Source organism: Serratia sp. KG1D (assembly GCF_037150675.1).
GTDB classification, from domain to species: domain Bacteria; phylum Pseudomonadota; class Gammaproteobacteria; order Enterobacterales; family Enterobacteriaceae; genus Serratia; species Serratia nematodiphila.
Window position 1 is genome coordinate 109695 of sequence record NZ_JBAGIH010000001.1, and the last position, 459655, is coordinate 569349.

The following is a 459655-nucleotide window of genomic DNA, read 5'->3' on the forward strand; positions in this document are numbered from 1 at the left end:
ACGCCAGCTACAAACTGACCGACAGCCTGACGCTGCGCGGCTCGGTGGAGAACCTGACCAACCGCGCCTACGTCGTCAGCTACGGCGAGACGCTGGCCAATACCCTGGGGCGCGGCCGCAGCGTGCAGGGCGGGGTGGAGTACCGTTTTTAAGCAGTAAAAGGGCGTTGCTCATCGTTGAGCACAGAGGTCGCCTCGCAAGGGGCGCCGTTCATCAATGGAGATAGAGAAATGGCATTTTCAGTCAACTATGACAGCAGTTTCGGCAGCTACAGCATCCATAACTATCTGAACGAGTGGGCGTCGTCGTTTGGCGATATCAACCACACCAACGGTAATGTCACCGACTCCAACAGCGGCGGTTTCTACGGCGGCAGCCTGTCCGGCAGCCAATATGCCGTGACCAGCACCGCCAACAACATCACCTCGTTCGTGGCGGGCGGCAACCTGACCTACACCCTGTTTAACGCACCGGCGCACACCCTGTACGGTCAACTGGATTCCCTGTCGTTCGGCGACGGCCTGAACGGCGGCGGCTCTACGCCGTACAACATCCAGGTGCCTGACGTCAGCTTCGGCGGCCTGAATCTCAGCAGCCTGCAGGCGCAGGGCCACGATGGCGTGGTGCACCAGGTGGTGTACGGCCTGATGTCCGGCGATACCGGCGCGCTGGAAACCGCGCTGAACGGCATCCTCGACGACTACGGTCTGAGCGTCAACTCCACCTTCGATCAGGTGGCGGCGGCGACGGCGGTGGGCGTGCAACACGCCGACAGCCCGGAATTGCTGGCGGCCTGATCGCGGCCGTTTGCCCGCCGGCGCCGTGTGCCCCGGCGGGCGTTTTCTCGTTTTTAGCCGATGGAAAACGCCATGAAAAACGCCGTCAGGCGCGGAGAAGTGATGAGCGTGCTGGCAGCATACCGGCGCGGATTTTGGGGCATTGCACTGTTTACCGCAGTGATCAACCTGCTGATGCTGGCCCCGGCGCTGTACATGCTGCAGGTCTACGATCGCGTGTTGCCGTCGGGCAACCGCATGACGCTGGCGATGCTGACCCTGATGGTGGTCGGCCTTTATCTGTTTATGGGCCTGCTGGAGTGGGTGCGCAGCCAGGTGGTGATCCGCCTTGGCGCCCAGATGGATATGCGCCTCAATCAGCGAGTCTACGACGCCGCCTTCGAAACCAATTTGAAAACCGGCAACCCGCTGGCGGGGCAGGCATTGAACGATCTGACCAACCTGCGCCAGTTCGCCACCGGCAATGCGCTGTTCGCCTTTTTCGATGCGCCCTGGTTCCCGGTTTATCTGCTGGTGGTTTTTCTGCTCCACCCCTGGCTTGGCGCGTTGGCCAGCGCTGGGGTGATCGTGCTGGTGCTGCTGGCCTGGCTCAACCAGCGGGTGTCGCAGGCGCCGCTGGCGGAGGCCGGCCGCGTCGCGCTGAGCGCCACGCAGCAGGCCAACGGCAACCTGCGCAATGCCGAAGCCATCGCCGCCATGGGCATGTTGACCGACTTGCGCCTGCGCTGGCTGCGGCAGCATCAGCAGTTCCTGCTGCTGCAGAACCGCGCCAGCGAGAAAATCGCCGCGGTCACCGCCTGGTCGAAAACCGTGCGGCTGGCGCTGCAGTCGCTGATGTTGGGCTGCGGCGCGCTGCTGGCGGTCAACGGCGACATTACGCCGGGCATGATGATCGCCGGATCGATCCTGATCGGCAGGGTGCTGGGGCCGATCGATCAGCTGATCGGCGCCTGGAAGCAGTGGTCATCGGCGCGCCAGTCCCTGCAGCGGCTGGAGGTGATGCTGGCCGCTAACCCGCCACGAATACCGAGTCTGCCGCTGCCGGCGCCCGGCGGTAAATTGGCCGTGAATCAGTTGACCGCCAGTGCGCCAGGCGGCACGGCGCCTGTGTTGCACGGCGTCAGTTTTCGCCTGGAGGCCGGCGAGGTGCTGGGCGTGATTGGCGCGTCCGGCTCCGGCAAAACCCTGCTGATGCGCCAACTGGTTGGCGCGCTGACGCCGCTCAGCGGCGACGTGCGGCTGGACGGTGCAGACATTCAGCAGTGGGACAAGCAACAACTCGGGCCGCATATCGGCTACTTGCCGCAGGATATCCAGCTGTTCGCCGGCACCCTGACGGATAACATCGCCCGCTTTGGGCAGGTCGACGCCGAGAAGGTGGTGGTGGCGGCGGCGCTGGCCGGCGTGCATCAGCTGATCCTGCATTTACCGAAAGGCTATGAGACCGAGCTGGGTGAAGGCGGCAGCGGCCTGTCCGGCGGCCAACGTCAGCGGGTGGCGCTGGCGCGCGCGCTGTATGGATCTCCGGCGCTGGTGGTGCTGGACGAACCGAACGCCAACCTCGATCGCGAAGGGGAAGGGGCGCTGCAGCGGGCGATCGAAGCGCTGAAGGCGCGCGGCACCACCATCGTGTTGGTGACCCATAAACCGGCGATCCTGGCGACCACCGACAAATTGCTGGTGCTGAGCGCCGGCCAGATACAGCACTTCGGCCCCAGCGACGCCATCCTGAAAAAACTGCCTGGTTTTGCGCCCGCCGCCGCACCGGCCAATGCCGGGCGCAGCAACGGCGGCTTCAATGTCAATTACGCCAACTTCGCCAAAACGGCCAGCGGTGAACGAAAAGTATGAGCAATCAGAGTGTGATCCCCGGCGATATCGACGCCCTTTCCCGGCAGTTCGACGAAGGCCGTTATCTGCGGCTGGGAGGCTGGCTGGTGCTGTTGGGGTTTGGCGGTTTCCTGCTGTGGGGGCTGTTGGCGCCGCTGGACAAAGGCGTGCCGGTTTCCGGCAGCGTGGTGGTGGCCGGCAACCGCAAGGCGGTGCAGCACCCGAGCGGCGGCGTGGTGTCGCAGATTCAGGTGCATGAGGGCGACCGGGTCCGCGCCGGGCAGGTGCTGTTGTTGATGGATACCGTCGACAGCCGCACCCAGCGCGATGCGCTGCGCAGCCAGCAGTTGAGCAACGCCGCGCAGCAGGCGCGGCTGCAAGCCGAGCGCGACGGTCTGCAAGCGATCGCTTTCCCGCCATCGCTGCAAGCGCGGCGAGAAGAGCCGGAGGTGATGTCACTGATGCTGCTGCAGCAACAGCTGTTCACCAGCCGCCGTGCGGCGCTGCAGAGCGAGCTGGCGGCGATCGCGGAAAGCATCGCCGGATCGCAGGCGATGTTGGAAGGGGTTCGGCAGTCTTACGCCAGCAAACAGCGGCAAAAGGCCATGCTGCAGGAGCAGCTGGGCGGCATGCGCAAGCTGGCGGCGCAAGGGTATGTGGCGCGCAATCGGCTGCTGGATCTGGAGGGGCAGCATGCGCAGATCGACGGCCAGGCATCCGAGGACAGCGGCAATATCGGCCGTCTGGGGCGCCAGATCCTGGAGCTGAAACTGCGGGCGATCCAGCGGCGGGAGGAGTATCAGAAAGAGGTCAGCAGCCAGCTGGCCGAGGTGCGGATGAAGCTGGACGAGCTGGATAACCGCCTGGCCAAGGCGGAGGCCGATCTGGGGCATACGCAGGTGAAAGCGCCGGTGGCGGGCACCGTGGTGGGGTTGAGCGTGTTCACCGAAGGCGGCGTGATCGGCGCCGGTCAGCAACTGATGGAGATCGTGCCCAGCGATCGCGGGCTGCAGGTGGAGGCGCGTATTCCGGTCGAACTGATCGACAAGGTGCAGGTGGGACTGCCGGTCGAACTGTTGTTCTCGGCGTTCAACCAAAGCACCACGCCGCGCGTCGAGGGTGAAGTGACGCTGGTCGGAGCCGATCGCCTGACCGACGAGAAAAGCGGCGCGCCTTATTACAGCGTGCGCGCCAAGGTCAGCGAAGAAGGATTGCAACGCTTGAGCGGGTTGGAGATCCGCCCGGGGATGCCGGTCGAAGGCTTCATCCGCACCGGTGAGCGTTCGATGATGAACTATCTGTTCAAACCGCTGACCGATCGCCTCCATTTGGCGCTGACGGAAGAGTGAGCATGTCGGTTTCGCCGCTGCCTTTCGCCGCGCCCGGCACCGCCATGCCCTGGCGCCGTTGTCTGGTGTTGGTGCTGGCGCTGCATCTGCTGGTTGCCGCGCTGCTTTGGCCCTGGAGAGACAAGGCCGAGCCGCCGTGGGTGCCGCCGCCGGCGGTGATGGTGCTGATGGCCGCCGCGCCGCAGGCCCCGGCCGAGGCGAAACACCCGCCGGGACAAAGGACGCCGCCGCCTCAGGTTGAACCGCCGGCGCCGCCGGAGCCGTTGCCGCTAGTGAAAGCGCCTGACGCCGCGCAGCCGAACATCGCCGTGCCGCTGAAACAGAAAAAACCACCTAAGCCGGTGAAGAAAAACAACCTGCCCCGCACGCCGCCGCACGAGAGAATCATCGCGCCGCCGAAGGTTCAGGAACAAAGCGTCGGCGCGCCGCCGCCGGGCCGCGCGGATAAAACGGCCGCGCCGCAAACCCGCCTGACGCCCTATGCTCAGGCGGGGGAGGACAACTGGCGCAGCCGCATCAGCGGCCGCCTGAATCGCTTTAAGCGTTACCCCAAAGACGCACTGCGGCTGAAGCGCCAGGGCGTCGGGCAGGTGCGTTTCACGTTGGACAGACAGGGCCACGTGCTGGCGGTGACGCTGGTCAGCAGCGCCGGGCTACCGTCGCTGGATCGTGAAATCCAGGCGCTGGTCAAACGCGCTTCGCCGCTGCCCACGCCGCCGTCGGACGCCTACGTCAACGGCACGGTGGAATTGACGCTGCCGATCGATTTCAGTTTGCGCGGCGCGGGTTTTTGAGTCGCGACGAGATATCCCCCGAACAAAACCATTTTTCAGCAGCTTGTCCTGCTATTCATTATTTTCAAAGCGTATCGTTATTTTAATCAACGTGACGAAGTTGGCGTTCTGCGCGATATTTTAATTTAAAAAGCACGAATGCCTTTTATTTTTCTGCTGATAAAAAATAAACAGCTTGACGCTGTGGAGTTCGGGTTTTAGTTTTTAATTATAAAACAGGAACTGAGTTCCATATAGTGGAACAAGGCGGATCATGACAACGCTGGAAAATGCCGCTGCGGTATTAAAACTCTTTTCTCAACAACGCGTGATGCATGGCCAGCCGGGTATAGCATTCAGCGACGTGGTGGATCAATTGGCGCTGCCGAAAAGCACGGTGTCGCGCCTGCTGCAGACCATGGAAAATCAGGGCATGCTGGAGCGCGATCCCGATAGCCGGCGTTACCGCATCGGCGCGCTGTTGCTGGCGGTATCCAGCCACTATCTGTCGATGCCGCTGGTGGACAGCCTGGCGGCCAGTATGGCGCAGCTGTGCCGCCAGACGGCGTGTACCGGCTACCTTTCGGTATTGGAGGGGCAGGAGATCATGGTGATGCGCATGTTTCCCGGCCGCCACTTTTTGCAGGTGGTCACTCCGGCGGGTTACCGTTCACCGGCGGCGGAAACCTCGGTCGGCCGGGCGATACTGGCGCGTGAAAGCGACGAGCAGGTTCGAGCGCGTTATGCCGGCGGTTACCGGGCGGCTTCGCCCAATGCGCCGCAAACGCTGGATGCGCTGTTGCAGAAGTTGCAGCAGGTGAGGCACCAGGGATGGTCGTTGGCACGCAATGAAACTTTGAACAGCATCAGTTCGCTGGCGACCGCGCTGGTGAACAAGCACGGCAGCGAGACGGTGGGGCTGTGTCTGTCCTTCCCTTCGCAGGGTGAGGAACAGCCGTTCGTACCGGAAGTTCTGGCCGAATTAACCGCAGTCACCTGCCAACTGGCGGAAAAATATGGCGATGATTATTGGCAGCAGATCAAATAACGCGTCAGAGCTGTAGCATTCCATCATAATTAACGAGTGCCGACACCAGGGAACTCATTAGTTATATTCCACCGTATTTTATTGGTGGGAATAGATAGGCTGAGTAAGAGAATAATAACGTTATGACGCCAGCAGTTCCAAATAATGGAACTGCTGCGGCGAGCTATCGCCTGGCGTTATTTCCGTCATGCGGCAGGGAATATTCAGGGAAACCAAGCATGAAATCAAATAATCCGCTAAAAGCGGCCGGCACGCTGTTGGTCATGGCGCTACTTTCGGTGATGGGGGCGATCATCGGCGTTCAACTGATCACCACGCTGGGCGTGACGCCCAACACTTCGATCATCGGCGCGCTGATCGCCATGCTGTTGGCGCGCATCCCGCTACAGATGTTCCAACGCTATCGTTCGGTGCATACCCAGAACCTGGCGCAAACGGTGATCTCCTCCGCCACTTTCGGTGCAGCCAACTGTCTGCTGATGCCGATTGCGGTGCCTTACGTGATGGGGCAACCGCAGCTTATTTTACCGATGTTCTGCGGCGTGGCGGCGGCGATGCTGCTCGACGCCTATCTGCTTTATCGTCTGTTCGATACCAAAGTGTTCCCCGCCGCCAATGCCTGGCCGCCGGGCGTCGCCGCCGCAGAGGCGATTAAAGCCGGCGATCGCGGCGGCAAGCAGGCCTGGCTCCTGGTGGTGGGCGTAGTGGTGGGCATCGCTGGATCAATGCTCAAGATCCCCATGGCGGCTTTCGGCACCGCCTTTATCGGCAATATTTGGGCGCTGAGCATGTTCGGCGTCGGACTATTGCTGCGGGCCTACGCCGAGCCGGTGGCCGGATTCGATATTAACGCCCATTTTATTCCGCACGGCGTGATGGTCGGCGCTGGCCTGGTGGCGCTGATCCAGGTCGCGCAGGTGATCCGCAGCCGCCGCGCCGATAGCGCCGGTTATACCCAACCCGACAGCGCCGTAAGCAAAGCGCTCGGTCTGGGCGCGGTCGGCTATATCGTCATCGCCGCTTTTTTGGCCCTGGTCGGCGGGCTGTTTAGCGAGATGTCGCTGCCGATGTTGGCGCTGTTCGTGATTTACGCGGCGTTTGCCGCTTTCGTTCATGAGTTGATCGTCGGTATCGCTGCCATGCACTCCGGCTGGTTTCCCGCGTTCGCGGTGGCGTTGATCACCCTGATAGTCGGTATCCTGATCGGTTTCCCACCGCTGGCGCTATGCATCCTGACCGGTTTTACCGCCGCCACCGGGCCGGCCTTCGCCGACATGGGCTTTGATTTGAAAGCCGGCTTCATCCTGCGCGGCTACGGTGAGGATCTGCAGCAAGAGCTGCTGGGGCGTCGCATTCAGCTGTTTGCGGCGTTGATCGCTTTCATCATCGCCATTCCGGTGGTTTACCTCTCTTACCACAGCTATTTCCTGCAGGATCTGATCCCGCCGGTCGCGCGCGTTTACGCCAAAACCATCGAGGCCGGCGCGCAGCCGGGCATCGCCTGGAGTCTGTTGATCTGGGCGATCCCCGGCGCCTTGGTGCAGCTGGTCGGCGGCCCTAAACGCCAGCTCGGCGTGCTGCTGGCAACCGGCCTGCTGATCAACAACGCCTTGGCCGGGTGGGCGGTGCTGGTCGGCATCGCGCTGCGCGTGGCGATCCTGCGACGTTGGGGGGATCGTGGCCGCACGCCGATGGAGATTATGGCGGCCGGATTTATCGCCGGCGATGCGCTCTACAACTTCTTCAGCTCGATTTTTTCCAGCAAGGGCAAATAGCTCCTGCCGATGACATTGGTGAGGTAAAACGACCATGAGTTTGCAACAAACGCTGCAGGTTTTTGAATTGATTGATAGCGCATTCGTCAGCGGCCAAGACGTCGTCGACCTGTTTGCGTCTTACCCGGCGATCCGGGCCAGCACCTTGCGCGCCGAGGGGCCGAAGGGCGGCACCGATTTCGTGCGTATCGAGATCCCCGGCAGTGCAGGAAAATTCGGCGGTGGTGCGGCGCCGACGCTGGGCATTATCGGCCGCCTGGGCGGCATTGGCGCGCGGCCGACGCGAATCGGGCTGGTGTCCGACGGCGACGGCGCGATCGCCGCCATTGCCGCCGCGCTGAAGTTGGCGGAGATGCAGCGCAAGGGCGACATGCTGCCGGGCGATGTGATCGTCACCACCCATATTTGCCCGAACGCGCCGACCCGGCCGCACGATCCGGTTGATTTTATGGATTCACCGATCGATGACGTGACGATGAACGATAACGAAGTGGTGCCGGAGGCTGACGCCATCCTGTCGATCGACACCACCAAAGGCAACCGCATCATCAATCATAAAGGCTATGCGCTGTCGCCGACGGTGAAAGAGGGGTACATCCTGCGGGTGGCGGAAGATCTGCTGCGCATCATGGAGATGACCAGCGGCCGGCCGGCGGTGACTTTCCCGATCACCACGCAGGACATCACCCCTTACGGCAACGGTGTACATCACCTCAACAGCATCTTGCAGCCCTCGACCGCTACTGCAGCGCCGGTGGTCGGCGTGGCGATCTGCAGCGAATCAGTGGTGCCGGGCTGCGGTACCGGAGCCAGCCACGAAACGGACATCGCGTTGGCGGTCAAATTCGCGGTGGAAGTCGCCAAAGAATTCGGCCGCGGTACCTGCCGGTTCTATGATGCCGCCGAATACGGCCAACTGCTGGCGCTGTACGGCAGTCTAAGCCACCTGCAAAAAAGGAGATAGACCCATGACGGCTTCATTCGCCACGCTGACCATCGGTCAGGCGCCGCGCAGCGATATCATGCCGCTGCTGTCTGCTTATCTGCCGGCGGAGCGAGTGAGGCACGTCGGTTTGCTGGACGGCCTGGATATCGGGCAGATCGCCGAGCGTTATGCGCCGCAACAGGGCGACAAGCTGCTGGTGTCGCGTCTTTTGGACGGTACGCAGGTGACGCTCGGCGCCGCTCGCGTCGAAAGCGGGTTGCAGGAGAAGATCCGCGAACTGGAAGCGACGGGATGCGAGGTGATTCTGTTGCTATGCACCGGCGAATTCGGTCGATTGCAGGCGGAACGGGTGCTGTTGCTGGAACCGGATCGCATTATCCCGCCGTTGATCTCCGCGATCGTCGGCACACACCGTGTCGGCATCGTGGTGCCGGTGGCTGAACAGGTTGGGCAGCAGGCGCGCAAATGGCGGCAGCTGGCGGCGCCGCCGAGCTATGCCGTCGCCAGCCCCTATCTGGCAGATGACGCTGCGCTGGAGCAGGCGGCTTGCACCCTGCTGCGGCAGGGGGCGGAGGTGGTGGTGCTCGATTGTATCGGTTATCACCAGCGTCACCGCGCTTTTCTGCAGGCGCGTCTGTCGGTACCGGTGCTGCTGTCGAACGTACTGGTCGCCAAGTTGGCCGCAGAGTTAATCGACTGATTCAAATAGCCATAAATCTGCGCTCGACGCGACTACGGGCGTTTTGCGCCCGTGAGGCGCCCCGGGCTTCAGCAGCCCTGACTGTCGGCGAGAGGGCCTGTAGCGTTTTACTCTGCGCCGCGATCGCATTTCGCGCGAAAAACCAGTGACAGATCAACCGCAATCCCCCAATATGGATTTTCCATCAAGATGATTACGCGGGTGCCAGTCTATGCTGAAAGTGAATGAGTATTTTGCCGGAAAAGTGAAGTCTATCGGTTTTGACAGTAGCAGCATCGGTCTTACCAGCGTGGGTGTGATGGAAGAGGGCGAATACACCTTCTCCACCGCGCAGCCGGAAGAAATGACGGTGATCACCGGGGCGCTGAAAGTGCTGCTGCCGGGAGCGCCGGACTGGCAGGTGTTTACGCCGGGCGAGAAGTTTTTCGTGCCGGGGCACAGCGAGTTCAACCTGCAGGTGGCCGACGCCACCGCCTATCTGTGCCGCTACCTGAGCAAATAAATTTTGTTCGCTAGGGGAACGCAGGGCTCAGCGAAGGCTGGGCCCTGGTCGTTTCTGCGGCGAGATTAACGCTGGGCTTCGCCGCCGAGCGCTTCGATGGTGTTTTTGATCAACGCCGCCAGCTCGCTGGTCATCAGGATAAAGTCGGCGTCAAAACGCTGGGCGAAGTCATCGCGATCGATATCGTCGTTCTGCTCGCGCAGCGTGTCGGCGAACTTCAGGCGCTTGAGCGAACCGTCGTCCGACAGCATCAGCTGGATGCGCTCTTGCCAGTCCACCGCCAGCTTGGTCACCAGCTTACCGGCTTCGATGTGCACCGCGATTTCGTCGCTGATCAGATTCTGCTTCTTGCAGCGGATCACGCCGCCTTCTTCCAGAATCGCTTTCAATTCCGCTTCATCCTGAATGGCGAAGCCGGCCGGCATCTCACCGGAACGCACCCATTCGGTCAGCGTCAGTTCGATCGGGCTTTCCATGGTCAGCGGCACCACCGGCAGCGAGCCGAGGCTTTTACGCAGCAGCGCCAGCGTGTCTTCGGCGCGTTTAGCGCTGGCGGCGTCGACCATGATCAGATCGTTGACGGTGTCGATCCACATGAAGGTCTGGTTGAAGCGGCTGAACGCGCGCGGCAGCAGGCTGTGCAGCACTTCATCCTTCAGCGCGTCTTTCTCGGTTTTCTTCAGTTTGCGGTGTTGCTCCGCCTCCAGGCGCTCAATCTTGGCCTGCAGCTCTTGCTTGATCACCGGCGACGGCAGGATTTTCTCTTCCTTGCGCGCGCAGATGACGATCTGGCCGTTGACCGCGTGCGTCAGCGCATCGCTGTGCGAGCCCATCGGGGAGACCCAGCCGGTCTTCGCCATGTCCTGGCTGCCGCACGGCGTGAAGGCGAACGCGCTGAGTTGTTTTTCCATTTCATCCGCGTTTAACGCCACTTCGCGGCTCAAACGGTAAACCATCAAATTCTTAAACCACAGCATAATGTTATCCCTGGCTGGGCGTGCGTTCGGCACGCTGATTCGTCAAAAGCAGGGCGGCATGATAACGAATTGACGCTGAAAAATCGCCCCATTCTCTCCGAATTGCGTCGCTTTGCGCATCGGGAAAGGACGGGACGGAGAATGGGAAACAGGTGATTCATTCGCGCGCTTACATTAGGCTGTGACAACGCTGCGCGGCATCGAGGAGAAAAAATACGTGCGCATTGGCATCGACTTGGGTGGAACGAAAATTGAAGTGATCGCGTTGGCGAATGACGGGCGGGAGCTGTTTCGCCATCGCATCGCCACGCCGCGCCATGACTACCGGCAAACCCTGGCGGCGATCGCCGGGCTGGTGAAACTGGCGGAGGATCATACCGGCGAACGAGGATCGGTCGGGATCGGCATTCCCGGCACGCTGTCGCCGTTTACCGGGCGAGTAAAGAACGCCAACTCGGTGTGGCTCAACGGCCAGCCGCTGGATAAGGATCTGTCGGCGCTGCTGGCGCGCGAGGTGCGCATCGCCAACGACGCCAACTGCCTGGCGGTGTCGGAAGCCACCGATGGCGCCGGCGCCGGCGCGAAAACCGTGTTTGCGGTCATCATCGGCACCGGCTGCGGCGCCGGCGTGGCGCTGAACGGCCAGGCGCATGCCGGCGGCAACGGCATCGCCGGCGAATGGGGCCACAATCCGCTGCCGTGGCAGGATGACGATGAGCTGCGCTACGCCCGCGACGTGCCGTGCTACTGCGGCAAGCCGGGTTGCATCGAAACCTTTATTTCCGGCACCGGTTTCGCCACCGACTATGCGCGCCTGAGCGGCAACGCGCTGCAAGGGCATGAGATCATTGCGCTGAGCGAGCGGGGCGATGCGCTGGCGGCACAAGCGATTGAACGTTACGAAATGCGATTGGCGAAATCGCTGGCGCACGTGATCAACATGCTGGATCCGGACGTGGTAGTGCTCGGCGGCGGCATGAGCAACGTGGATCGTCTGTACCGCACGGTGCCGCAGTTGGTGAAAGACTGGGTGTTCGGCGGCGAGTGTGAAACGCCGATCCGCAAGGCGGTTCACGGCGATTCCAGCGGCGTGCGCGGTGCGGCCTGGCTGTGGCCGCAACAGCAGCGCTAAGCGTTGCAACAAAGCGCGAGGCTGCTCGCGCTTTAAACCCTTCACTGTACAAAAACTGGACGGCGCTTTATGCTTTAGCTAACTTAGCTAAGGAGAACGCGTATGCCGATTCAGGCCAATATGCACGAAGCCAAATCCAATCTGAGCCAACTGGCGGACAGAGCCGCGGAGGGAGAAACCGTGATTATTGCAAAAGCAGGGAAGCCGTACGTACAGCTGGTCGCCATCAAGGGGGAAGCGCGCCGCCCTGGCGCCGCCAAGGGCAGGTTCACCGTGCCGGCGGATTTCAACGCCGGGGATGCGGCCATTGCGGCGCTGTTTGAGGGCGATGAATGAAGCGCCTGCTGCTGGATACCCACGCGTTGCTGTGGTGGCTGATCGATGACGCCTGCCTGGGCGCGAACGCCAAAAGGCAGATCGCCGATCCGGGCAATGCGGTGTACGTCAGCGCGGCCAGCATTTGGGAGATCTCGATTAAGCAGGCGCTGGGCAAGCTGGCGCTGCCGGAAGACATCTTTGCGATCATCGAGGCCGAAGATTTTCTGTCGCTGCCGATGGACGCCTTTCATTGCCAACAGGCCGGGCAGCTGCCGCCACACCATCAGGATCCTTTCGATCGCATGCTGATCGCCCAGGCGCAGGCCGAGGGGCTGACGCTGATTTCCGCCGACGCGGTGTTTCCGCAGTACGGCGTGCGGGTGGCGGACGCCCGCCGTTAAACCGGCTTTTCCTCGCTTTCGCTGCGCACCCGTTCGATATGAATGGTCAGGAACATCATCTCTTCCGTGGTGAGCTGGTGCTGATAGTGCTTTTCGATGTGGCGGTTGATCTTGCCGGCGCAGGCGAATGACTCGCGGTACTTCTCTTTCACCACCTGATACAGCGAGTCGTCGTCGCTGTCGACGTAGTTTTTCCCCAGCAGGCGCTGGGCGAAAAATTTCAAGTGGGTGACGAACCGGTGGTAGCTCAGGGATTCCTCGTTGTAATCAAAGCGGAAATGGTATTTGACCAGGTTGAGGATCTCTTGCATCACGCGGGTAATGTGCAGCGTGTTGTGCATCTCGTCGTTAAGCTGGGCGTTGACCAGGTGCAGGGCGATAAATCCGGCTTCGTCCTCCGGCAGCGCGGTATCCAGCCGCTGGGCGATCAGAGCCAGCGCCTCCAGCCCGACGGCGAATTCGGTCGGGTAGAGCTTTTTAATCTCCCACAGCAGCGCATTTTTGATATCCAGCCCTTGCGCATGGCGCTGCAGGGCGAAATGGATGTGATCGGTGAGCGTGATGTAGACGATGTTATGCAACTTGCCCGGCAGGCGTTCGCGGGCGAGGGTGATGATCCTGTCGGCGGTGGTGACGCAGGCCAATGGGATCTCGGCGAGCAGCTCTTTATAGCGCTCGGCGATTTCACCGCCGTTATGGGTGAACACCTTTTCGATCAGGCTTTCGTCCAGCGTATCGCCGGGCTTCTTTTTAAAGCCGATTCCTTTTCCCATCACCACCGTCTCTTCCTGACGGTCGTCCAGCGTAATCACCACGTTATTATTGAGTATTTTAGCGATTTTCATGGTTTTTCCCGGTGTTTCAGCATCCTGAAAACGAAAAAACCTGACGCCCGGAAGCGATCCCGGGCGTCAGGTTTTGCCTGTATTTTATGTTTCTGTCCTGCGGCCTGAGCGGCGAAGGGGATACAGTAACAATCCTGTTATGCCTGCATAATAACCCGTGCCCGCCGCAGCTCAACGCTTTTCACTGCGGAGTGCCGCCGCGGTCACACTTCTGCGCCGCGCGCGGCGGGATCATTCCAGCCTGAAGTGCGCTTCCAACCGGCTGACGCCGAGCCCGTTGACCTTTTTCACTTTGATCTGCACCGGAATACGCTCTTTCATCGCCTCGACGTGACTGATCACGCCAATGGTTTTGCCGGAGGCGTTCAGACTGTCCAGCGCGTCCAGCGCGGTATCGAGGGTTTCGGCGTCCAGCGTGCCGAAACCTTCGTCGAGGAACAGCGAGTCGATGCTGGTTTTGTGGCTGACCAGATCGGACAACGCCAGCGCCAGCGCCAGGCTGACCAGGAAACTCTCGCCGCCGGACAGGGTGCGGGTATCGCGCAGCGCGTCCGCCTGCCAGATGTCCACCACCTGCAGCTCCAGCGCGTCGCTGGTCTTGCGCTGCAGCAGGTAGCGCCCGTGCAGCCGGCCGAGCTGAAGGTTAGCCAGATACACCAGATGATCGAGCGTCAGCCCCTGAGCGAAGCGGCGGAACTTGTCGCCTTCTTTTGAGCCGATCAGCTGGTTGAGGTAGCTCCAGTCGTCGTAGTCTTGCTGGCTGCGGGCGATCTGCTCGAACAGCGCCTGCTGATTGAGACGGCGTTCGGCGTCGCTTGCCAGCTGGTTGCGCAGTTCGCCCTGGCGCAGCTGCAGCGCCTTCAACTGCTGCGCCAGTTCGGCCAGCGATTGGGTGAGCGCGTCGAGATCCGCGTTGGCTTCATCCAGCCCTTCAGGGCGGTTCTGCCGGTGCTGCTCCAGCGTTTGCGTCGCCTGTGTCAGCAGGGCGGCGGCCTCCACCTGCCGCTGTTGCAGCTGTTCTTTGCGCTGCTGCAATTCGCGGCGCAGGGCGTCGTCCAGCAGCGCGGCGGCGAAGGCGGTTTCATCGGCGAATTCGCTGTCGGCCAGCGCCTGCTGCCACTGCTGCTGCGCCTGCTGCAGCCGCTCCTGCATCTGGGTGTGTTGCTGTTGCAGCCCGGCCTGCTGGCCGGCCAGGCGCTCGCGCAGTTCCTGCGCCTTTTGCCACTGCTCGGCGGCCTGCAAACTGGCCTGTTCACAGGCGGTTTGTTTGGCGCGCAGCTGTTCGCGCACCTCGGCGACCTGCTGTTCGCCGAACAGCGCCAGCCGCTGCGCGCGTCGTTCGGCAAGGGTTTTCTCGCCTTCTTGCCAGCGTTGTTGCAGCTCTTGCTGCTGTTGCAGGCTGTCGGCGTGGGCTTTCTGCAGCAGCGTAAAGCGTTCTTCGAGCAACGCCAGCTGTTGCTGCGTCTGCTGCTGCTGCGTTTGCAGAGCGATGAGCGCATCCTTCGCCTGCTGTACCGCCTGCGCCGCCTGTTCATGCTGCTGCAGCGCCTGTTGCCCGCGCCGTTCTTCGTCGTCGCAGCCGTTCAGCCAGGCGCTGAGTTGCTCGCCATCCGCCAGCGTAAAATCGAACGCCAGCGGCGCGCTGAGCTGCCGCCACTGCTGCTGTTGGCCGGCCAGCTGTTGTTCATCCTGCGCGATGGTTTGCTGCTGACGCTGCAATTGCTGTTGCAGGTTGTCGTAACGGGCTCGCAGCTCGACGCCTTGTTTTTGCAATGCTTCGGTCTGGACTTTCATTTGCTCCAGACGTTGCGCGGTTTCTGACAGTTTTACCTCTTGGTATTGTTCTACCGCCGGGTGCTCGCATGAGCCGCACAGCGGGCAGGGGGCGCCGGGTTGCAAACGGGCGCGCTCGGCCTCCAGACCCACGATCCGTTGTTCCAGCGCATAGGTTTTTTCAACATCGGCCTGGTGGGCTTTCTGCTGCTTAAATCGCTGACGGATGAGTTCTAGCTGCGGTTCCAACTGGGTAAGTTCATGTTGACCGCTGTTTAGCTCTTGCCGCTGTTGTTCCAGCCGTTTAACGATTTGCTGCGATAAAGAGGATAGAGTAAACAGCTGCTGGCGCGTCGGGCGCAGATCCGCCAGGACGCTCAGGCGCTGGCGCAGCGGGGCCAGCGGCGTTTGCGCCTCCAGCGCTTGCTGCTGCTGTTGTTGAGCGGCCAGCGCTTCGGTCAGCGCGTTCAACTGCTGCTGAAACTGTGCGGTCTGCGTCGTCAGTTGATTGCGCTGGACGGTGAGCTGCTCCAGCGCAGTCTGCTGCTGGGCGCACTGCTGCGCGGCGGCATCGCCGGCCTGTCTACGTTCGGCCTGTGTCGACTGCAGTTGGGCTATTTGATGGTCGAGCGGGGCGACCTGCTCGTCGATCAACTGTTGCTGTTGCCGCATGTGTTCGGCATGCGCTTGCTGCGCCAGACGGGCTTTTTCCACCGTCTGCTGCAGCGGCGCCAGCTGCGCCGACTGCTGTTCCTGCTGTTGCGTCAGCTGGGCTGCCTGCTGTTGTATCGTCTGCAGCTCGGCGCGGCAGCGATCGCGTTCACCGCGCAGCGGCCGCAATTTCTCGGCCGGCTCGCTGAGCGCCAGCCGCTGCAGCTGCGGGGCGGCCTCCGCCTGCTCGCGCTGGGCGGTGTCCAGCCGCAATTGCCCCTCGCTTTGCTGTTGCCGGAGGCGTTGCCATTGCTGCAGCCAGCTCAGCGCCTGTTGCTGTCGCTGGGTTTGTTCGCCGAGAGCGATTTCCTGCGCGCTCAGCGCCGCCAGCTGTTCGGTCAGAGACTGGCGCTGCTCGTCGTTCAGCAGTTCGATGCCGCTGGCGCGTTGGTGCAACGCATCCAGGTCGGTTTTGGCCTGCTTGTGCGACTCGAACACCTGTTCGGACAACCGCCCGTAGATTTCGGTGCCGGTCAGCTCTTCCAGCAGCTCGGCGCGATCGTTGGCGTCGGCGTTGAGGAAGGCGGCGAACTGACCCTGAGACAGCATCATCGATTTGGTGAAGCGGCCAAAGTCCAGCCCGGTGATGGCGGCGGTAAGCTCCAGCTTGTCGCGCACCTTGTCCGCCAGGATCTTGCCGTCCTCGCGGCGCGCCAGTTCGACCTTCGGCGCCTGCAGATTGCCGTCCGGCGCGTTTTTGGCGCGGCGCTGGCTCCAGAAGGCGCGATAGCCGATGCCCTTGACCTCGAACTCGACCTCCGCCAGCGATTCGGCGGTGTGGCGGGTCATCAGTTCATTCTGGCTTGGCGTGACGTTGAGACGCGGCGTCTGGTGGTACAGCGCCAGGCAAATGGCGTCCAGCAGGGTGGTTTTGCCCGCGCCGGTCGGGCCGGTAATGGCGAACAGACCGTTGCTGGCGAACGGCTCGGCGGTGAAGTCAATTTTCCATTCGCCCTGCAGCGAGTTGAGGTTTTTTAACCGCAGGCTGAGGATTTTCATGGGTTGCTCTCTTCAGGGGTGTGCTGCACCGCCTCGACCACCTGGCGGAACAGTTGGTGCATCCGCCGTTGGCGCGCTTCGGGCATGTCGGCCTCCTGCGCCAGGCGCCGTTCGAACACCTCGTTGACGCTCAGCTCGTTCAGCGTTTCCTTATCCTGCTGCGCGATCGCCTGGCGGCGCTGCTCTTTACTGCGCCGCAGCAGCACCACTTCCACCGGCAGCGCATCCGCCAGCAGCTGGATGCGGCGCTGGATATCGCTGAGGTAGTCCTGCGTCGCCACTTCGATATCCAGCCACACCGGCAGCTCGCCGGCATAATCGGCAAATTGCCGCAGCTGCCGTTCGATCTCGGCCAGATCGCCTTTGATCAGTTGCATGGGCTGAAACTGCGGGATCGTTAACGCGTCTACCCGTTGCAAAGCGCCGTCGGCGAAATCCACCAGGAAGACGCTTTTGGCTTTGCCCAGCTCATCGAAGCTGAGCGGGATCGGTGAGCCGCTATAGCGAATATGCTCCGATTTGGCGACGTTCTGCGCGCGGTGAATGTGCCCCAACGCGATATAGTCGGCGGGCGGGAAGGCCTGCGCCGGGAAGGCGTCGAGGGTGCCGATATAGATGTCGCGCACCGAGTCGGAGGTGGTGACGCCGACGGTGGTCAGGTGGCCGGTGGCGACGATCGGCAGCGGCAGGCCCAACTGGTCGCGGCGCTCGCAGGCCGCCTGATACAGCGCTTGATAATGTTCGGCGATGGCTTCCTGCAGCGCCTGCTGTTTCTGTGCGCCGGATTCGCCGGCGCGGCTGGTGAGCAGATCGCGCGGCCGCAGGAACGGGATGGCGCACAGCACCGCGCCCGGCTGGCCGTCGCGTTGGTTAAGCACCACGATCTGCTGTTCCGGGGCGCCCTGCGCGCTGGCGATCACCGTGGTGTTCAGGCAGGAAAGCAGTTCACGCGATTCGTTCAGCGTCGCGACCGAATCGTGGTTGCCGCCCAGCACCACCAGCTGGCAGCCGGTGCGCTGCAGTTCCACCACGAAGCGGTTGTACAGCTCGCGGGCATAGCTGGGCGGCGAGCCGGTATCGAACAGATCTCCGGCGACGATCAGCGCATCCACCTGCTGCTGATCTACCTGTTCGATCAGCCAGTTCAGAAAAGCCTGGTGCTCGGCGGCGCGGCTTTTGGTGAAAAAGTACTGGCCAAGGTGCCAGTCAGAGGTGTGGATCAGGCGCATGACACTCCCGGATGTAAAGATAATGGCGATGATTATAAAGGCGGCGGCGGCGGCTGTCCCGGCGCAATGATGATGACAACCGGATGATTTTTCGTTACTGCGGGAAATAATCGCTATGCTTACTGCCTATAACAGCCGGTTTTTTTCATAAAAGTGTCACAAAACTGACGCATAATGGCGCCCGAAAAGTCGCTAACACATTGGCAGGATTGACGATGGCAAGACGCATACTGGTGGTGGAAGACGAAGCGCCGATCCGTGAGATGGTGTGCTTTGTGTTGGAACAGAATGGTTACCAACCGTTGGAAGCCGAGGATTATGACAGCGCCGTGACGCGTCTGTCTGAGCCGTTCCCTGATTTGGTGTTGCTTGACTGGATGTTGCCCGGCGGTTCCGGCATTCAGTTTATCAAACATATGAAGCGCGAAGCGCTGACCCGCGATATCCCGGTGATGATGTTGACCGCGCGCGGCGAAGAAGAAGACCGGGTGCGCGGCCTGGAAGTGGGGGCGGATGATTACATCACCAAGCCGTTCTCGCCCAAGGAGCTGGTGGCGCGCATCAAAGCGGTCATGCGCCGCATTTCGCCGATGGCGGTGGAAGAAGTGATTGAAATGCAAGGGTTGAGCCTGGATCCGTCCTCCCACCGCGTAATGGCGAACGATCAGGCGCTGGACATGGGGCCGACCGAGTTCAAGCTGCTGCACTTCTTTATGACCCACCCGGAGCGGGTTTATAGCCGCGAGCAGTTGCTTAATCACGTCTGGGGCACTAACGTTTATGTGGAAGACCGTACCGTTGACGTGCATATCCGTCGGCTCCGCAAGGCGTTAGAAACCAGTGGGCATGATAAAATGGTTCAAACCGTTCGGGGCACCGGCTACCGGTTCTCAACGCGCTACTGATCGCGCCGCGCTGGAGAATATGCCGTGTTAGAACGTCTGTCGTGGAAGAGGCTGGCTCTGGAGCTGGCTCTTTTCTGTCTGCCCGCCTTACTGCTGGGGCTGATTTTCGGTTATCTGCCCTGGTTCCTGTTGGCCTCTGCGCTGGCTGCGCTGGTGTGGAATTTCTACAACCAGCTCAAACTCTCCCATTGGCTGTGGATCGACCGCAGCATGACGCCGCCGCCAGGCCGCTGGAGCTGGGAGCCGCTGTTCTATGGCCTGTATCAGATGCAGCAGCGCAACCGCCGCCGCCGGCGCGAGCTGGCGCTGCTGATCAAGCGCTTTCGCAGCGGGGCCGAATCGCTGCCTGACGCGGTGGTGATGACCACCGTCGAGGGCAACATCTTCTGGTGCAACGGGCTGGCGCAGCATCTGCTCGGCTTCCGCTGGCCGGAAGACAACGGCCAGCACATCCTTAACCTGCTGCGTTATCCGGAATTCAGCCACTATCTGCAACAGCAGGAGTTTTCGCGCCCGCTGACGCTGCAGCTGAACAACGAACACTACGTCGAATTCCGCGTGATGCCGTATTCCGAAGGGCAATTGCTGATGGTGGCGCGCGACGTCACCCAGATGCGGCAGTTGGAGGGCGCGCGGCGCAACTTCTTCGCCAACGTCAGCCATGAGCTGCGCACGCCGCTGACGGTGCTGCAGGGCTACCTGGAGATGATGGGCGACGAAGAGCAGGACGGTTCGCTGCGCAGCAAAGCGCTCAGCACCATGCAAGAGCAGACCCGCCGGATGGACGGGCTGGTCAAGCAGCTGCTGACGCTGTCGCGCATCGAGGCGGCGCCCAATGTCGACATGAACGAGCGGGTGGATATCCCCTTGATGCTGCGGGTGTTGCAGCGTGAGGCGCAATCGCTGAGCGGCGGCAATCACGAGATCACCTTCCGGGTGAACGAACAGCTCAACGTGTTCGGCAATGAAGACCAGTTGCGCAGCGCGGTGTCTAACCTGGTGTACAATGCGGTCAACCACACGCCGAAGGGCACCCATATCGAAGTCAGCTGGCAGCAGACGGCGCATGGCGCGCAGTTTCAGGTCAGCGACAACGGGCCTGGCATTGCCGCCGAGCACCTGCCGCGCCTGACCGAGCGTTTTTACCGCGTCGACAAGGCCCGCTCGCGCCAGACCGGCGGCAGCGGGCTGGGGCTGGCGATCGTCAAGCACGCGCTCAGCCATCACGATGCGCGGCTGGAGATCCTCAGCGAACCGGGGATCGGCACCCGCTTTATCTTTACCTTGCCCAATCGGTTGATTGTTCCCGCCGCTTTATCAGAGAATGCGGTGAAAAATTAACGCGAGACACCGGTATGACCCGAATCACCCGAGGGCTGTTGCTTTGCCTGGCGCTGCTGGCCGGACGCGGCGCGCTGGCGCAGCCTGACGGCATGTTGGCGGGCAACCTGTCCAGCGTCGGCTCCGACACGCTGGCGAATCTGATGGCGCTGTGGGCGCAGGATTTCAGCGAGCATTATCCCAACGTCAACCTGCAGATCCAGGCCGCCGGTTCGTCGACCGCGCCGACCGCGTTGGCGGCGGGCGCCGCGCAGCTCGGCCCGATGAGCCGGCCGATGAAGGCGGCCGAGGTTTCGGCGTTCGAACACCGTTACGGCTATGCGCCGCTGGCGGTGCCGGTAGCGGTGGATGCGCTGGTGGTGTTGGTGCATCAGGACAATCCGCTGCGCGGCCTCAACCTGCAGCAGCTCGACCGCATTTTCTCCGCCACCCGGCGCTGCGGCGAAAGCCAGCCGCTGACGCGCTGGGGCGAGCTGGGGCTGCGCGGCGACTGGGCGACGCGCTCGCTGCAACGCTTCGGCCGCAACTCGGCGTCCGGCACCTACGGCTATTTCAAACTGCGCGCGCTGTGCGGCGGCGATTTCATGCCGCGCGTCAATGAGCTGCCCGGTTCGGCCTCGGTAGTGCAGGCGGTGGCCGGTTCGCTCAACGGCATCGGCTACGCCAGCATTGGCTTTCGCGCCAGCGGCGTGCGGCTGCTGCCATTGGCGGAGTCGGGAGAGGACTATGTCGCGCCTACCGCCGCCAACGTGCGCAACGATCGCTACCCGCTGTCGCGCTATCTGTATATCTACATCAACAAAGCCCCCCATCAACCGCTGGAGCCGCTGACCGCCGCGTTTCTCGATCGCGTGCTGTCGACACCAGGGCAAAGCCTGGTCAATCACGACGGCTATCTGCCACTGCCGCCGGCCGCCCTGCAGAAGACCCGCCAGGCGCTCGGGTTGCCACCGCTCGCGCCGGCTACGGTGCAATAAGCGACAAAAAGCGGCGTAATTTTCGCCTTTTCTCACGGCAAAACGGAGCTTATACCACGCGAAAACCGGGCATTTATTGGCGTTTTCGCGCGGTAAAGTGATATATGCTTCACGTTTCGTGAATTCATTGTTCAAAAATGATACAAATCATGTAGTGTATATTTATTGATAGCCAATATGATCGACTGGTGGCTAAAGTTTATATGGTCGATAGCTCTGCTTTTCGCCGTGCGTCTTGCCTTGAAGCGCTATAAACGTTTACCTTAGCCTTCGTTGTCGGATTAAACCTCCATTTTTATAACTCCTAAAATTTTGCCCATCTTCATGAGCGGCCACTTTCGAATAGGGACATAAACGCCGGATCGACTGCGTTTAGGGTGCTTATTTGGCGCTGCGACGATCGGGCATGCCGGCAACCGGGTGGGGCGTTTCGCCACCACGCTATCGGACAATTTTTTTCATTTGAACAGGCAACACGACATCGTATGAGTCATCGTTTAACGTCAAAAGATATCCTGGCACTGGGCTTCATGACCTTTGCCTTATTCGTTGGGGCCGGGAACATCATCTTCCCGCCGATGGTCGGCTTGCAGTCCGGTGAACACGTTTGGATCGCTGCGCTGGGCTTCCTGCTCACCGCCGTGGGCCTGCCGGTCATCACCGTCATCGCGCTGGCGCGCGTCGGCGGCGGCATCGACGCCCTCAGTTCGCCGATCGGCCGCGGCGCCGGCCTGCTGCTGGCGACCGTCTGCTACCTGGCCGTCGGCCCGCTGTTCGCCACGCCGCGCACCGCCACCGTGTCCTTTGAGGTGGGCATCGCCCCGCTGACCGGCGACGGCGCCATGCCGCTGTTCATCTACAGTCTGGTGTACTTTGCGCTGGTGATCGGCATCTCCCTGTATCCGGGCCGCCTGCTCGATACCGTCGGCCATGTGCTGGCGCCGCTGAAGATCGTCGCGCTGGCCGTACTGGGCATCGCCGCGCTGCTGTGGCCTGCCGGCGCGCCGATTCCAGCGACGGCGGCTTATCAGAGCGTGCCTTTCTCCTCCGGTTTCGTTAACGGCTATCTGACCATGGATACGCTGGGCGCGCTGGTATTCGGCATCGTTATCGTCAACGCGGCGCGTTCGCGCGGCGTGAAAGACGCCGGTCTGTTGACCCGTTACACCATTCTGGCCGGTTTGATCGCCGGCGTGGGCCTGACGCTGGTTTATCTGAGCCTGTTCAAGCTGGGTTCCGGCAGCGGCGCGCTGGTGCCTGACGCCACCAACGGCGCGGTGATCCTGCACGCTTACGTTCAGAACACCTTCGGCGGCCTCGGCAGCTTCTTCCTGGCGGCGCTGATCTTCATCGCCTGTATGGTGACCGCGGTGGGCCTGACCTGCGCCTGCGCCGAGTTCTTCGCGCAATACCTGCCGTTCTCTTACAAGACGCTGGTGTTTATCCTGGGCCTGTTCTCGATGGTGGTGTCCAACCTCGGCCTGAGCCACCTGATCCAGATCTCCATTCCGGTGCTGACCGCGATTTACCCGCCGTGCATCGTGCTGGTGGTGCTGAGCTTCACCCTGCGTTGGTGGCACAGCGCGCCGCGTATCATCGCGCCGGTGATGCTTGTCAGCCTGTTGTTTGGTATTCTTGACGCGGTGAAAGCGTCCAGTTTCCAGCAGCTGCTGCCGGCCTGGACCACTCATCTGCCGCTGGCGGAGCAGGGGTTGGCATGGTTGCCGCCTTCGCTGCTGATGCTGGCGCTGGTCGCGATTTATGATCGGGTGTGCACGCGTTCCCAAGTGACCGCGCACTGATAATCCCCCGGCTTAATCCAGGGCCACGGACATGTCCGTGGCTTTTTTACGTTTAAAACTATGGGTCATCTTCATGCAACAACAGTCACCCACCACCGCCTCCGACAATAAGCTGAAACGCGGCCTCAGTACGCGCCATATTCGCTTTATGGCGCTGGGATCGGCCATCGGCACCGGGTTGTTCTACGGCTCGGCGGACGCCATCAAAATGGCCGGCCCGAGCGTGCTGCTGGCTTACCTGATCGGCGGCATCGTGGCCTTCATCATCATGCGCGCACTGGGGGAGATGTCGGTCAATAACCCGCAGGCCAGCTCATTTTCCCGCTACGCGCAGGACTACCTCGGCCCGATGGCGGGTTACATCACCGGCTGGACTTACTGCTTTGAGATTCTGATCGTCGCCATCGCCGACGTGACCGCCTTCGGCATCTATATGGGCGTCTGGTTCCCGGAAGTGCCGCACTGGATCTGGGTGCTGAGCGTGGTGCTGATCATCGGCGCCATCAACCTGATGAGCGTCAAGGTATTCGGCGAGCTGGAGTTCTGGTTCTCGTTCTTCAAGGTCGCCACCATCATCATCATGATCGCGGCCGGCATCGGCATCATCATCTGGGGTATCGGCAACGGCGGGCAACCGACCGGCATTCATAACCTGTGGTCGAACGGCGGCTTCTTCAGCAATGGCGTTATCGGCATGATCCTGTCGCTGCAGCTGGTGATGTTCGCTTACGGCGGCATTGAAATCATCGGCATCACCGCCGGCGAAGCCAAGGATCCGAAAAAATCGATTCCCAAAGCCATCAACTCGGTGCCGTGGCGCATTCTGGTGTTCTACGTCGGTACGCTGTTTGTCATCATGTCGATCTACCCGTGGAACCAGGTGGGCACCAACGGCAGCCCGTTCGTGCTGACCTTCCAGCATATGGGCATCACCGTGGCGGCAGGCATCCTCAACTTCGTGGTGATCACCGCTTCGCTGTCGGCGATCAACAGCGACGTGTTCGGCGTTGGCCGCATGCTGCATGGCATGGCCGAGCAGGGCCATGCGCCGAAGATGTTCAGCAAGGTGTCGAAACGCGGCATTCCCTGGGTGACGGTGGTGGTGATGATGCTGGCGCTGCTGCTGGCGGTGTACCTCAACTACATCATGCCGGAGAGCGTATTCCTGGTGATCGCCTCCCTGGCGACCTTCGCCACCGTGTGGGTGTGGATCATGATCCTGTTCTCCCAAATCGCCTTCCGCCGCAGCCTGAGCAAAGAGCAGGTGAAGCAGCTGGCGTTCCCGCTGCGCGGCGGGGTGTTCACCTCGGTGGTGGCGATCGTGTTCCTGGTATTCATCATCGGCCTGATCGGCTATTTCCCGACCACGCGCGTCTCGCTGTACGCCGGCCTGGTCTGGGTGGTGTTGCTGCTGGCGGGGTACTGGTTCAAGGTCAACCGCCAGAAAAAACGCGCGCTGTTGGCGACGCAGCAAGACTAAATGGAAAAACACCGGCTGAGGCCGGTGTTTTTTTAGGGTTTATCTTCCACTTCCTCATCCCCGGCGGCGCGCGCTTCGATGCGCATGCCGCCGTCGTTCAGGCGTTCCTCCTCTTCCTCGCCGGCGCAGCGTGCCAGCACTTCGCGAATGTCCTGCAGGTTGCTGCTAAGGGCGCTCAGCGAAGGTTGCAGATTGCGGGGCATGCGGCTTTCATCCAGCGATGCGCTGTGCAGGCAGCCGATAAACAGCAGCGTGGCCATCAGGGTGAACAGCCGATGACGTAACCGTTTCAGCAAGGGCTTTCCCTCTCGGTGGTGAAGGTGATGGCGCATTAACGCCGTTTTCGCCGGGGAAAAGAAGGGGATGGAGATATCTGCTGGCAATTGAAAGCGAATAATTACCAGCAGACACAGTTACGTCAGCTGACGTCAGGAAGCGTTCGCGCTTTGTCGCAGCATGCCGCGCAGGTCGTTGCCGGTCGGCGTCTGATGCACGCGCAGGCCGAACTCGTCGATCACCGCCAGGATATGGTCGAAAATATCCGCCTGAATGCTTTCATACTCCGCCCAAACCGTGGTGTTGGTGAAGGCGTAGATTTCCAGCGGCAGGCCCTCCGGCGTCGGCGCCAGCTGGCGTACCATCAGCGTCATGTTCTGGTGAATACGCGGATGAGCGCGCAGGTAGGCTTCCAGATAGGCGCGCAGCGTGCCGAGGTTGGTGAGACGGCGGCCGTTGAGCGGCGAGGCCAGATCGACGGCGATCTCCTGGTTGTGCTGGCTCAGTTCCTGGGTCTTAACGTTCAGGTAGCTGTGCAGCAGCGGGTTGCGCTGCAGGCGGCGCTGTTCCTCTTCCGACAGGAAGTGCACGCTGCCGGTGTCGATATTCAAGCTGCGCTTGATGCGGCGCCCGCCGGATTCCGACATCGAACGCCAGTTTTTGAACGAGTCGGAGATCAGCGCGTAGGTCGGTATGGTGGTGACGGTGTTGTCCCAGTTACGCACTTTGACCGTGGTCAGGCCGATGTCGGTGACCGCGCCGTCGGCGCCGTATTTCGGCATTTCCAGCCAGTCGCCGATCTTCAGCATATCGTTGGCGGAGAGCTGAATGCCGGCCACCAGCCCGAGGATCGGATCCTTGAACACCAACATCAAGACCGCGGTCATGGCGCCCAGGCCGCTGAGCAGCAGCAGCGGCGATTTGCCCATCAGCAATGAGACGATCATGATGCCGATCAGGATCGCCGCCACCAGTTTCAGGCCCTGGAAAATGCCGCGCAGCGGCAGCTGATTGGAAATCGGGCTTTGGCGCAGCAGCGCCAGCAGCGTATCCAGCAGCGAGAACAGCGACAGCAGGGTGAAGGCGAGGATCCACACCTGTGCGGCGGTGACGATCACCGCCTGGGTCTGGCTGCCGCTCTGCAGCCACAGCGTCGCCTGGATACTGATGATCACCCCTTGCAGCAGCAGCGCCACGCGCTGGAACAGTTTGTATTGGGTGATGGCCTGTTGCCAGACGCGCTGCGATTGCTGGCCACGGCGCTGAAGAGCAGCCAACACCACCCGGTGCAGCACCAGGTGGATCGCCACCGAGATCAGAACAATCAACCCCAATACCATCAACAGCGACATCACTCCGCCGAATTCCAAACCAAACTGTTCCAGCCAGCGCGTTATCTGTTGTTGCATTACCGCTCCTTAAAAAATGCGCAAAAAATATCCTGTAAACTTAAAACGCGTTAGCCTAAGGGGTAACGTGCAGGATTTGTACCTGTTTACCTTTTTTTACATCAAGTTAGCGCTATTTTTCGGTCTCCGCCCCCCGGCTCATCCCCGGGTTTTGCGGCCAGAGAGGAGGGGGAGTTGCACTTAACGTGGCATTGTTCGTTTCTTGAAGAACGCCGTCGATTTCGTTTGGTACAGCAGGAGAACAGTATGCTTAACGCCTGGCATCAACCGGTCCCGCCTTTTGTGGTGAAGCAAGGGCAACGTTTGGATATCACGCTGTGGTTACAAGGGGATGAACTGCCGGAACGGGTGTTTTTGCGCGCCGAACCGGACAATGAAGAGTGGCTGCTGGTGATGAAAGCGCAGCGCCACGAGGGGATGCGGCGCTACCAGGCCAGCCTGACGCTGAATGAGGGCGAGCCGACGCGGCGTTACTGCTTCAAGCTGCTGTGGGCCGATCGCCAACAGTGGTTCGGCCCGCAGGGCTGGTCGCCAACGCCGCCGGGCCAGCTGGCGCAGTTCGCCGTCGACGATCCTGACAATGGCCCCGAGTGGGTGGCGGATCAGCTGTTCTACCAGATTTTTCCCGATCGCTTCGCCAGCAGCGGCGGCGAGCACGGCATCCAGAGCGGCAGCTATCGCCATCATGCGGCCGGCGCCGAGGTGATTCGGCGCGACTGGCAGCACCCGTTGGAGGATCGCCACGCCGCCTCGACCTTTTACGGCGGCGATCTGGACGGCATCAGCGGCAAACTGCCGTACCTGCAGCAGCTGGGCGTGACGGCGCTGTACCTGAACCCGATTTTTACCGCGCCGAGCGTGCATAAGTACGATACCGAGGACTATTACCAGGTCGATCCGCACTTCGGCGGCAACGCGGCGCTGCAGCGTTTGCGAGTAAGCACTCACAAGGTGGGCATGAAACTGGTGTTGGACGGGGTCTTCAACCACACCGGCGATTCGCACCCGTGGTTTGACCGCCATCGTCAGGGCGAAAACGGCGCCTGTCACCACCCCGATTCGCCGTATCGCGGCTGGTTCAACTTCTACCCGGACGGCCGCGCGCTCGACTGGAAGGGCAACGCCAGCCTGCCGAAGCTCAACTTCGCCGAGCCGCAGGTGGCGGAAGCGATTTATCAGGGCGAAGGCAGCGTGGTGCGTCACTGGCTGCGCCCGCCGTACAGCATCGACGGCTGGCGGCTGGACGTGGTGCATATGCTGGGGGAGAACGGCGGCGCCACCGGCAATCTGCGCCACCTGGCGGGCATCTATCAGGCGGTGAAGCAGGAGAATCCGCAGGCCTATGTCTTGGGCGAGCACTTCGGCGACGCGCGCCGCTGGCTGCACGCCGGCGTGGAGGATGCGGCGATGAACTACATGGGCTTCGCGCTGCCGGTGCGGGCGTTTTTGGCGGGGCTGGACGTGGCCTACCACCCGGTGCGGCTGGACGCCGCCGGGTGCGCGCAGTGGATGGACGGTTACCGCGCCGGGCTGCCGCACAGCCGCCAGCTGATCCAGTTCAATCAGCTGGACAGCCACGATACCGCGCGTTTCCTCACGCTGTTGCAGGGGAACGCGGCGCGCATGCAGATGGCGGCGGTGTGGCTGCTGAGCTGGATCGGTGTGCCTTGCCTCTATTATGGCGATGAGATTGGGTTGGACGGCGGCAACGATCCGTTCTGCCGCAAGCCGTTCCCGTGGGACGTCGGCGACTGGGACCGGCCGCTGCTGGCGCTGTTCCAGCGCATGGCGGCGCTGCGTAAACAGAGCCTGGCCTTGCGCCGTGGCGGCTGCCAGGTGTTGTACGCCAGCGGAGAAACGCTGGTGTTCGTGCGCCTGTATCAGCAGGAGCAGGTGTTGGTGGCGCTGCAGCGCGACGGCAGCGGCCAGGCGCAGCTGCCGCATAACCCGCTGTTGGCGCGCGGCCCGTGGCGGCGTGTGGAAGGGCGGGGAGAGTTGAGCGAAACGGCGGGCGGGTTGCGGCTGCAGTTGGCGGAAGAGTCGGCCACCGTATGGCGCTGCGAGGGCTAAAGGGAGTGCGGGGGCAGAAACGCCCCCGCGATTAAGGTGAGTGGGTATTTACATCAGTAACCGACCGCGGAGCCTGCCGGACGGCGCACGTCGTTGGCGCCGTACAGGTAGCCTTCACGCACTTTACCGGAAACCGCCGAATCGTTGCCGGAGTTGGCCGGGCTGACGCCCGCCGCGCCCGGCAAACCGACCAGAATCAGTTCGGCGGCGCCCCACGGCGTTTGCTCGACCATCTTGTAGCCCATACCGCTCAGCAGCTTCAGCGTATCGGCGGAAACGCCGCGCTGTTCGTAGTACACCTCATCCGGCAACCATTGGTGATGGATGCGCGGTGCGTCCACCGCTTCCTGCGGCGCCATGCCGTGGTCGATCACGTTCAACGCGGTCTGCAGGGTGATGGTGATAATGCGCGAACCGCCCGGCGAGCCCAGCACCATAAAGATCTTGTTGTCCTTGGTCACCAGTGTCGGGCTCATCGACGATAGTGGGCGCTTACCGGGGGCAATACTGTTGGCGGTGCCCTGCACCAGCCCGTACAGGTTTTTCTCGCCCACTTTCACCGTAAAGTCGTCCATCTCGTCATTGAGGAAGAAGCCGGTGCCCGGTGCGATGACGACAGCGCCGAAGCGGCCGTTGACGGTATAGGTGGTGGAGACCGCGTTGCCGTCGTGATCGACAATCGAATAGTGGGTGGTTTCCGGCTTCTCATGCGGCTCCATGCCGGGCTGCACGTTTTCCGACGGCGTGGCCTTGTCCGCGACGATTTTCTTGCGGATCTGTTCGGCGTAGCTCTTGCTCACCAGCCGGTCGATCGGGTTCTTGATGAATTCCGGGTCGCCCAGGTAGGTGTTGCGATCCATGTAGGCATGACGCATCGCTTCGGTCATGGTGTGAATGGCCGCCGCCGAGTTGAAGCCCATGCTTTTCAGATCATAGCCTTCCACCACGTTGAGGATTTCGCACAGCGTCACGCCGCCGGAGCTGGGAGGCGGCGCCGACACGAACTTGTAGCCGCGATAGCTGCAGGTGATCGGCGGCGTTTCGGTGACCTTGTAGTTGGCGAAGTCGGCCGCCGTCAAAATGCCGCCGCCCTGTTTGGCCGCCGCCTCCACCGCCTGCGGGATCTTGCCTTTATAGAAGGCGTCGGTTCCGCCTTTGGCGATGGCCTCCAGCGTGTTGGCCAGATCGGTTTGCACCAGTTTATCCCCCGGCTGCAGCGGGCTGCCGTCCGGGCGCAGGAAGATTTTGGCCGATTCGGGATCCTGCTTGAAGCGTGCGATGGTGGTGTCGAGGATATCGGTGTCGGCGCGGGTCAGCACAAAACCTTCGCGCGCCAGCTTGATCGCCGGCGCCAGCACCTGTTCGCGGCTCAGCTTTCCGTACTTCTCACGCGCGGTTTCCATCCCCAGCACGGTGCCCGGCACGCCCGCCGCCAGATAGCCGTACAGGCTGGCGTCTTTTTTCACCTTGCCGTCGGCGTCCAGATACATGTTGGCGCTGGCCGCCGCCGGCGCGGTTTCGCGGAAGTTGATGAAGGTATCGGTGCCGTCCGCCAGGTGGACGGTCATAAAGCCGCCGCCGCCGATGTTGCCGCAGCAGGGGTTAACCACCGCTTGCGCATAGCCGACCGCCACGGCGGCGTCGATGGCGTTGCCGCCCATTTTCAGGATATCCACCCCGACCTGCGAGGCCAGATGCTGCGAGGTGACCACCATGCCGTTTTGGGCCTCCACCGCTGGGTTGGATGCCGCGTACAGGCTGCCGCTGACCAGCAGCGCCGCCATGGTCAGGGGTTTGCTCCATTTCTGTAAAAACATAGTTATTCCTACCCTGTCAGTTTTTTATTGTGTTGTGTTTGCTTGCCGTTACTCACTTGCAAAGCGCGAGCCAGCGTTATTGATAGTAGCCGCAGATGGGCGTACGCGCGGTGAACAGGGTGGGAAATGTGAGCGGAAACAGGGAAATAAAGCACTGAAGGCGGGCGGGCTGCCCCAAAATGGAGCATAAAAAAACCGGCCGCGGGGGCCGGTTGATTCACTATCAGGCTGAAATTACAGCTTGGCAGCGTTTTCAGACAGGTATTTTGCCACGCCGTCTGGGGAAGCGCCCATACCTGCTTTGCCTTTTTCCCACTGAGCCGGGCACACTTCACCGTGCTCTTCGTGGAATTGCAGCGCGTCAACGGTACGGATCATTTCGTCGATGTTACGGCCGATTGGCAGGTCGTTAACCACCTGAGCACGTACGATGCCGTCTTTGTCGATCAGGAAGGAGCCGCGCAGCGCAACGCCGGCTTCCGGGTGTTCGATGCCGTAAGCTTTCTGGATTTCACGCTTAACGTCAGCAACCATTGCGTATTTCACTTCACCGATGCCGCCTTTGTCGACAGGGGTTTTACGCCATGCGTTGTGAACGAATTCTGAGTCGAAGGAAACGCCAACCACTTCAACGCCACGCTTCTGGAACTCTTCATAGCGGTGATCGAAAGCGATCAGCTCGGAAGGGCATACGAAGGTGAAGTCCATTGGCCAGAAGAACAGCACGGCTGGTTTGCCGTTCAGGTGCTTCTTCAGGTTGAAGTTTTCAACGATTTCGCCGCTACCCAGTACGGCAGCTGCAGTGAAGTCAGGGGCTTGACGAGTTACCAGGACCATAATTACTCCTGTAATAGGTGTTAAAGGGTGGATGTAAAAGCAAGGGCCAGTATAGGGGCCGTGACTTGGTGAATAAAGGGTAAAAGACCAATCGATGAGATAGCTTTCACCTATCAAAGTCGTTGATATATTTTATCGAGCTTTAAAAATAACCTTTTCCCACAAAAGGGCAAGCGGCAAAACGTAAATTCTTGCAAGGCGCAGCAATTTCAAACGCTTGGGCTTGACCTCAGAGCGTTTTTTCCTTCGCCTGCCGCATCATTTGCGGATAAAACTGCCAGAATTGTGTTTCAAGCTGATGATAATGTTGTTCGACATCGGCGAACGAGCCGGCCAGCGCTTCGAGGCGCGGGCGGCGGCTGGCCATGCCCTGCAACACTCGGGCGATGAACGGCAATTCGGCGTAGCGTTCCAGCCAGCGCTCCGGCCACAGATAGCCGTTCAGGTTCTGAAAACGCGGCGGCGTGAGCGGCAGGTAAGGTTCGATCTGGCTGCGGGCTTCCTGGGTAAACTGGTGCAGATCGCGCGAGGGCTCCAGCTGCTGCCAGTGGCGCGCCAAAAAATGGTCCCACACCACGTCGAGGGTGATCGGCGCCACGCGGCGGTAGGGGGCGCTGAAATAGTCGCGGCTGGTTTTGACCTGCGGCAGGCTGTCGGTCAACACGTCGACGCGGCGGTGCATCATGATGCCGGCCACCACGTCGGGCTGGTAGTCGGCGGCGGGATTGCCGCGCACGAAGTCGGCCAGCAGGTTGCCCAGCAGCGAGCTGTCCGCCAGCATGGCCAGGTGAAGATGAGCGAGAAAATTCATCCCTCAACTATACCTGAAGTCAGGCAAATCCTCCTTATTTCTTGCCGCTGACCGCCCCCGGCTTTAGACTAGGCCGCCTGTTTTTTACCAACCAGCCCTAAATTGAAGAAGTGAATACCCATGCGCGTCGCTGATTTTTCGTTTGAACTTCCCGAATCCCTGATTGCCCATTATCCCCAGGCCGAGCGCAGCGCATGCCGCCTGCTGCAGCTGGACGGGCCGAGCGGGGCGCTGACGCATGGTATATTCACCGATCTGCTGGACAAGCTGGAGGCCGGCGATCTGCTGGTGTTCAACAATACCCGCGTGATCCCGGCGCGGATGTTCGGCCGCAAGGTCAGCGGCGGCAAGATTGAAGTGCTGGTGGAGCGCGTGTTGGACGACCATCGCGTGCTGGCGCACGTGCGCGCGTCGAAAGCGCCGAAGCCGGGCGCCGAGCTGCTGCTGGGGGATGACGAGAGCATCGCCGCCACCATGGTGGCGCGCCATGAGACGCTGTTCGAGCTGCGTTTCAACGACGAGCGCGACGTATTCACCATTCTCAACGCGGCCGGCCATATGCCGCTGCCGCCGTATATCGCTCGCCCGGATGAAGACGCCGACCGCGAGCTGTATCAGACGGTCTACAGCGAGAAGCCGGGCGCGGTCGCCGCGCCGACCGCCGGCCTGCATTTCGACGAACCGCTGCTGGCGGCGCTGCGCGCCAAGGGCGTGGAAATGGCGTTCGTGACGCTGCACGTCGGCGCCGGCACCTTCCAGCCGGTGCGCGTGGAAACCATCGAAGATCACGTGATGCACGCCGAATACGCCGAAGTGCCGCAGGAGGTGGTCGATGCGGTGCTGGCCTGCAAAGCGCGCGGCAAGCGCGTGGTGGCGGTGGGCACCACCTCGGTGCGTTCGCTGGAAAGCGCCGCGGCGGCCAGCAAAGAGGCGCTGATTGCGCCGTTCTTCGGCGACACCAGCATCTTTATCTATCCGGGCTATCACTACCAGGTGATCGACGCGCTGGTGACCAACTTCCACCTGCCTGAATCCACCCTGATCATGCTGGTGTCGGCCTTCGCCGGCTATAAAAATACCATGAACGCCTATCAGCAGGCGGTGGCCGAGCAGTATCGCTTTTTCAGCTACGGCGATGCGATGTTCATCAGCCGTAACCCGCGGGCGGAAAACGAATCCGTCGGCGGCTAAATTCCCGGGCTGCGCGCACGGCGCGGCCCCGTTTCAACGACATCAGACTGTTTCTCTGATGCTGGAGGCTTTGTGAAGTACGAACTACAAACTACCGATGGCCGCGCTCGCCGCGGCCGCCTGATTTTCGACCGCGGCGTGGTGGAAACCCCGGCCTTTATGCCGGTCGGTACCTACGGTACGGTCAAGGGCATGACGCCGGAAGAAGTGAAAGAGACCGGCGCGCAGATCCTGCTGGGCAACACCTTCCACCTGTGGCTGCGCCCGGGCCAGGAGATCATGAAACTGCACGGCGATCTGCACGACTTCATGCAGTGGCCAGGTCCGATCCTCACCGACTCCGGCGGTTTCCAGGTGTTCAGCCTGGGGGCGATGCGCAAGATCAAAGAGGAAGGCGTGTACTTCCGCAACCCGATCAACGGCGACAAGGTGTTCCTGAGCCCGGAAAAATCGATGGAGATCCAGTATGACCTGGGCTCCGACATCGTGATGATCTTCGACGAATGCACGCCATACCCGGCCGACTGGGACTACGCCAAGCGTTCGATGGAAATGTCGCTGCGTTGGGCACAGCGCAGCCGCAAGCGTTTCGACGAACTGGAAAATAAAAATGCGCTGTTCGGCATCATTCAGGGCGGCGTTTACGAAGATTTACGTGATGTTTCCGTCAAAGGGCTGGTGGATATCGGCTTTGACGGGTACGCTGTGGGCGGCTTGGCTGTAGGCGAGCCGAAAGAGGATATGCATCGCATTCTTGAACACGTTTGCCCGCAAATTCCGGAAGATAAGCCACGCTATTTGATGGGCGTCGGCAAGCCGGAAGATTTGGTGGAAGGCGTGCGCCGCGGCATCGACATGTTCGATTGCGTCATGCCGACCCGCAACGCCCGCAACGGCCATTTGTTCGTGACTGACGGTGTGGTAAAAATCCGTAATGCCAAGCACAAGGATGATACTTCTCCGCTGGATAAGGACTGTGATTGCTACACTTGTCGCCATTACAGCCGCGCCTACTTGCACCATCTCGACCGTTGCAACGAAATATTGGGTGCTCGACTGAACACGATTCATAACCTGCGTCACTACCAGCGCCTGATGGCGGGTTTACGCCAGGCTATCGAAGAGGGTAAATTAGAGCAGTTTGTTGCGGATTTCTATGGTCGGATCGGCAAGCCGATTCCGCCTTTAAACGCTTGATCTAATAATTGATAACTTAATGAGGGAATTTCAATGAGCTTTTTCATTTCTGACGCCGTCGCATCCGCAGGGGCTCCGGCTCAGGGAAGCCCGTACTCTCTGATCATTATGCTGGTGGTGTTCGGCCTGATCTTCTACTTCATGATCCTGCGCCCACAGCAGAAACGCGCGAAAGATCACAAGAAGCTGATGGACTCCATCGGTAAAGGCGACGAAGTGCTGACCACCGGCGGCCTGATCGGTCGCGTGACCAAAGTGGCCGACACCGGCATCATCGCCATCGCGCTGAACGACACCACGGAAGTGATGATCAAGCGTGACTTCGTGGCGGCCGTTCTGCCGAAAGGTACCATGAAGGCCCTGTAATCTTTTTTCCCGAAGGGAATTGCCGTGCTAAACCGTTATCCTTTGTGGAAGTATCTGATGTTGATCGTCGTGATCCTCGTCGGTCTGCTTTATGCGCTTCCCAACATCTACGGTGAGGATCCGGCCGTACAAATCACTGGCGCGCGCGGCGTCGCCGCCAGTGAAACTACGCTGGACCAGGTCCGTACCGTATTAGAAAAAGACAACATCGCGAGCAAGTCGATTGCGCTGGAAAATGGCGCCATCCTGGCTCGCTTTAAAGATCCTGACGTTCAGCTGCGCGCCCGCGAAGCGCTGGTGACCGAGCTGGGTGACAAATTCGTCGTGGCGCTGAACCTGGCGCCGGCCACGCCGACCTGGCTGGCCATGCTGGGCGCAGAGCCGATGAAACTCGGCCTGGACCTGCGCGGCGGCGTGCACTTCCTGATGGAAGTGGACATGGACACCGCGTTGAGCAAGCTGCAGGAACAGACCATGGATACCCTGCGCAGCGAGCTGCGTGAGAAGGGCATTCCTTACGCGTCTATCCGCAAGCTGGACAACAACGGCGTGGAAGTTCGCTTCCGCGACGATGCGGCCCGTGACCAGGCCATCAGCTACATCGGCCCGCGTCAGCGCGATCTGGTGCTGTCCGCCAATGGCGCCAACACCATGAAAGCCAACCTGACGGACGCCCGTCTGAGCGAAGCGCGCGAATACGCCGTACAGCAGAACATCACTATCCTGCGTAACCGCGTCAACCAGCTCGGCGTCGCCGAACCGCTGGTGCAGCGCCAGGGCGCCGACCGCATCGTGGTTGAGCTGCCGGGCATTCAGGACACCGCGCGCGCCAAAGAAATTCTGGGCGCCACCGCGACCCTGGAGTTCCGTCTGGTGAACACCAATGCGGATGCCACTGCGGCGGCCAACGGCCGCGTGCCGGGCGACTCCGAGGTGAAATACACCCGTGACGGCCAGCCGATCGTGCTGTACAAGCGCGTGATCCTGACCGGTGACCACATCACCGACTCCACTTCGAGCACCGACGAATACAACCAGCCGCAGGTTAACATCTCGCTGGACAGCGCCGGCGGCACGTCGATGTCCAACTTCACCAAGGACAACATCGGCAAGCCGATGGCGACTCTGTTCGTGGAGTATAAGGACAGCGGCAAGAAAGACGCCAACGGCCGTGCGGTGCTGGTGAAACAGGAAGAAGTGATCAACGTGGCGAACATTCAGTCGCGTCTGGGCAACAGCTTCCGCATCACCGGCATCGGCAACCCGAACGAAGCGCGCCAGCTTTCGCTGCTGCTGCGTGCGGGTGCGCTGATCGCGCCGATTCAGATCGTCGAAGAGCGCACCATCGGTCCAACCCTGGGTCAGCAGAACATCACCCAAGGTCTGGAAGCCTGTCTGTGGGGCCTGGTGGCGTCCATCGTCTTCATGGTGGTCTGGTACCGTAAGTTCGGCGTGATCGCCACCACGGCGCTGGTCGCCAACCTGGTGCTGATCGTCGGCGTGATGTCTCTGTTGCCGGGGGCGACGCTGACCATGCCGGGCATTGCCGGGATCGTGTTGACGCTGGCGGTGGCGGTTGACGCCAACGTACTGATTAACGAACGTATCAAGGAGGAGCTGAAGAACGGCAGGTCCGTTCAGCAGGCGATCCATGAGGGCTATAAAGGCGCGTTCTCCAGTATCGTCGACGCCAACATCACCACCCTGATCACCGCGGTCATCCTGTACGCAGTGGGCACCGGTTCGATCAAGGGCTTTGCGATCACCACCGCTATCGGTGTGGCGACGTCCATGTTCACCGCGATTGTCGGTACCCGAGCCATCGTCAACCTGCTTTACGGCGGCAAACGCATTAACAAGCTGTCTATCTGAGGAGTGCGTTGTGGCACAGGATTATACTGTTGAGCAACTCAACTACGGCCGTAAAGTCTACGACTTTATGCGCTGGGACTATTTGGCCTTCGGCATCTCGTTGCTGCTGTTGGTCGCGTCGATTGTCACCATGTCGGTGCGCGGGTTTAACTGGGGTCTGGATTTCACCGGCGGTACGGTGATTGAAATCAACCTGGAGAAGCCGGCTAACCTCGACCTGATGCGCGATACGCTGGAGAAGGCCGGGTTCCAGGATCCGATCATCCAGAACTTCGGCAGCAGCCGCGACGTGATGGTACGCATGCCACCGGCGACCGGCACCGCAGGCCAGGAACTGGGCAACAAGGTGATCGGCGTGATCAACGACTCGGTGGATAAAAACGCCACCGTGAAGCGCATCGAGTTCGTCGGCCCGAGCGTGGGCAGCGAACTGGCGCAAACCGGCGGCATGGCGCTGCTGGTGGCGTTGATCTGTATCCTGATCTACGTCGGTTTCCGCTTCGAATGGCGCCTGGCGCTGGGGGCGGTTATCGCGCTGGCGCACGACGTGATCATCACGCTGGGCGTGCTGTCGCTGTTCCATATCGAGATTGACCTGACCATCGTCGCGTCCCTGATGTCGGTTATCGGTTACTCGCTGAACGACAGCATCGTGGTATCCGACCGTATTCGTGAGAACTTCCGCAAGATCCGCCGCGGCACGCCTTACGAGATCATGAACGTGTCGTTGACCCAGACGCTGAGCCGTACGCTGATGACTTCCGGTACTACCCTGATGGTGGTGCTGATGCTGTACATCTTCGGTGGCGCGATGCTGCAAGGCTTCTCGCTGGCGATGCTGATCGGCGTGTCGATCGGTACCGTTTCCTCCATCTACGTCGCGTCCGCGCTGGCGTTGAAGCTGGGGATGAAACGCGAGCACATGCTGCAGCAAAAAGTGGAAAAAGAGGGCGCGGATCAGCCTTCGATTCTGCCTTAACCGCCGCAGTATTCAGCGAAATGAGAAGGAGCGCCATCGGCGCTCCTTTTTTTTGCCTCGAGTTTTCAGTGTTGCTGCACCACCGCCGGTTGGGCGGTCGAAACCAGACTGTGCAGACGGATATAGCCGAGCTGTTCCGGCGTCAGGCCGCTGAAGCGCAGCTCGAAATCCTGACCGGGTTTCGGCAGCAGCGAGTCGGCGCTGACGATCGGTTGCGACAGCGCCTCGGCGGTCAACGGCCGGCCGGTGGCCTCATCCAGTTGGCCCCATTCCACGACCGCGTTGAACGGCGGCAGCGTGGCCTGTGAGAGGATGCGCACATGCAGCTGCGCCTGCGTGCCGTTGGCTTCGCTCTTGATGTGGCTCAGCGAAACGCTCAGCTCGCCGATGCCGCTCTGCAAACGGGCGGCGCTTCGGGCCGCCGGCAGCAGGTAGACGCCGTTGTCGGAGTGCTGATTGAGCATATTCTGCCGCTCCAACGCGGTGGTTTGATCGGTCAGCACGCTCACTTTCTGGTTCAGCGCGGCGACCTGATGGCGCAGTTGAGGGACGGCGGGATTGTGCGCGCAGCCTGCCAGCAACACGGCGGCGGCGAGCAGGGCGATTTTGGGGTAACAGGTTGTCATGACGGCGATTTCCTATGCTGAATCTCCTGTTATCAGCTTAGTCCGCCCGGAGGGGAAAGTCATATCGGCGCCGCTTCCCGGCTGCGTGTCGCAACAAATGGCCGCCGCCCTTTGTTGTGGCTGCACTTCGGGGTAAACTGCATTTATCTATAAAAACGTTTATCAGGACGTGTTATGCATTGCCCTTTCTGCGCCGCCGTTGATACCAAAGTCATTGATTCCCGCCTGGTGGGGGACGGTTCGCAAGTGCGCCGCCGCCGCCAATGTCTGGTGTGCAATGAACGCTTCACCACCTTCGAGGTGGCCGAGCTGGTGATGCCGCGAGTGATTAAAAGCGATGAGGTGCGCGAGCCGTTCAACGAAGACAAACTGCGCCGCGGCATGCTGAAAGCGCTGGAAAAGCGCCCGGTAAGCTCGGACGACGTGGAAAACGCCCTTAACCATATCAAATCCCAACTGCGCGCCACCGGCGAACGCGAAGTGCCGACCAAACTGGTGGGCAACCTGGTGATGGACGCGTTGAAAAAGCTGGATAAGGTGGCCTACATTCGCTTTGCGTCGGTGTACCGCAGCTTCGAGGACGTGCGCGAGTTCGGCGAAGAGATTGCCCGCCTGCAAGACTAAAGGATCTTTCATGCATCACGACGAATTTTACATGGCGCGTGCCTTCGAACTGGCGCGCCTGGGGCGTTTCACCACCGCGCCCAATCCGAACGTCGGCTGCGTTATCGTGCGCGACGGCGAAATTGTCGGTGAAGGCTATCACTTGCGCGCCGGCGAGCCGCACGCGGAAGTGCACGCGCTGCGTATGGCGGGCGACAAGGCGCGCGGCGCCACCGCCTATGTCACGCTCGAACCGTGCAGCCATCACGGCCGCACGCCGCCCTGCGCCGATGCGCTGGTGGCCGCCGGCGTAACGCGAGTGGTCGCGGCGATGCAAGATCCCAATCCGCAGGTGGCGGGGCGCGGGCTGTACAAGCTGCAGCAGGCCGGCGTCGAGGTGCGTCATGGCCTGATGCTGGCCGAAGCCGAAGCGGTCAACCTGGGCTTCCTCAAACGCATGCGCACCGGTTTCCCCTATGTACAGCTGAAGTTGGGCGCGTCGCTGGACGGGCGCACGGCGATGGCCTCCGGCGAGAGCCAGTGGATCACCTCACCCGAAGCGCGTCAGGACGTGCAGCGCCTGCGCGCGCAGAGCGCCGCGATCCTCAGCACCAGCGCCACCGTGCTGGCGGACGATCCGTCGCTGACGGTGCGTTGGGATGAGTTGGATGCCGAGACCCAGCGCCTCTATCCGCGCGAAAATCTGCGTCAGCCGCTGCGCATCCTGCTCGACAGCCAAAACCGTATCACCCCGCAGCACCGCGTGGTGCAGCAGCCGGGCGCCACCTGGCTGGCGCGCCTGCAGGCGGATGAACAGGCCTGGCCGCAAGACGTTGAGCAGTTTATCTGTCCGGCGCACGGCGGCGGCGTCGATCTGGTGGTGATGATGATGCTGTTGGCCAAGCGCCAGGTGAATTCAATCTGGGTGGAGGCGGGCGCATCGCTGGCCGGCGCGCTGCTGCAGGCCGGCCTGGTGGATGAGCTCATTTTGTACATCGCGCCGAAACTGTTGGGCGATAATGGCCGTGGCCTGTGCCACCTGCCGGGCCTGGAGCGGTTGGCCGACGCGCCGGAATTCGTCTTTAGCGACGTGCGCCAGGTTGGCCCCGATCTGCGTTTGCGCCTGCGGGCGAAACACTGAATCTCGCGCCCGCGCGCCGGTTTTACAAAAGCGCCGCGCAGGCGATGAAAGAATATGATAGAATCCGCCCCCCTGCGGGGTATTGAACCCATTTTTAAGGAAAGCCCATGAAAGTTATCGAAGGTGTTGTTGCTACTCCAAATGCCCGTGTGGCGATCGCAATTGCACGTTTTAACAATTTCATCAACGACAGCCTGCTGGAAGGCGCCATCGACGCGCTGAAACGCATTGGTCAGGTTGCAGACGACAACATCACCGTTGTCTGGGTCCCGGGCGCTTACGAGCTGCCGCTGACGGCGAGCGTATTGGCCAAAACCGGCAAATACGACGCGGTTATCGCGCTGGGCACCGTTATCCGTGGGGGCACCGCGCACTTCGAATATGTGGCGGGCGAAGCCAGCTCCGGCATCGGCAACGTTGCGATGAATGCCGAAATCCCGGTTGCCTTTGGCGTGCTGACCACCGAAAGCATCGAACAGGCGATCGAACGCGCCGGCACCAAAGCGGGCAACAAGGGCGCTGAAGCCGCGTTGACCGCACTTGAAATGATTAATGTTATCAAAGCTATTAAAGCCTGAATTTAGTTAAGGGGAATTCCGTGAAACCTGCTGCTCGTCGCCGCGCTCGTGAGTGCGCTGTTCAAGCGCTTTACTCTTGGCAGTTGTCTAAAAACGACCTTGCCGATGTTGAACACCAGTTCCTGACGGAGCAGGATGTCAAAGATGTTGACGTCGCCTATTTTCGCGAGTTGCTGTCCGGCGCGGCAGTGAATGCAGGTATGCTGGACGAACTGATGGCGCCATACCTGTCGCGTCAGCTCGAAGAGCTGGGCCAGGTGGAGCGCGCAGTGCTGCGCGTCGCGCTGTTTGAACTGAAAATGCGCGAGGATGTCCCTTACAAGGTGGCGATCAACGAAGCGATCGAGCTGGCGAAAACCTTCGGCGCGGAAGACAGCCACAAGTTTGTGAACGGGGTGCTGGATAAAGTGGCGCCAACCCTTCGCAAGAAAAAGTAAAACATTAAGGCCGGTATCCCCGGCCTTAATTTCTTCTCGTGGAATATCGATATGGCATGCGGCGAATTTGACCTCATTGCCCGCTATTTTGACCGGTTTAAGCGCGTGCGCCGGGATGTACAGTTGGGCATTGGAGATGACTGCGCACTGCTGGCAGTGCCGGAAAAACAGCTGGTGGCCGTCAGTACCGATACGTTGGTGGCGGGCGTGCACTTCTTGCCGGATATCGATCCGGCCGATCTCGGTTATAAAGCGCTGGCGGTCAATCTCAGCGATCTGGCGGCGATGGGCGCCGATCCGGCGTGGCTCTCGCTGGCCCTGACCCTGCCGGAGGTGAACGAGCCCTGGCTGAAGGCCTTCAGCGACAGCCTGTTTGATCAGCTCAACTATTACGGCATGCAACTGATCGGCGGCGATACCACGCGCGGCCCGCTGAGCATGACCTTGACCATTCAGGGCTTGATCCCGGCCGGCCGGGCGTTGACCCGCAGCGGCGCGCGCATCGGCGACTGGATCTATGTGACCGGCACGCTGGGCGACAGCGCCGCCGGTTTGGCGATCCTGCAGGATCGTCTGGCGGTGACGGATACGGCGGCGCGCGATTACCTGATCGCTCGCCATCTGCGCCCGCAGCCGCGGGTGTTGCAGGGGCAGGCGCTGCGCGATCTGGCCAGCTCGGCGATCGACATCTCCGACGGCCTGATCTCCGATCTGAAACACATCCTGAAGGCCAGCGACTGTGGCGCACGCATCGTGCTGGACGAGCTGCCGATGTCGCAGGCGCTGAGCAGCCACGCGGATGCCGAGCAGGCGCTGCGTTGGGCGCTGGCGGGCGGCGAAGATTACGAGCTGTGTTTCACCGTGCCGGAAATCAACCGCGGCGCGTTGGAAGTGGCGCTGAGCCACCTCGGGGCCGACTACACCTGTATCGGTCAGATTGGTCCGCTGTCTGAAGGCATCCGCTATTATCGCAACGACGAGGCGGTGGAGCTGGACTGGGTCGGGTTCGACCATTTCAATGCGGAGCCGGGCAACCATGGATGAAGCCAAGCGCCGGCTGCGGATGAGCAATCCGTGGCACCTGCTGGCCACCGGTTTTGGCAGCGGTTTGTCGCCGGTGATGCCGGGTACCATGGGATCGCTGGCGGCGATCCCGTTCTGGCTGCTGCTGATCCAACTGCCGTGGCAGCTCTACTCGCTGACGGTGATGTTCAGCATTTGCATCGGCGTCTATATTTGCCACCGCACGGCAAAAGACATGAAGGTGCACGATCACGGCAGCATCGTCTGGGATGAGTTCGTCGGCATGTGGATCACGCTGATGGCGCTGCCGGTCAACGACTGGCGCTGGGTCGCCGCCGGTTTCGTCATCTTCCGCATTCTGGATATGTGGAAGCCGTGGCCGATCCGTTGGTTCGACCGCAATGTGCATGGCGGCATGGGCATCATGGTCGACGATATCATCGCCGGCGTGCTGTCCGCCGGTATCATCTACCTGATTGGCCACCACTGGCCGATCGGGCTGTTCTGACCGCCGGGCGCGGCGTTTCGCGCCCGCTTCTCTTATTCAAACCCCGTCACCCGATGCGGCACGTAAGCCGTCTCCAGTTCCGCCACCTCTTGCGGCGACAGACTCAAATCGACCGCGGCGATGGCGTCATCCAACTGCTCGCTGCGTGACGCGCCGACGATCGGCGCGCTGACCGCCGGTTTGTTCAGCAACCAGGCCAGCGCGATCTGCGCGCGTGAAACGCCGCGTTCTTCGGCGAGGCTGGCGACGCGTTCGGCGATGATGGCGTCGATGCCTTCAGTTTCCTCGTACAGGCTTTTGCCGAACTGGTCGGAGACCAGCCGCGCGGTAGTTTCGCCCCAGGGGCGGGTCAGGCGGCCGCGTGCCAGCGGGCTCCACGGCAGCACGGCGATGCCTTCGGCGGCGCACAGCGGGTGCATCTCGCGCTCTTCTTCGCGCTGGATCAGGTTGTATTGATCCTGCATGCTGACGAAGCGCGTCCAGCCGTGCAGATCGGCGGTATACAGCGCCTTGGCGAACTGCCAGGCGTACATCGAGGAGGCGCCGATGTAACGAGCCTTACCGGCTTTTACCACGTCGTGCAGCGCTTCCAGCGTCTCTTCCAGCGGCGTTTCGTAATCCCAGCGGTGGATTTGCAGCAAATCGACATAGTCGGTGCCGAGACGGCGCAGGCTGTCGTCGATGGACTGCATGATGTTGGCGCGCGACAAACCGCGCTTCAGATTGCTCAGCGGGAAATAGACCTTGGTGGCGATAACGACGTCCTCGCGGCGTGCATAGTCGCGCAGCGCCCGGCCGAGGATCTCCTCGCTGCTGCCGTCGGAATAGCTGTTGGCGGTGTCGAAAAAGTTGATGCCGGCTTCCAGCGCCTGTTTCAGCAGCGGGCGGCTGCTCTCTTCCGGCAGCGTCCAGGCGTGATTGCCGCGGTTCGGTTCGCCATAGGTCATGCAACCCAGGCAGATGCGCGAGACGTTCAGATCGGTGTTGCCCAGTTTCAGGTACTTCATGCTTGCCTCCCATTCACAGCTCAGACAGTAACTGTAGCGCGGATCCCGGAGGGCGGAAACGAAAACGCCCCCGAAGGCGGAGGCGTTTTATCAGGCGCGGGCGGCGATTACTGCGCCAGCCAGGTTTCGATTTGGCGCTGAATGCCGGCGGCGTCCAGCCCCAGATCGGCGCGCAGTTCTTCCTGGGTGCCCTGTGAGACGAAGCTGTCCGGCAGGCCGAGGTTCAGCACCGGCACCGGACGGCGTTTGGCCATCAGCAGTTCGTTGACGCCGCTGCCGGCGCCGCCCATGATGGCGTTCTCTTCCAGCGTGACCAGCGTTTCATGGCTGGCGGCCAGTTCGAGCACCAGCTGCTCGTCCAGCGGCTTGACGAAGCGCATGTCGACCAGCGTGGCGTTGAGCGCTTCCGCCGCTTGCGCGGCCTCCGGCAGGAGGGTGCCGAAGTTGAGAATGGCGATCTTTTCCCCCTGGCGGCGCACCACGCCTTTGCCGATCGGCAGCATGTTGAGCGGCTCCAGCGCCGCGCCGGTGCCGGTGCCGCGCGGATAGCGCACGGCGCTCGGGCCGTCGTTATAGTGATAGCCGGTATACAGCATCTGGCGGCATTCGTTTTCGTCGCTCGGCGTCATGATCACCATGGTCGGGATGCAGCGCATGAACGACAGATCGAACGCCCCCTGGTGGGTCTGGCCGTCGGCGCCGACGATGCCGCCGCGATCGATGGCGAACATCACCGGCAGGTTTTGGATCGCCACGTCATGGATCAACTGATCGTAGGCGCGTTGCAGGAAGGTGGAATAGATCGCCACCACCGGCTTGTAGCCGCCGATCGCCAGCCCGGCGGCGAAGGTGACCGCGTGCTGTTCGGCGATCGCCACATCGAAATATTGCTGCGGATAGTCGCGAGAGAACTGCACCATGCCGGAGCCTTCGCGCATCGCCGGCGTGATCGCCATCAGTGAGCTGTCTTTGGCGGCGGTTTCACACAGCCAGTCGCCGAAGATTTTCGAATAGGTCGGCAGACCGCCGGCGCTTTTCGGCAGCGTGCCGCTGGCGGGATCGAACTTCGGCACCGCGTGGAAGCTAATTGGGTCCTTCTCCGCCGGCGCGTAACCGCGGCCTTTCTTGGTCATGATGTGCAACAGCTGCGGGCCTTTCAGATCGCGCATGTTTTTCAACGTGGCGACCAGCCCCTGCACGTCGTGGCCGTCTACCGGGCCGATGTAGTTGAAGCCCAGCTCTTCGAACAGCGTGCCTGGCACCACCATGCCTTTCAGGTGCTCTTCGGTGCGTTTCACCAGCTCCTTGATCGGCGGCACGCCGGCCAGCACTTTCTTGCCGCCTTCGCGCAGGGTGGAGTAAAGCTTGCCGGACAGTAGCTGCGCCAGATGGTTGTTCAGCGCGCCGACGTTTTCCGAGATCGACATCTCGTTGTCGTTCAGCACCACCAGCATGTCCGGATTGATATCGCCGGCGTGGTTCATCGCTTCGAACGCCATGCCGGCGGTGATGGCGCCGTCGCCGATCACGCACACCGTGCGGCGGCCCTTGCCTTCACGCTCTGCCGCCACCGCCATGCCGAGGCCGGCGCTGATCGAGGTCGACGAATGGCCGACTGACAGCACGTCGTATTCGCTTTCGGCGCGCCACGGGAAGGGGTGCAAGCCGTTCTTTTGCCGGATAGTGGCGATCCGGTCGCGGCGGCCGGTCAGAATTTTGTGCGGGTAGGCCTGGTGGCCGACGTCCCACACCAGATGATCGAACGGCGTGTTGTAGACGAAATGCAACGCCACCGTCAGTTCGACGGTACCCAGCCCGGAGGCAAAGTGGCCGCTGGAACGACTGACGCTGTTCAGCAGGTATTGCCGCAGCTCATCGCACAGCTTCGGCAAGCTCTCTTTGGGCAGTGAGCGGAGTTCCTCGGGGTTTTCCGCTAGCGCCAGGGTTGGGTATTTGGCTATATCAAGACTCATTCGATACTCATATCAGAGGAGTTAACGTCACACGTTAATTGTCGCGTTCAATAATGAAGCTGGCTAACGCTCGCAATGGCGCTGTGTTATAAGATTGCGCTGCCAAAGTGTCTAATGCAGCTAATGCTTCCTGATAGAGATCCCACGCTTTTGCTTTCGCGCTGTCAAGCCCGAGCAACGCCGGGTAGGTACTCTTTCCGTGTTGTTGGTCCGCGCCCTGGCGCTTGCCGATCTTTTCAGTCTCGCCGACAACGTCCAAAATGTCATCCTGCACCTGGAACGCCAGGCCAACCGCGGCGGCGTAACGATCCAGCTGCGGCAGCGCCGCTCGCCCGGCTTCGCCGGCGCTCAGCGCGCCCAGGCGCACCGCCGCGCGGATCAGCGCGCCGGTTTTGTGGCGGTGGATCTGTTCCAGCGCCTGCAGATCAACGCGCTTGCCTTCAGCTTCCAGATCCAGCGATTGGCCGCCGCACATGCCGGCGACGCCGCTGGCGGTCGCCAGTTCGGAGACCATCGCCAGCCGATCGCGCAGCGCCACGTCGGGCATCTCGGCATCGGCCAGGATCGAAAACGCCAGCGTTTGCAGCGCATCGCCGGCCAGGATCGCGTTGGCTTCGCCGAACTTAATATGACAGGTCGGCTGGCCACGGCGCAGATCGTCGTCGTCCATCGCCGGCAGATCGTCATGGATCAGCGAGTAGGCGTGGATGCATTCCACCGCCGCCGCCGGCGCGTCCAGGTTGCTCAGCGATACGCCGAACATCTGGCCGGTGGTGTACACCAGGAACGGACGCAGGCGCTTGCCGCCCAGCAAGGCGCCGTGACGCATCGCCGCCACCATGTTGCCGTCGTTGAACGGCAGCGGGGCGATGAAGTCCAGCAGCGCGCGATCGGCCCGCTGGCGGAAAATCTGCAGTTGATCGGCAAAAGCGGCCGATGGGGCGATCTCAGACATGTCGGTTACTCGGCATCCGGTGTGAAAGGCGCCAGCGCCGCATCGTCGGCGCTGTCGTTAAGAAGTATCTGCACACGCTGTTCCGCCTGTTGCAGTTTCTGCTGGCCTTGGCGCGCCAGCTGCACGCCGCGTTCGAATTCGTTCAGCGCGTCTTCCAGCGGCAGTTCGCCCGACTCCAGACGCGTCACGATGCTTTCCAGCTCGCCGAGGGCGCTTTCAAAGCTGGCTGTTTGCTCTGTACTGGCTGATTGTGCTGGTTTTTTCGGCATAATTTTCTTTTTACGTCATCATGTGAACCGTGGCGCCAGAGCCTATCCTAGCGGATCTTGATTAGCAAATCATGGCGCTCATGTGTGGTTTTGTGCGCAGAGCGCGGCGATATGGTGATATACTCCGCGCCGTAATTCTTATCTGACAACAAAGACCGCCATGAAGTTTATCATTAAATTGTTCCCGGAAATCACCATCAAGAGCCAATCTGTGCGCTTGCGCTTTATCAAGATTCTCTCGACCAATATTCGCAACGTCCTGAAGCAGTATGATGAAACGCTGGCGGTCGTCCGTCACTGGGATCATATCGAAGTTCGCGCCAAAGATGAAAACCAGCGGCCGATCATCGCCGACGCGCTGACGCGCATTCCCGGCATCCACCATATTCTGGAAGTGGAAGATCGCGCTTATACCGACATCCACCACATCTTCGAGCAGACGCTGGAAGCCTACCGCGCCCAGCTGGAAGGCAAAACCTTCTGCGTGCGCGTCAAGCGTCGCGGCAAGCAGGCGTTCAATTCGCAGGACGTGGAGCGTTACGTCGGCGGCGGCCTGAACCAGCATATCGAGAGCGCGCGCGTTAACCTGACCCGCCCGCAGATCACGGTAAACCTCGAGATTGAAGACGACAAGCTGATGCTGGTCAAACGCCGCCTCGAAGGCATCGGCGGTTACCCGGTCGGCACCCAGGAAGACGTGATGTCGCTGATTTCCGGCGGTTTCGACTCGGGCGTGTCCAGCTATATGCTGATGCGCCGCGGCTGCCGCGTGCACTTCTGCTTCTTCAACCTGGGCGGCGCCGCGCATGAGATTGGCGTGAAGCAGGTGGCGCACTACCTGTGGAACCGTTTCGCCAGCTCGCACAAGGTGCGCTTCGTCGCCATCGACTTCGAGCCGGTGGTGGGCGAGATCCTGGAGAAGGTCGACGACGGCCAGATGGGCGTGGTGCTCAAGCGCATGATGGTGCGTGCCGCTTCGCAAGTGGCCGAACGCTACGGCGTGCAGGCGCTGGTAACCGGTGAGGCGCTGGGGCAGGTGTCCAGCCAGACGCTGACCAACCTGCGCTTGATCGACAATGCGTCCGATACGCTGATCCTGCGTCCGCTGATTTCGCACGATAAAGAGCACATCATCAAGCTGGCGCGCGAAATCGGCACCGAAGACTTCGCCAAAACCATGCCGGAATATTGCGGCGTGATTTCGAAGAGCCCGACGGTGAAAGCCGTCAAGGCCAAGATCGAAGAGGAAGAGAGCCACTTCGATTTCAGCATTCTCGATCGGGTGGTGAGCGAAGCGAAGAACGTCGATATTCGCTCCATCGCCGAGCAGGCGCAGGAGCAGGTGACCGAAGTGGAAACCGTTGCGGCCTTCGGCGCCGACGAGGTGATCCTGGATATCCGCTCCAACGACGAGCAGGAAGAGAAGCCGCTGCAGCTGGAACAGGTTGAAGTGAAAGCGCTGCCGTTCTACAAGCTGAGCACCCAGTTCGGCGATCTGGATCAGAGCAAAACCTATCTGTTGTACTGCGAGCGCGGCGTGATGAGCCGCCTGCAGGCGCTGTACCTGCTGGAGCAGGGCTTCAGCAACGTGAAGGTTTATCGCCCGTAACGCGGGCAGCGGCGTAAACGAGAGGGGCTGAACTGGTGTTCAGCCCTTTTTTTATCGGCAAGCCGCTCAGTCGCGGAAATCGTACATCCCAGGGATCAGCACCAGCTGCGCGGCGATCTCCGCCGCTTTGGCCTTGCCGAGCAGCAGATCGATCAGCTTCAGCGCGAACTCCATCGCGGTGCCCGGCCCCTGGCTGGTGAGCAGGTTGACGCGCGCGTCATACACCACGCGGCGTTCCATCCATTTATCCGCCGGTATCTGGTCTTTCAGGCCCGGGAAACCGGTCATGTTGCCGACCGGGAACAGATCGTGGTGCTGCAGCACCAACGCCGGCGCCGCACAGATGGCGGCGACGATATTCCCCTGCAGGTGCATCTGCCGCACTTTTTCCACCAGCAACGGGCTGTCGCGGAAGCATTCCGCCCCCTTCAGGCCGCCGGGCAGCACGATGGCGTCGAAAGGCTCATCGACGATCGCCACCAGCGGCGCGTCGGCCAGCAGCTTGACGCCGCGCGAACAAACGATAGTCAGCTCGCCGTCGCCGGCGACGCTGGCGGTAGTGACTTTAACGCCCGCCCGCACCAGCAGATCGATGGTGGTGACGGCTTCGGTTTCTTCGCTACCAGGTGCCAGGCAAACCAGCGCCGATACGCTCATATTCATTTTCCTTTCGTTTAATCAATTCAAACAGCCGCGCATTCTCCGGCAGCGTGAGGCCGTGACTGCGCGCACGGCGCAGCAGGTAGCCGGTGATGTAGTCGATCTCGGTATGCCGCTGGCTGCGGATATCCTGCAGCATCGACGAAACGTTGTCGGCGGTGCTGTGGATCACGTCCATCACATATTGCATCAGGCCTTCGCAGGAGGTGTGGTAGCCCTCCATCGCCATCACGCTAGCGACTTCACGACACAGCGTTTCGATCTGCTCCGGGTAGCGCTGCAGATCGCCGTTGCGGCAGCCGTACAGCGCCGTCAGCGGGTTGATCACGCAGTTGACCGCCAGCTTGCGCCAGTTGGCCGAGGCGATGTTGTTGTGCCAGGCGACGTCGGGCAGCGCCTGATGCAGCACTTCCGCCAGGTGGCTGAAGTGCTGGGCGGCCGGTGAGGTGGGGCCGATGTGGGTGATGCCGGTGGCGACGTGGATAATGGTGCTGCCTTCGTGGCGCGCGGCGTGGGTGGTGGTGCCCTGCAAGATGGGCTGGCCGTTCGGCGGCAGCTCCTCCTGAGTGCCCATGCCGTTGTGCAGCAGCAAGATGGCGCAGCGGGGGTTCAGCTTCGGCAACAGCGCGCCGACCGCGCTGGATACCTGCCAGGCTTTCAGCGTCACCAGCAGCAGCTCGCTCTGCGCGAGGTGCTCCGGATCGTTGGTGGGCAAATTGCGATTAAACGAGACGCCTTCCGGCTCTATCACGTTCACGGCGCAAAAAGGCTGCGGCACTCTCAGCCATCCCTGTACATCGTGGCCCTGCTGATACAGCCGGGAGAGCCACAGTTGTCCGAGCGCGCCGCAACCAAGAATGGTTATTTTCATTCAGTCTCCTTGGAAACACGGGAATACCGCTCAATTACCGTGATCTAACTATAGGCTTTATGGCAGCCTGAAGCTCTATCCCTGCGTGCGTTCAGCAGATTTTGTCTGAGGCGGCAAAGCGGTTATCATGCTCGGCATCAAAATCGCCTAAGCTATTAGGCACTCATTCAGGAGGAAGAAGTATGCCATCTTTCGACATCGTTTCCGAAATTGATATGCAGGAAGTGCGTAACGCCGTTGAGAACGCCACCCGCGATCTCGGCACCCGCTGGGATTTTCGCAACGTGCCGGCCAGCTTTGAGCTAAACGAGAAAAACCAAAGCATCAAGGTTGCCACCGAGTCTGATTTCCAGGTGCAGCAGTTGCTCGACATTCTGCGCGAAAAGCTGAGCAAGCGCAGCATCGACGGCGCCGCGCTGGAGATCCCGGAAGAGTTTACCCACAGCGGTAAAACCTACAGCGTGGAAGCCAAGCTGAAGCAGGGGATTGAAACCTCTGTAGCGAAGAAAATCGTCAAGCTGATCAAAGACAGCAAGCTGAAGGTGCAGGCGCAGATCCAGGGCGAAGAAGTGCGGGTGACCGGCAAGTCACGCGACGATTTGCAGAGCGTGATGGCGTTGGTGCGCGGCGGCGATCTGGGGCAGCCGTTCCAGTTCAAGAACTTCCGCGATTAATCTCGACGGGGCCGGCATTGCCGGCCCCGTTTCTTTACAGCGAATTGACCAGCGCTTCCAACTGACCGCGATTGGTCTGCTTGGTGTCCACCTTGACGTAGGCGCTGCGCTCTTCCGGCACCACGATCGCCTCGGCCACGCCGGGCTGCGCCCTCAGGCGGCTTTCCAGCGCCGAATCCTTCACCGCCAGTTCAGACAGCGTAATGCGCAGGCTGCTGACATACGGCGGCTCTTTCATGGTGCTGCTGACCAGGAACCAAACGGCGGCCAATACCGCGCCGGCGATAAACACCAAGCCTGCCCCCTGCAAACCGTACAGCCAGCCGCCGAGGCTGCCGCCGATCGCCACGCCGATAAACTGGCTGGTGGAGTAGACCCCCATCGCGGTGCCCTTATAGCCGGCCGGTGATTCTTTGCTGATCAGCGAAGGCAGAATGGCTTCCATCACGTTGAAGGCCATGAAGAACAGCTGCACGCCGGCGATGATGCCCCACAGGTGCGCGCCGGAGAGCCACAGCAGCACTTCGGCGCAAAACAGCACCGCCACGCAGCCCATAAACACCTGCTTCATGCGGCGATATTTTTCGGCATAGATGATGAAAGGCACCACGGCAGCGAACGACACCAGCATGGTCACCAGGTAGACGATCCAGTGTTCGCTGGCCGCCAGCCCGGCTTTCTCCATCGCCAGCGGCAGCGCCACGAAGCTCGACATCAGCAGGATATGCAGACACATGATGCCGAAGTTGAGTTTCAACAGGCGCGAGTTGCTCAGCACTTTGCGGAAACTGCCGCGCACAATGCTGGATTCGCGGTTCAACAGGTGAGTATCGGCGGAAGGTACCACCGCCAATGTGATGGCGATCCCGGCCAGCGCCAGCACGGCGATCATCCAGAACAGCGCATGCAGGCCGAAGGCGTGGGTAATTATAGGGCCCAACACCATGGCGATGGCGAAGGTGATGCCGAAGCTGACACCGATGAACGCCATCGCTTTGGTGCGGTTCTGCTCGCGGGTCAGATCGGAGAGCAGCGCCATTACCGCGGCGGCGATCGCGCCGGAGCCTTGCAACGCGCGGCCGAGGATCACACCCCAGATAGAGTCGGTCGCGGCGGCGATCACGCTGCCGAGGGCAAAGATCAGCAGGCCGCCGACGATCAGCGGCTTACGGCCGATGCGATCGGACACCAGACCGAACGGGATCTGAAACACCGCCTGCGCCAGGCCGTAGATGCCGATGGCGATGCCGATCAGCGCTTCGCTGGCGCCGTTGAGCGCCATGCCGTAGGTGGTCAACACCGGCAATACCATAAACATGCCGAGCATGCGTAGGGAGAATACGGTGCCCAATCCCCAGGTGGCGCGGCGCTCCTGCGGGGTCATTGAATTATCGTTCACATCAAACCTCGGTAAAAACCATGCCATCAGACGTTGCGACAGCGCCTGATGGCATGATTTCTGTAAAGCTGCGTCATTTTAGTGTGCAGGGCAGGGGGGGTAAATCGAATGTTGTTTAACAGATATTACAGTTTGGCCGCTTTTCGGCGTGACAAATAAAATGGGCCGCATACGCGGCCCATTGACAGATGATTTGGCTTACCAAACGTAGGTCACCAGCGCTTCAGGCGCCGCCGTGGCGCTGAAGTCGATCGACATCATCACGCTCAGCGAGGTGATGGCGACGATGGAGAACACGAACAGTTTACGCGCCCAGACGCTGTCGTTTTCGGTTTTATAACCGCGCAGCGCCATGCCCAGCCACCATACGCTCACCGCCGCAGCGACGATCAGGTATTTGTAGCCGGCGTAGCCCACCAGGGTCAGCATCAGCGTGGCGATCATAAATGCCAGGATGTAGACCGTGATGTGGTTCTTGGCGACGGAAATGCCTTTCACCACCGGTAGCACCGGAATGTTGGCCGCCTGGTAATCTTTAAAGCGGAAGATAGCGATCGCATAAGAATGCGGCATCTGCCACAGGCTAAAGATAGCCAGCAGGATCAACGCGCCGGCGTCGAACTCGTTGGTGACCGCGCAGTAGCCGATAACCGGCGGCGCGGCGCCCGACAAGCTGCCGATCAGCGTGCCGTAGACCGAATGGCGTTTCATGTACAGGCTGTAAACGCCGACATAAACCACGAAGCCCATCACCGCCAGCCACATGGCCAGCGGGTTGGCCGCGATATACAGCAACGCGAAGCCCGCAATACCCAACACGGTCGCATAAACCAGGGTGACACTCGGCGCGATCAGGCCTTTTACCAGCACCCGATTCTTCGTTCTCTCCATTTTCTTGTCGATATCGCGGTCGATGTAGTTGTTAAACACACAGCCCGACGCGACCACCAACGAGACACCCACCAGGGTGGCGAGAAACAGGGGATAGTCGATGCTCCCTTTGGAAGCGAGCAGGAATCCCCCAACGACAGAAATTAAATTGCCGAAAATAATTCCTGGTTTAGTGACTTGCAGGTATTGCTTAATCATCACGTGCAGCTCAGCTCTTAATCGACCATCATATTGATGTTGAGGTTGTACATAATCCAGAGTGAACCTACAACAACGATACCGATGATCATAGCGGTGAACAGCAATGCCACCAGGTTCCAGCGCTCTTCCGATGAGGTGTTCATGTGCAGGAAGTAAACCAGGTGAACAATCACCTGGATAACCGCCATACCGACAACAACCGCCAGGATGGTTGAATGAGAGGCAGTGCCGTTCATTACCATCGCAAATGGAATTACCGTCAGGATGATCGACAGGATAAAGCCGATCAGGTATGACTTCACGCTGCCGTGGCTTGCGCCGCCGTGAGAGGTTTCATGGGATGAATGGCTCATTACATAACCCCCAGCAGGTAGACAACGGTAAATACGCAGATCCAGACCACGTCCAGGAAGTGCCAGAACAGGCTCAGGCACATCAGACGGGTTTTGTTGGTCGCGGTCAGGCCGAACTTGCTCACCTGAATCATCAGCACGATGATCCAAATCAGGCCGGAAGTCACGTGCAGACCGTGGGTGCCGACCAGCGCGAAGAAGCTGGACAGGAACGCGCTGCGATCCGGCCCGAAGCCTTCGGCGATCAGGTGATGGAATTCATAGATTTCCATCGCCACGAAGCCCAGACCAAACAGGAAGGTCAGGAACAACCAGGTGTTTACACCGCCAACTTTACCCTTGTTCATGGCGATCATCGCCATGCCGTAGGTGATGGAGCTGAACAACAGCAGGAAAGTTTCGACCAGGACAAACTTCAGGTCGAAGATGTCTTTGCCTGAGGGACCGCCAGCGGTCCCGTTCACCAGGACTGCATAAGTCGCGAACAAGCTCGCAAACAAAATACAGTCGCTCATCAGGTAGATCCAGAATCCGAAGACTTTGGTCTCTCCCGCGTCGTGGTGCCCATGCTCTGCATGGGCTGCGTTATGATTGGTCAGAGTTTCAGTTGACATGGTTCACGCCTGCTTTACGGATTTGTTCGTAGTGTTGGTTCTCAATGCGCTCGATTTCATCAACCTGCACATAGTAGTCAACATCGTGATCGAAGCTCTTGCCGATCCAGACAACGATCATACCGATGAAGCCGGCCAGAGCCATCCACCAGATTTCCCAAATCATTGCGAAACCGAATACCAGGCTGAAGAAGGCGATGATAACGCCGGCGCCGGTGTTCTTAGGCATATGAATCGGTTCGTATTTAGCCGGTTTCTTATAAGCTTCGCCTTTTTCTTTCATGTCCCAGAATTCATCGCGGTCATGAATCTGCGGCACTACGGCAAAGTTATAGAACGGCGGTGGAGACGAGGTTGACCACTCCAGAGTACGAGCACCCCATGGGTCACCGGTCAGATCGCGGTTTTGTTCGCGGTCACGGATACTGACGAAGATCTGGGTCAGCTGGCACAGGATGCCGCAGGCGATCAACGCCGCACCGCCGGCTGCAACCAGCAGCAGAGGGTGGAACTCAGGGTTGATGTTCTGGCTGATACGACGGGTCATGCCCATAAAGCCCAATGCGTACAGCGGCATGAAGGCGGTGAAGAAGCCGATGATCCAGAACCAGAACGCGCGGATGCCCCATTTTTCGTTCAGCGTGAAGCCGAAGGATTTCGGGAACCAGTAGGTCAGGCCCGCGAAGCAACCGAACACCACGCCGCCGATGATGACGTTGTGGAAGTGTGCGATCAGGAACAGGCTGTTGTGCAGCACGAAGTTCGCGCCCGGCACCGCCAGCAGAACGCCGGTCATACCACCCACGGAGAAGGTGATGATGAAGCCAACGGTCCACAGCATTGCGGAGTTGAGCTTGATGCGGCCCTGATACATGGTGAACAGCCAGTTGAAGATTTTCACCCCGGTCGGGATGGAAATGATCATGGTGGCGATACCGAAGAAGGCGTTAACGTTCGCGCCGGACCCCATGGTGAAGAAGTGGTGCAGCCAGACGATGAACGACAGAACGGTGATCGCGATGGTTGCCCATACCAGTGAGGTATAGCCGAACAGGCGTTTTCTGGAGAAGGTCGCGGTGACTTCGGAGAATACGCCGAACACCGGCAGAACCAGAATGTACACCTCTGGGTGACCCCAGGCCCAAATCAGGTTGATGTACATCATCATGTTGCCGCCCATATCATTGGTGAAGAAATGGGTGCCCAGATAGCGATCCAGGGTCAGCAGCGCGATGGTGACGGTCAGAATTGGGAAAGAAACGATGATCAGGACGTTGGTGCACAGCGCCGCCCAGGTGAACACCGGCATCTTCATCATAGGCATGCCAGGGGCACGCATCTTCAGAATGGTGGCGAAGAAGTTCACGCCGGTCAGCAGGGTACCCAGACCGGAAATCTGCAGACTCCAGATCCAGTAATCGACCCCGACGCCAGGACTGTACTCTTTACCCGACAGCGGCGGATACGCCAGCCAACCGGTCTGAGCGAACTCACCGACCCCCAGGGAGATGTTGATCAGCACCACGCCCACCACGAAGAACCAGAAGCTCAGGGAGTTCAGGAACGGGAAGGCGACGTCGCGCGCACCGATTTGCAGCGGCACCACGACGTTCATCAGGCCAACCACGAAAGGCATCGCCATGAAGAAGATCATGATGACGCCGTGCGCGGTGAAGATCTGGTCGTAGTGGTGCGGCGGCAGGAACCCGGCTTCGCCGGCGGACGCCAACGCCTGCTGGCTACGCATCATGATGGCGTCGGCAAAGCCGCGCAGCAGCATGACCATCGCCACGATGATGTACATGATACCAATTTTTTTATGGTCGACCGAAGTCAGCCATTCGCTCCACAGCCACTTCCATTTACCGAAATACGTCAGCAGCGCCAGCACTGCCAGGCCCCCGACAATAATTGCGGCTACGGTGACCATGATGATCGGTTCGTGGTACGGAACCGCATCAAGTGTTAATTTTCCCAACATCAGTTATTCCTCGGCTCCGGCGTGAGCAGCATGTTCACCCATGTCCATACCTTGGCTCATGTCCATGCCTTCGTGCGCGCCAGCGCCCTTGTGCATATCCATGTCGCCCATGAATTTGGCAATTGTTTCTTTGAACAAATTCGGTTTGACAGCGGCAAAGTACTCAACCGGGTTGTTTTCACTCGGCTCTGCCAGTTTGTTAAAGTCGTCGGTGGTGTTCAGGTTTTTAGACGATGCCTTCACCTTGGCCACCCACTGATCGAAGTCGCCTTCGGTCGGGGTAACGATCGCGGTGAATTTCATACCGGAGAAGCCTGCGCCGCTGTAGCTGCTGGAGATGCCTTTGTAGGCACCGGCTTCGTTGCCGATCAGGTGCAGTTTGGTCTGCATGCCGGCCATCGCATAAATCTGTCCACCCAACTGCGGGATAAAGAACGAGTTCATTACCGAGTTAGAGGTGATCTTGAATTCGACTGGAACATCTTTCGGGAAAGCCAGCTCATTAACGGTCGCAATGCCTTGTTCCGGGTAGATGAACAGCCATTTCCAGTCGAGCGACACCACTTCGATCGTCATCGGCTTCTTGTCGGTGACAATCGGCTTGAACGGATCGAGTTCGTGGGTGGTCTTCCAGGTAATGGTGCCAAGGATGGCGATGATAATGATAGGAATGGTCCAGACGACCGCTTCGATCTTGTTGGAGTGGGCCCAGTTCGGACTGTACTTGGCGTCTTTGTTGGAAGCGCGATACTTCCAGGCAAAGGCGAACGCCATGAAGATAACTGGCACCACTACGATCAACATCAATGCGATTGCAGTGATAATCAGTGTCCGTTGCTCAACACCAATTGCTCCTTTGGGATTCATCAAAACCATATCGCAGCCACTGAGCAATACAGTGCCTGCGATTAATGACAGCATCCCAATACTTTTATTGTATTTCTTAAGTCTCATCTAACGACCTCAATAACAAAGGCTCAATTGTCGTTTCATGTGTGCGGGCATTTTACGGGAAGGTTGCAGTACTGTAAACATGCTTAAGGGAGTGTCAGCGGCTTGTTGACACTTTCTGTTAAGGGGGTCACAGATGTAACCCTGCGTGACAATTTACCAATGACAACAACGCGTTGGCACGCTGAATCGTGACGAGCAGCTCGTATGTTAAGGAAAACTAAAGGTATGATGAATTTGGCGAAGAAATGCGCGGCGGGGAAATACGCAGAAAAGGTTTATTTAATGTAAAATAATTGTGTCTTAAAGGTGAATTTAATTTTATTTCCGAGTGCGGCAGTCGGATAAAAAAATAATTTCCGCGCCGATTATCTTTTTTTACCGAAATAAATATATCCCCGGATCGCTTTTTTTTCGGCCGGTGAAATCACCGGCCGGTCAGATTATGCCAAACGGGTGCGGCGCAGGGCGAGGTAATCCAACGTACTGCCCATGGCGACGCCGAGCAGGCTCAGCGCGGCGCCGACCTGCAGCAGCCGATCGGCCAACTGCGGGGCCTGAGTCCAATCCAGCGCGTTGGCGATAAGCAACAGCAACCACAGGCCCAACAGCGAACAGCCTAGCGTCAGCAAGCGCAGCGCCCAACGGTAATATTCTGAAAACTCGGTGCGCGGCATAAAATTGCCATGCTGCTGGGTGTGCTCCAGCGTCTGACGACAGATACCGAGCAGCAGCAAGCCGGGCAGGGCAGCGGCGATAGAGAACAGGTAGAACAACGGCCAACCGTGGGCTTCAACGAACCAGCCGGCGATCGGGCCGACATAGACGCGCCCTACGGCGGACAGCGCCGACAGCAGCGCGAACTGGGTGGCGGAGAACGACCGGTTGCACAGCGTCATCAGCAGCGCCACGAAGGCCGCGGTGCCCATGCCGCCACACAGATTTTCGAGGAAGATGGCGCTGCCCATGGTGAGCAGGCTCTTGTCGGTCACCGCCAGGATCCAATACCCGAGATTGGAGACCGCCTGCAGGACGCCGAACAGCATCAGCGCGCGGAACAGGCTGAGACGCTGCATCAGCACGCCGCCGAACAGGGCGCCGACGATGGTCGCGAACAGGCCGAGGGTTTTGTTCACCAGCCCGACTTCACCGGCGTCGAACCCCACGCCGCGGATCAGGAAGGTGGTACTCAGGCTGCCGGCGAAGGCGTCGCCCATTTTGTACATCACGATCAGCAGCAGGATCAGCCAGGCGTTGTTGCGGCCGAAGAAATCGCGCAGCGGCGCGACGACCGCCTGTTCCATGGTGCGCGGCGCCGGGATGCTTTCATCCGGCTCCGGCGCCAGCAGCGTGGCGGCCACGCCGATCAGCATCAACCCGGCCATTAGCCAGTAGGTGGCTTGCCAGCCGAAATAGCGATCCGCCAGCCACAGCGCCAGGCCGCCGGAAACCAGCATCGCCAGCCGATAACCCAGCACCGAGATCGCCGCGCCCGTGCCGCGTTCTTCGGCTCTCAGCAGATCGGTTTTATAGGCGTCGAACACGATATCTTGCGAGGCGGAGCAGAACGCCACCAGCACCGCCAACGCCGCCAGCCACCATAGGTGCTGCGCGGGTTGCATAAAGCCCATCGCCACAATCGCCGCCACCAGCAACAGCTGGCTGATCAGCAACCAACCGCGCCGCCGCCCGAGAAACGGCGGGGTATAGCGGTCCATGAACGGCGACCAGAGGAATTTGAAGACGTAGGCCTGGCCCACCAGCGAGAAGATGCCGATGGTTTTCAGATCGATATTTTCGACGGTCATCCAGGCTTGCAGCGTGCCGGAGGTCAATGCCAGCGGCAGACCCGACGCGAAGCCCAGCAGCAGCAGAATGGCGGAGTTACGCTGGGTGAAGATGTTCAGATAGTGTTTCGACATGAGTTCCCTGTCTGCGCCGCCCGATCCGCCGGGCGGCACAAGGCGCGGCGATTAACGCGCGTTTTGCTTGATGAAATCGTTGACGCTGGTGTCCTGAGCCATGTCGGCGATCACGTCGCCCAGCACGGAGTTGACGGCGTCGGTGATCTTCTCGTTGGTCGCCGTGAAGGCGCCCTGCACGTTATAGGTCGAGCGGTAATTCTTCACCTGCTTGTTGCCGTTCTTCGCTTGGGCGATGATCGAAATGTCGGCTTTGGTGGTGATGTTGTAGCGCAGGTTACCTTCGGATACGTCCGCGTACAGATTATTGACGACGATTTGCAGCGCCACCGGGCCGTCGGCACCGATCATGTAGCCGCGTGCGCCCATCTGTTTCTCCAGCACTTCCTGCAGCAGGAAACGCAGATCGCGCGATGGCGTCAGCGTGACCAACTGGCCGTCGCGGTTCACCTTGGCCAGCGCCTGGTCGGTGCGCTGATCCGCGCCGTTGATGCTGACAGTGATGCCCTGCAGGGTAGGATCCTGCTGCGGCAGAACGATTTTCGGCGTGACGTTCAGGGTGTTGCTGCTGGTCGCGCAGCCGGCCAGCAGCAGGGCGGCCAGCAAAGGAAGACAAAGTTTCTTTAACATGTTTTCTGTCTCATTCTCGATGGATTTAGCAATAATCAGAGCGGGATAGCCGACAACAAATTGCCGACATCATAGCATCGCCGCCGTGCGGTGGAAGCGCGGAAGGCGCCTGAGTGACAAATTTTTACCTGCCGTTGATAAAAACACGCTTTTTTGGCCCGCTCAATCGGATAATCCCCCAAGCGGCGGGGATGGCGCTCATCATTTGACCGCAGAAAAGAGAAATTTGTCCCGGCGATGGTCTAAACGGGGGAAAACCGGCTAATATTGAACTAGATGGGCACGGTCCTCTGCCGGTGTTGTAAGGAGATCCTATGATTCGCGAGCAAATAGAAGCAAAGTTAAGGGCGGCGTTTGAGCCCGCGTATCTGGAAGTCGTTGATGAAAGCTATCGTCATAACGTTCCGGCGGGTTCAGAAAGCCATTTCAAAGTGGTATTGGTCAGCGATCGCTTCGTCGGCGAACGTTTTTTGACGCGCCACCGCTCCATCTACGGCGTATTGTCGGAGGAGCTGGCGGACGGCGTACACGCGCTGGCGCTGCACACCTATACGCTCAAAGAGTGGGAAGGTCTGCAGGATACCGTGCCGGCCTCGCCGCCGTGCCGCGGCGCCGGCACGCTGGCCTGAGGGGGAAATTTTCAGGTATCAGTGGAACTTTGCCCTTGAATTAGGGTATTACTACTGACGAATTTTGAAACGGCCTGCGGGCCGTTTCTGTTTTTGACGACGACACGGCCGACGCGCAATGTGGCCAACGTTCGGTCTGTTTTGGCGGCCTTTGGGCGATCGAATCGGCAAAAGTGTGAGTTTTAGCGCGCCTGCGCCGCCTAGCTTTCCTCGACTCGCCACGCATGCGCCGCTATAATGTCGCGTCTTATTTTTCCGGAATGGTTTCGGGACGCTTCTGTCATCAGGGAACTCGGTTCTTATCTGTAGCCGTCCTGGTTCTTGGAACGGAGTTGACCGAGCACTGTGATTTTTTTGAGGTAACAAGATGCAAGTTTCAGTAGAAACCACTCAAGGCCTTGGGCGCCGTCTCTCTATTACTGTACCGGCTGATACTATCAAGCAGGCGGTGAAGAAAGAGCTGATCAACGCAGCGAAAAGCGTGCGTATCGACGGCTTCCGCAAAGGCAAAGTGCCGATGAACATCGTGGAACAGCGTTACGGCGCCTCTGTTCGTCAGGACGTGCTGGGCGAAGCGATGCAGCGCAGCTTCGTTGACGCGATCATCAAAGAAAAGATTAATCCGGCTGGCGCACCAAACTACGTGCCGGGCGAGTACAAAGAAGGTGAAGACTTCACTTTCGCCGTTGAATTCGAAGTGTATCCAGAAGTTGAGCTGAAAGGCCTGGAAAACATCGAAGTCGAAAAACCCGTAGTTGAAGTGAACGACGAAGACGTCGACGCGATGCTGGATACCCTGCGCAAGCAGCAGGCCACCTGGAAAGAAACCGATCGCGCGGCGGAAGCTGAAGATCGCGTGACCGTTGACTTCACTGGTTCTATCGACGGTGAAGAGTTCGAAGGCGGCAAAGCGTCCGACTTCGTGCTGGCAATGGGCCAGGGCCGCATGATCCCAGGCTTCGAAGAAGGTCTGGTCGGTCACAAAGCGGGCGAAGAGTTCTCCATCGACGTGAACTTCCCGGAAGACTACCACGCGGAAAACCTGAAGGGCAAAGCGGCCAAATTCGCTATCGTGCTGAAGAAAGTTGAAGAGCGCGAGCTGCCGGAACTGACCGAAGAGTTCATCAAGCGTTTCGGCGTGGCGGACGGTTCCGTTGCCGGCCTGCGCACTGAAGTTCGCAAGAACATGGAGCGCGAGCTGAAAGGCGCCGTGCGTAACCGCATCAAGTCTCAGGCGATCGAAGGCCTGGTGAGCGCGAACGAAATCGACGTGCCTGCTGCCCTGATCGACGGCGAAATCGACGTGCTGCGTCGTCAGGCTGCACAGCGTTTCGGCGGCAACGAGAAGCAAGCGCTGGAACTGCCACGTGAACTGTTCGAAGAGCAAGCGAAACGCCGCGTAGTGGTTGGCCTGCTGCTGGGTGAAGTGATCAGCACCAACGATCTGAAAGCTGACGAAGACCGCGTGAAGACGCTGATCGAAGAAATGGCCTCCGCCTACGAAGATCCGAGCGAAGTCATCGAGTTCTACAGCAAAAACAAAGAGCTGATGAACAACATGCGCAACGTGGCTCTGGAAGAGCAAGCGGTTGAAGCCCTGCTGGCGAAAGCGAAAGTGACTGAAAAAGCCACTACCTTCAGCGAGCTGATGAACCAGACTCAACAGGCGTAATGCCGGCGTGCCGGGCGCGATGAACGGCGCCCCCGGTTTCGCCTGGCGAACCGGCGCACGATGAAAAAGCCCGCAACCTCAGGTTGCGGGCTTTTCTTTTTGCCACGTTGCTGATTAATCTCAGGTTAAGCGGGATAATATGCACTATATTTACCCTGTTGCCTGGGGAACTGGCTGGCATGATAACGGTCAGAATAACGGCATCGTTTCCGGCGCGCGGAGAAAATCGGCCTCTGGGCTTGAAATCGCGCCGGGCTCCCCCAATCTGTAAAGAATAATTCTGGGGCTGTTTGCCAAAGTGCGCGGGATAAAACAACCGTCGGGTACGTGCGGCGCGGGTCGAATGCTTGAGCATAGTCATCATGGCCGTTCTCAAGTAGAATCGGCGTATTAGGGTGACACCCTGGCCGCCAAGGCAATTTCTATTAGGAGACGGTAATGTCATACAGTGGCGAACGAGATCAATTTGCACCGAACATGGCGCTGGTGCCGATGGTGGTAGAGCAGACTTCACGCGGGGAGCGTTCTTACGACATTTATTCCCGCCTGCTGAAAGAGCGCATCATTTTCCTGACCGGCCAGGTGGAAGATCACATGGCCAACCTGATCGTGGCGCAAATGTTGTTCCTCGAAGCGGAAAGCCCGGAAAAAGACATTTACCTCTACATCAACTCGCCGGGTGGGGTAATTACCGCGGGCATGTCGATTTACGACACCATGAAGTTCATCAAGCCGGACGTCAGCACCATCTGTATGGGCCAGGCGTGCTCGATGGGCTCCTTCCTGCTGACCGCGGGCGCCAAAGGCAAACGTTTCTGCTTGCCGAACTCGCGCGTGATGATTCACCAGCCGCTGGGCGGCTACCAGGGCCAGGCGACGGACATCGAAATCCACGCGCGTGAAATCCTGAAGGTGAAAGCGCGCATGAACGAACTGATGGCCGAGCATACCGGCCAGCCGCTGGAGCAGATCGAGCGCGATACCGAGCGCGATCGCTTTATGACCGCGGACGAAGCCGTGGAATACGGCCTGGTTGACGGCATTCTGACACACCGCAGCTAGAACCACGCGGCGCCGATGGACTATAGTAATCAGAGTGGGCAGGGGCTCGTTCTGTTGCGGTCCCTCGGCGTTCCCGATATGAGTTTGGGCGCACTGCCGCCGTGATTTTCCTGCGGGACAAGACTAAAGAAGAGGTTTGACTGATGACAGATAAGCGCAAAGACGGTTCAGGAAAGCTGCTGTACTGCTCTTTTTGCGGCAAAAGCCAGCATGAAGTGCGTAAGCTGATTGCCGGGCCGTCAGTGTATATCTGCGATGAATGTGTCGATCTGTGTAACGACATTATTCGCGAAGAGATTAAAGAAGTTGCCCCGCATCGTGAGCGCAGTGCGCTGCCGACGCCACACGAAATTCGCCACCACCTGGATGACTACGTCATCGGCCAGGAGCAGGCGAAGAAAGTGCTGGCGGTTGCGGTGTACAACCACTACAAACGCCTGCGCAACGGCGATACCAGCAACGGTATCGAGTTGGGCAAGAGCAACATCTTGCTGATCGGCCCGACCGGCAGCGGCAAGACTCTGCTGGCGGAAACGCTGGCGCGCTTCCTGGACGTGCCGTTCACCATGGCCGACGCCACCACCCTGACCGAAGCCGGTTACGTGGGCGAGGACGTGGAAAATATTATCCAGAAGCTGTTGCAAAAATGTGACTATGACGTGCAGAAAGCGCAGCGCGGCATCGTTTATATCGATGAAATCGATAAGATTTCCCGTAAGTCCGACAACCCGTCGATCACGCGTGACGTCTCGGGTGAAGGCGTGCAGCAGGCGCTGCTGAAGCTGATTGAAGGCACCATCGCCGCGGTTCCGCCGCAGGGCGGGCGCAAGCATCCGCAACAGGAATTCCTGCAGGTCGATACTTCCAAGATCCTGTTTATCTGCGGCGGCGCATTTGCCGGCCTGGATAAGGTGATCGGTCAACGCGTCAACACCGGCTCCGGCATCGGCTTCGGCGCGACCGTCAAGGGCGAGTCAGAGAAGGCTACCGAAGGCGAACTGCTGCTGCAGGCCGAACCGGAAGATTTGATCAAGTTTGGTCTGATCCCTGAGTTCATCGGCCGTCTGCCGGTGGTGGCGACCCTGAGCGAGCTGAGCGAGGACGCGCTGATTCAGATCCTGAAAGAGCCGAAGAACGCCCTGACCAAGCAGTATCAGGCGCTGTTCAATCTGGAAGGCGTGGAGCTGGAGTTCCGCGACGAAGCGCTGAACGCCATCGCCAAGAAAGCCATGGCGCGCAAAACCGGTGCCCGCGGCCTGCGTTCCATCGTGGAAGGCGCGCTGCTCGACACCATGTACGATCTGCCGTCGATGGACAGCGTAGACAAAGTGGTGATCGACGAGTCGGTGATCGCCGGCCAATCCAAACCGCTGCTGATTTACGGCAAGCCTGAAGCCCAGGCGTCTGGCGAATAATTAGCCAGTTAAACCAGCGCGTTATCAGTAAAATGGGGGATTTCATCCCCCATTTCTTTTTCCTGCATTCTTGCCGTTGAATGTAAGAGATTCATCCCCATATACTCATTAACCAGATTTTATGAAACGTTAGATGCTTGCGTCTCATGAGATTCCCCCTCAACCTGGCGGAAATTAAACTAAGAGAGAGCTCTATGAACCCTGAGCGTTCCGAACGCATTGAAATCCCCGTTTTGCCATTGCGCGACGTGGTGGTTTATCCGCACATGGTGATCCCGTTATTTGTTGGCCGGGAAAAATCGATTCGGTGCCTCGAAGCCGCAATGGATCACGATAAGAAGATCATGCTGGTGGCACAGAAAGAGGCCTCAACGGATGAACCTGGCATTAACGACTTGTTCTCGGTCGGCACCGTAGCGTCGATCCTGCAGATGCTGAAGCTGCCGGACGGCACGGTAAAAGTGCTGGTCGAGGGGCTGCAGCGCGCACGCATCACTACGCTGTCCGACAGCGGTGAGCATTTCGCCGCGCAGGCGGAATACCTTGAGTCGCCGGCTATCGACGAGCGCGAGCAGGAAGTGCTGGTGCGCACCGCGATCAATCAGTTTGAAGGCTATATCAAACTGAACAAAAAAATCCCGCCGGAGGTGCTGACTTCACTCAACAGCATCGACGACGCCGCGCGCCTGGCGGACACCATCGCCGCCCACATGCCGCTGAAACTCAGCGACAAGCAGTCGGTGCTCGAGATGTCCGACATCACCGAGCGTCTGGAATACCTGATGGCGATGATGGAGTCGGAGATCGACCTGCTGCAGGTTGAGAAACGCATCCGTAACCGCGTCAAGAAGCAGATGGAGAAGAGTCAGCGCGAGTACTATCTGAATGAGCAGATGAAGGCGATTCAGAAAGAACTGGGCGAGATGGACGACGCGCCGGACGAGCACGAAGCGCTGAAGCGCAAGATCGATGCGGCGAAAATGCCGAAAGAGGCGCGCGAAAAAACCGAAGCGGAACTGCAAAAGCTGAAGATGATGTCGCCGATGTCGGCGGAAGCGACCGTGGTGCGCGGCTACATCGACTGGATGCTGCAGGTGCCGTGGAATGCGCGCAGCAAGGTGAAAAAAGACCTGAACAAGGCGCAGGAAGTGCTCGATACCGATCACTACGGCCTGGAGCGCGTCAAAGATCGCATCCTCGAGTACCTCGCGGTACAGAGCCGCGTCAGCAAAATCAAGGGGCCGATCCTGTGTCTGGTGGGGCCGCCGGGCGTGGGTAAAACCTCGCTGGGGCAGTCGATCGCCAAGGCGACCGGTCGCCAGTACGTGCGCATGGCGCTGGGCGGCGTGCGTGACGAAGCGGAAATCCGCGGTCACCGTCGTACCTACATCGGTTCGATGCCGGGCAAGCTGATCCAGAAGATGGCCAAGGTGGGGGTGAAGAACCCGCTGTTCCTGCTGGATGAGATCGACAAGATGTCTTCCGACATGCGCGGCGATCCGGCCTCCGCTCTGCTGGAGGTGCTGGATCCGGAACAGAACGTGGCGTTCAACGACCACTACCTGGAAGTGGATTACGATCTGTCCGACGTGATGTTTGTCGCCACCTCGAACTCGATGAACATTCCTGCGCCGCTGCTGGATCGTATGGAAGTGATCCGCCTGTCGGGTTATACCGAGGACGAGAAGCTCAACATCGCCAAACAGCACCTGCTGCCGAAGCAGCTCGAGCGCAATGCGCTGAAAAAAGGCGAGTTGACGGTCGACGACAGCGCCATCATCGGCATTATTCGCTTCTATACCCGCGAAGCCGGGGTGCGCAGCCTGGAGCGTGAAATCTCCAAACTGTGCCGTAAAGCGGTGAAAACGCTGCTGATGGACAAGAAGCGCAAGCACATCGAGATCAACGGCGACAACCTGAAGGATTACCTGGGCGTGCAGCGCGTCGATTACGGCCGTGCGGATACCGAAAACCGCGTGGGCGAAGTCACCGGGCTGGCGTGGACGGAAGTGGGCGGCGATTTGCTGACCATCGAAACCGCCTGCGTGCCGGGCAAAGGCAAGCTGACCTACACCGGTTCTCTGGGTGAAGTGATGCAGGAATCGATTCAGGCGGCGCTGACCGTGGTGCGCGCGCGCGCGGAGAAATTGGGCATCAACGCCGATTTCTACGAGAAACGCGACATCCACGTGCACGTGCCGGAAGGGGCGACGCCGAAAGATGGCCCGAGCGCCGGTATCGCGATGTGCACCGCGCTGGTCTCCTGCCTGACCGGCAACCCGGTACGCGCCGATGTGGCGATGACCGGCGAGATCACGCTGCGCGGCCAGGTGTTGCCGATCGGCGGCCTGAAAGAGAAACTGCTGGCGGCGCATCGCGGCGGCATCAAAACCGTGCTGATCCCTTACGAGAACAAGCGCGATCTGGAAGAGATTCCGGACAATGTTATCGCCGATCTGGAGATTCATCCGGTGCAGCGAATCGATGAAGTTTTGAACATTGCGTTGCAAAACCCGGCCTTCGGCGCACTGCCGGTAGCGGCAAAATAGTGACGAATCGCAAAAACCATTGATAAAACTTATACTGGCAAGCCATTTCGGACTTGCCAGTATTTTTTTGTACCGCTAAGTTAGATCTCTGTCGGCCCGCGTTTTGTCACCCAGTCGGTGGCTTGCCAAGGTTCGATGGGATTGATATAACAGCTGCGCTGTCGCAACCGTAGGGATTTTTCGGTGCGACGATAGAATTCTAGAGGGGATGATAGAGTGAATAAGTCACAACTGATCGACAAGATTGCCGCAGGTGCTGATATTTCCAAAGCGGCAGCGGGACGTGCTTTAGACGCAGTAATCGCTTCCGTTACCGACTCCCTGAAAGCAGGGGATGACGTGGCTCTGGTAGGTTTCGGTTCCTTTACCGTGCGTGAACGTTCGGCCCGTACCGGCCGCAACCCGCAAACCGGTAAAGAGATCAAGATCGCGGCAGCCAAAGTACCTGCCTTCCGTGCAGGGAAAGCGCTGAAAGACGCTGTAAACTGATTTAGCGTCTAACCGTTTAGCGTAACAGGGTTTTGTAATAAACAATCACCTGACGCAGCGGTGCTGGTAAGGTAAGATACAAGGCGCATCGGACTGATGCGCTTTTTTTATTTTTGTCGCAGGGAACGCGCCTGCGCAAGGGTTGTTAATCCACATCACAGCGGAGTGTTGTCACACTATGATGGACAATTTACGCGCGGCTGCCAATCACGTCGTGCTCAAAATCATCCTGGCCCTGATCATCCTGTCATTCGTTCTGACCGGGGTGGGTAACTACCTGATCGGCGGCTCCGGCGATTATGCTGCGAAAGTAAATGGTCAGACGATCGAACGCGCTCAGCTGGAACAGGCTTTCCAAAGCGAGCGCAGCCGCATGCAGCAGCAGCTGGGTGACCAGTTCTCTGCGCTGGCCGGCAACGAAGGCTACATGCAGCAGATGCGCCGTCAGGTGTTGTCCCAGTTGATCGACAACATGCTGCTCGACCAGTATGCCAAGAAGCTGGGCCTAGCGGTCAGCGACGATCAGATCAAGGACGCCATCCGCAAGGCGCCTTACTTCCAGACCAACGGCCAGTTCGATAACGCCAAATATCTCGATCTGATTGGCCGCATGGGCTACACCGCCGACAACTTCGCGCAGTCGATGCGTCAGCAGTTGGTCAATCAGCAGGTGATCCAGGCCTTCGGCGAGTCCGGTTTCGTGCTGCCGTCTGAATCGCAAGCCATGGCGGCGCTGGTGCTGCAGGAGCGCGACGTGCGCCTGGCGACCATCGATTTGAAAGCGCTGCAGGCGAAACAAAGCGCCGGCGACGACGAACTGAAGGCGTATTACGATCAGAACAAGAACAGCTTCATCGCCCCGGAGCAGGTGAAGGTGAGCTATATCCCGCTGGACGCCGCGTCCATGCAGGACAAGGTGAAAGTGAGCGAAGAGGACATCAACGCTTACTACGACCAGCACAAGAGCAGCTACGGCCAGCCGGAGCGTAAAAACTACAGCGTGATCCAGCTGAAAACCGAGGCGGAAGCCAACGCGGCGCTGGACGAGCTGAAGAAGGGCGCCGATTTCGCCACCCTGGCGAAAGAAAAATCCACCGACATCATCTCACGCCGCACCGGCGGCGAGCTGGGTTGGCTGGAGCCGGAAACCACCGCCGACGAACTGAAGCAGGCTAACCTGACCGAGAAAGGGCAGCTGTCCGGCGTAGTGAAATCCTCCGTCGGCTACCTGATCGTGCGTTTGAACGACATCGAACCTGAGAAACTGAAACCGCTGAGCGAAGTGCATGACGCCATCGCCAAGCAGGTGCAGCAGGAGAAAGCGGTAGACGCCTATTACGCGCTGCAGCAGAAGGTGAGCGAAGCGGCGACCAGCGACAACGAATCTTTGGCCTCGGCTGAGGAAGCGGCCGGCGTGAAAGCGGCGCAAAGCGACTGGTTCACCCGCGACAACATCCCTGCCGCGCTGAACTTCAAACCGGTGGTGCAGGCGATCTTCGACGGCTCGCTGATCGGCGAGAACGGCGCGCCGGGCAGCAACTCCGACGTGATCACCGTAGACGGCGACCGCGCTTTCGTGGTGCGCGTGAGCGGCCACAAGCCGGAAGGCATCGAACCGTTCGACCAGGTAAAAGACCGCGTGGCGGAACTGGTGAAACGCAACAAGGCGCTGCAGGCAGCGAAGCTGCAGGGCGAGAAGCTGCTGGTTGAGCTGAAGCAGGGCAAGGGCGACGAAGCGATGAAAGCCGCCGGCCTGAGCTTTGGCGCCGTGCAGAAGATGGCGCGCGCGCCGGAAGACAGCCAGCTGGTGGAGAGCGTGTTCGCGCTGCCGCACCCGCAGGACGGCAAGCCGGTGTACGGCATGTCGCAGGATCGTCAGGACAACGTGGTGCTGATTGCGCTTGATGCGGTGAAGCCAGGCACGCTGCCGGAAGACGAAATGAAAACCTTCGTCGGCAAGATGGAAGAGGGCGCGACCGGCGTTTCCTTCGATTCGCTGCTGGCGAGCCTGCGTAAAGAAGCCAAGATCAAAATGGGCGCCGCTGAGCAACAGCCTCAGTAATCGCCGCATTTTTCTGCAACGCAGTGCAACAAACAAAGGCCGCTTTCGCGGCCTTTTCCATATCTGACATCCGTCGATTGCTGAATATTCGCCGCCGCGGCAAGGTAGCCGTGCTGTCACACACAAGGAGGATACAGCATGCAATATTCAGAGAAAAAAGCGTTTTTCGGTTACCGTCGTCACGTTAACGCCGCGCTGACCGCGCTGTTGTTATGCCTGGCCGGGCCGGCCGCCGCGGTGGAAAAAAACGAGGAGCCGATGCTCTCAACACCGGCGAGCCATGGCGGACAATCGGTGATGACCAAGGCAACCGAAGAGGCGGCGGTCAGCATCAATCAGGCCACTGCCGAACAACTGGCCGCCGCCTTGAGCGGCGTCGGCCTGAAGAAGGCGGAAGGCATCGTGCGCTATCGCGAACAGAACGGGCCGTTCACCCAGGTTGAGCAGTTGCAGGAGGTGCCGGGCATCGGGCCGGCGCTGTTTGAGAAGAACCGCACCCGGCTGAAAATGTGATCCCGGTCGCGGCTGCGTGGCAAAATGCCGCTGAGGCCGTGACTCCTCTGCTACATTTTACAGGTCTTACCAGTTTGGCGCGTTGACCAAACGGGCGAGGGAGCCCACGCGGCTCCCTCTTTCTGTAATCACCAGGCAGGAGCGATCGTTCCCTATGCAAACCTTTATCAAAGTTCGCGGTTATCACCTTGATGTCTACCAGCACGTTAACAATGCCCGCTATCTGGAGTTTCTGGAGGAGGCGCGCTGGGAGTGGCTGGAAAACGAGCCAGGGTTCCGCTGGATGACGGAAAACAACATCGCTTTCATCGTGGTGAACATCAATATCAATTACCGCAGCCCGGCGGTATTGGGGGATAAGCTGCGTATCGACAGCCAGATGGTGCAGCTCAACGGCAAGAGCGGGGTACTGAGCCAAAAGGTGACGCAGGATCCGGCGGGGACGCCGGTGGCAGACGCGCTGCTGACTTTCGTGTGCGTCGATCTGAAAACGCAGCGTGCGCTGCCGATCGAAGGAGAATTGCGCGAGCACCTGGAGGCGCTCACGCTGAAGGAGAATCCGCAGTAAGCTCACGGGCGGCATAGGCTGCCGCCGTCACTGCCCTCAGGCCAGGCCGGCTTTCTGTTTCAACGCCGCCATCACTTCCGCCTGGTTGGCCCGGTACTGCGTCAGGCCATTGGCGCGCAGGTTGCAGGCGGCGCACTCGCCGCAGCCGTCACCCTTGATGCCGTTGTAGCAGGTCAGCGTATCCTGGCGTACGCGATCCAGCTGGTGGTAATAATCCGCCAGCGCCCAGGTCTCGGCCTTGTTCAGCCACATCAGCGGCGTTTCGAAGCGGATATCGCGGGCGATGCCCAGCGTCACCGCCTTGTTCAGCGCCTTAACGAACTCGTCGCGGCAATCCGGGTAGCCGGAGAAATCGGTTTCACACACGCCGGTGATCACCGCTTCCGCTTCGACCTGGTAGGCGTAGATCGCCGCCAGCGTCAGGAACAGGATGTTGCGGCCCGGCACGAAGGTGCTCGGCAGCGCATTTTTCTGGTTGGGATCGTAGGCGGGAACCGGAATATTGTCGCGCGTCAGGCTGCTGACGGCCAGCTCATTGAGCAGCGTTACGTCCAGCACCTTGTGCGCCTTGGCGCCGAGGGCTACCGACAGCTCTTGAGCCACTTCAATCTCGGCGCGATGGCGCTGGCCGTAATCGAACGTGACGCAGTGAACTTCGTCATACTGTTGCAATGCCTGTATTAAGCAGGTCGTGGAGTCTTGTCCACCGCTGAAAACGACAACCGCGCGCTTCATAAAATCACCTTTTTGGGCTTTGGCCTCTCCCGATACACATTCGGGCGGCAGGATAAAAATTGCGTTGCGGCGACAATAGTAGCAGAAAGGGCCGCCAGGCGCAGGGCGGTTCGGCTCAGGCCGGTGCGTTGTCCACCGGCGGCGGCAGCCATGCCTGGCAAAAATCGAACCAGCCGTGGGCGGTCAGCGTGACGCCATGCATGCGCGGCGGCGCGCTGATCTGATACTGGTAGTGGAACAGCGGCGTGATGATGGCGGCGGCCATCAGCCGTTGATAATAGGCCTGCAGCCGTGCGAAACGCGGTTGCTGCGCCTGCAGCTGCTGGATCTGCCGCAGCGTATCCTGTTGCTGCTGCCAGCGGCTTTCCGTCAGGATGCCGCGCCACAGCGTATCCTGCCGCAGCCAGCTCTCCAGCGTCGCCTCCGGCGCTTCGCCGATCAGGTTGTCCGCCAGCAGCAGATCGGCCTGGGCGATCTGTTCCTCGCTTTGCCAGCGCTTGCCGGCATAGTAACGCACTTCCAGCTCGCAGCCGTGCTGCGCGAGCAAACGCTGTAGCGCGGCCGTCACCGTTTCCAGCTCGACCGGCGGCCGATACAGCAGCGTCAGCCGGGCGGGCAGGGCGACATCCTCTTCGACCTGTTGGTGGGGGATGCGCCAGCCGGGCAGCATTTCATGGCTGGGGGTGATCACGCTGTTGGGGATCGGCAGATGGCTCAGCAGGCCGGACTGCTGGATCAGCATCAGCAGCTTTTGCCCCTGGGCTTCGTTCAGCACGCCGTGGCGCAGGTTCAGCGCCAGATAACACCAGCCCAGGCTCATGCTGCGCTGCACCGGCCGGGCCTGCGCCAAATCGTCTTGCTGGCCTATGGTGATGCGCACCGGATGCTGGCAACTGGTGTAGGTGCCGGCGGTAGGCAAATCGGGGGTGATCCAGTATTCGATGGTATCCAGATACGGATGCTGCAGATGATAACCGGCGTGCTGTTCCAGCCGCACCAGCTGCGGCTCATTCAGTGTCAGCTTGAACGGGCCGGCGCCGATGGCCGGCAGCTCCGGGTGAGTCATCAGGCAAGGCAGCTCCGCCAGACGGTGGGCCAGCCAGTAGTCCGGCAGGTGCAGATCGAACTGAATGCACAACGGATGCGGCAGGCTGATGCGCGCGACGTTGGCCAGGCTGGGTTGGCTGCGCGGATGGCGCTGCAGTTTTTCCAGCGTTTGCAGCAGTTGGTGGCCGGTCAACGGTTCGCCGTTGTGCCAGCGCAGCTGGCTGCGCAGAAAGAAGCGCCAGCGCAGGCCGCGATCGCTAATCTGCCAATGGTGCGCCAGATCGGGCTGCGGTTCCGGGTTACCGGTCATCAGGCGCGTCAGTCCGGCGTGCAGGGTCGACACCAGATGTTGTTCGGCGCGGCCCGTCAACGTGAGCGGGTCGAGCGCTTCCAGCGTGCGGTAATAGGGAATGCGCAGCGTCGGGCTGCCGGCCTGCCATTGCCCGCCGAGGTGCGGGCTGAGCAGATCCTGCAGGTGCTGCGGATCGAGCTGCGCCATCTCCAGCGCCCCCTGATGATTGCCCTGTTGCAGCAGCTGTTGAAGTAGCTGCGCGCGCAGTTCATCCGGGGTTTTCAGGCAGTGCAGGCGAGCGCGCTTACCGCGGCCGGGCTGCGAATGCCAGCTCAGCCAGCCCTGATCCTGCAGCTGTTGCACCAGCGTGCGGGCATGGCGTTCGCTGCAGTAGAACATCGCCGCCAGCTCGCCGATGGTCACGGCGACCGGCGCGCTGCCGAGCTGTTGATACAGGCGTTGATATTGGCTGAGGCGGTGAACCAGGCGCATGGGCAGAAATCCGGAACAGTTTTCTCAAATTGTTCACTATTACTTCCGCAAATGCCATCCCATACTGCAGTGATTGTAATCGTGTTCACATTCATGAGGTCTTTATGTATCGCCTGGCAGCTTTCGATATGGACGGCACGCTGTTGATGCCGGATCACCGGGTTGGCCCGGAAACGCTGGCGGTGCTGAACCAGCTGGTGGAGCGGGAGATGGTGGTGACGTTCGCCACCGGGCGCCACTACCTCGATGCGCAACCGATCATGGCGCAACTGGGGCTGCAGGGGTACCTGATCACCGGCAACGGCACGCGGGTATATGACAACCGCGGCCAACAGCTGCACGCCACCGACCTGCCGGCGGCGGTGGCCGAAGAGGTGCTGCATCATCATTGGCGCACTCGCGCCAGCATGCATGTATTCCGCGACGAAGGTTGGCTGACCGAGTTTCCCGTGCCGGAAGAGATGCTGCGGGCGCATCACCTGAGCGGTTTTCGTTTTCAACTGGCCGATGTGCGCCGTCTGCCGGCGTTCGGCAACAGCAAGGTGTGCTTTGTCGCGCCACATGAGGAGTTGCTGGCGTTGCAGGTGCAGCTGCGGGCGCAATTGGGCGACGAGGCAGACCTGTGCTTTTCCGCCTACGACTGTCTGGAGGTGCTGCCGCTCGGTTGCAACAAAGGCACGGCGCTGGAGCGGCTGAGCTGTCATCTGGGGCTGACGATGGCCGACTGCATGGCGTTCGGCGACGCGATGAACGACAAAGAGATGCTGGGAGCGGTGGGGCACGGCGTGGTGATGGGCAACGCCCTGCCGCAGCTGAAATCCCTGCTGCCGCAGCTACCGGTTATCGGCCATTGCCAACAACAGGCGGTGGCTCACTATTTACAACATTGGCTGCGTTCACCTTGCCTCACCTATTCCCCCGAAGAATGAGGTTCTCCTTACAGCCGGCCGGGTATGACTACCCGGCTTTTTTTTACCCGAAGCCTGGCGTTACAAATCCGCCAGCTGCGCGAGATACGGCTGCAGATCGCCGATGTTGTTGCTGACCCAATCCGGGTTGTAATAGGTATCCAGATAACGCTCGCCGCTGTCGCACAGCAGGGTGACGATCGCCCCTTGCTCGCCGTTTTCCCGCATCTGCTTCGCCAACTGCAGCGCACCCCAAACGTTGGTGCCGGTAGAGGCGCCAACCTTGCGGCCCAGCACGCCTTCCAGCCAGTGAATGGTGGCGACGCTGGCGGCATCCGGCACGCGCAGCATGTTGTCGACCACCGACGGGATGAACGACGGCTCGGCGCGCGGGCGGCCGATGCCTTCGATACGGCTGCCGCAGCTGCCGATCAGGGTGCGATCGCCGTGGTGGAAGCAGTCATAGAACACCGAGTTTTCCGGATCGACCACCGTCAATTGGGTGTCGTGCCCCTGATAGCGGATGTAGCGCCCCAGCGTGGCAGAGGTGCCGCCGGTGCCGGCGCTCATCACGATGTGTTTCGGCACCGGGAAAGGTTCGCGCGCCATCTGGCGGAAGATGCTGTCGGCGATATTGTTGTTGCCGCGCCAGTCGGTGGCGCGCTCGGCGTAGGTGAACTGATCCATATAGTGGCCGTTCAGCTCTTTCGCCAGCTGTTCGGAGGCAGCGTAGATCTGGGCGGCGTGATCGACGAAGTGACAGCGGCCGCCGTAAAAGGCGATCTGCTCCACCTTGCGGCGCGCGGTGCAGGACGGCATCACCGCGATGAACGGCAGGCCGATCAGACGGGCGAAGTAGGCTTCGGACACCGCGGTGCTGCCGGACGAGGCCTCGATGATGGTGGTGTTCTCGGTGATCCAGCCGTTGCACAGGCCATAAAGGAACAGCGAGCGCGCCAGGCGGTGTTTCAGGCTACCGGTCGGGTGAGTGCTTTCATCTTTCAGGTACAGGCAGATGCCGGGAAACGCCGGCAGGTTCAGGCGAATCAGGTGCGTATCGGCGGAGCGCTGAAAATCCGCTTCTATTTCACCGATAGCATATTTTACCCAAGAGTTTGTCATGATATGGCCTCAGAATAGGGGGCTGGTTTATGGCGTAGCATAGCCTGTCGGCGGGAAAAAAGGATTGCCATTTTCCCTGTTTAATCGCCTAATGGGAGAAAATTTTTCTCCGGGTGGTTGCTATGTTAGATAAAACAGACCGTAAGCTGCTGTGCATGCTGCAGCAAGATTGCACCCAGTCGCTGCAGGCACTGGCCGATGCGGTCAATTTGACTTCGACGCCGTGCTGGAAACGGCTGAAGCGTCTGGAAGACGAAGGCTATATCCGCGGCCGAGTGGCCTTGCTGGATAACGAAAAGCTCGGCCTGGGGCTGACGGCGTTCGTGCTGATCAAGACCCAGCAGCACAGCAGCGAGTGGTATCAGGCGTTTGTGCAGCTGACCAGCCAGATGCCCGAGGTGCTGGCGTTCTACCGGATGGCGGGGGAGTACGACTACCTGATGCAGGTCGAAGTGGCGGACATGAAAAGCTACGACGGCTTTTATAAGCGCCTGGTGAACGGCGTACCGGGCCTTATTGACGTCACCTCGAGCTTTGCCATGGAAAAAATCAAATACACCACTGCGCTGCCGGTGCCGGAGTGAAAAGTTAACCGGACGGGCGGCTCAACGGTGGTATCCTGCTCTGCTGAAGCAGAAAAAGAGACAAATCCCATAAAATCCTGGAATCAAACTGCGTGAGATTATTTGCACAAATCGGCTGGTACTTCCGCCGGGAGTGGCGCCGTTACCTCGGGGCGGTGGTGCTGCTGATCGTCATCGCCATCCTGCAACTGTTGCCGCCTAAGCTGGTCGGCATCATCGTGGACGGCGTCACCGAAAAACAGATGTCCACCGGCGTGCTGTTGGCCTGGCTCGGGCTGATGATCGGCACCGCGATAGTCGTTTACCTGCTGCGCTATGTGTGGCGGGTGCTGCTGTTCGGCGCTTCCTACCAGCTGGCGGTCGAACTGCGCGAAAACTTTTACCGCCAGCTCAGCCGACAAAACCCGGCGTTCTACCTGCGCCATCGCACCGGCGACCTGATGGCGCGCGCCACCAACGATGTGGATCGCGTGGTGTTCGCCGCCGGTGAAGGCGTGCTGACGTTGGTGGATTCGCTGGTGATGGGGGTGGTGGTGCTGGTGGTGATGAGCACCCAAATCAGCTGGCAGCTGACGGTGTTGGCGTTAATCCCGATGCCGCTGATGGCGATCGCCATCAAATATTACGGCGACCAGCTGCACCAGCGCTTTAAATCGGCGCAGGCGGCGTTTTCCAGCCTGAACGATCAGGCGCAGGAAAGCATGACCAGCATCCGCATGATCAAGGCCTTCGGGCTGGAAGATCACCAATCCAACCGTTTCGCCGACGTCGCGGCGCAGACCGGGGCCAAGAACATGCACGTGGCGCGGGTGGATGCGCGCTTCGATCCGACCATTTATATCGCCATCGGCGCGTCTAACCTGTTGGCTATCGGCGGCGGCAGCTGGATGGTAGTGAACGGTTCGCTGACGCTCGGGCAACTGACCAGCTTTGTGATGTACCTCGGCCTGATGATCTGGCCAATGCTGGCGCTGGCCTGGATGTTCAATATCGTCGAGCGCGGCAGCGCGGCCTACAGCCGCATCCGCAGCCTGCTCGACGAGGCGCCGGCGGTGCAGGATGGCCCGCAGGCGTTGCCGGCCGGGCGCGGCGTGCTGGAGGTGGATATCCGCGCGTTCCACTACCCGGAAAACCCGCATCCGGCGCTGCACGATGTGGCGCTGACGCTGAAACCAGGGCAAATGCTGGGGCTGTGCGGGCCGACCGGGGCCGGCAAATCGACGCTGCTGTCGCTGATCCAGCGCCAGTTCGACGTCGATCAAGGGCAGATCCGCTATCACGGCCTGCCGTTGCCGCAGATCAAACTCGACGACTGGCGTTCGCGGCTGTCGGTGGTGAGCCAAACGCCGTTCCTGTTCTCCGATACCGTGGCGAACAACATCGCACTGGGCCATCCGGGGGCGACGCAGGCGCAGATCGAACAGGCGGCGCGGTTGGCCAGCGTCCATGAGGACATTCTGCGGCTGCCGCAGGGCTATGACACCGAGGTGGGCGAACGCGGCGTGATGCTGTCGGGCGGGCAGAAACAGCGCATCTCCATCGCGCGCGCGCTGCTGCTGGATGCGGAGATCCTGATCCTCGACGATGCGCTATCGGCGGTGGATGGCCGTACCGAACACCAGATCCTGCACAACCTGCGCAGCTGGGGGCAAGATCGCACGGTGATCATCAGCGCACACCGGCTGTCGGCATTAACCGAGTCCAGCGAAATCCTGGTGATGCAGCACGGCGGCGTGGCGCAGCGCGGCGATCCGGTGGCGCTGGCGGCACAGCCGGGCTGGTATCGCGATATGTACCGCTATCAGCAGCTGGAAGCGGCGCTGGACGAAGCGCCGGAAAACGGCGAGGAGGCGTTGGCCGATGAATAAAGTGCAAAAGCTGTGGCCGACGCTGAAGCGCCTGCTGGCCTACGGTTCGCCGTACCGCAAACCGTTGGGGGTGGCGGTGCTGATGCTGTGGGTGGCGGCGGCGGCGGAAGTCGCCGGGCCGATCCTGGTGAGCTATTTTATCGATAATTACGTCGCCAAAGGGCAACTGCCGCTGATGATCGTCGGCGGGCTGGCGGCGGCCTACATTCTGCTGGAGCTGCTGGCGGCGGCGCTGCATTACTTCCAGGCGCTGCTGTTCAATCAGGCGGCGGTAGGCGTGGTGCAGCGGCTGCGCACCGACGTGATGGACGCCGCGCTGCGCCAGCCGCTCAGCGCCTTCGACACGCAACCGGTCGGGCAATTGATCTCGCGCGTCACCAACGACACCGAAGTGATCAAGGACCTGTACGTGATGGTGGTCTCCACGGTGCTGAAAAGCGCCGCGCTGATCGGCGCCATGCTGGTGGCGATGTTCAGCCTCGACTGGCGCATGGCGTTAGTGGCTATCTGCATCTTCCCGGCGGTGTTCGTGGTGATGGGCATCTATCAATATTACAGCACGCCGATTGTGCGCCGGGTGCGCAGTTATCTGGCGGACATCAACGACGGCTTCAACGAAGTGATCAACGGCATGGGCGTGATCCAGCAATTCCGCCAGCAGGTGCGCTTCGGCGAGCGCATGAGCGCCGCCAGCCAGTCGCACTATCTCGCGCGCATGCAGACGCTGCGGCTCGACGGTTTCCTGCTGCGGCCGCTGCTCAGCCTGTTTTCGGCGCTGGTGCTGTGCGGTTTGCTGATGTTGTTCGGCTTCAGCGGTGAAGGCGTGATTGGCGTCGGCGTACTCTATGCCTTCATCAACTACCTGGGGCGTTTGAACGAACCGTTGATCGAGCTGACGTCACAACAGTCGATCCTGCAGCAGGCGGTGGTGGCCGGCGAACGCATTTTCGAACTGATGGATCGCAGCCAGCAGAGTTACGGTACCGACGATAGTCCGTTGGCCGGCGGCCGCATCGACATCACCGATCTGAGCTTCGCTTACCGCGCGGACAAAAAGGTGCTGCAGCATATTTCGCTGTCGGTGCCGTCGCGCGGCTTCGTGGCGCTGGTCGGGCACACCGGCAGCGGCAAGAGCACCTTGGCCAACCTGCTGATGGGTTATTACCCGGTCAGCGAGGGAGAAGTGCGTCTCGATGGCCGCCCGATCTCCAGCTTGTCGCACCGCACGCTGCGCCAGGGCGTGGCGATGGTGCAGCAGGATCCGGTGGTGATCGCCGATTCGGTGCTGGCCAACGTCACGTTGGGGCGCAATATCGAGGAAGACGCCGTTTGGCGGGCGCTGGAAACGGTGCAGCTGGCGGATCTGGTGCGTGGCTTCCCGCAGGGTATTCACACCCGACTGGGGGAGCAGGGCAATAACCTGTCGGTTGGGCAGAAACAGCTGCTGGCGATGGCGCGGGTCTTGGTGCAGGCGCCGCAGATCCTGATCCTCGACGAGGCGACCGCCAATATCGACTCGGGCACCGAACAGGCTATCCAGCGCGCGCTGCGTGCGATCCGCGAGCACACCACGCTGGTGGTGATCGCTCACCGCCTCTCGACGATCGTCGATGCCGATTCTATTCTGGTGCTGCATCGCGGCCAGGCGGTGGAGCAGGGCAACCATCAACAGCTGCTGGCGCAGCAGGGGCGCTACTACCAGATGTATCAGCTGCAGCTGGCGGGCGAGCAGTTGGCGGAAGCGGTGCGCGACGAGAGCCAACCCGCCTGATCCCACGGGCCGCGATCGCGGCCCTTATTTTTCACAACGCACCACAAGCAGGCAACTCCGCCAGGCTACGCCCCCTTTCTGCACTTTTTCGACGCGACGCGCACCAAATCAGTGCGCATTATTTAACCCATTCAAGGTATCGGTACTGCACCGCGCCGCGGCGCCGCCCGCGTGCTCGCTAATCCGCTGAATCGCCATGCAAAATAAAATTTGGCACAGCCCTTGCTACATATGAGGCGTACCGGGGTGAGTTTGGGCTTAATTCGTGGAGAGACAATATGAAGCTGGTGACCGTGGTAATCAAACCGTTCAAGCTGGAGGACGTGCGCGAGGCCTTGTCCTCCGTGGGCATTCAGGGGTTGACCGTAACCGAAGTGAAGGGCTTTGGCCGCCAGAAAGGGCACGCCGAGCTGTATCGCGGCGCCGAATATAACGTCAACTTCCTGCCCAAGGTCAAAATCGATATCGCCATCGCCGACGATCAGTTGGATGAAGTGGTTGATGTCATTAGCAAAGCCGCCTACACCGGCAAAATCGGCGACGGCAAAATTTTCGTTGCCGAATTGCAACGCGTGATCCGTATTCGCACCGGCGAAACCGACGAATCGGCACTGTAACCGCGAACTCAGTTAAGTGATGGGGATGATTGATAATGAAAAGACTGTTATCCATGTTGGGCCTGAGTTCGGTAACCCTGGTTCCTTCTTTGGCCCTGGCCGCCCCGGCGGTCGCCGATAAGGCCGACAACGCCTTTATGATGATCTGCACCGCGTTGGTGCTGTTCATGACGCTGCCCGGCATCGCGCTGTTTTACGGCGGCCTGCTGCGCGGCAAAAACGTGCTGTCGATGCTGACGCAGGTCACCGTCACCTTCGCGCTGGTCTGCGTGCTGTGGGTGTTGTATGGCTATAGCCTGGCGTTCAGCGAGGGCAATGCGGTGTTCGGCGGATTCCAGACGGCGATGCTGAAAGGCATCGGCATCGACAGCGTCACCGGCAGCATCAGCCAGATGATCCATGTCGCCTTCCAGGCCTCCTTCGCCTGTATCACCGTGGCGCTGGTGGTGGGTGGCTTCGCCGAACGCATTCGCTTCTCGGCGGTGCTGATCTTCGCGATCCTGTGGTTCACGCTGTCTTATCTGCCGATCGCGCACATGGTGTGGGGCGGCGGTTACCTGGCCGCCGACGGCGCATTGGATTTCGCCGGCGGCACCGTGGTGCACATCAACGCCGCCAGCGCCGGGTTGATCGGCGCCTACCTGATTGGCAAGCGCGCCGGCTTCGGTAAAGAGGCCTTCAAACCGCACAACCTGCCGATGGTGTTTACCGGGGCGTCTATCCTGTATATCGGCTGGTTCGGCTTCAATGCCGGTTCCGCCAGCGCGGCCAACGGCATTGCGGCTCTGGCATTCCTCAACACCGTGGTTGCCACTGCGGGCGCCATTCTCTCCTGGACCTTCGCCGAGTGGGTGCTGCGCGGCAAGCCTTCATTGCTGGGCGCCTGCTCCGGCATGATCGCCGGGCTGGTAGCAGTGACGCCGGCGGCGGGCACCGTGGGCGTGGGCGGGGCGTTGATCATCGGCCTGGTGGGCGGCGTCGCCGGCCTGTGGGGCGTCGTGACGCTGAAAAAATGGCTGAAAGTGGACGACACCTGCGATGTGTTCGGTGTGCACGGGGTGTGCGGCATCGTCGGCTGCCTGTTGACCGGGGTGTTCACCGCCTCTTCACTGGGCGGCACCGGTTACGCCGAAGGGGTGACGATGGGCCATCAGGTCTGGATCCAGCTGGTGAGCGTGCTGATCACGCTGGTGTGGTCGAGCGTCGCCGCCTTTATCGCCTTCAAGATCGCGGGCGCCATGGTTGGATTGAGAGTGCCGGAGGAGCAGGAACGCGAGGGGTTGGACGTCAACAGCCACGGCGAGAGCGCCTACAACCAGTAAGGCTCAAAGCAGGGCAGTGCGCTAAAGACTAAAATAATGATGAAGCCAAAAGGGGCGATGGAAACATCGCCCCTTTCTTTATGCTGCGGATCAGGCGTCGCGTTGGCGAATCACCCCTTCCTGCACGGTGGTGGCGACCAGTACGCCGTCGCGGGTATAAATCTGGCCGCGCACAAAGCCCCGTGCGCCGGAGGCAGAGGAGCTCTCCACCGCGTACAGCAGCCAGTCATCCATGCGGAACGGACGGTGGAACCACATTGAGTGGTCAATGGTGGCCACCTGCATGCCCGGCTCGAGGAAACCGACGCCGTGCGGCTGCAGCGCCGTCGGCAGGAAGTTAAAGTCCGACGCGTAGCCCAGCAGATATTGGTGGATGCGCTGATCGTCCGGCATGCTGCCGTTGGCGCGGAACCACACGTAGCGATGCGGTTCTTCCACGCTGCCTTTCAGCGGGTTATGGAATTTCACCGGGCGCATTTCGATCGGCTTCTGGCCGATAAATTTTTCGCGCACTTTTTCCGGCAGCATATGCGCCAGCTTCTGGGCGATCTCTGATTCAGACAGCAGCCCCTCTGGCGGCGGCACGTCCGGCATCAGATTCTGATGCTCGAAACCCGCTTCCGGACTCTGGAAGGAGGCGGTCATATAGAAGATAGGTTTGCCGTGCTGGATGGCGCTGACGCGGCGCGCGCTGAAGCTGTTGCCGTCGCGCAGGGTTTCCACGTCGTAAACGATAGGCTTGCTGCTGTCACCCGGGCGCAGGAAGTAGCTGTGGAACGAATGCACGCTGCGTTCGTCCGGCACCGTCTGTTTGGCGGCGTACAACGCCTGGCCGACCACCTGCCCGCCGAACACCTGGCGCAGTCCCAGATCTTCACTCTGACCGCGGAACAACCCTTCTTCGATTTTCTCCAGATCCAGCAGATCGAGGAGGTTTTGCAATGCCTGGCTCATAAAGTTGTTACCTTTCTAATAATCATTTTGCGCAGTGTGCGGAATATCACGGCGCGGCGTCAACATTTTGCGTTAAGGGGCCGATGAGAATGCTCTTAATCATGGACGCCTTGGGCTGTTTAAGTGATTAATAGGCGGGGTAAAGTGGATTTATCAGTGTTTTGTGCTAGGTTTAATAGGTGAGGTGGTGAAAGCCACCAACATGTTGATAATAAAAAAGGAGACCGATCCATGAAACTCTGGCAAATCGTAGGCGGTGCCGCGGCACTGACGATCACGCTGGCAGGATGCGCGCAAAAGAGTGCCGATGTGCCTACACAGACGGCCGGTAACCCGGCGGCTGCGCAAACGCAGATTCAGGGCCCGGCGGTGACAGGTTCGGTTAATATACGTCAGCGCATTGCGCTGCCGCCGGACGCCGTACTGACGGTCACCCTCTCTGACGCTTCGCTGGCAGATGCGCCGTCCAAAGTGATTGCACAGCGCGCGGTGCGTACTGAAGGACAGCAGGCGCCATTCAGCTTTACGCTGCCGTACAACCCGTCCGACATCCAACCGAATGCGCGCATCATTCTGAGCGCAGCGGTGACGGTCAACGGGCGCCTGATGTTCATTACCGACACCATCCAGGAAGTGGTTAACCGCAACGGCACCCGCGCCGATCTGCTGCTGGTTCCGGTGCAGGGCGTGCCGATGCAGGCTGCGCCAACCGCCATGCAGTAAACTTACTGCGGTACAGCAAGATGAAATCAACAGCCTTTGCGCTTCGGCCAAAGGCTGTTTTGTTTTACCAGCGCCAGCCGTAGCGTTCGAAATCGACCGTGCTGTGCGGGCCGAAAATTATCCCCTCCGCTAGCAGTGCCTGCCGTTGCCGTTGAAAATCCTCCCCCTGCTGCGAGATCTGTCCGTGGCGGTTGATCACCCGGTGCCAGGGCAGCGTGCTGCCTTCCGGCAAACGCCGCAGCACGCCGCCAACCTGACGCGCGGCGCGCGGCGAGCCGGCCAGCCGGGCGACTTCACCGTAAGTGGTGACTTTGCCGTAAGGAATGGCGGCCACGATATGGAAAACCCGCTGGCTGAAAGAGGCGTCTTCTGGTTGCATATTGCTGTTCCTGCGCGAGTCAAAACCCAGGCGAAGAGTGTGCCACAATGCAGGTGGGCAAGAAAACAGCGGTTGGCCCCGGTTGGCTTGCTATTTGGTGGGGCATCGCCGATAATGCCCACCGCTTCGGAGTACAGAAGCCGTCAATGGGGGCCCTGTTGGTTCTCCCGCAACACTAACTTGTGAACTCGGTCAGGTCCGGAAGGAAGCAGCCGCAGCAGGTGACGTGTGTGCCGGGATGTAGCTGGCAGGGTCCCCACCCATTTGGGCTTCGCCAATCCGCGCTTTTGCCACCTCTCCTCCACGTATCTATTATCCATTTCTGTCATCAGGCAGAGCGACACGCATTTCTTTTCTTCCCGCCTTCAATTCTTTTGGATAATGAATTAGCGGTTCTGGGGAGCGGGCACAGTGAGGCGGGCGATGAGATAACCTGTCTCGATTAAAAAAGAAAATTGTTTCCGCGCAATATTATTATCGGAAGAGGGAACGCAAGTGAAGTTTTACTGTCAATAGGAAAAGTACGTATTCAACTTGAACATTGAAGCCGATAAAAGCATCGGCTCAACGCGTTGGGGGCTGATTATCTGACATATTTCCAAACGGAGGTGGGGATTTTGTCATACAGTTTGTTCATGGTGAGCTCTGCCAGACGATGATCTGCCGCTGAGTAAAACAGCTCCAGTTCATCATCGGAAAGCTCGTACTTATTTTTCTCAATAACACGTTCGAGAGTATCAATCGTGGTGCATTTACGTAAACGCATCAGATAGTCGGTTTTAGTCATGGTGGCCTTTAGTTTAATAACCGTAAAATAGCTTGGGAATAATTATCCCCTAAGTTTTCATTGTCGTACAGATGTCCTCTCCTGAGAACATTCTGAATAATCTCGCCTTGGTTTTTTGCCAGCGGCGCAGGTCGGAATCATTGATACCATAGCTGCTGAACAGCGTATAGGTATCGTCGAGATATTCTTCGACTAACTCCGACAGGTCAGATTCGTCCATGTATTTAATTTTATAACTCATCACAAACGAAGCGATATGTTCGATCAACTCATTAAGCTGCAGGTTGACGGAGGACGTCGGATCGTTGACCCACCCATGATGACTGTCTCCCAGGGTAGCGATACCTTCATCATACAAATTTTCGCACAAGAATTTGAGCTGAGCAATGTCGTGTCGCTTAGGCGAATACTCATCCATATCATCCCCTCCGTAAGTCTTAATTGCGGTGTGATAACACTATGTGAGTAAGCTGATTTACATCATGAACGGAGGCAGCTTAACGGTGGTTAAATAAACTTCCCGTAAAATGAATATAAATCATTTTTTCGCGTTTGGCCTGTAGTTATTACTTAAACTTACAATTCATCCGCAGTTGATGGGCGTGAGTTATCAATGATGTCGAAGATTAAACCCCGCGCCGTCACTCGAAACCGGACGCTGTCGTTGATGATATCTTCGCTGTTGATATCCAGGCAGGCATTAAAAATGCCCCACTTATAACGATAACTCATTGAATAATCGCTGTCACCTTGCTGCACTATATCAAGTGTTTCTAATGAATCTTCGGCATAGCGTGCGCTTTCAGAATAAAAGCTGAGTCCGCTGGTCAGCGCCGGCACTAACTCCGCAATATTGTCATGAACCACTTTCTTTAATTTTTTAACAGAAAGTGCGTTGACGTCCAGGTTACAGGCAAGGGTAACAAGCATTAATCTCGGCCAACAACAATGTTATCTGCTTATCTTACTCCTTTTCCGCCCTCGTCGGTAAATTTTTCGATTTACCGCTGTTCTTTACCTTACGCCAACATTCCAACCGAATGGAAATATCCCTGGGTTTTGTAAGGAGGACGGGGGGAGATCCGCTGTGCTAGGGATTGTTACGTTCCGTTGCATTATTGTCGCGCCCTAGCTTGAGCTACGGCAGTTGTTGTGATGTTATATTGTAACTATTAACCCGTCATTTTGGTCATCACATTGATTCCCACTTCACGACATGGCGCCGCGCCGTCACTGAATTCGTTGTTTACCACCTCCGCTGCCGCGCGTTGTGCGGGGGCCATTGTGCTGCTGGCTCTGCTGTGGCTCGGCATCTTTTGGGCGGTATCGCTGCCATGATCATGCTGCGTCAGCTGGTGCTAGGCTATGGCGCCACGCCGCTTTTCCCGCCGCTGAGCGGGCAGTTTACCGCCGGTTCGTTAACCGCGGTGGTGGGCGTCAATGGGGCCGGAAAATCGACATTGCTGAAAGCGCTCGCCGGTTTGTTACCGCCGATGGGCGGCAGCCTGAATTTCAGCGGCGGAAAGCCGCCGCGCAGAGCTTACTTACCGCAGCAGGCGGAGCTGGATCGGCAGTTCCCGATCGCGGTAAGCGATCTGGTGGCGATGGGCTGTTGGCCGCAAAGCGGCATGCTCGGCGGTATGAACAAGCATGCGGCGAGCCAGGTTAATGAGGCGCTGGCGAGCGTCGGCATGAGTGCGCTGGCGCACAGCCCGGTGGGCGAGCTCTCCGGCGGCCAGCTGCAGCGGGTGTTGTTTGCACGCCTGCTGGTCCAACAGGCGCCGCTGATTTTGCTGGATGAACCTTTCACCGGTATCGACAGCGCCACCACGCAGATCCTGCTGCAGGCGATCGCGCAACTGCACCGGCAGGGGAAAACGGTGATCGCCGTGCTGCACGATATGTCGATGGTCGCCGAGCATTTTCCGCAGGCGCTGTTGCTGACGCCGCAGGCTTGCCACTGGGGCGCGGCCGAGCAAGTGCTGGAACAGGTGCCGAGGTATCACGCCGCCGACCGGCTGCCGGATCTGCGGGCGGTGACGCCATGATGCTATTGCATGGGCTTATCGATCCTTTTCTCTCTTTCGGTTTTATGCGCCGCGCGCTGATGGCCTGCCTGGCGTTGTCGCTCAGCGCAGCCCCGCTGGGCGTGTTTCTGTTGCTGCGCCGCATGAGCTTGGTTGGGGATGCGTTGTCCCACGCGGTGTTGCCCGGCGCGGCGATCGGTTATCTGATTTCCGGCATGTCGCTGGTGGCGATGGGCGTAGGCGGCTTTATCGCCGGGCTGGCGGTGGCGATGCTGTCCGGCCTGGTGAGCCGCCGCACGCCGCTGAAAGAGGACGCCAGCTTCGCCGGATTCTATCTGGGCTCACTGGCGCTGGGGGTCACGCTGGTCTCGTTGCGCGGTTCCAGCGTGGATCTGCTGCACGTGTTGTTCGGTTCGATCCTGGCGGTGGATGCGCAGGCGATGCTGATGGTCGGTGCGATCGCCTCGGTTTCGCTGCTGGCGCTGGCGGCGCTGTACCGCGCGCTGGTTATCGAATCCTTCGACGTCACTTTCCTGCGCGTTAACGCGCCGCGCCGGTTGGCGCTGATCCACGGCCTGTTTTTGTCGCTGGTGGTGGTCAATCTGGTGGCGGGATTCCAGATCCTCGGCACCCTGATGTCGGTTGGGTTAATGATGTTGCCCGCCGCCAGCGCGCGCTTCTGGGCGCGCAATCTGCCGCAGACGCTGGCGACGGCGATGGGCATCGGCGCGCTTTCCAGTCTGATTGGGCTGGTGTGGTCCTATCACGCTTCGCTGCCTGCCGGCCCGGCGATCGTGCTCAGCGCCAGCATCCTCTTTTTTGTCTCGATCCTGTTTGGAACGCGCGGAGGCATTTACGCCTTTGCGCGCCGTTGAGAGTGCCATTTGCAAGGAGAAAATATGAAACGTTTACCTATATCGCTGGCGGTAGCTGCTCTGCTGGCCAGCCCATTGGCGATGGCGAAGACTGTCGACGCCGTCGCCAGCTTTTCCATTCTCGGAGATATCGTCAAGCAGGTGGGCGGCGATCACGTCAAGGTCAGCACGCTGGTGGGGCCGGATGGCGATCCGCACAGTTTCGAGCCTTCACCGCAGGACGGCAAGAAGCTGGCTCAGGCTGATGTGGTATTCGTCAGCGGCCTGGGGCTGGAAGGGTGGATCGATCGCCTGGTCAATGCTTCGGGTTATAAAGGGCAGGTGATCACCGCTTCACAGGGCATCAACACCCGCCAGATGGAAGAGGATGGCAAACCGATTACCGATCCTCACGCCTGGAACAGCATGAAAAACGGCGTGCAGTACGCCACCAACGTGATGAACGCCCTGATCGCCGCCGATCCTGAGGATGCCAACTATTTTCGCCAGCGCGGCGCCGACTACATTCAGCAGCTGCAAAAGCTGGATCTGTGGGCCAAAACCCAGTTCGCCGCAGTGCCGCCGCAGAAACGTAAGGTGCTGACCAGCCATGATGCTTTTGGCTACTTTGGACAAGAGTATGGCGTCACCTTCCTTGCCCCGGTCGGATTTTCCACCGAAGCGGAAGCCAGCGCCAGCGACGTGGCGAGCCTGATTAAGCAGATTAAACAGGAGAAGGTTAACGCTTACTTTATCGAAAACCAGACCGATCCGCGGCTGGTGAAGCAGATTGCCGCCGCCACCGGCGCCAAGGCGGGCGGCGAGCTGTACCCTGAAGCGCTCTCCCGCGCTGGCGGCCCGGCGGCCACCTATGAGCAGGCGTTCAAACACAATGTCGACACGTTGCTGAGCAGCATGAAGTAATCTCTGCCCCCCGCCCGCGGGTGGGGGGCAGCTTGCAGGCACTTTCTCGCCATAAAAAAAGCCCCGTTGAGCAGCAACGGGGCTTTGCGACAGATGACACTTGGGAGTTAACGCTTTTTCTTACGTCCCTGTACCGCTTTGAATCGCGGATTGCTTTTACAGATCACATAGATGCGGCCACGACGACGCACGACTTTGCAATCCGGATGGCGATTTTTCGCCGAACGCAATGAACTCAATACCTGCATGGGGTTTCCTTGTTACTTATTGCCGATAAAGCGGCCAAAGCGCTGCTGGAAGCGCGCCGTGCTGCCTTCTTTGGAATAGTCTTTCTGCTTACCGGTGTAATACGGATGCGAAGCGGAAGAGACGTCGAGGGTGACATACGGCCAGCTTTCGCCGTCCAGTTCGATAGTGCGATCGGTTTTGATGGTCGATCCCACTTTGAAGTAGGCATTGGCGCTGACGTCGTGGAACACCACGGTGCGATAATCGGGATGGATGCCGGGTTTCATAATGGCCTTCTCATGTAATGTTATACTATAACAATAATTATGCGCCGACCTGGCATCATGATCAAGCGTAAATTGCACTCACGAGCGAATTAATGAGAACGGTTTGCATTAACCTGCTGAAGCAAAAGAAAAAGGCCGCATGCGCGGCCTTTCGATTATCGGGTGGAGCTCACATCACTGAGCGATCAGTGGTGCTCTACCGGATGGCTGTGTTCCAGGTCTTCGTTCTTCTTGCTGAAGCGGCGGCGAACCACCACGAAGAACACCGGTACGAAGAAGATCGCCAAGACGGTAGCGGTGATCATCCCGCCCATAACGCCGGTACCAACCGCGTTCTGTGCGCCGGAGCCCGCACCGCTGCTGATAACCAGCGGCAGAACCCCGAGGATGAAGGCCAGGGACGTCATCAGGATTGGACGCAGACGCATACGCACTGCTTCCAATGTCGCCTCGATCAGGCCTTTGCCTTCTTTTTCCATCAGGTCTTTGGCGAATTCCACGATCAGGATGGCGTTCTTCGCCGATAGACCAATGGTGGTCAGCAGCCCTACCTGGAAGTACACGTCGTTGTTCATGCCGCGCATTGTCGCGGCCAACAACGCACCGATAACCCCCAGCGGCAATACCAGCATGACCGAGAACGGCACGGACCAGCTTTCATACAGCGCTGCCAGACACAGGAACACCACCAGAATCGAGATAGCGTACAGCGCCGGCGCCTGGTTGCCCGACAGACGTTCCTGATAGGACATGCCGGTCCAGTCGTAACCGATGCCGCTTGGCAGTTTGGACGCCAGCTGTTCCATCAGGTTCATCGCTTCACCGGTACTCTTGCCCGGTGCGGCCTGGCCCAGAATTTCCATCGACGGCAAGCCGTTATAGCGTTCCAGACGCGGTGAGCCGTATTCCCATTTCGCCGAGGAGAAGGCGGAGAATGGCACCATCTGGCCGCTGGTACCGCGCACGTACCACTTGTTGATGTCTTCCGGCAGCATGCGGAACGGCGCTTCGGCCTGTACGTACACCTTCTTCACACGACCGCGGTCGATGAAGTCGTTGACGTACGAGCCACCCAGCGCGGTGCTCAGCGTGCTGTTAATGGTGGTGATGCTGACACCCAACGCCTTGGCTTTCTCCTGATCGACGATCAGTTTGAACTGCGGGGTATCTTCCAGGCCGTTCGGGCGCACGCCCACCAGCACATCCGGATGCTGAGCAACCATGCCCAACAGCTGGTTACGCGCTTCGGTCAGTTTTTCGTGCCCCAGGCCGCCCTGGTCAATCAGCTCGAAGTCGAAGCCGGTTGCGGTACCGAGTTCGATAATCGCCGGCAGGTTGAACGGGAACACCAGGCCTTCTTTAATCTGTGAGAAGGCGCCCATGGCGCGACCGGCGATCGCTTCGACCTTGTTCCCGGCCCCCGGACGCTCGCCCCAGTCTTTCAGGCTGACGAATGCCAAGCCGTTGTTCTGGCCGTTACCGTTGAAGCCGAAGCCCGCGACGGTAAACACCGAAACCACGTTGTCCTTTTCCTTGTTCAGGAAGTAGTCAGAGACTTCTTCCAGCACTTTGTTGGTGCGGGACTCGGTGGCGCCGGCAGGCAACTGCACCATGGTCAACAGGATGCCCTGATCTTCGTCCGGCAGGAACGAGGAAGGCAGGCGCAGGAACAGCAGGCCCATGCCAACCACGATCAGCAGGTAGATGATCAGATAGCGGCCGGTGCTGCGCAGGATGTTGCCCACGCTGTCGGTATAGTGATGCGTGCTCTTCTCGAACATGCGGTTAAACCAGCCGAAGAAGCCTGTTTTAACCCCGTGATCGCCTTTCGGGATCGGTTTGAGCAGGGTGGCGCACAGCGCCGGCGTCAGGATCAAGGCCACCAGCACCGACAGCGCCATCGCGGACACGATGGTGATCGAGAACTGGCGATAGATGGCGCCGGTTGAGCCGCCAAAGAACGCCATCGGCACGAATACCGCTGACAGCACCATGGCGATGCCCACCAGCGCGCCCTGGATCTGGCCCATCGATTTACGGGTGGCTTCTTTCGGCGGCAGCCCCTCTTCGGACATGACGCGCTCGACGTTTTCCACCACCACGATGGCGTCATCCACCAGCAGGCCGATCGCCAACACCATGCCGAACATCGTCAGGGTGTTTATCGAGAAGCCGAACGCCGCGAGTATCGCAAAGGTCCCCAACAGTACTACCGGCACCGCGATGGTTGGGATCAGCGTCGCGCGGAAGTTCTGCAGGAACAGATACATCACCAGGAACACCAGGATGATGGCTTCGATCAGCGTTTTCACCACTTCGTTGATGGAGATTTTAACGAACGGGGTGGTGTCGTACGGATAAACCACTTTCATCCCTTGCGGGAAGAATGGCTCCATCTTGGCCAGCTCGTCTTTCACACCTTTGGCGGTGTTCAAGGCGTTGGCGCCGGTTGCCAGTTTGATACCCAGGCCGGCGGCAGGCTTGCCGTTATAACGCGCGGTAACGGCATAGCTTTCCGCGCCGCGCTCGATGTGAGCGACGTCGCGCAGGCGCACCTGGGAACCGTCGGTATTCACCTTCAGCAGGATCTTGCCGAACTCTTCCGGCGAAGTCAGACGGGTCTGCGCGATGATCGAGGCGTTCAACTGCTGCCCCGGCACCGGCGGCAGGCCGCCCAGCTGGCCAGCGGCGATCTGGTTGTTCTGCTCGGTGATGGCGGAGGTCACGTCCGTGGTCGTCAGCTGGTAGTTGTTCAGCTTGTTCGGATCCAGCCAGATACGCATCGCGTACTGGGCACCGAACAGCTGCACCTCACCCACGCCGGACGAACGGCTGATCGGATCCTTGATGTTGGACGCCACGTAGTCCGCAATATCGTCCTGCGTCATGTTCGGATCGTCGGAAACGAAGCCGGCCACCATCAGGAAGCTGCTGCTGGATTTTTCTACTTTCAGGCCCTGTTGCTGAACTTCTTGCGGCAGCAACGGGGTGGCCAACGACAGTTTGTTCTGAACCTGAACCTGCGCGATGTCAGGATCGGTACCGGATTCAAACGTCAGAGTAATGGTGACGCTACCAGAGGAATCACTGGTGGAGGACATGTACATCAGGTTATCGATACCGTTCATGTTCTGTTCGATAATCTGCGTGACGGTATCCTGCACCGTTTTGGCATCTGCGCCCGGGTAGGTGGCGGAAATACTCACCGCCGGCGGTGCAATAGTGGGATACTGCGCGATCGGCAGTTTCATTATTGCAAGCACCCCCGCCAACATGACGATGATGGCGATTACCCAGGCGAAAATTGGGCGGTCTATAAAGAACTTAGCCATGTATTACAGGCTCCTTTTTATGACTTCTGCGCTTCAGACTGCGGCTGTTTTTGCGCCTGAGTGTCAACTTCCTGCACCTTTACCTGCGCGCCCGGATGCACTTTCATCAGGCCGGAGACGATCACGCGATCGCCGGCTTTCAGGCCATCGGTAACCAGCCATTTGTCGCCAATCGCCTGATCCGCCTTCAGCGTGCGCAGCTCAACTTTATCGTCTGCACCGACCACTAACGCCGTCGCTTCACCACGCGGATTGCGGGTGACGCCTTGCTGCGGCACCAGCAGCGCATCGCTGCGCACGCCTTCATCCAGACGGGCGCGCACGAACATGCCAGGCAACAGCGTATCGTTCGGGTTAGGGAACAGGGCGCGAATGGTAATGGAGCCGGTGGTCTCATCGACGGTGACGTCAGAGAATTCCAGCGTGCCTTCCTGCGCATATTCGGTGCCGTTTTCCAGCATCAGTTTCACCTTGGCCTTGCCGTTTTCCTGCTTCAGCGCGCCGCTGGCCAGTTCTTGCTTCAGGCGCAGGAAGTCGGTGCTCGACTGGGTGACGTCGACATACATCGGATCCAACTGCTGCACGGTGGACAGGGCGGTCGCCTGGCCGTTGCTGACCAGCGCGCCTTCGGTCACGGCGGATTTGCCGATGCGGCCGGAGATCGGGGAGGTCACTTTGGTGTACGCCAGATTAATGCGCGCGGTTTCGACGGCGGCCTTGGCGGCCACCACGGCGGCATCCGCTTGCTGCAGCGTGGAGACGGCGTTGTCGTAGTCCTGCTTACTGATATAGCTGGTACCCAGCAATGGCTTGTAGCGGTTTACCGTCACGCGTGCGATGGAAGCGCTGGCCTGTGCTTTGGCCAAATCGCCTTTCGCGCTGTCGTAGCTGGCTTGATAGGTTGCGGGATCGATTTGGTACAGAGACGTCCCGGCCTTGATATCGCTGCCTTCGACGAAGTTGCGCTTCAGGATGATGCCACTGACCTGAGGACGAACTTCGGCGATACGATACGCAGCGGTGCGGCCAGGAAGATCGGTAGTGATGTTGAGAGGCTCGGCCTTCAAGGTGACTACGCCCACTTCAGGTGCCTGTTGTTGGGCACCTTGCTGTTGGGTTTCTTTATCGTTACATCCTGTTAGCACTAAGCTGCCTGAAAGCATCAGAACGGCCGCCAGAGGCGTTAACCCTCTGTTTTTGTTCATAGAAAAACCTCAAGTGTCCGATTTCAAAATGATCAATGGATCACAAGCTTTAAAACCCATTGCTGCGTTAATTATATGTGCGTGCTATGGTACATACATTCGCGAATGTATGTAAATCACACTCCCCCTAAATAACAATGCCATGGCACGAAAAACCAAACAGCAGGCGCAAGAAACCCGACAGCAAATCCTCGATGCTGCGGTGAGAGAGTTCTCTGAACGTGGCGTTGCTGCAACGTCACTGACAGATATTGCCACCGCTGCTGGGGTTACGCGTGGAGCCATTTACTGGCACTTCAAGAATAAGGTAGACCTGTTTAATGAAGTTTGGGAATCTACCGAGCCGAAAATTGACCAGCTCGAAACAGAGTATCAGGCAAAGTTTCCCGATAATCCACTGCGGGTTATCCGGGAAATTCTGATTTACATTCTGACGTCTACGGTTGAAGACGGCCGCAGGCGGGCGTTGATGGAAATTATATTCCACAAATGCGAGTTTGTCGGTGAAATGATGCCGCTGCTGGATTCGCGCAAGGTGCTGTACCTCGCCGGTTACGAACGCATCGAAGCGGTGCTGTACAACTGCATTCACCACGGGCAATTGCCGGCCGATCTGCACACTCGTCGCGCGGCGATCATCCTGCGCGGTTATATCACCGGCCTGCTGGAAAACTGGCTGTTTATGCCGGAAAGTTTCGATCTGCGGGCTGAAGCCGAAGCGCTGGTGGATGCGTTTTTGGAGATGCTGCAGTTTTGCCCCACCTTGCGCCTCAGATCCGATATGCCGACGGCAGCACCGTCCAACGCCGGCTCCCTGCCTTTATAAGGAGAGATTTCATGTCATCAGTCGTTCTCATCGCCAACGGCGCCGCCTATGGCCACGAATCCTTGTTCAATGCGCTGCGGTTGGCCATCGCCATGAAAGAGCAGCAGAGCAGTCTCGATCTGCGGCTGTTTCTGATGTCCGATGCGGTGGTGGCCGGGCTGGCCGGGCAGCAGCCGCACGAGGGGTACCACCTGCAGCAGATGCTGGAAATCCTCACCGCGCAGCAGGTGCCGGTCAAGCTGTGCAAGACCTGCGCCGACGCGCGCGGCGTCAGCCGTTTGCCGCTGGCGGACGGCGTGGCGATCGGCACCTTGGTCGAGCTGGCGCAGTGGACGCTGGCTGCGGAGAAAGTGCTGACTTTCTGATTTCGCGACAATGGGACATCACCGGCAACGCTTTTGTTGTTCGTTGCCTGCCGGCTGTCGTGATAATCTTCAGGCTTCTTAACCGATCCGAAGCTAAATCATGCATCGCTGGTTGACTCTGCCTTCTCTGGCGCCGCTCTCGTTTGTCGGCGCATGTCGGCGGCGCATCGCCGCCGCGACACGCCTTTTTTTCCTTATTTGCGCGTTCATCTTTCCGGCGCAGGCGGCGCTGAACGGCGATCTGCCGCAGCGCAGCGACGTGCAAAGCCAGCTGGAAACGCTGAACAAGCAAAAAGCCCTGACGCCGGTCGAAAAGCTGTCCCAACAGGATTTGACCCGCACGCTGGAGCTGCTGGACGCCCTCGAGCGCAACCGGCAAGACGTCGCGCAGCTTAAACAGCAGGTGCAGCAGGCGCCGGCGAAGCTCAATCAGGTCACTGCCGAACTGGATGCGCTGAAGCAGCCGGTGGACAATGCGGCGGCGCGCGCTGCGCTGTTGCCGCTGTCGCTGCGCCAACTGGAAAGCCGGCTGTATCAAACGCTCGACGAGCTGCAAAGCGCGCAGGAGAGCCTCTCCACCTACAACAGCCAACTGGTGTCGCTGCAAACCCAGCCCGAGCGGGTACAAAGCACCATGTACGCCGCCTCGCAGCGCCTGCAGGAGATCCGCAGTCAGCTCAGCGGCCAGACGCCGGGGCAAGATTCGCTGCGCAACAGCCAGCAGGTGATGCTGACCACCGAGCAGGCGTTGCTCAACGCACAGCTTGAGCTGCAGCGCAAAAGTCTGGAAGCCAATACCACGCTGCAGGATCTGCTGCAAAAGCAGCGCGACTACACCACGGCGCATATCGACGCGCTGGATAAGTCAGTGCAGCTGCTGCAGGAGATCGTCAACAGCAAGCGGTTGACGCTGTCTGAAAAGACCGCCAAAGAGGCGCAGAACCCGGAAGACGCCACCGATATCCAGCACGATCAGCTGGTCAGCAAGCAGCTGGACGTCAACCGCCAGCTGAGCCAGCGGCTGATTGCCGCCACCGAAGAGAGCAACACCCTGTTCCAGCAGAATATTCGGGTCAAAAACTGGCTCGATCGCGGGCTGCAGGCGGAGCGTAACCTGAAAGAGCAGATCCAGGTGCTGAAGGGCAGCCTGGTGCTGTCGCGCATCCTGTATCAGCAGCAGCAGAGCCTGCCGCAGGGCACGCTGTTGGCGGATATGGACACGCGCATCGCCGATTTGCGGCTGGAGCAGTTCGATATCAATCAGCAACGCGACGATCTGTTCAAGGGGGAGGATTACATCAACCAGCTGGTGGCCGAAAGCAAGGAAAAGGCCGGCCCGGAAGTGATCGACGCGTTGAACGAGATCGTCGACATGCGCCGCGAGCTGTTGGATCAGCTGAACAAACAGCTCAGCAACCAGCTGTCGCTGTCGATCAACCTGCAGATCAATCAGCAGCAGCTGACCAGCGTCTACGGTTCGTTGCAGGATACGCTGACCCAGCAGATCTTCTGGGTCAACAGCAACAAGCCGGTCGATCTGGCGTGGCTGAAGGCGATGCCAGAGGCGGTGCGCGATCAGCTCGCCGGGCTCGATATCAAATTCGACGGCGGCAAGCTATTGCAGGGCGGGTTGAATGCGCTGGTGTTCCTGATCCCGATGCTGTTGGCGATCGGGGTATTGCGCTGGCGCTACCGGCTAATCGACGGCCATTTACAAAAGCTGGCCAACGATGTGGGGCAACTGAAGCGCGACGGCCAATTGCATACGCCGAAGGCCATCGCGCTGACCTTGCTGAAGGTATTGCCCGGCGCCGCGCTGCTGCTTGGCGTCGGTTTCTGGATGTATCGCGCCGATTTCGGCATCAGCGACTTTATCTGGGCATTGTCGCAGCAGCTGGCGCTGTCGTGGCTGGTGTTCGGCTTCAGCTATCGGATGCTGAAACCGGGCGGCATTGCCGAGCGGCATTTCAACTTCGGCGCCAATCTGTGCGCGCATTACCGCCGGCAGACGCTGCGGCTGGGATTGGCGCTGCAGCCGCTGATCTTCTGGTCGGTATTGGGCGAAAAAGCGCCGCTGCGCCTGGTGGAAGACGTTATCGGCCAGATCGTGGTGATGCTGACGCTGGCGCTGCTCGCGGTGCTGGTGTTCCCGCTGTGTCGCGACAGCTGGCGCGAAAAGGGCTCGCACGCCGTGCGGCTGATGGTAGTTACAGCCATAGCCGCCACGCCGCTGATCCTGCTGGGGCTGATGTTCGCCGGTTACTTCTATACCACGCTGCGACTGGCCAGCCGCTGGATAGACAGCCTGTATCTGTTTTTCCTGTGGAATATCGTGTACCTGACCGCGCTGCGTGGTCTGAGTGTGGCGGCGCGGCGTCTGGCCTACCGGCGCGCGTTGGCGCGGCGGCAAAACGTGGCGAAAGAGGGGGCCGAAGGCGGTGAACCGGTGGTGGAAGAGCCGCCGCTGGCGCTCGATCAGATCAACCAGCAGTCGCTGCGCCTGACCACCCTGGTGCTGTTCGCCATCTTCGCCAGCGCCTTCTATGCCATTTGGTCGGATCTGGTGACGGTCATCGCTTATCTGGACAGCATCACGCTGTGGCATTACACCAGCACCGTGGCGGGCAGCAGCGTGGCGCAGGCGGTGACGCTGGGCAACATGATGGTGGCGATCGCCGCAGTGATCGTCGCCTACGTGCTCACCCGCAACTTGCCTGGTCTGCTGGAGGTGGTGGTGCTGTCGCGGCTGCAGCTGCGGCAGGGGGCGTCCTATGCCATCACCACCGTGCTCACTTACCTGATTACCGCCGTGGGCGCCGTGGTTGCGCTGGGATCGCTCGGCGTCTCCTGGGACAAACTGCAATGGCTGGCCGCCGGTCTGACGGTCGGGCTGGGCTTCGGGTTGCAGGAGATCTTCGCCAACTTCGTCTCCGGCCTGATCATTCTGTTCGAACGCCCGATCCGCATCGGCGATACCATCACCATCGGCACCTTCTCCGGTTCGGTCAGCAAGATCCGCATTCGCGCCACCACCATTACCGACTTCGATCGCAAAGAGGTGATCATTCCGAACAAGGCGTTCGTCACCGAGCGGCTGATCAACTGGTCGCTGTCCGACACCATCACTCGCGTGCTGATCAAGGTCGGCGTGGCCTACGGCTCCGATCTCGACAAGGTGAAAAAGGTGTTGCTGCAGGCGGCGCACGACAACCCGCGGGTGATGACCGATCCCGAACCGCAGGTGTTCTTCCTCAACTTCGGCGCCAGCACGCTGGATCACGAACTGCGGCTCTATGTGCGCGAACTGCGCGATCGCAGCTACACGGTGGATGAACTGAACCGCTCAATCGACCGCCTGTGCCGGGAAAACGACATCGACATCGCTTTCAACCAGCTGGAGGTTTATCTGCATAACCAGCAGGGCAACGAAGTGCAGGAAGTGAAAAGAACGCTGTCGCCGGATGATGGCGGCCAGACGGCGGTGGATAAGCAATGAGAGGCGAAAGGGACAGCGGCGCTGTCCCTGGTTACTGTCCGGCGGGCAGATAGGGCGAGGTGACGCCGGCGCGCTGCAGCTTTTCCTGATAATCCCGTTTGACGATATCCAGCGCCGCCAGTGCGGTGACCGGATCGATCTCGTTGCACTCCAGCAGGTAAATCAAGTCTACCGCCAGCTGCAGTTCGGGTGAGGCGTTTTCCAGAGACATAGCACCTGCGCTTATTAATTAATGGGATGATAACTCGCATACCGGCAGAGTATAGTGAACCCGGCGCGCAACCGGGAATAATCATTAAAATATTGTGATAAATCTTCAAAAACCGTTTTCTTTGCGCTCGATATTGCGCTCGATGCGCGCCAACGCCTGACGACAGCGCATCAGCCGCCCCTCCAGCGCCGCCAGCTCGTGCTGCAGTTTTTGCTGCGCCGCCAGCGTGGTTTGGCGGCCGAGCAGGCTTTCCCGATCCTGAATCATGGCGATCAGCCGGCGTTCGTAGTCCTGATGTTCGGCCAGCTTGTGGTACAGATCGGCCTCGGGGGCTTCTTTCGGCTGGTTCTTGCGCCGCAGCGCCTGGGTCGCCAGCTCGCGCTGCAGGGCGGCGATCTGAGCCACCAGTTTTTCGGCCAGAAAGGCCACCTGGCTGGTGCGGTTGTCGTTGGCGGCGCTTTGCAGCTGGGCGAAATTCTTCTCCACCTCGGCCAGGTAGTCGCGCAGCCGCGTGCCGCGATTGGCGAACAGGGCGGCGTCGAAGCGCGCCTGCGGGATCGGAACGTCGCCGCGCGGGGTCACTTCGGCCGCCAGCGCCGCGATCTGCTGTGCCAACACCTGTAATAGACGCTGAGTGCTCACATAAGCTCCCTCTTGATTTCAACAGGCGTAAGCTTGCCCGCGATGCTGTTGTGAAACAAGCGCCGCATGCATATTCCGCCGGCGCGGCGCCGATGCTACAGTAGGCCGCAACCGATTGAGGAGCGAAGAGCCGCATGACGCGTGGGTTATTGATCATTTTGGGCTGGTTGGCGGTGGTGCTGGCGACGTTGGGCGTGGTGCTGCCGCTGCTGCCGACCACGCCGTTCCTGCTATTGGCCGCCTGGTGCTTCGCCCGCTCTTCGCCGCGCTTTCATCACTGGCTGCTGCACCGTTCCTGGTTCGGCCCTTACCTGCGCCACTGGCAGCAGCATCGCGCGCTGCCGCCGGGGGCGAAGTGGAAGGCGGTGCTGGTGATCGTGCTGACCTTCGCCTGTTCGCTGTGGCTGGTGAAAATCTGGTGGGTGCGCGGGTTGTTGCTGCTGATGCTGGCCATTTTGCTGACCTTTATGCTGCGTCTGCCGGTTATTGACCTGCCGCAACAAAAACAGCGCTGATTGTGCGCCGCTGGTTGCATTTGTCCGCCAGTTTGCATAGATTTGGGCGTTTTCGTGCGCGGATCGCCTGCCATTTCTTCTCCGGTGTGTTTCTCCCGGGGGCGGCGGGTGAGCGGCGCGCCGGTTTTCAGGCAGTTTTATCAGGCAACAATTATGACCGCTACTGCGCAGCAGCTTCAGTTTATTAAAGACAGTATCAAAACCATCCCGGATTATCCGAAGCCGGGCATCCTGTTCCGCGACGTGACCAGCCTGCTGGAAAATCCGTTGGCCTATGCCGCCAGCATCGAGCTGCTGGTTGAGCGCTATCGCGAAGCGGGCGTGACCAAGGTGGTGGGTACCGAAGCGCGTGGTTTCCTGTTCGGCGCGCCCGTCGCGCTGGCATTGGGCGTCGGTTTCGTGCCGGTGCGCAAACCGGGCAAACTGCCGCGCGCCACGCTCAGCGAAAGCTATGAGCTGGAGTACGGCACCGACAAGCTGGAGATCCACACCGATGCCATCACCGCGGGTGACAAAGTGCTGGTGGTGGACGATCTGCTGGCGACCGGCGGCACCATCGAAGCGACCACCAAACTGATCCGCCGCCTGGGCGGTGAAGTGAACGATGCCGCGTTCATCATCAACCTGCCGGATCTGGGCGGGGAAGCGCGTCTGAACAAGCTGGGCATCGATTGCTACTGCCTGGTGGATTTCGCCGGTCATTGATGCGGCATCGCCCCTCGGGCACAACGGCCTCGCGGATCGCCGCGGGGCTGTGTTAGCATGACCCTCCAGATTCCTCGACTTCTCCGGTATTAATGAGCTATCAGGTTCTCGCCCGTAAGTGGCGCCCTCAAACGTTCGCAGACGTGGTCGGCCAGGAACATGTCCTGACCGCGCTGGCCAACGGCCTCTCACTGGGGCGGATCCATCACGCCTATCTGTTCTCGGGCACGCGCGGCGTGGGAAAAACCACCATCGCCCGCTTGCTGGCCAAAGGCCTGAACTGTGAAACCGGCATCACCGCCACGCCATGTGGCCAATGCGACAACTGCCGCGAGATCGAGCAGGGGCGCTTTGTCGATCTGATCGAGATCGACGCCGCTTCCCGAACCAAGGTGGAAGATACCCGCGATCTGCTGGACAACGTCCAGTACGCGCCGGCGCGCGGCCGCTTCAAGGTCTACCTGATCGACGAAGTGCACATGCTCTCGCGCCACAGCTTCAACGCGTTGCTGAAGACGCTGGAAGAGCCGCCGCCGCACGTCAAATTCCTGTTAGCCACCACCGATCCGCAAAAGCTGCCGGTGACCATTCTCTCGCGCTGTCTGCAGTTCCACCTCAAAGCGCTGGACGTCGATCAGATCCGTCAGCAGCTGGAAACGGTGCTGACGGCGGAGCAGATCACCAGCGACGCCCGCGCGCTGCAGCTGCTGGCGCGCGCCGCCGATGGCAGCATGCGCGACGCGCTGAGCCTGACCGATCAGGCGATCGCCATGGGGCAGGGGCAGGTGACCGCCGCCACTGTCAGCCAGATGCTCGGCACGCTCGATGACGAGCAGCCGCTGGCGATCCTCGAAGCGCTGGTCAGCGCCGACGGTGAAAAGGTGATGGCGCAGGTCGCGCAGGCCGCTTCGCGCGGCGTGGACTGGGAAAACTTGCTGGTGGAGACGCTGGCGCTGCTGCATCGCATTGCGATGGTGCAGCTGTTGCCTTCGATGCTCGACAACCACTACGCCGCCGTGGAGCAACGGCTGCGCGAGTTGGCGCGCACCCTGCCGCCGGCCGATGTGCAACTTTACTACCAGACGCTGTTGGTGGGCCGAAAAGAGCTGGCCTATGCGCCGGATCGCCGCATGGGGGTTGAGATGACCCTACTGCGCGCGCTGGCGTTTCACCCGAAAGCGGTGATCCCGGAGCCGGTGGCGTTGGTGCAGACCGCGCCGGCGCCGATGGCGCAGCCGCAGCAGGCCGCATCGCCACAGCCGCCGCAGTTTCAGGACGCGCCGCCGCCGCTAGGGCAGCCGGCCGCGCCGCAGCGACAATCATCGACTCCTTTACCGGATGCCACCGCCCAGCTGTTGAAAGCGCGGTCCCAGCTGCAACGACAGCAGGGAGCATCCACACCAAAAAAGAATGAGCCGGCGGCGCCAGGAATAGCGCGGCCGGCAAACTCGGCGCTGGGGCGTTTGGCTTCGGTGACCGAGCGCAGCCAGCAGCGCCTGGCGGAGAAGAAGGTGCCGGAAAAACCGGCGAAACCGGAAGCCTATCGCTGGCGCGCGCAAACCGAGCCGGAAGCGGCGCCGGAACCGCTGGCGACGCCGAAAGCGCTGCGCACGGCGTTGGAACATGAGAAAACGCCGGAGCTGGCCGCCAAGCTGGTGGTGGAGTCGCTGGAGCGTGACGCCTGGGCGGCAGAAATCGATAAGCTGAAGATCCCGAAATTGGTGCAGCAGCTGGCGTTGAACGCCTTCAAGCAGCAGCCGGAGCCGGGCAAAATTAACCTCCATCTGCGGTCTTCGCAGCGCCATCTGAATTCGCCTTCGGCGCAGAAGACGCTGGCCGACGCGCTCGGTGAGCTGTACGGCGGCCCGATCGCGCTGACCGTGGTGGAGGACGATAATCCGGCGGAGCGTACCCCGCTGGAATGGCGACAAGCCATCTATGAGGAAAAGCTGGCGCAGGCGCGCCAGTCCATCGAAGCGGATACCAACATTCAGACGCTGCGCCGATTCTTCGACGCGGATCTGGATGAAGAGAGTATTCGCCCCCTTTAAACGCTGCGCGATGTGCGCGGCCCTAGCGACGAGAGACGACTATGTTTGGTAAAGGCGGTCTGGGCAACCTGATGAAGCAAGCCCAGCAAATGCAAGAAAAAATGCAGCAGATGCAGGAAGAAGTCGCCAAATTGGAAGTGACCGGCGAATCCGGCGCGGGCCTGGTGAAAGTCACCATCAATGGCGCGCACAACTGCCGCCGCGTGGAGATCGATCCTAGCCTGATGGAAGACGACAAAGAGATGCTGGAAGATCTGATCGCCGCGGCGTTTAACGACGCCGCGCGCCGCATCGAAGAGACCCAGAAAGAGAAAATGGCTTCCGTCTCCAGCGGCATGCAGTTGCCGCCTGGCTTCAAGATGCCGTTCTGATGCAAACCAGCCCGCTCCTTGAATCCCTGATGGAGGCGCTGCGCTGTTTGCCGGGCGTCGGCCCGAAATCGGCGCAGCGCATGGCGTTTCAACTGCTGCAGCGCGATCGCAGCGGCGGCATGCGCCTGGCGCAGGCGTTGACGCGCGCGATGTCGGAGATTGGCCACTGCGCCGACTGCCGCACCTTCACCGAACAGGACGTCTGCACCATCTGCGCCAATCCGCGCCGCCAGCAAAACGGCCAGATTTGCGTGGTGGAAAGCCCGGCGGATATCCACGCCATCGAGCAGACCGGCCAGTTCGCCGGGCGCTACTTTGTGCTGATGGGGCATCTGTCGCCGCTGGACGGCATCGGGCCGGGCGATATCGGTCTGGATCGCCTGGAGCAACGGCTGGAAAAGGAAAGCATCACCGAAGTGATCCTCGCCACCAACCCGACGGTGGAAGGGGAGGCGACCGCCAACTACATCGCCGAGATGTGCGGCCAGTATGGCGTGCTCGCCAGCCGCATCGCCCACGGCGTGCCGGTGGGCGGCGAGCTGGAGATGGTCGATGGCACCACGCTGTCGCATTCGCTGGCCGGGCGCCACGCCATCAAGTTCTGATGTTTTCCCGGATGGGGCCGCCCGGCCCCATTGTTTTTTGCCAAAAAAATCCCGCCGTCCGCTTGAAAAACAACACCCTGACCCTCATCTGATCCTCATTGTTCGATTTTGGTAGCCATTGTCTTTTGAGGTAATCAATGAGTATGAAAGGTCAAGAAACCCGCGGGTTCCAGTCTGAAGTAAAACAGCTGCTTCATTTGATGATCCATTCGCTGTACTCCAACAAAGAAATTTTCCTGCGCGAGCTGATTTCCAACGCCTCTGACGCCGCCGACAAGCTGCGCTTCCGCGCCCTGTCCGCGCCAGAGCTGTACGCCGGCGACGGCGAGCTGCGCGTACGTTTGTCCTTCGATAAAGAGCAGCGCACCCTGACCATCGCCGACAACGGCATCGGCATGCGCCGCGAAGAAGTGATTGAAAACCTTGGCACCATCGCCAAGTCAGGCACTAAAGCATTCCTGGAATCCATCGGTTCCGATCAGGCGAAAGACAGCCAACTGATCGGCCAGTTCGGCGTCGGTTTCTACTCGGCGTTCATCGTGGCGGACAAAGTGACCGTGCGCACCCGCGCCGCCGATGACGAAGGCGTGTTCTGGGAGTCCGCCGGCGAAGGCGACTACACCATCGCCGACATCACCAAAGAGACCCGCGGCACCGAAATCACCCTGCATCTGCGCGAAGGCGAAGATGAGTACCTCGACGCCTGGCGCCTGCGTTCGGTGATCGGCAAATATTCCGATCACATCGCCTTGCCGGTGGAGATCGAAAGCAAAAACGAAGAAGACGACACCGTCACCTGGGAGAAGATCAACAAGGCGCAGGCCCTGTGGACCCGCAGCAAGGCTGACGTGACCGACGAAGAGTACAAAGAGTTCTACAAACACATCGCCCACGACTTCACCGATCCGCTGAGCTGGAGCCACAACCGGGTTGAGGGCAAGCAGGAATACACCAGCCTGCTGTACATCCCGGCGCAGGCGCCGTGGGACATGTGGAACCGCGATCACAAGCACGGCCTGAAGCTGTACGTGCAGCGCGTGTTCATCATGGACGACGCCGAGCAGTTCATGCCGAACTATCTGCGCTTCGTGCGCGGCCTGATCGATTCCAACGATCTGCCGCTGAACGTATCGCGCGAGATCCTGCAAGACAGTCGTGTGACGCAAAACCTGCGCGGCGCGCTGACCAAGCGCGTGTTGCAGATGCTGGATAAGCTGGCCAAAGACGACGCCGAAGGCTACCAGAAATTCTGGCAGCAGTTCGGTCTGGTGCTGAAAGAGGGCCCGGCGGAAGACAACGGTAACCAGGAAGCGATCGCCAAACTGCTGCGCTTCGCCTCTACCCACGGTGACAGCTCGGCGCAGACCGTATCGCTGGAAGAGTACGTCGGCCGCATGGCGGAAGGGCAGGAGAAGATTTACTACATCACCGCCGACAGCTACGCCGCGGCCAAGAGCAGCCCGCACCTGGAGCTGTTCCGCAAGAAAGGCATCGAAGTGCTGCTGCTGTCCGATCGCATCGACGAGTGGATGATGAGCTACCTGACCGAGTTCGACGGCAAGCCGTTCCAATCGGTCAGCAAGGCGGATGAAGCGCTGGATAAACTGGCGGATGAAACCGAAGAGCAGAAGGCCGCCGAGAAGCAACTGGAACCGTTCATCGAACGCGTGAAAACCCTGCTGGGCGATCGCGTGAAGGATGTGCGCCTGACGCACCGCCTGACCGATACGCCGGCGATCGTGGTAACCGACGCCGACGAAATGAGCACCCAGATGGCCAAGCTGTTCGCCGCCGCCGGTCAGCAGGCGCCGGAAGTGAAGTACATTTTCGAGCTTAATCCGGAACATGCTCTGGTCAAACGCGCATCCGACGTGGGCGATAACGAACATTTCGCCGAATGGATCGACCTGTTATTGGATCAGGCGCTGCTGGCTGAACGCGGCACGCTGGAGGATCCGAACCTGTTCATCCGCCGCATGAACAAGTTGCTGTCCGCCTAAAGTTGAAGATATGCGCCCTTAACGGCACCGTTAGGGGCGCATTTTCGGTTTTTCCCCGCCTTTTCTCGCCTTTTGTTCGTCGGTTTTTTTGCACATTCCGCAATCGATTTCCTTCGCGCGCCTTGAGCCTGCCCCCCCTGAAATGGTATCGTTGAGCGTTTTCGCAATTTTATAAAAACTACATAGCAAGGGGATTTACGCAATGCGTATCATTCTGCTGGGCGCTCCGGGCGCTGGTAAAGGTACTCAGGCTCAATTCATCATGGAGAAATACGGCATTCCGCAAATCTCCACCGGTGATATGTTGCGCGCAGCCGTGAAGGCCGGCAGTGAACTGGGCAAGCAGGCGAAAGAGATCATGGACGCCGGCAAGCTGGTGACCGATGAGCTGGTGATCGCGCTGGTCAAAGAGCGCATCGCTCAGGAAGATTGCCGCAAGGGCTTCCTGCTGGACGGTTTCCCACGCACCATTCCGCAGGCTGACGCGATGAAAGAAGCCGGCATCAACGTGGACTTCGTGCTGGAGTTCGACGTGCCGGATGAGCTGATCGTTGACCGCATCGTTGGCCGCCGCGTGCACGCGCCGTCCGGCCGCGTATACCACGTGAAATTCAATCCGCCGCAGGTGGAAGGCAAAGACGACGTGACCGGCGAAGAGCTGACCACGCGCAAGGACGATCAGGAAGAGACCGTGCGCAAGCGTCTGGTGGAATACCATCAGATGACCGCGCCGCTGATCTCTTACTACAGCAAAGAAGCGGCAGCGGGCAACACCCAATACCGCAAAATCGACGGCACCCGCAAGGTGGCCGAAGTGAGCGCAGAGCTGGCGACCATCCTCGGTTGATCGCAAGCGCATCGTGCATGACGCCGGGCCCGTGGCCCGGCGTTTTTTTTGCCGTTTTGCCGTCAAATTGTGATCGCGGCGGCTTGTTGCAACCGTGCCCGTTAATCGCCCGCGCCAAATGGCGTATAACAAGCCTGCGTTTTCACCCTCAGCAGGGAGCCGGGCATGCTCAGACAAACCATTCTTCTGGCGGAAGCCACCGCGCGCCAGATCGTCCAGCGGGCGATGGGCATCATCAGCCATTCCGTCAACGTGATGGACAGCAACGGCGTGATCATCGCCTCCGGCAATCCGCAGCGTCTGTTTCAGCGCCATGAGGGCGCGGTGCTGGCGTTGGCGGAGAATCGGGTGGTAGAGATCGATCGCGCCACCGCCGAGCATCTGAAAGGGGTGCGGCCCGGCATCAACCTGCCGTTCAGCTTTCGTAACCAGCGAGTGGGGGTGATCGGCATTTCCGGCGAGCCGGCCGAGGTGCGCGCCTACGCCGAGCTGGTCAAGATGGCGGCGGAGATGATGGTGGAGCAGGCGGCGCTGCTGGATCAGCATCAGTGGGAAAAGCGCTACCGGGAAGAGCTGGCGAACCAGCTGCTGCAGCCGCAGCCGAACACGGCATCGCTGGAAGCGATGGCGGCGTATCTGGGATTGGACCTGCGCCAGGCGCGCATCGTGTGGATCGTCGAACTGCAAGAGGCGCAGCCGCACCTGCTGCGCGAGCTGTTGGCGGAGCTGGAGGCCACCCAGCGCGATGCGTTGATCGCCATTACCGGCTTCAATGAAATGACCCTGCTGCGCCCGGCCTGCATGGCGCAAGGTGAGTGGAGCCTGAAGCTGGAGCGCCAACAGGCGCAGCGTCTGCAAAACCAGCTTAAACACCGTTTTCGGGTGCGGCTGATCGTCGGCGGTTTCTACGACGATCCGCAAAGCGCCTACCGCTCCAGCCTGACGGCGCGCGCCACCCAGGCAATGGCGCAGCGCCTGAAACTGCGTCACGCCACGCTGTTCTACCACGACTATCCGTTGCCGTCGCTGCTGTGCGATCTGGGAGAGGACTGGCGCGCGCAAGAGCTGGGGCGCCCCTGGCGGAAGCTGGGCGAACAGGATGAAAAAGGCGTGCTGCGCGCCACGCTGCGCCACTATTTTTCGCAGAATTGTGATCAGACGCAGGCCGCCGCGCAGCTGCATATTCACGTCAATACCCTGCGCTATCGCCTGCAGCGCATCGAAGCCATAACCGGCATGAAAATCAATCAATTAACCGACTCTCTGCGGTTGTATATCGGCATGCTGATGCACGACTGAGTTGTGCCAACCCACAAATTCCGCGCCGTTCCCCCGGCGATTTTTTGTTGTTTTCCCTCAGGTCAACGCCGGGCGCGCGGGATATGTTGGCCTGCACATCAACCACGGAGAAAACAACAATGACAACCGTATCCACTCTGGGGGCGCTGGTGGCGTTAGCCGTCGCCATCGTCCTGATTCTACGCAAGGTGCCGCCGGCTTACGGCATGATCGCCGGCGCACTGGCGGGCGGGCTGTGCGGCGGCGCCGATCTGGTGCAGACCGTGACGCTGATGATCGGTGGGGCGCAGGGCATCACCAACGCCGTGATGCGCATTCTGGCGGCGGGGGTGCTGGCCGGGGTGCTGATCGAATCCGGCGCGGCGCACACCATCGCCGAAACTATCGTGCGCAAGGTGGGCGAAACCCGCGCGCTGCTGGCGCTGGCGGTAGCTACACTGATCCTGACGGCGGTGGGGGTGTTTATCGACGTGGCGGTGATCACCGTCGCGCCGATCGCCCTGTCGATCGCCCAGAAGGCCGGCATTTCACGCGCGGCGATCCTGCTGGCGATGATCGGCGGCGGCAAGGCCGGCAACGTGATGTCGCCCAACCCGAACACCATCGCGGCGGCGGACAATTTCCACGTGCCGCTCACCTCGGTGATGATGGCCGGCATCGTGCCGGGGCTGTGCGGCCTGGTGGTGGCCTATCTGCTGGCGCGCCGCCTGAGCGATAAAGGCAGCAAGGTGATGGCCGAAGAGCTGACTCAGCATGCCGAAGGGGCGCGGCCGGGCTTCGCGGCGGCGATCAGCGCGCCGCTGGTGGCGATCCTGCTGCTGTCGCTGCGGCCGATCGCCGGGATCGCCGTCGATCCGCTGATCGCGTTGCCGGCCGGCGGTTTGGCGGGCGCGCTGTTGATGGGGCGCATTCGCCAGTGCAATCAGTTCATGGTCTCCGGCCTGTCGCGCATGGCGCCGGTGGCGATCATGCTGCTCGGCACCGGCACATTGGCGGGCATTATCGCCAACTCGGCGCTGAAGGATGTCCTGATTAACGGTTTGACGCATACCGGGCTGCCGGCCTGGCTGCTGGCGCCGCTGTCCGGCGCGCTGATGTCGATGGCGACCGCGTCGACCACCGCCGGCACCGCCGTCGCCTCCGGGGTGTTCAGCTCCACGCTGCTGGAACTGGGGGTGAGCGGGCTGGCCGGCGCGGCGATGATCCACGCGGGCGCCACGGTGCTGGATCACCTGCCGCACGGCAGTTTCTTCCACGCCACCGGCGGCAGCGTCAATATGGCGGTGCACGAGCGGCTCAAGCTGTTGCCGTATGAAACGCTGGTGGGGTTCACCATTGCGGCAATCTCGGCGCTGATGTTTGGCGTATTTAACCTGGCGGGATAAGGAACAGTGATGAAAACGCTGAAAAAAGTGGTTATTGCTCCGGATTCTTTCAAAGAGAGCCTGAGCGCGCTCGGCGTCGCCGACGCCATCGAGCGGGGATTCCGTCAGATTTATCCGCAGGCGCACTACGTGAAGCTGCCGATGGCGGACGGCGGCGAAGGCACGGTGGAGTCGATGGTGGCGGCCACCGGCGGCGAAATCGTCCAGGTGACGGTCACCGGGCCGCTGGGGGAGCCGGTGCAGGGGTTCTATGGCCTGCTGGGCGATGGCGAAACCGCGGTGATTGAAATGGCCGCCGCTTCCGGGCTGCATCTGGCGCCGCCCGATCGGCGCGATCCGCGCATCACCACCAGTTACGGCACCGGCGAACTGATGTTGGCGGCGTTGGATCGCGGCGTGAAGGCGATCATTCTCGGCATCGGCGGCAGCGCCACCAACGACGGCGGCGCCGGGATGATGCAGGCGCTGGGCGTTAAACTGCTGGATAAGGATCGTCGCCCGCTGCCGGTGGGCGGCGCGGCGCTGGCGCAGCTGGCGCACCTCGATCTCGCCGGGCTGGATATGCGCTGGCAACGGGTGAGCGTGACCGCCGCCTGCGACGTCGATAACCCGCTGTGCGGCGAAAAGGGCGCGTCGGCGGTATTCGGGCCGCAGAAGGGGGCGACGCCGGAGATGGTGGCGCAGCTCGATGCGGCGCTGCATCACTACGGCGAGCTGCTGGAACGGGAAACCGGCCGTGCCGTGCTGGCCCAGCCAGGGGCGGGCGCGGCGGGCGGCATGGGGGCGGCGCTGCTCGGCATGCTCGACGCGCGCTTGCGGCCGGGCATCGAGATCGTTACTGAAACCCTGCGCCTGGATGAGGCGGTGCGCGATGCCGATTTGGTGATCACCGGAGAAGGGCGGCTGGACAGCCAGTCGATCCACGGCAAAACGCCGATCGGCGTGGCGCGGGTGGCCAAGCGCCACGGCGTGCCGGTGATCGCCATCGCCGGCAGCCTGACGCCGGATTACCAGGTGGTGCATCAACACGGCATCGATGCGGCGTTTTCGGTGCTCGACCGCATCGTGACGCTGGAAGAAGCGCTGGCGGACGCCGATCGCAATCTGCAGGTGACGGCGCGCAACGTGGCGGCGGTATGGCAGCTGGCGCAGGGAAGAAGCCCACAGGCATAGCCTGTTGCTGTTATCGGTTTCGATGCAGGACTTTTCCGTTACAATAGCCGGCATTAATGGCTGCTGACATCCCGACCCAGAACGGAATGCCGGCCGGAAAGGAAATGAGGGGAACTGAGATGAAGCAAGAGAAACACGGCGTATTGCTGGTGAACCTGGGCACGCCAGATGCGCCGACCTCGTCGGCGGTCAAACGCTATCTGAAGGAATTCCTCAGTGACGATCGCGTGGTCGACACGGCGCCGCTGATCTGGTGGCCGATCCTCAACGGCGCGATCCTGCCGATCCGCTCGCCACGCGTGGCGAAACTCTATCAGTCGGTGTGGATGGAAGAGGGCTCGCCACTGTTGGTGTACAGCCGCCGCCAACAGCGGGCGCTGGCGGCGCGCATGCCGAATACGCCGGTGGAGCTGGGCATGAGCTACGGTTCGCCAAGCCTGGCGGAAGCCATCGACAAGCTGCTGGCGCAGGGCGTGACCAACCTGGTGGTGCTGCCGCTCTATCCGCAATATTCCTGTTCCACCAGCGCGGCGGTATGGGATGGCGTGGCGCGGGTGCTGAAAGGCTATCGCCGCTTGCCTGCTGTGGCCTTCATTCGCGATTACGCCGAACACCCGGCCTATATCGCCGCGCTGCAGCAAAGCGTGGAGCGCTCGTTCGCCGAGCACGGCCAGCCGGACCGGCTGGTATTGTCGTTCCACGGCATCCCCAAGCGCTATGCGCGTCTGGGCGACGATTACCCGCAGCGCTGCGAGGATACGCTGCGTGCGCTGAGCGCCACGCTGCCGCTGGCGCCGGAGCGGGTGATGATGACGTACCAATCGCGCTTCGGCCGCGAGCCGTGGCTGACGCCGTACACCGATGAAACCCTGAAGGGATTGCCGGCGCAGGGCGTGAAGCACATTCAACTGATTTGCCCCGGCTTCTCGGCAGACTGCCTGGAAACGCTGGAAGAGATCAAAGAGCAGAACCGCGAGATCTTCCTCAAGGCCGGCGGCGAGAAGTTTGAATATATCTCGGCGCTGAACGACGAGCCGGCGCATATCGACATGATGCAGCAGCTGGTGGCGCAGCGTCTGTAATCATCCATAATCTGTCTATTTAGGTGCATCGTGATCGGGCGGGGATGTGTTAACATTCTCCGCTTGTTAAACCGTCACCACCGCCAATCACATGAAATTTCCTGGTAAACGCAAGTCCAAACACTATTTTCCGGTGAGCGCCCGCGATCCGCTTCTGCAGCAGGCCCAGCCCGAAAGTGAAATCAGCACCTCGTATATTGTCGGCATCGACCAGACGCTGGTGGATATCGAGGCAAAAGTGGACGATGCTTTTGTCCAGCGTTACGGCCTGAGCCTGGGCCACTCTTTGGTGATCGAAGACGACGTCGCCGAGGCGCTGTATCAGGAACTGAATGAAAACAACCTGGTCACCCATCAGTTCGCCGGCGGCACCATCGGCAATACCATGCACAACTATTCGGTGCTGGCGGACGATCGTTCGGTACTGCTCGGCGTGATGTGCAGCAACGTGAAAATCGGCAGCTACGCCTACCGTTATCTGTGCAATACCTCCAGCCGCACCGATCTTAACTATTTGCAGGGCGTTGATGGCGCCATCGGCCGCTGTTTCACGCTGATCGGCGAAAGCGGCGAGCGCACCTTCGCCATCAACCCCGGCCAGATGAACCAGCTGCGCCCGGAAAGCATTCCTGAAGAGGTGATCGCCGGCGCGTCGGCGCTGGTGCTGAGTTCTTACCTGGTGCGCTGCAAGGAAGGGGAGCCGATAAAGGACGCTACACTGCAGGCGATCGAGTACGCCAAAAAACACGATGTGCCGGTGGTGCTGACCCTGGGTACCAAGTACGTCATTGCCGACAACCCGCAGTGGTGGCGCGACTTCCTGAAGGAAAATGTGACGATTCTGGCGATGAACGAAGACGAAGCGCTGGAGCTGACCGGGCTGAGCGATCCGCTGACCGCCTCGGACATGGCGCTGGAGTGGGTGGATCTGGTGCTGTGCACCGCCGGGCCGAATGGCCTGTATATGGCGGGCTACACCGAAGAAGCCAATAAGCGCCAGACCCAGCACCCGCTGCTGCCGGGGCATATCGCCGAGTTCAACCGCTACGAGTTCAGTCGCGCCATGCGCCGCGAGCACTGTGAAAATCCGCTGCGCGTTTATTCGCATATCGCGCCGTATATGGGCGGGCCGGAGAAGATCATGAACACCAACGGCGCCGGCGACGGCGCGCTGTCGGCGTTGCTGCACGATATCGCCGCCAACGGCTATCACCGCCACAACGTGCCGAACTCCAGCAAGCATGTGCGCAGTTACCTGACCTACTCCTCCCTGGCGCAGGTGTGCAAATACGCCAACCGCGTCAGCTACCAGGTGTTGAACCAGCATTCGCCACGCCTCACGCGCGGCCTGCCGGAGCGGGAAGACAGCCTGGAAGAGTCCTACTGGGAGCGTTAACCCGCTGAAAAAGAAAAGGTCCGGCATGCCGGACCTTTTTTTATGCGCGGTGCCTCAGATCGGGCAGCCGCCCATTTTTTCTTCTTCGCTCAGGGTGTCCAGCTGCAGGATGTTCAGCATGCTGTTGGCGATCTCGCGTTCGCCCATGACCACCTGATTGGCGCCGCGATCGGTGATGTAGGCCACTTCATCGTCGTAGTGGGCGCGGGCGATGATCTCGATGTTCGGCCGCTTGGCGCGCGCCGAGGCGACGATCTCACCGGCCTCGTAGCCATTCGGGATGGTCAGCAGCAGCCAGCGCGCGCAGTCGAGCCTAGCCAGATCCATCACTTCCGGATTGGCGGCGTTGCCCAGCACCGTCTTGATACCCTGTTCGCGCAACGCTTCCACCCGCGGGCGGGAATTCTCGATCACCACCAGCGGAATGCCCGCCTCGGCCAGTTTGCCGCCCAGCAGGCTGCCGACGCGGCCGTAGCCGACCACCAGCGCGTGATTGCACATATCCACCGGGATCTGTTTCTCTTCTTCCACCGCCTCTTCGAGGATTTGCTCTTCGATGGTTTCGGTTTTGGCCAGATAGCGTTCCAGCAGAGTGAACAACAGCGGGTTGAGCATGATGGACAGAATGGCGCCGGCCAGCACCAGATTGCGGCCGTGCTCCGACATCATGCCGAGCGCGATGCCGAGGCCCGCCAAAATAAAGGCGAACTCGCCGATCTGCGCCAGGCTGGCGGAAATGGTCAGCGCGGTGCGCTTGGAGTGACCGAACATTTTCACCAGCAGGAACGCGGCGGCGGATTTGCCGAACACGATGATCGCCAGCGTCGCCAGCACCGCCAGCGGTTCGTTAATCACGATCATCGGATCGAACAGCATGCCAACCGAGACGAAGAACAGCACCGCGAACGCGTCGCGCAGCGGCAGAGTGTCGTGCGCCGCGCGGTGGCTCAGCTCGGACTCGTTCAGCACCATGCCGGCGAAGAAGGCGCCCAGCGCAAAGGAGACGTCGAACAGCTTCACCGCGCCGTAGGCGATGCCGAGCGCCAGCGCCAATACCGCCAGGGTGAACAGCTCGCGCGAGCCGGTGCTGGCGGTTTTCGACAGGATCCACGGCACCAGGCGGCGGCCGACCACGATCATCAGCGCGATGAAGGCGATGACTTTACCGATGGTCAGCGCCAGCTCCATCAGCAACTGGCTGCTGCTGGCATTGTCATTGCCCAGCATATTGCCGAAGGCCGGCAGCAATACCAGCGTCAGCACCATCGCCAAATCTTCGACGATCAGCCAGCCGATGGCGATTTGCCCGCGCTGGCTGTCGATCAGTTGCCGTTCCTCCAGGGCGCGCAGCAGCACCACGGTGCTGGCGGTGGAGAGGCAGAGGCCGAACACCAGACCGGAGATCAGATCCCAGCCGAGCAGCTTGGACAGCCCCATGCCGAGCAGGGTAGCGACGGCTATCTGCGCCACGGCGCCGGGAATGGCGATAGATTTTACTGCGAGGAGGTCTTTCAAAGAGAAGTGCAGGCCAACACCGAACATCAACAGGATAACGCCGATTTCCGCCAGTTCCGGCGCCAGTGAGGTGTCGGCGACGAAACCGGGGGTGAACGGGCCGGCGAGCACCCCTGCGGCCAGATACCCCACCAGAGGGGAGATGCGCAGGCGGTTCGCCAGCATGCCGAGGAGGAAGGCGAGTACTAACCCTCCGACGATGGTGGTGATGAGCGGTGTTGAATTATGCATCCATACTCCTTCTGGCTATGCATCGCGGCACGGGAGAAACGCAACAAAGTTACGAAAAGATACATTTAGTTTATTGCATTTGTTCGCGGCTTGCTTGGCTAATTTGGCCTTTTTTGTAAAAAAGCAGAGGATTTCACTTAAGGCATGGCAATGAGGGGGTTTTGGGGAAGATAAACCAAATAACATTGATTTATCCGTAGGATAACCCGGATGAATAAATAATTTCATCCGGGCAGACAGCGGGGTTATTGCGCTTTATGCTCCATATTGGGCAGTAGCGCGGTAATAATGCCGATCAGTGGCAGGAAAGCACAGATTTGGTAGACCAGTTCGATACTGGTCAAATCGGCGACATAACCAAGAACTGCCGCACCTAACCCGCCCATACCGAAAGCAAAACCGAAGAATAAGCCGGAAACCATGCCGACTTTACCGGGGATCAGCTCCTGAGCGTAGACCAGAATGGCGGAGAACGCCGAGGCGAGAATAACCCCGATGATCACCGTTAAAATGCCGGTCCAATAGAGGGATGCATAGGGTAAAACAAGGGTAAACGGCGCAGCGCCGAGAATAGAGCCCCAAATTACGTATTTACGCCCTATCTTGTCGCCAAGAGGCCCGCCGATAATGGTGCCTGCTGCTACCGCAAACAGAAAGGCGAACAGGTGAATTTGGGCATTCTGCACCGAAACGCCGAACTTATGTATCAGATAAAAGGTGTAATAGCTGCTGATGCTGGCCAGATAGAAGTATTTGGAGAAAATCAGCACCAGCAGGATGCCCAGCGAGTAGGCAACGGTACGTTTTGGCAGCGGTTTCAGCAGCGACGGGCTTTTCGGCTGCCCTTTAGTTGCCCGATGCTGATGTTGATACCACTTGCTGACCTGCAGCAACACCACGATCGCCAGCAGCGCCGCCAGCGAGAACCAGGCGACGTTGCCCTTGCCGTAAGGCGCGATGATCAGCGCCGCCAGCAGCGGGCCGAGCGAGCTGCCGAAGTTGCCGCCGACCTGGAAGAGCGACTGCGCCAGGCCGTGCCGCCCGCCGGAGGCCATGCGCGCCACGCGCGAGGATTCCGGGTGGAAGACCGATGAGCCGGTGCCCACCAGCGCCGCCGCCAGCAGCACCAGCGGGAAGGTGCTCGCCACCGACAGCAGCAGCAGGCCGGACAGGGTAAAGCCCATGCCGATCGGCAGCGAGTAAGGCTGCGGGTGTTTATCGGTGTAATAGCCGATCAGCGGTTGCAGCAGCGAAGCCGTTAGCTGATAGGTCAGGGTAATCATGCCGATCTGCACGAAGCTGAGATGGAAATCGGCTTGCAGGATCGGGTAAATCGCCAGGATCAGCGACTGGATCATATCGTTGAGCAGGTGAGACACGCTGATGGCGCCGAGGATGGAGAAAGCGGTCCTCTTTACCGTACTGCCCTTGGCGGGCGGCATCGCGCTTTGGCTACTGTCGGTCATATTATTATTAGCCTGATAAGTTGTTGAGCACAGAGATGACATCTTAGGCAGGGCGTTCAATTTTTACCATATCTGAAATAATCAGACTCACATCGCAAAAAATTGAAATCAGCTGTCATTAATTCGCGCTACAATTTCGCCCTCATCATAAAAGCCATTTAATACACGGAGATCCGCCATGCGTTTTTCGCTGAAAACCACCGCATGCGCGTTGGCCGTATCCCTGACGCTGCTGTCGGGGGCCGCCAGCGCCTGGGAAAAGGATAAGACCTACGCCATCACCATTCTGCATACCAACGATCATCATGGTCACTTCTGGCAGAACGATCACGGCGAATATGGCCTGGGCGCGCAGAAAACGCTGGTGGACGGCATTCGTCAGGAAGTGGCGGCGCAGGGCGGCAGCCTGCTGTTGTTGTCCGGCGGCGATATCAATACCGGCGTGCCGGAATCGGATCTGCAGGACGCCGAGCCGGACTTCCGCGGCATGAACCTGGTGGGTTACGACGCGATGGCGATCGGTAACCACGAATTCGACAACCCGCTGAGCGTGCTGCGCCAGCAGGAGAAGTGGGCGACCTTCCCGCTGCTGTCCGCCAACATTTATCAGAAAAGCACCGGCCAGCGCCTGTTCAAGCCTTATGCCCTGTTCGACAAACAGGGTATCAAGATTGCCGTGATCGGCCTGACGACCGACGACACCGCCAAAATAGGCAACCCGGAGTACTTCACCGACATGGAGTTCCGCGTGCCGGCGCAGGAGGCGAAGCAGGTGGTGGAGCAACTGCGTAAGGACGAGAAGCCGGACGTGATTATCGCCGCCACCCACATGGGGCACTATGACAACGGCGAACACGGCTCTAACGCGCCGGGCGACGTAGAAATGGCGCGCAGCCTGCCGGCCGGATATCTCGACATGATCGTCGGCGGCCACTCGCAGGATCCGGTGTGCATGGCCGGCGACAACCGCAAACAGGCGGATTATGTGCCGGGCACGCCGTGCTCGCCGGATCGCCAGAACGGCACCTGGATCGTGCAGGCGCACGAGTGGGGCAAATACGTGGGGCGCGCCGACTTCGAATTCCGCAACGGCGAGCTGAAGCTGGTGCATTATCAGCTGATCCCGGTGAACCTGAAGAAGAAAGTGGAGAAAGCGGACGGCACCAGCGAGCGGGTGTACTACACCCGGCAGATTGCGGAAGATCCGGCCATGATGAAGCTGCTTACGCCGTTCCAGGATAAGGGCAAGGCGCAGTTGGACGTGAAGATCGGCAGCGTCAACGGCAAGCTTGAAGGCGACCGCAGCAAGGTGCGCTTCGTGCAGACCAACCTGGCGCGGGTGATGCTGGCCGCGCAGAGGGAGCGCGCCGACGCCGACTTCGCCGTGATGAGCGGCGGCGGGGTGCGCGATTCGATTGAAAGCGGCGATATCACCTACAAGAATGTGCTCAAGGTGCAGCCGTTCGGCAACACCCTGGTGCATGTCGATATGAAAGGCAGCGAGGTTGAGCAGTACCTGGCGGTGGTGGCCAACATGAAGCCGGATTCCGGCGCCTACGCCCAGTTCGCCAACGTCAGCCTGGTGGCGGACGGCAAGGGCGTCAGCGAGGTGAAGATCAACGGCCAGCCGCTGCAGGCGGATAAAACTTACCGCATGGCGACGCTGAACTTCAACGCGCTGGGCGGCGACGGCTATCCGAAGCTGGACGGGCTGCCGAGCTACGTCAACACCGGCTTTATCGACGCCGAGGTGCTGAAGCAATACATCGAGAAACACTCGCCGCTGGATGCGGCGGCTTACGAACCGAAGGGCGAAATCGTGTATCGCTAGAAGCGTCGCGGAACGGCGCTCTCGCTTGTCGCGGGGCGCCGTTCCCGCCGTCGCTTTTCTCCTCTGAATCAACGCCTTTTGTCAGCGTTGCCGTTTTAAACGGCGTCTTACTTTCTTCTCTCCATATACGCCCTCGGCGGGCAGCCCGCCATATTCTTGAAAAAAGTGGCGAAGGCGCTGTCGCTGGAAAACGCCAGCCGACCGGCGACGTCGGATTGGCTCAGCCCTGCGGCCAGCATCTCTATCGCTTTGATCAGGCGCCATTGCTGACGCCATTGTTGATAACCGAGCCCGGTTTCACGGCGGAAAATCCGGCTGATGGTTTTCTCGGAAGCGCCGCTATAGCGCGATAGCTCGTGCAGCGGCGGAAGCATGTCCAGATTGGCCAGATGGCGCAGGCGGCGGTCGCTGGGCAGCGGCAGCAGCGTCAGTTCGCGCGGCGCGGCGGCGATCTCGTCCAGGCAGACCGCCAGAATATTGGCGTAAGGCCCATGCTGCCAGTCGGTGTCGAAGGCGGCGAACGCGATGCGTTCCAACACCTCGCGCAGCAGCGGCGAGGCTGTCAGTACGGCAAGCTGCGCAGGCAGACAGGCATAGCGATCGGCGTCGAGATAAAGCGAACGGTAGCCGACGACGCCGTTGACCTGAACGCGGTGAGCCACCTGCGGCGGGATCCAGGCGACTCTGCCCGGCGGCAGCATACAGATGCTTTGGTTGAGCGTGATGCGCATGCTGCCTTGCTGACAGAACAGCAACTGCCCCCTGTCATGCCAATGCGTGCCCGAGTCGTGCTGCGCCAGTTCGGCGGCGATCCCGAGCACCCCGTTGTCGAGCGTATCCGGATTAAAACTGTCCTGCGCCTGAAGCCACGCCATAGTCTGTCCGATTTTGTAAATTTATTGTCTTTTATATTGTAATCGGCGATGGGACCAGATGCTACCTTGTGCAGCCTATTCTTGGCTACAGGATCTGTTATGCAACGTAAACTGACGCTGACGTTGGCGACGTCGATGATGATGTTTCCCCAGGTGGTGGAGACCATCTACAGCCCGGCATTGACGCATATTGCGCACGGTTTCCGGGTCAGTGCGGAGATGGCGGCGCAAACGCTCTCTTGCTACTTTTTCGCCTTTGCGCTGGGCGTGGTGGTATGGGGGCGGATGTGCGACGTCATCGGACGCCGTCCCACCATTTTGGCCGGGCTGACGCTCTATCTGCTGGCTTCTCTCGTTGCGCTGTTCAGCGGCAGCTTCAGCGTGCTGCTGGCCGCGCGGGTGCTGGCCGCCTTTGGCGCGGCGGTCGGTTCGGTCGGGACGCAAACGGCGATTCGCGATCGCTTCGACGGTTATGAATTGGCGCGGGTGTTCTCGGTGATGGGGATCGCCATGGCGATCAGCCCGGCGGTTGGCGTGTTGAGCGGCGCAGTGCTGACTCACTATTGGGGCTATCAGGGGGTGTTCGGCGGTTTGGCGCTGTTGGCGGCGCTGTTGCTGGGCTATGCCGGTTGGCAACTGCCGGAGACGCGTCCGCAACAGGTGGTGAAGAATTCATTTTTCGGCACGCTGGGACGGATGGTCAAGGACGGGGATATTTGGCTCAGCGCGCTGTTGGTGGCGTTGTTCAATATTTGCATGTTCAGCTATTACCAGCTGGCGCCATTCCACTTCTCGGCGTTGGCGCTGCCGGCGCAGTGGTTCGGTTATACCGGTTTGGTGTTGGCGGCCGGGGTGGGCATCGGCGCGGCGATCAACAAGTTTTTGATCGGTAAGCACTGGTTGTTCCCTGCACTGTTGATGCTGGCCTGCGGATTATCGCTGATCGGCGGCCTGCTGGTACTGCTGCTGGAAGGGAGCTTGTGGTTCGTTCTGCCGATGATGCTGGTGGTGATGGCGTACGGCATCGCCATTCCCAATATTCTGGCGCGCGCGCTGCGCCATTATAAAGACTGCATGGGCACCGCCGGCGCCATCCTTGGCCTGATGTATTACCTGATGCTCGGCGGTGGCTTGGTGTTGGCGGGGCTTTCGCAGCACCTGGGTGCCGTGCTGTCGCTCTGCAGCCTCTGCGTGCTGCTGTTGGCGTGGCGGGTGGTGCACAACGAGCGTCGTCTGGCGATGCCTGAGAGTGAAAACGCCTGACGGCTATATGCTGGCTGGTTCACTCAGGTGGCCTGCCAGCAACTGGTGAATGCCGGCTATCACGGCGTCGCGCTGCGTGGTGATATACATATGTCCGCCGGCAAAAGTGCGCTGCTGAAAATCGCCTTGCGCGATCCGGCGCCAGTCGAGCAAATCCTGCCGATCGATCAGCTCGTCGTTTTCACCATAAAACATCGCCAGCGGGGCGGGGTAACCCGGCTGCTCAGGAAAAAGCAATTGGCTGGACAGCATCAGATCGGCACGGATCAGCGGCAGATAGTAATCGAGCAGCGCGCTGTCGCCGATGAGCGACGCATCCAGACCCTCGCCGGCACATAGCGCGTTCAACAAAGCGGCACGCGGCATTCTCAGCAACGCACTGTGGCGCGCCAGGAAGGGCGATGAACTGGCGGAAATGATCAACTGCAGCGGCGGCTGAGGCAGCGCCGTCGCTAACGCCAGCGCAACCCGTCCGCCAAGACTGTGGCCGAAAAAGATCAGCGGTTTGTCCTGCAGTGGCTGCAGTGCCGGCATCAGTTGATTGATGAGTGATTGGGGGTGACAGAGCGGCGCTTCGTTTGCCCGCTCCTCTCGACCGGGGTATTGCACGGCATAGAGTTCGATGTCCTGATGCAACGAGGGGCTCCACCCCTGAAAGGCAGTGGCGCCGGCGCCGGCATGAGGAAAAGCGATCAGCCGCAGGCTGCCCTGGCGCCCTGGCGTCAGCGGTTTCAAGCTGCGTGGGGCGTTGGGGAAGTGGGTGCAATGCATGGCGAAATCCGTATTTTCAGGAGGCCAAGGAAGCCTGAGCTTCCTTGGCGTTAAGGAACGCATTCAGTTGATGGCGTTCCACAATTCATCGAAGATCGGCGTGAACAGCGTAGATTTCAGATAGTCCGAACCCGATGAACCGCCGGTACCTTTCCGCTGCCCGATAGTACGTTCCACCAGTTTCACATGGCGGTAACGCCACTCCTGCAACAGTGAATCCAAATCCAGCAGTTGATTGAGCAGCAGCGACTCGCAGCTCGAACGCGTCAGCGATTGCCTGATGATGTCGTCGAAGCCCCGCGCCGCCTGATTGGGCTGGTCATTGAGACGCATCAGATGGCCGCGTATTGCCTGCCATAGTGAAACCGGTTGGATGATAGCCGCCAATCGGCGCTGTGCCTCTTCATCACCCTGATACTGCTGTAGTTTTTTCGGATTTTCCTTGCCGAGCAGCGCTTCTATGCCGGCGAACTGGTAGGATTGAAAACCGCTGGCGGTGCCGAGATAGCTGCGAAAACGCTGGAATTCGTGAAACTTCAGCGTGCAAATCACGGCGATCTGATTCACCACGGTTTGGGTAATGGCATTGACGCGCGTCATCGTTTCGATCGCCGCCGGTATATCTCCTTCTTCGATCTGCGCGATCGCCAGATGAAGCTCATCGATCAGCTGCTTGAACCAGAGCTCGTAGGTTTGATGAGTGATGATAAACAAGTTTTCATTGCGGTGTTCCGCAGACGGCGAGGCTGGCTGTTGCAGCGACAGCAGCTGGTTTAGCTGCAGATAGCTGGCGTAATTCATGATGTCACTTTCCCTGTAGAAAACGAAAATAAGATGGGCCGGCTGGGAAGGGCATCCCCGCTCAGATCCGGCAGTTGAATGGTCAGAAAATAGTGTCCCGCCGTGGCCTGCGCGGGAACCTGAATCAGCTCGGTCACGGAGGCGTATTTGCGCCCTTCTTGCGGCCTGTCGGGGGCCTCAAGCCCCCAAAAACGGCGATGGTTGTCCATGCGTCCGCCGTCGTATAGTCGGTCGATCGACGGAATGTCCACCAACAGATGCTGGACGCCGAGTTCGACGATGCGCGCCAAGGCTTGATGGCTGAAGTAGGGCGCGCAGGACGCGGCGGGGAATTCGCTCGGCGCCTCGATCGCAATCACCAAAGCCTGCAGGTAGTCGCCCGACAACGGCGCCAATGCGTCATCGAGCGCCGCCCGGGTAATCAGCCAGTCTTCGCAGACAGCGCTGGCGTTATAGCTTTCCGCGGTCGCGTCCGCTCGCTGCGGCCTGACGCGAATCAGGGTGGCGGCGATGAACGGTTCAAGCGGCAAATCAGCCACGTTGTGCGTTTCAGGAAGAATATGGCCGATGCATTCGGTGTGCGTACCATGGCAGTGCGGCACCAGGCTGATGCGCTCGGCGTTGCAGACCCCGCCATGACGCACGCTGGCGACGGTATCACCGTAACTCAGCGGCGCCGAGTCGGCGGGGGCCACACCATAAAGGTTGGTTGAGTTATCGGCGAAGTCCAGCCTGGCCGAGAGCCGCAGCGGCTCTCGGTGGTCAAGGTGATGACAACGCCCTTGGTGGTACACCTCAATGCGTTTCATCGGCGACCTCGGCAGTTTTGCTCAAGGCCAGAGCGGTAAGTTCGCGGATCTGGCTGTGCATGATGAATTCGCGGATAGTCAGCGAGACGCCCATCTGTTGACGAATGGCGTGCAGCAGCTGCGGGATCTGCAGTGAATTTCCACCCAGGCTGAAGAAGCTGTCGCAGACGCTGATCTGCGTCTGCGACAATACTTGTTGCCAGATATGCTGCATGGCGCTTTCCGCCTCGTTGGCCGCAGGCGTGTAGTCCGCTTCGGAAGCCGAGTAGCGGGTTTCCGGCGCTGGCAGCCGACGAATGTCGATTTTGTTGTTGTTGGTGAGCGGGAAGGCCGACAGCACCACAAAACCGGACGGGATCATGATATTCGGCAAACGGGCTTTCAGCGCCGTGCGTACCGCTTTTTCATTCAGCTCTTCGCCCGGCGTTAACTGCAGGTAGCTGACGATGCGGGCCTGCTGGCCTTCACCGACAATTAAACTGAGTGACCGCTCGATATTGTCGAGGGACGATAGACTGAGATCGATTTCGCTCAACTCAATACGGTGGCCGCGAATTTTGACCTGGTGATCGTTCCGGCCGAGATACTCCAGCTGCCCCTGTCGATTAAAACGCACAATGTCGCCGGTGCGGTACATATAGCGCTCGGCGCCGAACGCCTGACGCCGTAGAAAGACCTTATCGCTCAGCGTCGGGTTGCGCCAATACCCCGGCGATACCCCTGCGCCGCCCAGCCACAGCTCACCAAATGCGCCGCTTGGCAGCGGGTTGCCGGCCTGATCCATGACCAGAACCTCAGTCTTCTGGATCGGCGTGCCGATACAGTCGCTTGCGCCTTCGTGAGTCAGATCGGCGCAGGTCGACCAGATGGTGGTTTCCGTCGGGCCATACACCTGCAGCACCCGTGTCGCGATGCGTCGCAATTGCGTCAATAGGGCCGCCGGCATCTTCTCGCCGCCGCATAGCACGGTCAGGGGGCGTTGGCTCGCCGCCGGCAGATGGTGGGCGATGGTACTCCAGACGGTAGGTGTCGCTTGAATCACGCTGGGCTGCTGTCGCTCGATAAAGTGATACAGCTTGACCGGATCCATGGCGGTTTCTCGTGGACACAGCGTGACGTGCGCGCCGCCGGCGAGCGAGCAGAAAAGTTCCAACCCAAAAATATCGAAACTGATGCTGGTCAGGCTGAGCACCTTATCGCGCGCGCTCAGCGCCAGCCGCCCGACGAAGTCGTTGGTGAAATTGTTCAGGTTGCCGTGCGTGATCATCACCCCTTTGGGGTTACCGGTTGAGCCTGAGGTGTACATGATGTAGGCCAGCGTATCGTCGGCTGGGATCGGCAACGCGTCGGCCGCTGCAGGATGAGAAACCAGCGAGTCGAAACCGACGGCGGGACTGGCCCAACCTTGCTCTGGCTCACCATCGGTCACCAGCAACCGGGCTTGCGCGTTCTCGATCATGTAGCTCACGCGGTCGGCCGGGTAGTGTACGTCAATCGGCACGTAGTGTTTGCCGGCTCTCAGCACGCCGAGCAGGAGCACGGCGACGTGGCAACTTTTCTCCATCATGACGCCGACCGAGAAAGGCCGGCTGTCGATGCGCAGCAATGCATGCGCGACGCGCTCAGACTGCGCCCACAGCTGACGGTAGCTGTACTGTTGCCGTTCGCAGCTGACGGCGAGGCTGTCAGGCTGAGTATGTGCCAACCGGCCAATGTGCATCAGCAACGAGTCACGTGAACCTGCGTCGGCGTTGACGGCCAACTGTTGCAGCCAATGTTGTTCCCGTTCGCATAGCGGGTTGAGGGCAAGCTGCGCCGTATTGGCCGGCAGGGTGAGCAGTTGCCGCAGCGTTTGCTGATAGTTGTCCAACAGCATTTGCATGCTGGCGGGATAAAACAGTTCGCTGGCGTAATCGAGCTCGATGGCGACGGCGTCCTGTTCCACACTGAAGTTCCAGGTCATATCGAACATCGAGAAGCCGGACGAAAGCGGCAAGCGATGCAGCGTGCAATCGCGCAGGTTTTGTTGGCATACGTCACCGGCGTTCTGCAGGATAGCCATGATCTGGAATAACGGATTTTTGTTCGACATCCGTTCGTATTCGATCTGGTGCAAGATCCGGTCGAAGGAGAGCTGCTGATGCTGGTAGGCGCCGATGCAGGTTTCCATCATGTTACCGATCAGTCCGGCCAGAGTGTCCTGTTCGCTCAGTCGGATACGCAGCGGTACGGTATTGACGTGGAAGCCGCTGACCTGCGCCTGATCCAGGTTATCCCGCGCTGCGATGGCGGTGCCGATGACAATATCCTGCTGCTGGGTATAACGGCTGAGCAGCAAACTTAATGCCGCGCAGAGCAAGGCGAAAGGCGTGGCGCCCAGCGCTTTGCCTCGTGACGCCAGCAGACCGGCCACGTCAGGCTGCAGCTGATAATGGATGCGCTCTCCGGCGTGCGTCGGCATCAGCGGGCGCGGTTTATCCAGCGGGAAGTCCAGTTCGCGGCAGTCTTGCAGTTGCTGTTGCCAATAAGCGACATCCGCCGGCGCAGGTGACGCGATGCCGCTATTGACGATGTCGATAGTTTGAATCTGCGGTTGCGGTGCGTCCAAGCCGTGGTGATCGTCAAGCTCGTTATAGCGCTGCCACAGATCGTTAAGGATCAGTTGTTCGCTCCAGGCGTCGGTAATAATGTTGTGTTTTACCCAAATCAAAACATGGTGCTGCTGATGATACTGGACCAGCCGAAGCACCAGCGGCGGGCGAGCGGTGATGTCGAAAGGCGTGGCACACAGTTGGCGCACCCACTTTTCTGCCGACAGCGTTTGGCCGTCCACCCAGTGATCGGCAAGGCGAATCGGGGTATGCGGTTCTGCCAACTGATAGGCGACACCGTCGGTTTCGCTGAAACGAGTGCGCAGGCTTTCATGTTTTTCATAAATAAAATTGATCGCCTGCTCAAAGCGCCCCAGATCAAGCGGGCCCTGAATGTCTATCGCCAGCGGCAGGTTGTAACTGCAATCGTCAGGATTCAATGCGCTCAGGTACCAAAGCAGGTTCTGCTGTGGGCTGAGCGGCGCGCGGCGTTCGTCGCAGATCGCGATGGCGCGCTCTGCGGCAACGGCCTTATTCTCGATATATTCGGCCAGTTTGCGCACCGTATTGTGGCGGAACAGATCGGCGATGCTCAGGTGGCAGCAAAGATCGCGTGCGACGAGCGCGACGATTTTGCTCATTGTCAGCGAGTGCGCGCCCAGGTTGATGAACTCCTGGGTGACGTCGGCTTGCGGACAGCCGATCGCGTTGGCCACGATGCGCTCGAGAATGGCCTCCGTTTCGGTTTCCGGCGGCGTCAGGCGCTCATTCCGCTCATCCAGTGGCCAGTTTTCCAACTGTTGGCGGGCGATCTTGCCATTGATGGTCAGCGGCAGCGCCGGCAAGAAAATAAAGACGCTGGGGATCGCGGCGGGGTGGAGCAGTGTGACCAACGCGTGACGCAGCGCGTCGATCGTCAGCTCAGGCGAAGCGGGTTGCACGAAGGCGGCGAGAATTTTGCCCGAGGGCTGGCTGCGAGCGACCACGCAGGCGCTTTCAACCAGTGGATGACTGCGGACGGCGCTTTCCACTTCTCCCATCTCGATGCGCACTCCGCGTATCTTCACCTGGTGATCACGGCGGCCGACGAAAATAATGTTGCCCTGTTCGTCCCATTTGGCGATGTCGCCGGTTCGATAAAGACGCTCTTCGGCCGCCATATACGGCAGCCGACAGATAATGAACTTCTCTGCGCTCAGCGCCTCTTGATGCAGGTAACCGTGCGCCAGGCCGCTGCCGGCGATGCACAGTTCGCCCTCAAAACCGACCGGCAGTGGATTATGGTGGAGATCAAGGATGTGGCAACGGTAGTTTTTCAGCGGTTTGCCAATGCAGTTCCAGGGAACGCCGGGACGATACTCGCACAGCGAAGTGGCAATGGAAGCCTCGGTCGGCCCGTAACCGTTGCACAATCGGGTGCGCTCGGCCCACCAGGCGACGACGTCCGCAGGCGGGGCGTCTCCCATGACGATCATCGTCCGCAGTCCCGGCCACATTTCGCGGGGCAACAATTCCAGAATTGCCGGCGTAATAGTGATATGGCCGATATCGTGTTGAGTCAGATAGTCGTGCAGCGCGCCGACATCGGTATGCAGCTCCGAGGGCGCAAGATAAAGCGTCGCGCCGCTGACTAACGCGCCATAGACGTCCCAGCCGAAGGCGTCGAAACCCAGCGAGGCGATGGCCAGCACGCGGCTGCCTTGCGCCAGTCCAATGAAATCGCGGTGGTTTTGCGCCACGTTGCTCAGGCCTTCACGCCCGATCATGACGCCTTTGGGCTTGCCTGTCGTCCCGGAGGTATAGCAGACGTAAGCCAGAGCGTCTCGCGATTGAGGGAGTTGCTCCGCATGGATGTTCAGCGAACGGTAATCAATGCTTGATGGCGCAATGCACGGCGCGTCGCCGGAGTGCAATGGCGAGTCGGCCAAAATCAGCGCGGGCTGTACGTCGTCAAGAATGCTTTGATTGCGTGCCGCTGGCGCCTGCGGGTCGAGCAGTACATAGGTTTTATTGCTTTTCAGTATCCCCAACAGCACGATCAGCAGCGTCGCTGACTTGTCCATCGAGACGGCGACGACCGAACTGGCGGCGCCGCTGTGTTCAAGCAGCCAACAGGCAAACTGATCCGAGGCGCGATCGATTTCTCCATAGCTGTATGTCTGGCCATCGGCATGCAGCGCGGCCTGTTGCGGATGAGCGGCGGCGGCGTGGCGGAACAAAGCGATGACGTCGTGCGCCAGGAGCTCGGCATCGTCGGTTGCGTTGAATTGGCTCAGGCGATGTAACGTGTGAGGTTGAGTAACAATGGGCGCGGCGACGGGATCGGCCGGATCTGCCAATAGCGCGTCAAGATAGTCGGTGAACGCGTTGAAACGCATGTCGTCGCCATACAGGGTAAGCTGAGTTCCGTCACCGCAAGCCGCTACGTCGACCATCACTCGTGGCTGGGCGTAGCGTCCCTGTTTGAGCGCGCCGGTTTCATTAAAGAAGAAATGTTGCAGCTGTGCGGGGGACGTGATGTCCGCTACCGGCACCGTATGGAAGTCGGCGCCGGGTTGCCAGGTGAGATGGCAGAGATCGCTGCCGCAACGTCCCTGCATCTGATCGCCAAGACGTTCCATCAGCAATGCGGTCAATTCGCGCATGCGCGTCGGTGATTCGGCATAGTATTTACGCGCCAAGCGGTAGGGAAGTTCTTGTACCGGCGGTATACCGCCACGCGACAGCTCGACCACAATGTCGACAAGCCTTTCCTGCAGCAGGGGAAGTTGGGCGTCAGCGGCCATATCCGACAGCGCATCGCACAGATAAGCGGCCTGGCCGGCGGAGCTAAAGTACAGAGAAAAGTGTTCTTGGTTTTGCAGGGTGTCAATGTCGTTAATATTTTTTTTATTGGTTGCGAGCGTCAGCAGATTTTTTCCCTGCTGTTGCAGTCGTCGTATTGTTTCAGCGTTATTTTCAGTGGTGATAATAAGGTCGAGCTTTTCGGTTGGACGGTGTTCGAGACTGATAAAGCTAACCTGATGGCCGTATTCCCGGATTTCGTCGGTTAATAATTTACCGCAGGCACTGTCGCCGAAATAGCCAATATGAAGTAATTCCATTTTTGCTTCCTGAGAATAATGGTTTCCCTTGCGGAATATCAAAGGTGCTGGATTTTTATACCGGTTAATTAGATTGTTGCATGCAGCGCATCGGCGATAGGCAAATCAGCCAGAATGCCCGATTTATTCAGCGCCACCAACATTTGCTCCGTGACGATATTATTGTTTTCCCACGGTTTAACATGCGTTGCTGGATAAGTGTCTGCGATGATGTCGATAATTTCCGCTTCTGTCAGTCCTAGTTGGCGCAACATGCAGGCGCTGAAATCTTTGGCGATAGCGTCGGTTGCGTAGCCTTCCAGGAAAGCCAAAATCGGTTGTTGCAACGCTTGCTTGGTCGCCGCGTCGCTGTGGCGCCAGATATGGCTCAGCACCTGCTGTGAGAAGCGGGCATGGCGGCCTTCATCCGCAACGTGATCTTTCATCACCAGATAGAAGGTCGGGAAAATATCTTCGTTGTTGATCACATCGATCAGATCGGTCGTCAGCGCCTGCTCCGACAGGGACACGCAAACCAGTCGCAGCAGTTCGCGCAGACGTTCGTCCCCCATTGCCAACGATTGAGCCAGGGCATAGGAGGCCTCGGTATCTTTTGGCATCGGCAGCGGCGCAATGGACGTCATCTGCTCTACCTGATTGATCAGATCCAGCGCCACCAGGGCGTGATAGGACTCATCCACGACCACAGTCAGCGCGTCTAAGCGCATTTCAAGCGGAAAGTCTACGCCGACCGCGTTTTTGTAGAGCTTGTAACTGGAATCATTGATGATATCCAACTCGATGTTGGCGATGCCATTCAGGTAATGGTAGAGGGTTTGTACCTGAATATAGCGCAAGGCTTGTTCACCGAGCGCGGCAACGCGCGGATGGAGGCACAGCGGCAGACGTTCGAGGGGGAAGAAAAGGGTTGATTGGCTGTCCTGTTCGTTGAGAAGGCGACGCGGGCGGGAGCGAACAATCGCGGCGCGATCCCATTTTTTCAACGTGGTTTCAATGAGGCTCATCGGTTAATCCTTATTAATAGAGTTCTATTTCAATATCCGATTGTGAATAGGCGCAGCAGGCCAGAATAATATTCTCTTCTAACTCCTCTTCGCATAAGGCACTCTGTTTTTCATGGCGTATATTTCCGCTGATTAGAAGTAATTTGCAACAGCCGCACCTCCCCTTTCGGCATAGGTTGGGAATGTCGATATTTAATCTTTCAAAGTTTTCAAGCAGCGACGTTTCAGGACAAAAGTCACCGATGCCCGCGCCATCAAAAATAACTTGATGACCATCGGGCCCTGTATTTTCAGACATGGCGTGTTATTCCCTATGGAAGTCAGTGAGTGAGATCACATTTTAAAATTCATATAAGTAAATTGTTATTAATAATAGGTTGTGAGTTTTAATGGGGAGTAACGATAGCTTTGGCTTTGTTTATTGTCAACAAGACACATTAAAAACATTAACATTATATTAAAGGTTATTTCACATAATATAGTTCATATTCAAACTTTATTGCCTTGATTGTTTAGCAATTCTTATTATTGCTTGTTTTATAATATCAATAAGCAAAAATCGTTGTTTAGTGAATGGAAAACAGGACGCCGCCGCCTTCCAATGATAGCCTGAGCGACAATTTGGTTTTGATAACGCAAACAGGAAGATGACATGTTGAAAACCGCAGGCTGGCTGCTGCCCGCCATCGTGGCGCTGGCGGGGTGTTCGTCATCCGGCCAACGTCACGAACAAACCCTCAGCCAGGCGCTGGCGGCCCTCGGCCAGGACAAGGCGCTGGTTGGGGCGTCGAGCGGCGTGATGGTGCGCGATGCCGAGAGCGGCGCCGTGCTGTATCAGGCGCACGCGGATCAGCGTTTGGCGCCGGCTTCCAACATGAAGATGTTCACCTCTCTGGCGGCGTTCGGCGTGCTGGGGGCCGATTACCGCTTTGAAACCCGGCTGTTGACCGCCGGTAAACAGCGCGGCGACACCCTGCAAGGGGATCTCTATCTGCAGGGCAGCGGTGACCCGACGCTGCATCCGGACGATCTCGACACCTTCGCCGCAGCGCTGGCGCAGCGCGGCATCCGTCATATACAGGGGCGGTTGTTGCTGGATGCCGGCGCCTTCGATCAGACGCCATTCGGCGCCGGTTGGAGCTGGGACGATGAACCTTTCGCCTTCGCTGCGCCGATCTCGGCGCTGAACTACGCCTTTACTCCCGGCGGCGATATCAACGTGGTGCAGGTGGCGGTGCGGCCGGGCGCCCGCGCCGGCGCGCCGGGACGGGTGAGCTTCTATCCCGCCAATGACGCGGTGACGCTGGTCAACCGCACCACCACCGGTAGTGACACCGCGCTGACGTACGAGCGCCGGCCGGGCAGCAACCGGATCGTGGTCAGCGGCACCATCGCCGCGCAGGCGGAGGCCAGCTCGCGATTGATTACCGTCGATCAACCGTCCCTCGTCGTCGGCGCCTTATTGCAACATGCTCTGCGCGCGCACGGCATCACTCTGCGCGGCAAGGTTGAAGAGGGCGTGACGCCGGCCGGCGCACAGCTGCTGGCGGAAAAAACCTCTCCGCCGCTCTCCCGCCTGGCCGTCACCTTCCTGAAAGTCTCCAATAACGGCTACGGCGAGATATTGACCAAGGCGATGGGCCGCAAGACGCAGGGTAAAGGGGATTGGGCCGCCGGCCTTCGGGCGATAAACGGATTTGTGCAAAGCCAGGGCGTCGCGGCCGACGCGTATCGCCAGGTGGACGGCTCAGGGCTGTCGCGCATGAACCAGATCACGCCGCAACAGCTGACGACGCTGCTGCTGGCGGCCAGAAAACAGCCGTGGTTCGCCGACTGGTATCACGCCTTGCCCGTCGCGGGCGAGCCGGGGTTGCTGGTGGGCGGCACGCTGCAAAGCCGCATGGTGAACAGCGCGGCGGCGGGGCGCGCCCACGCCAAGAGCGGTTCCATGACCGGCGTATCGTCGCTCAGCGGCTATGTCGATTCGGCGACCGGGCGGCCGCTGGCATTCGCCATCATCAGCAATAACTATCTGGTGCCGGGCGCGCAGGTGAAGGCGCTGGAGGACCGCCTGGTGGAAACGCTGGCGGCCTGTGACGCCACGGTGGCGTGCCGCTGAGCGCGCGGCGTCAGTCGCGTTTGGCGATGTCGGCGAAGCTGCCGGCCAGCAGGCGGCACAGATCGGCGGCGGCCAGTTCGATGTCCAGCCCGCGTTTGCCGCCGGAAACGTAGATGGTGGTGAACGCTTGCGCCGGGCTGTCGATCACCGTCGGCAGCCGTTTTTTCTGCCCCAGCGGGCTGATGCCGCCCACCAGATAACCGGTGACGCGCTGCGCCAACTGCGGATCGGCCATCTCGGCCTTTTTGGCGCCGAGCGCGCGGGCGACCTTCTTCAGATCCAACTGGGTCGCGACCGGCGTGACCGCCACCGCCAGGTGTTTGGCGTCGCCGTTCAGCGCCACCAGCAAGGTTTTGTAAACCCGATCGGCATCCAGCCCCAGCTTTCTCACCGCCTCGTCGCCGAAGTTGGTTTCGTCGCTGTCGTGGTGATAAGGATGGAGGGTGAAGGCGACCTTTTGTTTCTCAAGCAGAACGACTGCGGGCGTCATGATGTGTTGTCCAAAATGTCCCCGGCGGGGAAAGGGTGATAACCAGCCTTAAAAATACAAAAATCCAACCTGCCCGGCAACCTGAGCGGCTGTTACATAAAGCGGGTTGCCAAGATATTCACCGGGTTGCTACCCTGTTTACTGTAACCGTTAACACGGTTGCTATGCGTATAACTAGAATACAAGAAATTCCTCTTTGACTGGCCAATAGCGATATTGGCCTCTTTTTTACCCCTGTGGCTGCAGCATCGCCGGCAGGTTATCCTCGCCGTACAGGTGCAATGCGCCAACCGCCACCACATAGTCACCGGCAGGCAGCGCCTCCAGCTGATGCCGCCAGTCGCGATTGCGCTGATGCATCAGCACGTCATACAGCCCAGCGCTGAAGGTGGCGGGCAGCGTGTCCAGCGTACCGCGCGGTTTGGCGTCCAGCCACCAGCTCACCATGGTTTGCAGCAGCCGCGCGTTGGTATGCCAGTGTTCCAGCGTATCGCGCAGCAGCGCAATGCCGCCTTCCGGCAATTGTTCCAGCATCGCCAGCTGCTGCCGCGCGCCTTCCAGTTCGATCACCGGTTTGTCCTGCGCCCGGGCGGCCTGCAGCAGCTGATAGTCCACGCCATATTCCGCGCGCAGCCCCAAACGCTGAGCCTGGCGCGCCTGCATCATCAGCGCCACCTGCCAGCCGGGCAGGGTAGCGAAGGCGTGCGGGTCGGCGCCCAGCTCATGGCACAGCGCCAGCAACCGTTGATATTCTTCGGCGGACAGGCGCTGTTCCAGCTCCGGCTGCAGCTCGGCGTGGTCGAAAGGGGAGGCGGAGTCGGTGATATCGGCTTCGACGATCAGCGCGTCGGCCTGTTGCAGCCGGGCGGCCAGCCGGGGCGGCAACGGCGACATATCGACGGTGCCCATATGGATGCTGCCCACCAGATGCAGCCGACGATCGCCAGGCAGGGTGATGTCCAACGCCGGATAAGCGTAACGCTTGGGCGAGATCAGGCCGAGAAAGGCGGCGAGGCGGCGTAACAGTTGACCCATACGGCGTGGCTCCTGAATAACGGGTGCGCGTTTCAGCATGAAAGGCGAGGGGAAATCGTTATTCATGCTAAACGCTATCCGCCGCGCAGGAAAGCCCGGAAAACAGCGGGGCGCCATGACGGCGCCCCGGCGATCACTTCTGCGGTTTAAAACGCAGCAGCCGGTTGGCGTTGCTGACCACGGTAATGGACGACAGCGCCATCGCCGCGCCCGCCACCACCGGGCTGAGCAGCGTGCCGGTCAGCGGGTAGAGCACGCCGGCGGCGATCGGAATGCCCAGCGTATTGTAGATAAAGGCGCCGAACAGGTTCTGCTTCATGTTGCGCAGCGTGGCCTTCGACAGCGCTACCGCATCCGCCACGCCGTGCAGGCTGTGGCGCATCAGGGTGATGGCGGCGGTCTCGATGGCGATGTCGCTGCCGCCGCCCATCGCGATGCCCACGTCGGCCTGCGCCAGCGCCGGGGCGTCGTTGATGCCGTCGCCGACCATCGCCACGCGCTGGCCCTGCGCCTGCAACTGTTTGATCGCCGCCGCTTTGCCGTCCGGCAGCACGCCGGCAATCACCCGATCGATACCGGCCTCTTTGGCGATGGCGTTGGCGGTTACCGGGTTGTCGCCGGTCAGCATCACCAGCTGATACCCCTGTTGGTGCAGGCGCTGCAGCGCCGCGACGCTGTCCTCGCGCAGCGGATCGCGAATGGCGAACAGCGCGGCCGGTTTACCGTCCACGGCCAGCAGCACCGGCGTCACGCCGCGTTCGGCCTGGGCGCGCATCGGCGCTTCCAGTTCGGCGGTCGCGACCTGATGCTGTTCCAGCAGCGCGGCGTTGCCCAGCAGCACCTGCACGCCGTCGATCTCCCCGCTGACGCCGGCGCCGCGCAGGGTGCGGAACTGCGCGACCTGCGGCAGCGTTTGCCCAGCGGCGCGTTCCATGATGGCGCGCGCCAGCGGGTGGTTGGAGCCTTGTTCCAGCGCGGCGGCCCAGCCGATCGCCTGCTGTTCGCTGACCTGATTGAAGGTCAGGATCTCCACCACCTGCGGTTTCCCTTCGGTCAGGGTGCCGGTTTTGTCGAACACCAGGGTGTCCAACTGGCTGGCCTGCTGCAGGGCGTCGGCGTCGCGCACCAGCACGCCGAACTCCGCCGCGCGGCCGACGCCTGAAATGATCGACATCGGCGTCGCCAGGCCCAATGCGCACGGGCAGGCGATGATCAGCACCGTGGTGGCGATCACCAGCGTATAGACCAGCTGCGGCTGCGGGCCAAAGAAGTACCATATCGCCGCGCTGAACAGGGCGATCGCCACTACCGCCGGCACGAACACCGCCGAGACGCGGTCAGCCAGTTGGCCAATCGCCGGTTTACTGCTCTGCGCCTGACGCACCAGTTTGATGATGCGCGCCAGCGTGGTTTGGCTGCCGATGGCGGCGGCGCGGAACAGCACGCTGCCGTCGTCGACCACCGTCCCGGCATGCACCGTGTCGCCGGCGCCTTTCTGCTGCGGCACCGCTTCGCCGGTCAGCATCGCTTCATCGAGCCAGACTTCGCCCTGTACGATTTCACCGTCGACCGGCACGCGATCGCCGGTGGTCAGCCGCAGCGTCATGCCGAGCTGCACCTCCGCCAGCGGGATATCGCGCTCGCCGTCGTCGGTCACCAGGCGCGCGGTGGGTGGCGTCAGATCCAGCAGCCGCTCCAGCGCCTGTGAAGAACGCTGACGGGCGCGCTGCTCCAGCGCATGGCCGAGGTTGATCAAACCGATGATCATCGCGCTGGCCTCGTAATAGAGGTGGCGCGCTTCCATCGGGAAGAAATCGGGCCAAACGTTGACGGCGATCGAGTAAAGCCAGGCGGCGCCGGTGCCGAGCGCCACCAGGGTGTCCATGGTGGCGCTGCCGTTCATCAGCGCGCGCCAGGCGTTGCGGTAGAAGTGCCCGCCGGCGAACACCATCACCGCCAGGGTGATGACGCCGACCAGCAGCCAGGGGCGCTGGGTTTCCGGCGTCAGCGTCATGCTGCCGCCGAACAGCCCCCAGGCCATCAGCGGGATACCCAACGCCAGACCGAGCGCCGCCTGCCAGCTAAAGCGCATCATGTTGGCGCGTGCGGTCTGCTGCTGGCGTTCGCGGCGTTCGGTTTCGTCCTGAATCATCTCGGCACCGTAGCCGGCTTTTTCCACCGCCGCCACCAGCGCTTGCGCATCGGCGGCGCCGGTCACCAGCGCGCTGCGTTCCGCCAGGTTGACGCGCGCGTGTTCTACGCCGGGTACGCTTTGCAGCGCCTGCTGCACTTTATTGACGCAGCTGGCGCAGGTCATGCCGCTGAGCAGCAGCTGTACGCTGTCGTCCGCGCTGTCGGTTGCCGGAAGGGAAGGTTGCGCCGCTGGCTGAACGTCCGGCAACGAAGGTGTTGCGTCAGCCAACGGCTCAGTTTTTGGGACGACGGCGCCCGCCACGCTGGCGTGATAACCGGCATCTTCCACCGCAGCGATCAGCGCCTGCGGATCGGCATCGCCGTACACTTTCGCGCTGTCGATCTCGACGTCGGCGGCGAACACGCCCGGCACCGCTTCCAGCGCCTTGCGAGTGGTGCCGACGCAGTGCATGCAGCTCAGGCCGCTCAGCTGCAGTTCGGTATCGGCGTGCGGCGCGACTTCGGCCTGATAACCGGCGGCGATCACGCTGTCGATCAATGCGCTGTCCGGCGCTTCGCCGGTCACTTTGGCGTAATGCACGTTAACGTCCGCCTGTTCGACATCGCTGCGGCTTTCCAGGGCTTTTTTCACCCGCTGCGCGCAGTTCATGCAGGACAGCCCCTGCAATGCCAGCATAGTGGTGTGTGACATGATTGGACTCCTTGCTTAGAAGGCGGTGTTTAAAGGTTGACCGCCTGACCTGTTTTCACTAAGAAGGGAGCTTAAACCTTCCCGCAAGGGTAAGGTCAAGGCGGTTTTTACTTGCGCGGGCGTGACGGTCGTTTTGTGTTGTATAACAAGGTGTTTTATCGGCGGCAACGCGGTCAGCTTGCCCGGACCGCGCTGCCGCATTGGGGTTACAGCACGAAAGGAATGAAACACTTAACCTGACGTTTATAGTTGCGCCAGACCTCGCCGTAGCGCTTCTCGGCCATTTTCTCGCTTTTGGGAATGGCGTCGGCGAAATACTGCACCAGGTTAGTCAGCGGTGCGATCAGGCCAAACAGGTTGCCGGCAAGCAGCCCGAAGCTGACGAAAATAAGAAAGTCGCCGAAATAATTCGGATGGCGCGCCAACCCCCAAAAGCCGTTGTTCAGCAGCCGGCCTTTATTGTTCGGATCCTGTTTGAAGCGCCGTTTTTGATAATCGCTGCCGAAGTGGAACAGCGTGCCTATCAGGTAGACCCCAATGGCCAGCCATTGCAGCGCGCCCCACGGCCCCTGCAGTTGGCTGGCCCAATAGAAGGGCAGGCAGTACAGGCCGCCGAAGATCATGACCATCATCACCGCCAGCCATGGCACCTGCTGCGTGGGCATCACGTCCTTGAGTTTGGCCGCGGCGGTATTGCCGTACCAACGTGTCAGCACGATGTTCATGCGCAGCAGGTACAGGCCGACCATGACAAGGATCAGGGCTTTGTGGCTCAGATCGCCCTCGCCGAAATAGCAATAGACCAGAGTAACCGGCCCCATGGCGTTGAATCCCCACAGAAACATCGGGCGAGTGTCTTGAGCGCCGCGGCTGGTAATAAACGCCAGCAGGGCAAGGATCAACAAAACAGCGGCCAAAGCAATCCATACGTTCATTGTGTTCTCCTCAGCGGATTAGGGGGAATCGTTCCCCGGGGGCGCGCATTCGCCGGATGGCGGCGCGGTCAAAATGCTTTGCCAGCTGCGTCTGGGCGCTGCGCTGCCCCATTGTTGCAGGTGGCCGAAGCGGGCAAAAAACACCGGGGGAGCGCTGAGCGCCAGGGTTGCTGCGAGCTCGCGACGCGCCTCGGCGTGTTGCACCAGAACGCTGATCGGATGCAATCCCCAACCCCAGTGTTGCAGCGTGAGCCACAGACGTCCAAGCCGCATGCCGGTGGCGAACAGGTGCTCGGCACTTTCGTCGTTCAGACACAGCGCCAGGTATTGCGGGCCTTCCGCGACGCGTTGCGCCAGCCCTTGCGCCATATAAGCCGGCAAGCGCAACCCGGCCGCCAGCCGGCTTAAGCGAGGATGAAACGCCACTTGGAAGAAGCGCTTGAATGCTGGGGATACCGGGCCAAACAGGTGGTGCAGGTGAAAACCGTCGTCGGTAGGCTGCCGTTCGTTGAAGCGGATGTATTGATAGGTTTCGCGCCAGGCTTGGCGATCCGAGAAATCGAGCGCGGCGTGACGAGCGGTGAGCTGCGCGACCCGGCGGCGAGCGCGTTCGTCACCTGCGATACTGAGCGAACTCGCCGTTCCGTCGAACAAGGTTTGCAGCTGCATCCGCTGCGCTTCATTGATTGGCGTAGGCTGATAGGCCGCCCGTGCGGTATGCCGCTCGCCGATCAGCTGCGCCAATTGGCGATGGGCGGCGCGATCGGGCGCGGCAGGCGCGGCGGGGGCAAAGCTCAGTAAATGCGTGGGGCCATGCTCCCAACGCCAGGCGAGAGGCGTGCCTGCACAGTTGAGCAGCGCGCTGAGGTACTCGAAGAAAATCCCGCAGCTCATCAGCATCTCGCGTTCCAGCGAAGGCAGACTCTGCAAGGCGCGACGGCGGTCGATAGCCAACCGGCCACATCGGGCGTCGGCGTCATAGTGGAGAGACCAGGGTTGGCAGTTGTGTGAAGAGGGCGCCTGCCGCGCGATGTCCACGGCCTGTTGCAGCGCCGCGGCGAAAAGGTCTTGGGTCATGATAAGGCTCCGAAAGCGGAAGGGGCGGGCAGGGAAAATACGGTAACGTTCGCTCTGAACGACATGCTTTCCTCCGCCGGAAAGCAGAGTGCGCATGCCCAGTCCAGGCTGCGCCACAGCCAGAAGCGTCTGCTCGCCAAACTGCCGTCTGCGCTTGAGACCAACCCCGTGTGCCAGTCGATGCCGAGCGTCCTCAATTCGTAGGGCAGGCCGCGGCCGTGGCTTTTTAAAAATGCTTCGCGAATGGCCCAGACGGCGCAGGCCTGTATGCGTCCCAATCGCTGCTCCGCCTCGCCAAAGGCCCAGCGCAGCGCCGCGCCGGAGAAGGGGCGATAATGCTGCAGATCGATGCCGAGCGGGATATCGCCGGTGGCGCTGGCGTACCAGGCATGCGAATGGCTGAGAGAAACGTGGCGGCGTCCCAGCAGGAGGTGTTCGCCGAACGGTTGTCCACTCGCCTCATGGCGCAGCGTAAAGCCGGTCGCGTCCCCCCGGCACCATGTCCGGTTCAGCAGCGCGATGGCCTGTGCCCGCGCGTGGTTTTTCACCGCCGACAGATGCCGCAATCCCCGAACGGCGGCGCAGCGGTGGGGGCCGCCCAGCGCGATGACGATACGCGGCGCCACGCTAAGCTCGATAACCATCGGCGATGCGTTCTCCGCTGATTTCGTCAACGACTTCCGCCAACTGATTAAAGCGTTCAACCAGGCTTTGAAACAGCGGGGTTTGCATCTCGCGCTCGAACATTTTCAGCGAGTTCAGCTGAATGATTTCGATAAAGTGAAACGGCGCCTCCGCCGAAGGGCTGACTTCGATGACATCGAAGGCGCGTACCGCATCGAGGTGGCGGCAAGCCTGGTAATCGGTCGTCTCCACCCAGTCGCGAAACGCGGCGCGGTGGGCGATGTCTTTTAGCCGAATCTTATGGACGATAATGTGCATCTGGGCGGCCTTTTTAAATGGGTTGATGGATAAGCAAATGGTAATTGATGCCACCGGTGCCAAAGCCGTTGATCGCCGCCCGACGCCCGTCTTCACCCTGTGGCCAGTCGAGCGCGATTTGCGGGATTTCGGCCGGGATCGCCGCCAGCGGCAGTTCGGCATTCAATGTCGCCACCGGCGTGGGCGGGATTTGACCGTGTTCGAAAGCGCTCAGCACTTTGCACAGGCTGAGCGCGCCGGCGCCGGCGAAACAGTGGCCGAAGTTGTACTTCACTGAACCGATGTACAAAGGGGCGCGCGCGGCGCGGCGATACCCCTGATGCAATGACGCGACTTCTGCCCGATCGCCCAGTTCGGTGCCGGTGCCGTGCGCTTCGAGATACTGTATCTGGCGCGCTTCGACGGCGCTCAGGCTCTGGGTTTTTTCGATTGCCAACGCCTGGCCCTCGGGATCGGGCGCGGTCATGGAATAGCTGTCGCAAGATCCCGATATCGCTTCGATGGTGGCGATGGCCCGCGATGTCGCCTGGCCGGTCAGAATGAAGAAGCCGCCACCGTCGCCGGGAGTAAAACCGTCGGCTTGTCGGGCGAAAGGTCGCATACGCGAAGCGGAAAGCATCATTTGCGCGCTGCACAGCACCATATCGCGTTCGAGCGTCGCCGTTTCTATGCCGCCGACGAGCACCGCATCGTAGCGGCCGGCCTGTAACGCCCTGACCGCATTGTGCAAGGCGGCCAGCGAACTGGCGCAGGCTGCCTCGACCGCGTAGCAGTCCGCCTCGACGCCGAGCTGTTGCGCCAACAGCTGCGCGGTGCCGAGGCCGCAGGCGCCATGCCAGCTCCAGCGGTTGATCGCGGGTTGGGGCGGTGGCGAAAGGGGGACGCCGGCGGAAGGCAATGCCGGCCACAGCGCGCTCATGGCCTGTTGTCGATCGGCGCTCAAAGACAGGTTGCTGGCGACGATAATGGCGATGCGTTCAAAGCGTCGCAGGCTGTCGGGCCACGCCGCGCAGCCGTTGAGGGCGTGCAGTTGTGTGACGTCGAGGCGCTGCTTTTTGGCCGGCATCATAGGCCGCGTCAGCTCAAGCCGCACCGGATCGTGCGTTGGGAAGCACATGGCATGAGCGGTGTAGGCGCTGAGCTTTTGCGGCGTGGGGCGCACGAAGGCGCCGGGGTGCAACTGCTCGGGGCTGTGATCGCGCAGGGCGTCCTCACCGTTGCGCAAGGCCTGCCAGAAACGCGCTTTATCCAGCCCCTGCGCGGTGATGGGCTGATAGTCGATGATGCTGATGCGTGGCGAAGCCGTCGGTTTTAATGAGGGGGGAGACGCCGCGTCAATCCGCCAGCGATAGCCGGTGAACGAGTGGCCGGCGCACGTCTGTTGCCGTTGCAACAGCATGTCGAGGAGATGGCAGAAAACCTGATTGGCGCCGGCAAAATAGCCGGCGCTCGGCGCGGCATCCTGTCGTTCGGCGATCAGGGTCGACAATTGCGCGATCGCTGGCCATCCCTGTTCCTGAGCGACGTCCAGCGGGCAAACAACCAGGCTGATCGCCCCCTCCAGCCAACAGGCCGAAGAGGAAACGCCCTGCGCCAACAGCATGTCCGCCTGGGGTTGATGGTGGAAGCATTGTACGGCGGTCAGCACCGCCATGCGGCTGTCGGCATGGCGAAAACAGTCTTGCGCCAACTGCAGCAAGCGCAGGCCGCCCAGATCGGCGCCGTCGAGGGTTTGGCATTTACCGCGCGTGCGGGCGAAATGGGCGATGCGCGCGGGAATGCTGGAGGCCATTTCCCCTACGCGATCGTGGGATGAACTGCCGAACGCCTGGGCCAGCGGCTGTTTGTAATCGTCAATCCGGCGCATGACCGCCGCCGGTGAGAGCCCCTGAGCGTCAAGCCGTTCGGCCAGCCTGCGCAGCGCGCCGATTTTGGTGGCGTTGCGATAGGCCGCATCACTGCCCAAATGGGTGGCGCAAAATTGATCGCAGCGGTCGCGCAACGCGTCGGATAACGTCAGATGCTGCATGGCGGCGGAGGCGGCCTGCAGCGCCAGGCGGGTCTCGCGGCTGACCGCCAGTCGAAACAGCGGCGGGATGGCGAATTTTTTGAAATCAAACGCGGCGTCGTCGATCTGGCGACCGCGGATCGGCGCGGCCGCATCGCTCCACGGCATCGGCGGCGGGGCGTCGAACAGCGCCGACCAGGCGGCGCCGTTGGACAGATCGATACGATCGATGCCGGGCAGTGCGCAGCCGATGCCGACCAGCGCCAGCGGCGCGGCATGAATTTCCTGGTTCATCGCGCGTTCACCTCGGACAAACGTCCTCTGTCCACCTTGCCGTTGGCGTTGGTGGGCAGGCTGTCGGCGACCACCAGTTGGCTGGGGAGCATATAGGCGGGCAGCCTGGGCTGCAGGAACTGCTTGAGCTCCAGCAGGTTGGGGCGGAGCGCGCCGGGATGGAGGGTGATCACGGCGATCAGTTTTTGCTTCAGCTCGCCGAGCTCGACATACAGTGCGGCCTGGCTGACCGAGGGATGGTGATGAAGGATCGATTCAATCTCACCCAATTCCACCCGGTAGCCGTTGATTTTCACCATGTCGTCCAGCCGGCCTCGGTAGACCAGCCCATTCGCCGTCGTCTCCACCCAGTCGCCGGTCGCGTGGCATTGGCGCGGATGCCATTGCGCTTGCCGCGATGAGGCGACGTTGCTGTAGCCGGGGGTAACGCACGGCCCGCCGATCAGCAATTCTCCGCGTCGGCCCGGCGTACCGTCAATCGGCTGCAGGCGCCCCTGTTCATCGACCAACTGCGCCGTCAAGCCGGGCAGCGGATGGCCGATGGGGATCTGCTCCAGCGTCGCCAACTGCGTTCGATCCAGCGCGTAGGCGGTGCAGACATTGGTTTCCGTCGGGCCATACCAGTTGCTGACGCGGCACCGGGCCGGCAGATGCGCAACCAGACGCCTCAGCGCGGCGGCCGGATAAGGCTCACCGGCGAACGTGACCTGGCGCAGCGTTTTCACCGTCGATGGCGCCAGCAACGCGCTCTTTTCCAGCATGGCTAAAATCGAAGGTACGCTGTACCACAGAGTGACGCCGTGCGTTTGCAATCCGCGAACGAGAGCCTGGCAATCTTTCTGTTCATCTTCGCGCACGATCCAGGTCGCGGCGCCGGCGCAAACGCCGGCGAACAGATCGAAGGTGCTCAGATCAAAGGCGAAACTGGCATGATTGGCCAGCACGTCGCGTGCCGTCAGTTGCGTATCGCTGACGGCCCAGCCGATGAAAAACGTCAGCATGTCATGGGTGATTTGCACCCCTTTCGGGGTGCCTGTGGAGCCTGAAGTATAGAGAATGGCGGCGAGGGGGGAGCCGAGCGCGGCGATCGCTTCCGGCCAGGCGCCATCGAGATCGGTGCGGCCATCGAGCGCGCTCAACCAGCCCTCATCGACGATCAGCGCGGGTGAGGCGGTGGCGATAATGCGTTCGATGCGCGCCGTCGGTTGGCTGAAATCGATAGGGACATAGTGGTTGCCGCTCAGCCAACATGCGTACATGGCGGCGACGGCGTCGGGCCCTTTCTGCAGGTTGAGCAGCACGGCCTGCTGCTTCAACCCGGCATGTCGCAGCGCCGCCGCCATCATGCAGGCGCGATCGGCCAAGCGACGATAGCTCCAGCGCCGATCGCCGCACAGCAGAGCGGTGCTTTCCGGCGCTTGGCGGGCGTGCTGGAACAGGGCCTCCAGTATCGGTGAAATGAAGGTTGCCATGATGTCAGACCTCGGCGGCGCGTGCGCGCTCTTCCCGTCGGACATCGCCGTTGACCGGCACGCCGGTCTCCAGCGCCGCCGCCACCAAAATGGCGTAGGCTTCATCCAGATCTTCACGCGTGTGTTCACTGGTCACGCTGATGCGTAAGCGGGCGTCACCCACGCTGACGCCCGGGAAGACCACGGTCTGGCAGAATAGCCCGCGCGCCCGGACGGCGCGGCCGAACAGCAGCGTTTTGGCGTCGTCACCCACCACCACCGGAATGATGGCCGAGTCGGAATGCTCAAGGTCAAAGCCGGCGTTAAGCAGCAGCGTGCGGAAGTAGTAGATGTTGTCCCACAGCTTGGCCAGTCGCTCGGGTTCACGCAGCATCACGTCGATGGAGGCGATCACGCCGGCGGCGACTGCGGCGGGGATGGTGGCGGCGAAAACATAGGAGTTGGAGTAGAAACGCAGGTATTCGACCACTTCGCCATCGGCGCAAACGAAGCCGCCTAATCCCGACAGCGCCTTGCTCATGGTGCCCAGCTCGAGATCCACCCGGCCTTTCATATTGAAGTGTTCCGCCGTGCCCGAGCCGGTTTTGCCCAAGACGCCGGTCGCGTGCGCGTCGTCGACCAATACGCGTGCGCCGTAGCGTTCGGCCAGCTTCATCAGGCGCGGCAGATCGACGATATCGCCGTGCATGCTGAAAACGCCATCGGTGACGATCAGCTTGCCGCCGGGGTGATCGGCGTATTTGGCCAGCGATTTCTCAAGGCTGGTCAAAGAGTGATCATAAATTTTCCGCTGCGCGCCCGCCAACTTGCAGCCGTCCTGGATGCTCATGTGGTTGATGGCGTCGGTGAACACCAGGTCGTGTCGGCTGGTCAGAGCCGAGATGCATCCCAGGTTGGCCGAGTAGCCGGACGGATAGACGATGCAGTCTTCGCGCCCTTTGAGCTTGGCCAGTTTGCGCTCCAATTCCAGATGCAGCACGTTGCTGCCGGCGATGATGCGGCACCCGGTATTGGTGGCGCCGTACAGGCCGGCGGCGTCCTGGATGGCGTGGATCACTTCCGGATGGTTCGACAATCCCAGATAGCTGTTGGAGCCGAACATCAGAAATTCGCGGCTTTTGCCGGTGACCTCGTCGAACATGACCGCGCGGTTTTTGCACGGCGTTTCAAGCGGCATGCCGTACCAGTAAAGCTGACGCTGTTTTTTATCGCGATAAAAAGCGCCGAACTCACGCGTTTTATGGAACAAATCCGGGTGCTCGATGCCGACGAAGTCCCGCATGGTGCGCGGATCGCCGAGCTCATCGCGCGCGTCCGGCGACGCGGGCGCCTTGGTGGGCTGCGGCGCAGCGGATGCGGCGGTGTGCTGGCCAAAGCGGCTGAACCACGCTTCGCCCTGTTCCTGAACCAGCCGCGCCGTCAGGTTGTGCTCCAGCTCAGCCAACGTGCGGCACTCCGCCAGCGCTGCGTTATCGTCCAGGCCCAGCGTTTTGAGCAGCTCGTTGCGCGCCATCACCACCGCGACGGAGTCGATGCCCAGGTCGCCTTCGATGGCGGCGTCGGGGGGCAGATCACGCACTTCATATCCGCTGTGGGTGGCGAACACCTGGCGCACGAGAACGCTCAACCAGGCCTGAGGCGTCTCGGGGGCAGGTTGCGCGGCGGCGTTCGGCGTCGGCAGCGTGAAACCGCGCTGCAAAATACCGTCGAGCGCATCCTGAATGGTTTTGATCTCCTGGATCTCCAGCGGCGTATTTAATTGAAACTGACGGTTCAGCACCATGGCAATTTCCGCCAGCGCGATGGAGTCGACGCCCAAATCGTTTTCCAGATGGCTGCTCAGGGCCAGTTCCGACGGTTCATACTCGGTCAGCCGGGCGAAGGTGTGCAGCACCGACTGCCGGACGGCTTCATGCGCGTTTGCGGCGCTATCGACGGCGTGAACGCTCATGCGACACCCCCTGCGGCGACTTGCGCTTGCAACCGTTGCACCAGCGCGACCATCGCCTGCACCGAGGCGAAGTTCGCCGGATGGATCTCATGCATGCCGATGGCGACATGAGACTCCTGACGCAGAAAATCCACCAGATCGAAAATGGAGGCGGAATCGACGACGTTCAGTTCAAACAGCGGGGTTTGAGCGTTCAGGCCGTCGTGATCGCCATCCAGATACTGGGTGGCGATATGCTGGATCAATTTGCTTTCTAACATTGCGAGCTCCCGTTGCTAACTGGTTATTTTTCGCCGACGATCAGGGTGCGTGGGCCGGCAATTTTCATGATGCGCGCGTTGCTGAACCCCGCCAGACGGAATCTGTCCAGGTATTCCTGCGCGCTGCTCTCTATGCCACCGTCGGTGGAGACCAGCATGTTCAGCGACAGCAGGGCGGTAAATTCCGGCCCTGATTTGTCTTCGTTCAGCGGCGTTTCGGAAGCGATGAAGCGGCCGCCGGCCGGCATCGCCCGATAGATGTTGCGCAGGATGGTCAGTTGGGTTTCCGGGGCGTAGTCGTGCAGCATCCATCCCAGGTGGATCAGGTCATAGCCGCCGATCGGCAGATCGCCGCTGATGACATCGCCCTCCACGACGTCAATGCGTTCGCCATAGCCTTGCAGCGTCAGCTTGTCGCGCAAAAACGCCGAGGCCTGCGGCAGTTCGCAGATCGCCAGTGCGATCCCCGGATAAGCGTCGGCGATCGCCATCGGCAGGCTGCCGATCCCGCTGCCGATATCCAAAAACGCACGGTGTTGCGAGAAGTCGTAATCGCGAACAAAGCCGGCGATAAAGGGCGCGGCGAATTTACCGAGAAACTCCTGGAAGTCCGCCACGTCGTCCGGATTTTGGTACAGGATGTCGAACCAACTGCGGTCATCGCCGAATACCGTGCGGCGCTGGTGGGCATCGTTTCGCACCGCCGTTTTCAGCTCGCCCCACAGCGGATACAGGAAGGTATCGATGTGGCGGCCCAGCCATCCCAGCCACTGCGGTTCGTCGCTCAACAGAAAAGCCCGGTGGGCGGCGGGCAGATGATAAAGGCCGTCTCGTTGGTCGAGATACCCCATGGCCCGCAGCGCGATGAGCAACTGTTCGGTCGAACGCGCCGGGCAGTCAAGCCGCGCGGCGATGTGCGCCGCGTCGGCGTCCCGATCGCGCAACTGATCGAACAGCTTCAGCGCCAGCGCGGCGGTCAGCGCCTTGGCCTGGAAAAAGCCCATCATCTGATTGACGGCATCTTGCTTGGTTAAAGGCATTGCTGGCTCCCTAGTCTAAAAAGGTGGAGAGTTCCTCGCACACCGTGGCAAAGGCGCCGACGAAACGGTCGATCTCGGCTTTGCTGATGATGAGCGGGGGTTGAATACGGATCACCGTCGAGCTGTTGGCGGTAATGAAGGTCAGGATCTTGTGGTCCTGGCACAGCTTGGTGACGAATTTCATGCAGAACATTTCGCCGAGCGCCTGTTCCATGCGATCCATCGCCGCCCGCAGATGGGCTTGCACCGGATCGGGCAAGAATTTCCAGGTGGTGTGCCAATCGCCGGGCAGCCGGGTGGCGAATTCGCGGGCGGAGGCGTTGACCGCGCCGGTGAACGCCTGGTCGAACTGGATCCCCAGCATCAGGCCGCGGCCGCGCACCTCGCTGACGAACGGATAGCGGGCGGCGATCTCGCTCAGTGCCTGCTTAAAGTAGGCGCCCATCCGTTCGGCATGGCCGACCAAATCCTGCGCCAGGATCTCGCGCAGCGCGCTGAGGGCGACGACCGAGGCGAGGTTGCCGCCGCCGTAGGTGGAACTGTGCACCAGGAAGCGATCCGCCGTGCCATAGGCTTTTTGCCAAAGATCGGCTCGGCACAGCGTGGCGCCGATGGGGATCAGGCCGCCGGACAGGGATTTCGACAGCATCAGCACGTCCGGCTCGATACCGTCCCATTCGCAGGCGAAAAGTTTGCCGGTGCGCCCAAGCCCGGTTTGCACTTCGTCCACCATCAGCAGCACGCCGGTCTCGCGGCAGAGCTGCTGCACCGCCTGCAGGTAACCGGCGGGCGGGATATGCACGCCGCCTTCGCCCTGGATCGGTTCGACCATCAGCGCGCCGACGTCTTCACGGTTCAGCGCTTCCCGCAGCGCGGCGAGATCGCCGAACGGCACCTCCACCATCGCGTCCAGCAGCGGTGTGAAATAGCGGCGGTGTTTGTCTCGCCCGGTGATGGACAACGCGCCCAGCGTTTTACCGTGGTAACTGTTGCGCAGATAGGCGATGCCCGGCTTGCCCGTCGAGGCCTTGGCGATCTTCATCGCGGCTTCGACGGCTTCGGTGCCGGAGTTGCTGAAGAACACCCGGCCCATGTTGCCCGGCGCCAGACGACAGAGCACTTCGGCCAGCTTGGCGGTCTGTTCGGGAATGGAAATGTATTGAATGAAGTTGGGGCCTTGAGCGTCGAGGTAGTTTTTCAGCGCGTTGACCACTGGCTGCGGGTTGTGGCCCAGGTTTAGGCACCCGTAGCCCGCCACCATGTCCAGGAAAGCCTCGCCCGCATCGTCATACAACTGGGTGCCGGCGGCGCTGCGGAAAACGTTGTCGCAGCGCTGCAACTTGAGGAAGTCCACCATCATGGGGTTGATGTATTGATGATAGCGGTCGAGGGTGTCTTCCCTGGCCGGCGTTTGGGCGATGACCGCGTCGATAAACGCCAGGCGCGATGCGGGCAACGCCGCATCAGCAGGTTCCCCGGCATAGATGTCATGGTGGTAGTAGCGCTTGAGATTGATCACGCTCTGCCGATCGATGCGCTCGCCGTACGAGGCCAGCGGATAGGCGAAGAACCCGTGGCGCTCGGCGATTTCACCGATCTCCAGCACTTTTTCCGGCGCCAGATAGCGGCCCAGCGAAAAGTTTTCCCGCCGGTTTTCCAGCGCCAGCACAATGGTTTCCGCCATGCAGCCGTTCAATTGTTGCTTGATGGTGACGTTGAGCGATTCTCCACCCAACTTGACCGCATCGGTGGCGGTGACGCAGCCGCCGTCGATGATCAGAATGTCATCCCGCGCCGGGCGCGTTTCCGAAGCGATATCGCGCGGCAGCGCCACGTCGATGAAGATCGAGCCGGGTTGCAGTCTGGCGGGGTCGATCACGCCGCCGGCGGAGGTCGCGGCGGCAAACAGTTTGCAGCGCGGGTAGAGATCTTCGGGATCGCTGGTCAGGGTGACGCGCGAGTGATACTCCTCGGGCAAATGGCTGAGCAGTTCGCTGCGATCATGGTTGCCGGCGCGGTGCAGCAAATGGAGAGAGAAACCGTGCGCCAGCAGCAGACGGCTTAGCGCCAGGCAGATCGACCCCGGATAGCCGACGATGGCGACGGGTTCCTCCTCCGGGCGGATTTCCAGCCAGGACTGGATCTGCATCAAGGCCTTGTAGCCGGCGTAGGTGGTCAGCGAGTTGCCGGAGGTGACCGGCACCGGCGACTTTTCCGCAGTGGCTTCGCCGCGTCGCCCAACGATAGAGGTAAAACCGCCGAGACCGACCAGTTCGGCGCCATCGCCGGCCAGCTCTTCGATGCCTTGGACCACCCTGGCGGCGATACCGCGTGCGTCGGCCAGCATCTCATCCGCCACCAGCGGCATGTATTTGATCACCCCTTCGCAAGTGGCGCCGGTCGCCGAGGTGATCCTGGCGAAGTTCATAAAGGGAACCAGGTTTTGTCGTTCCCACAGTTCACGCGTATAGCCGCTGTGCTGCTCGGTCGAGTTGCGTTGCAGCAGATCGAGCATTTTGACGTAACGTTTCAACCCCAGTGAGGTGGGATGAGCGATGAATCCGAATTTCATGAGGTGGCTTCCTGTGTAGGATCTTGGTCGAAGGCGGTGCTGGTCGATTCGGGCTGTTGGGCCGCCCAGGCTTTGCGCTCCTGCAGGGCGTCGTGGTCGCTCGGATCGCGCTGCCAGCCTTTGGCGGTGGCCAGCGAGATACCGTCGCCTTCATTGTTGTGCCCCAGCACCACGGAGAACAGATTGAGTCGGTGCGGCGTGGTCAGCGCCTGGCGAATGACGTCTTCGTCGAAATGCGTAAGCGTTTTGCTCTGGATATGGAAGTTATTGACCGTTTGTTCGACGTCCGGCTGTTCGACGTTCACCAACCGCATTTGCCGTGAGGTGCGGTTGAACAGAATGCGTTCCTGATAGGTATTGATGACGGACAGCCCGCCGTTGCATAAATAGAAGACGGTGATGCTTTTATTCAGCAACTGTGGATGGGTAAGAATGTTGTCGATAAAAGCCGGCAGGATGTCCGGTACGATCCCTTTAGCGCCGTCGCCGATAAACGCCATCACGTGGCTTGGGCTGGTGTAAGCCAGGTAGCCGGTGGCCAGCAGAGCGTCGCCCATCAGGGCGCGGCCATACCAGCCGGAAAAGCCGCGGCGCGTTTTGGCGACGTTGCGCGCGGCGGAGATGCCGCACCGGCCGACGTCATATACGCCGGTAAAATCGAACCCCTCCGTTTCGATCAGCTCTTCAATCACTCGGTTCAACTGGCAGAAGAAGTAGTTGGCCGACATGGGCAGACTGGGAAGCTGGCTGACCACGTCGGAAGGCGAATCGAGATAGGCGGCGATCAGCGCGCGGCGTCTTTCCCGCAATGCCGGATCGACGTCGAGATGCGCTTTCACCGTGCGCAGGAACGCCAGACAGTTCATGTGCAGGTGCAGATCGGCATAGGGCGACAGATGGCGCTCATCGTGCGTAAGCTGCACCAGGTGAACCTTGCGCTCCAGCCTGCCGTCGGAGAAGGGGGTGGTGATCTGAGCGACGCGGCTTTTGATCATAAACAGGCTCTGCTCGCTCATGGCGTTGAGCTTGTCGTTGGTGTGCAGGAAGTTGTAGACGCGCGGGCTGTAGCCGTAAATCGCCAGGGTGCCCAGGTAGTGGGGATTGCGCCGGCCCTGATAATATTTCGGCGCCGAGCCTGGATGGGCCAACGAGTCCACCAGGGCGATGCCGGCGGCGTCGGCGATGTCATGGATCAGGGCGTATTCGTCGTCGCTGACCGGGCCCAACTGCCACACCAGCCGTTCCGGCCCGCGGTTGATCAGCGCTATCGCCTGGGCCAGGCTTTCGCTCATCGGCAGCGGATCGTCCGCCGACAGAACCGGGATCGGCGAGGGATCGCAGACGGCGCCCTCCAGCGACAGGGTCGACTCCAGCACGTTTTGCGTCGCCAGAATCACCACCGGCCCCTGGCCTTGATGATAAAGGCGGAAGGCTTCCGTCAAACCGGTGCCGATCGTTTCGACGTCATCGATATAAACGAACGGGATGCGGCGGGCGACGAGCACTTCACGCATGTCTTCCGTCGGCGTCAGCGTTCCCTGGAAGCTGTACCATTGATTGCCGCGGTTTTCCGCCGCGACGATGATGCCCTGGGCGGCGGTTTCCTTGAGGTTGGCCAGCGTCCCCTTGAATTCATCCATCATTCCGGAGGTCACTACGCCGAGGAACGGCATGCGATACAGCTGCCAGTTGGCCATGGCGCCGCAGGCGATGGCGTGTTCGTTAGGGCCGCGCAGGATCAGCGCGCCGCGCGCCTCCGCATGCCGATCCAGATAGCCGATCAGATTGGAGATGATCGACCCGGTGTAATAGGACACCAGCCAGCGTTCGGCGGCGGTACGCTCGAAAAATTGAATCAGCTGCTCACCCAGCGTGTTGTGCAGCGCCAGCGCGCCGATCGGCTTGACCCGGCGGTTGGTGTAGTTCATCTCGAAGAAGTCCATCCACAGGCACAACAGCTCGGTTTGGAAAATCGCCGGATCTTCGCTGCGCACGATTTCGCGGTATTGCTGCGGCAGGTAGCGGAAGGGCGATCGCAGCCGGCGAATGAACGCAACGGTGGAGAAGGTGGTGTAAAACGCGGGAATGCCGCTGCGCTGCAAGGCGCTGTAAAAGGCGTCCAGATCGCGATCGATCTGTTCGATGCTGTCATCGACGCCGGCCGGCGTGGTCTGATCGTAGAACAGCATGCCCAAATGAAATTCGGGACGCTGTTCCAGCGCATGGGTATAGATGATCTTGCCGGTGGCCTCGGCCAGGCTGGCGCATTGGATGATGCGAACGTTGATAGCCTTGTTTTGGCCTTTGAGAAAGTGCAGCGCCTTTTCGCGCGCGGCCTGATAAAGCGAGTCCGCCGCCAGATCCAACAGTTTCAGCGGCATCTCGGACTGGATATGCACGCGGTTGAAAACATAATCGCGGATATCGTTCAGTACGCTGAGCCCGGTTTGGAAAAACGCCGGGTTGCGCGTCACCACCACCACGCCGACCGTCAGAGTGTCGGGATCTGCGTCGGTGCGGCAGGCCTGGCGCTCCGCTTGCCACACTTGCTCGTAGGCGGCGGAGTTGGTGAGTCTTGCTTGTCCTGTCAGGGTCGTCATGATGAGTTCCTTGTGCAGCCAAAATGGAGTGACGGCTTCAGCCAGGCGGGCAAATTCGGCACGACAAAGCCCGCGACGGTCTCTGCAGGCGGCGGTTGCCGCGCGCATCACCTTCGTTGAATTGTGCTGTTTTCAGGCGGATGGTTTACCTTCGCCGGATGTGGTGCTGACTAGCCATCGGCACGTTCTCCGCGTTGAATAATGACCGTCCCGCTGTCGCCGTCGAGAATCAAGGTGTCGCCGCTGTTGATCAGCTGGGTGGCGTTCTTGAGATTGACCGCCGCGGGGATGCCGAATTCGCGTGCGACGATGCAGCTGTGGGACAGCGCGGAGCCGATATCGGTGACGATGCCCGCCGCCAGCGCGAAGAGCGGGGTCCAGCTGGCGTCGGTAAAGCGCGCCACCAGGATTTCGTTGGGCTGCAGCTCGCCGGCCTGCGCCAGCAGATCGGTGATGACGCGCGCCTTCGCCACCACTTTGCCGGGGCTGGCCGCCAGGCCGGACAGCATGCCGGCGGCGTTTTCCGCCGTGGGGGCTTTCATCCTGGGCTGATACCCCCCGACGATCGCCATCGGCGGCTCTTCCGCATGCAGGTTCAGCAGATGCTGGTGGCGATTGCGCTCGATCAGATCGGCGGCGAACGCCTCCTGCGCCGACTGTTCCCCCGCCATAAACGCGCGGAAGCGCTCGAAGTCCACATAGGGCAGATCGGCCTGTTTGACCAGGCCTTGCGCCTCCAGGCGCCGCAGCACTTCCAACATGATGCGGCGGTAGAACCAGGTTTCGGTGACGAAGGTTGGCCGGGTCGCTTCGCGGCGTTCGGCCATCACGCCATACAGTTTGGTGATGAACTTCAGCTTCATCCGGCCAAACCAGGGCATCGCTTTAAGCAGCGTCTCGCTGTCTTCATGGCGCAGCCGCTCTGTTTCCCGCAGTTTCGTGTGCAGATCCACCGGATGTTGCAGATACATTTTCATCACTTGCAGCAGGTAGCTGGGATCGTCGTTCCAGCGCGGAAGACTCAATTCGAACTCCTGGCGGCCACGGGCGCCGAACTCGAACAGGAAGGCGCTGAAGTCGCTTTGCCAGAAGGCGCGCGATTCGGGATCGATGGGCAGGACGGTGACCAGTTCCTGTGCGCTGTGTCGCTCGAACACGGCTTTTAACGCCGGTTGACGATTGACCGTCTCCACCAGGCTGAGAATGCCCAGCGTGACTTCGATGGTGCGCAGGTTGTTCATCGACGCCTTGATGCGATTTTGCAATCCGTTGCCGCGGCCTTTGAGGTAACGTTCGCAGGTCAGCGCCAGCGCATCGTAGAGCGCGAACGACTGAAGGAAGAAGGGCATATAGGCGGCGCAGCTGTCGAGGAAGTAACCGTCGATGCGGCTGAGTTCCCGCTCCAGCTCCTGATGCGTCATGGTGGTCAGATCCAGCGCCAGAAAGCGGCGCGTCTCGCGCTGGCGCAGGGCGATCATGGCATCGACGGTCGCGCCGGCGCTGCGCAGGTTATGCCTCTGCTGTTTCAGCCAATGCCAGGCGCTCTTGAGATAAGCCCATCCCTGTACGCCGGGGCCATAGGGGTTTTTGTACCCGCTGAAATCGATATCGGCGGTGGCGTAGCGGGTCGTGAACTTCATTTCGTCGCGGGTGGGCGGGCATTGGCGGAGCATGTAGGCCGATCCGGAGATATTCAGATAGACGTAGCCTTGCAAATACCCCATATAAATCTGCCAATCGCCGATATCCGCCAGCCCCATGGTTTTGATCGCCGGGCCATGAATATGCTTTTGGTAGAACTGGCAAAACGACAGCCCCAGCGGCGTCATCAAGCCGGTGACGATCTCGCCGGTGTCCATTCGGGAGAAAAAGGCCCGTTCCTTGATCGTCGGATCGCTTTCCCACGGGTTGGCGTAAAGCATCTGAACCGGTTTGGCCTGCGTGGTGATCGGCCGCGCCTGCAGGAGCCACACGCGATCGTCTTTCACCGCCCATTCGATATCCAGTTCCGCGCCGTAAATCATCCGCGTTTGCCTGGCCAGCCTGGCAAGCTGTTGCAGCTGTTCCGGGGTTAGGCTGGGAGCGTCTCGCCTGGCTTCTGGCGTTTGCAGCAGCGTGACCTGTCCCTGCGGATCGCGTTGGCAATAGTGCGGTTTGTGACGAATTTGCCGCTCGCGGATCTCGCCGCTCGCCTTATCCAAAATGAAGCTGTCGGTGGTGACCTGTCCGGAGACCACGCCTTCCCCCAGTCCCCAGCAGCTGTCGATGACGATGTGGTTGGCATCGCCTGTCAGCGGATCTTGGGTAAACATGACGCCGGCGGCGTCCGCATCCACCATGATTTGCAAGACGACGGCGATATCGCTCTGCGCCGCCGATGTCCGGCTATACTGGGCGGCGCGTTCCGCCCAGAGCGACGCCCAGCAGGATTGCACCTTGCGCACCACCTCGTCATCCCCGCGCACGTGCAGGTAAGTGTCGTATTGCCCGGCGAAAGAGTGGGTCAGGCCGTCTTCTTCCAGCGCCGAAGAGCGCACGGCGAGCGAGGCGCCGTCGCCCAACTGTTTGCAGGCGTGACGGATCGCCAGATCGAGCGGGGCGGGGATGGCGGCGCTCAAAATCATATCGCGCACGTTGCCCGGCGCGCCCGTGTCGAGCAGCGCTCCCGGCACGGCGAATTCGATAAACTGCCGGTAAGCCTGCGCGGTGATGCAAAACGCCGGCGGCACCGGCAAGCCCGCCTGAATCAAATGATTCAACGAATGGGCTTTGCCGCCCAGGCGATGGGGTTCCAGCGTTTTATCGCCGGAAAGTTCAACCACCAGGGTAGGATTCATGACATCACCTCCGCAGGCGTAACGGGCATTGCGAGGCGTTCTCTCACCGCTTTGGCGGCGTTCAACCCGGCTAACACCGCGCTTTCGATATTACCGATGCCCACGCTGTCCTGATTGGCGAAGTGAATATTCTCAAACGGCATGCTGGCCTGGTGAAACACGCCCTGAGCCTGTTGTCCGGCGACCGAGGTCACCAGACCCGCGGGCCAGAACCAGATTTGAATGTCTTCAATGATGTCGGCGTCAATGCCCATGTTGCCCAGCACTTTGGCGATTTCGATATAGGTCTGTTGCTGCAGCGCCGGGAACTCGTTCTGCGCGGTGCGACCTTGCCGCTCTGGGCGAGTGGTCGGTTTGAGCAGGGTTAATACCCCGGTTTCCGCGCTGAGGCGATTGTCCATCCAATTGGCGATCAGGCAGGTGCCGGCTTTGCTCCAATAGTAAGGTGTGCGGGTGTTTTCCGGCTCGATCAGATAGCCGCCGAACGAGTGTTCGAGGATCGGTTTTTTCAACAGCACGTTCGCCAGGTAGTAATCTTCATGGCGGATCTGACGGATCGCCGCCAATTGCTCTTTGGGCAGGGTGGGCAACCAGGTGGGCAAATGCGTTTTGGGGGCGGCCCAGATCACTTGTTTGGCTCTGATTTCGCTGGCCGCGCCATTGACGCTGAACCGGATCACCGTTTCGTCGCCGCCGGGCGTGATGCTTTGAAGCTGTACGCGGCTTTGCAGCCTGACGTTGTTTTGCTCCTCAAGATAGTCGAGCAGCCCGGCGCTGATGCTGCCGTTACCGCCCGGCAGCGTGACCAGATTGCCGCGTAAATACCCCACCAGGAAGTGCAATCCGACATAGGCGGAGACTTCGCGAATATCGAGACATTCCACGCGCAGCGTGGTGCTGACGGCATTCTCTACCAGCTTGCCGAATTTTCTCGGTGGCCGCAGATCCGCCGGGATCTGATCCAGTTTGTGCGGTTCGAACAGATAAGTGTACAGCGGGATAGTGTCGAGCAGCGCCATATTCGCTTTGCTCCAGGTGCTCTGCGGCGTCCAGGGCAGGCTGGGGTACCGCTCGCCGCGCGGCGAGAAGGTATCGAGGAAGGCGTACAGATCGGCAAAGATCGGATCGCCCAGCTGTTTTGCCGCGATAACATAAGGTTTACCGATCAAGGCATGCAGGAATAGTTGTCCCGTCAGGCGCCAGACGGCGGGTTTCAGCAGGTAGACCGGCTGTTTGAGAAAACCAACGACGACTTCACCCAGGCATCGGAGCAGCAAGAAGGTGTCGAAAAACACCAGCGTGTCCTTTTCATTGGACTTGTAGGCGCCGCTCAGACCGATTTTCTTCAGCAGTTGCAACATGAACGAACCCGGCAATGGCTCCTGGAAGCAGACGCCGGCGATGGGAAACTTCAGGCGATTCACCGCGCGGTAGCGCGCGTTGCCGCCAAAGGAAGCGCTTTTTTCCAGCACCAGAACCCGGTGTTCGGTCAGTTCGCTGGCCGCGGCCAAACCGGAGACGCCGCCGCCGATGATCACCACGTCATACTCGCCGTCCAGCGTGGGGGTTACCGAGCCGCCTGACGCCGGCGTGGGCGTGGAAAAGTCGCGCGTGGGGAACGTGCGCGGCTTGGGTTTGCGGTGGTGTTGCTGCCGCAGCATGTACAGCGCCGCCAGCGCGAAAATCGCATCGAGCAATATGACCTGCGGCTGGGCGCGGTGCAGGATCGTGACAAATCCCGCCATCATCAGCAGCTGGCAGTAGATGATCAATGTCGTCCAACGCGGGTTGAACATCAAGACCGCACCGGAGGCAAACAGCGCCACGCCGATCAGCGCGTTAACCGCTGTACCCTGCGCCGCCAGCCAAGCCGTCGCTCCGGCGTACCAGGTGCCCTGGTTCGCCACGGCCGCCTGCTGCAGAATATCGGCGACGTTTTCCAACTGAGGGAAGGCTTTCGCCAGGCCGGCCAACATATAGAGCACGGCAAAAACGCGTTGAACGATCATCATGCGCCTCCCCGCAGACCCAGCTTGCGGGCGACAATTTCTTTTTGTATCTCGTTGGTGCCGGAGAAGATCCGGCTGGGGATCACGTTCAGCAAGTGGCGCACCAGACCGAGTTCTTGATCCATGCCGGCTCCGCCGAAGATTTGAATCGCGTCCAGCGCGGACTGCACGGCATATTCGGAAATCAACAGTTTGCTCATGGCGATGTCGATCTCGGCGTCCTGGCCCCGATCGTGTTTCCAACAGGCGCGGTAGAGCATTAGCCGACACTGTTCCAGACGCAGTTTCATCTCGATGATGCGGTTGGAGACGGACTGAAATTGGCCGATCGCTTTGCCGAATTGTCGGCGTTGTTTGGCATAGTCCAGCGCGCTGTCGAACACGCGCTCCATTGCGCCGATAAACAGAGCCGACAGGCAGCCCTTTTCCCAGATCATTGAATCGTGGAAGATGGCGCCGCCGGCGCCCGGCATGCCGAGCCGTTGGGACTCTGGAATGAAGACGTCGTTGAAGGTCAGTTCGCTCCACGGGCAGTTGGAGAGGCAATCTTTCGGGCTGACGGCGCCTACGTTTAAGCCTGGCATCCCTTTCTCGAGCACAAATGCGGACACGCCCATAAAGCCATGTTCGGGATGGGTTTTCGCATAGACGATGAAGATGTCGGCAATCGGCGCGTTGGTGATGAAAATTTTGTTTCCGTTGAGGCGGTAGCCGCCTTCACAGGGTTGAGCGGTTGATTTCATGGCATAAATATCGGAACCGGCGTCCGGCTCCGTCGCCGCATTCGCCGCGATCAGTTTTCCGGCCGCCAACGCTTCGAGATAGCGCGCTTTTAATGCCTCGGAACCGAAGCGGGAAAGCGGGATCACGCAGGCGCACAGATGGGCGCAGAGCGAAAAGGACATGCCGATGTCGCGGCTGCCTTTACCCAGCGCCTCAATCATCAGCGCAGTATCGAGCGCGCTCATGCCCAATCCGCCGAACGCGGTCGCCACGGGGGCTCGGGTAAAACCATAGGCGGCGGCTTGTCGCCACAAATCTAGGCTTAATACCTGCCGTGAAAGCCGATCATGCGCATCCTGATCCAGCACCTCGCGGGCAAAACGCTGAGCGGATTCGCTTAGAGCCTGCTGCTCGCTTGATAAGTTAAAATCCATGACGAACTCCGCCATCGGGTTGAGAGATTAAATTAGCTAATATTTCTAGTTTGGAGGTGGCCAAAACTCAAACAGGCGCAGTAATGGCAAATGTAAATAAATGTTTATTTGTGTGGTCTATTATTACAATTTTGTTAATTTGTGTTTTTATTTTGTTGTTTTAATTGTGTTTTATTTTGTGTTATTTATACACAAAAATTTACATATAATAAAAATCTTAATTTGATCAAATTTTAATAGGTTAGATTGTCTATTGTTTTTTGATGAATACTTTGCAAGTGAAGTATCTATCTTTTGGCTGTGGCTATCGGTTTCTCATCGCTATCGACGGTAGGGCGTTGAGGCTTGGTGAGTGGCGGAAAGCGGCTTAAGATAGGAGGTGAGCAGGAGCATTCCGGAGGAAAAAATGAATATTAGCGACGTCGCGAAAAAGACCGGGTTAACCAGCAAGACGATTCGTTTTTACGAGGAGAAAGCGCTGATTACCGCCCCGATCCGCAGCGATAACGGTTATCGCCATTATTCCGCCAGGCACGTTGAAGAGCTGACGCTGCTGCGCCAGGCGCGGCAGGTGGGCTTCAACCTGGACGAGTGCCGCGAGCTGGTGGCGTTGTTCAACGATCCGGCCCGTCACAGCGCCGACGTGAAGGCGCGCACGCTGCAGAAGGTGGCGGAGATCGAAAGGCACATCAGCGAACTGGGAGAAATGCGCCAACGCCTGTTGACGCTGGCGGAACAATGTCCGGGCGACGAGGGGGCGGAGTGCCCCATCATCAATAATCTGGCGGGATGCTGTCGTTCGAATTAACGGCTGATGGCGCGGATCACCAGTGTGACCCCTTCCACCGCCACCACTTCCACTTCGGTGCCGGCGGGCAGATCTTCCGCCGCCTGCGCGCGCCAGCTGCTGTCGCCGATATTGATGCGCCCCATGCCGTTGTGCATCGGCTCCGTCAGCGTGGCGCGGGTGCCGATCAGCTGACGGTTGCGCTGGTTGAGCACCGGTGAACCGCCGGACACGGCCGCCGGGCGGCGACGCAGCCAGTACCACCATAGATAGGCGACGACGACGGTCAGGACGGCGAAGATCACGCCTTGCCATTCCCAGGTGAGCGTCGGCAGCAGCCAGATCAAGGCGCCGACCAACAGCGCCGCCACGCCGCTCCACAGCAGGTAGCCGCCGGCGCCGAGCATTTCCGCCGCCAGCAACACGCCCCCGAGGGAGAGCCAGAACCACAGCGGATTCGCCGCGATCAGTTCGAGCATGATTATTTGCCTTTGCTTTCTTTCAGCAGTTCGGTAATGCCGCCGATCGAGCCGAGCAGGCTGCTGGCGTCCAGCGGCATCATCACCACTTTGCTGTTGTTGGAGGAACCGATCTTCTGCAGCGCGTCGGTGTATTTCTGCGCCACGAAGTAGTTCACCGCCTGAATGTTGCCGCTGGCGATGGCGTCGGACACCAGCTGGGTGGCGCGCGCCTCGGCCTCGGCGGCGCGCTCACGCGCTTCCGCCTGCAGGAACGCCGACTGGCGTTCGCCCTCGGCCTTCAGGATCTGCGATTGTTTCTCACCCTCGGCGCGCAGAATGGCCGCCTGGCGCACCCCTTCCGCCTCCAGGATGTCGGCGCGCTTGGTTCGCTCGGCCTTCATCTGGGCGTTCATCGAGGCGATCAGTTCCGCCGGTGGGCGCACGTCGCGGATCTCGATACGGGTGATCTTCACCCCCCAAGGATTGGTCGCTTCATCGACGATGTGCAGCAGGCGGCTGTTGATGCTGTCGCGCTGCGACAGCATTTCGTCCAGCTCCATCGAGCCGAGCACGGTGCGGAAGTTGGTCATGGTGAGGTTGACGATCGCCTGTTCGAGGTTGCTGACCTCGTAGGCGGCGCGCGCCGGGTCGACGACCTGGATAAAGCACACCGCATCGATGGCGACGTTGGCGTTATCGCGGGAAATCACTTCCTGCGAAGGGATGTCCAGCACCTGCTCCATCATATTGATTTTACGGCCGATGCGGTCCATGAACGGCACCACCAGGTTCAGGCCCGGCATCAGCGTTTTGGTGTAGCGGCCGAAGCGTTCTACCGTCCATTGGAACCCCTGCGGCACAATTTTGACGCCGGCGAACACCACAATCAGCGCGACGACGATCACGATGGGAATAAAAGTAAGCATGCAAACCTCCTGTCAGACATATGTAAACAGATATTACGCCAGCGCCGGAAAAATGCCTACCGATACCGCGACTTAATCCAGGGCGTTGGTGATTCCGCCATAAGCGGAACCGCTGTTCCGAACAGGGAGAAAAACGTTATTGAAATAAGTCTGGCACAGTTGGCAGATAAGTATGCCTAAATGGCATGATTTCAATAATTTTTATTCATTTCATGATGTTGCTCGCCTTGGCTAGAGTAAAAACACCCCCGTGTTTACCGTCAAAAATTTGTCATTTTTATTTGCGACTATGCTTTTTGAAATGACATTTCGGCCAAGGATTGTTATGGATTCGCTCAGTGTTGATGAACTCGCCCAGAAGAAAGACCGCTGGTATCGCATTGTAGAGGAGATGCTGGCCGAAGCCGGCGTCGCCATCAACGGCCCGCGCGCCTGGGATATCCGGGTGCATAACCCGGCGCTGTTCAAACGCATTTTGCAGGAAGGCTCGCTCGGCTTCGGCGAGAGCTATATGGACGGCTGGTGGGAATGCGAACGGCTGGACATGCTGTTTACCCGCATTCTGCAGGCCGGCGTCGATGAGCGGCTGCCGAAAAGCCTGAGCGACATCGCGCGCATCGCCTATGCCCGGCTGTTCAACCGCCAATCGCGCAAGCGCGCCTGGCAGGTGGGCAAAGAGCATTACGACATCGGCAACGACCTGTTCCGGGCGATGCTCGATCCTTACATGCAATACTCCTGCGGCTACTGGAAAGAAGCGCAGACGCTGGAGCAGGCGCAGCAGGCCAAGCTCAGGATGATCTGCGAAAAACTGCAGCTGAAACCGGGCATGACGCTGCTGGATATCGGCTGCGGCTGGGGCGGGTTGGCGCAGTTTGCGGCGCAAAACTACGGCGTCTCGGTGCACGGCGTGACCATTTCAGCCGAGCAGCAGAAGCTGGCGCAGGCACGCTGCGCCGGGCTGGACGTCGAGATCTTGCTGCAGGATTACCGCGATCTGGATCGTCAGTTTGATCGCATCGTGTCGGTCGGCATGTTCGAGCACGTCGGGCCGAAAAACTACGAGACCTATTTCAGCGTAGCGGCGCGCAACCTGAAGCCCGATGGCCTGTTTTTGCTGCACACCATCGGTTCCAATCAAACCGACCTTAACGTCGACGCCTGGATAGACAAATACATCTTCCCCAACGGCTGCCTGCCTTCGGTGCGGCATATCGCCGAGGCCAGCGAAGGGCGTTTCGTGATGGAGGATTGGCACAACTTCGGCGCCGATTACGATCGCACGCTGATGGCCTGGCTGGAGAATTTCAAACGGGCGTGGCCGGAATTGGCGGGCGGTTATTCCGAGCGCTTCGAGCGCATGTTCACTTATTACCTGAACGCCTGCGCCGGCGCGTTCCGTTCGCGCAACATTCAGCTGTGGCAGGTGTTGTTCAGCCCGGCGGGCGTGGAGGGCGGGGTGCGGGTCTATCGCTAATCCCCGTCATCTTTCAAGCTGCTTCTGTGTTGGCTGCGTTTGCGCGTCCCGGTCACTGACTTGAGTAGGTTCCCGGGGACTTGCAAACACAGCCAACAACGATGCGGCTGGAAAGAAGCAGGGTATATCAGTACAGCAGGGAGTACAGCTGGCGGCGATATTTAGCGGCCAGCGCGTCGCCGGTGCCGAGTGCGGCCAGAATGTCCATCAGGGTCTTGCGCGCGTTGCCGTTGGCGGCGGCCAGATCTTTCTTCAGATGCCCCATCAGCAGTTCCAGCGCTTCTTCGTTACGCCCGACCTGATGCAGTTGCAGCGCCAGCTGCACCGCCAGCTCGACGTTGTCCGGCTCTTGCTGCACCTGCTGTTGCAGCTGTTGGATTTCCGGCGTGTCCGCTGCCTGCTTCAACAGTTCAATCTGCGCCACCAGGCCCTGATAGCGGGTATCGCGATCCTGCAGCGGGATAGTCGCCAGCACCGCTTCGGCATCTTCGCTGCGGCTGAGCGCGATCTGGGTTTCGGCCAGCGTCAGACCGATGTCGCTGCGCTGCTGGCTGCTCTGCCAGGCGTCTTTCAGCAGCGGCAGCGCTTCGGCGGCGTTGCCGGCGGCCAGCAATTCCTGCGCCTGCGCCAGTTTCAGATCTTCTTCCTTCGGCAGGAAACGCTGCAGCAGGTCGCGGATCGCTTCTTCCGGCTGCGGGCCCTGGAAGCCGTCGACCGGCTGGCCATCTTTAAACAGGTAGACCGTCGGAATGGAACGCAGCCCGAACTGGGAGGCGATCATCTGCTCGGCGTCACAGTCCACCTTGGCCAGAATGAACTGACCGGCGTATTCCGCCGCCAGCTTGTCCAGCACCGGCGTGAGCTGCAGGCAGTGTTGGCTGCGCTCGGACCAGAAGTAGAACAGCACCGGTGTGGACATCGATTGTTCCAGCGTCTGGTGCAGGTTAGTTTCGTTAATATCAACAACAGCTTGAGCTAGCATCTTTTTTCTCTCTGATCGTGCGGAGCCATGGGGTGTAAATGGGGGCGCGCCGCCATTCTTCAACCCCGTCGGGCGAATTAAGCGTTGCTGCGCAGCAGCCAATCCAGACAGCGGCCCGGCAAAATGCGGCGCAGCACGCTCATCGCGTGCGCCAGCAGGGTGACCGGATAGCGCAGTTTGGCGCGCGGGCTTTCCAGCGCGTGGCGCAGTTTGGGCAGAATGGCCTCCGGCGGCAGCGTCAGGCGCTTGGCGATGCCGGGGTTGTGCACCGGCTTGTCGCTCTGCGCCTGGTTGACGTTCTGGCTAAAGTGGGTGGAGATCGGCCCCGGTTCGATCAGGCTGACCTGAATGCCGCTGCCGTGCAGCTCCATGCGCAGCGCGTCCGACCAGGCTTCCAGCGCGAACTTGCTGGCGGCGTAGGCGCCGCGCCCGGCGCTGGAGACCAGACCCATCACCGAGCTGGTCTGAATGATGCGCCCTTCGCCGTGCGGCAACATTGCCGGCAACAGCAGCTGGGTTAGCTGGTGGGTGCCGAACAGGTTGGTGGCGAACTGTCGCTCCAGCTGGCTGCGCGAAATGCGGCTGAGCGGGCCGTAAACGCCGAACCCCCCGTTATTGAACAGGCCGTACAGGCGGCCGTCGGTCAGCGCGATCACCTCGGCGGCGGCGCGCTCGACGCTGGCGCTGTCGTCCAGATCCAGCTCGATGCCTTCCAGCCCGAGCTGGCGCATGTTTTCCACGTCCTGCGGCTTACGGCAGGCGGCCAGCACCCGGTAGCCGCGGTTGCGCAGATCCTGCGCCGCAATCAAGCCAATCCCGCTGGAACAGCCGGTTATCAATACCGCTTTTTGCATAACTTTACCTAGTGTACGACCCTAATTTAGTGAGACTCATGCTTTACTAGCGGTTCCAGGCGCTCCGCCATCCAGGTGGCGATAAACGGCTGAGCGTCCCCATTGGGGTGCAATCCGTCATCCTGCATCCATTCCGGCTTTACCACCACCTGTTCCATATAGAACGGCAGCAGCGGAATGTTGAACTGCTTGGCCAGCGCCGGGTAGACGGCGCTGAACGCCTCGGTATAGCGGCGGCCGTAGTTAGGCGGGATGCGGATCTGCATCAGCAGCGGCTGCGCGCCGGCCTGCTGCACCCGTGTGATGATTTGGCCGAGATCGCGCTGTACGTCCTGCGCCGGGAAGCCGCGCAGGCCGTCGTTGGCGCCCAGCTCGATCAGCACCCAGCGCGGCTGATGCTGTTTCAGCAGCGCGGGCAGACGCGCCAGCCCCTGTGCGGCGGTGTCGCCGCTGATGCTGGCGTTGACCAGCTGCGGCGCGCCCGGTTTTTTCTGCCACTGTTCGGCCAACAGCGTCGGCCAGGCCCGCTCGATCGGCAGGCGATAGCCGGCGCTTAAACTGTCGCCCAAAATCAATAAGGTATCGGCGGCGGCAGCGCGTAAACTGAATAATCCCAACAGCAAAAGGAAGGGAAGATGCCAGCGGAAAACGTTCTTGAAGTTCATCATCTTAGTAAACACGTTGGTCAGGGTGAGCATCAGCTCACCATCCTTACCGGAGTCGAGCTGCTTGTCAAACCCGCGCAGACGATCGCCCTGATCGGCGAATCCGGATCGGGGAAATCGACCTTGCTGGGCATTTTGGCCGGGCTGGACGACGGCAGCGAGGGCGAGGTGCGTTTGCTCGGCGAGTCGCTGACCGCGTTGGACGAAGAGGGGCGCGCCGCGCTGCGCGCCAGGAACGTCGGCTTTGTGTTTCAGTCGTTCATGTTGGTGCCGACGCTGAACGCGCTGGAGAACGTGCAGCTGCCGGCGCTGTTGCGCGGTGAGAGCGACAGGCAGAGTCGCGAGCAGGCGGTGCAGTTACTGGAACAGCTGGGGCTGGGCAAACGTCTCGATCACCTGCCGGCGCAGCTGTCCGGCGGCGAGCAGCAGCGCGTGGCGCTGGCGCGCGCCTTCAGCGGCCGGCCGCGGGTGCTGTTCGCCGATGAACCGACCGGCAACCTCGATCGTCAGACCGGCGATCGCATCGCCGACCTGCTGTTCTCTCTCAACCGCGATTTTGACACCACCCTGATCCTGGTGACCCATGACGAAACCCTGGCGGCGCGCTGCCAGCGGCGGTTGCGGCTGCGTGAAGGCAAGCTGTGGGAGGAAGCATGATCTGGCGCTGGTTCTGGCGCGAATGGCGCTCGCCGTCGCTGCTGATCGTGTGGCTGGCGCTGACGCTCTCCGTCGCCTGCGTGCTGGCGCTGGGCAGCATCAGCGATCGCATGGACAAAGGGCTCAGCCAGCAGAGCCGCGATTTTATCGCCGGCGATCGGGTGCTGCGCAGCGCGCATCCGGTGCCGGAAGGCTGGCTATTGGACGCGCAGCAGCAGGGGCTGAAGGTGAGCCGTCAGCTGTCGTTCACCACCATGACCTATGCCGGCGATCGGCCGCAGCTGGCGGACGTGAAAGCCACCGATCTGACCTATCCGCTGTACGGCAAGCTGGAAACGCGCCCGGCCAACATCAAACCCGAACCGGGCAGCGTGCTGGTGGCGCCGCGCTTGCTGGCGCTGCTGAACGTGAAAGTGGGGGATTCGCTGGAGGTGGGCGACGCCACGCTGCGCATCGCCGGTGAAATCATTCAGGAGCCGGATGCCGGCTTCAATCCGTTCCAGACCGCGCCGCGCATCATGATCAACCTGGCGGACGTCGATAAGACCGGCGCGGTGCAGCCGGGCAGCCGCCTGACCTACCGCTACATGTTCGCCGGCGCCGAGCCGGATATTCAGCGTTACGAGGAACGGCTGGCACCGCAGTTGACGCCGGATCAGCGCTGGTTCGGGCTGCAGGAATCCGGCAGCGCGCTCGGCAAGTCGCTGCAGCGATCCCAACAGTTCCTGCTGCTGTCGGCCCTGCTGACGCTGCTGTTGTCGATCGCCGCCGTGGCGGTGGCGATGAGCCACTATTGCCGCAGCCGTTACGATCTGATCGCGGTGCTGAAAACCCTCGGTGCCGGGCGCGGCGCGCTGCGTAAATTGATCGTCGGCCAGTGGCTGGCGGTGATGGCGCTGGCGGCGGCGTGCGGCGGGGCGATCGGGCTGGCGTTTGAAGCGTTGCTGATCCGCCTGCTGAAGCCGGTATTACCGGCTGCATTGCCTGCCGCCGGCGCCTGGCCGTGGCTGTGGGCGCTCGGCGCGCTGGTGCTGATCTCGCTGCTGGTCGGGCTGCGGCCGTATCGCCAGCTGCTGGCCACCCAGCCGCTGCGGGTGCTGCGCCGAGACGTGACGGCCAACGTCTGGCCGCTGCGCTACTTCTTGCCGGTGACGGCGGCGATCGTGGTGGCGCTGTTGGTGGCGCTGATGGGGGCCAGCACGCTGCTGTGGGCGATCCTGGCTGGCATGGCGGTGCTGGCGCTGCTGCTGGGCGGCATCGGCTGGGGCAGCCTGCTGTTGTTGCGCCGCATCACGCTCAAGAGCCTGGCGCTGCGGCTGGCGGTCAACCGCCTGCTGCACCAGCCGTGGGTGACCATCAGCCAGCTGGCGGCGTTTTCGCTGTCGTTCATGCTGTTGGCGCTGCTGTTGGTGCTGCGCGGCGATCTGCTCGAACGCTGGCAGCAACAGCTGCCGCCGGACAGCCCGAACTATTTCCTGCTCAATATGACCGAGGCGCAGGTGCCGCAGGTGAAAGCCTTCCTGCAGCAGCACCAGATCAAGCCGGAAACCTATTATCCGATCGTCCGGGTGCGCCTGACCGAGATAAACCAGCAGCTGGCGACCGAGCGGGTGCATGAAGACGATCCGGGCGGCGAGGCGGTGAACCGCGAGCTTAACCTGACCTGGTTGGCCGATCTGCCGGATCACAATCCGCTGGTGGCGGGCAATTGGCCGCCGAAAACCGGTGAGGTTTCAATGGATGAAGGCATCGCCGGGCGGCTGAAGATCAAGCTGGGCGATACGCTGACCTTCAGCGGCGATACCCAGGCGTTCAGTGCCAAAGTTACCAGCCTGCGCCAGGTGGATTGGGAAAGCCTGAAGCCGAACTTTTACTTTATCTTCCCGCCGGGCGCATTGGACGGCCAGCCGCAGACCTGGCTCACCAGCTTCCGCTACGACGGTGACGGCCAGATGCTGACCCAGCTCAATCGCCAGTTCCCGACGCTCAGCCTGCTGGACATCGGCGCGATCCTGAAACAGGTCGGCGGCGTGCTGAAACAGGTCAGTCGCGCGCTGGAGGTGATGGTGGTGCTGGTAGTGCTGTGCGGCGGCCTGCTGCTGCTGGCGCAGGTGCAGGTCGGCATGCGTCAGCGGCGGCAGGAGTTGGTGGTGTACCGCACGCTGGGCGCCGGCAAGCGGCTGCTGCGCCGCACGCTGTGGTGCGAGTTTGCCCTGCTGGGGTTGGTAGCGGGCATCGCGGCGGCGGTGGGCGCCGAGGCGGCACTGTGGCTACTGCAGAGCCGGGTGTTTGACTTCCCGTGGACGCCGACGCCGGTGCTGTGGTGGGTGCTGCCGCTGGCCAGCGCGCTGCTGCTGTCGCTGTGCGGCGGCTGGCTGGGCGTGCGCCTGCTGCGCGGCAAGGCGCTGTTCCGCAGTTATGAGGGGTGATGTTGGCTTAGCTCGATGAAAAAAGGGGTTAGCTTAAGGCTAACCCCTTTTACTTTCGGCGGCGTGCGCTTTAGGCCAGCTTCTGCTGTGCCCAGGCCAGCCCGCTTTGGTATTCGCCCGGCAGCAGCGGTGCCAGCGCTTGCAGCGCCTGGCGCAGATCGGCGGTGTTCGGGTCGTTCAGATTGAGGTGGCCGACCTTGCGGCCAGGGCGCACCTCTTTCTCATACCAGTGCAGGTGCACCAGCGGCAGCGACAGCCACTGTTCGTTGACGGCGGTGCCGATCAGGTTGACCATCACCGATGGCGTGCTCACCACTGGCTGCGGCAGCGGCAGGCCGAGGATGGCGCGCAGGTGCAGCTCGAACTGACTGATGGACGCGCCGTTTTGCGTCCAGTGGCCGCTGTTGTGCACGCGCGGCGCCAGTTCGTTGATCAGCAGCCGATTGCCGACGATAAAGCACTCCATCGCCATCACGCCGACGTAGTTCAGCTCGTTCAGGATCGCCGCCAGCATCTGCTCGGCCTGTTGCTGCAGCGCCGGGTTGGGCTGCGGCAGCGCCACGCTGGCGCGCAGGATGCCGTCTTCATGCAGGTTATGGGTCAGCGGGTAGAAGACCGAACGGCCGTCGTGGCCGCGCGCGCCCACCAGCGATACTTCGCCGGAGAAATTGATGCCTTGCTCGACGATGCACTCGCCATAGGCGTCGGCCGGCAGTTCGGCTTCCTGGCCCGGGCGCAAGCGCCACTGGCCGCGGCCGTCATAACCGCCGACCCGGCGTTTGACGATCGCCAGCTCGCCCAGCGAAGCGAACACCTGCGGCCATTCGGCGGCGCCCGCCAGCAATTGCCACGGCGCGGTCGCCAGGCCGAGCTGGTCGAGCAGCTGTTTTTGCGTCAGGCGATCGGCCAGACGCGGGAAGATGTCGCGGTTGACGAAGGCGTTGTGGGTCGCCAGTTCGCGCGTCAGCGCGGTTTCCGGCCAGCGTTCGATCTCGGCGGTAATGACGCTGTTCTGATACGGCACCGCCTCGGGTTCGGCATCGATGCCGACAGGGTAGACGGCGATGCCCAGCGGTTCGCCGGCCTGGCGCAGCATGCGCCCCAGCTGGCCGTTGCCCAGTACGCAAACCGGCTTCATGCGTCCTCCCGCGGATCGGGGTGGTTCAAAACGTCTTCAGTCTGCGCCTGACGCCAGTCTGCCAAACGCTGCGCCAGCGCGGCGTCGTGCAGCGCCAGGATCTGCATCGCCAGCAGCCCTGCGTTGGCGGCGCCGGCTTTGCCGATCGCCAGCGTCCCCACCGGGATGCCGCGTGGCATCTGTACGATGGAGTAGAGGCTGTCTACGCCGCTCAGCGCGGCGCTTTGCACCGGCACGCCCAGCACCGGCACCAGGGTTTTCGCCGCCAGCATGCCCGGCAGATGAGCCGCACCGCCGGCGCCGGCGATGATCACGTCAAAGCCGTTGGCGGCAGCCTGCTCGGCGAAGCTGAACAGCTTGTCCGGCGTGCGGTGAGCGGAAACGACTTCGACATGGAAGGGGACATCGAGTTGGGTCAGGACTTCGGCGGCGAACTGCATGGTGGCCCAGTCACTTTTCGATCCCATTACAATTGCGATTTTAGCCCCGGCATTGGCGGCTGAAGCGGCGTTGGCTCCCATGGGTGTAAGGCTCCTGTGATTTGTCTGGCGTCGGCTGAGGGCCGAATGAGGGCGTAGAGCATACCATGAGCGCACGGCGAGGAAAACGGTTGCGTCGCCGGTTTTCACCGGCGAAAGCGCGAATTTTCACTCGCGCGCCTGCGCGGAACTCAGAATGGGAATTGGATCAGCTCGACGGCGTCGGCGCTGACTTTGATCATCGATCCTTCGACGTGCCAGGCGCCCAGCACCGCGCGATGGGCTTCGCCGTTGCTCAACGCCAGCCGGTGCACCGCCGGACGATGGGTATGGCCGTGGATCATCCAGTGCACGTCGTGGCGCAGCATCGTTTGCTCGACCGCCTGCGGGTTGACGTCCATGATGGCTTCCGACTTGTACTGGTTGGATTGCTGGCTGCGGGCGCGCATGTTGGCGGCGATCTTCAGTCGCCAGCGCAGCGGCAGCGCGAGGAACAATTTTTGAATCAGCGGGTTGTGCACTTTACGGCGGAATTGCTGATAGGCTTGATCGTCGGTGCACAGGGTGTCGCCGTGCAGGATCAGGATCCTGCGGCCGTACAGCTCCAGCACTTTTTCTTCCGGCAGCAGCTGCATGCCGCTGGCGCGGGCGAAGCGCTTGCCGAGCAGAAAATCGCGGTTGCCGTGGATGAAATAGCAGGGCACGCCGGCCTGTTGCAGCGCTTTGAGCGCCGCGGCGATCTCCGCGTGCAGCGGCTCGGGATCGTCGTCGCCGATCCAGGCCTCAAACAGGTCGCCGAGGATGTACAGCGCGTCGGCGTGCACCGCTTCGCGCCGTAAAAAACGCAGAAAACCGGCAGTGATTGCCGGTTCCTGTGCGCACAAGTGCAGATCTGCGATGAACAGCGTACTCATGCAGCCGCGATTACTCGCTGACGGTCACGCTGTTGATGACGACGTCTTCTACCGGTACGTCCTGGTGCATGCCGCTGCGGCCGGTTTTCACGCCTTTGATCTTGTTGACCACGTCCATGCCTTCAACTACTTCAGCGAACACGCAGTAGCCCCAGCCCTGCACGTTTTCGCCGCGGAAGTTCAGGAAGTCGTTGTCGGCCACGTTGATGAAGAACTGTGCGGTGGCGGAGTGCGGATCGTTGGTGCGCGCCATTGCCAGGGTGCCGATGGTGTTTTTCAAACCGTTGTTGGCTTCGTTCTTGATGGTCGCGTTGGTCGCTTTCTGGTTCATGCCCGGCTCGAAACCGCCGCCCTGGATCATGAAGCCGTTGATCACACGGTGGAAGATGGTGTTGTCGTAGAAACCGGCGCGGCAGTAGTTCAGGAAGTTTTCAACGGTAACCGGCGCTTTGTCAGCAAAGGTCTTGATAACGATATCGCCGTGATTGGTGTGGAAAGTAACCATAGTTTTAATCCTAACAAGGTGAAGTGAGACGTCACGTAACGCGAGTGAACATTCAGACCGCCCTTATAACATATCCGCCCCAGCGAGTCAGCAGCGGCTCAACCGCGCACTGTCTGTGGTAATTGCACTTGTGTTATATTATAACAATTGCGCCGGCCGGCGAATTTCGCGCATTTTATTCGCGTGAAGTCAGCAAAGCTTGGCCTTAACCTTGCAATAGATCAGGCTTCAGGTTTCAATACGCTACCGGGCGTAAAACCTGAAGCCCGGTTATCTTTTTTGTTATCACGCACACCACGGAATCTCCCGATGCTAAAGATTTTTAATACCCTGAGTCGTCAAAAAGAGGAATTCAAACCCATTCATGCCGGGAAAGTGGGCATGTACGTGTGCGGGGTAACCATCTATGACCTGTGTCACATCGGCCACGGTCGTACCTTTGTCGCTTTCGACGTAGTGGCGCGTTATCTGCGCTATCTCGGCTATTCGCTGAACTACGTGCGCAACGTCACCGACGTAGACGACAAAATCATTCGCCGCGCGGCGGAAAATCATGAGACCTGCGACCAGCTGACCGAACGCATGCTGGCGGAAATGCATGCCGACTTCGACGCGCTGCTGATCGATCGCCCGGACAGCGAACCGCGCGCGACCCAGCACATCGCCGAGATCATCGAGATCACGCAGCGCCTTATCGATCGTGATCACGCCTATGTGGCCAGCAACGGCGACGTGATGTTCTCCATCGACAGCGATCCGCAGTACGGCCTGCTGTCGCGCCAGGATCTGGAGCAGCTGCAGGCCGGCGCGCGCGTGGAGATCGACGACGTGAAGCGTAACCCGATGGACTTCGTGCTGTGGAAAATGTCCAAGCCGGGCGAGCCGAGCTGGCAGTCGCCGTGGGGGCCGGGCCGTCCGGGCTGGCACATCGAATGCTCCGCCATGAACTGCAAACAGCTGGGCACCCACTTCGATATCCACGGCGGCGGTTCCGATCTGATGTTCCCGCACCACGAGAACGAGATCGCGCAGTCAAGCTGCGCCCACGACGGCCCGTACGTCAATTACTGGATGCACTCCGGCATGGTGATGATCGACAAAGAGAAGATGTCCAAATCGCTGGATAACTTCTTCACCATTCGCGACGTGCTCGGCCATTACGATGCGGAGACGGTGCGTTACTTCCTGATGTCCGGGCACTATCGCAGCCAGCTGAACTACAGCGAAGAGAACCTTAAGCAGGCGCGCACCGCGCTGGAGCGCCTCTATACCGCGCTGCGCGGCACCGACGCCGATGCCGCGCCGGCCGGCGGCGAAGCGTTCGAAGCTCGCTTCCGCGAAGCGATGGACGACGACTTCAACACTCCGGAAGCCTACTCGGCGCTGTTCGATCTGGCGCGCGAAGTTAACCGCCTGAAGAGCGAAGACATGGCGGCGGCCAACGGCATGGCGGCGGAGCTGCGCAAGCTGGCGAAAGTGCTCGGCCTGCTGCAGCAAGAGCCGGAGCAGTTCCTGCAAGGGGGCGCACAGGTTGACGACGGCGAAGTGGCGGAGATCGAAGCGCTGATCAAACAGCGTAACGAAGCGCGTGCCGCCAAGGACTGGGCGCTGGCGGACGCCGCTCGCGATCGCTTGAACGAGATGAACATCGTGCTGGAAGACGGGCCGCAGGGCACCACCTGGCGCCGTAAGTAAGCCGGCCGAAGTGAAAACAAAAAAGGCGCTGAATTCAGCGCCTTTTTCTATGGCTGCAGGTTAGGGTTTAACCATGACCTTGCCGCCGTTGAACTCCACCACCTGATCGGCGACGATCTTGCAGCGCTTGCGGGTTTCGACCTTGCCGTCGACTTTCACCAGCCCTTCGGCGATGACTTCTTTGGCGGCGCCGCCGCTTTCACACCAGCCCTGGAACTTCAGCAGATCGCACAGTTCGACGTGGGGATGATTGTCCAGATTGAAAATTTCCATACTGCCTTACTTATTTAGGTTGAACGTCGTGATATTCCTCGCAGGCCTGCAAGGTATTTTGGATCAGTGTAGCCACGGTCATCGGGCCAACGCCACCCGGCACCGGGGTGATGTAGGCGGCGCGCTCGCTGGCGGCGTCGAAATCGACATCGCCCACCACTTTACCGCTTTCCAAGCGGTTGATGCCGACGTCCACTACGATGGCGCCCGGTTTGATCCAGTCGCCCGGAATGAAGCCCGGTTTGCCGACCGCCACCACCAGCAGATCGGCGTTCTCGACGTGATGACGCAGATTCTTGGTGAAGCGGTGGGTAACGGTGGTGGTGCAGCCGGCCAGCAGCAGCTCCATGCTCATCGGGCGGCCGACGATGTTGGACGCGCCGACCACCACGGCGTTCAGGCCGTAGGTATCGATGTTATAACGCTCCAGCAGGGTGACGATGCCGCGCGGCGTGCATGGGCGCAGCTTGGGTGCGCGCTGGCACAGGCGGCCGACGTTGTAGGGGTGGAAGCCGTCGACGTCTTTATCCGGATGGATGCGCTCCAGCACCTTGACGTTATCGATGCCGGCCGGCAACGGCAGCTGCACCAGAATGCCGTCGATTTCCTCATCGGCGTTCAACTGGTCGATCAACGCCAGCAGCTCGGCTTCACTGGTGGCAGCGGGCAGGTCGTAGGAGCGGGAGAGGAAGCCGACTTCATCGCAGGCGCGGCGCTTGCTGGCGACGTAAATTTGCGAGGCCGGGTTCTCGCCGACCAGCACAACCGCCAGGCCTGGGGCGCGTTTGCCGGCCGCCAGACGTTGTTTCACTTGCTCAGCCACTTCGTTTCTAACCTGCTGCGCAATCGTTTTACCATCAATAATCTTTGCTGACATCAGTGTGGAAATCCATCAATTAAGAAAAGCGGGGATGCCGCTATTCTGTCAGAAGCTGAGCGCGCTGTCAGGCGCAGAATCACCCTCGCCGCCGTTGCCGAGGCCGATTTACGCTTTTTTTATGCCGGCTTCAGGAACCTCTACGCCATTTTTACCGGCATTTGCATACGCTGGGGCCATACACAGGGCGAAAGAGGGCAGGATCATGAGAGCGATAACCCGGCTTTATCCGTTGCATCACCAGCCTGGCGAGCAACCGGCGCAGCCTAAACATGTGGGGGAGACGGTGTTCGATTCTTCGCTGCATCCGGCGGACAGTGAGCAACTCACCGCGCTGCATCAGCTCGGCAAGCATGAGGCGGCGCCGTTGTGGCGGGCACGCCTGAATGCGCTGTGGCGGAAGTTATGCGTATGAAGGGCTGCGCTTGGGCAGGCTGCACGCTGTTGCTGGTTTGGGCATCGGGGAGCCAGGCTTCTTTAAACAGCGCACGCCCTGACGCCGCATGGGTTGAAAACGTGGCGGCGACTTGCAACACACGGGTGATTGAGCATGCCGATTGGGGGGACATTGCCGCAGTGGTTATGTCTGCTCGCCTCTGCCAGCGGCGGGACAACGGGCGGCAAGGGCGTGAGCACGCGCCGATTTACGTAGGCGCCGGGCTGGCTCAGCGTAACGGCGCCCGTTGACGAGAACCCTCACCGCGCGGGCGCTGGTGGAAAAAACGCCATAAAGCACGGCCGCCGCCGTAACGTCATGAAAAGGCATTGACTCGCTAACCTCTGACCGTATAATCGCAACCCGCAGCCGCAGGTTGCCGCATCTCAATGCGCCCTTAGCTCAGTTGGATAGAGCAACGGCCTTCTAAGCCGTAGGTCATAGGTTCGAATCCTATAGGGCGTGCCATTAACACTTCTCCTGATGTCTACTACAGTCCATAAATCCTCCGTATTTCTGCAAGTTCTCGATTATTCCTATGTCTGCTCGCATTTATTGATAGCACTTCTTATTTTATTGTATTGGGATATTGTTATCAGGTATATGACGTACAGATGTCCTAAATAAGCGACGCGTAGAGAGGCCTAACTCTTATCTCAAGTATGACAAGAATAATGTCAGTATTTTATTTCGTGATTTTTCGACCTGACTCTACTTAGACACCCGATCATTTAGACGAGAGAAGGATTAACTCAGTACACGATATGAATGGGAAGAATTTTCCCATGATGATTAACTTGTTATATTATTTTTTGTCATTGTGCTTCATTTTTATTTTTCCGGGAGAGATGCCATAGCATTTTTTGAAGCTCCTAATAAAGGATTGTTGAGTCTTGAATCCTACAGCACAAGAAACAGCAAATACGGATAATTTTGTTGTAGAAAGCAAGTTATAAGATTTTTTTAATTTTCTTTCAAGAATATAGTCACCAAGGTTTTTTCCCGTATGTTTCTTGAATAACCTTTGAAAGTGCCAGTTTGAATAGCCTGATACCTTGGAAATGTCTGCAAGACTGATGCGATGTTCAAGGTTGTTTTCTATCCAACTCATGATCTCTGTGGTGATTTTTTTTTGAAAGCAAGTGTTTTCTTTCATGATATGCCTGAGTCATATTTTCAATTGATTATGCGTTTTTTTTAATTAATTTATTTTAAATCTAATTATTGCAATTGAGTTTGTTTTTTAAGGAAGTTGGATTAAAGGGCTTAGCATATGCTGCCCTTTGTGATGTTATCATGCTTAGCGCATTGTTTCTTTATATGATAAAACAAGTGCGCAGGTTGAAAAAATAAATCCAACCGCCCAAAAAAGAGGCCCTAAAATCCCTGGCCAAATAGGCGTGTAACCAGGAATTAGAATGTAAATAATAAAGCCAATATCAGTGGCGCTGACAACGGCTAAATTTATCCACCATCCTCTTATGTCATTGCGCCAATTCAAGAAAATAGACGTCAAGGCAGCGCAAAGTGCAAAGCAAAATAAATTCCATGCATCTTGTTCTACTCGCCCACTTGCCATTCCTGGTGGCATGCTATCGCCTAATTTATAAACTCCCCAGGCAGCTTGAAAATGTAGAAGAGCCCAGATGAAATAAGCAATAGCCCCCCCTTTGGCGAACCAGGAAGATAAGTCTTTTTTCTGCATTGTCATGATACCTCAAGTTTGTTAATTATCGATCATCAACTGTTGACGGCATTCCTATTTACCACTCACTGCTTTTTAAAACTCTGGCTGGGTAGTGTAATAAATATATTTTCTTTTGTTGCTAGTGTTTTAAATGTATTATATGACTCTGGAAGTATGGCTAATTATTTCTGACAAAAACAATCCGATTGAAAAACGTCCTGTGTTCGCTGGTTGTTTTTGATGATGCAATGATGTGACTGAGGATATAGTTTTTAATCAGGTTATATCCTCAATCGTTATATCGCTCTCCCTGTATCAAATTTCCACTGTCGAACCACTGGGATCGGCTTTGATATGGTAGGTTCCACTCTCGCGAAAACTTCGTACTGTGGCGAAGGTATCTTCCATGAACTGTACGAAAGTTAACTTACCGCCCTTGGCGCGAGCCAAAATCGAGAGGGGGGAGGTGACAGTCTTATCCAAAACAGTAGAGCGATAAGTAAAATAACCGAAGACGGCAGCACCGTCGGCATTCTCAAAAGTGTCCTGTAATTCGAATGCCAGTGTAGACCAGTAGGCGTTCACATCCTTGAAGGTCTGGACCAAGCCTTCGGTTCCTGCTGTCGTCCCTGCCCAAGGCATGATGGCTTTTAGTTCCGGATGTTCATAATTGAGTGAAACATAGATGAAATTGTCCGCCGTAAATTGGCGGACATGCTCGAGATCCGCGGGTTTTTTCAGAAGGTCCAGCAGGAGAGCCAAAGGGCTGCTGAACGTGGCCGGTTTCGCGAGGCTAGCAGCCTGCGCTTCTTTTATGTTAGCGATTTTCTTGTAGACGTTTGACATGGTCTCCCCTTATTCCGGGAACGGCACGCTGAAGTGTGCCGTTCCCTTCAATAATCAATCTTCTGCTAAGACAATTCTCTTGTCTTTTCCAATATGGTGCGCTGAATTGCCGAGTATGGTTGGCAGGCCGGACAGTGTTGACACGACCGCCAGAGGATTCTTCAACCAGCAATTTGCCAACCGCATTTTAGCCTTTGAAATCTTTCTCTGGATTAAAGCCGTCCCAGTTCTCGAATACGTCCATGAAACCAGGAACGGTCTCTTGGCGAGCCCAGTCTCGCTGCAGCTCGCACCAGAGCTGTGTCTTGGAAATCAGTTTGCCACCCGCTTGTTCGACGCGGCGTAGAGCCAACTCATGAGCCGCTACTGAAGTTCCGCCGATGGCGTCGGCGACGACATAGACCTCGTACCCTTCCCTGAGTGCATCCAGAGCGGGGAAGGCCAGGCAGACTTCGGTCCAGAGTGCCGTCATGATCAACTTCCGCCGTCCAGTTGCCTGCACTGCCTGCTTGAATTCGACGTCTTCCCAGGCATTAACCGTCGTACGATCAATAACGGGGTCATTAGGGAGTAGCGCCATGATCTCTTTAATTGGCGGTTTGTTTAAGCCCGTCGCAATATTTACCGCCGAATGAATAATAGGTACGTTATAATTCTTCACAGCTTTAATGCTATGGGTGATGTTGAAAACCAATTCCTTTTGGTCCATCGAACGGATCGAACTCACCTGAATGGGTTGATAGTCGATCACGATGAACACGCAGTTCTCAGGGGTCAGGAGGTGGTCAGCCTTAGGATCACGGATAGATTCACTGGTCATTAGATAACTCTCTTTCACGTTACAGATTAGGTTAGACTCATCGCAATCGCGATAGGCCAAAGAAGGGATCTCAACATCGCCTTCAATGAAAGCAATCTTAATTGGGGTCATGTAATTGTGAGATATCATGCTAAGTCGATACAGCGGACCCGACAATCCCAATTCCGGAGAACATATTGTTCTCATTTTTGGGCTGTGAGAGTAGATCGTAACTTTAGTTGGGTGGGTTTAAGTCCTCGTCATTCACCCAGTCCTAACGCTGTACTTAAATAAGAGAACACAGTGTTCTTTTATTGAGGCTTTCTAATTTTTGTAGAGGAGGTAATGTTTGTCCTTTGTGGGGAGAAAGAACCGTCAGCACAAACGAACATTGTCATCTGCAGTAACGACAGTCATTCCATTGCAAAAAGCGAGTAGATCATGACCCATATCATTGGAATTTCAGGAAGTCTTCGCAGCGCTTCCTTTAACCATTCACTTCTTCAGGCTGCTGTGCAATTGGCACCCGAGAGCGTGACTCTGGATGTTCGTCGAATCAATGGGATACCGCTTTATGATGCTGATGTTGAAGTTAAATCTGGCATTCCCGCTTCTGTTGTCGAATTGAAGGAGGCGATCGCGGTAGCCGATGGCGTGCTCCTTGCCACCCCTGAGTACAATAATGGTATTCCAGGGGTATTCAAAAACGCCATTGATTGGGTTTCGCGTCCAGACAGCGATATACGACGCGTTTTCGGCGGAAAACCTTTCGCCTTGATTGGTGCATCGCCGGGGGGATTTGGCACAATCCTATCTCAGGAAGCTTGGCTACCCGTGTTGCGAGCACTTGGAACCCGACCTTGGTTCGGCGGACGGCTTCTCGTTTCCCACGCCAACCAACAATTCGACGTCGATGGCAATCTGACCGACGAGTCGACGCGTCTTCGCTTGGAGGGATTCTTGAGTGGGTTCGTGGAGTTTATTCGTTCGAACGAGCCTTCCATCCGTTAGAGAGTATCGCGCTACCCTGGATCCAGCAGCGCCTGCGCATAATACATTTTTCGGCATCGTCTGACGTGGGGGGCGGAAAGCGTGCGTCTCGATGCCGTTCCTCGAGAGGAATAGCGGTCGCTAAGTGATGCCGTATCATTGTGATTGACATATTTGGAATTGAAAAGGTTGCGGAAGCATGGCCGATCGCTTTGAGGAACTGAAAACTTATATTGCTGTTGTTGAGGCTGGCGGTTTTGCGGCGGCTTCAAAGCGCTTGGCCTTGGCTAAATCTGCGATCAGTCGCCGCATACGAGATTTGGAAATTCGGCTTGGTGCCCCGCTGCTGAACCGGAGCACCCGACAGATCCATCTGACGGACACAGGGCTGAAGTTTTATGAGCAAGCCAAACGCATACTGACTGAGTTGAATGAGGCTGAAAATGCCGTTGGAGGGCGACATAACGATTTACAAGGGCGGTTGCGAATCGCAGCTCCCGTTTCGCTGACCGTACATTGCCTTAGCCGGGTGGTTGGTCAATTTATCGAGGCGAATCCGAATCTGGCACTGGAGTTTGATGCCGACGACAAGATGGTTGACATCATTCGTGATGGATTTGATCTCGCCATCAGGATTTCTAAATTGCGCGACTCTTCCTTGGTAGCCAGGCGGATCACAACCATTCGCCATGTCTGTTGCGCGAGCCCGTCTTTGCTAGATCGGTACGGTCGTCCAAATAGAGTGGAAGACTTGGCGGCATTGCCGGGCATTCGCTATAGCAACGTTGAAGAAAGTTATTATTGGCGCTTTGCTGGCGGTCATACGCCAATGGTGAAATCGCGGCTCTGTTTTTCCAACGGTGATGCTGTTCGTGAGGCCGCCATCGCGGGTTTGGGGATCGCTATGTTGCCCACTTTCATCGCGCATGAGGCGATCAGAAAAGGTGAGCTCGAAGTTGTATTACGTGAGCATATGCGTCCTCCCATTGGTATGTATGCGGTTTTTCCTTCATCACAAAACATGCCTGCGAAAATGCGCGCATTCATTGATTTTTTACTTGCTAATTTCAGTGATGAGCCTTTTTGGGATCGCGATATATTGACCAATGAGAGATGAATCGCTTTGAAAAGAAGGCGTTTGCTTGAAAGTCGAATTACTCTAGCCGTTATGCTGCCGTCTTTCTGAATGAGCGCGAGGCTCTCGACCCGCCGCCAATTGAACCTTCGTTTAGTTTGTCGCGCTACAATAGGCGAAAATTTCCCCATGGAGCCTATCGTGCGCAAATCCAGATTCTTTCTCGTGACCTTGCTGTGCCTGTGCGCCGCCGCCGTGCTGTACGTGATGGCATATCGGGCGCTGGGGCATTACCTCAGTGACGGCGAGAAGGCCTACCCGGATATCAGCGTTGAAATTCGCTGAGAGCCGTGCGGCCTGAAGGGGACTGCGCCGACTTTTTCGCACTGATTTACCCGCCATTTACCCGCCGTCGGCAATGATGACGCTGCGTCTCCACATTGTGTGGTTCTCTTGGGCGGAATGCGGTTATGTCACTGCAGCAGGTTTCGAATGTCTCTTTAAGCAACAACGGCTTAAAGGGCATCGATTACAAACATTATGCGTTGGTGATCGTGGCGTTTTCGGCGCTCGTACGGTCTATATCCTTAACCGACAGGTATTTTTGGTGCGATGAAGCCTCCAGCGTGCTGACCAGCCGTTACGATGTGGGCGCGTTGCTCTATCACGCTTCTTTCGATGTTCACCCGCCGCTTTATTACCTGCTGTTGCATGGCTGGATGGTGCTGTTTGGCGATGGCATTCTGGCGGCCCGCTCGTTGAGCCTGGTGTTCGGCGTGGTGACGGTGGCGCTGGCGATGCGCTTTATCCGTTGGCTGGCCAATGAACGGGCGGCGCTGATCGCGGGCTGGCTGATGGCGATCATGCCGATGGCGGTGCGCTACAGCCAGGAGGCGCGCATGTATGCGCTGATGGGGCTGCTGGCGATCGCCGCCGCCATGGCGTTGGCGAAGTGGCTGAAAACGCCGGATAACCGCCGTTATCTGGCGCTGTATGCGCTGTTGATGACGCTGAGCTTTTATACCCATTACTTCACGATTTTCACGCTGATCGCGCATTGGCTGGTGGTGTTGGCGCTGTCGTGCCGCCGCGAAGGCGAGTGTTATATCAAGCGACCGGTATGGTGGCTGGCCAATGCGGCGATCGGGGTGGCCTACATTCCCTGGCTGCTGGTGTTGTTCAATCTGCTGGCGCATATCGCCGAGCTGAGGGTCGGCGGCGACGTCGGTTGGATCCCTCAGGTTTCCTGGAGCGATCTGCCGGCGATGTTCTGGCGTTTTCTCACCGGCCATGATGGCAGCAACTATCCCACGATCATTCTCTGGCTGTTGCCGGCGATGTTTGTCGCTTTATGTTCACTGCTGCTGTGGCGGCGCCAGATGCCGAGAAAATTCTCTCTGCTGCTGCTCTGCGGCATTCTGATCCCGGTGACGCTGGTATTCGCCATTTCCTGGCGCTCGCCGCTGTTTGTCGATCGCTATCTTTATTCCGCCGCGCTCGGCATTCCGCTGGTGTTGGGCGTGCTGATCGCCGGAACGAAAAACCGGGTGCGCGGGATCTCTTTGCTACTGTTCTTCAGCCTGCTGTTCGGCTACGGCGTACGTAACGACTACCCGGTCGAAAAAGATGAGTTCAAGGTGATGGTGCACTATATCAACAGCCACTATCAGCCTAACGATGCGGTGGTGGTCAGCAACATGTTCAACTACCTGAGCTATGTGTATTACAACAAGCAGGGCTACCGCGCCTTGCTGTATACCCCGGCCAGGCCCAATGGTATCTCGGGTAAGCCCAATGCCTATGGTTTCGGTACCTTTTTCCACGATCGGGCGGCGCAGACCTACGTCGATAAGCTCAGCGTTTTATCGAAAGGCCATCGCCGGATCTGGCTGGTCAGCGGCGGGGATTTCAATCAGGACTTCGGCCGTTCGCCGCCGGGGTGGGTCAATACCGGCACCTTCAAGAGCGGCGGCTTTGAGTCGCGCCTGTTCGTGGTGCGTTGAGCAAAATGTCATATTTCCCATTCGGCGTTACATCTGGCCGAGCAAACTTACGCGGGGATGACAGTTCTATACATTGAGATTGGTACTGTAGCTCTACCCGATGATGTTGTGTGTTATCCATTCCCTGTAGTGTATTACCCCATCCCTGTTAAGTTTATCCCGCCTTGTGCGGGATTTTTTTTATCTGAGCATGCCTGGCGGGGTAACGCGATTTTTTTGAATAACACCGTCAGTTTTATTCGGTATTCAGTCGCTGTGCGCTTGATTAGATTGAACGCGAGAGGGGCGCCGTCGGCGCCTTTGTGCAATGAGTGGAGAATTTCTATGGCGAAGACAGTAGTGGTGTTTCATTCCGGCTACGGCCATACCGAGCGTTTGGCGAAAGTGGTGGCGGAAGGCGCCGGGGCGGAACTGATCGCCATCGATCAGAACGGCGATATCAGCGACGAAGCCTGGCAGACGCTGGATGAGGCGGACGCCATCATCTTTGGTTCGCCGACCTATATGGGCGGCCCATCCTGGCAGTTCAAGAAATTCGCCGACGCCAGCTCCAAAGCCTGGTTCGGCCGCAAGTGGCAGGATAAAGTGTTCGGCGGTTTTACCAACAGCGCCAGCCTGAACGGCGACAAGCAGGTGACGCTGATCGCGCTGCAGACGCTGGCTTCGCAACATGGCGGCCTGTGGGTCAGTCTGGGGCTGCTGCCGGCCAACACCAAATCGGCGCAGCGCACCGACGTCAATAACCTGGGCGGTTCGGTGGGGCTGCTGGTGCAGACCCCGGCGGATGCCGGCGTGGATGAGATGTTGTCGGGCGATCTGGCGACCGCCAAGCTCTATGGCCAGCGCGTAGCGGGCTTTGCCGCCAAACTGGCGTAAGACCTATCGTGTAGATGGGACGGTGGTGCGGTTGAACGGATGCCGCGTTCATTTTCTCTGCACAATTGGCGTGTAATTTACGAAATGTTATTAGCCTGCTTGGGCTAACGCTGCATTTCGTACAAATATTCCCGGTTCCTAGGCCGGGTTTTTTGTTGCTAAGGTCTGCTTAAGCTTTCACCGCTATACTGCGCGTCAGCACGGTCATGCAATGCATGGCCGTGTCGTAACTGTCGATTTGCTGTTGTTCAAGCAAGCCCGCTTCATGCGGGCTTTTTTTGGGTTGTTATTGCACAGGCGGCCCAGTTGCAGGAAAATAATCGCGTAGTCATTCAAATATCATTCAACGAGCAATAACCACAATCTTATTAATGTAATTAACGTCGGTCGGCGGCCTATTACGCTATGCGCTATGCTGACAGCAGAGCTGAGCATTATTTTCCGACGGTATGCGGGGGAGTCCACCGCCGCCACATTAGGTTAAGAAAAGTCTGTTAATTAATTGTTAATGCTTTTTATTATTGATTTGTCTGGCTTTTTTGGTTGAAATCCGGGTTGATTATCCCTCACTGGCCGGGCGAGAGAGTATGCACATTATTATTCTGGTTATTAGCAAAATATGGGCGAGGCGATGAACGCCAGAATAAACGCCAGGCATGGCCTGCCGCTTACGGTTCAGCTCATCAATCTTTTCATGCTGGCCTTTTTACTTTCCCTGGTGGGCATTCTTAGCCGGCCGATTGGCTCGCTTTCTTTATTTTGGCCGGTGAATGCGATTTTGCTCGGCCTGCTGCTGCGCAAACCCGCTTACGCCACGCCGCTCGGCTGGCTCACGACCTACCTGGGCATGGTTGCCGCCGATCTCAGCACCGGCGAGGGCTGGTCTTTGGCGCTGTGGCTGAACGCCTGCAACATGTCGCTGATCGTCGTCGGTTACGGCATCATGCTGATGTTGCCGCAATCTCAACGGCGCATGGGCAAACCCCAGGCGATACTCTATATGTTCAGCGCCAGCCTGGCCGGTGCGGCGGTGGCGTCGACGCTGTCGGTGCTGCGTAACGACAGCCTGTACAACAATACGGTGGTGGTCGCCTGGTTGGCCTGGTTCAGTGAGCAGTTCTCGACGACCTTGTTGCTGTTGCCGGTGCTGATGGCGGCGCCGCGGTTGAAACAGCTGTTTCGCATGCAGGTGCGTTGGCGCCTGAAAGGCTGCCTGCCGCTATTGGCGCTACTGCTGTCGCTGGCGTTCAGCGTCTATATCGGCGGGCCGGGCGCCATCGCCTTCCCGATCCCGGCGCTGCTGTGGTGCGCAGTGCGCTACCAGTTGTTCCCCGTGACGCTGTTGACGCTGTTGACCGGCATGACCGAGATCAGCAACATTTCAGCCAACCTGGTGCTGTATGAAACGCCGAACAATCACAACGCCTTCCTCGACACCCTGATGTCCGCCCGCTTGGGCATCGCCATGCTGGTGATGGGGCCGCTGATCCTCGCCAGCTCTATCGCCGCCAATCGCAAGCTGATGCGGCGTCTGGAGCACAGCGCCAACCACGATTTCCTGACCGGGGTGCTGGCGCGCAGCGCGATGACGCGCAAAGCGGGCGAGCTGCTGGAGCACAAGCACCGCTCGAAAGAGGCGGTGTCGCTACTGCTGATCGACATCGATCATTTCAAGCAGATCAACGATACGCACGGCCACAGCGCCGGCGATCAGGTGTTGGCGTCGTTCGCGCACATCGTGCGGCGCGAGCTGCGGCACGATCAGCTGTTCGGCCGCTTGGGCGGGGAAGAGTTCGCCATCATGCTGCCGCGCGCGCTGGCGGCGCAGGGCGTGGCGCTGGGGGAGCATCTGCGCCGGTTGGTGGAGCAGGCGGAACTGCAGGCGGAAGGCAAACAGACGCTGAAAATCACCATCAGCGTCGGCGTCGCCAGCCTGGCGATGAACGAAGTGAAATCGCTGGAGCAACTGATGAATATGGCGGATATCGCGCTGTATCGCGCCAAATCGCAGGGGCGTAATCGGGTGGAGTCGTTCAACGTGGTGAACGGCAACAGCGTCGAGCATATTCTGTTCCGCTAACCGTTTTCAGCCTTGCCTGGGCTCGAAGCGGGTTTCGCAATTAGGGCAAATCAGTATCACGTCTTGCAGCATTGCCGCGCATTTTTGCCGGGTAACATAGCCGCATTTAGGGCAGACGATTTGGGTGGAGCGGTTGATAAAACCTTTGACGCTGCTGGAATCGGACATATCAATAGCCTGTGTCAGGTGAAAACTCACGCTAACACAGGCGACGACAAATTTCGTTGGTTATTTTCTGTACGCAGAGGCTTACAGGCTTTTCAACGCCTTGATGGTTTCATCCATGTCGATTTCGTGCTCGGAGAAGGTATGGGTGGTGTTCTGGAAGGTGGTGATGGTCAGCATGCGCAGCGTTTGCATGGCCTGCGCCTGGTCTTCGGACTGCGGGCGAATGCGGTTCATCAGCAGGCCGACCGACAGCACGGTGTTCTCTTTATCCACATCGGCTTTGACCGGCACTTCCTTGGTGAAGGTATTGAAAGACTTGATGCTGGCGATCTTGATTCTTTCATTGGCGATGATGATGTATTTGCTGGGCGCCAACACTTTGACCGCATAAGCCGACGGGCCTTTGGTGTTGTTGGTCGGTTCGAAGGTCACCGCCGCGTTTTTCTTAATCAGCTCCGGATTCTGCACTTTAATCACGTGAAAATAACGATTTTCTCCGTTCTCGTCGGTAATAAAGCCGAAGCCTTTGTCTTCAAAAAAAGTCGTTATCTTGCCGTTCATCGTTATTCTCACAAAAGGGATCAATACAGCGCTTATGATAGCGCGGAATGCCTTGCAGCGACAGATTGCGCGGGCGGCATTTAGTCATGCGATAACGGCATTTAGCGGCTTTCCCCCCACATGCTATGTTCATGCTGACTTCATTCAATGCGAAAAAGGAATATCGATGGGCATCAAACGTCTCAATCACGCCGTGCTGTATGTCAGCGACGTGCGGCAGAGCGCCGACTTTTATCATCAGGTATTGGGCTTCAAGCTGAAGCCGTCCGACAGCCCCGATCGGGCGGTATTTACCCAGGCCGCCGATTCGGACAACGATCACGATTTGGCGCTGTTCAGCAAGAATCTGGGCCAGCAGCGCGCCGGGGTGTTTCGCGCCAACAACGAGCCGCCGGCAGAGCATGAGCCACCGGCCGGGCTGTACCATCTGGCCTGGGAAGTGGACAGCCTGGAAGAGCTGGAGCGCATTCGTCACCAGCTGGCCGAACGCGGCATTCTCGGGCTGGAAGAGGATCACGGCGTGCACAAAAGCATTTATGGCCACGATCCGGACGGGCTGCTGTTTGAGGTGACCTGGTTTATTCCGCCGGCGCTGCTGACCGAAGAGGATAAAAACCAGCAGGGGATCCGTCCGCTGGATTTCGCCGCCGAGAAGCGGCGTTTCGCCGGCCTGTAAGCTGATCAGGTGTGGGGCGCCGCGGCGCCCCGACGATCACAGCACTTTGTTGAGGAAGTTAACGGTGCGAGGGTGCTGCGGCTGAGCCAGCACCTGCCTGGCGTCGCCCTGTTCGACGATCTGCCCGTCGACCATAAACACCACCTGATCCGCCGCTTCGCGCGCAAAGCCGATTTCATGCGTGACGACCACCAGCGTGACGCCCAGATCCGCCAATCCCTTAATCACGTCCAGCACTTCGCCGACCAGCTCGGGATCGAGCGCGGAGGTCGGCTCATCGAACAGGATCACCTTCGGGTTCAGCGCCAGCGCGCGCGCGATGGCGATGCGCTGCTGTTGGCCACCGGAGAGGTGGCGCGGGTAGGCATCCGCCTTGTGGCGCAGCCCGACGGTATCCAGCAGCTCATAGGCCACCGCCTTCGCCCGTTCGCGGGAGTGAATTTTGTGCACCACCGGCGCTTCGATGATGTTTTCCAGCACCGTCAGGTGCGGGAACAGGTTGAAGTTTTGGAACACGTAGCCGACGTTGATACGCTGCCGGAGAATGGCCTTTTCCTTCAGCTCGTACAGCCGGTTGCCCTTGCGGCGGTAACCGACGTAGTCGCCGTCGATGCGGATAAAGCCTTCGTCCACGCGCTCCAGGTGGTTGATCGCCCGCAGCAGCGTCGATTTGCCCGAGCCGGAAGGGCCGAGGATCACGGTCACGGTGCCCGGCTGCAGCGTCAGGCTGACGTCGTCCAGCGCCTTGTGTTTGCCGAAAAACTTGCTGACATTGCTGATTTCGATCAGGCCGCGCGCCGGCACCGGGGTGAGGTTGCGCGCCGGCTGCTCGGGCAAGGCGTAATAATCAATGGCTTCAGACATGCGGGTCTCCTAACGTTTTAGCCAGCCGGCCAGTTTCTGCCAGGGCGTCGGCGGCAGTTCGCGCACCGCGCCCCGGGCGAAATAGCGTTCGATGTAGTATTGGATCACCGACAGGGCGGTGGTGATGAACAGATACCAGACGGTGGCCACCATCAGCAGCGGTATCACCTGCTGGGTGCGGTTATAGATCACCTGGATGGTGTAAAACAGCTCCGGCAGCGCCAGCACATAAACGATCGAAGTGCCTTTCGCCAGACTGATGATCTCGTTGAATCCGGTCGGAATAATGGAGCGCAGCGCCTGCGGCAGAATGATGCGGAAGGTGCGTCGATAGCCCGGCAGGCCCAGCGCCGCCGCCGCTTCGTGCTGGCCGTAATCCACGCCCAGGATGCCGCCGCGGATGATCTCGGCGGTATAGGCGGACTGTACCAGCGTCAGGCCCAGCACCGCCACGGCGAACTGGCCGAGGATATCGATGGTCGGGTAGCTGGCGAACACCACCGAGGTAAAGGGAATGCCCAGCGAGATGGCGTCGTACAGATAGGAAAAGTTATACAGGATGATCAGCACCAGGATCAGCGGCAGCGAGCGAAACAGCCAGATATACCCCCAGGCTAGTGACGCCAACAGGTAAGAGCGCGACAGCCGCGCCAGCGCCAGCAGGGTGCCGAACAGGATGCTGAACAGCGTGCCGAGCAGCGTCAGCAGCAGAGTTTGCCCCAGCCCGGCCAGCACCGCCGGGGCGAAGAACCACTCGGCGAACACGCCCCATTCCCAGCGCGCGTTGCCCGCTACCGATTGCACGATGGCGGCCAGAATAAACAGCGAGAACAGGGCGCCGATCAGCCGCAGCGGATAGCGGGCGGGCACCACTTTCAAGACTTCTTGTTTGGACATGTCATGTCTCCTGACTACAGATAAAGGGGGTTTAGGCGATTTTCCTTTCCGACGCGCAACAACACGCGTCCTCTGCAATCAGGCTTTTGCGGAACGGCAGGCGGCCATCGTAGGGCGGGTGGCTGTAAACCTCGCTGTCAACGGTGGGATCGAACTGCGGCTGATAACCGTTGCTCAGGTACAGGCCCACCGCTTCGGGCTGGCGAAAGCCGGTGGTCAGGTAGAGCCGGCGATACCCCTGCGCCAGCGCCAGCGTTTCCAACTGCTGCAACACCCGCTGCGCCAGGCCCTGGCGGCGCAGATCGCCCCGGGTCCAGATGCGCTTCAGCTCGGCGGTTTGCGCGTCATAGCGTTTGAAGGCACCCATGGCGATCGGCGCACCGGCGCGCAGCAGCACGATGAAGGCCCCTTGCGGCGGTGCATACAGGTCCAGCGGTTCCGGTTCCTGGTCACCAAAATAGTCGCCGTAACGCTGGCGATACTCGCCGAACAGCCCCTCGATCACCGGGGCGATCAGCGGGTCGGTCGGCAACGTCTGAATGAAGGTGTCTTGCGTCATTGCGCGCTCCTAATCGCCCAGGCCGGGCGGGTTGATTTCCGACTGCGCAAGGCGTTCGACGCTCTCGCCCCAGCGATTGAGCACCTGATCGTACTGTCCGCCGCGGATCGCGCCGTTCAGCGCTTCGTTCACCGCCTGCACCAGTCCGTTGCCTTTACGGGTGGTGACGGCGATGTGCGCCGCCTTGGGCCAACCGCCTTCCACCGTGCCAGCGAGCCGGGTGCGGCCGTTCAGCGCCGCTTTATAGGCGCCCAGCACGTTCGGCCCGAAGTAGGCGTCGGCCCGGCCGGACTGGATCGCCAGCGTGGCGGCCGCATCGTCGGTCACGTAGATCGGCTGGAAGGGTTTGAGCCCCTGTTGCCGGTTCTGTTTGTCCCACGCCAGCAAGATGGCTTCCTGGTTGGTGCCGGAGCCGACGATGATCTTTAATCCGGCGATATCGGCAGGCTGTTTGATCGTTGCGATCTTGCCGCCGGTTTTGACGTAAAAGCCGAGCGAGTCGATGCGGTAGGTGGCGAAGTCGAAGCGGGTTTTGCGCTCTTTGGTCACGGTGACGTTGGTGATGGCCGCGTCATACTTGCCGGAAACCACCCCCAGCGGCCAGTCTTCCCACGACGTTTGCACTACGTTCAGCTCCAGGCCCAGGCTGTCGGCCACCAGCTGCGCGATATCCACTTCGCTGCCGATAAGCCGCCGGTTGTCGGCAGCGAACAGCGCCAGCGGCGGCGTGTTGAGCGCGGCGATTGCAACGGTGAATTGGCCCGGCTTCACGAAGTGGAAATCGGCCGGCAGTTTGGCGATCGCCTGCGGGTTTTTCGGCGCGTGGATCGGGGTTTCATTGGCCTGTAAATCGATGCCGGTGCCCGCCTGCGCGGCGCCGGTCAGGCTCAGCAAGGCCGCCACGAGAGCGGCGGTAACGGTTTTCTGCATAGCGGGTATCCCTGAAAACGATCTTATTATTGGGTGAATCTGTTCAACGGGCGCATGAGGCCCAGGTGTTCGCGCAGCGTATCGCCGTGGTACGCCCGGCGGAACAGGCCACGTTGTTGCAGGATGGGCACCACCCGATCGACGAAGTGCCCGAAGGCGTTGGGCGTACCGCCGCTGATGATGAAGCCGTCGGCGGCTTCGCCGTCGAACCAGCGTTGCAGGCCGTCCGCCACCGCTTCCGGCGTGCCGCTGAACACCGGGCGTGGCGAGGCGGCTTCCAGCGCCACCTGGCGCAGCGTGAGGTTCCGCTCGCGGGCGTTGCGCTTGATGGCGTCGGTGGTGCTGCGGAAGCTGTTTTGCCCCAGATCGCCGATGTCCGGGAAGGGGGCGTCCAACGGATGGCGGGAAAAGTCGTAATGTTCGAAGTAGCGGCCAAGGTAGTTGAGGGCGTTCTCGATGCTGACCAGGCGGGCGGTCTCCTGGTACTGACGCTCGACGTCCGCGTCGTCGTCGCCGACGATCACGCTGACGCCCTGGAAGATGCGCAGATCGTCCGGCTCGCGCCCCTGTTCCACCAGTTGCCGCTTCACGTCCTGGTAGAAATCCTGCGCCTGCTCCAGCGTGTCGTGATGGGTGAAGATCGCATCGGCGTGCTTGGCCGCCAGCCGTTTGCCGTCTTCGGAGGCGCCGGCCTGGAACAGGATCGGGCGGCCCTGCGGCGTGCGGCCGATGTTCAACGGCCCCTGCACCGAGAAGAACTCCCCCTGGTGATTGAGGGTGTGCAGTTTCCCGGCGCGGAAAAATTCGCCGCTGGCCTTATTGCGCACGAAGGCATCGTCTTCCCAGGAGTCCCACAGTCCTTTGGTGACGTCGAGAAACTCGCCGGCGATGCGGTAACGCAGGCTGTGCTCCGGGTGTTCGGCGCGCGAGAAGTTTTTTGCCGAACCTTCCAGCGGCGATGTCACCACGTTCCAGCCCGCGCGCCCGCCGCTCAGGTGATCGAGGCTGGCGAACTGGCGGGCGACGGTGAACGGATCGCTGTAGGAGGTGGAGAGCGTGCCCACCAGGCCAATTTTGTCGGTGGCGGCGGACAGTGCGGCCAATAAGGTCAACGGCTCGAAACGGTTAAGAAAATGCGGAATGGACTTTTCGTTGATATATAAGCCATCGGCGACGAAGACGAAATCGAATTTCCCCTGTTCGGCTTTTTTCGCCGAGGCGATATTAAATTCGAGGTTGATGCTGGCGTCGGCGGTGGCGTCCGGGTGGCGCCAGGCGGACATATTTCCCGATGCGCCGTGCAGAATGGCGCCCAGCCGTAATTGCCGTTGATTATTCGCGTTGTCGCTCATCGTGATTATCCTGTCATGCGCCGCAAAGGCGCGCGGTGTCTGATGCGTCCACTATTGATGAGCGGCAACGGGATGTAAAACAACAAAACAGCATATTCAAATGTTGAAAACTGCAAATATCACGGCGAGCGAAAATAATAATCCCCGACGCGGCATCAGCGGCGTCGGAGAAATACTATTTCACGTTATTCAGGCGTTGCTGAGGGCTTTTTTCGCTGCGGTGGTTAATTGTTGCAGCGTGCGCTCCGCCAGCAGCGAAAAATAGTGGGCGGCAGGGAAGAGGGCGCGCTCATCGGGATTGAAACGCGGATGATGCAGTCCGAATTCGCTGGCGGAGCCGATGCTGACGAACGCGCCCGGCACGTGATGCAGATACAGCGCGAAATCTTCGCCGCCCATCTGCAGCTCCGCCTCTTCGACCCGGTAGCCGGCTTCGGCGGCGACGGTTTTGCTGAACGCCGCCCAATGGGCGTCGTTGATCACCGCCGGCGGCCCCGGCTGCCAGTGGAGTTCGGCCTGCGCGCCGAGCGCGGCGGCGACGCCGTCGATCACCTGGCGAATTTTATCCGGCACCTGGCGGCGCACCGCGTCGCTGTGGGTGCGCACCGTGCCTTCCAGCTCGACGGTTTGCGGCAGCACGTTCCAGGTATTGCCGCCTTCGATGCGCGTTACGCTCACCACCAGCGATTCCAGCGAGCTGAAGCTGCGGCTGGGCAGCGTCTGCAGCGCGCCGACGATCTGGCTGGCGGTGACGATGGTATCGACGCCCTGTTCCGGTTTGGCGGCGTGGGCGCCTTTGCCGGTGATGCGGATCTGGAAGCGATCGACGTTGGCGTAGAACGGTCCGGCGCGGGTGGCGAAGGTGCCGGTGGGCAGCTCCGGCGCGTTATGCAGACCAAATACCGCCGCGACGTTATCCAGCGCGCCGGCGTCGATCAGGTGCCGGGCGCCGTTGAAGGTCTCTTCCGCCGGCTGGAAGAAGATGCGCACCGTGCCGGGCAGCTCGGCCTCACGCGCTTTGAGCAGGTGCGCGGCGCCGAGCATCACCGAGGTGTGAAAGTCGTGGCCGCAGGCGTGCATCACGCCGCTGTTTTGCGAGCTGAAGGGCACGTCGGCGATTTCGTCGATTGGCAGGGCGTCGATGTCGCCGCGCAGGGCGATGATCGGCCCCTTGCCGCTGCCGATCTCCGCCACGACGCCGGTTTTCAGCGCCAACGGCAGAATACGAATGCCCGCCTCTTGCAGCCAGCGGGTCAGGCGGGCGGTGGTGGCGAATTCGTGATTGGAAAGCTCCGGGTTTTGGTGCAGTTCACGCCGATAGGCGATGATCTTGTCTGCCAACTGGCTGGTCATAGGCTTGGCTCACAGTGGGAAATAAACCCTAACCCTAGTGCAGGGGCCGCCGAAGCAAAAAGACCATCTGGTTATATTTCATAGCGATTGTGTCTGCACGGCGCGTCAACGATCGGGGGAAGGGGCAGGTTTAGGCGTTCGCGCGTTGTTTGCCGGCGCAGGGAGAGGATTGGCCTGGAACGGTAACGTATCGCAACCGGTGCAATGCATTTACACCGGGCAACACGGATTTTTTCACTCTTTATCGGATTTCTGTGATCGCGGTGGTGGACAAAATCCTGCCTGCTTGCTGTACTGTAATCGACACAGGTTTTGTGTCTTTCATTCACGTTAAAGGTAAGTTTGATGTCTAAGATTAAAGGTAGCGTTAAGTGGTTTAATGAATCCAAGGGCTTCGGTTTCATTACTCCGGAAGATGGTAGCAAGGACGTTTTCGTTCACTTCTCTGCCATCGTTAGCAACGGTTTCAAAACGCTTGCTGAAGGCCAGCGTGTAGAATTTGAAATCACGAACGGTGCCAAAGGCCCATCTGCCGCTAACGTTACTGCTATCTAAGCTGCGTAGCTGAATTTCTTAAAACCCGCTCATTGAGCGGGTTTTTTATTGGGCGCGTTATGCTTCGCTGCGGCGGGCCAACAGGCTAAACAGCAGGATGGCGATGGCGTAACAGCCGACGATGGTCAGCGCCATCGACAGGCCTGAGGTGCCGCCCAGCCCGGTGAGCGGCACGGCGCAGGCGCCGAGCGCGAACATGCACACGCCGATCAAGGCCGACGCGCTGCCGGCTTTGTCCCCCTGGCTTTGCATCGCCAGCGACGAGGCGGTCGGGCCGACGATGCCGATCACCGCCACCGAGAAGAACAGCGGCACCAGCAACACGACCAACGGCGCATGCAGCGCGGCGGCCAACAACAGCAGCAGCGATGCGACGGCCGCCAGCGTTAACCCGCCCCTCAACACCCGGCGTTCCCCCCAACGTGAACTGAGACGGCTGGCCAGCTGCGCCGCAATGATCAGCCCGACGCCGTTAATGGCGAAGCACAGGCTGAACATCTGCGGGCTGAGGCCGTAGATCTGCTGCAAGACGAAAGGCGAAGCGCCGATATAGGCGAACATGCCGGCCATTACGAAGCCCTGCGTCAGGCACAGCCCCATAAAATAGCGCTGGGTCAGCAACCCGCCGAGCGACATCAGCATCGCCAGAATGCCGCCCTGGCTGCGGCGCTCGACCGGCAGGGATTCGCGCAGCTTCAGCGCCGACAGGCTGAACAGCAGCACCGCGATGGCCGCCAGTACGCCGAAGATGCCGCGCCAGTTCATCACCTGCAGCATCACGCCGCCCAGCACCGGCGCGACGATCGGCGCCAGGCCGTTAACCAGCATCAGCAAGGCGAAGAAACGGGTCAGCTCATGGCCGGCGTACAGATCGCGGGCAATGGCGCGGGAAATCACCGCGCCACCGGCGCCGGCGATGCCCTGGAGCAGGCGAGCGATCAGCAACTGGTCGATGGTGGGCGCCAACGCGCACCACAGCGAAGCGCCCAGCAGCAGGATCAGCGACAGCAGCAGCGGACGCATACGGCCCAGCTTGTCGCTGTAGGGGCCGAAAATCAGCTGGCCGACGCCCAGGCCGAGCAGCCCGGCGGTCAGGCTGAGCTGCGCGGCGGCGGTGGAGGTATTCAGCTCGCCCGCCATTTCCGGCAGGGCGGGCAGATAGAGATCGGTGCACAGCGGCCCCAGCGCGGCCAACAGGCCAAGCACGACGGCGTACACCAGACGTTGTCTGGCTAAGTGTTTGGTCATGGGAGATTAAGATTTCCTGAACAGGTGAGAAATGGCCTGCTGATACAGATCGCGCAGCAGGGACGCATCGGCTTTTTGCGTGGTAAGGATCCGGTAACCGGTGCCTTCGCTCATGACGGCGATAAACTCCACCCGGGCGGCGATCTCTTCCTCGCTGAAATGGGGGTACAGCCGCTGCAGATTGTGGCACACGTGGCGAAACAGCCGCGCTTCCGCATCGCTGAGCATTTTGGCCACCACCGGGTTGCGCGTGGCCTCGGCGGTCACTTCCAGCATCAGCATGTGATCGGTTTCGCTCTCGCCCGGCTGCTGAAACAGCGTGCGCGCCGCCAACGTGCCGGCGATCAGGTTGATGTGATCGCCAAGGTTTTCCAGCCGCTGCATCTTGTTGGTGATGATGCGGTTGACGATCTCTTCGATGATCGCGTCTTTATTGGCGAAATAGCGATAGATTTGCCCGACGCTAAGCTGCGAGCCCTGGGCGATCTCCGCCATGCTGGCGGCGTGGAAGCCGTGGCGGCGAAAGCTGGTTTTCGCCGCTTCGACGATCTGATCGCGGCGAGCCTGCACTTTGGCCTGTTTACTGTCGTTGGGGGGGAGCATCTGCCCGATCCTTTGCTACGCGTGAGCCGGGTTCACATTTTTGGGTGTGAACGTTCATTCTCAATTGTAGTGTAACCGACCGGAAAGACGCAAGATGAACGCGTGCTGCGATAAAAGGCGTTTAAGCGAACAGGTAGGATTTGATAAAGGCGGCGACGATCAGCACGCACAGCGCAACGGCGATCGCTTCGGCGGCGGTTTTCGGCAGGCTAAACATAGCGATTTCTCATCCAGTCAGGGGTACTGGATGAGATTATGCGCATGCAAGATTAAGGAAACATTAAGGCCTTATCGCCCGTTGACCCACATCACCAGCATAAAGGCCAGCAGCGTCATCGCCAGCGAGCCGGCCAGGTTGAGCAGCATGTTGACCAGCGCCCAGCCGAAGCGGCCATCCTGCATCAGGTATACCACCTCCAGCGAAAAGGTGGAGAAGGTGGTCAGGCCGCCGCAGAATCCGGTGGTGATCAGTAATTTCCAGGTGGGATCCAGATGCGTCATGCGGGTGAAAATCGCCATCGCCAGGCCGATGATAAAACCGCCGATCAGATTGACCATCAGCGTACCGAGCGGAATGTGGGCGTTCAGCGGATTCATTTTCATACTTACCGCCCAGCGCAAAACGCTGCCGACGCCGCCGCCGATAAATACGGCCAGTAAAGAGCTCAACATGGGGCAACTACCTTTCAATCAGAGAAATTCACGAGGCTCGGAAAGGGACAGGCGTAACGCTACGCGCCTCTCTCCGAGAGGTTACGTAGACATCATCAGCCTGTGAAGGCGGTTAGGGAGGAATGTCATCTCCAGCGTGCCGCACGGCCTTTTTCGCCGCACCCGGTGGATGTTACACCTAATGCCGCCTATTTTGTAGTATCGACACTTTGCGAGGTAAAACGGATGGAAATCAGAACGGCGCGTCTGAGCGACCGGCACGCTATCGCTGAATTAATGACGGCGCTGGGTTATCCCGGCACCGAGGCGTTTCTGACACAGCGGATGCACCAACTTCTGGCGCACCCGGACGAGGCGTTGCTGGTGGCGGAGCAGGGCGAACAAGTGCTGGGCGTGTTGTCGTTGCATTTTCTGCCACAGTTGGCGTTGGCCGGCGACATTGGCCGCATCAGCTATTTTTGCGTCGACGATCGGGCGCGCGGCGCTGGCGTAGGGCGGCGGTTGCTGGCGGCAGGCGAGGGGCTGGCGCACCGTCGCGGCTGCGATCGGCTGGAAGTCCATTGCCACAGCCGCCGCGAGCGGGCGCATGCGTTTTACCGGCGTGAAGGCTTTGTCGAAGCGCCGAAGTATTTTGCCAAGTTATTAAGTCAGTAAGTTACTCCCCTGGCGGCGCCGCCGTTTCCAGCCGGTTGCGGCCATTCTGCTTCGCCCGATAGAGCGCGCCGTCGGCCGCTTTCAGCCAGTCCAGATAACCGCCCAGCGCGGGGTGGAAGTTAGCGATGCCGGCGCTGATCTGCAGCCGCAGCTGCGGCGCCTCCTTGAAGCTGACCGCGTCCAGCCGCTGCTGGATGCGGCGCAGAACGATTTCCGCCTGTTCAGCACTGGTGTTCGGCAGCACTGCGCCAAACTCGTCGCCGCCGTAGCGCCCGACGATATCCACGTTGCGCATGCCGATCAGCAGCTCTTCCGCCAACGCCGCCAGGGCTTCATCTCCCAGCGGATGACCGAAGGTGTCGTTGATGGTTTTGAAGCGATCGATATCCATCAGGATCAGCGTGGCGTTGTCCTGGTAGCGGCGGCAGCTGTCGAACTGGCGATGCAGCAGGTGCTCCCAGTGGCGGCGGTTATATAAGCCGGTCAGCCCATCGCGGGTGCTGATGCGCTGCAGCTCCTGTTTCTTTTCCGCCAACCGTTTGGCGGTGCGGTAGGTCACCAGACCAAGCAGCGTCGGATAAAGGTAGATCATCGGCAGGCACAGATAGATTTGCAGCGCCGTGCTGTGCGGGTGAAACGGGAAGCCGAGCAGCGCGGCGGTGAGCATCGCCGTGGCCAGTTGAATGACCAATCCTTTCACAAACAGCGTTTTGCCGGCTGAAGCGATGTTATTCATGCTCATCATCGACAGGATGACGATGGCGGGCAGCGCGTTGAACGCCATCATCGCCGCCCAGAAGCCGCCGAAGGCGGAGTCGATCAAGAGGTTGCGGATCTCGGCTTTGAACGGATCTTTGGCGCGGCAGGCCAGGCGATAGGCGAGATGCGGCCAGAGAAAGCCGTGAAAGGCCAGCAATAGCCAGACCGCCGTGGGCGGAGCCAAGGGGTAGAGCGCGGCGCAAACGCAGATAAAGCCGAGCCCCAGACCGGCGACGCGGGGCAGATAGGTGCGTTTGGCGAAGCTGAGGCCGGATTTTCGGGCATCGAAAATGGGTGGAGCAATATACATCCGGCATCTCCCTGATAGGCATCACGGCAGAGTAGCATGCGGGTGATAAACTAAGAATAGTCTGGGATTCACGCCGCGGGGGCGCGTGGCATTCCTGCGACCGATCTCACTCTGTTACATGTTGCGGTTGTGCAAGCCGAAGGAAAGTCGCTAAATATTCGCAGGCAAGGTCAGTTTTTCTCGCTGTTCACGCAGCGTTTTATGATAAGAAGGTGAGTATGGAAGGTATCAGCATTACCAAACTTCTGGTGATTGCGGTGTTGGTGATTTTACTGTTCGGCACCAGCAAACTGCGCACGCTCGGCGCCGATCTTGGCGCGGCGCTGAAAGGCTTTAAAAAAGCCGTAGGCGACGACAGTACGCCGCCGGCCGCCGGCAACAATGCCGCCGAAAGCCAGTCCGCGCAGCAGAGCGTCGAGAAGAAAGACGTTTAATCTCGTCTGATGGCGCACAATAAAAAACGGATGCCTTGCGGACATCCGTTTTTTGGCGTTTTCGCCGTCTTTAGCGTAACAAACTATTACGCGTTATTTCACTTCCATCCCTTTGGCCTGCAGATCGGCGTGGTAAGACGAACGCACGAACGGGCCACAGGCGGCATGGGTGAAGCCCATCGCCATCGCTTCTTCTTTCATCTCGTCAAACTCGGCTGGGCTGACGTAGCGCTGCACCGGCAGGTGGTGACGGCTCGGCTGCAGGTATTGGCCCAGCGTCAGCATGGTCACGCCGTGGCGACGCAGATCGCGCATCACTTCAATGATTTCCGCGTTGGTTTCGCCCAGGCCAACCATCAGGCCGGATTTGGTCGGGATATCCGGGTGCGCTTCTTTAAAGCGCTCCAGCAGCTTCAACGACCACTCGTAGTTGGCGCCCGGGCGTACCTGGCGGTAGACGCGCGGCACGTTTTCCAGGTTGTGGTTGAACACGTCCGGCGGCGTGGCGGTGAGGATCTCCAGCGCGCGATCCATACGGCCGCGGAAGTCCGGCACCAGCGTTTCAATTTTGATGTTCGGGCTCTTGGCGCGGATGGCCGAGATGCAGTCGGCAAAGTGCTGAGCGCCGCCGTCGCGCAGATCGTCGCGGTCAACCGAGGTGATCACTACATAACGCAGCGCCATGTCGGCGATGGTTTGCGCCAGCTTTTCCGGCTCGTTGGCGTCCGGCGCGATCGGGCGGCCGTGGGCCACGTCGCAGAACGGGCAGCGACGGGTGCAGATGGCGCCGAGGATCATAAAGGTGGCGGTACCGTGGTTGAAACACTCGGACAGGTTAGGGCACGAGGCTTCCTCACAGACGGAGTGCAGGCCGTTTTTACGCATGGCGGCTTTGATGCCCTGAATGCGCGTAGAGTCGGCAGGCAGTTTGATCTTCATCCACTCGGGTTTACGCAACAGCTCCTGCCGTTCGGTGACCACCGTTTTGACCGGGATCAGCGCCATTTTGTCAGCATCGCGGTATTTGACGCCGCGTTCCATCTGAATTGGTTTACTCATAATCGTGCAGGTTCCAGTTACGAAGCTCGACCGTCTGGTAGCCGAGTAAATGAACAAATTCCTGTACCAGGATTGGGTGTATGTCTTCAATGCCAACGCCGGGCGCCAGCGCGCTGACCTGCGTCATCTGCATGCCGGCGTAACCGCAAGGGTTGATGCGTTGGAAGGGGCTGAGATCCATCGCCACATTCAGGGCCAGGCCGTGGAATGAGCTGCCTTTGCGGATCCGCAAACCCAACGAACAGATTTTCTGCTCCCCCACGTACACGCCGGGCGCATCCGGACGGGCGCGCGATGCGAGGCGGAAGTGGGCGAGGGTGTTGATAACCGTATCTTCTATCGCCGTGACCAATTGGCGTACGCCGACCTTATTGCGTTTCAGATCGACCATCACGTACATCACCTGCTGGCCCGGCCCGTGGTAGGTCACCTGGCCGCCGCGATCGCTCTGGACAACCGGGATATCGCCGGGCATCAGCACGTGTTCGGCTTTGCCGGCCTGACCCTGGGTGAATACCGGGTGATGCTGCACCAGCCACAGCTCGTCCGGCGTAGTCTCGGTACGACTGTCGGTGAAGTTATGCATGGCTTGGGATACAGGCGCGTAGGGCTGCAACCCCAGCTGACGCAAAATGATCTTGTCTGGTTGCAAAAGAGTCATCGTCAGGTTACAGAAGTGGTAAAGCCATTATACCGGGCGCTCCGGCTTGCGGCCAGCCTTTCGCTGACCAAAAATGCGCAACCCGGGAAGACGCTGCGCCATCCCGGGTTGATAAGCAGGGTTTTATGCTGGAATTACAGCACCATGCGAACAATTTCAATGTTGCCCAACTCCTCGTACAGGGTTTCGACCTGCTCGATATGAGTGGCGTTGATGGTGATGGAGACCGAGTGGTAGTTGCCTTTACTGCTTGGCTTAACCTGCGGGTTGTAATCGCCCGGCGCATGGCGCTGCACCACTTCAACTACCTGGTCAACCAGCTCAGGCTGCGCCAGGCCCATCACCTTGTAGGTAAACGAGCAAGGGAATTCGAGCAGTTCGTTCAGTTTAGTTTTTTGCATGTGTGTGCGCTCCAGAGTGCTAGCTAATCTATAAATTATAACTCCCGCCGGGGCGGGAGTTAATGTTATTCAGTATATGGGGGCAATTTCGCCCGTTTCAACCGTTAACCGAACCAGTGGTGGAACATCAGTTTGATGTAGTCCACGATGCGGCTGAAGAAACCACCTTCTTTCACTTCGTTCATCACCACCAGCGGACGCTGGTCGATGGTTTTGCCGTCCAGCTGGAAGTTGATGCTGCCCACCACCTGGTTTTTCGCCAGCGGCGCGTGAATTTCCGGCGTGTTCAGCACATAGCTGGCCTTCAGATCTTTCATGCGGCCGCGCGGGATGGTCAGGTAGACGTCTTTATCCACGCCCAGCTCAACGCGATCGGCATCGCCGAACCAGACCGGCTCGGAGGCGAACTCTTTACCGACTTTCAGCGGCGCCACGGTTTCGAAGAAGCGGAAGCCCCAGGTCAGCAGCTTCTTGCTCTCGGCTTCGCGGCCTTTGTAGGTGCGGCCGCCCATCACGGCGGAGATCAGACGCATCTGGCCTTCGGTCGCCGAAGCCACCAGGTTGTAACCCGCCGCGTCGGTGTGGCCGGTTTTGATGCCGTCGACGTTCAGACTGTTATCCCACAGCAGACCGTTGCGATTCATCTGGCGGATATTGTTGAAAGTGAACTCTTTTTCTTTGTAAATCGCGTACTCTTCCGGCACGTCGCGGATCAGCGCCTGGCCGATCAGCGCCATGTCGCGCGCCGAGCTGTACTGGCCCTGGGCATCCAGGCCGTGTACCGTCTGGAAGTGAGTGTTCTGCAGGCCCAGCTTGCTGACGTAGGTGTTCATCAGGTTGACGAACGCGTCCTGGCTGCCGGCGACGTAGTCGGCCATCGCCACGCAGGCGTCGTTACCGGACTGCAGGTTGATGCCGCGGGTCAGTTTGGAGACCGGCACGCGATCGCCCGGCTTCAGGAACATCAGCGAGGAACCTTTGAACACCGGGTTGCCGGTCGCCCAGGCGTCCTGGCCGACGGTCACCAGATCGTCCTGGCCGATTTTACCCGCTTTCAGCGCCTGGCCGATGACGTAGCTGGTCATCATTTTGGTCAGGCTGGCCGGATCGCGACGCGCATCGGCGTTCATCTCGGCCAGCACCTTGCCGGAGTTGTAATCAATCAGGATGTACGCTTCCGCATCGATCTGCGGGACACCTGGGATCATGGTTTTGATGTTAACGTCATCGGCATGTGCAACGGAGGCTGCGCTCATTGCGATAACGGTGCCGAGTGCGATGCTTTTGATTAAGCGAAAAGAAGTTACTTGTTTCATGATCGGGACTACAACATCCGTGAAAGTAAAGTTAAAAAACGAGCCACACTATAGCAGATGCGATCCCGGCAGGCATTATCCATTCATCTGACTAATTGCGGTTAGTGCCCTTTTAGCTGCAAGAAAATGTTTCAGCTAAATAACCGCTTAACAGCCGTGAATGCCCGCCGGGTTTAACGCTCAGGGTGCAGCAGTAACGAAAGACTGTTGTTGCGCTTCGCTGGCCAGGCGTTGTTGCAGTTGGGCCGCCTGCTGACGGCTGCTGAACGGGCCGAGCTGGACGCGGTAAACGTTGCCGCTGGCCGCCACTTTGCCCGGCACGCCAAACTGTTGGCTCAGGCTTTGCTGCCAGCTCTGGGCGCGCTCGGCGCTGCTCAACGCACCGACCTGCACCACGTAGCCGCCGGAGGAGGAAGCGGCAGCCATGCCGGCAGCGGCAGCGCCGGCCGCGACCGGTGCGGCTACTGCGGCGGCTTCAGGCTCGGCACTTTCCAGCACGCCGGCCGGTAATGCGCTTGGCGCGCCGAGGAAACCACTGCGGCCGTTGGCTGCGTTGCCGGCGTTCGCAGGCGCGTCGTCATCGGTGCGCAGGGTGCTGTTATCAATAGGGCGCACCGCCGCGCCGCTGGCGACCGGCACGTCCTGTTGGATCGGGGTGCCCATGCCGCTGGAGCCAAGATCCGGGCGCGCCGGCAATGCGTAGCTCTGTTTCGCCACGATGGTGCCGATGGTGCCAGGGCCGCTCAGCGCGCCGTCCGGCGCCACGTTGATGAAATCGACTTTGACCTTGGTGTTGTTGGACAGGTTGAGACGATCGGCGGCGGCTTTCGACAGATCGATGATACGGCCCTTGGTGTAAGGCCCGCGATCGTTGACGCGCACCACCAACTGACGGCCGTTGGCCAGGTTGGTGACGCGCACGTAGCTTGGGATCGGCAGCGTTGGGTGGGCCGCAGTCAGGCCATTAGGATCGAACTGCTCGCCCAGCGCGGTGGTGTTGCCGTTGGCCTCTTCGCCATACCAGGCCGCCAGGCCGGTCTGCGAGAAGTTCTGCGGATCTTTTACGATGCGGTAAGTATCGCCATTAACCTTATAATCCTGCATGTTATTAGGGTTATAGGGTTCATATTGAGGCTCGACGCCGCCGATTTCCACCACCGGGCCGTTGTACGGCTGCGGAGGGGCTTGCTGTTCCGTGGTCGGGGCGGTACAGGCGGAGAGCAACACCGCCGCGACGCCGATCCAAAGCCATTCCTTACGCATTACTCACCTCTTATAAACTTTTAGACAGCATTTTCCGATGCGTGTGGATCGACATGATGATGCCGAAACCGGCCATCAACACTATCAGCGCCGAACCCCCGTAACTGACCAGAGGCAAAGGTACGCCAACTACCGGCAAAATGCCACTGACCATACCGATGTTAACAAAGACATAAACGAACAAAATCAGCATCAAGCCGCCGACCATCACGCGGCCGAAGGTGGTTTGCGCCTTGGCGGCGATCATCAGCCCGCGGATGATCACCAGCAGGTAGAGCGCCAGCAGCACCAACACCCCGATCAGCCCCAGCTCTTCGGCCAACACGGCGAAGATAAAGTCGGTATGGCGCTCCGGCAGGAACTCCAGCTGCGACTGGGTGCCGTGCAGCCAGCCCTTGCCGGACAGGCCGCCGGAGCCGATGGCGATCTTGGATTGAATGATATGATAACCGGCGCCGAGCGGGTCGCTCTCCGGATCGAGCAGCATCATCACGCGGTCGCGCTGATAGCCGTGCATCAGGAAGAACCACAGCACCGGGATGAAGGCCGCCAGCGCGACGGCGGCGACGGCGATCAGCTTCCAGCTCATGCCGGACAGGAACAGTACGAACAGGCCGGAAGCGGCGATCAGGATAGAGGTGCCCAGATCCGGCTGCGCGGCCACCAGCAGCGTCGGCAGGAAGATCAGCACCAGCGCGATGGCGGTGTTTTTCAGCGAAGGCGGGCAGACATCGCGGTTCATAAAGCGCGCCACCATCAGCGGCACGGCGATCTTGGCGATTTCCGATGGCTGGAAGCGCACCACGCCGAGATCCAGCCAGCGCTGCGCGCCTTTACTGATCTGCCCGAAGGCGTCCACCAGGATCAGCAAAATCACGCAGAAAATATACAGATAGGGCGCCCAGCTTTCGTATACGCGCGGCGGGATCTGCGCCATAACGGCCATCACGATCAGCCCCATGACGATCTGCCCGATCTTGCGCTCCATCATGCCGATGTCCTGGCCGCTGGCGCTCCACATCACGAAGGCGCTGTAGACCAGCAGGGCCAGGATCAGCAGCAGGAACGTCGGATCGATGTGGATTTTGGTCCAGATCGAGCCTTTTTGTTGGCTTTCAGTCATGTTCTACCTTAGTCACCTTCTACGCCAGGCGGCAGCGGGGCCTCGCTTGGCAATTGCGTATTGTTGTCGCCCAGCAGAATATGGTCGAGGATCTGGCGGGTGATGGTGCCCACCGCCGGACCGGAGCCGCCGTTTTCCAGAATGATGGCGACCGACACCGTCGGGTTGTTGAACGGCGCAAAGGCGGTCATCAGCTTGTGATCGCGCAGGTGCTCCGCCAGTTTATGGGCGTTGTAGGTTTCGTAACCGAAGACCTGTGCGGTGCCCGATTTCGCCGCGGCTTTATAAGATGCGTCCGCAAAGTACTTGCGCGCCGTCCCGTTCGGACGGTTGGCCACACCGTACATGCCGTCTTTGGCGATTTCCCAGAAGCCGGAGTGAATATCGCCGATCTGCGTGCTTTCTTCCTGTTTGAACGGCACCAGCGCGCCGTTGACGCGGGTGCTCTGCAGCAGGTGCGGCGTTTTGACGGTACCGTCGTTGATCAGGGTGTTCAGCGCCTTGGCCATCTGGATCGGCGTGGCGGTCCAGTAACCCTGGCCGATGCCCACCGGAATGGTGTCGCCCTGATACCACGGTTTTTTATAGCGTTTCAGCTTCCATTCGCGCGTCGGCATCAGGCCGGAGCGCTCTTCGGCCAGATCGATGCCGGTGTACTGGCCGTAACCGAATTTGGTCAGCCAGCTCGACAGCCGATCGATCCCCATATCATAGGCGACCTGATAGAAGTAGGTATCCGCGGATTCTTCCAGCGCTTTGGTGACGTTCAGGCGGCCGTGCCCCCATTTTTTCCAGTCGCGAAAGCGTTTTTCCGAGCCGGGCAGTTGCCACCAGCCGGGATCGAACACTACGGTGTTCTTGGTGATCACCCCGGCGCTGAGTGCCGACACGGCGATATAAGGTTTCACCGTCGACGCGGGCGGATAAACCCCCTGCGTGGCGCGGTTGATCAGCGGGCGATTCGGATCGTTCAGCAGACCCTGATAGTCCTTGCTGGAAATGCCGTCCACGAACAGGTTCGGATCGTAGCTCGGATTGGACACCATCGCCAGGATGGCGCCGGTGCGCGGATCGCTCACCACTACCGCGGCGCGGCTGCCAACCAGCAGCTGTTCGATATAGCGCTGCAGATCAAGATCGAGCGTCAGGTAGACGTCCTGGCCGGCGGAAGGCGGCTGCTCGTGCAATTGGCGGATCACCCGGCCGCGGTTGTTGACTTCAACCTCTTCGTAACCGGTTTTACCGTGCAGCGTGTCTTCGTAATAGCGTTCGATGCCCAGCTTGCCGATATCGTGGGTGGCGGCGTAGTTGGCCAGCTTGCCGTCTTTGTCCAGACGTTCAACGTCGCGGTCGTTGATCTTCGACACATAGCCGGTGACGTGGGTGAGGGCGGATCCGTAAGGATAGTAGCGGCGCTGGTAGCCTTTCACTTCCACGCCGGGGAAGCGGAACTGATTGACCGCAAAGCGGGCGACCTGCACCTCGGTCAGCGCGGTTTTCACCGGAATGGAGACGAAACGGCGCGAGCGCTTGCGCTCTTTTTCGAAATTGGCGATGTCGTCGTCAGTCAGATCGACCACAGTGCGCAGCGCCTGCAGCGTGGCCTTGAGATCGTCGACCTTCTCCGGCATCAGCTCCAGCTGATAAATGGTGCGGTTGAGCGCCAGCGGGGTGCCGTTGCGATCGTAGATAATGCCGCGGCTGGGCGCGATGGGCACCAGTTTGATGCGGTTTTCGTTGGAGCGGGTGCGGTAATCCTCGACGCGGACCACTTGCAGATTATACAGGTTGGCGATCAGGATGCCGGACAGCACCAGGATGACCAGGAACGCCACCAGGGCGCGGCGTACAAACAGGGCGGATTCAGCCGTATAGTCGCGAAAAGGGTTACGTTCTATTTTCATCCCGCTGCTTTATTTCACTCTGTCACGGTCACCACCGGCTATTCCCGGTGGTAAGGATGATTTGTTGTAATACTCCAGGCGCGGTAGAGGCTTTCGGCCACCAGGACGCGCACCAAAGGATGCGGCAGCGTCAACGGAGAAAGCGACCAGCTCTGCTCGGCAGCGGCTTTGCAGGCGGGCGCCAGCCCTTCCGGGCCGCCGATCAGCAAGCTGACATTGCGGCCATCCTGCTTCCAGCGCTCAAGCTGCTGTGCCAGCTGCGGCGTTTCCCACGGCGTGCCTGGGATATCCAGCGTAACGATGCGGTTGCCTTTGCCCACCGCCGCCAGCATCTGTTCGCCTTCCTTGTCCAGAATGCGCTTGATGTCGGCGTTTTTGCCGCGTTTGCCGGCCGGGATCTCGGTCAACTCAAACGGCATGTCTTTGGGAAAGCGGTGCAGGTAATCCATAAAGCCGGTTTGCACCCAGTCTGGCATTTTGGTGCCGACCGCTACCAATTGCAGTTTCACCGCTTAGCTCCAGAGTTTTTCCAGCTCGTACAGGCGACGGCTTTCTTCCTGCATCACGTGCACGATCACTTCGCCCAGATCGACCACGATCCAGTCGGAGGCTTCCTGGCCTTTCATGCCGTACAGCTCCATGCCCGCGGCGCGGGATTCCTGCACCACGTGGCTGGCGATCGACATCACGTGGCGCGTTGAGGTGCCGGTGCAGATGATCATGCAATCGGTGATGCTGGATTTGCCCTGGACGTCCAGAGCGACAATGTCTTGGCCTTTCAGATCATCGATTTTATCGATGACGAAATCTTGGAGCGCTTTACCTTGCAAAGGTTCCCCCTCGGGTGTGTTCTGTTCAGTCGGCTGCGGCGGGCAAAATGCGCGCGCCGCGGCGTAACCGGATAATGGTTTCGGCAGGCTGCCGCTGAAAGCCAGCTAACTGGTGACTGCCCGGCCAGCTAAGGTTTCCGGGGTTTTCAGCGGATACCTGAAAAATAGCGGCGCAGTATATCACGCACCTTTCACTAGCGATATAAACCCTGCAACTCGATATAGCGCTGCACCGGGCGCGGCAGCAGGTCGTCGCAGTTGAGGCCCTGATGGCGGCGCTGGCGGATCTCGGTGGCGGAAATTTCCAGCTCCGGCGTATCGGCCAGATAGATATGGCCGTGCGGGCGACGGCTGAGCAGCGCCGGGTCGGCGGTGCGATGGCGTTCCAGCCACTGCTGCAGTTCCGGCGTGTCCATGCGATCGTTATAGCCCGGGCGCGCCAGCACCAGCAGGTGGCAGACGTCCAACAGCGCCTGCCAGCGGTGCCACTTATGCAGCGTCAGCAGCGAGTCCTGGCCAATAATAAACGCCAGCGGCTGGGCGGCGCCACGCTCTTTACGAATCGTTTCCAACGTCTCGATGGTGTAGGAGGGCGTGGTGCGGTGCAGTTCGCGATCGTCGACCGCAAACAGCGGGTTGCCGGCGATCGCCAGCTCGACCATCTTCAGGCGCTGCTGCGCATTGGCCTCCGGCTGCGGGCGGTGCGGCGGCACATGGTTAGGCAGCAGCGTGACGCGATTCAGGCCCACTTCGGCGGCCAGAGCCTCCACCGGCCGCAGGTGGCCATAGTGGATCGGATCAAAGGTGCCGCCGAACAGCGCGTGCAAAACGGTGGGGTGTTCCGGGTTAGTGGGCATCGCTAAAACTCGTGGCCAGGGGTTTGCCGCACAGCAGCATCGACAGGGTTTCCAGTTCCGGCCAGACCGACTGGCCATAGTCCTGCTTGAGGGTCAGCTCGATTTGCGTCAGCAGCTGTACCGCCTGCTGCAGCTGGGGGCCGGACAGGCGTTGCAACGCCTGGGTCACCAGCGGGCGGCGGTTCTGCCAGACCTTGTGCTGATCGAACAGCGAGCGCAGCGGCGCGGAAGCCATGCGGCGCTGCAGCGTCAGCAATAGCAGCAGTTCGCGCTGCAGGGTGCGCAGCAGGATCACCGGCTCCACGTCCTCTTGCTGCAGCTGCTGCAAGATATGCCAGGCGCGCTTGCTCTTGCCGGCCAGCAGGGCATCCAGCCAGTGGAACGGCGTGAAGTGGGCGGCGTCGTTCACCGCCTGCTCGACGCGCGGCAGCGTGAGCTTGCCGTCCGGGTGCAGCAGCGACAGCCGCTCCAGCGCCTGCGACAGCGCCAGCAGGTTGCCTTCGTAGCAGTAACACAGCAGCTGATTGGCCGCGTCGTCCAACTCCAGCTTCATCGCTTTGGCGCGCGCGGCGACCCAGCGCGGCAGCTGCGCCTGTTCAGGCGTCTGGCAACTGACGAGAGCGCCGTGCGGGCTGAGCGCCTTGAACCAGGCGCTGTTTTCCTGCGCTTTGGTGAGGCGCGGGCCGCGCAGGATCAGCAAAATATCCTCGTGCAGCAGCGTGGCGAGCTTGGTCAGCTGTTCGCCGATCGGCGCCGTCGGGCCGTTTTCCGGGAAGATCAGCAGCAGCGTCTGGCGGCTGGCGAACAGGCTCATCGCCTGGCAGATGCCGAAGATGGCGTCCCAGTCGGTATGGGCGTCGAGGGAAATGCTGTAGTGCTCGCTGAACTGCTGCTGTTGCGCGGCCTGCCGGAGCAAATCCTGGCTCTCCTGCAGCAGCAGCGGTTCATTGCCGCTCAATAAATAACAAGCGCGCAGCCCCTCACGGAGCTGCGCGGCAAGTTGTTCCGGATAAATGCGGATCATTGTGCGGTTTGGCTTGCCGCTCGTTCGCCGACGGCAGCGGCTTTCTGCCGGTTTTCTTCTTCCGCCGCGTGCACGGTCAGCAGTTTGCGCACCAGTTGCTGCGCCGCCTGCTCACGCATTTCCTGGCGAATGATCTCCTGCTCGGAGTCCTTGGCCAGCGCGGTCAGCGGGTTGTCGAAGAACGAACGGAACACTTTCACCGACAGCGGATACAGGTCGTGGCCCGGGATCAGCACCTGGGCCTGCACGGTCAGCACCAGCTGGTACTCGGCGGTTTTACCGTCCTGGAAGATCGAGGCGGTATCCTGGCTTTCCGTCGCGCCGACGATGCGCAGAGAAGGCACGTCTTTACGCTTCGGATCGCTGACGATGGTCACGGCGTTCAAACGCAGTTGCTCACGCACCGCGCGCGTCAATGGCCCGTAAGGATCCGAACTGTCCAGGATCAGCGTTTTCATTTCATTAGGCACCTGCGTGGTGCCACGCAGGTGAAAACCGCAGCCGGCGGTGACCAGCACCGCCAACCCCAGCAACAGCGTCAGAATACGTTGTCGCACAACTCCTCCTTGTGTTAACCCACAACCAGGTTAAGCAGTTTGCCCGGAACGTAAATCACTTTGCGAATCGTGACGCCGTCCAGATATTTAGCCACCAGATGCTCTTCGGCAGCGCGCGCGCGCACTTGCTCTTCGGTCGCATCGGCAGATACGGTGATTTTAGCGCGAACCTTGCCGTTCACCTGCACCACCACCAGCTTGGAGTCTTCGACCATCGCCTGCTCGTCGGCAACCGGCCATGGCGCGGTGTCCACGTCGCCTTCGCCGCCCAGCGCCTGCCACAGGGCGAAGCACACGTGCGGGGTGAACGGATACAGCATGCGAACGACGGCCAGCAGCGCTTCTTGCAGCAGCGCGCGATCCTGCTCGCTCTCCTGTGGCGCGCGGGCCAATTTGTTCATCAGCTCCATCACGGCGGCGATCGCGGTGTTGAAGGTCTGGCGGCGGCCGATATCGTCGGTCACCTTGGCGATGGTTTTGTGCAGATCGCGGCGCAGCGCTTTCTGATCTTCGTTCAGCGACGCCACGTTCAGCGGCTGCACCGCGCCTTTTTCCACGTGATCATAGGCCAGTTTCCACACGCGTTTCAGGAAGCGGTTAGCCCCTTCCACGCCGGATTCCTGCCACTCCAGCGTCATTTCTGCCGGTGAAGCGAACATCATGAACAGACGCACGGTGTCCGCGCCGTATTTTTCCACCATCTCCTGCGGGTCGATGCCGTTGTTCTTCGACTTCGACATTTTGCTCATGCCAGCATAGACCAGTTCACGGCCTTGCGGATCCGTAGCCTTGATGATGCGGCCCTTGTCGTCGCGCTCGACGGTGGCGTCAACCGGGGATACCCAGACGCGCTCGCCGCTGTTGCCGGTGTAGTAGAAGGCGTCGGCCAGCACCATGCCCTGACACAGCAGGCGCTTGGCCGGCTCATCGGAATCCACCAGGCCCGCATCGCGCATCAGCTTGTGGAAGAAGCGGAAGTACATCAGGTGCATGATGGCGTGCTCGATGCCGCCGATATATTGATCGACCGGCAGCCAGTAGTTGGCGGCGGCCGGATCCAGCATGCCCTGGTCATACTGCGGGCAGGTGTAGCGCGCGTAGTACCAGGAGGACTCCATAAAGGTGTCGAAGGTGTCGGTTTCGCGCAGCGCCGGCTGGCCGTCGACGGTGGTCTTCGCCCACTCAGGGTCGGCCTTGATCGGGCTGGTGATGCCGTCCATGACCACGTCTTCCGGCAGGATCACCGGCAGTTGGTCTTCCGGCGTCGGCATTACGGTGCCGTCTTCCAGGGTCACCATCGGGATTGGCGCGCCCCAGTAACGCTGACGGGAAACGCCCCAGTCGCGCAGACGGTAGTTGACCTTGCGTTGGCCGACGCCTTTGGCGACCAGTTTGTCGGCGATGGCGTTGAAGCCCGCTTCATTGTCCAGACCGTCGAACTCGCCGGAGTTGAACAGCGCGCCTTTGTCGGTCATCGCTTCGGCGCTCACGTCAGGCTGGCTGCCGTCGAGGTTCAGGATCACCGGTTTGATCGGCAAATCATATTTGGTGGCGAATTCCCAGTCGCGCTGGTCGTGCGCCGGCACCGCCATCACGGCGCCGGTGCCGTATTCCATCAGCACGAAGTTGGCGACCCATACCGGCAGCTTCTCGCCGCTCAGCGGGTGGACAACGAACAGGCCGGTCGGCATGCCTTTCTTCTCCATCGTCGCCATTTCGGCTTCGGCCACTTTGGTGTTGCGGCATTCGTCGATGAACTCGGTCAGCGCCGGATTGTTGCGCGCGCCCTGTTGCGCCAGCGGGTGGCCCGCGGCGACCGCCACGTAGGTGGCGCCCATGAAGGTGTCCGGGCGGGTGGTGTAAACCGTCAGCTTCTCTTCGCTGTCCGCCACGTCGAAGGTGATTTCCACTCCTTCGGAGCGGCCAATCCAGTTGCGCTGCATGGTTTTCACCTGCTCCGGCCAGCTTTCAAGCGTGTCCAGATCGTTCAGCAGCTGATCGGCGTAAGCGGTGATTTTGATGAACCACTGCGGGATCTCTTTACGCTCGACCTTGGTGTCGCAGCGCCAGCAGCAGCCGTCGATAACCTGTTCGTTGGCCAGCACGGTCAGATCGTGCGGACACCAGTTCACCGCCGAAGTCTTCTTGTAGACCAGGCCTTTTTCATACAGCTTGGTGAAGAACCACTGTTCCCAGCGATAGTATTCCGGCTGGCAGGTGGCGATTTCGCGATCCCAGTCGTAGCCGAAGCCCAGCAGTTTCAGCTGGTTCTTCATGTATTCGATGTTGTCGTAGGTCCACGGGGCCGGCGCGGTGTTGTTTTTCACCGCTGCGCCTTCCGCCGGCAGGCCGAACGCATCCCAGCCGATCGGCTGCAGTACGTTTTTGCCCAGCATGCGCTGATAGCGCGAGATCACGTCGCCGATAGTGTAGTTACGAACGTGGCCCATGTGCAGTCGGCCGGACGGGTAAGGCAGCATGGATAGGCAGTAGTATTTTTCCTTGCTGTCGTCTTCGGTAACTTTGAAAGTCTGCTTCTCTTGCCAGTGAAGCTGTACGTTCGATTCTATGTCTTCTGGACGGTATTGCTCTTGCATGGCGGCCGGTGGTCCTGTAGGTGTAAACCGTTGCCTCGGTCAGAGGCAACGCAATGAACATTTAGTATTCGTAGATCCGCATAGCATAGCTGATAAGACCTCCCGGCAACAACTCCAAGCGCCTGACTCGGCGCATTTAAAAAAAACGCCGTCATGACGCGGCTCACAACCTGCGGATCCCGCGTCTTGCCAAGTGACATCAGTCATTTACGGCTAAAATAAGAACAAGTAGCTTAGGGGGGATCCCTACAGCCAAGTCCGGCGCAGCGTTTATCGAGGAGAGTCTATGAACAAGGTTGCTCAGTATTACCGCGAATTGGTGGCATCGCTGAGCGAACGCCTGAAAAACGGCGAACGCGATATCGATGAACTGGTGGCCAGCGCGGAGCGGCGCTTGAACGAGGCCGAAGATTTGACCCGCGACGAAGTGCGGCAGGTGACGCAGGCGGTGCGGCGCGATCTGGAGGAGTTCGCCCGCAGCTATCAGGAGAGCCGGGACGAGTTTACCGACAGCGTGTTTATGCGCGTGATTAAAGAGAGCCTGTGGCAGGAACTGGCGGATATCACCGACAAAACCCAGCTGGAGTGGCGCGAGGTGTTCAAGGATGTCAGCCACCACGGCGTTTACCACAGCGGTGAAGTGGTGGGGCTGGGCAATCTGGTGTGCGAGCAGTGTCACTACCATCTGGCGTTTTACACGCCGGAGGTGCTGCCGCTCTGCCCGAAATGCGGTCACGACCAGTTCCAGCGCCGGCCGTTTGAACCTTGAGGACGTTCCCCGCCAGGGCGGGGAACGCTAAGGCCGGCGTTTAACGGAACAGTTTCTTCAGCAGGTTGCTCAGGAAACCGCCGCTGACGGTTGCCGGGGCAACGTCCGCCTGCGCCGGTGCGCTGGCCGGTACGGCGACGCCGGCCGGGATTTTCTGCACGACCGCGATGCGGCTGTCCTGGGCGGCTTTCTCCGCCGCTTCCGGGCCATAGGCGAAGCCTTCCGCCAGCACGAATTCAACGTCGGTGATGCCGATAAAGCCCAGGAACAACTTCACGTACGGCGTGATCAGATCCGTCGGCGTGTCGGCGTGGATGCCACCGCGGCTGGAGATGACGATCGCTTTCTTGCCCGTCACCAGCCCTTCGGCGCCGGCGGAGGTATAGCGGAACGTCTGGCCGGCGCGGGCGATAAGATCGAAGTAGATCTTCAGCTGCGTCGGGATGTTGAAGTTGTACATCGGGGCGCTGATGATCAGCGTGTCGTGCGATTTCAGCTCGGCAATCAGCTCATCGGACAGCGCCAGGGTGCTTTGCTGATGCGGCGTCAGCGGTTTGTCGCCGGCGGTAAAGCCGGCCATCACTTCACCATCCAGCTCCGGCAGCGTTGGGTTGGCCAAATCGCGCACGGTAAACGTGTCTTCAGGGTGAGTTTCACGCCATTGTTCAACAAAAAAATCGACTAATTTTCCAGACTGGGAATATTCACCCAGAATGCTTGATTTCAGGACCAGTACGCGGCTCATTGGCTTATCTCCAGGCGAAGGCTAATCGGTAACGATGTCAGTCGGTGTAAACGCATGGTAGAGGCAAGCCATGAACAGTGATAGCGCAAAAATTCGCTGAGTTAAATCAAAAAAGTTGAATGAGGGGCGCGAGCGCGCCCCGATAGGATCAATAACGCGCTACGCGCTCGGCCAGCAGATCGATAAAGCCCTCGCGGTTGATGCCGGTCAGCACTTCCACGTTGGCCGCGTTGCCGGTTTGCTGGAAATAGTCCACCACCGTCATGCCGACGGTGTATTCCCCTTTGGTCTCCACGCCGACCCAGCGTTCTACGCCGGTGAACAGCTGTGGCGCCAGCAGCCAGGCGATGGTGCAGGGATCGTGCATCGCTGCGCCGGGCAGGCCGCGCGGATGGCTGAGGTACAGCGGCAGATAAAAATCGAGCATCTCCGCGACCGCCTGCGCGACCGGATTGTCTATCTGACGAATGCGCTCGATATCCTGCGGCAACACCAGCGCCTGATGGGTGACGTTCAGCCCGGCCATGGTCAGCGGCACGCCGGATTTCAGCACCATTTCGGCGGCTTCGGGATCGACGAAGATGTTGAACTCCGCTACCGGCGTAGTATTGCCGGCGTTCATGCCGCCGCCCATGAATACGATGCGCTCGATGCGGCTTTTCAACTCGGCATGCTGGGCCAGTAGCAGGGCGATATTGGTCATCGGGCCGGTCACCACCAGGGTGATCGGCTGCGGGCTGGCGCGCAGCAGGTCGGCGATCAGCTCGACGGCGCCGCGGGGATCGGGTTTGAGGGTCGGCGTCGGCAGGTGGGTGTTGCCCATGCCGGTTTTGCCGTGGACATAGTCGGCGATCACCAGCTCGCGCATCAGCGGGCCGCCGGCGCCGGCGGCGACCGGGATGTCCTCGCGCTGCATCAGGGTCAGCAGGCCCAGCGCATTATGCAGGGTTTTCTCCGGCGTCTGGTTGCCGGCGGAGGTGGTAATGGCTTTGACGTCCAGCTCCGGCGAACGCAGCGCCATGGCCAGCGCGATGGCGTCGTCGAGGCCGGGATCGCAATCGATGATAATAGGGCGGGGCATGTTCTTTCTCCTCTGTTTGTTATCCAGCGAGCATCGGATCAAAACCGGGGAGAAACAAGCGCTTTTAGTGCCGGGAGAAAAGATGCGCCCCTGGCGGGGCGCATCGAGAGCGTTTAGTGCAGGATCTTGGCCAGGAAGTCCTTGGCGCGATCGGACTCGGGGTTGTTGAAGAAATCGTCTTTGTTGCGGTCTTCGACGATTTTGCCTTCGTCCATAAAGATCACCCGATTCGCCACCTTGCGGGCGAAGCCCATTTCGTGGGTTACCACCATCATGGTCATGCCTTCGTTCGCCAGTTCGACCATCACGTCCAGCACTTCGTTGATCATTTCCGGATCGAGCGCCGAGGTCGGTTCATCGAACAGCATGGCTATAGGATCCATGCACAGCGCGCGGGCGATGGCGACGCGCTGCTGCTGGCCGCCGGACAGCTGGCCGGGGAACTTGTTGGCATGGGCGGAGAGGCCGACGCGTTCCAGCAGCTTCAGGCCCTTCTCGCGTGAGGCGGTCTTATCGCGCTTGAGCACTTTCACCTGCGCCAGCGTCAGGTTGTCGATGATAGACAGGTGCGGGAACAGCTCAAAATGTTGGAACACCATGCCGACTTTGGCACGCAGCTGCGCCAGGTTGGTTTTCTTGTCGTTGACCGGCGTGCCGTTCACCAGGATGCTTCCCTGCTGGATCGGCTCGAGGCCGTTGACGGTTTTGATCAGGGTGGATTTGCCGGAACCTGAAGGACCGCAGACGACGACCACTTCGCCTTTTTTCACTTCGGTGGTGCAATCGGTCAACACTTGGAAGTGACCGTACCACTTGGAAACATTTTTCAGGGATATCATCAAACAGTCCTTTTCTTCAAATAGCTTACCAGCGCCGAGGCGGCGAGGCTGATAACAAAATAGACAAAACCGGCGAACAGGATCATTTCAACCTGGGTGCCGTCGCGTTCGCCGATGGTCGACGCGGTGCGGAAGAAGTCGGCCAGGCTCAGTACGTAAACCAGCGAGGTATCCTGGAACAGTACGATGCCCTGGGTCAGCAGCAGTGGCACCATGGCGCGGAACGCCTGCGGCAGGATCACCAGCCGCATGGACTGCCAGTGGGTCATGCCCAGCGCCAGCGCGGCGGAGGATTGGCCGCGCGAGATGCTGATGATACCGGCGCGGATGATTTCCGAGTAATAGGCCGCTTCAAACAGGGAAAAGGCTACCATAGCCGAGATCAGGCGAATATCGGTTTTCGGCGACAGCCCTAGAACCTGTTGTAATAAGCTTGGAACCACCAGATAGAACCACAGCAGCACCATCACCAGCGGTACCGAACGGAACAGGTTGACGTACAGGGTGGCGAACCAGCTTATCGGCTTGAACGGCGACAGACGCATCACCGCCAGCACGGTGCCCCACAGGATGCCGACCACGATGGCGGTCACGGTGATCTTCAGCGTGATCACCATGCCTTGCAGCAGATAAGGGAAGCTTGGGACGATCGACGCCCAGTCAAATTCGTACATTATTTACTCCCCAGGTTGCCAGGCAACTGCACTTTCTTTTCGACCAGACGCATAAACAGCATGATAACGGCGTTGATGCCGATATAAGCCAGCGTGATGGCGGTAAAGGATTCATAGGCGTGTGCGGAGTAATCCAACAGCTTGCCGGCCTGCGCGGCCATGTCCACCAGGCCGATGGTGGAGGCGATGGCGGAGTTTTTGACCAGGTTGAGCATCTCCGAGGTCATCGGCGGCACGATCACCCGGTAGGCGTTCGGCAACAGCACGTAGCGGTAGGTTTGCGGCAGCGTCAGGCCCATCGCCAGCCCGGCGGCTTTCTGGCCGCGCGGCAGGGACTGAATGGCGGCGCGCACCTGTTCGCAAACGCGGGCGGCGGTAAACAGCCCCAGGCAGAGCATGGAAGAAACAAAGAACTGCACGTTGGGATCCAGCTCGGTTTTGAACCAGGTGCCGATATTGGCCGGCAGCAGCTCGGGGATCACCAGATACCAGGTAAAGAATTGCACGATCAGCGGCACGTTGCGGAACAGTTCGACGTAACAGGTGCCGAGGGTGGAAAGAAAGCGGTTGGGCACGGTACGCAAGATACCGAACAGTGAACCGACGAAGAAAGCGATAATCCAGGCACAGACGGAGAGGGCCACCGTGACCTGAAAGCCGGACCAGATCCAGCCGAGGTAAGTGGTGTTCCCAAACGGGGCCTGCTGCAGGAAGATACCCCAGTTCCAATCTATTGACATAACAAACTCCGATAAACGGGCGCAGGGCGCCGAAGATTGATGACTTGATGAGCGCCGATCGCCGCGCGGCCAGTCTGGCTGGCTTGTTGTGTACGGGTGTCGGTGATGCGCCTTGGGGAAAATGAGGGAGGGGAACGGCCCCCCTCATTCCTGTCTGTCCCAGTCATCAACTGGGCCGGTTTGGCCTGGCGGCCGCGCCGGCTTTTGTTCTATTTAGTTCAACGCTTTGTCGTTTGGCTCTTTGAACAGTTGCTTCATGTCGTCCGACAGTTCGAAGTTCATGTTGAGGTTTTTCGGTGGAATAGGCTGCTTGAACCATTTCTCAAACCACTTGGCCGCTTCACCGGAGGTTTGCGCCTGGGCGATAGTGTCATCGACCAGCTTTTTAAACTCAGGATCGTCTTTGCGCAGCATGCAGCCGTAGGCCTCTTTCGACTGCGGCGTGCCGATGATTTCCCACTGATCCGGTTTCTTGGCCTTGGCGCGTTCGCCCGCCAGCAGGGCATCATCCATCATGAAGGCCACGGCGCGGCCGCTTTCCAGTGTGCGGAAGGAATCGCCGTGGTCTTTGGCGCTGATGATGCGCATGTTCATCTTGTCGCTGTCGTTCAGCTTGTTCAGCAGCACTTCGGAGGTGGTGCCGGAGGTGACCACCACCGGTTTGCCGGCCAGGTCTTTAAAGTCTTTGATGTCGGAGCCCTTTTTCACCAGCAAGCGGGTGCCGACCACGAAAATGGTGTCGGAGAAGGCGGCCTGTTTCTGGCGCTCGAGGTTATTGGTGGTGGATCCGCACTCGAAATCATAGGTTCCGTTTTGCAGCAGCGGGATGCGGTTCTGCGAGGTAATCGGCAGCATTTTCACCTGCAGATTCGGCGCATTCAGCTTTTTCTTAACGGCTTCAACGATTTGGTTGGAGTAGTCCTGAGAGTAGCCCACAACTTTTTGTTGGTTGTCGTAGTAGGAGAACGGCACTGACGATTCGCGGTGGCCGACAACGATCACGCCATTGTCTTTGATTTTCTTCAGCGTACCGGTCAGGTCTTCCGCATGCGCCACGCTACCTGCCGCACCGAGCAGCAGTAACGATAACGCCAATTTACGCATTTGCATGGTCCAACTCCTTTGCTGTTGTTGTGGCTCTGACTAAAGAGCGTCAGGTTAAATCGACTGTTTATTGCTCAAGTTATAAAGATAGTCTTATGAACTGAACGCTGTTAAAAAATAACCGATTGTGAACACCTTGAAACTAAAATGTTTCATTTTTTGAGACGCCGCGCGCACCAAATCAATGCAACAAAACGTCGGCGCACCCGCGCGGTGCGCTTAATGCACCCAAAATGTGCGCAGGTGCGACAAAACGTCAGCAAAAGTAAACCGGCGCGCGATGTCGCCATAGATAAAAGCAAGGAGTGTGCCAGCCACGTTGATTTAACGACGTTTTCTGACTGAGGCGGGGATATTGACGGGAACGCGGGGCGCGGCGGGCGCGCCCCGGCGAAGAGGATTATTTGCGGCGCAAGCCCAACATCAGCGCCCAGCCGCCCAGCAGCAGGGTAATCACCCACAGCGGTGTGGCGCCGAAGCGCGCGTAAGGCGTGACGCCGGTGGTCGGCGTGACCTTCACTTCGAGCACCTGGCGGGTAAACTGCGGGATCTCGGCGATCACCTCGCCGTTTGCATCCACCGCGGCGGTGACGCCGTTATTGGTGCTGCGCAGCAGCGGCCGGCCGAGCTCCAGCGCCCGCATGCGCGCCATCTGGAAGTGCTGCCACGGGCCGATGGAGTGGCCGAACCAGGCGTCGTTGGAGATGGTCAGCAGGAAGTTGGTGTCCGGGCGGAAGTTATCGCGCACCTGCTGGCCCAGCACGATCTCGTAACAGATGGCCGCCGTCAGGTTGTAGCCGCGTACGCTGAGCTGCGGCTGCACGTAGTCGCCGCGGCTGAAACCGGACATCGGCAGATTGAAGAATGGCGCGATAGGGCGCAACAGTTCACCCAGCGGCACGAATTCGCCGAACGGCACCAGGTGATGCTTGTTGTAGCGATCTTTGGCCGGGTAGCTGTACGGCGTCGGTTCGCCCAGCACGATGGCGCTGTTGTATTCCTGCACGCCTTGTGGGGTGGCGCGCGCATCGACGATGCCGGTGATCAGGCTGCTGTTCTTCGCCCGCATCAGGTCATCCATCATGGTCAGGAAGCCGTTCTGACGCGGCTCGAAGTCAGGGATGGCGGACTCTGGCCAGATGATGATCGGCGCCTTGCCCATGTAAGGGCGGGTTTCGTCCAGATAGGTTTGCAGCGTGCTGAGCAGAATGCTCGGATCCCACTTCATTGACTGGGGAATGTTGCCTTGCACCATGGCGACGTTCACCGCTTTCTCCGGCTGCGGGGTAAACCACTGCAGCTGGCGCAGCGGCCACGGCAACAGCAGCAGCGCGGCGGCGATCACGGCTGCCGACAGGCGCCGTTGATTGACGGCGTACACCAGCAGGCCGGCGATGGCCATCAGCGCAAAGGTGATGGCGTCAACACCCAGCAGCGGCGCGATGCCCTTCAGCGGGCCATTGATCTGGCTGTAGCCGAACTGCAGCCACGGGAAGCCGGTCAGCACCCAGCCGCGCAGGAATTCGGTCACCTGCCACAGCGCCGGCGCGGCGATGGCCAGCCGCCACCAACTGGTGGCCGGCCACAGGCGCGTCAGCAGCCCGGCGAACAGCCCGGTGTACAGCGACAGGTAAGCGGCGAGCAGTACCACCAGGAAGACGTTGACGGCGAACGGCATGCCGCCGAAGTCGGCGATGCTGACATACACCCAGTTGATGCCGCTGCCGAACAGCCCGAAGCCCCAGACAAAGCCGAGCAGGGCGGACTGTTTGGTGGTGCGATTGAGGGTAACGGCCAGCAGGCCGAACAGGGAGACGATGGCCGCGGGCCAGAAGTCGTAGGGCGAGAACGCCAGCGTCCCGCCGGCACCTGACAACAGCGCCAGCAGGGCGCGAACCCGCTGGCGTTCAAGTAATGAGGCTTTAGCCATGTTGGATTTAATCTTCCAGTTTCGGTGGTGGAGAATCGTCCGGAATTTTTACATGAACCTGGATGATACGTCGACTGTCGGCCATGGCAACTTTAAATAGGTAACCTTCGATTTCAATGGTTTCCCCGCGCGCCGGCAGATGGCCGAAGGCCTGCATCACCAGACCGCCGATGGTATCGACCTCGTCATCGCTGAAGTGGGTGCCGAAGGCTTCGTTGAAGTCTTCGATCGGGGCCAGCGCGCGCACGGTGTACATGTGGCGGCTGAGCTGGCGGATATCCAGATCGTCTTCGTCGTCATATTCGTCTTCGATCTCGCCGACGATCAGTTCCAAGATATCTTCGATGGTGACCAGGCCGGACACGCCGCCGAATTCGTCAATGACAATCGCCATGTGATAGCGCTGGGAGCGGAATTCTTTCAGCATCCGGTCGACGCGCTTGCTTTCCGGCACCACCACCGCGGTGCGCAGCACCTTGTCAATGCTGAACGGCTCGGAATCTGCGCGCATGAACGGCAGCAGATCCTTGGCCATCAGGATGCCTTCGATGTGATCTTTGTCTTCGCTGATCACCGGGAAACGCGAGTGGGCGGAGTCGATAATCACGTCCAGGCACTCTTCCAGCGTCTGGTTGCGCTTGAGCGTCACCATCTGGGAGCGGGGGATCATGATGTCGCGCACGCGCTGTTCGGCGATATCCATCACCCCTTCCAGCATGTCGCGGGTATCGGGATCGATCAGGTCGTTTTGTTCGGAATCGCGGATCAGCTCGACCAGATCGCCACGGTTTTTGGGCTCGCCGTGGAACAACTGGTTAAGGATAAGAGTAAAGAACCCCTTCTTGGGACTGGGGCTGTCATTGCTTTGTGAATGGTCGTCGCTCATGGCGTTTTCGTTACTGTCACTCATGTCAGAGTTAAGGGGCGTCAGCGACAGCCCCGCAGAGGGGCTGTAGGGTAAACGGCTGACGTCAGACGGGGTCTTTTTCCGCCAGGTACGGATCAGGATAGCCCAGTCCGTGCATGATTTCGGTTTCCAAAGACTCCATTTCTTCGGCTTCATCGTCTTCGATGTGGTCATACCCTAGCAGATGGAGGCTGCCGTGGACAACCATATGCGCCCAGTGGGCCTCCAGCGCCTTGCCTTGCTCAATCGCTTCCTGTTCAACCACCTGGCGGCAGATGATCAGATCGCCGAGCAGCGGCAGCTCGATGCCCGGCGGGGCTTCGAACGGGAAAGAGAGCACGTTGGTCGGCTTGTCTTTGCCGCGGTAGGTCAGGTTCAGCTCGTGGCTTTCCGCTTCGTCCACCAGACGCACGGTCACCTCGGCCTCTTCCTGAAATTGCGGCAGCACGCCTTCCAGCCAGCGCTGGAAGGTGGCCTCGTCCGGCAGGCCGTCGCTGCTTTCACAGGCAATCTGCAAATCCAAAATCACCTGGCTCATGGTGTCTCCTGCTCGGAGGCGGCGAGCGCCTCGCGCTTACGTTGTTCGGCAATCGCGTCTTTGCGTTTCTGTTCGGCCGCTTCCCAGGCCTCATAGGCGATGACCACGCGGGCCACCACAGGGTGGCGCACCACGTCTTCGCTGTGGAAGAAGTTGAAGCTCAGCTCTTCCACGTCCGACAGCACTTCCACCGCGTGGCGCAGGCCGGATTTCTGGTTGCGCGGCAGGTCGATCTGGGTGACGTCGCCGGTGATGACCGCCTTCGAGTTGAAACCGATGCGCGTCAGGAACATCTTCATCTGTTCGATGGTGGTGTTCTGGCTCTCATCCAGAATGATAAAGGCGTCGTTCAGCGTGCGGCCGCGCATATAGGCCAGCGGCGCGACTTCGATCACGTTGCGCTCGATGAGCTTCTCCACGCGCTCGAAGCCCAGCATTTCGAACAGGGCGTCGTACAGCGGGCGCAGATAAGGATCGACCTTCTGGCTCAGATCGCCCGGCAGGAAGCCCAGCTTTTCGCCGGCTTCGACCGCGGGACGGGTCAGCAGAATGCGGCGAATTTCCTGGCGTTCCAGCGCATCCACCGCGGCGGCGACCGCCAGGTAGGTTTTGCCGGTGCCCGCCGGGCCGATGCCGAAGGTGATGTCGTGATCGAGAATGTTGGCGATGTATTGCGCCTGGTTAGGCGTGCGCGGTTTCACCATGCCGCGCTTGGTTTTAATGGTGACCGCCTTGCCGTAATCCGGCACGCTGTCGGCGACCTGTTCCAGCACCCGGCTCTCTTTGATCGCCAGATGGATTTGCTCCGGATCGATATCCGGGATCACGCCGCGAATCGGCGCGGTATCCACGTAAAGATGGCGCAGGATATCGGCGGCGGCGACCACGCACAAGTTCTTGCCGACCAGCTTGAAACGGTTGTCGCGGCGATTGATTTCGATGCCCAATCGGCGCTCGAGTTGCTTGATGTTGTCATCAAACGGGCCGCACAGGCTGAGCAAACGCTGGTTGTCTGCGGGCTCTAACAAAATTTCTTGTGTTGCGACGTTCAAACTATTCCTCTAGGTCACATCGGGCCTGGTTGATGTCACATAGCGCGTCCGGGACGCGCGCGTTCAGGGCGAGCCTGAATACTCTCTTTCTTGAATTATTCATTGTGCGCCGCAACGGCGCAAGTTTACCGCTGATCTATCTGTGCGCCGTCGGTGGAATTCAAGGGAAGACAAGGAAAAAACGCGGCGGGGCGCAAAGCCCGCCGCGTCATCACAGGACAAGACCGCAGGGAGTCAGTTCTTTTTCACGAATTCGGATTTCAGTTTCATCGGGCCGAAACCGTCGATTTTGCAGTCGATGTTGTGATCGCCTTCCACCAGACGAATGTTTTTCACCTTGGTGCCGATTTTCAGCATCGAGGAGCTGCCTTTGACCTTCAGGTCTTTGATCACGGTGACCGCGTCGCCGTCCGCCAGCAGGTTGCCGTTGGCGTCTTTGACGATCAGCGCGTCCTGATCTTCCGCCGGGGCGCTGTCGCTCCACTCGTGGGCGCACTCAGGGCAGATGAACAGGGCATTGTCCTGGTAGGTGTATTCGGAGTTGCACTTCGGGCAGTGTGGGAGTTGCATGTTATGTCGCCTCTTCAACAATAAAAAATAAAAAAGAACATCACCGGGCGCGGGCGCCCGGCGGAGAAACGGTAAGGAGTAGCGCGAACGGGCGGCGATTAGGCGGCCGCCGCGGCGTCAGGGCTGGTAAATGCCGACGCCCAGCGCGTTTTCTTTGCGGGTACGGGCGATCACCGACTGCGGGGATTCATGTACGCGCAGATCCATCTGCTGTTCGGTGCGCACCACTGCGCCACGCAGGGTGTTGGTCAGCACCTCGGTAATTTCCACGTCGACAAACTGGCCGATCATGTCAGGCGTGCCTTCGAAGTTTACCACACGGTTGCACTCCGTGCGCCCGGCCAGTTCCATTACGCTTTTGCGCGAGGTGCCTTCCACCAGAATGCGCTGGACGGTGCCGAGCATGCGGCGGCTGAACTGCAGCGCCTGCTGGTTGATGCGATCCTGCAGAATGTATAGCCGCTGCTTTTTCTCTTCTTCGCTGACGTCGTCAACCATGTCCGCCGCCGGGGTGCCCGGGCGCGACGAATAGATGAAGCTGAAGCTGACGTCGAAGTTGACGTCGGCGATCAGGTTCATGGTCTGTTCGAAGTCGGCCTGGCTCTCGCCCGGGAAACCGACGATGAAATCGGAGCTGAGCTGAATGTTCGGGCGCGCCTTGCGCAGCTTGCGGATAATCGCCTTGTACTCCAGCGCGGTATGCGCGCGTTTCATCATGGTCAGGATGCGATCCGAACCGCTCTGCACCGGCAGATGCAGGAAGCTGACCAGCTCCGGCGTGTCTTCGTACACCGCGATGATGTCGTCGGTGAACTCGATAGGGTGGCTGGTGGTGAAGCGAATGCGATCGATGCCGTCGATGGCCACCACCAGGCGCAGCAGTTCGGCGAACGAGCAGATATCGCCGTCATGCGTGGCGCCGCGGTAAGCGTTGACGTTTTGGCCGAGCAGGTTGACCTCGCGCACGCCCTGCGCCGCCAGCTGGGCGATTTCGAACAGCACGTCGTCGCTCGGGCGGCTCACTTCTTCACCGCGGGTGTAAGGCACCACGCAGAAGGTGCAGTATTTATTGCAGCCTTCCATGATCGACACGAACGCGGTCGGGCCTTCGGCGCGCGGTTCCGGCAGACGGTCGAATTTTTCGATCTCCGGGAAGCTGATATCAACCACCGGGCTGCGGGTGCCCTGGACGTGGTTGATCATTTCCGGCAGGCGGTGCAGGGTCTGCGGGCCGAATACCACGTCGACGCAGGGCGCGCGGCTGCGGATCAGTTCACCTTCTTGCGAGGCCACGCAACCGCCGACCCCGATGATGACAGACGGGTTCTTTTCTTTCAGCAAGCGCCAGCGCCCCAGCATGGCGAAAACTTTCTCCTGCGCTTTTTCGCGGATCGAGCAGGTGTTCAGCAACAGCACGTCCGCTTCTTCGGCGTTTTCGGTCCACTCGAAGCCGTGCGTGCTGTTCAACAGGTCGGCCATTTTCGATGAATCGTACTCATTCATCTGGCAGCCCCAGGTTTTGATATGTAGTTTTTTCGTCATTGACTTGCCATTACTCAGTGCGGAGCGAAAGTTGCGTTACGCGACATGCAGGGCGCGTATTGTAATCATTTGCCGCCGTTGTGACCAGCGCGGGGGAAAATGGCACGCAACCTGAAGCCGAAGCGAAAATCCGGTACACTGCGCAAAACGCCATGCCGGGTGGGATGGCGAGCATTCACACAGAAAACATAGCCAATATGAAGACATCTCAAAATCGGTATGACGCGGTGGTGGTGGGCGGCGGCATGGTCGGCGCGGCGGCGGCCCTCGGGCTGGCTCAGGCGGGCTGGTCGGTGGCGTTGCTGGAACATCAGGCGCCGCAGGCGTTCGAGGCGCAAAGCCCGCCGGATCTGCGCATTTCCGCTATCGGCTGCACCTCGGTGGGGCTGCTGAAACAGCTTGGCGCCTGGCCCGCAGTGACGGCGATGCGCACGGCGCCGTATCGCCGGCTGGAGACCTGGGAATGGGCATCGTCGCGGGTAGCGTTCGACGCGGTGTCACTGGGGCTGCCGGAGCTGGGCTTTATGGTGGAAAACCGCATTCTGCAGCTGGCGCTGTGGCAGCAGTTCGCGCAGTGCGCCAATCTGACGTTGCTGTGCCCCGCCAGGCTGCAATCGCTGCAGCGGGCGGACAAGGCCTGGCAGTTGACGCTGGACAGCGGTGACACGCTGCAGGCGCGGCTGGTTATCGGCGCCGATGGCGCCAACTCGCAGGTGCGCAAGCTGGCGGCGATCGGCACCAACGGCTGGCAGTATCGTCAGGCGTGCATGCTGATCACCGTCGATACCGGCGCGCCGCAGCAGGATGTGACCTGGCAGCGCTTCTTCCCGTCCGGGCCGCGCGCCTTCCTGCCGCTGTACGACAGCTGGGCATCGCTGGTGTGGTATGACAGCCCGCAGCGCATTCGCCAACTGCAGGCGATGCCGCCGGCGCAGCTGGAGCGCGAGATCGCCGCCGCTTTTCCAGCGCGGCTGGGCCCGGTCAAGGTGCACGCCGCCGGATCGTTCCCGTTGACGCGGTGTCATGCGCAGCGCTACGTGCTGTCGGGGTTGGCGCTGCTGGGGGATGCGGCGCATACCATCAACCCGCTGGCCGGACAGGGCGTCAATCTGGGATATCGCGACGTGGATGCCTTGCTGAGCGTGTTGAGCGAGGCGCGGGAGCAGGGAGAGGACTGGAGCAGCGAGGCGGTGCTGCTGCGCTATCAACGCCGCCGCCGTACCGACAATCTGCTGATGCAGAGCGGGATGGATCTATTTTATACCGCCTTCAGCAATAATCTGGCTCCGCTGAACGTGGCGCGCAATCTGGCGCTGATGGCCGCGCAGCGGGCGGGCAAGTTGAAAGAACATGCGTTGAAGTACGCCTTGGGATTGTAACCGACAGGGCTCAGCTGCGGCTGGGCCTATTAAGGATGGCAGAACGCCAGACAGCAAAAAGCCCGCCGAAGCGGGCTTTTCTAAATATGGCTGGGGTGCCAGGATTCGAACCTGGGTATGCTGGTATCAGAAACCAGAGCCTTACCGCTTGGCGACACCCCAATTATGGTGGCTACGACGGGATTTGAACCTGTGACCCCATCATTATGAGTGATGTGCTCTAACCAGCTGAGCTACGTAGCCGATGTTACTTTTTACTTCTTTGATTTGCAAGCAGTTTGTTATGGCTGGGGTACCTGGATTCGAACCAGGGAATGCCGGTATCAAAAACCGGTGCCTTACCGCTTGGCGATACCCCACCTGCAAACAAATCTTATGTTGAAACCCCGTTCCCGAAAGAATATGGCTGGGGTACCTGGATTCGAACCAGGGAATGCCGGTATCAAAAACCGGTGCCTTACCGCTTGGCGATACCCCATCAACATACTGCGCCGACGATGAAGAGAAATGGTGCGGGAGGCGAGACTTGAACTCGCACACCTTGCGGCGCCAGAACCTAAATCTGGTGCGTCTACCAATTTCGCCACTCCCGCAAATGCAAAAAAGAGATGGTGGCTACGACGGGATTCGAACCTGTGACCCCATCATTATGAGTGATGTGCTCTAACCAGCTGAGCTACGTAGCCCTCTTTTTTTGCTTTGCCTTCATCGGCGTTGCGGGGCGCATTATGCGTATATGACCGATTTGCGTCAACAAGTTTTTTCCCGAAAAAGCGCCCGGAAGCGCCGTTTGTCTGGGTTGTGAACATTATGGCGATAAAATCGGCAATTCAGGCAGTTGGCGGGCGGAAAAGGCAACAAAAAGGCGGGCCAAGAGGCCCGCCCCAAGGGAAAACGCCGCGCGATTATTTATAGGCGGCCTGGTGCACGCCGACGGCGCGGCCGGAAGGATCGTCCATCTTCTTGAACGATTCGTCCCATTCGATGGCCTTGGCGGACGAGCAGGCGACGGACGGGCCGCCCGGCACGCATTCGGCGGCGCTCGGCAGCGGGAACAGCTCCTCGAAGATTTCGCGGTACAGGTAGCCTTCTTTCGAGGTCGGCGTGTTGTACGGGAAGCGGAAACGCGCGGTTTCGAGCTGTTGATCGCTGATTTGCTGCGCAGCCACCTCTTTTAGCGTGTCGATCCAGCTGTAGCCGACGCCGTCGGAGAACTGCTCTTTCTGGCGCCAGGCCACGCTGGCCGGCAAATAGGACTCGAAACATTCGCGAACGATGTGTTTTTCCATTTTGCCGTTGCCGCACATTTTATCTTTCGGGTTGATGCGCATCGCCACGTCGAGGAATTTCTTGTCCAGGAACGGCACGCGGGCTTCGACGCCCCAGGCGGACATCGCCTTGTTGGCGCGCGCGCAGTCGAACATGTGCAGCGCCAGCAGTTTGCGTACGGTCTCTTCGTGGAATTCACGGGCGTCCGGCGCCTTATGGAAGTACAGGTAGCCGCCGAACACTTCGTCCGCGCCTTCGCCGGAAAGCACCATCTTGATGCCCATCGCCTTGATTTTGCGCGACATCAGGTACATTGGCGTCGAGGCGCGAATGGTGGTGACGTCGTAGGTTTCGATGTGATAAATCACGTCGCGGATGGCGTCCAGGCCTTCCTGTACGGTGAAGTGGATTTCATGGTGCACGGTGCCCAGATGGTTGGCCACCTCCTGCGCGGCGCGCAGATCCGGCGAGCCCTCCAGGCCGACGGCGAAGGAGTGCAGCTGTGGCCACCAGGCCTCGCTGCGTTCCTGATCTTCCACGCGGCGCGCGGCGTACTTCTTGGTGATCGCCGAAATGACCGAGGAATCCAGCCCGCCCGACAGCAGCACGCCGTAAGGCACGTCGGACATCAGGTGGCTTTTCACCGACTCTTCCAGCGCGGTGCGCAGGGCGGCGGCGTCGGTCACGTTGTCCTTGACGCTGTCGTAATCGAACCAGTCGCGGCGATAATATTCACGAATCTCACCGTCCTGGCTCCACAGGTAGCTGCCGGCCGGGAATTCCTTGATGGTGCGGCACACCGGCACCAGCGCTTTCATTTCCGAGGCGACGTACAGGTTGCCGTGCTCGTCGTGGCCCATGTACAGCGGAATGATGCCCAGGTGATCGCGGCCGATCAGGTAGGCGTCTTTTTCGGTGTCATACAGGGCGAAGGCGAACATGCCTTGCAGATCGTCGAGGAAGTCCGGGCCTTTCTCTTGATACAGCGCCAGGATCACTTCACAGTCGGAACCGGTCTGGAACGCGTAGCGGTCGCTCAGCTGTTGGCGCAGCGCCTGATGGTTGTAAATTTCGCCGTTGACCGCCAGAACGTGGGTGTGCGCAGCGTTGTACAGCGGTTGAGCGCCATTGTTGACGTCGACGATCGACAGGCGTTCGTGAGCCAGAATGGCTTTGTCGCTGGCGTAAACGCCGGACCAATCCGGGCCGCGGTGGCGCATCAGACGTGACAGCTCCAGCGCTTTCTTACGCAGTTCAACGGGATCGGACTTCAGATCGAGCACACCGAAAATAGAACACATACAACTCTCCTAACGGGCTTTTATGACTGTGATGTTGTTTTTTACTGTTATGGGCAGCATTGCCGATTTATCAGCGATAACCCGGTTTTGCTGCGCTGTGGTTATGAAAATGCGCCAAAAGCTGCAGAGGATGCAAGCGTTTTAGCCATGCGCTGAGAAATAGTTGTTTGCGTAGCTGAGGTTTTTAACGGATTTTCAGTTATCGGCGTGAAAAATTATCGATTATGCAATTTTTAGCGTGATGGCGGGATTGCCGGCCAGTTTGACCGGCAATCGATTAGCGATTAGGCGATGAGCTGCCAGAGGGTGAACGCGGCATCCGGCGTCCAGCCGGCGTTGGAGGTGTGCGCCTGAATACAGGTGTATTTCTTGCCTTTATAACTCACGACGTCGCCGGCTTTGTAGCTGTGGTTGTTCTGCCACTCGGGCGCGCCCGGATCGGGCGGCGTACCGTCATTGGCGGTTTTGACCGCCAGCGCGCTGCTCGGCAGGGAGGTATTGCCTAGGGTGTCGGTCGCGGTAACGAAGTAGCTGTACTGGGTTGCCGGCGTCAGACCGCTGTCGGCCAGCGACAGACCGGCGGTTTGGCCGATCGGGTTGCCGTTGCGGTAGACGGTGTAGCTGGCGATCGGTGAGGCGCCGGTGGCGGCGGCCCAGCTCAGTTTCAGCGAGGTGGCGCCCAGCTCGGCGACTGTCAGCGCCGTCGGCGCATTAGGCTTTCCCGGCGGCGGGGTGACGCCGCCCTGAATCAGCGGCGCATAGCGGGTTTTGAACTCCCAATTGTAGGCGACGCCGGCTTTGCTCTTGCCGTTATCCCAGTTGATTGACCAGGTCATCAGGCCCTTGATCGACAGGTTTTTGGCGTCGAGACGCGAGAAAGCGTTATACACCGCCTGTTTGTTGACCACGTAGCCAGTGGCGGCGGCATCGTTGTTGCTCGGCAGGCCGATGACGAATTTTGCCGCTGGGATCTTCGCATAGCCGCGGGTGCCGGTAACCAGGCTTTCCGTCAGGTAGTAGAGGAAGTCCTCTTTCATGGCGTCGTTATTCTGCGTGATCCAGGCATTGAGTTCATCCACCCAAATACCGTCGCCGCCCTGGTTATAATATTGCGGCGCGATAAAGTCGTAATAGCCTTCGAGGGCGTTAATATAATCCAGGTAGGTGCCGTTGGTGCGTAAATACGGGAATTCCGGCGCCATGCTGATAATAAAGTTTTTTCCCTGCGCGGCGTAATGGTCTTTTACTTTTTTCAGCGCCGCAGGCAAGACGGTTTTATTATTGGCGGCGCCGATCGCCGCCTGTTCCAGATCGATATCCAGGCCGTCGAAGCCATAGACTTCCACCAGGCGAATAATCTCGTCTTTCAGCTTGTCTTCGTCGCCGGTTTTCAGCTCGATATGCGCGTCTGCGCCGCCGAGGGAGATCAGCACCGCGCGGCCCTGGCTGTTCAGCACGCCCACCTGGCGGCGGAACTCGGCATCGGACAGGTTGTAAGGCTTGAAGGTCGGGATGCCCTGGCCTTTCATAAAGGCGACGGCCACCACGTTGTACTCGGCGGGAATGTCGGTCAGGTTCATATTGGTGAACTGGCCCTGCTGATAGCCGTCACTGGCGCCGGCGGCCCAGTTGTGCCAGAAACCCATCAGGATCTTTTTATTGGCGATAGACGGCATAATGGCCGCGTCATCGGCGGCGACGGCATTAATCGTGTTATTTGTGCTCATGGTAGCCTCATTAATTAGGGGTAAGGGTTTTCCGCTCGCCGGCAATATCAGCTATTGGCGGGGCGTAACGTTATAATGAGGATTTTTAACGCAGGCAGGCTGAAACCTTTTACGGCCATGAACGAATTAAATTCAAACTGACGCTGAGGGAGAAGGAAATAATGGCGGCCGGGCGGCCGCCATGGCCGCATCAGAAGATGGTGATATCGGCGACGGAAGGGTAGACGTAGCTCGGGCGGAACGGCATGGTTTCGATGTCGCTCAGCGTGGAGACGCCGGACAGCACCAGCACGGTTTCCAGGCCGGCCTGGAAGCCCGCCAGAATGTCGGTGCGCAGGTTATCGCCGACGATCACCGTCTCTTCCGAGTGCGCCTGCATTTTGTTCAGTGCGGCGCGAATGATCCACGGGCTGGGCTTGCCGACGTAAAACGGCTTGCGGCCGGTGATCTTCTCAATGGGGGCGCACAGCGCGCCGCAGGCCGGCGAGAAGCCGTGGCCGTGACTATCCGGGTTGGTGGCGATAAAGCGCGCGCCGTTACTGACGAAGTAGGCGGCTTTGTGCATCATGTCCCAGTTGTAAGAGCGGGTTTCTCCGACGATCACGAAGTCCGGGTTGATGTCGGTGATGGTGAAACCGGCTTTGTACAGCTCATGGATCAGGGCGCCTTCGCCGACCACATAGGCTTTTTTGCCTTCCTGACGGCGCAGGAAGTCGGCGGTGGCCATCGCCGAGGTATAGAACGCGCTCTCCGGCACTTCCAGCCCGGCGGCGGCGAAGCGGTTCGCCAAATCCTGTGCGGTCTGTGACGGGTAGTTGGTCAGCACCACCAGCGGCATGCCTTGTTCCTGGATGCGCGCCAGGAACAGATCGGCGCCGGGCACCGGCGTATTGTCATGCAGCAGCACGCCGTCGATATCGCATATAACGTTTTTGATTTTCATTTGTCGCTGTTTCTCATGATTACGGCAGGCAAGAAGTGACGATAACACACCTGCCAGAAGCGGCGGATCAGCTTTCCAGCAATCGCTGCAAGAGCACGCCGTTGAGCATCGCGCGTTTGGCCAGGGCGAAAGCGCCGATCGCCGAGCGATGATTGAGTTCGGAGGTCACCACCGGCAAGTTTTTGCGGAAGTCCTTCAGCACCTGGGTATTGATGCAGCTCTGGATCGCCGGCAGCAGCACCTTGTCCGCTTCGGTGATCTCACCGGCGATCACCACCTTCTGCGGATTGAACAGGTTGATGGCGATGGCCACCGCCTTGCCCAGATAGCGGCCGACGTGCTCGATCACTTCGCTGGCCAGCAGATCGCCGCGGTTGGCGGCCTTGCAGATGGCGTTGATGCCGCAGTCTTCCAGCGTCAGTTTGCTCGGGTAGCCCTGGCTCAGCAGTTGGCGCACGCGCTGTTCGATCGCCGCGTTGGCGGCCACCGTCTCCAGGCAGCCGAAGTTGCCGCAGTGGCAGCGTTCGCCGAGCGGATCGATCTGGATATGGCCGATCTCACCGACGTTGCCGTTGTTGCCGAGAAAAATCTGCCCGTTAACGATGATGCCGGCGCCGGTGCCGCGGTGCAGGCGCACCAGAATCGAGTCTTCACAGTCGCGGGTGGCGCCGAAGTAGTGCTCCGCCAGCGCCAGGCTGCGGATGTCGTGGCCGACGAAGCTGGTGACGTTAAAGCGCTGCTGCAGGTTGTCTACCAGCGCCCAGTTGCTGACGCTGATGTGCGGCATATAGCGCACCACGCCCAGCGCCGGATCCACCAGGCCAGGCAGGATCACCGCGATGGCGATCAGTTCGCGCAGGCGGCGCTGGTTCGCTTCGATGAATTGGGCGATGGCGGCGAACAGCGCATTTTCCAGCGTTTCCTGGGTGCGTTCCGGTAGCGGATAGTGTTCTTCGCTGAGCGATTTACCGCTCATGTCATACAGCGTGATGGTGGCGTCGTGGCGGCCGAGACGCACCGCGACGGTATGGAAATGACGGGTTTCCGACACGATGGAGATCGCGCGGCGGCCGCCGGTGGAGGCTTGCTGATCGACTTCTTTGATCAGCCCGCGCTCCAGCAGCTGGCGAGTAATCTTAGTGACGCTGGCGGGGGCGAGCTGGCTGAGTTCGGCGATTTGAATGCGCGAGATCGGGCCCTGTTGGTCGATCAGGCGATAAACTGCCGCGCCGTTAAGTTGTTTGACTAAGTCAACGTTCCCTATTTGTGCTTGTCCGCCAGTGCTCATCAATAATGTTACTCGCTGTTCATTGAATTAAACCTCGTTACCGTTAACGAGCGTTTTGGTGATCTTGAAATCACGGGTGAAGACGGTCAGGTTAGCCACCTTGCCGGCTTCGATGGTGCCCAGACGGCGATCGGCCCCGATCGCGCGCGCCGGGTACAGCGTCGCCATGCGCAGCGCTTCGTCCAGCGCGATGCCGATATGCTCGACGCTGTTTTGCACCGCTTCGATCATGGTCAGCGCGGAACCGCTAAGGGTGCCGTTCTCATCCACGCACAGCCCATCCCGATAGTATATTGTTTTACCGGCGAAAATAAATTGGTCAATATCTGCACCCGCCGGTGCGGTCGCGTCGGTGACCAAGACCAATTTATCACCTTTCAGGCGTTTGGCGTTACGGATACTCGCCCAGGCCACGTGATGGCCGTCGGCGATGATGCCGGTATAGACCTCCGGCGTATCGAAGATAGCCCCCATCAGCCCCGGTTCGCGGCCGGTGATATACGGCATGGCGTTGTACAGGTGGGTGGCGAAGCTGATGCCGGCGGCGAAGCCGGTGCGCGCCTGATCGTAGGTGGCGTTCGAGTGGCCGGCGGAGACCACGATGCCGGCCTCGGTCAGCTGCTTGATAAAGTGCGGCTCAACCATTTCCGGCGCCAGCGTCACTTTGGTGATCACGTCGGCGTTGGCGCACAGGTAATCGATCATGTCCTGGGTCGGCTTGCGAATGAACGCCGGGTTGTGGGTGCCTTTTTTCACCGGGCTGAGGTACGGCCCTTCCAGGTGCAGGCCCAACGCCTGGTTTTGGTGCTTTTTCAGATAAGCGCGCATCACGTCGACGCTGTGCTTCATGAATTCGTCGCTGCTGGTGATCAGCGTCGGCAGATAGCTGGTGCAGCCGGATTTCTCGTTGGCGCGCTGCATGGTCTCCAGCGTTTCTTCCGAGATCGCTTCCAGCGAATCGTTGAACTGGACGCCGCCGCAGCCGTTCAGCTGCACGTCGATAAGCCCGGGGGCCAGGATGGCGCCACCCAGGTCGCGCGTTTCGATGCCGGCGGGCAATTCAGCCACCGGGCAGACTTTCTCGATCAGCCCATCAGCGATAATGACTGCATGGTCATCAAGTACGTCGTGGCCGGTATAGATTCGGCCGTGGGTTAAAGCGAACATCGTAGCCCCCTGCAAAGATTAAAGACTTTTCACGCTTTCCGCTTCTAACTCGCGGAAGTATTTGACGGTTTTGACTTTCAGTTCCATGGTGGCCGGTTCGTCGCACACCACCACCGCTTTGGCGTGCAGCTGCAGGCAGCTGATGGTCCACATGTGGTTGATGTTGCCTTCCACCGCGGCTTCCAGCGCCTGCGCCTTGGCGTGGCCGGTCACCAGGATCATCACTTCTTCCGCGTCCAACAGCGTACCCACGCCGACGGTCAGCGCATATTTCGGCACCAGGCTGACGTCGCCGCCGAAGAAGCGCGAGTTGGCGATGCGGGTGTCTTCGGTCAGCGTTTTGATGCGGGTGCGCGAAGCCAGGGACGAAGCCGGCTCGTTGAACGCGATATGGCCGTCGATGCCCACGCCGCCCATGAACAGGTTAATTTTGCCGTAAGACTTGATCTTCTCTTCGTACTGGCGGCACTCGGCGTCGACATCCGCGGCGTTGCCGTTCAGCAGGTTGATATTTTCACGAGGAATATCAACGTGATCAAAGAAGTTGCGGTACATGAAGGTGTGGTAGCTTTCCGGGTGTTCCTGCGGCAGGCCAACGTACTCGTCCATGTTGAAAGTCACAACATGCTTAAAGCTTACTTCACCTGCTTTGTGCATCGCAATCAGATGTTTGTAGGCTTCCAGCGGCGTGCCGCCGGTAGGCAGGCCGAGTACAAACGGGCGCTCTGCGGTTGGCTTGAATGCGTTGATGCGTTGAACGATATGACGCGCGGCCCATTTGCCGACTTGTGCGGTATCTTTCAGTGGGATAAGTCTCATCTAACACCTCTTGGGATAAGTAAACTAAAGCTATACTGTACGGGCCTGCGGGAGTCCTAAGCGTAACCCAGCTTTATGATTCTCGCGTGAATCGTCCGTCCGGTTGATTTTTTGAATGATAAAATAAGTTTTGTGTGATGGCCAGCAATCTGGGAGGTAAAGACTACTTTTTGGTGATATTTATCACAAAAAGGGAGGTTTTAATTTGCGATACAAAATAAATTTTTTACACTCGGCATGAGTGATACGTGCCATGCGTTTTTTCTAAAAAGGTAGTGAGAGCTCCAAATAAACTACTAATAGGGTCCGTCCGCGGACAACATAGGGGGAAAAGGTGAACATTCTTAGTTATTTGCAAAAGGTGGGACGGGCGCTGATGGTGCCGGTCGCCACGCTGCCCGCCGCCGCCATCTTGATGGGCGTCGGGTACTGGATTGACCCTGTTGGTTGGGGCGGCGACAACGCGCTCGCCGCTTTCTTCATTAAATCCGGCTCCGCTATCATCGACAACATGTCGGTGCTGTTTGCTATCGGCGTGGCCTACGGCATGTCCAAAGACAAGGACGGCGCCGCCGCGTTGACCGGCTTCGTCGGTTTCCTGGTGCTGACCACCCTCTGTTCGCCGGCCGCCGTGTCGATGATTCAGAAGATCCCGCTGGATCAGGTGCCTGCCGCGTTCGGCAAGATCCAGAACCAGTTCGTCGGTATTCTGGTGGGCATCATTTCCGCCGAAGTGTACAACCGCTTCAGCGGCGTCGAGCTGCCTAAGGCGCTGTCGTTCTTCAGCGGCCGCCGCCTGGTGCCGATCCTCATCTCCTTCCTGATGATCCTGGTGGCTTTCATTCTGATGTACATCTGGCCGGTGATCTTCAACGGTCTGGTGAACTTCGGTGAACACATCCAGAAAATGGGCTCGGTCGGCGCGGGCATCTATGCCTTCTTCAACCGCCTGCTGATTCCGGTTGGCCTGCACCACGCGCTGAACTCGGTGTTCTGGTTCGACGTGGCCGGCATCAACGATATTCCTAACTTCCTCGGCGGCCAGCAGTCGATCGAAGCCGGTAAAGCGGTTGTCGGCATCACCGGCCGTTATCAGGCGGGCTTCTTCCCGATTATGATGTTCGGTCTGCCGGGTGCGGCGCTGGCCATTTATCACTGCGCGCGTCCTGAGAACAAAGCCAAAGTGGCGGGCATCATGCTGGCGGCCGCTTTCGCCGCCTTCTTTACCGGTATCACCGAACCGCTGGAATTCTCCTTCATGTTCGTGGCGCCGGTGCTGTACGTGATCCACGCCGTGCTGACCGGTATCTCGGTGTTCATCGCCGCCAGCATGCACTGGATCGCCGGTTTCGGCTTCAGCGCCGGCCTGGTGGATATGGTGCTGTCTTCCCGCAACCCGCTGGCGACTCACTGGTACATGCTGATCCCGCAAGGCCTGGCGTTCTTCGTCATCTACTACGTGGTGTTCCGCTTCACTATCAACAAGTTCAACCTGATGACCCCGGGCCGCGAGCTGGCGGTTGCCGGTGACGAAACCGACGGCTACGACGTCAACGTCGACAGCAACGCGGGTAAAGACGAGAACGAAACCACCACGCTGGCCCGTCGCTACGTCGGCGCGATCGGCGGTTCCGATAACCTGACCGGCATCGATGCCTGCATCACCCGTCTGCGCCTGAACGTGAAAGACTCCGCGCTGGTGAACGACGCATTGGCGAAACGCCTCGGTGCATCGGGCGTTATCCGCCTGAACAAGCAAAGCGTGCAAGTGATCGTCGGCACTCGTGCCGAACTTATCGCCAGCGCGATGCGCAACGTGATCGCGGCCGGCCCGGTAGCGGCAGCGGCGGCTCCGGCGGCGGCCCCTGCTGCAGAAGCCAAACCGCAGGCGGTGCCGAACGCGCCGAAAGCCGCGTTTGAAACGCTGGTGGCGCCGGTAACCGGTGAAGTGGTGGCACTCGATCAGGTGCCGGACGAAGCCTTCGCCAGCAAGGCGGTAGGCGACGGCCTGGCGATTCGCCCGACCGACAACATCGTGGTGTCGCCGGCTGACGGCACCGTGGTGAAAATCTTCAATACCAACCACGCCTTCTGCCTGGAAACCGACAAGGGCGCTGAGATCGTGGTGCACATGGGGATCGACACCGTCGCGCTGGAAGGCCAGGGCTTCAAACGCCTGGTGGAAGAGGGCGCGGAAGTGAAAGCCGGTCAACCGATTCTGGAACTGGATCTGGATTACCTGAACGCCAATGCGCGTTCGATGATAAGCCCGGTGGTAGTCAGCAACTCTGACGACTATGCCGGCCTGGCGGCGCTGGCCAGCGGCTCTGTGGTCGCCGGTCAGACCAAGCTGTACGAGATCCAGAAATAAGGCTGTTTTTACCTGAGTAGTACCCGGGGCCGGTCACGCATCATGGCGGAGTTTGCCCCGACTTGGCGGGAAGAGAGCGATCTCTTCCCGCTTTTTTTATCCCATCTCGCTCCACGGCGGTGCGCTGCGCGCCGATGGTGCAATATGCCGCATTTTTCGTGAAACAAACGGTTGTTTCCAGACGTGGCTTGTTGGATCATAGGCGGTTATGTGTAGAGCTTTGCATTGAGGAACAGTGAAATGAGTGAGGCTGAAGCCCGCCCAACCAATTTTATCCGTCAGATCGTCGATGAAGATCTGGCGTCGGGGAAACACACGTCGGTACATACCCGTTTCCCGCCGGAGCCTAACGGCTATCTGCATATCGGCCACGCCAAGTCCATCTGCCTGAACTTCGGCATCGCCAAGGACTATCAGGGCCAGTGCAACCTGCGTTTCGATGACACCAACCCGGTGAAAGAAGACATCGAGTTCGTGGAGTCAATCAAGCACGACGTGGAGTGGCTGGGCTTTGAGTGGAGCGGCAACGTTCATTACTCCTCAGACTATTTCGATCAGCTGCATCAGTATGCGGTTGAGCTGATTACCAAGGGGCTGGCCTACGTCGATGAGCTGTCGCCGGAGCAGATCCGTGAATATCGCGGCACCCTGACCTCGCCGGGCAAAGACAGCCCGTACCGCGACCGCAGCGTGGAAGAGAACCTGGCGCTGTTCGAGAAGATGCGCAACGGCGAGTTCGCCGAAGGCGCCGCCTGCCTGCGCGCCAAGATCGATATGGCTTCGCCGTTTATCGTGATGCGCGACCCGGTGCTGTACCGCATCAAGTTCGCCGAACACCACCAGACCGGCGACAAATGGTGCATCTACCCGATGTACGATTTCACCCACTGCATTTCCGATGCGCTGGAAGGGATCACCCATTCGCTGTGCACCCTGGAGTTCCAGGATAACCGCCGTCTGTATGACTGGGTGCTGGATAACATCACCATTCCTTGCCACCCGCGGCAATACGAGTTTTCGCGTCTGAACCTCGAATACGCCATCATGTCGAAGCGCAAGCTGCACCAACTGGTGGCCGAGAAGATCGTCGAAGGTTGGGATGACCCGCGCATGCCGACCGTCTCCGGTCTGCGCCGCCGCGGTTATACCGCCGCCTCGATTCGCGAGTTCTGCCTGCGCATCGGCGTGACCAAGCAAGACAACAACGTCGAGATGGTGGCGCTGGAATCCTGCATTCGCGACGATCTGAACGAGAACGCCCCGCGCGCCATGGCGGTGCTGGATCCGGTGAAAATCGTCATCGAGAACATGGGCGATGCGGTGGAAATGGTCACCATGCCTAACCACCCGAACAAGCCGGAAATGGGCAGCCGCGATGTGCCGTTCAGCCGCGAGATCTATATCGATCGCACCGACTTCCGCGAAGAAGCCAACAAGCAGTACAAGCGTCTGGTGCTGGGCAAGGAAGTGCGTCTGCGCAATGCGTACGTGATCAAGGCCGAGCGCGTCGAGAAGGACGAAGCGGGCGAGATCACCACCATCTTCTGCAGCTACGATGCGGAAACGCTGAGCAAAGATCCTGCCGACGGCCGCAAGGTGAAGGGCGTGATCCACTGGGTGTCCGCGGCGCACGCGTTGCCGGCGGAAATTCGCCTGTACGATCGCCTGTTCAGCGTGCCTAACCCGGGCGCGGCGGAGGATTTCCTCTCTACCATCAACCCGGAATCGCTGGTCATCAAGCACGGTTTCGTCGAGCCGAGTCTGGCGGCCGCCCAGCCGGAGAAGGCCTACCAGTTCGAGCGTGAAGGCTACTTCTGTGCCGACAACCGTTACTCGTCGGCCGAGCATCTGGTGTTTAACCGCACCGTTGGCCTGCGTGATACCTGGGCGAAAATCGAAGGCTAATCTTATTCGCCTTGGAAATTAATGAATCAGCGCGGCTTAGGCCGCGCTTTTTTTATGTCTGCCATTGAGCAAATCATCTATTCCTGCAGCGTTATTCCGGGCTGTGCTTAATTAACCTCGGTGCGTTAATCAATAAGTTTTCTGATATTGGACTTAATAGCCTTAATTTTTACTTATATATTCGTGATGCGAATTAATTTCATTTGGAGAGCGCTCTCAATTTTTATTGTCTGAATGACGGATTTGGTCAGGCTGAAACCATTAATCGTCTCTGGTTGACCTTGTATCTCAATTTATTCTGATTTAATTGAATTTTTTATTCGACACCTTCCATGAACACTGGCGTAACAAAATCTCACTGATATGTGCTCCTTGTCATATTTTGACAAATCTCCCGCATTTTTCATTTGATAATTCGCGTCGCGAAAAATAGTCTGTCTGTAGCAATTAGTGCTGTGGGAATAACATCTCGTCGGCAATTTTTTTTACCCGTTCGGGTTTTTTATTGGCAGTCGTGCAGGGCAGTGGTGAACACAGGCGGCTGCAACTTTTAAGTTAAGTCAAAGAGGAATTTCAATATGGGTACGCACGGTGCTCAGCGTAAAACGCTGGCGCTCGCAGTCGCGGGCGCGCTGTTGGGAACAGGGTTTGCCATGGCGCCTGAGGCGAAAGCCGCAGGGTTTATCGATGATTCCACGCTGACCGGCGGCATCTATTACTGGCAACGTGAGCGCGACCGTAAAGATCTCAATCCGGACAGCAAGGATTACAACCAATACACCACCAACCTGTCGCACTCTACCGCCAACCTGAGCCTGGATTTCGCCTCGGGCTACGCCTGGGACATGTTCGGCTTGGATGTCGGTGCCTTTACCGCCATCGAGCTGGCTGAATCCAGCGCCAGCGGCCACCCGAACGAGATCGCGTTCTCCTCAAAAAACCGTACCTACGACGAAGACTATTCCGGTGACAAAGGCGGCGTCAGCCTGTACAAAGCCGCCGCCAAGTTCAAATACGGCCCGGTCTGGGCGCGCGCCGGCTATATTCAGCCGAGCGGCCAAACCCTGCTGGCGCCGCACTGGAGCTTTATGCCGGGAACCTATCAGGGCGCCGAGGCCGGCGCCAAGTTCGACTACGGCGATGCCGGCGCGTTGAGCTTCTCCTACATGTGGGCCGACAAATACAAGGCGCCGTGGCATATCGAGGTAGACGACTTCCGCCAGAACGATAAGAAAACCCGCGTCTCCTACCTGCACTCGCTGGGCGCCAAGTACGATTTCAAAAACGATCTGGTGCTGGAAGCCGCCTTCGGCCAGGCCCAGGGTTACGTGAATCAGTACTTCACCAAGGCGTCTTACAAATTCGATGTGCTGGGCAACCCGCTGACCACCAGTTACCAGTTCTACGGTGCGGAAGATCGCATCAGCGACAAGAACGATCCGAACAGCATCTACGACGGGCTGGCCTGGCTGCAGGCGCTGACCTTCGGTTACACCACCGGCCAGTTCAACTGGCGTCTGGAAGGCACCATGGTCAAGGCGGAAGGCAACCAGGGCTTCTTCCTGCAGCGCATGACCCCGACCTACGCCTCGTCCAACGGCCGCCTGGATGTGTGGTGGGATAACCGCTCCGACTTTAACGCCAACGGCGAGAAAGCGGTGTACGCCGGCGTGATGTATGACCTCAGCAACTGGAACCTGCCGGGCATGGCGGTCGGCGGCTCCTACGTTTACGCCTGGGACGCCAAGCCGAGCACCAACCCGATCTACGATCAGAGCCAGCGCCTGAAAGAGAGCGCCTGGAGCCTGGACGCGATGTACACCATCCAGGAAGGGCGCGCCAAGGGCACGCTGATCAAGCTGCACTACACCCAGTATGACAACCACACCAACATCCCGAGCTGGGGCGGCGGTTACGGCAACATCTTCCAGGACGAGAAAGACGTCAAGTTCATGGTCATCGCGCCATTCACCATCTTCTGATGCGTTCCCCGGCCTCGTCGCCGGGGGCAGTTAAGGGAATTCAACGATGAAAAAAATCATGCTGATGTTGGCGGCCGCCGCGGCCTTGAGCGCCTGCGCGCAACCCGCCGCGCCGCCGGAAGACGCCAAATTGAAGCAGGCTTACAGCGCCTGCATCAACACCGCCGAAGGTTCGCCGGAGCGTCTGCAGCCCTGCAAGGCGGTGCTGAACGTGCTGAAACAAGAGAAACAGCACCAGCAGTTTGCTGAGCAGGAAACGGTGCGGGTGATGGATTATCAGAACTGCATTATGGCGGTGCACAGCGGTAACGGTCAGGCTTACGACGCCAAGTGCGGCAAGCTGTGGCAAGAAATTCGCGATAACAATAATTAAGAAGGACGAGAAGATGAACGCATTCAAACTGAGCGCGCTTGCCGCTTTGACGGCAACGATGGGATTCCTGGGCGGCATGGGTAATGCCATGGCCGATCAACAGCTGGTGGATCAGCTGAGCCAGCTGAAGCTGAACGTGAAAATGCTGGATAACCGCGCCGGCGAAAACGGCGTGGATTGCGCGGCGCTGGGCGCCGACTGGGCCTCATGCAACCGGGTGTTGTTCACCCTCAGCAACGACGGGCAGGCGATCGACGGCAAGGACTGGGTCATCTATTTCCACAGCCCGCGCCAGACCCTGCGGGTGGATAACGATCAGTTCAAGATCGCGCATCTGACCGGCGATCTGTACAAGCTGGAGCCGACCGCCAAATTCAGCGGTTTTCCTGCCGGCAAGGCGGTGGAAATCCCGGTGGTCGCCGAATACTGGCAGCTGTTCAGAAACGACTTCCTGCCGCGCTGGTATGCCACCTCCGGCGACGCCAAGCCGAAAATGCTGGCGAATACCGACACCGAAAACCTGGACCAGTTCGTGGCGCCGTTCACCGGCGATCAGTGGAAGCGCACCAAGGACGACAAAAACATTCTGATGACGCCGGCTTCGCGCTTTGTCAGCAATGCCGATCTGCAGACGTTGCCCGCCGGCGCGCTGCGCGGCCAGATCGTGCCGACACCGATGCAGGTGAAGATCCACGCACAGGACGCCGACCTGCGCAAAGGGGTATCGCCGGATCTGAGCACGCTGGTCAAGCCGGCGGCGGACGTCGTCAACCAGCGCTTCGCGCTGCTGGGCGTGCCGGTTCAGGCCAACGGTTACCCGATCAAGACCGACATCCAGCCGGGCAAGTTTAAAGGTGCGATGGCCGTGCCGGGCGCTTATGAGCTGAAAATCGGTAAGAAAGAGGCGCGGGTGATCGGCTTCGATCAGGCCGGGGTGTTCTACGGGTTGCAGTCGATCCTGTCGTTAGTGCCGAGCGACGGCAGCGGCAAGATCGCCACGCTCGACGCCAGCGATGCGCCGCGCTTCCAGTATCGCGGCATTTTCCTCGACGTGGCGCGCAACTTCCATAAGAAGGACGCGGTGCTGCGTCTGCTGGATCAGATGGCGGCTTACAAGCTCAATAAATTCCACTTCCACCTGAGCGATGACGAAGGTTGGCGCATCGAGATCCCCGGTTTGCCGGAGCTGACGGAAGTCGGCGGCCAGCGCTGCCACGATCTGAGCGAAACCACCTGCCTGCTGCCGCAGTACGGCCAGGGGCCGGACGTCTACGGCGGCTTCTTCAGCCGTCAGGACTATATCGACATCATCAAATACGCCCAGGCGCGCCAGATTGAGGTGATCCCGGAGATCGACATGCCGGCGCACGCCCGCGCCGCGGTGGTGTCGATGGAGGCGCGCTATAAAAAGCTGCATGCCGCCGGCAAAGAGCAGGAGGCCAACGAATTCCGCCTGGTGGATCCGACCGATACCTCCAATACCACCTCGGTGCAGTTCTTTAACCGCCAGAGCTACCTGAACCCGTGCCTGGATTCCTCCCAGCGCTTTGTCGACAAGGTGATTGGCGAGATTGCCCAGATGCATAAAGAAGCCGGGCAGCCGATCAAAACCTGGCACTTCGGCGGCGATGAGGCGAAAAACATCCGCCTGGGCGCCGGCTATACCGACAAGGCGAAACCGGAGCCGGGTAAAGGCATCATCGACCAGAGCAACGAAGACAAGCCATGGGCCAAGTCGCAGGTTTGCCAGACGATGATCAAAGAAGGCAAGGTGGCCGACATGGAGCACCTGCCGAGCTACTTCGGCCAGGAGGTCAGCAAGCTGGTGAAGGTGCACGGCATCGACAGAATGCAGGCCTGGCAAGACGGCTTGAAAGACGCCGAGAACGCAAAGGCGTTCGCCACCTCGCGCGTGGGCGTCAACTTCTGGGATACGTTGTACTGGGGCGGTTTCGATAGCGTCAACGACTGGGCCAACAAAGGATATGAAGTGGTGGTCTCCAACCCGGACTACGTCTACATGGACTTCCCTTACGAGGTGAACCCGGACGAGCGCGGTTACTACTGGGGCACCCGCTTCAGCGACGAGCGCAAGGTGTTCAGCTTCGCGCCGGACAACATGCCGCAGAACGCGGAAACCTCGGTCGACCGCGACGGCAACCACTTTAACGCCAAAAGCGACAAGCCATGGCCGGGCGCCTACGGTCTGTCCGCTCAGCTGTGGAGCGAAACCCAGCGCACCGATCCGCAGATGGAATACATGATCTTCCCGCGCGCGCTGTCGGTGGCGGAACGCGCCTGGCACCGCGCCGGTTGGGAGCAGGACTATCGCGCCGGACGTGAATACAAAGGCGGGGAAACCCACTTTGTCGACACCAAGGCGCTGGAGAAAGACTGGCTGCGCTTCGCCAATATCCTGGGTCAACGAGAACTGGCCAAGCTGGACAAGGGCGGCGTCGCCTACCGTCTGCCGGTGCCGGGCGCCCGCGTGGCGGGCGGCAAGCTGGAGGCGAATATCGCGCTGCCGGGATTGGGCATCGAGTACTCCACCGACGGCGGCAAGCAGTGGCAGCGTTATGACGCCAAGGCCAAGCCGGCGGTATCGGGTGAGGTGCAGGTGCGTTCGGTCAGTCCGGACGGTAAACGCTACAGCCGCGCCGAGAAGGTCTAAGCCCGGCACATCGGCCTGTCGTCATGGCGGCGGGCCGCTTAACGAAGGGGGAATGCGTTCGCCCCCGCGCGTGCCGGCGTGGGGCGGATGTTGAAGTGAGAGCAGTACGTGGAGTCGCAGTGCCGCTGCAATTGTAGTATTTCATGACATGATCTTCCCCCGGCTGGTCCGGGGATTTTTTTGCCCGTTGTACGGCGGGCAAAAAAAAACCGCCTCAATGTGAGGCGGTTTCTCATAGCCGGTGAGGCTTATTTCTTGTCGTGCAGCGATTCGTCTTCGCGGCAGTCACCGGTTTCACAGTGGCCGTACAGGTACAGACTGTGGTTGGTAAGCTTGATGCCGTGCTGCTTGGCGATATCACGCTGGCGCACTTCGATGGATTCGTCGCTGAATTCGATCACTTTGCCGCAGTCCAGGCAAATCAGGTGATCGTGGTGATGCTGTTGGGTCAGCTCGAACACGGACTTGCCGCCTTCGAAGTTGTGACGTGTCACAATGCCCGCATCGTCAAACTGGTTCAGTACGCGATAAACCGTTGCCAGGCCGATCTCTTCGCCCATATCAATCAGTTTTTTGTACAAATCTTCCGCACTGACGTGATGGCATTCCGGATTTTGCAGTACTTCCAGGATTTTGAGTCGCGGAAGCGTGACTTTTAAGCCGGCCTTCTTCAATGCGATGTTGTTGTCGGTCATGCGAATTCAGTCCTGTTACTATGCTAATCAAGTTGAGGCGTACTCGCCTGTGGCATCGGTCGGCACAAAGAGTTAATGCGTCTCATTATAGAACCGGTTGTACTAAATGGAAACCGCCGGTTGTTAACAAAGATATAATTGCACTATTGCATGTTTTGCATGCAACGCCTTGATGGATGGGATAAACCGATATCTCAGTCTACCGTGACGGGGTGGGAAGTTACAAATCTGTAGCTTCTATCGCAGCAATCCCTGTTGCCGATGACGGCCCTGTCGGCACACTATGCACTTTACAGGGCCTTTGTTCAACCTTTCGCCAGTCCCGGCGTTTAGCCGACGATATCGGCCAGGCTCAGCTCTTCGACGATCTGTTTGACCCAGGCGTCGACGCGCTCGTTGGTCAGCTCCGGCTGACGGTCTTCGTCGATCGCCAGACCGATGAAGTGGTTGTCGTCCGCCAGGCCTTTGGAAGCTTCGAAGTGGTAGCCTTTGGTCGGCCAGTGGCCAACGATGGCCGCGCCGCGCGGTTCGATGATGTCGCGGATGGTGCCCATCGCGTCACAGAAGTATTCCGCGTAGTCTTCCTGGTCGCCGCAACCGAACAGCGCCACCAGTTTGCCGTTGAAATCGACTTCTTCCAGCGTCGGGAAGAAATCGTCCCAGTCACACTGCGCTTCACCGTAGTACCAGGTCGGGATACCCAGCAGCAGGATATCGAACCCTTCCAGGTCTTCTTTGCTGCTTTTGGCGATGTCGTGCACTTCAGAGACGTCGTCGCCAAACTGTTTCTGGAGAATTTTCTGGATCATTTTGGCAATGTTTTCGGTATTGCCAGTGTCGCTGCCAAAGAAAATGCCTACAGTAGCCATATCGCGTATAACCTTTAAATTCAATTAATTGCATTACTCGGCGCCGGCACTGCCGCCGATTAAAATGATGCCATGGCAAGAGCCTTTCGCCACGGTGGCGGGCGCCGACAGGCGCAGTCTCTTACCGGTAAATGCGTATCATGCCAGAAAGTGGCGCCGGGGTTTTATCGCATTTATGCGATGCCGAAGGATGAAGAAAAGCGTGGTCGATCCGGCGTTGTCCTTAACGCCGCGCCGCGCGTGCGGCCGAAGAGATCAATGTTCCGGCTGTTCTTCCGCCAGTTGCGCCAACAGCATCTGCTCGATGAGTTCGCTGCGGCTGATGTTGCGCTGTTCCGCCAGTTTGTTCAGGGCGTCCACCGCATCCGCGTTGATTTTCAGCTCTACGCGCCGCAATCCGCGCACTTTATCGCGCCGTAACTGATTGCGCTTATTGATTCTAAGCTGTTCATCGCGGGAAAGCGGGTTGGTTTTCGGGCGCCCCGGACGGCGTTCATCTGCGAACAGATCCAGCGTCGTGCGATCCGTTTGTTCTTTTGCCATAGGTAGCGGTACTGCAAGGGAGTTTGCATCAAAAAGCGCTCGCACGCTTCTGGAGGCATCGGTTAACACACTTCGGGCCAATAAACCCTAACCCAAATTTACCCCCGAACCGGCGTTCGCGAACGCGCTGGCGCGGCGGCAAAATTATAGCGCGCCATATTACCCCAGCAGATGGAGCGGCGACAATGCCTAACTGCGGGCTAAACGCGCTAAGCCGTTATCTTTAGCGCGTTTTTTCGCCAGGCGAGCGCGTTTTTCAGGCTTCGCCGAGGAAACGGTGGATGGCGCGCAGCACCGCCTCCGGTTTTTCGGCGTGCACCCAATGGCCGGTGCCGGCGACGACGTGCGCGCGTGCCTGCGGGAATTGGCGGGCGATGTCTGCACGGTAGCTGTCCTGCACGTACGGCGACAGGCCGCCGCGAATGAACAGGGTCGGGTGTGGCCAGGCCGGCACGTCCTGCCAGCCGGTGATGTCTTCGTAGCGTTCGATCAGCACCGGCAGGTTGAAGCGCCATTCACCGTTATGGAAGGACTTCAGCAGGAACTGGATCACGCCTTCTTCCTGCAGGTAGTCGCGCATCAACTGGGCGGCCGCCTGGCGCTGGGTGATGCCGGCGGCGCTGACGGCCTTCAGCGCGGCGAAGATCTCGTCATGGCGTCGGGTCTGGTAATCCACCGGCGCGACGTCAATGACGATCAGCTTGGCGATGCGCTCGGGCGCGATGGCGGTCAGCGCCATCGCCGCTTTGCCGCCCATCGAGTGGCCGATGACGATCGCTTTCTCCAGCTGCAGGTCGTCGAGCAGCGCCAGCAGATCCTGCGCCATGGCGGGGTAGTTCATATCGTTGGCGCGCGGGGAGAGGCCGTGGTTGCGCAGATCGACTTTGATCACAGTGTGCTGTTTATGCAGATCGCGCGCCAGCACGCCCAGGTTGTCGAGATTGCCGAACAGCCCGTGGATCAGCAGCACCGGCAGCGCGTCTGACTCGGCGGCCAGCAGTTGATAATGTAATTTCATGGCGAAGTTCATACTGAGAGAGATTCAGATTAGGGTATCATGATTGAATCGCACGATGAATCATGCGGAATTTTCGCGGCGCGGGCTTGGCAGTGCCGGCTATAGGTATTAGTCTGCATTTGCCGTCCGGAGGCACATTGTTGTGTTCGCCCCAGCGCTTTTAACCTTATAATCCCATGGCTTGAATGCAGGATCTGGCTTCAGGTTCTAAGTAGAAAAAACAGTATTGGATAAAGATGAAAACTATTGAAGTCGACGAAGAGCTTTACCGTTATATTGCCAGCCACACGCAACACATCGGTGAAAGCGCGTCCGATATTTTACGCCGCATGTTGAAATTTACCGCCGGCCAGCCGGTGCGCGCGTTGCCTGCCGCCAGTGCGTCGCCGTCCGTCGAGCTGGAAAAAACGGCGCCGGTTCAGCGTCCGCGCGATCGCGTGCGCGCCGTGCGTGAACTGCTGCTGTCGGATGAATACGCCGAGCAGAACAAAGCGGTCAACCGTTTCATGCTGGTGCTCTCCACGCTGTACACCCTTGATGCCGCCGGTTTTGCCGCCGCCACCGAGGCGTTGACCGGCCGTACCCGCACCTATTTCGCCGGCGATCAGCAGACCCTGCTGGCCAACGGCACGCATACCAAGCCGAAGCATGTGCCGGGCACCCCTTACTGGGTGATCACCAATACCAATACCGGCCGCAAACGCAGCATGATCGAACACATCATGCAGGCGATGCAGTTCCCGGCGGAACTGATCGAGAAAGTTTGCGGTACCGTCTAATTTAGCGAACAGCCCGTCATGATGGCCGTGCGCGACGTATTTGCCCGGTCACCGACAGGGATGAGGGAGATATGTCGATGGCGAATAATCCACGTGCCGGGCAGCCCGCCCGTCAAAGCGATCTGATCAACGTAGCCCAGCTGACGTCGCAGTACTATGTGCTGCAACCGGAAGCCGGCAATGCCGCACATGCGGTGAAGTTTGGCACTTCCGGCCACCGCGGCAGTGCGCAGCGCCACAGCTTCAACGAAGCGCACATCCTCGCCATCGCCCAGGCGATCGCTGAAGTTCGTCATCAGCAGGGCACCACCGGCCCGTGCTACGTGGGTAAAGACACCCATGCGTTGTCCGAGCCGGCCTTTATTTCCGTGCTGGAAGTGCTGACCGCCAACGGCGTCGATGTGATCGTGCAGGAAAACAACGGCTTCACGCCAACGCCGGCGGTATCGCACGCCATTCTGTGCCACAACCGCCGCGGCGGCGCGCAGGCCGACGGCATCGTCATTACGCCGTCCCACAACCCGCCGGAAGACGGCGGCATCAAGTACAACCCGCCGAACGGCGGCCCGGCCGACACCAACCTGACGTCGGTGATCGAAAAACGCGCCAACGATCTGCTGGCGCAACAGTTGAAAGGCGTTCAGCGTCAGTCGCTGGACAAGGCCTGGAACAGCGGCCACCTGCACGCCAAAGATCTGGTGCAGCCTTATGTCGAAGGCCTGGTTGACGTGGTCGACATGCCGGCCATTCAACGCGCCGGCCTGAAGCTGGGTGTGGATCCGCTCGGCGGTTCCGGCATCGCCTATTGGCAGCGCGTGGCGGAACACTACAAGCTGGATCTGACGCTGGTGAACGACTCCATCGATCAGACCTTCCGCTTTATGCACCTGGATCACGACGGCATCATCCGCATGGACTGCTCGTCCGAGTCGGCGATGGCCGGCCTGCTGGCGCTGCGCGACAAATTCGATCTGGCGTTCGCCAACGATCCGGATTACGACCGTCACGGCATCGTCACGCCGAAGGGCCTGATGAACCCGAACCACTATCTGGCGGTAGCCATCAACTACCTGTTCCAGCATCGCCCGCAGTGGGGCGCCGATGTGGCGGTAGGTAAAACGCTGGTGTCCAGCGCGATGATTGATCGCGTGGTGGCTGACCTGGGCCGCAAGCTGGTGGAAGTGCCGGTCGGTTTCAAATGGTTCGTGGACGGCCTGTTCGACGGCAGCCTGGGCTTTGGCGGCGAAGAGAGCGCCGGGGCCTCGTTCCTGCGTTTCAACGGCCAGCCGTGGTCGACCGACAAAGACGGCATCATCATGTGCCTGCTGGCGGCTGAAATCACCGCGGTAACCGGTGAGAACCCGCAGCATCACTATGACGATCTGGCCAAGCGCTTCGGCGCGCCAAGCTACAACCGCATCCAGGCGCCGGCAACCCATGCGCAGAAAGCGGCGCTGTCCAAGCTGTCGCCGGAGATGGTCAAGGCTAGTACGCTGGGCGGGGACCCGATCACCGCGCGTCTGACCGCAGCGCCGGGCAACGGCGCGTCGATCGGCGGCCTGAAAGTGATGACCGACAACGGTTGGTTCGCGGCCCGTCCTTCCGGTACCGAAGAGGCATACAAGATCTACTGCGAGAGCTTCCTCGGGGCGGAACACCGCGAGAAAATCGAGCACGAAGCGGTCGAAATCGTCAGCGAAGTGCTGGCTTCCGCCAAATAATCGTTGTTCTCGTCTGATAAAAAGCGCTGTTTTTACAGCGCTTTTTTTATGCCTGTAATTTAGATATATCTTTTTCACGGCACGCGCTTGCACATTTAGATATATCGATCTAGATTAGCGTTATCGACGCTGTTTAGATATATCTAAACAACCTCGTATTGATGTTCACTGTTAAAGCGAGGTATCACCCTATGTTTCATCGATTAGGTTTACACCGGCATCATCACCATCATGAATGTGAAGAGGGGCGCCGTCATCGCGGTGGACGCCATCACTTCGGCGGCGACGGCGAAGAGCATGGCCGTGGCGGGCGCGGCGGCCGCGGCGGGCGTCATCGTCTGTTCGAACACGGCGATCTGCGTCTGGTGTTGCTGGCGCTGGTGGCGCGCAAGCCCAGCCACGGGTACGAGTTGATCAAAGCAATAGAAGAAGCTTCTTCCGGCCTGTATGTGCCGAGCCCGGGGGTGATTTACCCCACGCTGACGCTGCTGGAAGAGCAGGATTTTCTCGAACCGCTCACCACCGGCAACGGCCGCAAAAGCTACCGCATCACCTCGGCGGGCGAGGGCGAGCTGCAAAAGCATCAACAGGTGGTTGAAGTCATTCTGGCGCGTCTGGCGGGCGCCGGCCGCGAGCATCATCGGCACGGCAACCTGGCGGAAGGCATTTACGACGCCATGAACCGTCTGCGCAGTCTGCTGCGCGGCAACGTGATGCGCGCCGATCTTACGCCGCAGCAGGTGGAGCGCATCAACGCCGCACTGTTGACCGCCGTGGCGGCGATCGAAAGCGAAATGCACATTCAACCCACGCAGCAGGAGGAGAACTGATGCCCGGCTACCGTTTTAACATTACCGTTGAAGCCCTGAGCGACCGCCAGGGCAACCCCGTCGAGAAGGCACCGCTGAGTTTTGAGGTGACCAACCATGACGATATTCTTGAGATCGTCGAGCGCATTCGGGCGCGTGACGATCTGAACTTCGGCCCTGAGCAGAGCGCGGCCTTCGCCGTGGGGTTGAAACTGTTCTCCGAAGTGATGATCGAAAACCGCAAACACCCGGTGTTCGCTCCGCTGCGGGAGGCGTTCAAGGAATTTATGGTCGGATTGAAGAAGGGCCCGGCGGCGTAAAGGCGCGGCAAACCGCGCCCGTCGGGGTTAAGGCATGAAACGGTAGCCGACGCCGGTTTCGGTCAGCAGGTGTTTGGGCCGGGCCGGATCGGCTTCCAGCTTCTGCCGCAGATGGCCCATGTAGATGCGCAGGTAGTGGCTGTGTTCCACGTAGTTCGGCCCCCAGACGTGGCTCAGCAGCTGGCGTTGGGTGATCACCTTGCCGGCGTTGGCCAGCAGCTCCGCCAACAGGCGAAACTCGATCGGCGTCAGGTGCAGATCTTCGTCGTTGCGCAGCACCCGGCGATTCACCAGATCGACGGTGATCGCCGAAAAGCTCACCAGCGGGCTTTCCTGCTGGCTGGCGGAGTGACGGCGCAGCGCGACTCGCACCCGCGCCAACAGTTCGCCGATGCCGAACGGTTTGCTGAGATAGTCGTCGGCGCCGGCGTCCAGCGCGGCGATCTTGTCCTCTTCGGCGTTGCGCGCCGACAGCACGATCACCGGAATGGCGCTCCACTGCCGCAGATCGCGGATGTAGCTCAGCCCGTCGCCATCCGGCAAGCCCAAATCCAGGATGATCAGATCCGGTTTGCGCGTGCCGGCCTCAATCAGCCCACGCTGCAGGGTTTCACTTTCAAACACCCGCAGGCCTTCGCTCTCCAGCGCGGTGCGCACGAAGCGGCGGATCTCTTTTTCATCTTCAACAATCAGAATGTTGGTTGGCGTTATGCTCACGTTTCCCCTGCGTTGATTACAGATCGAAGGCGTCGCCGTCGATCTCGGGCGGTTTTTCCAGCGGCAGCACGAAGCGGAAGCTGGCGCCGCCGTTGGCGCCGTTTTCCGCCCAGATGCGGCCATCATGTACTTCAATAATGGCACGGCAAATGGCTAACCCCAAGCCGACGCCGGGGATCGCCGACTCTTTATTGCCGCGTGAAAACTTGTCGAAAATCAGCTGCAGCTGATCGGCGGGGATGCCGGGGCCGTTATCCCAGACCTCGACTTCCAGCCACTCGGGCAGCGTGCGGGCGCGAATGCCGATGGTGGCCTCGGCGCCGGCGTATTTATTGGCGTTTTCCAACAGGTTGGTGAACACCCGTTCCAGCAGGCTGCCGTCGCAGTTGACCAGGATCTGTTCCGGCGGCAGCTCGACCACGATCGGATGCTGGCTGAGCAGCGGCTCCAGCATGTGCAGCGAGGCGCCGACGATCTCTTCCAGCGACTGCCACTCTTTACGCAGGCTGAAACCGCCGGACTGGATGCGCGCCATATCCAGCAGGTTGTTCACCAGCCGGGTGGTGCTCAGCACCTGCTGGCGGATCTGGCTGGCCTGGGTGGCGTGATTGGAGCCTTCGGCCGCCAGGTCCAGCGTGAGAATTTCCGCCTGGCCGAACAGCACGGTCAACGGGGTGCGCAGATCGTGCGACAGCGCCGCCAGCAGCGAGTTGCGCAGCTGCTCGCGTTCGGCGTCCAGCTTGGCTTCTTCGGCGCTGCGCGCCAGGTGCAGCCGTTCCAGCGCGCTGGCGATCAGCACTGCGAAGGTTTGCAGCAGCCGCTGTTGTTCCGGCACCATCAGCTGGCGCAGGTTGTTGGGTTCGATCGCCAACAGCCCGAAGGTCTGTTTGGGGGTATTGAGCGGCAGCAGCTGGTAAGGCACGCCGGGCAGAGTGTCGGTGCCGGCGCCGGCCGGCAAGCCTTTATCGAAACTCCAGCGCGCGATGGCTTCGTCTACCGACAGCAGCCCGCCTTCCTCGCCGATCATTTGCTGCAGCCGGCCGTCTTCCTGCGGCAGCAGCAGCACGGTTTTCGCCTGGAAGCTGCTGGAGAGGAAATGACGGCTGGTGTTGGCGATGTCGGCCACGGTCAGCGCGCGGCTCAGCCCGCGTGACATTTCGTACAGATGGCGCGCCCGCTGCTCGCGGTAGCGCGCCACCCGGGCCTGATAACGCACCCCGGCGGTCAGGTTGCCGATGATGATGCCGACGGCGAGCATCACGCCGAAGGTCAGCAGATACTGCATATCGCTGACGGCGAACGACCATTCGGGCTGGACGAAGAACAGATCGAAACTGGCGACGTTGATCACCGCCGCCAGCACCGATGGCCAGCGGCCGAAGAACAGCGCGACGATCGCCACGCCGAGCAGGTAGACCATCACCAGGTTGGCCTGATCGAAGCCCGGCAGCAGCCACTGCGAGAGCAGGGTGATCAGTGCGCACAGCGCCACCGCCACCGCACAGCCGCGCAGCTGCATGCGCCATTTCTCATTGAAGCTGCGGCCGTCGTGCTCCTTGCCCGGCGGCGGCGGTGCGGCGTCGCTGTCCAGCGCGACGATCACCAGATCGAGATCCGGGCCCAGTCTGCCGAGGCGATCGGCGAAGCTGCCGCGCAGCTTCCAGCGCTGCTCGCTGCGGCGGCCGATGATGATTTTGCCGAGGTTATGTTCGCGGGCGTAGCGCAGCACCGCGCGCTCTTCGGACGGATCGGCCAGGGTGGCGGTTTCGGCGCCCAGCTCCTGCGCCAGCCGCAGCGCACGCAGAATGGCGCGGCGTTGGTTTTCCGGCAGCCGGTGCAGCTTGGGGGTTTCCACATAGACTGCATGCCAGTGGCAGCCGAGCCGCGCCGCCAGGCGGGCGGCGATGCGCACCAGCTTTTCGTTGCCGCTGTTGTGGCCGACGCACAGCAGAATGCTGTCGCGGGTGTGCCACACTTTCTCGCGCCCCTGGGTGTCGCGAAACTCGCGCATCTGGTCATCGACCCGATCGGCGGTGCGGCGCAGCGCTAACTCGCGCAGGGCGATCAGGTTGCCTTTACGGAAAAAATGCTCGATGGCGCGCTCGGCCTGGCCGGGAATATACACTTTGCCTTCGTGCAGCCGTCGGCGCAGATCGTCCGGCGGCAGATCGACCAGCACCACTTCGCTGGCCTCGTCAAACACGTGGTCGGGCACCGTTTCGCGCACCCGCACGCCGGTCACGCCGCCCACCACGTCGTTCAGACTTTCCAAATGCTGCACGTTGACGGTAGTCAGCACGTCGATGCCGGCGTCCAGCAGCTCTTCCACATCCTGCCAGCGTTTGGGGTGGCGCGAACCGTGAGCGTTGCTGTGCGCCAGTTCATCCATCAGGATCAGCGCCGGATGGCGCGCCAGCGCGGCGTCGAGATCGAATTCATGCACCAGCCGGCCGCGATGCTGGATGCGCTTTTGCGGCAACAGCGCCAGGCCGTCGAGCAGGGCGGCGGTCTCGCTGCGGCCGTGGGTTTCCACCACGCCGACCAGCACGTCCAGCCCCTGAGCGCGCAAACGCTGGGCCTCCTGCAGCATGGCATAGGTTTTGCCCACGCCGGCGCAGGCGCCGAAGAATACCTTCAACCGGCCGCGCGGTTTTTCATTGGCCAGCGCCAGCAGGCTATCGGGATCGGGACGCTGCTGTTCTTCTTCGACCATGACAATTCCTTGTGTTACCAAGCAAAAAGGGGTTCGGCATGCCGAACCCTATCACTATGCTGAATACGGCGCGCTACTTCAACGCATCCAGCGCCAGGTTCAGCTTCAGCACGTTGACCACCGATTCCCCCATGAAGTTGGGCGTGGCCCGATCGGTGTTGTCTTCGATCAGTTTGGCGACCTGTTCCGGCGGCAGATGACGCGCCGCCGCGACCCGCGCCAGCTGATACCGCGCCGCGGCGATCGAAATCTGCGGATCCAGCCCGCTGCCGGAGGCGGTCAGCAGATCCACCGGGATCGGGCCGCTCATGGCCGGATTGGCCTGGCGCAGCTGCGCCGCGCGTTCGGCGATAGCCTTATCCAGCGCCGGGTTGGTGGCCGCCAGGTTGCTGCCGGCGGAGGCCTGTGGATTATAAGCCGAATCGCCGGTGACCGACGGGCGGCCCCAGAAATAGTCGGCGCGCGTGAAGTTCTGGCCGATCAGCGCAGAGCCGACCGCCTTGTCGCCCTGGTACAGCAGCGAACCGTTGGCCGCGCCCGAAAACAGCAGCTGCGCCAGCCCGGTGGTCAGCAGCGGATAGGCGATGCCGGTGATCAGAGTCAGCAGGATCAACATCACCAGCGCAGGTCGTAAATACGTCATGTTCATTTCCCTCAATGGTTAACCGGCGACGTGCAGCGCGACCAGGATCAGGTCGATCAGTTTGATGCCGATGAACGGCACCAGCAGACCGCCGACCCCATACAGCCACAGGTTGCGGCGCAGCAGAGCCGCGGCGCTCATCGGTTTGTAGCTCACCCCTTTCAGCGCCAGCGGGATCAGAAACACGATCACCAGGGCGTTGAAGATCACCGCCGACATGATGGCGGAGGCGGGGGAGTGCAGGTGCATCACGTTCAGCGCGTTCAGCTGCGGATAGGTGGCCGCGAACGCCGCCGGAATGATGGCGAAGTACTTGGCCACGTCGTTGGCGATGCTGAAGGTGGTCAGCGAGCCACGCGTCATCAGCATCTGTTTGCCGATATGCACCACTTCGATCAGCTTGGTCGGGTTGGAATCCAGATCGACCATGTTGCCCGCCTCTTTGGCGGCCTGGGTGCCGGAGTTCATCGCCACCGCCACATCGGCCTGCGCCAGCGCCGGGGCGTCGTTGGTGCCGTCGCCGGTCATCGCTACCAGACGGCCTTCCGCCTGATACTGGCGGATCAGCGCCAGCTTGGCTTCCGGCGTGGCTTCCGACAGGAAGTCGTCCACCCCGGCTTCGGCGGCGATCGCCGCCGCAGTCAGCGGGTTATCGCCGGTGATCATCACCGTTTTGATGCCCATCTTGCGCAGCTCATTGAAGCGTTCCTTAATGCCGCCCTTGACGATATCCTTCAGCGCTACCACGCCCAGTACCCGGGCGCCTTCCGCCACCACCAGCGGTGTACCGCCGGTGCGCGCCACGCTTTCCACCAGATCGTCCACCGCCCGCGGGAAGTGCCCCTGATTGGATTCGACGTGACGGCGAATGGCATCCACTGCGCCTTTGCGGATCATGCGCTCCTGCACGTTGACGCCGCTCATGCGGGTCTGGGCGGAGAAGGGCACGAAGGTGGCGTTCAGCGCCTGCAGATCGCGCTCGCGCAGGTTGAATCGTTGTTTGGCCAACACCACGATGCTGCGGCCTTCCGGCGTTTCGTCCGCCAGCGAGGCCAGCTGCGCGGCATCCGCCAGCTCTTGCTCTTTCACGCCCGGCGCCGGCAGGAACTCCGAAGCCTGGCGGTTGCCCAGCGTGATGGTGCCGGTTTTATCCAGCAGCAGCACGTCCACGTCGCCGGCGGCTTCCACCGCGCGGCCGCTGGTGGCGATCACGTTGGCGCCGAGCATGCGGCTCATCCCGGCCACGCCGATGGCGGACAGCAGGCCACCGATGGTGGTGGGGATCAGGCAAACCAGCAGCGCGACCAGCACGGTGATGGTGACCACGCTGCCGCTGCCGGCCGCCTCGACGCTGTATTGCGAGAACGGGAACAGGGTGGCGGTGGCCAACACGAACACGATGGTCAGCGCCACCAGCAGGATGGTCAGCGCGATCTCGTTCGGCGTTTTGCGGCGCTTGGCACCTTCCACCATGGCGATCATGCGATCGAGGAAGGTTTCCCCCGGGTTGACGCTGCACTGCACCACCAGCCAGTCGGACAGCACGCGGGTGCCGCCGGTGACCGAGGAGAAGTCGCCGCCGGACTCGCGGATCACCGGCGCGGATTCGCCGGTGATGGCGCTTTCATCCACCGAAGCGCCGCCCTCCAGCACTTCGCCGTCGCACGGGATGGTATCGCCGGCTTCCACCAGCACGATATCGCCTTTGCGCAGGCTCTCGGCGGCCACTTTCTCCGTGGCGCCGTCGCGGCGCGGGCCGGCCAGTTTTTTCGCCCAGCTGGTTTTCTTGGTGCCCTTCAGGCTTTCCGCCTGGGCCTTGCTGCGGCCTTCGGCCAGCGCCTCGGCGAAGTTGGCGAACAGCACGGTGAACCACAGCCACAGGGAGACGCTGCCGGTAAAGGCGGCGGCGCCGTCGGTTTGGCCGGTGAGCATCGCCAGCCAGATAGCGGTGGTCAGCAGGCTGCCGATATACACCACGAACATCACCGGGTTGCGCCATTGAACGCGAGGATCCAGTTTTTTCACCGCATCGATCAGCGCGGTGCGCACCAGAGCCGGTTCAAACAGCGCGCGTTGTTTGCGAGTCATCTCTTATTCTCTCTCTGTGACGTCGGTTAGTTTGCCAGCCAAAGCTGCAAATGCTCGGCCACCGGGCCCAGCGCCAGCGCCGGCACGAAGGTCAGCGCGCCCACCAGCAGCACGGTGCCGATCAGCAGGCCGATAAACAGCGGCCCATAGGTTGGCAGGGTGCCGTTGCCCGCCGGCTGGCGTTGCTTGGCGCTCAGCGAACCGGCGATCGCCAGCACCGGCAGGATCACCCCGAAGCGGCCGACGAACATGGCGAAGGCCAGCAGCAGGTTGTAGAACGGCGTATTGACGCTCAACCCGGCGAAGGCGCTGCCGTTGTTGTTGGCGGCGGAGGACAGGGCATACAGCACTTCGCTGAAGCCGTGGGCGCCCGGATTGAGGATGCCGGCGCGGCCCGCGTCGGTGCCGATGGCCAGCGCGCTGCCCAGCAACACCAGCGTCGGCGTGACCAGGATCGCCAGTGCGGTCATCTTCATGTCGTAAACGTCGATTTTCTTGCCCAGGTATTCCGGGGTGCGGCCGATCATCAGGCCGGCGATAAACACCGTCAGCAGCACGAACAGCAGCATGCCGTACAGGCCGGAGCCGACGCCGCCGAACACCACTTCACCGATCTGCATCAGCCACATCGGCACCATGCCGCCCAGCGCGGTGAAGGAGTCGTGCATGGCGTTGACCGCCCCACAGGACGCGGCGGTGGTCACCACCGAGAACAGGCTGGTGGCGAGAATGCCGAAGCGCGACTCTTTGCCTTCCATATTGATGTTGCTGTCGGCGCCCAGCGCGCTCAGGTGCGGGTTGCCCGCCAGCTCGGCAACCATCACCACCACCACCGCCACCACGAAGATCAGCGCCATCGCCCAGATCAGCGCATGGCCCTGGCGGTTTTCACCGGCCAGCTGGCCGAAGGAGAAGCACAGCGCGCAGGGGATCAGGAAGATGGCCAGCATCTGCACGAAGTTGGTCAGCACGGTCGGGTTTTCGAACGGGTGCGCCGAGTTGGCGCCGAAGAACCCCCCGCCGTTGGTGCCGAGCATCTTGATCGCTTCCTGCGAGGCGACCGGTCCCATCGGCAGCGTCTGCTGCGCGCCTTCGAGCGTGGTGACGTGCAGGTAAGGCAGGAAGTTTTGCAGCGTGCCCTGGCTGACGAAGAACAGGGCGATCGGCAGCGCGATCGGCAGCAGCACATACAGCGTGATGCGGAACAGATCGGCCCAGGCGTTGCCGACGGTCTTGCCGGCGCGGCGGGTAAAGGCGCGGATCAGCGCAAAGGCCACGGCGATGCCGGTGGCGGCGGAGACGAAGTTCTGCACCGCCAGCCCGGCCATCTGGCTGAAATAGCTGAGGGCGCTTTCGCCGCTGTAGGCCTGCCAGTTGGTGTTGGTGACGAAGCTGACGGCGGTGTTGAGCGCCAGATCCCAGGAGAGGCCCGGGAAGCCCTGCGGGTTGAGCGGCAGCGAGCCCTGCGTCATCAGCAGGGCGAACAGCAGCGCCAGGCCGAGCAGGTTGAACGCCAGGATCGCCAGCGCGTACTGCCACCAATTCATCTCGGTGGCGCGGATGCCGCAGGCGCGCCAGACGCCGGCTTCCACTGCGCGCAGCGCAGGCAGCGGCTCACCTTCGATCAGGCGCGCCATAAAACCGCCCAGCGGCCGGGCCAGCAGCAGAAGCACCAGCAGGAAGCTGGCGATCAGTAAAAAGGCTGAAGCCGCCATCAGAAATCCTCCGCGTTAAACAGGGCGTAGACCAGATAGGCCAACAGCAGCAGGACCAACAGCGCACCACCAATAACGCTGAAACTCACGGGACACCTCCAGAGGTGTTGTTTTTGATAGAGGCAGTGTAGGGAGAGGGGTAGAAAGAAGATGAAAAAATCGCGCGGGCAGGTGTAAAAAAAGTATAAAAATGGCTGAAATTTCAGCGGAAATTGGCCGTTTCAGGCAGCCTGCTTGCGGCGAGATTGCGCCTGATGTGTGAATAAGCCGGGGCTGAGGCGTGGGATGAAGAACCGAATAATAACCACAATGTAACTCATGTTTAGTTAAAAATTAACTTGATTGTAACAAAATTACGAATCACTGCGGTGATTAGCGATTTTTTGTGCGATTTAGTGGTCGGATGAGTAGTAAACTTTCATCAAGTGCGCTAAAATTTTGTCCAGTTACCAAATTACCGATTGTTCATTTGATACGCCGACGCCGTTTTCCCTGACAAATCAACGGCAGGCGTTTTTAAGGAGGTTCGCATGTCTACGACCTATCACGCTTATTCACTGCATCGGATTCTCCTGCGCCGCAGCGCAGTGGTTATCGCGGGCATTTTAGCCCTGCCGGTGATGCTGTTCCGCAGCGATCGCGGGCGTTTTTACAGTTACCTGCACCGCGTCTGGTCAAAAACCAGCGACAAGCCGGTCTGGCTGCAGCAGGCGGAACTGGCGTCCTGCGACTTCTACTGAGTCACTGCCGACTCACGAACAACCCTCGCCCTGCGGCGGGGGTTTTTTTATGCCCTGGCCGCCCCTACCCAACGTAAGGTCGTATTCGGCAAGCCGTTCTTCTACACTTTCCTCAATCGGCTAACAACGCGGGAGAGCGGTATGAGCGACAAGATCCCTATCGGCATCAGCGCCTGTTTACTGGGCGAGACGGTGCGTTTCGACGGCGGCCACAAGCGGTTGGCCTTTGCGGTGGAACAGTTGGCGCCCTATGTGCGCTTTGAGCCCGTTTGCCCGGAAATGGCGATCGGCCTGCCCACGCCGCGCCCGGCGCTGCGCCTGGTGAAACAGGCGCAGCCCTGGCCGGCGATGCGCTACAGCAACGACGCGAGCGTGGATCTGACCGAGGAGATGCGCAGTTTCTCCGCGCAGCGCGTGGCCGCGTTGCAGCACCTGTGCGGTTATATCGTCTGCGCCAAGTCGCCGAGCTGCGGTCTGGAGCGGGTGCGGGTCTACAGTGAGAACGGCAAGGACTCGCGTAAAAACGGCGTCGGGCTGTTTACCGCCGAACTGCTGCGTCAGATGCCGTGGCTGCCGGTGGAAGAAGACGGACGATTGCAGGATGCGGCATTGCGGGAAAACTTCATTGAACGGGTGTACGCGCTGTATGAGTTGAATATGCTGTGGCGCCAGGGGCTGACCCGCGGCGGGCTGATCGCGTTTCACAGCCGCTACAAGCTGTCGCTGCTGGCGCATTCGCAGCCGGCTTATCGCGAGCTGGGGCGCTTCGTCGCCGACATTCATCGCTGGGACTCGCTGGAGGCCTTCGCCGTGGAATACCGCAGCCGCCTGATGGCGCTGTTGGCGCACAAGGCGACGCGCCGCAACCATACCAACGTGCTGATGCACGTGCAGGGGTACTTCCGCCGTCAGCTCAGCGCGGCGCAGCGCCAGGAGCTGGCGCACCTGATCGATCGTTATCGGCAGGGCATGCAGCCGCTGCTGGCGCCGATCGCGCTGCTTAAGCATTACATGGCGGAATACCCTGACCGCTATCTGGCGGAACAACGCTATTTCGAACCTTACCCGGAGGCGCTGCGTTTGCGTTACGGCCATTGATTGACAAGGGAATTTTATGACCACGCATCTGGTCTGGTTGCGTAACGATCTGCGTATCACCGACAACAAAGCGCTGCACGCCGCCTGCAGCGATCCCAAAGCCCGGGTGTTGGCGGTGTTTATCGCCACCCCGCAGCAGTGGCGGCAGCATGAGATGGCGCCGCGGCAGGCGGCGCTGATCCACGCCAGCCTGCGGGCGGTACAGCAGGAGCTGGCGCAAAAGGGCATTGCGCTGCATTGCCATGCCGGCACGGACTTTGCCGCGTCGATCGACTGGTTGGCGGAGTATTGCCGGCGAGAGCAGGTGGACGCGCTGTTTTACAACCGCCAGTACGAACTGAATGAACGGCGACGCGATGTGCGGCTGGAGCAGCAGTTGAATGGACAGGTAACGTGCCACGGTTTTGATGACAGCCTGCTGTTGCCGCCGGGCAGCGTGCTAACCGGCGGCGGCGAGATGTACAAGGTTTATACGCCGTTTCGCAACGCCTTCATTCAGCGCCTGACTGAGTCCGACGTGAGCTGCCTGCCGGCGCCGAAGATCCGTGCCGATGGCGCGTTGCCTGCGTCTGAAGCGCCGGCGGCGTTCGATTATCCCGCGGCGGACATCGGGGATGACTATCCCGCCGGCGAGGAGGCCGCGCTGCAGCGGCTGCGCGCCTTTTGTCGTGAGCAAGTGCAGGATTACCTTCGCCAGCGCGATCTGCCCGCCATCGCCGGCACCAGCAGCCTGTCGCCCTATCTGGCGATTGGCGCGCTGTCGCCGCGCCAGTGCTTCAATCGCCTGCGCGCCGAATGCCCGCGGTTGCTGGAAGATCGCGAGAGCGGCGCTTTCGCCTGGCTGAACGAGCTGATTTGGCGCGAGTTCTACCGCCATCTGCTGGTGGCCTATCCCGAGCTGTGCCGCCATCGGCCGTTTATCGCCTGGACGGACAAAGTGCGCTGGTGCGATGACGCGGCGAAGCTGCAGGCCTGGCAGCGGGGCGAGACCGGCTATCCGATCGTCGATGCCGCCATGCGCCAGTTGAACGCTACCGGCTGGATGCACAACCGGCTGCGCATGATCAGCGCCAGTTTTCTGGTGAAGGATCTGCTGATTGACTGGCGGGCCGGGGAGCGCTACTTCATGTCGCAACTGCTGGACGGGGATCTGGCGGCCAATAACGGCGGCTGGCAGTGGGCGGCCTCCACCGGCACCGACGCCGCGCCGTATTTCCGCATCTTTAACCCGACCACACAGGGTGAACGTTTTGATCCACAAGGCACTTTCATCCGTAAATGGTTGCCGGAACTGGCGGATGTGCCCGACAATGACATCCATTACCCCCACCGCTGGGCGGAAAAGCAGCGCCGTACGCTGAACTACCCGCTGCCGATCGTCGATCACAAACAAGCCCGCGTGGAGACGTTGGCGGCGTTCGAGGCGGCGAAACGGGGAGAGTCTTGAGGCAACTGCAAGGAGCGACGCAATGATGAAAAAGGTGCTGGCCCTGTGCCTGAGCGGCTATTCCGCGCTGGCGATCGCCGGCTTTGACGTGGTGGCGCTGGGCGTCGACGGCGGCGTCAGCGACGGCAACCTGACTTCCTACCTGATCCGCAGCGATAATCAGCCGCAGTATGTGGCGCTGGACGCCGGCTCGCTGCTGCCGGGCATCGCCAAAGGGCTGGAGAAGGGCAGTTTCCCGCAGGTGACCCCCGAGCTGGCCGCGCCTTACACGCCGCAGGGCTACGTGTTCCGGCAGTTGATCGGCAGCTACTTTATCAGCCACGGCCATCTGGACCACGTGGCGGGGCTGATCGTCGGCTCGCCGGAAGACAATAAAAAAACCGTTTACGCCCAGGCGGACACCGTGCTGACCCTGCGCAACCATTACTTCAACTGGAAGGCCTGGCCGAACTTTACCGACGCCGGCAATGGTGCGCGGCTGGGCACCTACCGGCTGCAAACGGTGCGGCCGCAGCAGCGATTTACCCTCGGCCTGACCGGGTTGACCGGCGTGATGTATCCGCTCAGCCACGATCGCTACCCGTCGTCGATGCTGCTGATTTCCAACGGCAACGAGTTCTTCGCCTATTTCGGCGATACCGGGCCGGATAAGGTGGAGCAGTCGCGCGATCTCGATACCGTGTGGCGCGCGCTGGGGCCGCTTGTCGAGCAGAAAAAGCTCAAGGGCATGATTATCGAAACCTCTTACCCTAACGGGGTGGAGGACAAACATCTGTACGGCCATCTGACGCCGGCCTGGCTGCTGAAGGAGCTGAAGAATCTGACGCAGTACAGCGGCGGCGAAGGTTCGCTGAACGGTCTGCCGGTGGTCATCAGCCACATCAAGCCGAGCCTGAAGCAGGGCGAAGAGGCGCGCGCCGCCATTGCGCAGCAGCTGGCGCAGGGCAACGATCTGGGGGTGAAATTCATCCTGATGGCGCAGGGCGACCGGCAGACATTTTGACTATGAAGAGAGAAGAGAATGCGTAACCTCGATCTGGAACAACTGATCAACACGGAACTGAACGCCGCGGCGTTTCAGGACTACGCCCCCAACGGTTTGCAGGTAGAGGGGCGTGCGCATGTACAGCGCATCGTGACCGGCGTCACCGCCTGTCAGGCGCTGCTGGACGCCGCGGTGGCGCATCAGGCCGACGCGATCATCGTGCATCACGGCTATTTCTGGAAAAACGAGGCGCCGGCGGTGCGCGGCATGAAGCGCAACCGCCTGAAAACGCTGTTGACCCACGACATCAACCTGTACGGTTATCATTTGCCGCTGGACGCGCATCCGGTGCTGGGCAACAACGCGCAGCTGGCGCAGGCGCTGGGCATTCGGGTGATTGGTGAAATCGAGCCGCTGGTGCCGCACGGGGAATTCGAACAGCCGCTGACCGGCGAAGCGCTGCTACAGCGCATCGAAAGCCGGCTGGGGCGCGCGGTGCTGCACTGCGGCGATAACGCGCCTGAGCATATTCGCCGAGTGGCCTGGTGCACCGGCGGCGGCCAGGGCTTTATCGACAGCGCGGCGCGCTTCGGCGTCGATGCGTTCATCAGCGGTGAAGTCTCTGAGCAGACCATCCACAGCGCGCGCGAAATGGGCGTGCATTTCTTCGCCGCCGGTCACCACGCCACCGAGCGCGGCGGCGTGAAGGCGTTGGGGGACTGGCTGGCCCAGCACCACGGCTTTGATGTGACCTTTATCGATATCCCGAATCCCGCCTGATCTTTTTCTTCCCCGGATCCAGCCCGGCCTGCGCGCCGGCTGAATCCTTTTATCGCGCTATTTCCTTATTTTCCTTATGGTTGCGTTCTATTGACAGCCGGGGCCGCGTCACGCATAACTGGTGTGTTTTTCAGCGCGATAATAAGGAGAATAAGGGTGCAACAAGCACGTTATTACCTGTTGGGTGAAAGAGCGGTAGTGCTTGAACTGTCGCCGCCGGTGACGTTACCGAGCCAGCAGCGCATTTGGGCGCTGGCGGAAAAGCTGAATCACCACCCCGACGTGCGGGAAGTGGTGCCGGGGATGAATAACCTGACGCTGTTGCTGCATACGCCGCAGGCCGACGCCGAAGCGATGCTGGCATTGCTGCAGCAGGGGTGGGAGAGCAAAGAGCGCCTGACGCCGGAATCGCGTCAGGTGGATATTCCGGTTATCTACGGCGGGGAACAGGGCCCCGACCTGGATGAGGTGGCGCGTCATACCGGCATGACGCCGCAACAGGTGGTGGAATGCCACGCGGCGGCGGCCTATGTGGTCTATTTCCTCGGCTTTCAGCCGGGCTTCTCCTATTTGGGCGGCATGCCGGAACAACTGGCGACGCCGCGCCGCGCTGAACCGCGTCTGGCGGTGGCGGCCGGTTCCGTCGGTATCGGCGGCGGCCAGACCGGCATCTATCCGCTGGCGACGCCCGGCGGCTGGCAGCTGATTGGCCGCACGCCGCTGGCGCTGTTCAATCCGCATGAAATGCCGCCGACGCTGCTGCGCCCGGGCGATAACGTACGCTTCGTGCCGCAGAAGGAGGGCGTATGCTGATTATTCTGCGCGCCGGCATCTATACCACGGTGCAGGATTTGGGCCGCGAGGGATTCCGCCGTCTGGGCATCAGCACTGGCGGAGCGCTGGATCAACCGGCGCTGAAGATCGCCAACCTGCTGGTGGGCAATGCGCCGGAGGCCGCCGGGCTGGAGATCACCCTCGGCCAGTTCAGCGCCGAGTTTACCCGCGCAGGCTGGATCGCCCTGACCGGCGCCGGCTGCGACGCGCAGCTGGATGGCAAACCGCTGTGGACCGGCTGGCGCTATCCGGTGAAAAAGGGGCAGCGGCTGGCGCTGGGCACGCCGAAACGCGGCATGCGTAGCTACCTGGCGATCGCCGGCGGCATCGCCGTGCCGGAAATGCTGGGTTCGCGCAGCACCGACATGAAAGCCGCCTTTGGCGGATGCGAGGGGCGTAATCTGAAGGACGGCGACCGGTTGCCGCTCGGCAACTCCGCCGCTGAACCGCAACATTCCTGTGGCGTGAAACAGCTGCTGTTCACCAACCGCATCCGCGCGTTGCCGGGGCCGGAGTACGCTGAATTCAGCGAAGAGGCGCAAGATACGTTCTGGCGCGCCGCCTGGCAGCTCAGCCCGCAGAGCAACCGCATGGGCTACCGTCTGCACGGCGGCACGCCGCTGGCACGCACCACCGAGAGAGAGATGCTGTCGCATGGCCTGATGCCCGGCGTGGTGCAGGTGCCGCACAACGGTCAGCCGATCGTGCTGATGGCCGATGCGCAAACCACCGGCGGTTACCCGCGCATTGCCTGCGTGATCGAAGCCGATCTCTACCATTTGGCGCAGATCCGGCTCGGCGAACCGATCCACTTCGTTCTCTGCTCACTGGCCGAGGCGCAGCGCGCCAAGGCCGAGCAGGATCTTTTCCTTCGACAGATTGCCTGGGGGTTACATGATCGTTGATTTGAACGCCGATCTCGGCGAGGGCTGCGCCAACGACCAGGCGCTGCTGCAATTGGTGAGTTCGGCCAACATCGCCTGCGGCTTCCACGCCGGCGATGCGCAGACCATGCGTCAGTCGGTGCGCTGGGCATTGCAGTACGGCGTGGCGATCGGCGCCCATCCGAGTTTTCCCGATCGGGAGAATTTCGGCCGCACCCGCATGCAGCTGCCGCCGGAAACGGTCTACGCGCAGGTGGTGTATCAGCTCGGGGCGCTGGCGGCCATCGCCCGTGCCGAGGGCGGGGTGATGGTGCACGTCAAGCCGCACGGCATGCTGTACAACCAGGCGGCGGTTGAGCCAGCGCTGGCGGAAGCGATCGCCCGGGCGGTGCAGGCGGTCGATCCTGCGCTGCGGCTGGTGGGGCTAGCCGGCAGCGAGCTGATCCGCGCCGGGCAACGGCTCGGTCTGACCACCCGGCAGGAGGTGTTCGCCGATCGCGGTTATCAGGCCGACGGCACGCTGGTGCCGCGCGGTTTGCCGGGGGCATTGATCGAGGATGACGAACAGGCGCTGGCGCAAACGCTGGAGATGGTGCGCCATCACCGGGTGCGCAGCGTCGATGGCGTTTGGACCGCGGTTCAGGCGGAAACCGTCTGCCTGCATGGGGACGGCGAGCATGCGCTGGCGTATGCGCGCAAGCTGCGGGACAGTTTTGTTCAGCAGGGGATCCGCGTCAGCGCGGAGCAGTAAAGCAAGACACAACATCACAAGCAAAAAACTATTAGAAAATATCGAGGGAAGACTATGGAACAGGCCGTGAATCTCTGGCCACTGATCGGCATCGCCGCTATCGTGGTCGGGTTTGTATTGCGTTTCAACCCGGTGCTGGTGGTGATCGCCGCCGGCATCATCACCGGTCTGGCGGCGCTGATGCCGCTGGACGTCATTCTGGAAAAGCTCGGCGAGGGCTTTCTCAATACCCGAAACCTGCCGCTGATCCTGCTGCTGCCGCTGGCGGTGATCGGCCTGCTGGAGCGCCACGGGTTGAAAGAGCGGGCGCAGGCGTGGATCGCCAGGATCAAAAGCGCCACCGCCGGCCGTTTGCTGATCGTATACCTGTTCGTGCGCGAGATCACCGCGGCGATGGGGCTGACCAGCCTGGGCGGGCATCCGCAGATGGTGCGGCCGCTGCTGGCGCCGATGGCGGAAGGGGCGACGGAAAACCGTTACGGCGAGCTGCCGGAGCGTACCCGCCACCGCCTGCGCGCCATGTCGGCCGCCACCGACAACGTCGGGCTGTTCTTCGGCGAAGATATCTTCGTGGCCTTCGGCGCGATCATCTTCATGCACAACTTTATGCTGGAGTCCGGCGGCATTCAGACCGAGCCGCTGCATATCGCGCTGTGGGGCATTCCGACCGCCATTTTCGCTTTCCTGATCCACGCCTTCCGGCTGTATCGGATGGATAAACAGCTGAGCGCCGAGCTGGCGCAGCTGAATCAGGCGGCGCTGCAGGCGAAGGGGGAAGCACGATGAACTTCCAGCAACAATATCTCTACTGGCTGGCCGGCGCGGTGCTGCTGATTGTGGCGGTGATGTCCTTCCGCGATCGCGCCAACCCGCGCCGCATCACCACCGGGCTGTTTTGGGGGCTGTACGGCCTGGTGTTCCTGGTCGGCGACTGGACTTACCGCCTGCTGGGCGACGTGCTCGGCGAAGGCAGCAACGAGAAACGCATGCTGCACATCATCGTTGGCGTGGTGGTGGTAGTGATGGCCCTGATCGCCGGCTTCGGCGGCGTGCGCCTCGGCAGCTATCATCAGCGAACGCCGCAGGAGCGCGAGGCCAGCGCCAAGCGCCTGGGCAACAAGCTGTTTATCCCCGCATTGGCGATCCCGGTGGTGACGGTGATCGGCGTGCTGCTGTTCAACAACATTCCGGCGTTGCAAAGCGCGGTGTTCGGCAGCGGTAACCATGCGACGCTGATCACCCTGTTCTCGATGACCGTCGGCTGCCTGATTGGCCTGGCGATCGCGGTGAAAATGACCCATGAGAAGGCCTTGCAGCCGGTGCAGGAAGCGCGGCGCTTGCTGGATTCGATCGGCTGGGCGTTCATTCTGCCGCAGATCCTCGCCACGCTTGGCCTGCTGTTTACCGTCGCCGGCGTCGGCACCGCAATCTCGCATTTGACCCAGGAGTATTTGGCGGTGGATAACCGCTTTATCGCCGTGGCGGTCTACGCTATCGGTATGGCGGTGCTGACCATGGTGATGGGTAACGCCTTCGCCGCGTTCCCGATCGTCACCGCCGGCATCGGCATTCCGATCCTGGTGCTGCAACACGGCGGCAACCCGGCGGTGATGGCGGCGATCGGCATGTTCTCCGGCTATTGCGGCACCCTGATGACGCCGATGGCGGCGAACTTCAACATTGTGCCGGCGGCGCTGCTGGAGCTGCCGGACAAGAATGCGGTGATCAAGGCGCAGGTGCCAACCGGCGTGCTGCTGCTGTTGGTTAACGTGTTCCTGCTGTATTTCCTGATGTTCCTGTAGGAGTAAGGATGCAAAAAGTATTGATTACCGGCTTCGAGCCGTTTGGCGGTGAGCGCCTCAACCCTTCCTGGGAAGTGGTGAAGCAGCTCAATGATATGGAGCTGGTGGGTACGCGCATTGTGGCGCGCCAGCTGCCGTGCGTGTTCGGCGCGGCGCTGGAGGCGCTCAACGCGGCGATCGACGAGGTGCAGCCGCTGATGGTGCTGGCTGTCGGCCAGGCCGGCGGCCGCACCGACATCACGATTGAGCGGGTGGCGATCAACGTCGACGATGCGCGTATCCCCGATAATCAGGGGCAGCAGCCGGTGGACGAGCCGATCGTCGCCGGCGGCCCGGCGGCCTATTTCAGCACCTTGCCGATCAAGGCGATGGTCAGCTCGATGCGCGAGGCCGGCATTCCGGCCTCCGTTTCGCAGACCGCCGGCACCTACGTGTGCAACCATGTCATGTACGGCCTGCTGCACCGGTTGAGCGGCCAGCGCGAGGTGAAGGGTGGGTTTATTCATATCCCGTACCTGCCGGAACAGGCGGCGGCGCACCCCGGCGCGCCGAGCATGGCGGCCTCGACGGTGCTGTTTGCGCTGGAGCTGGCCATTTCCATCGCGTTGCAGGTGGAACACGATCTGAAAGTGGCGGGCGGCGCAACGCATTAATCAAGAGAATCCCCGGCGCATCGGGCTGCGCCGGGTCTACGCAAGGAGTGGTCTATGCCGGAAGGACCGGAGATCCGCCGGGCGGCGGACAAACTGGCGGCGGCGGTGATCGATCAGCCGCTGACCGCCGTCGATTTCGCTTTTCCCCAGTTGAAGCACTATCGCCAGCGTCTGCTCGGCGAGCGTATCGTCGCCATCGAGCCGCGCGGCAAGGCGCTGCTGACCCACTTTTCCAACGGGCTGACGATGTACAGCCATAACCAGCTGTACGGCGTGTGGAAAGTGGCGGCGGCGGGGGAGACGCCGGAGACCAAGCGCGATCTGCGGGTGCGGCTGGAAACCGCTCATAGCGCGATTTTGCTCTACAGCGCTTCCGACATTACCGTCGGGCCGCGCGAGGAAATAGAGCAACACCCGTTTTTGCAACGCATCGGCCCCGACGTGTTGGACATGTCGCTGACGGTGGATGAGGTGCAGGCGCGTTTGCTGACGCCGCGTTTTCGCCGCCGGCAACTGGGCGGCATGCTGCTCGACCAGGCGTTTCTTGCCGGATTGGGCAACTATCTGCGCGCCGAAATCCTGTGGCAGGCCGAGTTGGCGCCGCAGCACAAACCGCAGGATCTGGCGCCAGATGCGCTGCGCCACCTGGCGGAGGCATTGCTGGCGGTGCCGCGCCTTTCCTACCAGACGCGCGGGCAGGTGGATGACAACCGGCATCACGGCGCGCTGTTTCGCTTCAAGGTGTTTCATCGCAGCGGCGAGCCCTGTGAACGCTGTGGTGGGATGATCGTGCGTACCGAGCTGTCTTCGCGGCCGTTTTATTGGTGCCCAGGCTGCCAGAAATAGCCAAAAAAAACGCCGCCCGAAAGGGCGGCGCTGTGCGTTTCAGCCGGTAAAACGGCTTACTTGTTTTTCAGCTGGGATTTGAAATCACGCTCGGCATAGCCGGTGTACAGCTGACGCGGACGGGCAATTTTGATGCCTTCGTCGTGCATTTCGTTCCAGTGGGCGATCCAGCCGATGGTGCGCGCGATGGCGAAGATCACGGTGAACATGGAAGAAGGAATGCCCATCGCCTTCAGGATGATGCCAGAGTAGAAGTCGACGTTCGGGTACAGTTTCTTCTCGATGAAGTACGGGTCGTTCAGCGCGATGTGTTCCAGCTCCATCGCCACCTGCAGCAGGTTGTCGTCCTTCTTGTTCAGCTCTTTCAGCACTTCGTGACAGGTCTCGCGCATCACGGTGGCGCGCGGATCGTAGTTCTTGTACACGCGGTGGCCGAAGCCCATCAGGCGGAAGGAGTCGTTCTTGTCCTTGGCGCGCTTGATGAATTCCGGAATGTGCTCGACGGTCTTGATCTCTTCCAGCATTTTCAGCGCCGCTTCGTTGGCGCCGCCGTGCGCCGGCCCCCACAGGGAGGCGATGCCGGCCGCGATGCAGGCGAACGGGTTGGCGCCGGAAGAGCCGGCGGTGCGCACGGTTGAGGTAGAGGCGTTCTGCTCATGGTCGGCGTGCAGGATCAGGATGCGATCCATGGCGCGTTCCAGCACCGGGTTCACCACGTACTCTTCGCACGGGGTGGCGAACATCATGTGCAGGAAGTTGCCGGCATAGGACAGATCGTTGCGCGGATAAACGAACGGCTGGCCCAGGGAGTATTTGTAGCACATCGCGGCCACGGTCGGCATTTTGGACAGCAGACGGAACGCGGTGATTTCACGGTGACGCTCGTTGTTGACGTCCAGCGCATCGTGGTAGAACGCCGCCAGCGCGCCGGTCACGCCGCACAGCACCGCCATCGGGTGCGAGTCGCGACGGAAGCCACGGAACAGATGGGTGATCTGGTCGTGGATCATGGTGTGACGGGTCACGGTGGTCTTGAAGGTTTCGAATTCTTCCGGCGTTGGGGTCTCGCCGTACAGCAGGATGTAGCACACTTCCAGGTAGGAAGATTCTTTCGCCAGCTGCTCGATAGGGAAGCCGCGGTGCAGCAGCACGCCTTTGTCGCCGTCGATGAAGGTAATCTTGGATTCGCAAGAAGCGGTGGAGGTAAAGCCGGGATCAAATGTGAAATAACCTTTGGAACCCAGAGCGCGGACATCGAGGACATCGGGGCCCAGTGTCGGTGTCAATACGCCCAGTTCGATCGGAGCTTCGCTGTCGTTAATGGTTAGCGTCGCTTTCTTATCAGTCATTTACTGTCTCCTTAGCGCCTTATTTTAAAAACCACTAACAACTGAAATACCTTAAATCTCTGCAGGTTGCCCGCAAAAAATGGTGCGGACGCTAACTCTGTGAGCGACTGCGCAACTGTGCGCGGGTAGGGTACAGAGTGCTGACCAGGCGAACGAGACGGGTGACCAGTTGTTAACGATTCATAGTAATTCGTTATAGTCTGTTAATCTTACCTATGAGCTGTTCGAAGAGATGTGAACCTATCCCAATAATCTGTTTTTATGTGCTTTATTTGCTTTTGACGCCGGCAAACTCGAGCGGGAAACAACGGCTATTGGGATAGGTTCGCCAAATACACTGTTGCATAACTCGAACCCGGGAGGAAGTGTATCTGCTGACCCATAGCGCATCATAGGACCGTTTGTGCCCCTATATGTAATGGAAATGTTGATCTCTTGTCAAATCAGATAATTAATTTTGCACTAATTGTGAAATCCGTGATCTGAATCACTGTTCGGGGGAAATGTTATCAAAGCGGTTGTATGAGAATTGTAATCAGAATGTGATCCTCCTATACTGCCGCCAGGTCTCCGGATTACCCTGAAGTAGGAGCACCCAGCGTTATAAATGCGCGCCGTTTGAGCACAGAGGATGTTGATGTTTGAGCGCGTGACGTGTAAGGGTTTTAGGCTCTTAACGCTGTCTGATCCCCGCCCAGGCCCGGAGGAAGGAAAATAATAAGAGCTGTGTGGGCAAATACGTGAAAAAACAACGACCTGTCAACTTGGATCTGCAAACGATCCGGTTCCCCGTAACTGCGATAGCGTCTATCTTACACCGAGTCTCTGGCGTAATTACCTTCGTTGCCGTGGGTATCCTCCTCTGGCTGCTGGGCCTGTCACTCTCTTCCCAAGAGGGGTTCCTGCAGGCGGCCGCCATCATGAATAGCTTCATTGTCAAATTCATATTCTGGGGCATCCTCACGGCGCTGGCCTATCACATTTGCGGTGGCATCCGTCACTTGTTAATGGATTTTGGCTACATCGAAGAGAGTTTGGCCGCCGGCACCCGTTCCGCCCAGGTGGCGATCGGTCTGACCGTCGTGCTGTCAGTTCTGGCTGGAGTCCTCGTATGGTAAACAACGTTTCTGCATTAGGGCGCAACGGCGTGCACGATTGGCTGCTGCTGCGCGCTTCCGCTATCATCATTACCCTGTACGTCCTGTATATCCTGGGCTTTTTCGTCACGGCTCCGGAACTCACTTATGACATCTGGCGCGGTTTCTTCGCCACTTCCATTACGAAAGTGTTCACTCTGCTGACCCTGCTGTCGATTCTGGTGCACGCCTGGATCGGGCTGTGGCAGGTGCTGACGGACTACGTCAAGCCGCTGGCGGTTCGCCTGGTGTTGCAGCTGGCTGTCGTGGTCGCGTTGCTGGTCTATTTACTGTACGGAACAATCGTAGTGTGGGGTGCTTAAATGAAACTGCCAGTCAGAGAGTTTGATGCCGTCGTAATCGGCGCCGGCGGTGCGGGCATGCGTGCCGCGCTGCAAATTTCCCAAGCGGGCTCGACCTGTGCCCTGCTGTCCAAAGTTTTCCCGACCCGTTCCCATACCGTGTCCGCACAGGGCGGCATCACCGTCGCGCTCGGCAACAGCCACGAGGACAACTGGGAATGGCATATGTACGACACGGTGAAAGGTTCCGACTATATCGGTGACCAGGACGCCATCGAATATATGTGTAAAACCGGCCCGGAAGCGATTCTGGAACTGGAACACATGGGTCTGCCGTTCTCTCGTCTGGACGACGGCCGCATCTATCAGCGCCCGTTCGGCGGCCAGTCGCTGAACTTCGGCGGCGAGCAGGCGGCGCGTACCGCAGCCGCAGCCGACCGTACCGGCCATGCGCTGCTGCACACCCTGTATCAACAGAACCTGAAAAACCACACCACCATCTTCTCCGAGTGGTATGCGCTTGATCTGGTGAAAAACCAGGACGGCGCGGTGGTCGGCACCACGGCTATCTGCATCGAAACCGGTGAAGTGGTTTACTTCAAAGCCAAGGCCACCGTGCTGGCGACCGGCGGCGCTGGCCGCATTTACCAGTCCACCACCAACGCCCACATCAACACCGGCGACGGTGTCGGCATGGCGCTGCGCGCCGGCGTGCCGGTGCAGGACATGGAAATGTGGCAGTTCCACCCGACCGGCATCGCCGGCGCGGGCGTGCTGGTGACCGAAGGCTGCCGCGGCGAAGGCGGCTACCTGCTGAACAAGCACGGCGAGCGCTTCATGGAGCGTTATGCGCCGAACGCCAAAGATCTGGCTGGCCGCGACGTGGTTGCCCGTTCGATCATGATCGAAATCCGCGAAGGCCGCGGCTGCGACGGTCCTTGGGGCCCGCACGCCAAGCTGAAGCTGGATCACCTGGGCAAAGAGGTGCTGGAATCCCGTCTGCCGGGCATTCTGGAACTGTCCCGCACCTTCGCGCACGTCGATCCGGTGAAAGAGCCGATCCCGGTTATCCCAACCTGTCACTATATGATGGGCGGCATTCCGACCAAGGTGACCGGCCAGGCGCTGACCGTGAACGAGAAAGGCGAAGACGTGGTGATCCCGGGGCTGTTCGCCGTGGGCGAAATCGCCTGCGTATCGGTGCACGGCGCCAACCGCCTGGGCGGCAACTCGCTGCTGGATCTGGTGGTGTTCGGCCGTTCCGCCGGCATGCACCTGCAGGAATCGCTGGAAGAGCAGGGCGTGAGCCGTGACGCCAGCGACTCCGACGTGGAAGCCTCGCTGGATCGTCTGAACCGTTGGAACAACACCCGTTCCGGCGAAGACCCGGTCGAAATTCGCAAAGCGCTGCAGTCTTGCATGCAGCACAACTTCTCGGTATTCCGCGAAGGCGATGCGATGGCCAAGGGCCTGGAAGAACTGAAAGTGATCCGTGAACGTCTGAAGAACGCACGCCTGGACGATACCTCCAGCGAGTTCAACACCCAGCGCATCGAATGCCTGGAGTTGGATAACCTGATGGAGACCGCGTATTCCACCGCCGTGTCGGCCAACTTCCGTACCGAGAGCCGTGGCGCGCACAGCCGCTTCGACTATCCGGAACGCGATGACGCCAACTGGCTGTGCCATTCGCTGTATCTGCCGCAATCGGAAAGCATGACGCGCCGCGAAGTGAACATGCAACCGAAGCTGCGCCCGGCATTCCCGCCGAAAGTGCGTTCTTACTAATTGCGGAGATCGACAGATGAAACTCGAATTTTCCATTTATCGCTACAACCCGGATGTCGATGACGCGCCACACATGCAGGATTACACCCTGGAAGCGGAAGAAGGTCGCGACATGATGCTGCTGGATGCGTTGATCCAGCTGAAAGAAAAAGACCCGACCCTGTCATTCCGTCGCTCATGCCGCGAAGGCGTGTGCGGTTCCGACGGCCTGAACATGAACGGTAAAAACGGCCTGGCGTGCATCACTCCGGTTTCGTCGCTGCGCAAAGGCAACGGCAAGATCGTGATCCGTCCGCTGCCGGGCCTGCCGGTGGTGCGCGATCTGGTGGTGGATATGGGCCAGTTCTATACCCAATATGAAAAGATCAAGCCATACCTGCTGAACGACGGCAAGAACCCGCCGGCGCGCGAGCACCTGCAGTCGCCGGAGCAGCGCGCCAAGCTGGACGGTCTGTACGAGTGCATCCTGTGCGCCTGCTGTTCGACCTCTTGCCCATCGTTCTGGTGGAACCCGGACAAGTTCATCGGCCCGGCCGGTCTGTTGGCGGCGTATCGCTTCCTGATCGACAGCCGTGACACGGAAACGCAAGAACGTTTAGATGATCTGGACGACGCTTTTAGTGTTTTCCGCTGCCATAGCATTATGAATTGTGTCAGTGTATGTCCTAAAGGCTTGAACCCGACGCGTGCTATCGGGCATATCAAGTCCATGCTGCTGCAACGCGGCGCATAAACGGAATGAGATGCTGCGCCGGGCTCTTTTCCGGCGCACATCCCATAGGGGAGGGAACCTCTAAAAACTGACCCGCGGCTGCGGCGCTATGCAGCCTGGTTCTTCCGCCGGTTTTTAGAGGTTCCTTGTAAGGGACCGCAAGGTCCATAACAGAACGTATCGGGCCGACATGGCCGCAAGTACGTCGAGTGAACCGTTTTACGGCAAACCGTATTCATCACGGTAATTATGTTAACCACGGCGAAAACTAAAGCTTCAAAGCTTAAGGGATCATGATGCAGAACGGCGCAATGAAGGCCTGGCTGGATTCCTCCTATCTGGCGGGCGCGAACCAGTCTTACATAGAGCAGCTCTATGAAGACTTCTTAACCGATCCGGGTTCCGTTGAAGATAGCTGGCGTTCCATTTTTCAACAGCTACCAACCGCGGGTGTCAAACCCGATCAGCTTCACTCTCAAACGCGCGATTACTTCCGCCGCCTGGCGAAAGACTCCGCGCGCTACAACACCACCATCACCGATCCGGAAACCGACGCCAAACAGGTCAAGGTACTGCAGCTGATCAACGCCTTCCGCTTCCGCGGGCATCAGCATGCCAACCTCGATCCGCTCGGCCTGTGGCAGCGCGAGCAAGTTCCTGACCTTGATCCCGCTTACCACAACCTGACCGAAGCCGATTTCCAGGAAACCTTCAACGTGGGCTCTTTCGCCATCGGCAAAGAAACCATGAAGCTGGGCGATCTGTACGCCGCGCTGAAGCAGACCTATTGCGGGTCGATCGGCGCTGAGTACATGCACATCACCAACACCGAAGAGAAACGCTGGATCCAGCAGCGCATCGAGTCGGTGGTGGGGCGCGCCAGCTTTACCGCCGACGAAAAACGCCGTTTCCTGAACGAGCTGACCGCGGCGGAGGGCCTGGAGCGCTACCTGGGCGCCAAATTCCCGGGCGCCAAACGCTTCTCGCTGGAAGGCGGCGACGCGCTGGTGCCGATGCTCAAAGAGATGGTGCGCCACGCCGGCAAGAACGGCACGCGCGAAGTGGTGTTGGGCATGGCCCACCGCGGCCGTCTGAACGTGCTGATCAACGTGCTGGGCAAAAAGCCGGCCGATCTGTTCGATGAATTCGCCGGCAAGCATAAAGAACACCTCGGCACCGGTGACGTGAAATATCACCAGGGCTTCTCCTCCGACGTGGAAACCGAAGGCGGCATGGTTCACCTGGCGCTGGCGTTCAACCCGTCGCACCTGGAGATCGTCAGCCCGGTGGTCATGGGGTCGGTACGCGCCCGTCGCGATCGTCTGGACGAAGCGCGCAGCAACATGGTGCTGCCGATCACCATCCACGGCGACGCCGCCATCACTGGCCAGGGCGTGGTTCAGGAAACCCTGAACATGTCTCAGGCTCGCGGCTACGAAGTGGGCGGCACCGTGCGTATCGTCATCAACAACCAGGTTGGTTTCACCACCTCCAACCCGCTGGATGCGCGCTCTACCGAATACTGCACCGACATCGCCAAAATGGTTCAGGCACCGATCTTCCACGTTAACGCGGACGATCCGGAAGCCGTGGCCTTCGTCACTCGCCTGGCGTTGGATTTCCGTAACACCTTTAAGCGTGACGTGATGATCGATCTGGTCTGCTACCGTCGCCATGGGCACAACGAGGCCGACGAGCCGAGCGCCACCCAGCCGGTGATGTATCAGAAGATCAAGAAACACCCTACGCCGCGCAAAATCTACGCTGACGTTCTGACCGAACAGAAAGTGGCCAGCCTGGAAGATGCCACGGAAATGGTCAACCTGTATCGTGATGCGCTCGACCGCGGCGATTGTGTGGTTGAAGAATGGCGTCCGATGAATCTGCACTCCTTCACCTGGTCGCCGTACCTGAACCACGAGTGGGACGAAGAGTACCCGAGCAAGGTTGAGATGAAGCGTCTGCAGGAACTGGGCCGCCGCATCAGCACCGTGCCGGAAGCGATCGAAATGCAGTCGCGCGTGGCGAAAATCTACGCGGACCGCGCCGAGATGGCCGCAGGCAACAAGCCGTTCGACTGGGGCGCCGCCGAAACGCTGGCCTACGCCACCATGGCGGATGAAGGCATTCCCATCCGCATCTCCGGCGAAGACGCCGGCCGCGGCACCTTCTTCCACCGTCACGCGGTGGTGCACAACCAGAAAAACGGTTCGGTCTATGTTCCGCTGGCGAACATCCACAGCGGCCAGGGCGAATTCAAGGTCTGGGACTCCGTGCTGTCTGAAGAAGCGGTGCTGGCGTTCGAATACGGCTACGCCACGGCGGAACCGCGCACGCTGACCATCTGGGAAGCGCAGTTCGGCGACTTCGCCAACGGCGCACAGGTCGTTATCGACCAGTTCATCAGCTCCGGCGAGCAAAAATGGGGCCGTATGTGCGGCCTGGTGATGCTGCTGCCGCACGGCTATGAAGGCCAGGGCCCTGAGCACTCTTCCGCGCGTCTGGAACGCTATCTGCAGCTGTGCGCAGAGCAGAACATGCAGGTGTGCGTCCCGTCTACGCCGGCGCAGGTTTACCATATGCTGCGTCGTCAGGCGCTGCGCGGTATGCGCCGTCCGTTGGTGGTGATGTCGCCGAAGTCGCTGCTGCGTCATCCGCTGGCGATTTCTTCGCTGGACGAGCTGGCCAACGGCACCTTCCTGCCGGCGATCGGCGAGATCGACGACTTGGATCCGAAAGCGGTCAAGCGCGTCGTGCTGTGCTCCGGCAAGGTCTACTACGACCTGCTGGAACAGCGTCGCAAGAACGAGCAGAAAGACGTGGCCATCGTGCGCATCGAGCAGCTGTATCCGTTCCCGCATCAGGCCGTGCAGGCCGTGCTGGAGCAATACTCGCACGTGCATGATTTCGTCTGGTGTCAGGAAGAGCCGCTGAACCAGGGCGCCTGGTACTGCAGCCAACACAACTTCCGTGAAGTGGTGCCGTTCGGGGCTTCTTTACGTTACGCAGGACGTCCGGCCTCCGCTTCTCCGGCGGTGGGCTATATGTCCGTACACCAGAAGCAGCAGCAGGCTCTGGTGAACGACGCGCTGAATATTGACTAATGTTCGCTCGCTTGCCGGCCGAGGGGCCGGCAAGCAGATGATAAAAAACTTAAGGGAAAGCTAAATGAGTAGCGTAGATATTCTGGTTCCTGACCTTCCTGAATCGGTTGCCGATGCGACCGTAGCCACCTGGCACAAAAAACCGGGCGACAGCGTGCAGCGTGATGAAGTCCTGGTTGAAATCGAAACCGACAAAGTGGTGTTGGAAGTGCCGGCCAGTGAAGCGGGCATTCTTGATGCTATCGTGGAAGAAGAGGGCGCGACCGTGCTGTCTCGCCAGCTGCTCGGCCGCATTCGCCCAGGCGACAGCTCCGGCAAACCGACCGCCGAGAAGAGCCAGGAGAAAGAGTCCACGCCTGCACAGCGCGCGACCGCGAGCCTGGAAGAAGAAAGCAATGACGCGCTCAGCCCGGCGATTCGCCGCCTGATCGCCGAACATGACCTCGATGCCGGCGCCATCAAAGGCACCGGCGTGGGTGGCCGCATCACCCGTGAAGACGTGGAAGCGCACCTGGCCAAAGGCGGCGCTGCCGCCAAACCGGCCACCGCCGCTGAAGCCGCACCGCAGCCGGCTCTGGCCGGCCGCAGCGAAAAACGCGTGCCGATGACCCGCCTGCGCAAACGCGTCGCCGAGCGTCTGCTGGAAGCGAAGAACAGCACCGCGATGCTGACCACCTTCAACGAAATCAACATGCAGCCGATCATGGATCTGCGCAAGCAGTACGGCGAAGCCTTCGAGAAACGCCACGGCGTGCGTCTGGGCTTCATGTCCTTCTACATCAAGGCGGTGGTTGAAGCGCTGAAGCGCTTCCCGGAAGTGAACGCGTCTATCGACGGTTCCGACGTGGTTTACCACAACTACTTCGACATCAGCATCGCGGTTTCTACCCCGCGCGGCCTGGTGACGCCGGTACTGCGCGATGTAGACGCCATGAGCATGGCTGACATCGAGAAGAAAATCAAAGAGCTGGCCGTTAAGGGCCGCGACGGCAAACTGACCGTGGAAGAGCTGACCGGCGGTAACTTCACCATTACCAACGGCGGCGTATTCGGCTCGCTGATGTCCACCCCGATCATCAACCCGCCGCAGAGCGCCATCCTGGGCATGCACGCCATCAAAGATCGCCCAATGGCGGTCAATGGTCAGGTGGTGATCCAGCCGATGATGTATCTGGCGCTGTCTTATGACCACCGCCTGATCGACGGTAAAGAATCCGTCGGTTATCTGGTGACGGTCAAAGAGATGCTGGAAGATCCGGCTCGTCTGCTGCTGGACGTCTAGTAACCCTTGCCGGGCGCGGCGTGCCGCGCCCGCACTCTGTGCTATGTGGCCGGAAAACCATGCGGTTTACCGCGTAATAATGGTCCGGCTAAAAACCTTCAGAACTGAATGGATAGAACATCATGAATTTACACGAATATCAGGCAAAACAGCTGTTTGCTCGGTATGGCATGCCGGCACCGACCGGTTACGCCTGTACCACTCCGCGTGAAGCAGAAGAAGCCGCATCCAAAATCGGCTCCGGCCCGTGGGTGGTGAAATGTCAGGTTCATGCTGGCGGCCGCGGTAAAGCGGGCGGCGTTAAAGTCGTCAACAGCAAAGAAGATATCCGTGCTTTCGCGGAAGCCTGGTTGGGCAAGCGTCTGGTGACTTACCAGACTGACGCGCTGGGCCAGCCGGTTAACCAGATCCTGGTTGAAGCGGCGACCGACATCGATAAAGAACTGTACCTGGGCGCCGTCGTAGACCGCGCGACCCGTCGCATCGTATTCATGGCGTCTACCGAAGGCGGCGTGGAAATCGAGAAAGTGGCGGAAGAAACCCCAGAACTGATCCACAAAATGACCATCGATCCGCTGGCGGGTCCACAGCCTTATCAGGGTCGTGAGCTGGCCTTCAAACTGGGCCTGACCGGCAAGCAAGTCAGCCAGTTCGCCAAGATTTTCATGGGCCTGGCGACGCTGTTCCTGGAGCGCGACCTGGCGATGGTTGAGATCAACCCGCTGGTGATCACCAAGCAGGGCGATCTGGTGTGCCTGGACGGCAAACTGGGCGCCGACGGCAACGCCCTGTTCCGTCAGCCTGAACTGCGTGAAATGCGTGACCCTTCTCAGGAAGACGAGCGTGAATCCCGTGCGGCCCAGTGGGAGCTGAACTACGTTGCCCTCGACGGTAACATCGGCTGCATGGTGAACGGCGCCGGTCTGGCGATGGGCACCATGGACATCGTTAAACTGCACGGCGGCGAACCGGCCAACTTCCTGGACGTGGGCGGCGGCGCGACCAAAGAGCGCGTGACCGAAGCGTTCAAAATCATCCTGTCCGACGACAAGGTGAAAGCGGTTCTGGTTAACATCTTCGGTGGTATCGTACGTTGCGATCTGATCGCCGACGGCATCATTGGCGCAGTGGCTGAAGTGGGCGTTAACGTCCCGGTCGTGGTGCGCCTGGAAGGGAACAACGCCGAACTGGGCGCCAAGAAACTGGCGGACAGCGGCCTGAATATCATTGCTGCGACCAGCCTGACTGATGCGGCTCAGCAAGTTGTTGCAGCAGTGGAGGGTAAATAATGTCCATCTTAATCGATAAAAACACCAAAGTAATTTGCCAGGGCTTCACCGGTAGCCAGGGGACTTTCCACTCCGAACAAGCTATCGCTTACGGCACCAAAATGGTTGGCGGCGTCACCCCAGGCAAAGGCGGCACTCAGCACCTGGGTCTGCCGGTGTTCAACACCGTGCGCGAAGCGGTTGAAGCGACCGGCGCGACGGCCTCCGTCATCTACGTTCCAGCGCCGTTCTGCAAAGACTCCATTCTGGAAGCGATCGATGCCGGCATCAAACTGATCATCACCATCACCGAAGGCATCCCGACCCTGGACATGCTGACCGTAAAAGTGAAGCTGGACGAAGCCGGCGTGCGCATGATCGGGCCGAACTGCCCTGGTGTGATCACCCCTGGCGAGTGCAAAATCGGCATCATGCCTGGTCACATCCACCTGCCGGGCAAAGTGGGCATCGTTTCCCGCTCCGGCACCCTGACCTATGAAGCGGTGAAACAAACCACCGATGCCGGTCTGGGCCAGTCCACCTGTGTGGGCATCGGCGGCGACCCGATCCCGGGCTCCAACTTCATCGATATCCTGAAGATGTTCCAACAGGATCCGCAGACCGAAGCGATCGTGATGATCGGTGAGATCGGCGGCAGCGCAGAAGAAGAAGCGGCGGCTTACATCAAAGAACACGTCACCAAACCGGTTGTCGGCTACATCGCCGGCGTGACCGCGCCGAAAGGCAAGCGTATGGGCCACGCAGGCGCCATCATCGCCGGCGGCAAAGGCACGGCAGACGAGAAGTTTGCTGCGCTGGAAGCGGCGGGCGTGAAAACCGTTCGCAGCCTGGCGGACATCGGCGATGCGGTAAAAGCGGTGCTGAAGCGCTAAGAACCTAGTACGAAATAACAATATCTCGACATGTTTGGCCACCCATTGGGTGGCCTTTTTTATGGGCGAAACTCAGAAAACGTTGAGCGCCTTGATCAGCGCGATCCGATCCTGCAGGCGGCGCTGCTGCACCGGATCCGCGGCGGCTTGCCGCTGCTGCTCCAGCGAGGCGAGGGCGGCGCGGTAATCGTCGGCGTTGCGGAACAGCGCGTCTTTGACGTTGATCGACGCGACGTTGGTGTAGCGGCCATCGTCGGTGGTCGGCACCTGGATAACGCCTTCATTCAGCAGCCGTTTAACGATCGCCCGCTGCGGTTCGTATCCCTCTATGCCGATCAGTTTCCAGCGCTGCGGCGGCACGCCCTGGTATTGGCCGTGTTTCACTTCCGTCAGGTAGCGCAGGGCCAGGTGGCGAATGGTGCCTTCTTCTTCACCGTACTGCGCTTTGCTGTCGAACAGCACCGGGAAGGATTGCCCTTCCAGCGCGCCGCCCTTTTGCGTCAGGTGGCCCATGCGGTAACTGTTCATGCCCAGACGGATCGGCATATCGTCCGTGACCGGCGTGCCGTCCGCCAGGCGCAGATCGACGATGCGCGAACCGGCGGGTTGGCGCAGATCAATGGTGTAAGTGACGCCATCGAAGAAATCGTTGGTGGAATATTTGGACGAACGCCGCGCCGGGTTAAAGCTGTAGGTGACGTCGCCCGGCTGCAGCTGATTGAAGTAGCCGGCGGACCACTCCATGTAGCGTTTAAGCGCTTTACCGTTAAGCTGATAAACGGTGATCTCGCCGCCGGCGTATTGGTAGTTAAAGGCGATATCCTTGGCCTTGATGTCGCCGACGTCCAGTTTGGCGCGATCGTTGTCGATCTGCAGGGCGATCACCTGCGCCAGCGGTGCGTAGTGACGGGCGGCCTGCTGGAACAGCGCGCTGATGCCGGTATCCTGCACGTGTACCTGAGGAATGCCGCGGAACTCGTCGGCAGGCACCAGATCGCTGCCGCTCAGCTTCGCCACCACCCGGTTGGCGTTGGCGCGCAAAATGTCATGATACGGCTGGTAGAGAGCCTGCATGGCGCTGTCGGGCGTCAGCCCTTTGATCGGGTAGGTGTAGCTGTTTTTATCGATCAGCGTGAATTTGCCGTCGCGGCGTTCAAATTGCAGATCGATGCGTGACAGCGCGCGGCCGTATTTGTCCGGTTCGGTGATGATGACGCCGTTGACCACCGCCTTGTCGATCTTCACATGCATGTGGCCGGCGACGATCGCCGCCAGTTCCGGGTTGGCGTTGGCAATGTCGGCCACGCCGGTGCCCGGGCGCTGGTTCTCGTTGTCGATGCCCATATGCGCCACCAGTACGATGGCATCGACCTGGCCGTCGATTTGTTTGATGACCTGTTTCACCGCCTGCACCGGATCGGTGAAGTTCAGCCCTTTGATGCGATCGGTGCCCTTGGCGAATTCAGCGGTCATCGGCGTGTCCATGCCGATAATGCCGATCTTCACGCCCTGACGTTCGAGGATGGTGTAGGCCGGCAGATAAGGCTTGCCGTTGTCCCAGACGATGTTGCCCGCCAGCGCCGCGCCCTTGAACTGCTTGAGCGGGGTGGCCAGCACCGGCAGGCCGAAGTCGAACTCGTGATTGCCCATCACCCAGACGTCGTAATTGAGCGCATTGAGGCCCAGCATCATCGGGCTGATGGCCTCATGCTTGAAGGTTTCAACGAAGTTGCCCTGAATAGTGTCGCCGGCGTCCACCAGGATCAGGTTAGGCTGCTCGGCGCGCACCTTTTTGACCTGAGTGGCTATCTGGCTCAGGCTGCCCGCCAGGTTTTCCGTGTCGCTGGCGTAGTCCCAGGGCACGAAGGTGCCGTGCAGATCGGAGGTGCCCAGCAGGGTGATGTTTACCGTTTCGGCGGCCATGGCGTTTCCCGAGAGTCCCAAGACAGAGGCAAAGATGATTTTTTTCATAACTTATTGTCACTCAATGGAATTTTAACATAAGTGGTCATTTTGCTACAAAATCGCAACCTTTACGATCCCATCGCGAGAAATAGACTAATATTGGAGAGAGATTTGTTGTTTTGTGACTGCAATCACTGTCACGGCTTAATGGAAATAAAAGGTTAATTATGTCGCAGAATAAGCGCGTAATAATACAATGGCGGCTCTTTTAAATTACATTTATTTAACACAAAAATATCATTAAAAAACAATTAAACCATTGCGCAACATGCCCTCAAGAAAAATAGGCGAAATGTGCTGATGAATATGGAAATAATATGCGGATAGGCTTAAATTGTCTCAGATCAAATTAGCCCGAAGTACCTCTTTCGGCTAAGATTTGACCTGTAACCAAAAGTCCAACCCACGTCACGTAAAAACCTATTTATTGTGTGGGATTGGGCGAGTATCATCCATGTTGTGATTATGGATGGTTGATCTTGTTGCATTTGTTACCCGTTGTCGGTTTTCAGTGGCGTGCTTGTCGGCGGCCCGAGGGGCTATTGGCCGAGTGTGCGGTTGAAAGCGGAGAAGCTGGATCAAATTTGTTGTGTTTAAGGGCATTCACTGCGGGGCGTTACTGGCGGCTTTGAAAGAAGTATGCCGATAACCGCGTGTCGGAGTCTTCCTGCGAGGAGCAAGGAGTCAAGATGTTTGATATTGTCGAACTGTCGCGCTTACAGTTTGCTTTAACGGCGATGTACCATTTCTTATTTGTCCCATTAACGCTCGGTATGGCGTTCTTGCTGGCAATTATGGAAACGGTATATGTCCTGTCTGGCAAACAAATCTATAAAGACATGACCAAATTCTGGGGAAAGTTATTTGCGATTAACTTTGCTCTGGGTGTGGCCACCGGTTTGACCATGGAGTTCCAGTTCGGGACCAACTGGTCGTATTTCTCTCACTACGTCGGCGATATCTTCGGGGCCCCACTGGCCATCGAAGGTTTGATGGCGTTCTTCCTTGAATCGACGCTGGTCGGCCTGTTCTTCTTCGGCTGGGATCGTCTGAGCAAGGTGCAGCACATGGCGGTAACCTGGTTCGTGGCCCTCGGCTCAAACCTGTCCGCGCTGTGGATCCTGGTCGCCAACGGCTGGATGCAGAACCCGATCGCGTCGGATTTCAACTTCGAAACCATGCGCATGGAGATGGTCAGCTTCTCCGAGCTGGTGCTTAACCCGGTTGCGCAGGTGAAATTCGTTCACACCGTGGCTGCAGGCTACACCACCGGCGCCATGTTCGTGCTGGGCATCAGCGCTTACTACCTGCTGAAGGGCCGCGACATCGCTTTCGCCAAACGCTCCTTCGCCATCGCCGCCAGCTTCGGCATGGCTGCGGTGCTGTCGGTGATCGTGCTGGGTGACGAATCCGGTTACGAAATGGGCGACGTACAGAAAACCAAACTGGCCGCCATCGAAGCGGAGTGGGATACCCAGCCGGCACCGGCGTCCTTCACCCTGTTCGGCATTCCCGATCAGGACAAGATGGAAAACTCCTTCTCTATTCAGATCCCGTATGCGCTTGGCCTGATCGCCACGCGTTCTACCGACACGCAGGTCACAGGCCTGAAAGATCTGCTGGCGCAACATGAAGTGCGTATCCGCAACGGCATGAAAGCCTACCAGCTGCTGGAAGAGCTGCGCGGCGGCAATACCGATCCTGCGGTGCGTGCGGAATTCAACAAAACCAAGCAAGACCTGGGCTACGGCATGCTGCTGAAGCGTTATACCCCGAACGTCAGCGACGCGACGGAAGCGCAGATCCAGCAGGCGACCAAGGACTCCATTCCACGCGTGGCGCCGCTGTACTTCGCCTTCCGCATCATGGTGGCCTGCGGCGTGCTGATGCTGCTGATTATCGGCCTGTCCTTCCTGAGCGTGGTGCGCGGCCGCATCGGCCAGAAGAAATGGCTGTTGCGTGCGGCGCTGTATGGCCTGCCGCTGCCGTGGATCGCGGTGGAAGCCGGCTGGTTCGTGGCGGAATACGGCCGTCAACCGTGGGCGATTGGTGAGGTGCTGCCGACCGCAGTCGCCAACTCTTCGCTGACCGCGGGCGACATTCTGTTCTCGATGGGGCTGATTTGCGGCTTGTACACCCTGTTCCTGGTGGCTGAAATGTACCTGATGTTCAAGTTTGCGCGTCTGGGTCCAAGCAGCCTGAAAACCGGCCGCTACCACTTTGAACAACCGACTGCCGCCGTGCAGGAAGCGCGCTAAACAGGAGTCCACGTATGTTTGACTATGAAGTACTGCGATTTATCTGGTGGGTGCTGGTTGGCGTACTGCTGATCGGCTTCGCCGTCACCGACGGTTTCGACATGGGCGTCGGCATCCTGGTGCGCATCATCGGTAAAACCGATACCGAGCGCCGGGTGATGATCAACTCCATCGCCCCGCACTGGGACGGTAACCAGGTGTGGCTGATCACCGCCGGCGGCGCGCTGTTCGCCGCCTGGCCGATGGTCTACGCAGCGGCCTTCTCGGGCTTCTACGTCGCCATGATCCTGGTGCTGGCGGCCTTGTTCTTCCGCCCGGTCGGTTTTGACTACCGTTCCAAGCTGGAGAGCAGCCGCTGGCGCAACATGTGGGACTGGGGCATCTTCATCGGTTCCTTCGTGCCTGCGTTGGTATTCGGCGTGGCGTTCGGCAACCTGCTGCAGGGCGTGCCGTTCCATGTGGACGAATACCTGCGTCTGTTCTACACCGGCAACTTCTTCCAACTGCTGAATCCGTTCGGTCTGTTGGCAGGCGTGGTCAGTCTGACCATGCTGGTCACTCAGGGCGCGACCTACCTACAGATGCGCACCACCGGCGAGATCCACCTGCGGTCACGCGCCGCAGCGCAGATCGCGACGCTGATCATGGCGGTATGCTTCCTGCTGGCGGGTGTGTGGCTGGTGAAAGGCATCGACGGCTACGTGATCACTTCGGCGCTGGACACCATGGCGGAATCCAACCCGCTGCGTAAAGAAGTGGCGCATCAGGCCGGCGCATGGCTGATCAACTTCAACAAGTATCCGCTGCTGTGGGCCTTGCCTGCACTGGGCGTGGTGCTGCCGTTGTTCACCATCCTGTTCTCGCGTCTGGAGAAAGGCGCACTGGCGTTCGTCACTTCGTCGCTGACCATCGCCTGCGTCATCCTCACCGCCGGGGTCACCATGTTCCCGTTCGTGATGCCGTCCAGCACCGTGCCTAACGTCAGCCTGACCATGTGGGACGCGACGTCGAGCCTGTTGACGCTGAAAGTGATGACCGTCGTGGCGGCGATTTTCGTGCCTATCGTTTTGGCGTACACCAGCTGGTCGTACTACAAAATGTTCGGTCGCCTCGACAAGAACTACATCGAAAACAACAAGCATTCGCTGTACTAAGGATAAGGAGCTAAACCATGTGGTATTTTGCCTGGATTCTCGGAACGCTTCTTGCCTGCGCCTTCGGCATCATCACGGCGCTGGCGCTTGAGCAGAGCGAAGCGACCAAAGCTCAGCAAGACGGTAAGTAATGAGCTCGTCCGTGATTGACAAGCTGTACGCTGTCACCGACAAGGGCCCGGTTCGGGCCCTTTCCCTGGTGCTGGCGTTGATTTTGGCGGGGTGCGTGTTCTGGGATCCGACGCGTTTCGCCGCCAAAACCAGCTCGCTGGAGATTTGGGAAGGGCTGTTGCTGATTTGGGCAGTGTGCGCCGGAGTGATCCACGGTTTCGGATTCCGCCCGCAGCGCAGCGTCTGGCGCGCTTTTTTCGCGCCGCTTCCTGCAATTGTGATCTTGTGCGCAGGATTACTTTACGTTTCTTTATAATCTCCCTGATGTCCCCACGTTATGGGCCCTCACGGCCCATAATTATTTTCATTCCCATCTTGTAACCCATTCCCAACCCGATCCGTCTTGCGTATAGTAGCAGCGTTAAATTGCATTGCTGGGAAGTAGAGTGAGTAATACGTTGTTTCGATGGCCGGTTCGCGTTTACTACGAGGATACCGATGCCAGTGGTGTGGTCTATCACGCCCGCTACGTCGCCTTTTTTGAAAGAGCGCGCACAGAGATGCTGCGTCAGCACAACTTTCATCAACAGCAGCTGCTCAGTGAACAAGTCGCTTTTGTCGTCCGGCGCATGACGGTGGATTATCTGGCTCCGGCTCGTCTCGACGAGCAACTGGAGGTCCAGAGTGAAATCACCTCTCTGCGCGGGGCTTCTCTCACGTTTGCTCAACGCATTGTCAATTCTGACGGGGCCCTACTGAGCCAGGCAGATGTCCTGATTGCCTGTATTGATCCACACCAAATGAAGCCAAGAGCGCTTCCTAAGTCTATTGTCGCGGAGTTTAAGCAGTGACTGACATGAACATCCTAGATTTATTCTTGAAGGCGAGCCTGCTGGTTAAGCTTATCATGTTGATTTTGATATGCTTCTCGGTAGCCTCCTGGGCGATCATCATTCAGCGCACCCGCATCCTCAATGCGGCGACGCGTGACGCCGAAGCCTTTGAAGACAAATTCTGGTCCGGTATCGAGCTTTCCCGTCTGTACCAGGAAAGTCAGGCGCGTCGCGATAGCCTGACCGGTTCCGAGCAGATCTTCCATTCCGGGTTCAAAGAGTTCGCCCGCCTGCACCGCGCCAACAACCATGCGCCGGAGTCGGTGATCGAAGGGGCGTCGCGCGCGATGCGCATTTCGATGAACCGCGAGCTGGAAACGCTGGAAACCCATATTCCGTTCCTCGGCACCGTCGGTTCGATCAGCCCGTACATCGGCCTGTTCGGCACCGTGTGGGGGATCATGCATGCCTTTATCGCGCTGGGCGCGGTGAAGCAAGCCACGCTGCAGATGGTGGCGCCGGGTATCGCCGAAGCGCTGATCGCCACCGCGATCGGTCTGTTCGCCGCCATCCCGGCGGTTATGGCCTATAACCGTCTCAACCAGCGCGTCAACAAGCTTGAGCAGAATTACGACAACTTTATGGAAGAGTTCACCGCTATTCTGCATCGTCAGGCCTTCTCCAGCGACAGCAAATAAGTAGGAGGTAGCATGGCGAGAGTACGTGGACGTAGTCGGCGTGAGCTGAAGTCCGAAATTAACATCGTTCCGCTGCTCGACGTGTTGCTGGTGCTGCTGCTGATTTTTATGGCAACCGCGCCAATCATCACGCAGAGCGTGGAGGTTGACCTGCCGGACGCCACCGATTCCAAGACGGTGTCCAGCGATGACAATCCGCCGGTGATCCTCGAGGTTTCCGGCGTAGGTCAATACACCCTGGTGGTGGATCACAACCGTATGGAGCTGCTGCCGCCTGAGCAAGTCGCGGCCGAAGCCAAGTCGCGTTTGGCGGCTAACCCGAAAACGGTCTTTTTGATCGGCGGTGCGAAGGAAGTCCCTTACGATGAGATTATCAAGGCATTGAATATTCTCCATCAGGCGGGCGTGGCTTCCGTGGGGCTGATGACCCAGCCGATCTGACCGTAAGGCCAACGGCAACCCGGTTCCTGCGCTGCGGCCCAGGAACCCCGTATAAGCAACACCAGTTTTTGGGAATCTATTTTGGTAAAGGCAACTGAGCAAAACGATAAGCTGAACCGCGCCGTTATTGTTTCGGTCGTTCTGCACTTCATACTGATTGCCCTGCTGATTTGGGGATCGCTGCAGGAAAAGGTCGACATGGGCGCCGGCGGCGGCGGTGATGGCACCGTGGTGGGCGCGGTGATGGTCGATCCCGGCGCGGTGGTGGAGCAGTACAACCGCCAGCAGCAGCAGAGCAACGATGCGCAGCGTGCCGAAAAGCAGCGCCAGAAAAAAGCGGAGCAACAGGCCGAAGAGCTTCAGCAGAAGCAGGCGGAGCAGCAGCAGCGCCTGAAAGAGCTGGAGAAAGAGCGTTTGGCGGCGCAGGAGAAAGCCGCGCAGGACGCCAAGGCGCAGGCTGAGCAACAGCAGAAGGCGGCGGAGCAGCAAAAACAGGCCGCCGAGCAGCAAAAAGCGGCGGAAGCCGCCGCAGCCAAGGCCAAAGAACAACAGAAGGTCGCCGAAGCCGCTGCCGCCAAGGCGAAGGCCGAAGCGGACAAGGTCGCCAAGGCGCAGGCGGAAGCCCAGAAGAAAGCCGAAGCGGAAGCCAAGAAAGAAGCGGCCGCCGCCGCCGCCGCCAAGAAACAGGCGGAAGAGGCGAAGAAAGCCGCCGCCGCCGCGGCAGAAAAGAAAGCCGCAGAGGCCGCGGAGAAGAAAGCGGCCGCTGAAGCTGAGAAAAAAGCCGCAGCGGAAGCCGAGAAGAAGGCTGCCGCCGAGGCAGAGAAGAAAGCGGCCGCCGCTGAGAAAGCTGCGGCAGCCAAGAAAGCCGCTGCAGAGAAGAAAAAAGCCGCCGCCGAGGCTGCGAAGCAGTCGGCGGAAGTTGATGACCTGTTTGGCGGCCTGGCGGATGGCAAGAACGCGCCGAAAGGCGGCGGTGCCAAATCGAAGGGCGACGGTAAACCGGCCGGGCAGGGCAATGCCAAAACGGCTGGCGCCAGCGGGGCGGATATCAGCGGTTATATGGGGCAGATCCAAGGGGCGATTCAGAGCAAATTCTATGACGCCAGTTCGTTCGCCGGCAAAACCTGCGACCTGCGTATCAAGCTGGCGCCGGACGGCCTGCTGATAAGTGTACAAGCGGCGGGCGGCGATCCTGCTTTGTGTCAGGCCGCGGTCTCTGCCGCCAAGTTGGCGCATATACCGAAGCCGCCGAGCGATGCCGTTTATCAGCACTTTAAGAATTCTATCCTTGAATTCAAACCGCAATAACGGTTGATTGAGTGAGTAATATCACAGGGATGTACTAAGGTAACCAACAGGGATTATGTAGTTTTGCGTAAGTTGGTTTGTTAAAATTCTGCTAATTTATCGCAGGCATCCCGCCTGGATAAGGGAGATGAGATGAAGCAGGCATTTCGAGTAGCGCTAGGTTTTTTAATTCTGTGGGCGTCCGTGCTGCACGCGGAAGTTCGCATTGAAATCACCCAAGGGGTCGACTCCGCTCGCCCGATTGGCGTGGTGCCGTTTAAATGGGCGGGCCCAGGCACGCCGCCGGAAGATATCGGCAAGATTGTCGGCGCGGATCTGCGCAACAGCGGCAAATTCAACCCGATCGACGTGGCGCGCATGCCGCAGCAACCGACCTCCGCGTCTGAAGTGACGCCGGCGGCCTGGACTGCATTGGGCATCGACGCCGTGGTGGTCGGCCAGGTTCAACCTGGCGCCGACGGCAGCTACCTGATTTCCTACCAACTGGTGGACACCTCGGGTTCGCCGGGCACCGTCTTGGCGCAGAACCAGTATAAAGTGACCAAACAGTGGTTGCGTTATTCTGCCCATACAGCCAGCGACGAAGTGTTCGAGAAGCTGACCGGCATCAAGGGCGCGTTCCGCACCCGTATCGCCTACGTGGTGCAGACCAACGGCGGGAAATTCCCGTACGAGCTGCGCGTAGCGGATTACGACGGTTACAACCAGTTCACGGTGCACCGTTCGCCTGAGCCGCTGATGTCGCCGGCCTGGTCGCCGGACGGCAGCAAACTGGCTTACGTGACCTTCGAGAGCGGCCGCTCTGCGCTGGTGGTGCAGACCCTGGCTAACGGCGCTATCCGCCAGATCGCCTCGTTCCCGCGCCACAACGGTGCGCCGGCGTTCTCGCCGGACGGCAGCAAGCTGGCCTTCGCGCTGTCCAAGAGCGGCAGCCTGAACCTGTACGTGATGAACCTCGGCTCCGGCCAGATCACGCAACTGACCGATGGCCGTAACAACAACACCGAACCGACCTGGTTCCCGGATGGCCAGTCGCTGGCGTTTACCTCCGACCAGGGCGGGCGTCCGCAGATTTATAAAATCAGCGCCAGCGGCGGTGCCGCGCAGCGTCTGACGTGGGAAGGCTCTCAGAACCAGGATTCTGAAGTCAGCTCCGACGGTAAATTCCTGGTGATGGTGAGCACCAACAGTGGTGCACAACACATCGCCAAACAAGATCTTGGATCGGGCGCCGTTCAGGTTTTGACCGGCACCTTCCTGGATGAAACGCCTAGTATTGCGCCAAACGGCACCATGGTGATCTATAGCTCCACGCAAGGTATGGGCTCCGTGCTGCAGTTGGTGTCAACTGATGGGCGTTTCAAAGCGCGTCTTCCGGCAACTGATGGACAGGTCAAATTCCCTGCCTGGTCGCCGTATCTGTGATGCATGTGTAAATATGTATGGCAAACTATAAAAGGATCAAAGAAATGCAACTGAACAAAGTGCTGAAAGGGCTTCTGCTGGCACTGCCAGTTCTGGCTGTAGCAGCTTGTAGTTCTAACAAAAGCGCGAACAACGACCAATCTGGTATGGGCGCTGGCGCCGGCACTGGTATGGAAAACGGCAGCAGCAACCTGTCTTCCGAAGAACAAGCTCGTCTGCAGATGCAAGAACTGCAGAAGAACAACATCGTTTACTTCGGCCTGGACAAGTATGACGTAAGCTCCGAATTCGCTCAGATGCTGGACGCGCACGCTGCATTCCTGCGTAACAACCCGTCTTACAAAGTGACCGTTGAAGGCCACGCTGACGAACGCGGCACGCCGGAATACAACATCGCTCTGGGTGAGCGTCGTGCTAACGCCGTTAAAATGTACCTGCAAGGTAAAGGCGTTTCCGCTGACCAGATCTCTATCGTTTCTTACGGTAAAGAAAAACCAGCAGTACTGGGCCACGACGAAGCGGCTTATGCTAAAAACCGTCGTGCCGTTCTGGTTTACTAAGAGAATCGCATGAACAGTAACTTCAGACGTCACCTGTTGAGTCTGTCGTTACTGGTTGGCGTAGCGGCCCCTTGGGCCGCTACTGCCCAAGCGCCAATCAGTAATGTCGGCTCCGGCTCGGTCGAAGACCGTGTCACCTCGCTTGAGCGCATCAGCAATGCTCAAGGCCAGCTTTTAAACCAACTCCAGCAGCAACTCTCTGACAATCAACGCGACATTGATTCTCTCCGTGGGCAAATCCAGGAAAGCCAGTATCAGTTGAATCAGGTCGTTGAACGCCAGAAGCAAATCTATCAACAGATGGATAGCCTCAGCCAGGGCGGCGCTCAGAGCGCCTCTGCGGCAGCGGGCGCTGCCGGCGGGGCAGCCGCAGGCGCATCTTCCGATGCGGGCAGCAGCGCGCCTGCAGCCGCTTCTGCAACGCCGAGTGGCGGTGATGAGAACAGTGACTACAACGCCGCTGTTTCTCTGGCGCTGGAAAAAAAACAGTATGATCAGGCGATTTCCGCCTTTCAGTCCTTCGTAAAACAGTACCCGAAGTCTACTTACCAGCCCAACGCCAACTATTGGCTGGGTCAGTTGTTCTACAACAAGGGTAAAAAAGACGATGCGGCCTATTATTTTGCGGTGGTGGTGAAGAATTACGCTAAATCACCGAAGGCGCCGGACGCCATGTACAAGGTGGGTATCATCATGCAGGAAAAAGGGCAGGCTGATAAAGCCAAGGCCGTGTTCCAGCAGGTGATTAAACAATACCCAACCAGTGCGGCGGCCAAGCAGGCGAAAAGTCGCGTAGGCGGTTAACGGTTAGAAAAATGAGCCCAGAAGTTAGTCGATTTGACCGATTTCTGGGCTCGTTCGCGTGAAGAACAAGCAGTTGAACGCATCAGTAAAAAATTTAGGTTGCGCTGCCAAGATAAATTAGTAATATATGCCGCCGTTGCCAAGACATCTTGCAAGATGTTAAAGCGGCAGGGAAATTGGGTCGTTAGCTCAGTTGGTAGAGCAGTTGACTTTTAATCAATTGGTCGCAGGTTCGAATCCTGCACGACCCACCAATTTCTGAAGTAGCAGTAACCACAACAGTGGGTGATTAGCTCAGTTGGTAGAGCATCTCCTTTACACGGAGGGGGTCGGCGGTTCGAGCCCGTCATCACCCACCACTGTTATGGGTCGTTAGCTCAGTTGGTAGAGCAGTTGACTTTTAATCAATTGGTCGCAGGTTCGAATCCTGCACGACCCACCATTCTTAGAGAATGGCTGCAATAGAGAATCGTAAAGGATGAGAACCGTAAAGGTTCGAGTCTCGCGAAGCGAGACAACATCACTCCGGTGATGGCCCGCAAGGGCGAGGCCAAAGGCCGAGTTATCCTGCACGACCCACCATTCTTAGAGAATGGCAGCTTCAGAATCGGTTTGATGTGGCAAAGTAAAGGTCCGAGTCGAGTACCCGTCGAGTTGTCCTGAACATCCCCATCCTTGTTTTCCGCGAGTCGGTTTTTGTAACCTATTCGCCATCAGCAGTAAACCACATCAGTGGGTCGTTAGCTCAGTTGGTAGAGCAGTTGACTTTTAATCAATTGGTCGCAGGTTCGAATCCTGCACGACCCACCACTCTTTGATAGAGCAAGGTGTGAAAAATAGCAGTACCACAGCAGTGGGTGATTAGCTCAGTTGGTAGAGCATCTCCTTTACACGGAGGGGGTCGGCGGTTCGAGCCCGTCATCACCCACCACACTGCGGGTCGTTAGCTCAGTTGGTAGAGCAGTTGACTTTTAATCAATTGGTCGCAGGTTCGAATCCTGCACGACCCACCAATTCAGAAAAAAGCGCCTTTTGGCGCTTTTTTCGCATCTACGCCACCTGACTCTGCCTTTATCCTCTTACTGACATGGCCCACTGAGTCGTGCGGGTGAGATCCTGCGTTCAGGTTCGAGCATCGCGTAGCGATACGACAACGCGCAGCGTTGCCCGCAGGGTGAGGCCACAGGCCGAATCAATCCTGCACGACCCACCAATTCAGAAAAAAGCGCCTTTTGGCGCTTTTTTCGCCTCTGCAGCACCCCAACCTGAATCCCTGCTTTCTCGTTTCAACACTGCATCGATCGGCATCTCGCTCTTCTCTGAACGCCATACGCCCTCACCAGGACATTATCCGTCGTGATCTGCGTGGTCAATGTCTGTATTTTTAATCTATTAAACAATGAGTGCGTAAATATGAAAATATCAGCGGACTTTTCGCGAGGTTTTAGGTATTTTGTTTAGTATATAAAACGAGGGGCGTTGCGGCAGGCGATATTCACGCGGCAGGCGCCCAGCCTAGCATGAGATTGCAGCGATGAGTGAAATGTTTGATGTCAACGCGGCGGTGTATCCCTTCCCGCCGAAACCGGTACCGCTGGACGTAGCGGAAAAAGCCTTTTATCGCGAGAAGATCAAAACCCTGCTCAAGCAGCGCAACGCGGTAATGGTCGCCCATTATTATACCGACCCGGAAATCCAGGCGCTGGCGGAAGAAACCGGCGGCTGCGTGGCGGATTCGCTGGAAATGGCGCGCTTCGGCAGCTCGCATCCGGCTTCCACGCTGTTGGTGGCCGGCGTACGTTTCATGGGGGAAACCGCCAAGATCCTCAGCCCGGAAAAGCAGGTGCTGATGCCGACGCTGTTTGCCGAATGTTCGCTGGATCTGGGCTGCCCGGAAGAGGAATTTCATGCGTTTTGCGACAGCCATCCCGATCGCACCGTGGTGGTCTATGCGAATACCTCGGCGGCGGTCAAAGCGCGCGCTGACTGGGTGGTGACCTCCAGCATTGCCGTCGAACTGATCGAGCATCTGGATAGCCTGGGCGAGAAAATTATCTGGGCGCCGGATCGTCATCTCGGCAGCTACGTGCAGAAGCAGACCGGCGCCGACGTGTTGTGTTGGCAAGGCGCCTGCATTGTCCATGACGAGTTTAAGACCCAGGCGCTGCGGCGCATGAAGGCGCTCTATCCGCAGGCGGCCATCCTGGTGCATCCCGAATCGCCTCAGGCGGTGGTCGAGCTGGCGGATGCGGTGGGATCGACCAGCCAACTGATTCAGGCGGCGAAAACATTGCCGCATCAACAGCTGATTGTCGCCACCGATCGCGGTATCTTTTACAAGATGCAGCAGGCTTGTCCGGACAAGGAACTGTTCGAGGCGCCGACCGCCGGAGAAGGCGCGACTTGTCGCAGCTGCGCGCACTGCCCGTGGATGGCGATGAATGGCCTGAAGGCGATTGCCGAAGGGCTGGAGCGGGGGGGCGCGCAGCATGAGATCCACGTGGACGCCGCGCTGCGTGAAAAGGCGCTGGTGCCGCTGAACCGCATGCTGGATTTCGCCGCTCAGCTTAAGATGCAGGTTAAAGGCAACGCTTAACCGTTTAAAAGGATGACCTCATGAGCTTCTTCAGTACCAGCAATATTTTGGTGCATATTCCGCTTGGCGCGGGCGGTTACGATCTGTCGTGGATCGAAGCCATCGGCACACTGTTCGGGTTGCTGTGCATCTGGTACGCCAGCAAGGAAAAAATCATCAACTACCTGTTCGGCCTGATCAACGTCACGCTGTTCGCGGTGATTTTCTTCCAGATCCAGCTGTACGCCAGCCTGCTGCTGCAGCTGTTTTTCTTCGGCGCCAATATTTACGGTTGGTATGCCTGGAGCCGCCAAACCCAGGATAACCAGGCCGAGCTGCAGATCCGCTGGCTGCCGCTGCCGAAAGCGTTGGCCTGGGCGGCGGTTTGCGTCATCGGCATCGGCCTGATGACTTTCAACATTGACCGCGTGTTCGCCTGGCTGACGCAGATTGCGGTGGCGGTGATGCAAGGGCTGGGGCTGAACGTACAGATGCCGACGCTGCAGCCGGACGCCTTCCCGTTCTGGGATTCGGCGATGATGGTGCTCTCCATCGTGGCGATGATCCTGATGACGCGCAAGTACGTGGAAAACTGGCTGCTGTGGGTAGTTATCGATGTCATCAGCGTGGCGATCTTCGCTTACCAGGGCGTGTACGCGATGGCGCTGGAGTACGTCATTCTGACGCTGATCGCGCTGAACGGCTCCTGGCTGTGGATCAAGAGCGCCGGGCGCAACCATTCCAATCCGTTATCTTCCGCTCCGTAACAACGCAGAGGGCGCCGTGATGGCGCCCTCTTGGCTTAGTGGCGATGTCCCAGATGGGAGTGCGCTTCGGCATGTGAGTGTTCACTCGGCTCCGGCGCCCGGTTGATGCCGCAGTCCGGCGTCTCGCAGTGCCGGTACTCCATCTGAATGGTCACGTGGCCGATCTTGTAGTGTTCCAACAGATAAGCCTGGATACGTTGCAACAGCCCATCGTGGTCATGCGGCGGGATCACCTGCGCATGCAGCGTCATCAGCTTCTGTTCGCCGATCTGCCAGACGTGTACGTGGTGGATATTGCGCACTTCCGGGATGTTCAGGCACAGGTCTTTTTGCAGCTTGGCGATATCGACCTCCTGCGGCGTGCCTTCCAGCAGCTCGTGGAAGCTCTCCTTCAGCAGCCGCCAGGCGCTGCGCAGCACCAGACAGGAGACCAGCACCGACAGGATCGGGTCAATCGGCGTCCAGCCGGTGGCGAGAATAACGATGGCGGCGACGATGGCGCCCACCGAGCCGAGCAGGTCGCCCAGCACATGCAGCGCGGCCGCCCTCACGTTGATATTTTTCTCTTCGTTGCCGCGATGCAGCAGCCAGAAGGCGAACAGGTTCGCCAGCAGCCCCGCTATGGCGATGATCAGCATCGGAGTGCCCATCACCGGCTGGGGTTCGAAGAAACGCCGTATCGCCTCCCACAGGATGAATACCACGATCACCAGCAGCGCCGCGGCGTTGAGGAAGGCCGCCAGGGTGGTCAGGCGCAGATAGCCAAAGGTGTGGCGCGCGTTGGGCTTGCGCTGGGAAAAGTGCACCGCCATCAGCGCCACCAGCAGCGCGGCGGCATCGGTCAGCATGTGCCCCGCGTCGGCCAACAGCGCCAGCGAGCCGGACAACAGGCCGCCGACCACCTCGGCCACCATAAAGACGGCGGTGACTAAAAAAGCGGTCAGTAGGCGTTTACTATTACTGTCTTTCGGCAGGTGTACGTGTGGAGTGTCCGACATTATTCATCCTTATGCATAGCGAAAGTGGGGGCGGCGGCGAGCAGAGCGTCCAGCTCCGGTTCTATCTGCGCCACTAACGCCTTTAATTTAGTATAAGCGGCGGCGGCAAGCTCGCCCCGACGTGCGGTTTCCACCAGTTGCTGGCACAGCTGCGCGGCTTCCGGCAGCTGCAGCATCAGCAGGCTGCCCTTGATGCGGTGCGCCGCCTGTTCCAGGCGTGGCCAGTCGCTCGCGGCGACGGCATCCGCGAGCCGCTGCCGGTCTTGCCGCAGCGTGTCGCTGAGCGTCTGCGCCAGCCGCTGCATCATGGCGCGATCGCCGCCCGCCATTTCAGCCAGCGTTTGCCGCAGGTCAGTAAGGACTGACTTTTCTTCCTGAACCTGCGGTTGCTGGGCCAATACCTGGCCGATCGCCGCCAGTGAAATCGGCTTGGTCAGGAAGTGGTCGATCGCCACCAGCCCTGGCGGGATGCGGGTAAACTCCTGCACGTCTGCCGAGCAGAGCACGATGCGGCAAGGCGGGCGCCGTAGCCGCTGTTCGTCGCGGCGGATCAGCCTGGCCAGCGTCAGGCCGTCCGGGCGCGGCATGTTATAGTCGATAAACAGCAGATCGAAAGGCTGCCGGCGCTGAGCCTTCAGCAGCGCATAGCCTTGTTCAAAGCGGGCCGGCTGCAGCCCGAAGTGGCGCAGCTGGCGTTCCAGCAACAACAAATTGGTGGGATGGTCGTCGATCAGCGCGGTACGCAAGGTGGAAGACGGCAGAGCAAAGGTGTGCTCCTCTTGGGCGCCAGCCGTCGCGGCGCCGCTCAGCTCGACCGGTATCGCGACCTCGACGCGGGTGCCGACGCCCGGCTGCGAGTGCAACTCGATGCGGCCGCCCATCTGTTCGACGATTTCTTTGCAGATCGACAGGCCCAAACCGGTACCTTGCACCGAGATGCGTTGCGCGCCGCGCGCGCGGTAAAACGGTTGGAACAGTTTGCCTATTTCATCGGCGGCGATGCCGCAGCCGCTGTCGTTCACCGTTAATCGCAATTCCCCCTGCCGCTCATCCTGCGCGCGCCAGCCGACGTAGACCTGAATGGCGCCGCGCGGCGTGAACTTTATCGCGTTGTTTATCAGGTTGTTAGCCACCTGAAGTAAACGCTCACCATCAATAATCACCGCCTCCGGCAGAGCCGGATCCGCCACCACGCTCAAGGTCAACGGCCGTTCGCCGATAAGCGGCCGGTAAAGGGCGTCGATGCGCGCGACCCAGGGGCGCAGCGCCATCGGTTTCGGCGCCAGCGTCAACGACCCGGTTTCCAGCCGCGCGTGATCCTGCAGGTCGTTGAGCAGGTTGAGCAGCGATGAGGCCGAGCTGTAAATCACCGGTAGGCCTTCCGGCGCAGGTTGGCGTTTGAGCTCCAGTTCCAGCAGGCCGAGGATGGCGTGCATCGGCGTGCGCAGTTCATGGCTGACGGTGGCGAGGAATTTGCTCTTCATGCGGTTTTCCGCTTCGGCGCGGCGGCGCGCCTGCTCGAGCTCTTCGCGTTCGCGTTTTTCACGGCGCTGCAGCATGAAACGGCGCAGCGTCAGCGCCAGCAGCAGCACGGTGGCGGCGGCCAACAGCGCCAGCAGCCAGGTGGTCTGCGGCGGCATGCGGTTGTCGTTCACCGCGTCGATCAGGTTGCTGCGGTCGACGATCCACTCGTCGCGCAGCGATTGCAGGGTATCCGCCGGGATCTGCATCAGGTTCTTATCCAGGATCGCCAGCAGCAGCGGCCGATCGCGGCGCACGCCGAAGGCCACCGGATAGGGGATGTTGTTGGCGGCGAAGGCCAGCTTGATGGCGCCGGAATAGCGCGACAGCGCCAAAAAGTTGGCGGAGATGACGTTATCCACCAGCGCATCCAGCTGGCCGTTGGCCAGCGCGTCGTACATCGACTTGCTGTCGGCGAAGCTGACGGTCTGTTCCTGCTCCGGCACCAGCCCCTGAGCCAAATCGCCCTGCAGCACGCCGATGCGCTTGCCGGCCAGATCGCCCCAGGTCGAGACGCCGTTGGCATACTGGCCGACGTAAACGCCCCACAGCGAACGGTGGATCGGCATGCTGGCGCCGTAGCGCGCCTTGACGCCGCGCGCCAGCGGCAGGGCGGCGCGGAAGCTGGCCTGGCCGGACTGCACCAGTTGATCGGCCTGCTCGGCATTGCGCGCCCACAGCGGCGCGAAACGCAGCCCGGTGTTTTGCGCGATGATGTTGAGAATATCGATGGCGTAGCCGCGCGGCTGGCCGTCGGAACCGCGGTAGGCGAACGGGAAGTTGTTCTCGATGGCGGCGTAGTAAACCACGCGGTGGCTCGCTACCCAATTCTTCTCCATCGTCGTCAGATCGGCATTGCCGGTATCGAGGTAGCTGGGGATCTTTTTGCTCCAGCGGCTCTGCAGGGCATTCATCAGTTCCATCGGCGCGTCGGCGATGGCGGTGTTCAGCGTGTCTATCAGCCGCGGATCGGCGGCGGCGAACACGAAGGAGAGGTTGCCCAGGTTCTCGTTGCTTTCAATCTGATAGAGCTGGCCAAGCTGCAGCTGGTCGATGATAAAGCTGGCGCTGGCCTCGTCGGCGATAAAGTAGTCGCTGCTGCCGTTCAGCAGCGAATAGACCGCCTGCAGATTGTTGTCGTAGCGCTGGATCTGCGACGCCACCGCCTGCAGGGCGCCGCCGGACTGCATGTCGGTCAGCGCGCCGATCGCGACGCGGGCGTTGGCGGAATTGAGCATCACCGGCCGATCGTTGCTGCGATCGCGCAATACGCGCAGGTTGCTGACGTAGTAAGGCTGGGAGATCTCCAGCCCGTGCAGCGCTTCGCTCTGCGGGATGCCGTACAACAGATCGACCTTGCCGTCGTGCAGCGCCTGCTCCAGCTGGGTCAGGTCGGCGAAGCCGTAAATGGCGAAGCGGATGCCGGTCACCTGCTGAATATAGCCGAGGTAGTCGGCGTTCAGCCCATACAGATCGTCATCCACAATGATGTTGTACGGGCTGGTGTTCTCACTGATGATGCCGACGCGCAGCGTGCGATCGCGCCAGGGATTTTTCTCGCCGACGATCAGCATATTCTCGGGGGGATTCAGGTTGCTGACCAGCTGATAGCGCACCGGCTCCCCCGCCTGCGCCAGGCCGCACCACAGGATCAGCAGCAGCAGGGCGCGGCGCATCATGGCGCCAGCTCTTTAAACACCGCTACCAGCTCCAGCAGATTACCGGCGCCGGTTTTGCGCTGGATGTTTTTCTTGTGGGTGCTGACGGTCTTGTTGCTGATGTGCAGCCGGTCGGCGATCTGCAGGTTGGACAGCCCCTGGCTCAGCAAACCCAGCACCTCGAGCTCCTTGGGCGTGAGCAGCCCGCCGTCCGCCGTCGGCGCTTCTTCGGCCAGCGCAGCGGCGGGGAAACTGGTTTCACCGTCCAGCACCTGCTCGATCGCCTGCACCAACTCCGCCAGCGAGCTGCCTTTGTTGACGAAACCGTCGGCGCCGGCGGCATGCGCCATGCGCGCATACACATCGGCCTCTTGCGCGGTATAGATCAGGATCTTCTGTTGCGGGTAGCGGCGGCGGATTTTTTTCAACAGCTGCAGCCCGTCGACCTGCGGCAGGCCGATATCCAGGATCACCAGGCTGAAAGCGGTCTCGGCCAGCAGAGCCAGCGCCTGGACGTCGTCCTGCGCCGCCTGCAGACGGTAGGGGCGGGATGATTTCATTAGCGCCGCTTCCAGTGCGACATGAACCACCGGGTGGTCATCAACTAATAACAGAGAAGGCATGTTCAACTCGGGTCGCTTTATATTCCGATCGCTAGCATAGCGAAAAAGGAGGCTCTGCGCTCCCCTGATGAAACAGCACAATCTGCTGTTAATTTGGCGGTTCCAGCGGAGGGGGGCAAAGGTGATTTACAGCGCCATTCCCACAGGCTAGATTGTTGGGATCTACACCGTTACGCACTGCGAAATACCCCTCGATACCGAATGGAAAAGCTATGAATTACCAAAACGACGACTTACGCATTAATGATATTAAGGAACTCCTGCCGCCGGTGGCTCTGCTGGAGAAATTCCCGGCCACTGAACGCGCGGCAAAGACGGTGTCCCAGGCCCGCAGCGCAATTCACAATATCCTTCGTGGCAGCGACGATCGCCTGCTGGTGGTGATTGGTCCTTGCTCCATCCACGATACCCAAGCCGCCAAAGAGTACGCGGGGCGCCTGCTGGCGCTGCGTGAAGAACTGAGCGGCGAGCTGGAAGTGGTGATGCGCGTATACTTCGAAAAACCGCGCACCACCGTGGGCTGGAAAGGCCTGATCAACGATCCGCAGATGGACAACAGCTTCAACATCAACGACGGCCTGCGCCTGGCGCGCAAGCTGCTGGTGGAGATCAACGACAGCGGCCTGCCGGCCGCCGGCGAATTCCTCGACATGATCACGCCGCAGTACCTGGCGGATCTGATGAGCTGGGGCGCCATCGGCGCGCGCACCACGGAATCGCAGGTGCACCGCGAGCTGGCCTCCGGCCTCTCGTGCCCGGTCGGTTTCAAGAACGGTACCGACGGCACCATCAAGGTGGCGATCGACGCCATCAACGCCGCCGGCGCGCCGCACTGCTTCCTGTCGGTGACCAAGTGGGGCCACTCGGCGATCGTTAACACCAGCGGCAACGGCGACTGCCACATTATCCTGCGCGGCGGCAAAGAGCCGAACTACAGCGCGGCGCACGTGAAGGACGTCAAAGCCGGCCTGAGCAAAGCCGGGCTGCCGGCGCAGGTGATGATCGACTTCAGCCACGCCAACAGCAGCAAACAGTTCAAAAAGCAGCTGGACGTGAGTGCGGACGTGTGCGGGCAGATCAGCGGCGGTGAAAAAGCGATTATCGGCGTGATGATCGAAAGCCACCTGGTGGAAGGTAACCAGAGCCTCGAAAGCGGCGAGCCGCTGGTTTACGGCAAGAGCGTCACCGACGGCTGCATCGGCTGGCAGGACACCGAAACCGTGCTGCGCGATCTGGCGGCGGCGGTGAAAGCGCGCCGCGGTTAATCGCGTAAAGAGGGGCTCGCCAGCGGGCCCTTTTTCTATTTACCTTAAAATTTTATATCTCCTGTCAATTTAAGGCCTACAGTCAATAGGCTTACTAAATCTTTAAGCGACCCCCTTCGCATTATTCCTATTTAAGAAAAGAATAATTGTCACTGCTCGCGGCATTGTGCTTATATAAGACGCTTTTTTTATTCCATAAACCCCGCAGGCCTAATAAGCGGGGAGTGGTATGACCTTATTCCTTTCAGGATGAAAGAATTATGACAAACAATACCTCGCAGCCGCTGGGGCTGCACCGGATTAAATTCCATGGGAAAGGTGGTGAGTACTTCGCTATTTGGTTAGTCAATGCATTATTGACCGCCCTGACCCTGGGCATCTATTCCGCCTGGGCGACGGTGCGCCGTCGCCGCTATTTTTACGGCAACACGGAATTGGACGGCGATCGTTTCGACTACCATGCACAACCGCTGCAAATTCTGAAAGGGCGGCTGTTGGTGATCGGCGGTATCATCGTGTTTTATATCTTGCTGGCGATAACGCCACTGTTGGGGCTGCTGGCTTTGCTGGTGTTACTTGCCCTGCTGCCGTGGATCGTTATCCGCAGCTGGCGCTACAATGCGATTATGTCGAGCTATCGCGGCGTGCGTTTTAATTATGTCTGCCGCACCGGGCGCGCCTATTGGGCTTTACTGTTCTGCCCGTTATTGCTGATTATCGGGCTGTATGTCGGTCTGATCATCTTGCTCGGCATTGGCAGCGGTCTTGGCAGCATCAACGCCATCGCTTTTATGCTGGTGCTGACGTTGATTTTGGCCGTGCCGGCATTTGCGGCGGTAAACGGCATTATTAGCGCACTGCAGCATGATTTGTACGTTAATAACCTGTTTTTCGGAAAGACACCGTTTATTGCCGAACTGAAGAAATCGGCCTTTATCAAATTTGCCTTGATCGGCCTGCTCATATTCCTGCCATTCATGTTGGTCGCGTTGGTGTGCATCGGTTCGTTCTTCTTTACTCTCTATCAGATGGTGTTGATGGGCATGTTAACCAATGAAGCCATTGATGTGCTGGTGCTGGACAATATCAGCAGCCTTCTGCTGATGATGGTGGTGCTGTTGATCGGCGCGCTGGTGGCCAGCAGCTACCAGGTCGTTGCCCAGCGCAACTATCTGTTTAACCAGGCAAGGTTGAACGGCGACATCAAGCTGCATTCCTCAATGAAAACGCTGCCGTATATGGGATTGTTGATCACCAATACCCTGATTACCCTGTTCTCGCTCGGTTTGGCGGCGCCGGTGGCGGAAGTGCGTCATGCCCGTTATCTGGCGGCCTGCACGGCGGTTGAAGGCGATCTGGCGCTGCTGGACATTACGGCGCATCAGGAAAGCGCCAACAGCGCGGTGGCCGAAGAAGCGCTGCAGGCGCTGGATCTGGGCGGCAACTTCTGAGGCGCCGATGATCCTTGAAGGCGCTTATCAGTTGCCGGGAAGGGCCGCACGTGAGGCGGCTCGTCTGCTGGTGAACGAAAGCGGCGAAGGCGTGACGTTGCAGCGGCAGGATGAACAGCGTTACATCCCGCTGACGGACATCACCGTTTCTGCCGCGCTGGGTAATATTCCGCTGACGCTCACCTTCAAGGGCGGCGGGCGCTTTGTGCCTGACGACGACGCGGCCTTTCGCCGCTGGTTCTATCAGCGCCGTTCGCCAGGGTGGGTGCATCGCCTGGAACGCCATAAACGCGGCGTCGCCCTGGCGCTGCTGATGACGCTGCTGGCGGTAGTGGCTTACGTTTACGTGGTACTGCCGTGGGCGAGCAGCGAGATCGCCATGCGCATCCCCACCTCGGTGGAACAGACGCTGGGCAAACATACGCAGACGTTTTTGGACCAGAGCGGCTTCGCGCCCTCTGCACTGCCGGCCGAGCGGCAACGGGCGTTGCAGCAGCTATTCCGGCAGGTGATGCCGGCCGAGATGCGCCAGGAGCGCACGCCGCTCTCGCTGAAGCTGATGGCGGCGCCCGGTGCGCCGAACGCCTTTATGTTGCCCGACGGCACGCTGGTGCTCAGCGATAGCCTGGTCACCTTGTCAAAAAACGACGATGGTCTGGCGGCGGTGATGCTGCATGAGATGGGGCATCACGCTCATCGTCACCCGATGCGCATGTTGGTGCGTTCGTCACTGGTGGCGTTGACGCTGATGTGGATGACGGGTGACGTCAGCGGCATCGGCGATACGCTGCTGCAGTCTGCGTCCTTCGTGAATGAGATGCAGTTTTCTCGCGGGATGGAGCGTGAGGCGGATGCGTTTGCGATAGCGGAAATGCAGCGCCAGGGGCGTTCGCTGGCGGAAATGGCGGCGATCTACCGCGCGTTGGCGCAGGCGCCTGAACGAGAAAAGACCAATGACTGGGCGCTGCCTGCCTGGCTCAGCACCCATCCGGCGATGCAGGAACGGCTGGACGCGGTGAATGAGGCGATGGCGCAGCAGCAATAAAAAAGCCCCCGGTGAAAACCGGGGGCTTTTTCGTGAACGGGCGAAATTACTTCGCTTTACCCTGGTTCGCTACGGCCGCTGCTTTTGCTGCGATCTCGTCGGCGTTACCCAGGTAGTAACGTTTGGTCGGCTTGAAGTTCTCGTCGAACTCATACACCAACGGCACGCCGGTTGGGATGTTCAGCTCGAGGATTTCATCTTCGCTCAGGTTATCCAGGTATTTCACCAGCGCGCGCAGCGAGTTGCCGTGCGCCGCAACGATCACGCGCTCGCCGCTCTTGATGCGTGGCAGGATCTCTTCGTCCCAGTAAGGGATAACGCGATCGATGGTCAGCGCCAGGCTTTCGGTCAGCGGCAGCTCTTGCTCGGTCAGAGAAGCGTAGCGCGGATCGTGGCCAGGGTAACGTTCGTCTTCTTTGGTCAGCTCAGGTGGGGTCACCGCGAAGCCGCGACGCCATTGTTTCACCTGCTCGTCGCCGTATTTTTCTGCGGTTTCCGCTTTGTTCAGACCCTGCAGCGCGCCGTAGTGACGTTCGTTCAGCTTCCAGGATTTTTCGGTTGGCAACCAGGCCTGATCCAGCTCGTCGAGGATGTTCCACAGGGTGTGGATCGCGCGCTTCAGTACGGAGGTGTAAGCGAAGTCGAAAGTGAAACCTTCTTCTTTCAACAGCTTGCCTGCTGCTTTCGCTTCGGTGCGGCCCTTGTCGGACAGATCAACATCATACCAACCGGTGAAGCGGTTTTCTTGGTTCCACTGGCTTTCGCCGTGACGCACCAGAACCAGCTTAGTTACAGCCATAGCTTAACTCCTTAATAATCTGACATTTCAATGATAACGAAAATCATTATATTGCCGCGGGCCGGGGCTCGGCAATCGATAGTGTCTAACCATAGCCAATTTCTTGCCGCAAAGTAAGGGCTGGCGAAAGGAAAAAGCTGAATCGTTCAGGCTGAGGCGAAAGGGGGAGAAACGGCACGTCGGAATCGCTCCGGACGCGCCGTGGCGTGGGGAAAATCAGGCCGATTTTTTCAGGCAGTTGCTCATGAAGGTTTTACGCGCGTCGCCCTTCAGATCCTTGGTCTTGGCGTCGGCATTGCAGCTTTTCATTTTCTGCTGCTGCGGCGTCAGGGTTTTGCCGGACGCAGCGGTGCCTTCGGACTTCAGGCAGGTGCTCATAAAGGTGGAGCGATCGGCGCCTTTCAGCGACTTGCTGGATGCCTGCTGGTTGCAATCGGTCATGCGTTTCTGTTGGGCCGCCTGCGCCGGCGAAGGCGTTTTCGTCGCCGTCGTCGCGTCGGCCGCCATCAGATTGGTGCTCAGCATTAAGCCCGCCAGCAATGGAAGTGCAGTAATCAGACGCATAGGTGTTCCTTCAGCTATTGATTGGCCGCCATCGGCCGAAAATTGTGACGTTGCACAAGGCGTTGTGCTTATCACGGTAGCCTGAGTGTAGTGCGCGCTTTGGAATAAGGGAAGGTGGGCGCCGTTGGGGGGATGGCGCTAAAAGGTAAGCATTTATAACAAATTGCCCCCGGCCGCACGGCGAGGGGCGTAGCGGGTCAGATAGGATAAAACTGATAATGCGTGGCGCTGCGGTAGCGGCTCCCCGGTTGCAGCCAACAGTCCGGCTGCGGCCACTCGGGATGGTGCGGGCTGTCCGGCAAAAACTCGCTCTCCAACGCCACGCCGGCATGGTTGGCGTAGCTGCCGCCATCGCGCGCCGGCGTGCCGGCCAGATAATTGCCGCTGTAGAGCTGCAGCGCAGGCGCGTCGGTGAACACGCTCATTTGCACTTGCCCGTCGGCGGACCACAAATGCGCCGCCGGGCTCTCCAGCGCCCCGCAGGTACGATGCAGCAGAAAGGCGTGATCGTAGCCTTGCACCCGCTGCTGGTCGCGATCGCGCAGGAAATCCTGCAGCAGCGTTTTCGGCTGGCGGAAATCCATGCCGCTGCCGTCCACCGGCGTCAGATCGGCGCAGGGAATGCCCTCGGCGTCGACAGGCAGGTAGCGATCGGCGAACAGCTGCAACCGTTGGGCGCGGGCGTCGGTGCCGGCGCCGTCCAGATTGAAATAGGCGTGGTTGGTCAGATTGACCGGGCAGGGGCGATCGACCTGCGCCAGATAGTTGATTTCCAGGCGATTATCCGAGGTCAGGCGGTAACAAACCTGCACGTCGAGATTGCCGGGGAAACCCTGATCGCCCTCCGCCGAATGCAGCGCATAGCAGACCTGCTGCGCATCATGCTGCACCCGGCGCCAGCGGCGGGCATGAAAACCGTCGGGGCCACCGTGCAGCTGATGGGCGCCCTGATTGGCGGCCAGCGCATGGAGTTTCCCGCCGATGGGCAGACTGGCGTTGGCGATGCGGTTGGCGTAACGGCCGACGGTGGCACCCAGATAGGCGCCCTGACGTGGGTAGTCCGCCGGGCTGTGGCAGCCCAGCAACAGCTCGCGCTTTTCACCGGATTTGAGCGGCAAGACGGCGGACAGCCAGGTGGCGCCCCAGTCCATCAGCGTCACCGTCATGCCGCCGGCGTTTTGCAGCAGTGTCAGCTGGTAAGGTTGCCCATCGGGCGCCGCTGCCGCGGTTGCCGTCAGCATGTACCGGCTCCCTGCGAAGCCTGGCAGACATAGAACGTTTCCTGCAATCCGCCGGTTTGCCGCGGATACTCGTGCGCCACGGCGGCACGCACCGTCTCCACGAGATCCTGCGGCATCAGCGCGACGATGCAGCCGCCAAAGCCGCCGCCGGTCATTCGCACGCCACCGCGCGGGCCGATCGTCGCTTTGACGATCTCGACCAACCGATCGATCGGCGGTACGGTGATTTCAAAGTCATCGCGCATCGAGGCGTGGGATTCCGCCATCAGCCGGCCCATGCGCTGCAGGTCGCCGGCCGCCAGCGCGTCGGCCGCCGCCAGCGTGCGGGCGTTCTCGCTGATGACGTGCCGCGCGCGTTTGGCCACCAACGGATCCAACTGATGTTGACGCGCTGCAAACTGTTCGGGGCTGACGTCGCGCAGCGCCTTGACGCCGAAGAACCGCGCCGCTTCTTCGCACTGTGTGCGGCGGGTGTTGTACTCGCTGTCCACCAGCCCGCGTTGCACATTGGAGTTGATGATCACCACCGCGACGCTGCCCGGCATCGGCACCGCACGGGTCTCCAGCGAGCGGCAGTCGATCAGCAGAGCGCTGTCGCGCCGGCCGAGCGCGGAGATCAACTGGTCCATGATGCCGCAGTTACAGCCGACGAACTGGTTCTCCGCCTCCTGGCCGTTCAGCGCCAGCGCCACGCCGTCCAACGGCAGCTGATAGAGCGCCTGCAGCGCCTGGCCCACCGCCACCTCCAGCGCGGCGGAGGAGCTGAGCCCCGCCCCTTGCGGCACATTGCCGGCGATCACCAGATCCGCGCCGCCGAAGTCGGCGTTGCGGCGCTGAAGATGTTTCACCACGCCGCGCACATAGTCGGACCAGCGCTGATCGGGGTGGCTGACGATCGGCTCGTCGAGCGAGAATTGATCCTGCTGATTCTGATAATCGGCGGCCAGCACGCGGATCTGACGGTCGTCGCGCTTGGCGCAGGCGATGACGGTTTGGTAATCGATGGCGCAGGGCAGCACGAAGCCGTCGTTGTAATCGGTATGCTCGCCGATCAGGTTCACCCGCCCCGGCGCCTGGATGGTCAACGCCGGCGCGTAGCCGAAGTGTTCGGTAAACAGGGAATGGGTAAGCGGTTTCAGGCTCATGCTTGGGCTCCGGCTTCACAGTAATGAATATCGCTGACGGCGCGCAGACGCTCTGCGGCCTGTTCGGCGGTCAGATCGCGCTGGGTTTCCGCCAGCATCTCGTAACCGACCATAAACTTGCGCACGCTGGCTGAACGCAGCAGCGGCGGATAGAAATGGGCGTGCAGCTGCCAGTGCCGGTTGTCGGCACCGTTGAACGGCGCGCCGTGCCATCCCATCGAATAGGGGAAGGAACACTGGAACAGGTTGTCGTAGCGGCTGGTCAGCTTCTTCAGCGCCAGCGCCAGATCTTGGCTTTGCGCCGCGCTGAGATCGGTGATGCGCTGCACCGCCGCTTTCGGCAGCAGCAGCGTTTCAAACGGCCAGGCGGCCCAGTAGGGCACCACCGCCAGCCAGTGTTCGGTGTTCACCACGATGCGTTCGCCTGCGGCCAGCTCGCGCTGCGCATAATCCAGCAGCAGCGGGGAGGCGTGTTCCCGAAAATAGTCGTGCTGCAGGCGATCTTCGCGTTCGGCCTCGTTCGGCAGAAAGCTGTTGGCCCAGACTTGCCCGTGCGGGTGCGGGTTGGAGCAGCCCATCGCCGCGCCTTTGTTTTCGAACAGCTGTACCCAGGGATAGTGCTTGCCCAGCTCAGCGGTTTGCGCCTGCCAGGCGGCGACCACCTGTTCCAGCGCCGGCAGCGCCAGTTCGGGCAGGGTCTTGCTGTGATCGGGAGAGAAGCAGATCACCCGGCTGACGCCGCGCGCGCTCTGGCTGCGCATCAGCGGATCCTGGCTATCGGGCGCCGGTGGCGTATCGCTCATCAGCGCGGCGAAATCGTTGGCGAAAACATAGGTACCGCGATAATCCGGATTGCGATCGCCGGTGACGCGCGCATTGCCCGGGCACAGGAAACAGTCGGGATCGTGCGTTGGCAGCGTTTCCGTCGGGACGGCTTCTTGTTGGCCCTGCCAGGGGCGCTTGGCGCGGTGCGGTGAAACCAGCACCCACTGGCCGCTGAGCGGGTTGTAGCGGCGGTGCGGATGATCGATAGGGTTAAATTCCGTCATACGGTTCCTTTCTAGGCGCCGACGAAAGTGTAATCGCTTCCAATTACCGTCTTGAGACGCCCGTTGCTGAACAGGGAGAGGCTATTGCGCAGAAAGATAGCACGCCCGCGGCGGTAAAAAGGTGATCTAACGCGAAAAATGGAATCGTTTACACTTCATAGAAAAGCGCAGGAAGGGCGAAGAAAAGCGGGCGACAACGTGATTGAGGGCATTGCGGTGAGGTGCCGGTGATAGCGTTTTCACCCGACCAGCCGGCAGAGAGGGGGCTCTCTGCCGGCTTCAGCCGTTAAGAATGCTGGTACAGCGGATAGGTGAAGAACAGCAGATGGGTCAGATTAAGCCCGAAATGGAACAGAATCGGCACCCACAGACGGCCGCTCCACATCCACGCCAGGCCGTAGATCACCCCGGCGAGGGTCGCGAAGATCACCATCAGCGTACCGCCCGCCAGATGCGCGGCGCCGAACACCAGGGAGGCGACGATCAGCGCCGGCCAGGCGCCCAGCCACTGGCTGAGACGCTGTTGCAGGTAGCCGCGAAACAGCGCTTCCTCGGCCATGCAGACGAAGAACAGGTTTGCCATCACGAAAGGCAGGATCCAGGCGGGCGCATGCAACTCGATTTTTAAGCCGCCCAGCGCGACGGCCAGCAGCAACAGCGCCGGCACGGCCAGCAGCAGCGCAATCCAGCCCGCTTTGCCAGCGTTGCCGCCGCGTTCGGCGGAAAACAGCGTGGGCAAGCAGGCGAACAGCAGGAAGGGCACCATCGCCTTATCGAAGTTGTAATACATCGTGAACGGCGCGCTGAGCGGGCCGGCTTTTTCGCCGTCGATCATCAGCTGATTGTGGATGCCCGGCACCAGATGCAAGAACAGCGCCACGCAGCCGGCGACCACCAGCCCTTCGAGCGCAATCGCCAGATTACGCTGCTCGCGAAAATGGTGGCGCAGCCCCGCCAACGCCACGATGGCCAACAGGCAACCCAGGCTGAGCGGCGTCAGTACCCCATGATAAAGCCCCATGCCCGCCGAGGCGGCCAGGATCACCCAGGCTATCAGCCGATTAAACGGCAAGAAAAATAACGAAGCAGCCAGTACGCCCCACATAATATGTCCCTTTAAATATGTACACGGCGCTCAGCGCCTTTGCGGCGTGCGATGATGGCGAAATTGAGCGCTAGAGCGGATAGTAGCACACCAAGATGACGCTAAAGGTCGGGGCAGTGATGCATTTGTGCATGATGCTGGCCCACACGACCGGCGGCGATGAGGGTTAGCCTTTCATCCAGGCCTGCGAACGGGTGATTTCGGCCAGGTTTTGCAGGGTATCCAGGCTCTGCTGGTGGATCTCCTGCGTGGGGGCTGCGCACAGATCGTGCAGTACGGTCACCTGAAAGCCGGCGTCGTGCGCCTGCCGCGCGGTGCTCTCGATGGCGAGCGGCGTGCTGACGCCCGCCAGCAGCAGATGGTGGCACCGATGTTGCCGCAGCCAGGCTAACAAATTGTTACCGGAGAAAGCGCTGACTGCCGTTTTTTCAAACAGCAGATCGGTCTCTTCCTGATGCAGTTCGGGCATCCAGCGGCAGCCCGGGCCGTTTAACCGCAGCGCGCCGATCTGCTTGAGATGGTTGAACAGCGGCGAATGGGGCGGAATGTCATGATAATCGTCGGCGAATCCCACCCGCACCCAAATCACCGGGATTTTTCGCACCCGGGCATAGGCCGCGGCGGCATTGACGTTGGCGAGCAGGTGGGTCGCCGCCACCTGTTCGCGGCAGTGGTTGGCGCGCCCTTTGGGCCCGATCAGATCTTCGATCAGGTCGATGATAATCAACGCAGCGGACATGGCGTCTCCAAAAATGGCCTTCTTCCTTTCTATGATAAAAGGCCAAATGTGATGTGCTGCGGTGAAGTGTTGCCGGATATGTTTACGCCGCGTTTCAGGCGGAGGCCGCCTCCAGCCGTTGCTGTTGGTAACCATAGCCGCCTTCGCCGTCGGGCACGAAGCTGAGGCGGTGAGTGATGCACTGCGGCGCATCTTCGGCATGGTGCGAGACGAACAGCAGCTGGGTGGCGCCCTGGCCGATCAGCACGTCGATGAAGCGGCGCACCAGCTGGCGATTGAGCGGATCCAGCCCCTGCAGCGGCTCGTCGAGGATCAGCAGCGCCGGGTGTTTCACCAGCGCGCGGGCGATCAGCGCCAGCCGCTGTTGGCCCCAGGAAAGGCTGTGGAACGGGGCGTCACCGCGCGCGCCGTTGAGCCCGAGCAGCGCCAGCCATTGCTCTGTCAGCTGCCGCTGACGATCTGAAACCGCCTGATAAATGCCGATCGAATCGAAAAACCCTGACATCACCACGTTGCGCACGCTGGTGTTGACGCGATAATCCAGATGCAGGCTGCTGCTGACGTAGCCGATATGGCGTTTGATTTCCCAGATGGTTTCCCCGCTGCCGCGGCGGCGGCCAAATAGCGTCAGATCGTTGCTGTAGCCCTGTGGATGATCGCCGGTGATCAAGCTGAGCAATGTGGATTTGCCGGCGCCGTTCGGGCCGACGATCTGCCAGTGTTCGCCGGGATTTACCTGCCAGTCGAGGTGATTGAGGATCGGCCGATCGTCATAACTGACCACGCCGTCACGCAGGACGATCAGCGGCCGATCCGCCGGCAGGGCTACTTTTTGCGTCGGATCCTCGGTTTCCGGCAGCGTCAGCCCGCTGAGATTTTCGCTGTGCGCCAGCTGCGCCACCAGCGCGTCCGCCATCACCTGGCTGCGCGGCCCGCGGCTGGTCAGGGTGCAGTCCGCCAGCACGCCCACCCGCCGGACAAAATCCGGGATTTCGTCGAACCGGTTGAGCACCAGCACCACGGTTTGGCCCTGGGCGGAAAGCTCGCTCAGCAACGCGGCGAGCTGCGCGCGCGAGTGCACGTCCAGCCCGTCGAAGGGTTCGTCGAGGATCAGCAGGTCGGGCTCGGGCATCAGCGCCCGGCACAGCAGGGTCTTGCGCGTTTCGCCGGTGGAGAGGTATTTGAAGCGGCGCGTCAGCAGGGCGGTGATGCCGAACTGTGCGGCCAGCCGCTCACAGCGCGCGGCGTCTTTCACCTCTTCCTGAATGATTTCCGCCGCGGTGCGGCCGGTGTCGTCTTCGTCCGCGCTGAGCAGATCGGTGTTGTTGCGTTGCCACTCGTCGCTGACCATTTTTTGCAGCTGTTCAAAGGAGATGCGCACCGCGTGCTGAAAGTCGCTGCGGCGCTCGCCGCCGAGCAGAACCAGTTCGTCGGCCAGCGCCCGCGCCAGGGCGGATTTGCCGCTGCCGTTGGCGCCGACGAAGGCCCAGCTGTCGCCGGCCTGGATTTCCAGCGCGTCCAGCGTCAGGGTGCGGGTATCGCTTAAGCGGAATGAACCTTGCGAAATGTGCAACGACGACATCACCTGTTCCTTTTTTTGCAATTATTTGCCTTAGAAATAGGCGCATTGCAGGGGGATGTCAATCAACAAAAATGCAACGTTACGTTGCGCTTAACACAACGTGGCGACAATCACGTGGTCGGCGTTGAACAGGGCGTGTACGGCGGCGCCGACGCTCAGCTGCAGACGCTGCAGCTCCGCCGTCGTCAGCGTGGCGCACAGGGTTTCGCCGCCCGCCAGCGTCACCAGCACCTCACTGTGTTCGGCGCCTGGCTGAATGCCGGCCACCACGCCCGCCAGCGCGTTATCCGCGCCGGCATGTTCCGCCGTCTCGACGCTTAACCGCACCCAGGGCGCCTTGATCAGCGCCAGCACCTCTTTGCCCGGCGTCAGCTGCAGCCGGTCGGCGCTTTGCTGGGTAATGGCCGCCGTCAGACGAGTGCTGCCGTCGTTCAACAAAATCGCCAGGTGCTGCTGCACCTGCTGATGATCGCGTTCGATGACGGTACCGAAGAACTGATTGCGCGCGCTGGTTTGCAGCGAGAAGCGCGAGATGGCCGCCAGCAGGCTGTCGAGCGGCAGATCGTCCTGCTGCAACACGTCGAAGGCCTTTTGCTGCACCTGGCCCAGCAGGTCATACAGCTGGATCAGCCGCTGGCCATAGTGCGTCAGCTGTGCGCCGCCGCCGCCTTTCCCGCCGGTGGCGCGGTCCACCACCGTTTGTTCCGCCAACTGGTTCATCTCATTGATGGCATCCCAGGCGCTTTTGTAGCTGATGCCCGCCAGTTTGGCACCCTGGCTGATGGAGCCGGTGTGCTGCACCTGTTTCAGCAGCGCGATGCGGCGCGGATCGGCGAACAGCTTTTGCTGGAGTTTGAGAGTCAGAAGAATTTCGGCCTGCATAGCGCATCCTGTCGGCGGCAAAAATCTTATTGTCGCCGATTTGGCGGCAAAGCGCCAAACGCAGTGCGCTGGAGAGCGGGGTAATAAAGACTGGCATTGCCTTATTGTTATAATATAACATAACAGAAAAACGATAAGGCTTTACGCCGGCTGCGGCCGGTTTTTATTTCACCACAGGGATGCTCCACATGAGTACGACACGCCGGCGCCTTCGCGCGCCCAGGAAATCTTTATGCCTCGCCGCCGCCTGGGTCGGCGGTGCACTGGCGGCGCCGCTGGCTTTCGCCGCCGACTGCGATAAAGCCCGCAATGCCACGGGATGCGAAGAACATCTCACCGTGGAGGCGGCGGCCTCCGCCGGGCGCTACGATGCGTTGAACGCCGTGAGCCGCAGCGCGTCACAGCTCGGGCTGACCGCTCGGGAGACGCCGCGCAGCGTCGACATCATCAGCGCGCGGGCGATCCAACAGCGGGGCGATCGCTCGCTGGCCGCCGCCGTCGAGCACGCCACCGGCCTGTCCGGCGTCGCTTCGCCAACGTTGTCCAACAACTTTTCCGCGCGCGGTTTCCGGCCGATCGCCTGGCTGTATAACGGCGTAGAAATGCCCGGCAGCACGCTGCAGCTGGGCGATCCGGCGCATTACGACAGCATCGAGGTGCTGCGCGGGCCGGGATCGGCGCTGAACGGCCTGAGCGCCGCAGGCGGCAGCGTCAACCTGATCTCGCGGCGGCCGACCTTCAGCCGCCAGCCGGTTGAACTCGACTATGGCTTCGGCAGCTACCGCAGCCAGCGTTTGCATCTGGGAGCCGGCGGCGCGCTGGTGGACGATGCGGTGGCGTACCGGTTGGACGTCAGCGGCAACGACAGCGGTAGCAACGTGCAGGACGAGCGCGATCGGCAGAAGCGGGTTTCCGGCTCGCTGCTGTTTAAGCTGACCGACGATGCGCTGTTGACGCTGAGCCTGGACCGCATGCTCAACCGCACCAATAACCCTTACTACGGCACGCCGCTGCTGGATGGGCGCATTGCCGGCGAGCTGCGCGACATCAATTACAACAACCTGACCGACAGCCGCATCCAGAGCAACGCCACCGCATTTCAGGCCAGTCTGGACTGGTTTATGACGCCTGAAGTGGAGTGGCATAACCAATTCTATTACTACAGCGGCTTTCGCGAATGGCGCAACGTCGAGCGTTTCCGCGTCGCGGCGGCGGCCCGGCCCGGCGACGTCAACCGCGACTCTTTCGGCGCCCTGGCACACGACGACGATCTGATCGGCAACCGCAGTTCGCTGGTGTTCGATCGCGCCATTGCCGGTTTCGATAACCGGTTGCTGGTCGGCTTCGATCTGAGCAAGCGGCATTTTCAGTACTACTCCAACGGTTTCCCCGGTTCCGAAGACGTGCCGCTCGGCGCGCCGCCCAGAGAGCCGTTCGCGCAGGGCACCGATCGCCAACGCGCGCCGGTGCGCCACGTCACCCAGAATCAGTACGCCGCCTTTCTTGAAGATCGCTTCAGCCTGACCGAGCGTTTAGCGTTGCTGGGCCAGTTGCGCTACAACCATATGGACATGGACTGGCGCTTCCAGGGGCCGCAGGAAGAGAGCCGCGCGCGCACCTACGTTTTCAGCACCTGGAGCCTGGGCCCCAGCTATGCATTGACCGATAACCTCACGCTCTACGCCAACTACACCACCGGCCAGGAGCCGGGCAACGATCTGTTCTTCCTCAGCCCGGCGCAGACCGATCTGCCGCTGACGCGAGCGCGCCAGTGGGAGGCCGGTGCCAAAGGGCAGTTTTGGGGTAACAAGGGCGAGGCGACGCTGGCGCTGTACGAACTGCGCAAGGACAACCTGTTTGTGCCCGACGCGCAGCGGCCGGATGCGTTGAACGCGGTAGGCAGGCAGACGTCACGTGGCATCGAACTTGGCGTGGTGCTGCGTCCCGACGATCGCTGGGAGCTGGCCGGCAACACCGCCTACACGCACGCCCGCTACGACGACTATCGCGGCGGTAGCCCGCTGCGCAGCTACAACGGCAATCGCCCGGCCTATATCCCGGACTGGACCGCCAACCTCAGCGTGCACTATCAGGCGACGGAACGTTTGGGGCTGGCTTCTTCGCTGCGCTACGTCGGCAGCAGTTACAACGACGATGCCAACCGGCGCAAGATGCGCGCGTACACCACGCTTGATCTGGCGGCGGATTATCAACTGACGCCGATCGTCGATGTCGGTTTCCGCATTCGCAACGCCACCAACCAGCTGTACGCCTATCAGCGCACCTACCCGGATCAGGCGCTGATCGCGCCGCCGCGCAGCTATGAAACCTTCGTGTCGGTCAGGTTCTGACGGCGTGAAACGTTCGCTTTACCTGTTGTTGTGCGCCCTGGGATTGGGTTGGGGCGCGCCGCTGCGTGCCGATGCCGTCAGCCTGCACAATTGCGGGGTAACGCGCGATTACCCGCAGCCGCCGCAGCGGGTGCTGGTTTACGCTAACCCGGCGCTGGAAAACCTGCTGGCGCTGGGGCTGGCCGGCCGTGCGATCGGCGTGGTCGGGTATGACCGCGCGCGCGATCTCGCGCCGACGGCGCCGGCCGAGGCGCTGCGGGTGCCAGCCAGCCCGGCGCCGCCCACGGCGGAAGCGTTGCTGCTGATGCGGCCGGATTTTGTCTATTCGGCCAGCTATTACTGGCTGCACAGCCCGGAAACGCCCGATCGGGCGCGGCTGGCGGAATGGGGCATCGGCACTTATCTCTCTCCCGGCGCCTGCAGCGGCCAGCAAAGCGCGATCGCCGCCGCGCTGACGTTCGAAGACATTTTCACCGAGCTGCGGGAGCTGGCGCGTATCTTCAACGTCAGCCGCGCCGGTGAAGCGCTGATCGAACGGCTGCGCGGGCAGTTGAGGGCGCTTGAGCCGCAGCGCGCACAGCTGCCGCATTGGCGGCTGCTGTGGTGGTATGCCGGCGCGCAGACGCCCTATGTGGCCGGCTGCTGCGGCGCGCCAGGCTTGCTGAGCCGCAGCGTCGGCAGCGAGAACCTGTTCGGCGATCTGCCCGAGCTGTGGCCGACGGCGTCCTGGGAGGTTATCGCCGCCCGCGATCCGGATGCGATCGTGCTTGGCGATCTGCCGCGCGGCGGCTTCGGGGACAGCGCGGCCGACAAGATCGCCTTTCTGGAGCATCATCCGCTGACCGCGACGCTGCGCGCCGTGCGTCAGCGGCGCTACGTGATCCTCCCCGGTTACGACATGGACCCTTCCGCCCGCACCGTGGCGGCGCTGGGCCGTTTGATTCGGGGCCTGGCGACCTTGCCGCCGCAGGCTCCGACGCTTTCCAACAAGGAACCTTGATATGACTGCCGTTTCATTCTCTTCGCTGCTGGACTCCTGGGATCGCCAGCAGGCGGCCTACATCGCCGAACGCGAAGCGCGTTTTAACGCCCAGCTGGACGTGCTGGCGCTGGCCGTCGGCCAGGATTTTCACGTGCTGGATCTGGCCTGTGGCCCGGGATCGCTGAGCCTGCGTATTTTGCAGCGCTTTCCGCAGGCCAGGGTGACCGCCATCGATCTCGATCCGCTGCTGCTGGCGGTGGCGCGCGGCGCACTGGCGGAGTATGGCGATCGGATCCGTATCCTGCAGGCCGATCTGGCGGATCCGGCCTGTTTTTCCGTGCTGTCCGGCCCCGCGCCGCAGGCGGCGGTGTCCAGCACGGCGCTGCACTGGCTGATGCCGGAGCAGCAGCTGGCGCTGTTCCGCAACGTCGCCGGGCTGCTGGCCGCCGGCGGCGTATTCCTCAATGCCGATCATCAGCGCTATGACCATCGCCATCCGCGGCTGAAAGCGTTGGCGGAGCGGCATGATGAGCAGACCCAACAATGCGCCTGGGACAGCGGCGTTGAGGATTGGGATCGTTGGTTCGCCGGCGCCCTGCAATCGCCGGCCTTGGCCGCTTATCAGGCCGAGCGCGAAGCGCTGTTCGCCGGCCGCCCGGTACCGCCGCCGACGCCGGTGGGTTTCCAGCTTGCGGCCCTCAGACAGGCCGGTTTCAGCGAGGCGGGGACGGTATGGCAGCTGTTGGACGACTATGTGATTGCAGGCTGGAAATAGCATGAGCCGGCGGTTACTGCCCGGCCGTGAGACCGGCTGGTTGTTGCTGCTGGCGGCGGCGCTGCCGCTGGCCCTGCTGGGCGCCACCTTGTCGGGGCCCGCGCCGATCGCGTGGCGCGACGCCTGGCGCATTGTACTCGGCGTCAGCGGCGGCGCAGCGTCCGATGCCGAGGTGTATCAGCGCATCATCTGGTCGCTGCGGATGCCGCGCGCGCTGCTGGCGGCGCTGGCCGGCGCCGGGCTGGCGTTGGCGGGCACCGTGCTGCAGTCGCTGACCCGCAACCCGCTGGCCGATCCCTGGGTGCTGGGGATCTCCTCCGGCGCCGGCGTGGGGGCGGTGACGGTGTTGGTGTTGGGGCTGGGGGGCGGCCTGCTGTCGGTGTCCGGCGGGGCGTTTATCGGCGCGCTGGGAGCGTTTGCGTTGGTGATGCTGCTGGCCGGGCGTTCGCTGCAGGGGGAGTCCACGCTGTTTATTCTGGCCGGGGTGGCGGTGACGCAGCTGCTCTCCGCGCTGACTTCGCTGATCACCCTTTGGCAGGCGGACGCCAACGCCACGCGCGGCGTGATGTTCTGGCTGCTGGGATCGTTCAGCGACGCGCGCTGGCCGCAGGTCGGGCTGTGCGGGCTGGCGCTGGCGGCGACGCTGCTGCTTTGCTGGCTGCGGGCGGGCGAACTGGACGCGCTGGCGTTTGGCGGCGTGACCGCCGCTTCGCTGGGGGTGACGGTGGCCCCGCTGAAGCTGCTGCTGTATGTGGCGGCCACCGCGCTGACGGCGGCGATCGTCGCGTTCAGCGGCGCGGTGGGGTTTATCGGGCTGACGGTGCCGCATGTCGCCCGGCGGCTGGTGGGCTCGCGGCATCGGCTGCTGTTGCCGGCCAGCGCGCTGTGCGGCGCCCTGTTCGCCGTGGCGGCGGACACGCTGGCCAGAACGCTGTTTGCCCCGCGCGAGCTGCCGGTCGGCGTGCTGACGGCGCTGCTGGGGGTGCCGATATTCCTGCTGTTGCTGTATCGAAAGGTCAATGCATGACGATTGAAAAAGCGCGATCCGGCCTGTGCGCCGAGGCGGTGAGCTGGCGAGCGGGGGCGCGTACGGTGCTGGAAAATCTCAGTTTCTGCGCCTTGCCCGGTGAGATCACCGGCGTGCTCGGCGTCAACGGCAGCGGTAAATCGACGCTGCTTAAGCTGCTGGCCGGGCTGCAGACCGCCGCCGGGGGCCGCGTTTGGCTGGAAGGGCGCGAGCTCGCTGAGTTTTCCGCGCGGGAACGCGCCAGGCGCATCGCCTTTCTCGAGCAATCCGCCCCCGGCGCCTTCGCGCTGCCGGTGAAGGAGGCGGTATTATTGGGGCGCCTGGCCCATACCGGCCGCTGGCGCGGTTTCGGCGCCGAGGATCGCCGCCTCGCCGGGCAGGCGATGGAGCAAGTGGGCATCAGCCACTTGGCCGACCGCGATTGGCAGCGGCTGTCCGGCGGCGAACGGCAGCGGGTGCATCTGGCGCGCGCGCTGGCGCAGCAAACGCCGTGGCTGCTGCTGGACGAGCCCGCCAACCATTTGGATATCGCCCATCAACAGCAGTTTATGGCCTTGCTGCGGCGGCTGAAACTCAGCGTGGTGGTGACGCTGCACGACCTTAATCTGGCGGCCTGTTATTGCGATCGGGTCGCGCTGCTGCAGCGGGGCGGGATCTGTGCGGCAGGCGCGCCGCGGCAGGCGCTGACGCCGGAGAACATTCACGCGGTATACGGTGTGGAGGCCAGGCTGGCGGCGCCCGCCGGCTATGCGCCGCCGTTGATCTATTACCCCGCGCCGGGATGAGGGCGGCTGAAAGGGCACGTTTGGCCGATCACAATTTCGCCTCGCTGGCTAAAATAACTCCGTTTTACCGATTTTTTTGGGTTAGAATAACCGGATATGCGGTGAAAGGCATTTGCCGCTCAATGGGCAGTTAAGCGAGGCTATCATGTTGGAATTATTGAAAAGTCTGTTGTTCGCCGTGGTGATGGTGCCGGTGGTCATGGCGCTCATTCTCGGCCTGATCTACGGTTTTGGCGAAGTGTTCAACGTCTTCTCCAAAGTGGGCCGTTCGAAAGAAAACCGCGCCCAGCACTGACCGTTCCCCATCCCGATACCCGCCGGCATTCCCCGGCGGGCATTCCTCAAGTTATCTCACGCTTTGCCGATAAACCGCATGACAAGCTTTCGCGCAACGTTATATTATTTTTTATATAACGAAGAGTGATAATGCACGTTAACTTGCGGAGAAAAACAATGAAACAGCAATGGACCAAATGGGTTGGCGGGATCGTTCTGGCATCGGGCCTGGTGGCTCAGGCTTCTGCGGCGGAAAAGATCACCGTGTTCGCCGCCGCGTCGCTGACCAACGCGCTGCAGGACATCGCCACCCAGTATCAAAAAGGCAAGGACGTGCAGGTGGTTTCCTCCTTTGCGTCGTCCTCGACGCTGGCGCGCCAAATTGAGCAGGGCGCTCCGGCCGATCTGTTTATCTCCGCCGATCAGCAGTGGATGGATTACGCCATCGACAAGCAGCAGATGGTAAAAGACACCCGTTACACGCTGCTGGGCAACGAACTGGTGCTGATCGCCGCCAAGAGCGATAAGCAAGACAAGATCGCCATCGACAAGCAGACCGACTGGGCCAAGCTGCTCAACGGCGGCCGCCTGGCGGTGGGCGATCCGGATCATGTGCCGGCCGGCATCTACGCTAAGGAAGCGCTGGAACACCTGGGCGCCTGGAGCGCATTGGAGCCGAAACTGGCGCGCGCCAACAATGTGCGTAGCGCCATGGCGCTGGTGGAGCGCGGTGAAGCGCCGCTCGGCATCGTCTACGGCTCCGACGCGGTCGCCAGCGACAAGGTGAAAGTGGTGGGCGTGTTCCCGGAAGACAGCCACAAACCGGTTGAATATCCGATGGCGATGGTGAAAGATCGTCAAAATCCGACGGTCAGCGCTTTCTATACCTATCTGAAGAGCCCGGAAGCGGCCGCTATTTTCGAACATTATGGATTCACCCCGCGTAAATGATTCTGAGTGAGTACGAGTGGCAGGCGGTTGAGCTGAGCCTGAAAGTCTCCGGTTTGGCGGTGGTCTGCAGCCTGCCGTTCGGCATTCTGATGGCCTGGGTGCTGGTGCGTTGCCGCTTCCCCGGCAAGGCGCTGCTGGACGGCGTCATTCACCTGCCGCTGGTGCTGCCGCCGGTGGTGGTCGGCTATTTGCTGCTGATCGCCATGGGGCGGCACGGCGTTATCGGCGAGTGGCTGTATGACTGGTTCGGTTTCAGCTTCAGTTTCAGCTGGCGCGGCGCCGCGCTGGCATCGGCGGTGGTGGCGTTTCCGCTGATGGTGCGCGCCATTCGGCTGGCGCTGGAGGCGGTGGATACCCGGCTGGAGCAGGCGGCGCGCACGCTGGGCGCCAACCCGTGGCGGGTGTTTTTCACCATCACGCTGCCGCTGTCGCTGCCCGGCGTCATTGTCGGCGTGGTGCTGGCCTTCGCCCGTTCGCTGGGGGAGTTTGGCGCCACCATCACCTTCGTTTCCAACATTCCCGGTGAAACCCGCACCATTCCGCTGGCGATGTATACGCTGATTGAAACGCCGGGGGCGGAGGCCGCCGCCGCGCGTCTGTGTGTTATCGCCATCGTGCTGTCGCTGGCTTCGCTGATGGTGTCCGAATGGCTGGCCCGCTGGGGCCGCAAACGGATGGGGGTGTAAATGCTGGAGCTGGATTTCTCGCAGCAGCTGGGCGACCTCAATCTCAACGTCCGCGCCGATTTGCCGGCGCAGGGCATCACCGCGATTTTCGGCCTGTCCGGCGCGGGCAAAACCTCCCTGATCAACGCCATCGGCGGCCTGACCCGTTTGCAGCAGGGGCGTATCGCGCTCAATGGCCGTACGCTGGTGGATACCGCCTCCGGCCTCTGCCTGCCGCCGGAAAAGCGCCGTATCGGCTATGTGTTTCAGGATGCGCGGCTGTTCCCGCACTACCGGGTGCGCGGCAACCTGCAGTACGGCATGGCGGCCGGCATGCGCGCGCAGTTCAATACCATCGTCGAGCTGCTGGGCATCGGGCCGCTGTTGCACCGGCTGCCGCTGACGCTCTCCGGCGGTGAAAAACAGCGGGTGGCGATCGGCCGCGCGCTGCTGACCGCGCCGGAACTGCTGCTGATGGATGAACCGCTGGCCTCGCTCGATCTGCCGCGCAAACGCGAGCTGCTGCCGTATCTGGAGCGGTTGGCGCAGGACGTGAACATCCCCATCCTTTACGTCAGCCACAGCCTGGACGAGATCCTGCGCCTGGCCGAGCAGGTGATGGTGCTGGATCGCGGCGAGGTGCTTGCGTTCGGCGGGCTGGAAGAAGTCTGGGCCAGCAGCGCGCTGCGGCCGTGGCTGCAGCGTGAAGATCAGAGCAGCGTGCTGCGCGTCAGCGTGATTGAGCATCATCAACGTTATGCCATGACGGCGCTGGCGCTTGGCGATCAAAGGCTGTGGGTCAGCGGCATCGACGCTGAATTGGGCACCCAACTGCGTATTCGCATCAACGCCGCCGACGTCTCGCTGGTGCTGCAGCCGCCGGTCAACAGCAGTATTCGCAACGTCTTGCCGGCCAAGGTGAGCGAGTGTCTGGACGTGGACGGGCAGGTGGAAGTGAAACTGGCGGTCGGCGAACACGTGCTGTGGGCGCGCATTACGCCGTGGGCGCGCGATGAACTGGCGATCCGCCCTGGGCAGTGGCTGTATGCGCAGGTGAAGAGCGTGTCTATCAGCCGCGAGAGCCGCTGAGGCAGGCCCTCCCGGCGGGAGGGCGAAAAGATTACAGCACGCGGGTGCGGATCACCTCGGCGATGCCCGGCTGCAGGTTATCGGCGATCACCAGATCGGCGCGTTCCTTGATGGCGTCATCGGCATTGCCCATCGCCACCCCCAACCCGACCGCTTCCAGCATGCTGATGTCGTTGTAGTTGTCGCCGAACGCCACCACCTGATCCATGCTCAACCCCTGCGACTCTACCCATTGACGCAGGCGTTTGCCTTTGCTGTTGCCGCCTTTGGCGATATCCACCTGATCGTGCCAGGACCATTCGCACGCCAGCCCCAGCTCTTTTTCCACCGTGTCGGCAAACTCGCGCAGCGCCGGAATATCGGCGTGCGAGGTGGCGAATTTCCAGATCGCCTGCGCGTCGTCGGCCGCCTGCGTCAGGCTGCCGACCTGCAGCAGCGTCGGGCGCTGCGCCGCCGGCAGGGTTTCGGCCCAGGCCAGCGAGCGAATCACATGGCCGCTCGGCTCCTGATACAGCATGGCGTCGTCAACGTACATCAGCCCGTGAATGTCGGTCTGCTTGAGCATCTGCAGCACCTGCTTGGCCTGATCTTTCGCCAGCGGATCGGCGGCCAGCACCTTTTTCTGCTGAAAATCATACAGGTAGGTGCCGTTGCAGCAGATGGCCGGGGTATCTATCTGCAGCGCCTGGTAAAACGGATGGATGGCGACGTGGTGGCGGCCGGTGACCACCACCACCTGGACGCCGGCGGCGCGCGCCTGCGCCAGCGCTTCCAGCGACTGCGGTAAGATGCGTTTTTGGTTGTCCAACAGGGTGCCGTCAAGATCGAGGGCGATGACGCGGTAGCTCATAGGGTTCTCGTTATCGTTAGCCATAAAATTAATCCGATGGTACCTCTTCGCTCTGATGCAAACAATTCGGTCTGCCTGCTATCGCCGACCGATGACTTATTTGGACGCTGATGAGAACAGAGTTTTGAACATCGGTACCAGAAGTTTGTTGCCATATTCGCTAAGATGGTTATCGTCAAAATAGATGGGCCGCCCATTGTGAGTTCCCGCGCACTTGCCGTCTTCGCACAGGTAAGGAAGCGGATCCAAAATTTTTACGCCACATTTTTTCGCCGCTTCATCTTGAGCTTGCCAGACAAAAGCATGACGTTGTCGGTAATCTGTTTCGGAGATGGATATGTCGGGCTCTGAACCGCCAAAACTCAGCAGGCGCGACAGTGTTTTTGGCACATTGACGAGCATTTCCGGCACCGGACGCACAACATAAATTTGCCGTTCTGTAGCCATTTCACACAGAGTGTCGACGAGTGAAGTTTTGAACTCGGACAAAAATCCCGGCTCAGGGGTACGATATACCTTCGAAAAATACACCGATGGTTGGTTCTGCTTCGCGCCCGCAATTTGCTGGCCGAAGGCGTAAGCACTGGTTCGGTTAATCACGACTGCGGGGATATTGTTGTCCAGCGTGGATAGTTTTTCTTTTATCCACTGATTGAATGCGCTGCACTGAATATTATCGTCAAGCGCGCCGGGAACAACGTTGGCTCCGAAGAGCGTTGGGCAGCCTGCATAAGTGAGATTGAGAAGCCCATCAGTTTGATTTGGCAGGGCGGACTCGACTGCAGAGATCATCGCATCGCCGTGGCTATCGCCAACGATGATAACCCGAATATTTTCGCCTCCATAGATACAGGATGGCGAGCTGAAGCCGGACTTGGCGAAGCATTCATCTCTGTTGGCGAGCATGTTGGTACTTTCGTTGGCGATCAGATCGATTTGCTGCGGTAACCTGCCGGAGAAATTAACGGTAAACAGTGTGACACACAGCGCAGCAACCAGCATGGTAGCGATTCCGATTGTACACACTGATTGACGCGTTGTTTGCCTTGAAAGCCACTTGCGGACAGGGGTTTCTATAAGACGAAGCGACAACTCGCCAAGCAACACGCTGGCCAGTAATCCCGCAACTACCCATTTCATCTCGGATTGAGCATTGGTGTAGACAAGCAGCACCACAATCGGCCAATGCCAAAGGTAAATAGAGTAGGATGAAACACCCAGACGTGCAGCGACGGGGTTTGAGGTCAAGGGGGAATCCTGGCGGCCGGCGGCAAGCACCAACATGGCGCCGATAACCGGCAACAGGGCGTTGTAACCGGGCCAGGGTTTACTGGCATCACATCCCACGATGGCTATCGCGATGCATAGCATCCCAAGCCATTCCGTATAAATACGTCTTTTTCCGCTGAGCGTTCGGTTTTGCGTTAACCGCCAGACGATTCCTCCGGCAAGCATTTCCCAGGCTCGGGTTGGGATAAGAAAAAACCCGGCGGAGGGCGCGAGGGAAGACATGATGATTGATAAGCCAAAGGAGACCGCGCCGGCTAAAATGATGAAGCGCATGAAGCCGTTTTTGCCCCCCAATCGCCATATAAACATAAGGGCCAGCGGCAGGATAATATAGAACTGCCATTCTACGGATAACGACCAAGTATGCAGCAGCCATTTTTCATGGGATACGCTGTCAAAATAGCCGGCTTCTTTCCAAAACTTCACGTTAGACAGGAAGAGTATGGCGGTAAAGGCATGTTTTGCCAGTTGACTGTAATCCAGCGTTGGTAACCAGAACCATCCCAGGCACAGTAAGGTCGAACAGAGTGCAAGTAGGGCGGGAATGATGCGACGGGCTCGAGCCAGGTAAAAGCGCCAAAGTGAAAAACGATCTTGTTCCAGGCCGGTAATGATGATCTGCATCATCAGGAAACCGGATATGACGAAGAATACATCTACGCCGACAAAGCCGCCGGAAAAACCCGGGATGCCGAAATGAAAAAGTACGACAGCGATCACTGCCCAGGCTCTAAGCCCGTTGATGTCATGTCTGAAATTCTGTGAAGAAGAAAGCATATCTATTACTCAGTAAATGTATTTTGGGTTTTTTATAGTCATCCATAAGGAGTGCGGGCACGCTTTTCCATGGTGTTATTGCAATCGCGATTGAAGTTTTTATTCATTCCTCTTAATTATTTTTCATTTGTATTTATGTAATCAGTCAAATTAATTCATTAGGTGAATTATTAAAGGGGCACGCCACTGGCATAGGAGGCATGCCAAACTCGACATAACTGCTATGTCCAGCGAGTCATGGGCGTGTCTGTGTCGACCTTGGGCGGCAATATGTTATGTATAGATTAATTGATATTTTTTATATTATTAATATATCTATATCTATTATGATTTGTTTCTTGTTATTTATATTAATTATGTTTTTAGTGACGCCAGGTGGTTATGTGTATTGCTAATGTAAAGAGGATTAACCGTTCGGCGGCAAATTCTATTTTAATTTTTGAGCAGGCTTTTTAATTTATCAATAATTCGTGAGTCTGTCTTCCATTCTCTATGACTGCTCGTTTCCGATAAGAAAATCGCAGCAGACGTTAGGGTGATGGCTTTTGGCATTTTGAACGTGGATGTTGTCTGGGGGGAAAGAATGTGGCTTGGGGATTTAAGCGTAATGCGGTAGTGCCATGCGACGGATGTGCGGTAAGCTAGGGGCAAGCGAACGGCCTGAAACCGGTTCCTCTTTTACCCTTTGCAAGGAGAACACATGAAGCAAATCGTTTATGTCGCCAGCCCGGAGAGCCAGCAGATCCACGTCTGGCAGTTGGACGACGCCGGCGCGCTGGCGCTGCTGCAAACCGTTGACGTGCCGGGCCAGGTGCAGCCGATGACCCTTCATCCGGACAAGACTCACCTGTACGTCGGCGTGCGTCCGGCGTTCGGTATCGTCAGCTACCGCATCGAGGCGGATGGCACGTTGCAGCAGGCCGGCATGGCGCCGCTGCCGGGCAGCCCGACCCATATCTCGACTGATTTGCAGGGGCGTTACCTGTTCTCCGCTTCCTACAGCGGCAACTGCGCCAGCATCAGCCCGATCGGCCACGACGGCGTAGTAACGGCGCCGATCCAACAGATCGACGGCCTGAACGCGCCGCACTCGGCGAACATCGATCCGACCAACCAGCTGGTGCTGGTGCCGTGCCTGAAAGAAGACCGCATCCGTCTGTTTAACCTGAGCCTGGCGGGCCAGCTGACGCCGCACGCGCAGGACGCGGTGGATATCGCCGCCGGCGCCGGCCCGCGCCATATGGCGTTCCACCACAACGACAAGTTCGCCTACTGCGTCAATGAGCTGAACGGCACGGTAGACGTGCTGGCCATTTCGGAAAACGGCGGCAAATACAGCGTGACGCAGACGCTGGACATCATGCCGAGCGATTTCGACGGCACCCGCTGGGCGGCGGACATTCATATCACGCCGAACGGCCGCTTCCTGTATACCAGCGATCGCACCGCCAGCATTCTGACCCTCTTCAGCGTTTCCGAAGACGGCGGCACGCTGAGCGTGGTCGGCTATTATCCGACCGAAACGCAGCCGCGCGGTTTCAATATCGATCACAGCGGCCGCTTCGTGATTTCGTCCGGCCAGAAGTCCGATCACATCGCGGTGCATGAAATTGATCAGGCCAGCGGTAAGCTGACTACGCTGGCGCGTTATCCGGTGGGCAAAGGCCCGATGTGGGTAAGCGTGCTGGCGAAGTAATTAGTCAGTCAGACTCGAGTGGAAAGCGCGGTGCGGTTGACCGCGCTTTTTTATTGGCGGGGGATCAGTTGAACATCACCGTCAGCGTGGCGCTGCCGAGACTGTGGAAATGGACGTTAAAGCCCACCAGAGCGCCGCTGGACCCTTCATCCACCTCGATGCTTTCCACGTCCAGCGCGTGCACGGTGAACTGATAGCGGTGGCTTTCGCCATTCGGCGGCGCGGCGCCGCCGTAACCGGCCGAGCCGAAGTCGGTACGGGTTTGCAGCGCGGCGCTCGGCAGCGGCGCTTTGCCGGAGCCTGCGCCCTGCGGCAGCTCACGCACGTCGGCCGGGATATTGGCCACCACCCAGTGCCACCAGCCGGAGCCGGTTGGGGCATCAGGATCGTACAGGGTGACGACGAAGCTCTTGGTGCCCTCGGGCACGCCGTCCCAGGCCAGGTGGGGCGACAGGTTATCGCCGTGGTAGCCCATGCCGTTGAAAACCTGCGTCTGCGGCATTGTGCCGCCGTCCTGCAGATCGTTGCTGTACAAACGAAAAGCCATAATGACTCCCAGTTGCGATAAAAGCAGAGCCCTTAAGCTAGATCTTTTTGGTGGAACAATACAACCCCTTGCGCCAGCGGCGGGCGGTTGATCTCGACGGTAACATGCACCAGTTCGGGATGAACGGCCAACAGTCGACGTATCCTGTCGGCGGTGAGGGCGCGATCGGCGCTGCTCAGGGCGATGACGCAATGATATTTTCCTTTGCCGATGCGGCCTAAATGCAAATCTGTCAGCGTGAGCGCGTGGCCGGAGGTGGCCAGGGTCTGACGCATCTCTTGCGCCACGGGGGCGTCCATTTCGGCATCCAGCAAAATCTTCCCGCTATCGCGCATCAGGCTATAGGCCCAGGCGGCCACCATCATCGCGCCGACGATGCCCATCAACGGATCGAGCCAGGCGGCGCCCCAAAGCTTGCCGCCGAACAGCGCGACGAGGGCCAACACCGAGGTGGCGGCGTCGGCGATGACGTGGATATAGGCGGAGCGCAGGTTGAGGTCATGATGATGGTCATCGTGGTGATCCCCGTGGTGGTGATGGTGGCCGCCGCCGCGCAGCAGCCAGGCGCAAAGCAGATTGACGGCCAGCCCGCTCGTACCGATGGCGATGGCTTCGTTGTAATGAATCGGGCTGGGATTCAGCAGCCGCTGCGCTGACTGAAACAGCATCAGCGCTGCCACCAGCACCAGCAACACCGCGCTGGTGTAACCGGCCAGCACTTCTATCTTCCAGGTGCCGAGGCTGAAGCGGCGATCCTTGGCCAACCGGCGTGCGGCGCCGTAAGCCAGCAGCGACAAGCCCAGAGCCAGCGCATGCGAGCTCATGTGCCAGCCGTCGGCCAACAATGCCATCGAGTTAAACAGCCAGCCCCCGGCGATTTCGATGACCATCATACTGGCGGTGAGTATCACCGCCCATCTGGTGTTTCTTTCGGCCAATGGGTTACCATCGTCAAAAACGTGGCTGTGCTCGCGGTGCAAAGCGGGCGCGTGAGACGTCATGGTGAAGTTCCTCAGCAAAAGGTAGTGTGCTGAAGTATACTATACCCCAGTATAGTAAATAACAATCAGGCGGAAATAATGAGCCATACCCTCAGAGATCAAAAGAAGCTGTTGGCGCGGGTGCGCCGCATTAAAGGGCAGGCCGAAGCGCTGGAGCGCGCGCTGGAGAGCGGCGGCGAATGTTCTGCTGTGCTGCAGCAGATCGCGGCGGTGCGCGGCGCGGTCAACGGTTTAATGGCGCAGGTGTTGGAAGGGCATGTGCGCGAACATCTGGCTGCCGCGGACGCTACGCCGCAGCAGCGCGAGCAGGACATCGAGCAATTGATGATCGTTTTACGTTCTTATATGAAGTAATCATGATTTCACTGAAAAAACGCACGCCGTGGTTCGGCTGGCTGCGCCGTTGGGCCAAAGGCATCAAGCGCGATATCTACGCGCTGTGGCTGGCCGCCCGTGATAAGCGCACCCCATGGTACGCCAAGCTGATCGCGCTGCTGGTGGCCGGCTATGCGATCTCGCCAATCGATTTGATCCCGGATTTCATTCCGGTGCTGGGCTATCTGGACGATGTGATTATCGTGCCGTTGGGCATCATGCTGGCGGTGCGGCTGATCCCCAAACCGCTGATGGCCGAGCTGCGCGAGAAGGCGCAAAAGCGCGTCGACAACCCCACCGGCCGCATGGCGGCGGCGATGATCATTTTACTCTGGCTGCTGTGCCTGGGATTGCTGGCCCGCTATCTCGACCAGCATTGGTAAGGCATTAACGCGCGGCGGCGGCCACGGCGGCGGTCAGGCGGCTGAGCTGTGCCGCTTCGATGATGTAAGGCGGCATCAGGTAAATCAGTTTGCCGAACGGCCGGATCCACACCCCGCGCTCGACGAAGCCGCGCTGCAGCTCGGCGACATCCACCGGTTCGCGCATCTCCACCACCCCAATCGCCCCCAGCACCCGCACGTCCGCCACTTTCGGCAGCGCCGCCAACGGCAGCAGTTCCCGCTTCAGCTGGGCCTCGATGGCGCTCACCTGCGCCTGCCAGCGATTTTCCGCCAGCAGCGCCAGGCTGGCGTCCGCTACCGCACAGGCCAGCGGGTTGCCCATAAAGGTCGGCCCGTGCATAAAGCAGCCGGCCGCGCCGTTGCTGATGGTCTCCGCCACGTGGCGGGTGGTCAGGGTGGCGGAAAGGGTCATGTAACCGCCGGTCAGCGCCTTGCCCAGACAGAGAATGTCCGGCACCACCTGCGCGTGTTCGCAGGCGAACAGCTTGCCGGTGCGGCCGAAGCCGGTGGCGATCTCGTCGGCGATCAGCAGCACCTGATGGCGGTCGCACAGCTCGCGCACCCGCTTGAGGTAGGTTGGGTGGTAGATGCGCATGCCGCCGGCGCCTTGCACCACCGGTTCCAGGATCACCGCCGCCACTTCACCGGCGTGCTGCTCCAGCAGCGCGGCGAACGGCGCAATGTCTTCTTCGCGCCATTCCTCGTCGAAGCGGCACTGCGGCGCGGTGGCGAACAGGTGCGGCGCCAGATAGCCCTGATAGAGGCTGTGCATCGAGTTGTCCGGATCGCAGACCGACATCGCGCCGAAGGTATCGCCGTGATAGCCGTGGCGCAGCGTCAGGATGCGCTGCCGGCGCTCGCCGCGCGCCTGCCAGTACTGCAGCACCATCTTCAGCGACACTTCCACCGCCACCGAACCGGAATCTGCCAGGAACACGCACTGGAGCGCTTCCGGCGTCATCTCCACCAGCCGACGGCACAGCGAGATGGCGGCCGGATGGGTGATGCCGCCGAACATCACGTGCGACATCTTCTCCAATTGCTGGCTGGCGGCCTGATTCAGACTCGGATGGTTGTAACCGTGGATCGCCGCCCACCAGGAGGACATGCCGTCCACCAGGCGCCTGCCATCCGCCAGCTGCAGCTCGACGCCGCTGGCCGACTCGATCGGGTAACAGGGCAACGGGCGGCTCATGGAGGTGTAGGGGTGCCAGATATGACGTTGGTCAAACGCCAGGTCGGAAGCGGTGACAGACATACTTGTAAACCAAATTGAATTAAGATTGGTTGACAGTATATCCACAATATTTAAACTGGCGACACTTTTTCGTTTTGGAGACGCCATGATGGCCGACCGCATTCACTGGACAGTAGGGCAAGCCCAGGCCCTGTTTGATAAACCGCTGCTGGAACTGCTGTTCGAAGCGCAAACCGTACACCGTCAGCACTTCGACCCGCGTCAGGTGCAGGTCAGCACACTGCTGTCGATCAAAACCGGCGCTTGCCCGGAAGACTGTAAATACTGCCCGCAGAGCTCACGCTACAAGACCGGCCTGGAGTCGGAGCGGTTGATGCAGGTCGAGCAGGTACTGGAATCGGCGCGCAAGGCCAAGGCGAACGGCTCGACCCGTTTTTGCATGGGCGCGGCGTGGAAGAACCCGCACGAGCGCGATATGCCTTATCTGCAGCAGATGGTGCAGGGCGTGAAAGCGATGGGCATGGAAACCTGCATGACGCTGGGCACGCTTGACGGTACTCAGGCCGAGCGGCTGGCGGAAGCCGGGCTGGATTATTACAACCATAACCTCGATACCTCGCCGGAGTTCTACGGCAGCATCATCACCACCCGCAGCTACCAGGAACGCCTGGATACGCTCGACAAAGTGCGCGACGCCGGCATCAAAGTGTGCTCCGGCGGCATCGTTGGGCTGGGTGAAACGGTGCGCGACCGCGCCGGGCTGCTGGTGCAGCTAGCCAACCTGCCGAAACCGCCGGAGAGCGTGCCGATCAACATGTTGGTGAAGGTGAAAGGCACGCCGCTGGCGGATAACGATGACGTCGATCCGTTCGATTTCATCCGCACTATCGCGGTGGCGCGCATCATGATGCCGGCCTCTTATGTCCGTCTCTCCGCCGGCCGCGAACAGATGAACGAACAGACGCAGGCGATGTGCTTCATGGCCGGCGCCAACTCCATCTTCTACGGCTGCAAGCTGCTGACCACGCCGAATCCGGAAGAAGACAAAGACCTGCAGCTGTTCCGCAAGCTGGGGCTCAACCCGCAGCAGACCGCAACCGAACACGGCGACAACCAGCAACAGCAGGTGCTGGCCAAGCAACTGCTGAACGCCGATACCGCCGAGTTTTACAACGCGGCGCCGTGATGAGCTGGCCACAACGCATCGAGCAGGCTCTGGCGGAGCGGCGTTTGAACGCCGCCTACCGCCGGCGACAGACCACCGAGGGCGGCAACGGCCGCCAGATCCGGCTCGGCGATCGTCTCTACCTGAACTTCTCCGGTAACGACTACCTGGGGCTGAGCCAGGATGCGCGGGTGATCGCCGCCTGGCAGCAGGGCGCGCAGCGTTACGGCGTCGGCAGCGGCGGTTCGGGCCACGTCACCGGCTTTAGCGCGGCGCATCAGGCGCTGGAGGAGCAACTGGCGGCGTGGCTCGGCTATCCGCGCGCGCTGCTGTTCATCTCCGGCTACGCCGCCAACCAGGCGGTGCTGGCGGCGTTGATGCAAAAGGGCGATCGCATTTTGGCCGATCGCCTCAGCCATGCCTCGCTGCTGGAGGCGGCGGCTCAGTCGCCGGCCGAGCTGCGTCGCTTCCAGCACAACCAGCCGCAGGCGCTGGCGGATCTGCTGGCCAAACCCTGCGACGGGCAGCGGCTGGCGGTGACCGAAGGGGTGTTCAGCATGGACGGCGACGGCGCACCGTTGGCGGAGCTGCATCGCTTAACCCGCGCGGCGGGCGCCTGGCTGATGGTGGACGATGCCCACGGCGTCGGCGTGCGCGGCGAGCAAGGCCGCGGCAGCTGCTGGCAGCAGGGCGTGCGTCCTGAACTGCTGGTGGCGACCTTCGGCAAAGCGTTCGGCGTCAGCGGCGCGGCAGTGCTGTGCGATGAGGCGACCGCCGAGTATCTGCTGCAGTTCGCTCGCCATCTGATCTACAGCACCGCGATGCCGCCGGCGCAGGCCTGCGCGCTGCAGGCGGCGCTGGCCTGCATTCGAGAGGGTGATGAACTGCGCGTCCGGCTGCAGGACAACATCCGGCGTTTCCGCCAGGGCGCGGCGCCGCTGGCGCTGACCCTGACGGATTCCGACACCGCCATCCAGCCGCTGCTGGTGGGGGACAATCAGCGTGCGCTCGATCTGGCGACCCGTCTGCGCGATCGCGGCCTGTGGGTAAGCGCCATCCGTCCGCCGACGGTACCGCCGGGCGGCGCGCGGCTGCGCATTACCCTGACGGCGGCGCACCAGCCGCAGGATATCGATCGCCTGCTGGAGGTATTGCATGACGTCAGCCAATGACACAGTGAACAAACAGGCGGTCGCCTCGGCCTTCAGCCGCGCGGCCGGCAGCTACGACGCCGCCGCCGCGCTGCAGCGTGATGTTGGCGAGCGCTTACTGGGGATGGGGAGTTCCCACCCAGGCGAACGGCTGCTGGATGCCGGCTGCGGCACCGGCTATTTCAGCCGTCTGTGGCGCGAGCGCGGCAAGCAGGTGACGGCGCTCGATCTGGCGCCGGGGATGTTGGCATTCGCCCGCCAGCAACAGGCGGCGCACCATTATCTGCTGGGCGATATCGAGCAGGTGCCGTTGCCCGACGCGGCGATGGACATCTGTTTCAGCAGCCTGGTGGTGCAGTGGTGCAGCGATCTGCCCGCAGCGTTGGCGGAGCTGTATCGCGTCACCCGGCCCGGCGGTGTGATCCTGTTCTCCACGCTGGCGGCGGGCTCGCTGCAGGAATTGGGGGACGCCTGGCAACAGGTGGACGGCGAACGTCACGTGAACGCCTTCCTGCCGCTGGCGCAGATCCGCGCCGCCTGTGCCGACTATCGACACGAGCTGGTGACGGAGCTGCGCACCCTGAATTACCCGGACGTGATGACGCTGATGCGTTCGCTCAAGGGCATCGGGGCGACGCATCTGCACCAGGGACGCGAGGGCGGCCTGATGTCGCGCGGCCGCCTCGCCGCGCTGCAGGCGGCTTACCCGTGCCGGCAGGGGCAGTTCCCGCTCAGCTATCATCTGGCTTATGGAGTGATTTATCGTGATTAAACGTTGGTTCGTGACCGGCACCGACACCGAAGTGGGGAAAACCGTCGCCAGCAGCGCCTTGCTGCAGGCCGCCAATCTGGCGGGCTACCGCAGCGCCGGCTATAAGCCGGTGGCCTCGGGCAGCGAGATGACCGCCGAGGGGCTGCGCAACGGCGACGCGCTGGCGCTGCAGGCCAACAGCAGCGTGGCGCTGGGGTACGACGAAGTGAACCCTTACGTTTTTGCCGAACCGACTTCGCCGCATATCGTTAGCGCCGATGAAGGCCGGCCGATCGACGCAGCGCGGCTGTCCGACGGCCTGCGCCGGCTGGAACAGCGCGCCGACTGGGTATTGGTCGAGGGCGCCGGCGGGTGGTTTACTCCGTTGTCGGCGCAGTACACCTTCGCCGACTGGGTGCAGCAGGAGCAACTGCCGGTGATCCTGGTGGTGGGCATCAAACTGGGCTGTATCAACCATGCGGTGTTGACGGCGCAGGCGGTGCGACAAGCGGGGCTGACGCTGGCCGGTTGGATCGCCAACGACGTGGCGCCGCCGGGGCGGCGGCATCAGGAATACCTGGCCACGCTGCGCCGCATGCTGCCGGCGCCGCTGCTGGGTGAAATCCCGCACCTGCCGCAGGCCGAACGGGCGCCGCTGGGGCAGTATCTGGATATCAGCCTGCTGGCGCAGTGAGAGGTTCTGGCTGATGAATCACAACGCCGGGTCTTATGACCCGGCGTTGGCTTTTACATGGCGGTAATACAGGCGTTATCGAGATAAAGCACGCCATTTTTCGCCAGGGCATACAGGTTGAACGTCAGGATGACATGGGTCGCCCAGACCGGGACTTTTCGTCGATTGGCGTTGAAACGATATTCGGTGTACTCGGCGTAAGCATCGGCTTTCAAGGCGGCGTCCCAGGCTGCCGGCGCGGCTTTGGCGACGAGCGAGATGCCGTTGTCCGCATGTTCCTGGATACAGGCATATTGCAGCGTCGCGAACAGATTGCCGGTACCGCCGTTGACCGTTTTCAGGGTAAAACAGGCGCCCAACTGCTCATATTGCGCGGCGGGCACGATCACTCTCACTCCGGCGTTGGTATTGGCGTTGCCCAACTTGGTCACTTTCAGGGCATTACTGCCGTTGACGCCTGCGCCGGCTTCGATACTGATAGTCACTGCGTCTGAGGTAAAGGGCTCGCTGATCGTGCCGCCTGTCACTTCCCAGCCAAACGGCTTAGCGGAAAAGGCGAACTCACCGTCTTTTAACTTGTTATTCACGGCGCCGACCAGCGTCTGGATCCCGGCGCCACCCCCACCGCCATCCAGTCGGCTATTGACGATGACAAAGTCGCCGGTACCGCTGAAATAGCGGCCGCTGGCGGTTCTTACGCCATAGAACTTCACGCTGTCGACGATAATCCCGCTACTGCCGGCCTCGGCGTAAAACAGCGACGCTTGCGCCAGTCGGCCGCCGGCGACGATGATTTCGCCGCCGTGAATCAACAGCGATGCATTTTGATTGGCGCTGCAACGGAAGGGAATTTCCATAAGCGGACTATTACCGTTGTTGAATTCCATATGGCAGCCATGCAATTCAATGCTACCGGCCTCAACGTCGGCAATCGAGCCGGCATAGTCGATCGAAGCACCGAACAGGCGGAAGGCGCCGTTGGGGTTAGCGTTGCGAACGGCCAACCCCTGGGAATTGCCGAGGGTGCCACCGAAGAAGTTGATGCCTTCGCCGAAGTTTTGGGCGCCGCTGTTCGTTGAAGGCATATGCAGGCACTCAAAACAGCGAATGACTTCACAGGCGTAGTGGTGGGCGATATAGGCATTGGTGCCGTAGTACAGGCCGTAGTAGAAGCCGGAAATATAGACGTTATTGACGGAAAAGTTGCCCAGCGGGCCTTCAGGCGAATCGAAACGGACGCCGTCGATATAGGTGTATTCGATCGTCGTTTCATCTTTGTTGTTAATCCTGGCGCCGATGCCCTTTACGGTGAAATCTTTCATGATAGGCGCCGGGCGAATAGGAACGTTGTTATCCAGCGCGCCGCTGCTGGTATAGCAGCGCAGGAAATAGTTATGGTCGCTTTCCGTGCCGTTGGGGATCTCGGTAGTGATGTTGACGCCGTTGCCGTCGATATAGACGAATCCGACATTGATATCGGTTTTAGGCGCCGTCCAAAGGGCAAAAGGCGCGGCGAATCTGACAATCGCAGGGCGTTTTAACGTTTTGATGATAAAGTCTTGTGCGCCGACCAGTTCGTCGCGCGAGCTGACGTAAATGCCTTCAATATTAAGACGTTCCTGCAGGCTCCAGTTTTTGTTGCGCAAATCTGCGTATTGAATAAATGCCGCGTTGTTGTCTGTCATGCTTACATCCCTCGATATTATGGTGTCGGTGTGACCCCTATCGAGTATGAAAAGACGGCGGGCCCATGCCTATTGGGCGCAGACCGGCCGTGACTGATACAACAGCAATCTAATCGCTAACCCGAGCACTCACTCCGCCAGCCCGGCGCCGATCAGCGCCTCATCCAACTGCGTCAGCGCGCCGTGCGCCACGGTGCGCCCGCTATCGAGCAGACAAAAGCGGTCCGCCACCCGGCGCACGAACGGCAGCTGATGCTCTACCAGCAAAATGGTCATGCCCAACTCAAAGTTGAGCCTGCGGATCACGTTGCCGATGTCGGCGGCGATCGAAGGCGGCATGCCCGCCGTCGGTTCGTCGAGGATCAGCAGTGCCGGTTCCTGCGCCAGCGCACGGCCGATCGCCAACTGGCGTTGGGCGCCTTCGCACAGATCGCCGGCGCGGCGGGTACGCATCTGGCGCAAATTGGGAAACAGGCTGTAGATCAGCGGCGGAATGCGGCGAGGGGCGCCGCGCACGGCCATCTGCGCCACCTGCAGATTCTCTTCCACGCTCAGCTGCGAGAAGAGTTGCCGCCCTTGCGGGACGTGGCTGATGCCGAGTGCGGCGCGGCGCTCCATCGGTTGCAGCAGCAGGTTTTGCGGCGGCTGATCTGCCGGCTGCCAGGTCATGCTGCCGCTCACTACCGGCAAATGCCCCATGATGCAGTTGACCAGCGTGGTCTTGCCCACGCCGTTGCGCCCGAGCAGCACGGTGCACTGGCCGCGCGGCAGCTCCAGGTTGATGTCCCACAGGGTGTGGTTTTGACCGTAGAATTGATTGACCGATCTCAGGCTCAGCATTTGGCATTCTCCTCATAGACGCTCGTTTCACTCGTTGGCGGGGGACAGCAAAGGCCGCATGCGCGGCGAATTTCCCGAGTGTGGCAATGTCTGGAACAAGATGCCGTCCGTCCGATGAGCCAGAGCAAGGTCTGCGGTGGACGGAATGACAGTCAATATGTCGTTAAAAACGACGCTTGTGACGACTTGGTGTCGTTCTTGCGCTTTTACAGGCGATAGCACCGCGAGGCGTACACGCTGCGGCTGGCAGCGCATCACGCCGCCGCACCGCATTGATACGCAGGAAGATAAAGCAACTCCCAGGCCAATTTTGTCGCCGGGTGAAAACGGGAGGTTGTTATCGTCTTGTTAACCGCTAATCAGGCCTGACGCGCTCTGCCGCGGCGGCCTGAAAATACGCCGGGAAGTTAACCCGGACGTTTTTTGCACTCTTGTGGTGCTCTGCGGTGAGGGCATGGTGCAAGGCATTGCGCCGCCGTCAAGCGCGATCCGCGAGAAAGGGGGCAATGCGATTTTAGCAATGGGGATTTTTAGTATTAATCGGCATAAACAAAGCGATATTTTTATGAAAAAATAACTAAAAAAGCCATTTTGGCGAGTGTAAAGGGCGAAAAGCTTTCTTTCTGTAACTCCCGCCCCGGGCGGGGCGGTGAGAGTTATCCACTATTCCTGTGGATAACCTTGTGCATTAGATTTAGAAAAACGCTGTAAAGCGAGAGCCGACGCGGGTTCTGTTCGCTTTGCCCGCATTCTCGTCTTTTTATTAAATATCTTATATATCAATAGATTAATTAAAATCAAGACACAAGGGTATTGATCAGGTCTCTATGTATGATTTTTCGACGCGGTGCTATCAATAAGTTAATTCGCGGCAAGTTCTGGGGATAAATCTGTTATTGACAATAAAAATGTCACCCGGCTGTAACCTCACGGTGCAACGGCATCGCCGCCGTGCCGGGCGCAGCGACGAATCCGCTTGAAGCTGGTTTTATATCCAGTATCATGGGCACTGGCGCAAATCGCCGACACTTTCCATAATTAGGGGCCATATCCGGCGCAGAGCCGGCTGGCCGCCTGAGCGCGCGCATCTCCACAGGGTAGCCGAGCAATGAGTAAACTTTTCAAACTGCATTCCGAGTTCAAACCGGCCGGCGATCAGCCGGAAGCCATCCGCAAGCTGGAAGAGGGGCTGGAAGACGGCCTGGCGCACCAGACGCTGCTGGGGGTCACCGGTTCGGGCAAGACATTCACCATCGCCAACGTGATAGCCGATCTGAATCGGCCGACCATGGTGCTGGCGCCGAACAAGACGCTGGCGGCGCAGCTGTACGGCGAGATGAAAGCGTTTTTCCCTGAGAATGCGGTGGAATACTTCGTCTCCTACTACGACTACTACCAGCCGGAAGCCTACGTGCCCAGCTCCGACACCTTCATTGAAAAAGACGCTTCGGTGAACGAGCACATCGAACAGATGCGTCTTTCCGCCACCAAGGCGTTGCTGGAGCGGCGCGATGTGGTGGTGGTGGCGTCGGTGTCGGCGATCTACGGTCTGGGCGATCCGGATCTTTACCTGAAGATGATGCTGCACCTGACCCAGGGGATGATTATCGATCAGCGCTCCATTTTGCGCCGCCTGGCGGAGCTGCAGTATTCCCGTAACGATCAGGCTTTCCAGCGCGCCACCTTCCGCGTGCGCGGCGAGGTGATCGACATCTTCCCGGCGGAATCGGACGAGCTGGCGCTGCGCGTCGAGCTGTTCGACGAAGAAGTGGAACGGCTGTCGCTGTTCGATCCGCTGACCGGGCAGATTGAGCAGGTGGTGCCGCGTTTTACCATTTACCCGAAGTCGCACTACGTGACGCCGCGCGAGCGGATCATGCAGGCGATGGAAGAGATCAAGGTCGATCTGGCGGACCGCCGCAAGGTGCTGTTGGCCAACAACAAGCTGCTGGAAGAGCAACGCCTGACGCAGCGCACCCAGTTCGATCTGGAGATGATGAACGAGCTGGGCTACTGCTCGGGCATTGAAAACTACTCGCGCTACCTTTCCGGGCGCGCCGAGGGCGAGCCGCCGCCGACGCTGTTCGACTACCTGCCGGCGGACGGCCTGCTGGTGGTCGACGAATCCCACGTCACCATTCCGCAGATCGGCGCGATGTTCAAGGGCGACCGCGCGCGCAAGGAAACGCTGGTGGAGTACGGCTTCCGTCTGCCGTCGGCGCTGGACAACCGCCCGCTGCGCTTCGAGGAGTTCGAGGCGCTGGCGCCGCAGACCATCTATGTTTCCGCCACGCCGGGCAAATATGAGCTGGAGAAATCCGGCGGCGATCTGATCGATCAGGTGGTGCGCCCGACCGGGCTGCTGGATCCGATCGTGGAAGTGCGGCCGGTCGCCACTCAGGTGGACGATCTGCTCTCCGAGATCCGCAAGCGCGCGGCGATCAACGAGCGCGTGCTGGTGACCACCCTGACCAAACGCATGGCGGAAGACCTGACCGAATACCTGGAAGAGCATGGCGAGCGCGTGCGCTACCTGCACTCGGACATCGATACCGTGGAACGGGTCGAAATCATCCGTGACCTGCGTCTGGGCGAGTTTGACGTGCTGGTGGGCATCAACCTGCTGCGTGAGGGCCTCGACATGCCTGAGGTGTCGCTGGTGGCGATTCTGGACGCCGACAAGGAAGGCTTCCTGCGTTCCGAGCGTTCACTGATCCAGACCATCGGCCGCGCGGCGCGTAACCTGAACGGCAAGGCGATCCTGTATGGCGATCGCATCACCGATTCGATGGCCAAGGCGATCGGTGAAACCGAGCGGCGCCGCGCCAAGCAGCAGGCCTATAACGAAGCCAACGGCATCGTGCCGCAGGGGCTGAACAAGAAGATCGGCGATATTCTGCAGATCGGCCAGCCGGTCAACCGCGCCAAGGCTAAAGGCAAGGGCAAGGTGGCGGACAGCGGCGCTCAGCTGCAGAACCTTACGCCGAAAGCGCTGGATCAGAAAATCCGCGATCTGGAAGCGCAGATGTACACCCATGCGCAAAACCTGGAGTTCGAGCAGGCGGCTGCGCTGCGCGACGAAATCCACCAGCTGCGCGAGCAGTTCATCGCGATTTCCTGACCGTTGGACGGCGCCCGCGCTGTGAGCGTCAAAATTCCTTGTCGGCCGCGTCAAAGCTGTTATGGTGTGCGGCCCGATTTGACCACGAAGAGTACCGAACATGAGCCAACACCAGTCTAAAGACCCGCTGCACGGCGTGACTCTGGAGCAGCTGCTGAATAAACTGGTGGATCACTACGGTTGGTCCGAACTGGGCGCGCGCATTCGCATCAACTGCTTCCGCAGCGATCCGAGCATCAAGTCCAGCCTGAAGTTTTTGCGTCGCACGCCCTGGGCGCGCAAAGAGGTGGAAGAGCTGTATATCGATATGGTCAGCCATCCCGCCCCGGCCAGCGATAATCCCTGGCTGCGCGGGCGCGACGGCTAAATTCGGTCAGCGGCGGGCGGCCAGCTCCACCAGCGCGTGATCCAGCGCCTGGCGCAGCAGCTGGCGATCGTGGCGGTAGGGGATGTCGCTCGCTTCCAGCGGCTGTTGAATCACCACCCGATCCTGCACTTCACTGGTGTCCACCGCCGGGCCGACAATCAGCGCATCGATCATCCGGCGGCCGATCTTCTCTTCCATCAGCGTCAGCTTATCCTTTAACGACAGCGCCGCGGCGGCCACGCTCAGTTCGCGGCCGAGGTTGCCGATATAGATCATGCTGGCGCTGCTGCGGCGCAGCGCCTGGGTGAGATCGTCCAGCAGCAGCAGCGGCATCAGGCTGGTGAGGAAGCTGCCCGGCCCGATCAGGATCACGTCGGCTTGCGCGATGGCGTCCAGCGCTTCGCGCGTGGCGTTGACCGGGGGCGACAGCATCAGCTCCTGCGGCATAAGAGTCAGTTGATCGACATTCACTTCACCGTAAACGTGATTGCCTTCGTGATCGTGCGCCATCAAATCCACCGGCTGCTCCGACATCGGGATCAGCGCCGCGTCCACCTTCAGCAAGCTGCGCACCAGGTTGATCGCTTCCAGCGGGCGCACGCTCAGGTGATCCAGCGCTTTCAGCATCAGGTTGCCCAGGTTATGGCCGGCCAGCTCACCGTTGCCGCTGAAACGGTATTCGAACATCGCCGAGGCGACGCTCGGTTCGGTGATCAGCTGGTTGAGGCAGTTGCGGGTATCGCCCCAGGCAATGCCGCCTTCCGAACGGCGGATGCGGCCGGTGGAACCGCCGTTGTCGGTGGTGGTGACGATGCCGGTCAGGCGGGAGCCTAAGGACGACAGGGCCGACATCACACGGCCCAGACCGTGTCCGCCGCCCAACGCCACCACGCGGTCGAGATCGGCCAGGGTACGATTACGCATAAATTTCCTTACAAAGGGGCTGAACTGCCCGCATAAGGTAGCGGATCCGGCATAAAAACGCGATAAAGAGTGTCATTTGCGTGATTCTGGTCAATTCGTCCACGCAAGCGATGTTTATCATGGTTTACCCGAATAGACGGCGTCTAAAAACGCTGTATAGACAATTATATAGCGAATTAACGCGTTGGCTATCGTTGCCGATTAGCGCTAGAATTCTGCTGAAAACCACGGTTTCATTCCGGCTACTCAAGGTAGCGGGAAGAGAAATCAAACTCCTAGCCCCTGCGCCTACGTTGTTCATCCGGAACGATATGGCGCCTGGGCCGTGGCGAAGTCAGCCACCAGGGTGCAGAGGGGAAACGCTCGCATCTCCCGACTTTGGAAAGGTGTTATGGTACCGCAACTCATTGATGCTTATGAGCGCAAGTTCTATTACCTGCGCTTGTCGATCACCGACGTGTGCAACTTTCGTTGCACCTATTGTCTGCCCGATGGCTACAAGCCGAGCGGCAGCCCGAAAAGCTTCCTGTCGCTGGATGAAATCCGCCGCGTCAGCCGCGCGTTCGCCGAACTGGGCACCGAAAAGGTGCGCCTGACCGGCGGCGAGCCTTCGCTGCGCCGTGATTTTACCGAGATCATCGCCGCCGTGCGGGAAAACCCGGCCATCCGCACGCTGGCGGTCACCACCAACGGTTACCGTCTGGCGCGCGACGTCGCCGCCTGGCGTGACGCCGGTCTGACGGCGATCAACGTCAGCATCGACAGCCTGGATCCCCGTCAGTTTCACGCCATCACCGGCCAGGACAAGTTCCGCCAGGTGATGGACGGCATCGACGCCGCCTTTAGCGCCGGTTTCAGCAAGGTCAAGGTCAACGCCGTGCTGATGCGCGACGTCAATCACCAGCAGCTCGGCGCCTTTCTCGCCTGGATCAAGGATCGGCCGATCCAACTGCGTTTTATCGAACTGATGGAAACCGGTGAGGGCGGCGAGCTGTTTCGCAAACACCACGTTTCCGGCGAAGTGATTCGCCGGCAGTTGGAACAGCAGGGCTGGCAGCGCCAGGCGCGCGGCCGCAGCGACGGCCCGGCGCAGGTATTCAGCCACCCGGACTACCAGGGTGAGGTGGGTCTTATCATGCCGTATGAAAAAGACTTCTGCGCCAGCTGCAACCGGCTGCGCGTTTCTTCCATCGGCAATCTGCACCTATGCCTGTTCGGCGAGCAGGGGGTGCCCCTGCGCGATCTGCTGGCGGACGACGGCCAGCTCGATGCGCTGAAGGCGCGCATCCAGAGCGGGCTGCTGAGCAAGAAGCAGACCCATTTCCTGCATCAGGGCAACAGCGGGATCACCCAGAACCTGTCGTTTATCGGCGGCTGACAGCCAATAGGAGCTTATTGAACCATGAGCCATGCGAGCAGCGAGTTTATTGCGGCGCATATCGCCATCCTGACCGTGTCCGACAGCCGCGGCGCGGCGGAAGACACCTCCGGCCAATATCTGCAGGACGCGGCGCGGGAAGCCGGCCATCAGGTGGTGGATCGCGCCATCGTCAAAGATGACATTTACCAGATCCGCGCGCGGGTTTCCGCGTGGATTGCCGATGACAACGTGCAGGCGGTGCTGATCACCGGCGGCACCGGTTTTACCGCGCGCGACAACACGCCGGAAGCGCTGTTGCCGCTGTTCGACAGAGAGGTGGAGGGGTTCGGCGAACTGTTCCGCATGGTGTCGTACGAAGAGATCGGCACCGCGACGATCCAGTCGCGCGCGCTGGCTGGCCTGGCCAACCGCACGGTGATTTTCGCCATGCCGGGTTCCACCCGCGCCTGCCGCACCGCCTGGGAGCGGATTATCGAAGAGCAGTTGGACGCGCGCCATCGCCCGTGCAACTTCCAACCCCATTTGAAGAAGCCCTGAGTCATGACACAGCTAACCCATATTAACGCCGCCGGCGAAGCCCATATGGTCGACGTTTCCACCAAGGCCGAAACGGTGCGCGAGGCGCGCGCCGAAGCCTTCGTCGAGATGCTGCCCGCCACGCTGGCGATGATCGTCGACGGCAGCCATCACAAGGGCGACGTGTTCGCCACGGCGCGCATCGCCGGCATTCAGGCGGCCAAACGCACCTGGGAACTGATCCCGCTGTGCCACCCGCTGATGTTGAGCAAAGTCGAAGTGCAGCTGGAGGCGCAGACGCAGCACAGCCGGGTGCGCATCGAAACCTGCTGCCGGCTGACCGGCAAAACCGGCGTCGAGATGGAGGCGCTGACCGCCGCCTCGGTGGCGGCATTGACCATCTATGACATGTGCAAAGCGGTACAGAAAGACATGGTGATCGGCCCGGTGCGCCTGCTGGCGAAAAGCGGCGGCAAATCCGGCGATTTTAAGGTGAACGCATGATCGATATTCTTTTCTTCGCGCAGGTGCGCGAACTGGTGGGCACCGGCGCGCTGTCGATGCCGGCGGATTATCCCACCGTTGAGGCGTTGCGTCAGGCGCTGTGCGCGCGCGGCGATCGCTGGGCGCTGGCGCTGGAGTCCGGCAAGCTGCTGGCGGCGGTCAATCAGTCGCTGGTGGCGGCGGATCACCCGCTGCGCGCCGGCGATGAAGTGGCCTTCTTCCCGCCGGTCACCGGGGGGTAAGCATGGAAAACACCCGCATTCGCGTGGGCGAAGCGCCGTTCAACGTCGGCGACGAGTATCAGTGGCTGGCGCAGTGCGACGCCGACGGCGCGGTGGTGACCTTCACCGGCAAGGTGCGCAACCATAACCTCGGGGACGACGTCAGCGCGCTGACGCTGGAACACTACCCCGGCATGACCGAGAAGGCGCTGGCGGAGATCGTGGCCGAGGCGCGCAGCCGCTGGCCGCTGCAGCGCGTGACGGTGATCCACCGCGTCGGCGCGTTGTATCCCGGCGACGAGATCGTGTTCGTTGGCGTGACCGGCGCGCACCGCGGCATGGCGTTCGCCGCCAGCGAGTTCATCATGGACTACCTGAAGACCCGCGCGCCGTTCTGGAAGCGCGAAGCGACCGGCCAGGGCGATCGTTGGGTGGACGCTCGCGACAGCGATCGCGAGGCCGCGCAGCGCTGGCACGACGCGGCTAAATAACGCGTCAACAGCGGAAACAAATCAAGACCTTTGCCGCTTTCGCGCGGCCTATTCTGTGGTACGCTTATAGCAGGCGAAGCCCCGTTCGCGGGGCTTCGGAATCTTGTTTACAACGCAAAAGGTAACCGTCATGGACCGATATCCACGCTCTAATGGTTCAATCGTCGAACGTGCCAACAGCGGCATTCAGGCCTACATGGCGCAGGTTTACGGCTGGATGACCTGCGGTCTTCTGCTGACGGCGTTCGTTTCCTGGTATGCGGCCAATACGCCCGCGATCCTTAACTTCATCTTCTCCAGTCAGATCACCTTCTTCGGTCTGATCATCGCCCAGTTGGCGCTGGTGTTCGTGATTTCCGGCATGGTCAACCGCCTGAGCGGCGCGGTGGCCACCTCGCTGTTCATGCTCTACTCGGCGCTGACCGGGCTGACGCTGTCGAGCATCTTCATCGCTTATACCTACAGCTCGATCGCCAGCACCTTCGTGGTCACCGCCGGCATGTTCGGCGCCATGAGCCTGTACGGCTACACCACCAAGCGCGATCTGAGCGGCTTCGGCAGCATGCTGTTCATGGCATTGATCGGCATCGTGCTGGCTTCGCTGGTGAACATCTGGCTGAAAAGCACCGCGCTGATGTGGGCGATTACCTACATCGGGGTGGTGGTGTTCGTCGGCCTGACCGCGTACGACACGCAGAAACTCAAGGCGATGGGCGAGCAGCTGAACGCCGATGATAAAGACGGCTTCCGCAAGTACGCCATCGTCGGCGCGCTGACGCTGTATCTCGACTTCATCAACCTGTTCCTGATGTTGCTGCGCATTTTCGGCAACCGCCGCTAAATCCGTCGTCTTTCATGCCTTAGGGTATTTGGCGATCAAAAAGCTCTGCATGTGATATGCAGAGCTTTTTTTATGCGATCTTGCGGCGGAACAGCGCGTAGGCGGCGCTGCCGGTGGTGGCGGTGATCACCAGCAGCGGCCACAGGCTGCGCCAGATAATGCTGAAGCTGGCGTCCTTCAGGTAGATCTGCTTGGTGATGTCGGTGAAGTGGCGTATCGGGTTCACCCAGGTCAGATCCTGCAGCCACACCGGCATATTCTCCACCGGCGAGACATACCCCGAGAGCAGGATCGCCGGCATCATGAACACGAACACGCCGATAAACGCCTGCTGCTGAGTGGCGCACAGCGACGAGATCAGCAGGCCGAAACCGACCAGCGACAGCCCGTAGAGCAGCATGGTGGCATAGAACAGCAACAGCGATCCGGCGAACGGGATCTGGTACAGGAAGATGCCGATCAACAGCACGATGCTGGACTGGAAGCTGGCGACGATCAGCGCCGGCACCGCCTTGCCGGTAAAGATCTGCCAGGTGGTGAGCGGCGAGACCAGCAGCTGTTCCAGCGTGCCCTGTTCGCGTTCGCGCGCCACCGACAGCGAGGTGACGATCAGCACGCCGATGGTGGTGATCATGGCGATCAGCGACGGCACCACAAACCATTTGTAGTCCAGATTCGGGTTATACCAGTTGCGCACCACCAGTTCGCTGTTGTTGGGTTTGGCGCGGTTGCCGAGCAGCTCGTTCTGATATTCCTGCACGATCTGCTGCACGTAGTTGGCGGCGATCTGCGCGCTGTTGGAGTTGCGCCCGTCGAGCAGCAACTGCAGCGGCGCGGTGTTGCCGGCGGCGATATCGCGCGAGAACTGCGCCGGGAAGCGGATCAGCAGTAGCGCCCGCTGGTTGTCGATGGTGGTCTTTATTTCCTGCGGATTGCGCAGCAGCAGCACATGGGAGAAGGCTTTGGCCTTGGCGAAGCGTTGGGTCAGCTCCACCGATGCCTGGCCGCTGTCCTCGCTGTAGACCGCGATGGTGGCGTTGGTGACTTCCAGCGTCGCGGCGAACGGGAACAGCAGCACCTGCAGGATCACCGGCATGATCAGGATGGCGCGGGTTTGCGGATCGCGCAGCAGCGCCTGCATTTCCTTGATGATAAGCGTCAACAGACGGTGAAACATCGCTCTTTCTCCTTAATCCAGCCGGCGCTGGGTTTTCCAGGCCGTCAGGCCGATGAACACCACGGCGGAAGCGATCAGGAACAGCAGATTGATCGCCAGCACGGTGCCGACGTTGCCCGCCAGGAACAGCGTTTGCAGCGTGCTGACGAAGTAACGCGCCGGAATGATGTAGGTCACCGCGCGCACGATGGCCGGCATGCTGTCGATTTGGAAAATGAAGCCGGACAGCATGATCGACGGCAGAAAGGCGGCGTTCAGCGCCACCATCGCCGCGTTGAACTGGTTGCGGGTGAGGGTGGAGATCAGCAGGCCCATGCCGAGGGTGCTGGCGAGGAACAGGCTGCTGATCAGCAGCAGGATCGGCAGCGAACCGCGATAGGGCACGCCGAGCACCCAGACCGCCACCGCCATGCACAGCGCCATGGCGATCATGCCGAGGAAGTAATATGGGATCAGCTTGGAGAGCAGCAGCTCGCTGCGCGTCACCTGGGTGGACAGCAGAGCCTCCATGGTGCCGCGCTCCCATTCGCGGGCGATCACCAGCGAGGTGAGAATGGCGCCGATCACCGTCATGATGATGGTGATGGCGCCGGGAATGATGTAGTGCCGGCTGATGGCCGCCGGGTTGAACCAGTAGCGCATCTGCACGTCAATCAGCGGCTTGTCGCTGCTCCCCCGATCGGCGGCGCGTTGCTGCTGCCAAACTTGCCATACGCCCTGGGCATAGCCCTGCACGAAGTTGGCGGTGTTCGGCTCGCTGCCGTCGGTGATCACCTGGATAGGGGCGCTGTCGTGCGGGCGCGCCATGCGCTGGTCGAAATCCACCGGGATCACCACCAGGCCGCGGATCGTGCCGGCCTGCATCTGCTGGATCAGCTGCTGGCGGTTATCGCTGATGGTCGGTTCGATATAGGGTGAACCGGCGAAGGCGTGGGCCAGATCGCGCGCGTCTTCGCTCTGTTGCTCCATCAGAATGCCCAGATGCAGCTTGCTGGAGTCCAGGTTGATGCCGTAGCCGAAGATAAACAGCAGCATCAGCGGGATGACGAAGGCGATCAGGCCGCTGCTGGGATCGCGCAGTATCTGCCGCGTTTCCTTCAGGCACAGCGCCCGCAGCCGGCGCCAGGAGAAGCCGCCGTCGTCGATTGGGGGTAGGTTATCGCTCACCGCGTTTCCTCCTCGTCGTAGCCCTGCACCAGCTCGATAAACGCCTGCTCCATCGAAGGGCTGGGATTGTCGTCGCGCGCCACCTGTTGTTTGAGATCGTCCGGCGTGCCGGCGGCGATGATCTTGCCGCGATATACCAGGCCGATGCGGTCGCAGTATTCCGCCTCGTCCATAAAGTGGGTGGTCACCATCACCGTGACGCCCTTGTCGACCATGCCGTTGATGTGCAGCCAGAACTCGCGCCGCGTCAGCGGATCGACGCCGGAAGTCGGTTCGTCGAGGAACAGAATATCCGGTTCGTGCATCAGCGCGCAGGCCAGCGCCAGGCGCTGTTTGAAGCCGAGCGGCAGCGCGTCCGGCGTCTGATCGAGGATCGGCGCGAAGTTGAAGGCGCGCGACATCTCGTCGATTTTGTCGCGCTGCGCCTTGCCGCTCAGGCCGTAGACGCCGGAGAAGAACTTCAGGTTCTGCGCCACCGTCAGGTTGCCGTACAGCGAGAATTTTTGCGCCATGTAGCCGAGGCGTTGGCGCGCCTTGCCGGAGCTGGTCTTCAGATCCATCCCCAGCACCAGTGCCTTGCCGCCGGACGGCACCAGCAGGCCGCACATCATTTTGAAGGTGGTGGACTTGCCGGCGCCGTTCGGGCCGAGCAGGCCGAAGATTTCTCCGCGCCGCACCTGAAAGTCGACGTGATCGGTGGCGGCGAAGTCGCCGAATTTTTTGGTCAGCTGCACCGCTTCGATCACCGTTTCGCCGCTTTCACCGTTGACGGTCGGCATGATCTCCGCCAGCGCCGAGCGATGGTTGGGGCCGCCGCCGAGCAGATCGATAAACGCATCCTCGAAGCGCGGATCCGCTTCGTCCAGTTCGGCGTCCGGCAGATCCAGCGCCTGCAGCAGCTGCCGGTGATCTTCGCCTTCTTTCAGGATCAGGCGCAGGTATTTGCCCTGGATCACGCCGTCGGTGACCGCCGGCAGGCAGATCGCCCGCTGCAGCAACGATCGATGGCTGCCGGGCGGCGCGGCGATCAACACCGTGCGTCCGGCCATGCGCTGGGTCAGATCCTGCGGCGCGCCGCTGAACAGCAGCTCACCCTCGTTGAGCAACAGCACTTCGCGGCACTGCTCGGCCTCGTCGAGATAAGAGGTGCTCCACAGGATCAACATGCCGTCGTTGGCCAGCTCGTGCACCATGCGCCACAGCTCGCGGCGCGAGATAGGATCGACGCCGACGCCCGGCTCATCCAGCAGCAGCACCTGGGGTTCGCCCACCAGCGTGCAGGCCAGTCCCAGTTTTTGCTTCATGCCACCGGACAGCTTGCCCGCAAGGCGCTCGGTGAAGCGGATCAGATCGGTGAATTTCAATAGCCGTTCGAAGGTCTGGCGCCGCAGATCGCCGGTGACGCCGCGCAGATCGGCGTACAGCGTCAGGTTCTCCATCACCGTCAGATCCTCATACAGCCCGAACTTCTGCGGCATGTAGCCGAGGATCGCATGCAGTTGACGATCCTGCGCGATCGGATCCAGCCCGGCGACCCGCAGCTTGCCGCTGCTGGGCTGCAGCAGCCCGGCCAGCATGCGCAGCAGGGTGGTTTTGCCGGCGCCGTCCGGGCCGACCAGCCCGATCACCGCGCCGCTGCGCAGGGTGGTGGTCAGGCTGGCGACCGCCGGTTTCTCAAGCGACGGGAAGCGCTTTTCCAGCCCTTCCAACTCGATGGTGTGCGCCTGTTCCATGGCCGGCCTCAGGGTTTGGCGAAGCGCAGGGTGACCGGCATGCCCTGACGCAGCGCATCGTCGGCGTCGGTGACGATCACCCGCAGGCGGTACACCAGATCGGTGCGCAGATCCGGCGTTTCAACGCTTTTCGGCGTGAATTCCGCGGTCGGCGAGACGAAACCGATCTTGCCGTGGTAAGGCTTGCCGGGGCGGCCGTCGGTGTAAATTTCCAGCTCGGTGCCGGGCACCGCCTGGTTCAGGCTGGTCTCGTTGACGTAGGCGCGCACCCACACCGGCCGGGTCAGCGACAGGGTGAATACTGTGCCGCCGGCGCTGAGCATGGTGCCCGGCTCCACCGCGCGGGTCAGCACCGTGCCGGCGGACGGGGAGACCAGCGTGGCGTCTTGCAGATTCAATTGCGCCTGCGCCAGCGCCGCTTCGCTTTGTGCCACCTCGGCCTTGGCCTGTTCAATCTCTTGCGGGCGATTGCCGCTGCGGTATTGCGACAGCTTGTCCTTCGCCGCCTGCAGATTGGCCTGCGCCTGATTGCGGGCGGTGCGCGCATCTTCCAGCGCGTCGGCGGACGTGGCGTTTTTCGCCCACAGCCCTTGCTGGCGCTTCAGGAAGCTGTCGGCGTAGGCGAAGGCGGACTGGCGCTGCGCCATTTCTGACTGCACCTGGGCGATCTCTTCGCTGCGATAGCCGGCCTGCAGCAGCGACAGTTTGGCGCGCGCGCTGCCGACGTTGGCCTCGGCCTGCTGCAGTGCGTTGCGATAGGGGGCATCGTCCAGTTTGCCGAGCAGCTGGCCCGGCTGAACGGCATCGCCTTCATCCACCGTCAGCGACGCCAGGCGGCCGTCGACGCGGAAGCCGAGGTTGACCGTGCGGATATCGACGTTGCCGTACAGCGTCAGCGGCTTATCCTGCTGCTGTTGGTAATGCCAGACCGCGTAAGCGGCGGCCGCGATCAGCAGAATTAACAACACGATCAAGGCACTGCGTTTTTTGTTCATAACACTCCCTGCCTGAATTTACGCGCCGTGACGTTGGCGCAGCCCAATAACCAAAATCTCGATATGCTCGCTCAGCACCGCCGCGATCTGCGCAGCTTCACTTTCACCAATCTCTTGCCAGCCGGCCTGGCGGCGGATGGTCTCTCGCGCTACGCGGAACGACAGCACCTCGCCGATCAGCGCGTGGGTATGCAGCACCAGGCGAGTGGCGTGCTCGTCAATGCCGGTGGCGGCAGACAGCAGGCGGCACAGCCGCTCGTGCATCGGCGCGATCACCTGGCGGTGGATCAGCGGATAGGCCTCGGTCGGGGCGAGCTGTTCGCGCGACATGATTTTGCTCAGGTTCAGCGTGTGCGGCTGGGTCATCAGCTCACTGAAGGCCAGCAGGCCGCGCTGCAGCAAGCGCAGCGCCGCGTCGGGTGAGCGTTGTTCGGGCGCTTCTTGCCCAAAGCGATCGACCTCTTCGGCCAACGGGGCGAACGCCTGCTGGATGAAATCGGCGAGCGACTGCGCCACGGCCAGATACAGCCCCTCTTTGGAGCTGAAGTAGTAGGTGATGGCGGCGATGTTCTGGCCGGCGCGCTGGGCGATATCGCGCGTGGTGGCGCCCTGCAGGCCGAATTCGCCGAACAGTTCGGTCGCCGCGGCGAGCAGTTGCCGGCGCGTTTGCTCGCCGCGCGCCCGGCCGGCGGCCTGATGAGGTACGGAAGCTGGCATGGGTCACGCTCGAAGTTAATCAATCATATGATTAACTTTATGCCAGATTGTCTAAAACGCAACCGCTAACCACAATGAGTTATGTGATCGGCTTCAGACAATGCTGAATTTACGGCAGATTGTGCTCTGGGTGCGTAAAAGTGCTTTTTATTGCGCGACTTCTGTTACAATCGCCGCCTGGTGCACTGCAGTTTGTGCCAATCCCTCGTGGTCATGCTTAATGCCCCGTCTGATCATCCTCCCAGGAAACTGCACCGAACACCGTTAGGTTAGGGGGGATCTGGAGTTTTTCTCTTTATGTCATTTGAAACCCTCGGCTTAAGTGCTGAAATTGTGCGCGCTGTTGAAGAACAGGGCTATCGCGAACCGACGCCAATCCAGCGTCAGGCTATCCCTGTCGTGCTTGAAGGTCGTGACCTGATGGCCAGCGCCCAGACCGGCACCGGTAAAACCGCCGGTTTTACCCTGCCGCTGTTGCAGCTGCTGAGCAAGCATGACCATCCGGTCAAGGGCCGTCGCCCGGTGCGCGCGCTGATCCTGACGCCAACCCGTGAGCTGGCGGCGCAGATCGGCGAAAACGTCGATGCCTACAGCAAACACCTGCGCCTGCGTTCGCTGGTGGTGTTTGGCGGCGTGAGCATCAACCCGCAGATGATGAAGCTGCGCGGCGGCGTCGATATCCTGGTGGCGACGCCGGGCCGTCTGCTGGATCTGGAGCATCAGAACGCGGTTGACCTGTCCAAAATCGAAATTCTGGTGCTGGATGAAGCGGACCGCATGCTGGACATGGGCTTTATCCACGACATCCGCCGCGTGCTGGCCAAGCTGCCGGCCAAGCGCCAGAACCTGCTGTTCTCCGCGACCTTCTCCGACGACATCAAGGCGCTGGCCAACAAGCTGCTGCATAACCCGGCCTCGGTGGAAGTGGCGCGCCGCAACACCGCGTCCGAGCAGATTGAGCAGAGCGTGCACTTCGTCGACAAGAAGCGTAAGCGGGAACTGCTGTCGCAGATGATCGGCGAAGGCGACTGGAAACAGGTGCTGGTGTTTACCCGCACCAAGCACGGCGCCAACCATCTGGCGGAACAGCTGAACAAAGACGGCATCACCGCCGCGGCGATCCACGGCAACAAGAGCCAGGGCGCCCGTACCCGCGCGCTGGCCGATTTCAAAGACGGCCGCATCCGCGTGCTGGTGGCGACCGACATCGCGGCGCGCGGTCTGGATATCGACCAGCTGCCGCACGTGGTGAACTACGAGCTGCCTAACGTGCCGGAAGACTATGTGCACCGTATCGGCCGTACCGGCCGTGCGGAGCGCACCGGCGAAGCTATCTCGCTGGTGTGTGTGGATGAGCACAAGCTGCTGCGCGACATCGAGCGTCTGCTGAAGCGTGAAATTCCGCGCATTGCGCTGCCGGGCTACGAGCCGGATCCGACCATCAAGGCCGAGCCGATCATCAACGGTCGTCAGGGTGGCGGGCGCGGCGCGCCGCGCGGCAACGGCGGCGGCCAGCGTTCCGGTAACGGCGGCGGTCAGCGCAGCGGTAACGCGAACGGCGGCCAGCGTGAAAACCGCGGCAACGGCAACGGTAATGCCCGCCCGCAGGGTGATGGCCAGCGTCGTTCCGGTGCGCCGTCTTCGCGCCGCCCGCGCAGCCGCAAACCGGCCGAATAAGCCTGATTGCTCAAAGAGTAAGCCGCCGATACGGGCGGCTTTTTTTTTGCCTGGCGGAACGGCATTTTCGTACTAGGCTGGACGGTGGCTACCCCTAGATTCCAGGAGACGGAGATGAAATTGAAGTGCGCAATTCTCGATGATTACCAGCAGGTGGCGCTCAAGATGGCGGACTGGTCGGCGCTGGCCGATCGGGTGGAGGTGTCGGCCATCAGCGCGCACTTTACCGATGAAGCGGAGCTGGCGGTGCATCTGCAGGAATGCGACATTTTGGTCATCATGCGCGAGCGCACGCCGATGACCGCCTCGCTGCTGGCGCGGCTGCCGAAGCTGAAGCTGCTGATCACCTCCGGCATGCGCAACGCCGCTATCGATCTGGCCGCCGCCGCCGAGCGCGGCGTGGTGGTGTGCGGCACCGCCAGCGGCTCGGCCGCGCCGATGGAACTGAGCTGGGCGCTGCTGCTCGGGCTGGCGAAGCATATCGTGCCGGAAAGCGTCGGGCTGCAAAACAATGGCCCGTGGCAGCTGGGCTTGGGCGTCACGCTGCAGGGCAAGACGCTGGGGCTGCTGGGGCTGGGCAAGATCGGTGGCCAGATGGCCCGGGTGGCGCAGGCGTTCGGCATGCGGGTGCTGGCCTGGAGCCAGAACCTGACGGCGGAACGGGCGGCGCAGGAGGGCGCTGAGCTGACGCCGTCCAAGCGGGCGCTGTTTGAGCAGAGCGATTTTGTCTCCATTCACCTGGTGCTGAGCGATCGCAGCCGCGGGTTGGTGGGGCGTGATGAATTGGCGGCGATGAAGCCCACCGCGTACCTGATCAATACCTCGCGCGCAGGCATCGTCGATCGGGCGGCGTTGGTGGACGTCCTGCAACAGCGGAAGATCGCCGGCGCCGGGCTGGACGTGTTCGAGACGGAGCCGCTGCCGGCCGACGACGTGTTTCGCCAGTTGCCCAACGTGCTGGCGACGCCGCATGTGGGTTACGTGGCGGACGACAATTACCGCGCCTACTTCACCGAGGCGGTCGAGGACATTGCGGCGTTCCTTGCCGGCCAACCGATCCGCCGGCTGGGCTGACGGCATTTTTAATGCCCGCTGAGGCTTGTCTGGCGCGGGCATTCACCCGTATCATTGCGGGTCTTTTTTTAGCTGGGATTGGTCATGCGCGTATTATTGGCTCCGATGGAGGGCGTTCTCGACTCTTTGGTGCGTGAGTTACTCACCGAAGTGAACGACTACGATCTGTGCATCACCGAATTTTTGCGCGTGGTCGATCAGCTGCTGCCGGCCAAGTCGTTCTACCGGCTGTGCCCGGAACTGCGTCACGCCAGCCGCACGCCGTCGGGCACGCTGGTGCGGGTACAGCTGCTGGGGCAGTATCCGCAGTGGCTGGCGGAAAACGCCGCGCGTGCGGTGGAATTGGGCTCTTACGGCGTCGATCTCAACTGCGGCTGCCCGTCCAAACTGGTGAATGGCAGCGGCGGCGGGGCGACGCTGCTCAAAGATCCGGAATTGATCTACCAGGGCGCCAAAGCGATGCGCGCGGCGGTGCCGGCCCATCTGCCGGTCACGGTGAAGGTGCGCCTGGGCTGGGACTCCTCCAATCGCAGCTTTGAAATCGCCGATGCGGTGCAGCAGGCGGGCGCCAGTGAGCTGACGGTGCACGGCCGCACCAAAGAGGACGGCTACAAGGCGGATCGCATCAACTGGGCGGCGATCGGCGAGATCCGTCAGCGGCTCAGCATCCCGGTTGTCGCCAACGGCGAGATCTGGGATCACCAGAGCGCGCAGGATTGCCTGCAGGCGACCGGCTGCGACGCCATCATGCTGGGGCGCGGCGCGCTCAACGTGCCAAATCTGAGCCGGGTGGTGAAGTACAACGAACCGCGCATGCCCTGGCCGCAGGTGGTTGAGCTGCTGCAAAAATATGTTCATCTGGAAAAGCAGGGCGACACCGGCCTGTATCACGTGGCGCGCATCAAACAGTGGTTGGGCTATTTGCGCAAAGAATATGACGAAGCCACCGAACTGTTCAGCGAAATACGCGCGCTGACGACATCCGGGGATATTGCGCGCGTCATCTGCCGCAGCTAAAAATAAACCCGCGCGCGGCGGGTTTATTTAAATTGGTATTATCAGGCGGCTTTGTCGAGACGGTTCAATTCTATCTCGATATCCTGAATGGTTTTTTCCAGCCCTTCCAGACAGGCGCCCTGTTTATTCAACAGGTCGTTAATGGCTTCGGCGAATGCCTTATTTTTGCATTCCCCCTGATCGAAGGCCAGCCAGTGTGCGGAGAGCGTCTCGGTATTCGCCTGTGCATAGTGGCGCATTTCTTTCAGCTGGGAAGCGACGTTGCGTAAATTATCCAGCTGCGCCTGTGCGTTTGCATTGTTGCTCATGAATTTCTCCTTGAGTTGGCCGTTAAATAATTTCGACTGCGGGACTAAGCTTACCCTATCCAAATAAAAATATCACCCTCGGTGGCCTTGTTGGTTATTTTTCAATGAATGCGGCTATATTTATTATTCGGCTGAACAAGGACTTGGGTGGAATTGTAAAAATAGATAAATACGGTATTTTTGGCGATTATTTCCGGCCATCCCATACGGGATGACCGTTATTCTAACGCTTAAGAGTGATGCTTATTATGCCGCGTCCGCCAGCATAAACATGCCGTAGGGGTGAATTTCCAGATAATAGCGCTCGCCGACGTTCGGCTGCAGGCGGGTGGCGTTGACCTGCAGCAAAATCTGCTGCCCGTGCCACGCCACCGTCACCTCATACTGCGGCCCCATGTAGGCGACATGTTCGATCACGCAGCGCTGGCTTTCATCACCATGCTCGCTCAGCGTGATCGCCTCCGGGCGCACGCCCACCGTGCCGGCGCCTTGGGCGGCAAAGTGCGCGGGGCGCGGCAGACGATAGCCGCTGATATCGACATGGTCGGCGCTGAAGCTGGCCGGGAACAGGTTGGCGTCCCCCATAAAGCTCGCCATAAAGCGCGAGGCGGGCTGCCGATAGAGATCCTGTGGCGAGCCCATCTGCATGATATGCCCTTTATTCATCACCAGTACGGTGTCGGAGACCGCAAAAGCCTCGCTCTGATCGTGGGTGACGTACAGCGACGTGATATCAAACTGCTTTTGCAGCTCGCGGATCTTTTCACGCATGCTGCGGCGCAGGTTGGCGTCGAGGTTGCTCAACGGCTCGTCGAACAGCAGCACTTTCGGCTTGAGGATCAGCGCGCGCGCCAGGGCCACGCGCTGCTGTTGGCCGCCGGAGATCTGATCGACATAGCGATCGTCAAACCCCGCCAAGTCCACCATCGCCAGCGCTTCCTGCACGCGCGCTTTCACTTCGGCGCGCGGGATGCCGAGCATCTTCAGGCCATAGCCGACGTTTTCCCCCAGCGACATATGCGGGAACAGGGCATAAGACTGGAACACCATGCAGATATCACGCTGCTGGATGGAACGATGGGTAACGTCTTCACCATCAATGAATATCTGCCCGTCGCTCGGCTTTTCCAGCCCGGCGACCAGGCGCAAAATGGTGGTCTTGCCGCAGCCGGAAGGGCCGAGCAGCGTCACCATTTGCCCCCGCGGGATGGTGAGCGTGATGTTATCGATTACCGTGTTGTTGCCGAACCGTTTGGAGACGTTGCGCAGTTCAACGAAATTTTTCTGGCTCATCATGGGCTCCATTACGCCTGGTTTTTGGCTTTTGAACGGGAGATGCGTGCCTCGCCGATCAGCCAGTCAAAGAGGAAAATAATCGCCAGCATCACCACGATCAGAATTGAACCGTAGGCGATCGCCACGCCGTATTCGCCGTCTTCCACGCGGTTGAGGATGTAGGCGGTGGCCACGCGGGTATCGGGCGTCACCAGGAAGACGATGGCGCTGACGGTGGTGATGGCGCGCACGAAGCTGTAGATCAGCGCCGACAGGATCGCCGGGCGCAGCAGCGGCAGCAGGATGTGCGTGATGGTGCGCAGCGAGCCGGCGCGCAGGCTGAGCGAGGCTTCGTCCAGCGATTTGTCTATCTGGCCCAGCCCGGCGATCCCGGCGCGAATGCCCACCGGCACGTTGCGCATCACCATCGAGATAATCACGATGGCGGCCGTGCCGGTGAGGTACACCGGCGCGCCGTTAAAGGCGAGAATGTAAGAGACGCCCGCCACGGTGCCCGGCACCGCAAAGCACAGCATGGTGGTGAACTCGATGGTCTTTTTGCCCTTGAACTGCTGGCGCACCACGATCCAGGCGATCAGCAGGCCGAACGCGGCGGTGATCGGCGCGGCGATCCCGGCGTACAGCAGCGTATCGAGCAGCGAAGGCCACGCGCCGTCGCTCATGCCCTGGCCGAACAGCTTGATGAAGTTATCCAGCGTCAGCGTGTAATCCACCCCCCAGTTGACGGTGAAGCTGCCGTAGAAAATGCTGCCGTAAAGCAGGGCGTTAAAGGCTACCCACACCGCCAGCAGCGCGATCACGCTCCATACCAGCGTGACCGGCAGCGGCTGTACGTCGCCGCGATAGGATTTGCCGGACACGGTGACGTAGGAACGCTTGCCGATCCACATATACTGGATGCAGAACACCAACAGCGAGAACAGCAGCAGGAAGGCGCCGAGGGTGCTGGCGGCCTGATAATCGAGCTGTGAACCGGTAATGTAGAAATAGATTTGCGTCGCCAGCACGTCGAAGTTGCCGCCGAGCACCAGCGGGTTGCTGAAGTCGGCCAGCGATTGCACCACCACGATCAGAAACGCGTTGGCCAGCGCCGGTTTCAGCAGCGGCACGAACACGCCGTTAAAGGTTTGCCAACGGCTGGCGCGCAGGGTGTAGGAGGCCTCTTCCAGCGAAGGATGAATGGTCTTGATCGCGCCGTCGAGGATCATGAACGCCATCGGGGTGAACGCCAGCACCTGCGCCAGCCAGATGCCGGTAAAGCCGTACAGCCAGTTGGTGTTGGTCAGGCCGAACCAGGCCACCATCCACTCGGTCACGTAGCCGGAGCGCCCCATCATCAGCGTGACGCCCAGGCCGACGACGAACGGCGGCGTGACGATGGGCAGGATGGAGAAGATGCGGCCGATAATGGCGCTGCGCCTGGCGATGCGGGTGGTGTAAATCGCCAGCACCAGGCCGAAGAAGGTGCAGCCGGCGCCTACCGCGATCGACAGGGCGATGGAGTTGAGGATCACCTGGACGATGTGCGCCTGCGACAGCACGTTCATAAACGCCAGCGGCGCGAAGGCGCCCGTCTGGTCGGTGAACATCGGAATGAAAATCGCGATGCTCGGCCAGACGATGAAGACGCCGATCAGCGCCACGATGGTGACCAGCGCGCCGATAACGAAGCGGTCGCCGCCCAGCCAGTCGAGGCGGGTCAGCGCCAACGTCATGATGGCGCCCAGCGCGGTCAACTGCACCAGGGTGGCGTAGCCTAAACCGCGTCCCGCCAGCGTGGCGCTGACGACGATAAAGGCCATGCACAGCAGCGCCCAGCCGGCGTCGAACGCGTGGCGCCGCCGCCGTTCACCGCCCGCCGCAGCGTAAGGGCGCAGCAGCAGCAGGCTCGGCAGCAGGCACCAAAGCCAGCTGATATTGCGATTTGACCAGCCGTAGGCCGCGAGGATCTCTTCGCCGGTGGACTCCAGCAGGCCGTAATCCAGGCTCCAGCTCGGCAGCAGGGCGAACGCCAGCCAGCCGAGCAAAACCCAAAGGAATATCGCATCTCGTTTTTTCACGAGATGGAGTGCATGTGTATGTGACATAAGTTTCCCGGATGTTCAGGCCGGGCAAGCCGTGAGGCTTACCCGGCAACAGGCGCAGAATGTGGGCTTATTTACCCATCTTGACTTCGCTGACCCATTTGTTGATCAGCGCCTTGCGGACCTCGGTCGAGCCGTACTTGTCCATGTCGTAGTTGATCAGCTTCAGGTCGTCGAGCTTCAGCGAGTTCGGCGAGGTGTCGGCGGTGGTGTTGGTCAGGATCTGATAGGATTTGCCTTGCTTCCACGCCAGCTCCTGCGCCTCTTTCGACAGCACCCAATCCACGAACAGTTTGGCGTTGTCGAGGTTGCGCGCGCCTTTGAGGATGCTGACGCCGCCGATTTCATAGCCGGTGCCTTCGCAAGGCGAGATCAGCTCCAGCGGCGCGCCCTGTTCCTTTTCAAGCGAATAGTCATGCAGGAAACCGATGCCGATCGCCGTTTCACCGCGGGCGGCGTTGCGCGCCGGGGCAATGCCGGACTTGGTGTACTGCGAGACGTTGGCGTTCAGCTGCTTGAGGTAATCGAACGCCTGATCGTCTCCCCACAGCTGGGCAAATGTCGCCAGCGCGGTGTAGGCGGTGCCGGAGCTTTGCGGATCGGCGATTTGAATCTCGCCCTTGTATTCCGGCTTGGTCAGGTCTTTCCAGCATTTTGGCACCGGCAGGTTTTTCTCTTTCAGGCGCTGGGTGTTGACGCCAAAGCCGAGAATGCCGACGTAGACCGCCGAGGAGTAGTTGCCTTTCAGCTTGGCCGGATCGCGGAATTGCGTCATCACCTGGTCGAGGTTCGGCGATTTGTACGGCTGCAGCAGCCCCATTTCACCGGCCTGGGATTGCGGATCGAGGGTGCCGCCGTACCAGACGTCCGCCTGCGGGTTCTTCTTCTCGGCATCCACTTTCGCCAGCGTGCTGCCGGAGCCGTTGCGGATGAACGAGGTTTTCACGTCATATTTCTCGCCGAAGGCTTTGGTTTCCGCTTCGCACATTTCATTGGTGGCGCTGCAGTAGACCACCAGGCGGCCCTTGGCGTGCGCGGCGCCGCTCAGAGTCGCCAGCGCGATGCCGGACGCTATCAGGGTAGTGACCCACGTTTTTTTCATTGTTTTATCCTTCTCTCGGTAGAGGTGGTAACGCTCGCCATCAGCAGCGGCATCAGCAATAAACCCATAAGAACGGCGGCGATGGACAGCAAACTGAACATGCCCGACCAGCCGTAGCCTTCGATAACCCGCGACAGCGGCCAGCCCGCCAGCGCCGCCCCCAGGTAGGCGAACAGGCCGAGAAAGCCGGTGATGGAGCCCGCGGCGCCTTTGTGCCCGCATTCCACGGCGGCGAGGCCAATCAACATCTGTGGGCCGAAGACAAAAAAGCCCACCGTAAAGAAACAGCCCGCCAGCAGCGCGTAGTGATGCACCGGCGCCAGCCACAGCGCGGCGACGGAAACCATCAGCCCGAGCGTGAACAGCAAAATCATCGGCGCGCGCTGCCCGCCGAACAGCACATCCGATCCCCAGCCGGCGAACAGCGCGCCGAGCAGGCCGCCTATCTCGAACAGCATCACCGTCGCGTTGGCGCTGAGCAGGTTGACGCCGTGGCTTTCCGTCAGCCACAGATTGCCCCAGTCGTTCAAGGCGATGCGGATCAGGTAGACCAGCACGTAAGAGACGCCCAGCAGCCAGATCATCGGGTTCTTCAGCATCGTGGTGCGCAACATCCGCCACAGCCCCATTGGCGGGCTTTGCTGTTCCTGGCGCAGCTCCAGCGGATCGTGACGCCATCGGCCGACCGACGGCAGGCCTTCTTCCTGCGGCGTGCCTGTCAGCCGCCGCGTGAGCCAGAGGCCCAACGCCATGCTGACGGCCCCCGGGATCAACATCGCCGCCTGCCAGCCCCAGCGCTGGGCGGCGAAGGCGCTGATCAGCGGCACGATCGCGCCGCCGAGGTTGATCGACATATTCCAGCAGCCCCACCAGAAGCCGCGCTCGTTGCGCGAATACCAGTGGGTCAGCAGCCGCGCGCAGGGCGGCCAGCCCCAGCCCTGAAAGAAGCCGTTCAGCGCCCAGACCGCCAACAGCAGCGTCAGCGATTCGCCGAAGGCGAACGCCACGTTCAGCACGCCGGTGGCGAACAGGCCGATCCCCATAAACCTGCGCTGCCCGTGGCCGTCGTGCCACAATCCGGCGCTGAATTTCGACAGGCCGTAGCTCAGGTAAAACAGCGAGCCGAGCAGGCCGATGTCCCCTTTATCCAGCCCCAAATCCGTTTGCAGCGCCGGCAGCACGTAATTCACGCTTTTGCGCGTCAGGTAAAAGGCGGCGTAGCCGATGACCATGTACAGCAGCAGTCGCGGGCGCAGCGCGCGGTAACGATGATCGATTTCAGATGCCGAGTGTGTCTGCATAGCCGCCTCCCTGGTGATGACTATAAGAAGGTGAAAGGGAAAGGGGATGAGAGAAAGTCCGGACTGGCTAAGACTTTTTCCTAGTTAGTCGGCGGTTTGTTGCAAATTTGTGGGCAGGTTAACAATTACCCGCGTGCCGCGCTGTGTGTCCAGCGTCAGTTCGCCGCCGAGCGCGCTGACCCGTTCGCGCATCCCCTGAATGCCGAGGCCGGGCGCCTTGTCCGCCCGGATGCCGATGCCGTTGTCACGCACCTCGAGGTGCAAAAGTGCCCCCTGTTGATACAAAACGATGGCGACTTCGCTGGCTTCGGCGTGTTTGCACACGTTGTTGAGCAGCTCTTGCAGCAGTCGGTAGAGGGTAAAGCGCACCGTCTCGCCGGCGGGCGTGTCGATGAGTCGATAGTCGAAACGGCAACGGATGCCCCGTTCGCTGAAGGCGAATTCATTCAGCAGGTGGTGAAGCGCGTCTTTGAACGCCAGCTCGTCCAGCGCGGGCGGGCGCAGCTGGCGCAGCAGCTGGCGCGTGGAGTGATGAATGCGCCGGGCGAGATCGGCTATCTGGTTCGCGGCGGCCTGGGTTTGCGCCGGATCGCGCGCCCGTTTGACCAGCTGCGACTGAATTTGAATCGCGGTGATGTTCTGGCCGATTTCATCGTGCAGCTCGCGCGCCAGGTTCTTTCGCGTGTCTTCTTCGGTGTGGATCAGTTTTTCGGTCAACGCCCGCCGAGCCGCCAACTCTTCTTCCAGGCGTCGGCGATAGTGGTGCAGGTTTTGCGCCAGGTGCTGCTGACGGCTGATGGCGATGCCCAGACCGATGCCGAGCAGCGCCTGCGTCGCCAGAAAGATTTCCAGCTCGACCAGATTGCCGAACCCCACGCCGACCTGCCGCGCGATGGTGATCATCATGCTGCCGAGCAGGCCGGACAGCACGCCGCCCTGCCAGCCGAACTTCCACGCCATCACCACGTTCGGCAAAAACACCACGATCAGCAGCAGGCGTTCGATTTCCGGCGACAGCACCATCTGGGTGCCGATGCCGATAACGAAAAACAGGCTGCACCAGATGATTAAGGACGCGCGCAGCGGCGGGTTGCTGGTGTCCAGCCCCAGCAGATGGTAGCGGTGCTGCTGGCGCAGAAATTCAAAAATCAGGTAGACGAACGGGGTCAGCAAGACGCCGCCGGTAAATGACGCCAGGCCGAGCAGCATCGCCGGGCTGTGCGCGAAAGGCGCAAGCAGGGCGGTATTGAGCAGCGAGGCGGCGGTCACTGCGGCCAGCAGCAGCGTCAGCCGCTGCCAGTAGAGTGGAAAACGGCGCCAGAATCGCTGTGCGAGCGCGGCCGGGAGCAGGGTGATGAACGGCGCGGCCAGCAGGCTGTAGCCGCTCAGCAGGCGTTCGCCGTGCAGCCAGAACAGCAGCAGCACCGGCGGTATTATCAGGGCGGGCCAATAGCGGCGCGCCAGCAGGATCAGCAGCGCGAGATAGACGCCGTGAGGCAGAAACAGCGCCGCCTGATTGCCGTTGTGGGTCAGGTAGAAACCGAGCGTCCACAGCATCAGCCAACCGCTGCCCCAGGCCAACAGGATAAACAGCGAGATAACCCAGGGCCGGAAGCGGGGCGACATCAATGCCCCGCCAGCAGCTGATGGTCGAGGGCGAAATGCACCAGTTCAATGGTGCTGCTGCACTGCAGCTTGCCCAGGACGTTGGCGCGATGCACGTGCACCGTTTTATGGCTGAGATCGAGCTTGAAAGCGATCTCCTTTACGCTGTCGCCTTTGACCAGCAGATCGAAGATCTCGCGCTCGCGCGGGGTCAACGCCTCCAGCGCCGTGGCCGGCTGCTCGCCGCCGCGCAGCGCCCGCAGCGCGTCGGCGCACAGGTAATGGCCGCCCATATCGACGGAGCGCACCGCCTGCACCAGTTCTTCCGGCCCGCAGCGTTTGGTCAGATAGCCGCTGGCGCCGGCATCCAGCGCGCTCTGCACGAAGGTCGGGGTATCATAGATACTGAGGATGATCGCGCGAAACTGCGGCTTCTGCGCCCGCAGGCGTTTCAACAGGCTCAGGCCGTTTTCATCCGGCATGGCGATGTCCATCACCGCGACGCTGACGTCGTCGCGCAGCAATGCCGGCCAGGCCGCCGCCGCGCTGCTGTATTGCCCCACCACGTCGAGATCGTCCTCGAGGCTGAGCAATTGCGCAAAGCCGGAGCGCACCACCACATGGTCATCCACCAGTATCACACGGATCATTTTTCGCACTCTGTTGCCGAATCATGGCCCTATGATGCCTGCCGCCGCGGTGCTGGCAATCAGCCAAGCGCGGTTATGCAATCGGTGTAACAGAATCGCAATAAAAGGGCACCGCCGGCGCCGTCAACGCTCCAAATCGATGGCGAAATGCTGCCACAGTACGGCGCGCCGTTCCTCTTCCGAATGCAACGTCGTTTCGTGGCGCTGGTGATCTTCGGTCACGATCAGCTTCATGTCGCTGAGGGTCACCCGGCCGTGCTCCGTCGGCCGTGAACACACCAGGCGCTGGGTGAAGTGCGACTGCGGCGAGGTGCTGTGGAATCGGCACATCTCGTCGAACTCAGGCAACTCGCGCGGCTGAACGGTAAAGCGATACAGGGTCTTGGCATGTGAGCGTTGGTCGCCGTTGCGGCGCTCCAGCAGGTAATAGTCGCCTTCCCGTTCCAGGTGGAAAGTGCCGCTGGCCTGCGGTTGCGGCTCGGCGACGACGATCTTCAGCGGCGTCAGGAAGGAATCGCCGAAACCGACATCCACCAGCCAGGCCTGCCCCGCCAGATCCACCCGCAGCGCCAGATGGTCGTAGGGCGGGCCGAAATGGCCGTCGCGCGCGCGGATCTCGCCGGAGATAAAGCTCACCTTGAAACCGATCTCCCGCAACAGCAGGGCGAACAGCGTGTTCAGCTCATAACAGAAACCGCCGCGGTTACGCTCGACCACCTTGCTGAACAGCGCTTCGGGCGCCAGCTGAATACCCTGATGATAAATAATGCTCAGGTTCTCGAACGGGACGCTCAGCATGTGGCGATGGTGCAGCTGTTGCAACGTGGGGAGGTCAGGGCGGGCGGTGCCGGCAAAGCCGATATGCTGCAGGTAGCGTTGGGTATCCACAGGGTGTCTCGCATGAGAAAAAGTAGGCATAAAATAGCGGGCTTTGCGGCGTTTGTGAGCGCATTACGTGCTGCGTTGTCGGCATAACTCATAACCAAATCGACTCAGATGTCAGCATGGCTGCCGTTAGACTGAATCGATATGGATAAGGAGAAAGTATGGATTTAACCTTGAAAGCGCAGCGATTTGCCAATGACGCTCACCATGCCTGCAATCAGCGGCGCAAGTTCACCGGGGAGCCGTATATCGTGCACCCCGCGGCGGTGGTGGATTTGCTGCAGCGGGCTAAGCCGACGCCAGAAATGGTCGCCGCTGCCTGGCTGCATGATACGGTAGAAGATACGGCGGTGACCCTGGCGGATATCCGGCGAGAATTCGGTCCGACGGTCGAGCGTTATGTGGAAATGTTGACCGACGTGCAGCCTCGCAGCTACGGCGGTGAGCGTCTGCACCGTAAAAATGCCAATCTGCGGCACAGCGCGCAGGCCTGTGCGGAAGCGCAGACCATCAAACTGTGCGACTTGATTGACAACAGCAAAAACATTACCGATTACGATGTCTCCTTTGCCCGTCACTATCTGGTGGAAATGGCGCGCTTATTGGCTGTTTTATCGGCGGGCGAGGCCGGCCTGTTGGCCTTGGCCCGCCGACAGTGTGCGGAAGCGGTCGAGCGCATCAACGATCGTCATGGAGACGACGGCTGGTTCGACGCGTTGTGGCGGAAGTATGAGGCCCATCTTAAGCTGGATGAGCTGAAAACTGGGTCAACAGCAAAATAACAGGAATGGTGACCGCCGCCAGCAACGTTTGGATCGTGATGATACCGGCCGACAAGCGATGATCGCCGCCCAGCAGTTTCGCCATGATGTAGGCGGAAGGTGTACAGGGTAAGGCGTTAAACAGGACGATAGTCGCCAGCACCGGGCCGGAGATGCCCAGGGTGATGCCGATTCCCAGCGTCAACAGCGGTACCAGCAGTAACTTGACGAAGGTCGATTGCAGTACGGGGCCCTGTGCCGTACGCGCCGCCTTGATATCCAGCCCCGCGCCGACCGCCAGCAACCCCAACGGCAGAGAGGCGCCGCCGAGAATGGTGAGAATGTTCTCCAGCGCCGTGCCGAGCGACCAGCCGCTGGCATTGAAGGCCAGACCGGCCAAGACCGAAAGGATCACTGGGTTTTTCCCCAGCGCTTTGGCGATCTGTCTGCCGCCGGGGCGGGAGCCCTGGCCGTAATGCATCAGTATGACAATCGAGGCCACGTTCAACAGCGGGATGGCGACGGCGATGCTGATTGAGGTCACCGTCAGGCCGGTGTGGCCGAAAGTCGCCGCTGCTGCGGCAACCCCGATGTAGGTATTGGGGCGCAGAGCGCCCTGTATGACGGAAGAGAAAACCGGCCCGGGCTGTTTTAGCCAGATTCGCCAGAGGTACAACGACAAGGCGCCGATCAACACGGCTCCCAGGACCGACAGGGCGATCGGCCGTACCGGAAACTGGCTCAGGTCGGCTTTGCCGACCTGAATAAACATCAGCGCCGGGAAGAGATAAAAGTAGTTCAACTTCTCGCAGGGCAGCCAGAAAGCCCGATCGATCAGGTTTTTGTGCCGCAGAGTGAATCCCATGGCGATTAAAAATATCACCGGGATCAGAGAAAAGAGAGTCGTCGTCATGGGGAGCCTATAAATAGCCTTTAGTGAGAACGGCCACGCCATAGAAGGCAATAAAGCCGGTTACCATTTTTTCATAAACGGGAGCGCTGGCCCTCTTGAACAGCAGATTGCCGACGACCAGATACACCAGCAGAGCCAGCGGTGCCGCGGCGAAACCGTCGAGGTTCAGGGCTTGCCATTTAATGCAGGCCAGCGTGGCCAATTGGATTAAACCGAACATCAGGTAGTAACGGGAGACGGTGGTTCTTATCTCCAGTTTCTCGCGATGGCTGGCGGTAGCGTAGAGTGCCAGCAAGGCGCCACCCATGTTGGTGACGCCATGTATCAGGCCCATGACTGCGACATAAGCGCGCTGATGTTTGCCGAGATAATGCTTCACGGTTTCCTGCAGTGGCAGACGAAAGCGCATCAAGGCGGAAAACAGCAGGATGGCGCCCACCAGCAGATCGACATTCATCTTCAGCGTCGAATGCAAGACCAGGCTCAGCGCCAGAATGACGAAAATGGCGCAAATCAGCATATTGACCTTTTCGCGAGCGGGAAAAGCAATTCGTCGGGCGCCAAGCGTCTGCGTCAGAGAGATCAGCACCGACGACGGCAGCAGTAGCCCAAGTACGGAGGAGAAATCAACGCCCAGCATTAATAGCGTCGGTGTACCGAACACCAAGATGCCCATGCCGAAAACCGATTGGATCACGGCAAATAGCGCAATCACCAGATAGAACAACGCATGATTAACCATCAGGCCACCTCTTCTTTCCGGTGAGGTTCCCGCGCCGCGTCAGATTGCAGGTAGGCATCGGCGCTGAGCGTGCGCAAGATATTCCCGCTGATATGCTGATTGTCTTGCTGGGCGCTGACCAGCAGCAAAACATCGTGCCGATTTATCAATCCATTGTCTGACAGGACATTCAGAGCCAAACGTTCGGTTTCCGGCTGTGTCAGATCGATCCGAGGCAATGTCAGGCCGGTGATGCCTGGCAGCATATTCCAGCTGCGCACCGTCGCCGCATCGTTGCCGAATGCGACGATCGGGAGGCCGATGTTGGCCATGGCGGCGATGCGCACGCTGTAACCTGTGCGAGAAAACACCACCACCCGGGAGATCGGCAAGGCGCGGATAAGGGCGCCGACAGCCTGTCGAATATCGTCAACCTGCGCAGGGGGGGATGAGTGGGGCGCATGCGCTAAATACTGTTCCGCCTGATGGGCTACGCTGGCGATACGGGCAACGGCCTCCAGAGGATAGCGGCCTACGGCGGTTTCACCGGAGAGCATCACCGCCGCGGCGCCATCCAGCACCGCGTTGGTGATGTCGCTGACCTCCGCTTTGGTTGGCAGCGGGTTCTCTATCATGCTGTGCAGCAATTCCGTCGCCACGATGGTGGGTTTGCCCGCATGGGAGGCGGCTCGGAGGATCTGTTTTTGGTAGAGAGAAACGCGGTCGATCGAGGTTTCCACCGCCAGATCGCCGCGATCGATCATGATAACGTCGGCGGCGGCGATGACTTCCTCCAGATGCTCTATGCCGCCGCTGTTTTCCACTTTCGCCACGATGCGGGGCGTATCGCCTCCGATCAGCGTTCTGATCGCGTTGATGTGTGCCGCGCTTTCGACGAAGCTTATGCCGATGTAGTCCACTTGATGCGCTTTGGCGAAGGCGATCATGTCGCGATCTTTCTCCGTTATCAGCGCCTGCCCGAGATCGATGCCAGGCACATTGATGCCTTTGCGGCTTTTCAGTTGGCCGTCCATGTCGGCCCGCAGGTGGATGTCCCGATCGACGATGTTAACGACCTGAAACGAGAGGGTGCCATCATCGGCGAAAACCTTATCGCCCACCGTCAGCCGTTCATGCAACCGGCCGTACCCCACCGGGACTTTTTCCTCCCCGTTATGCGAGGTATCGGTCGTGAGGATCAGCGTTTGCCCTTTAGTGAATGAGGGTTCGTGTTTCAGTTGCAATGTGCGGATTTTTCTACCGGGAATGTCCAACAGCACCGGCGTATCCGGCAACGTTTTACGCAGCAGGGCGATGGTTTCCGCATGCCAGTCGAGCGTGTTGTGCGAACCGTTCAATCGGGCGACGGACATGCCGGCTTTTTCCAGCGCTGCCAACGTGTTGATGTGGCGAGAGGCGGGGCCGATGGTAGCGATAATGCGAGTCTTTGCCATGATAAATGCTCCGAAAAGTTAAGATGCATTTATCTATGACAGTTTTGTGACAGCGGGGAAAATAGGGGTTTAATCTAACTAATATATAAAAAGTTATAATGAGTTTTGGCGTCAGAGTGGGTGCGCCTTACACATTTAATGATGAAAATAAAATGGTTATACAATTTACCTCCATCGTATAGATAAAATATTGATAAGCATTACTCCTTTTATTCCTCGCCGCGTTGGGCATCACTGCTGCCGCAAACTGTCACTTGCCGGCGCTAGCCTGTTCCCCTTGAACTCAACTTTGCAGGAGAACGGCTATGCAAGATTTCAAACATCGGGTGGCGCTGGTGACCGGCGCGTCCACCGGCATTGGCGAAGCGATCGCCGCCGAGCTGTTTCGGCGCGGAGCCACGGTGGTGATGACCGGCCGCCACACAGCGCCTCTCACCGCCGCCGCCGCGCGGCTCGATCCCGACGGCCGGCGGGTGATGATGTTGCGGATGGACGTGCGCGACGCGCAGTCGGTGCAGCAGGGTATTGAAGAGATCGTGCGGCGCTGCGGCGCGCTGCATCTGCTGGTCAACAACGCCGGGATCACCGGCCCGCACGAGGTGGATATCGATCGGTACGCGGTCGAAGATTGGCATGAGGTGATCGCCACCTGCCTGAGCGGCACGTTTTTCGGCATGAAGTACGGCCTGCCGGCGATCGTCGCCGGCGGCGGGGGGGCGGTGGTGAACCTCTCTTCCGCCAACGGCGTGGTGGGCATTGCCGGGATTGCGCCCTATACCGCCGCCAAGCATGGCGTGCTGGGCCTGACGCGCTCGGCGGCGCTGGAATTCGCTACGCGCGGCGTGCGCGTCAACGCCGTCGGGCCGGGTTATGTAGATACGCCGGCGATGGGGGAACTGCCGGCGTCGGCGCGGGCGCAGATGGCCGCTTCGCACCCGATGGGGAGGATGGCGACGCGGGAAGAGGTGGCGAAAACGGTGGCCTTCCTGCTTTCGGACGACAGCAGTTTCACCACCGGCGCGTTTTACAGCATCGACGGCGGTTATACCGCGTGCTGAGCCAGCGCCTGCAGCCAGCGGAGAAACGCCGCTGCGCCGGGTTTTTCCAGCGTGCGCGGCGGGTAAACCACGTAGTAGGGTTTGCTGAGCGGCAGCGCCGGTTCGGCCAGGGTGACCAGCCGGCCCTCCGCCAGTTCACGGGCGATCAGCCGCCGCTGGCCGAGCAGCACCCCGCGCCCTTGTACGGCGGCGTCGATGGCCAGCGAGGTCAGGTTATAGGTCAGCCCGCGCCGCGGCGGCGGCGACCGATCGGCGGCGGTGAACCACTCGTGCCAGCCCGGCAGAAACTGGCTCTCCTTGCCCCAGTCGACGTGGATCAGCGGCAGCTGCGTCCAGTCGCCGCGATCGCGCAGCGCCGGGCTGCATACCGGCTGCACCCGATCCTGAAACAGCTGCACCTTTTCCAGCAGCGGATAATCCTGATCGCCGAAGCACAGGGCGAAATCCGCCGCCGAATGGGCGAAATCGACCGCCGCATGGGTCGCGTGCAGCCGCAGATCGCCGTCGGGGCACTGCGCCAGCCAGTCGCCCAGCGCCGGGTTCAGCCACTTGGAGGCCAACGCCGGCAGGGCGAACACCGTCAGCGCCTGTTTGCCGCGCTGGCGTTCGACGTGTTGCTGCGCCACGCGCAGCGTTTCAAACGCCTCCTGCACGTAGGCCAGGTAGTCCGCGCCCTGTTCGGTCAGCGTGACGCCGCTTTTGGCACGAATGAACAGCGTGATGCCCAGATGTTGTTCGAGCTGGCGGATCTGCTGGCTGACGGCGGCGGCGGTCAGCGCCAGCGCATCCGCCGCACGGGCCAGGCTGCCGGTGCGAGCGGCGGTTTCGAACGCCAGAATGGCGCTCAGCTTGGGCAAGCGCGCACGGGACGGTGAGTGCATGAGCAGGGCTTATCGCTAAGAATTCGTTAGCTTATCCATAACGTATTTTTGTTATGGCGGCAATGCGGCATTCGCTACAGTGAGAGGCATCCGGCTTTCGCACACGAGGGGAACGTCATGCCGCCACTTGCCGATATTATCGATCTGTCCGCCCATCCCATCGATGACGCCGCGTTCCGCGCCCGCTGCCGACAAACGCTGGCGCGCGCCGGCGCGCTGGTGCTGCCGGGATTTCTGCGTGAAGCCGCGCTGGCGACGGTGCGGCTGGAGGGTGCTGAACAGCACTATGCGGCGTTTTACGCCACCAGCAAACACAACGTGTATCTACGGCCGCAGGACGACGCGCTGCCGGCCGACCATGCGCGCAACCGGCTGATGGTGTCGTCCAAGGGGTGCATTACCGACGAGGATATTCCACCGCAGTCGCCGCTGCGCGCGCTGTACGACGCCCCGGCGTTTCGCGCGTTCCTGTGTGCGGTGCTGGGCGAGGCGCAGCTCTACCCCTACGCCGATCGGCTGTCGTCGATCAATCTGCATTACGCCCATACCGGTCAGGAGCTGGGCTGGCATTTTGACAACTCCTCGTTCGCCATCACGCTCTTGATCCAGAAACCGCAGGCGGGCGGGCGCTTCGAATACGTGGAGAACCTGCGCGACGCCGATCGCGGCGAGATGAACTATGCCGGGGTCACGCAGGTGCTGGACGGCGAGCGGGCGGTCAAACGGCTGGCGATGGAGGAGGGGGATTTGGTGCTGTTTCGCGGGCGCAACGCCATGCACCGGGTGACGCCGACCGAAGGCGACACCACGCGCATGCTGGTGGTGTTGGCCTACAATGCGCAGCCGGACGTGATGCTGTCGGAAAGCGCCAGAATGACGTTCTACGGGCGGTTATAGCGGATAAAAAAAACCGCCCCGGAGGGCGGTTTGTCGATTCAGTGCGGGTTCTGCTCTTCGTGAGCCTGCTGTTCCAGCTTCACTTCCTGCGCGCGTTTGCGCAGGCCGAACCAGCCCAGCGTCAGCAGCACCGCCAACACCGGAATGGTGGCGATGGTCCAGGTGCCGTTCGGGTAGTCGAAGGCCATCATTACCACCACGATCAGCAGGAACGCCAGCGTCAGCCACGAAGTGAACGGCGCGCCCGGCATTCTGAACGACACCGGCTGCGCGCGGCCTTCGCGCACGGCTTTGCGCAGGCGCATCTGGCAAACGATGATAAACGCCCAGGAGGCGATGATGCCCAGCGAGGCGATGTTCAGCACGATCTCGAACACCTGCGCCGGCACCAGGTAGTTGAGCACCACGCCGATCACATAGATGCCGCAGGTGACCAGGATGCCGGCGTAAGGCACCTGCTGGCTGCTCATTTTGGCCATCAGCTTCGGCGCGGAGCCGCCCATCGCCAGTGAACGCAGGATGCGGCCGGTGGAGTAGAGGCCGGAGTTGAGGCTGGACAGCGCGGCGGTCAACACCACGATGTTCATGATGGTGCCGATGTAAGGCACGCCCAGCTTGCTGAAGAAGGTGACGAACGGGCTTTGGCCGGCCTGATAGGCGTTCCACGGCAGCAGCAGCACCAGCAGCACCACGGAGCCGACGTAGAACAGGCCGATACGCCAGATCACGCTGTTGATCGCTTTAGGCATCATTTTGGCCGGATCTTTACACTCGCCGGCGGCGGTGCCGATAAGCTCGATGCCGGCGAAGGCGAAGATCACCCCTTGCACCAGCACCAGTGCCGGCAGCAGGCCGTGCGGGAACATGCCGCCGTTTTCGGTGATCAGGTGCATGCCGGTGGTGTGGCCGGCGACCGGGGTGCCGGTGCCGAGGAAGACGACGCCGACAATCAGGAACAGCGCGATGGCGGCGACCTTGATCAGCGCGAACCAGAACTCCATCTCGGCGAACCACTTCACGCCGATCATGTTCATGGTGGCGACGATACCGAGCGCGCCGAGGGCGAACAGCCACTGCGGCACGTCGGCGAAGGTGCCCCAGTAGTGCATGTACAGCGCCACGGCGGTGATGTCGACGATGCCGGTCATCGCCCAGTTGAGGAAATACATCCAACCGGCGACGTAAGAGGCTTTTTCGCCGAGGAATTCGCGGGCGTAAGAAACGAAGCTGCCGCTGGAAGGGCGATGCAGCACCAGTTCGCCCAGCGCGCGCAGGATGAAGAAAGAGAAGATCCCGCACACCAGATAGACCAGCGCCAGCGCCGGCCCGGCCAGTTCGAGACGGCCGCCGGTACCGAGGAACAAGCCGGTGCCGATGGAGCCGCCGATGGCGATCATTTGGATTTGCCGGTTGCCCATGCTTTTGTGATAACCGGATTCATGAGAGTCTAGCCAGCGTCTTCTGGCGGCGTGTTTGTCATCCGCCGACTTTTTTTGTGAGTGCATTATCCGTCCTGTTTACCTGTCTATGTTAACCCTGCTCTTAATGAGAGCAAACGATTGCTATGACCAATCGTCTTGAGAATGAGGTCGTGGCATCATTCCGCTGTTTATTGTGTATACAGCCATCACTAAAATAACGGCGAAGCATGCTACCTTTTCTCCGTAATGGTGGCAAAAAATACTGCGCATAAAACGTGAACAAGTGTGTTTATTTTTTAATCCAAATATAAAAGGATATATTATTCAAAAAGATGTGATGTTTTATCAAGACGGAAATATCGAGGAATAAAAAGTGATTAAAATCACAAAATAATAATTACCGTGCAAATTACAGGGTGTTGTTCTTATATTTCGCGGCGAGAAATAAGGGGAAGGAAATGGTGACCCGCGCAGAAAATGGGATAAGCAACGGGTCGGTTGGCGCGTAACGAGTCTTAGGCGGATTCACCGGCCGGCAGGGCCGATGCGGGCAGACCGAACAGCTTGTCGAACGCCCAGTTAAACAGGAAGGTGTAGCAAGGAATGATGACGATCAGCGCCATATCCAGCAGCAGCGCCTGCCACAGCGTGATGCCCATCCACCAGGCGATCAGCGGGATCAGATACACCACCAGCGTCAGCTGAAAGCCGACGGCGTGCAAAATGCGGCGTTTGAGCGTGCGGGTGCGCGACGCCTGGCGGCTTTCCCACCACTCGAATAAATAGTTGTAAATAAAGTTCCAGCTGACCGCGATGGTGGTGATCACCACCGCCAGCGGCCCGGTGCTGCTCGGCGCATGGCCCGACAGCAGCGCCAACCCCAGCGCCGAGATCGCCATGCCGATGATTTCATAAGCGGTGACATACACCAGTTTGCGTTTGACGCCTTGCATCGTTTTCTCCCGATCTGTTTTTAGTTGCCTCTGTGGCGACGGCGGCTAAGATAACGTCAATCACATTGATAGAAAAAGTCAGGAGTTGTCAGTTTTACTGACAGATAAAACAATGAATTTCTCCAGCGACAATATCGAACTGTTTTTGGCGGTGCTCGATCGCGGCTCGTTTTCCGCCGCCGCCCGCGCGCTGCGGCGCGTACCCTCCGCCGTCAGCATGGCCATCGCCAACATGGAGGCGGAGCTCGGTTTCGCCTTGTTCGACCGTTCTCACCGTGAACCGACGCCGACCGCGCTGGCGCTGGCTCTGGCGCCGCACGCCCGCCTGATCGCCGGGCAGCTCAAGCAGCTGCAGGTGCACGCCATCGAACTGTCCCAGGGGCTGGAGAGTCGGCTTTCGATCGGCGTGGCGTCGGATATCAACGGCGCCGGCCTGCTGGCGGCGGTGAAAACGCTGTCGCAGCGTTATCCGCTGCTGAACATTGAAGTGCTCAGCGCGCCGCAGGACGACGTGCTGCACATGCTGCACGAGGGGCGCATCGGTGTTTGTCTGGCGTTCGGCGGGCTGAACATCAATAGCGCGGAGCAGTTCCACTTCGTCGGCGCGGAGTCGCTGGTGGCGATGCTGTCGCCGCAGCACCCGGCGCTGGACGGCGCGGCGGGTGAGCTGTTTCTCGAGGATCTGGTCAACGTGCGGCAGATCATGGTGGCCAGCCGCGATCTGCCGATCGGCGATCTGCGTCCGCAGGTGGCGGAGGCGTACTGGCGCACCGACAGCCTGCCGATGGCGCTGAACATGGTGGAGGCGGGCCTGGGCTGGGGCAACTTCCCGCTGTCGCTGGCCGAGCCGCTGCTGGCGCAGGGGCGTCTGGTGCGGCTGAAATTCAAAAACACCAAGAACGAGCTGCGCTTGCCGATGCATTTGATCTGGCTGAAGAACCGCCCGTTGGACAAAGCGGCGCGCGAGCTGGTCGAGCTGATGCGCGCGGCGCCGCAGGAAAGCTGACGCCCGCTGCGTTTGCTCACTCCGCGTGGCGTTTGCGCCACCAGAAGCGCACCAGCAGAATGGCGGCGATCGCCAGCGCGACAAACAGCAGGCTGGAGAGCTTTTTGTCGAAGCCGGTAACGAAGCGTTCGATCGCCTGGCCGCCAAAATAACCGAGCATGACGAAGATCGTCGCCCATAAAATGGCGCCGAGGATATTGAGCGGCACGAAGCGCGACGGCGGCAGGCGGCTGGCGCCGATCAACACCGGGCCGATGATGCGGAAACCGTACATGAAACGCACCCCGATAACGAACAGCATCGGGTGGCGGGCGATCAGCCTTCTGGCGCGCGCGATGCGCTTTTCCTGTCCCTTGAGCCGCGAGATGACGCGGCCTTCAAACCGGCGGCCGGCGAAGTACAGCAGTTGGTCTCCCATCATGCCGCCCAGCGCCACCACTGCGATCACCCACGGCCAGTGCAACAGCCCTTCATGGGCGGCGATGCCGCCCAGCAGCGTGATGGTTTCCCCTTCCGCCAGGCAGCCGATAAACAACGCCCAGTAGCCATAGTCCGTAATGTAGTGGGCCAAATCGGTCATTCCTTACTCCTTATGTGGCTGACGCATAAGGGCAAGTATACGCCCGATTGCTAACCTTGGGCGATCTGGGCCACCAACGCTCTGCGCCGCTGAAGGCTCTCCGCCATCTGCGCCTGTACCCTGGCGTAAATGTGCGGCGGGGCCAATTCCGGCGTGCCGCCCTCGAACGGCGGCGCCGGGGCGTATTCCAGATAGAGCTGGATCATTTGGGCGGTGTCTTCGCCGTGCAGTTCGGCGATCAGCGCCAGCGCGAAATCGATGCCGGCGGTGACGCCGCCGCCGCTGATCACGTTGCCGTCACGCTCTACGCGTGCAGCGCTGGGTATGGCGCCGAACAGCTTCAGGCTGTCGCGCATCGACCAGTGGCAGGCGGCGCGTTTGCCCGGCAGCAGGCCGGCGGCGGCCAGGATCAGCGAACCGGTGCATACCGAAGTCAGATAGCGGGCATCGGCGCCCAGCCGCCGGATTTGCTGCATGAATGCTTTATCCTGCAGCGCCTGGGTGCAGCCGCTGCCGCCCGGCACGCACAGCACATCGCAGCGTGCGATCTCCGGCAGCGGGCGCAGCTGGGTGAAGTGCAAGCCTTCCGACTCGACATCCGCGCCGTCTACTGAAGCGACGATGATTTCCGCGCCCGGCATGCGGCGCAGAAACTGCAGTGGGCCAGTGAAATCGAGCTGGGTGACGCCTTGATAGATGGGAAATACAATCACGAGTGGTTCAGACATGACATTCGCCTCATTTTTATCGTTGGACCTGGGCCATAATAGCCGCCCTGTTTTTGGCTGATATGACAGATAACCCTCAAAAAGCGCCATCATGAAAACGATCGGTTTTGTGGTTTTTCCCGGTTTCAACCTGCTGGACTTTGCCGGCCCGCTGGCGGCGTTCGATAACGTCAACCAGTTCACTGACCCGCCGGCCTACCGCTGCGTGGCGATCTCGCCGCAGGGCGGTATGGTCGCCAGCTCGGCCGGGGTGGAAATCGCCACGCAGCCGTGCGGCGACGAGCGTTTTGATACGTTGGTGGTGGCCGGCGGCAGCGGCAACGTGATGGCGGCGCAGTCACAGGCGCTCGCGGCGTTCCTGGCCAACCAAAGCCGACGAGCGCGGCGCATCGCCAGCGTGTGCACCGGGGCGTTTATTCTGGCGGCCTGCGGGCTGCTGGACGGCAAACGCGCCACCACTCACTGGTATCATGCGGCGCGGCTGCAGCAGAGTTATCCGCGTATCCGCGTCGACAGCAACCGCATTTTCATCCGCGACGGCGATATCTGGACCTCGGCGGGCATCAGCGCCGGCATCGATCTGGCGTTGGCGCTGATCGAGGACGATCTGGGCGCCACCCTGGCGGCGGCCGTGGCGCGGCAGCTGGTGGTCTATCACCGCCGCCCCGGCGGGCAGTCGCAGTATTCGCTGCTGCTGGCGCTGAACCCGTCGTCGGATCGCATGCGCGCCGCGCTGTCGTACGCGCGCGAACATTTGCACCAGCCGCTGTCGGTGGCGGATCTGGCCGACGCCGCCTGCCTGAGCGAGCGTCAGTTCGGTCGGCTGTTCCGCGCTGAAACCGGGCAGACGCCGGCCAAGGTGGTCGAGCAATTGCGGGTCGAGGCGGCCAGGGTGCGCATCGAAGAGAGCGCCGAGCCGCTGGAAGCGATCGCCCGTTCGGTGGGGTTCAGCGATCCGGAACGCATGAGGCGGGCGTTTATCCGCGTATTTGGCCTGTCGCCGCAGGCGATCCGCCGGCTCGGCCGCGCGGGATAACTTTTTTGCCACGCCTGGCGGCGGGGCGCACCAGAGGAGCAACGGATGTATCAGGATTTTGAGAGCGAATTGAGCTGGGCGACGCGTCATATGCCGCGCACCCGGGCGGCGGTGACGGCGTTGCCGGACCTGCACGGGGTGCGGCTGGCGTGCAATATGCACCTGGATCTGAAAATGGCGCCGCTGGTGGCCGGCCTGCTGGACAAGGGCGCAGCGATCTTCCTGACCACCTGCAATCCCACTACGGTGCAGGACGACGTGGTGGCCTGGCTGGAACGGCGGGGCGCGCAGGCCTATGCCTGGCGTGACATGAGCGCCGGCGAATGGTCGGAATCTTTCGATCGCGCGTTGGCCTGGCAGCCGACCCACCTGTGCGAAATGGGAGCGGATTTGACCACCCGTTTGCACCAATCGCCGAACGGCCCGCAGATCGTCGCCGGGCTGGAGGCCACCGGATCGGGCATCAATCGGTTAAACGGCGTGGCGCCGCGCTACCCGATCTTCAACTGGGACGATCTGCCGGTGAAAGAAGGGCTGCACAATCGGCATATGGTTGGGCTGACCGCCTGGCACACCTTCTTCCAGACCACCCATTTGACGCTGCATGAAAAGCGCGTGCTGGTGATTGGCTACGGCCTGGTCGGGCAGGGAACGGCGGCCGCGGCCAGGGCCTACGGCGGCCAGGTGATGGTGGCGGAAATCGATCCGGCGCGTGCGCTGCAGGCGCGTTATGACGGCTGGCAGGTGGTGGATCTGGCGAGCGGGGTCGCGCAGGCGGACGTGATCGCCACCGCGACCGGCGCGAAAAACGTGCTCTCGGCGCAGCATCTGCAGCAGGCGCAGGACGGCGTGTTTATCCTCAACGTCGGCCACGTGGCGGAAGAGATCGACGTCGGCTTCCTCAAGGGCCTGCCGCACCACGAGCCGATGCCTTATGTGAACGCTTACCAACTCAATGAGAAGACGGTCTATTTGCTGGCCAACGGTTCGATGTTCAACCTGACCGCCGGCTACGGCGACAGCCTCAATGCCTTCGACGTCACGCTGGCGGTGATGGCGGCCGGCATCGGCCATATCGTCGGCGCAGGGGCGCGGCAAACGCCGGGGTTGTACCTGTTGCCGCAGTCGGCCTGGCAGCCGGCGCTGTAACTTTTTCTACGCGGGCGTTCATCCCAGAGCGCCCGCGGGCTGTGCCGATTTTCGGCCGACAGAATTTGTCACAAATCCGCCCTATAATCCCAGTGCCAAGCGCTGAACCCTCACATATAATTCGCTGAGTTCAAGCCCCCATTTCAGAGTAATGCCTGTGAAAATACGTGTTTTGGTTCTGACCCTGCTCGCTTTGCAGGCGGGCGCAGGCTTTGCGCCGCGCGCGCTGGCCAGCGACAACGCTGCCGCCCTGCACGCCACCCAGCCTGAGCTGGCCTCCGGCAGCGCGATGGTCGTCGATATGCAAACCCATAAGGTGATGTACGCGCGCAACCCGGATGAAGTGGTGCCGATCGCCTCGATCACCAAGCTGATGACCGCCATGGTCACGTTGGACGCGCACCTGCCGCTCGACGAGATGCTGTCGGTGGACATCCACCAGACGCCGGAGATGAAAGGGGTGTATTCACGGGTGCGGCTGAACAGCGAAATCAGCCGCAAGGATATGCTGCTGCTGGCGCTGATGTCGTCGGAAAACCGCGCGGCCGCCAGCCTGGCGCACCACTATCCGGGGGGGTACAACGCCTTCATCAAAGCGATGAACGCCAAGGCCAGGGCGCTGGGTATGACCAACACCCATTACGTGGAACCGACCGGGCTCTCTATTCATAACGTGTCGACGGCGCGCGATCTGACCAAACTGCTGATCGCCACCAAGCAATATCCGTTGATCGGCCAGCTCAGCACCACGACCGAGCGCATGGCCAGCTTCAAGGATCCGAACTACACGCTGCCGTTCCGCAACACCAACCACCTGGTGTACAACCCGAAGTGGAACATTCAGCTGACCAAGACCGGTTTCACCAACCAGGCGGGGCACTGCCTGGCGATGCGCACCATGATCGGTAACCGCTCGGTGTCGCTGGTGGTGCTGGACGCCTTCGGCAAATACACTCACTTCGCCGATGCCAACCGGCTGCGCAGCTGGATTGAAACCGGCAAGGTGACGCCGATCCCGGCCGCCGCCCGCGACTATCGCCGCCAAAAAGACGCCCGTCTGGCGAAGAACGACAGCGAATAACCCGCCTGGCGGCCTGCTCTTTTGCTGCAGGCCGCTATCGGCCCTCGGGCCGCCTGATGACAAATCCCCGCTCGCGATCGCCGTCGAAACCCGCTTTGAGATAAAGCTGGTGCGCGCCGGTGCGTTGCTGTCCCGACAGCAGCATCACCTTATAACAGCCCTTGCGCCAGGCCAGCTGCAGCGCGTATTCGACCATCGCGAGCGCCACGCCGTGGCCGCGATAGGGCTCCGCCGTCACCACGTGCTCGATGACGCCGAACGGCTGCGCCTGATGCGCCAGCCCCGGGATCAGCGCCAGCATGCAGGTGGCGATCGGCTGTTCCTCGTCCGCCGCCACCACCAGGCGGATCGCCGGATCGTCCAGCAGGCGTTGCAGGGCACGGCGCGCGTCGTCGGCGCGCAGCGGCGCGTCCTGCGGGCGCAGCTCGCGATACAAGGCTAACAGGCCGTTGAGATCGTCCGGCTGCGCCAGGCGATGAATGATGCTCATGATTGCTCCTTTCCGCCGCTTCAACGGTAATCCGCTATCCTCCATTAATACCACAACGATTGTCGGAGGGGATGTTATGAGTCAGGTTTCGACCTTTGTCATGTTCCAGGGAGAGGCGCAGCGGGCGATCGACCTTTACAGCCAGGTGTTCGAGCGTTTTCGGCTCATGCAGGTGCAGCATTACGATCCGACGCCGGACGGCCGGCGGTTGATCAAGCATGCGTCCATCGATTTTGATCGGCAGAACCTGGTGTTTACCGATAGCCCGATCAGCCATGACTTCAGCTTTACCCCGGCGGTGTCGTTGTTCATCAACCTGCCTAACGAAGAGGCGCTTGAACAGGCCTTTCACCGGCTGGCGGAGGGCGGCAAGGTGCTGATGCCGCTCGATGACTACGGCTTCAGCGCCCGTTTCGGTTGGCTGAACGATCGTTTCGGCCTCTCCTGGCAGCTCAATGTGCCGGCGGGCGATCTGCCCTGAACTCAGCGCGCGGCGTGCAAAAGGCATGGTAGCGCCTGCTGTTGTTTCATATGTTTATCGCCATGGCGGCAGGGTTCTCTGCCGTAGGAAATACCGACAACATCATGGAAAGGTGCGCTTTGATTGATTTTGACCGCTATGTTGAGCAAGCGAAGTCTTACGGCGAGTGGCCGGGCGGGCATGTGGACATGTCGCCCGGTTGCGTCGAGGGGTTGAGCTATCGCCTGTATCGGCACGCTGCCGAGAGTGAAGACGTGATGGTGGTTTATCACGGCGGCGGGGTTAACAGCGCCGCCGGGTATGACATTCTTGCGCGCCAGCTGGCGGCCGAGCCAACGCTCGCGGTGTGCCTGGTGGACATCCGCGGGCACGGCGATTCCGCGGGAGAGCGGGGGACGGTTGAGCGGCCTGAGCGTATTTGGCGCGATGTCGATGTCATCCTGGCGGAAATGCGCCGCCGTTTTCCGTTGGCGCGCAGGCACCTGCTGGGCCATTCCAGCGGCGCCGGGATGTTGCTCAACTACCTGACCCGTTATCCTGGCGAGCAGCAGGCGGACAGCCTGATCATGCTGGCGCCGGAGCTGGGGCCATTTTCCGGGATAGCCCGCGATCTGACGGCGGCGGCCCGTTTTGCTCAGGTGCGCCAATGGCCCTTTGTGGCCAATGCGCTCAGCGGTGGGCGATGGTTCGGGCAATCTCGGGCGGTCAGCCTGAATTTTCCCCCGCCCGTGCTGGCCGCCGCCCCCGATTTTGTCTGCCAATACAGCGTCAATATGGCTAACGCGCTGACGCCGCGTGCCCCGGCGAAGCAGCTGGCGGCGCTGCGATTGCCGACCTTGCTGCTGGCGGCAGCGCAGGATGAGTTGTTCAATGCGCAATCCATGCAGCGCTTCGTCGAACAGCATGGCAGCGTGCATGTGCTTGAAGGCAGCACGCATTTATCGTGCGTCTTTGATGCCCATCGCCTTGTCCTTCAACATATCTCGCGTGTGTCCGCTATCGGATCCGATGAGGGGCTGGCGGGCGAGGGGGCTTAACGCCCGCCCGGCATTTTCCGAGATCCTCCCATATCCTTTTATGACGCTTTACCGCTATGCTAAACATAGAATGGCCCGTGAATATGAAAAGGATGAATCATTTTGGCAGGAAGTAGCTTACTTACCCTTATCGACGACATCGCCTCGTTGTTGGACGACGTCTCTTTAATGAGCAAGATGGCGGCAAAAAAAACCGCCGGGGTGCTGGGGGACGATCTGGCGCTCAACGCGCAGCAGGTCACCGGCGTTAAAGCCGACCGTGAACTGCCGGTGGTGTGGAGCGTCGCCAAAGGCTCGTTGATCAACAAGGCGATCCTGGTGCCGTTGGCGCTCTTGATCAGCGCCTTCGCGCCCTGGGCGATTACGCCGCTGCTGATGGTGGGCGGCGCCTACCTGTGCTACGAAGGGTTCGAAAAGGTGTTCCACAGCCTGAGCCCCGGCAAGGCGGCGCAGGAGGAAAAATCGGACGGGCCCGGCGCCAATGAGGATGCCGCAGCCTATGAGAAGCGCAAGGTGAAAGGGGCGATACGCACCGACTTTGTGCTGTCCGCCGAGATCATCGCCATCACTCTGGGCACGGTCGCCGGCGCCACCTTCAGCCAGCAGGTGATCGTCTTGTGCGGCATCGCCGTCGTGATGACGCTCGGCGTGTACGGCATTGTTGCCGGCATCGTCAGGCTGGACGATCTGGGGCTGTATCTGAGCCGCAAAGGCAGCGCGTTGGCGCGCGCCATCGGCAGCGGCATCGTGCGCGCCGCGCCTTATCTGATGAAAACGCTGTCGATCGTCGGCACTGTCGCCATGTTTATGGTCGGCGGCGGTATTCTGACCCACGGTTTGCCGCCGGTGCATCACCTGTTCGAAGATTGGGCCTCGTACACCACCGTGGTGCCGACGTTTGGCCATCTTTTGCAGGGTGTGGTTCCGGCCCTGCTGAACGTGGCGTTCGGGCTGGTGGCCGGCGGCGTGGTGCTGGCGGTGGTATCGGCGCTGGGGGCGGTACGCGCGCGTTTCAAGGCATGATGAAAAGTCTCGCCCCGGAAGGGGCGGGACGTATTAAGCGCATTAAAAGATCAGTTTGAGAACGCCGGTAATCGTCAACAAACCCACGATAAAGATGATGGCGACTATCCACAGAATAATTTTCATTTGATTCTCCCTTACCGGTTAAAGCTGGCGCGCGATTGGCGCTAACTCAATGAAATCACTCTTCACTATAGACGCTAACTCCTTATCGTGCGTCGCCATGCCTTCAAGGATGCTGATTGTCGCCCGCGCCCAGCGCGCGCTGCATGATGTGGGTGTCGCGCCATTCCCCCAGCTTGAATCCCACGGCCTTTAACGTCCCGACGCTGGTAAAGCCGAGCGACTGGTGCAGCGCCAGCGAGCCGCGGTTGGCGGCGGAATCGCCGACGATCGCCAGCATCTGGCGCCAGGGACCTTGCTCGCAGCGGGCGATCAGCGCGCTCAGCAGCGCCTTGCCGACGCCTTTGCCCTGCTGCCCTTCGGCGATATACACCGAGTCTTCCACGGTAAAGCGATAGGCCGGCCGGGGGCGATACGGCGTGGCATAGCAGTAGCCCACAATACGGCCTTCGCTTTTCGCCACCAGCCAGGGCAGCCCGGCTGCTTGCACCTTGGCCAACCGCAGCTGCATTTCCGCCCGCGTCGGCGGTTGTTCTTCAAACGAGGCGGCTCCGTGCAGCACGTGGTGGGTGTAAATACGCTGCACGGCGGTCATATCGTCCGGTGTGGCGTCAAGGAGGCTGAGTACGGGAGCGGAGAGCGTCATGGCGGGTCTGTTCACCTTGAAAATCAGCGGATAAACGCCATTATGCGCGCCGCTCGCCGTCGGGGTAAATCGGGTTTTCTTATGGTGAGATAAGAAAACCCTATGGGGTCGTCAACCGCGCATCAGCCGGGTCACGGCCTGGCGCAGATAGGCCAGAAGCGGCGGAGTCAGCCAGGTGCCCTCGGTCAGCGAGGGTTCCCGTTCCATCGCTTCGCGGATCTTCATTTGCGTCGCCGGGTTGGTGCCTGCATAGGATTGGAACAGCGCCAGCCAACTGGCCGCCAATCGCACCGCCTCCGGCGAATCGGACGGTATGCCGTCGTTCATCGCTTGATGGAATTGAGCGATCAGAGCCGGCCACTCCTGCAGGCGGGTGAAATAGTGTTGACGCACATAGGCGTACTCTTCCGCCGACAGGTATTTTTGATAGACAGCCAGCTTGGTTTCGGCAAAGGCGCGGGTGATGTAGTCCGTCATCGTCGGTGTAATGCCGGTCTGTTCGCGCATCGACGGTTCGTCGGCGTGCATGGCGTTCAGCCGGGTGAGAAAGGCCGGGTTGCCGGCGGTGTCGCGCTCCAGCATCAGCATCCAGCGGCGCGCCAGCGCCTGTGCCTGTGGCGCCTGAGGTTCGACGCCTTCCGCCATCAGTTGTCCCACGCTGCTCACCAATGCAGCCCATTCCTGATTGCGGGCGGGATCGGCCTGGTAGAACGGCAGTTGCGCCAGCTCATCGGCGGTAAAGTATTTATCGTACATGGTCATTAACTCCAACGTAGTTAGCCAGTCGTTCAGTTCTGGTTCGTGCCCGGTGGAGAGTTGGGCATGCATGTATTGCAGCCGGCCGCGCAATGCGGCGATCTGTGCCAACTGCTGGTCCAACATGGCGATCTGCTGCTCAATCACCGCCGGAAGCGCCAGCCCTGAACGCGCCAGAATTGCCCCGACTTCCGCCAGCGAAACGCCCATCCGGCGCAGCGCCTGGATGTGGTGCAAGCGGGTGATGTCAGCCCGGTTGTATAAACGATAACCGGCGTCGGAACGCGCAGAAGGGACCAGCAAGCCAATGCTGTCGTAGTGATGCAGTGTGCGAACGGTAATGCCGGAACGGCGCGCCAGTTCGCCGACTTTCAATAACATATGTAGCTCCTCCCTTGTGCGTGCCGGGATACTAAAGCCTGACGCCACGTAAGGGTCAAGAGCGGGAAGAAAAGATGACGTTTTAAAAATCGGTGGGCGCTTGATAGGCAAAAGCCCAGCTGGATGGCTGGGCTTCGCAGGTCCCTGAAAGGGAGGGTATAGCATAAGGGCCTTTATCGGCTACGGCGACAATTTCACCTGATTTGTCTGTTTTGTCAACAACAGCGTACTGGTCAGAACAGCATATTTTTGGCATTGATCGACTTAATGACGGCGCGTTGTATGTCAGCAACAAGCTCGCGCGACAGACACTGGGTAAGAAAGCCTCTCTCTTTACGGGCTCTGTTCAGCCGTTGGCGGCTGACTTGCTGCACCAGATCGCCCTTTGCCCAGCGGGTTTGCGGATGAAAGAATCTCATATCTTCGATGAGTTCACGCGTAATTTCGATGTGCAATCCCCGTTCGATCTTGTTCGAATCTCTGGTGGTCGACAGCGGTACGATAATGCAGGCATTGCCGTTAATTTTGCCGTTTAACACAACAACTAAACGGTTCTTCACCATTTCTGGTGGAATGTGGCCATCATAAAAGCCGGCTTCATGCGGTTGGCAGACTGATAGGGGATAGTTGCCATAGTTGCACTCAAGAATTTCCCCGACCTTGGGGGCAAATTTGATCGGCATCGAGACACTCCTTTGTTGTGAACAATCCGTGTTATGGAGGAATGAGCATGCGGGCGTTTTGCTTTTAGAGAAAGGTGTGGCTAAGGAAACGGGGAATGAAAGTGAAATATTGCGGATTCGTACGCAGAATCCGCCTTGATGGTGGCCGAATTTACCAGCCTTTCACCGCGCCGCCGTTGAAGATTTTTTCGGCGGCTTTGGCCACTTCATCCGACTCATAGGCCTTGATGAAGTTCTGCACGTTCGGCGCGTCCTTGTTGTCTTCGCGGGTGACGATGATGTTGGTGTACGGTGAGTCTTTATCCTCGATGAAGATGCCGTCTTTGGTCGGCGACAGGCCGGTCTGGTTGATGTAGGTGGTGCTGATGACGGCGACGGTGACTTTCGGATCGTCCAGCACGTGCGGCAGCTGCGCGCCTTCCAGCTCCATGATCTGATAACGATGCGGGTTGGCGCTGATGTCCAGGGCGGTAGGCAGCAGCCCCTTACCAGGCTTCAGGCTAATCAGCCCGGTTTTTTCCAGCAGCAGCAGGGCGCGCCCCAGGTTGGTCGGATCGAGCGGGATGGCGATCACCGCGCCGTCCGGCAGCTCTTTCAGCGATTTTATCTTTTTGGAGTAGCCGGCCATCGGGAAGACGAAGGTATTGCCGACCGCCACCAGCTTATAGCCGTGATCTTTGTTTTGCTGTTCGAGGAATGGGCGGTGTTGGAACACGTTGGCGTCCAGTTCGCCCTTGTCGGTGGCGTCGTTCGGCAACAGCGAGCCGCTGAAGCCGACCAGCTCGACGTCCAGCCCATATTTCTCTTTCGCCACCTGCCTGGCGACTTCCGCCACGTCCTGTTCCGCGCCGTTGATGACGCCGACTTTGATATGGTTTTGGTCGGTTTTTTGATCGCAGCCCTGTAGCGCCAATACGGCGGCGAAGGCCGCCGCCAGAGGGGTGATACGCCAGCGTAAGGTCATCGAAGTCTCCCTGAAAAGAACAATAAAATCAGTTGGTTTTTGTTCTTACAGCTAAGCCTGAACCGCCGATGAAGTCAAACGCTCGTTCAGCATAAACGGCTATAGCTTATAGCCGTTATGCGGCGGGGAGTTATCGGCTGAGCGAACGCAGCACGACGATGCCCGGCGTAGCCATCACGTAATCCATAAAGGGCGAATCGACCACCCGCATGTTGGCTTTGCGCGATGAGGCGTTGCGCAGCACCGGGCCGTTGTCGGTCATCACGAAGATGCCGGTGTGGGTCACGTCCAGCCCGGCGAGATTGGTGTAAATGCCGATGTAATCGCCGGTGCGCAGTTGAGCCAGCACCTTGTCGTCGACGCTGTCGCTGGGGATATAGGTCACGCTGCGCTGTACGTCGGGCAAGCCGGGCAGGTAGCTGCTGCCGTCCGCCTTCTGGTTGAGGGTTTTCACGAGGCTGACGGCGTGCGGGCTGAGCTGCGCGGTGATGTCTTCGGCCACCTGGTGCGGCCGCTGCGCCCAGTCGGTGAAGAAGTGCTTGCGCTGCGGGAAGGCGATTTTGCCATCGACGTAGCGGATGTCTATCAGCCGCTGTACGAACTCGCCCTCGCTGCGGGCGGTGCTGAGCGCTTCCACATAATCGATGTAGGTGAAGCAATCCAGCCCGCGGAAGTCGATCACCAGCTGCTCGGGCGTGCTCTGCGAGCCGATCAGGCGGTTGGCGAGGTAGGGCGTGCCGAGGAATTCGCGCGAAATCAAATCGACGGTGCGGCCATGCGGCTGCGCGGCGGGCCAACCGGCGCGCAGCGCGAGGATCTCACGCAGCTTGCTGCGGGTGCTGGCGTCCATCTGCGGCTGCAGGTTCGGCGGCGCAACGGCGGCGTCGGTCGGCGGCGTTGCCGGGGTGGGGCGCTCGGCGCATCCGCTCATGGCGATAGCTAACATCAGTAAAACAGCCTTGTTCTTGTTCATACGGCCCTCCATGGGTGTCGCTGGCTTATCAGAGTAAGTGATAACAGTTCTCATCCGATGGTAGGGGTTAAAAAGTAAACATAACCTCAATGAGGCCCGATAAATCAGTAACCGATTTCGTTATTGAACGGCAAATACCAGAACAGCGCGATTTCGTGATCGGCGATCTCCGGTTCGGCGCGGTACAGCAAGCGATCGATGCCGCCGAGAATAAACCCGTAATGCTGATAGCAGCGGCAGGCCGCCAGGTTGTTGTTCTGCGTTTCGAGCATCATACCTGAGGTTTCCTGCTGCCGCGCCCACTGTTTGGCGCAGTCCAGCAGCGCCCCGGCGATGCCCTGGCGGCGCGCGTCAGCGCTGACGGCGATCTCGTCGATCAGGGTGTAGCCGTTCCAGTTTTTGCTCAGCGTGATGTGGCCAACGGCGTCGTCCTGGCGATAAGCCAGGAAGGTCACGCTGTCTTCGTTGGCGAACGGCGCCAGGGGATAGCGTTTGCGAAACGGCGCCACCGGGCGGGTTGGCCAGCTGTCGACCGGGCTGTCGAACTGCGGCAGGGCGTAACAGGCGATGGTAAAGCCGAAATCGCCGCGCGTCAGGTAATCATCGGGCAGCGCCTCAATGGCCACGATGCGGATGGCCGGGATCATTACGGCAGCTCCCGCAGCAGGCGCGCCGGGTTGCCGGCGTAGATCCCCTTGCGGGTGATGTCGCGGGTCACGACCGCCCCGGCGCCGATCACCGCGTCGCTGCAGATCTCCACCGCCAGGATCGTGGCGCCGGAGCCGATGGACACCCGATCGCCGATGCAGGTGCGCCCCCAGCTGGCCGGATCGGCATTGGGCGCGCCGTCTTTGAACAGATCGTTGGCGAAGGTGACGCCATGGCCGACAAAGCACGCTTCGCCGAGGGTGACGTATTCGCAGATAAAGCTGTGCGACTGAATTTTACTGCGCGCGCCGATGCTGACGTGGCGCTGGATCTCGACGAACGGGCCGACGAAGACATCGTCACCGAGCCGACAACCGTACAGATTGCAGGGTTCGATCACGGTAACGTTGCGCCCGGCTTCGACGTCGACGATCCCCGCCTGGCGGGTGGTGATAACGGATGACATGACCTTCCTCACAGCCTGGTTTTCATGGTGGGAGTATAAGACAAAGCGCCGCGGCGTTGCGCTTTCCGCACGTTTTTTCGCCGAAAGACTATAATTAGTACAGGGGAGAGAGCCCCGTGGCCGCAATCCTCGCACGGGTAGCAGTCCGTCAGAGGTGTGAAATTCGTTCGCCGATCGCGGCCTACGGCGAGATTGGAGGTGTCTCATGGTCAGTCATGTTTGGGGACTTCTGGCGCATCCCAGCGCCGAGTTCGAACAGATCAAAAGCGAGAATGAAAGCGTCTCGCACCTATACACCCATCACGTGTTGCTCTTGGCAGCCATCCCGGTGGTCTGCGCCTTTATCGGCACCACCCAGTTGGGCTGGCTCTCCGGCGAGGGACATGCCATCAGGCTCGACATGTTTACCGCGCTTTATACCGCCGTGGCGTTCTACCTGCTGATGCTGGCGGGCGTAGCGGCCATGGGGAAAGTCATTCACTGGATGGCGCGGCGTTATGAATCGCGCCCCAGCCTGCACCGCTGCATGGTGTTCGCCGGCTACGTGGCGACCCCGATGTTCCTCAGCGGGGTAGTGGCGCTTTATCCGGTCGTCTGGCTGTGTCTGTTTGTCGGCATTATCGGCCTGTGCTATTCGGGCTATCTGCTGAATCTGGGGATCCCGCACTTCCTGAATATCGACAGTAAGGAAGGGTTCATCTTCTCCAGCTCGACCTTCGCTATCGGCATTCTGTTGCTCGAGCTGCTGCTTGGGGTGACGGTGCTGCTGTGGGGGTACGGTTCCTGGTTATTCTGAGTTAACGGCTGTTGTTGTCGCCCCCGCGCCGGTGGAACGGCGCGGGGGCTTTTGCTTTTATGCGCGGCGGAAAACCAGCATCACGCCGAGCACGATGCCCGCCATCCCCAACAGGCTCAGCGCTGCCAGCGCGTGGCCGAGCAGCAGATAATCCAGCAGGGCGGTCACCGCCGGGATCAGATAGAACAGGCTGGTGACCTGCACCAGGTTGCCGCGCTGGATCAGGTGATACAGCAAGAACGTCGCCAGCACCGAGATCACCACCGCCATCCACAGCAGCGGCAGCACGAACTCAGGCCGCCAGTCGACCCGCAGCGGCTCAAACGGCAGCGCCAGCGTACACATCAATAGCCCGATGGCATACTGCAGCGGCAAGACCGCCAGCGGCGGCTGCGTCATGCCCTTTTGCAGCAGGGTGCCGGCGGTCATGCTCCCCAATGCGATAAAGGCGAACAGCATGCCGCTCGGCGAGAAATGAGCCACCATCAGGCTTTGGTACACCACCAGCGTGAGCCCGGCCATCGCCAGCGCCAGCCCGAATGCGCGCAGCCCGGTGCAGCGCCGTTCGGTGATGAACTGGGTGAGGATCGGCTGTACGCCGAGCAATGTGGCCAGCACGCCGGGCGTAATGCCCTGTTCCAACGCCAGCAGATAGCAGATCTGATAGCTGCCGATCATCAACACGCCGATCAGCGCGACGCGCCGGCGGGTGCCGGGGGCGGGCAGGCACTGGCGCCGGCACAGGCCGATGGCCAACAGCACCGCCAGCGCGATGGCGCAGCGGAAGAACAGAAAAGCGAAGGCGGAGGCGTGCTCCAATCCCCAACGGGAGAAGATCGCGCCGCTGCTCCAGAGCAGGACGAACAGCGTAGCCAGGCCGGCATTGGCCCAGAGAGAAGGTAATCGCATATCAATTTCACCTGTCGTGAAAATTACAGGCTCCGGCGCGCGCGGCGGTCTACGCATGAACGCAACAGATCACTAAGCCGGAGGTAAAAAGTCGGTTTGGCTTAACGCACAACCACAAGGCGTGGCGGGTAAGCGGCAACCGCAGAAACGACAGAAGAAACGGCGGGTGGGGCGGAGGAAGCACACAGCAAAACGACGGTCGGAACGGTCGCGTTTGTCGGATCTGTGCTGTGCGCCAGGTAGGTCATGTGAGTTCCTGAAAACCGTGAATGAAACCAGTCGCCTCAAACATAACCAAGTTCAGCGGGGCGTGCAATCGGAAATCACAGAGATATTAATGATAATGAAAATCATTATCATTAATAAAAAGGTGTGCTATGTTGCTTTAATCACGCCGTTTTGACGCAGGGCGCGGCTTGCCCTCTGCCTTGCTTCACGCAGCGCGTGCGGCAGAAGAGTTTGCGATTCGCTTTTGCAGAAGGCGAGCAATCGTGGTAAAAACACTGATATGTTATAATATAACAATTTATGCATGATGAATTCAGCTCACGACATCCTCCATGTTGATGGAGTTAGCCTGACCGGCCACGGCGGGGAATTGATACTCGACAACATCCATTTCGCGCTCCGCGCCGGTGAGAAGCTGGCGGTGATCGGCCCCAACGGCAGCGGCAAGTCCAGCCTGTTGCGCACCCTGATCGGCGAAACGCGGCCGGACAGCGGCGGCATTTACTGGCGAGGGCGCGCCTTGTCCGCGTGGCCGGCGGCGGAGCGCGCCAGAAGCATCGCCTTTCTGGCGCAAAACGATCTGCCGGATTTGCGGCTGTCGGTTGAGGATTACGTGGCGTTGGGCCGTTTACCGCATGGCGAACGCTCTGCGACGGGAAGGCGCATCGTTGACGAGGCCATCGGGGAAACCGGGCTGGCGCCGCTCAGGCGCCACCCGTTGGGGCGGCTCTCGGGCGGCCAGCGCCAGCGCGCCGCACTGGCCCGGGCGTTGGCGCAGTCTCCCGAGCTGTTGTTGCTGGATGAACCGACCAATCATCTCGATCCGCCCGGGCGCTCGGCGCTGCTGTCGTTAGTGAAAAATAAAGATATCGCCGTGATTGCGGTGCTGCACGATTTGCCCGTGGCGGAGGCGTTTGCCGATCGGATCCTGGTGCTCAACGAAAGCCGCCAGGTAGCCTGTGGTACGCCCGAGGCGGTGTTGCAGACCCCGGTGATTTTGCCGGTGTTCGGCATGAACAGTTTCAAGGTGGCGCACCCCGTCAGCGGGAAAACGCTGCGTATTTTTGACGTTCCCCATTGCGCTTGATAAACCAGAGAGAAATATGAACACACGCGTATTCCCCCTGCTCCTGCTCCTGCTGCTGGCCGGTGGGGCGGCGGCGGCCGAAAAATTTCCCGTCACCGTAGACAGCTGCGGTTCGCCGATCACCTTCAACCAGGCGCCTCAACGCGCCGTCATCAACGACATCAACATGGCCGAGATGGCCTTTGCGCTCCATCTGCAGGATCGCATTGTCGGGCTGACCGGCATCACCGGCTGGTACAAACTGACGCCCGACTTCAAGGCGGCGATGGGCGCCATTCCCGAACTGGCGCCGAAATATCCCGCTTTGGAAACGTTGCTGGCGGCGCAGCCGGATTTCTTCTTCGCCGGCTGGAATTACGGCATGAAGATCGGCGGCGACGTCACGCCGGAGAAGCTCGCCCCGTTCGGCATCAAAACGCTGGTGTTGAGCGAGAGCTGCGTGCAGGCCGGCGGGCGGCCGCAGAAGGCCGATATGAACCTGCTGTATGACGATGAGCTGAAGCTCGGCAAGATTTTCGGCAAGCCGCAAGAGGCCGCCGCGTTGGTTGAAGGCTGGCGGCGCCGGTTGGCCGCGCTGCCAGTCAGACCGGCGGGTCAGACGCCGCTCAAGGTGTTCGTCTATGACTCGGGGGAGGAGAAGCCTTTTACCAGCGGCAATTACGCCATGCCGACGGCGATCATCGAAGCGGCGGGCGGCCGCAACGTGATGGACGATTTGCCGGCGAGCTGGACGACGGCGTCCTGGGAGGCGGTGGCGGCGGCCGAGCCCGACTTCATTATTCTGCTGGATTACCAGACCGGTTCGGGGGCCGATGCGCTGCGGCGCTTCCTCGAGTCTCACCCGTTGATGAAATTGACCCCCGCGGTACGGCACCACCGTTATCTGAAACTGCAGTATGCGGAGCTGACGCCGGGGCCGGCCAACATCGGCGCGGTGGAAAAGCTGGCGCGGGCGCTGTACGCGCCGGAGGCTGAATGAACTCGCCGACCCGGCGATTTATGCTGCTCGCGCCGTTGTCGCTGTCGGTATTGTGTGGGCTAATGATCTGGAGCCTGCAGCTGGGCAGTGTCGCGCTGTCATGGCGGCAGGCGTTGGCGGCGTTAGGGCTCGGTTCGGCGCCCCTCTCCGGCATGCTGGATACCATCGTTGTGCAACTGCGGGTGCCCAGAGCCCTGTTGGCGGCGTTGACCGGCGCCGGGCTGGCGATGACCGGCGCGTTACTGCAGACTACCACCCGCAATGAGCTGGCCGATCCTTTTCTGTTTGGGCTCTCCTCCGGCGCCTCCGCCGGCGCGGTGCTGGTCATCACGCGCTTCGGCGATGCGCTGGGCGCGCTGACGTTGCCGCTGTCCGCTTTCGCCGGCGGCATTTTGTCCGCGATGGCGGTGATGATCCTGTTTCGCGTCAGCCGGGTCAGGCGCGCCGAGCAGCTGATCGTCTGCGGCCTGGCGGTCTCGTTTTTGTTCAGCGCGCTCACCAGCTACCTGGTGTTTTCCGGCGATCAGCGGGCGGCCGGCTCGGTGTTGTTCTGGTCGCTGGGCGGGCTGGGGCTGGCGCGTTGGGATAATCTGTTCATTCCGTTGGCGAGTTTCGCGCTGCTGGCCGGGTTTACGGCGCTGCGTTGGCGGGCGCTGGACGCGCTGCTGGCGGGCGAGCACACCGCCCATTCGATGGGGGTCAACGTCGCGCGTCTGCGCACCGAGACCTTTCTGTGCTGCGCACTGTCCACGGCGTTTCTCGTTTCGCTGACGGGCGTGATCGGTTTTGTCGGGCTGATGGTGCCTTATCTGGCCCGGCGCCTGGTGGGCGTGCGCCACCGCTTGTCCGTGCCGATGTGCGGCCTGCTGGGGGCGATGCTGCTGACCGGCGGCGACATGCTCAGCCGCAGCCTGATCCCCAATCAGGAGCTGCCCATCGGCATCATTACGGCGGGGCTGGGGGGCGCGTTCATCGTCTCCTTGCTGCTGCGCGCGGAACGCTGAATGGGCCATTGAAGGTCAACAGGAAGGTGAGGTGGCCCGCGTCGGCAGGCCAATCGGGCGCTCTTAGCGGGGGTCTTCGGCCCAGCCTTTGCGTTTGCTGGTTTTGCCGATGCCGGGGTTGAAGCTGTTGGTCGGATCGGCGGTGCGGTAGAACGCCTGCAGATCCGGTTTGGCGTGGTACAGGTGGCCGACATTATGCTCCGCCGGGTACTCGGCGCCGCGCCGGTTGAGGATCTCGAGCATCTTTTCTTTCAGTGCATGGCTGTCCACGCCTTTTTTCACCACGTAGTCCTGGTGGAAGACGTGGCACATAAAGTGGCCGTAATACAGCTTATGCACCAACTGACTGTCGATTTCCGGCGGCAGCGTTTCGAACCAGTCGGTGTCGTTGCGGCGCAGGGCGATGTCCAGCGCCAGAATATCCTCCACCTTGTCGGCGTGCACCGCGTGGTAGCGCACCGCGGCGCCGGCGGCGGCGAAGCGGTGCAGGAAGGCCTTTTTGCCTTCGTCAGGCGTGCAGGCGAAGAAGGCGCCTTCGGCCTGGGCGAAATAGTCGGTCAGGTAGCGCTGCGCTTCGTCTACGCCGGGGCCGGCCATCTTCAGCAGCAGGTGGTGTTCGAAACGTTCGCGGTATTCCTTCATGCGCCTCGGCAGGTGGCTCGGCGCCAGATGGCTCAGGCCCTGCATCAGCCGATCGGTCAGGTTGTGCGGCAGCAGCGGCAGCTTGTTGAGGCTGGCGTCCATGCGGCCTTTCAGGGTGAAGAAGCGCGGCATCTGATCGGTGCCGAGCTTGTCGATCATCATGAAGGTGTCTTTGCCGTACACCTCGGCGATGTCGAAGATATCGCGGTGCATGTATTCACCGGCCACCGGCAGGTTTTCGAATTTGCTCAGCATGTGGCGGCGCAGTTCGGTCAGCACCGCGGTGTCGTTGGTGCCGATATAGAACACCTGTTCTTTGCCCTCTTTCTCGAAGGTGTCAAGCCGCACCGCGAACACTGCCAGCTTGCCGGCGCAGCCGGAGGCCTCGTACAGGCGGCGTTTGTCGGCGTTGAAGCGGGAAGGGGTGTCGGCATCGACGTCGCGCACCCGGCTGGCGTATTCGTTATCCGAGGCGCGCAGCTCACCGTATTCGACGTCCTCCGGGCGATAGTCGCCTTTTTCCAGCCGGGTGAGGATCTCTTCCGGCGTGTCGCCAAGCCGGATGCCCAGATGGTTCACCAGGCGCAGCTGGCCGTCTTCCCCCAGCTGGGCGTACAGCGCCATTTCGGTATAGGCCGGGCCGCGTTTCACCAGCGAGCCGCCGGAGTTGTTGCACACGCCGCCGATCACCGAGGCGCCGATGCAGGAAGAGCCGATCACCGAATGCGGTTCACGGCCGTAGGGTTTGAGCAATTTCTCGAGGTGGTGCAGGGTGCTGCCGGGGAAGCCGACCACCTGCTTGCCGTTGTCCAGCACCTGAATATGATCGAGGCGCAGGGTGCTGACGATGACGATATCGCGATCATAGTCGTTGCCGCTGGGGGTTGAGCCCTCGGTCAGGCCGGTGTTGGCGGCCTGCATGATGACGATTTTGTCGGCGGCCACGCAGGCCTGCAGAATGCGCCACAGCTGCAGCAGGCTGGTGGGAAACACCACCGCCAACGCCTGGCCTTCGCCGGAGCGGAAGCCCTTGCGATAACGCTCGGTGTTGCGATCGCCGGTCAACAGCTGCGGGCCGCCGACGATGTCCTTGAGCTGATTGATAAACGTCTGATTGCCTGACTGCATGCTGCCTGTCTCCCTGTCATCCCCGTCGCCTTAACCGCGGCGCCGGAGTGCCGCGCAATAAGCTAAGAGGTTATCAATTAAATAACTTATTAAGCTATCAGCTTAGCGGGCTAATGGCTTGCGGGTTTAGTAGCGCTCGGCGTAGCCGGCCCGGCGCTCTTCGTCGCGCAGCGTCAGGATCTCCACGCCGTCGGCGGTGACCGCCACGGTGTGCTCCCACTGCGCCGACAGTTTTTTGTCGCGCGTCACCACCGTCCAGCCGTCCTTCTTCTGCTTGATGCGGCGGTCGCCCTGATTGATCATCGGCTCGATGGTGAACACCATGCCTTCCTGCAGCGCCATGCCGCTGCCGGGTTGGCCGTAGTGCAGCACCGCCGGCTCTTCGTGCATGTCGCGGCCGATGCCGTGGCCGCAATATTCCCGCACGATGCTGTAGCCGGCCTGTTCGGCGTGCCGCTGGATGGCGTGGCCGATATCCCCCAGAGTGGCGCCCGGTTTGACCGCGCGAATGCCCTGCCACATCGATTCATAGACGTTGTTCACCAACCGTTTGGCCAGCGGCGTCACCTGGCCGATGCAGTACATCTTGCTGGAGTCGGCGATATAGCCGCCGTTTTCCAGCGTGATATCCACGTTGACAATCATGCCGGAACGCAGGATCTTGCTGGCCGACGGCACCCCGTGGCACACCACGTCGTCTACGGAGGTGTTGAGCACATAGGGGAAATCATACTGCCCCTTGCTGGCCGGGCGCGACTTCAGTTCTTCGACGATAAACGCCTCGGCGCGGTCGTTGATCTCCATGGTGGAGATGCCTTCGACGATGACCTCATCGAGCATAGCAAACACTTTGGCCAGCAGAGCGCCGGAATGGCGCATTTTGGCAATCTCTTCCGGCGTTTTAATCACAATCTGTTTCACCCGACAATCTCCTTCAGCGTCAGCGCGTTATCTTTCATCATTTTTTTTACCAGTTGCGGGTAAGTCAGTTCCGGATGGAACTCCGCCAGCATGCCGATCCTGATCCAGTACTCGGCCTGCGCGTTGATCGAACGCGTCATGGTCAGGCTGGCGAGGCGCAGATCGTCATGCAGCGCGTCCGAAATTTTTACGATGCCCATCGGCGTCTCCATAAATGAACAATATACGAAGTGTATACGTTTTGGATGGTCGCGATGTGGCATTCTGTGGCGTAAGAAGATTCTGGCAACAACGATTGCCGCCGCCAGGCAATGCGTTTATTGTGATGAACGACTTTTTTGCCATGATTTTTCAGAAGGATTTAAGGCGTGACTAAACTACGTGTTGGAGTGATTTTTGGCGGTAAATCGGCGGAGCATGAGGTGTCGCTGCAGTCAGCCAAAAACATTGTGGATGCAATCGACAAAGAGAAGTTTGACGTCACGCTGCTGGGGATCGACAAACAGGGGCAGTGGCACATCAACGACGCCTCCAATTACCTGCTCAACGCCGAGAATCCGGCGCTGATCGCGCTGAACCGCTCGAACAAGAACGTGGCGCTGATCCCGGGCCAGGAAAAACAGCAGCTGATCGAAGCGGGCAGCGCCGGCGCGCTGGGCCAGCTCGACGTCATTTTCCCGATCGTGCACGGCACGCTGGGGGAGGACGGCTCGCTGCAGGGGCTGCTGCGCATGGCCAATATGCCGTTCGTCGGCGCCGGCGTGCTCGGCTCGGCGGTCAGCATGGATAAAGACGTGACCAAGCGCCTGCTGCGCGACGCCGGGCTGGCGGTGGCGCCGTTCGTCACCCTGACGCGCGCCAACCGCGCCGGGTTCACGTTTGAGCAACTGAGCGAGCGCCTCGGCCTGCCGCTGTTCGTCAAGCCGGCCAACCAGGGCTCGTCGGTCGGGGTCAGCAAGGTGGAAAACCGCGCCGAGTTCGACGCGGCGGTGGCGCTGGCCTTCAGTTTCGATCACAAGGTGCTGGTGGAGTCGGCGATCGTCGGCCGCGAGATCGAGTGTGCGGTGCTGGGCAACGACGATCCGCAGGCCAGCGTATGCGGCGAGATCGTGCTGAGCGACGCCTTCTACTCCTACGACACCAAATACATCAATGAGCAGGGCGCTCAGGTGGTGGTGCCGGCGGCGATCGCGCCGGAAGTGAGCGACCACATCCGCGAGGTGGCGCTGAAGGCGTTCCGCGCGCTGGAGTGCTTCGGGCTGGCGCGGGTGGATGTGTTCCTGACGCCGGACAACCAGGTGGTAATCAACGAGATCAACACGCTGCCGGGCTTCACCAACATCAGCATGTATCCCAAGCTGTGGGCCGCCAGCGGCGTCAGCTACCAGGCGCTGATCACGCGCCTGATAGAATTGGCGCTGGAGCGCCACCAGCAGGATCGCGCGCTGAACAGCTCGGTGTTCGATCGCTAAACGCGGCAGGGGGCGGCGGTGCCGCCCCCGTCCATCACTTCACCGTCACGTCGATATCGCCGAAATACTTCTTCGACAGCGCCGCCACCGTGCCTTGCTGTTTCACTTTGGCGATGGCGGCATCCAGTTTCTTCTTCAGCGCCTCATCCCCTTTACGCAGGCCGAAGGCGATGCCTTCACCGAGGATTTTGTCGTCGCGCACCGCCTCGCCGACGAAGGCGAAGCCCTTGCCGTCCGGCTGCGACAGGAAGCCGCTTTGCCCCGACGGCGCCATCACCAGCGTGGCGTCGAGCCGACCGGCCGCCAGATCGAGATACACCTGATTCTGATCCTGGTAAGACACCACATCCACGCCCGCCGGCGCCCAATGGGTTTTGGCGTAGATCTCCTGAATCGAGCCTTGCAGCACGCCCACGTGTTTGCCCGCCAGCGCTTTGGCGTCCGGCAGCAGGCCGCTGTCGGCCTTGGCGATCAGGCGGTTCGGCACCTGATAGATGGCGTCGGTAAAGGCGATCGCCTGGCGCCGCTGTTCGGTCACGTTCATCGCCGAGTTGATGGCGTCGAACTTGCGCGCCTGCAGCGCCGGGATCAGGCTGTCGAACGAGGTTTCCACCCAGCTGCATTGCAACTGCGCGGCGGCGCACACCGCATCGCCCAGTTCAATGTCGAACCCTTCCAGTTTGCCGCTGGCGGATTTGGATTCGAACGGCGGATACAGCGCTTCCAGACCGAAGCGCAGGCTGTTTTCCGCCGCCAGAGAAGAGCCGGCGGCCAGCAGGCATCCGGCGGCGAACAGCGTTTTCAAAGCTTTCATAGGCAGTGCCCCTTTCCCATGGTCGGACAAAAAATTACACCTGGCTCAGGCGGCGCGCGCCTTCCTGCAGGGTCTCGTTATCTTTGGAAAAACTCAGCCGAATAAGGCCGGTATCGGTGCCGTCGCTGTAGAACGCCGACAGCGGGATCGTCGCCACCTTCGCTTCGCGGATCAAGCGCACGGCGAAATCATTGTCGCTTTCGTGACTGAAGCCGCTAAAGCGGGCCAGCATGAAGAAGCTGCCGCGGCTGGGCAGCAGCTCAAAGCGCGAATCCTGCAGGGCGCTGGCCAGCAGATCGCGCTTTTGTTGGTAAAACGCCGCCAGCCCCAGGTAACTCTGCGGGTTGGCGAGCGCGGCGGCGAAGGCGTGCTGCATCGGCGTATCGGCGGAGAACACCATGAACTGGTGCACCTTGCGGATCTCGTCCATCAACGCCGCCGGCGCCAGGCAATAGCCGACGCGCCAGCCGGTGACGTGGTAGGTTTTGCCGAACGACGACACGATCACGCTGCGTTCCGCCAGCTGCGGATAGCGCGCCATGCTGTGGTGAATTTCACCGTCGAACACCACGTGCTCGTAGACCTCGTCGGACAGGATCACGATGTCGGTGTCGCGGGTCAGGGCGGTCAGGCGGTCGATATCCTGCGCGTCAAACACCGCACCGGTCGGGTTGTGCGGCGTGTTGACGATGATCATGCGCGTTTTGCCGTTGATGGCGGCGGCCACTTCGTCCCAGTCGACGCGAAAATCCTGCAGCGACAGTTTGATCGCCACCGGCGTGGCGCCCTGCAGGCGCACGATCGGCGCATAGCTGTCGAACGCCGGTTCGAAATAGATCACCTCGTCGCCGGGGTGTACCAGCGCGCTGATCGCCGAGTACAGCCCTTCGCTGGCGCTGGCGATCACCGTGATTTCTTCGTCGGCGTCATAGCGCGCGCCATACAATCGTTCAGCTTTTTCCGCCAGGGCAGCACGTAATGCCGCCACGCCGCTCATCGGCGCGTATTGGTTATGACCTGCGCGCATGGCTTGCGCCGTTGCCTCGATCAGCTGCGGATCACCGGCGAAGTTGGGCGCGCCCTGCGACAGGTTGAGGGCCTGATGTTCGGCGCTGAGTTGGCCAATGACGGTGAAGATAGTGGTGCCGACGTCCGGCAGCTTCGAGCGGGATGAGCAGGCGCTCTGCATGATGGGCTCCAGGCAAACAGGGAAGTGTTGAGCGATTAAGCATCAGGCGGCGTAGGCGGACAAGGGAAAGTTTGTCATACTTGCCATGCACTACGATCATACCTAATCGAGGCACGCTATGCCGATATCCCTGCCGTCGCTCGACGTGTTGAAAACCTTCGTGGTGGTGGCGCAACGCCTTAACTTTACCCATGCCGCCCGGCAGTTGCACCTGACGCAGGGAGCGGTCAGCCGGCAAATCCTCGGGCTGGAACAGCGCCTGGGCTATCCGCTGTTCAGCCGCCAGGCGCGTGGTCTGGCGCTGACGCCGCAGGGCGCGCAGCTGCTGGCGCCGGTACAGCAGGCGCTGGGGCAGTTGGATGAAGCCCTGACGCGGGCCGCCGCTCCGCCGGGGGCGCTGCGCATCAAATGCCCGACCTGCGCCATGCGTTGGGTGCTGCCGCGCATCATTCGCCTGCAAAATGAACGGCCGGACATGCATATCGAGCTGACCGCCTCGGTGTCGCACGGCCTGGATTTCAGTACCGAGCAGTTTGACGCCGCGGTGGTATTCGGCCGGCCGCCGGGTAAAAAGCTGACCGCGCACTTGCTGTTCGATGAAATCCTCACGCCGGTCTGCACGCCGAAGTTCCTGCCGCCTGCGCCTCGGCTGACGGACTTGACGGACAAAACTCTGCTGCACCCGACGCGCGATCGGCGCGACTGGCTGCGCTGGCTGAAGGCGGCGGGCGCCGATGCGTTGCCGTCCGGTAAGGCCCAGCATTTCGATACCCTCGATCTGGCGATGAGCGCCGCGCTGCAGGGATTCGGCATCGCCATCGGCGATCTGTGCCTGCTGGAGGAAGATATTCAGGCGCAGCGCATCGTCACGCCGTTCCCGCTCTGCGTCAGCAGCGGCGCGGCCTATTATTTGGTCTATCCTGAACGCACGGTGGCGCCGCCGATGTTAACCGCGCTGGTCGATTTTCTGGCGGCGGAGGCCGCTGACAGCCGCGCCCGGCTGCAGAATTACCTGCCGATAACCTGTAATGCTTTGTAAACATTAGCGATGCGAATTCCCTTGGCGATGAAACAGAGTGTGGCAAACTGTTTCTTCACTCCGATTAAACTCCGCGGCGTTGGCGGCGGAAACACGCCTGAGATAAAACAAGATGAAATGGCTTTGTGTGGTGAGTATGTTGTCCGGTCTGGCCCTCAGCCCGGCTTTTGCGCAGGAAACGCCGATAACGCAGGGCATTCACGCCCAGCAGCGCGACGCCTTCGTGTCCAATTTGATGAAGCAGATGACGCTGGAAGAGAAGATCGGCCAGCTGCGGCTGATCAGCGTCGGGCCGGATAACCCGAAAGAAGCGATCCGCGAGGGGATCCGCAAAGGGCAGATCGGCGCCATCTTCAATACCGTCACCCGGCCGGATATCCGGGTGATGCAGGATCAGGCGATGCAGCTCAGCCGCCTGAAAATCCCGTTGTTCTTCGCCTATGACGTGGTGCATGGCCAGCGCACCGTGTTCCCGATCAGCCTGGGGCTGGCGGCCAGTTTCGATCTGGAAGCCATTGCGCTCAGCGCCCGCGTGGCGGCGCAGGAGGCCAGCGACGACGGCCTGAACATGACCTTCGCGCCGATGGTCGATATTACCCGCGATCCGCGTTGGGGCCGGGTCTCCGAAGGCTTCGGCGAAGACACCTGGCTGGTATCGAAAATCGCCAAGGTGATGGTCGACGGTTTCCAGAACGGCGATCCGGCCAAACCCGGTTCGGTGATGGCCAGCGTCAAGCACTTTGCATTGTACGGCGCCGTCGAAGGCGGCCGCGATTACAACACCGTCGACATGAGCCCGCTGCGCATGCATCAGGACTATCTGCCGCCTTATAAAGCGGCGGTGGACGCCGGCAGCGGCGGGGTGATGGTGTCGCTCAACGCGATCAACGGCGTGCCGGCCACCGCCAACCCGTGGCTGCTGAAAGATCTGCTGCGCGACCAGTGGGGCTTTAAAGGCATCACCATCAGCGACCACGGCGCGATCAAAGAGCTGATTAAACACGGCGTGGCCGCCGACGCGCGCGACGCGGTGCGCCTGGCGATCACCTCCGGCGTCGACATGAGCATGAGCGACGAGTTCTACGACAAATACCTGCCGGGTCTGGTGAAGGACGGACTGGTGTCTGAAAGCGATATCGACCGCGCCTGCCGCGACGTACTGAACACCAAATACGACATGGGGCTGTTCACCAATCCTTACGTGCATCTGGGCCCGGCGGGTTCCGATCCGCAGGACACCAACGCCGAAAGCCGCCTGCACCGCGCCGAAGCGCGGGTGGTGGCGCGCAAGACGATGGTGCTGCTGAAGAACGATAAGCAGACGCTGCCGCTGAGCAAGCAGGCGACCATTGCGCTGGTCGGGCCGATGGCCGACAGCCAGCGCGACGTGATGGGCAGTTGGTCGGCCGCCGGGGTGGTCAAGCAGTCGGTCACCCTGCGCGAAGGGCTGGAGCGGGCGGTGGGCGACAAGGCGCGCATTCTGTACGCCAAGGGCGCCAACGTCACGCAAGATAAAGGCATCATCGACTATCTGAACGAGTATGAGCCGGCGGTGGCGTTCGATACCCGCTCGCCGCAGAAGATGATCGACGAAGCGGTGCAGGCGGCGAACAAGGCCGACGTGGTGGTGGCGGTGGTGGGGGAATCGCAGGGCATGGCGCATGAGGCCTCCAGCCGCGCCGACATCACTATTCCGCAGAGCCAGCGCGATCTGATCGCCGCGCTGAAAGCCACCGGCAAGCCGCTGGTGCTAGTGCTGATGAACGGCCGGCCGCTGGCGCTGAGCTGGGAGAGCGAGCAGGCGGACGCGATGCTGGAAACCTGGTACAGCGGCACCGAAGGCGGCAACGCGGTGGCGGACGTGCTGTTCGGCGACTACAACCCGTCGGGCAAGCTGCCGATGACCTTCCCGCGCTCGGTCGGCCAGATCCCGATGTACTACAACCACCTGAACACCGGCCGGCCGTTCGGCAAGGAGAACCCCGGCAAATACACCTCGCGCTACTTCGATTCGCCGAACGGCCCGCTGTATCCGTTCGGTTACGGCCTGAGCTACACCACTTTCAGCCTGTCGGATCTGAAATTGTCCAGCCCGACGATGGCGCGCAACGGCAAGTTAACCGCCAGCGTCACGCTGAAGAATACCGGCAAGTACGACGGCGCCACGGTGGTGCAGCTGTATCTGCAGGACGTCACCGCGTCGGTCAGCCGCCCGGTGAAAGAGCTGCGCAACTTCAAGAAAGTGACGCTGAAGGCCGGTCAGTCGCAGCAGGTTGAGCTGCCGATTAGCGAAGAGGATCTGAAGTTCTACAACGCCAGCCTGAAGTGGGGGACGGAGCCGGGCAAATTCAACGTGTTTGTCGGCCTGGATTCCGACAACGTGCAGTCGCAAAGCTTTACCCTGAAGTAAGTCTTCCCCCTCTTTCACTGCGGTGGGAGAGGGGGACCATCCATTCCCGCCAACGTCATCGGAGCCTGTCTCATGAAACGTTATCTGGACTGCAGCGCCAGCGATCTGGCCGATATCGGCAAAGCCGATCTGCTCTATGCCATCCGCGCCAGCGAAGGGCGCATCTTGGTCAGCGAAACCATCGCGGTCACTCAGCCGCTGCTCAATAACGTCACCAACGCCGAACTGGCGGCCAGCCAGGGCGCCGATCTGCTGCTGTTGAACCTGTTCGACGTCGATCGTCCGCACATCGCGGGCCTGCCCGCCGACGTGCCGCCGCAGGAGGCGCTGCGCACGCTGCAGCGGCTGACCGGACGAGTGATCGGGGTGAATCTGGAGGCCGTCGATCCGGCCTTCGCCACCGAACATAACGACTTCTGGCAGATGACGGCGGGCCGCGCCGCCACCGCCGAGAATGCGCGCAAGCTGTATCAGCTCGGCGCGCGCATGCTGGTGCTGACCGGCAACCCGAACAACGGCGTCAGCAATCAGGCGATCGCCGCCGCGCTGAAAGCGATCCGCGATGAGGTAGGCGACAAGATGGTGCTGGTGACCGGCAAGATGCACGGCGCCGGTATCGTGCGCGAAAGCGGCAGCCAGCTGATCGGCGAGCAGGATATCGCGCTGTTCGTGGAGAACGGCGCGGACATCGTGCTGTTGCCGGCGCCGGGCACCATTCCCGGCATGTCGCAGGAGAAAGTGGCGGCGCTGATCGCCTATGCCCAGCGGCAGGGCGCGCTGGCGATGACGGCGATCGGCACCTCGCAAGAGGGGGCCGACGTGCAGACCGTGCGGCAGATTGCGCTGATGAGCAAAATGGCCGGCGCCGATCTGCACCATATCGGCGATACCGGCTATCTGGGGTTGGCGCTGCCGGAAAACATCTTCGCCTACAGCGTGGCGATCCGCGGCGTGCGCCACACCTACAGCCGCATGGCGAGATCGGTGAACCGCTAAGCCTGGGGTTTTTGCGCCGTGACGATGCTGAAATAGCCGAGCGACGGCAGCACCTGAGCAGGCCCGAAGCCGACGTCGCGCAGCAGGTCGCCGATTTCCTTGCCGGAGTATTGGCGGCCCTGCGTCCATCCCATCATCATCAGGCTGTACCCCGCGGCGGCAGGTGGGCCGTCGCCGTCATCGTTGTACAGCACTTCGTGGATCACGATCCTGCCCCCGGGCGGGAGGGCCGCATAGCTCTTTTGCGCCAGGAAGCGGTTCTTGTTCATCGGCCAGTCGTGGAAAATATTGGAGTACAGGTGCAGATCCGCCGCCGGGTAGGGATCGCGCCACATATCGCCGCTGTGGGTGCCGATGCGCTGACTGAGGCCGTAATCGTGCGCGTAGTCGGCGGCGAGCGGGCACACCTCCGGCAGATCGAACACGGTGCACGTGAGCGCCGGCCAATGGGTCGCCAGACTGATGGCATGGGCGCCGGAGGCGCCGCCGATATCCAGCGCCGTGCGGCAGGCACCGAGGGGCAACAGCGTAGGCCAAACGCTGGCCGATCCCATGCTCAGGCTGTGCATGGCGTGGGTAAACAGCCGCATTCTGTCGGCGTCGAGCGTATGGGTTTCAAACAGCCCCTGCTCGCCGTACACCTGCGAGGCATTCTTTCTGATGGCGCTTTCCAGGTTTTTCAGCGTGAAAATCTCGCTGTTTTCAATCATCAAATCCCAAAAATAGCCGAAATAATGCGGGTTGTTTTTTAACAAAAAGGTTTCCGCTTCCGGCGTCAGAGAGAATGTTTCGCCGTCTCTGTCTATCAATTTCAATGCCACTAGCGCCATGACCAGCGTCTCTGCCGGGCGTCTTTCCACATTGGCCTGAGCGCATATATCGGTCAGGTTGCGGGGGTGCAATGCAATAAATTCAAAGATGCCCAGGCGGTGCGCAATAAGCGCCGCCGGATAGAGATATAAATTCATCGTGATATCGAGAATGGTTTTGTCGTCGCATTGCGGCGGCCGGACGGAATGGTTCATGTGAATCCTCTCCCACTAAGGCATGGCGCGTCTTAACAGGCTACGTTACGCCTGTGGTTTTAGCAAAGGACGGGAGCGCGATTGACCGCAGGCCAACGCTTACGTTGTAAATAATTCCATAGTGAGACTATTTTAAAATTGAATTGGGCGCGGTTAATGTCGAACGTAAAAACTGACGTCGGGCGGAGTAATAACCCCATCATGCATTTTTATTTTACTGGAGGTTAACTTAATCACAGTTATTAACGCGTTAGGGTTGTGTTAATCTGAGTCGCCGTTATACCGTACCGATATTCACATTATTTTTGTGAATAATTCAAAGCTAAATAATTCATTATTAAAACGAGATAACAATGAAAAAGATCATTCTGACCGGCATGATTGCCGCGACTCTGGGCCTGTTCAATACCGCTAATGCCGAAGGGATGGACCCTGCTGCATTGAAAAACGTCTATGACATTACGCGTAATACCAGCGGGCTGATGTCTTACTGCGTCGATAAAGGTTTTCTGAAAGCGGACAGCATCGACAACGCCAAGAAAATGGTGGCCTACGTGGCGGCTATTCCCGGCGGCGTCGACACCCGCGACGGCGACAAGCGTGAAGCGATGGGCCGTGAAGGCAATGTGCTGAACGACGACGGCAACGTGGTTGCGTTGGAAAAGGAAGCGCCACAGGGTCTGCAGACATGGTGCCAGCAGGCTGACGAAGGGATCCGCCAGGGTCTGACGTCTATTGGTCAATAAACGCCGGATGTAGCCTCCCCCTCCCTAAGGCTTCGTCTGAAGGGAATCTCCGGGCCAGGCGACCCGGAGAATCTTACCAGAACAGTGGCGTAGTGTTTTCAGCCAGAAACGCCAGCAGCGTTTCATTGACCGCCGCCGGATTTTCCTTGTTGCTGATATGCCCGGCGTTGGGGATCAGCACATGTCGGCAGCCGAGAATATCCGCCATGCGCTGGCCTTCCGCCGGCGGGCGCGGCTTATCCTGCGCGCCGGTGATGACGATGCTGGCGGCGGTGATGTTTTCCAGCAGCGCCAGCTTGTCGGGGCGGCCGAAGATCATCCGGCCCAGTGGCACGATGCTGTCGCGCAGGCGCTCGGCGGGCAGGCTTTGCAGATGGGCCAGCAAAGGCTGCGACAGAGCAGCGGGCACGTCGTCGGAATAGAACTGCGCGGCGATATATTCCAGCAGCGGTGACGTGATGGCGCCGGCCTGTTCCACGGCGGCCAGCATGCCCATATAGCGCTGCCGCGCCTCCGGCGTTTCGTCGCCCAGGTAGCTGTCCAGCAGCGCCAGCACTTTCACCCGCTCCGGCGCCAGCGCCGCCAGTTCCGCGCCCCACATGCCGCCGACGGACAGGCCGACGATGCCGAACTCTGCAATATCCAAATGATCCATCAGCGCCAAATGATCGGCGGCGATATCCGACAGGCTGTTTCGTCCAGGCGGCAGCGCCGGGGAGTCGCCGTGGCCCCAGAGATCAGGCACGATCAGGCGGTAGCGTTTCGCCAGCGCCTCGAACTGCGGTGCCCACATGTTCAGATCGAACAGATAGCTGTGGCCCAGCAGCAACGGAAAGCCCGAACCCACGTCGAGGTAATGCAGGGATTTGCCCATCGTTGGCATCTTGTCGGTTCCTTATATAAAGAGAGTCCGGCTGCTTATATCACACTCATATTCAACCTGCGGTATTAATTTACCTTAAATTACTTAGGTAAACCCTTATTTTTAATTTTTATTGATAACAAGACGTCAATGAAAGGTGACGCTAAGGATAATATTCTGGTGACGATAAGAGCCTTGGTTTATGCTGGCGCTTCTTTCAAGATGGAATAGGTAAACAGGGCGTCGCGATGAAAAGACTTTTCAGACTATTAATTATTTTGCTTGTCATTTTGCTGCTGGCGGCGGTGCTGTGGTGGTTCTTCGGGCGCGGTAATCCGAATGCGCTGTGGCAAATCGTCAGCCAACAGTGCGTGCCCAATCAGCAGCAGAACAACGATCCGGCGCCCTGCTTAAAGGTTGATTTAACCGAGGGTTATGTGCTGTTTAAGGACAGCAAAGGCCCCTATCACGATCTGGTGATGCCGACCGAAAAGGTCAGCGGCATCGAGAGCCCGATATTGCAAGCGGAGCGAACGCCGCCTTATTTCGCCCAGGCCTGGAATAACCGCGAACATATATCCAGCGAGCTGGGTAAACCGTTAAAAGACGCATGGGTTTCTCTGGCGGTCAATTCGAAATATGGTCGCTCTCAGAATCAGCTGCATATTCACGTTGCCTGCTTGCGCCAGGATGTCTATAACGCGCTGGGGCAGCAGGCGGAACAATTAGATCAACAGTGGCGGCCGCTGGCGGTGAAATTGGTCGGCCACCAATATCTGGCCAGAAAATTGGCGGGCACCGATTTAACCCAGGAAGATCCTTTCCGTTTACTGCAGAACTATGTGGTCGAGCAGGGCGACAGCATCGGCAATTACGGCCTGGCGCTGGCGGTCAGCCCGCAGGGCGAGATGTTGCTGTTGGCGAACCGTTTGAAGCTGACCGATCTCAACCTGGGCTCGGCCGGCGAAATTCAGGACTACCGGTGCGAGGTCGCGGGGAACTGAGTTTTTCTTATCGCTCCCCGTCGTTGGGGAGCGTATGCCGTGCGATATGAACTAACCAAATGTATTAAATCGTTTTTATTTTATTCTCCCTCATCTGCTTGATCTCGTCATAACGTCCGATCTATTATTTGTTTGCACAAGCAAATAAATAATCGAGAGCAATCCGGTATGTCACAACCACGCAAACTTCCTGCTGCACTGGGCATCCATCTGGATGTCACCAATCGCCTGTGGCGCACGGCGATGGACCAGTCGGTGAAAATGACCAATCTAACGCGCCCGCACTGGCTGGCGCTGAGTGCGATTGCCGATCTGGGTGATGGCTGCACGTTGAAAGACGTTTCGCAGCATTTGAACGCCGAAGTCTCGACGATGTCGCGTGCGTTGCTGTTTTTGGAAAAAAATCGGCTGATCGCTCGCGATGCCCTGTCTGAAGATAAGCGTGCTAAAGGCGTGAGAATGACCGTGGCCGGGCAGGAGATGCTGGCGCAGTTGGATCACTCCAGCCAACAGGCGCGGCAAAAGCTGCTTAGCGGCATTTCGGCCGACGATCTGGAGGCTTTTTATCGCGTATTGTTTGGCATCAAACATAACGCGATAGCGATGCTCGAACAGGAAAATCTATTGCCGGACGAGTTTGCGCTGCTGGTGGAGGAGCGCGCGGGAGCGATGAAGCCGGAAGGTGAAGCGTGATCGGCCGCTGGCGGAGAGCACAACAGCTGTGCGTTATCGCGTTGGGGATCTTCTCCTGCTCGGTCTTCGCCAGCCAGAATGACCAACAGGTCATCGCACGCGGAAAATACCTGGCGATCGCCGCAGATTGCGCGGCTTGTCACCGCGGCAGCAGCCAACAGGACGCCCCCTACGTCGGCGGTTATGCCATCGCTTCGCCGATGGGCGATATCATCGCCAGCAATATCACGCCCGCCAAAGGAACCGGCATTGGCGACTACAGTGAACCCGAGTTTCGCCGCGCGTTAACGCATGGCATCCGGCGGGACGGCCAACCCTTGTATCCCGCCATGCCTTATACCGCTTATCAGGGGTTGAGCGATGACGATCTGCACGCGCTGTATCGTTATTTTATGACCGGGGTCGCACCGGTCGATCGTGCGGTGCCTGAGACCCAACTGACGTTCCCTTTTTCCTGGCGTTATGCGATCCACGGCTGGAACTGGCTGTTTCTGAAAAAAAGGCCCGGCGATGAAGATGAGAAAAAAGCGCGGGGTCGCTATCTGGTGGATGTTTTGGGGCATTGCTCGGCGTGTCACAGCCCGCGTAACGGGATGATGGCCGAACGCGACGATCGCTATCTGGCGGGAGGGGAGGCCGGCGGTTGGATCGCGCCGAATATCACCTCGGATCCCGTCAGCGGCATCGGCGGCTGGAGCCGGAAAGAGTTGGTGCAGTATCTGCGCACCGGGCGCAATGACAAAGCCCAGGCGGCCGGCGGAATGGCGGAGGCGGTGGAGCATAGCCTGCGTTTCCTGAGTGACGACGATCTCAACGCCATCGCCGACTGGCTTAAACAGACGCCGCCGATCGTCACCGTGCAAGGAACGAAAGCGGCCTATGACTATCAGGGAGGCGGTGAAGGCCGTGCCGCCGGGCAGGCGCTGTATGCCGCTGCCTGCGCCAGCTGCCATCGCCTGGGCGGCGAAGGCGCCTATGACGGCCATTTCCCTGCTTTGACTCACAATTCCACCGTAGGCAGCGAGCGGGTCAATAACCTGATCATGGTGATGCTGCATGGCGTGCAGCGCCAGGGAGAGACGCTGCAAACCTGGATGCCGGGATTCGCCGATAGCCTGGATGACCGACAACTGGCCGAGTTGGGCAACTATGTATTGCAGCAATTCGGCAATCCGGCAGTCAGGATAACGCCGGAGCAAGTGGCTCGGCAGCGGGCGGGCGGTGAAAAACCGCTGTTGATCGCGTCATTGCCTTATGTGTTCTGGGGCGGTGTATTGCTGGCATTGATCGTCATCGGGGCGTGGGTGAAACGTCGGATGAAGCATTGATCTAAGAGAGGATGGCATGAAGTTCAATCTGAACGGCCAGGCGGTCGAATTTAACGGCGAGCCGGATACGCCGCTGCTATGGGTGATCCGAGAACATTTTAAGTTGACCGGCACCAAGTTCGGCTGCGGTATCGGCGCCTGTGGCGCCTGTACGGTACATGTCGACGGTAAGGCAGTGCGTTCATGTTGCTATCCGCTGCAATTGGTACGCGACCGGCAGGTGACCACTATCGAAGGGTTGTCCACCGATCGCAGTCATCCGGTGCAGCAGGCCTGGATTGCGGAGGACGTGCCGCAGTGCGGCTACTGCCAATCAGGCATGATCATGGCGGTCAGCGCGCTGCTGGCGGAACACCCGAGGCCGGACGATCGACAGATAGATACGGGCCTGACCAATCTGTGCCGCTGCGCCACTTACCACCGTATCCGTGCGGCGGTGCACCGCGCCGCCGACAAGGGAGAACCCTGAGTATGGCGATCACCCGCAGAACCTTGTTAAAAGGCAGCACGTTGGCAGTGGCCGCCATGCTGCTGCCGATATCGACGCGCAGCCTGGCGGCCGTGGTTTCACAGGACGCGGCGCCACCGGACGGTCAGCATGAATTGAACGATTGGATCTGGATCGATCGCGGTGGCCGCATCGTCATCGGCGTGTCGCAATGTGAGGTCGGGCAGGGGATTTACACCGGCCTGGCCGAAGTGGTGGCGGCGGAGATGGATGCCGATTGGGCACAGGTGACGGTGAAATTCGTCACCGGGCGTGATGCTTACCGTCAGGTTGCCGGGGGCGAGGCTTTCGCGCAATTTGTCGCCGCTTCAACCTCAATGACCAAATTTTATCAGCGCACCCGGCTGGCCGGCGCACAGGCGAGAGATTTCTTTCTGCGCGCCGGCGCAAAACATTTCGCGCTTTCACCGCAGCAGTGCCGCACGGAGAAAGGCTGGGTGCTTGAGGAGGGCGGGCAGCGCAAGGTCGCCTATGGCGATCTGGTGCGCTATGCCGCCGAGCTGCCGTTGGATCCGCAGCCTGCTTTAAAGAGCGAAGCGCAAGAGCAAGAGAGTTTCATCGGCAAGCCGCTGTTGCGGGTCGATACGCCGGAGAAAGTGGACGGCAGTGCGATTTACGGTATCGATATCGATCTGCCGGAGATGCTGATCGGCGTCCCCTGGATGGTGCCCGACCTCAGCGGAAAGCTGGTCGCCGTGCGTAATGAACGGCAGATTCGGGCCATGCCGGGCGTGGTGGATCTGGTGCTGACCCGGCAGTGGTCGATGAACAACATGGTCGGATTGGATCACGATATGTCACTCAATACGGTGATCGTGGTGGCGGCGAGCTACTGGCAGGCCAAAAAGGCGGCGGATTTGCTGGAGGTCGACTGGCTGCCGGGCGCAGGGCAAGCGCTGACCGGCAGCGCGATTGCGGCGGAGAATCTGGCGATGCTGGACGGCGATACCTTGGTGCCGGCGGTCGATCGCGGCGAGGCGTCGGCGTTGATTCATAACGCTGAGCAGGATTCGCGCCTGCATGAGGCGCGTTACAGCGCGCCTTATGTAGCGCATGCCACCCTGGAGCCTTGCAACGCCACCAGCCATTATGAAGAGGGCCGTATCGAAACCTGGGGCCCTTTCCAGGGGCAGGACATGGTGCGCAACGTTCTGGCGAAAATGTTCGGGCTGAAGCCGACGGATGTGGTGGTGAATACGACCTACCTGGGGGGCAGCTTTGGGCGCAAATATCTGCCGGATGCCGTGATGCATGCTACCGCCGCCTCCCGGGCGGTGGGGAAACCGGTCAAAGTGATCTATCCGCGCGAGATCGACATGCGGCATGAATACTATCGTCCGGCCTGCATCAGCCATTATCGGGCGCTGTTGGATGAAAACGGCTACCCGCAGGCACTGTGGGCGCGCTATGCCGGGCAGTCGCTCTTCTGGCAAATGCGGCGCGAAACGGTACACGAGGCCGGGGGATGGGATGAAAGTATGGTGGAGTGCGTTTACAGCACGCCGTATTGCATCCCTCATCTGAAAGTGGAGGCCGGCATCGTCGAACAACCGATTTCCCTGAGCTATCTGCGCGGCGTCGGCAGCGTCGCCAGCCTGTTCTTTTTGGAAAGCTTTATCAGCGAACTCAGCCATAAGGCCAACCGGGACGAGTACCAGTATCGGCGGCATCTGTTGCAGGACACCCCGGAAGCGTTGCGCGTACTGGACGCCACCGCGGCGGCGTCTGGTTGGCAGCATGAACCGCCGCCGGGCGTTTATCGCGGGATGTCGTGCAATATTTGGGTTGGCCGCAATAACGCTTTCACCACTTACGTCGGTTTGGTGGTTGAAATCGCCATTCAAGAGGGGCGACTGCGGGTGCTCCGCGCGATATGCGCGATTGACTGCGGCAAGGTGATAAACCCGAACCTGGTGCGCGCCAACGTAGAGGGCGGCATCGGCTTTGCGCTGACCACCTGTCTGCACAGCGAACTGCATTTTGAACGGGGCGGCGTGGTGGAAGGGAATTTCGATCGTTATCCGCTGCTCGCGATCGCCGAAATGCCCAAGGTGGAAGTGGTGGTGCTCGACAGCGCGCGTGCGCCGCAGGGATGCGGGGAAGTGTCGACTGCGGTGGTCGCTCCGGCGATGGCCAGCGCGCTGCATAAGGCCACAGGCAAAACCTATCGTACTATGCCGTTCCCGCGCCAGTTTTCATCCGTTTAACGGCCCGCCGGCGTAGTCAGCCGGCGGCTGCCGTGCGGTCAGAGTTTTTTCAGCAATGCCAGCAGCTGCGTTTCGCTTTTCTCCGCCAGCCCGTCGATGGCGAGCTTGATGATGTCGGAGCGGGTGATGCGCACGATGCCGTTGCGCGCCGCCTGCACGATCACCTCATCGATGGCTTCGATGTGGTTGTCCGTCAGGCTGACGGAAATCGCCTTATAGGTGCGCTTGCGGCCGGCCGGCTTGGCTTCCGGCGCGGGCGCCGCAACCGGCAACGTATGCGAGGTGGCGCTGTTGATGAATTCGTCTTCCGACATGCGGTGGGTGGGGGTGCGCTTCTTCACAGGATCACCTCTTTCACCAGGCATTCGATCTCGGCCTGCGCCTTTTCGTTGTTCGCCTCATGCACGGTGATGGCTTCGCCCCAGGCGTCGCGGTAAATTTTGCGATCGCACAGGCGGTGGCTCACCAGGGTGAACTCCGGGTATTCGCTCAGCACCTGCGCCGCTTCGTTGGCTTCATTAATGAAGATATTGGTCGGGCACATGTTCAGCACGATGTAGCCTTTGACCTTCTCGTTATATTCCTGCGCGGTGGAGAACATCTCCGACAGGTAGCCGATGGTGTCGAGATCCATCTGCGAAGGGCGCAGCGGCGAGAGGAACAGATCGGCGGCCAGCAGGCCGGAGCGCAGTTCGGCGCTGTCGCGGCCGGCGGTGTCGACGATCACGTAGTCGTAATGGCGATCGAGCTCCAGCAGCGTTTCCTTGATTTTGCCCGACGCGGCCACCACCGGAATGTGCGGCAGCCCCTCGACGTTCTGACGGTCGTTGTACCAGGTCATGATCGATTTCTGGTCGTCGGCATCGACGATGATCGCCGTCTTGCCTTGCTTAAGAATCAGATACCCGGCGATATTCACCGCTTTCGTCGACTTGCCGACACCGCCTTTTTGCGAGCCAATCAGAACAATCATGCTGCCATCTCTCAAGTTATTAAGCAGGTAACTTATTAAGTTAATGTGCTTATTAGGTTGATAATCAAACAGGTTAACAAGAACAACTCGCGAACAATATGCACCAACTGCGGCGGCTTGCCAAGCCAGTATGTCGTTAACTGTGCAGCTTATTTTGCGCTGGATGGCCCGGATGGGTAAGTAGGAATTCTCTGGGAAGTGGCGATGCGGAGGGGGATTTTATTAATTTAACAGCTTAATAAGTTAGTAACTCATTAAGCTGTTGTCGACATTATTTCTTCATCATCGCCTTCAGGTTGGCGAACGGGTTGTGGGTGGCGACGCCGATATCTTTTTGCGCATCTTCACCGGCCACCACCGTCGAACCGTATTGATCGGCCTCGGTGTATTTCGAGTGTTCGTGGTCGTGGCAATACAGGCACAGCATTTCCCAGTTGCTGCCGTCTTCCGGGTTGTTACTGTGATCGTGATCGATATGGTGCACCGTCAGCTCGCGCAGGTTGGAATAAACGAATTCGCGTGAGCAGCGCCCACACACCCAGGGGAACAGTTTCAGCGCTTTTTCGCGGTAGCCGGTTTCCAGCTTCGCATAGTTTTTGGGGATATAGGCCATGGTGGTTGTCCGTCGGGAATCAATATGCGGCCAATAATACCACAGTGCGTGCGGCTACAACGTGCGGCTCATCTTGCCGCTGTCAAAAGTCTCCACCGCCCAGTCGATGAACGCCCGCAGCTTGCCGCTGAGGTGGCGATTGGACGGGTAGACCACGTACATCTGCTCCGGCGGCGGCTGCCAGTCGTGCAGCAGGCTGACCAGCTCGCCGCGCTCGAGGTGTGGCTGCGCCATAAACCGATAAATCTGGATGATGCCTAATCCGGCCAGGCTCGCCGCCAGCAGCGCGTTGCCTTCATTGATGCTGACCGGGTAGCGCTGCTGGATGGCGATCTCTTTGCCGCGCTCGACATAGCGTTGCGGATGGATGCGGTCGTTGACCGGATGGCGGTAGTGCACCATCGGAAAGCCCTGTTCCAGATCGCACGGGTGGCGCGGGGTGCCGTGGCGCGCCAGATAGGCCGGGGTGGCGCAACTGACCCAGTCCAGATCGAACAGACGCCGGGCGATCAGGCTGGAGTCGGCCAATGGGCCGCTGCGGATCACACAGTCGGCGCTGTCGCTGATCAGATCGATAACGCGATCGCCGATGCTGAGATCGATTTGGATTTGTGGGTAGCGTTCCAAAAAGCCGGGCAGCGCCGGCAACAGCAGTTGGCGAGCGGTGCCGCTGCCGGTGTCGATGCGCAGCACGCCCTGCGGAGAACTTTGCGACTCGGTCAGGCAGCCCTCCATCTGCTCCAAATCCGCCAGCCATTTCACCGTATTTTGGTAATAGCATTCGCCTTCGCGGGTGACCGACACGCTGCGAGTGGTGCGCTGAAACAGCTTGGTCTGCAGGTGATCCTCCAGATTTTGGATCAGCTTGGTGACTGTCGCTTTCGGCATGCCCAGCGAATCGGCGGCGCGGGTAAAGCCGCCGGTTTCCACCACGCGGTTAAATACCCGGATAGCGAGCAAATGATGGTCCATAGGGTTCTCAACGCCATGCCCCGGCGGTGACCGGGGCATGTTTCTGCAGATAGATAATGATTAACACTGTTTAGCGCCAATCGCGCCGGAGCGCAAGCTGAGGCCGAACACCAGCGTGGCGGAGAGGATCAGCGCGCCGCCGAACAGCATGGCGCTGCTGACGCCCTGCCAGTCCACCACCTCGCCGCCCAGCAGCGCGCCGGAGGCCAGCGCGATCTGGATGACGCACACCAACAGCGCCTGGCCGGCTTCCGGCGCCTGCGGCACCGCGGCGAACATCCAGTTGGTGGCGCACACCGGGACGGCGCCAAAGGCCAGCCCCCACACCAGCACCATCAGCGTGGCGCCGGCGAGGCCGCTGAGCAGCGGCGAAACGATCAAAATGCCCGCCAGCATGGCGGCGATCAGAATAAAGGTGGCGCGCAGGCTGTATTCCCCCAGACGCTCGCCGAGGAAAGTGCCCAGCAGGCCGATGGCGCCATAGGCCAACAGCTGCAGCGAGATCGCCGACGGGCTGAGCACGAACACCTGCTGCAGCAGGGGTCGCAGATAGGTGTAGGCGGCGAAGTGGCCGATGAACAACAGCACGATGGCGATCAGGCCGATGCGCGCCATCGGCAGGCGCAGCGGCAGTACCAGATCGCGCGGCGTGACCGGCCGGGACGGTGGCACCGAGGTCAGCAAACGCAGCTGCGCCAACAGTACGCCGACCGCCAGCGCCGCACCGCCGAAGAAGGCGGCGCGCCAGCCAAACAGATCGCCGATCAGCGCCCCGGCCGGCACGCCGCACACCGCGCCGACCGAGATGCCGCTGAGGATCAGCGCGGTGGCGCGGCCCTGGCTGGCTTCCGGCACCAGATGGCGGCCGTAGTTGGCGGCGAACGACCAGAAGCCGCCGACGCAGATGCCCAGCAGCACGCGGCCCAGCAGCATCATCGGGAAGTTGACGGCCAGCGCCGCCACCAGGTTGGACACCATCAGCAGCAGCGACAGCCCCAGCATCAGCAGGCGTCTGTCCAGCCGGCCGGAAGCCAGGCTCAATACCGGTGCGGCCACCGCCGCCACGATGCCGGGCATGGTGACCATCAGCCCGGCGGTGCCGGTGCTGACACCGAGCGAAGGGGCGATGTTGGTCAGCAGGCCGATCGGCAGAAACTCGGTGGTGACCATGACAAAACAGGCGACCGTCAGCGAGAAGATCGCCGGCCACGGGGATGATGCAGGGTTATCTTTATTATTCAGCATAATGCCGCTCGTCTCAGGTGAATGCGCAGGCCGCGCGCGGGGCGCGGTGTGACCGAAGTCACAATCTACGGCAGGTGCAAGTCGCGGATAAATCCATCTGCGGTGGTTACACTGTTTCTGAGGGGGAACAATCGCGGCAGTGAGTTAAAGCGCGGCTTGCGCCGCGCCGAGGGGAAAGGAATAAAACGGCATAAGGTTATGACCGAATGCCGCGTGGCGCTTACAGCCCCGGCGCTTTCCACAGCGAGGTGGTCAGGCCGTTGTCCACCAGCGTCAACTGATCGGCGTAGATCCGCCGCCAGGTTTCTTTCTGTTCCTGATACAGCGCGTGGTGGGTCATGTCCGGCTGATGCTCGCGCTCCCAGCGCACCAGGCGCTCGCCGGTTTCGGCCAGCGATGCGTACAGCCCGGCGCCGACGCCGGCGGCGATCGCGCAGCCCAGCGCGGTGGCCTCTTTCACCACCGGCACCCGCACCGTCAGCCCGGTGACGTCGCTGAGGATCTGGCTCCACAGCTTGCCCTTGGCCCCGCCGCCGGCGAACACCAGCGAACGGGCCTGCACGCCGGAGAAGGCGGCGATCTGTTCCAGATTGCAGGCGGAGACGATGGCGGCATTCTCCTCCAGCGCGCGAAACAGCGTCTGTTTGTTGCAACGCTCCGGGTCGATCGACATGTTGATGAACGACGGCGCTGCGTGATACCAGGTTTTGAAATGCATGGCGTCGGAGAAAATCGGCATCACGCCGTAGGCGCCCGGCGGCACTCTGGCCGCCATCTCTTCCAGCAGGCTGTAGGCGTCGACCCCCAGCCGCTCCGCCAGCAGTTTTTCTTCCGCGCAGAAGGCGTCGCGGAACCAGCGCATGGTCAGGCCGGTAAAGAAGCTGATGGATTCCGCCTGCGCCATGCCGGGAATGACGTGGGGGTTGATGCGGATGTTCATCTCCGGATCGATGGCCGGCTCCGGCAGGTTGACGATTTGCTGCCAGAAGGTGCCGCCGAGCACCGCCGTCTGCCCGGCGCGCACGATGCCGAGCCCCAGGCTGCCGAGCTGCACGTCGCCGCCGCCCATCACCACCGGGGTGCCGCGCAGCAGCCCGCTCTCCTGCGCCGCCTGTTCGGTGACGCGCCCCAGCACGCTGCCGGTCTCTTTCACCGGCGACAGAATATCGGCGCGCAGGCCGGCCATGTCGAGCAACGCCGGCCGCCAGTCGCGGCTGGTCAGATCCAGCATGCCGGTAGTGCCGGCGTTGGAAGGATCGACCGCCAGTTCGCCGCTCAGCATGTTGGCCAGCCAGTCGCTGATCATGGTCAGCGTCGCCGCCTGGCGGTAGATGTCCGGCCGATGGTGCGCCAGCCACAGCAGACGCGGCATGGCGCTCAGCGCCAGCGTCTGGCCGGAGTGCTGGTACACTTCGCGTTCGAAGCCGTGGTTGTGCAGCTCTTTCAGCTCGCTGACTTCGTGGCTGGCGCGTGCGTCGACGTTGGCGCAGGCCCAGATCGGCACGCCGTTGCGGTCGTACAGCACGATGCCTTCACGCATCGAGCAGCAGGCCACCGCGCGGATCGCCTGAGCGCTCAATCCTGCACGTTGCATCGCCTGGCGGATGCACTGGCAGGCCAGCTGCCAGTTGCGGCTGAGGTCAAACTCCATCGAGCCGGGCACGCCCGGCACCGCGAGGTGTTGCCACTCCGCCTGGCCGTGCGCGATCTGGTTACCCGCCAGATCGAAGATCACCGCGCGAATGCTGCCCGTTCCTGCGTCCAGCGCCATCAAGTAGTTATCCATAGCCTATGCTCTCAGGGGGAGGAATGTTAACTATAGATGCCGCCGCCTTACCCCGCCGGGGGAGGAGTGGGCGTCGCCGACGCGATTTGTGAGCCAGGCGGCAAAATTGCCGTTGCGGCAGGGCAATCGACGGGAATAAACCTATGGTTGGAAAGCGCCATGTTACGGCGCGCCGTTTAAACAAGGAGTTGCCATGCACGTCACATTGGTTGAGATCAACGTTAAACAAGACAAAATCGACGAATTTATCGATGTTTTCCGCGCCAATCACCTGGGCGCGATCGAAGAGCCGGGCAACCTGCGCTTCGATGTGCTGCAGGATGAACAGATCCCGACGCGGTTTTACATCTACGAAGCCTATCGCGACGAGCAGGCGGTGGCGGCGCACAAGCAGACCCCGCACTACCTGCAGTGCGTGGAGAAGCTGGAAGCGCTGATGACCGGCCCGCGCAAGAAGACCACCTTTATCGGCCTGATGCCTGAATAATCGCCGGTGTTTGCCGGTGTCCATGCGCCCGGTTTGGTTGTAACCTGCAAGGCAAAGCGAATTTTCAATGGGATAAGCGGGGCGAGGATGACATTGCGCGATCGGCTGTTGGCGCTGTTGGTGGTGGTGATCTGGGGCGTGAATTTCGTCGTGATCAAGTTCGGTTTACAGGGTATGCCGCCGTTTCTGCTGGCCGGGATGCGTTTTTTACTGGTGGCGTTGCCGGCGATCTTCTTTATCCCGCGCCCGACTATTCCGTGGAAATGGCTGCTGCTGTACGGCATGACCATGAGCTTCGCGCAGTTCGCGTTTCTGTTCGTCGCCATCAAGGTGGGCATGCCGGCGGGGCTGGCCTCGCTGGTGTTGCAGGCGCAGGTGTTCTTCACCCTGCTGTTGGGCGTTGTGCTGATGGGCGAAAAGCTGCGGATCAACCATTTCGTCGGCATCGCTATCGCCAGCGGCGGCATGCTGGTGCTGGCGCAGGCCAGCCTGCATAAGCCGGGCAGCGGCGCGGTCCCCCTGGCGGGCCTGCTGTTGACGCTGGCGGCGGCGTTTTCCTGGGCGCTGGGCAACCTGACCAACAAGAAGATCCTGGCCGGTTTCCCGCAGCGTAATATCTTATCGCTGGTGGTGTGGAGCGCGCCGATCCCGGTCGTGCCGTTCCTGGCCTGCAGCTGGCTGTTCGACGGCCCTGAGGTGGTGCTGAGCAGCCTGAGCCATGTGCAGGTTGGCACCTGGCTGGCGGTGGCCTATCTGGCGTTCGCCGCCACGCTGTTCGGTTATTCGGTGTGGGGCAGCCTGCTGGGGCGCTATGAAACCTGGCGCGTTGCGCCGCTGACGCTGCTGGTGCCGCTGGTCGGGCTGTTCGCCGCCTGGCTGTTGCTGGACGAAGCGTTGTCGCCGGCGCAGTTCGGCGGCGCATTGCTGGTGCTGGCCGGCATGGCGGTCAACACCTTCGGGCTGCCGCGCCGCCGGGCCGTCGCCGTGCGCTAAACCGAATAGGGTAATTCTGTTCAATACGCTGTCGGCGGCGGTCGGCATTCTGGCGCCTGTGAATATTTTCTCAGGTGTCCATCATGAATATCTACCTTTCCATGGCCGCGTTTGCGCTGGCGGCCTCCATCACTCCCGGCCCGGTCAACATCGTCGCATTGAGCGCCGGGGCGCAATTCGGCTTTGGCGCAACCCAGCGCCATGTGTTCGGCGCCACGCTGGGGTTTACCCTGTTGCTGGTGCTGCTGGGATTGGGCATGCACCAACTGCTGATCCTGTGGCCGGGGCTGACCTGCTTGATCCAGTGGGCCGGCGTGGCCTTTCTGCTGTTTATGGCCTATCGGCTGGCGTTTGACGACGGCAGACTGGGCAACGGCGCGGCGCAGGCGCCTTCCTGTTGGTACGGCGCGCTGATGCAATGGCTGAATCCCAAGGCATGGCTGGCGTCGGTGGCCAGCCTCGGCGCCTTTGTCGGCGACGGTGACATTCGGCTGCTGTGGCAGTTCGCCGGGCTCTACTTCGTGATTTGCTATGCCTCGGTAGCCTGCTGGGCCTATGTCGGCGCGATGCTGCGCGGCCTGCTCAGGCAGGCGCGCAACGTACAGCGCTTTAATCGCGCGATGGCGGCGTTGCTGGCGGCCAGCGCTTGCTATCTGTTGGCAGAGGGTTTTTGATACTGGCCGGGCGTGGCGGCCAACAGCTGTTTGAAGGTGCGCTGAAAGTGCGCCTGATCGGCAAAGCCGCTTTCGCTGGCGGCCGCAGCGATCGGCAGGCCGCTTTTCAAGAGCCGATGGCCGTGCTGTACGCGGCGGTTGACCAGATAGGCGTGCGGAGTCATGCCGTAACGCTGGCGGAAGGCGCGGATCAGGTAAGAAGGGGACAGCGCGGCGGCGCGGCAAATGTCGTCCAGCGTCAGCGGCCGGGTGCAGTGCGCGTCGATAAACGCCGCCGCCGCTTCCAGCCGGGTATGCGGCGGCGTCTCCGGCTGGCGGACATCGCCCAGCCCGAGCTGCAGGGCGCTGAAATACTCCACCATGGCGATCTGTTTTTCCAGCGCGCTGCACAGCGGATCCGTCAGCAGCGCATAAAGCCGGTTCAGCCCGTGGAACAGCGCCGAATCGCGGCTGAGCGGCTGGCTGAACGGAACAAAACGGTCGCCCTCGCCGCCGAGCAGCTCCTGCTGCAGCGCGCCGAGCCAGGCGAGATCGAGATAGAACATGACGTACGACCAACGGCGATCGGCGATGGGGTTGCAGGCGTGCGCCTGCTGCGGGTTGATGACAACCAGATCGCCGGCGCTGACCTGCATGCGCCGTTCGCCGTTGACATAGGTGCTGACGCCGCCGGTGATGGCGCCGATGGAAAAGAATTCGTGGCTGTGCAGGCTGTAGCACACCTGGCGGCCATCCGCGATGGCGCGGGCTTCGACGAACGGCAACTGCGGATCGCGCCAGAACTGCGGCGTTTTTTCACTCATACGCTTTCCTTTTCACTGCGGCGGCATCACAGTGTTATAGCCTGAAAGCGACGAGTGGGGGAATGGCGGATGATGATTTTTAACGTGTTCGGCCGTCTGCTGGGCGTGAAGCGCATCGGGGGCGAATGGCGGCTGTTCCGCGTGACGCTGCCGGAGCGCAAATATGCTCCCAGCTACGATATCGTGCTGCCGGCGGATCTGCGCGAAGAGGAGATCGCCGGCTATCTGGGGGATATTTATCACGAGGCCGCGACGCCGCAACGGCCGGAGGTGTTTCGCGTCGAGTAGCGCGGGCGTTACTCTTCCGCGTTGCGCGCCATGAGGCGGCGCTGATGTTCCTCGCTGGCGGCCTGGATCTCTTCCAGCACCGAGCCGACGTCGGCGCGCTTCTGGATTTCGTTGAATCGGCCGCTGAGGGCGCTGTCCGGCGTCAGGTTGCCTTCCTGATACAGCGCCCAAATCTCTTTGGCGTATTGGCTGTCGCGCAGTTCCGGCGCGAACTGGCCGTAATATTCGGCCAGATTGCCGATATCGCGCTCGAACATGCTTTTGGCGTGGTTGTTGGCGGCGGCGTCCACCACCTGCGGCAGATCGATGATCACCGGTCCGTCTTTATCCATCAGCACGTTGAATTCCGACAGGTCGCCGTGCACCAGCCCGGCGCACAGCATGCGCACCGCGTAGTTCATCATCAGGGCGTGATCGGCGCGCGCCTGTTCCGGCGTCAGGATGACATCGCTCAGGCGCGGCGCCACCAGGCCTTCTTCGTCGGTGATCAGCTCCATCAGCAGCACGCCGTCCAGGCAGATATCCGGCTGCGGCACCCGCACCCCGGCCTTGGCCAGCAGATACAGCGCGTCCACTTCGGTGTTTTGCCAGGCTTCTTCCTGCTGCTGGCGGCCGAATTTGGAGCCTTTGCTCATGGCGCGCGCGTCGCGGCTGTTGCGCACCTTGCGCCCTTCCTGATAGTGGACGGCCTGCTTGAAGTTGCGCTTCTCGGCCTCTTTGTACACTTTGGCGCAGCGGATCTCATCGCCGCAGCGCACGATAAACACGTCGGCTTCTTTGCCGCTTTTCAACCGGCGGATGACGTCGTCGATTAACCCGTCATCCACCAGCGGCTGGAGTCGTTTTGGAATTTTCATGCAGCCTTGTACCCTATTTAGGCTCCGGTGTGAATGGCTTGCGCAGTTGATAGCGTAAGTTAGACCCGAAAGGCAAACATTAGTTTTGCCGCCGCGTCATCATTACGCGGCGGCGGGCGCTCAGAGGCTGGCGGCCGGCACCCAGACGCTGACGCTGCCGGCGTTAACCGGGAAATGGGCGCTGCCCTGGTCGTCGGCGGTGATTTCCTCCGGGCGGTTGCCGAGGAAATCGCGCCAGGCGGTGTGCGCGAGATCGGCGCCGAGCGTAACCGTCTTGCCGCTCTCGCCGCCGTTGGTCAGCACCACCACGCAGCCGGGAGCCTCGGCAGTGCCGGCGCGGCTGAAGGCCACGCAGTGGCTGTCGTCGGAGTAGTCGATTTGCGGGCCGTTGGCGAAGCGCTGGCGGGCGGCAATCAGCTTCTCCAGTTCCGGGATCGCCGGCATGTCGATCTGGTATTCGCCGCCGTCGCGCCCCTTGTCGCGGTAGCTGGCGCCATACAGGTCGGGGTAAAACACGCAGGGCACGCCCTGTTCGCGCAGCAGGATCAGCGCGTAGGCCAGCGGTTTGAACCAGGGTTCCACCGGCGCTTCCAGCGATTGCAGCGGCTGGGTATCGTGGTTGGCGACCAGCGTCACCGCGTGGGCCGGATCGGCGGCGGTCAGGGTATCGGTGAAGATCTGCGCCATGTCGAAGCCGTCGCCCTGCTTCGACGCCTGATGAAACTTCAGGTGCAGCGCCACGTCGAACAGCATCACCTTGCCGTCCACCAACTCGATGTATTGTTGCAGCGCGCCGAGATCGTGCGACCAGTATTCAGCAACGATAAACAGGTCGCGTTGCGCGCTGCCGCGCACGTGATCCGCCCACTCTTTGAAGAACCAGGCGGGAATGTGTTTGGCGGCGTCGAGGCGGAAGCCGTCGCACGGCAAGGTTTCCAACAGCCAGCGCGCCCAGTATTTGAGTTCCTCCGTCACGGCGGCGTTGCGGAACTCCACGTCGGCGCCCATCAGATAGTCGTAGTTGCCTTTCTCGTCGTCGACCTGATCGTTCCAACCGTCGTCGCCATAGTCGTTGGCGATTTTGAACACCCCTTTGTCGTCCGGCTGCTCAACATAGTCGACGCCGCTGAAGCATTTGTAATCCCAGATAAATTCGGAATGCACGCCCTGGCGGCCGGGGAAGGTGAAGCGGGTGTAGGCCAGCGCGTCGAAGCCCTGATCGTCGATGTCGTTGCGGTTGTTGGCGTCCACCTTGAACACGTGCACCCGTTCTTTCTCGTCCGCGCCGAGCTTGTGGTTGAACACCACATCGTAAAGCACGCCCACGCCGTGTTCGCGCAGCGTATTGGCGGCGTGTTCCAGCGCCGCCTTGTCGCCGTATTTGGTCGCCACGCTGCCTTTCTGGTCAAACTCGCCCAGATCGAACAGATCGTAAGTATCGTAGCCGACGGAGTAGCCGCCGGAAGCGCCCTTGCAGGCGGGCGGCAGCCACAGATCGGTGATGCCCAGTTCGGCCAGGTGCGGGGCGCGCTCGGCGGCCTCCTGCCACAGTTTGCCGCCGTCGGGGTAGTACCAGTGGAAGAATTGCAGCAGGGTGGTTTTTTTCGTCATGAGCCAGCGTCCCGGTTAGCCAGAAGGAGAGAAGCAGTTAAAGCATGGGCTACTTTTGGCAAAAGGGACAATGGCGCAGGGAAGCGCGCGAAGGCAGGCGTAAATATGTAACCGACGTTGACGAGGTAGCGCTTGAGTTGTTGCTATCAAGTTTTTACGTTTTAAATATTATCTTTTAAATTTCAAATAGATATTTGTTTTATTTTTTGTTTTACCCACTTTTGCCGTTTTTATGCTCACTTTTATTGGGTTTTTATTTCAGCCTTAAATCTTAATATGATTTTTAATTTTATTAATTTGTTTTTAGTTAGATTTAAATGCTGTTGCATGAAATATTTTGACATATTCAGGTGCCGGATTGGTTATTCATTCGCAATTGTTTATGCGTTATCGTTATGTTTAAAATTAGATAACACTATCAACCAATAACCCATCCAACGTAGCCTGAAGGTGGGAGAACAGGGGAGCATAACGCCGTGAACATCAGGGATTTCAGAGCATTGGCGCGCAGTTTGGTCAGAGAATTCGGCATGTTGAGCAAGCAGAGCAACGGCTCGCGCTTTTCGCCGCTGCAGATCCATCTGATGATCGAAGTCAGCGAGCAGCCGCTGGGCGTCACTGAACTGGCGGCCCGGCTTTGCATCGACAAGGCCAGCGCCAGCCGGGCGCTGCGCAGCCTGGTGGCCGCCGGCGTGATAGAAACGGTGGATCATCCTGATGACAAGCGGCACAACCTGCATCGGCTGAGTAAGCAGGGCGGCAAGACGCTGGCCGGCATCGAGAGCGACGCCGACGGTTTTATGCAGGCGGCGCTGGCGCAGTTGGACGACGATGAGCTGGCGAGCACCACCGCGGCGATGAAAAAGATGACCGCGGCGCTGCGCAGCGCGCGCAAACAGCGCGACGCCAATCTGCGGGTGCGGCCGATCGCCGAGCGCGACGATGCGGCGATGGCGGCGATCATTCGCGACGTGTTTCGCGAGTACGGCATGGACAAAATGGAAGGGGTCAGTCTGCACGATCCGGATCTCGATCGGCTGACCGGTCTGTATCGCGACAACGGCGGCCACTACTGGGTGCTGGAGCGGGACGGACAGGTGGTGGGGGGCGTCGGCATGGCGCCGCTGGCCGGCGAAGAGCCCGGCTATTGCGAGCTGCAAAAACTGTTTTTCAAACCCGGCGCGCGCGGGTTGGGCATGGCGCGCCATATGGTGGTGCAGGCGCTGAAGGCGGCGCGGGCGGCGGGGTATCGCTACTGCTACCTGGAAACCACCGAACAGTTGAAAGAGGCGATCGGGTTGTACTATGCGCTGGGGTTCACGCTGTTGACGGAACGGCGCGGCAATACCGGCCACCACGGCTGCAACGTATGCATGCTGAAAAATCTCCAGAGCGACGATATGTGAGCGGTTTCAAGGTTAGCGCCCGCGCCTTGTGTCACCCTGTTAACCGTTTGATAACAATCACAACGTTTTATCAGGGAGGAAACTATGTTGGGGGATCCGATGGCGCTGCCCGCGCTGGTCACGCTGGTGGTCATCGCGCTATGGGCCAGCGCCCGCTTGCCGGAGTATGTGGTCGCGCTGCTGTTCTTTACGGCGGTGATGGTCTTGCAGCTGGCGCCCGCCGCGGTGACCTTTTCCGGTTTCGCGTCTTCCGCATTCTGGCTGGTGCTCAGCGGTTTCGTACTGGGCTCCGCCATCCGCAGCACCGGTTTGGCGGATCGCCTGGCCAACCGACTCTTGCCGCATCTGGCCGGTTCCTGGCCCCGGCTGGTGGGCGGCGTGGTGGCGATAAGCTACGCGCTGGCGTTTGTCATGCCTTCCAATATGGGGCGGATTACGCTGCTGATGCCGATCGTTATGGCGTTGGCCGAGCGCGCCGGCCTGGCGGAAGGCTCGCGCGGCCGCATCGGTTTGGCGCTGGCGGTGGGGTTCGGCACCTTCCAGCTCTCCGCCAGCATCCTGCCGGCCAACGTACCCAATCTGGTGATGAGCGGCGCGGCGGAAAGCGCCTATGGCAGCCACTTCGCTTATCTTTCTTACCTGCTGCTGCACGCCCCGGTACTCGGGGTAGCCAAAGGCGCGCTGCTGACGCTGTGCATCTGCGGCCTGTTCCGTGCGCGGCCGCAGCCGGTGGCGGCCGAGGCGGCGCAAACCCCGCTCAGCGCCGCCGAATGGCGGCTGATCGCGCTGTTGGGCGCCACGGTGCTGTTGTGGATGACCGACAGCTGGCACGGCATCGCTCCCGCCTGGATAGGGTTGGCGGCAGCCTGCTTCTGCCTGCTGCCGCGCATCGGTTTTCTCAACGGCGAGCAGTTCGCCGCCGGGGTTAACGTGCGCACCTGTATCTACGTGGCGGGGATCCTGGGGCTGACCGCATTGGTCAGCCACTCGGGGCTCGGCGATCGGTTGGGCGGCGCGCTGCTGGCGATGATGCCGGATCTGCACGGCAAGCCGTTCGCTGCGTTCGGTTCTCTGGTGGGGATCACCGCGCTGTTGAATTTCGTGGTGACCGCCAACGGCGTGCCGGCGCTGTTTACCCCGCTGGCGCAGGCGTTGTCCGCAGGCAGCGGCTTGCCGCTGCTGACGGTGCTGATGACCCAGGTGATCGGTTACGCCACGCCGCTGCTGCCGTATCAGGCTTCGCCGATCGTGGTGGCGATGGGGATGGGCAAAGTGCCGGCGCGTGAAGGGTTGAAGCTGTGTCTGCTGTTGGCCGCGCTCAGCTTCGCACTGCTGGTGCCGTTGGACTATCTGTGGTTCAGGCTGCTGGGGTGGATCCCGTAAACAGCCCTGCGCCGCCGGCGAAACAATCTTCGTCCAGCGTCAGAGTGGCGATTTTATGCACCGGTCCGCGCATGCTGACCTGAAAATCGCCGCTGAAGGCGATCTGCAGCTCGCCGCCCGGCATCCGCACGCTAACCCGATCGCCGACTCGTCCCAACTTGCGCATCACGCTGGCGGCGGCGCAGCTGCTGCTGCCGGAGGCGAGGGTAAAACCGGCGCCGCGCTCCCAGATGCCGATGCGCAGCGTCTGGCGATCGACCACTTCCACCAGTTGTACATTGGTGCGTTTCGGGAACAGCGGATGGCGTTCAATCTGCGGTCCGAGCCGATGCACCTGCGCCAGATCCAGTTTTTCCACCGGCACCACGCAGTGCGGGTTGCCCATCGACACCAGCGAAACGCTTAACGTCTCCTCCCTCAGGGGCAGCGGATAGTTCAGCGCCTCCGGCAGATCGATCAACGCCGGCAGCGCCGCCGGGCTGAAATTGGCGCGCCCCATTTCCACCGTTATCTGATGCGCGTCTTGCGCCACCTGGCAGCGCACGTCGCCGCCGGCGGTGTGCACCAAAAACGGTTGATGGCCCACGCGGCCGCTGTCAAACAGATAGCGCGCGTAGATGCGCAGGCCGTTGCCGCTCTTCTCCGCTTCGGAACCGTCCGGGTTGATGATGCGCAGGGTGGGATTGACGGCGTCGCCGCTGTCGATCAGCAGGCCGTCGGAACCGATGCCGTAATGCGGGTGGCACAGCAGACGGATCTGTTCATGGCTCAGCCGATCGGCGACCGAACGGTGGCATACCAGGTAGTCGTTGCCCAGACCGTGATATTTGTGGAACAGCAGGGGAGTCATGGCGTTGCTCGGCTCAGCGGAAAAAGGTCGCTACAGCTTACAACAGAACGTTGGCGTTAAAGCAAACAAAAGGCGGCCTGAGCCGCCCTTTTGCACGATTGCCGATCCGGCCATTAATTGTAGATGATCGCGGTGCCGTGCAGTTTATTGTCACCGGTGGTGGCGATGATCTGGAAGGATTTTGCGCCCGCCGCATCGGCTTTGGCCGCCAGTTTGTTTTCCAGGCTGCTCAGGTCGGACGCGCCGCTGACGGTGACGACGCCGGCTTTTTGCAGGTCGGCGGGTTGTGCGTTAACCAGTTCGGCGGCGAAGCTGCCGAAGGAGACGGAAGCCAGTGCGATGGCGGCGATGGTCATTTTCAGGTTTTTCATGGTCTTATTTCCTATCTTTGTTCTTTACGATGTTTGTTTTGTAAGGTCGTTAAATTAATTAACGATCGATAATTTAATGTTAGATGCCGGTTTGACGGATTGCAAGTATTTTTTTAATGCTCGTTAATTAATTTTTTTTGACGCCCTGGCGTCGGGAGCACAACTTATCGCGATCCGCTGGTTTAATCCCTTGTTATTGATAGATTTCTGCGGTGCCGTGCAGCTGGTTGTTACCGCCGGCGCCGATGATACGGAAGGATTTTGCACCGGCCTGATCGGCTTTGGCGGCCAGGCTGCTTTCCAGCGAGGTCAGATCGGATGCGCCGCTGACGGTAATGACGCCCACTTTCTGCTGGTCAGCCGGTTGGTTCTGGACCAAATCAGCGGCGAAGCTGCCGAAGGAAATGCTGGCCAGAGTGAGGGCTGCTAAGGTTAATTTTAAGTTTTTCATAATGTTAATTCCTTTCCGATAACGGTGAATAGAGGGGTTTAATCCGCTTCGCTAAATTATCTTAACGATCGATAACTAAATGCTAATCGGTTCTCGACGAGGGCGCAATATTTTTTTATAATGATCGTTAAGTTATTTGTGCTAACCCTGCTGTGGAGCGGGACAGGAGAGAATGATGAGCATCAATGAAGAGGTCTGCGGCAAAAAGAGCCGTGGCAGGCCGAAACAATTTGATCGCGACCGGGCGCTGGAAAGCGCGCTCGATCTGTTCTGGCGGCACGGCTATGAAGCCACCTCGCTGGCCGATCTGGTGGAAGTGACCGGCGCCAAAGCGCCGACGCTGTATGCGGAATTCGGCAACAAGGAAGGGATGTTCCGCGCGGCGGTGGAACGCTATCTGCAAAAATACACCACCTGCACCAACCAACTGTTGGAACAGGCGTTGCCGGTAGCCGAGATCGTCGAGGCCTACGTGCGTTCTTCCGTCGAAGTGTTTACCGATCCCGATACGCCGTCAGGTTGTTTTATGGTGTGCGCCTCGGCCGCGCTGTCGTCCGCGTCCGACGACGTCGCCCAGATGCTGCGCAAAAAACATCATGCCCAGGAAGCGGCGCTGAAAGCCTGTTTCGATCGCAAGGTGCAGCAGGGTGAACTGCTGGCGAAGACCGACACCGCGCTGCTGGCGAAATACGTCATTTGCACCATTGAAGGCATGTCGGTGCAGGCGCGCGAAGGGGCAAGCCGCAGCGATCTGCTGCGGTTGCTGGAGGCGTTGATGCTGGTGTGGCCGCGGCTCAGCCAGATTGGCAATAAGGTGTGACAACCGGCCCGGCTTTTACCGGGCCGTTTAACCCATTACTGATTGACCGGGATCACCGCGCCCTGGTACTTCTCGCGGATAAAGTCCTGAATCGGTTTAGAGTGCAGCACTTTGACCAGCGCCACGATCTCCGGCTTGTTCACGTCGGCTTTGTGCACGGTGATGATGTTGGCGTACGGGTTGTTTTCGCCGCTTTCGACCGCGATCGGATCCTTGGTCGGATTCAGCCCGGCGTCGATGGCGTAGTTGGCGTTGATCACCACCGCGTCGCCTTCGTTGTTGTTATACATCTGTGGCAGCAGCGCGCCCTCAATGTTGGCCTGGAACTTCAGGTGTTTCGGGTTTTCCACCACGTCGGTGATGCGTGCGTCCACTTTGCTCACCCCCGGCTTCAGCTTGATCACGCCTTCCCGTTCAAAAATAGACAGGATGCGGCCTTCTTCCGCCACCGCGTCGCGCATGATGATTTTGCCGTTTTCCGGCAGATCTTTCAGGCTCTTGTACTTCTTCGAGTAGATACCGATAGGCTCAATATGGATCGCGCCGGCGCTGACGAAGTCGTAGCTCTTGTCGTCGGCGTGGTCTTTCAGCACCGAGTTCAGGTAAGGCACATGCTGGAAATAGTTGGCGTCAATGTCATGGCTGGCCAGCGCAGTGTTCGGCAGGATGTAGTCCTGGAAGCGCTTGATCTGCAGATCGATGCCTTCTTTTGCCAGTATCGGTTTAGCCTGTTCGAGGATCTCGGCGTGCGGCACGTTGGAGGCGCCGACCACCAGCTTGGTCGCCGCGGCGGCGCCAAAAGAAGCCAGAGTGGCGACGGAGGCGAAAGCCAACATCAGTAGGTGCTTTTTCATCATCGTTTTCCTTGGTTAATTAACGTTTATCGAGCGTTCTTGTCAGGGTGTCGCCAATGAACTGAATGACGAAAACGATCAGCAGGATCGTCAGCGTCGCCACCAGCGTCACGTCACTGTGGTTGCGTTGGAAGCCTTCCAGATAGGCCAGGTTGCCCAGGCCGCCGGCGCCGATCACCCCGGCCATCGCGGTGTAGCTCACCAGCGCGATCAGGGTGACGGTGATGCCGGAAACCAGCGCCGGCGAGCTTTCCGGCAGCAATACGCGGAAAATCAGGGTGCGGTTTTTGGCGCCCATCGAGCGCGCCGCTTCGATCACTCCTTTGTCGACCTCGCGCAGCGCGATCTCCACCAGCCGGGCATAGAACGGCGCCGCGCCGACGATCAGCGCCGGCAGGGCCGCATCCGCGCCGAGAATGGTGCCGATAAGCGACTTGGTGAACGGGATCAGCAGCACGATCAGAATGATGAACGGAATGGAGCGGAAGACGTTGACCAACACGGAGATCAGCGAGTAGACCGCCCGGTTCTGCAACAGCTGGCCCTTCGAGGTTAAAAACAGCAGCACGCCGAGCACGATGCCCAGCACCAGCGTGGCCAAACCGGCGATGCCGGTCATGTACAGCGTTTCCCAGGTGGCGTCCCACAGTTGGTCCAGACGCAGGTGGGGGAACAGGGATTCAATCATGTTGGATAACCTCGACGGCGATGTCTCTTTCGTTCAGCAACTTGAGCATGTCGGCGACTTGTTGTTCGTTGCCTTCGGCGTGGATGTACAGTTCGCCGAACGAACCGTTGAGGGTGTGGCTGATCTTGCCGTGCAGAATGTTGACGGTCAGGGCGTAGCGCCGGATCACTTCAGAAATCACCGCCTGATGGGTTTGCACGCCGACGAAGGTCAACTTGAAAATCGCCCCCGGCAGGTGGGCGGTGAGCTGCGGGTTGAAGCTCTCTTCGGTGTCCGCATACTGCGACACCTGTTTGACGAACTGCCGGGTGATCGGCTGCTGCGGCCGGGTGAACACGTCGAGCACCGGGCCTTCTTCGACGATGCGGCCGTTTTCCATCACCGCCACGCGGTGGCAGATTTTGCGCACCACGTGCATCTCGTGGGTGATCAGCACGATGGTCAATTTCAGCTGACGGTTGATGTCCAACAGCAGGTCGAGAATGGCGTCGGTGGTCTGCGGATCGAGCGCCGAGGTGGCCTCGTCGCACAGCAGCACGCTCGGGTTATTGGCCAGCGCGCGGGCGATGCCGACGCGCTGCTTTTGGCCGCCGCTGAGCTGCGACGGGTAGGCGTTTTCGCGCCCCTGCAGGCCGACCAGCGCGATCAGTTCCGCCACGCGCGGCGCAATCTGCGCCTTGGGCACGCCGGCGATCTGCATGGAAAACGCGATGTTCTGGCTGACGGTGCGCGACCACAGCAGATTGAAGTGCTGAAACACCATGCTGATTTTCAGCCGTGCCTGGCGCAGATGGCTGCCTTTGGCGCGGGCGATATCGAAGCCGCCGACGTCGATGCGGCCGCTGGTGGGCGTTTCCAGGCCGTTGAGCAGGCGGATGAGGGTGCTTTTGCCGGCGCCGCTGTAGCCGATGATGCCGTAAATTTGCCCGGCCTCTACCGCCAGGCTGACGTTGTCTACCGCTACGACGCGGCCCTGTGTGCTGTCAAAAGTTTTGCAAACGTTCGAAAGAACGATCATAGCGAAGCGGATCCTTATCGATACATCACAGCATTCCGTCCAGAGCGCGGTGCGCCGGACAGAGATCGTTCGGCTTTTCGGCTGACGGAACCTCTGTTGCGGGTGAATACCGGGCAATCCTACCGAGGGTTGATAGTGACAGGAAGAATGTAAAATCTATTACTTATTCTGATTTGATATATAAGGCGGCGGGGGAGGCGGGGGAAGAAAACCGGCCGCAGGGCGGCCGGCGGAGGGCTAGCGTTTGTCCAGCTTCATGTGCAGCAGCGGGAACGGGTTGCCCTGGCCGTCGAGCGGCGAGCGGCCGGTGATGACAAACCCGTAGTGGCGGTAGAAACCGCTGGCCTGCGGATTTTGCTCGTTCACGTCCAGCTGCAGCTCATCGTGCAGCGTTTCCGCGTGGGTCAACAGCGCTTTGCCCACGCCTTGGCCGCGCTGATCGGCGTCGATAAACAGCATCTCCACCTTGTTGCCGTTCAGGCCGATAAAGCCGCAGGGATGCCCCGGTCGGTCTTCGGCCACCCAAACGTTGACCGCCGGCAGGTAGTCGTTCAGCACCAGCGGGAACAGCTGCGCGATGTTGTCTTCGGTTAAAAAATGGTGGGTGGCGCGCACCGAACGCAGCCAGATATCTGCCAATTGCGCGTTGTCTTCCGCCGCGCGTGCTCTGATGGTAATCATCGAACTCTCTGCTATCTAAGTTGAAGGAAAAGAAACTAGATAGAGGTTTTGTGGGGTTAGTGCCGAATTAACGTGGGTTAACGCCCTGCAAAGCGCCTCTGCAGTGGATCGAATAGGCCCGCCTTCTCGCAAGCGGTATAACAACTGTAATTCAGCAAGTTAATGCTTTCAACCGCCGCAGGGCGCAATGAGGCGCCCGTCGCGTGATACACTGGCCGCTGAACCAGCAAGAGGGCGGCAGGATGGAAGCGGTACGCGCAGCGATAGAAAAACAGGTGCTCAGCCTGACCGGGCTGGCGCTCGGCGGCGTCGATTTTGAGAACCCGCCGGGCGATCCGGGCTTGTTCGGCCCGCAGTCTGTCATCTGGCAGGTACACCGCGACTTCACCCCGATGCTGTGCGGCGGCGTCAGCGCCTTGCTGCTGCAAATGCTGCACCCGCTGGCGCTGGCCGGAGTGTGGGATCACTCCAATTTTCGCGAAGATATGATCGGCCGCCTGCGCCGCACCAGCCAGTTCGTGTCGGTCACCACCTTCGGCCCGACCGCCGAGGCGCAGCGGCTGATCGCCAAAGTCAAAGCCATCCATCTGCGGGTGACCGGCGTCGGCAGCGACGGCACGCCTTATGCCGCCAGCGATCCGGCGCTGCTGACCTGGGTGCACGTGGCGGAGAGCAGCCGTTTTCTGGCCAGCCACCTGCGCTACCGCAACCCGCACCTTTCCCGCGATTTGCAGGATCAATACTATCGTGAAGCGGCGCGCGTGGCCGCCGCGCTGGGGGCGACGGCAATTCCTCAGTCCTGCGCGGAGGTCGAAGAATACCTGCAAGCGATGCGGCCGCAGCTGGTGTGCGATGAACGCACGCAAGAGGTGGCGCGCATTCTGCTGAAGGCGCCGGCGCCGAGCGCATTGGCGCGCCCCCTCGGCGGGGTGGTGATGCAGGCGGGCATCGATCTGTTGCCCGATTGGGCGCAGCGGCAGTTCGGTTTTCATCCGGGCGCGCTGCGGCGGCGGCTGGTGCGAACGGGCGCCGCCGGTTTGGGCAAGGTGCTGGGCGCGTCGATGCGCAACGGTTCCTATCAGCGTGCGGTGCGGCGCATCACTCAGCCGTCATGAGCCGCAGCCGCTATAATTAGCCTTTGTTTATCTTCGTTTACGGCCGTTTTTGAGACTTTTACGGGTGATCCGGCCAGTAATGCGTTTTACACTTGGGGCAAAGCCACATTCCATTTTTGGCGCGCAGCCGATTCTGCCGCGCCCTGACCCTATTGAGGTGATATGAACGAGTCATACGTACTTGCTGAAGTCAGCAATGAGAACCAGACGCTGGTCGCGGTGGTTCAGCAAGATCACCGGGCAGCCTATTTTTACATTTATCCCGCCGAAGCCTACAGCGATCGCTATCAGGTGCGCGCCTGCTGGCTGCGCAATCTGGCCGCCGCGCCGCTGCAGGAAGATCGCGCCGCGCTGGAGCAGGGGCAGCCGCCGATGCTGGCGGCGGAGTTTTGCCGCAACCTGGAAGGGGAAGCGCCGCTGAACCCGGAAGGGCTGATGGTGGTGTGGAGCGAAAGCGACGACGGCGCGGCCCTGTGGTATTACGGCCAACTGTTGGCGGTGATCCCCGGCTGGAGCCTGTATATCGATCATTCGGTGTGCTACTCGGCCAGCTGTATCAAGGAGAGCCCACTGGCCTATCCGCTCGGTTCGGCCTCGACCAACACGCAATATGCGCAGGCGGAAAGCACCCGCCAGTTTTGGCGCAGCTGGCAGCGTGAAGAGGGCAATCCGTGGCCGAAGATGCAGCGCGATTTTCAGGCGCGCTATGAGCCGCATTTCGGCCCTTCGGTAAAATACTACGCCATCGATCAGGGCAAGTGGCCGCCGATGGCCATCACCCAGCACGAACGCGACGGCATCTATTACTTCCTCACCATGGGGGTCAGCATCCGGCCGATGCCGTGGGTGGAGATCCTGTTCAACGACGAGGCTTCGCGCTATCGCCGCATGGAGATGGCGATCGCCATCGATAGCCAATACATGACTGAAGACAACGCGGTGCAGATGGCCAGCGCGCTGGCCGGTTTCGCTCATGCGCCGTGGGCGCGGCTGACCTGGATCGGCGAAGGGCATACGCTGGAGTCCGACGTGGCGCCGCTGGGCTATGAGGGCTATATTTTATCGTCGTCCTTCTACCCGCATCACGCGCACCTGGCTCTGCCGCAGCAGTATGGCGATCCGGTTAACCTGTTCTGGGCCAGCCCGGTGTTTACCGCCGAGCGCCAATTGGCGCACGCCACGCCGAATGGCGGGCACGATCTGGTGCACAGGCTGCGCGAGCAGGGCGTCGACCATATTTTCCGCCCGCGCCAGCCGGTGTGCTGACGCGCTTATCTTTTCTTCAGGAGCCGCCATGACCACCGCGCTGTTGATTATCGATGTGCAGGAAGGGTTGTTTACGCCGCCGCCGGCGGATGCCGCGGGCACCGTTGCGCGCATCAATCAGCTGAGCGAGCGCGCCCGCCGGGCCGGTGCGCCGGTTGTCGTCATTCAGCACCATACGCCGGACGATGAGTTGCCGCACGGCAGCGCCGCCTGGCAAGTGCTCGCGGCGCTGACGGTGGCGCCGGGCGACCATCGGGTGGAGAAAACCACGCCGGACTCGTTCCTGCGCACCTCGCTCGGCGCGTTACTGATCGCCAACGGCGTATCGCAGCTGGTGGTTTGCGGCTACTCCACGCCGTTTTGCATCGATACCACGGTGCGCAGCGCGGCGGCGCGCGGCTATCCGGTGACGCTGGCGGCGGATGCGCATACCTGCCACGACAAATCCTATGCCGATGGCCTGCTGATCCGCACCCACCATAACGAGACGCTGTCGAACATCGACAGCTTCGGCGTGCCGATCCGCGCAGTGCCCGCGGCGGACATCGTGTTCTGAGAACGGAAAACGGGGGCCAACGCCCCCGTTCGTTATTTCAGGCCCGCCCGCCGCGCCGCCACCTTGGCCAGCGCCGCCCAGTCCAGATCCGCATCCCCCTGCGCCATCGCGTCGAGGAAGTTGTCTTTCAGCACCCCGGCGAACGGCATCGGCGTATGGCTGTCGGCGCCGGCGGCCAGCGCCAGCCCGACGTCCTTCAGCCCCAGCGCCAGCCGGAATCCGGCGGGTGAATACTTCTCGGCGGCGATCAGCGCGCCATAGCCCTGATAGGCCGGGGCGGCGAAGACGGTGCTGCTCAGCATCTGCAGGTAGTCGGCGCCGGACACGCCGTAGTTGCGCACCAGCGCGCTGCCTTCCGCCATCGCTTCAATGGCGCTGGCCAAGGTAAAGTTGGTGGCGATTTTGACCACGTTAGCCTGCGCCGGATCGGCACCGAAGTGCCAGGTTTTCTGGCCAAGGGCATCGAACAGCGGCTGCGCTTGCTTCAGCCGCTCGCTATCGCCGGCCGCCAGAATATTCAGCTTGCCGGCGGCGGCCACGTCGACCCGGCCCAGCACCGGCGCGGCGAGATAGCCGATGCCGTGTTCCGCATGCAGCGTCGTCAGGCGTTTGGCGAGTTCGACCGAGATGGTCGCCATATTGATATGCAGCGCGCCCGGTTTCATCTGTTGCAGCAATCCGCTGTCCACCACCACCTGTTGCGTGGCGGCATCGTCAGCCAGCATGGTGATCAGCACCTCGGCATCGGCCAACTGTTCCGGCCGTTCGGCCTGCCGCGCGCCGGCGCTCACCAGCGGCTGCGCCGCCTGCGGCGAGCGGTTCCATACCGTTAAGGCGAAGCCCGCCTGCAACAGGTTGGCCGCCATGGCGCTGCCCATCCCACCCAGTCCGGCAAATCCGATCTTCATCATGCGCTCCTTTTTCAGGTTGAAGGTTTTACCCTAGCGCGCCAGGCCAGGAACGCAAATGCCGGAGTGTAACGTCGTCTTACGCACCGGCGGCGGGTTATTGACGTGCTGCCGCAGCGGGTATACCTTGATGCCATGAATATATCGATGCACTCCACCCACAATCAGTCATGGTGGCGCCTCTTCTGAGGCGGCACGAGTATTCACATCTCTTTTTAATGCCGCCGGTTTGGCGGCATTATTTTTTGTGGCGTTGATCCGGCGGTCTACAGACCTTCAGGAGCACTGTCATGAGTTACACCATTCTTACCGGCGATCGCGCCACCGGCCCACTGCATTTAGGCCACTTCGTCGGCTCGCTGCGCCAGCGCGTGGAACTGCAGCACCAGCATAACCAAACGGTGATGGTGGCGGATCTGCAGGGCCTGACCGACAACGGCAACAATCCGCAAAAAATCAGCGCCAACGTGCTCAACGTAGTAGCCGATTATCTGGCGGTCGGCATCGATCCGCACAAGACCACCATTTGCCTGCAGTCGGCGCTGCCGGCGTTGGCCGAGCTGACGATGTACTACCTCAATCTGGTCAGCGTGGCGCGGCTGGAACGCAACCCGACGGTGAAAAACGAAATCGCCGAGAAGGATTTCGCCCGCAGCCTGCCGGCCGGCTTTTTGATCTATCCGGTCAGCCAGGCGGCGGACATCACCGCCTTCGGTGCCACCCACGTGCCGGTCGGCGAGGATCAGCTGCCGATGCTGGAGCAAACCAACGAGATCGTGCGGCGCTTCAACCACATCGTCGGCCAACCGGTGCTGACGGAGTGCCAGCCGCTGTTGAGCAACGTCGGGCGTCTGCCGGGGCTGGACGGGCAGGGCAAGATGTCGAAATCGCGCGGCAACGCCATCCCGCTTGGCGCCGGCGCCGACGAGGTGCACAAGGCGGTGATGAGCATGTTCACCGATCCCGGTCATCTCAACGTCAGCGATCCCGGCCGGGTAGAGGGCAACATGGTGTTCACCTATCTGGACGCCTTCTGCGAAGACGCCGCGCTGGTGGCGGAGCTGAAGGCGCACTACCGGCGCGGCGGATTGGGGGACGTGAAAATCAAACGGCTGCTGGAGGATTGCCTGCAGAGCCTGCTCGAACCGATCCGCACCCGCCGCGCCGAATTCATCGCCGATAAAGGCGAGCTGACGCGCATCCTGCAGCACGGCACCCGCCGCGCGCATCAGGTCAGCCAGCAGACGCTGCAGCAGGTCAAGGCGGCGCTGGGGCTGGACTTCTTTAGCCTGGAATGATGCGCACGCCGGGGCGGCACGCGTCACGCCCCGGCCATAAAACCATCATCCCACTGTCATAAACTTATCCGTTAATAGGTGCCCATAATGATTAGCCACTGAAACCAGAGAAATCATATGGCTCAGGCACTGTTAAAATTGGCGCAGCACGACTTTCCAGGGCAGCACGCCGCCGCATCCCGCAAAGTGTTATCGGTAAAGGGGCTCGGCAAGGCCTACAAAGCGCAGCAGCGCGTGCTGGATGACATCAATTTCGATCTGCACGCCGGCGAATTCGTGGCGGTGATCGGCCGTTCCGGCGCGGGCAAGTCCACGCTGCTGCATACCCTCAACGGCACTATTCCTTCCAGCTGCGGCGAGATGCTGCACTTCGAAGACGATGGCGTGGCGCAGGATATCGCCCAGCTTGCCGGCCGCCAGATGCGCCAGTGGCGCGCGCGCTGCGGCATGATCTTCCAGGACTTCTGCCTGGTGCCGCGGCTGGACGTGATGACCAACGTGCTGCTGGGGCGCCTGAGCCACACCTCCACCCTGAAATCGTTCTTCAAACTGTTCGATGACGCCGATCGCGCTCGCGCCATTGAGCTGTTGCAGTGGCTCAACATGCTGCCGCACGCGCTGCAGCGCGCCGAGCACCTCTCCGGCGGCCAGATGCAGCGCGTCGCCATCTGCCGCGCGCTGATGCAAAATCCGCAAATCCTGCTGGCCGATGAGCCGGTGGCGTCGCTCGATCCGAAAAACACCCGCCGCATCATGGATGCGCTGCAGAAAATCAGCGAAGACGGCATCGCGGTGATGGTGAACCTGCACTCGGTCGAACTGGTGAAAGAGTATTGCTCGCGGGTGATCGGCATCGCCCACGGGAAGATCGTGTTTGACGGGCATCCTTCGCAACTGAACGAACGGATCCTGCACCAGCTGTATGGCGAAGAAGCCAATCAGATCCATTGAAGCACTTTGACCTTTACCCTTTACACACAAGGCACACCTAATGAAAAAAGTATTGAGTCTGACCACCCTGATGGCCGGCGCGATGATGGTATTTAATGCTGCCGCAGCGGATGCGCCGAAAGAGCTGAACCTGGGCATTCTCGGCGGCCAGAACGCCACCCAGCAGATCGGCGATAACCAGTGCGTGAAGCAGTTCCTGGATAAAGAGCTGAACGTCGATACCAAGCTGCGCAACTCGTCCGACTATTCCGGCGTGATCCAGGGCCTGCTGGGCGGCAAGATTGACCTGGTGCTGAGCATGTCGCCGTCGTCGTTCGCCTCGGTCTACATCAAGGATCCGAAAGCGGTGGACATCGTCGGCATCGCGGTCGATGACGTCGACCAGTCGCGCGGCTACCACTCGGTGGTGGTGGTGAAGGCCGGCAGCCCGTACCAGAAACTGGAAGACCTGAAGGGCAAGGCCATCGGCTTCGCCGATCCGGATTCCACCTCCGGCTTCCTGATCCCGAACCAGGCGTTTAAAAAGCTGTTCGGCGGCACGGTCGACAACAAATACAACAACACCTTCTCCAGCGTCACCTTCTCCGGCGGCCACGAGCAGGACATCCTCGGCGTGCTGAACGGCCAGTTTGAAGGCGCGGTGACCTGGGCGTCGATGATCGGCGACTACAACACCGGCTACACCAGCGGCGCGTTCACCCGGATGATCCGCATGGATCATCCGGACCTGATGAAGCAGATCCGCATCATCTGGCAGTCGCCGCTGATCCCGAACGGCCCGATCCTGGTGAGCAACTCGCTGCCGGCCGACTTCAAGGCCAAAGTGGTCACCGCCATCAAGAAGCTGGATAAAGACGATCACGCGTGCTTTATCAAAGCGATGGGCGGCAAACAGCACATCGGCGACACCACCCTGGCGGAATACCAGACCATCATCGATATGAAGCGCGAGCTGACCAAAGGCGACCGTTGATTCCCGGCTGCCTCGGCCGCCCGAATGAAGGGGTTCAGCATGCTGAACCCCTTGTTCCATAACGATGGAAGACCTGTTTTGAATACCGATTTCGCACACTATTACCAACGGATCCGCAGCAAGCAAAAGCGCGAAGCGCTGCTGTGGTCGCTCGGGCTGGTGGTGCTGTACCTGGGCGCCGGCAACCTCGCCGAGTTCAACCTGCACACCGTCTGGGTGTCTATTCCGCACTTCTTCGACTATTTGGCCGAAACCGTGCCGACGCTGCACTGGCACCTGCTGTTCGCCGACGGGCGCACCGAAGGCTCGCTGGCCTATTGGGGCTATCGCCTGAACATCCAGTTGCCGCTGATCTGGGAGACCCTGCAGCTGGCGCTGGCGGCGACCATTTTTTCGGTGCTGGTAGCGACCGTGCTGGCGTTTCTGGCGGCCGGCAATACCTATACTCCGGCCTCGGTGCGGCTGGCGATCCGCACGCTGGTGGCGTTCTTGCGCACCATGCCGGAGCTGGCGTGGGCGGTGATGTTCGTGATGGCGTTCGGCATCGGCGCCATTCCCGGCTTCCTGGCGCTGGCGCTGCACACCATCGGCAGCCTGACCAAGTTGTTCTACGAATCGATCGAAACCGCCTCCAACAAACCGGTGCGCGGGCTGGCGGCCTGCGGCGCCACGCCGCTGCAGCGCATGCGCTTTGGCCTGTGGCCGCAGGTGAAGCCGGTGTTTCTCTCCTACAGCTTCATGCGGCTGGAGATCAACTTTCGCCAGTCGACCATTTTGGGGCTGGTGGGGGCGGGCGGCATCGGCCAGGAGCTGATGACCAACATTAAACTCGACCGCTACGATCAGGTCAGCATGACGCTGCTGCTGATCATCGTGGTGGTTTCCGTGCTCGACTACGTGTCAGGCGAGCTGCGCAAGCGCGTGGTGGAGGGGGCAAAATGACAGCGGGCACTCCGGCGTCGGCGGAAACGCTGCGCCAGCTAAAACAGCAGCATCCGGCGATCTTCGCGCAGCAGGGGCGTTACCTGCGCACCGTCGGCCTGATCGCCTTGGCGATCGTGCTGTACTACGTGTTCTTCTTCCTGGTCTTCGGCATTAGCTGGCCGCAGTTTATCAACGGCTGCCAGCAGCTGGGACGCTATTTCCTGCGCATGTTCGTCTGGCATGACTTCGCCAACTGGCCGTTCATGTACTACTTCCAGCAGATTGGCATCACCATCGCCATCGTGTTCGCCGGCACCATCACCGCGTCGCTGATCGCGCTGCCGCTGTCGTTCTTCGCCGCGCGCAACGTGATGTCGACGCCATTGCTGCGGCCGATCTCCGTGCTGGTGCGCCGCTTGCTCGACGTGCTGCGCGGTATCGATATGGCGATCTGGGGGCTGATCTTCGTGCGCGCCGTCGGCATGGGGCCGCTGGCCGGGGTGTTGGCTATCGTGATGCAGGACGTCGGGCTGCTGGGAAAACTGTACGCCGAAGGGCACGAGGCGGTGGACAAGTCCCCGAGCCGCGGCCTGACGGCGGTAGGCGCCAACGGGTTGCAGAAGCACCGCTACGGCATCTTCACTCAGTCGTTCCCCACCTTTCTGGCGCTCAGCCTGTACCAGATCGAATCCAACACCCGTTCTGCGGCGGTGCTGGGCTTCGTCGGCGCCGGCGGCATCGGCCTGGTGTACGCGGAGAACATGCGGCTGTGGAACTGGGACGTGGTGATGTTCATCACCCTGATCCTGGTGGTGGTGGTGATGATCATGGACAAGGTCTCTTCGCTGCTGCGCAACAAGTACATCATCGGCGAAGATATCCCGCTGTATCAGCAAAAAAGCCAAATCGATTGAGAAACCCCTTGCCGATCCCTATACTGCCGCACATTCAAGGTGTGCGGCCATACCCGTCATACTTGGAGCTGCCTCTTTGTTGGCTGCATTTGCGCGCCCCGGTCACATAGTTAACTATGCTCCGGGGGCTTACAAATTTGCCGCCGCGATGCAACTCCAATTATTTTGGGTATGGGGCATTTTTTTACAATGCGCACGTCCCCGTTAGACAAGTAAAGGCAATGCAATCCCATGATGAACAACGACGTGCTGCGCAGCGTGCGCTATATGCTGAGCATTAACAACGCCAAAATGGTCGAGATTATCAAACTGGACGATTTCGAGGTGGCGGTGTCGGCGATGGACGCTTACGTGATCAAAGAAGGCGAGCCGGGCTACGAGAAGTGCCCGGACGAAGTGATGGCGCACTTCCTCAACGGCCTGGTGTTCTTCAAACGCGGCAAGGACGACAAGTTCCCGGCGCCGGCGGTTGAGCTGCCGATCACCAACAACCTGGTGCTGAAAAAGCTGCGCGTGGCGTTCGAGCTGAAAGACACCGACATGCACCAGATTTTCACCGCGGTGGATTTCCGCATCTCCAAGCCGGAGCTGAGCGCGCTGTTCCGCAAAGAGGGCACCAAGAACTACCGCCCGTGCGGCGATCAGATGCTGCGCTACTTCCTCAAAGGGCTGGCGCAGCGCGTTCGCGGCGAGTAACGCGCAGCGTTCACCGAACATCAGGTGCAATCGCAAGGTTGCGCCTTTTTTATTGCCGCTCTCCCGCCCGCCGTTGTTGTACAGGCCCTCAGCCATCCGTCATCGATGGAGGGCGTGCCGCCCATCCGGTTACTTTTCCAGGGTTCGTTCAATGTCGATTGAAACGTAAAATCCAGAGGAGTAATTCAATGGCTCAAATGTCAAAAGAAGATCCGCAGTTCAACACAAAAAATGCCGCAGCTCAGGTCAATGACGGCGGCGAATTCGCTGAATATACCCCTGAACAGTTTGGCGCCGTAGGCGATGGCCTGGCCGATGATCGAGATGCTGTTAGCGCCATGTTCGCTAAAGTGGCGATTGACGCCGCTAAATCGATGAAAAAACGCCAGGTCAGAATGGCGAATGTCTATCGGTTGACGTTGGGTTCGGCTTGGCAGCCTCTGCAGATCCCCAGCAACTGCCATATTTATGGCGGTGGTGAAATTCACCTGGATGACGATACGCCTCAAATCAACATTTTTAATACCGTTGAACAGTCGAATTTCATCGTGGAAGATCTGAGGATTACGAGAAAGGTGACTCAGAAAGATACAGATCCTATTTGGTGGTATGCCACACGCGCGTGCACCGGCATGGCTTTCACCCGTTGTGAAAACTTCACCGTGAGAAATTGTGTCATCAGTATGCATACTGATGCTTTGGGCCTTTCTGACTGTACGTCAGTTACCCTTGAGAACAATTTACTTAAAGATTTGGGAGAGGAACCTATCGCGGTTCGTGGCGGCCGCCATATTACGATCCAGAATAACGAGCTGACGAATCACCAGGGTGATGGGATCCTGCTGAAAACGGGTGTGAACAGAGAGGCTTATGACATCTTAATCGTGAACAATCATATTCACGATGGGCACAAGCCTGCGAAACCGGCAGGGGCAGGGCACACGCAAAGAGGGGGCGGGGTGACGCTCAATAACGAGGTGACCGGCACGCCTCATTCATTTACTAACCTGACCGTTGCCAATAACCATATTGTTAATACCAGCTATGGCATCGCGCTGGGTGGAATCAGTGACATTAATATCTCTAATAACTACATCAAGACGATCGAAAGGTTCGGTATTCAGATAGACTATTCCTTAGTAAATAACCCCACCAAAATTCCTACGAATAATTCCCGAATTATCGGGAATCACGTTGAGGATACCGTTGAGAATGGCATCGATTATCATGGTAACAATGATATTTCTGTCACGGAGTCTGTTATCACAGATAACTTTTTAAATTTCTGTGGTACCTCCACGACGTCGGCCTTCAATGGCATTGCCGCAACGGAGGCGACCCTTTCAGGCAATATTATCAATAACTGCAAGGTTGCCCTGTTCGCTAATAGCTGCGTGATGACCGGCAATAAGATAACCAACTCCGGATGGGGCACCAGTCAGGTATGGATCAAGTTGTATGGCGACCGTACGGTGTTTTCCGGCAATCGGGTGACGGACTCTGGGTTTGGTTATATCCGTTTCTTGAATGGGAAAAACGCCATTATTGAAGGGAATGTGATTAAACTGGCTGCGCCTGCTCGGGCGCTGGAGTTAGGCGGGGAATTTGACGAAACGACCCTTATTGGCAAGAACGCCTGGGATTGCGCTTTTAAACCTATTCTCTCTACGATTGCTGGGGTGACGGGCAATCAACTTATTCAGTATTCCTTCCCGAACGAAGGCGTGGCCCACATTACCCCGCAGATGTTCGGCGCGAAGGGTGATTGGAATGATACCGCTGGCGTTGGTACGGATGATACGCAGGCGTTTAAACAGGCTATCGCTTATGCGATTAGCCAAGGCTGCAAGAAGCTCTATGTGCCTGCCGGCAACTATTACATTACGGATACGTTAAATTTAGGGGGGGAAAACTACACCGGAGATAAAGGCATTGCGATAGAGGGTGAAAATTGGATTAGTACAAAATTCTTCTTTAAGCCGACGTCTAATGATCATGCTTGTTTTGAGTCGAAAGGCGGTTCCGGGATCCATACCAACAGATATATCAGCGACCTGACGATTACGCCGGCCAAGGGCGCGTTATATACGGGCACCGGCTATCGGATTAATGGTTCCTGCTTCATGCGGCATGAAAGATTGCTGATTATGAAGTTTTTTGTGAACCTACATCTGTTGAACGGCTATGCCGGTGCGTTTACCGAGTTCGTCAGTTTTCACTCTTGCCGGTTCCACCGTGGCTTGTCGAACATCTTGATGGAAAGCAATGGCGGGGATAGCTCCTTCCACGGCGTGGGGTTCCATGAAATTCAATGTCAGATCAAAGTTTCCGGCAATCCGGGCGATGGCGGCACAAATATGGATGCCGGCGTGGGGCTGGAGCTGAGAGGAAACGCCAACAGAGCAACCTGGTACAACGGTTTCTGCTATATCCACCTGTTCGGCGGCGTCGGCGCAACGGCGATCAAACTCACCCGGGCCAACACCGATAACATCCTGGGGCAGTTTACTTGCGAAGGTGAAGCCATTCTTCAGAGTGATGGAAGCACTTTTGAATGTCGAGGCGGTTTCTATAACGTGAGTACTACCACTTACAATGTGGCGGCAGAGCCGGTAAACGGCATTGCGGCGGCATTTGTGTTTGATAACATGATGAGCAATACGACAAGATTCGCCAACGCGGCAATCGCCGATATGGCTCCAAGGCAGCTTCCGTGGTCCTTGGCGGACAGGGCCAGTAATGGCGCTTATCCGGCGATTTTCCATGGCATCAAGGGCGACTCCGATAACCTGTTCTATGCAGCCAGAGGGGGAAGTACCAACTATCATTACTTTGGCGGTATTTCTCCAGGCAATAACCTTCAGGGGTTTGAACCGGGCGTCAGGTTGGCTCAGGACGGGGCTTCTTTCATTAGTTTTGCACCTAAGTTTACGCTTGGCGCGAATAACAATACGACCAGCAGCGGCGTATCCATCTCCCCTGCTGATTTTTCGCCGCAGAAGGATATCGCGACCGCCTTAGGACAGCCCTCATTCAAATGGAGCGGGTTGTACACTAAGCAGTTAACGGTCGCTGACAATGGCGTTTATCCTGCCGGTAACGGCGCTTACCCTATTGGTGGGCCGAATAACCAATTCTCCTCTGGCCACATAAAAGTGTTGAATATTTATGATTCAGCGAACGTGAACGGAGATCCCGTAGGTGTCAGAGTTGCCGTTCCCGCTTCGGCCGTTGCGCCCGGTAAAATAGGCCAATGGTCGGCAGACTCCGCATTCTTTTATGTTTGCACGGCGGCCAATACCTGGAGAAGGGTGGCGCTCACCACATGGTAGGTACTGAACTTGCGGCTGATGGCTGACCTATCCATATCATCCTTCCGGGGCGGCGAGTGTCGCCGCCCCGTTTTTTCCTCTGCGTCATCCCGCCATTGCACTCTTTTTGTTCTCCCGCTGCGCACCGCTGGTGCAGCCCGTTTGCCGCCGCTGTCATAAGTTTTAATTATAATTTATTGAAATCATGAGATTAAAAATTGGCACGCCGGTTGCTCTGTTGGATCCCATCTTGTGTACCAGATGGAATTCAGCCGATGAGCGAACCTGTTGAAGCGTGCGGTTTTACCCTCAGTGAATGGCAGCACCATTATCAAACCCGTCCGGCGGGCGAGCGCCTTGCCTGCGTCAGTGCGACGATCGAAACGCTGGTCGCCGGCCTGAACCCGGACGATAACGCCTGGCTGTATCTCGCCACGCCGGCGCAGCGCGAGCAGCAGTATCGGCAGCTCGCGCAGAGGCTTGAGGCGGTCGCCGGCGATCTCAGCCGCCTGCCGCTGTTCGGCGTGCCCTTCGCCATCAAAGACAATATCGACGTCGGCGGCTGGCCGACCAGCGCCGCCTGCCCGGCGTTCACCTATCAGGCCGCGGCGGACGCCACCGTGGTCGCCCACCTGCGCGCCGCCGGGGCGATCGCCCTCGGTAAAACCAACCTCGACCAGTTCGCTACCGGGTTGGTGGGCACCCGCTCACCTTATGGCGCGGTGGTCAACAGCTTCGACAGCCGTTACGTCAGCGGCGGTTCCAGCTCCGGCTCCGCTTCGGTGGTGGCGCGCGGCCTGGTGCCGTTCGCGCTGGGCACCGATACCGCCGGTTCGGGGCGCGTGCCTGCCGGGTTCAACAACATCGTCGGGCTGAAGCCGACCAAAGGGCGGTTGTCCAACCGCGGCGTGGTGCCGGCCTGCCGGTTGAACGATACGGTGTCGGTCTTCGCGTTGACGGTGGCCGATGCCGCGCAGGTGGCGGAGCTGGCGAGCGGCTTTGACGCGGCAGACCCGTATTCTCGTGCCGATCCGCATACCGCGCCGGCGGATATCCCCGCCGCGCCGCGTTTTGCCGTTCCCGCCCAGCTGGAGTTTTTCGGCGACGTGCAGGCCGAGCGGGCGTTTCATCGTGCGCTGGCGCAGCTGCAGGCGGGCGGCGCCACGCTGGAACCCCTCGATTTCGCGCCGTTTCGCACCCTGGCGGAACAGCTGTATTACGGGCCTTGGGTGGCGGAGCGCACCGTGGCGATTGAGCAGGTGCTGGAAGCGAGCCCGCAGGCCATCGATCCGGTGGTGCGCGGCATCGTTGGCAACGGCCTCGGCTACAGCGCCTGCGACGCCTACAAGGCGGAATACCTGCGCGCCGAGCTGGCGCGGCAGATCGCCCAGCGGCTGGCGCCGTTCGACGCGCTGGTGGTGCCGACCGCGCCCACTATCCGCACCCTGGCGGAGATGGCGCAGGAACCGGTGCTGTTCAATTCGCAGTTCGGCACTTACACCAATTTCACCAACCTGGCCGATCTGAGCGCGCTGGCGCTGCCGGGGCCGCTGCGCGAAGACGGCCTGCCGGCGGGCATCACCCTGATTGCGCCCGCCTGGCATGACCGGGCGCTGGCGGCGTTTGGCCTGCGCTGGCAACGGCAAAGCGCCTTGCCGCTCGGCGCTATCGGCCGGGCATTGCCGCCGCAGCCGGCGCTGGCCCCGTCTTCGGGACACGTGCGTCTGGCGGTAGTAGGCGCTCACCTTAGCGGCATGCCGCTCAACGCCCAGCTGACGCAGCGCGACGCGGTGTGGGTAGAGCAAACCGTTACCGCTCCCTGTTACCGCCTGTACGCGCTGGCCGATACCGAGCCGCCGAAGCCGGGGCTGGCGCGCGCGGCGCAGGGGGCGGCGATCCGCGTAGAGCTGTGGGACATCCCGCTGGCCCGTTTCGGCGAGTTTGTGGCGGAAATCCCGACGCCATTGGGCATCGGCACACTTCTGCTGGCGGACGGCCGGCGGGTGAAGGGGTTTATCTGCGAAGCCTGGGCGCTGGAAGGCGCTACGGATATCACTGAGTTTGGCGGCTGGCGCGACTATCTCGCCAGCGTTAAGGGAGCATGAACATGTTTACTACCGTACTGATCGCTAACCGCGGCGAAATTGCCTGCCGCGCCATTCGCACCCTGAAACGCCTGGGCGTCACCAGCGTGGCGGTTTATTCCGACGCTGACCGCAATGCGCCGCACGTCACCGAAGCCGACAGGGCGGTGGCGCTCGGCGGCGACAAGGCCGCAGACAGCTACCTGCGCATCGACAAGATCCTTGCGGCCGCCGCCGCCACCGGCGCGCAGGCGATCTACCCCGGCTACGGCTTTTTGTCCGAGAGCGCCGAGTTTGCCGAAGCCTGCGAGGCGGCCGGCATCGCCTTTATCGGCCCGACGGCGGCGCAGATGCGCGAGTTCGGCCTCAAGCACCGGGCGCGCGAGCTGGCGGCGTTGGCCGGGGTGCCGATGACGCCGGGTACCGGCTTGCTGGAGAACGTTGAGCAGGCGGTCGCCGCCGCTGCGCGCATCGGCTACCCGGTGATGCTGAAAAGCACCGCCGGCGGTGGCGGCATCGGCCTGACGCGCTGTGACGACGAGGCGGCGCTGCGCGACGCGTACGACAGCGTCAAACGGCTGGGGGAGCAGTTCTTCCGCGACGCCGGCGCCTTTATCGAACGCTTCGTCGATCGGGCGCGCCACGTCGAGGTGCAGATTTTCGGCGATGGCCAGGGGCAGGTGGCGGCGCTCGGCGAGCGCGACTGTTCACTGCAGCGCCGCAACCAAAAGGTGGTGGAGGAAACCCCGGCGCCGCATCTGCCGGCGGCGACCCGCCAGGCGCTGCATCGGGCGGCGGTGGCGCTGGGCGAGTCGGTGAATTACCGCAGCGCCGGCACGGTGGAGTTCATATACGACGCCGCGCGCGACGAGTTTTATTTCCTGGAAGTGAACACCCGCTTACAGGTAGAGCACCCGATCACCGAGATGGTCACCGGTCTGGATCTGATCGAATGCATGCTGCAGGTGGCGGCGGGCGATGCGCTGGATTGGGCGGCATTGCGCCGCGCGCCGCAGGGCGCGGCGATCGAGGTGCGCCTCTATGCCGAAGATCCGCTGAAAAACTTCCAGCCCAGCCCCGGCGTGCTGACCGAGGTGCATTTCCCTGACGACGTGCGCCTCGACGGCTGGGTGGCGACCGGCAGCGAAGTTTCGGCGTTTTACGACCCGATGATCGCCAAGCTGATCGTGCACGGCGCTGACCGGGCGCAGGCGCTGGAAAAACTGCGCGTGGCGCTGGCGGCGACCCGTTTGCACGGCATCGCCACCAACCTCGACTATCTGCGGCAGGTGATCGCCACGCCGCAATTTCAGCGCGGCGACGTCTGGACGCGCCTGCTGGACGATTTGCGTTTCCAGCCGCACTGCCTCGAAGTGCTGCAACCCGGCACCTACAGCAGCGTGCAGGATTATCCCGGCCGCCTCGGCTATTGGGACATCGGCGTGCCGCCGTCCGGCCCGATGGACGACTTCGCGTTTCGGCTGGCCAACCGCATCGTCGGCAACCACCCGGCGGCGGCCGGGCTGGAGTTTACCCTGCAGGGGCCGACGCTGCGCTTTCACTGCGACGCCACCATCGCGCTGACGGGCGCCAGCTGCCCGGCCGATCTGGACGGCGAGGCGGTTGCGTATTGGCGGCCGATTACGGTGCGGGCCGGGCAGGTGCTGACGCTGGGGCGCGCTACGCACGGCTGCCGCACCTATCTGGCGGTGCGTAACGGCTTCGACGTGCCGGTGTACCTCGGCAGCCGCTCCACCTTCGCGCTCGGGCAGTTCGGCGGCCACGCCGGGCGCACCTTGCGCGTGGCGGACATGCTGGCGATCGCCCAACCGGCGCTGGCGGCCAGCACCACGCCGGCGCCGATCGCCGCGCCGCAGGCGATGGACGACAGCCTGATCCCGCACTACGGCGATCAATGGCACATCGGCGTGCTGTACGGGCCGCACGGCGCGCCGGACTTTTTCACCGCTGAATCGATAGAGGCCTTCTTCGCCACCGACTGGCAGGTGCATTACAACTCCAACCGCCTCGGCGTGCGCCTGGCGGGGCCGAAGCCCGAGTGGGCGCGGGAGGACGGCGGCGAGGCCGGTTTGCATCCTTCCAACGTGCACGACTGCGAGTACGCCATCGGCGCGATCAACTTCACCGGCGACTTCCCGGTGATCCTGACCCGCGACGGGCCGAGCCTCGGCGGCTTCGTCTGCCCGGTGACCATTGCCAAGGCCGAACTGTGGAAAGTGGGGCAGGTGAAGCCGGGCGACCGCATCCGGTTCCATCCGATCGGCTTCCGGCAGGCGCAGTCGCTGGAGCAGGCGCAGCTTGGCAGCATCGAAGCGCTGGCGGCGGTGAAGGCCATCACCCTGCCGCCGCCGGATCTGGCCCCGGCGGACAGCGTTTCCGCCGCGGTACTGGCAGCGCTGCCGGCGGCGGAGGGGCGCCCGGCGGTGGCGTATCGCCAGGCGGGGGACGGTTACATCCTGATGGAGTACGGCGACAACGTGCTCGATCTGGCGCTGCGGCTGCGCATTCATCTGCTGATGCAGTCGCTGCGGCAGGAGGCGATCCCGGGCGTGGCGGAGCTGGCGCCGGGCGTGCGTTCGCTGCAGATCCGCTACGACAGCCGGCAGATAAGCCAGGCCGACCTGCTGCAGCGCCTGCTGGCGCGCGAACGGGCTCTGGGGGACGTCAGCCGGCTGAAGGTGCCGACGCGCACCGTCTGGCTGCCGATGGCGTTCGAGGATTCGGCCACGCTGGGGGCGGTGGATCGCTATCAGCAGACGGTGCGCGCCTCGGCGCCCTGGCTGCCGAACAACGTCGATTTCATTCAGCGCATCAACGGCCTGAGCCGACGCGAGCAGGTGCGCGACATTCTGTTCGACGCCAGCTACCTGATCCTCGGGCTGGGCGACGTCTACCTCGGTGCGCCCTGCGCGGTGCCGCTCGATCCGCGCCATCGCCTGCTGAGCTCCAAATACAACCCGGCGCGCACCCACACCGCCGAAGGGACGGTCGGCATCGGCGGCATGTACATGTGCATCTACGGCATGGATTCGCCGGGCGGTTACCAGCTGGTGGGGCGCACGCTGCCGATCTGGAACAAATTCCTCAAAAACCCGCAGTTCACCGCCGGTGAACCCTGGCTGCTGCGCTTTTTCGATCAGGTGCGCTTCTACCCGGTCAGCGAGCAAGAGTTGGACGAGCAGCGCGAAGCGTTCCGTGAAGGGCGCATGCAGGTGCGCATCGAAGAGAGCGAGTTCGACTTCGCCGCCTACACCCGTTTCCTGGCCGACAATGCCGGGGCGATCGCCGATTTCCAGCATCGCCAGCAGCAGGCGTTCAGCGCCGAAGTGGCGCGCTGGCGCAGCGATGACGACGAGGCCGAGGCGCAGCTGTTGCCGCCGGAGGAAGAAGACGCCATCGACGGCGATCTGGTCAGCGCCGATCTGAACGGCAGCGTGTGGAAGATCCTGGTGGAGCCGGGGCAGGCGGTGGCGGCCGGGCAGCCGCTGATCGTGGTCGAGGCGATGAAAATGGAGCTGGCGGTCACCGCGCCGCGCGCCGGGATCGTTAAACGCATCAGCTGCCGGCAGGGGCGGCCGGTCGGGCCGGGCGACGCCCTGCTGTGGCTGGAAAAGGCGGTCTGAACGGAGGAGCGATGATGCAAATCACCAACGGAGAGCACAAGGCGCGCCCGGAGGGGCTGGCGGAGCGCATTTATCTGCAGCTCAAGGCCGACATCTTCGAGTTTCGCCTGCTGCCGGGCGATCGCTTCAGCGAAAGCGAGGTGGCGCAGCGCATGGCGGCCAGCCGCACGCCGGTGCGCCAGGCGCTGTTTCGGCTGGAGCGCGAAGGCTATGTCGAGGTGCTGTTTCGCAGCGGCTGGCAGGTGCGGCCGTTCGATTTCGCCTACTTCGAAGAGCTGTACGACCTGCGCATCGTGCTGGAACAAGAGGCGGTGAAACGGCTGTGCGAACGCCCGGCCGGGGAAACGCCAGGCGCGCTGGCAGCGCTGAGCCGTTTTTGGGCCGAAGCGCCGCACCTGGCGGACGGCAAGGCGGTGTCGCAGCACGATGAGCAGTTTCATCAGGCGTTGGTGGCCGCGGCGGGCAACGGCGAAATGGCGCGCATTCACCGCGAACTGACCGAAAAAATCCGCATCATTCGCCGGCTGGATTTCACCCAGCAGGCGCGGGTGGATGCCACCTACCGCGAACACGCCGCCATTTTGCAGGCGATCCTGCAGCGGCAAAGCGGGGCGGCGCAAACGCTGCTCGGCGAGCATATCGCCGTCAGCAAGGCAGAGGTACGAAAAATAACGCTGCACATGTTGCACCAGGCGCGGGCTCAGCAGCCTGCGCGCTCGGCGTAACGATTTTGATTTCACACACATCGGGAGTTTGAACTATGCAACGTCGTCGTTTTATCAAAGCTTTTGCGCTGTCCGCCGCCGCGATCGGCATGGGCCTGGCCTGGAGCGCGCAGGCCGCCGACACCATCAAGGTCGGCATTCTGAGTTCGCTCTCCGGCACCATGGCGATTTCCGAGACGCCGCTGAAGGATGTGGCGCTGATGACCATCGACGAGATCAACGCCAAAGGCGGGGTGCTCGGCAAAAAGCTGGAGCCGGTGGTGGTGGATCCGGCCTCCAACTGGCCGCTGTTCGCCGAAAAGGCGCGCCAGCTGCTGAGCCAGGACAAGGTGGCGGCGGTGTTCGGCTGCTGGACTTCGGTGTCGCGCAAGTCGGTGCTGCCGGTGTTTGAGGAGCTGAACGGGCTGCTGTTCTACCCGGTGCAATACGAAGGCGAAGAGATGTCGCCGAACGTGTTCTACACCGGCGCGGCGCCGAACCAGCAGGCGATCCCGGCGGTGGAATACCTGCTGAGCGAGGACGGCGGCGGCGCCAAGCGCTTCTTCCTGTTGGGCACCGATTACGTCTATCCGCGCACCACCAACAAGATCCTGCGCGCCTTCCTGCACAGCAAAGGCGTGCAGGACAAGGATATCGAAGAGGTCTATACGCCGTTCGGCTACAGCGATTACCAGACCATCGTCGCCAACATCAAAAAATTCGCCGCCGGCGGCAACACCGCGGTGATCTCCACCATCAACGGCGATTCCAACGTGCCGTTCTACAAAGAGCTGGCCAACCAGGGCGTCAAGGCCACCGACGTGCCGGTGATCGCCTTCTCGGTCGGCGAGGAAGAGCTGCGTGGCATCGACACCAAACCGCTGGTGGGCAACCTGGCGGCCTGGAACTACTTCGAATCGCTGGATAACCCGACCAATAAACAGTTTGTCAGCCAGTGGAAAGCCTACGCCAAGGCGCACAATCTGCCGAATTACGCCACCGCGGTGACCAACGACCCGATGGAGGCCACCTACGTCGGCCTCCACATGTGGGCGCAGGCGGTGGAAAAGGCCGGCACCACCGACGTCGATAAGGTGCGCGCCGCGATGGCCGGGCAAACCTTCGCCGCGCCGTCGGGCTTCACGCTGACCATGGACAAAACCAACCACCACCTGCACAAACCGGTGATGATTGGCGAAATCGAGAGCAACGGCCAGTTCAACGTGGTGTGGCAGACCGAAGCGCCGGTGCGCGCGCAGCCGTGGAGCCCCTATATCGCCGGCAACGACAAAAAACCGGATTACCCGGTGAAAGGCGGTAAGTAACGTCACTCAACGCCGGCGCGGCTCGACGCCCGCCGGCCTAACAGAAGAGGCAGCTGATGCAATCTCCGTTTTTATCCTTTTTGCGCGTCGGGCTGTGGCTGCTGTGCGCCTGGCCCCTGCTGGCGCAGGCCGGGCCGGCCGATGAGTTCGCGGCGGCCACTCGCGCGCAGCAGGCCAAACTGCTGCAGGCGTGGGCGGCCGAGCCGGATCCCGCGCGCCTGCCGTTGCTGCAGGGGCTGCAGCAGGAAACCGTGGCGATCGACGAAGCGAAGCGCGCCTTTATCCGCCAGGGCGATCGCTATCTGCCGCTTGAAGGTGAGGCGGCCCCGGTTGGCGAACCGAAGAAGGTGTGGCTGAACAACCGGCTGCGCATTCTGATCGCCAACGCGTTGTCGGCGCAGCGGTTGGTCAGCGCGGACGCGGCGGTGCGGCTGCAGGCGGCGACCGCGCTGCAGCGCGAGGCGCAGGGCGAGCAGTTGCCGCTGTTGACCCGGCGGCTGGCGCAGGAGAAAGACCCGCAGGTACGCGATGCGCTGAGCATTGCGCTGGCCAACCTGCAATTGACTGACGCCAGCCCGCAGGTGCGCTTCAATGCGGTGCGGCTGCTGGGGGGATCGGGCGAGCCGGAAACCCGCGCGCGGCTGCAGGCGTTGACCGACGCGGCCAATGAGCCGGACGCCGCGGTGCGCGCCGAGGCGCAACGCAGCCTGCAGCGCGTGCAGCATCGCCTGATGATCGGCGATCTGCTCGGCCAGGCGTTCAGCGGCCTGTCGCTCGGTTCGATCCTGCTGTTGGCGGCGCTTGGTCTGGCGATCACTTACGGCCTGCTCGGCGTCATCAATATGGCGCACGGCGAAATGCTGATGCTCGGCGCCTATTCGGCCTATCTGGTGCAGGGGCTGTTTCAACAGTTTGCGCCGCAGTGGCTGGCGCTCTATCCGTTGGCGGCGCTGCCGGTGGCGTTCGCCATCACCGCCGGGATCGGCATGGCGCTGGAGCGCACGGTGATCCGCCACCTGTACGGCCGGCCGCTGGAAACCCTGCTGGCCACCTGGGGCATCAGCCTGGTACTGATCCAGCTGGTGCGGGTGCTGTTCGGCGCGCAGAACGTCGAGGTCGCCAACCCGGCGTGGCTGTCGGGCGGCGTGCAGCTGTTGCCGAACCTGGTGTTGCCGTGGAACCGCATCGCGGTGATCGCGTTCGTGCTGCTGGTGCTGGCGTTGACCTGGCTGTTGCTGAACAAGACCCGGCTCGGCATGAACGTGCGCGCGGTGACGCAAAACCGCGCGATGGCGGCCTGCTGCGGCGTGCCTACCGGCCGGGTGGACATGCTGGCCTTCGGGCTGGGATCCGGCATCGCCGGGCTCGGCGGGGTGGCGCTGTCGCAGCTGGGCAACGTCGGGCCGGAGCTGGGGCAAGGTTACATCATCGACTCGTTCCTGGTGGTGGTGCTCGGCGGCGTCGGCCAGCTGGCGGGGACGGTGGCGGCGGCCTTTGGCCTCGGCATCGTCAATAAGATCCTCGAACCGCAGATCGGCGCCGTGCTGGGCAAGATCCTGATCCTGGTGCTGATCGTTCTGTTTATTCAAAAGCGTCCGCAGGGGCTGTTCGCCCTTAAGGGCAGGGTGATTGACTGATGAGCCAACCATTGACCGTAACCGGCGTGCAGAAAGCGCCCCGGCTGGCGTTGAGCATCGGCGGGTTGGCGTTGCTGGCGCTGCTGGTGATGCCGTTCATGACGCTGTTGCCGGCGGATCATCCGCTGGCGGTGTCCACCTATACCCTGACGCTGGCGGGCAAGATCCTGTGCTACGCGGTGGTGGCGGTGGCGCTCGATCTGGTGTGGGGCTATGCCGGGCTGCTGTCGCTCGGCCACGGGCTGTTCTTCGCGCTCGGCGGCTACGCCATGGGCATGTACCTGATGCGGCAGGCGGCGGGCGACGGGCTGCCGGCGTTTATGGCATTCCTCTCCTGGAATGAGCTGCCGTGGTTCTGGAGCGGCACCCAGCATTTCGCCTGGGCGCTGTGCCTGATCGTGCTGGTGCCGGGCCTGCTGGCCTTTCTGTTCGGCTATTTCGCCTTTCGCTCGAAAATCAAAGGGGTGTATTTCTCGATCATGACCCAGGCGCTGACCTATGCCGGCATGCTGCTGTTCTTTCGCAACGAGACCGGCTTCGGCGGCAATAACGGCTTTACCGGTTTCACCACGCTGCTCGGCTTTCCCATCACCGCCGCCGGCACGCGGGTGGCGCTGTTCCTGGCGACGGTGCTGCTGCTGGCCGCCAGCCTGGCCATCGGCTTTGCCCTGGCGCGCAGCAAGTTCGGCCGGGTGCTGACCGCAGTGCGTGATGCGGAAAACCGCCTGACCTTCTGCGGCTACGATCCGAAGGGCTTCAAGCTGTTCGTCTGGACGCTGTCGGCGGTGCTGTGCGGGCTGGCCGGCGCGCTCTATGTGCCGCAGGTCGGCATCATCAACCCCGGCGAAATGTCGCCGACCAACTCGATCGAGGCCGCCATCTGGGTGGCACTCGGCGGGCGCGGCACGCTGGTGGGGCCGCTGCTCGGCGCCGGCATCGTCAACGGCGCCAAGAGCTGGTTCACCATGGCCATTCCCGAATACTGGCAGTTCTTCCTCGGCCTGATGTTTATCGTCGTTACGCTGTTTCTCCCGAAAGGGGTGATCGGCCTGCTGCGGCGGAGGAAAAGCTTATGAAGGCGATGCAAGTGACCGACGAACTGTTTACCCATCCGCTGCCGGCGGACAAATACCGGCAGCAAACCGATCCGGTGCTGCAGCTCGACAACGTCAACGTCAGCTTCGACGGTTTTCGCGCGCTGACCGATCTGTCGCTGCGCATTGGCGTCGGCGAACTGCGCTGCGTGATCGGCCCCAACGGTGCCGGCAAGACCACGCTGATGGATGTGATCACCGGCAAAACCCGGCCGGACAGCGGCAGGGTGTTTTACGATCAGACCGTCGATCTGACTCGGCTGGCGCCGATGCAGATCGCCCACGCCGGCATTGGCCGCAAGTTTCAAAAACCGACGGTGTTCGAGGCGCTGACGGTGTTCGAAAATCTGGAGATCGCCCAGAAAACCCGCAAGTCGGTGTGGGCCTGCCTGCGCGCCCGCCTGAGCAGCGAGCAGCGCGACCGCATCGACGAGATGCTGAAGACCCTGCGGCTGGGGCATGAACGCCACCGGCCCGCCGGGTTGCTGTCCCACGGGCAGAAACAGTTTCTCGAGATCGGCATGCTGCTGGTGCAGGAGCCGCACCTGCTGCTGCTCGACGAACCGGCGGCCGGCATGACCGACGCCGAAACCGACTACACCGCCGAACTGTTCCGCGAGCTGGCGGGCAAGCATTCGCTGATGGTGGTGGAGCACGACATGGGGTTTGTGGAAACCATTGCCGATCGCGTGACGGTGCTGCATCAGGGGCAGGTGCTGGCGGAAGGATCGCTGGCGCAGGTGCAGGCCGATGAACGGGTGATTGAGGTATATCTGGGGCGCTGAGGAGGCGTAATCATGCTGCAGGTAGAAGAATTGAATCAGTATTACGGCGGCAGCCACATTTTGCGCGGCCTGTCGTTCGAGGCGCGCATCGGCGAGGTGACCTGCCTGCTGGGGCGCAACGGCGTGGGCAAGACCACGCTGCTGAAATGCCTGATGGGGCTGATCCCGGCGCGCAGCGGCAGCGTCCGTTGGCAGGGCGAAGCCATCACCGGTAAAAAGCCGCATCAGCGGGTGCAGGCGGGCATCGCCTATGTGCCGCAGGGGCGGGAAATTTTCCCGCGCCTGACGGTGGAGGAAAATCTGCTGATGGGGCTGGCGCGTTTTTCCGGCGCCGACGCGCGCGCGGTGCCGGATCCGATCTATGAACTGTTTCCGGTGCTGCGGCAGATGAAGGATCGGCGCGGCGGCGATCTCTCCGGCGGGCAGCAACAGCAGCTGGCGATCGGCCGGGCGCTGGCCTGCCGGCCGCAGCTGTTGATCCTCGACGAACCGACGGAAGGGATCCAGCCTTCGGTGATCAAGGAGATCGGCGCGGTGGTCAAACAGCTGGCGGCGCGCGGCGATATGGCGATCCTGCTGGTGGAACAGTTCTATGACTTCGCCGCCGATCTGGCGGACAGCTATCTGGTGATGTCGCGCGGCAGCATCGTGCAGCGCGGTGCCGGCAGCAATATGGAACAGGACGGCGTACGCGGGCTGGTGGCGATTTGAACGAAAAAAATGGGAGCCGCATGTCTGAAAGTCGTGCCGTTGTTTTTCCTTGCTGATGTTATGGATTAATCTAAAAGGCGTTCTTTATTAATCCCTTGCCATGGATAGCTAACATCATCATGAATGAAATCACTGTGTCACGCCTCGGTTGCATCGTCCTGTCCCTGTTTCCGGCCCTGTGGGGGCTGTTCAGCCTGTTGAACAATACGGCAGATTTCGCCGGCACCGCGCGCAATGCGGTTGGGCCGCTGCTCGCCATGCAGGATACTTATCAAACGCCGGGGCTGATGTGGCGCGCGATCCGCGCCGACTGGGCCTGCATGTTGGGGTTGGCGGTCATCACCACGCTGGAAACGCTGGCCGGCCTATTCGCGGCCGCGGGCGTGGTGCTGATGATCGGGCGATTGAAAGGCCCTTACGCCGCCTTCGCCAAGGGCAAAGCCTGGGCGATGCTGGGAGCGCTTTGCGCGATCGCGGTGTGGGGCGTCGGCTTTATGGTGGTCGCCGGCGACTGGTTCATGGCCTGGCAGGCCAAAGAGAACCCGCTGGCGGTGCAGCTGGGGGCGCTGATCTACCTGGCGCCCAATGCGTTTGCCTTGCTGTTCCTGATGCTGCAGCGGGAGCCGCGCTAAACGGCGGCGGAGCGGGGCGCGGTTACAGCGCCTTGCTCATATACCAGATGCCTATCGAGCCCTGGGCGCTGGTGTAGCAGGTCTTGCCACACATGCTCAATCCCTGACGCTGATAAAAACGTTGGGCGCGGGTGTTGCGTTGCAGCACCTCCAGCCACAGCGTCTTCTGCTGGCGCTCGATGGCCCGCTGCTGCACCTGTTCGTACAGGCGCTGGCCATAGCCGTTGCCGGCATGGCCCGGCAGGAAATAGATTTTCTGCAGCTCTGCGCCGATTTGTTCGGTTGGTGCCAGCAGGCTGTCGAAGTTCACCCGCGCATAGCCGACCAGGGCATCATTCTCATAGGCCAACAGCCAGCACACGTCCGGCTGGCGCAGCGTCCGTTCCAGCGCGGAGACGGAAAAATCCTCCGCCAGAAAGGCCTCCAGCTCGTGCGGGTAGTGCCACAGCTCACCGAAGTGCGAACGATAGGTGCTGATGCCGATATCGCGCACCTGGGTTAAATCTTCTACCAATGCCTGACGGACGGTGAACATCTGTGCCCCTTTGAGTAAGAAGAATTACAGCCGTTGTTCCAGATGCCGGTGGGGCACCATCGCCTGATGCAGAATGGCAAGAACGGTGATGCCGGCAGGGCGGCTGCGGTAATAGATCCTATGGCTGGCGTAAGGAAAACTGCGTATTTCTTCGCCCAGATCGTGAAAGTGGGCCTTACCCGCTTCCGGCATATCCGCCAGATGATGCATGACCTCCCTCAACTGCTCAAGATAGCGGCGAGATTGCGCTTGGCCCCAGTGCTCGACGGTGAAATGGCGAATAGCCAGCAGATCTTGTTGGGCTTGCGGGGTGAGGCGAAACGCGGGCATCTCAGTCGGTTTCATCGGTGAGCAGACGGTTGAAGAAGGCATCGCCGTCTACCGCCTTACCGGCGTCTTCCTCGGCGGTAGCCTGCGCGATTTTTTGCTGCAGCGCGCGTAATTTGAGATCTTCCAGCGCCTGGTAATCTTCTACCGACATGACGACGGCGACCGGTTTGCCGTTGCGATTGATTTGCACCGGTTCACGCTGCGCCTTGAGCAGCAAATCGCCGAATTGGGTTTTCGCCTCGTTCGCGCTGAGTGCGTACATTTAATCGCTCCAGTTAATTAAATCGTTCGATTTAACCATTATACGGTGCGATGAAAAAATCACCAATGTTATTCCGGCGGGTTGGTTTCGTTGGACAGATGTCGCGGCGTTTCGCGGCGAAAGCCCAGGCCGATGATGCGACCGAACAGGCGCGGCAGCCAACGGCTGTTGCCGACGCGAGCGATCAGGCGCGAACCGCCGGCGGCGCGACGCTGACCCGGCTTGCGCTGGCTCATTTTGATCTGTAAAAACTGGATCGCCCGGGTGGGGAACTCGCGCCGGCGCTGCACGCTCAGCAAATGTTTCAGCTGCAGCCGATGTTGGCGCAGCGGCGGTATCAGGGCGTTGGCGGCGGCTACCGCGTCCTGAATCGCCAGATTGACGCCCACGCCACCGATCGGTGACATGGCGTGCGCGGCGTCGCCGATGCACAGCACGCCCGGTTTGGCCCAGCGATCCAGACGATCGATGCGGATGCTCAGCAGTTTCAGCTGATCCCACTCGACGATCTCCTGCAGGCGATCGTCCTGGAATGGCGCCACCTCGGCGAGGTGCAGCAAAAATTTCTCCAGCCCGTTGCGGCGGATCGCGTCGAAGCTGCCTTTGTCGATCGAGTAGCCGCACTGCCAGTAGTCACCGCGATCGATCATGATGAAGTTCTGCTTTGGCCCGGTGTGGCCCATTGACCAGGCCGGATCGCCCGGCTGCTTGCTGAGCTTCATCCACAAGACGTCGCGCGGGGCACCGAAGGATCGGCTGCTGAGCGCCGCCTGCTCACGCACCACCGAGTTGCGGCCGTCGGTGCCGATCACCAGCCGGCTGCGCACGCGGATCGGGCCTTCCGGCGTGTCGGCCAGTACGCCGCATACCTGGCCGCGGTCATACAGCAGCTCATGAACCTGCGTTGAGGTCAACAATCTGAAATTGGGAAAAGCGGCGGCCTGCTGTGCCAAAAAATTGAGGAACTCCCACTGCGGCATAAAGGCGATAAATTTGCAGCGCGTCGGCAGGCGGGTGAAATCCGCCAGCTTGATGTCGCGCCCGGCGACTTCGGCGTGCAGGGATTCCGCGCGCTGGTGCGGCAGCGTCAACAGTTCATCGAGTAGGCCCAGCTGATGCATGACTTCCAGCGTCGACGGGTGAATGGTGTCACCGCGAAAATCGCGCAGGAAATCGGCGTGCTTCTCCAGCACCGTCACGTCGATCCCCGCCCGCGCCAGCAGATAGCCGAGCATCAGCCCGGCGGGGCCGCCCCCCACGATGCAGCAGGTGGTGGCGTAAGGTGTGATCGGTGATGACGGCATGACGGTTGACCCCGGAGAGCGGCACGCATCCCGCGAGCCGCAAGTGAATGTTTAATGTTGATAATGATTATCAATATCAAGTTTGACTGTCAACCCGCGGCGCAGTGTGGTCAAAGGGGATGGACAGATGGCCGACGCGGAACAGCTGGCCGTTTTGCGGCCGTGCCTGCGGCGGTTCACGCCATAAATCCAGCCGCACTAACCGCCACTCGGCGGGGTCGAACGCCAGGATGGAGGCCAGCGCGCCGGGCGCCGCCTGCTGTTGCCGACGCAGCGCAGGGAGATCGCTGTAGGGGATGATGGCCTGTTCCTGACAGGTTGCCCAGGCGGCCTCGGCCAGATGAGGGCGATCGAAATGCGTCAGCCACGGCAGCCAATGATTGACGCGCGGCCAGCCGAACGCCTGGCTGAGGCCTCTGAAACCTTCGCCGGCCAGGAAATCGTTCATGCCGGCGCTGCTGTTCCACAGGTAGAAGGGAGCGTAGAGATTTTCGGCGCTGCCTTCGCTGCGCTGCGCGTACAGATAGGCTTTGACGATCAGCTGCGGGCAGGCGTCGAGCCGATGGCCGAAATCGGCGATGCGGCGGCGGACGATCGCCATGTCGTAATCGGCGGGCAGGGTGAAACGGTATTGCATCGCGAGCATAAGGATTCTCCGCAAAGACATTGACCGGGAGAGCGTGACACGCCATCTTTATCAGTAAAATCGGTATTATTTTGATTGATGGTTCAGAAAATCAGGATGGTCAGCATGGGGCGAATCACGTTCGATCTCGAGGATTTGCGCAGCTTCGTCACCGGCGTCGAGCTGGGCAGCTTCGCCAAGGCGGCGGAACGGCTGGGGCGTTCGACGTCGGCGGTCAGCGCTCACCTGAAAAAGCTGGAGCAGCAGGTCGGCGCGCCGATCCTGCGCAAGGCCGGACGCGGCATGGTGATGACCGAGGCGGGGGAAACCCTGCTCGGTTACGCGCGCCGCCTGCTGGAGCTCAATGACGAAGCCGCCGCCGCGGTGCGCGGGTTGGATCTGCAGGGCACGGTGCGGCTGGGGCTGCAGGAAGATTTCGGCGAGACGTTTCTGCCGCAGGTGTTGGGCAGCTTCGCGCGCGCCAATCCGAAGGTGCGCATCGAGGCGCGCATCGCCCGCAATGCCGAGCTGATCGACTGGGTGCTGAAAGGCCAGCTGGATCTGTCGCTGGCGTGGGACGGCGGTTTGAGCACGCCGTTTCATCAGGCGCTGGGGCAGCGGCAGTTGCACTGGATCGCGTCGCCCGGCTTCGCGCTGGCGCCGTGGCGAGAAGGGGACGAACCCTTGCCGTTGGTGATGTTCGACGCGCCCTGCCTGATGCGCAGCGCGGCGACGCAGGCGCTGGATCGCGCCGGCATTCCCTGGCGCATCGCCTTTAGCAGCCGCAGCCTGAACGGCGTTTGGGCGGCGGTGAGCGCCGGGTTGGGCGTCACGGTGCGCACGGCGGCGGGTTTGCCGCCCGGCCTGTCACCGTTGGCGCCCGAACTGCTGCCCGTTCTCGGCCAGCTCGGCGTGGTGCTGCACCGCGCCGAGGATCAGCCCTCGGCGGCCGTGCAGCGGCTGGCGCAGATCGTGGTCGAGCGGATCGAAACCTAATCTTTGGCGATGGGCTGTTTGCCGCTCAGCTGGCCCCATTCGCTCCAGGCGCCGTCATACAGTTTGACCTGCGGGGCGCCGAGCGACAGCAGGCCGAACGCCAGCACCGCCGCCGTCACGCCGGAGCCGCAGCTGGTGATGATCGGGCCGTTGATATCCACGCCCTTGTCGCTGAAGGTTTGGCGCAGCGCCTCCAGCGATTTGAAGCGGCCGTTTTCCAGCAGCTCGCCGTACGGAATGTTGATGCTGCCGGGAATGTGGCCGCGGTGCAGGCCGGGGCGCGGCTCCGGCGCTTCGGCATAAAAGCGCGGCGCGGCGCGCGCGTCGAGAATTTGCACCGGCGTGCCTAACGCCTGTTCCACTTGCCGCATATCCACCACCGCGTCGGCGTTGAACCGGGCGTTGAACGCCTGCGGTTCAGGCTGCGCCGGGCCGGTGGCCAGCGCCTGGCCCTGCGCTGTCCAGCCGTTCAGCCCTTCGTCCAGTACGTAAACATGCTGGGCGCCGAAATTGCGGAAGGTCCACCAGCCGCGCGGCGCGGAGAACTGGTTACCCTCATCGTAAATCACCAGGGTATCGCGCTCGCTGATGCCCAGCTTGCCCACCGCCGCGCCAAACTCCGCCGCCGTCGGCAGCATGTGCGGCAGCGCGGTGTTTTTGTCCGCCACTTCGTCGATGTCGAAATAGACCGCGCCGGGGATATGGCCGCGTTCGAACTCGGCAAGCATGTCCTTTTTCGGCGTTAGCCCCACCGGCGACATCCGGACGTCGATCACCACCAGATTTTCATCGTTGATATGTTGCGCAAGCCATTGAGGGGTCACCAGAAACGGAGAGTTCATCGTTATTGTTCGCCTGTTGTGAAAACGGATTTTCACTATACACCAGGCCGCGCGGGGATGAAGTATGATGTTCAGTCAAAGGCAATGGGCAGGGAGCGGAAAAATCATGACGGACGAGGCGTTTGGCGGGGCCAAGATCGCGCTGCTGTGCGATGGTTTCCTGCTGGTTTACCAACGGGACGATAAACCGGGCATTCCGTGGCCCGGCCTGTGGGATCTGCCCGGCGGCGGGCGGGAGAACGGCGAAACGCCGCTGCAGTGCGTGCAGCGGGAGACGCAGGAAGAGTTCGGCGTGGCGATCGCCGAACGTCAGGTTGTCTGGCGGCGGCGCTACGACGGCATTTTGCCCGGCTATCCGCCGACCTGGTTCATGGCCGGGATGATCACTCCGGCGCAGATCGCCGCCATACGTTTCGGCGACGAGGGGCAGCGTTGGCGGATGATGCCGGTGGAGCAGTTTATTCACCATCCGCAGGGTATCGAACACCTGCGCCGCCGGGTGGCGGAGTATTGGCGGCAGGGCGGTTAACCCCGTTGTTCAGGATGCCGCCAGCCGGTTGATCTGCGCCGGTTCGATGATGCGCAGCGCGCTTTCCCGTCGCGCCACCGCCAGCATCGCCCGCCCGATTCGTTCGGTGCTGCTTACCCGGGCGGGAAACAGCCGCAATGCGCCGAGCCACAGCGGCTTGAACAGCCGATAGGCCAGATCGTAGAGGCGGGTTTTGGAGCGAATGCCGTGCAGCGGCACAATGGCGCCGGGACGGAACATCACCGCGTGGAACGGCAGCGCCAGCAGCGCGTTTTCGGTGGCGCCCTTGACCCTGGCCCACATGCTGCGGCCGCGTTCGCTGCTGTCGGTGCCGAGGCCGGAGACGTAGACGAAGACCATCGACGGATTCAGCGTCGCCAACGGGCGGGCGGCGGCCAGCGTCAGATCGTAAGTCACCGCGCGATATTCAGCTTCACTCAGGCCGGAGGACGAAATCCCCAGGCAGAAGAAGCAGGCGTCGTAGCCGGCGAGCTGCGGCTCCAGCGCCGACAGATCACGCAGATCGGGCACAGAAAGCTGGCGCAGTTTGGCGTGGCTCTGGGCCAACGGGCTTCGGCCGATGCTGAGCACTTCGCTGACGCGCGGATCGCGCAGGCATTCCCGCAGTGCGCCCTGGCCCACCATGCCGCTGGCGCCGAAAATAATCACTTTCATGCTCTGTTCTCCCACTGGCCGGCGGCGCGCTGCGTGCGCCAGCGGCTGGGCGTCAGCGTTTCCCACTGAATAAAGGCGCGGCTGAACGAATTCAGCTCTTCGAATCCCAGCACAAAGGCGATTTCGCCCGGTTCAAGGTCGGTTTCCGCCAACAGCCGGCAGGCGGTGCGGTGGCGGGTTTTGTCCAACAATTGCTGGTAGCTGTAGCCGTGCTGTTGCAAGCGGCGCTGCAGCGTGCGCGGGCTGAGATAGAGTTCAGCGGCCACGCTGTTGACGCTGGGGCGCTGGCCGCGCATGCTGCGGCTGAGGATCGCCATCACCTGCGTGGGCAGATCGTGCGCCGGCTGCGATTTGGCCAGTTCCGCCTCCAGCCCCGGCAGCAATACGGCCAGCATGTCCTGATTGTAAGTGATGAACGGTTGGTCTATCAGCGCGCGGTCAAACACCAGCACGTCCTGCGGGGCGTTGAATGTCACCGGGCAGCCGAAATAGCGCGCCAGCGGCGAGGCGGCGTCCGGCCGCCGGGTCAATTCGATCGCCTGCGGCTGCAGGGGCAAGCCGGTGCCGCGCCGACACAGGGCCGTGATGGCGGCGAACATGGCGTCGATCAGCAGCGCCGGCGCAGGGGCTTCGCTCATGGTCCAGCGCGTATGCAAGCGGATGCTGTCGCCGTCTTCTTCCAGCATCAGCTCTTCCGGGCAAACCAGTCGTTTATAGCGCGCCACTTTTTGCAACGCTTCACCCAGCGTGGCGGAATGCAACGCGGCGACCAAGGCAATGTCATAGTGTTCCGGCGGGACCTCGCCGCCCAGGCGCAGGCCGAAGGCGGGATCGTCAGTCAGCTGTGGCAGACTGCGCCAAAGAGAGAAGAATTGTTGCGTGGTGAGTTTAATCTTGTCGCGCCGCGCGCCGAACAGGCCGGCAGGTAGCCCGGCCATGTGGCCGAGCTGCTCGATATCGACGCCCTGCGCCGCCAGGTGTACCGCCAGCGCGCCGGAAACCGGAATTTGATCGCTGCTCAATGCGGGCTCCTTAGGATTTTCCCGTCACCACCGCCGCCATCGCGGCGTGATCCGGCGAGCTGTCGTCGTGGTCGGTGCTGAGACTGAGGGCGCGAAACGCGGCGTCCTCCGCCTGGCGTTCTGCCAACACCTGCGCCGCCATATGCACCGCGTCGCTGCCGAGCAGCAGGCG

At 60.5% G+C, this 459655-nt stretch carries 431 protein-coding genes, 13 tRNA genes, 3 other RNA genes, 2 riboswitches and 1 other annotated feature (2 of these 450 only partly in view); of the genes, 223 read left to right on the forward strand and 224 right to left on the reverse strand.

Translation table 11 applies throughout. The features are described 5' to 3' along the window. The 10 genes from WFM45_RS00595 to ppnP all read left to right on the forward strand — a co-directional run. Positions 1-152, forward strand: partial view of a TonB-dependent receptor gene (locus tag WFM45_RS00595; protein ID WP_033634028.1) — the final stretch only. The gene continues 2536 nt to the left of window position 1, outside the view; only the last 152 of its 2688 coding nucleotides appear in the window; its start codon lies off the left edge, out of view; it ends in the stop codon at positions 150-152. Between the two features lie 78 nt (positions 153-230). Next, positions 231-797 (forward strand): heme acquisition protein HasA, encoded by a 567-nt coding sequence (locus WFM45_RS00600; RefSeq protein WP_004940479.1) that lies wholly within the window; start codon positions 231-233, stop codon positions 795-797. Positions 798-869: 72 nt separating this feature from the next. Further along, positions 870-2648: a type I secretion system permease/ATPase gene (locus tag WFM45_RS00605; RefSeq protein ID WP_336954084.1), complete on the forward strand. Its 1779-nt coding sequence runs from the start codon at positions 870-872 to the stop codon at positions 2646-2648. Then, on the forward strand, positions 2645-3976 hold the full coding sequence (locus WFM45_RS00610) for an HlyD family type I secretion periplasmic adaptor subunit (RefSeq protein WP_049188684.1): 1332 nt from the start codon (positions 2645-2647) through the stop codon (positions 3974-3976). Before WFM45_RS00605 ends, WFM45_RS00610 begins: the two co-directional genes overlap by 4 nt. Before the next feature lie 2 nt (positions 3977-3978). Beyond that, on the forward strand, positions 3979-4770 hold the full coding sequence (locus WFM45_RS00615; protein WP_048322320.1) for an energy transducer TonB: 792 nt from the start codon (positions 3979-3981) through the stop codon (positions 4768-4770). 253 nt (positions 4771-5023) lie between these two features. Continuing rightward, positions 5024-5797 carry an IclR family transcriptional regulator gene (locus tag WFM45_RS00620; RefSeq protein WP_015376816.1) on the forward strand — a complete coding sequence of 258 codons (774 nt, stop codon included), beginning with the start codon at positions 5024-5026 and terminating at the stop codon, positions 5795-5797. 218 nt (positions 5798-6015) lie between these two features. After that, entirely contained in the window at positions 6016-7572 is a 1557-nt protein-coding gene (locus WFM45_RS00625) for an OPT/YSL family transporter (RefSeq protein WP_044031846.1), read from the forward strand. A 34-nt stretch (positions 7573-7606) separates the two neighbouring features. Next, positions 7607-8536, forward strand: a complete 930-nt coding sequence (locus WFM45_RS00630) for a DUF1177 domain-containing protein (RefSeq protein ID WP_060558694.1) — start codon at positions 7607-7609, stop codon at positions 8534-8536. A gap of 4 nt (positions 8537-8540) precedes the next feature. After that, a complete protein-coding gene (locus WFM45_RS00635) occupies positions 8541-9218 on the forward strand; it encodes an AroM family protein (RefSeq protein WP_004940465.1) in 678 nt (225 codons plus the stop codon). A gap of 211 nt (positions 9219-9429) precedes the next feature. Further along, positions 9430-9720 carry a pyrimidine/purine nucleoside phosphorylase gene (ppnP, locus tag WFM45_RS00640; protein WP_004940463.1) on the forward strand — a complete coding sequence of 97 codons (291 nt, stop codon included), beginning with the start codon at positions 9430-9432 and terminating at the stop codon, positions 9718-9720. A gap of 65 nt (positions 9721-9785) precedes the next feature. Here the strand turns inward: ppnP and rdgC are convergent, their stop codons facing one another. Further along, positions 9786-10697 (reverse strand): recombination-associated protein RdgC, encoded by a 912-nt coding sequence (rdgC, locus tag WFM45_RS00645; protein WP_004940461.1) that lies wholly within the window; start codon positions 10695-10697, stop codon positions 9786-9788. A gap of 217 nt (positions 10698-10914) precedes the next feature. Between rdgC and mak the strand changes: the two genes are divergently transcribed. The 3 genes from mak to WFM45_RS00660 all read left to right on the forward strand — a co-directional run bounded on the left by mak (position 10915) and on the right by WFM45_RS00660 (position 12548). Then, positions 10915-11829, forward strand: coding sequence for a fructokinase (gene mak, locus WFM45_RS00650; protein ID WP_060560413.1), 915 nt, complete (start codon positions 10915-10917; stop codon positions 11827-11829). Positions 11830-11931: 102 nt separating this feature from the next. Further along, positions 11932-12165, forward strand: coding sequence for a type II toxin-antitoxin system Phd/YefM family antitoxin (locus WFM45_RS00655; RefSeq protein WP_004940455.1), 234 nt, complete (start codon positions 11932-11934; stop codon positions 12163-12165). Beyond that, positions 12162-12548: a type II toxin-antitoxin system VapC family toxin gene (locus WFM45_RS00660; protein ID WP_015376820.1), complete on the forward strand. Its 387-nt coding sequence runs from the start codon at positions 12162-12164 to the stop codon at positions 12546-12548. The genes WFM45_RS00655 and WFM45_RS00660 overlap by 4 nt, the downstream gene beginning before the upstream one ends. Here the strand turns inward: WFM45_RS00660 and licT are convergent. The 3 genes from licT to sbcD all read right to left on the reverse strand — a co-directional run bounded on the left by licT (position 12545) and on the right by sbcD (position 18105). Beyond that, entirely contained in the window at positions 12545-13393 is an 849-nt protein-coding gene (gene licT, locus WFM45_RS00665) for a BglG family transcription antiterminator LicT (RefSeq protein WP_336954091.1), read from the reverse strand. The genes WFM45_RS00660 and licT overlap by 4 nt on opposite strands. 231 nt (positions 13394-13624) lie before the next feature. Continuing rightward, entirely contained in the window at positions 13625-16876 is a 3252-nt protein-coding gene (sbcC, locus tag WFM45_RS00670; RefSeq protein WP_336954092.1) for an exonuclease subunit SbcC, read from the reverse strand. Then, positions 16873-18105 carry an exonuclease subunit SbcD gene (gene sbcD, locus WFM45_RS00675; RefSeq protein WP_336954094.1) on the reverse strand — a complete coding sequence of 411 codons (1233 nt, stop codon included), beginning with the start codon at positions 18103-18105 and terminating at the stop codon, positions 16873-16875. Before sbcD ends, sbcC begins: the two co-directional genes overlap by 4 nt. A gap of 215 nt (positions 18106-18320) precedes the next feature. Between sbcD and phoB the strand changes: the two genes are divergently transcribed. From phoB to proY, 5 genes are all read left to right on the forward strand, one after another. After that, entirely contained in the window at positions 18321-19010 is a 690-nt protein-coding gene (gene phoB / locus WFM45_RS00680) for a phosphate response regulator transcription factor PhoB (RefSeq protein ID WP_004940438.1), read from the forward strand. Positions 19011-19034: 24 nt separating this feature from the next. Then, the gene (gene phoR / locus WFM45_RS00685; RefSeq protein WP_004940434.1) at positions 19035-20351 is read left to right on the forward strand and encodes a phosphate regulon sensor histidine kinase PhoR; all 1317 of its coding nucleotides are present in this window, start codon (positions 19035-19037) and stop codon (positions 20349-20351) included. Positions 20352-20365: 14 nt separating this feature from the next. Beyond that, on the forward strand, positions 20366-21328 hold the full coding sequence (locus WFM45_RS00690) for a PstS family phosphate ABC transporter substrate-binding protein (RefSeq protein ID WP_261124031.1): 963 nt from the start codon (positions 20366-20368) through the stop codon (positions 21326-21328). Positions 21329-21813: 485 nt separating this feature from the next. Then, on the forward strand, positions 21814-23130 hold the full coding sequence (gene brnQ / locus WFM45_RS00695; RefSeq protein ID WP_033634017.1) for a branched-chain amino acid transport system II carrier protein: 1317 nt from the start codon (positions 21814-21816) through the stop codon (positions 23128-23130). 73 nt (positions 23131-23203) lie between these two features. Beyond that, positions 23204-24610, forward strand: a complete 1407-nt coding sequence (gene proY, locus WFM45_RS00700; RefSeq protein WP_004940425.1) for a proline-specific permease ProY — start codon at positions 23204-23206, stop codon at positions 24608-24610. A 32-nt stretch (positions 24611-24642) separates the two neighbouring features. Here proY and WFM45_RS00705 read toward each other — a convergent pair whose 3' ends face one another. Together WFM45_RS00705 and WFM45_RS00710 are read right to left on the reverse strand one after the other, a co-directional pair. Beyond that, positions 24643-24906, reverse strand: coding sequence for a hypothetical protein (locus WFM45_RS00705; protein WP_015376826.1), 264 nt, complete (start codon positions 24904-24906; stop codon positions 24643-24645). A 132-nt stretch (positions 24907-25038) separates the two neighbouring features. Further along, a complete protein-coding gene (locus tag WFM45_RS00710; RefSeq protein WP_016928882.1) occupies positions 25039-26295 on the reverse strand; it encodes a mechanosensitive ion channel family protein in 1257 nt (418 codons plus the stop codon). Between the two features lie 246 nt (positions 26296-26541). On the opposite strand from WFM45_RS00710, the gene malZ reads away from it, so the two are divergent. Then, complete coding sequence (gene malZ / locus WFM45_RS00715) at positions 26542-28365, forward strand: maltodextrin glucosidase (protein ID WP_048322325.1); 1824 nt, start codon at positions 26542-26544, stop codon at positions 28363-28365. Between the two features lie 53 nt (positions 28366-28418). Here malZ and ggt read toward each other — a convergent pair whose 3' ends face one another. The 3 genes from ggt to WFM45_RS00730 form a co-directional block, all read right to left on the reverse strand. Beyond that, the gene (ggt, locus tag WFM45_RS00720) at positions 28419-30182 is read right to left on the reverse strand and encodes a gamma-glutamyltransferase (protein WP_060558705.1); all 1764 of its coding nucleotides are present in this window, start codon (positions 30180-30182) and stop codon (positions 28419-28421) included. 234 nt (positions 30183-30416) lie between these two features. Beyond that, a complete protein-coding gene (locus WFM45_RS00725; RefSeq protein ID WP_004940403.1) occupies positions 30417-31019 on the reverse strand; it encodes a peroxiredoxin C in 603 nt (200 codons plus the stop codon). Positions 31020-31248: 229 nt separating this feature from the next. Continuing rightward, the gene (locus WFM45_RS00730; RefSeq protein ID WP_004940396.1) at positions 31249-31830 is read right to left on the reverse strand and encodes an ACP phosphodiesterase; all 582 of its coding nucleotides are present in this window, start codon (positions 31828-31830) and stop codon (positions 31249-31251) included. 120 nt (positions 31831-31950) lie between these two features. Here WFM45_RS00730 and queA point away from each other — a divergent pair, with 120 nt between their 5' ends. The 5 genes from queA to secF all read left to right on the forward strand — a co-directional run bounded on the left by queA (position 31951) and on the right by secF (position 37435). Further along, positions 31951-33021: a tRNA preQ1(34) S-adenosylmethionine ribosyltransferase-isomerase QueA gene (gene queA / locus WFM45_RS00735; RefSeq protein WP_085336559.1), complete on the forward strand. Its 1071-nt coding sequence runs from the start codon at positions 31951-31953 to the stop codon at positions 33019-33021. A gap of 72 nt (positions 33022-33093) precedes the next feature. Beyond that, positions 33094-34218 (forward strand): tRNA guanosine(34) transglycosylase Tgt, encoded by a 1125-nt coding sequence (gene tgt / locus WFM45_RS00740; protein ID WP_033634014.1) that lies wholly within the window; start codon positions 33094-33096, stop codon positions 34216-34218. 33 nt (positions 34219-34251) lie between these two features. Then, positions 34252-34584: a preprotein translocase subunit YajC gene (gene yajC, locus WFM45_RS00745; RefSeq protein ID WP_004940391.1), complete on the forward strand. Its 333-nt coding sequence runs from the start codon at positions 34252-34254 to the stop codon at positions 34582-34584. 24 nt (positions 34585-34608) lie between these two features. Further along, positions 34609-36456, forward strand: coding sequence for a protein translocase subunit SecD (gene secD / locus WFM45_RS00750; RefSeq protein WP_004940390.1), 1848 nt, complete (start codon positions 34609-34611; stop codon positions 36454-36456). Between the two features lie 10 nt (positions 36457-36466). Then, the gene (gene secF / locus WFM45_RS00755; RefSeq protein ID WP_004940389.1) at positions 36467-37435 is read left to right on the forward strand and encodes a protein translocase subunit SecF; all 969 of its coding nucleotides are present in this window, start codon (positions 36467-36469) and stop codon (positions 37433-37435) included. 65 nt (positions 37436-37500) lie between these two features. Here secF and WFM45_RS00760 read toward each other — a convergent pair whose 3' ends face one another. Beyond that, positions 37501-38061 carry a DUF3251 domain-containing protein gene (locus tag WFM45_RS00760; protein WP_060558709.1) on the reverse strand — a complete coding sequence of 187 codons (561 nt, stop codon included), beginning with the start codon at positions 38059-38061 and terminating at the stop codon, positions 37501-37503. 174 nt (positions 38062-38235) lie between these two features. On the opposite strand from WFM45_RS00760, the gene nrdR reads away from it, so the two are divergent. The 6 genes from nrdR (at position 38236) to pgpA (ending at position 42351) form a co-directional block, all read left to right on the forward strand. Further along, a complete protein-coding gene (gene nrdR, locus WFM45_RS00765; RefSeq protein WP_004940387.1) occupies positions 38236-38685 on the forward strand; it encodes a transcriptional regulator NrdR in 450 nt (149 codons plus the stop codon). Positions 38686-38695: 10 nt separating this feature from the next. Then, positions 38696-39805: a bifunctional diaminohydroxyphosphoribosylaminopyrimidine deaminase/5-amino-6-(5-phosphoribosylamino)uracil reductase RibD gene (gene ribD, locus WFM45_RS00770; RefSeq protein ID WP_021504683.1), complete on the forward strand. Its 1110-nt coding sequence runs from the start codon at positions 38696-38698 to the stop codon at positions 39803-39805. A gap of 107 nt (positions 39806-39912) precedes the next feature. Further along, positions 39913-40383, forward strand: a complete 471-nt coding sequence (gene ribH, locus WFM45_RS00775; RefSeq protein WP_004940385.1) for a 6,7-dimethyl-8-ribityllumazine synthase — start codon at positions 39913-39915, stop codon at positions 40381-40383. A gap of 20 nt (positions 40384-40403) precedes the next feature. Continuing rightward, a complete protein-coding gene (gene nusB, locus WFM45_RS00780) occupies positions 40404-40820 on the forward strand; it encodes a transcription antitermination factor NusB (protein WP_004940384.1) in 417 nt (138 codons plus the stop codon). A gap of 51 nt (positions 40821-40871) precedes the next feature. Further along, positions 40872-41864 carry a thiamine-phosphate kinase gene (thiL, locus tag WFM45_RS00785; RefSeq protein WP_033634011.1) on the forward strand — a complete coding sequence of 331 codons (993 nt, stop codon included), beginning with the start codon at positions 40872-40874 and terminating at the stop codon, positions 41862-41864. Beyond that, the gene (pgpA, locus tag WFM45_RS00790) at positions 41857-42351 is read left to right on the forward strand and encodes a phosphatidylglycerophosphatase A (RefSeq protein WP_033634010.1); all 495 of its coding nucleotides are present in this window, start codon (positions 41857-41859) and stop codon (positions 42349-42351) included. Before thiL ends, pgpA begins: the two co-directional genes overlap by 8 nt. Positions 42352-42383: 32 nt before the next feature. Here the strand turns inward: pgpA and WFM45_RS00795 are convergent, their stop codons facing one another. From WFM45_RS00795 to xseB, 4 genes are all read right to left on the reverse strand, one after another. Continuing rightward, positions 42384-43358, reverse strand: a complete 975-nt coding sequence (locus WFM45_RS00795; protein WP_033634009.1) for an aldo/keto reductase — start codon at positions 43356-43358, stop codon at positions 42384-42386. A 107-nt stretch (positions 43359-43465) separates the two neighbouring features. Then, positions 43466-45331, reverse strand: a complete 1866-nt coding sequence (gene dxs / locus WFM45_RS00800; protein WP_004940380.1) for a 1-deoxy-D-xylulose-5-phosphate synthase — start codon at positions 45329-45331, stop codon at positions 43466-43468. Between the two features lie 34 nt (positions 45332-45365). Then, positions 45366-46286, reverse strand: a complete 921-nt coding sequence (ispA, locus tag WFM45_RS00805; protein WP_033634008.1) for a (2E,6E)-farnesyl diphosphate synthase — start codon at positions 46284-46286, stop codon at positions 45366-45368. A 5-nt stretch (positions 46287-46291) separates the two neighbouring features. Next, positions 46292-46555, reverse strand: a complete 264-nt coding sequence (gene xseB / locus WFM45_RS00810) for an exodeoxyribonuclease VII small subunit (RefSeq protein ID WP_015376838.1) — start codon at positions 46553-46555, stop codon at positions 46292-46294. 160 nt (positions 46556-46715) lie between these two features. Between xseB and thiI the strand changes: the two genes are divergently transcribed. Beyond that, entirely contained in the window at positions 46716-48164 is a 1449-nt protein-coding gene (thiI, locus tag WFM45_RS00815; RefSeq protein WP_082997066.1) for a tRNA uracil 4-sulfurtransferase ThiI, read from the forward strand. A gap of 66 nt (positions 48165-48230) precedes the next feature. On the opposite strand, the gene yajL is transcribed toward thiI, so the two are convergent. Together yajL and panE are read right to left on the reverse strand one after the other, a co-directional pair. After that, the gene (gene yajL, locus WFM45_RS00820; RefSeq protein ID WP_019454200.1) at positions 48231-48821 is read right to left on the reverse strand and encodes a protein deglycase YajL; all 591 of its coding nucleotides are present in this window, start codon (positions 48819-48821) and stop codon (positions 48231-48233) included. After that, complete coding sequence (panE, locus tag WFM45_RS00825; protein ID WP_033634005.1) at positions 48784-49695, reverse strand: 2-dehydropantoate 2-reductase; 912 nt, start codon at positions 49693-49695, stop codon at positions 48784-48786. The genes yajL and panE overlap by 38 nt, the downstream gene beginning before the upstream one ends. Positions 49696-49877: 182 nt before the next feature. Between panE and WFM45_RS00830 the strand changes: the two genes are divergently transcribed. Beyond that, on the forward strand, positions 49878-50369 hold the full coding sequence (locus WFM45_RS00830) for a YajQ family cyclic di-GMP-binding protein (RefSeq protein ID WP_004940373.1): 492 nt from the start codon (positions 49878-49880) through the stop codon (positions 50367-50369). 34 nt (positions 50370-50403) lie between these two features. Here WFM45_RS00830 and WFM45_RS00835 read toward each other — a convergent pair whose 3' ends face one another. From WFM45_RS00835 to WFM45_RS00870, 8 genes are all read right to left on the reverse strand, one after another. Beyond that, positions 50404-51768, reverse strand: a complete 1365-nt coding sequence (locus tag WFM45_RS00835) for an MFS transporter (RefSeq protein WP_004940371.1) — start codon at positions 51766-51768, stop codon at positions 50404-50406. A 198-nt stretch (positions 51769-51966) separates the two neighbouring features. Next, complete coding sequence (cyoE, locus tag WFM45_RS00840) at positions 51967-52857, reverse strand: heme o synthase (protein WP_015376842.1); 891 nt, start codon at positions 52855-52857, stop codon at positions 51967-51969. Positions 52858-52874: 17 nt separating this feature from the next. After that, on the reverse strand, positions 52875-53213 hold the full coding sequence (locus tag WFM45_RS00845; RefSeq protein WP_004940369.1) for a cytochrome o ubiquinol oxidase subunit IV: 339 nt from the start codon (positions 53211-53213) through the stop codon (positions 52875-52877). Next, a complete protein-coding gene (locus tag WFM45_RS00850) occupies positions 53213-53827 on the reverse strand; it encodes a cytochrome o ubiquinol oxidase subunit III (protein ID WP_004940367.1) in 615 nt (204 codons plus the stop codon). Before WFM45_RS00850 ends, WFM45_RS00845 begins: the two co-directional genes overlap by 1 nt. Next, positions 53817-55808: a cytochrome o ubiquinol oxidase subunit I gene (gene cyoB, locus WFM45_RS00855; protein WP_004940366.1), complete on the reverse strand. Its 1992-nt coding sequence runs from the start codon at positions 55806-55808 to the stop codon at positions 53817-53819. The genes WFM45_RS00850 and cyoB overlap by 11 nt, the downstream gene beginning before the upstream one ends. Before the next feature lie 3 nt (positions 55809-55811). Next, the gene (cyoA, locus tag WFM45_RS00860; RefSeq protein ID WP_004940365.1) at positions 55812-56762 is read right to left on the reverse strand and encodes a cytochrome o ubiquinol oxidase subunit II; all 951 of its coding nucleotides are present in this window, start codon (positions 56760-56762) and stop codon (positions 55812-55814) included. A 440-nt stretch (positions 56763-57202) separates the two neighbouring features. Continuing rightward, a complete protein-coding gene (ampG, locus tag WFM45_RS00865; protein WP_336954108.1) occupies positions 57203-58681 on the reverse strand; it encodes a muropeptide MFS transporter AmpG in 1479 nt (492 codons plus the stop codon). A gap of 51 nt (positions 58682-58732) precedes the next feature. Next, a complete protein-coding gene (locus tag WFM45_RS00870) occupies positions 58733-59311 on the reverse strand; it encodes a lipoprotein (protein ID WP_033634001.1) in 579 nt (192 codons plus the stop codon). A gap of 314 nt (positions 59312-59625) precedes the next feature. Between WFM45_RS00870 and bolA the strand changes: the two genes are divergently transcribed. From bolA to WFM45_RS00915, 9 genes are all read left to right on the forward strand, one after another. Continuing rightward, entirely contained in the window at positions 59626-59940 is a 315-nt protein-coding gene (gene bolA / locus WFM45_RS00875) for a transcriptional regulator BolA (RefSeq protein WP_004940361.1), read from the forward strand. A 367-nt stretch (positions 59941-60307) separates the two neighbouring features. Beyond that, positions 60308-61612 (forward strand): trigger factor, encoded by a 1305-nt coding sequence (gene tig, locus WFM45_RS00880; protein ID WP_031300019.1) that lies wholly within the window; start codon positions 60308-60310, stop codon positions 61610-61612. A gap of 438 nt (positions 61613-62050) precedes the next feature. Then, entirely contained in the window at positions 62051-62674 is a 624-nt protein-coding gene (gene clpP, locus WFM45_RS00885; RefSeq protein ID WP_015376845.1) for an ATP-dependent Clp endopeptidase proteolytic subunit ClpP, read from the forward strand. A gap of 143 nt (positions 62675-62817) precedes the next feature. After that, positions 62818-64089 carry an ATP-dependent protease ATP-binding subunit ClpX gene (clpX, locus tag WFM45_RS00890; protein WP_004940354.1) on the forward strand — a complete coding sequence of 424 codons (1272 nt, stop codon included), beginning with the start codon at positions 62818-62820 and terminating at the stop codon, positions 64087-64089. A gap of 194 nt (positions 64090-64283) precedes the next feature. After that, positions 64284-66638 (forward strand): endopeptidase La, encoded by a 2355-nt coding sequence (gene lon / locus WFM45_RS00895; protein WP_004940352.1) that lies wholly within the window; start codon positions 64284-64286, stop codon positions 66636-66638. A gap of 216 nt (positions 66639-66854) precedes the next feature. After that, a complete protein-coding gene (gene hupB / locus WFM45_RS00900; RefSeq protein WP_004940351.1) occupies positions 66855-67127 on the forward strand; it encodes a nucleoid-associated protein HU-beta in 273 nt (90 codons plus the stop codon). A gap of 178 nt (positions 67128-67305) precedes the next feature. After that, positions 67306-69189: a peptidylprolyl isomerase gene (gene ppiD / locus WFM45_RS00905; RefSeq protein ID WP_004940347.1), complete on the forward strand. Its 1884-nt coding sequence runs from the start codon at positions 67306-67308 to the stop codon at positions 69187-69189. 138 nt (positions 69190-69327) lie between these two features. Next, a complete protein-coding gene (locus WFM45_RS00910) occupies positions 69328-69702 on the forward strand; it encodes a ComEA family DNA-binding protein (protein ID WP_336954114.1) in 375 nt (124 codons plus the stop codon). A 154-nt stretch (positions 69703-69856) separates the two neighbouring features. Then, the gene (locus tag WFM45_RS00915; RefSeq protein WP_033634000.1) at positions 69857-70270 is read left to right on the forward strand and encodes an acyl-CoA thioesterase; all 414 of its coding nucleotides are present in this window, start codon (positions 69857-69859) and stop codon (positions 70268-70270) included. 36 nt (positions 70271-70306) lie between these two features. On the opposite strand, the gene queC is transcribed toward WFM45_RS00915, so the two are convergent. Both queC and WFM45_RS00925 read right to left on the reverse strand, forming a co-directional pair. After that, positions 70307-71005 (reverse strand): 7-cyano-7-deazaguanine synthase QueC, encoded by a 699-nt coding sequence (gene queC, locus WFM45_RS00920; RefSeq protein WP_004940343.1) that lies wholly within the window; start codon positions 71003-71005, stop codon positions 70307-70309. A gap of 115 nt (positions 71006-71120) precedes the next feature. Then, entirely contained in the window at positions 71121-72836 is a 1716-nt protein-coding gene (locus WFM45_RS00925; protein ID WP_336954117.1) for an SgrR family transcriptional regulator, read from the reverse strand. 104 nt (positions 72837-72940) lie between these two features. Between WFM45_RS00925 and cof the strand changes: the two genes are divergently transcribed. Then, positions 72941-73765, forward strand: coding sequence for an HMP-PP phosphatase (cof, locus tag WFM45_RS00930; protein WP_085336555.1), 825 nt, complete (start codon positions 72941-72943; stop codon positions 73763-73765). A gap of 60 nt (positions 73766-73825) precedes the next feature. Here cof and WFM45_RS00935 read toward each other — a convergent pair whose 3' ends face one another. After that, the gene (locus tag WFM45_RS00935; protein WP_033633998.1) at positions 73826-74866 is read right to left on the reverse strand and encodes a PLP-dependent cysteine synthase family protein; all 1041 of its coding nucleotides are present in this window, start codon (positions 74864-74866) and stop codon (positions 73826-73828) included. 122 nt (positions 74867-74988) lie between these two features. Here WFM45_RS00935 and WFM45_RS00940 point away from each other — a divergent pair, with 122 nt between their 5' ends. The 5 genes from WFM45_RS00940 to amtB all read left to right on the forward strand — a co-directional run bounded on the left by WFM45_RS00940 (position 74989) and on the right by amtB (position 81028). Further along, positions 74989-75450 (forward strand): Lrp/AsnC family transcriptional regulator, encoded by a 462-nt coding sequence (locus tag WFM45_RS00940; protein WP_004940330.1) that lies wholly within the window; start codon positions 74989-74991, stop codon positions 75448-75450. A 92-nt stretch (positions 75451-75542) separates the two neighbouring features. Beyond that, positions 75543-77318 (forward strand): multidrug efflux ABC transporter permease/ATP-binding subunit SmdA, encoded by a 1776-nt coding sequence (smdA, locus tag WFM45_RS00945; protein ID WP_336954120.1) that lies wholly within the window; start codon positions 75543-75545, stop codon positions 77316-77318. Further along, a complete protein-coding gene (gene smdB, locus WFM45_RS00950) occupies positions 77311-79089 on the forward strand; it encodes a multidrug efflux ABC transporter permease/ATP-binding subunit SmdB (protein ID WP_336954122.1) in 1779 nt (592 codons plus the stop codon). Before smdA ends, smdB begins: the two co-directional genes overlap by 8 nt. Before the next feature lie 278 nt (positions 79090-79367). Beyond that, positions 79368-79706 carry a P-II family nitrogen regulator gene (glnK, locus tag WFM45_RS00955; RefSeq protein WP_004940327.1) on the forward strand — a complete coding sequence of 113 codons (339 nt, stop codon included), beginning with the start codon at positions 79368-79370 and terminating at the stop codon, positions 79704-79706. Positions 79707-79741: 35 nt separating this feature from the next. After that, positions 79742-81028, forward strand: a complete 1287-nt coding sequence (gene amtB / locus WFM45_RS00960; RefSeq protein ID WP_033633994.1) for an ammonium transporter AmtB — start codon at positions 79742-79744, stop codon at positions 81026-81028. Between the two features lie 90 nt (positions 81029-81118). Here amtB and tesB read toward each other — a convergent pair whose 3' ends face one another. Next, positions 81119-81982 (reverse strand): acyl-CoA thioesterase II, encoded by an 864-nt coding sequence (gene tesB, locus WFM45_RS00965; RefSeq protein WP_004940320.1) that lies wholly within the window; start codon positions 81980-81982, stop codon positions 81119-81121. Between the two features lie 231 nt (positions 81983-82213). Between tesB and WFM45_RS00970 the strand changes: the two genes are divergently transcribed. After that, positions 82214-82705: a YbaY family lipoprotein gene (locus tag WFM45_RS00970; RefSeq protein WP_015376855.1), complete on the forward strand. Its 492-nt coding sequence runs from the start codon at positions 82214-82216 to the stop codon at positions 82703-82705. Positions 82706-82769: 64 nt separating this feature from the next. Here WFM45_RS00970 and WFM45_RS00975 read toward each other — a convergent pair whose 3' ends face one another. Further along, positions 82770-83084 carry an MGMT family protein gene (locus WFM45_RS00975; RefSeq protein ID WP_015376856.1) on the reverse strand — a complete coding sequence of 105 codons (315 nt, stop codon included), beginning with the start codon at positions 83082-83084 and terminating at the stop codon, positions 82770-82772. A gap of 156 nt (positions 83085-83240) precedes the next feature. Here WFM45_RS00975 and ffs point away from each other — a divergent pair. Next, positions 83241-83337: signal recognition particle sRNA small type (ffs, locus tag WFM45_RS00980), an RNA gene on the forward strand. A gap of 330 nt (positions 83338-83667) precedes the next feature. Here the strand turns inward: ffs and WFM45_RS00985 are convergent. The 3 genes from WFM45_RS00985 to WFM45_RS00995 all read right to left on the reverse strand — a co-directional run bounded on the left by WFM45_RS00985 (position 83668) and on the right by WFM45_RS00995 (position 84801). Further along, complete coding sequence (locus WFM45_RS00985) at positions 83668-83871, reverse strand: HHA domain-containing protein (RefSeq protein ID WP_004940313.1); 204 nt, start codon at positions 83869-83871, stop codon at positions 83668-83670. Positions 83872-83920: 49 nt separating this feature from the next. Further along, positions 83921-84289, reverse strand: a complete 369-nt coding sequence (gene tomB / locus WFM45_RS00990) for an Hha toxicity modulator TomB (protein ID WP_004940312.1) — start codon at positions 84287-84289, stop codon at positions 83921-83923. 158 nt (positions 84290-84447) lie between these two features. Continuing rightward, positions 84448-84801, reverse strand: a complete 354-nt coding sequence (locus tag WFM45_RS00995) for a hypothetical protein (RefSeq protein WP_336954126.1) — start codon at positions 84799-84801, stop codon at positions 84448-84450. Between the two features lie 404 nt (positions 84802-85205). Between WFM45_RS00995 and WFM45_RS01000 the strand changes: the two genes are divergently transcribed. From WFM45_RS01000 to WFM45_RS01010, 3 genes are read left to right on the forward strand one after another with little or no spacing between them, the layout of a single operon-like run. Then, the gene (locus tag WFM45_RS01000; protein WP_033634146.1) at positions 85206-85919 is read left to right on the forward strand and encodes a metal ABC transporter ATP-binding protein; all 714 of its coding nucleotides are present in this window, start codon (positions 85206-85208) and stop codon (positions 85917-85919) included. After that, on the forward strand, positions 85916-86773 hold the full coding sequence (locus WFM45_RS01005; protein WP_033633988.1) for a metal ABC transporter permease: 858 nt from the start codon (positions 85916-85918) through the stop codon (positions 86771-86773). The genes WFM45_RS01000 and WFM45_RS01005 overlap by 4 nt, the downstream gene beginning before the upstream one ends. Positions 86774-86797: 24 nt before the next feature. Then, the gene (locus WFM45_RS01010) at positions 86798-87676 is read left to right on the forward strand and encodes a metal ABC transporter substrate-binding protein (protein ID WP_021504668.1); all 879 of its coding nucleotides are present in this window, start codon (positions 86798-86800) and stop codon (positions 87674-87676) included. Positions 87677-87783: 107 nt separating this feature from the next. On the opposite strand, the gene ykgO is transcribed toward WFM45_RS01010, so the two are convergent. The 4 genes from ykgO to sdeX all read right to left on the reverse strand — a co-directional run bounded on the left by ykgO (position 87784) and on the right by sdeX (position 92728). After that, complete coding sequence (ykgO, locus tag WFM45_RS01015; RefSeq protein WP_004940304.1) at positions 87784-87924, reverse strand: type B 50S ribosomal protein L36; 141 nt, start codon at positions 87922-87924, stop codon at positions 87784-87786. 12 nt (positions 87925-87936) lie between these two features. Further along, positions 87937-88191, reverse strand: coding sequence for a type B 50S ribosomal protein L31 (locus WFM45_RS01020; protein ID WP_004940303.1), 255 nt, complete (start codon positions 88189-88191; stop codon positions 87937-87939). Between the two features lie 185 nt (positions 88192-88376). Beyond that, entirely contained in the window at positions 88377-91523 is a 3147-nt protein-coding gene (gene sdeY / locus WFM45_RS01025) for a multidrug efflux RND transporter permease subunit SdeY (protein ID WP_033633987.1), read from the reverse strand. Positions 91524-91540: 17 nt separating this feature from the next. Then, positions 91541-92728, reverse strand: coding sequence for a multidrug efflux RND transporter periplasmic adaptor subunit SdeX (gene sdeX / locus WFM45_RS01030; protein WP_004940290.1), 1188 nt, complete (start codon positions 92726-92728; stop codon positions 91541-91543). A 142-nt stretch (positions 92729-92870) separates the two neighbouring features. On the opposite strand from sdeX, the gene acrR reads away from it, so the two are divergent. The 3 genes from acrR (at position 92871) to mscK (ending at position 97415) form a co-directional block, all read left to right on the forward strand. Beyond that, complete coding sequence (gene acrR, locus WFM45_RS01035; RefSeq protein ID WP_048322347.1) at positions 92871-93554, forward strand: multidrug efflux transporter transcriptional repressor AcrR; 684 nt, start codon at positions 92871-92873, stop codon at positions 93552-93554. Positions 93555-93565: 11 nt separating this feature from the next. After that, the gene (locus tag WFM45_RS01040; protein WP_004940282.1) at positions 93566-93919 is read left to right on the forward strand and encodes a DsrE/DsrF/TusD sulfur relay family protein; all 354 of its coding nucleotides are present in this window, start codon (positions 93566-93568) and stop codon (positions 93917-93919) included. A 100-nt stretch (positions 93920-94019) separates the two neighbouring features. Then, positions 94020-97415: a mechanosensitive channel MscK gene (gene mscK / locus WFM45_RS01045; protein WP_336954133.1), complete on the forward strand. Its 3396-nt coding sequence runs from the start codon at positions 94020-94022 to the stop codon at positions 97413-97415. A 31-nt stretch (positions 97416-97446) separates the two neighbouring features. On the opposite strand, the gene rsmS is transcribed toward mscK, so the two are convergent. Further along, positions 97447-97626 (reverse strand): pleiotropic regulatory protein RsmS, encoded by a 180-nt coding sequence (gene rsmS, locus WFM45_RS01050; RefSeq protein ID WP_004940278.1) that lies wholly within the window; start codon positions 97624-97626, stop codon positions 97447-97449. A 105-nt stretch (positions 97627-97731) separates the two neighbouring features. After that, the gene (gene priC, locus WFM45_RS01055) at positions 97732-98268 is read right to left on the reverse strand and encodes a primosomal replication protein PriC (RefSeq protein ID WP_004940276.1); all 537 of its coding nucleotides are present in this window, start codon (positions 98266-98268) and stop codon (positions 97732-97734) included. 134 nt (positions 98269-98402) lie between these two features. On the opposite strand from priC, the gene WFM45_RS01060 reads away from it, so the two are divergent. From WFM45_RS01060 to WFM45_RS01115, 12 genes are all read left to right on the forward strand, one after another. Beyond that, a complete protein-coding gene (locus WFM45_RS01060; RefSeq protein WP_004940275.1) occupies positions 98403-98783 on the forward strand; it encodes a DUF454 family protein in 381 nt (126 codons plus the stop codon). Positions 98784-98936: 153 nt separating this feature from the next. Continuing rightward, a complete protein-coding gene (gene apt / locus WFM45_RS01065) occupies positions 98937-99488 on the forward strand; it encodes an adenine phosphoribosyltransferase (RefSeq protein ID WP_015376864.1) in 552 nt (183 codons plus the stop codon). A 92-nt stretch (positions 99489-99580) separates the two neighbouring features. Continuing rightward, positions 99581-101539, forward strand: a complete 1959-nt coding sequence (gene dnaX / locus WFM45_RS01070) for a DNA polymerase III subunit gamma/tau (protein WP_336954137.1) — start codon at positions 99581-99583, stop codon at positions 101537-101539. Next, positions 100872-100936, forward strand: a sequence feature (DnaX frameshifting element). Its footprint overlaps the gene before it by 65 nt. Positions 101540-101580: 41 nt before the next feature. After that, a complete protein-coding gene (locus WFM45_RS01075) occupies positions 101581-101910 on the forward strand; it encodes a YbaB/EbfC family nucleoid-associated protein (RefSeq protein WP_004940264.1) in 330 nt (109 codons plus the stop codon). Continuing rightward, positions 101910-102515 (forward strand): recombination mediator RecR, encoded by a 606-nt coding sequence (gene recR / locus WFM45_RS01080; protein ID WP_004940263.1) that lies wholly within the window; start codon positions 101910-101912, stop codon positions 102513-102515. The genes WFM45_RS01075 and recR overlap by 1 nt, the downstream gene beginning before the upstream one ends. A 143-nt stretch (positions 102516-102658) precedes the next feature. Further along, positions 102659-104515 (forward strand): molecular chaperone HtpG, encoded by a 1857-nt coding sequence (gene htpG, locus WFM45_RS01085; protein WP_336954140.1) that lies wholly within the window; start codon positions 102659-102661, stop codon positions 104513-104515. A gap of 202 nt (positions 104516-104717) precedes the next feature. Continuing rightward, entirely contained in the window at positions 104718-105362 is a 645-nt protein-coding gene (gene adk, locus WFM45_RS01090; protein WP_004940261.1) for an adenylate kinase, read from the forward strand. A 165-nt stretch (positions 105363-105527) separates the two neighbouring features. Further along, positions 105528-106661 carry a sugar diacid recognition domain-containing protein gene (locus tag WFM45_RS01095; protein WP_033633984.1) on the forward strand — a complete coding sequence of 378 codons (1134 nt, stop codon included), beginning with the start codon at positions 105528-105530 and terminating at the stop codon, positions 106659-106661. A 119-nt stretch (positions 106662-106780) separates the two neighbouring features. Then, positions 106781-108046, forward strand: coding sequence for a GntP family permease (locus tag WFM45_RS01100; protein ID WP_015376868.1), 1266 nt, complete (start codon positions 106781-106783; stop codon positions 108044-108046). Positions 108047-108055: 9 nt separating this feature from the next. Beyond that, entirely contained in the window at positions 108056-109219 is a 1164-nt protein-coding gene (locus WFM45_RS01105) for a glycerate kinase (protein WP_336954143.1), read from the forward strand. A gap of 119 nt (positions 109220-109338) precedes the next feature. Next, positions 109339-110301 (forward strand): ferrochelatase, encoded by a 963-nt coding sequence (gene hemH / locus WFM45_RS01110; RefSeq protein WP_060558732.1) that lies wholly within the window; start codon positions 109339-109341, stop codon positions 110299-110301. A gap of 91 nt (positions 110302-110392) precedes the next feature. Next, entirely contained in the window at positions 110393-111697 is a 1305-nt protein-coding gene (locus WFM45_RS01115; protein ID WP_004940249.1) for an inosine/guanosine kinase, read from the forward strand. A gap of 54 nt (positions 111698-111751) precedes the next feature. Here WFM45_RS01115 and ybaL read toward each other — a convergent pair whose 3' ends face one another. Together ybaL and WFM45_RS01125 are read right to left on the reverse strand one after the other, a co-directional pair. Further along, the gene (gene ybaL, locus WFM45_RS01120) at positions 111752-113443 is read right to left on the reverse strand and encodes a YbaL family putative K(+) efflux transporter (RefSeq protein WP_004940247.1); all 1692 of its coding nucleotides are present in this window, start codon (positions 113441-113443) and stop codon (positions 111752-111754) included. Positions 113444-113688: 245 nt separating this feature from the next. After that, on the reverse strand, positions 113689-114909 hold the full coding sequence (locus WFM45_RS01125; RefSeq protein ID WP_049278714.1) for an MFS transporter: 1221 nt from the start codon (positions 114907-114909) through the stop codon (positions 113689-113691). Positions 114910-115087: 178 nt separating this feature from the next. On the opposite strand from WFM45_RS01125, the gene ushA reads away from it, so the two are divergent. Then, the gene (ushA, locus tag WFM45_RS01130) at positions 115088-116740 is read left to right on the forward strand and encodes a bifunctional UDP-sugar hydrolase/5'-nucleotidase UshA (RefSeq protein WP_048322353.1); all 1653 of its coding nucleotides are present in this window, start codon (positions 115088-115090) and stop codon (positions 116738-116740) included. Positions 116741-116847: 107 nt separating this feature from the next. On the opposite strand, the gene WFM45_RS01135 is transcribed toward ushA, so the two are convergent. Beyond that, complete coding sequence (locus WFM45_RS01135) at positions 116848-117615, reverse strand: AraC family transcriptional regulator (protein WP_047025742.1); 768 nt, start codon at positions 117613-117615, stop codon at positions 116848-116850. 99 nt (positions 117616-117714) lie between these two features. On the opposite strand from WFM45_RS01135, the gene WFM45_RS01140 reads away from it, so the two are divergent. Further along, positions 117715-118878 (forward strand): multidrug effflux MFS transporter, encoded by a 1164-nt coding sequence (locus WFM45_RS01140; RefSeq protein ID WP_033633977.1) that lies wholly within the window; start codon positions 117715-117717, stop codon positions 118876-118878. 3 nt (positions 118879-118881) lie between these two features. Here the strand turns inward: WFM45_RS01140 and WFM45_RS01145 are convergent, their stop codons facing one another. The 4 genes from WFM45_RS01145 to WFM45_RS01160 all read right to left on the reverse strand — a co-directional run bounded on the left by WFM45_RS01145 (position 118882) and on the right by WFM45_RS01160 (position 126636). Then, positions 118882-119613: a thioesterase II family protein gene (locus tag WFM45_RS01145; RefSeq protein ID WP_161800771.1), complete on the reverse strand. Its 732-nt coding sequence runs from the start codon at positions 119611-119613 to the stop codon at positions 118882-118884. A 99-nt stretch (positions 119614-119712) separates the two neighbouring features. Then, positions 119713-120450, reverse strand: coding sequence for a tryptophan 2,3-dioxygenase family protein (locus tag WFM45_RS01150; protein WP_033633975.1), 738 nt, complete (start codon positions 120448-120450; stop codon positions 119713-119715). Further along, positions 120447-121259: a cyclase family protein gene (locus tag WFM45_RS01155; protein WP_336954151.1), complete on the reverse strand. Its 813-nt coding sequence runs from the start codon at positions 121257-121259 to the stop codon at positions 120447-120449. Before WFM45_RS01155 ends, WFM45_RS01150 begins: the two co-directional genes overlap by 4 nt. Further along, complete coding sequence (locus WFM45_RS01160) at positions 121246-126636, reverse strand: non-ribosomal peptide synthetase (protein WP_280597973.1); 5391 nt, start codon at positions 126634-126636, stop codon at positions 121246-121248. Before WFM45_RS01160 ends, WFM45_RS01155 begins: the two co-directional genes overlap by 14 nt. On the opposite strand from WFM45_RS01160, the gene WFM45_RS01165 reads away from it, so the two are divergent. Then, positions 126619-126903 carry a hypothetical protein gene (locus tag WFM45_RS01165; protein ID WP_161800773.1) on the forward strand — a complete coding sequence of 95 codons (285 nt, stop codon included), beginning with the start codon at positions 126619-126621 and terminating at the stop codon, positions 126901-126903. The two genes, WFM45_RS01160 and WFM45_RS01165, sit on opposite strands and share 18 nt — an antisense overlap. Positions 126904-127022: 119 nt before the next feature. On the opposite strand, the gene WFM45_RS01170 is transcribed toward WFM45_RS01165, so the two are convergent. Then, entirely contained in the window at positions 127023-127958 is a 936-nt protein-coding gene (locus tag WFM45_RS01170) for a diiron oxygenase (RefSeq protein ID WP_336954155.1), read from the reverse strand. 13 nt (positions 127959-127971) lie between these two features. Then, entirely contained in the window at positions 127972-128256 is a 285-nt protein-coding gene (locus WFM45_RS01175) for a 2Fe-2S iron-sulfur cluster-binding protein (RefSeq protein ID WP_072010128.1), read from the reverse strand. 354 nt (positions 128257-128610) lie between these two features. Between WFM45_RS01175 and dacB the strand changes: the two genes are divergently transcribed. Further along, on the forward strand, positions 128611-130077 hold the full coding sequence (dacB, locus tag WFM45_RS01180) for a D-alanyl-D-alanine carboxypeptidase/D-alanyl-D-alanine endopeptidase (protein ID WP_166729646.1): 1467 nt from the start codon (positions 128611-128613) through the stop codon (positions 130075-130077). 10 nt (positions 130078-130087) lie between these two features. Here dacB and ybaK read toward each other — a convergent pair whose 3' ends face one another. The 17 genes from ybaK to WFM45_RS01265 form a co-directional block, all read right to left on the reverse strand. Further along, positions 130088-130567, reverse strand: a complete 480-nt coding sequence (gene ybaK, locus WFM45_RS01185) for a Cys-tRNA(Pro)/Cys-tRNA(Cys) deacylase YbaK (protein WP_033633969.1) — start codon at positions 130565-130567, stop codon at positions 130088-130090. 228 nt (positions 130568-130795) lie between these two features. Then, positions 130796-131602, reverse strand: a complete 807-nt coding sequence (locus WFM45_RS01190) for a TraB/GumN family protein (protein WP_048322358.1) — start codon at positions 131600-131602, stop codon at positions 130796-130798. 133 nt (positions 131603-131735) lie between these two features. Further along, positions 131736-134447 carry a copper-exporting P-type ATPase CopA gene (gene copA, locus WFM45_RS01195; RefSeq protein WP_099982428.1) on the reverse strand — a complete coding sequence of 904 codons (2712 nt, stop codon included), beginning with the start codon at positions 134445-134447 and terminating at the stop codon, positions 131736-131738. A 206-nt stretch (positions 134448-134653) separates the two neighbouring features. After that, positions 134654-135382, reverse strand: a complete 729-nt coding sequence (locus WFM45_RS01200; RefSeq protein WP_336954163.1) for a DUF1295 domain-containing protein — start codon at positions 135380-135382, stop codon at positions 134654-134656. Between the two features lie 18 nt (positions 135383-135400). Next, positions 135401-136459, reverse strand: a complete 1059-nt coding sequence (locus WFM45_RS01205; protein ID WP_088381301.1) for a prodigiosin biosynthesis protein PigM — start codon at positions 136457-136459, stop codon at positions 135401-135403. Then, complete coding sequence (locus WFM45_RS01210) at positions 136456-137103, reverse strand: 4'-phosphopantetheinyl transferase (protein WP_033633966.1); 648 nt, start codon at positions 137101-137103, stop codon at positions 136456-136458. The genes WFM45_RS01205 and WFM45_RS01210 overlap by 4 nt, the downstream gene beginning before the upstream one ends. Further along, positions 137087-137401 carry a RedY-like protein gene (locus tag WFM45_RS01215; RefSeq protein ID WP_004940233.1) on the reverse strand — a complete coding sequence of 105 codons (315 nt, stop codon included), beginning with the start codon at positions 137399-137401 and terminating at the stop codon, positions 137087-137089. The genes WFM45_RS01210 and WFM45_RS01215 overlap by 17 nt, the downstream gene beginning before the upstream one ends. Before the next feature lie 13 nt (positions 137402-137414). After that, positions 137415-139703, reverse strand: a complete 2289-nt coding sequence (locus tag WFM45_RS01220; protein ID WP_033633965.1) for a polyketide synthase — start codon at positions 139701-139703, stop codon at positions 137415-137417. Beyond that, positions 139700-141175, reverse strand: a complete 1476-nt coding sequence (gene pigI / locus WFM45_RS01225; RefSeq protein ID WP_336954169.1) for an L-proline--[L-prolyl-carrier protein] ligase PigI — start codon at positions 141173-141175, stop codon at positions 139700-139702. The genes WFM45_RS01220 and pigI overlap by 4 nt, the downstream gene beginning before the upstream one ends. Before the next feature lie 4 nt (positions 141176-141179). After that, complete coding sequence (locus WFM45_RS01230; RefSeq protein ID WP_336954171.1) at positions 141180-143126, reverse strand: aminotransferase class I/II-fold pyridoxal phosphate-dependent enzyme; 1947 nt, start codon at positions 143124-143126, stop codon at positions 141180-141182. After that, positions 143123-143386 carry an acyl carrier protein gene (locus WFM45_RS01235; protein ID WP_004940224.1) on the reverse strand — a complete coding sequence of 88 codons (264 nt, stop codon included), beginning with the start codon at positions 143384-143386 and terminating at the stop codon, positions 143123-143125. The genes WFM45_RS01230 and WFM45_RS01235 overlap by 4 nt, the downstream gene beginning before the upstream one ends. Positions 143387-143409: 23 nt before the next feature. Then, complete coding sequence (locus WFM45_RS01240) at positions 143410-144426, reverse strand: methyltransferase (RefSeq protein WP_004940222.1); 1017 nt, start codon at positions 144424-144426, stop codon at positions 143410-143412. Positions 144427-144436: 10 nt separating this feature from the next. Continuing rightward, on the reverse strand, positions 144437-146998 hold the full coding sequence (locus tag WFM45_RS01245) for an aminotransferase class III-fold pyridoxal phosphate-dependent enzyme (protein WP_336954175.1): 2562 nt from the start codon (positions 146996-146998) through the stop codon (positions 144437-144439). Next, positions 146995-149598, reverse strand: a complete 2604-nt coding sequence (locus WFM45_RS01250) for a biosynthesis protein PigD (protein WP_336954176.1) — start codon at positions 149596-149598, stop codon at positions 146995-146997. Before WFM45_RS01250 ends, WFM45_RS01245 begins: the two co-directional genes overlap by 4 nt. A 170-nt stretch (positions 149599-149768) precedes the next feature. Then, entirely contained in the window at positions 149769-152435 is a 2667-nt protein-coding gene (locus WFM45_RS01255) for a PEP/pyruvate-binding domain-containing protein (RefSeq protein WP_336954178.1), read from the reverse strand. Continuing rightward, positions 152432-154447: a DUF6041 domain-containing protein gene (locus WFM45_RS01260; RefSeq protein ID WP_336954180.1), complete on the reverse strand. Its 2016-nt coding sequence runs from the start codon at positions 154445-154447 to the stop codon at positions 152432-152434. The genes WFM45_RS01255 and WFM45_RS01260 overlap by 4 nt, the downstream gene beginning before the upstream one ends. Next, positions 154444-155601 (reverse strand): acyl-CoA dehydrogenase family protein, encoded by a 1158-nt coding sequence (locus WFM45_RS01265; RefSeq protein ID WP_336954183.1) that lies wholly within the window; start codon positions 155599-155601, stop codon positions 154444-154446. The genes WFM45_RS01260 and WFM45_RS01265 overlap by 4 nt, the downstream gene beginning before the upstream one ends. A gap of 406 nt (positions 155602-156007) precedes the next feature. On the opposite strand from WFM45_RS01265, the gene cueR reads away from it, so the two are divergent. Beyond that, entirely contained in the window at positions 156008-156409 is a 402-nt protein-coding gene (gene cueR / locus WFM45_RS01270; protein WP_015376888.1) for a Cu(I)-responsive transcriptional regulator, read from the forward strand. Here the strand turns inward: cueR and WFM45_RS01275 are convergent. Together WFM45_RS01275 and WFM45_RS01280 are read right to left on the reverse strand one after the other, a co-directional pair. Further along, the gene (locus WFM45_RS01275; RefSeq protein ID WP_049278724.1) at positions 156406-156867 is read right to left on the reverse strand and encodes an NfeD family protein; all 462 of its coding nucleotides are present in this window, start codon (positions 156865-156867) and stop codon (positions 156406-156408) included. The two genes, cueR and WFM45_RS01275, sit on opposite strands and share 4 nt — an antisense overlap. A gap of 2 nt (positions 156868-156869) precedes the next feature. Next, the gene (locus WFM45_RS01280) at positions 156870-157775 is read right to left on the reverse strand and encodes an SPFH domain-containing protein (protein WP_004940203.1); all 906 of its coding nucleotides are present in this window, start codon (positions 157773-157775) and stop codon (positions 156870-156872) included. A gap of 325 nt (positions 157776-158100) precedes the next feature. On the opposite strand from WFM45_RS01280, the gene cfa reads away from it, so the two are divergent. Next, complete coding sequence (cfa, locus tag WFM45_RS01285; protein WP_015376906.1) at positions 158101-159252, forward strand: cyclopropane fatty acyl phospholipid synthase; 1152 nt, start codon at positions 158101-158103, stop codon at positions 159250-159252. 127 nt (positions 159253-159379) lie between these two features. On the opposite strand, the gene WFM45_RS01290 is transcribed toward cfa, so the two are convergent. From WFM45_RS01290 to tesA, 3 genes are all read right to left on the reverse strand, one after another. Beyond that, on the reverse strand, positions 159380-160234 hold the full coding sequence (locus tag WFM45_RS01290; RefSeq protein ID WP_076740492.1) for a co-chaperone YbbN: 855 nt from the start codon (positions 160232-160234) through the stop codon (positions 159380-159382). A gap of 77 nt (positions 160235-160311) precedes the next feature. After that, positions 160312-161088, reverse strand: coding sequence for an SDR family oxidoreductase (locus WFM45_RS01295; RefSeq protein WP_004940195.1), 777 nt, complete (start codon positions 161086-161088; stop codon positions 160312-160314). A gap of 26 nt (positions 161089-161114) precedes the next feature. Continuing rightward, complete coding sequence (gene tesA / locus WFM45_RS01300; protein WP_161545168.1) at positions 161115-161753, reverse strand: multifunctional acyl-CoA thioesterase I/protease I/lysophospholipase L1; 639 nt, start codon at positions 161751-161753, stop codon at positions 161115-161117. Here tesA and ybbA point away from each other — a divergent pair. Together ybbA and ybbP are read left to right on the forward strand one after the other, a co-directional pair. After that, entirely contained in the window at positions 161724-162410 is a 687-nt protein-coding gene (gene ybbA, locus WFM45_RS01305; protein ID WP_004940192.1) for a putative ABC transporter ATP-binding protein YbbA, read from the forward strand. The genes tesA and ybbA overlap by 30 nt on opposite strands. Continuing rightward, entirely contained in the window at positions 162407-164839 is a 2433-nt protein-coding gene (gene ybbP / locus WFM45_RS01310; protein WP_336954191.1) for a putative ABC transporter permease subunit YbbP, read from the forward strand. The genes ybbA and ybbP overlap by 4 nt, the downstream gene beginning before the upstream one ends. 70 nt (positions 164840-164909) lie before the next feature. Here the strand turns inward: ybbP and purK are convergent, their stop codons facing one another. From purK to ppiB, 4 genes are all read right to left on the reverse strand, one after another. Continuing rightward, positions 164910-165977, reverse strand: coding sequence for a 5-(carboxyamino)imidazole ribonucleotide synthase (gene purK / locus WFM45_RS01315; protein WP_235363143.1), 1068 nt, complete (start codon positions 165975-165977; stop codon positions 164910-164912). Then, the gene (gene purE, locus WFM45_RS01320) at positions 165974-166498 is read right to left on the reverse strand and encodes a 5-(carboxyamino)imidazole ribonucleotide mutase (RefSeq protein ID WP_004940188.1); all 525 of its coding nucleotides are present in this window, start codon (positions 166496-166498) and stop codon (positions 165974-165976) included. The genes purK and purE overlap by 4 nt, the downstream gene beginning before the upstream one ends. Positions 166499-166647: 149 nt before the next feature. Continuing rightward, positions 166648-167370 (reverse strand): UDP-2,3-diacylglucosamine diphosphatase, encoded by a 723-nt coding sequence (locus tag WFM45_RS01325; protein WP_015376912.1) that lies wholly within the window; start codon positions 167368-167370, stop codon positions 166648-166650. A 10-nt stretch (positions 167371-167380) separates the two neighbouring features. Beyond that, positions 167381-167875, reverse strand: a complete 495-nt coding sequence (gene ppiB / locus WFM45_RS01330) for a peptidylprolyl isomerase B (protein ID WP_004940183.1) — start codon at positions 167873-167875, stop codon at positions 167381-167383. A gap of 309 nt (positions 167876-168184) precedes the next feature. Between ppiB and cysS the strand changes: the two genes are divergently transcribed. Beyond that, a complete protein-coding gene (gene cysS / locus WFM45_RS01335) occupies positions 168185-169570 on the forward strand; it encodes a cysteine--tRNA ligase (protein ID WP_048322372.1) in 1386 nt (461 codons plus the stop codon). A gap of 60 nt (positions 169571-169630) precedes the next feature. Here cysS and ybcJ read toward each other — a convergent pair whose 3' ends face one another. Together ybcJ and folD are read right to left on the reverse strand one after the other, a co-directional pair. After that, positions 169631-169843: a ribosome-associated protein YbcJ gene (gene ybcJ, locus WFM45_RS01340; RefSeq protein WP_015376914.1), complete on the reverse strand. Its 213-nt coding sequence runs from the start codon at positions 169841-169843 to the stop codon at positions 169631-169633. Between the two features lie 10 nt (positions 169844-169853). Then, positions 169854-170720, reverse strand: a complete 867-nt coding sequence (gene folD / locus WFM45_RS01345; protein ID WP_004940177.1) for a bifunctional methylenetetrahydrofolate dehydrogenase/methenyltetrahydrofolate cyclohydrolase FolD — start codon at positions 170718-170720, stop codon at positions 169854-169856. 205 nt (positions 170721-170925) lie between these two features. Here folD and WFM45_RS01350 point away from each other — a divergent pair, with 205 nt between their 5' ends. Both WFM45_RS01350 and WFM45_RS01355 read left to right on the forward strand, forming a co-directional pair. Further along, on the forward strand, positions 170926-171135 hold the full coding sequence (locus WFM45_RS01350) for a hypothetical protein (RefSeq protein WP_015376915.1): 210 nt from the start codon (positions 170926-170928) through the stop codon (positions 171133-171135). 412 nt (positions 171136-171547) lie between these two features. Beyond that, positions 171548-171624: transfer RNA gene (locus WFM45_RS01355), tRNA-Arg, on the forward strand. Positions 171625-171961: 337 nt separating this feature from the next. Here the strand turns inward: WFM45_RS01355 and WFM45_RS01360 are convergent. The 4 genes from WFM45_RS01360 to WFM45_RS01375 all read right to left on the reverse strand — a co-directional run bounded on the left by WFM45_RS01360 (position 171962) and on the right by WFM45_RS01375 (position 174509). Further along, the gene (locus WFM45_RS01360) at positions 171962-172312 is read right to left on the reverse strand and encodes a helix-turn-helix domain-containing protein (protein WP_075201918.1); all 351 of its coding nucleotides are present in this window, start codon (positions 172310-172312) and stop codon (positions 171962-171964) included. Between the two features lie 144 nt (positions 172313-172456). After that, positions 172457-172861: a hypothetical protein gene (locus WFM45_RS01365; RefSeq protein WP_164095847.1), complete on the reverse strand. Its 405-nt coding sequence runs from the start codon at positions 172859-172861 to the stop codon at positions 172457-172459. 297 nt (positions 172862-173158) lie between these two features. Further along, positions 173159-173689 carry a nuclear transport factor 2 family protein gene (locus tag WFM45_RS01370; protein WP_206189062.1) on the reverse strand — a complete coding sequence of 177 codons (531 nt, stop codon included), beginning with the start codon at positions 173687-173689 and terminating at the stop codon, positions 173159-173161. Positions 173690-173876: 187 nt separating this feature from the next. After that, entirely contained in the window at positions 173877-174509 is a 633-nt protein-coding gene (locus WFM45_RS01375; protein ID WP_033634142.1) for a hydrolase, read from the reverse strand. 420 nt (positions 174510-174929) lie between these two features. Here WFM45_RS01375 and WFM45_RS01380 point away from each other — a divergent pair, with 420 nt between their 5' ends. The 6 genes from WFM45_RS01380 (at position 174930) to WFM45_RS01405 (ending at position 181512) form a co-directional block, all read left to right on the forward strand. Next, complete coding sequence (locus WFM45_RS01380) at positions 174930-175499, forward strand: NADPH-dependent FMN reductase (RefSeq protein WP_033633947.1); 570 nt, start codon at positions 174930-174932, stop codon at positions 175497-175499. 178 nt (positions 175500-175677) lie between these two features. After that, entirely contained in the window at positions 175678-176595 is a 918-nt protein-coding gene (locus tag WFM45_RS01385; RefSeq protein ID WP_033633946.1) for a LysR family transcriptional regulator, read from the forward strand. 159 nt (positions 176596-176754) lie between these two features. Further along, on the forward strand, positions 176755-176898 hold the full coding sequence (locus tag WFM45_RS01390; protein ID WP_015376917.1) for a hypothetical protein: 144 nt from the start codon (positions 176755-176757) through the stop codon (positions 176896-176898). A gap of 125 nt (positions 176899-177023) precedes the next feature. Continuing rightward, a complete protein-coding gene (locus tag WFM45_RS01395) occupies positions 177024-178556 on the forward strand; it encodes a glycosyltransferase family 39 protein (RefSeq protein WP_336954205.1) in 1533 nt (510 codons plus the stop codon). A 324-nt stretch (positions 178557-178880) separates the two neighbouring features. Beyond that, the gene (locus WFM45_RS01400) at positions 178881-179432 is read left to right on the forward strand and encodes a flavodoxin family protein (RefSeq protein ID WP_004940045.1); all 552 of its coding nucleotides are present in this window, start codon (positions 178881-178883) and stop codon (positions 179430-179432) included. Positions 179433-180063: 631 nt separating this feature from the next. Then, entirely contained in the window at positions 180064-181512 is a 1449-nt protein-coding gene (locus tag WFM45_RS01405) for a GGDEF domain-containing protein (protein WP_033634141.1), read from the forward strand. Between the two features lie 6 nt (positions 181513-181518). Here WFM45_RS01405 and WFM45_RS01410 read toward each other — a convergent pair whose 3' ends face one another. Beyond that, a complete protein-coding gene (locus WFM45_RS01410; protein ID WP_015376921.1) occupies positions 181519-181680 on the reverse strand; it encodes a YnfU family zinc-binding protein in 162 nt (53 codons plus the stop codon). Positions 181681-181761: 81 nt separating this feature from the next. After that, positions 181762-182241, reverse strand: coding sequence for a cold-shock protein (locus WFM45_RS01415; RefSeq protein WP_015376922.1), 480 nt, complete (start codon positions 182239-182241; stop codon positions 181762-181764). Positions 182242-182407: 166 nt separating this feature from the next. Between WFM45_RS01415 and WFM45_RS01420 the strand changes: the two genes are divergently transcribed. Beyond that, complete coding sequence (locus WFM45_RS01420; RefSeq protein ID WP_004940041.1) at positions 182408-182917, forward strand: VOC family protein; 510 nt, start codon at positions 182408-182410, stop codon at positions 182915-182917. A 36-nt stretch (positions 182918-182953) separates the two neighbouring features. On the opposite strand, the gene WFM45_RS01425 is transcribed toward WFM45_RS01420, so the two are convergent. From WFM45_RS01425 to WFM45_RS01450, 6 genes are all read right to left on the reverse strand, one after another. Continuing rightward, positions 182954-183781, reverse strand: a complete 828-nt coding sequence (locus WFM45_RS01425) for an amino acid ABC transporter ATP-binding protein (protein WP_085058561.1) — start codon at positions 183779-183781, stop codon at positions 182954-182956. A gap of 9 nt (positions 183782-183790) precedes the next feature. After that, positions 183791-184678 carry an amino acid ABC transporter permease gene (locus tag WFM45_RS01430; protein ID WP_004940038.1) on the reverse strand — a complete coding sequence of 296 codons (888 nt, stop codon included), beginning with the start codon at positions 184676-184678 and terminating at the stop codon, positions 183791-183793. Positions 184679-184709: 31 nt separating this feature from the next. Next, positions 184710-185237, reverse strand: coding sequence for a GNAT family N-acetyltransferase (locus WFM45_RS01435; RefSeq protein ID WP_004940037.1), 528 nt, complete (start codon positions 185235-185237; stop codon positions 184710-184712). Positions 185238-185246: 9 nt separating this feature from the next. After that, positions 185247-186167, reverse strand: a complete 921-nt coding sequence (locus WFM45_RS01440) for an ABC transporter substrate-binding protein (protein WP_004940036.1) — start codon at positions 186165-186167, stop codon at positions 185247-185249. Between the two features lie 26 nt (positions 186168-186193). Next, positions 186194-187519, reverse strand: coding sequence for an LLM class flavin-dependent oxidoreductase (locus tag WFM45_RS01445; protein WP_033633942.1), 1326 nt, complete (start codon positions 187517-187519; stop codon positions 186194-186196). Between the two features lie 189 nt (positions 187520-187708). After that, positions 187709-188872 (reverse strand): M20 peptidase aminoacylase family protein, encoded by a 1164-nt coding sequence (locus WFM45_RS01450; RefSeq protein ID WP_015376927.1) that lies wholly within the window; start codon positions 188870-188872, stop codon positions 187709-187711. A 345-nt stretch (positions 188873-189217) separates the two neighbouring features. On the opposite strand from WFM45_RS01450, the gene cspE reads away from it, so the two are divergent. Beyond that, positions 189218-189427 (forward strand): transcription antiterminator/RNA stability regulator CspE, encoded by a 210-nt coding sequence (gene cspE / locus WFM45_RS01455; protein ID WP_004940030.1) that lies wholly within the window; start codon positions 189218-189220, stop codon positions 189425-189427. Positions 189428-189484: 57 nt separating this feature from the next. On the opposite strand, the gene WFM45_RS01460 is transcribed toward cspE, so the two are convergent. From WFM45_RS01460 to crcB, 3 genes are all read right to left on the reverse strand, one after another. Beyond that, positions 189485-190675 (reverse strand): multidrug effflux MFS transporter, encoded by a 1191-nt coding sequence (locus tag WFM45_RS01460; RefSeq protein WP_048322379.1) that lies wholly within the window; start codon positions 190673-190675, stop codon positions 189485-189487. Positions 190676-190681: 6 nt separating this feature from the next. Continuing rightward, positions 190682-191278, reverse strand: a complete 597-nt coding sequence (locus tag WFM45_RS01465; protein ID WP_033633938.1) for a TetR/AcrR family transcriptional regulator — start codon at positions 191276-191278, stop codon at positions 190682-190684. 288 nt (positions 191279-191566) lie between these two features. Then, entirely contained in the window at positions 191567-191950 is a 384-nt protein-coding gene (gene crcB / locus WFM45_RS01470; protein WP_336954220.1) for a fluoride efflux transporter CrcB, read from the reverse strand. Positions 191951-192029: 79 nt separating this feature from the next. Then, a riboswitch (Fluoride riboswitch) is annotated at positions 192030-192092 on the reverse strand. Between the two features lie 83 nt (positions 192093-192175). Here crcB and WFM45_RS01475 point away from each other — a divergent pair. Continuing rightward, the gene (locus WFM45_RS01475) at positions 192176-192604 is read left to right on the forward strand and encodes a GNAT family N-acetyltransferase (protein ID WP_250602159.1); all 429 of its coding nucleotides are present in this window, start codon (positions 192176-192178) and stop codon (positions 192602-192604) included. Position 192605: 1 nt separating this feature from the next. Here WFM45_RS01475 and WFM45_RS01480 read toward each other — a convergent pair whose 3' ends face one another. Beyond that, entirely contained in the window at positions 192606-193673 is a 1068-nt protein-coding gene (locus WFM45_RS01480; protein ID WP_033633936.1) for a diguanylate cyclase, read from the reverse strand. Between the two features lie 218 nt (positions 193674-193891). On the opposite strand from WFM45_RS01480, the gene tatA reads away from it, so the two are divergent. Continuing rightward, the gene (gene tatA, locus WFM45_RS01485; RefSeq protein WP_004940019.1) at positions 193892-194107 is read left to right on the forward strand and encodes a Sec-independent protein translocase subunit TatA; all 216 of its coding nucleotides are present in this window, start codon (positions 193892-193894) and stop codon (positions 194105-194107) included. A 93-nt stretch (positions 194108-194200) separates the two neighbouring features. Here tatA and lipA read toward each other — a convergent pair whose 3' ends face one another. The 13 genes from lipA to leuS form a co-directional block, all read right to left on the reverse strand. Beyond that, positions 194201-195166, reverse strand: a complete 966-nt coding sequence (gene lipA, locus WFM45_RS01490) for a lipoyl synthase (protein WP_004940018.1) — start codon at positions 195164-195166, stop codon at positions 194201-194203. Next, on the reverse strand, positions 195159-195827 hold the full coding sequence (gene lipB / locus WFM45_RS01495; protein WP_015376934.1) for a lipoyl(octanoyl) transferase LipB: 669 nt from the start codon (positions 195825-195827) through the stop codon (positions 195159-195161). The genes lipA and lipB overlap by 8 nt, the downstream gene beginning before the upstream one ends. A gap of 134 nt (positions 195828-195961) precedes the next feature. Then, positions 195962-196228 carry a DUF493 family protein YbeD gene (gene ybeD, locus WFM45_RS01500; protein WP_004940012.1) on the reverse strand — a complete coding sequence of 89 codons (267 nt, stop codon included), beginning with the start codon at positions 196226-196228 and terminating at the stop codon, positions 195962-195964. A gap of 104 nt (positions 196229-196332) precedes the next feature. Continuing rightward, positions 196333-197544, reverse strand: coding sequence for a D-alanyl-D-alanine carboxypeptidase DacA (dacA, locus tag WFM45_RS01505; RefSeq protein ID WP_004940010.1), 1212 nt, complete (start codon positions 197542-197544; stop codon positions 196333-196335). 180 nt (positions 197545-197724) lie between these two features. Continuing rightward, positions 197725-198807, reverse strand: coding sequence for an endolytic peptidoglycan transglycosylase RlpA (rlpA, locus tag WFM45_RS01510; protein WP_060558755.1), 1083 nt, complete (start codon positions 198805-198807; stop codon positions 197725-197727). A gap of 10 nt (positions 198808-198817) precedes the next feature. Further along, positions 198818-199930: a peptidoglycan glycosyltransferase MrdB gene (mrdB, locus tag WFM45_RS01515; RefSeq protein WP_004940006.1), complete on the reverse strand. Its 1113-nt coding sequence runs from the start codon at positions 199928-199930 to the stop codon at positions 198818-198820. Between the two features lie 8 nt (positions 199931-199938). Beyond that, positions 199939-201834 carry a peptidoglycan DD-transpeptidase MrdA gene (gene mrdA, locus WFM45_RS01520; RefSeq protein WP_004940004.1) on the reverse strand — a complete coding sequence of 632 codons (1896 nt, stop codon included), beginning with the start codon at positions 201832-201834 and terminating at the stop codon, positions 199939-199941. A gap of 38 nt (positions 201835-201872) precedes the next feature. Next, positions 201873-202343, reverse strand: a complete 471-nt coding sequence (rlmH, locus tag WFM45_RS01525; protein WP_004940002.1) for a 23S rRNA (pseudouridine(1915)-N(3))-methyltransferase RlmH — start codon at positions 202341-202343, stop codon at positions 201873-201875. 3 nt (positions 202344-202346) lie between these two features. Next, positions 202347-202664: a ribosome silencing factor gene (rsfS, locus tag WFM45_RS01530; protein ID WP_015376937.1), complete on the reverse strand. Its 318-nt coding sequence runs from the start codon at positions 202662-202664 to the stop codon at positions 202347-202349. A 194-nt stretch (positions 202665-202858) separates the two neighbouring features. Further along, positions 202859-203521 carry a nicotinate-nucleotide adenylyltransferase gene (gene nadD, locus WFM45_RS01535; protein WP_015376938.1) on the reverse strand — a complete coding sequence of 221 codons (663 nt, stop codon included), beginning with the start codon at positions 203519-203521 and terminating at the stop codon, positions 202859-202861. Further along, on the reverse strand, positions 203511-204545 hold the full coding sequence (holA, locus tag WFM45_RS01540; protein WP_049242708.1) for a DNA polymerase III subunit delta: 1035 nt from the start codon (positions 204543-204545) through the stop codon (positions 203511-203513). Before holA ends, nadD begins: the two co-directional genes overlap by 11 nt. Further along, the gene (gene lptE / locus WFM45_RS01545) at positions 204542-205102 is read right to left on the reverse strand and encodes an LPS assembly lipoprotein LptE (RefSeq protein ID WP_033633932.1); all 561 of its coding nucleotides are present in this window, start codon (positions 205100-205102) and stop codon (positions 204542-204544) included. Before lptE ends, holA begins: the two co-directional genes overlap by 4 nt. A 14-nt stretch (positions 205103-205116) precedes the next feature. Continuing rightward, on the reverse strand, positions 205117-207699 hold the full coding sequence (gene leuS / locus WFM45_RS01550) for a leucine--tRNA ligase (protein ID WP_213929492.1): 2583 nt from the start codon (positions 207697-207699) through the stop codon (positions 205117-205119). 286 nt (positions 207700-207985) lie between these two features. Between leuS and WFM45_RS01555 the strand changes: the two genes are divergently transcribed. After that, positions 207986-208468: a zinc ribbon-containing protein gene (locus WFM45_RS01555; RefSeq protein ID WP_004939988.1), complete on the forward strand. Its 483-nt coding sequence runs from the start codon at positions 207986-207988 to the stop codon at positions 208466-208468. A 40-nt stretch (positions 208469-208508) separates the two neighbouring features. Here the strand turns inward: WFM45_RS01555 and WFM45_RS01560 are convergent, their stop codons facing one another. The 12 genes from WFM45_RS01560 to miaB all read right to left on the reverse strand — a co-directional run bounded on the left by WFM45_RS01560 (position 208509) and on the right by miaB (position 220190). Further along, on the reverse strand, positions 208509-209213 hold the full coding sequence (locus WFM45_RS01560; RefSeq protein WP_015376942.1) for an FMN-dependent NADH-azoreductase: 705 nt from the start codon (positions 209211-209213) through the stop codon (positions 208509-208511). A 148-nt stretch (positions 209214-209361) separates the two neighbouring features. Continuing rightward, positions 209362-210294 (reverse strand): pyrimidine-specific ribonucleoside hydrolase RihA, encoded by a 933-nt coding sequence (gene rihA / locus WFM45_RS01565; RefSeq protein ID WP_015376943.1) that lies wholly within the window; start codon positions 210292-210294, stop codon positions 209362-209364. A 113-nt stretch (positions 210295-210407) separates the two neighbouring features. Continuing rightward, positions 210408-211133 carry an amino acid ABC transporter ATP-binding protein gene (locus WFM45_RS01570; protein WP_004939983.1) on the reverse strand — a complete coding sequence of 242 codons (726 nt, stop codon included), beginning with the start codon at positions 211131-211133 and terminating at the stop codon, positions 210408-210410. Beyond that, complete coding sequence (gltK, locus tag WFM45_RS01575; protein WP_004939982.1) at positions 211133-211807, reverse strand: glutamate/aspartate ABC transporter permease GltK; 675 nt, start codon at positions 211805-211807, stop codon at positions 211133-211135. Before gltK ends, WFM45_RS01570 begins: the two co-directional genes overlap by 1 nt. Continuing rightward, positions 211807-212547 carry an amino acid ABC transporter permease gene (locus WFM45_RS01580; protein ID WP_004939979.1) on the reverse strand — a complete coding sequence of 247 codons (741 nt, stop codon included), beginning with the start codon at positions 212545-212547 and terminating at the stop codon, positions 211807-211809. Before WFM45_RS01580 ends, gltK begins: the two co-directional genes overlap by 1 nt. A gap of 213 nt (positions 212548-212760) precedes the next feature. After that, a complete protein-coding gene (locus WFM45_RS01585; RefSeq protein WP_004939976.1) occupies positions 212761-213657 on the reverse strand; it encodes an amino acid ABC transporter substrate-binding protein in 897 nt (298 codons plus the stop codon). Positions 213658-214051: 394 nt separating this feature from the next. Then, the gene (gene lnt, locus WFM45_RS01590; RefSeq protein ID WP_336954240.1) at positions 214052-215581 is read right to left on the reverse strand and encodes an apolipoprotein N-acyltransferase; all 1530 of its coding nucleotides are present in this window, start codon (positions 215579-215581) and stop codon (positions 214052-214054) included. A gap of 7 nt (positions 215582-215588) precedes the next feature. Further along, positions 215589-216467 carry a CNNM family magnesium/cobalt transport protein CorC gene (gene corC / locus WFM45_RS01595; RefSeq protein ID WP_004939973.1) on the reverse strand — a complete coding sequence of 293 codons (879 nt, stop codon included), beginning with the start codon at positions 216465-216467 and terminating at the stop codon, positions 215589-215591. 85 nt (positions 216468-216552) lie between these two features. Then, a complete protein-coding gene (ybeY, locus tag WFM45_RS01600) occupies positions 216553-217026 on the reverse strand; it encodes an rRNA maturation RNase YbeY (RefSeq protein ID WP_004939970.1) in 474 nt (157 codons plus the stop codon). Next, positions 217023-218078: a PhoH family protein gene (locus WFM45_RS01605; protein ID WP_004939969.1), complete on the reverse strand. Its 1056-nt coding sequence runs from the start codon at positions 218076-218078 to the stop codon at positions 217023-217025. Before WFM45_RS01605 ends, ybeY begins: the two co-directional genes overlap by 4 nt. A gap of 234 nt (positions 218079-218312) precedes the next feature. Next, complete coding sequence (locus WFM45_RS01610) at positions 218313-218648, reverse strand: zinc ribbon domain-containing protein YjdM (protein ID WP_004939967.1); 336 nt, start codon at positions 218646-218648, stop codon at positions 218313-218315. Positions 218649-218765: 117 nt separating this feature from the next. Beyond that, the gene (miaB, locus tag WFM45_RS01615) at positions 218766-220190 is read right to left on the reverse strand and encodes a tRNA (N6-isopentenyl adenosine(37)-C2)-methylthiotransferase MiaB (RefSeq protein WP_336954243.1); all 1425 of its coding nucleotides are present in this window, start codon (positions 220188-220190) and stop codon (positions 218766-218768) included. A 197-nt stretch (positions 220191-220387) separates the two neighbouring features. On the opposite strand from miaB, the gene ubiF reads away from it, so the two are divergent. Then, positions 220388-221569: a 3-demethoxyubiquinol 3-hydroxylase gene (gene ubiF, locus WFM45_RS01620; RefSeq protein WP_336954245.1), complete on the forward strand. Its 1182-nt coding sequence runs from the start codon at positions 220388-220390 to the stop codon at positions 221567-221569. Between the two features lie 87 nt (positions 221570-221656). On the opposite strand, the gene WFM45_RS01625 is transcribed toward ubiF, so the two are convergent. From WFM45_RS01625 to nagB, 12 genes are all read right to left on the reverse strand, one after another. Further along, positions 221657-221731 (reverse strand) — tRNA-Gln (locus WFM45_RS01625). 4 nt (positions 221732-221735) lie between these two features. Next, a tRNA-Met gene (locus tag WFM45_RS01630) sits at positions 221736-221812 on the reverse strand. A gap of 41 nt (positions 221813-221853) precedes the next feature. Beyond that, positions 221854-221928 (reverse strand) — tRNA-Gln (locus tag WFM45_RS01635). Positions 221929-221972: 44 nt separating this feature from the next. After that, positions 221973-222047 (reverse strand) — tRNA-Gln (locus WFM45_RS01640). Positions 222048-222077: 30 nt separating this feature from the next. Continuing rightward, a tRNA-Leu gene (locus WFM45_RS01645) sits at positions 222078-222162 on the reverse strand. A 16-nt stretch (positions 222163-222178) separates the two neighbouring features. Further along, positions 222179-222255, reverse strand: a tRNA-Met gene (locus WFM45_RS01650). A gap of 219 nt (positions 222256-222474) precedes the next feature. Further along, a complete protein-coding gene (gene asnB / locus WFM45_RS01655; protein WP_004939961.1) occupies positions 222475-224139 on the reverse strand; it encodes an asparagine synthase B in 1665 nt (554 codons plus the stop codon). A gap of 284 nt (positions 224140-224423) precedes the next feature. Then, positions 224424-225866: a carbohydrate-binding protein gene (locus WFM45_RS01660; protein WP_046686571.1), complete on the reverse strand. Its 1443-nt coding sequence runs from the start codon at positions 225864-225866 to the stop codon at positions 224424-224426. A 190-nt stretch (positions 225867-226056) separates the two neighbouring features. Next, positions 226057-226809, reverse strand: a complete 753-nt coding sequence (locus WFM45_RS01665) for an HAD-IIA family hydrolase (protein WP_004939957.1) — start codon at positions 226807-226809, stop codon at positions 226057-226059. A gap of 67 nt (positions 226810-226876) precedes the next feature. Continuing rightward, entirely contained in the window at positions 226877-228097 is a 1221-nt protein-coding gene (gene nagC / locus WFM45_RS01670; protein WP_004939956.1) for a DNA-binding transcriptional regulator NagC, read from the reverse strand. 27 nt (positions 228098-228124) lie between these two features. Next, the gene (gene nagA / locus WFM45_RS01675) at positions 228125-229264 is read right to left on the reverse strand and encodes an N-acetylglucosamine-6-phosphate deacetylase (RefSeq protein ID WP_336954250.1); all 1140 of its coding nucleotides are present in this window, start codon (positions 229262-229264) and stop codon (positions 228125-228127) included. Positions 229265-229282: 18 nt separating this feature from the next. Continuing rightward, a complete protein-coding gene (gene nagB / locus WFM45_RS01680; protein ID WP_004939952.1) occupies positions 229283-230083 on the reverse strand; it encodes a glucosamine-6-phosphate deaminase in 801 nt (266 codons plus the stop codon). A 334-nt stretch (positions 230084-230417) separates the two neighbouring features. Here nagB and nagE point away from each other — a divergent pair, with 334 nt between their 5' ends. The 5 genes from nagE to WFM45_RS01705 all read left to right on the forward strand — a co-directional run bounded on the left by nagE (position 230418) and on the right by WFM45_RS01705 (position 239385). Beyond that, complete coding sequence (gene nagE, locus WFM45_RS01685; RefSeq protein WP_031299992.1) at positions 230418-232454, forward strand: N-acetylglucosamine-specific PTS transporter subunit IIBC; 2037 nt, start codon at positions 230418-230420, stop codon at positions 232452-232454. A gap of 240 nt (positions 232455-232694) precedes the next feature. Further along, positions 232695-234359 carry a glutamine--tRNA ligase gene (gene glnS, locus WFM45_RS01690; RefSeq protein WP_336954253.1) on the forward strand — a complete coding sequence of 555 codons (1665 nt, stop codon included), beginning with the start codon at positions 232695-232697 and terminating at the stop codon, positions 234357-234359. Positions 234360-234937: 578 nt separating this feature from the next. Further along, positions 234938-236341 carry a chitoporin ChiP gene (gene chiP, locus WFM45_RS01695; protein WP_004939945.1) on the forward strand — a complete coding sequence of 468 codons (1404 nt, stop codon included), beginning with the start codon at positions 234938-234940 and terminating at the stop codon, positions 236339-236341. A gap of 46 nt (positions 236342-236387) precedes the next feature. Next, entirely contained in the window at positions 236388-236714 is a 327-nt protein-coding gene (gene chiQ / locus WFM45_RS01700) for a ChiQ/YbfN family lipoprotein (protein WP_048322392.1), read from the forward strand. A 13-nt stretch (positions 236715-236727) separates the two neighbouring features. Beyond that, complete coding sequence (locus WFM45_RS01705) at positions 236728-239385, forward strand: beta-N-acetylhexosaminidase (protein WP_336954257.1); 2658 nt, start codon at positions 236728-236730, stop codon at positions 239383-239385. A gap of 248 nt (positions 239386-239633) precedes the next feature. Here WFM45_RS01705 and fur read toward each other — a convergent pair whose 3' ends face one another. The 4 genes from fur to ybfF form a co-directional block, all read right to left on the reverse strand. Continuing rightward, positions 239634-240080 carry a ferric iron uptake transcriptional regulator gene (gene fur, locus WFM45_RS01710; RefSeq protein WP_004939939.1) on the reverse strand — a complete coding sequence of 149 codons (447 nt, stop codon included), beginning with the start codon at positions 240078-240080 and terminating at the stop codon, positions 239634-239636. 329 nt (positions 240081-240409) lie between these two features. After that, positions 240410-240949, reverse strand: a complete 540-nt coding sequence (gene fldA / locus WFM45_RS01715; RefSeq protein ID WP_004939938.1) for a flavodoxin FldA — start codon at positions 240947-240949, stop codon at positions 240410-240412. A gap of 255 nt (positions 240950-241204) precedes the next feature. Then, entirely contained in the window at positions 241205-241492 is a 288-nt protein-coding gene (ybfE, locus tag WFM45_RS01720; protein WP_004939936.1) for a LexA regulated protein, read from the reverse strand. A gap of 256 nt (positions 241493-241748) precedes the next feature. Continuing rightward, positions 241749-242522 carry an esterase gene (ybfF, locus tag WFM45_RS01725; RefSeq protein WP_156865278.1) on the reverse strand — a complete coding sequence of 258 codons (774 nt, stop codon included), beginning with the start codon at positions 242520-242522 and terminating at the stop codon, positions 241749-241751. Between the two features lie 224 nt (positions 242523-242746). Here ybfF and seqA point away from each other — a divergent pair, with 224 nt between their 5' ends. The 4 genes from seqA (at position 242747) to WFM45_RS01745 (ending at position 246139) form a co-directional block, all read left to right on the forward strand. Beyond that, positions 242747-243289, forward strand: coding sequence for a replication initiation negative regulator SeqA (gene seqA, locus WFM45_RS01730; protein WP_033633921.1), 543 nt, complete (start codon positions 242747-242749; stop codon positions 243287-243289). Positions 243290-243366: 77 nt separating this feature from the next. Continuing rightward, positions 243367-245010: a phosphoglucomutase (alpha-D-glucose-1,6-bisphosphate-dependent) gene (pgm, locus tag WFM45_RS01735; protein ID WP_060560416.1), complete on the forward strand. Its 1644-nt coding sequence runs from the start codon at positions 243367-243369 to the stop codon at positions 245008-245010. Between the two features lie 191 nt (positions 245011-245201). Continuing rightward, entirely contained in the window at positions 245202-245840 is a 639-nt protein-coding gene (locus tag WFM45_RS01740; protein ID WP_015376959.1) for a PadR family transcriptional regulator, read from the forward strand. Then, positions 245840-246139: a DUF3861 domain-containing protein gene (locus tag WFM45_RS01745; protein WP_033633920.1), complete on the forward strand. Its 300-nt coding sequence runs from the start codon at positions 245840-245842 to the stop codon at positions 246137-246139. The genes WFM45_RS01740 and WFM45_RS01745 overlap by 1 nt, the downstream gene beginning before the upstream one ends. 27 nt (positions 246140-246166) lie before the next feature. On the opposite strand, the gene kdpE is transcribed toward WFM45_RS01745, so the two are convergent. The 6 genes from kdpE to WFM45_RS01775 form a co-directional block, all read right to left on the reverse strand. Next, positions 246167-246856 (reverse strand): two-component system response regulator KdpE, encoded by a 690-nt coding sequence (kdpE, locus tag WFM45_RS01750; RefSeq protein WP_033637458.1) that lies wholly within the window; start codon positions 246854-246856, stop codon positions 246167-246169. 16 nt (positions 246857-246872) lie between these two features. After that, positions 246873-249569, reverse strand: coding sequence for a two-component system sensor histidine kinase KdpD (gene kdpD / locus WFM45_RS01755; protein WP_015376962.1), 2697 nt, complete (start codon positions 249567-249569; stop codon positions 246873-246875). A gap of 73 nt (positions 249570-249642) precedes the next feature. Continuing rightward, complete coding sequence (gene kdpC, locus WFM45_RS01760) at positions 249643-250212, reverse strand: potassium-transporting ATPase subunit KdpC (RefSeq protein WP_336954268.1); 570 nt, start codon at positions 250210-250212, stop codon at positions 249643-249645. Between the two features lie 18 nt (positions 250213-250230). After that, complete coding sequence (gene kdpB / locus WFM45_RS01765; RefSeq protein WP_021504609.1) at positions 250231-252300, reverse strand: potassium-transporting ATPase subunit KdpB; 2070 nt, start codon at positions 252298-252300, stop codon at positions 250231-250233. A 26-nt stretch (positions 252301-252326) separates the two neighbouring features. After that, entirely contained in the window at positions 252327-254015 is a 1689-nt protein-coding gene (gene kdpA, locus WFM45_RS01770) for a potassium-transporting ATPase subunit KdpA (protein WP_060558780.1), read from the reverse strand. Continuing rightward, on the reverse strand, positions 254015-254104 hold the full coding sequence (locus WFM45_RS01775; protein WP_016928742.1) for a K(+)-transporting ATPase subunit F: 90 nt from the start codon (positions 254102-254104) through the stop codon (positions 254015-254017). Before WFM45_RS01775 ends, kdpA begins: the two co-directional genes overlap by 1 nt. Positions 254105-254545: 441 nt before the next feature. On the opposite strand from WFM45_RS01775, the gene WFM45_RS01780 reads away from it, so the two are divergent. The 12 genes from WFM45_RS01780 (at position 254546) to nei (ending at position 264835) form a co-directional block, all read left to right on the forward strand. Beyond that, positions 254546-254755, forward strand: coding sequence for a YbfA family protein (locus WFM45_RS01780; protein WP_004939916.1), 210 nt, complete (start codon positions 254546-254548; stop codon positions 254753-254755). 141 nt (positions 254756-254896) lie between these two features. After that, complete coding sequence (locus WFM45_RS01785; RefSeq protein WP_060558782.1) at positions 254897-255853, forward strand: YbgA family protein; 957 nt, start codon at positions 254897-254899, stop codon at positions 255851-255853. A 16-nt stretch (positions 255854-255869) separates the two neighbouring features. Next, entirely contained in the window at positions 255870-257300 is a 1431-nt protein-coding gene (gene phrB / locus WFM45_RS01790) for a deoxyribodipyrimidine photo-lyase (RefSeq protein ID WP_336954274.1), read from the forward strand. A gap of 22 nt (positions 257301-257322) precedes the next feature. Then, positions 257323-258303, forward strand: a complete 981-nt coding sequence (locus WFM45_RS01795) for an MBL fold metallo-hydrolase (protein ID WP_336954276.1) — start codon at positions 257323-257325, stop codon at positions 258301-258303. An 18-nt stretch (positions 258304-258321) separates the two neighbouring features. Next, positions 258322-259065: a type 2 GTP cyclohydrolase I gene (locus WFM45_RS01800; RefSeq protein WP_336954278.1), complete on the forward strand. Its 744-nt coding sequence runs from the start codon at positions 258322-258324 to the stop codon at positions 259063-259065. Positions 259066-259221: 156 nt separating this feature from the next. Continuing rightward, a complete protein-coding gene (gene pxpB, locus WFM45_RS01805; RefSeq protein ID WP_280598056.1) occupies positions 259222-259878 on the forward strand; it encodes a 5-oxoprolinase subunit PxpB in 657 nt (218 codons plus the stop codon). Continuing rightward, on the forward strand, positions 259872-260804 hold the full coding sequence (gene pxpC, locus WFM45_RS01810; protein WP_082997006.1) for a 5-oxoprolinase subunit PxpC: 933 nt from the start codon (positions 259872-259874) through the stop codon (positions 260802-260804). Before pxpB ends, pxpC begins: the two co-directional genes overlap by 7 nt. Next, positions 260794-261534: a 5-oxoprolinase subunit PxpA gene (gene pxpA, locus WFM45_RS01815; protein ID WP_004939906.1), complete on the forward strand. Its 741-nt coding sequence runs from the start codon at positions 260794-260796 to the stop codon at positions 261532-261534. Before pxpC ends, pxpA begins: the two co-directional genes overlap by 11 nt. Before the next feature lie 54 nt (positions 261535-261588). Beyond that, entirely contained in the window at positions 261589-262320 is a 732-nt protein-coding gene (locus WFM45_RS01820) for a DUF969 domain-containing protein (protein ID WP_015376970.1), read from the forward strand. Beyond that, the gene (locus tag WFM45_RS01825) at positions 262317-263336 is read left to right on the forward strand and encodes a DUF979 domain-containing protein (RefSeq protein ID WP_004939900.1); all 1020 of its coding nucleotides are present in this window, start codon (positions 262317-262319) and stop codon (positions 263334-263336) included. The genes WFM45_RS01820 and WFM45_RS01825 overlap by 4 nt, the downstream gene beginning before the upstream one ends. A gap of 8 nt (positions 263337-263344) precedes the next feature. Further along, positions 263345-263989 carry a pyroglutamyl-peptidase I gene (pcp, locus tag WFM45_RS01830; RefSeq protein ID WP_131164577.1) on the forward strand — a complete coding sequence of 215 codons (645 nt, stop codon included), beginning with the start codon at positions 263345-263347 and terminating at the stop codon, positions 263987-263989. A gap of 54 nt (positions 263990-264043) precedes the next feature. Next, positions 264044-264835, forward strand: a complete 792-nt coding sequence (gene nei, locus WFM45_RS01835) for an endonuclease VIII (RefSeq protein ID WP_336954289.1) — start codon at positions 264044-264046, stop codon at positions 264833-264835. 56 nt (positions 264836-264891) lie between these two features. Here nei and WFM45_RS01840 read toward each other — a convergent pair whose 3' ends face one another. After that, positions 264892-266184 carry a citrate synthase gene (locus WFM45_RS01840; RefSeq protein ID WP_016928730.1) on the reverse strand — a complete coding sequence of 431 codons (1293 nt, stop codon included), beginning with the start codon at positions 266182-266184 and terminating at the stop codon, positions 264892-264894. Positions 266185-266912: 728 nt separating this feature from the next. On the opposite strand from WFM45_RS01840, the gene sdhC reads away from it, so the two are divergent. From sdhC to sucD, 8 genes are all read left to right on the forward strand, one after another. Then, positions 266913-267302, forward strand: coding sequence for a succinate dehydrogenase cytochrome b556 subunit (gene sdhC / locus WFM45_RS01845; protein WP_004939893.1), 390 nt, complete (start codon positions 266913-266915; stop codon positions 267300-267302). Next, positions 267296-267643, forward strand: a complete 348-nt coding sequence (sdhD, locus tag WFM45_RS01850; protein WP_004939891.1) for a succinate dehydrogenase membrane anchor subunit — start codon at positions 267296-267298, stop codon at positions 267641-267643. Before sdhC ends, sdhD begins: the two co-directional genes overlap by 7 nt. After that, complete coding sequence (gene sdhA, locus WFM45_RS01855; protein WP_015376974.1) at positions 267644-269410, forward strand: succinate dehydrogenase flavoprotein subunit; 1767 nt, start codon at positions 267644-267646, stop codon at positions 269408-269410. 16 nt (positions 269411-269426) lie between these two features. Beyond that, complete coding sequence (locus WFM45_RS01860) at positions 269427-270143, forward strand: succinate dehydrogenase iron-sulfur subunit (RefSeq protein ID WP_015376975.1); 717 nt, start codon at positions 269427-269429, stop codon at positions 270141-270143. Between the two features lie 275 nt (positions 270144-270418). Next, entirely contained in the window at positions 270419-273226 is a 2808-nt protein-coding gene (gene sucA, locus WFM45_RS01865) for a 2-oxoglutarate dehydrogenase E1 component (protein WP_015376976.1), read from the forward strand. A 64-nt stretch (positions 273227-273290) separates the two neighbouring features. Beyond that, a complete protein-coding gene (gene odhB, locus WFM45_RS01870) occupies positions 273291-274508 on the forward strand; it encodes a 2-oxoglutarate dehydrogenase complex dihydrolipoyllysine-residue succinyltransferase (protein ID WP_004939881.1) in 1218 nt (405 codons plus the stop codon). Positions 274509-274630: 122 nt separating this feature from the next. Further along, a complete protein-coding gene (sucC, locus tag WFM45_RS01875) occupies positions 274631-275797 on the forward strand; it encodes an ADP-forming succinate--CoA ligase subunit beta (protein ID WP_015376978.1) in 1167 nt (388 codons plus the stop codon). Next, on the forward strand, positions 275797-276669 hold the full coding sequence (gene sucD / locus WFM45_RS01880; protein ID WP_004939878.1) for a succinate--CoA ligase subunit alpha: 873 nt from the start codon (positions 275797-275799) through the stop codon (positions 276667-276669). The genes sucC and sucD overlap by 1 nt, the downstream gene beginning before the upstream one ends. A 72-nt stretch (positions 276670-276741) precedes the next feature. Here the strand turns inward: sucD and WFM45_RS01885 are convergent, their stop codons facing one another. Next, positions 276742-278640 (reverse strand): bifunctional metallophosphatase/5'-nucleotidase, encoded by a 1899-nt coding sequence (locus WFM45_RS01885; RefSeq protein WP_336954293.1) that lies wholly within the window; start codon positions 278638-278640, stop codon positions 276742-276744. A 683-nt stretch (positions 278641-279323) separates the two neighbouring features. On the opposite strand from WFM45_RS01885, the gene cydA reads away from it, so the two are divergent. The 21 genes from cydA (at position 279324) to pnuC (ending at position 291568) form a co-directional block, all read left to right on the forward strand. After that, positions 279324-280892 carry a cytochrome ubiquinol oxidase subunit I gene (cydA, locus tag WFM45_RS01890; protein ID WP_004939873.1) on the forward strand — a complete coding sequence of 523 codons (1569 nt, stop codon included), beginning with the start codon at positions 279324-279326 and terminating at the stop codon, positions 280890-280892. A gap of 14 nt (positions 280893-280906) precedes the next feature. Continuing rightward, positions 280907-282046 (forward strand): cytochrome d ubiquinol oxidase subunit II, encoded by a 1140-nt coding sequence (cydB, locus tag WFM45_RS01895; protein WP_015376980.1) that lies wholly within the window; start codon positions 280907-280909, stop codon positions 282044-282046. A 17-nt stretch (positions 282047-282063) separates the two neighbouring features. Beyond that, on the forward strand, positions 282064-282177 hold the full coding sequence (gene cydX, locus WFM45_RS01900; protein ID WP_004939868.1) for a cytochrome bd-I oxidase subunit CydX: 114 nt from the start codon (positions 282064-282066) through the stop codon (positions 282175-282177). Continuing rightward, entirely contained in the window at positions 282177-282473 is a 297-nt protein-coding gene (gene ybgE / locus WFM45_RS01905) for a cyd operon protein YbgE (RefSeq protein WP_004939866.1), read from the forward strand. Before cydX ends, ybgE begins: the two co-directional genes overlap by 1 nt. Positions 282474-282603: 130 nt before the next feature. Beyond that, positions 282604-283008 (forward strand): tol-pal system-associated acyl-CoA thioesterase, encoded by a 405-nt coding sequence (gene ybgC, locus WFM45_RS01910; protein WP_004939863.1) that lies wholly within the window; start codon positions 282604-282606, stop codon positions 283006-283008. Beyond that, positions 283005-283688, forward strand: coding sequence for a Tol-Pal system protein TolQ (tolQ, locus tag WFM45_RS01915; protein WP_004939862.1), 684 nt, complete (start codon positions 283005-283007; stop codon positions 283686-283688). Before ybgC ends, tolQ begins: the two co-directional genes overlap by 4 nt. 12 nt (positions 283689-283700) lie before the next feature. Continuing rightward, positions 283701-284129: a colicin uptake protein TolR gene (tolR, locus tag WFM45_RS01920; RefSeq protein ID WP_004939859.1), complete on the forward strand. Its 429-nt coding sequence runs from the start codon at positions 283701-283703 to the stop codon at positions 284127-284129. An 81-nt stretch (positions 284130-284210) separates the two neighbouring features. Then, positions 284211-285437, forward strand: a complete 1227-nt coding sequence (gene tolA, locus WFM45_RS01925; protein ID WP_060558797.1) for a cell envelope integrity protein TolA — start codon at positions 284211-284213, stop codon at positions 285435-285437. A gap of 132 nt (positions 285438-285569) precedes the next feature. Beyond that, on the forward strand, positions 285570-286862 hold the full coding sequence (gene tolB / locus WFM45_RS01930; RefSeq protein ID WP_004939856.1) for a Tol-Pal system beta propeller repeat protein TolB: 1293 nt from the start codon (positions 285570-285572) through the stop codon (positions 286860-286862). Positions 286863-286906: 44 nt separating this feature from the next. After that, positions 286907-287422, forward strand: a complete 516-nt coding sequence (pal, locus tag WFM45_RS01935; protein WP_004939853.1) for a peptidoglycan-associated lipoprotein Pal — start codon at positions 286907-286909, stop codon at positions 287420-287422. Between the two features lie 9 nt (positions 287423-287431). After that, positions 287432-288226, forward strand: a complete 795-nt coding sequence (gene cpoB, locus WFM45_RS01940) for a cell division protein CpoB (RefSeq protein WP_004939852.1) — start codon at positions 287432-287434, stop codon at positions 288224-288226. A gap of 178 nt (positions 288227-288404) precedes the next feature. Beyond that, positions 288405-288480: transfer RNA gene (locus tag WFM45_RS01945), tRNA-Lys, on the forward strand. 29 nt (positions 288481-288509) lie between these two features. Then, positions 288510-288585 (forward strand) — tRNA-Val (locus WFM45_RS01950). Between the two features lie 7 nt (positions 288586-288592). Further along, a tRNA-Lys gene (locus WFM45_RS01955) sits at positions 288593-288668 on the forward strand. 15 nt (positions 288669-288683) lie between these two features. Beyond that, a non-coding RNA gene (locus WFM45_RS01960) (RtT sRNA) lies at positions 288684-288808 on the forward strand. A 152-nt stretch (positions 288809-288960) separates the two neighbouring features. Next, positions 288961-289036 (forward strand) — tRNA-Lys (locus tag WFM45_RS01965). A gap of 45 nt (positions 289037-289081) precedes the next feature. Next, positions 289082-289157: transfer RNA gene (locus tag WFM45_RS01970), tRNA-Val, on the forward strand. Positions 289158-289163: 6 nt separating this feature from the next. Beyond that, positions 289164-289239: transfer RNA gene (locus WFM45_RS01975), tRNA-Lys, on the forward strand. Positions 289240-289314: 75 nt separating this feature from the next. Further along, a non-coding RNA gene (locus WFM45_RS01980) (RtT sRNA) lies at positions 289315-289439 on the forward strand. 321 nt (positions 289440-289760) lie between these two features. Continuing rightward, complete coding sequence (gene nadA, locus WFM45_RS01985) at positions 289761-290822, forward strand: quinolinate synthase NadA (protein WP_060558799.1); 1062 nt, start codon at positions 289761-289763, stop codon at positions 290820-290822. Positions 290823-290842: 20 nt separating this feature from the next. Then, positions 290843-291568 (forward strand): nicotinamide riboside transporter PnuC, encoded by a 726-nt coding sequence (pnuC, locus tag WFM45_RS01990; RefSeq protein ID WP_021504601.1) that lies wholly within the window; start codon positions 290843-290845, stop codon positions 291566-291568. Positions 291569-291603: 35 nt separating this feature from the next. On the opposite strand, the gene zitB is transcribed toward pnuC, so the two are convergent. The 3 genes from zitB to WFM45_RS02005 are packed head-to-tail and all read right to left on the reverse strand — an operon-like array spanning position 291604 to position 296368. Next, entirely contained in the window at positions 291604-292566 is a 963-nt protein-coding gene (zitB, locus tag WFM45_RS01995) for a CDF family zinc transporter ZitB (protein WP_015376984.1), read from the reverse strand. After that, positions 292566-295766: an ATP-binding protein gene (locus WFM45_RS02000; RefSeq protein ID WP_085336516.1), complete on the reverse strand. Its 3201-nt coding sequence runs from the start codon at positions 295764-295766 to the stop codon at positions 292566-292568. The genes zitB and WFM45_RS02000 overlap by 1 nt, the downstream gene beginning before the upstream one ends. Continuing rightward, on the reverse strand, positions 295763-296368 hold the full coding sequence (locus tag WFM45_RS02005; protein ID WP_033634136.1) for a response regulator: 606 nt from the start codon (positions 296366-296368) through the stop codon (positions 295763-295765). The genes WFM45_RS02000 and WFM45_RS02005 overlap by 4 nt, the downstream gene beginning before the upstream one ends. 212 nt (positions 296369-296580) lie before the next feature. Here WFM45_RS02005 and aroG point away from each other — a divergent pair, with 212 nt between their 5' ends. The 3 genes from aroG (at position 296581) to WFM45_RS02020 (ending at position 300129) form a co-directional block, all read left to right on the forward strand. Further along, positions 296581-297633 carry a 3-deoxy-7-phosphoheptulonate synthase AroG gene (aroG, locus tag WFM45_RS02010; protein WP_033633901.1) on the forward strand — a complete coding sequence of 351 codons (1053 nt, stop codon included), beginning with the start codon at positions 296581-296583 and terminating at the stop codon, positions 297631-297633. Between the two features lie 260 nt (positions 297634-297893). After that, the gene (locus WFM45_RS02015) at positions 297894-299084 is read left to right on the forward strand and encodes a YjgN family protein (RefSeq protein ID WP_166729677.1); all 1191 of its coding nucleotides are present in this window, start codon (positions 297894-297896) and stop codon (positions 299082-299084) included. A 7-nt stretch (positions 299085-299091) separates the two neighbouring features. Then, positions 299092-300129: a M48 family metallopeptidase gene (locus tag WFM45_RS02020; protein WP_336954304.1), complete on the forward strand. Its 1038-nt coding sequence runs from the start codon at positions 299092-299094 to the stop codon at positions 300127-300129. A gap of 46 nt (positions 300130-300175) precedes the next feature. Here the strand turns inward: WFM45_RS02020 and gpmA are convergent, their stop codons facing one another. The 9 genes from gpmA to modE all read right to left on the reverse strand — a co-directional run bounded on the left by gpmA (position 300176) and on the right by modE (position 309235). Further along, positions 300176-300928, reverse strand: a complete 753-nt coding sequence (gpmA, locus tag WFM45_RS02025) for a 2,3-diphosphoglycerate-dependent phosphoglycerate mutase (protein WP_004939834.1) — start codon at positions 300926-300928, stop codon at positions 300176-300178. 216 nt (positions 300929-301144) lie between these two features. Then, a complete protein-coding gene (locus WFM45_RS02030; protein ID WP_048322413.1) occupies positions 301145-301492 on the reverse strand; it encodes a PsiF family protein in 348 nt (115 codons plus the stop codon). 197 nt (positions 301493-301689) lie between these two features. Next, positions 301690-302733, reverse strand: coding sequence for a galactose-1-epimerase (gene galM, locus WFM45_RS02035; protein WP_336954306.1), 1044 nt, complete (start codon positions 302731-302733; stop codon positions 301690-301692). Continuing rightward, complete coding sequence (gene galK, locus WFM45_RS02040; RefSeq protein WP_033633895.1) at positions 302727-303878, reverse strand: galactokinase; 1152 nt, start codon at positions 303876-303878, stop codon at positions 302727-302729. Before galK ends, galM begins: the two co-directional genes overlap by 7 nt. Then, a complete protein-coding gene (gene galT, locus WFM45_RS02045; protein ID WP_336954309.1) occupies positions 303875-304927 on the reverse strand; it encodes a galactose-1-phosphate uridylyltransferase in 1053 nt (350 codons plus the stop codon). Before galT ends, galK begins: the two co-directional genes overlap by 4 nt. A gap of 286 nt (positions 304928-305213) precedes the next feature. After that, complete coding sequence (locus WFM45_RS02050; protein ID WP_048322415.1) at positions 305214-306032, reverse strand: CPBP family intramembrane glutamic endopeptidase; 819 nt, start codon at positions 306030-306032, stop codon at positions 305214-305216. A gap of 166 nt (positions 306033-306198) precedes the next feature. Next, positions 306199-306771, reverse strand: a complete 573-nt coding sequence (locus WFM45_RS02055; protein WP_033633892.1) for a cysteine hydrolase family protein — start codon at positions 306769-306771, stop codon at positions 306199-306201. Positions 306772-306865: 94 nt separating this feature from the next. Further along, a complete protein-coding gene (gene modF / locus WFM45_RS02060; protein ID WP_336954313.1) occupies positions 306866-308353 on the reverse strand; it encodes a molybdate ABC transporter ATP-binding protein ModF in 1488 nt (495 codons plus the stop codon). A 90-nt stretch (positions 308354-308443) separates the two neighbouring features. Next, a complete protein-coding gene (modE, locus tag WFM45_RS02065) occupies positions 308444-309235 on the reverse strand; it encodes a molybdenum-dependent transcriptional regulator (RefSeq protein ID WP_049187129.1) in 792 nt (263 codons plus the stop codon). 188 nt (positions 309236-309423) lie between these two features. Here modE and WFM45_RS02070 point away from each other — a divergent pair, with 188 nt between their 5' ends. The 9 genes from WFM45_RS02070 to modC all read left to right on the forward strand — a co-directional run bounded on the left by WFM45_RS02070 (position 309424) and on the right by modC (position 318136). Further along, entirely contained in the window at positions 309424-311586 is a 2163-nt protein-coding gene (locus WFM45_RS02070) for a TonB-dependent receptor (RefSeq protein WP_336954316.1), read from the forward strand. 4 nt (positions 311587-311590) lie between these two features. Next, entirely contained in the window at positions 311591-312586 is a 996-nt protein-coding gene (locus tag WFM45_RS02075) for an ABC transporter substrate-binding protein (protein WP_274850834.1), read from the forward strand. Between the two features lies 1 nt (position 312587). Further along, positions 312588-313343 (forward strand): class I SAM-dependent methyltransferase, encoded by a 756-nt coding sequence (locus tag WFM45_RS02080; protein WP_103085824.1) that lies wholly within the window; start codon positions 312588-312590, stop codon positions 313341-313343. Between the two features lies 1 nt (position 313344). Next, positions 313345-314370 carry a FecCD family ABC transporter permease gene (locus tag WFM45_RS02085; RefSeq protein WP_060558819.1) on the forward strand — a complete coding sequence of 342 codons (1026 nt, stop codon included), beginning with the start codon at positions 313345-313347 and terminating at the stop codon, positions 314368-314370. Continuing rightward, on the forward strand, positions 314367-315155 hold the full coding sequence (locus WFM45_RS02090; RefSeq protein ID WP_060558821.1) for an ABC transporter ATP-binding protein: 789 nt from the start codon (positions 314367-314369) through the stop codon (positions 315153-315155). Before WFM45_RS02085 ends, WFM45_RS02090 begins: the two co-directional genes overlap by 4 nt. A gap of 145 nt (positions 315156-315300) precedes the next feature. Next, positions 315301-315450 (forward strand): AcrZ family multidrug efflux pump-associated protein, encoded by a 150-nt coding sequence (locus WFM45_RS02095; protein ID WP_033633886.1) that lies wholly within the window; start codon positions 315301-315303, stop codon positions 315448-315450. A gap of 158 nt (positions 315451-315608) precedes the next feature. After that, on the forward strand, positions 315609-316382 hold the full coding sequence (modA, locus tag WFM45_RS02100; protein ID WP_015377002.1) for a molybdate ABC transporter substrate-binding protein: 774 nt from the start codon (positions 315609-315611) through the stop codon (positions 316380-316382). After that, positions 316379-317068, forward strand: coding sequence for a molybdate ABC transporter permease subunit (modB, locus tag WFM45_RS02105; RefSeq protein ID WP_336954329.1), 690 nt, complete (start codon positions 316379-316381; stop codon positions 317066-317068). Before modA ends, modB begins: the two co-directional genes overlap by 4 nt. Beyond that, complete coding sequence (gene modC / locus WFM45_RS02110) at positions 317069-318136, forward strand: molybdenum ABC transporter ATP-binding protein ModC (RefSeq protein ID WP_033633885.1); 1068 nt, start codon at positions 317069-317071, stop codon at positions 318134-318136. 31 nt (positions 318137-318167) lie between these two features. On the opposite strand, the gene WFM45_RS02115 is transcribed toward modC, so the two are convergent. Next, positions 318168-318986: a pyridoxal phosphatase gene (locus WFM45_RS02115; RefSeq protein WP_033633884.1), complete on the reverse strand. Its 819-nt coding sequence runs from the start codon at positions 318984-318986 to the stop codon at positions 318168-318170. Positions 318987-319082: 96 nt separating this feature from the next. Continuing rightward, entirely contained in the window at positions 319083-321053 is a 1971-nt protein-coding gene (locus WFM45_RS02120; RefSeq protein ID WP_336954331.1) for an acyltransferase family protein, read from the reverse strand. A gap of 700 nt (positions 321054-321753) precedes the next feature. Here WFM45_RS02120 and pgl point away from each other — a divergent pair. After that, on the forward strand, positions 321754-322749 hold the full coding sequence (gene pgl, locus WFM45_RS02125) for a 6-phosphogluconolactonase (protein ID WP_048322424.1): 996 nt from the start codon (positions 321754-321756) through the stop codon (positions 322747-322749). 64 nt (positions 322750-322813) lie between these two features. On the opposite strand, the gene WFM45_RS02130 is transcribed toward pgl, so the two are convergent. Both WFM45_RS02130 and dmeF read right to left on the reverse strand, forming a co-directional pair. Then, positions 322814-323296 carry a kinase inhibitor gene (locus tag WFM45_RS02130; RefSeq protein ID WP_016928694.1) on the reverse strand — a complete coding sequence of 161 codons (483 nt, stop codon included), beginning with the start codon at positions 323294-323296 and terminating at the stop codon, positions 322814-322816. Between the two features lie 32 nt (positions 323297-323328). After that, complete coding sequence (gene dmeF, locus WFM45_RS02135; protein WP_336954336.1) at positions 323329-324297, reverse strand: CDF family Co(II)/Ni(II) efflux transporter DmeF; 969 nt, start codon at positions 324295-324297, stop codon at positions 323329-323331. A gap of 78 nt (positions 324298-324375) precedes the next feature. On the opposite strand from dmeF, the gene WFM45_RS02140 reads away from it, so the two are divergent. Further along, positions 324376-324651 (forward strand): metal/formaldehyde-sensitive transcriptional repressor, encoded by a 276-nt coding sequence (locus tag WFM45_RS02140; RefSeq protein WP_336954339.1) that lies wholly within the window; start codon positions 324376-324378, stop codon positions 324649-324651. Between the two features lie 2 nt (positions 324652-324653). Continuing rightward, positions 324654-325055: a YkvA family protein gene (locus tag WFM45_RS02145; protein ID WP_025301916.1), complete on the forward strand. Its 402-nt coding sequence runs from the start codon at positions 324654-324656 to the stop codon at positions 325053-325055. 4 nt (positions 325056-325059) lie between these two features. On the opposite strand, the gene bioA is transcribed toward WFM45_RS02145, so the two are convergent. Beyond that, on the reverse strand, positions 325060-326334 hold the full coding sequence (gene bioA / locus WFM45_RS02150) for an adenosylmethionine--8-amino-7-oxononanoate transaminase (RefSeq protein WP_336954342.1): 1275 nt from the start codon (positions 326332-326334) through the stop codon (positions 325060-325062). 88 nt (positions 326335-326422) lie between these two features. Here bioA and bioB point away from each other — a divergent pair, with 88 nt between their 5' ends. Genes bioB through bioD form a run of 4 tightly spaced genes read left to right on the forward strand, consistent with a single transcriptional unit; the run spans position 326423 to position 330035 of the window. Continuing rightward, a complete protein-coding gene (gene bioB / locus WFM45_RS02155) occupies positions 326423-327460 on the forward strand; it encodes a biotin synthase BioB (protein WP_025160023.1) in 1038 nt (345 codons plus the stop codon). Next, on the forward strand, positions 327460-328611 hold the full coding sequence (bioF, locus tag WFM45_RS02160; RefSeq protein ID WP_085336502.1) for an 8-amino-7-oxononanoate synthase: 1152 nt from the start codon (positions 327460-327462) through the stop codon (positions 328609-328611). Before bioB ends, bioF begins: the two co-directional genes overlap by 1 nt. Further along, positions 328595-329362 carry a malonyl-ACP O-methyltransferase BioC gene (gene bioC / locus WFM45_RS02165; protein ID WP_015377013.1) on the forward strand — a complete coding sequence of 256 codons (768 nt, stop codon included), beginning with the start codon at positions 328595-328597 and terminating at the stop codon, positions 329360-329362. Before bioF ends, bioC begins: the two co-directional genes overlap by 17 nt. Beyond that, positions 329355-330035, forward strand: a complete 681-nt coding sequence (gene bioD / locus WFM45_RS02170) for a dethiobiotin synthase (protein WP_060558842.1) — start codon at positions 329355-329357, stop codon at positions 330033-330035. The genes bioC and bioD overlap by 8 nt, the downstream gene beginning before the upstream one ends. A gap of 53 nt (positions 330036-330088) precedes the next feature. Here bioD and WFM45_RS02175 read toward each other — a convergent pair whose 3' ends face one another. Both WFM45_RS02175 and WFM45_RS02180 read right to left on the reverse strand, forming a co-directional pair. After that, positions 330089-331720, reverse strand: coding sequence for a hypothetical protein (locus tag WFM45_RS02175; protein ID WP_060558844.1), 1632 nt, complete (start codon positions 331718-331720; stop codon positions 330089-330091). Between the two features lie 129 nt (positions 331721-331849). Beyond that, positions 331850-332560 carry an ATP-binding cassette domain-containing protein gene (locus WFM45_RS02180; RefSeq protein ID WP_048322429.1) on the reverse strand — a complete coding sequence of 237 codons (711 nt, stop codon included), beginning with the start codon at positions 332558-332560 and terminating at the stop codon, positions 331850-331852. Positions 332561-333014: 454 nt separating this feature from the next. Between WFM45_RS02180 and WFM45_RS02185 the strand changes: the two genes are divergently transcribed. From WFM45_RS02185 to WFM45_RS02195, 3 genes are all read left to right on the forward strand, one after another. Beyond that, positions 333015-333137, forward strand: coding sequence for a hypothetical protein (locus WFM45_RS02185; protein ID WP_254901096.1), 123 nt, complete (start codon positions 333015-333017; stop codon positions 333135-333137). A gap of 531 nt (positions 333138-333668) precedes the next feature. Next, the gene (gene uvrB, locus WFM45_RS02190; protein ID WP_336954351.1) at positions 333669-335681 is read left to right on the forward strand and encodes an excinuclease ABC subunit UvrB; all 2013 of its coding nucleotides are present in this window, start codon (positions 333669-333671) and stop codon (positions 335679-335681) included. A 100-nt stretch (positions 335682-335781) separates the two neighbouring features. Next, a complete protein-coding gene (locus WFM45_RS02195) occupies positions 335782-336048 on the forward strand; it encodes a VF530 family DNA-binding protein (protein WP_044031724.1) in 267 nt (88 codons plus the stop codon). Between the two features lie 6 nt (positions 336049-336054). On the opposite strand, the gene WFM45_RS02200 is transcribed toward WFM45_RS02195, so the two are convergent. After that, positions 336055-336972, reverse strand: a complete 918-nt coding sequence (locus WFM45_RS02200) for a gluconeogenesis factor YvcK family protein (RefSeq protein ID WP_004939781.1) — start codon at positions 336970-336972, stop codon at positions 336055-336057. 260 nt (positions 336973-337232) lie between these two features. Then, positions 337233-337377, forward strand: a riboswitch (molybdenum cofactor riboswitch). Between WFM45_RS02200 and moaA the strand changes: the two genes are divergently transcribed. The 6 genes from moaA to WFM45_RS02230 all read left to right on the forward strand — a co-directional run bounded on the left by moaA (position 337364) and on the right by WFM45_RS02230 (position 340926). After that, positions 337364-338350: a GTP 3',8-cyclase MoaA gene (moaA, locus tag WFM45_RS02205; protein ID WP_033641045.1), complete on the forward strand. Its 987-nt coding sequence runs from the start codon at positions 337364-337366 to the stop codon at positions 338348-338350. Its footprint overlaps the riboswitch before it by 14 nt. Positions 338351-338374: 24 nt before the next feature. Further along, positions 338375-338890, forward strand: a complete 516-nt coding sequence (gene moaB, locus WFM45_RS02210; protein WP_021503999.1) for a molybdenum cofactor biosynthesis protein B — start codon at positions 338375-338377, stop codon at positions 338888-338890. Positions 338891-338893: 3 nt separating this feature from the next. Beyond that, the gene (moaC, locus tag WFM45_RS02215; RefSeq protein WP_016928679.1) at positions 338894-339373 is read left to right on the forward strand and encodes a cyclic pyranopterin monophosphate synthase MoaC; all 480 of its coding nucleotides are present in this window, start codon (positions 338894-338896) and stop codon (positions 339371-339373) included. Next, positions 339370-339615 (forward strand): molybdopterin synthase sulfur carrier subunit, encoded by a 246-nt coding sequence (gene moaD / locus WFM45_RS02220; RefSeq protein ID WP_004939768.1) that lies wholly within the window; start codon positions 339370-339372, stop codon positions 339613-339615. The genes moaC and moaD overlap by 4 nt, the downstream gene beginning before the upstream one ends. 2 nt (positions 339616-339617) lie before the next feature. Then, positions 339618-340085, forward strand: a complete 468-nt coding sequence (gene moaE / locus WFM45_RS02225) for a molybdopterin synthase catalytic subunit MoaE (RefSeq protein ID WP_033633871.1) — start codon at positions 339618-339620, stop codon at positions 340083-340085. Between the two features lie 130 nt (positions 340086-340215). Further along, positions 340216-340926, forward strand: a complete 711-nt coding sequence (locus WFM45_RS02230) for a Bax inhibitor-1/YccA family protein (protein WP_004939761.1) — start codon at positions 340216-340218, stop codon at positions 340924-340926. Between the two features lie 70 nt (positions 340927-340996). Here the strand turns inward: WFM45_RS02230 and WFM45_RS02235 are convergent, their stop codons facing one another. Genes WFM45_RS02235 through cecR form a run of 5 tightly spaced genes read right to left on the reverse strand, consistent with a single transcriptional unit; the run spans position 340997 to position 346715 of the window. Continuing rightward, a complete protein-coding gene (locus tag WFM45_RS02235) occupies positions 340997-342103 on the reverse strand; it encodes an ABC transporter permease (RefSeq protein WP_260952895.1) in 1107 nt (368 codons plus the stop codon). Between the two features lie 12 nt (positions 342104-342115). Beyond that, the gene (locus tag WFM45_RS02240; RefSeq protein ID WP_060558846.1) at positions 342116-343270 is read right to left on the reverse strand and encodes an ABC transporter permease; all 1155 of its coding nucleotides are present in this window, start codon (positions 343268-343270) and stop codon (positions 342116-342118) included. Next, positions 343267-345003, reverse strand: coding sequence for an ATP-binding cassette domain-containing protein (locus WFM45_RS02245; RefSeq protein ID WP_336954366.1), 1737 nt, complete (start codon positions 345001-345003; stop codon positions 343267-343269). The genes WFM45_RS02240 and WFM45_RS02245 overlap by 4 nt, the downstream gene beginning before the upstream one ends. A gap of 8 nt (positions 345004-345011) precedes the next feature. Then, positions 345012-345998, reverse strand: a complete 987-nt coding sequence (hlyD, locus tag WFM45_RS02250; protein ID WP_336954368.1) for a secretion protein HlyD — start codon at positions 345996-345998, stop codon at positions 345012-345014. Between the two features lie 18 nt (positions 345999-346016). Continuing rightward, positions 346017-346715 (reverse strand): transcriptional regulator CecR, encoded by a 699-nt coding sequence (gene cecR / locus WFM45_RS02255; protein ID WP_021503995.1) that lies wholly within the window; start codon positions 346713-346715, stop codon positions 346017-346019. Positions 346716-347012: 297 nt separating this feature from the next. Here cecR and rhlE point away from each other — a divergent pair, with 297 nt between their 5' ends. The 3 genes from rhlE to dusC all read left to right on the forward strand — a co-directional run bounded on the left by rhlE (position 347013) and on the right by dusC (position 350483). Further along, positions 347013-348392: an ATP-dependent RNA helicase RhlE gene (rhlE, locus tag WFM45_RS02260; RefSeq protein ID WP_085336495.1), complete on the forward strand. Its 1380-nt coding sequence runs from the start codon at positions 347013-347015 to the stop codon at positions 348390-348392. A 114-nt stretch (positions 348393-348506) separates the two neighbouring features. Then, a complete protein-coding gene (locus WFM45_RS02265) occupies positions 348507-349466 on the forward strand; it encodes a D-2-hydroxyacid dehydrogenase family protein (RefSeq protein WP_336954372.1) in 960 nt (319 codons plus the stop codon). Between the two features lie 84 nt (positions 349467-349550). Then, positions 349551-350483 carry a tRNA dihydrouridine(16) synthase DusC gene (dusC, locus tag WFM45_RS02270; RefSeq protein WP_004939740.1) on the forward strand — a complete coding sequence of 311 codons (933 nt, stop codon included), beginning with the start codon at positions 349551-349553 and terminating at the stop codon, positions 350481-350483. A gap of 41 nt (positions 350484-350524) precedes the next feature. On the opposite strand, the gene WFM45_RS02275 is transcribed toward dusC, so the two are convergent. The 8 genes from WFM45_RS02275 to WFM45_RS02310 all read right to left on the reverse strand — a co-directional run bounded on the left by WFM45_RS02275 (position 350525) and on the right by WFM45_RS02310 (position 359717). After that, positions 350525-350791 (reverse strand): hypothetical protein, encoded by a 267-nt coding sequence (locus WFM45_RS02275; RefSeq protein WP_004939738.1) that lies wholly within the window; start codon positions 350789-350791, stop codon positions 350525-350527. Between the two features lie 246 nt (positions 350792-351037). After that, positions 351038-352084: a ferric ABC transporter ATP-binding protein gene (fbpC, locus tag WFM45_RS02280; protein ID WP_049239959.1), complete on the reverse strand. Its 1047-nt coding sequence runs from the start codon at positions 352082-352084 to the stop codon at positions 351038-351040. Positions 352085-352095: 11 nt separating this feature from the next. Further along, positions 352096-354174: an ABC transporter permease gene (locus tag WFM45_RS02285; protein WP_033633862.1), complete on the reverse strand. Its 2079-nt coding sequence runs from the start codon at positions 354172-354174 to the stop codon at positions 352096-352098. A gap of 67 nt (positions 354175-354241) precedes the next feature. Next, entirely contained in the window at positions 354242-355273 is a 1032-nt protein-coding gene (locus WFM45_RS02290) for an ABC transporter substrate-binding protein (RefSeq protein ID WP_004939729.1), read from the reverse strand. Next, the gene (gene uhpC / locus WFM45_RS02295; protein ID WP_336955668.1) at positions 355270-356592 is read right to left on the reverse strand and encodes an MFS transporter family glucose-6-phosphate receptor UhpC; all 1323 of its coding nucleotides are present in this window, start codon (positions 356590-356592) and stop codon (positions 355270-355272) included. The genes WFM45_RS02290 and uhpC overlap by 4 nt, the downstream gene beginning before the upstream one ends. A gap of 66 nt (positions 356593-356658) precedes the next feature. Beyond that, positions 356659-358200, reverse strand: coding sequence for an MASE1 domain-containing sensor histidine kinase (locus tag WFM45_RS02300; protein ID WP_336954378.1), 1542 nt, complete (start codon positions 358198-358200; stop codon positions 356659-356661). After that, entirely contained in the window at positions 358200-358829 is a 630-nt protein-coding gene (locus WFM45_RS02305; protein ID WP_033633858.1) for a response regulator transcription factor, read from the reverse strand. The genes WFM45_RS02300 and WFM45_RS02305 overlap by 1 nt, the downstream gene beginning before the upstream one ends. Positions 358830-358952: 123 nt before the next feature. Further along, positions 358953-359717, reverse strand: coding sequence for an arylamine N-acetyltransferase family protein (locus WFM45_RS02310; RefSeq protein WP_060558861.1), 765 nt, complete (start codon positions 359715-359717; stop codon positions 358953-358955). Between the two features lie 158 nt (positions 359718-359875). Here WFM45_RS02310 and WFM45_RS02315 point away from each other — a divergent pair, with 158 nt between their 5' ends. Beyond that, entirely contained in the window at positions 359876-360496 is a 621-nt protein-coding gene (locus WFM45_RS02315) for an HD domain-containing protein (RefSeq protein WP_082996985.1), read from the forward strand. On the opposite strand, the gene WFM45_RS02320 is transcribed toward WFM45_RS02315, so the two are convergent. Genes WFM45_RS02320 through pyk form a run of 3 tightly spaced genes read right to left on the reverse strand, consistent with a single transcriptional unit; the run spans position 360456 to position 363563 of the window. Beyond that, on the reverse strand, positions 360456-361388 hold the full coding sequence (locus tag WFM45_RS02320) for an AEC family transporter (protein ID WP_015377036.1): 933 nt from the start codon (positions 361386-361388) through the stop codon (positions 360456-360458). The two genes, WFM45_RS02315 and WFM45_RS02320, sit on opposite strands and share 41 nt — an antisense overlap. Positions 361389-361395: 7 nt before the next feature. Further along, positions 361396-362130 (reverse strand): TSUP family transporter, encoded by a 735-nt coding sequence (locus tag WFM45_RS02325; RefSeq protein ID WP_336954382.1) that lies wholly within the window; start codon positions 362128-362130, stop codon positions 361396-361398. Then, entirely contained in the window at positions 362130-363563 is a 1434-nt protein-coding gene (gene pyk, locus WFM45_RS02330) for a pyruvate kinase (RefSeq protein WP_336954384.1), read from the reverse strand. Before pyk ends, WFM45_RS02325 begins: the two co-directional genes overlap by 1 nt. A gap of 305 nt (positions 363564-363868) precedes the next feature. Here pyk and WFM45_RS02335 point away from each other — a divergent pair, with 305 nt between their 5' ends. Next, positions 363869-364621 carry an SDR family NAD(P)-dependent oxidoreductase gene (locus WFM45_RS02335; protein ID WP_336954386.1) on the forward strand — a complete coding sequence of 251 codons (753 nt, stop codon included), beginning with the start codon at positions 363869-363871 and terminating at the stop codon, positions 364619-364621. On the opposite strand, the gene WFM45_RS02340 is transcribed toward WFM45_RS02335, so the two are convergent. After that, positions 364606-365502, reverse strand: coding sequence for a LysR substrate-binding domain-containing protein (locus WFM45_RS02340; protein ID WP_031299719.1), 897 nt, complete (start codon positions 365500-365502; stop codon positions 364606-364608). The two genes, WFM45_RS02335 and WFM45_RS02340, sit on opposite strands and share 16 nt — an antisense overlap. 117 nt (positions 365503-365619) lie before the next feature. On the opposite strand from WFM45_RS02340, the gene WFM45_RS02345 reads away from it, so the two are divergent. Continuing rightward, positions 365620-366399 (forward strand): HalD/BesD family halogenase, encoded by a 780-nt coding sequence (locus tag WFM45_RS02345; protein ID WP_336954389.1) that lies wholly within the window; start codon positions 365620-365622, stop codon positions 366397-366399. A gap of 38 nt (positions 366400-366437) precedes the next feature. Here WFM45_RS02345 and ansP read toward each other — a convergent pair whose 3' ends face one another. Continuing rightward, a complete protein-coding gene (gene ansP / locus WFM45_RS02350) occupies positions 366438-367904 on the reverse strand; it encodes an L-asparagine permease (RefSeq protein ID WP_156865302.1) in 1467 nt (488 codons plus the stop codon). Positions 367905-368335: 431 nt separating this feature from the next. After that, entirely contained in the window at positions 368336-368773 is a 438-nt protein-coding gene (locus WFM45_RS02355; protein ID WP_016928654.1) for a PACE efflux transporter, read from the reverse strand. Between the two features lie 112 nt (positions 368774-368885). Between WFM45_RS02355 and WFM45_RS02360 the strand changes: the two genes are divergently transcribed. After that, positions 368886-369779: a LysR family transcriptional regulator gene (locus WFM45_RS02360; RefSeq protein ID WP_033633850.1), complete on the forward strand. Its 894-nt coding sequence runs from the start codon at positions 368886-368888 to the stop codon at positions 369777-369779. 16 nt (positions 369780-369795) lie between these two features. Here WFM45_RS02360 and WFM45_RS02365 read toward each other — a convergent pair whose 3' ends face one another. After that, on the reverse strand, positions 369796-370359 hold the full coding sequence (locus WFM45_RS02365; protein ID WP_033633849.1) for a DedA family protein: 564 nt from the start codon (positions 370357-370359) through the stop codon (positions 369796-369798). A 50-nt stretch (positions 370360-370409) separates the two neighbouring features. Continuing rightward, positions 370410-371087, reverse strand: a complete 678-nt coding sequence (locus WFM45_RS02370) for a DJ-1/PfpI family protein (protein WP_015377042.1) — start codon at positions 371085-371087, stop codon at positions 370410-370412. A 91-nt stretch (positions 371088-371178) separates the two neighbouring features. On the opposite strand from WFM45_RS02370, the gene WFM45_RS02375 reads away from it, so the two are divergent. The 3 genes from WFM45_RS02375 (at position 371179) to pbpG (ending at position 374353) form a co-directional block, all read left to right on the forward strand. Next, on the forward strand, positions 371179-372123 hold the full coding sequence (locus WFM45_RS02375) for a GlxA family transcriptional regulator (RefSeq protein WP_060558868.1): 945 nt from the start codon (positions 371179-371181) through the stop codon (positions 372121-372123). A gap of 45 nt (positions 372124-372168) precedes the next feature. After that, positions 372169-373272: an adenosylhomocysteinase gene (locus WFM45_RS02380; protein WP_336954395.1), complete on the forward strand. Its 1104-nt coding sequence runs from the start codon at positions 372169-372171 to the stop codon at positions 373270-373272. A 151-nt stretch (positions 373273-373423) separates the two neighbouring features. Further along, positions 373424-374353: a D-alanyl-D-alanine endopeptidase gene (gene pbpG, locus WFM45_RS02385; RefSeq protein ID WP_015377045.1), complete on the forward strand. Its 930-nt coding sequence runs from the start codon at positions 373424-373426 to the stop codon at positions 374351-374353. Positions 374354-374387: 34 nt separating this feature from the next. Here pbpG and WFM45_RS02390 read toward each other — a convergent pair whose 3' ends face one another. Continuing rightward, on the reverse strand, positions 374388-374843 hold the full coding sequence (locus tag WFM45_RS02390) for a GNAT family N-acetyltransferase (protein WP_015377046.1): 456 nt from the start codon (positions 374841-374843) through the stop codon (positions 374388-374390). Positions 374844-374919: 76 nt separating this feature from the next. On the opposite strand from WFM45_RS02390, the gene WFM45_RS02395 reads away from it, so the two are divergent. The 3 genes from WFM45_RS02395 (at position 374920) to WFM45_RS02405 (ending at position 377384) form a co-directional block, all read left to right on the forward strand. Next, a complete protein-coding gene (locus WFM45_RS02395) occupies positions 374920-375324 on the forward strand; it encodes a VOC family protein (RefSeq protein ID WP_033633845.1) in 405 nt (134 codons plus the stop codon). A 119-nt stretch (positions 375325-375443) separates the two neighbouring features. Continuing rightward, positions 375444-376361: an alpha/beta fold hydrolase gene (locus tag WFM45_RS02400; protein ID WP_336954397.1), complete on the forward strand. Its 918-nt coding sequence runs from the start codon at positions 375444-375446 to the stop codon at positions 376359-376361. A 102-nt stretch (positions 376362-376463) separates the two neighbouring features. Next, positions 376464-377384: a DUF808 domain-containing protein gene (locus tag WFM45_RS02405; RefSeq protein ID WP_048322451.1), complete on the forward strand. Its 921-nt coding sequence runs from the start codon at positions 376464-376466 to the stop codon at positions 377382-377384. A gap of 42 nt (positions 377385-377426) precedes the next feature. Here WFM45_RS02405 and WFM45_RS24630 read toward each other — a convergent pair whose 3' ends face one another. The 8 genes from WFM45_RS24630 to WFM45_RS02440 all read right to left on the reverse strand — a co-directional run bounded on the left by WFM45_RS24630 (position 377427) and on the right by WFM45_RS02440 (position 383024). Beyond that, entirely contained in the window at positions 377427-377510 is an 84-nt protein-coding gene (locus WFM45_RS24630; RefSeq protein ID WP_016928643.1) for a membrane protein, read from the reverse strand. Positions 377511-377613: 103 nt separating this feature from the next. After that, on the reverse strand, positions 377614-378153 hold the full coding sequence (locus WFM45_RS02410) for a GNAT family N-acetyltransferase (protein ID WP_250602396.1): 540 nt from the start codon (positions 378151-378153) through the stop codon (positions 377614-377616). A gap of 111 nt (positions 378154-378264) precedes the next feature. Next, the gene (locus WFM45_RS02415; protein ID WP_060558870.1) at positions 378265-379290 is read right to left on the reverse strand and encodes a MerR family transcriptional regulator; all 1026 of its coding nucleotides are present in this window, start codon (positions 379288-379290) and stop codon (positions 378265-378267) included. A 233-nt stretch (positions 379291-379523) separates the two neighbouring features. After that, positions 379524-379973: a type II toxin-antitoxin system PemK/MazF family toxin gene (locus WFM45_RS02420; protein WP_004939660.1), complete on the reverse strand. Its 450-nt coding sequence runs from the start codon at positions 379971-379973 to the stop codon at positions 379524-379526. 151 nt (positions 379974-380124) lie between these two features. After that, positions 380125-380937: a MetQ/NlpA family lipoprotein gene (locus WFM45_RS02425; RefSeq protein ID WP_015377051.1), complete on the reverse strand. Its 813-nt coding sequence runs from the start codon at positions 380935-380937 to the stop codon at positions 380125-380127. A 130-nt stretch (positions 380938-381067) separates the two neighbouring features. After that, the gene (locus WFM45_RS02430) at positions 381068-381910 is read right to left on the reverse strand and encodes a DUF1460 domain-containing protein (protein ID WP_082996979.1); all 843 of its coding nucleotides are present in this window, start codon (positions 381908-381910) and stop codon (positions 381068-381070) included. A 104-nt stretch (positions 381911-382014) separates the two neighbouring features. Beyond that, positions 382015-382557 carry a GNAT family N-acetyltransferase gene (locus WFM45_RS02435; protein ID WP_033633837.1) on the reverse strand — a complete coding sequence of 181 codons (543 nt, stop codon included), beginning with the start codon at positions 382555-382557 and terminating at the stop codon, positions 382015-382017. Next, a complete protein-coding gene (locus WFM45_RS02440; RefSeq protein WP_004939644.1) occupies positions 382557-383024 on the reverse strand; it encodes an acyltransferase in 468 nt (155 codons plus the stop codon). The genes WFM45_RS02435 and WFM45_RS02440 overlap by 1 nt, the downstream gene beginning before the upstream one ends. A 205-nt stretch (positions 383025-383229) precedes the next feature. Here WFM45_RS02440 and WFM45_RS02445 point away from each other — a divergent pair, with 205 nt between their 5' ends. Beyond that, positions 383230-383820 (forward strand): Yip1 family protein, encoded by a 591-nt coding sequence (locus tag WFM45_RS02445; RefSeq protein WP_033633836.1) that lies wholly within the window; start codon positions 383230-383232, stop codon positions 383818-383820. 57 nt (positions 383821-383877) lie between these two features. Here the strand turns inward: WFM45_RS02445 and WFM45_RS02450 are convergent, their stop codons facing one another. Next, the gene (locus WFM45_RS02450; RefSeq protein WP_336954401.1) at positions 383878-384729 is read right to left on the reverse strand and encodes a DMT family transporter; all 852 of its coding nucleotides are present in this window, start codon (positions 384727-384729) and stop codon (positions 383878-383880) included. A 598-nt stretch (positions 384730-385327) separates the two neighbouring features. Here WFM45_RS02450 and WFM45_RS02455 point away from each other — a divergent pair. The 3 genes from WFM45_RS02455 to WFM45_RS02465 are packed head-to-tail and all read left to right on the forward strand — an operon-like array spanning position 385328 to position 388027. Further along, on the forward strand, positions 385328-386044 hold the full coding sequence (locus WFM45_RS02455) for an ABC transporter ATP-binding protein (protein ID WP_060558876.1): 717 nt from the start codon (positions 385328-385330) through the stop codon (positions 386042-386044). Between the two features lie 16 nt (positions 386045-386060). Next, positions 386061-387023, forward strand: a complete 963-nt coding sequence (locus WFM45_RS02460; protein ID WP_033633831.1) for an ABC transporter substrate-binding protein — start codon at positions 386061-386063, stop codon at positions 387021-387023. Continuing rightward, entirely contained in the window at positions 387020-388027 is a 1008-nt protein-coding gene (locus tag WFM45_RS02465) for a FecCD family ABC transporter permease (RefSeq protein WP_250602397.1), read from the forward strand. Before WFM45_RS02460 ends, WFM45_RS02465 begins: the two co-directional genes overlap by 4 nt. Before the next feature lie 63 nt (positions 388028-388090). Here WFM45_RS02465 and dld read toward each other — a convergent pair whose 3' ends face one another. From dld to WFM45_RS02480, 3 genes are all read right to left on the reverse strand, one after another. Next, the gene (dld, locus tag WFM45_RS02470; protein ID WP_033633829.1) at positions 388091-389797 is read right to left on the reverse strand and encodes a D-lactate dehydrogenase; all 1707 of its coding nucleotides are present in this window, start codon (positions 389795-389797) and stop codon (positions 388091-388093) included. 126 nt (positions 389798-389923) lie between these two features. Then, positions 389924-390718 (reverse strand): type I methionyl aminopeptidase, encoded by a 795-nt coding sequence (gene map, locus WFM45_RS02475; protein WP_033642282.1) that lies wholly within the window; start codon positions 390716-390718, stop codon positions 389924-389926. Continuing rightward, the gene (locus WFM45_RS02480; RefSeq protein ID WP_004939618.1) at positions 390715-390918 is read right to left on the reverse strand and encodes a ParD-like family protein; all 204 of its coding nucleotides are present in this window, start codon (positions 390916-390918) and stop codon (positions 390715-390717) included. The genes map and WFM45_RS02480 overlap by 4 nt, the downstream gene beginning before the upstream one ends. A 168-nt stretch (positions 390919-391086) precedes the next feature. On the opposite strand from WFM45_RS02480, the gene ddlA reads away from it, so the two are divergent. Continuing rightward, entirely contained in the window at positions 391087-392190 is a 1104-nt protein-coding gene (ddlA, locus tag WFM45_RS02485) for a D-alanine--D-alanine ligase (RefSeq protein ID WP_015377061.1), read from the forward strand. Positions 392191-392224: 34 nt separating this feature from the next. On the opposite strand, the gene WFM45_RS02490 is transcribed toward ddlA, so the two are convergent. Together WFM45_RS02490 and WFM45_RS02495 are read right to left on the reverse strand one after the other, a co-directional pair. Then, entirely contained in the window at positions 392225-393004 is a 780-nt protein-coding gene (locus tag WFM45_RS02490) for an ABC transporter substrate-binding protein (protein WP_015377062.1), read from the reverse strand. 34 nt (positions 393005-393038) lie between these two features. Next, positions 393039-394193, reverse strand: coding sequence for a methionine aminotransferase (locus tag WFM45_RS02495; protein ID WP_085336479.1), 1155 nt, complete (start codon positions 394191-394193; stop codon positions 393039-393041). Between the two features lie 118 nt (positions 394194-394311). Here WFM45_RS02495 and WFM45_RS02500 point away from each other — a divergent pair, with 118 nt between their 5' ends. The 3 genes from WFM45_RS02500 to WFM45_RS02510 all read left to right on the forward strand — a co-directional run bounded on the left by WFM45_RS02500 (position 394312) and on the right by WFM45_RS02510 (position 398638). Beyond that, positions 394312-395232, forward strand: a complete 921-nt coding sequence (locus WFM45_RS02500) for a LysR substrate-binding domain-containing protein (RefSeq protein WP_085336478.1) — start codon at positions 394312-394314, stop codon at positions 395230-395232. A gap of 112 nt (positions 395233-395344) precedes the next feature. Next, a complete protein-coding gene (bglX, locus tag WFM45_RS02505) occupies positions 395345-397642 on the forward strand; it encodes a beta-glucosidase BglX (RefSeq protein WP_311266176.1) in 2298 nt (765 codons plus the stop codon). Positions 397643-397714: 72 nt separating this feature from the next. Further along, positions 397715-398638 carry a DUF7916 family protein gene (locus tag WFM45_RS02510; protein WP_311266177.1) on the forward strand — a complete coding sequence of 308 codons (924 nt, stop codon included), beginning with the start codon at positions 397715-397717 and terminating at the stop codon, positions 398636-398638. Here the strand turns inward: WFM45_RS02510 and WFM45_RS02515 are convergent. Continuing rightward, positions 398635-399663: an acetylserotonin O-methyltransferase gene (locus WFM45_RS02515; protein WP_261238404.1), complete on the reverse strand. Its 1029-nt coding sequence runs from the start codon at positions 399661-399663 to the stop codon at positions 398635-398637. The genes WFM45_RS02510 and WFM45_RS02515 overlap by 4 nt on opposite strands. 353 nt (positions 399664-400016) lie before the next feature. Here WFM45_RS02515 and WFM45_RS02520 point away from each other — a divergent pair, with 353 nt between their 5' ends. Continuing rightward, complete coding sequence (locus WFM45_RS02520; protein WP_336954414.1) at positions 400017-400409, forward strand: hypothetical protein; 393 nt, start codon at positions 400017-400019, stop codon at positions 400407-400409. A gap of 73 nt (positions 400410-400482) precedes the next feature. Here WFM45_RS02520 and WFM45_RS02525 read toward each other — a convergent pair whose 3' ends face one another. Then, positions 400483-401283, reverse strand: coding sequence for an alpha/beta fold hydrolase (locus WFM45_RS02525; RefSeq protein ID WP_081877851.1), 801 nt, complete (start codon positions 401281-401283; stop codon positions 400483-400485). Between the two features lie 236 nt (positions 401284-401519). Here WFM45_RS02525 and WFM45_RS02530 point away from each other — a divergent pair, with 236 nt between their 5' ends. From WFM45_RS02530 to WFM45_RS02550, 5 genes are all read left to right on the forward strand, one after another. Beyond that, on the forward strand, positions 401520-402275 hold the full coding sequence (locus WFM45_RS02530; protein ID WP_033633818.1) for a CDP-diacylglycerol diphosphatase: 756 nt from the start codon (positions 401520-401522) through the stop codon (positions 402273-402275). Between the two features lie 168 nt (positions 402276-402443). After that, the gene (locus WFM45_RS02535; protein WP_336954418.1) at positions 402444-402968 is read left to right on the forward strand and encodes a MarR family winged helix-turn-helix transcriptional regulator; all 525 of its coding nucleotides are present in this window, start codon (positions 402444-402446) and stop codon (positions 402966-402968) included. After that, complete coding sequence (locus WFM45_RS02540) at positions 402965-404296, forward strand: c-type cytochrome (RefSeq protein WP_311266178.1); 1332 nt, start codon at positions 402965-402967, stop codon at positions 404294-404296. The genes WFM45_RS02535 and WFM45_RS02540 overlap by 4 nt, the downstream gene beginning before the upstream one ends. Before the next feature lie 16 nt (positions 404297-404312). Continuing rightward, positions 404313-404765 (forward strand): (2Fe-2S)-binding protein, encoded by a 453-nt coding sequence (locus WFM45_RS02545; protein ID WP_033633817.1) that lies wholly within the window; start codon positions 404313-404315, stop codon positions 404763-404765. 2 nt (positions 404766-404767) lie between these two features. Further along, the gene (locus WFM45_RS02550) at positions 404768-407011 is read left to right on the forward strand and encodes a xanthine dehydrogenase family protein molybdopterin-binding subunit (RefSeq protein WP_135637918.1); all 2244 of its coding nucleotides are present in this window, start codon (positions 404768-404770) and stop codon (positions 407009-407011) included. 38 nt (positions 407012-407049) lie between these two features. On the opposite strand, the gene WFM45_RS02555 is transcribed toward WFM45_RS02550, so the two are convergent. The 6 genes from WFM45_RS02555 to lsrK form a co-directional block, all read right to left on the reverse strand. Further along, positions 407050-407352 carry a hypothetical protein gene (locus tag WFM45_RS02555; RefSeq protein WP_004939584.1) on the reverse strand — a complete coding sequence of 101 codons (303 nt, stop codon included), beginning with the start codon at positions 407350-407352 and terminating at the stop codon, positions 407050-407052. Beyond that, the gene (locus WFM45_RS02560; protein ID WP_015377071.1) at positions 407349-407984 is read right to left on the reverse strand and encodes an AAA family ATPase; all 636 of its coding nucleotides are present in this window, start codon (positions 407982-407984) and stop codon (positions 407349-407351) included. Before WFM45_RS02560 ends, WFM45_RS02555 begins: the two co-directional genes overlap by 4 nt. 271 nt (positions 407985-408255) lie before the next feature. Next, positions 408256-408597 carry an HNH nuclease YajD gene (gene yajD, locus WFM45_RS02565; RefSeq protein WP_004939576.1) on the reverse strand — a complete coding sequence of 114 codons (342 nt, stop codon included), beginning with the start codon at positions 408595-408597 and terminating at the stop codon, positions 408256-408258. 54 nt (positions 408598-408651) lie between these two features. Next, positions 408652-409569 (reverse strand): LysR family transcriptional regulator, encoded by a 918-nt coding sequence (locus WFM45_RS02570; RefSeq protein WP_076740449.1) that lies wholly within the window; start codon positions 409567-409569, stop codon positions 408652-408654. Between the two features lie 60 nt (positions 409570-409629). Then, entirely contained in the window at positions 409630-410814 is a 1185-nt protein-coding gene (locus WFM45_RS02575) for an MFS transporter (RefSeq protein WP_033633813.1), read from the reverse strand. 220 nt (positions 410815-411034) lie between these two features. Then, positions 411035-412600: an autoinducer-2 kinase gene (gene lsrK, locus WFM45_RS02580; RefSeq protein WP_015377075.1), complete on the reverse strand. Its 1566-nt coding sequence runs from the start codon at positions 412598-412600 to the stop codon at positions 411035-411037. A 193-nt stretch (positions 412601-412793) separates the two neighbouring features. Between lsrK and lsrG the strand changes: the two genes are divergently transcribed. The 3 genes from lsrG to WFM45_RS02595 all read left to right on the forward strand — a co-directional run bounded on the left by lsrG (position 412794) and on the right by WFM45_RS02595 (position 414754). After that, positions 412794-413087 (forward strand): (4S)-4-hydroxy-5-phosphonooxypentane-2,3-dione isomerase, encoded by a 294-nt coding sequence (gene lsrG / locus WFM45_RS02585; protein WP_004939559.1) that lies wholly within the window; start codon positions 412794-412796, stop codon positions 413085-413087. A gap of 87 nt (positions 413088-413174) precedes the next feature. Continuing rightward, positions 413175-414080 (forward strand): EamA family transporter, encoded by a 906-nt coding sequence (locus WFM45_RS02590; protein WP_021503964.1) that lies wholly within the window; start codon positions 413175-413177, stop codon positions 414078-414080. A gap of 83 nt (positions 414081-414163) precedes the next feature. After that, positions 414164-414754, forward strand: coding sequence for a LysE family translocator (locus WFM45_RS02595; RefSeq protein ID WP_004939547.1), 591 nt, complete (start codon positions 414164-414166; stop codon positions 414752-414754). On the opposite strand, the gene WFM45_RS02600 is transcribed toward WFM45_RS02595, so the two are convergent. Beyond that, positions 414730-415557, reverse strand: a complete 828-nt coding sequence (locus WFM45_RS02600; protein WP_336954428.1) for an AraC family transcriptional regulator — start codon at positions 415555-415557, stop codon at positions 414730-414732. The two genes, WFM45_RS02595 and WFM45_RS02600, sit on opposite strands and share 25 nt — an antisense overlap. A gap of 69 nt (positions 415558-415626) precedes the next feature. On the opposite strand from WFM45_RS02600, the gene WFM45_RS02605 reads away from it, so the two are divergent. Then, positions 415627-415845 carry a DUF7661 family protein gene (locus WFM45_RS02605; protein ID WP_033633809.1) on the forward strand — a complete coding sequence of 73 codons (219 nt, stop codon included), beginning with the start codon at positions 415627-415629 and terminating at the stop codon, positions 415843-415845. Positions 415846-415853: 8 nt separating this feature from the next. Here the strand turns inward: WFM45_RS02605 and WFM45_RS02610 are convergent, their stop codons facing one another. Together WFM45_RS02610 and amyA are read right to left on the reverse strand one after the other, a co-directional pair. Then, entirely contained in the window at positions 415854-416702 is an 849-nt protein-coding gene (locus tag WFM45_RS02610) for a PA4780 family RIO1-like protein kinase (protein WP_004939540.1), read from the reverse strand. A 120-nt stretch (positions 416703-416822) separates the two neighbouring features. After that, entirely contained in the window at positions 416823-418313 is a 1491-nt protein-coding gene (amyA, locus tag WFM45_RS02615; protein WP_336954432.1) for an alpha-amylase, read from the reverse strand. Positions 418314-418813: 500 nt separating this feature from the next. Here amyA and WFM45_RS02620 point away from each other — a divergent pair, with 500 nt between their 5' ends. Both WFM45_RS02620 and WFM45_RS02625 read left to right on the forward strand, forming a co-directional pair. After that, entirely contained in the window at positions 418814-419719 is a 906-nt protein-coding gene (locus tag WFM45_RS02620) for a bifunctional helix-turn-helix transcriptional regulator/GNAT family N-acetyltransferase (RefSeq protein ID WP_336955671.1), read from the forward strand. A gap of 84 nt (positions 419720-419803) precedes the next feature. After that, a complete protein-coding gene (locus tag WFM45_RS02625) occupies positions 419804-421102 on the forward strand; it encodes an SLC13 family permease (RefSeq protein WP_033633806.1) in 1299 nt (432 codons plus the stop codon). On the opposite strand, the gene dapF is transcribed toward WFM45_RS02625, so the two are convergent. From dapF to bhsA (WFM45_RS02640), 3 genes are all read right to left on the reverse strand, one after another. Continuing rightward, entirely contained in the window at positions 421077-421952 is an 876-nt protein-coding gene (dapF, locus tag WFM45_RS02630) for a diaminopimelate epimerase (protein ID WP_033633805.1), read from the reverse strand. The two genes, WFM45_RS02625 and dapF, sit on opposite strands and share 26 nt — an antisense overlap. A 113-nt stretch (positions 421953-422065) precedes the next feature. Next, positions 422066-422323, reverse strand: a complete 258-nt coding sequence (gene bhsA, locus WFM45_RS02635; RefSeq protein WP_004939517.1) for a multiple stress resistance protein BhsA — start codon at positions 422321-422323, stop codon at positions 422066-422068. Between the two features lie 193 nt (positions 422324-422516). Next, positions 422517-422774 carry a multiple stress resistance protein BhsA gene (gene bhsA, locus WFM45_RS02640; RefSeq protein WP_015377085.1) on the reverse strand — a complete coding sequence of 86 codons (258 nt, stop codon included), beginning with the start codon at positions 422772-422774 and terminating at the stop codon, positions 422517-422519. A 175-nt stretch (positions 422775-422949) separates the two neighbouring features. Between bhsA (WFM45_RS02640) and WFM45_RS02645 the strand changes: the two genes are divergently transcribed. Continuing rightward, the gene (locus tag WFM45_RS02645; protein ID WP_004939509.1) at positions 422950-423594 is read left to right on the forward strand and encodes a TetR/AcrR family transcriptional regulator; all 645 of its coding nucleotides are present in this window, start codon (positions 422950-422952) and stop codon (positions 423592-423594) included. 35 nt (positions 423595-423629) lie between these two features. On the opposite strand, the gene WFM45_RS02650 is transcribed toward WFM45_RS02645, so the two are convergent. The 4 genes from WFM45_RS02650 to WFM45_RS02665 form a co-directional block, all read right to left on the reverse strand. After that, positions 423630-424448: a MetQ/NlpA family ABC transporter substrate-binding protein gene (locus WFM45_RS02650; RefSeq protein ID WP_336954438.1), complete on the reverse strand. Its 819-nt coding sequence runs from the start codon at positions 424446-424448 to the stop codon at positions 423630-423632. A gap of 19 nt (positions 424449-424467) precedes the next feature. Next, complete coding sequence (locus WFM45_RS02655) at positions 424468-425136, reverse strand: methionine ABC transporter permease (RefSeq protein WP_004939505.1); 669 nt, start codon at positions 425134-425136, stop codon at positions 424468-424470. Continuing rightward, the gene (locus WFM45_RS02660; RefSeq protein ID WP_033633804.1) at positions 425129-426154 is read right to left on the reverse strand and encodes a methionine ABC transporter ATP-binding protein; all 1026 of its coding nucleotides are present in this window, start codon (positions 426152-426154) and stop codon (positions 425129-425131) included. Before WFM45_RS02660 ends, WFM45_RS02655 begins: the two co-directional genes overlap by 8 nt. A 237-nt stretch (positions 426155-426391) precedes the next feature. Next, complete coding sequence (locus WFM45_RS02665; RefSeq protein WP_004939500.1) at positions 426392-426835, reverse strand: acetyltransferase; 444 nt, start codon at positions 426833-426835, stop codon at positions 426392-426394. A 242-nt stretch (positions 426836-427077) separates the two neighbouring features. On the opposite strand from WFM45_RS02665, the gene WFM45_RS02670 reads away from it, so the two are divergent. The 3 genes from WFM45_RS02670 (at position 427078) to WFM45_RS02680 (ending at position 429772) form a co-directional block, all read left to right on the forward strand. Further along, positions 427078-427950 carry an oxygenase MpaB family protein gene (locus tag WFM45_RS02670; RefSeq protein WP_004939498.1) on the forward strand — a complete coding sequence of 291 codons (873 nt, stop codon included), beginning with the start codon at positions 427078-427080 and terminating at the stop codon, positions 427948-427950. A 162-nt stretch (positions 427951-428112) separates the two neighbouring features. Then, a complete protein-coding gene (locus tag WFM45_RS02675; RefSeq protein ID WP_242141563.1) occupies positions 428113-429216 on the forward strand; it encodes a suppressor of fused domain protein in 1104 nt (367 codons plus the stop codon). 28 nt (positions 429217-429244) lie between these two features. After that, a complete protein-coding gene (locus tag WFM45_RS02680) occupies positions 429245-429772 on the forward strand; it encodes a cysteine hydrolase family protein (protein WP_015377091.1) in 528 nt (175 codons plus the stop codon). Between the two features lie 32 nt (positions 429773-429804). On the opposite strand, the gene WFM45_RS02685 is transcribed toward WFM45_RS02680, so the two are convergent. Further along, the gene (locus tag WFM45_RS02685) at positions 429805-430680 is read right to left on the reverse strand and encodes an NAD(P)-dependent oxidoreductase (protein ID WP_085336469.1); all 876 of its coding nucleotides are present in this window, start codon (positions 430678-430680) and stop codon (positions 429805-429807) included. Between the two features lie 290 nt (positions 430681-430970). On the opposite strand from WFM45_RS02685, the gene trpS reads away from it, so the two are divergent. From trpS to WFM45_RS02765, 16 genes are all read left to right on the forward strand, one after another. Continuing rightward, the gene (trpS, locus tag WFM45_RS02690; RefSeq protein ID WP_033633800.1) at positions 430971-431978 is read left to right on the forward strand and encodes a tryptophan--tRNA ligase; all 1008 of its coding nucleotides are present in this window, start codon (positions 430971-430973) and stop codon (positions 431976-431978) included. Between the two features lie 117 nt (positions 431979-432095). Beyond that, on the forward strand, positions 432096-432929 hold the full coding sequence (phnC, locus tag WFM45_RS02695; protein ID WP_019454697.1) for a phosphonate ABC transporter ATP-binding protein: 834 nt from the start codon (positions 432096-432098) through the stop codon (positions 432927-432929). A 40-nt stretch (positions 432930-432969) separates the two neighbouring features. Beyond that, positions 432970-433902 carry a phosphonate ABC transporter substrate-binding protein gene (gene phnD / locus WFM45_RS02700; RefSeq protein WP_004939482.1) on the forward strand — a complete coding sequence of 311 codons (933 nt, stop codon included), beginning with the start codon at positions 432970-432972 and terminating at the stop codon, positions 433900-433902. Positions 433903-433980: 78 nt separating this feature from the next. Continuing rightward, positions 433981-434844 (forward strand): phosphonate ABC transporter, permease protein PhnE, encoded by an 864-nt coding sequence (gene phnE / locus WFM45_RS02705; protein WP_021503954.1) that lies wholly within the window; start codon positions 433981-433983, stop codon positions 434842-434844. Then, positions 434841-435740 carry a phosphonate ABC transporter, permease protein PhnE gene (gene phnE, locus WFM45_RS02710; protein ID WP_033633798.1) on the forward strand — a complete coding sequence of 300 codons (900 nt, stop codon included), beginning with the start codon at positions 434841-434843 and terminating at the stop codon, positions 435738-435740. The genes phnE (WFM45_RS02705) and phnE (WFM45_RS02710) overlap by 4 nt, the downstream gene beginning before the upstream one ends. A gap of 231 nt (positions 435741-435971) precedes the next feature. Further along, positions 435972-436436, forward strand: coding sequence for a DUF1456 family protein (locus WFM45_RS02715; protein ID WP_004939471.1), 465 nt, complete (start codon positions 435972-435974; stop codon positions 436434-436436). A 188-nt stretch (positions 436437-436624) separates the two neighbouring features. After that, the gene (locus WFM45_RS02720) at positions 436625-439768 is read left to right on the forward strand and encodes a right-handed parallel beta-helix repeat-containing protein (protein ID WP_336954446.1); all 3144 of its coding nucleotides are present in this window, start codon (positions 436625-436627) and stop codon (positions 439766-439768) included. 254 nt (positions 439769-440022) lie between these two features. Continuing rightward, the gene (gene atzF / locus WFM45_RS02725; protein ID WP_060558912.1) at positions 440023-441852 is read left to right on the forward strand and encodes an allophanate hydrolase; all 1830 of its coding nucleotides are present in this window, start codon (positions 440023-440025) and stop codon (positions 441850-441852) included. 2 nt (positions 441853-441854) lie between these two features. Continuing rightward, a complete protein-coding gene (gene uca / locus WFM45_RS02730) occupies positions 441855-445475 on the forward strand; it encodes an urea carboxylase (RefSeq protein ID WP_336954449.1) in 3621 nt (1206 codons plus the stop codon). Between the two features lie 14 nt (positions 445476-445489). Beyond that, positions 445490-446200, forward strand: coding sequence for a GntR family transcriptional regulator (locus WFM45_RS02735; protein WP_060560420.1), 711 nt, complete (start codon positions 445490-445492; stop codon positions 446198-446200). 35 nt (positions 446201-446235) lie between these two features. Beyond that, a complete protein-coding gene (urtA, locus tag WFM45_RS02740) occupies positions 446236-447504 on the forward strand; it encodes an urea ABC transporter substrate-binding protein (RefSeq protein WP_015377100.1) in 1269 nt (422 codons plus the stop codon). A 56-nt stretch (positions 447505-447560) separates the two neighbouring features. Then, positions 447561-449141: an urea ABC transporter permease subunit UrtB gene (gene urtB / locus WFM45_RS02745; protein ID WP_099982639.1), complete on the forward strand. Its 1581-nt coding sequence runs from the start codon at positions 447561-447563 to the stop codon at positions 449139-449141. Further along, entirely contained in the window at positions 449141-450217 is a 1077-nt protein-coding gene (gene urtC, locus WFM45_RS02750) for an urea ABC transporter permease subunit UrtC (RefSeq protein ID WP_033633793.1), read from the forward strand. The genes urtB and urtC overlap by 1 nt, the downstream gene beginning before the upstream one ends. Continuing rightward, positions 450214-451020 carry an urea ABC transporter ATP-binding protein UrtD gene (gene urtD / locus WFM45_RS02755; protein ID WP_015377102.1) on the forward strand — a complete coding sequence of 269 codons (807 nt, stop codon included), beginning with the start codon at positions 450214-450216 and terminating at the stop codon, positions 451018-451020. The genes urtC and urtD overlap by 4 nt, the downstream gene beginning before the upstream one ends. 12 nt (positions 451021-451032) lie before the next feature. After that, complete coding sequence (urtE, locus tag WFM45_RS02760; RefSeq protein ID WP_082996961.1) at positions 451033-451731, forward strand: urea ABC transporter ATP-binding subunit UrtE; 699 nt, start codon at positions 451033-451035, stop codon at positions 451729-451731. Positions 451732-451850: 119 nt separating this feature from the next. After that, positions 451851-452363, forward strand: a complete 513-nt coding sequence (locus WFM45_RS02765; protein WP_171403245.1) for a DUF2165 family protein — start codon at positions 451851-451853, stop codon at positions 452361-452363. Positions 452364-452385: 22 nt separating this feature from the next. Here WFM45_RS02765 and WFM45_RS02770 read toward each other — a convergent pair whose 3' ends face one another. The 5 genes from WFM45_RS02770 to WFM45_RS02790 all read right to left on the reverse strand — a co-directional run bounded on the left by WFM45_RS02770 (position 452386) and on the right by WFM45_RS02790 (position 455440). Continuing rightward, positions 452386-452898, reverse strand: a complete 513-nt coding sequence (locus tag WFM45_RS02770; protein WP_336954460.1) for a GNAT family N-acetyltransferase — start codon at positions 452896-452898, stop codon at positions 452386-452388. A gap of 24 nt (positions 452899-452922) precedes the next feature. Then, the gene (locus tag WFM45_RS02775) at positions 452923-453270 is read right to left on the reverse strand and encodes a type II toxin-antitoxin system RelE/ParE family toxin (RefSeq protein WP_015377105.1); all 348 of its coding nucleotides are present in this window, start codon (positions 453268-453270) and stop codon (positions 452923-452925) included. Next, the gene (locus WFM45_RS02780; protein ID WP_033637606.1) at positions 453230-453490 is read right to left on the reverse strand and encodes a type II toxin-antitoxin system Phd/YefM family antitoxin; all 261 of its coding nucleotides are present in this window, start codon (positions 453488-453490) and stop codon (positions 453230-453232) included. Before WFM45_RS02780 ends, WFM45_RS02775 begins: the two co-directional genes overlap by 41 nt. 68 nt (positions 453491-453558) lie before the next feature. Further along, positions 453559-454794, reverse strand: coding sequence for an FAD-dependent oxidoreductase (locus WFM45_RS02785; protein WP_336954463.1), 1236 nt, complete (start codon positions 454792-454794; stop codon positions 453559-453561). Positions 454795-454870: 76 nt separating this feature from the next. After that, positions 454871-455440 (reverse strand): DUF4865 family protein, encoded by a 570-nt coding sequence (locus WFM45_RS02790; protein WP_336954465.1) that lies wholly within the window; start codon positions 455438-455440, stop codon positions 454871-454873. 105 nt (positions 455441-455545) lie between these two features. Between WFM45_RS02790 and WFM45_RS02795 the strand changes: the two genes are divergently transcribed. Beyond that, positions 455546-456415 (forward strand): LysR substrate-binding domain-containing protein, encoded by an 870-nt coding sequence (locus tag WFM45_RS02795; RefSeq protein ID WP_049239846.1) that lies wholly within the window; start codon positions 455546-455548, stop codon positions 456413-456415. On the opposite strand, the gene sseA is transcribed toward WFM45_RS02795, so the two are convergent. Further along, positions 456412-457257: a 3-mercaptopyruvate sulfurtransferase gene (gene sseA, locus WFM45_RS02800; protein WP_015377110.1), complete on the reverse strand. Its 846-nt coding sequence runs from the start codon at positions 457255-457257 to the stop codon at positions 456412-456414. The genes WFM45_RS02795 and sseA overlap by 4 nt on opposite strands. A gap of 106 nt (positions 457258-457363) precedes the next feature. On the opposite strand from sseA, the gene WFM45_RS02805 reads away from it, so the two are divergent. Then, entirely contained in the window at positions 457364-457786 is a 423-nt protein-coding gene (locus tag WFM45_RS02805) for an NUDIX hydrolase (protein ID WP_015377111.1), read from the forward strand. Positions 457787-457795: 9 nt separating this feature from the next. Here the strand turns inward: WFM45_RS02805 and WFM45_RS02810 are convergent, their stop codons facing one another. The 3 genes in view from WFM45_RS02810 to WFM45_RS02820 are tightly spaced (at most 10 nt apart) and all read right to left on the reverse strand, a layout consistent with a single transcriptional unit that may run on beyond the window. Beyond that, positions 457796-458461, reverse strand: coding sequence for an epimerase (locus WFM45_RS02810; protein ID WP_048322490.1), 666 nt, complete (start codon positions 458459-458461; stop codon positions 457796-457798). Next, the gene (locus WFM45_RS02815; RefSeq protein WP_336954471.1) at positions 458458-459483 is read right to left on the reverse strand and encodes an AraC family transcriptional regulator; all 1026 of its coding nucleotides are present in this window, start codon (positions 459481-459483) and stop codon (positions 458458-458460) included. The genes WFM45_RS02810 and WFM45_RS02815 overlap by 4 nt, the downstream gene beginning before the upstream one ends. A gap of 10 nt (positions 459484-459493) precedes the next feature. After that, positions 459494-459655 carry the 3' end of an oxidoreductase gene (locus tag WFM45_RS02820; RefSeq protein ID WP_336954473.1) on the reverse strand. 723 nt of this gene lie beyond the right edge of the window, so 162 of the gene's 885 nt are visible here — the last part of the coding sequence; its start codon lies beyond the right edge, outside the window; it ends in the stop codon at positions 459494-459496.

Bases quoted from the DNA above. Each gene is read 5' to 3' on its own strand.
- WFM45_RS01240 (WP_004940222.1), bottom strand. From the start codon at position 144,426: ATGCCTTTAACCAAGCAAGATGCCGTCAATCAGATGATGGGCTTTTTC.
- WFM45_RS02460 (WP_033633831.1), top strand. From the start codon at position 386,061: ATGAACACACGCGTATTCCCCCTGCTCCTGCTCCTGCTGCTGGCCGGT.
- WFM45_RS01610 (WP_004939967.1), bottom strand. From the start codon at position 218,648: ATGCAACTCCCACACTGCCCGAAGTGCAACTCCGAATACACCTACCAG.
- WFM45_RS00910 (WP_336954114.1), top strand. From the start codon at position 69,328: ATGCAATATTCAGAGAAAAAAGCGTTTTTCGGTTACCGTCGTCACGTT.
- modE (WP_049187129.1), bottom strand. From the start codon at position 309,235: ATGCAGGCCGAAATTCTTCTGACTCTCAAACTCCAGCAAAAGCTGTTC.
- WFM45_RS01405 (WP_033634141.1), top strand. From the start codon at position 180,064: ATGAACGCCAGAATAAACGCCAGGCATGGCCTGCCGCTTACGGTTCAG.
- WFM45_RS02810 (WP_048322490.1), bottom strand. From the start codon at position 458,461: ATGAAAGTGATTATTTTCGGCGCCAGCGGCATGGTGGGCCAGGGCGCA.
- WFM45_RS00975 (WP_015376856.1), bottom strand. From the start codon at position 83,084: ATGCAACCAGAAGACGCCTCTTTCAGCCAGCGGGTTTTCCATATCGTG.
- pbpG (WP_015377045.1), top strand. From the start codon at position 373,424: ATGCCTGTGAAAATACGTGTTTTGGTTCTGACCCTGCTCGCTTTGCAG.
- WFM45_RS01125 (WP_049278714.1), bottom strand. From the start codon at position 114,909: ATGACCGACAGTAGCCAAAGCGCGATGCCGCCCGCCAAGGGCAGTACG.
- dacB (WP_166729646.1), top strand. From the start codon at position 128,611: ATGTTGAAAACCGCAGGCTGGCTGCTGCCCGCCATCGTGGCGCTGGCG.
- WFM45_RS01245 (WP_336954175.1), bottom strand. From the start codon at position 146,998: ATGAAATTCGGATTCATCGCTCATCCCACCTCACTGGGGTTGAAACGT.
- WFM45_RS00985 (WP_004940313.1), bottom strand. From the start codon at position 83,871: ATGACTAAAACCGACTATCTGATGCGTTTACGTAAATGCACCACGATT.
- WFM45_RS02560 (WP_015377071.1), bottom strand. From the start codon at position 407,984: ATGATTGTTCTGATTGGCTCGCAAAAAGGCGGTGTCGGCAAGTCGACG.
- WFM45_RS00850 (WP_004940367.1), bottom strand. From the start codon at position 53,827: ATGTCAACTGAAACTCTGACCAATCATAACGCAGCCCATGCAGAGCAT.
- WFM45_RS02590 (WP_021503964.1), top strand. From the start codon at position 413,175: ATGACATTGCGCGATCGGCTGTTGGCGCTGTTGGTGGTGGTGATCTGG.
- ansP (WP_156865302.1), bottom strand. From the start codon at position 367,904: ATGCACTCACAAAAAAAGTCGGCGGATGACAAACACGCCGCCAGAAGA.
- sdhD (WP_004939891.1), top strand. From the start codon at position 267,296: ATGGTAAACAACGTTTCTGCATTAGGGCGCAACGGCGTGCACGATTGG.
- dnaX (WP_336954137.1), top strand. From the start codon at position 99,581: ATGAGCTATCAGGTTCTCGCCCGTAAGTGGCGCCCTCAAACGTTCGCA.
- cfa (WP_015376906.1), top strand. From the start codon at position 158,101: ATGGATTCGCTCAGTGTTGATGAACTCGCCCAGAAGAAAGACCGCTGG.
- WFM45_RS01360 (WP_075201918.1), bottom strand. From the start codon at position 172,312: ATGAAAGAAAACACTTGCTTTCAAAAAAAAATCACCACAGAGATCATG.
- tolB (WP_004939856.1), top strand. From the start codon at position 285,570: ATGAAGCAGGCATTTCGAGTAGCGCTAGGTTTTTTAATTCTGTGGGCG.
- gltK (WP_004939982.1), bottom strand. From the start codon at position 211,807: ATGTACGAATTTGACTGGGCGTCGATCGTCCCAAGCTTCCCTTATCTG.
- WFM45_RS02230 (WP_004939761.1), top strand. From the start codon at position 340,216: ATGGACCGATATCCACGCTCTAATGGTTCAATCGTCGAACGTGCCAAC.
- mrdA (WP_004940004.1), bottom strand. From the start codon at position 201,834: ATGAAAATAGAACGTAACCCTTTTCGCGACTATACGGCTGAATCCGCC.
- WFM45_RS01385 (WP_033633946.1), top strand. From the start codon at position 175,678: ATGGCCGATCGCTTTGAGGAACTGAAAACTTATATTGCTGTTGTTGAG.
- rdgC (WP_004940461.1), bottom strand. From the start codon at position 10,697: ATGCTGTGGTTTAAGAATTTGATGGTTTACCGTTTGAGCCGCGAAGTG.
- ybeY (WP_004939970.1), bottom strand. From the start codon at position 217,026: ATGAGCCAGGTGATTTTGGATTTGCAGATTGCCTGTGAAAGCAGCGAC.
- WFM45_RS01665 (WP_004939957.1), bottom strand. From the start codon at position 226,809: ATGAAAATCAAAAACGTTATATGCGATATCGACGGCGTGCTGCTGCAT.
- thiI (WP_082997066.1), top strand. From the start codon at position 46,716: ATGAAGTTTATCATTAAATTGTTCCCGGAAATCACCATCAAGAGCCAA.
- tolR (WP_004939859.1), top strand. From the start codon at position 283,701: ATGGCGAGAGTACGTGGACGTAGTCGGCGTGAGCTGAAGTCCGAAATT.
- ybaK (WP_033633969.1), bottom strand. From the start codon at position 130,567: ATGACGCCCGCAGTCGTTCTGCTTGAGAAACAAAAGGTCGCCTTCACC.
- queA (WP_085336559.1), top strand. From the start codon at position 31,951: ATGCGCGTCGCTGATTTTTCGTTTGAACTTCCCGAATCCCTGATTGCC.
- sucA (WP_015376976.1), top strand. From the start codon at position 270,419: ATGCAGAACGGCGCAATGAAGGCCTGGCTGGATTCCTCCTATCTGGCG.
- WFM45_RS02360 (WP_033633850.1), top strand. From the start codon at position 368,886: ATGAATTTCTCCAGCGACAATATCGAACTGTTTTTGGCGGTGCTCGAT.
- cydA (WP_004939873.1), top strand. From the start codon at position 279,324: ATGTTTGATATTGTCGAACTGTCGCGCTTACAGTTTGCTTTAACGGCG.
- WFM45_RS02185 (WP_254901096.1), top strand. From the start codon at position 333,015: ATGGTGCAAGGCATTGCGCCGCCGTCAAGCGCGATCCGCGAGAAAGGG.
- WFM45_RS02530 (WP_033633818.1), top strand. From the start codon at position 401,520: ATGAAAAGACTTTTCAGACTATTAATTATTTTGCTTGTCATTTTGCTG.
- WFM45_RS01205 (WP_088381301.1), bottom strand. From the start codon at position 136,459: ATGACCCAAGACCTTTTCGCCGCGGCGCTGCAACAGGCCGTGGACATC.
- WFM45_RS02265 (WP_336954372.1), top strand. From the start codon at position 348,507: ATGAAATTGAAGTGCGCAATTCTCGATGATTACCAGCAGGTGGCGCTC.
- smdB (WP_336954122.1), top strand. From the start codon at position 77,311: ATGAATAAAGTGCAAAAGCTGTGGCCGACGCTGAAGCGCCTGCTGGCC.
- WFM45_RS01440 (WP_004940036.1), bottom strand. From the start codon at position 186,167: ATGCAGAAAACCGTTACCGCCGCTCTCGTGGCGGCCTTGCTGAGCCTG.
- WFM45_RS02685 (WP_085336469.1), bottom strand. From the start codon at position 430,680: ATGAAGATCGGATTTGCCGGACTGGGTGGGATGGGCAGCGCCATGGCG.
- WFM45_RS02765 (WP_171403245.1), top strand. From the start codon at position 451,851: ATGAATGAAATCACTGTGTCACGCCTCGGTTGCATCGTCCTGTCCCTG.
- dld (WP_033633829.1), bottom strand. From the start codon at position 389,797: ATGCAGTCAGGCAATCAGACGTTTATCAATCAGCTCAAGGACATCGTC.
- WFM45_RS01375 (WP_033634142.1), bottom strand. From the start codon at position 174,509: ATGACCAGTGAATCTATCCGTGATCCTAAGGCTGACCACCTCCTGACC.
- ybbA (WP_004940192.1), top strand. From the start codon at position 161,724: ATGCCAGCGGAAAACGTTCTTGAAGTTCATCATCTTAGTAAACACGTT.
- sucC (WP_015376978.1), top strand. From the start codon at position 274,631: ATGAATTTACACGAATATCAGGCAAAACAGCTGTTTGCTCGGTATGGC.
- uvrB (WP_336954351.1), top strand. From the start codon at position 333,669: ATGAGTAAACTTTTCAAACTGCATTCCGAGTTCAAACCGGCCGGCGAT.
- adk (WP_004940261.1), top strand. From the start codon at position 104,718: ATGCGTATCATTCTGCTGGGCGCTCCGGGCGCTGGTAAAGGTACTCAG.
- WFM45_RS00600 (WP_004940479.1), top strand. From the start codon at position 231: ATGGCATTTTCAGTCAACTATGACAGCAGTTTCGGCAGCTACAGCATC.
- cof (WP_085336555.1), top strand. From the start codon at position 72,941: ATGTATCGCCTGGCAGCTTTCGATATGGACGGCACGCTGTTGATGCCG.
- modF (WP_336954313.1), bottom strand. From the start codon at position 308,353: ATGTCGTCGTTGCACATTTCGCAAGGTTCATTCCGCTTAAGCGATACC.
- ribD (WP_021504683.1), top strand. From the start codon at position 38,696: ATGCATCACGACGAATTTTACATGGCGCGTGCCTTCGAACTGGCGCGC.
- WFM45_RS01585 (WP_004939976.1), bottom strand. From the start codon at position 213,657: ATGCAAATGCGTAAATTGGCGTTATCGTTACTGCTGCTCGGTGCGGCA.
- fbpC (WP_049239959.1), bottom strand. From the start codon at position 352,084: ATGAGCCAGAAAAATTTCGTTGAACTGCGCAACGTCTCCAAACGGTTC.
- ybfE (WP_004939936.1), bottom strand. From the start codon at position 241,492: ATGGCAAAAGAACAAACGGATCGCACGACGCTGGATCTGTTCGCAGAT.
- WFM45_RS02435 (WP_033633837.1), bottom strand. From the start codon at position 382,557: ATGATCCCGGCCATCCGCATCGTGGCCATTGAGGCGCTGCCCGATGAT.
- seqA (WP_033633921.1), top strand. From the start codon at position 242,747: ATGAAAACTATTGAAGTCGACGAAGAGCTTTACCGTTATATTGCCAGC.
- cysS (WP_048322372.1), top strand. From the start codon at position 168,185: ATGCTAAAGATTTTTAATACCCTGAGTCGTCAAAAAGAGGAATTCAAA.
- crcB (WP_336954220.1), bottom strand. From the start codon at position 191,950: ATGTTGAGCTCTTTACTGGCCGTATTTATCGGCGGCGGCGTCGGCAGC.
- chiP (WP_004939945.1), top strand. From the start codon at position 234,938: ATGGGTACGCACGGTGCTCAGCGTAAAACGCTGGCGCTCGCAGTCGCG.
- WFM45_RS02005 (WP_033634136.1), bottom strand. From the start codon at position 296,368: ATGCCTTCTCTGTTATTAGTTGATGACCACCCGGTGGTTCATGTCGCA.
- WFM45_RS02650 (WP_336954438.1), bottom strand. From the start codon at position 424,448: ATGAAAAAGCACCTACTGATGTTGGCTTTCGCCTCCGTCGCCACTCTG.
- bhsA (WP_015377085.1), bottom strand. From the start codon at position 422,774: ATGAAAAACTTAAAATTAACCTTAGCAGCCCTCACTCTGGCCAGCATT.
- WFM45_RS02115 (WP_033633884.1), bottom strand. From the start codon at position 318,986: ATGAGCTACCGCGTCATCGCCCTCGATCTTGACGGCACCCTGTTGGAC.
- bioB (WP_025160023.1), top strand. From the start codon at position 326,423: ATGGCCGACCGCATTCACTGGACAGTAGGGCAAGCCCAGGCCCTGTTT.
- WFM45_RS02510 (WP_311266177.1), top strand. From the start codon at position 397,715: ATGAAACGTTATCTGGACTGCAGCGCCAGCGATCTGGCCGATATCGGC.
- nadA (WP_060558799.1), top strand. From the start codon at position 289,761: ATGAGTGAAATGTTTGATGTCAACGCGGCGGTGTATCCCTTCCCGCCG.
- WFM45_RS00625 (WP_044031846.1), top strand. From the start codon at position 6,016: ATGAAATCAAATAATCCGCTAAAAGCGGCCGGCACGCTGTTGGTCATG.
- asnB (WP_004939961.1), bottom strand. From the start codon at position 224,139: ATGTGTTCTATTTTCGGTGTGCTCGATCTGAAGTCCGATCCCGTTGAA.
- WFM45_RS01210 (WP_033633966.1), bottom strand. From the start codon at position 137,103: ATGGTTATCGAGCTTAGCGTGGCGCCGCGTATCGTCATCGCGCTGGGC.
- nei (WP_336954289.1), top strand. From the start codon at position 264,044: ATGCCGGAAGGACCGGAGATCCGCCGGGCGGCGGACAAACTGGCGGCG.
- acrR (WP_048322347.1), top strand. From the start codon at position 92,871: ATGGCACGAAAAACCAAACAGCAGGCGCAAGAAACCCGACAGCAAATC.
- WFM45_RS01190 (WP_048322358.1), bottom strand. From the start codon at position 131,602: ATGGGTCAACTGTTACGCCGCCTCGCCGCCTTTCTCGGCCTGATCTCG.
- glnK (WP_004940327.1), top strand. From the start codon at position 79,368: ATGAAGCTGGTGACCGTGGTAATCAAACCGTTCAAGCTGGAGGACGTG.
- WFM45_RS02770 (WP_336954460.1), bottom strand. From the start codon at position 452,898: ATGTTCACCGTCCGTCAGGCATTGGTAGAAGATTTAACCCAGGTGCGC.
- WFM45_RS00725 (WP_004940403.1), bottom strand. From the start codon at position 31,019: ATGGTCCTGGTAACTCGTCAAGCCCCTGACTTCACTGCAGCTGCCGTA.
- bioC (WP_015377013.1), top strand. From the start codon at position 328,595: ATGACGTCAGCCAATGACACAGTGAACAAACAGGCGGTCGCCTCGGCC.
- pgl (WP_048322424.1), top strand. From the start codon at position 321,754: ATGAAGCAAATCGTTTATGTCGCCAGCCCGGAGAGCCAGCAGATCCAC.
- htpG (WP_336954140.1), top strand. From the start codon at position 102,659: ATGAAAGGTCAAGAAACCCGCGGGTTCCAGTCTGAAGTAAAACAGCTG.
- WFM45_RS00635 (WP_004940465.1), top strand. From the start codon at position 8,541: ATGACGGCTTCATTCGCCACGCTGACCATCGGTCAGGCGCCGCGCAGC.
- WFM45_RS01745 (WP_033633920.1), top strand. From the start codon at position 245,840: ATGCCCGGCTACCGTTTTAACATTACCGTTGAAGCCCTGAGCGACCGC.
- nrdR (WP_004940387.1), top strand. From the start codon at position 38,236: ATGCATTGCCCTTTCTGCGCCGCCGTTGATACCAAAGTCATTGATTCC.
- pigI (WP_336954169.1), bottom strand. From the start codon at position 141,175: ATGGCAACCTTCATTTCACCGATACTGGAGGCCCTGTTCCAGCACGCC.
- WFM45_RS01450 (WP_015376927.1), bottom strand. From the start codon at position 188,872: ATGACCAGCCAGTTGGCAGACAAGATCATCGCCTATCGGCGTGAACTG.
- folD (WP_004940177.1), bottom strand. From the start codon at position 170,720: ATGTCAGCAAAGATTATTGATGGTAAAACGATTGCGCAGCAGGTTAGA.
- WFM45_RS00970 (WP_015376855.1), top strand. From the start codon at position 82,214: ATGAAACTCTGGCAAATCGTAGGCGGTGCCGCGGCACTGACGATCACG.
- WFM45_RS02570 (WP_076740449.1), bottom strand. From the start codon at position 409,569: ATGGACCATCATTTGCTCGCTATCCGGGTATTTAACCGCGTGGTGGAA.
- WFM45_RS02055 (WP_033633892.1), bottom strand. From the start codon at position 306,771: ATGTCCGCTGCGTTGATTATCATCGACCTGATCGAAGATCTGATCGGG.
- recR (WP_004940263.1), top strand. From the start codon at position 101,910: ATGCAAACCAGCCCGCTCCTTGAATCCCTGATGGAGGCGCTGCGCTGT.
- WFM45_RS02300 (WP_336954378.1), bottom strand. From the start codon at position 358,200: ATGTCGCCCCGCTTCCGGCCCTGGGTTATCTCGCTGTTTATCCTGTTG.
- galM (WP_336954306.1), bottom strand. From the start codon at position 302,733: ATGCTGACGGCAACCGCGGCAGCGGCGCCCGATGGGCAACCTTACCAG.
- dxs (WP_004940380.1), bottom strand. From the start codon at position 45,331: ATGAGTCTTGATATAGCCAAATACCCAACCCTGGCGCTAGCGGAAAAC.
- holA (WP_049242708.1), bottom strand. From the start codon at position 204,545: ATGATCCGCATTTATCCGGAACAACTTGCCGCGCAGCTCCGTGAGGGG.
- ppnP (WP_004940463.1), top strand. From the start codon at position 9,430: ATGCTGAAAGTGAATGAGTATTTTGCCGGAAAAGTGAAGTCTATCGGT.
- cyoB (WP_004940366.1), bottom strand. From the start codon at position 55,808: ATGTTGGGAAAATTAACACTTGATGCGGTTCCGTACCACGAACCGATC.
- amtB (WP_033633994.1), top strand. From the start codon at position 79,742: ATGAAAAGACTGTTATCCATGTTGGGCCTGAGTTCGGTAACCCTGGTT.
- urtE (WP_082996961.1), top strand. From the start codon at position 451,033: ATGCTGCAGGTAGAAGAATTGAATCAGTATTACGGCGGCAGCCACATT.
- WFM45_RS00795 (WP_033634009.1), bottom strand. From the start codon at position 43,358: ATGAAGTACCTGAAACTGGGCAACACCGATCTGAACGTCTCGCGCATC.
- WFM45_RS02550 (WP_135637918.1), top strand. From the start codon at position 404,768: ATGGCGATCACCCGCAGAACCTTGTTAAAAGGCAGCACGTTGGCAGTG.
- WFM45_RS02130 (WP_016928694.1), bottom strand. From the start codon at position 323,296: ATGGCTTTTCGTTTGTACAGCAACGATCTGCAGGACGGCGGCACAATG.
- cydX (WP_004939868.1), top strand. From the start codon at position 282,064: ATGTGGTATTTTGCCTGGATTCTCGGAACGCTTCTTGCCTGCGCCTTC.
- WFM45_RS01660 (WP_046686571.1), bottom strand. From the start codon at position 225,866: ATGAGCACAAATAACACGATTAATGCCGTCGCCGCCGATGACGCGGCC.
- WFM45_RS01150 (WP_033633975.1), bottom strand. From the start codon at position 120,450: ATGAATTACGCCAGCTATCTGCAGCTAAACCAGCTGCTGTCGCTGCAA.
- WFM45_RS00760 (WP_060558709.1), bottom strand. From the start codon at position 38,061: ATGACAACCTGTTACCCCAAAATCGCCCTGCTCGCCGCCGCCGTGTTG.
- xseB (WP_015376838.1), bottom strand. From the start codon at position 46,555: ATGCCGAAAAAACCAGCACAATCAGCCAGTACAGAGCAAACAGCCAGC.
- WFM45_RS00830 (WP_004940373.1), top strand. From the start codon at position 49,878: ATGCCATCTTTCGACATCGTTTCCGAAATTGATATGCAGGAAGTGCGT.
- WFM45_RS02000 (WP_085336516.1), bottom strand. From the start codon at position 295,766: ATGATGCGCCGCGCCCTGCTGCTGCTGATCCTGTGGTGCGGCCTGGCG.
- WFM45_RS02380 (WP_336954395.1), top strand. From the start codon at position 372,169: ATGTATCAGGATTTTGAGAGCGAATTGAGCTGGGCGACGCGTCATATG.
- moaC (WP_016928679.1), top strand. From the start codon at position 338,894: ATGACACAGCTAACCCATATTAACGCCGCCGGCGAAGCCCATATGGTC.
- phnD (WP_004939482.1), top strand. From the start codon at position 432,970: ATGAAAAAAGTATTGAGTCTGACCACCCTGATGGCCGGCGCGATGATG.
- WFM45_RS02535 (WP_336954418.1), top strand. From the start codon at position 402,444: ATGTCACAACCACGCAAACTTCCTGCTGCACTGGGCATCCATCTGGAT.
- WFM45_RS02495 (WP_085336479.1), bottom strand. From the start codon at position 394,193: ATGCAGAGCGCCTGCTCATCCCGCTCGAAGCTGCCGGACGTCGGCACC.
- tatA (WP_004940019.1), top strand. From the start codon at position 193,892: ATGGAAGGTATCAGCATTACCAAACTTCTGGTGATTGCGGTGTTGGTG.
- WFM45_RS01005 (WP_033633988.1), top strand. From the start codon at position 85,916: ATGATGCTATTGCATGGGCTTATCGATCCTTTTCTCTCTTTCGGTTTT.
- WFM45_RS01255 (WP_336954178.1), bottom strand. From the start codon at position 152,435: ATGAATCCTACCCTGGTGGTTGAACTTTCCGGCGATAAAACGCTGGAA.
- WFM45_RS02575 (WP_033633813.1), bottom strand. From the start codon at position 410,814: ATGCTGAATAATAAAGATAACCCTGCATCATCCCCGTGGCCGGCGATC.
- WFM45_RS01885 (WP_336954293.1), bottom strand. From the start codon at position 278,640: ATGAAAAAAATCATCTTTGCCTCTGTCTTGGGACTCTCGGGAAACGCC.
- bioF (WP_085336502.1), top strand. From the start codon at position 327,460: ATGAGCTGGCCACAACGCATCGAGCAGGCTCTGGCGGAGCGGCGTTTG.
- mscK (WP_336954133.1), top strand. From the start codon at position 94,020: ATGCATCGCTGGTTGACTCTGCCTTCTCTGGCGCCGCTCTCGTTTGTC.
- modC (WP_033633885.1), top strand. From the start codon at position 317,069: ATGCTGGAGCTGGATTTCTCGCAGCAGCTGGGCGACCTCAATCTCAAC.
- WFM45_RS01250 (WP_336954176.1), bottom strand. From the start codon at position 149,598: ATGACGACCCTGACAGGACAAGCAAGACTCACCAACTCCGCCGCCTAC.
- WFM45_RS01235 (WP_004940224.1), bottom strand. From the start codon at position 143,386: ATGTTAGAAAGCAAATTGATCCAGCATATCGCCACCCAGTATCTGGAT.
- WFM45_RS02625 (WP_033633806.1), top strand. From the start codon at position 419,804: ATGTTGGGGGATCCGATGGCGCTGCCCGCGCTGGTCACGCTGGTGGTC.
- WFM45_RS00935 (WP_033633998.1), bottom strand. From the start codon at position 74,866: ATGACAAACTCTTGGGTAAAATATGCTATCGGTGAAATAGAAGCGGAT.
- WFM45_RS01580 (WP_004939979.1), bottom strand. From the start codon at position 212,547: ATGTCAATAGATTGGAACTGGGGTATCTTCCTGCAGCAGGCCCCGTTT.
- WFM45_RS02370 (WP_015377042.1), bottom strand. From the start codon at position 371,087: ATGTCTGAACCACTCGTGATTGTATTTCCCATCTATCAAGGCGTCACC.
- WFM45_RS02595 (WP_004939547.1), top strand. From the start codon at position 414,164: ATGAATATCTACCTTTCCATGGCCGCGTTTGCGCTGGCGGCCTCCATC.
- WFM45_RS02030 (WP_048322413.1), bottom strand. From the start codon at position 301,492: ATGCGTCTGATTACTGCACTTCCATTGCTGGCGGGCTTAATGCTGAGC.
- WFM45_RS02420 (WP_004939660.1), bottom strand. From the start codon at position 379,973: ATGCCGATCAAATTTGCCCCCAAGGTCGGGGAAATTCTTGAGTGCAAC.
- galT (WP_336954309.1), bottom strand. From the start codon at position 304,927: ATGACGGAATTTAACCCTATCGATCATCCGCACCGCCGCTACAACCCG.
- WFM45_RS02390 (WP_015377046.1), bottom strand. From the start codon at position 374,843: ATGAGCATCATTCATCGCCTGGCGCAGCCGGACGATCTCAACGGCCTG.
- WFM45_RS02085 (WP_060558819.1), top strand. From the start codon at position 313,345: ATGAGCCGGCGGTTACTGCCCGGCCGTGAGACCGGCTGGTTGTTGCTG.
- WFM45_RS01040 (WP_004940282.1), top strand. From the start codon at position 93,566: ATGTCATCAGTCGTTCTCATCGCCAACGGCGCCGCCTATGGCCACGAA.
- lipA (WP_004940018.1), bottom strand. From the start codon at position 195,166: ATGAGTAAACCAATTCAGATGGAACGCGGCGTCAAATACCGCGATGCT.
- kdpA (WP_060558780.1), bottom strand. From the start codon at position 254,015: ATGGCGGCTTCAGCCTTTTTACTGATCGCCAGCTTCCTGCTGGTGCTT.
- WFM45_RS02235 (WP_260952895.1), bottom strand. From the start codon at position 342,103: ATGTTTCACCGTCTGTTGACGCTTATCATCAAGGAAATGCAGGCGCTG.
- WFM45_RS00655 (WP_004940455.1), top strand. From the start codon at position 11,932: ATGCCGATTCAGGCCAATATGCACGAAGCCAAATCCAATCTGAGCCAA.
- WFM45_RS01000 (WP_033634146.1), top strand. From the start codon at position 85,206: ATGATCATGCTGCGTCAGCTGGTGCTAGGCTATGGCGCCACGCCGCTT.
- kdpB (WP_021504609.1), bottom strand. From the start codon at position 252,300: ATGACTCGCAAACAACGCGCGCTGTTTGAACCGGCTCTGGTGCGCACC.
- nagA (WP_336954250.1), bottom strand. From the start codon at position 229,264: ATGTTCGCTTTAACCCACGGCCGAATCTATACCGGCCACGACGTACTT.
- ykgO (WP_004940304.1), bottom strand. From the start codon at position 87,924: ATGCAGGTATTGAGTTCATTGCGTTCGGCGAAAAATCGCCATCCGGAT.
- WFM45_RS00710 (WP_016928882.1), bottom strand. From the start codon at position 26,295: ATGCAACAACAGATAACGCGCTGGCTGGAACAGTTTGGTTTGGAATTC.
- WFM45_RS01155 (WP_336954151.1), bottom strand. From the start codon at position 121,259: ATGAAACGCATTGAGGTGTACCACCAAGGGCGTTGTCATCACCTTGAC.
- aroG (WP_033633901.1), top strand. From the start codon at position 296,581: ATGAATTACCAAAACGACGACTTACGCATTAATGATATTAAGGAACTC.
- WFM45_RS01420 (WP_004940041.1), top strand. From the start codon at position 182,408: ATGGGCATCAAACGTCTCAATCACGCCGTGCTGTATGTCAGCGACGTG.
- WFM45_RS02775 (WP_015377105.1), bottom strand. From the start codon at position 453,270: ATGCCTTCTTCAACCGTCTGCTCACCGATGAAACCGACTGAGATGCCC.
- WFM45_RS02430 (WP_082996979.1), bottom strand. From the start codon at position 381,910: ATGAACAAGAACAAGGCTGTTTTACTGATGTTAGCTATCGCCATGAGC.
- WFM45_RS01780 (WP_004939916.1), top strand. From the start codon at position 254,546: ATGTCTACGACCTATCACGCTTATTCACTGCATCGGATTCTCCTGCGC.
- modB (WP_336954329.1), top strand. From the start codon at position 316,379: ATGATTCTGAGTGAGTACGAGTGGCAGGCGGTTGAGCTGAGCCTGAAA.
- WFM45_RS02525 (WP_081877851.1), bottom strand. From the start codon at position 401,283: ATGGGCAAATCCCTGCATTACCTCGACGTGGGTTCGGGCTTTCCGTTG.
- ybaL (WP_004940247.1), bottom strand. From the start codon at position 113,443: ATGCATAATTCAACACCGCTCATCACCACCATCGTCGGAGGGTTAGTA.
- pyk (WP_336954384.1), bottom strand. From the start codon at position 363,563: ATGGCAAAGACTCGCATTATCGCTACCATCGGCCCCGCCTCTCGCCAC.
- WFM45_RS00690 (WP_261124031.1), top strand. From the start codon at position 20,366: ATGACCCGAATCACCCGAGGGCTGTTGCTTTGCCTGGCGCTGCTGGCC.
- WFM45_RS02285 (WP_033633862.1), bottom strand. From the start codon at position 354,174: ATGTCACATACACATGCACTCCATCTCGTGAAAAAACGAGATGCGATA.
- bolA (WP_004940361.1), top strand. From the start codon at position 59,626: ATGATTCGCGAGCAAATAGAAGCAAAGTTAAGGGCGGCGTTTGAGCCC.
- brnQ (WP_033634017.1), top strand. From the start codon at position 21,814: ATGAGTCATCGTTTAACGTCAAAAGATATCCTGGCACTGGGCTTCATG.
- WFM45_RS01290 (WP_076740492.1), bottom strand. From the start codon at position 160,234: ATGCTAGCTCAAGCTGTTGTTGATATTAACGAAACTAACCTGCACCAG.
- WFM45_RS02425 (WP_015377051.1), bottom strand. From the start codon at position 380,937: ATGACCTTACGCTGGCGTATCACCCCTCTGGCGGCGGCCTTCGCCGCC.
- WFM45_RS02515 (WP_261238404.1), bottom strand. From the start codon at position 399,663: ATGAACCATTCCGTCCGGCCGCCGCAATGCGACGACAAAACCATTCTC.
- WFM45_RS02375 (WP_060558868.1), top strand. From the start codon at position 371,179: ATGAAAACGATCGGTTTTGTGGTTTTTCCCGGTTTCAACCTGCTGGAC.
- dmeF (WP_336954336.1), bottom strand. From the start codon at position 324,297: ATGACGTCTCACGCGCCCGCTTTGCACCGCGAGCACAGCCACGTTTTT.
- WFM45_RS00915 (WP_033634000.1), top strand. From the start codon at position 69,857: ATGCAAACCTTTATCAAAGTTCGCGGTTATCACCTTGATGTCTACCAG.
- yajD (WP_004939576.1), bottom strand. From the start codon at position 408,597: ATGGCCTATATCCCCAAAAACTATGCGAAGCTGGAAACCGGCTACCGC.
- WFM45_RS01365 (WP_164095847.1), bottom strand. From the start codon at position 172,861: ATGCAGAAAAAAGACTTATCTTCCTGGTTCGCCAAAGGGGGGGCTATT.
- WFM45_RS02315 (WP_082996985.1), top strand. From the start codon at position 359,876: ATGGATTTAACCTTGAAAGCGCAGCGATTTGCCAATGACGCTCACCAT.
- gpmA (WP_004939834.1), bottom strand. From the start codon at position 300,928: ATGGCTGTAACTAAGCTGGTTCTGGTGCGTCACGGCGAAAGCCAGTGG.
- WFM45_RS01060 (WP_004940275.1), top strand. From the start codon at position 98,403: ATGACGCGTGGGTTATTGATCATTTTGGGCTGGTTGGCGGTGGTGCTG.
- ampG (WP_336954108.1), bottom strand. From the start codon at position 58,681: ATGTCGAAACACTATCTGAACATCTTCACCCAGCGTAACTCCGCCATT.
- pnuC (WP_021504601.1), top strand. From the start codon at position 290,843: ATGAGCTTCTTCAGTACCAGCAATATTTTGGTGCATATTCCGCTTGGC.
- phnE (WP_033633798.1), top strand. From the start codon at position 434,841: ATGACAGCGGGCACTCCGGCGTCGGCGGAAACGCTGCGCCAGCTAAAA.
- WFM45_RS02445 (WP_033633836.1), top strand. From the start codon at position 383,230: ATGGTCAGTCATGTTTGGGGACTTCTGGCGCATCCCAGCGCCGAGTTC.
- ggt (WP_060558705.1), bottom strand. From the start codon at position 30,182: ATGTTTTTACAGAAATGGAGCAAACCCCTGACCATGGCGGCGCTGCTG.
- WFM45_RS00660 (WP_015376820.1), top strand. From the start codon at position 12,162: ATGAAGCGCCTGCTGCTGGATACCCACGCGTTGCTGTGGTGGCTGATC.
- ispA (WP_033634008.1), bottom strand. From the start codon at position 46,286: ATGTCTGAGATCGCCCCATCGGCCGCTTTTGCCGATCAACTGCAGATT.
- WFM45_RS02790 (WP_336954465.1), bottom strand. From the start codon at position 455,440: ATGCTCGCGATGCAATACCGTTTCACCCTGCCCGCCGATTACGACATG.
- WFM45_RS00610 (WP_049188684.1), top strand. From the start codon at position 2,645: ATGAGCAATCAGAGTGTGATCCCCGGCGATATCGACGCCCTTTCCCGG.
- leuS (WP_213929492.1), bottom strand. From the start codon at position 207,699: ATGCAAGAGCAATACCGTCCAGAAGACATAGAATCGAACGTACAGCTT.
- WFM45_RS01160 (WP_280597973.1), bottom strand. From the start codon at position 126,636: ATGGCCGCTGACGCCCAACTTCCCCTGCTGCAGGAAAGGCTTGTCGAC.
- urtC (WP_033633793.1), top strand. From the start codon at position 449,141: ATGAGCCAACCATTGACCGTAACCGGCGTGCAGAAAGCGCCCCGGCTG.
- WFM45_RS02355 (WP_016928654.1), bottom strand. From the start codon at position 368,773: ATGCAAGGCGTCAAACGCAAACTGGTGTATGTCACCGCTTATGAAATC.
- WFM45_RS01265 (WP_336954183.1), bottom strand. From the start codon at position 155,601: ATGGATTTTAACTTATCAAGCGAGCAGCAGGCTCTAAGCGAATCCGCT.
- moaA (WP_033641045.1), top strand. From the start codon at position 337,364: ATGGTACCGCAACTCATTGATGCTTATGAGCGCAAGTTCTATTACCTG.
- WFM45_RS02655 (WP_004939505.1), bottom strand. From the start codon at position 425,136: ATGATTGAATCCCTGTTCCCCCACCTGCGTCTGGACCAACTGTGGGAC.
- WFM45_RS01135 (WP_047025742.1), bottom strand. From the start codon at position 117,615: ATGGCGTGGCTTCAGGCGCAGGACAGTTTTAATCCGGATACGCTCGAC.
- WFM45_RS01410 (WP_015376921.1), bottom strand. From the start codon at position 181,680: ATGTCCGATTCCAGCAGCGTCAAAGGTTTTATCAACCGCTCCACCCAA.
- WFM45_RS02325 (WP_336954382.1), bottom strand. From the start codon at position 362,130: ATGGTTAATCATGCGTTGTTCTATCTGGTGATTGCGCTATTTGCCGTG.
- nadD (WP_015376938.1), bottom strand. From the start codon at position 203,521: ATGCCCACTAACCCGGAACACCCCACCGTTTTGCACGCGCTGTTCGGC.
- WFM45_RS00605 (WP_336954084.1), top strand. From the start codon at position 870: ATGAAAAACGCCGTCAGGCGCGGAGAAGTGATGAGCGTGCTGGCAGCA.
- WFM45_RS01705 (WP_336954257.1), top strand. From the start codon at position 236,728: ATGAACGCATTCAAACTGAGCGCGCTTGCCGCTTTGACGGCAACGATG.
- uca (WP_336954449.1), top strand. From the start codon at position 441,855: ATGTTTACTACCGTACTGATCGCTAACCGCGGCGAAATTGCCTGCCGC.
- WFM45_RS01840 (WP_016928730.1), bottom strand. From the start codon at position 266,184: ATGACTGATAAGAAAGCGACGCTAACCATTAACGACAGCGAAGCTCCG.
- sdeX (WP_004940290.1), bottom strand. From the start codon at position 92,728: ATGAACAAAAACAGAGGGTTAACGCCTCTGGCGGCCGTTCTGATGCTT.
- nagC (WP_004939956.1), bottom strand. From the start codon at position 228,097: ATGAGCACTGGCGGACAAGCACAAATAGGGAACGTTGACTTAGTCAAA.
- phnC (WP_019454697.1), top strand. From the start codon at position 432,096: ATGGCTCAGGCACTGTTAAAATTGGCGCAGCACGACTTTCCAGGGCAG.
- fldA (WP_004939938.1), bottom strand. From the start codon at position 240,949: ATGGCTACTGTAGGCATTTTCTTTGGCAGCGACACTGGCAATACCGAA.
- WFM45_RS01570 (WP_004939983.1), bottom strand. From the start codon at position 211,133: ATGATATCCCTGAAAAATGTTTCCAAGTGGTACGGTCACTTCCAAGTG.
- WFM45_RS02715 (WP_004939471.1), top strand. From the start codon at position 435,972: ATGATGAACAACGACGTGCTGCGCAGCGTGCGCTATATGCTGAGCATT.
- WFM45_RS01230 (WP_336954171.1), bottom strand. From the start codon at position 143,126: ATGAGCGTTCACGCCGTCGATAGCGCCGCAAACGCGCATGAAGCCGTC.
- WFM45_RS02320 (WP_015377036.1), bottom strand. From the start codon at position 361,388: ATGACGACGACTCTCTTTTCTCTGATCCCGGTGATATTTTTAATCGCC.
- WFM45_RS01400 (WP_004940045.1), top strand. From the start codon at position 178,881: ATGGCGAAGACAGTAGTGGTGTTTCATTCCGGCTACGGCCATACCGAG.
- WFM45_RS01465 (WP_033633938.1), bottom strand. From the start codon at position 191,278: ATGCTCCCCCCCAACGACAGTAAACAGGCCAAAGTGCAGGCTCGCCGC.
- WFM45_RS01785 (WP_060558782.1), top strand. From the start codon at position 254,897: ATGAGCGACAAGATCCCTATCGGCATCAGCGCCTGTTTACTGGGCGAG.
- mrdB (WP_004940006.1), bottom strand. From the start codon at position 199,930: ATGACTGAAAGCCAACAAAAAGGCTCGATCTGGACCAAAATCCACATC.
- malZ (WP_048322325.1), top strand. From the start codon at position 26,542: ATGCTTAACGCCTGGCATCAACCGGTCCCGCCTTTTGTGGTGAAGCAA.
- rlpA (WP_060558755.1), bottom strand. From the start codon at position 198,807: ATGCGTAAGGAATGGCTTTGGATCGGCGTCGCGGCGGTGTTGCTCTCC.
- WFM45_RS01200 (WP_336954163.1), bottom strand. From the start codon at position 135,382: ATGAACGTATGGATTGCTTTGGCCGCTGTTTTGTTGATCCTTGCCCTG.
- WFM45_RS01095 (WP_033633984.1), top strand. From the start codon at position 105,528: ATGCTCAGACAAACCATTCTTCTGGCGGAAGCCACCGCGCGCCAGATC.
- lnt (WP_336954240.1), bottom strand. From the start codon at position 215,581: ATGGCTAAAGCCTCATTACTTGAACGCCAGCGGGTTCGCGCCCTGCTG.
- sseA (WP_015377110.1), bottom strand. From the start codon at position 457,257: ATGAACTCTCCGTTTCTGGTGACCCCTCAATGGCTTGCGCAACATATC.
- ubiF (WP_336954245.1), top strand. From the start codon at position 220,388: ATGAAGACATCTCAAAATCGGTATGACGCGGTGGTGGTGGGCGGCGGC.
- WFM45_RS01280 (WP_004940203.1), bottom strand. From the start codon at position 157,775: ATGCTTACTTTTATTCCCATCGTGATCGTCGTCGCGCTGATTGTGGTG.
- WFM45_RS02245 (WP_336954366.1), bottom strand. From the start codon at position 345,003: ATGGAACAGGCGCACACCATCGAGTTGGAAGGGCTGGAAAAGCGCTTC.
- sdhA (WP_015376974.1), top strand. From the start codon at position 267,644: ATGAAACTGCCAGTCAGAGAGTTTGATGCCGTCGTAATCGGCGCCGGC.
- WFM45_RS00630 (WP_060558694.1), top strand. From the start codon at position 7,607: ATGAGTTTGCAACAAACGCTGCAGGTTTTTGAATTGATTGATAGCGCA.
- modA (WP_015377002.1), top strand. From the start codon at position 315,609: ATGAAACAGCAATGGACCAAATGGGTTGGCGGGATCGTTCTGGCATCG.
- dapF (WP_033633805.1), bottom strand. From the start codon at position 421,952: ATGACTCCCCTGCTGTTCCACAAATATCACGGTCTGGGCAACGACTAC.
- WFM45_RS02095 (WP_033633886.1), top strand. From the start codon at position 315,301: ATGTTGGAATTATTGAAAAGTCTGTTGTTCGCCGTGGTGATGGTGCCG.
- WFM45_RS02395 (WP_033633845.1), top strand. From the start codon at position 374,920: ATGAGTCAGGTTTCGACCTTTGTCATGTTCCAGGGAGAGGCGCAGCGG.
- WFM45_RS02645 (WP_004939509.1), top strand. From the start codon at position 422,950: ATGAGCATCAATGAAGAGGTCTGCGGCAAAAAGAGCCGTGGCAGGCCG.
- WFM45_RS02680 (WP_015377091.1), top strand. From the start codon at position 429,245: ATGACCACCGCGCTGTTGATTATCGATGTGCAGGAAGGGTTGTTTACG.
- tomB (WP_004940312.1), bottom strand. From the start codon at position 84,289: ATGGATGAGTATTCGCCTAAGCGACACGACATTGCTCAGCTCAAATTC.
- bglX (WP_311266176.1), top strand. From the start codon at position 395,345: ATGAAATGGCTTTGTGTGGTGAGTATGTTGTCCGGTCTGGCCCTCAGC.
- fur (WP_004939939.1), bottom strand. From the start codon at position 240,080: ATGACCGACAACAACATCGCATTGAAGAAGGCCGGCTTAAAAGTCACG.
- WFM45_RS02290 (WP_004939729.1), bottom strand. From the start codon at position 355,273: ATGAAAAAAACGTGGGTCACTACCCTGATAGCGTCCGGCATCGCGCTG.
- WFM45_RS02415 (WP_060558870.1), bottom strand. From the start codon at position 379,290: ATGTTATTGAAAGTCGGCGAACTGGCGCGCCGTTCCGGCATTACCGTT.
- WFM45_RS00730 (WP_004940396.1), bottom strand. From the start codon at position 31,830: ATGAATTTTCTCGCTCATCTTCACCTGGCCATGCTGGCGGACAGCTCG.
- cueR (WP_015376888.1), top strand. From the start codon at position 156,008: ATGAATATTAGCGACGTCGCGAAAAAGACCGGGTTAACCAGCAAGACG.
- licT (WP_336954091.1), bottom strand. From the start codon at position 13,393: ATGAAAATCGCTAAAATACTCAATAATAACGTGGTGATTACGCTGGAC.
- WFM45_RS01460 (WP_048322379.1), bottom strand. From the start codon at position 190,675: ATGACCAAACACTTAGCCAGACAACGTCTGGTGTACGCCGTCGTGCTT.
- WFM45_RS00845 (WP_004940369.1), bottom strand. From the start codon at position 53,213: ATGAGCCATTCATCCCATGAAACCTCTCACGGCGGCGCAAGCCACGGC.
- urtA (WP_015377100.1), top strand. From the start codon at position 446,236: ATGCAACGTCGTCGTTTTATCAAAGCTTTTGCGCTGTCCGCCGCCGCG.
- cspE (WP_004940030.1), top strand. From the start codon at position 189,218: ATGTCTAAGATTAAAGGTAGCGTTAAGTGGTTTAATGAATCCAAGGGC.
- lon (WP_004940352.1), top strand. From the start codon at position 64,284: ATGAACCCTGAGCGTTCCGAACGCATTGAAATCCCCGTTTTGCCATTG.
- WFM45_RS01010 (WP_021504668.1), top strand. From the start codon at position 86,798: ATGAAACGTTTACCTATATCGCTGGCGGTAGCTGCTCTGCTGGCCAGC.
- WFM45_RS02180 (WP_048322429.1), bottom strand. From the start codon at position 332,560: ATGCTGAGCCTGAGATCGGTCAATCAATTCTACGGTCAAAACCACACC.
- kdpC (WP_336954268.1), bottom strand. From the start codon at position 250,212: ATGACGTATTTACGACCTGCGCTGGTGATGTTGATCCTGCTGACTCTG.
- miaB (WP_336954243.1), bottom strand. From the start codon at position 220,190: ATGACGAAAAAACTACATATCAAAACCTGGGGCTGCCAGATGAATGAG.
- WFM45_RS02440 (WP_004939644.1), bottom strand. From the start codon at position 383,024: ATGTCATCCGTTATCACCACCCGCCAGGCGGGGATCGTCGACGTCGAA.
- WFM45_RS01325 (WP_015376912.1), bottom strand. From the start codon at position 167,370: ATGAGTACGCTGTTCATCGCAGATCTGCACTTGTGCGCACAGGAACCG.
- sbcC (WP_336954092.1), bottom strand. From the start codon at position 16,876: ATGAAAATCCTCAGCCTGCGGTTAAAAAACCTCAACTCGCTGCAGGGC.
- urtD (WP_015377102.1), top strand. From the start codon at position 450,214: ATGAAGGCGATGCAAGTGACCGACGAACTGTTTACCCATCCGCTGCCG.
- WFM45_RS01175 (WP_072010128.1), bottom strand. From the start codon at position 128,256: ATGTCTGAAAATACAGGGCCCGATGGTCATCAAGTTATTTTTGATGGC.
- cecR (WP_021503995.1), bottom strand. From the start codon at position 346,715: ATGCCAGCTTCCGTACCTCATCAGGCCGCCGGCCGGGCGCGCGGCGAG.
- WFM45_RS01170 (WP_336954155.1), bottom strand. From the start codon at position 127,958: ATGAGCCTCATTGAAACCACGTTGAAAAAATGGGATCGCGCCGCGATT.
- dacA (WP_004940010.1), bottom strand. From the start codon at position 197,544: ATGAAACAAGTAACTTCTTTTCGCTTAATCAAAAGCATCGCACTCGGC.
- WFM45_RS01435 (WP_004940037.1), bottom strand. From the start codon at position 185,237: ATGACGCAAGACACCTTCATTCAGACGTTGCCGACCGACCCGCTGATC.
- WFM45_RS01820 (WP_015376970.1), top strand. From the start codon at position 261,589: ATGGAACAGGCCGTGAATCTCTGGCCACTGATCGGCATCGCCGCTATC.
- WFM45_RS02090 (WP_060558821.1), top strand. From the start codon at position 314,367: ATGACGATTGAAAAAGCGCGATCCGGCCTGTGCGCCGAGGCGGTGAGC.
- WFM45_RS02410 (WP_250602396.1), bottom strand. From the start codon at position 378,153: ATGACGCTCTCCGCTCCCGTACTCAGCCTCCTTGACGCCACACCGGAC.
- queC (WP_004940343.1), bottom strand. From the start codon at position 71,005: ATGAAGCGCGCGGTTGTCGTTTTCAGCGGTGGACAAGACTCCACGACC.
- WFM45_RS01445 (WP_033633942.1), bottom strand. From the start codon at position 187,519: ATGAGCGACAACGCGAATAATCAACGGCAATTACGGCTGGGCGCCATT.
- pxpA (WP_004939906.1), top strand. From the start codon at position 260,794: ATGATCGTTGATTTGAACGCCGATCTCGGCGAGGGCTGCGCCAACGAC.
- WFM45_RS02720 (WP_336954446.1), top strand. From the start codon at position 436,625: ATGGCTCAAATGTCAAAAGAAGATCCGCAGTTCAACACAAAAAATGCC.
- lsrG (WP_004939559.1), top strand. From the start codon at position 412,794: ATGCACGTCACATTGGTTGAGATCAACGTTAAACAAGACAAAATCGAC.
- WFM45_RS01430 (WP_004940038.1), bottom strand. From the start codon at position 184,678: ATGTCCAAACAAGAAGTCTTGAAAGTGGTGCCCGCCCGCTATCCGCTG.
- WFM45_RS01475 (WP_250602159.1), top strand. From the start codon at position 192,176: ATGGAAATCAGAACGGCGCGTCTGAGCGACCGGCACGCTATCGCTGAA.
- WFM45_RS01560 (WP_015376942.1), bottom strand. From the start codon at position 209,213: ATGAGCCGCGTACTGGTCCTGAAATCAAGCATTCTGGGTGAATATTCC.
- WFM45_RS02345 (WP_336954389.1), top strand. From the start codon at position 365,620: ATGCCGCCACTTGCCGATATTATCGATCTGTCCGCCCATCCCATCGAT.
- yajC (WP_004940391.1), top strand. From the start codon at position 34,252: ATGAGCTTTTTCATTTCTGACGCCGTCGCATCCGCAGGGGCTCCGGCT.
- tesA (WP_161545168.1), bottom strand. From the start codon at position 161,753: ATGAACTTCAAGAACGTTTTCCGCTGGCATCTTCCCTTCCTTTTGCTG.
- WFM45_RS02050 (WP_048322415.1), bottom strand. From the start codon at position 306,032: ATGTGGGGCGTACTGGCTGCTTCGTTATTTTTCTTGCCGTTTAATCGG.
- WFM45_RS01275 (WP_049278724.1), bottom strand. From the start codon at position 156,867: ATGCTCGAACTGATCGCGGCGAATCCGCTGTGGTTCTGGCTCTCCCTC.
- urtB (WP_099982639.1), top strand. From the start codon at position 447,561: ATGCAATCTCCGTTTTTATCCTTTTTGCGCGTCGGGCTGTGGCTGCTG.
- WFM45_RS02140 (WP_336954339.1), top strand. From the start codon at position 324,376: ATGAGCCATACCCTCAGAGATCAAAAGAAGCTGTTGGCGCGGGTGCGC.
- WFM45_RS02785 (WP_336954463.1), bottom strand. From the start codon at position 454,794: ATGCCGTCATCACCGATCACACCTTACGCCACCACCTGCTGCATCGTG.
- WFM45_RS01140 (WP_033633977.1), top strand. From the start codon at position 117,715: ATGCAACGTAAACTGACGCTGACGTTGGCGACGTCGATGATGATGTTT.
- WFM45_RS02805 (WP_015377111.1), top strand. From the start codon at position 457,364: ATGACGGACGAGGCGTTTGGCGGGGCCAAGATCGCGCTGCTGTGCGAT.
- WFM45_RS02605 (WP_033633809.1), top strand. From the start codon at position 415,627: ATGATGATTTTTAACGTGTTCGGCCGTCTGCTGGGCGTGAAGCGCATC.
- WFM45_RS01370 (WP_206189062.1), bottom strand. From the start codon at position 173,689: ATGTCAAACGTCTACAAGAAAATCGCTAACATAAAAGAAGCGCAGGCT.
- hemH (WP_060558732.1), top strand. From the start codon at position 109,339: ATGAAGCAAGAGAAACACGGCGTATTGCTGGTGAACCTGGGCACGCCA.
- WFM45_RS01105 (WP_336954143.1), top strand. From the start codon at position 108,056: ATGAAAACGCTGAAAAAAGTGGTTATTGCTCCGGATTCTTTCAAAGAG.
- moaE (WP_033633871.1), top strand. From the start codon at position 339,618: ATGGAAAACACCCGCATTCGCGTGGGCGAAGCGCCGTTCAACGTCGGC.
- cyoE (WP_015376842.1), bottom strand. From the start codon at position 52,857: ATGATTAAGCAATACCTGCAAGTCACTAAACCAGGAATTATTTTCGGC.
- sucD (WP_004939878.1), top strand. From the start codon at position 275,797: ATGTCCATCTTAATCGATAAAAACACCAAAGTAATTTGCCAGGGCTTC.
- WFM45_RS02795 (WP_049239846.1), top strand. From the start codon at position 455,546: ATGGGGCGAATCACGTTCGATCTCGAGGATTTGCGCAGCTTCGTCACC.
- panE (WP_033634005.1), bottom strand. From the start codon at position 49,695: ATGAAAATAACCATTCTTGGTTGCGGCGCGCTCGGACAACTGTGGCTC.
- WFM45_RS01395 (WP_336954205.1), top strand. From the start codon at position 177,024: ATGTCACTGCAGCAGGTTTCGAATGTCTCTTTAAGCAACAACGGCTTA.
- WFM45_RS00925 (WP_336954117.1), bottom strand. From the start codon at position 72,836: ATGCGCCTGGTTCACCGCCTCAGCCAATATCAACGCCTGTATCAACAG.
- lipB (WP_015376934.1), bottom strand. From the start codon at position 195,827: ATGACTCTTTTGCAACCAGACAAGATCATTTTGCGTCAGCTGGGGTTG.
- moaB (WP_021503999.1), top strand. From the start codon at position 338,375: ATGAGCCATGCGAGCAGCGAGTTTATTGCGGCGCATATCGCCATCCTG.
- ybeD (WP_004940012.1), bottom strand. From the start codon at position 196,228: ATGCAAAAAACTAAACTGAACGAACTGCTCGAATTCCCTTGCTCGTTT.
- WFM45_RS00615 (WP_048322320.1), top strand. From the start codon at position 3,979: ATGTCGGTTTCGCCGCTGCCTTTCGCCGCGCCCGGCACCGCCATGCCC.
- WFM45_RS01555 (WP_004939988.1), top strand. From the start codon at position 207,986: ATGAACAAGGTTGCTCAGTATTACCGCGAATTGGTGGCATCGCTGAGC.
- pcp (WP_131164577.1), top strand. From the start codon at position 263,345: ATGCAAAAAGTATTGATTACCGGCTTCGAGCCGTTTGGCGGTGAGCGC.
- amyA (WP_336954432.1), bottom strand. From the start codon at position 418,313: ATGACGAAAAAAACCACCCTGCTGCAATTCTTCCACTGGTACTACCCC.
- WFM45_RS02480 (WP_004939618.1), bottom strand. From the start codon at position 390,918: ATGGGCATCGTAAAAATTTCGGACGCGCTGCATGACGATCTGCGCCTC.
- WFM45_RS02520 (WP_336954414.1), top strand. From the start codon at position 400,017: ATGAAAAAGATCATTCTGACCGGCATGATTGCCGCGACTCTGGGCCTG.
- WFM45_RS02015 (WP_166729677.1), top strand. From the start codon at position 297,894: ATGACAAACAATACCTCGCAGCCGCTGGGGCTGCACCGGATTAAATTC.
- moaD (WP_004939768.1), top strand. From the start codon at position 339,370: ATGATCGATATTCTTTTCTTCGCGCAGGTGCGCGAACTGGTGGGCACC.
- WFM45_RS01075 (WP_004940264.1), top strand. From the start codon at position 101,581: ATGTTTGGTAAAGGCGGTCTGGGCAACCTGATGAAGCAAGCCCAGCAA.
- apt (WP_015376864.1), top strand. From the start codon at position 98,937: ATGACCGCTACTGCGCAGCAGCTTCAGTTTATTAAAGACAGTATCAAA.
- purE (WP_004940188.1), bottom strand. From the start codon at position 166,498: ATGGGAGCCAACGCCGCTTCAGCCGCCAATGCCGGGGCTAAAATCGCA.
- kdpD (WP_015376962.1), bottom strand. From the start codon at position 249,569: ATGGTCGAAGAAGAACAGCAGCGTCCCGATCCCGATAGCCTGCTGGCG.
- hlyD (WP_336954368.1), bottom strand. From the start codon at position 345,998: ATGAACAAAAAACGCAGTGCCTTGATCGTGTTGTTAATTCTGCTGATC.
- ppiB (WP_004940183.1), bottom strand. From the start codon at position 167,875: ATGGTTACTTTCCACACCAATCACGGCGATATCGTTATCAAGACCTTT.
- WFM45_RS02500 (WP_085336478.1), top strand. From the start codon at position 394,312: ATGCCGATATCCCTGCCGTCGCTCGACGTGTTGAAAACCTTCGTGGTG.
- WFM45_RS01115 (WP_004940249.1), top strand. From the start codon at position 110,393: ATGAAATTTCCTGGTAAACGCAAGTCCAAACACTATTTTCCGGTGAGC.
- WFM45_RS00620 (WP_015376816.1), top strand. From the start codon at position 5,024: ATGACAACGCTGGAAAATGCCGCTGCGGTATTAAAACTCTTTTCTCAA.
- WFM45_RS02340 (WP_031299719.1), bottom strand. From the start codon at position 365,502: ATGCACTCACCGTCCCGTGCGCGCTTGCCCAAGCTGAGCGCCATTCTG.
- galK (WP_033633895.1), bottom strand. From the start codon at position 303,878: ATGAGCCTGAAACCGCTTACCCATTCCCTGTTTACCGAACACTTCGGC.
- WFM45_RS01800 (WP_336954278.1), top strand. From the start codon at position 258,322: ATGCGTAACCTCGATCTGGAACAACTGATCAACACGGAACTGAACGCC.
- sdeY (WP_033633987.1), bottom strand. From the start codon at position 91,523: ATGGCTAAGTTCTTTATAGACCGCCCAATTTTCGCCTGGGTAATCGCC.
- WFM45_RS02780 (WP_033637606.1), bottom strand. From the start codon at position 453,490: ATGTACGCACTCAGCGCGAACGAGGCGAAAACCCAATTCGGCGATTTG.
- WFM45_RS00870 (WP_033634001.1), bottom strand. From the start codon at position 59,311: ATGTTAAAGAAACTTTGTCTTCCTTTGCTGGCCGCCCTGCTGCTGGCC.
- clpP (WP_015376845.1), top strand. From the start codon at position 62,051: ATGTCATACAGTGGCGAACGAGATCAATTTGCACCGAACATGGCGCTG.
- WFM45_RS02080 (WP_103085824.1), top strand. From the start codon at position 312,588: ATGACTGCCGTTTCATTCTCTTCGCTGCTGGACTCCTGGGATCGCCAG.
- zitB (WP_015376984.1), bottom strand. From the start codon at position 292,566: ATGTCGGACACTCCACACGTACACCTGCCGAAAGACAGTAATAGTAAA.
- WFM45_RS02660 (WP_033633804.1), bottom strand. From the start codon at position 426,154: ATGATCGTTCTTTCGAACGTTTGCAAAACTTTTGACAGCACACAGGGC.
- purK (WP_235363143.1), bottom strand. From the start codon at position 165,977: ATGAAGCCGGTTTGCGTACTGGGCAACGGCCAGCTGGGGCGCATGCTG.
- sbcD (WP_336954094.1), bottom strand. From the start codon at position 18,105: ATGCGCCTGATCCACACCTCTGACTGGCACCTTGGCCAGTACTTTTTC.
- proY (WP_004940425.1), top strand. From the start codon at position 23,204: ATGCAACAACAGTCACCCACCACCGCCTCCGACAATAAGCTGAAACGC.
- WFM45_RS02545 (WP_033633817.1), top strand. From the start codon at position 404,313: ATGAAGTTCAATCTGAACGGCCAGGCGGTCGAATTTAACGGCGAGCCG.
- WFM45_RS02120 (WP_336954331.1), bottom strand. From the start codon at position 321,053: ATGCTTTCTTCTTCACAGAATTTCAGACATGACATCAACGGGCTTAGA.
- trpS (WP_033633800.1), top strand. From the start codon at position 430,971: ATGAGTTACACCATTCTTACCGGCGATCGCGCCACCGGCCCACTGCAT.
- ybcJ (WP_015376914.1), bottom strand. From the start codon at position 169,843: ATGGAAATTTTCAATCTGGACAATCATCCCCACGTCGAACTGTGCGAT.
- phrB (WP_336954274.1), top strand. From the start codon at position 255,870: ATGACCACGCATCTGGTCTGGTTGCGTAACGATCTGCGTATCACCGAC.
- WFM45_RS02070 (WP_336954316.1), top strand. From the start codon at position 309,424: ATGAGTACGACACGCCGGCGCCTTCGCGCGCCCAGGAAATCTTTATGC.
- copA (WP_099982428.1), bottom strand. From the start codon at position 134,447: ATGTCACACACCACTATGCTGGCATTGCAGGGGCTGTCCTGCATGAAC.
- WFM45_RS02490 (WP_015377062.1), bottom strand. From the start codon at position 393,004: ATGAAAGCTTTGAAAACGCTGTTCGCCGCCGGATGCCTGCTGGCCGCC.
- WFM45_RS01260 (WP_336954180.1), bottom strand. From the start codon at position 154,447: ATGATGATCGTTCAACGCGTTTTTGCCGTGCTCTATATGTTGGCCGGC.
- WFM45_RS01425 (WP_085058561.1), bottom strand. From the start codon at position 183,781: ATGTCTGAAGCCATTGATTATTACGCCTTGCCCGAGCAGCCGGCGCGC.
- WFM45_RS01350 (WP_015376915.1), top strand. From the start codon at position 170,926: ATGAGAGCGATAACCCGGCTTTATCCGTTGCATCACCAGCCTGGCGAG.
- WFM45_RS02020 (WP_336954304.1), top strand. From the start codon at position 299,092: ATGATCCTTGAAGGCGCTTATCAGTTGCCGGGAAGGGCCGCACGTGAG.
- WFM45_RS02450 (WP_336954401.1), bottom strand. From the start codon at position 384,729: ATGCGATTACCTTCTCTCTGGGCCAATGCCGGCCTGGCTACGCTGTTC.
- ybbP (WP_336954191.1), top strand. From the start codon at position 162,407: ATGATCTGGCGCTGGTTCTGGCGCGAATGGCGCTCGCCGTCGCTGCTG.
- WFM45_RS01795 (WP_336954276.1), top strand. From the start codon at position 257,323: ATGATGAAAAAGGTGCTGGCCCTGTGCCTGAGCGGCTATTCCGCGCTG.
- ybgE (WP_004939866.1), top strand. From the start codon at position 282,177: ATGAGCTCGTCCGTGATTGACAAGCTGTACGCTGTCACCGACAAGGGC.
- odhB (WP_004939881.1), top strand. From the start codon at position 273,291: ATGAGTAGCGTAGATATTCTGGTTCCTGACCTTCCTGAATCGGTTGCC.
- WFM45_RS01860 (WP_015376975.1), top strand. From the start codon at position 269,427: ATGAAACTCGAATTTTCCATTTATCGCTACAACCCGGATGTCGATGAC.
- WFM45_RS02665 (WP_004939500.1), bottom strand. From the start codon at position 426,835: ATGATTACCATCAGAGCACGCGCGGCGGAAGACAACGCGCAATTGGCA.
- tig (WP_031300019.1), top strand. From the start codon at position 60,308: ATGCAAGTTTCAGTAGAAACCACTCAAGGCCTTGGGCGCCGTCTCTCT.
- rihA (WP_015376943.1), bottom strand. From the start codon at position 210,294: ATGCCCCGCCCTATTATCATCGATTGCGATCCCGGCCTCGACGACGCC.
- ppiD (WP_004940347.1), top strand. From the start codon at position 67,306: ATGATGGACAATTTACGCGCGGCTGCCAATCACGTCGTGCTCAAAATC.
- yajL (WP_019454200.1), bottom strand. From the start codon at position 48,821: ATGAGCGTATCGGCGCTGGTTTGCCTGGCACCTGGTAGCGAAGAAACC.
- pgm (WP_060560416.1), top strand. From the start codon at position 243,367: ATGGCGAATAATCCACGTGCCGGGCAGCCCGCCCGTCAAAGCGATCTG.
- atzF (WP_060558912.1), top strand. From the start codon at position 440,023: ATGAGCGAACCTGTTGAAGCGTGCGGTTTTACCCTCAGTGAATGGCAG.
- WFM45_RS01380 (WP_033633947.1), top strand. From the start codon at position 174,930: ATGACCCATATCATTGGAATTTCAGGAAGTCTTCGCAGCGCTTCCTTT.
- WFM45_RS02200 (WP_004939781.1), bottom strand. From the start codon at position 336,972: ATGCGTAATCGTACCCTGGCCGATCTCGACCGCGTGGTGGCGTTGGGC.
- WFM45_RS01215 (WP_004940233.1), bottom strand. From the start codon at position 137,401: ATGCACATTATCGTCCATAAGATTCGGCTAAAAGACATCGCCCACCGC.
- clpX (WP_004940354.1), top strand. From the start codon at position 62,818: ATGACAGATAAGCGCAAAGACGGTTCAGGAAAGCTGCTGTACTGCTCT.
- WFM45_RS02195 (WP_044031724.1), top strand. From the start codon at position 335,782: ATGAGCCAACACCAGTCTAAAGACCCGCTGCACGGCGTGACTCTGGAG.
- WFM45_RS02305 (WP_033633858.1), bottom strand. From the start codon at position 358,829: ATGATCCGTGTGATACTGGTGGATGACCATGTGGTGGTGCGCTCCGGC.
- WFM45_RS01825 (WP_004939900.1), top strand. From the start codon at position 262,317: ATGAACTTCCAGCAACAATATCTCTACTGGCTGGCCGGCGCGGTGCTG.
- WFM45_RS02670 (WP_004939498.1), top strand. From the start codon at position 427,078: ATGGAAGCGGTACGCGCAGCGATAGAAAAACAGGTGCTCAGCCTGACC.
- pxpC (WP_082997006.1), top strand. From the start codon at position 259,872: ATGCTGATTATTCTGCGCGCCGGCATCTATACCACGGTGCAGGATTTG.
- bioA (WP_336954342.1), bottom strand. From the start codon at position 326,334: ATGTCTGTCACCGCTTCCGACCTGGCGTTTGACCAACGTCATATCTGG.
- WFM45_RS01220 (WP_033633965.1), bottom strand. From the start codon at position 139,703: ATGAACCAGGAAATTCATGCCGCGCCGCTGGCGCTGGTCGGCATCGGC.
- WFM45_RS01020 (WP_004940303.1), bottom strand. From the start codon at position 88,191: ATGAAACCCGGCATCCATCCCGATTATCGCACCGTGGTGTTCCACGAC.
- dusC (WP_004939740.1), top strand. From the start codon at position 349,551: ATGCGCGTATTATTGGCTCCGATGGAGGGCGTTCTCGACTCTTTGGTG.
- cydB (WP_015376980.1), top strand. From the start codon at position 280,907: ATGTTTGACTATGAAGTACTGCGATTTATCTGGTGGGTGCTGGTTGGC.
- corC (WP_004939973.1), bottom strand. From the start codon at position 216,467: ATGAGCGACGACCATTCACAAAGCAATGACAGCCCCAGTCCCAAGAAG.
- ribH (WP_004940385.1), top strand. From the start codon at position 39,913: ATGAAAGTTATCGAAGGTGTTGTTGCTACTCCAAATGCCCGTGTGGCG.
- WFM45_RS01480 (WP_033633936.1), bottom strand. From the start codon at position 193,673: ATGTATATTGCTCCACCCATTTTCGATGCCCGAAAATCCGGCCTCAGC.
- WFM45_RS24630 (WP_016928643.1), bottom strand. From the start codon at position 377,510: ATGAAAATTATTCTGTGGATAGTCGCCATCATCTTTATCGTGGGTTTG.
- WFM45_RS00940 (WP_004940330.1), top strand. From the start codon at position 74,989: ATGTTAGATAAAACAGACCGTAAGCTGCTGTGCATGCTGCAGCAAGAT.
- pal (WP_004939853.1), top strand. From the start codon at position 286,907: ATGCAACTGAACAAAGTGCTGAAAGGGCTTCTGCTGGCACTGCCAGTT.
- cyoA (WP_004940365.1), bottom strand. From the start codon at position 56,762: ATGAGACTTAAGAAATACAATAAAAGTATTGGGATGCTGTCATTAATC.
- WFM45_RS02675 (WP_242141563.1), top strand. From the start codon at position 428,113: ATGAACGAGTCATACGTACTTGCTGAAGTCAGCAATGAGAACCAGACG.
- chiQ (WP_048322392.1), top strand. From the start codon at position 236,388: ATGAAAAAAATCATGCTGATGTTGGCGGCCGCCGCGGCCTTGAGCGCC.
- WFM45_RS02465 (WP_250602397.1), top strand. From the start codon at position 387,020: ATGAACTCGCCGACCCGGCGATTTATGCTGCTCGCGCCGTTGTCGCTG.
- rsmS (WP_004940278.1), bottom strand. From the start codon at position 97,626: ATGTCTCTGGAAAACGCCTCACCCGAACTGCAGCTGGCGGTAGACTTG.
- rhlE (WP_085336495.1), top strand. From the start codon at position 347,013: ATGTCATTTGAAACCCTCGGCTTAAGTGCTGAAATTGTGCGCGCTGTT.
- WFM45_RS00995 (WP_336954126.1), bottom strand. From the start codon at position 84,801: ATGCTTGTTACCCTTGCCTGTAACCTGGACGTCAACGCACTTTCTGTT.
- WFM45_RS02365 (WP_033633849.1), bottom strand. From the start codon at position 370,359: ATGACCGATTTGGCCCACTACATTACGGACTATGGCTACTGGGCGTTG.
- WFM45_RS02145 (WP_025301916.1), top strand. From the start codon at position 324,654: ATGATTTCACTGAAAAAACGCACGCCGTGGTTCGGCTGGCTGCGCCGT.
- thiL (WP_033634011.1), top strand. From the start codon at position 40,872: ATGGCATGCGGCGAATTTGACCTCATTGCCCGCTATTTTGACCGGTTT.
- glnS (WP_336954253.1), top strand. From the start codon at position 232,695: ATGAGTGAGGCTGAAGCCCGCCCAACCAATTTTATCCGTCAGATCGTC.
- WFM45_RS02275 (WP_004939738.1), bottom strand. From the start codon at position 350,791: ATGAGCAACAATGCAAACGCACAGGCGCAGCTGGATAATTTACGCAAC.
- phoB (WP_004940438.1), top strand. From the start codon at position 18,321: ATGGCAAGACGCATACTGGTGGTGGAAGACGAAGCGCCGATCCGTGAG.
- WFM45_RS02175 (WP_060558844.1), bottom strand. From the start codon at position 331,720: ATGACAGACAACAACGCGGCATTTATTCAATACGCAGATTTGCGCAAC.
- lsrK (WP_015377075.1), bottom strand. From the start codon at position 412,600: ATGGATAACTACTTGATGGCGCTGGACGCAGGAACGGGCAGCATTCGC.
- bhsA (WP_004939517.1), bottom strand. From the start codon at position 422,323: ATGAAAAACCTGAAAATGACCATCGCCGCCATCGCACTGGCTTCCGTC.
- WFM45_RS02600 (WP_336954428.1), bottom strand. From the start codon at position 415,557: ATGAGTGAAAAAACGCCGCAGTTCTGGCGCGATCCGCAGTTGCCGTTC.
- WFM45_RS02610 (WP_004939540.1), bottom strand. From the start codon at position 416,702: ATGAAAATTCCAAAACGACTCCAGCCGCTGGTGGATGACGGGTTAATC.
- pgpA (WP_033634010.1), top strand. From the start codon at position 41,857: ATGGATGAAGCCAAGCGCCGGCTGCGGATGAGCAATCCGTGGCACCTG.
- WFM45_RS01295 (WP_004940195.1), bottom strand. From the start codon at position 161,088: ATGCAAAAAGCGGTATTGATAACCGGCTGTTCCAGCGGGATTGGCTTG.
- nagB (WP_004939952.1), bottom strand. From the start codon at position 230,083: ATGAGACTTATCCCACTGAAAGATACCGCACAAGTCGGCAAATGGGCC.
- ybfF (WP_156865278.1), bottom strand. From the start codon at position 242,522: ATGAACTTCGCCATGAAATTACATTATCAACTGCTGGCCGCCGAGTCA.
- cpoB (WP_004939852.1), top strand. From the start codon at position 287,432: ATGAACAGTAACTTCAGACGTCACCTGTTGAGTCTGTCGTTACTGGTT.
- WFM45_RS01740 (WP_015376959.1), top strand. From the start codon at position 245,202: ATGTTTCATCGATTAGGTTTACACCGGCATCATCACCATCATGAATGT.
- WFM45_RS02335 (WP_336954386.1), top strand. From the start codon at position 363,869: ATGCAAGATTTCAAACATCGGGTGGCGCTGGTGACCGGCGCGTCCACC.
- WFM45_RS02735 (WP_060560420.1), top strand. From the start codon at position 445,490: ATGCAAATCACCAACGGAGAGCACAAGGCGCGCCCGGAGGGGCTGGCG.
- WFM45_RS01415 (WP_015376922.1), bottom strand. From the start codon at position 182,241: ATGAACGGCAAGATAACGACTTTTTTTGAAGACAAAGGCTTCGGCTTT.
- ushA (WP_048322353.1), top strand. From the start codon at position 115,088: ATGCGTTTTTCGCTGAAAACCACCGCATGCGCGTTGGCCGTATCCCTG.
- WFM45_RS01100 (WP_015376868.1), top strand. From the start codon at position 106,781: ATGACAACCGTATCCACTCTGGGGGCGCTGGTGGCGTTAGCCGTCGCC.
- tesB (WP_004940320.1), bottom strand. From the start codon at position 81,982: ATGAGCCAGGCATTGCAAAACCTCCTCGATCTGCTGGATCTGGAGAAA.